Raw genomic sequence first — 461,373 nt, 5'->3', positions numbered from 1 at the left:
GTTATATTACAACAGCGTATGAGAATGTTGCATTGTGGCACGAGCGTGATATCTCACACTCTTCTGCTGAACGTATTATGTTACCAGATGTAACGATTGCGTTAGACTATGCATTAAACCGCTTTACGAATATCGTTGATCGTTTAACTGTTTATGAAGAAAACATGACTGAAAACATGAATAAAACATTCGGACTTATTTATTCTCAACGTGTTTTATTAGCACTTATCGATAAAGGGATGGTACGAGAAGAAGCTTATGATACCGTACAACCAAAAGCGATGACATCATGGGAAACGAAAACACCATTTAGAGAATTAGTAGAAGCAGACCCTACAATTACGGATAAACTTTCAAAAGAAGACTTAGATATGTGCTTTGACCCTAGACATCACCTTAATCAAGTTGATACAATATTTAAAAGAGTAGGTCTAGAATAGGACAACTACGCTTTATCTTTTCATACAATAGTATGATCAGATATTCTAAGATATAGGGGTTGTTTGCATGCAAATTGAGAAGTTACGTGGAAAAGCACTAGATGAATTATTTGACGCTATCCTCACATTAGAAACACGCGAAGAATGCTATCAATTTTTTGATGATTTGTGTACAGTAAATGAAATTCAGTCATTATCACAACGTTTACAAGTTGCTAAAATGATTAAACAAGGCTACACTTATGCAACAATTGAACAGGAGTCAGGTGCATCAACGGCGACGATTTCACGTGTGAAACGTTCGTTACAGTGGGGGAATGACGCCTATACTATGATTTTAGAACGAATGAATATTGAAACAAAAAAATAGAAGCAAGACGATAACAGCAGAGATATCTCATTGGAGAAATCTGCTGTTGTTTTGTGTTTATTACCTTTAAACATCGTTAGAATATGGAGTGCAGAAATGAAAAAATTATTTTTAGCAGCAAGTATCACATCACTCATGTTAACAGCTTGTGGGACGTATGATGAGACAGTTGAACAAAACAATCAGCAAGTTGCTGAGAAAAAGGATCAGCACAAAGTAACACGAAAAGACGGTGTAACCTATGTAGACGGACATCTTTTTGTTAATAAGAAAGTGGGTCTTCCGAGTGAATATGCACCGGGTGAAAATGTCAAAGCTAGAATGCAATTAGATCGTATGATTCAAGAAAGTCGTCAAGACGATGTAAACCTTGTATTTCGCAGTGGCTTTCGATCATATGAGACGCAACAACAATTGTACAGCAGTTATGTCGCAAAAGATGGACAAGCAGCAGCTGACAAGTATAGTGCAAAACCAGGTCATTCGGAGCATCAATCAGGACTTGCTTTTGACGTAGGCTCAGCAAATGCGAGTGATGACTTTAAAACATCTTTTGTTAAGACGCCGGAAGGACAATGGGTCAAAGATCATGCACATACATATGGCTTTATCATTCGTTACCCTGAAGGGAAGGAAGCCATTACAGGTTATCAATACGAACCGTGGCATTTGAGATATGTTGGGAAAGACTTGGCACAAACGATTCATAACGAAGAGACAACACTAGAAGAATACTTTGAATTTGGACAATAAGAGACGGTTTTTCGTCTCTTTTTTAAATGATTCTCTGAATGGACTTTGTCTGATCAATTAGGTATGTTACAAGATAAAATTTTCAATTGTGTTTCGCAGTTTTATGACGAATATACCCCATTCAGATTCTCGCTTCTGACTCCCACACATCTTCTAAAAATGCTATAATATAAGTTACGAAAATTTAAAGGAGACGTGTGTGATGTACGATATAAAACAATGGCGTCATATATTTAAATTAGATCCAGCAAAAGTGATTTCGGACAAGGATTTAGAAGCACTTTGTATGTCAAAAACGGATGCGATTATGATCGGTGGTACAGATGATGTAACTGAAGATAATGTCATTCAGTTAATGAGTCGTGTGCGTCGTTATCCTCTACCACTCGTACTTGAGATTTCAAATCTTGAGAGTATTATGCCGGGATTTGATTTTTATTTTGTACCAACTGTTTTGAACAGTACAGATGTGAGATTTCACAATGGACTTCTTCATGAAGCATTAAAACAATATGGGCATATGATTAACTTTGAAGAACTTATTTTTGAAGGGTATGTCGTTTTAAATGATGATAGTAAAGTTGCAATGTTAACAAGTGCGACAACGAACTTAGATATTGAAGATGTAGAAGCTTATGCGCAAATGGCGAATGATGTCTACCATTTACCGGTACTTTATCTCGAATATAGTGGACAATATGGTGATCCTGACATAGTACAGGCAGCGCGTCATTGTTTAACAGACACACAACTATTCTACGGTGGTGGCATTGATTCATTCATGCGTGCCGAAGAGATGGGCAATATTGCAGACACTATTATTGTCGGTAATGTTATCTATGAAAATATCAAAGAAGCGCTAAAAACAACAAAAATAAAGGAGAGAACATAATGAATCCACTCTTAAAAAATATGAACGCAGAGCAGAGCGAGGCGGTGCGTACAACTGAAGGACCACTGCTTATCATGGCTGGTGCCGGCTCAGGGAAGACGCGTGTGTTAACACATCGCATCGCATATTTATTAGATGAAAAATCTGTATCTCCTTACAATATTTTGGCGATTACATTTACAAATAAAGCAGCGAAAGAAATGAAAGAACGTGTCCAAGCATTGGTCGGGGAAGCGGGAGAAGTTATTTGGATGTCAACGTTCCACTCTATGTGCGTACGAATTTTACGTCGAGATATTGATCGTATTGGAATCGAACGTAACTTTACAATCATCGATCCAACAGACCAAAAATCTGTAATCAAAGATGTGTTGAAACGTGAAAATATCGATTCAAAACAATATGAACCCCGTTTCTTCATTTCTCAAATCAGTAACTTAAAAAACGAATTAAAAACACCTGCAATGGCGATGGAAGAAGCGCATGACTTCAAAGCAATCATGGTTGCTAAAGTGTATGAAGGTTATCAAAAACAACTGATTCGTAACCAAGCATTAGACTTTGATGATCTCATTATGACGACAATAAAATTATTCGAACGTGTACCAGATGTACTAGAATATTATCAAAATAAATTTCAATACATTCATGTCGATGAGTACCAAGATACAAACAAAGCGCAATATACATTGGTGAATATGATTGCGAAAAAATTTAAAAACTTATGCGTAGTTGGTGACTCTGATCAATCTATCTATGGATGGCGTGGTGCAGATATTCAAAATATCTTGTCGTTTGAAGAAGATTATCCAACAGCGAAGACAATCTTTTTAGAACAAAACTATCGCTCGACGAAAACAATTTTAACCGCAGCGAATGAAGTGATTCGTCACAATAGTGAACGCAAACCTAAAGGTCTCTGGACGTCTAATTCAGAAGGAGAACAGATTCATTATTATGAAGCGACAAGTGAACGTGATGAAACACAATATGTTGTGATAGAAATTTTGAAGCATCAAAAGCAAGGAAAGTCATTAAAAGACATGGCTGTTTTATACCGTACAAATGCCCAATCTCGTGTCTTAGAAGAAACGTTAATGAAGTCGAATATACCGTATGTCATGGTTGGCGGCATGAAGTTCTATGACCGCAAAGAGATTAAAGATTTATTAAGTTATTTACGATTGATTGCGAATAGCGCAGATGATATCAGCTTAGAGCGTATTATTAATGTACCAAAGCGTGGAATTGGAGCAACTTCAATTCAAAAGATTAAAGATTATGCAAATAGCCATGAAATTAGTATGTTTGACGCATTAGCTGAAGTTGATTTCATCGGTTTATCAAAAAAGGTCACACAAGCAGCTGCAGAATTTTATATGTTGATGTCAAATTTGATGAAAGAACAAGAGTTTTTAGAAATCACAGAGATTGTAGATGAAGTACTGAATAAGTCGGGTTTCCGAAGTATGCTTGAAAAAGAAGATACACTCGAATCTCGTAGTCGTTTGGAAAACTTAGATGAGTTTATGTCAGTACCAAAAGATTATGAAGAGAATACACCACTTGAAGAGCAGTCATTAATCAACTTCTTAACTGATTTATCGCTTGTCGCAGATGTTGATGAAGCGAACTTTGACGAAGGTGTTACATTGATGACGATGCACTCGGCTAAAGGACTAGAGTTCCCAGTTGTCTTCATTATCGGCATGGAAGAATCAATATTTCCACATATTCGGGCGATTAAGAGCGGTGAAGATCATGAGATGGAAGAAGAACGTCGTATTTGCTATGTTGCGATTACACGAGCAGAAGAAGTACTTTACTTAACACATGCAACGTCAAGAACACTCTTCGGTAGACCGCAATCCAATGTACGTTCTCGATTCTTAAATGAAATTCCAGAAGACTTATTGGAAAGACCGAAACCGAGCGTATCTATTGCGTCACATAAACGTACAGGTCAGTCCAAAAAACGCGGCTTTAGCCAGCGCACAACAGGAACGAAAGTGGGTTCAGCAGCGACAACAACTGATTGGCATGTAGGAGACAAAGTCATTCACAAATCGTGGGGCGAAGGAATGGTCTCAAATGTCAATGTCAAAGGAGATACGGTCGAACTTGATATTATCTTCAAGTCGGAAGGACCTAAGCGACTCATTGCACAGTTTGCTCCGTTACAGAAGAAGGAGGATTAATAGATGACAGAACTGAAAGAAAGGGTAGCAACGTTACATCAGTTGTTACACCAATATAATTATGAATATCATGTTCAAGATAACCCGAGTGTGCCGGATGCTGAATACGATAAATTGTTGGCAGAACTCATTGAAATCGAAGCGGCACATCCTGAGTTTAAGTCATCTAACTCACCGACTGTCCGAATCGGTGGGCAAGCGCAGTCCACTTTTAATAAAGTACGACATGATACCCCGATGTTAAGTTTAGGGAATGCTTTTAATGAAGAGGATTTAAGGCGTTTTGATCAACGTGTGAGAGAAGCAGTTGGATCAGTTACCTATATGTGTGAATTAAAAATTGACGGCCTTGCCGTATCGTTAAAATATGTAGACGGTGCATTTGTTCAAGGTCTTACTCGTGGAGACGGTACGACCGGTGAAGATATTACCGAAAACTTAAAAACAATCTACGCAATTCCTTTAACATTAGAACGTCCGATTTCATTTGAAGTACGTGGAGAAGCGTATATGCCACGTAAATCATTCTTGAAGTTAAATGAAATAAAAGAACAAAATGACGAGCAACCATTTGCCAATCCAAGAAATGCTGCTGCTGGATCATTGCGTCAACTAGATTCAAAGTTAGCAGCTGAACGTAAGTTGGACATCTTTTTATACAGTATCAATGACTTTACAGAACTAGACGCCACATCGCAAAGTGAAGCATTAGCAGAATTGGACGGACTTGGCTTTAAAACAAACCCTGAGCGTCGTGAAGTAGCGTCAATTGAAGAAGTACTTGAATACATTGCATATTGGACAGATCATCGTACAGCCTTGCCGTACGACATCGATGGCATTGTTATTAAGGTGAATGCGATTGAACATCAAGAAGAGATGGGATTCACACAAAAGTCACCCCGTTGGGCAATCGCATATAAGTTTCCTGCTGAAGAAGTCGTTTCTAAGCTATTGGATATTGAGTTGAGCATTGGACGTACCGGCGTCGTTACACCGACAGCTGTTTTGGAACCTGTTCGTGTGGCCGGTACAACTGTTTCACGTGCATCGTTGCACAATGAAGACTTGATTCATGAGAAAGATATTCGTATCGGTGATAGCGTGGTCGTTAAAAAAGCAGGGGATATCATTCCGGAAGTAGTACGTGTTGTTCTAGAACGCAGACCGGAACATGCCGAAACGTATCACATGCCGACCCATTGTCCAAGTTGTGGGCATGAACTCGTGCGTATTGAAGGCGAAGTCGCATTGCGTTGTATCAATCCGAAATGTCAAGCACAACTCGTGGAAGGATTGATTCATTTCGTCTCACGTCAAGCAATGAACATCGACGGACTTGGAACGAAAATCATCGAGCAACTGTACCACAACGAACTTATTCGTGACGTTGCAGATATTTTTCAACTGACGAAAGATGATCTGTTGCCGCTTGAGCGCATGGGTGAGAAAAAGGCGGACAATTTACTTTCTGCCATCGAAGCATCTAAACAACAATCATTAGAACATTTATTATTCGGACTCGGTATCCGTCATCTCGGCGTCAAAGCGAGCCAAGTACTTGCTGAAAAATATGAGACGATGACACGGTTGATGTCTGTCACAGAAGCCGAACTTACTGAAATTCATGATGTCGGTGAAAAACTTGCACAATCATTTGTGACATATATGGCAAATGAAGATATCAAAGCATTGATTGAAAAACTGCAATCACGTGGTGTAAACATGACATATACGGGAGAAAAGCTCTCTGAAGTAGAAGGGCACCCAGAATTTCATGGAAAAACTATCGTGTTGACTGGTAAACTTCAACAGATGACAAGATCTGAAGCAGGTCAATGGTTGAAGCGACAAGGCGCTAAAGTGACAAGCAGTGTGACAAAATCAACAGACCTTGTTATTGCAGGAACAGACGCTGGATCAAAGCTAACAAAAGCAGAATCACTCGGAACACCGATATGGGATGAACAAACATTTATTGATAAACAAAACGCAATGCGTGAGGAATGAGGGAGCAGGCAATGAAACGAACAATTGCAATGATGTTGGGGCTAAGTCTTGTATTAACAGCCTGTGCACCGACAGATGATGAACAATCTGAACAGAAACAAGATCAAGAACAAACAAATTCAACTAAGAAGCAAGCAAAAGTTAAAGAAATAGCAACTGATCAAAATGTACAAGGGGATAACTACCGTACTATTTTGCCATTTAAAGAGAGCCAAGCGCGTGGTCTTGTCCAAGAAAAAATGGCGAATGGGTATAATGGTGAAGACTTTGAAGACGGTTTACTAAATATTAGCCAAGAAGTTTTCCCGACAGATCAGTATTTGTATCAAGAAGGTCAGTTTCTAAATAAAGATACTATTCGAGCGTACTTAAAACCAAAATTTACGAAAAAAGAAATTGATAAGATGAGTGATGAAGAGAAAGAAAAGGCGAATGCTAATGAAAATCTTGGACTGAATCCTTCTGTAAACGGAGAAAAAAATCCAGAAAAAATTGCGAAAAACACGCCGGCACTTCTATCAAATATATTGGAACAAGACTTTTATAGTTCGAGTGATACAGAAGGGAAAGAAATTGAAGGGATGACAATTGGTCTTGCTATGAACAGTGTCTACTATTACCAAAAAGAAGAATATGGCGAAACATATAGTGAAGCGTTAGATACGAAAATGGTAAAAGAAAAAGGACAAGAAATGGCTGAAGAGATGTTATCTCGACTACGTGAAAACAATGAGTTGAAAGATATTCCGATTACCTTCGCCATTTATATTCAATCGAGTGAAGAAGACATCGTGCCAGGTCAATTCGTCAGTTATGCGGTATCAGAGAAGAATGGCGCAAAGTTGAACGATTGGAAAAAAGTCAATGAACAAACTGTCTTACTTCCATCAAGTGAAGCTGCTGATTTAGATGAAGGTTTGAATTCAAACTTTCAAGATTTTAACAGCAGTTTGCAATCATATTTTAATAATTTCACACAAGCTGTTGGTAAAGTTAAGTTTGTAAATAAAAAAGCAGACAATCTTGTCGTTGATTTGCCAATTGATTACTATGGAAAAGCAGAACTGATTGGTATCACACAATATGTGACACAGTTAGCTGAAAAAGATTTAAAAGATGTACCTACCTATGAAATTCATATTAAGGATGGTAGTGAGCCACGTGCACTTATTACAAAAGGAGAAGATGACTCAGAACCTAGAGTGCATATTTACAACCATTAACATGAAAATCTCCTAGCTATTAACATATAGCCGGGAGATTTTTTAATGAAAAAATCGGACGTCCACGCAAAGTTGCGTAGCGTCCGATACCCCTTAGAATATAATGTAAATTATTGTTTTGCTTCACGAATTTGACGTTTTACTTCGTTGAGATCACGTTCAACAAAGTCGCCTGGTTTTTTCGTAAGTTTTGATACGAAAAATGTGACGAGCAGACTTGCTAAGAAGCCTGGTACGATTTCATAAAGTGTGAAGAATTGATAAGTTTCTCCAAGTGGGTGTGCAAAGACAATCCATAAAATAACTGTTAATGCACCCGCAACCATACCTGCAACGGCACCATCTCTTGTAAGACCTTTCCAATAAAGTGATAGGATTACAAGTGGACCGAATGAGGCACCAAAACCTGCCCACGCATTCCCAACTAAGTTCAAGATAGTATCATTTGGTGACCAAGCAATGGCAATTGCTACAATGGCAACGATAACTACGGATAAACGTCCAACTAAAACAAATTCTTTTTCATGTGCTTTTGCATTTGCTTCTTTACCACGAATTAGTTTATAAAAGTCTTCAGTTAATGAACTTGACGTTACGAGTAATTGAGATGAAATCGTGCTCATAATCGCTGCTAAAATTGCGGCTAATAAGAAGCCACCGATTAATGGATGGAATAAGATTTGTCCCATTAAAATAAATAATGTTTCAGGGTCTTGAAGTTCAACGCCTTGTGCTGGAACGAAAGCAATTCCTAATAGACCAATCATAACAGCTCCGAATAATCCAACTGCCATCCATGAGATCCCGATACGACGTGTTAATGTGAAAAGACTTACAGATCGAATACTCATAAAGCGTACAAGGATATGTGGCTGACCGAAGTAACCAAGTCCCCAAGCGAAAAATGAAATAATACCGATTACAGTTGTACCACGGAAAAGGTCTAAGTTCGTTGGTTTTAGTTCAACGATTGTATCGAATGTATCAAGACCATTTAATTTTAATAATGCAACGATTGGTACCATGATCATAGCCATAAGCATAATGACACCTTGGAAGAAGTCTGTAATTGATACTGCTAAGTAACCACCAAAGAAAGTATATAAAATAACAATAACAGCAACTAATACAAGACCAAAGTGATAATCCAAGCCGAATGCACTATCAAAAAGTTTACCACCCGCTACGAACCCTGTATGCGTGTAAAGTGTGAAAAAGACGACAATGATTGTTCCTGAAATAATCTTGATAATGTTTGATTGATCATTCAAACGATTGTTAAAAAAGTCAGGTAATGTAATGGCATCGCCTGCAATTTCAGTATGTACACGTAATCGAGGTGCTACGATTAAGTAGTTAATGTATGCCCCCAATGTCAGACCAATCGTGATCCAAAGTGCAGATAATCCTGTTGAATAAACTTCGCCAGGTAACCCCATAATCATCCATCCACTCATGTCCGAGGCACCGGCTGAAAGTGCCGTAACCCATGGACCAATACTACGACCACCAAGCATGTACTCACTTAAGTTACTCGTTGCTTGTTTATAGCCGTAAAAACCAATGACTAACAAAATGATAAAATAAACAGCTATCATAATGTAAGTTTGCCAGTTCGGATTTACTTGACTGGACAATGTTGCGCCTAATAAAAACATAGTAAAGTCCCCCTTTAGTTTTTTAGTGGCTTAAGCATATTATACAGTATACGGGGGATATGGAAAGTTCTTATTTAATAGATTTAAGCGAAAATAAGTGAAGTGATGCGATTATTTAGTTATTAAATAAGAAGTATTTTTTCTTATTAATTGGGTTCTGCTCGAATTTAAACCGCTTCTTTCACAACCTCGTGGCACTATCAGTATTCCGGGAGCAGGATTTTCGACAGAATTTCGCAATTCGAGAAAATCAAAAAGCGATTTTCCTCATTGCTCTGATTCTGCTCAAATCCTGACCGCTCCCTCCATAACCTCTCCAATATTAATTTGTTTAGATTTTTAGGGCAAAGTCTGATACAATTTGTAGATAAAAGAGTATTTTTAAGGAGGCTATATTTCAATGGCTGAAATTACACAAGAACAGGTCGAACATATCGCTAATCTTGCGCGATTGAACGTGACTGAAGAAGAGTCAACAGCGATGCAAGAAACTTTAGCGGGTATCTTAGATTTTTGTCATCAAATTGATTCAGTAAACACAGAAGATGTCAATCCAACAAACCACGTTTTAGATTTACAAAATGTTTTACGTGAAGACGTTGCGATAACAGGATTGCCACAAGATAAAGCATTAGTGAATGCGAAAGAAGTAGAAGCAGGACAATTCAAAGTACCTGCTGTTATGAATGAGGAGGACGCATAAAGATGAGCATCCGTTATGAATCAATTGAAAACTTACAACAAATGATTAAGGATAATAAGATCAAGCCTTCAGAAATTGTGAACGATATCTATGACGCAATTGAAGAAACTGATCCAACGATTCAGTCATTTTTAGCATTAGATAAAGAAAATGCGCTTAAAAAAGCAGCTGAACTTGATGAACTTCAAGCAAAAGGTGAAATGGACGGCAAGTTATTCGGTATTCCGATGGGGATTAAAGATAACATCATCACTGAAGGTTTAGAAACAACTTGTGCAAGTAAGATGTTAGAAGGTTTTGTGCCGATCTATGATGCAACAGTTATGAAAAAACTTCATAGCGAAAATGGTGTGTTAATCGGTAAAGTCAACTTAGACGAATTCGCAATGGGTGGATCTACTGAAACGTCTTACTTCAAAAAGACAGTAAACCCATTTGACCACAAAGCGGTACCAGGTGGTTCTTCAGGTGGTTCAGCAGCAGCAGTTGCAGCAGGTCTTGTACCATTCACTCTAGGTACGGATACAGGTGGTTCAATCCGTCAACCAGCAGCTTACTGTGGTGTTGTAGGACTTAAACCAACTTATGGTCGTGTATCTCGTTTTGGTCTTGTTGCATTCGCATCATCATTAGACCAAATTGGACCAATTACACGTAACGTTAAAGACAATGCGATTGTTTTAGAAGCCATCTCAGGTGAAGATGAAATGGATTCAACAAGTGCACCGGGCGTTGCAACAGATTTTACTGCTGATATCGGTAAAGATATTAAAGGCATGAAAATTGCATTACCGAAAGAATATATCGGTGAAGGTGTCGACAGTGAAGTAAAAGAGGCTGTATTAAAAGCAGCTGAAACATTTAAATCATTAGGTGCAACAGTAGAAGAAGTAAGTTTACCACGTACATCGTCAGGTATTCCTTCATACTACGTGATCGCATCAGCCGAAGCATCATCTAACTTAGCACGTTTTGACGGTATCCGTTACGGTTATCATTCAAAAGATGCCAACACATTAGAAGAACTTTACAAAATGTCTCGTAGTGAAGGTTTCGGTGAAGAAGTGAAACGTCGTATCTTCCTTGGTACATACGTATTAAGTTCAGGTTACTACGATGCTTACTACAAAAAAGCACAAAAAGTTCGTACATTAATCAAAAATGACTTTGAAAATGTCTTCAAAGACTATGACGTTATTTTAGGACCAACAACACCAACAGTTGCATTTGATATTGGCGCTGAAATCAATGATCCGCTAACAATGTATGCGAACGACTTGTTAACAACACCTGTCAACTTAGCAGGTCTTCCAGGTATTTCTGTACCATGTGGCTTAGCAGAAAATGGACGTCCAATCGGCTTACAATTGATTGGTAAACCATTTGACGAAAAAACATTGTATCGTGTTGCGCATCAATATGAGACGCAATTCAATCTACACGACCAATATCAAAACTTATAAGGAGTGGCAAGCAAATGCATTTTGAAACAGTAATCGGGCTCGAAGTCCACGTTGAATTGAAAACAGACTCAAAAATGTTTTCGAATGCGCCAGTAGCATACGGTGCAGAGCCAAATACAAACACAAGCGTTATTGACCTTGCATATCCAGGTGTCTTACCAACAGTGAATAAGCGTGCGGTAGATTGGTCAATGCGTGCAGCGATGGCATTAAATATGGAAATTGCAACGGAGTCGAAGTTTGACCGTAAAAACTACTTCTACCCAGACAATCCAAAAGCATACCAAATTTCACAATTAGACCAACCAATTGGTGAACATGGTCATATTGATATCGAAGTGAATGGTGAAACGAAACGTATTGGTATCACACGTCTTCACATGGAAGAAGATGCTGGTAAATCAACACATAAAAATGGTTACTCTCTTGTTGACTTAAACCGTCAAGGTACACCATTAGTTGAGATCGTATCAGAACCAGACATTCGCTCACCTGAAGAAGCATATGCTTACTTAGAAAAATTAAAATCAATCATCCAATATACTGGCGTTTCTGACTGTAAAATGGAAGAAGGTTCATTGCGTTGTGATGCCAACGTATCAATCCGTCCAGTAGGTCAAAAAGAATTTGGTACGAAAGCAGAATTGAAAAACTTAAACTCATTTAACAACGTGCGTAAAGGTCTTGAATATGAAGTAAAACGTCAAGAAGAAGAGTTGTTAAATGGTGGCGAAATTCTTCAAGAAACACGTCGTTTTGATGAATCAACGGGTAAAACGATCTTAATGCGTGTCAAAGAAGCATCAGATGATTACCGATACTTCCCAGAACCTGATATCGTACCGTTGTACATTGATGAAGACTGGAAAGCGCGCGTTAAAGCATCTATCCCAGAATTACCAGATGCACGTAAAGCAAAATACGTAGAACAATTTGGTTTACCAGCGTATGACGCACACGTTTTAACATTAACAAAAGAAATGTCTGATTTCTTTGAAGCGGCAGTTGCTGAAGGTGCTGACGTGAAATTGACATCAAACTGGTTAATGGGTGGCGTGAACGAATACCTCAACAAAAACCAAATCGAACTTCAAGATACTGGCTTAACACCACAAAACTTAGCAGGTATGATTAAGTTAATTGAAGATGGTACAATGAGCAGTAAAATCGCGAAGAAAGTCTTCCCAGAACTTGCTGAAAATGGTGGAGATGCAGAACAAATTATGAAAGACAAAGGCCTTGTTCAAATTTCTGATGAAGGTGCTGTCTTACAATTTGTTCAAGATGCGATCGCAAACAACCCACAATCTGTTGAAGATTATAAAAATGGTAAAGGCAAAGCGATGGGCTTCTTAGTTGGTCAAATTATGAAGTTATCTAAAGGTCAAGCGAACCCACAACTTGCGAATAAATTATTGAAACAAGAACTTGATAAACAATAATCGATGCCAAAAAAACACACTGTCAATCGTATATGTATGCGATTGACAGTGTGTTTTCAACTGTGTTTAATAAGTGACAAAACTTAAGAATTCTGTTCAATATTGAATGTTTTGGCTTTCTTTCAATCACAGATTGTTTTAATATTAACAATGAGTATATCAAAAATGATTGAGGGATATGAATGAGAAAACGTGCGAGGATTATATACAATCCAACATCTGGGAAAGAGCTCTTTAAACGTGCGCTACCTGATGTATTGGTGAAATTTGAACAAGCAGGCTTTGAGACCAGCGCATATGCAACTCAAAAAGCAGGAGATGCGACTGAAGAAGCTGCGCGCGCCATTAATGAACAGTATGATTTGATAGTTGCAGCAGGTGGAGATGGAACGCTCAATGAAGTCATCAATGGGATTGCTGAAAAGCCCAATCGCCCAAAATTAGGCTTAATCCCAATGGGAACAGTTAATGACTACGGACGTGCATTACATTTGCCAACAGATATTTTTGAAGCAGTTGATGTGATTTTAGACGGCAAAACAATACAAGTAGATATCGGAAAGATGAACAACCGATATTTTATCAATGTTGCTGCTGGGGGTAAGATTACAGAAGTCTCATATGAAGCGCCGAGCAAGTTAAAGACGATAGTCGGGCCGTTTGCATATTATATTAAAGGTTTTGAGATGTTACCACAAATGCACCCAGTTGATGTGCGCATTGAATATGATGGTGAAGTCTTTGAAGGTGAGATTACATTATTTTTACTCGGCTTGACGAATTCGATGGCAGGCTTTGAGAAGCTCGTTCCTGATGCGAAGCTCGATGATGGTATGTTTACATTATTAATCGTTGAAAAAGCAAGTTTAGCTGAATTGGGACATATTATGACATTAGCTTCTCGTGGCGAACATACGAAACATCCAAAAGTGCACTATATCAAGGCGCAATCGGTTAATATCTCATCTTTAGCAGAGATGCCACTGAACGTTGATGGGGAATACGGCGGACAGTTGCCAGCTAACTTTTTAAATTTAGTAAGACATATTGAAGTGTTTTCTCCTGCAAATGTAGATAATGAATTACTGATTGAAGAACCTAAGAACACAGATGATTTATTTGAATAGAGAGACATTGAAATCTCATGTATGAAAAAGAAATGGGATAAAACATGAATTTAGCTAAAAGTGATGCTGAAATAAGTGCAATGCCAGTAGGTGTCTGAAGTGAAAATGCGTTCATAAAGACTTTTCACTTCTAGTCACCCTTGCCGGAGTGAGACAACGAAATCTCTTATAGTGACAAAGGTTTCTGTCCCACTCCCTTTTTCTGCTAACTATTGTATGAAGAGAGTGAAATATTTTGGCAATCGTTGAAAAAAATGAAATATATGAAGGGCATGTCGTGGATTTAACACATGAAGGTCAGGGTGTTGTGAAAGTAGATCGCTATCCAATCTTTGTCCCACATGCCTTAACAAATGAAAAAATCCGCTATAAAGTGATCAAAGTCAATAAAAATTTTGGCTTTGGAAAACTTATTGATATTTTAGAAGAAAGTGATGAACGTGTTCAACCGCCATGTGTCTATTATGACAAGTGCGGTGGCTGTCAGTTGCAACATCTGTCTTATGATGCACAACTCAACATGAAACGAGATCAAGTGGTTAATCTTTTCCATCGTAAAGGTAAAATGACAGACGTCCCGATACATCCTACTGTTGGTATGGAAAATCCATGGCATTATCGTAATAAAACTCAAATCCCGGTCGGTACGACAAAAGATGGGCATGTTCAAATGGGCTTCTATCGTCAACGCAGCCATGACATTATTGATATGGACACATGTCTGATTCAAGATGATATTCAAAATGACATCATGCGTGAGATTAAACAGTGGGTACAAACATATAACATTCCAACGTACAATGAACAACGTCATAAAGGCATACTACGTCATGTTGTGATCCGTATTGGTCATTTCACAAATGAAGTGATGGTGATTTTTGTCGTGAACGGTAAACAGTTGCCACATGCACAAACAATTATCGACACATTAACAGAGAAATTCCCAGCTGTTACAAGTGTAAAGGTGAATATTCACCGTGAAAAATCAAATGTCATTATGGGACCAACATCTCATACGTTATACGGTAAAGACTATATTGAAGACACATTGAACGATATCCACTTTGAAATTAGTGATTTGTCATTTTATCAAATTAATGTGACACAAACACAAAAACTATACAAACTGGCAGTTGACTATGCCCAATTAACAGGCGATGAAGTCGTATTAGATGCCTATTGTGGTATTGGAACCATTGCATTATCAATGGCCGATAAAGCAAAACATGTCTATGGCGTAGAAGTTGTGCCGGAAGCGATTGAAGATGCGAAACGTAATGCCCAAAATAATCACTATAACAATACGACATTTGTTGCAGGGCCAGCTGAAAAAGTGATTTTAGATTGGCAACGTGAAGGGATTCAACCTGATGTGGTCACAGTCGATCCACCACGAAAAGGTTGTGACCCAACATTTATTGAAACCTTAAAATCATTAGCACCGGAACGTATTGTATATGTTTCATGCAATCCAAGCACACAATTACGAGATGTAGAGTTGTTAAAAGATCAATATCAAATTAAAGAAATCACACCAGTCGATATGTTCCCACATACAACACATGTTGAAACAGTCGCATTATTGGAACGTAAGTCATAAGAGCGTAGAAAGAGTTAGATGTCATAATCTAGCTCTTTTTCTTCTATTCTCATCACATTATTCCGTTAAACAGAAAATATTATTCCGATATGCCATCTATTGTTCCGAACTATAGTATAATATGTCTTGAAAAGAGGTGTATGATAATGTATATGACTGTAAAAGAAGCCTCAGAACTTTGGAAAATATCTGATAGACGCATACGTATTTTATGTAAAGAAGGAAGAATACCTGGTGTCATTAAAGAAGGGCGTGCATGGAAAATACCTTCAGATGCCAAAAAGCCTTCTGATGCAAGATTAAAAAAAGCAGAGAGCCTCTATTCTCTTATTGAGCATAAAATGCAACAGCTCACCAAGCTACGTCCATTGACAGATGGGGAATTAGAGCGTTTAAATGAAGAGTTTATGATTGAATATACTTATAATTCTAACGCAATTGAGGGAAGCAGTTTAACATTACGTGAAACAGACCTTGTTTTACGAGGATTAACGATTGATCAAAAACCTTTAAAGGATCATATGGAAGCAATTGGACATCGTGAAGCTTTTCAATATGTTAAATCGCTTGTTTCTGAACAATCAGCATTAACTGAATCGGTGATTAAAAACATTCATTACTTGGTTTTATCAGACAAAAAGGATGACCGTGGCGTTTACCGTAAAGTACCTGTTCGTATTTTGGGGGCTGTCAATGTCCCTGCGCAACCATATATGATACAACCTCTAATGGAACAATTATTAATGAACTATTCAAAAAGTACGGAACAACTAATAACTAAAATTGCACGATTTCATATTGAGTTTGAAAGCATACATCCGTTTATTGATGGTAATGGACGTACGGGCAGGCTACTTGTGAATTTAGAGTTGATGAAAGCAGGTTATCCACCTATTGATATCAAATTTACAGATAGACTTGCATACTATAAAGCCTTTGAATTGTATCATTCCAAAGAGACATTATCAGCAATGGAAGACTTATTTGCGAAATATATCAATGATATATTAGAGAGATATATAGAAATTTTAGGTAAGAGTTAGAAAATAATGCACACTGTACTATCTTAAACACAGAAAACAAAAGCTATGAAGTCGTCTGATTTCATAGCTTTTCTTTGCCTTTTATTAACGGTCTAATACATATTTTTTGTGCCATCTAGAATATCCTTTAAGGTTACTGACGCAAATTCTTGAAATATTTTTTCATGCAGAATATCAAATTGTTGCCCTAATGAACTTTGAATTTTAGTACCAGGCCCACAATCTGGATTAATGACGGCCTTTAAATGAAGGAGGGGTTTATCACCTTCAACAGCACGATAAATCTCTAAAAGGTTGATAGATTCTGGTGGCTTATTCAAAACAGGTTGGGCATGGCCATGTACACTATTAATAAGATTTGCTTTTTTTAATTGGCTCATAATTTGACGAACTGCAGATGGATTAGTAACCATACTTTCAGCAATTCGTTCACTTGTTAGATTACTAAAAGGGTTCATTGCGATCAAACTTAGTATATGAACGGCGCTACTAAGCTTTGTGGACGGTCTCATATTATCACCTCAAATCTATTATAAATTTTTTGTTGTTGAATTTAAAGTAACAACAGTTGACGAGAGTGTAAAGTATAAATTATACTGACTTTGTTGTTAAAAATAAATATACATCAGAGGCGAGATTTTATGAAAATACAATTAATTAGAAATGCAACACTTATCGTTGATTATGCAGATAAACGATTTTTAATAGATCCATTTTTAGGAGAAAAACACCGTTATCCAACTTTTGAAGGGGCACACAGTGATGAATTAAACCCAACAGTTGAATTACCAATGTCTATAGAAGAAGTAATAGAGGACATTGATGCTGTTGTTGTGACACATACGCATTACGATCACTGGGATGAAGTTGCGATCGAAGTATTACCTAAAAATTTACCAATCTTGGCACTTTCAGAAAGTATTGCAACAGAAATTAGAGAACAAAGTTTTACAGATGTAAGGATTACGACTGGGGGTGCATTTGAAGGTATTGATATTACTAGAACAACTGGTCGTCACGGGCATGGAGAGATTGCAGTGAAGGCTGGAGAAGTGTGGGGCATTGTGCTACGTCACCGAGACGAGTCATCACTCTACATTGCTGGAGACACTGTGTATTATGAAGAAGTTGAAAATATTTTAACTACAGAAAAACCAGATATTATGGTATTGAATGCAGGTGGGAACCAATATTTAGAAGGAGGTCCATTTGTTATGGATATGGATGATTTGTTTAGCTGTCATCAAACATTACCAACTGCAAAAATTGTATCAGTTCATATGGAAGCCATTAATACAGCAAAATTGAGTCGAACAGAATTAAAACAAGACATCGCAGAAAAACAATTAACAGATTAAATATTTGTACCATCAGATGGTGAATTGTTAACTTTTGAAAGGTAGGTACGAGAATGTCTCAGATTCATACACTAATTGAAAAGATAAATGAAGCAGATGCCATACTTGTAGGGGCTGGCTCAGGTATGTCAGCAGCAACTGGTTTGAATATTTGGTATGAAGATAGTGATATGTTGAATGATACACTGCGTCACTATGCCAATAAATACGGTTTTCGTGGTTTATTTGATGGCTTTTATACACATTTTGTCTCAGAAGAAGAACATTGGGGATTTTACTTAGGAATGTTAGATTTGATGACCAATATAGAAACTCCCAAACCAACCTATGAATATTTAAAAACATTAATACAACAAAAACCATATCATGTTGTAACAACGAACCAAGATATTTTAGTACATCGTTATTTTCCAGAAGATAAAGTCAGTGAAATACAAGGATCATGGCATTACTTTCAAAGTAAAAATACACATGTTGATCAAACATTATATGACACAAAAGTGTTTTTAGATAATCTTCTACCAAAGTTAGAAAATCATACACTTCCTTCTGAATTAATACCCAAAAGTAAAATAAATGGTAGTTCATTAATCCCTTGGGTACGTGGGCCTGAATTTTTAGAAGGTGAACAATATTTTGAAGAACATCAAAAAATAAGTACCTTTTTAAACCAACATCGTGGAAAGAAAATTCTCTTTTTAGAATTAGGCGTAGGACGGATGACACCGATGTTTATTCAGGAACCTTTTTGGGAGCTGACCCATTATTTGCCTAATAGTTTCTATGTCAACATTAACCCACAACATGCGCTGACACATCCGCAAATACAAGAGCGTTCATTATTAATACACGAAGATATCCATGAAGTATTAGCATCTGCCATTCGAGAATTGGAGGTAAAGCCATGAGTGAAAAAGGGATTCATTTAGCACAACAATGGCTTTCTGAAGCAGATGCAATTTTAGTAACAGCGAGTAATGGTTTTGCGATTAGTGAAGGATTAAATCTTTTTACAGATAACCCACAAATGCGTGCAGCATTAGGAACAGCGAGAGAAACATATCGTTTACCTAATCTTTTAACCGCATTTCAATATCCTTATCCTTCGTTGCTAGATAAGTGGGCAACATTGGCACCTGTTGTTCAATATTATTCAGGTAATTATGAAGATAGCGAAGTGATGATTCAATTAAAAGCACTTTTAAAGGAAAAACCATACTTCATTTGGACATCAAATACAGAGCATCACTTTGTGCAAGCCGGCTTTGAACGTGTTTTAGAAGTTGAAGGGAACTGGACAGAAGGCCGTTGTGAAAATGGTCATATCGTTGATTTCATGAATGATATACAAAATATCAGTGACAAGGTGAATAGTGGAACATTGACTGAAGCGGATATACCTAAATGTGAGCATTGCGGTGCTGTAGTAGATTTTAATCTTCCGAGCCCACAATTTGAAGTGGACCAAAAGAAGATGACGGATTTCCAAACATTTATTCAACAATATAAAGGGAAAAATCTCGTCGTTTTAGAATTGGGAATCGGTGCACACAATCAACTGATTAAAGCCCCAAGTATGCAATTGGTTGAGAGTCATCGTAATCATCGCTATATTACAATTAATAAAGGCGAAGTTTATATTAAAGCGAGTATTAAGCAACAATCTATTGGAATGGATGGATTATTAACCCATTCTTTAGATGAACTATTAACAGGAGAAAGTGTAGGGAGCCGTGTAAGTGCACCAGAGATAAATGAACCGTCAGAAAAAAAGATGATTAAAAAAGTTTATCCATCATACACAGTAACACAAGGTAATCAATACAGCGGTATCCCGAGATATGTCACAATCGATAGTCAAAATCCATCTCACTTTCATCTGAATCAACAAGGACAAAGTGTGATGTATACGTTAGGTGATACGACATTGGCACATTGTATTACTGCAAATGGTGAATACCAATTAGTCCGAATTGGTCTGAATAAATCGAAAGGTGATCTGCATGGACTATATATCGAATTAGGGACTTATGTTGCCTTCGAAAGAGACCCTGAAGGTGAAGCAGGATTTTCTCAAATTAGCATTAATACAGCTTTTGATAGTGATGGTAAAATCATGATGCCAACCTATGATCAACTGAGTCAAGCATTCCCAGAGCATCAAGCATTATTTGATAGATTAGCAATGAAATAGTTGAAATATCCATATTTCACAAATTAAGTTTAAAATCATTCTAAAAAAACAGCTCTATAGATGGAGACACTTTGATAGCCAATCTATAGAGTTGTTCTTTGTTTATTACTACTATCCAATTGTTTTTATCATAAGCGGTGATAATATGCGTATTTTTTGATAAAAAGAATTTTTGAGATAGAATTTATGTATGTAATTAATATGTTTTGTGTTATTCATTACTGAAATTAATGGAGGAATCAAATGGAATGTTTAACGTTAAACACTGGCGTAAAAATGCCTTTAGTAGGGTTAGGTACATGGGACTTAAGAGGAGAAATATGTATTTCTCTAGTATCTGAAGCAATACAGTTAGGCTATCGTCTAATAGATACAGCTCAAATGTATGCTAATGAAAAAGAAGTAGGTCAAGGTATTTCCAAAGCATCTGTAAACCGTGAAGATTTGTTTATTACGACAAAATTAGATAGTCGTAGTAATGGATATAAACAAACACGCAATGGCATTGTACATTCCTTAGATAACTTAAACTTGGACTATGTTGATCTTCTGCTAGTTCATGAGCCGTATTCAAATGACATAGCTATGTACGAAGCTATGGCAGAGGCACATCATGATGGGAAAGTTAAAGCAATTGGTATTTCTAATTACGATCAACAGCGATTTGAACAGTTTCTGAAAAAGGTTGATATCATTCCAGTAGTCAATCAAGTAGAATGTCATATACAATTTCAAAAGTCGTCTTTACAACAAGAACTGAAGGAGCATGGAACAGCTATGCAAGCATGGTCACCACTGGGGCAAGGAAAGATTGGTATTGACCAACAACCAGAATTAATTCAACTTGCGGAAAAATATAAGAAATCACCTGCACAAATTGTATTGCGCTTTTTAACACAACGTGGGATATCAGTGATTCCCAAAACAAGACGTATTGAACTCTTAGAAGAAAATATGTCCATTTTTGATTTTCAATTATTACCTGAAGAAATGAATAGGATTAAATCATTAGATAGAGATGAGACATTATTTTCATGGACAGAGTATTAATTGAGATAATTTGAAAAATATATTTAGATTTGAGTAGAAATGAATGAAGAGTGGAATAAATTTTGCCGAAACCACAGTATTTCTACTCAGATCCTATTTTTATGCAGTATCTCAATTCCACAGTCTTAAAATAATGATATTAAAATATCTACTTTATTAACTTATTGTGATTAAAATAAATTATTTTCTGAATGGGTATTTTGAAAGGCAATTTTAAAGAGATTTTCTTTTGCCTCATCTAAGGTGTAATCAGTATGGACGACCCAATATTCGATAAATCCAACGATACCACTCGTTGTGTAGTGAATATAGTCTAAATCAGGATCATGGTTAATTTTTTTAGAGTAGGTGCACATCACTTCAACCATACTCTCCTTTAAACTATCCGAAAAATTAACCTGTTTGTTGTCTAATAGTTGTGACAGAATCGGACGATGTTTTTCAACAGCATTCAAGATGTTCGTTAAATATTCTTTAGATTCTGCCATACCGATATCAGAATACTTTTCAACAACAGGACGACAACTCTCCTCAATATCTACAATAATATCCATAAGAATGGCTTGATATAGATTTTCTTTACTTTCATAGTGTAAATAAAAGGCATTTCTAGAACATTTTGCTGTTTGACATATATCGGTAACAGTAATTTTTTGATATGTTTTTTCTTTTAATAATGTTAATAGGGCAGATCTCAAATTTTCTTCTACTTTTTTAAATCTTAAATCTTGAATCATATTGAACTCCTTTAAAAATGATAAGTGACACTTTTGCTAGAAGTGTAAATTGACTACGTTATGTTACAAGTGTACAATAACTTACTATAAAATAAAACAAGTATCGTATATAAGGAGAATGAATATGGCAGAAAATAAAAAGCAAATGATGCTAGGATTAGCCATGTTTGGCGTACCAGGTTTAAGTTTTAAATCATGGTCAGATCCCAAAATCAATTTTGAAAAATACCCAGATTTATCCTATGACATTAAGGCTGCACAATTAGCAGAAAAAGGAAAGTTCCAGTTTATGTTCTTTGGTGATTTTCCTGCCACAAAAGAAACGGATAATGCAAATGCGCAATCTATGGGTGTAGATCCTTTATTGATTGCGACAGTGATTGCACATAATACAAAACACATTGGGATGGCAATTACAAAAGCGACATCTTGGAATAGTGTTTATGAAATTGCAAGACAGTTTAAATCGCTAGATGCGATCAGTAATGGGCGTGCCGCTTGGAATGCGGTAACAGGTGCGAACGGTGTGAGTGCAAGTGCATATGGAGTTAAGCTTTCACCAAGTTTCGATCGTTATGGTAAAGCGTATGAATTTACAGAAGCGGTTCAAACGCTATGGGGAACTTGGGGTGAAGATGCGCTAAAACTTGATAAAGAAAATAAAGTTTTTGCTGATTATGATGAAGTGGAATCAGTCTCTATCAAAGGGAAATATGTTGAAAGTACAGGTACGCTTCCAATCCCGCCTTCAAAACAAGGACAACCTGTTATTTTCCATTCAGGCGGTTCTGGCAATAGTATCGCTTATGCTGGGAAGTATGCGAATGCTATGATTGGAGAAGTTTGGACGATTGAGCAAGGACGAGAAACACGTAATGCGTTAAGACAAACGGCTGTTGAAAATGGTCGTGACCCAGATGAAATTAAATTTATTGCTGGCGTTATGCCTTTAATAGGAGATACGAAAAAAGATGCATTAGAGCGTCATTCACAATTTATTGATGAGCAAACGTTTTATCAAAGAGTTGCTCAAATTGGCTATGCATTAGGTGTACAATTTACAATGGCTGATATTGATAAGCCAATTGATCCCGAAATTTTAGATAATGTTGTTGTGACACCATACAGTGATCCTAGAATTGAAAACATTATCAAAGTTGCACGTGAAGGCTGGACATTACGTTATGTCATTTACCACTCTGTTATTGACTATCATCCAGCAGCAGTAGGTACAGCAGAAGATATCGCGGATTATTTAACTGAATGGTTTGAACAAGGCGGTGCAGATGGCTTTTGGGTGATGCCGAATGTTTATGAAGTTGACTTACCACGCTTTGTAGATGAAGTGGTACCGATTTTACAAGAACGAGGTATTTTCCATGAAGATTATGAAGGTGATACATTAAGAGAAAACTTCGGCATACCGTATCAATATGGTTTGAAAAAAGAAGAAAAATAATTTTTATGAGATGTTGCTTCTACACTACAAAAATGGCTTTTTTGGCGTGTGGAAGCAACAAATATGATAGACAAAACTAAAAAAGTAGTGACATCCTAATTTTTAAAAAAGGGGATGTCACTACTTTTTTGATTAAAATTTAAAATAAATGGCTTCATGTAATTCTTCTTGGGCTTCTTCGAGTGAGATGTCTATATATTTAAGTGGAATTTGATATTACTAGAAATGGGAATGTAGAGTCTTTTTAACTGCAGTGATTTGTATCTATATAGAAGCAATAAAATGGTATCATTCATAGCTATTAATTGTTTGAAGGATTAGCAATAGGGCAATCATTTCATGGAGAATATCTTTGAAGAGAATATTTTTTGTGTAACTATGTTTCTTAGAATAAGACTGCCATTGTTTGTTTTGAATATGATCAGTCTTAAAACTTTCTAGCAATGCGATGAATTTTTTGTAATTGAGTTCAGTATGACGATGTGAAAAAGTTTTTGTGCAAGCAATTCGTAATTGGGGAAAATCAATATCGTTATGTTTTAATTTGGAGAGTATGTAGATATCATAAAAGGCTTTACTGCGGCTGTTTAAGAAGTTTTTTGAATAAATTGTCTGTAACTTTTCAGCTAAAATTGTTTCAATTGTATATGCAATAATTGAAAAGTGATTATTATCAAAAATTGATTGATATTTATAAGTGATAGGAAAAGGGGTGACAAAATCGCCTGTCGCAATATATAATGGCATAACTTGTTTAATATTTTCAAGTTGGCATAGAATAATTGCACGGTAACCACCATAATCATCATTTTTTCTAATAGGTTTAATGGATTGAATTGTAAAAGAAATATTATTTTCTGGAGCTGCCAAAATTTCTGTTAGTTGATGATACACAGTTTCTTTTGAGAGTGTTATTCTGTCAAAAAGAAAATCGATATCAACGGTAATTCGTGATGTCATACCAATGACATTTGATAGTAAAAACCCACCTTTAAAAATATAATGACTAGAAAAAGAGCTGTTACTTAATTTCTTTAGTATTGATTCTAAAAAATAATAAGTCCGCATCTTTATTAAGTTTTAAATTAATTGTCGTCAAAAAGTTCAGGCCTTTCTATCATGTGTTGTAATATAGGATAACATGTGTATTATTTCTTATAAATATGAAATGATTGTTTGTAAGAATTGAGACATAGATATATTAACAAGGGAGTGTTTCGTATGGAAATGCGACAACCAAAACATTGTAACAACGCACCAAAACAACAAAAATTATTTGATTACGTGAAGCAGCAGATGCTGGACATGCATATGGAAAAGGTTGATGTGATTTATCTCATGTCACATGGCAAATTGGCCTCTATGTTATGCTTTGCATGTAAAGAAGGGCAAACGCATAAAGTGGCTTATTTTGCTGAATTTCAAAGTCATAAAAAAGATAGTGATATTAAGTCAATAGAGAGAATAGGTTATTAAGTAACCATAATTTATTATGATATATTCCCATATTATTTCAATAATTTAATTTTGATTGGTGTATAAAAGATTCTTCTTTTCTAATTAGAAATAGCATCCATTTATTAAGTGTTAGTAATCATTTTATAACACTTCCTTTAGTTAAAATAATGTGTTGAATCGTATATAATATTTTTATAAACGTGCATTTGAATGGAGGTGACGACGATGGAAAAAAGGATCGTACATATAGATATGGATTATTTCTATGCACAAGTGGAAGTGAGAGATAACCCAAAACTTAAAGGGAAACCTGTTATTGTTGGTGGACGGGCGAGTGGGCGTGGCGTTGTGGCAACAGCGTCATATGAAGCGAGAGCAATGGGTGTACATTCGGCCATGCCAATGGCTCGTGCACACCAGCTATGTCCAGACGGTTACTATATAACGCCAAGATTTGAAGTTTATCGAGCGGTTTCTCAACAGATTATGGAGATTTTCCATCGTTATACGTCATTGGTTGAACCATTATCACTGGATGAGGCGTATTTGGATATTACAGCCAGTGTGAATGCTGAACGTTCAGCCTCTCAAATTGCACAAATGATTCGGCGTGATATATGGCAAGAAACGGGATTAACTTCAAGTGCGGGTGTGTCATATAATAAATTTTTGGCGAAGTTAGCGAGTGGGATGAACAAACCTAATGGCATTACAGTGATTACTTACCACAATGTGCATGATATCTTGATGAAACTGGATATTGGAGATTTTCCAGGTGTTGGGAAAGTATCTAAGGAAAAAATGCATGAATATGGTATTTACACAGGAGAAGATCTTTATCAAAAAAGTGAACGTGATCTCATATATCTATTTGGAAAAAGAGGTAAATATTTATATGAAAGAGTAAGAGGAAAAGATGAACGAGAGGTAAAAAGTGAACGCCAACGAAAAAGTGTCGGAGCAGAAAGAACATTTTCAGTTGATACGAATCAAGATGAAGAGATTTTGCGTAAAATTGAAATGTTGTGTGAAAAGATTGAAGAACGTTTAGAAAAACTGCAAAAAGCAGGGTATACAGTGACTGTAAAAATAAAAACCAATACATTTGAAACGCATACGAAACAACAAAGCTTAAAAACACCTGTACAGCAAGCGCGAGACATTTATCAAATTGCGTATGATCTCTATTATGATGTAAAAGATCCGGATATTCCAATTCGGCTTATAGGTGTTACGGTTGGTACTTTACAAGATGCTGCTTTCCGCAATATGACCATATATGACTTTTTATAGAGCGTCTTTATCACGTAGTTTTTTACCATAAACGTTCAATACTGTTTGTAAGTCTGGATAGTGTTTGAGTAAGCGATACGTAATCATGGCACAAGCTTTGGCATCATTTAATGCATCATGATGGCCACGGAAGTCCAAACCATAGAAGTCCATCATATGTTTTAAGCCATAACGATGTGAAGACACTGTGCGGCGTGCGAGTTGGCATGAGCAGAAATAGGTAAGGTCTGGCGTATCAAAATGAGCAGCCTTTAAGCTCGCATGTAAAACAGACATATCGAACGCTGCATTATGTGCAACAACGGGTAAATCGATAATAAAATCCAACATATAAGGAAGCACTTCATTAAATGCAGGTGCATGAAGCACATCTCTTTGCTGAATGCCATGAACTTGGATATTACGCTCAGAGAAGAAGTCATTTGGATTCACCAATGTATGAAAAGATTCGGTCAATTGATGGTTTACAATTTTAACCATTCCTACTGAACAAATACTTGTTCTTTTATAATTTGCTGTTTCAAAGTCCAATGCGATAAAGGCATTGTTTGTCATAAAACCAACTCCATATAGTAAAGGATTTTGATTATCAGTAGTAGTGAGACAAGTATTGGCCGGATAGCAACTGTAAAACAATCGCTACCCAGCCAATTTAATTACTTAAAAATATATATTATGCTTCTTCTGAAAAAGTACGTGCTGCAAGTTCTTTTTCATATAAATATAAAGTATTTGAATCATTACCGATACGTTTTAAATAATCAATATGTGTTTCAAACATTGATTCTTCTTCAACTTGTTCATCTAAAAACCAATTTAAAAATGAAATTGTTGCATAATCTTTCTTGTCATTTGCAATTTCAGACAAGTTGTAGAATCTTCTTGTAACTTCTTGTTCTTGCTTTAAGCCATCTTCAAATGTTTGTAAAATTGAATCAAATTCAACTTTTGGTGTGTCTAAAGCTTTGAATTCTGCCTTTTCACCACGATCATTGATGTAATCATAAATTTTCTGTCCGTGGAAGCGTTCTTCTTTTGCTTGTTCAATATAGAAGTTTGCAAAGCCATCATATGATTTGTAATCACAATAGGCAGCCATGGCCATATATGCGTGTGCAGCAAAGAATTCATGATTCATTTGATCGTTTAAAGCATCTAGTAGTTGTTTATCTAACATGTCATCCCTCCTAGTTATCTTTAAGTTTAGTTTACACATATCTCTTGTGTGATTGCAATGAATATGGGGATGGAGAGTTTTAATTTTCTAAATGAATGGCTCATGGTATAATACAATAGGAAAAATGGAGGAGAAATCGAATGAGACAATGGACAGCGATTACGTTGGCAAAGCTTGCACGAAAAGCAAGTCGTGCCGCGGGTAAAAAAGGTACAGACTTACCTGGACAAGTTGCGAGAAAGGTAGATTCAAACATATTGAGAACAATGGCGGCTAAAGTTGATGAAGTTGTATTTGTCAGTGGTACAAACGGAAAAACAACGACATCAAACTTAATCGGTCATACATTAAAACAAAATAATATTCCAATTATCCATAATAATGAAGGGGCGAATATGGCGGCAGGAATTACATCTGCATTTATCGTTCAGTCAACCCCGAATACAAAGATTGCTGTAATAGAAATTGATGAAGGTTCCATTCCACGTGTATTGAAGGAAATGACACCAACAAAAATGGTGTTCACCAACTTTTTCAGGGATCAAATGGATCGCTTTGGTGAAATAGATATTATGGTGAACAACATTTTATCTGCTATTAGTGGAAAAGGCATCCAATTGATATTAAATACAGATGATCCATTCGTCAGTCGTTTGAAAATAGCGAGCGACAATGTCACATATTATGGGATGGATGCGGATGCACATGTATTTGAACAATCGACAATGAATGAAAGCCGATACTGTCCAAATTGTGGAGAATTACTTGAATACAGTCACATTCATTACAATCAGCTTGGGCATTATCGTTGCCAATGTGGTTTCAATCGCCATGAGCCGGACTATACTGTATCATCATTTGATGTGACACCATTTTTGAATATGACTGTGAATGAAGCGACATTTAATATGAAAATTGCGGGTGACTTCAATGCTTATAATGCCCTTGCTGCTTATGCTGTATTGAGAGAGTTAGGGTTGGATGATGTAGCAGTTCAAAAGGGTTTTGAAACATACACTTCAGATAATGGACGTATGCAATATTTCGAGAAGAATAACAAGAAAGCATTGATTAACTTAGCGAAAAATCCAGCAGGGATGAATGCATCAATGGCGATGGGAGATCAGTTAGAAGACCGAAAAGTTTATTTGTTTAGTCTTAATGACTTTCCAGCTGATGGACGAGATACGTCGTGGATCTATGATGCGGATTTTGAAAAACTTCAACATCAAGAGATTGAGGCCATTGTTGTAACGGGAAATCGTGCAGAAGAATTGCAATTGCGATTGAAGTTAGCGGAAATAAATGTCCCAGTGATTGTTGAAAGAGATATTTACAAAGCGACGGCACTTACAATGGACTATCCAAGTATGACGGTTGCGATACCGAACTATACATCACTAGCACCTATGTTGGATCAGCTAGAACGTTCTTTTAAGGAGGGACATGGACATGCATGAGTTAACGGTATTTCATTTTATGCCTGATAAATTGAATCTTTACAGTGATATTGGTAATATCATGGCGTTAAAATATCGAGCAAAACAACGGAATATTAATATTAATGTTGTCGATGTCAACGAAACGGAAGGCATCAACTTAAAAGAAGCGGATATTTTCTTCATAGGTGGCGGTAGTGACCGAGAACAAGCAATTGCAACGAAAGAACTTACAAAGATTAAGGCAGAGTTGAAGGAAGCAATTGATGATGGATTACCCGGACTTGTCGTGTGTGGTGGATATCAATTTTTAGGCGAAAAATATATTACGGCAGATGGGAAAGAACTAGAAGGTCTGCATATTCTGGATTTTTATACGGAAGCGCAAACAGACCGACTCACTGGTGATATTGTGATTGAAAGTGAACAGTTCGGTACGATTGTCGGCTTTGAGAATCATGGAGGTCGTACGTATCATTCATATCCAACATTAGGTCATGTCACACATGGATATGGCAATAATGATAAGGATAAACAAGAAGGCATTCATTATAAAAACTTACTTGGGACGTATTTACATGGTCCGGTTTTACCAAAAAATCATGAAATGACGGATTACTTACTACGTACAGCAGCGGAACGTAAAGGCATAACATTCGAACCAGAAAAAATCGATAACATGGCAGAAGAACAAGCAAAGCAAGTTTTAGTAGACAGAGCGAAAAAAGATAAAAAATAATATAGAAAAGCCCGTATCTTTTATGTTTAGGATACGGGCTGTATTTTTATTACTTCACGCGATAACGCAATAATAAAATACGGTAGATTAATAAGATTTCATAAATTGTATGACTTTTAATTTGATTGATATCAAATTCATTTAAGCCTTTGACTGAATTTTTCAGTGTAGAAGCAGATTGCCGCTTAGGTTTAAAAGTACCGCATTGATAGATTTGATCAACACTTTGTGAAATATTGATGACAGCTTCTTTTTCTTTGTCAGTAAAGACTATCATGGCATCTTGAGGTAAATAGATAATATTCGACAAGTGTGTCAATAGTAGACGGTTTTCATGTGCACGATTGGTAAGTTTACGCAATCGCATCCAATCATCTGAGCGGTTTTTCGACTTATGATATTTCAGTTCATCACGCTGATAACCGAGTAATTCTTCAATGCGTGTGTTACAAGTGTGCAATTGATCGACGAGTTTATCACTTTTGGCAGATTGGAAATGGCCAATTAATAACTCCTTCATACGTTCATCAAATAAGTAATAGATTTGTCGTTCTGAAGATGCAATGAGTGCTTCAATTTGTTCATAATATTTAGGTGGCAGTACCATAAAGTTCACAAGACCAGCAGTGACTAACCCGATAATGGCTGTTAAGAGTCTCGAGAAAAAGTTAAACATGTAATCATCATGAATATCTGGAATCATTGCCAATGCAGTCAGTGTGGCAACGAGTATACCAGGGTGCAGGTTGAAGCGAATACACAATACAATTGTTAATGTTGCCGTCAAACCATATGCAATGGCGGATTCGTCACCAAAAAAGTATGTGGAGACAACCGCAATAAATGCCCCCATGACGGTTGCAGGCAATCGTTTATACCCTTTGTGTATGGAAGCTTTGACAGTAGGCTCAATTGTAACAACTGCTGACAAAATCGCAAAAATAGGGTTTAAGTTAAGTGACAGACAGAACAAAGCCGTCAAAAAAGTGGCTAATCCGGTTTTGATGGTACGGGCACCAATGACTTTTTTATACCATTTTATTTTCATACGTATAGCTCCTGATTTGTACTTACTTCTAGTATATCAAAAAAATTTTGTTATAATAAGTACGGTATAGCATTTAGAAAGGAAAGGGATAAGAATGATAGTAAAAACGGATGAAGAACGTCAAGCATTGCTAGAAATTGGCGCGATATGTGCCAAAGTAAGAGATACGATGCGTGAAGCGACAAAACCTGGCGTAACAACGAAAGAACTTGATCAAATAGCGAAAGAGATGTTTGAAGCAGAAGGCGCTTTGTCAGCACCGATTCATGATGAAAACTTTCCAGGACAAACTTGTATCAGTGTCAATGAAGAAGTGGCGCATGGTATTCCTAGCCAACGTGTTATTCGTGAAGGGGATCTTGTGAATATCGATGTATCGGCACTTAAAAATGGCTACTATGCAGATACAGGTATTTCATTTGTTGTTGGAGAAGCAGACGATCCAGTAAAGCAACAGGTCTGTGATGTTGCTGAAGAAGCATTTGATGCGGCAATGACAAAAATCAAAGTAGGCAGCAAACTGAGCCAAATTGGAAAAGCAGTCCATGCAACTGCACGAAAAAACGGGCTAAAAGTCATCAAAAACTTAACTGGACATGGCGTAGGCCAATCTTTACATGAAGCACCTGCGCATATTATGAATTATTTTGATCCGAACGAAAAAACATTATTAAAAGAAGGTATGGTTCTGGCAGTGGAACCGTTTATCTCATCAAATGCGACTTTTGTTACAGAAGGAAAGAATGAATGGGCATTTGAAACATCTGATAAAAGTTATGTTGCTCAAATCGAACATACGGTGATTGTCACAAAAGATGGTCCAATCTTAACGACAAAGTTAGATGAAACAGATTAAGCTTCGGACTTTAGTCTTAAATTAAAATGGTTCCGTAGCCTATTACTTAGGTTGCGGAATTTTTTTATAATGGTATTACTAGATGAGGTGATACCATTATGATGCAACAAGTTAAATCTTACATTGAACGTTTTTTGAAACAATGCTATAAACAAGGAATTTATCAATATATAATGTCATTAGACCTTAAAGTGCAGACAATAGATGATACGATGCACTATATTCAACAAAAAAAGTCACAAGTGCAACTGATGATTGACAGACGTATGTTAGAACTGGAAAATAAATATATCACTTTGGCAGATACGCATCAATTTGATCATGTGACAAATATTTATGATGAAACATTGGCATCTTTAAAAGAAGAATTGAATAAAATAGAAAGTGAGTATGCACGACTTGAGCGTTACTATTCGCAACTTGATGCGGATAAAGCTTATACAAAGTATGAACGTCGCTTGTTACGAACATTGGTTAATGCATACTAGAAAGGTGGAAATATGACCCAGAAATATATTTCAACTGAACTACTCATTCTTTTTACTGCACTGATGATTATTGCCAATTTTTACTATATCTTTTTTGAAAAAATTGGTTATTTATTAGTCATTTTATTAGGCGGTATTTTGATGTATGTCGGTTATATATATTTTCATAAAGTACGAGGCTTGCTCTGTTTTTGGATTGGCGCATTGATGATTGCTTTTACGTTGCTATCCAATAAATATACGCTTGTAATTTTATTTATCTTTATGGTGATTGTTGCTTTTCGCTATATCAAATATAAACGCCGTCCATTATCGATTATTGCAACAGACGATGCATCGACATCACAATCGTCATTTCTCAAACAAAAATGGTTCGGAGAGCAAAAAACGCCGATTTATGTCTATAAGTGGGAAGATTTGCAAATTCAACATGGTATTGGTGATGTACACATTGATATGGTTAAGGCAGCAAATTTGAAAGCACAAAATACGATTGTTCTTCGCCATTTAATTGGCAAAATTCAAGTCATTGTCCCTCTCAATTATCATGTTAATTTAAATGTATCTGCATTTTATGGTACGGCGATTATGGGCCAACAACGCCAAAAAATTGATAACACGAATATGACGATGCATACAGAACAGAAACAAGATAGTTATACTGTAAATATCTATGCATCAACATTGATTGGTGACATAGAGGTGATCTTCCGATGAATCATTATATCCGAACGATTGGTTCTATGTTGATATTAGTTTATGCAATGTTCACTGTGTTTTTCTTCATTGATAAGGTATTTGTCAATATTATTTTTTTTCAAGGCATGTTGTATAAACAAATTTTCGGTATTTCAGTTTTTTTATTTATCAACTTAGTTGTTGTATTTTTTTGTATTCTTGTCGGAAGTGTCATTGCGTATAAAATCAATCAACAATACGATTGGTTACAAGAACAAATTGAACGTGCTATACAAGGTGAGACAGTTGGTATTAATGATCATCAAATAGAACTATACAATGAAACGATTGGACTTTATCAAACATTAGTTCCATTGAATCAAGAGTTGCATAAACTAAGAATTAAAACGCAGAATTTAACGAATGAACAGTATAATATGAATGACCTAAAGGTGAAAAAGATTATAGAAGATGAACGGCAACGTTTAGCACGTGAGCTACACGATAGTGTGTCTCAACAGTTATTTGCGGCGAGTTTAATGTTGTCAGCGATTAAAGAGACAGAGTTGGAACCACCTTTAGATCAACAAATTCCAACATTGGAGAAAATGATTCAAGAATCACAACTTGAGATGCGCGCATTGTTATTACACTTACGACCGATTGGTTTGAAAGATAAAACACTTGGAGAAGGAATCAAGTCACTAGTGACAGATTTGCAGCGCAAAGTACCGATGAAAGTTATTTATGACATCGATACGTTTGAAGTGCCAAAGGGCATTGAAGATCATCTATTTCGTATTACTCAAGAAGCGATTTCTAATACATTAAGACATGCGAATGGGACACAAGTCAGTGTTGAGTTGTTGAATCGTGATGGACATCTTTTGTTGCGTATACAAGATGATGGCATCGGATTTAACCCGGATGAAAAGATGGAACAGAGTTATGGATTAAAAAATATGAGAGAGCGTGCGACAGAGATTGGCGCAACGTTCCATATCGTATCATTGCCGAATGCAGGAACGCGCATTGAGGTGAAAGCACCATTAGATAAGGAGGGTCAGCAGTATGACGATTAAAGTGTTGTTTGTAGACGATCATGAGATGGTTCGGATTGGTATTTCGAGCTATCTTTCTACACAATCAGATATTGAAGTTGTAGGAGAAGGTGGATCGGGTAGAGAAGCGATTGAAAAAGCGCACGAATTAAATCCAGATGTAATTTTGATGGATCTAGTCATGACAGATATGGATGGTGTTGAAGCAACAGCACAAATTAAAAAAGATTTACCCGGGATTAAAGTAGTGATGCTGACGAGCTACATAGAGGATAAAGAGGTCTATCGTGCATTGGACGCTGGTGTGGACAGTTATATTCTGAAAACAACGAGTGCGAGTGACATTGCGTCTGCAATTCGTAAAACGAATCTCGGCGAGTCGGTATTCGAGGCGGAAGTATTAGTAAAAATGCGTAATCGTATGAAGCAACGTGCGGAGCTTTATGAAATGTTGACAGAACGAGAGATGGAAATATTATTGCTGATTGCAAAAGGGTATTCTAACCAAGAGATTGCAAGTGCATCACATATTACAATCAAGACCGTTAAAACACATGTGAGTAACATATTGAGTAAATTAGAAGTGCAAGATCGCACACAGGCAGTCATATATGCCTTCCAACATGGACTTATCGAATAATAATAAAAAGCTAATGTGAAATCTTTTGAAGATTTCACATTAGCTTTTTTGCAGTTAAGATAATGTCTTATAGCCATCATGTATCAGTTCGAGTTCTCCAGTATGTGGGTCAATCACAAGACCATGAACAGGTACGTTGTTATCGAATAGTGGATGATTATAAATCATCTCAATACTTTTTTGAACATTTTCGTAGACATCATCAAATCCTTTTAAGAAATCAGTCACCTCAATGCCTGAGTATTGTAGCCATTCAAAGATTTCAGGCTTTATACCTCTCTCCTGCATTGAGGTCATCACTTCATCTACATTGAGACTCCCCATCCCACAATCTTTATGCCCCATAATAATAATTTCTTCTGCACCTAAAGCATAAATACCAACAAGGATACTTCTCATCGTTGAACCATAAGGATGTGTAATCATGGCGCCAGCATTTTTGACGACCTTCAAATCCCCATTGTTGAAGCCAAGCGCTTTTGTTGATAAGTCTTGCAAGCGTGTATCCATACAGGTAACGAGAACTGCTTTTTTAGCAGGTACTTTTGTCGCTTTATAAGCTTCATATTCTTTATTTGCAACAAAAGTTTGATTGTAGGTTAAAATATCTGCAAGTAATGTCATGGTGATTCCTCCTAAATACAGGTCTGTTACTGTGATAGAAGTAGAGCACATGAAATAATATGATGTTCCAAAGCCTCATTTCAAGTCACAGTTACATACACTTATTGAAAATGGGCAAATAAGATATCAATGAAGATGTGTTTAATCTTATTTTGTTTTAATGTCACGTGAATAACCATCGTTCTCACGTTCAGCTTTTTCAGGTTCTTGATAATCATTTTGTGGTGATTGCACCTGAACATCAGCACTATGCTGTTGTTCATCTGTTGAGTCTGCTTGTGTATCATAATTGTTATATGATTTTGCAAGATCTTGTTCGTTTTCTGCTTCTAACTCATCATATGTTTGTTCTTCAGGCGTTTTTCCTTTTACAACTTTACGTTGATGAATAATAGCATTGATCTCGGCACCAATAATTAAAATAAAGCCTGTAATATAGAGCCATAACATCAATACGATAACGCCCCCGATACTACCATATGTTTTTGAATAGTTACCAAAGTTAGAAACATAGTAACCGAATGCGAGTGTCCCTAAAATCCAAACAACTGTTGAGAAAAGGGCCCCTGGTAGTACAGATTTTAATTTGATTTTTACGTTTGGTGCTGCTGTGTAGAGTACAGTGAATGTAATAAAGATTGCAACGACTGGCAATGCTGTACGCAATAGGCTAAATATCCATCGAACTTGTTCATCAAGGCCGAGTGGTCCGAATAAGAGATTACCAATTTGTTCGCCAAATGTGAAAAGTACCATTGTAATTGGTAATGTGATTCCTAAGATTAACGTAAAAGTAACAGCTAATGCTTTCGAAACGAAGAAATTTCGGCTGTCTTCAACGTCATAGGCTACGTTGAAAGAATTCATCAATGCTGTCATACCGTTTGAAGCAGTCCATAGTGCTAAAATCAAACCGATTGATAAAATGCTCCCACTTGCATTACCCATAATATCATCGATGATTGATGTCACAATAGAAGCGGCATCAGCAGGTGCATTTTCAGAGATTTGATTCACAATTGTTTTGCGATCAATATTAAAAAGTGGTACGAGCGATAAGATGAAAATAAGCATTGGGAATAGCGATAGCATGAAATAATATGCAAGTTGTGCTGCTAAACCAGACGCATCATCTTTACCAATACGATAGATCAAATATTTAATAAAACTGGGTCTATCTGAATATTTGACGGGTTTGTTAATACGTGAAACGAAAAATGTTTCATTGTCTTTCGGTGCTTCTTTAGATTGGAAAGGTTGTGGTTTGACAAAGTGATGATCGGGTTCGATCTCACCTGTGCCATCGCCTTTACGATCTGGGTTGTTGCCTGTGTCATCATCTTTATGACTATCGATTTTATGCTTAATCTTGTCTACAATACCTTCAGATGATTCTTGTTTTTCTGACATAGTAGTACTCCTTATCTTTAGATTGTTGTATAGTTCATAGACATATCAAAAGAGTGAGGTAGGGGAGAATGATTGAAATCTATGTGCAAATGAGATTTCTATCTGAACTGCCACATCTCACTCTCATATTGAACGGCTATCCTAGAGGCTCAAATACGATGCATTGATACTTCGAAAAACATTCAATGCCCCAACTCCAGCTAATAAGATTACTGATGACCAAGTTGCTTGTTGTTCTTACGTGCTACGAGTGTGTCTTTAGCATCGATTAATGAACGTTCTAATTCTGGGTTGTTGCGACGAATTTCTTCGAGCGTATCTTTCCAGTACATCACTTCGTCAACAAGTGCAGTGACTTTTGATGGTTTGTTTGAACGTTGTCCTGTTTTTACGTTGTGAATAGAAGTTTTAACTGAGTGACGTGTGTTTTTATCGATCAGTGCAATAGCACCTCCGATTGTTGCGCCGATTAAAATACCTGGTACAAATTTGTTTTTCATTATGAATTGCTCCCTTCATTATTTACAATATAGTCGATTAATTGATCACATGATGATTGTATCATGTGATAAACACCTTCGAAGTTACCTGTGTAGTATGGATCTGGCACATCAGTGTCAGATAGTGAACTAAAAGCTAATAACTTAAAAAGTTTTCCTTTAAGATTTGGATTGATACGCTTTATATTATCCACATTGCTTTGATCCATTGCAATAATATAGTCAAAGTCATCATGCTCTGTGAAAAGCTCACTCACAATCCCATCAAAAGGAATGCTATGAGTGTTGAGAATTTTTTGAGTCCCACGGTGAGGCGTTTGACCTAAATTCCAATCGCCTGTCCCTCTTGAAGTGACTTCGATACCAGTAATATTGCGATCTTTGAGACGTTGGCGCATAATCGCTTCAGCCATCGGAGAACGGCAAATATTACCAAGACATACAAATGCAACTGTTGTCATAATTCAAATCCTCCATATTTACGTTTATATGCCCATTTTATCGTGTTTCAAAACAATTCTAAAGTAAATCTAGTAAAAATTTTTCAAAATATGATACTCTGCTAAATAATCTGTCGTTTGTTAACTGAATGAAGCTTTTTTAGTTGTTGTTATCAGGGATTTCTTGTCTCATTTAACAGAATAAGAGACTTTTAGTTGAATTATGTTAAAATATTGGAATGAAAGGGTGATAGAGATGGAAAAAGATATTGCAACAATGATTTTAGCGATTCGAGACCGTTTAAATTTAGTAAATCCTGGCTTGATCGATCCGGATTATTATTCTGACTCACATCGAGAAGACATAGAAGATATTTATACGTATGTGATGTCGAAAGATACATTCACACCCCAAGAAATAACTGGTATTACTGAAGCGTTAGGGGAACTACGTCAATCATAAGAGGAGGTAAATATATGACAAGAGAAGAAAAGTTACAACAATATGCCCAATTACTTGTACGTGTTGGTATGAATGTACAACCGGGACAGCCAGTTTATATTCGAACAACCGTTGATGCAGTAGACTTTACAAGACGTATTGTGAGAGAAGCATACGAAGCAGGGGCATCCGATGTTCGTGTCAAATACGCTGACCCTATATTGAAGCGTTATGCGTATCAATATGAACCTCTTGAATTCTTTGAACAAGAAGTGAAAAGCTTTGATGTAGAAGAACGTATGGATTATGCGAATCGTGGTGCAAGCAATCTTGCGTTATTAACGGAAGATCCAGATTTGATGAATGGTGTTGATGCTGAGAAATTAAAAGCTACACAATTACGTTATGGACAAGCTTTCAAACCGTATATGATTCAATCACAAAAAAATGCATTTCCATGGCTTGTTGCAGCGTATCCATCTGTCGACTGGGCGAAAAGAGTTTATCCACAATTAGATGATCAAGAAGCATTTGATACATTTTTAGATGATATTCTTGCGATTGTGCGTGTAGATGGTCGTGACCCAGTTGAGAATTGGCGCATCCATACTAAACAGCTGAAAGAACGCGCAGCTTGGTTGAATGACAAAGCTTATACAGCATTGCATTTCGTATCAAAAGGCACAGATTTACGAATTGGACTTCCTGACAATCATATTTGGGAAGAACCGACGAGCTTCACTCCAGATGGGCAAGCGTTCGTTGCAAATATCCCAACAGAAGAAGTGTTTACGGCACCACATTGCGAACGCATCGATGGATACGTATCTAACACGTTGCCATTAAGTTATAATGGTACGATTATTGATGGGTTCAAGCTGACATTTGAACAAGGGCGTGTGGTTGACTTTGAAGCGGCACAGGGAGAAGAAGTTTTGCGTTCATTATTAGAAACAGACGAAGGAGCACGTCGACTTGGCGAAGTGGCACTTGTTCCTGATGATTCACCGATTTCTAACCGCAATACGATATTCTATAATACATTGTTTGATGAAAATGCTTCTTGTCATATTGCACTTGGTTCTGCGTATGCCTTTAATATTAAAGGCGGTACTGAAATGGACGACGAGACGTTGGCAAAACATGGGCTAAACGACTCACTAACACACGTTGACTTTATGATTGGTAGCGCAGACTTGAACGTATATGGTGTAAAAGCTGATGGGCAAGAAGAACCTGTGTTTGAAAATGGTAACTGGGTTAATTTAAAATAGTTGAGGTGGAACAATGACAGTTAATAAAAAATCAATGAGAGAATCTAAAACGTATAAATCACGTCAAGTTTTCCCTCAAGATACGAACCATTTAGGCACATTGTTTGGCGGGACGTTAATGGCGAACATTGATGAAATTGCTGCAATATGTGCCATGAAGCATGCAAATAATACAGTTGTGACAGCATCGACAGATTCAGTGGACTTTCTTTTGCCGATTAAAAACGGAGATATCGTAACCTATATCGCAATGGTGACGTATTCAGGTAAGTCTTCAATGGAAGTATGCGTTCAAATTATGATTGATGACATTTACAAAGGTAAACACCAGCTAGCAGCATTGAGCTTTTTAACTTTTGTTGCACTTGATGAATCAGGTAAGCCTACGCCGGTTGCTGAAGTCTATCCTGAAACTGATATTGAACGTTGGTTCCATGAGACTGGGGAAGCACGTGTAAAGCGTCGTAAAGAGCGCCGTGAAGAAAGTAAAAAGACGATACAATTTTTATCAGAAATTAATCAAAACCAGTAATCTTATACAAAAAGGGCACGAACTTAGTTCAACTAAATTCGTGCCTTTTTCATTATCTATTTTGAAGATGCATTTGTTTCTCTAAAGCTTTGAAGTCTTCCTGAGGATAATACATATTTTTGACTAATACATTTGGACCTAGGCAGCTTACGTGTGGGCAGTGACAATTGATACTTTTTGATAATGGGGAAGTAAGCCACTTGTCAAATACAGAAGTAAGTGTGTCAGTCTGAATATTTGCTAGTGTACCTGTTTCGTCACCAAAGTCTGTTACGATAACATCTCCTGTAAACACATTGACATTTAAACGGCTGCGCCCATCTGGATCATTACGCATTGAGACATTCGGCGCATGTTGAAGTCTGTGACGAAGCGCTGCGTCTTCTTCGCTATCTAAGCATGGGAAGATGGGTAATGTGCCAAATAGCATCCATACGTTAGGGTCACGAATATCGAGTAGATGATGAATTGCTTTTTTCATTTCTACCAGTGATAATACTTCTAGCTGGCTGGCGAAATCAGCTGGATACATTGGGTGAACTTCATGACGTTGACATTTCATAGTCTGAACGACTTCTTTATGAATTTTTTCAAGATATGGTGATGTCTGTTTGTTCAACATTGTTTCCGCTGAGACAAACATACCTTGTTCACTCAATGTTTGTGCATTGCTTAGCATTTGTTCAAATAAACGTGTACGTGCTTGTAAGGGTGGTTTCTTTTCCATCGCACCAAAGCCAACTTCAGTGAACGTATCGATTGTTCCCCAGTTATGTGATATGTGCATGACATCAATATATTCAGCGATATCTAAATATCTGTCGAGTGGTAATGTTAAGTTTGAGTTCATTTGAACATAGATACCATGACGTTTCGCATATTGTAGCAATGGTTTAACCACGTCTCGAATTGATTTTTTAGAAAACATTGGCTCTCCGCCAGTAATTGAAATGGTACGAAGTGTTGGAATTTCATCGAGCCTTTTTAGAATAAGAGACATTGGGAGTGGATCGGGATCACGTGTTTGAAGTGTATATCCTACTGCACAATGGCTACAACGCATATTACATAAGTTGGTTGTTGTGAATTCAACGTTACTTAATGTCAGTTGCCCATGTTGTTCTATATCACGATAAGGTTCCCATGGATCATTGTTGATCGTTATTTTATTCTTTAAGCTGCCTTCTAAAGCCATTTGTTAAATTCCTTCTTTCTTAGACGATATCAAACCGATAACGCTAAAATTTTATAATGATTCATGTATAGATACTCACGACATTTCATTTTCCAATTCTTCAGCGTTTTTGTCAAATCAATCTTTATTTTTAAAACCTTCATGTATTTGTTATGATAAAATTAAGTAGCAAAAAATAATTTCAGTTATTCTTAATAAAATAGAATGGCAAAAGATTCGAGTAATCATACATGGGATTAGAACGCCCCATGAAACAAAGTTCAATTAAAGGAGAATACAATCGTATGAAAGAACCACAAACAATCAATCAAGTGAAGGAACGCTTATCACAATTCATCGAGGAAATGTCACATGTTAACCCAGATGAAGTAGAAGTGGCAGATATTGATGAATGGATTGCGTTGTTAGATCAACTTGAAGAAAAAGTAAATCAATTACGTCATTAATTAAAAAATTCTTTATTTATGTTTAATTAAGATGAAAATCGGTTAAATATAGAACATCATGAAATGAAGAAAGGTGAGTATTTATGACGAAACAAGTTGCAGTATTATTAGCAGATGAATTTGAGGATATCGAATTAACAAGTCCAGCGGAAGCGATTGAAGCAGCAGGACATAAAGTCGTCATTATTGGTGATACAGAAGGTGCAACAATTAATGGTAAGCATGGCGAGAAAGCAGTTGCTGATGTAAGCATTGCAGACGCAAAACCGGAAGATTATGATGCGTTGCTATTACCTGGTGGATTTTCACCTGACCATTTACGTGGTGATGAAGAAGGACGTTACGGAAAATTCGCTACGCACTTTATGACAGCTGATTTACCTGTATTTGCTATTTGTCATGGACCACAAATTCTTATTGATACAGATGCGTTGACTAATAGAACAGTAACAGCAGTACTTAATGTTCGTAAAGACTTACAAAATGCAGGTGCAACAGTTGTGGATCAATCTGTTGTTGTAGATCGCAACATTGTAACAAGCCGTACACCTGATGATTTAGATGACTTTAACCGCGAAATTCAAAATCAATTAAAATAAAATTTGAATAAGCGAAAAACCGCAATGTTTCTTTTAGGCATTGCGGTTTTTTAATGCGAGTTAGTGAGATATTGGTGATCAGTTTTTAAATACCAATCTCTCATGATTTAAGTTATAAGAAGCGTTTAACAGCAGTTGACATAGGTGGCATTTCATCAATAACAACCTTACCATCTTCTGTTAAGCTACGATACGCCCATTTCGCATAGTTTTTAGCTTCTTCTGGTAAAATTTTACCTGGAAGTGGTGCAGCATTTGGGTCTACATAGACATTGACAACAACAGGTTTATGTTGCTGTACTGCTGTTTGCACGATAGCATCAATTTCTTCTGGATCTTTCAACGTATAACCGATACCACCGCATAATTCAGCAAACTTCGCAAAATCCATATCGCTGAATGAAATACCATATTCCAGTTCGCCAGCAGCTTGTTGTTCATATTTAATGAATGATAGCTCTTGATTGTTCAAGACAAAAATCACCATTGGAAGATGATACTGCACGGCAGTCGCAAAATCTTGCATTACCATTTCAAATGCACCGTCACCAGTTATCGCAATGACTTGACGCTCTGGAAAGGCGATGCGTGATGCGATGGCAGTAGGTAGCGCACAGCCCATTGTGCCAAGCCAACTTGATGTAATAAAATGATTGCTCGTTGATAGTTTCAAGTAACGTGTAGACCAAACAGTGGAAGTTCCGACATCTGTGGCAATTACGCTATCAGGTGTAATGACTTTGTTGATTGCATCCATAAGTCGCTCTGGACGAATCGGTTCAGATGTATTTTGAGCATCTTCTTGCATCCATTGATCCCAAGTTTGTTTGTGATCTAACATTTCATCTAAGAATGGTCGTGTTTCGACTGCTTCAACAGCATCTAATAATAACTGCAAGGCTGTTTTTGTATCACCGACGATTGGTGCATTAATATTGAATCGGTGGCCAATTGCGTCAGGGTTGATATCAATTTGAATGGCCTTAATATCTTTTTGTGGTAGATAATTTACGTACGGATAATTTGTACCAATTAAGATAAGTAAGTCAGCATTTTGCATTGCTTGGTAGGATGGTTTTGTACCAATTTTTCCGATGTTCCCCAGATTGTATGGATGATCATCGCCTACAACTGTTTTTGCAGGAAGTGTCACCATCGTTGGAATTTTTAATTTTTCAATTAAATGACGTACTTCATCTTTTGCGTGTTTGGCACCAAGCCCTACGAGTGCGACAGGTTTTTTACTGTTTTTAAGCAGTGTAGCAGCATTTTCAATTTGATGTGCTGATGTTGTTTGCACAGTTGATAATGACTGATTCACTGTGTCAGGGAAATCAGCGTTAATTTTTGTGTTTAAAATGTTGTTAGGCAACGTTAAAACGGCAACGCCATTTTTTTCATAAGCTGTGCGGATTGCTTCATCAACAATATCAAATACGCGAGGGGCATCGCTATCTTTCAGTTGATAATTATAAACAGCAACATCTTCGAATAAGTGTGGTAAATTCACTTCTTGGAACGCTTTTGTACCGAGCTGACCGCTATCTGCTTGTCCAGCAAGAATAAGCTGTGGGACGTTATCCATTTTTGCATCATACATTCCGTTCAAGAGATGAATAGCACCAGGTCCACCAATGCTTAAAGCCACACCAATTTTTCCAGTTAATTTTGTATAAGCAGCTGCAGAAAGACTTGCGACTTCTTCATGGCGTACATGAACAAATTTAATGCGGGATTCCGCCGTTTTTAATCCATCTACGACTGCATCGATAGAGTCACCGGGAATACCGTAAACGTGATCAATACCCCAAGCTTCTAATGCACGAATTACTCCCATATTCGCTTTTACTTTTGACATACAACATACTTCCTTTCTTAAAATGAGACTACTCATTATATACCCACTTTTTAAGAAATTAAGACATTCAAACACTTATGTGGAATGTGTATGACACGTATATTCTCATGCTGAAGACTGATTTTAAGCGTATAGTATAGATTAAATGATAAAGTCTTGATACACTTTGAATAATAAGACTAGAGAAAGTAGGTCAACATGCATGAAAAGATCTGACCGAATAGCACGAAACGAACAGCCATATGTTAAAAATGAGCCACACTATAACACATATTACCGCCCGGTAGGTACACCACCAAGTAAAAAAAGACCGAGACGGATTTTTCGTACTTTTCTTCTTACATTAACAGTCATTGCGCTGTTGTTTATTGGGCTCATGTTCTTTCTATCGCAAAGAGCAGATGTGTCGGATTTATCTCAAATCGAACAAAAAGCAACATATGTGGATGCTGAAGCGATGCCGAGCTATACGAAAGGTGCCTTTATTGCAGTGGAAGATAGACGTTTTTATAAGCATCATGGCGTCGATTTTAAAGGGAGCATCCGAGCTATTTTTTCATCGATTAAAGATCCGGATCAACTGCAAGGGGGAAGTACAATCACCCAGCAATTAGTTAAAAATTACTATTACGATAATCAACAGACGATGACACGAAAATTAAAAGAAATGTTTGTTGCATGGCGTGTAGAAGATGAATATGAAAAAGATGAAATCTTAGGCTATTATTTGAATAACATTTTCTTTGGCGATAATAGTTACACGATTGAATCGGCTGCCAACTATTATTTTGGTACGACGACAAATGTCAATAATACGAATCTCCCACAAATTACTGTGTTACAAAGTGCAATACTGGCTAGCAAGGTTAACGCACCGTCAGTATACCGTGTCAATGACATGTCACCATCATTTGTCAATCGAACGAAGTCAACATTGGAAAAGATGAAACAACAAGGTTATATTACAGAGACACAATATACGGAAGCGCTCCAACAATTAGGTGCTTCTTAGAGTATTTCATAAAATCACTTTTGAACTTTATCCCACAGAACACCATGATTTATAATTGGATATGTGGGATTTCTTTTTGGCTATAAAACAGTGCATCGTATACGTTTTGCATGTGTCAAATGGAAAAATCAACTATAATATAATAATTAGATTGTGTATATGGAGAGAGGTGAGAGAGTGGCGACGATTTCAAAAATTGAAGTTCAAAAAAAACATCATGAGCGCTTCAACCTATATATTGACGGTGAGTTTAAGGCTGGTATTTCAATCGATACACTTGTCGATTTTAATTTGAAAAAAGGAGACACCATTGATGATGCACAATTGAAACGTATTCTTGAGAGAGAGCATCAACAACAAGCAAATAATGATGCAATTAATTATTTATCTCATCGCAAACGTACACGACATGAAATCAGTACACACTTGTTGAGTAAAGATTATTCAGAATCAGTGATTGCCAATGCGATTGCCTATTGCGAACGACTCCGCTTAATTGATCACGAAGATTATGTTGAAAGTTTAAAAAATACGATGTTGCGAACGACAGATAAAGGACCCGAAGTTTTTCGTCAAAAGTTATACAAAGCAGGCATTGAAGAACCATTACTGGAAGCAGGGGTTGTGCAATACAAGGAAGAGCAGTCATTTGAACAAATTTGTCATGTTGCACAAAAAATAGTTCATCAAAAGAAAGGTCCTGTTGCAAAAATTAGACAACAAGTGCAACAGTCATTGATGCAAAAAGGATATCAGATGGATACGATTCATTTAGTCACTGAGACATTAGACTTTCAACAAGATCCAGAAATCATCGATAACTTATTGCAACGTGATCTAGAGAAAATTTATAATAAATATCAGAAACGTTATAATGGATATACGTTAACAATGAAAACAATGGAAGCACTCGTAAGAAAAGGATATGCGTATGAAGATGTCCAACGAAAAATAAGAGAGAGTGGGATTGAAGATGAATCATAAACGTCTAAGTGATATGAATCGACAAGAAATATTTCATGAAATACAAACCTGCAAGGAAAAAATGCGTAAAGCTGAAATGAATGGTATTATGAATGAATATGATGTCTATCAAAATAAAGTAGTCATTGCTGAGAGTTATTTAGTTGATCCGGAAGACGTTGAATTAGGTAAGATATATGCACTTTTAGATGGATCAGATGACTATTTTAAAGTAGAACGTCTTAAAGGTGTATTTGCATGGGGATACCGTTTGAATAGCACAAGCTTTGAAGAAGGTCTCCCATTGTCATTACTAAAATTGTAGAAGGGGTTTACACGGATGAGCAATGCAATTGTGTTGAAGATGATCAATGTGACGCACTATTATCGTAATCAAAAAAAACAAAATGTGCTAAAGCCCTTTAGTTATCAACCAGAAGACATTGAATTAAATAATATCACGTTACATATTTATCAAGGTGAAGCGCTCGGGATCATCGGTGAAGAAGCGTCTTCCAAATCATTAGTGGGTGAGATTCTTGCGGGGACAGTCTTACCTGATAAAGGACGTATCGTTCGCAAAGCCTCGTTATTCTACGCAAATATGAATCAAAAACTCGCAGAACATGTGCGTGTTATTGATTATATTAATGATGTGATTCAACTCTATGAATTCGAAGTACCTGAACATAAAGCAATCCAAGTATTAAAGTATGCACACCTAGATGCGCAGAAAAATGATTGGATACATGATTTGACAGATGAACAATATGCGCAACTGATGTTTAGTCTTGCGCGTTCATCAAAAGCTGAAGTCGTGATTTTAAGTCACATTCTAACATATTTGGATGAAGGTTTTTTTGAAAAAGCGAAAGAGATGGTTCGTGAATATGTTGAAGAAGGTCTAACTTGGGTTGCGATAGACAACGATGTGGACAAAATCAAGGCAGTCAGCAACTATATCGTGTGGATATCACATGGTCAATTGCGTAAAGAAGGATATGTTAAACAAGTCATACCCGCCTATGAACAACATATGCAAGATAAAATGAGCATAACGTCACAAGAAGCATTAAATCATTTTGATGAAGATTGGAAACGAAATCGCTCAAAGATGCCAGAGCTCACGTATAACTTTAAACGAATTGAGCGGTATCATCACGCGAAACCGCCTGTCTTTTTAGCACGTATATGGACGTGGACAGCTATTTTTATTGCCGGGATGTTCATATCGAGTTTGTTGATATTTAATAATTTAGGAAAGTTAGATGCAACACAATATACGTCACATAATGCGTTGACAGAACAGCCGAAACATCAATATACTGAAAAGCTTGCATATGGCATAGTAAATGCAGATCAAACAACATTGACGGCACTTCATCAAAAAGGGGCAGATGTCAAAGTGCCACAACATGCAATTGTGACGATTACAGGGGAGAGTAAAAGAACATACCGTGTCACACACAATGATAAAAACTATCGTATTGCTAAAGAAAATGTTCATTATTTTAATCCGGCAGCCTTGTATAATCCAATTGAAAGAGATACTTTAGCACCATTTATGAAAGATAATTATATCAATTATGTGGATTACTTTAACGGGGAACTGCACAAGTCACATGATGAAGTCAATGAACAGTTAATCCCAGAAAAGAAAAATCGCTATGTTGAACCGATTTTACAACAACCGATTGCGATGTTGTTCAATGATCAAAATAACTTGATTGGGTATCGTTTCCCAATAGTTAAAGAAAAAGAATTAAAAGAAAAATATCATATTGATGAAGACACATGGACGGCTAAAACAGAAGCGGGATATTTTATTGCCGATTTTAAAACACATCAATGGATTTTTATAGAATTGTAGGTGAGCACAGGTGTTAGAGCGTTTCATTCAATTTTTTCATGAGATTCCCCGATATTTTCGCTATGCATTGTATCGTGTCATGATGCATAGAAGATGGGTTGTTTTAACGTTTTTAGTTAGTAGTTTAATCATGTTCATCACAGTGCTAGCCTTCAAAATATTAGGGACAATTGATATTACGCAGGCTTCTATCAATTATCGACTGACTGGTCTGATTACGTTTGCTGTAATTTGGATTGCTATTTATAATAACTATCGCTTATTTCCGAGAGATTATTATGTAACAAGACATTTTAACAGTAGCCCGTTTTTACATGTTGCATTATCTGGTTTGTTATATGGCCTGACACTGTTTCTATTAATGGTCGTTATGATTACTACAAAATCTATCAATACAGATACAACATGGTTTGGTGTCTTCTTTTATAGTTTGATGAGTCTCTTTTTTATGATTACATTATCATTTTTATTTGGTGTTATCTATATGCTGTATCCTAAGTTAAATCAGTTGTACATCATCATTTCTGTTGTACTAATGTTGTTATTGCCGATATTCTATCTTCCGGATAAAATATCAGGTGTAATAGGACACCTATTGATGCTAAATCCTTTATACTATTTAGTAAATGGAATGCAGCAATCTGTTATCGTCGGACATGATGCAGTCAATCATTTAGGTTATCACTTATACTTTTGCTGTTTTATGGGGTTAATGATTGTGTTTAGTTTTGCACTGAGAGATTATGTTACACAATTAAAACCGAACGAACATTCACATAGTCATTTGAAAGCTGATGAAGAAGAGACAGCTGATTAGCATACAAAACCCGATAGACTTCAATTCTTATTGAAGTCTATCGGGTTTTGTTCGTTATGATTAGTGTGCGTAGAGTTTCTTCATAAGTTTATCTTCACTGAAGACCCAGCCTGTAAATGAATGCAGGACATGTAGATCTTTATCTAAATGTGCGATCGCTACAAATTGATAGTGCCCATTTTTTAAATAACGCAAATCAATGAGTCGCAATTCGATTGTTTCGTCATCTATATATTCGATATGCCAACGATAGATTGATGAGAAATTCAAAAATGCACGGACATTTGGATCGGTTCTTACAGGATCCATAATATCGATATCTGGAAGTGGTTGGCGTTTTACTTTGTCACTAAAAACAATGTTTCGGCCATAACTTCTTCCAACGTAATCATATGATTCTGTTTGAATTGCAATACGCCATTGCATAAAGCGAATAGTAGGTGCAACAAACACTTTCGTAGGACGACCGAGATGTTGTGCTTGATTCAAAGCTTGTTTTTTGAGCCAATCCCGCATAATAAAACGTAAAATATAGTATGCAACAAGGATAATTAAAACAGGACCAAATACAAGATACGGGTGTCCACCTAATGTCCATAACACAATTGCAATTAATAAAATAACGAATATAATCGGGTCAAATGTATTAATGACACTTAATTGTATCCATTTATTAGAGAAGGGACGCAAAGCTTGTGTGCCATATGAATTGAAAATATCAACGAAAACATGGAGAGCTACAGAGAGCTGTGCCCACATCCATATTTGTATCGGCGGCACACCGGATACAAATATATAGGTGATAAGAGTTATTAACAAGGGCCACAAGAGTGTGAAAGGAATCGAATGGGTAATTCCTCTATGATGGGTAATATAGGTTGCGTTATTTTTTAATTTTAGTACAGTATCTATATCAGGAATTAAAGAACCTGTGATAATGACCGTGGCAGATGCAACAAAGTGTTCACTTAGTGTCGGGTCAGTCGTTGCAAGTGCTGTTAAACCTACACCAATTGCTATATGTGTCGCTGTGTCCATTTATCTCACTCATTTCAATCATTCTTAATTTAATTATAAGGGATATTTTATAGGAACTAAACTATTTAACGTATACAAAGGAGCAATTTATGTATTCAGAACCGTCATTTAAAGAAACATTGATTACTTGGTTTGATCAACATCAACGTCAAATGCCTTGGCGTGAAACAACTAATCCTTACTACATCTGGATCAGTGAAGTGATGTTGCAACAGACACAAGTAAATACAGTGAGAAGTTATTATGAAAGATTTATTTCAGACTTTCCTACAATAGAATCACTGGCACGTGCAGATGAAGATGACGTGCTAAAGCGCTGGGAAGGGCTTGGTTATTATAGTCGTGCGCGCAATTTTCATACAGCTGTGAAAGAAGTGGTTGAAAAACACAATGGTGTTGTACCAGACGATCCAGAAGCATTTCTTGCATTGAAAGGTGTTGGGCCATATACGCAGGCTGCGGTGATGAGTATTGCGTTTGATTTACCGTTAGCAACAGTCGATGGCAACGTCTTTCGTGTATGGTCACGATTAAACGATGATACACAAGATACCGCACTTCAAAAGACTAGAAAGTCGTATGAGCAAGACTTACTCCCATATGTACAGTCACAATCGGGGACGTTCAATCAAGCCATGATGGAACTTGGCGCTTTGATTTGTACGCCGACATCACCGCTATGTATGTTTTGTCCTGTACAAGAACATTGTGAAGCATTTGAAAAAGGGACAGTTTTAGAGAGACCGATTAAGACGAAGAAACAAAAGAAAACGTTGCATCGATTACAGGTATTATATGTTGAAGATGAAGCGGGGAATATGTTGTTAGAACAACGAGATCAAAGCTTGCTTCGAGGTATGTGGCAGTTTCCAATGTATCCAGTTGAAACATCACATGCAGATATTGAACAAGAATTTGATCATCACATTTTAATTGATGAAGAACCAAGCTTTCATTTAAAGCATCAATTTACGCATAGAACATGGGATATTGCCGTCTATCGTGCAAAAGTGACTGACCATCATATCGGTGGCAATCCGTTTCGTCATTGGATTCCTTGTTCTGACAAAAAACAATACACTTTTCCTGTTCCAATGACTAAAATATTCAAAGCGATGCAGCAAGCGGATTAATTAAGTCATTGAATGTTATATGCTATAATAATGAAGCATTTATGAAATCGTAATAACATGATAAAAAGGTGGTGTAACAAGTGGTAAAAGCACGGATTCCTAAAGAGGGGACAGCAATAAAAATCCAATCCTACAAACATGATGGTAGTATTCATCGTGTATGGTCTGAAACAACCATCCTTAAAGGAACGGAAGATGTTGTGATTGGCGGCAATGACCACACACTTGTTACGGAAAGTGACGGTCGTACATGGGTAACACGTGAACCAGCCATCGTGTACTTCCACTCAGAGTACTGGTTCAACGTTATTTGTATGTTTCGTGAAGATGGTATTTACTATTACTGTAATCTGTCGTCACCCTTTGTCTGTGATGAAGAAGGGTTGAAATATATTGATTATGATTTAGATATAAAGGTATATCCGAACGGTAAGTATCATTTGCTTGATGAAGATGAATATGAGCAGCATATGAAACAAATGAACTATTCGAAAGAGATTGATACCATTTTACGTGCGAATGTTGATATTCTCCAACAATGGATTGAACATAAGAAGGGGCCATTCGCACCGGATTTTATCAAAGTATGGCGCAATCGATTTCAAAAAATAAATAAGAGATAACTGAATGGGGCGTAAGGGTTGAAAATGTATCTCAATGGGTACATGCTTCCTTACCCCCATCGATTTGTGTCTTATATACATTTTGTAAATATTAGAAAACGATTTGATTTAATTCAATATTTTATGATAAATCTAATTTAAATTGAATATGGAGGGAACCACATGATTAGACGCTATCTTGAGTTTGTAAAACCTTACAAATGGCTCATCTTCGGTACCATTATTGTAGGTATACTCAAATTTGGCATCCCATTGTTGATTCCGTTATTGATTAAATATGTGATTGATGATGTGATTAATAATGGTGCATTGAGCATTTCTGACAAATACACACAACTGATGATCGCAATGGGGATTGCGGCATTTATTTTTGTCATCGTACGACCACCAATTGAGTTTTTACGTCAGTACATGGCGCAATGGACAAGTAATAAAATACTATATGACATTCGTAAAAAACTTTACGATCATTTACAAGCGCTAAGCTCTCGTTTTTATGCAAATAACAAAGCGGGGGAAGTTATTTCCCGTGTAATCAATGATGTGGAACAAACAAAAGATTTCATATTGACAGGACTTATGAATATTTGGCTTGACTGTATTACGATTATCATCGCTTTGTCAGTCATGTTTTTCTTAGATGTAAAGCTAACATTTGCAGCAATCATTGTCCTACCATTTTATATACTAACCGTGTATTTCTTTTTTGGTCGTTTGCGAGAATTAACACGTCAACGTTCTCAAAAATTAGCTGAAACACAAGGGTTTTTACATGAACGTGTCAACGGTATGGCGGTTATTAAAAGTTTTGCAATTGAAGACAATGAAGCGAAAAATTTTGATAAACGGAATACAAACTTTTTAAATAAAGCCTTTCGTCATACACGTTGGAATGCATATTCATTTTCAGCGATTAACACAGTCACTGACATTGGACCGCTTATCGTGATTGGTTATGGAGCGTATCTTGCCATTTCAGGTGATGTTACAGTCGGAACATTGGCGGCCTTCGTAAGTTATCTTGAACAATTGTATGGCCCACTACGTCGACTTGTCTCTTCTTTTACAACGTTGACACAAAGTTTTGCATCGATGGATCGTGTATTTCAACTATTTGATGAACCGTACGATATTAAAAACCTACCGAATGCACAACCTTATAAAATTGAACGTGGTAATATTGGCATTCATAATATTTCTTTCCGCTACAATGAAGACGAACGCGAGGTACTTAAAAACATCAATCTAGATATTCAACACGGTGAAACGGTCGCATTTGTAGGAATGAGCGGGGGAGGTAAGTCAACCTTAATCACTTTGATTCCACGTTTTTATGATGTGACTTCAGGTGATATTACAATTGATGGTCATCCGATTCAGGACTTTGAAACGGGAAGCTTGAGACGTCAAATTGGTATGGTACAACAAGACAATATTTTATTCTCCGACACTGTCAAAGAAAATATTATACTTGGACGTCCTGATGCTACTTTTGAAGAAGTGGTAGCAGCTGCTAAAATGGCAAATGCTCACGACTTCATTATGACTTTACCGAACGGATATGACACCGAAGTCGGTGAACGTGGTGTGAAGTTATCAGGTGGCCAAAAACAACGTCTATCAATTGCACGTATATTCTTGAACGATCCACCAATCTTAATATTGGATGAAGCCACAAGTGCGCTAGACCTTGAAAGTGAAGCCATTATCCAAGATGCACTTGAAACACTGAGCCACGATCGTACAACATTAATTGTGGCGCATCGACTCTCAACGATTACACATGCTGATCGCATTGTTGTTATTGAAAATGGTCAAATTGTTGAAAGTGGTTCACATGAAGAACTTATGCAACGTCAAGGTGCCTATCAACGACTCTACAATATTCAAAATTTATAAAACAAAACCGTCCACAACTGGTGTAGTGGACGGTTTTGTTTTATAAATCGAAATCTTCTTCTAAAATATCAATTTCCGGATCATTGGCATGATACTTAAAGTAACTAATACTTAAACGGTTTAAATGTTCTAAGTTGTAACGATATTCTTCTAAAGCAGAAATCACATGAATAATATTGCGATATGAATAGCCCTGCTGATCAGGGTGTTGCGTCACTTCATCTTGAAAAGCATCCATGAGTTCTCGTTTGAGAGGATTTGGAATTTTTTCCGTCGTTTCAGGAATGTTGAACTTCGCTTTCTTCGTAATACTAATTAAAATCTGCTCGTGAAATTGTGTCAATTCATCAATTTCTAACTTCATTTGTAATCGTAATGTATCACTTAAATGTGTCATATCATTTTGATAACGATTCATTCGTTTCAATACATCATAAGCATCACGTGTGGAAAGTACCATTTCTTTGAACAAAATCTTTTTTCTAATAAGGGCATAGCGCTGTTTTTTCGTAAATGGTCGCTCTTCTTTGTAATATTCAAGCAACTGTTCTAAGTTCACAATACGTTGTCTTAATACTTCAAGATCTGTTTTTACATGATTAAACTCTGTGGCATCATTGAGTACAAGCTTGAACCATTTAAAAATATCCGTCGTAATGTGCAATGAGTTATAGTAAATTTTCGTTTCAAACTTGGGTGGTAGGAAAGTCAAGTTGACGATGAAAGAACTAACAACACCAATCATTACCAAAGTAAAACGATAAAATGCAGAAACGTAAAACGAACCATCATGTTGCCCCATAATAATCAATGCGGTTACGGTTGCTAATGTTGCAACATGTGCAATGTTTAATTTGTATAGTAGGGCGATTAGCAGAATCACGGTTGCACCCATGATGAGCATATTGTTACCAAATACAGTAACCATTACTACGGCTAATAATGCCCCGATAATATTCCCTTGAAATTGATCAATAATCGTTTTAAAGGTTCGATACACACTGGGTTGCATTGCGACGACAGCTGCAATACCTGCAACAGTCACCATACCTGCTTCGGTTGGTAACAGTGAAGCAACTGCAACTGCTAGTATAATCGCAATACCTGTTTTTAAAATTCTTGCTCCTAATTTCAAATAATAGCGCTCCTTTAATCATATTCCCTTTGTTATTTAATATGCAGATTGTGTTTTATATATGGTATAAGCATATTTTAACAACTGTCAATCATTTTGTTGAAGAACAAATCAATGATATGCGCTATTACAATGATTTTATAATTGTTGGAAGGCGTAATCCGCAGCAGCAAGTGTCTTATCGATATCTTCTTCTGTATGTTCTGTTGTTAAGAACCAAGCTTCATATTTTGAAGGTGCTAAGTTAATACCTTGTTTTAACATTAACTTGAAAAACTTCGCAAAAACTTCACCATCAGATTGATCTGCTTGTTCATAGTGTGTCACTTTTTCATCTGTGAAGTAGACTGTTAAGGCACCTTTTACACGGTTAATTGTCGCTTTAACTTGATATTTATCGATAGAAGCTTGTAGCCCTTTTTCTAACTTTTCACCTAAGCGGTCGAGCTCTTCATAAACACCTGGTTGTTCTAGAACTTCTAGTAAACCGATACCTGCTTTCATTGAGAGAGGATTACCAGCCATTGTTCCGGCTTGATAAGCAGGTCCCAGTGGCGCCACTTGTTCCATAATATCTTGTCGGCCACCATAGCCACCGATTGGCAAGCCGCCGCCGACGATTTTACCAAATGCTGTTAAGTCAGGATAAACACCTAATAAGTCTTGTGCTGCACCGTAGTGGAAACGGAACGCTGTAATGACTTCATCGTAAATAACAAGACCACCATGTTCATGTGTCACTTCATTAACTTGTTCTAAAAAGCCGGGTTGTGGTTCTACCATACCAAAGTTACCAACAATCGGTTCAACTAAAACACCTGCGACTTGATCTCCCCAGTGTGCCATCGCTTCTTTGAATGCATCAATATCATTGAATGGTACTGTGATGACTTCTTGCGCAACACTTTGTGGAACACCTGCAGAGTCAGGAGAACCTAACTGAGAAGGGCCACTACCTGCCGCAACTAATACTAAGTCTGAATGACCGTGATAGCAACCGGCAAACTTGATAATTTTATCTCTTCCTGTGTAAGCACGTGCGACACGAATCGTTGTCATCACAGCTTCTGTACCAGAGTTGACGAAACGCATTTTTTCAAGTGAAGGAATGGCTTCACGTAATTTCTTAGCAAATTCAATTTCTAATTCTGTTGGCGTACCATATAAAACACCAAGAGCAGCTTGTTCTTGAATTGCTTTTGTAATATGTGGGTGTGCGTGTCCAGTAATAATCGGGCCATATGCTTGAAGGTAGTCGATATATTGATTGCCATCAACATCATAAAAATAAGCACCTTTTGCCGATTTCATAACAACCGGTGCACCCCCACCCACTGCTTTATACGATCTAGAAGGGGAGTTCACACCACCTAGAATATATTCGTTAGATTGTTGTTGCAGTTGTTCACTTTTAGTAAAGTTCATCTTTACTTCAACCTCTTTCTATTTAATCTTTTTCCTTATTATCGTATCATAATTGTAACTAAAATAAGAGAGAGGGATGTTTATGTTACAAAAAGGGATGCCATTTCCAGAGTTTACATTAAAGAACCAAGACGGAGAAGACGTATCAAATGAGACATTGAAAGGTAAGAAAGCAATTGTGTATTTCTATCCAAGAGACAACACACCAACATGCACGACAGAAGCATGTGATTTTAGAGATAATCTAGCTTACTTTAATGACTTAAACGTAGAAGTATATGGAGTCAGTGGAGATTCACAACGCAAACATCAAAATTTTATTAATAAGCATGAATTGAATTTTGATTTATTAGTTGATGAAGAATATCAATTATCAGAAGCGGTCGGCGTTTATCAATTAAAAAAATCATTCGGCAAAGAATCGATGGGTATCGTAAGAACGACATTTGTATTAGATGAAGCAGGAACTATTATAGAAGTTATTGAAAAGGTTAAAGTCAAAGAACAGATAGCACAGTTAAAAGACATATTGGAGGGATAAAGAAATGTTAGTTGTGAGCTTAATGCGTTTAGGGGATGAAGAACTAGCATTACGAGAACAATTTCCTGACGTTACATTCCAATTTTATAAATATCCGGGTGAATTGCCTTTAGAAATACAAAAAGAAATGGATGTTTTGATTTCATATCATGGTGCAGTCGATGGAGCGTTCATTGATGCAGCACCAAACCTTAAATGGATTGCATGGTACGCAACAGGTATCAATAGCTTGCCGTTAAAAAAACTGCAAGAACGAAATATTTTACTGACAAATGGTAAAGGCGTCCATGCGCAGCAACTAAGTGAGTGGTTATTTGCTTTTATATTGGATGACTACAAGCAATTAAAAACAGCATATAGTGAGCAAAAACAAAAAATATATAACCATAAAAGAATAGGCAATACGTTAGAAGATACAACTATTTTATTTCTCGGAACGGGTGTCATTCCACAACGTGCAGCACAAATTGCGAAAGTTTTTGGTATGAAGACAATTGGGCTCAATACTTCGGGACATTCAGTTGAAAACTTTGATGAAACATACGCCATCGACGAAAGAAAGACAGTTTTGAAGCAAGCAGATATAGTTGTAAACGTCCTGCCTGAAACGAAATATACACAGGGTCTTTTAGAAGTTACAGATTTTGAAGCAATGAAAGATGATGCCCTTTTTATTAATTTAGGTAGAGGATCTGTGGTAAGTACAGAAACTTTGGTACATGTTTTAGAAAAGAAATATATTCGTGCGGCATATCTGGATGTTTTTGAAGAAGAACCACTCAAACCAGATTCACCGCTGTATACTCTAGACAATGTTGTATTAACAAGTCATATAACGGGAAATGGGGCAAGTAATAAAATAAAAGCAACAAATATATTTAAACGTAATCTTTCCGTTTTTCTCAATGAGACAAAACTAATTGAGAATGAAGTTGACTTAAATAAGGGATATTAGTATTTCCATTGACATTACATTAGAAAAAGACGTATATTATTGTTAAGTAATAATTATTCTTATTTGGAAAGAAAGGTGAAAAATATGCATGCAGAATTGGAAACACAACACCAACATGAACATCAATTGGAAGAATCAATTGCTTCATTAAGAAAAGCAGGTGTTCGTATCACACCACAGCGACAAGCGATTCTTAAGTTTCTGATTAAGGTTGATACACACCCAACTGCTGACGAGATTTATCAATCTTTATCACCTGATTTTCCTAATATTAGTGTTGCAACGATATACAATAACTTAAAAGTCTTCAAAAAAATAGGGATTGTCAAAGAACTTACATATGGAGATGCATCAAGTCGCTTCGATTTTGATACGCATAATCACTATCATGTGATTTGTGAAAAGTGCGGTAAAATTGTTGACTTTCATTATCCATTATTGAGTGAAGTTGAACAGTTGGCACAACACGTGACGAACTTCAATGTTTCACATCATCGTATGGAGATTTATGGTATTTGTGAGTCTTGCCAACAGTCAGAAGAAAACAAATCTTAAACTAAAATAGATGTCACTTCTTTTAAAGTATTACTTATAGAAAGAAGTGACTTTTTTATTCAGTAAGTATAATAAGTTGGATATTGAAAAATTAAGATGTGTAGTTTATGAGAGAGTTTGATAAAGATACAATTAGCAATACGCTTCAAATATGATCAGTAAATAAGATTCAATGCATGTTTTTTTATCAAATTAACCCTAAAGGTGTTTCATTTCTTCAGTATAGTAATTTTATTATAAAAAATCTCGATATTATTATTGACGTTTTATTTATAGCTTGATAAGATATAGCAGTCGTCGAAAGAATTCACTTTAAAAAGTTAATTAAAACACTTTTTAAATTAAATAAACGAAGTGTAAAATTAACACTTGAATAATTCTTCGGTAGAATATAAGATGGATATTGTTGAAAAGAGCGAAACACTTCAACAAAACATCAAAAGTTGATGCGAAAAAAACTTAAAAAAGTAGTTGACACAACGAAAACTTTTAAGTATAATTATTAATCGTAACAGCAAAAATGAACATTGAAAACTGAATGACAATATGTCAACGTTAATTCCGATAATTTGAGTGCTCAGAGTAGTACTTTCAAGAGTGATTGACTTAAACAATCAAACGAGCTATATCAAGCTTACTTCTTTTATGGAGAGTTTGATCCTGGCTCAGGATGAACGCTGGCGGCGTGCCTAATACATGCAAGTCGAGCGAACAGACGAGGTGCTTGCACCTCTGACGTTAGCGGCGGACGGGTGAGTAACACGTGGGTAACCTACCTATAAGACTGGAATAACTTCGGGAAACCGGAGCTAATGCCGGATAACATATTGAACCGCATGGTTCAATAGTGAAAGACGGTTTTGCTGTCACTTATAGATGGACCCGCGCCGTATTAGCTAGTTGGTAAGGTAACGGCTTACCAAGGCGACGATACGTAGCCGACCTGAGAGGGTGATCGGCCACACTGGAACTGAGACACGGTCCAGACTCCTACGGGAGGCAGCAGTAGGGAATCTTCCGCAATGGGCGAAAGCCTGACGGAGCAACGCCGCGTGAGTGATGAAGGTCTTCGGATCGTAAAGCTCTGTTATTAGGGAAGAACAAACGTGTAAGTAACTGTGCACGTCTTGACGGTACCTAATCAGAAAGCCACGGCTAACTACGTGCCAGCAGCCGCGGTAATACGTAGGTGGCAAGCGTTATCCGGAATTATTGGGCGTAAAGCGCGCGTAGGCGGTTTTTTAAGTCTGATGTGAAAGCCCACGGCTCAACCGTGGAGGGTCATTGGAAACTGGAAAACTTGAGTGCAGAAGAGGAAAGTGGAATTCCATGTGTAGCGGTGAAATGCGCAGAGATATGGAGGAACACCAGTGGCGAAGGCGGCTTTCTGGTCTGCAACTGACGCTGATGTGCGAAAGCGTGGGGATCAAACAGGATTAGATACCCTGGTAGTCCACGCCGTAAACGATGAGTGCTAAGTGTTAGGGGGTTTCCGCCCCTTAGTGCTGCAGCTAACGCATTAAGCACTCCGCCTGGGGAGTACGGTCGCAAGACTGAAACTCAAAGGAATTGACGGGGACCCGCACAAGCGGTGGAGCATGTGGTTTAATTCGAAGCAACGCGAAGAACCTTACCAAATCTTGACATCCTTTGACCGCACTAGAGATAGTGTTTTCCTCTTCGGAGGACAAAGTGACAGGTGGTGCATGGTTGTCGTCAGCTCGTGTCGTGAGATGTTGGGTTAAGTCCCGCAACGAGCGCAACCCTTGAGCTTAGTTGCCATCATTAAGTTGGGCACTCTAAGTTGACTGCCGGTGACAAACCGGAGGAAGGTGGGGATGACGTCAAATCATCATGCCCCTTATGATTTGGGCTACACACGTGCTACAATGGACATTACAAAGGGCAGCGAAACCGCGAGGTCAAGCAAATCCCATAAAGATGTTCTCAGTTCGGATTGTAGTCTGCAACTCGACTACATGAAGCTGGAATCGCTAGTAATCGTAGATCAGCATGCTACGGTGAATACGTTCCCGGGTCTTGTACACACCGCCCGTCACACCACGAGAGTTTGTAACACCCGAAGCCGGTGGAGTAACCATTTGGAGCTAGCCGTCGAAGGTGGGACAAATGATTGGGGTGAAGTCGTAACAAGGTAGCCGTATCGGAAGGTGCGGCTGGATCACCTCCTTTCTAAGGATAATATACGGAATATCACCTTTAGGTGATAAGCGAATTAACGTGACATATTGTATTCAGTTTTGAATGCTCATTATTTGAGGATTCAATATTTCAAATGGGCCTATAGCTCAGCTGGTTAGAGCGCACGCCTGATAAGCGTGAGGTCGGTGGTTCGAGTCCACTTAGGCCCACCATTTGAAAGTTAATATTATGGGGGCTTAGCTCAGCTGGGAGAGCGCCTGCTTTGCACGCAGGAGGTCAGCGGTTCGATTCCGCTAGTCTCCACCATTTGAATTAATTTGTACATTGAAAACTAGATAAGTAAGTATAAATGATTTTACCAAGCAAAAACCGAGTGAATAGCGAAAGCTTGAAACTAAAAAATTATCGCTAGTCGTCAAATGACGACTCACATAATTAATAACACAGTTTTGAATTGAAAACGCTTGTCAGTCTATAAATCATGAACAAGAGCGAGTGCGCTTACTATGTGTAAGTAATCGAGCGATTGTGAAATGATGAAGCAGAATGCGAGCGATTGGCAATCAAAAGTAGATTAAGTTATTAAGGGCGCACGGTGAATACCTTGGCACTAGAAGCCGAAGAAGGACGTTACTAACGACGATATGCTTTGGGGAGCTGTAAGTAAGCTGTGATCCAGAGATTTCCGAATGGGGAAACCCAGCACGAGTTATGTCGTGTTATCTACATGTGAATACATAGCATGTAAGAAGGCAGACCCGGAGAACTGAAACATCTTAGTACCCGGAGGAAGAGAAAGAAAAATCGATTCCCTGAGTAGCGGCGAGCGAAACGGGAAGAGCCCAAACCAACAAGCTTGCTTGTTGGGGTTGTAGGACACTCTATACGGAGTTACAAAAGGACATGTTAGACGAATAACCTGGAAAGGTTAATCATAGAAGGTAATAATCCTGTAGTCGAAAACGTGACCTCTCTTGAGTGGATCCTGAGTACGGCGGAGCACGTGAAATTCCGTCGGAATCTGGGAGGACCATCTCCTAAGGCTAAATACTCTCTAGTGACCGATAGTGAACCAGTACCGTGAGGGAAAGGTGAAAAGTACCCCGGAAGGGGAGTGAAAGAGAACTTGAAACCGTGTGCTTACAAGTAGTCAGAGCCCGTTAATGGGTGATGGCGTGCCTTTTGTAGAATGAACCGGCGAGTTACGATCTGATGCAAGGTTAAGCAGAAAATGTGGAGCCGTAGCGAAAGCGAGTCTGAATAGGGCGAATGAGTATTTGGTCGTAGACCCGAAACCAGGTGATCTACCCTTGGTCAGGTTGAAGTTCAGGTAACACTGAATGGAGGACCGAACCGACTTACGTTGAAAAGTGAGCGGATGAACTGAGGGTAGCGGAGAAATTCCAATCGAACTTGGAGATAGCTGGTTCTCTCCGAAATAGCTTTAGGGCTAGCCTCAAGTGATGATTATTGGAGGTAGAGCACTGTTTGGACGAGGGGCCCCTCTCGGGTTACCGAATTCAGACAAACTCCGAATGCCAAATAATTTAACTTGGGAGTCAGAATGTGGGTGATAAGGTCCATATTCGAAAGGGAAACAGCCCAGACCACCAGCTAAGGTCCCAAAATATATGTTAAGTGGAAAAGGATGTGGCGTTGCCCAGACAACTAGGATGTTGGCTTAGAAGCAGCCATCATTTAAAGAGTGCGTAATAGCTCACTAGTCGAGTGACACTGCGCCGAAAATGTACCGGGGCTAAACATATTACCGAAGCTGTGGATTGTCCGTAGGACAATGGTAGGAGAGCGTTCTAAGGGCGTTGAAGCATGATCGCAAGGACATGTGGAGCGCTTAGAAGTGAGAATGCCGGTGTGAGTAGCGAAAGACGGGTGAGAATCCCGTCCACCGATTGACTAAGGTTTCCAGAGGAAGGCTCGTCCGCTCTGGGTTAGTCGGGTCCTAAGCTGAGGCCGAAAGGCGTAGGCGATGGATAACAGGTTGATATTCCTGTACCACCTAAATTCGTTTTAAGCGATGGGGGGACGCAGTAGGATAGGCGAAGCGTGCTGTTGGAGTGCACGTCTAAGCAGTGAGATTGAGTGTTAGGCAAATCCGGCACTCGTAAAGATTGAGCTGTGATGGGGAGAAGAAACAAGTTTCTTCGAGTCGTTGATTTCACACTGCCGAGAAAAGCCTCTAGCTAGAAAATAGGTGCCCGTACCGCAAACCGACACAGGTAGTCAAGATGAGAATTCTAAGGTGAGCGAGCGAACTCTCGTTAAGGAACTCGGCAAAATGACCCCGTAACTTCGGGAGAAGGGGTGCTCTTTAGGGTTCACGCTCTGAAGAGCCGCAGTGAATAGGCCCAAGCGACTGTTTATCAAAAACACAGGTCTCTGCTAAACCGTAAGGTGACGTATAGGGGCTGACGCCTGCCCGGTGCTGGAAGGTTAAGAGGAGTGGTTAGCTTCTGCGAAGCTACGAATCGAAGCCCCAGTAAACGGCGGCCGTAACTATAACGGTCCTAAGGTAGCGAAATTCCTTGTCGGGTAAGTTCCGACCCGCACGAAAGGCGTAACGATTTGGGCACTGTCTCAACGAGAGACTCGGTGAAATCATAGTACCGGTGAAGATGCCGGTTACCCGCGACAGGACGGAAAGACCCCGTGGAGCTTTACTGTAGCCTGATATTGAAATTCGGTACAGTTTGTACAGGATAGGTAGGAGCCATAGAAGCGTGAGCGCTAGCTTACGTGGAGGCATTGGTGGGATACTACCCTAATTGTATTGGATTTCTAACCCGCAGCACTTAGCGTGCTGGGAGACAGTGTCAGGCGGGCAGTTTGACTGGGGCGGTCGCCTCCTAAAGAGTAACGGAGGCGCTCAAAGGTTCCCTCAGAATGGTTGGAAATCATTCAAAGAGTGTAAAGGCATAAGGGAGCTTGACTGCGAGACCTACAAGTCGAGCAGGGTCGAAAGACGGACTTAGTGATCCGGTGGTTCCGCATGGAAGGGCCATCGCTCAACGGATAAAAGCTACCCCGGGGATAACAGGCTTATCTCCCCCAAGAGTTCACATCGACGGGGAGGTTTGGCACCTCGATGTCGGCTCATCGCATCCTGGGGCTGTAGTCGGTCCCAAGGGTTGGGCTGTTCGCCCATTAAAGCGGTACGCGAGCTGGGTTCAGAACGTCGTGAGACAGTTCGGTCCCTATCCGTCGTGGGCGTAGGAAATTTGAGAGGCGCTGTCCTTAGTACGAGAGGACCGGGATGGACATACCTCTGGTGTACCAGTTGTCGCGCCAGCGGCATAGCTGGGTAGCTATGTATGGACGGGATAAGTGCTGAAAGCATCTAAGCATGAAGCCCCCCTCGAGATGAGATTTCCCAACTTCGGTTATAAGATCCCTCAAAGATGATGAGGTTAATAGGTTCGAGGTGGAAGCGTAGTGATACGTGGAGCTGACGAATACTAATCGATCGAAGACTTAATCAAATTTTTTCACAAGGTTTTGTTTGTGTAACTGATATACTTACTATCTAGTTTTGAATGTATAACATTCAAATTTATCTGGTGCCAATGGCAAAGAGGTCACACCTGTTCCCATGCCGAACACAGAAGTTAAGCTCTTTAGCGCCGATGGTAGTTGAACTGACGTTCCGCTAGAGTAGGACGGTGCCAGGTAAATATATGGAGAATTAGCTCAGCTGGGAGAGCATCTGCCTTACAAGCAGAGGGTCGGCGGTTCGAACCCGTCATTCTCCACCATTTATGCCGGCCTAGCTCAATTGGTAGAGCAACTGACTTGTAATCAGTAGGTTGGGGGTTCAAGTCCTCTGGCCGGCACCATTATCAAGAGCCATTAGCTCAGTTGGTAGAGCATCTGACTTTTAATCAGAGGGTCAGAGGTTCGAATCCTCTATGGCTCACCATTTTCAAGCGGGTGTGGCGGAATTGGCAGACGCACTAGACTTAGGATCTAGCGCCTTACGGCGTGGGGGTTCGACTCCCTTCACCCGCATTAATGCAGAAGTAGTTCAGCGGTAGAATACAACCTTGCCAAGGTTGGGGTCGCGGGTTCGAATCCCGTCTTCTGCTCCATTATTTTGCCGGGGTGGCGGAACTGGCAGACGCACAGGACTTAAAATCCTGCGGTAAGTGATTACCGTACCGGTTCGATTCCGGTCCTCGGCACCATTTAGAATATGCGCCCGTAGCTCAATTGGATAGAGCGTTTGACTACGGATCAAGAGGTTATGGGTTCGACTCCTATCGGGCGCGCTTCTTATTCTTTCGGGAAGTAGCTCAGCTTGGTAGAGCACTTGGTTTGGGACCAAGGGGTCGCAGGTTCAAATCCTGTCTTCCCGACTTACTAAAATATATTTATGGGGGCTTAGCTCAGCTGGGAGAGCGCCTGCTTTGCACGCAGGAGGTCAGCGGTTCGATCCCGCTAGTCTCCACCATTAATTTAATACTTACAACTATATATGGCGGCGTAGCTCAGCTGGCTAGAGCGTACGGTTCATACCCGTGAGGTCGGGGGTTCGATCCCCTCCGCCGCCACTAATTATTAGTTGATAGAAATGATTATTAGGACCTTTAGCTCAGTTGGTTAGAGCTAACGGCTCATAACCGTTCGGTCGCAGGTTCGAGTCCTGCAAGGTCCATATAATTTTGGAGGAATACCCAAGTCTGGCTGAAGGGATCGGTCTTGAAAACCGACAGGGGCTTAACGGCTCGCGGGGGTTCGAATCCCTCTTCCTCCGCCATTTATTTTAATTTCTATTATCGCGGGATGGAGCAGTTCGGTAGCTCGTCGGGCTCATAACCCGAAGGTCGGTGGTTCAAATCCGCCTCCCGCAATATTTTTGAGTGGTCCCGTAGTGGAGCGGTTTAACACGCCTGCCTGTCACGCAGGAGATCGCGGGTTCGATTCCCGTCGGGACCGCCATTATTATGGTTCAGTAGCTCAGTCGGTAGAGCAAAGGACTGAAAATCCTTGTGTCGGCGGTTCGATTCCGTCCTGAACCACCATTTTTATTTATGCCGGCCTAGCTCAATTGGTAGAGCAACTGACTTGTAATCAGTAGGTTGGGGGTTCAAGTCCTCTGGCCGGCACCATTCATTTGGAGGGGTAGCGAAGTGGCTAAACGCGGCGGACTGTAAATCCGCTCCTTCGGGTTCGGCAGTTCGAATCTGCCCCCCTCCACCATCTTTACAATAGGGGCATAGTTCAACGGTAGAATAGAGGTCTCCAAAACCTTTGATGTGGGTTCGATTCCTACTGCCCCTGCCATGGCGGCTGTGGCGAAGTGGTTAACGCATCGGATTGTGGTTCCGACACTCGTGGGTTCGATTCCCATCAGCCGCCCTTAAACTTATTATTAATGGGCTATAGCCAAGCGGTAAGGCAACGGACTTTGACTCCGTCACTCGCTGGTTCGAATCCAGCTAGCCCAGTTCCTTTTGGCGGCATAGCCAAGTGGTAAGGCCAGGGTCTGCAAAACCCTTATTCACCGGTTCAAATCCGGTTGCCGCCTCCAATTTATATATGCGGGAATAGTTTAATTCTAGAACACTTTCCTTCCCGGAAAGAGGTACAGGTGTAAGTCCTGTTTTCCGCTCCATTTCTTAACTATGCGGGAGTATTTCAATTTCAGAATACTTTCCTTCCCGGAAAGAGATATAGGTGCAAGTCCTATCTTCCGCTCCATATTTTATATTTTGTATACCGAACCAACTTAGCAGATTGTTATCTGATGAGTATATGGACGGTTTTTTATTATGTTTTTTGGATGTTCACCTTTTGGGGTCTTAATCTTTTGTGGTGGGATGGCATGAAATGCTGTCCCGCCTTTTTTGTATTTTTAATGCAAAAAAGTGTGCATGCTTCTACTAGTTTAAGTGATTAAACAAAAAATTGAGAGGAGACATGATGAACGAGTGAATTATGTTTTATTCTTAGTGATAAACGGTGTCCCAAAAGCAGGATTTTCGGCAGAACGTCCACAATGCGACAAAATTTGAAAATCAATTTTGCGCATTGTTCGGTTCTGCTCAAATCCAAAACGCTTTTGTTCCAACCTAAAACAAAAAGGCACAGTAAGTATTTATACTTACTGTGCCTTTTTAACTAGTACCGGTGGTCGGGGTCGAACCGACACGTCCTAATGGACACGGGATTTTGAGTCCCGCGCGTCTGCCAATTCCGCCACACCGGCATGATATGTGATTATTAATGTGCAATCAAAATCACAAGTACTATTATATTACGTCCATGATATTTCGTCAACAATTTTTGAAATAATTTCCATCAATGTTTATTTTGAAAGTTTATCCGTTAGAATGTATACAAATCATTATAATGTTTATTGTAGATGACGTCGTTTTATATTATGATAAACGTATTATAATTGAGGAGGATCTCTCTGTGGGAAAGACGCAAAGTAGTGGTAAGCAGTTTTTCAATAATATTTTAAATGCGGTAGGTGCAGGTGTTGTAATTGCATTATTACCGAATGCATTATTAGGAGAACTGCTAAAGTTTTTTAAAGATGGTAATGAAGCGTTGGAGATGATTTATCAACTTGTGATTGTGATTCAATCATTTATGGCCTTCATTATCGGTGTTGTTGCAGCGCATATGTTTAAGTTTTCAGGTCCTGGTTCTGTGTTCGTTGGGACATCAGCAATGTTGGGATCTGGTGCAATTGTTTTTGAAAATGGTGCGATTATGCTACAAGGCATCGGGGATATTATTAATATCATGATTGTTGTAACTCTTGCCTGTGCGATGTTTATGTTATTAACTGGGAAGTTTGGGTCGCTTGAGTTAATTATTTTACCTGTTTTGATTCCGGTGGTTTCTGGATATATCGGGTTACTGATATTGCCATATGTTCGAAAAGTAACGGGTACGCTTGGTTCAATGATTCATTCGTTTACAGAACTCAATCCTTTATTGATGAGTATTTTAATTACTGTTACATTTGCCTTATTGATGGTTACACCGATTTCACTTGTTGCGATTGCGACGGCAATTACATTGACTGGATTAGGTAGTGGTGCGGCAAATATGGGTATAGTAGCAGCGTGTGTAACGTTCCTGTTCGGTTCATTACCTGTTAATAAAGCAGGTGTGAATATTGTTCTATTGATTGGTGCTGCCAAGATGATGATTCCAGTATATTTAAAACATCCGATTATTATGATTCCATTAGCCATTAATGGTGTTGTTGGTGGTTTATTAGCATATTTTATTGATATTAAAGGAACACCGATGTCAGCAGGATTTGGATATACAGGTTTAGTAGGGCCGATTAATGCATTTAACCGTATGGATGGCGATCCAATGATGAATGCATTGCTACTATTGTTTGCATACTTTATCATACCATTTACGGTTGCATTTTTTGTTCATCAAATATGTAAACGTGTTTTACCAGGATATTCTGACGATATTTACCGTTTTGAATTACCAAAACAATAAAATTGCATATTAACTTTAATCGCTAATACCTTTAATTTTAGGTATTAGCGATTTTTCTAAAATATTATTGCATAAACTTACACTATTATGTATAATGATGAATAACATTAGAGGAGGTTGTTTGATGAAGTATATACAAAAGTTAGGTTCTGTTGTTTTCATATTAGCTATTTTATTGACGATTGTACCTCTTGATAATCGTGCGCATGCTGCGGATGACAAGTGGAAAGAAATTGAAAAGCGTGGAGAGCTGCGTGTCGGGTTATCTGCCGACTATGCACCGATGGAATTTGAGCGTACTTTGAATGGTAAGCGAGAATATGCAGGTATTGATATTGAGTTAGCTAAGAAAATTGCAAAAGATCATAATTTAAAATTGACGATCGTTAATATGCAATTTGATAGTTTATTAGGTGCATTAAAAACTGGGAAAATTGATATGATTATTTCTGGTATGACACCGACATCTGAACGTGAAAAAGAAGTTGATTTTTCAGATTCATACATGACGGTTAAACAAACGGTTGTTATTAGAAAAAAAGATGCAGATAAATATCAAAAGCTAGAAGATTTAACGGGTAAACGTATTGGGGCTCAGAAACAAACAACGCAAGAGGAATTAGCACAAACTGAAATTAAAGATGCGGATGTCCAATCATTAACAAGATTACCGGAAGTTATTTTATCTTTGAAGAGTAATAAAATTGACGGTGTTGTAATGGATAGTGCCGTTGCAGATGCTTATTTGAGTCAAAATAGTGATCTTATGTTATCAAAAGTTGAATTTGCAAATTCTGAAAAACAAACAGCAGTTGCCGTTCCTAAAAATTCACCGGAGCTTTTAGGGAAAGTGAATGATACGATTGCGGACGTAAAAGATAACAAGTTAATTGATCAATATGCGGAAAAAGCCGCACAAGCCATGAAAGAAGATGGTAGCTTTTTTGCCAAATATGGAACGTTCTTCATCACTGGTTTGAAAAATACAATATTCATTTCAATTATGGGTGTGTTATTTGGCGCAATATTTGGAGCATTATTTGCATTGATGAAAATTAGCAGTATAAAACCTTTAAAATGGTTAGCTTCAGCATATATTGAATTTTTGAGAGGGACACCACTTCTTGTACAAGTATTTTTAGTGTATTTCGGTACAACTGCTGTACTTGGTCTTGATATTTCAGCCTTTATTTGTGGTACGATTGCACTTGTCATTAACTGCTCAGCCTATATTGCTGAAATTATTCGTGCAGGTATTAATGCAGTCGACAAAGGTCAAATGGAAGCTGCAAGAAGTTTAGGATTAAGTTATGGTCAAACAATGAAGACGGTGATTATGCCTCAAGCAGTTAAGAAGATTTTACCTGCACTTGGCAATGAATTTGTGACAGTGATTAAGGAATCATCAATCGTATCAGTTATCGGTGTTAGTGAGATTATGTTCAATTCACAAGTAGTGCAAGGTGCATCATTTGATCCATTCACACCATTACTGATTGCAGCGGTATTATATTTTATCTTAACATTCATGCTTTCACGTCTGATGAATTTCTTTGAAGGGAGATTGAGCGTAAGTGATTAAAATACATGATTTACACAAGTCTTTTGGAAAAAATGAAGTATTGACGGGAATTAATTTAGAAGTAAACAAAGGGGAAGTAGTCGCTATTATCGGTCCTTCAGGAAGTGGGAAAAGTACACTGTTGAGATGTATGAACCTGCTAGAAACACCGACAAAGGGGCAGGTGATATTTGAAGGGAAAGATTTAACGGACAAATCAACTAATGTCGATCAATTACGACAAGATATGGGAATGGTTTTTCAAAACTTTAATTTATTTCCACATAAAAAAGTGATTGATAATATTATTTTGGCACCTTCACTTCTGAAAAAAGGGGATAAAGCTTCTTTGGAAAAGCAAGCACTCGAATTATTGGATAAAGTTGGGTTAAAAGATCGTGCCGATGCGTATCCGAATCAATTGTCAGGTGGACAAAAACAAAGGGTAGCTATTGCACGTGCACTAGCGATGAATCCCAACGTCCTATTATTCGATGAGCCGACATCAGCACTGGATCCAGAAGTGGTTGGAGAAGTGCTCAACGTAATGACTGACCTAGCAAAAGAAGGTATGACGATGATTGTCGTTACACATGAGATGGGGTTTGCTAAAAATGTTAGTGATCGTGTTGTCTTTATGGCTGATGGTGTGGTTGTAGAGGATGATACACCAGAAAATATTTTTGAAAACCCGCAACATGAACGTACTCAAAACTTCTTAAGTCGTGTTCTATAATTAATGTATAAATCTTAAGTAAGACTTAAAGTAATGGTCTTACTTGAGATTTTTTTGAATGCATTTCATTCTTTTTAAAGATTTTATAAAAATTTGAAATCTGTTCCGACTGTTAAAATATGTTAAAATAGGAGAGTAACTTTTGAGAGGTGACAAATATGGATGTTTCACAGTTGAAAGCAGATATAATTGAATATGCACATTCGATTGGTATTGACAGCATTGGCTTTACAACTGCTGATCCATTTGATGAGTTGAAACAAAAACTGGTTGAATACCATGCGAATGGCTATGCTTCAGGCTTTGAGCCAACAGATATTAAGATGAGAACGGAACCAAAGTTGTCGATGTCGTCGGCACGTTCGATTATTGCGATTGCAGTGGGTTATCCGAATCGCTTACCTGATGCGCCAAAAAGTAAACGTGGCGATCGACGTGGTATTTTTGCACGTGCGTCATGGGGACAAGATTATCACAGTATTATGCGTAAGCGTTTAGATGCATTGAGTGCGTATATTAAAGAACGTGTGCCAGACGCTGAAACGATGTCAATGGTTGATACAGGTGTTTTATCTGATCGAGCTGTTGCAGAACGTGCAGGTCTGGGATACACAGGGCGTAACGGTTTTGTCATTCATCCTGAACTTGGGACATGGACCTATTTAGGTGAAATGCTTGTGAGCATCGCTTTTCCACCGGATGATCCAATCATGGATAGTTGTGGAGATTGTACGATTTGTATCGATCGTTGTCCGACGGGAGCGCTTGTCGGTGATGGGCAGTTAAATAGCCAAAAGTGTGTGAGTTTTTTAACTCAGACGAAAGGTTATATGCCTGATCAATATCGCTATAAAATTGGGAACCGTCTCTATGGATGTGATACATGTCAGCAGGTTTGTCCAAGAAATAGAGGTATCAATACACAACAGGATGATATTGTATTAGAACCTGAAATATTGAAGCCACGTCTGATTCCATTATTAAAAATGAGCAACAAAGCGTTTAAAGAAACCTATGGTCACTTGGCAGGTGCATGGCGTGGTAAAAAGCCAATACAGCGAAATGCAATCTTGGCACTCGCACACTTTAAAGAAAAGGAAGCAATTCCTGAACTTAAAGACGTCGCAGAAAATGATCCAAGACCAATGATACGTGCAACAGCTTATTGGGCAATTGGACAAATTCTGGAAGATGAAGCGGAAGACTATATTATGTCACGATATGACTCAGAAATTGAAGAAGTACAAGTTGAAATGAAAAAGGGACTAGAAACGAGGAGAACAGTATAATGACAATTCATGTTGTGTTATATCAACCTGAAATCCCAGCAAATACTGGGAATATTGCACGTACATGTGCAGCAACAGATACAAAATTACATTTAATTCGACCACTTGGATTCAGTACAGATGATAAGATGTTACGACGTGCAGGATTAGATTATTGGAAATATGTTGATATTACATATTACGACAGTATTGAAGAATTCTTTGAAAAAACAAATGGTACCTACTATTTATTAACAAAATTCGGCTCTAAAAATCATACATCATTAGATTTTTCTGATAGTGAAACAGATCATTATTTCATTTTTGGTAAAGAAACAACTGGTTTACCAAGTTGGGTCAAAGATAAGTATGAAAATACAGCATTGCGCATCCCGATGAATGAAAATGTGCGTGCATTAAACTTATCTAATACTGCAGCAATTTTAATTTATGAAGCATTACGTCAACAAGGATATCCAGGATTACAATAATTGGAAAAGAAGGGATTGTTATGACTCATATGTACGTCATACAAGGTGGATCTATTTATACAGAAGATGGTGTGGTGAGAAATGGTCACATCATTATTAAAGAAAATCAAATTCATCAAATCAAGCACTTTCCATATGAAGGGCCTTTAGAGGTCATAGATGCGACAGGAAAACACATTTTACCGGGGTTTATTGATATTCATATTCATGGTGGATATGGGCAGGATGTGATGGACGCATCTACTGAAGGATTAAAAGTACTTTCTGAAGGCTTATTGAAAGAGGGGACGACAAGTTATCTTGCGACTACGATGACCCAGTCTGAAGCAGCCATCCATTCTGCATTGAAAGCTGTATCAAAATATGTAAATCAGTCTCAAGATTCACCACAACCAGCATCTGAAATACTCGGTGTCCATTTGGAAGGACCCTTTATTTCTGAACATAAAGTGGGTGCACAAAACCCAGCATTTGTTCAACGTCCATCTGTTGAGCAGGTGAATGATTTTCAAAAAGCAGCCAATGGATTAATTAAAATTATGACATATGCACCAGAAGTGGAAGGTGCTGAAGAAACGTTAAAAGCTCTGAGCAATGAGATTATCTTCTCAATGGGGCATACAGTTGCAACGTTTGAACAAGCAAATGAAGCGGTAAAATTAGGTGCAAAGCATGTGACACATTTGTATAATGCGGCAACCCCATTTGCACATAGAGAACCAGGTGTATTTGGAGCAGCATGGACCAATCCATTTTTACATACGGAATTAATTGTAGATGGTGTTCATGCACATCCGGCTGCAGTTGATGTGGCGTACCGTATGAAAGGTAATAAGGCGTTTTATCTGATTACTGATGCAATGCGTGCTAAAGGTTTGCAAGATGGTACATATGATCTTGGTGGACAAGATGTGATCGTAAAAGGAAAAGAAGCCCGTTTAGCAAGTGGTGCTTTGGCAGGCAGTATTTTAAAAATGAATGATGGTTTACGCAACTTGATGGACTTTACGGGGGCAACTTTAGAAGATTTATGGCGTGTAACAAGTTATAATCAAGCTAAGGCATTAAACATTCTGTCACAGAAAGGAAGTTTGACAGAAGATAAAGATGCGGATATTGTTATTTTAAACGATCATATTGATGTTTTAACGACAATTAAATCAGGGTATGTAGTGAATAATACAGATGACAAGTAAGCATAATTGAGGAGTGGATCAAGATGGCAATGAACTTTAAAATTTTCAAGGATCAAGAAACGGCTGCAACGTTTGTAGCGGATATTTTAAGAAAGCAATTCAATAATAATCCAACAACAATTGCAGGAATTCATTTAAAAAATGACAATGTACCTGTAAGTGCGGCATTACAAGAAAATGTTGAGAAAAACCCAGTTGATTTCAGTCAAATTCATATTTTAGATTATGATAATCAAACGAACTACTACAAAGCATTAGGTGTACCCGAGAAACAAATTCACGAAATCCCAGAAGATGAAAAAGTAGAAGCATTCATCAAGCATCATGCAAAAACAAAAGAAAATAAAGGTAAGCTAACGTTACAAGTCGTGACAATCGATACAGATGGAAGTATTGGTATTCCAATGAATGATGCGGTGTTAACGGCACGTGAAATCGTTCTTGTATTAACAGGTGCTGAAAAAGCTGAAGTTACACGTAAATTATACGAAGAAAATGGCAGCACAACATTTATCCCATCAAGTTTAAAATCTCATCGCATGGTCAATGTTGTTTTAGATGAGGCAGCAGCACAAGGCTTACCAGAAGATGTTAGAACTTATTTCTCAGTACGTTTTGCATAAGATTAAGGAGGGAATGTCATGAATAAACAAGAAAATGAACATGGCATGGTTGACAGCTTTGAAGAAGTTGTTGAGTTAGGAAAAGAGATGGAACAAATCTCTGAAGAAAACGATGAACAAAAATATGAACAACCACATGAAGAAGCGGTTCGTAGTGATCGCGAAACAGATAAATAAGTAAGACGTTGTAAGAGTGGGGCAGTAAGCAATTAATTGTTAAATGCCCTACTCTTATTTTTAGCATTTGATAAAAGGGCTATGATTTTATGATGGATAACAAGATATGTCATTGTCATGAAATGGTTGTAAAATTGTCACTATCATTGTAAGTAGGATATGATAAAATAGTGAAGAATTTACAAATACTAATAAGGTGACAAATATGAAAATATATCGATTCTGGGTTCCACTGTTGATTGTTTCAACACTCGTAAATTTGCTTTCTATCAAAGGTTTTCCATTAGCACTTGGTACCCTTTATTTACCCGTTTTATTTAAGGTTGTGCAACTACAATTGAACTTGTCTAAGGGACTCGTGGATCATACAGTCACAGCTGATACGTTTATCCACAGTAATCAAAAAGGAATAGTTATCAGCGTACTTTGTTGTATTGCAATTACTATTGGATTATACATATACTTAGATCAATTTTATGCAAGTTTGAATGGTATATGGGCGATTCTAATTCAGACGAGTCCATTGTCTGTCGTCATCGGAATGATCTTGTATATTTTAGCGGCTATCGCAGTTGTTCAAGCTGTCAAACAACGTTATCAAACTGAATAATAATCGAAAGTATATCTTAAAATGACATGATTTTAAGATATACTTTTTTATATACAATGAATGTCTGAAAGCGCATTAATTTTTAGTAGTTTAACGTGAGATCTAATTGAATGAATATTTCCTTTAATGATATAATTCAATTGAAGGTATTAACATTAATTATAAAGGGGTCGAATGAAATGTCAGTAAGAATTGAACATGATACATTTGGAGAAATTGAAGTACCAGGCGATAAATATTGGGGTGCGCAAACACAACGCAGTAAGCAAAACTTCCCAGTTGGTAAAGAAAAAATGCCAATCGAAGTCGTGTATGGTTTTGCACAATTAAAACGTGCGGCTGCTATTGCAAACAACGAATTAGGTAAGTTAAGCGATGCAAAAAAAGAAGCGATTGTTTATGCTTGTGACCGTATCTTGGCTGGAGAGTTAGATGAGCACTTCCCACTCGTAGTTTGGCAAACAGGTAGTGGTACACAAAGTAACATGAACGTGAACGAAGTAGTCAGCTTTGTTGCGAATGAATATTTATCAGAAAAGGGTAGTGACGAAAAGATTCATCCAAACGATGATGTGAATAAGTCACAAAGTTCAAATGATACGTTCCCAACAGCAATGCACGTTGCACTATATCATGAAATCGAGAAAAAGTTAGTGCCAGCATTGAAAGGCTTACGTGAAACATTTTATCAAAAAGAGCAAGTGTACCAAGATATTATTAAAATTGGACGTACACACTTACAAGATGCGACACCGATTACGCTTGGTCAAGAAATCAGTGGATGGCGCTATATGTTAGATGTATGTGAACAACTTCTAACAGAATCTAAAAAACATATCTTGAATTTAGCAATCGGTGGTACGGCTGTTGGAACAGGTATTAACGCACACCCAGAGTTCGGTGACAAAGTAGCAGCAAATATTTCAGATAATACAGGTTATCCATTCGTATCATCACCAAATAAATTCCATGCTTTAACTGCGCATGATGAAGTGGTTCAATTGCATGGTACGTTAAAAGCACTTGCAGGTGACTTGATGAAGATTGCGAATGACGTGAGATGGTTAGCTTCAGGTCCACGTGCTGGTTTAGCAGAAATTTCAATTCCTGAAAATGAGCCGGGTTCATCTATTATGCCGGGTAAAGTGAACCCAACACAATGTGAGATGCTTACAATGGTTGCTGTTCAAGTAATGGGTAATGACACAGTTGTTGGTATTTCAAGTTCACAAGGTAACTTTGAATTGAATGTATTTAAACCTGTTATCATGCACAATACATTACAATCTATTTATTTATTAGCAGATGGTATGAATACATTCAACGAAAACTGTGCAGTAGGTATCGAACCAATCGAATCGCATATTGATAACTACTTAAATCAATCATTAATGTTAGTAACTGCGCTAAATCCACACATCGGATATGAAAATGCAGCTTCAATTGCAAAAAAAGCACATAGAGAAGGATTAACGTTAAAAGAAGCTGCGATTCAATCAGGTCATCTGACTGAAGAACAGTTTGAACAATGGATTCGACCTGCTGACATGGTTCACCCTAAATAATTGAGGAGGCGACCCATACGTATGGAGCGCAATGGTTTAATTGATATTGGATCAAATACAATACGTCTTGTTATTTTTGAGTTTGATCATGATACAGGATTAAATGAGATTCAAAACATAAAAACACCTGCACGTCTAAGTCAATACTTAGACGATGCAGGACATATGAACGAAGACGGCATCAAAGTATTGATGACGGCACTACAAAGTTTCAAGAAAGTAGCAGAAGCATTTCATGTTAAGACGTTGTATCCCATTGCGACTGCAGCAATTCGTCAGTCAACGAATCGTGATGAAATTTTAAAATCTGTCAAAAAAGAAGTTGGATTAGAAGTCATTCTGATCCCAGAAGAAGATGAGGCTTTTTATGGCTCATACGCTGTTACACATACGACAGATATTCAAGACGGCATTACAGTTGACATTGGTGGGGGTTCAACAGAATTAACATACTTTAAAAATAAAAAGATCAAGGAAGCCATCAGCTTTCCATTTGGCGTCGTGACATTGACACGCATGTTTTTTGATGGGAAACCTCACAATGATAAAGAAGCCCTAAAAAAAATGGAGAAGTTTCTTAAAAAATCATTCAGTAAAGCAGACTGGATTGTTGATAAACACGTGAAGTTAATAGGCATTGGGGGTTCAGCTCGTAACTGTGCGCGTATCCATCAAGCGCTCAAACATTATCCTATCGCTGGCGTTCACGGATATACGATGGCACAAGATGACCTTACAAAAGTGTATGAGACGTTAAAATCTTATTCACGTGATGAACTGATTAACCTTGATGGATTGAGTAGAGATAGGATGGATATTATCGTTCCAGCCGTTGGTGTGTTCAATGTACTATTTGACATGATTCATGCTGAATCCTTTACGTTCTCACGTAAAGGGATTCGAGAAGGATTTATCATGCATCAAATATCAAAAGCGCATAAAGCTGAGTTCAAAAGCGACAACGTTCAAAATGATGCTTTACGTCATTTGGCAAATGAATACAAGATTGAACCAACAGGTGCAATACAACGTCAAAAACTTGCGGAAGCATTACTAAAGCAACTGACAGCGCAAGGTAAGTTGAAGGTTGATGAAGCGGTAAAACAGCGCTTTCTGCAAGCGGCTTATCTTTATTATTTAGGTAAGTTTATTGATTCTGACTCTAGTTCGCAACACACATATTATATTATTGCGAACTCAAGTATTAATGGCTTATCGCATAAAGAACGTGTGCGTCTAGCCCTTTTGACAAGCTTTAAGAACAAATCATTATTGAAATTATACAGCAGCGAAACAAATTGGTTTACAGAAGATGAGATCAATGAAATTCAAGCATTAGGCGGTATTATTAAGTTTGTTAATGCGTTGAATATTTCAAATACAAATACTGTCAATGAAGTAAAATTGAGTACAGATTCAGAACCTTATCAGTTAGATGTATATTATCAAGGTAAACCAATTGCTGAAGAGTATCAATCCAATCGTCAGAAAAAGCACATTGAAAAAGTTTTAAAAAACAAGTTGAATATTCAATTTATAAAAAAATAGTTTTTGCATATGAAGATGTAAGTGATGATGTAAAGACTGCCGAGAGAATAAAGATTGATGTTGAAACAGAAAGATGAAAAGTGGGGTGAGGATATCGATTATCGATTTCCAAAAGCATAGATTTCCTATGTTGCACGCTTTTTAAAATGCTTTTTATACAAGTGTGGAGCGGATGTTGACGTCATCTAATAACTAATGAATTGAGTTAAGACAACAAAAGCACATTGGAAAATAGTGCTTTTTGTCTCACTCCACATTTATATTTTTATAATTAGATAACAGAAAAGTTAAAAAACGGTTAACATGTATTGAAGTGTTTTAAAAAAATGTACTGTTTCGTTATCAACGGAGGTCTTAATTAGTATCACAATAAAGTAGCAGGCACATAAAATGAGGTGGAATAACAAAGTGACAAATAATAATTTTAAAATTGATATTAACGACCCTAGTTTTTATAACAATAGAGAAGTGAGTTGGCTCGATTTCAACTATCGTGTGCTACAAGAAGCATGTGATAAAACGAATCCTTTGTTAGAGAGACTTAACTTTATTGCAATCGGCAGTTCTAACTTAGACGAATTTTTTATGGTACGTGTCGCTGGTCTTAAAGATCAAGTGAAAATGGGTTATGACAAACCTGAAAACAAATCGCAGTTGACCCCTTCAGAACAACTTCAAGCAATTGAACGCAAAAATAGAAAAAATGTCGCATTTCAATATCATCGATTTAATGAACTGATTGAAGAATTAAAAGAATATGATGTTTACTTGACGAAGCCAGATGGATTAGATGAACCATTGATAGAACGTTTGGAAACAATCTTTTTGAATGAAATCTTACCGACATTGACACCACTTGGTATCGACGCATATCGACCTTTTCCAAAATTAAACAATAAAACATTAAATATATTTGTTGATGTTGATACTGGGGATGAAGTAAACTCCGCAATTGTACAAATTCCAACATTATTAGATCGTTTTACTACTATCAATGAAGGTAACAAGCAATACATCATTCTAATTGAAGACATTATCACATTCTTCATGGGTTATTTATTCAGAGGATATGAAATTCTCAATACGTACACATTTAGAATTACACGTAATGCTGACTTAATGATTCATGAAGATGATGCAGAAGATTTATTAATTGAAATCGAACGCTTTTTGAAAGAAAGAAAAAGTGGCGCAGCCGTTCGTTTAGAAATCGACAATCGTGGGCAACAAGATTTAGAAATGGACTGGTTAATCGATACATTGGAATTATCACCTGAAGATGTATACTACACTGATGGACCACTTGATTTAACGATGGTATTCGAACTTGTTGGTCACTTGTCGAATAAACTTAAAGACTTGAAATATTCACGTTATGTTCCACAAGTGCCACAATCATTAGGGGATCATAACGTATATGATTTGGCATTAAAACGAGATATTTTCTTCCATCATCCATATGAGTCGTTTGATCCGATTGTTGACTTTATTCGTGAAGCATCAGAAGATCCTAATACGATGGCAATTAAGCAAACATTGTATCGAGTAAGTAGTGATTCGCCTATTATCGATGCATTGAAAAATGCAGCGGAGAATGGCAAACAAGTAACAGTACTTGTTGAATTGAAAGCACGTTTTGATGAAGAAAACAATGTGCATTGGGCACGTATGTTAGAAGAAGCGGGTTGTCATGTGATGTACGGTATGACGCACCTGAAAACGCACAGTAAAATCACATTAGTGGTGAAACGTATCAATGGGGAGCTCGTGCCATTTGTACATCTTGGTACAGGGAACTACAATGATAAAACTGCAAAGCTGTACACAGATATGGGTATCATTACTACAAATAAAAAAATTGCACAAGATGCGATGAATTTCTTTAATTATTTGAGTGGTTACTCTATTAAACCAGACTATCAAGAACTTATCGTTGCGCCATATGAAATTCGTGATTCTTTTATTGAACGTATTGATGAAGAAATTGAAAGTCATAAAAAGTACGGTAACGGTAAAATGATGATGAAGATGAATTCTTTAACTGACAAAACACTTATCACGAAGCTGTTTGAAGCGTCACAAGCAGGCGTTAAAGTACAGCTGATCATTAGAGGTATCTGTTGCTTGAAACCAGGTATTCCAGGTGTAAGTGAGAACATTGAAGTTGTCAGTATTGTGGGACGTTTGCTAGAACATTCTCGTATTTACTACTTCCATAACAATGGAGATGCACGCATTTACTTATCTTCAGCGGATATGATGACACGTAATATGATTAAACGTGTAGAAATCTTATTCCCTGTGTTGGATAAAGAAATTGCCGAACGTCTCGTAAACTATATGAACTTACAATTATCAGACAACCAAAAAGGACGCTATCAAGATCGTTACGGCGTGTATCACTATGTCGAGAATGACCTTGAACCATTAAATGTGCAAGAGTATTTAATGGAAGAAGCGATGAATTATAGTATCAAACGTAAAAAAGACAACATGGTTGAAACTGGGCAACCGGTCCGAGCAGCAACTGGATGGGTGAATCGTTTTCGTAACAAATTAAAACGCTGAAATAACCGAATACGTAGGAAGCGGTAAGATTTAAAGATCGCAGGTTTTATAGGAAGACTATGAAACCTGTGATTTTTTGGTATTATTAGTATTTTTTTGGAGTATAGAAAATATTTGTACAGTAAAATAAAAAGTATAATAAAGTAAATAGTTATTCAATATTTTTATAACATAAGAGTATATGTAGTAAGGGATAGGGAGTTTGTGGAATATGAGAAGAAATGAATTTGAAGATATGACTAACTTAAAAAAGCAGTTTGATAGAATTAAACTATATATAATCTATTTGAGACATTGGATTTTTATAGGTGCCGGTATGGGTATCTTAGCAAGTATAATAGACATAAATAAAATATGATACAAATTATATTTTTACTATTTTGTATTGGTACACTACTTATAATATTTTTAGAATGTTTTAGTTTTATTAGATCGTTTCAATTCATAATTTCAGCATCATTATTAACATATAGTATACTATACATGTTTTCAACAATTTTAAAAGGAACTGAAAGTTTTTATGTAGCAATAGCTACGTTAATTGCAGGTCTTTTAGCATATCATTACACAACGTACAACAATCAACAACAGCTTATCAATTCACTTGACTCAAAATCTGGCTGGCGCAAATCTTTATTTGAACTAGCAGAGAAGCATGATATTGTTCCAGAAGATGTGCAAGGATTAAGAACGACATTGCGTTTCAATTATAAAGATAATGCAAAAACATATTTTGATGTTATGACAAAAATTATTATTTTATATTGTGAAGGTATTGAAAGAGAGAAAAAATCACTTCAATTTTCACCTATTATTAGTATGAATTCAAATTTGAAATTTAAGTGTAAAGAATTAGATGCTTTGAAACACAATTTGACCCAAGAATTATAAGGTTATTCGCAAGGTTTCTACTCGCTGATCATTGGGAGAAAAATTTATTAAACAATCGACAAAAAGCAGAGTATGAATTAATTAAACCATTTAGAGAAATAACTGAAGTAGAATTTAAAAAATTATATGATATTCTTCAAACGGATAATAAAGCAAATTTGAAACAGTTACAATCAGAACTAATTGATATGAAACAGAGTAATCTTTACAAAAACATAGACTCATCTAACAGCTATCTCAAAAAAGAAAATGAATTATTCATTTATACATTACAAAAATTTATAGAATACTCGAACGATAAATAAAGTATCTACATGTATTAAAAGAAAAGCTAAATAAACTAAGTTGTACGGTAGTCATGTCTATATTTCTACTGAACTGTCTGTTATACAGCAAAAAGCGTACGCTCCTTTATCGGGAGTGTACGCTTTTTCATGTTTCGACTTATTCTACATCATCTAAAGACACTGAAACAGTTTCTTGTGTAAATGGGTGTACAAATTCGATTTTATAGCTCTCCAATTTCAATTGACGTAACGTTGCATCACTGTACAGCGGGTCACCGAGAACGGGATGGCCAATTTCTGCAAGGTGTACACGAATTTGGTGTGTACGGCCTGTATCCAACTTCACATATAGTTGACAGACGCCTTCTTTCACCATTTCAGATTCGATAATATGTGTCACTGCACGTTGGCCTGTTGGTGACACACGACGTTTGTTAGGATGAAACTTATCTTTACCTATCGGCATATCGATTGTTTGTGGTTTGATTGGTAAGAGACTCTTCACTTGCGCACGGTAAATACGATGAATGTCATTGTCTTCTAACATACGGTCTAAAATCTTTTTGACAAGTGGGTTTTTCGCTACGATTAATAATCCGACTGTTTCTTGATCAAGTCGATGAATTGGCTCGACATATGGACAATTCAAAGTATAGATGACGTGGTTCATCAACGTATTGCTTTCTTTCATGTCGTTCGGATGTGTCTTGACGCCCTTAGGTTTTAGAACAATCGCAAGGTAATCATCTTCATAAACGATATTTGCGTAGCGATAACTTGGTAAATATTGGCTTTCTGCATGTGTTTCGGGTAACACGACGTTGTCATCTGTATGGACGGTTGTGTTTAATGTCGCAGTTTTGTCATTGATCAAAATCTCTTTCGACATATTCAATTGATGTAGTTCTTTTTTTGGTAATTTCAATGATTGAAACATGGCTCTCAATGTCATGTTATCAAATTGTTGAGGGATATTTATCTTCATAGTAGCCTCCTTAAGCCTTTCTATCATAACATAAATTTGTATCGCTTGTGACTAGGCGATATGTTTTTCACGATAAAAGAGAACATGTATAATACAAATGAGTGGAATAGGGGAGATGAGACGATGGAGAAACCGACACGATTGGCGTTATTAAAAGAGATTGCGGAGTTTTTGAATGAAGAGACAGAGTTGCAGTCGATGATGGATGGTGCGTTGGATTATTTAATTGAAGGCAGTGATTTTACAACGGGCTGGATTTTCTTTATTGATGATACGGGCGCACATACTTTAGCGGCACATCGTTCTTTACCGAAAGCTTTAACGAATCATCAGTGTAAGTATATGGTTGAAGGAACTTGTTGGTGTGTCCAATCGTATCATAATAAAAAACTTACGAAGGCTTCGAATATTATCAACTGCTCTCGTATCAATCTTGCGAGCCGTGAATTTGCGACAGAAACTGACGATATTACGCATCATGCGACAGTTCCGCTAAAATCAGGCACAGAACAATTCGGACTGTTAAATGTTGCGACTCCCCATACAGATCATTACAGTGATGAAGATTTGGAGTTATTGGAATCTGTCGCCTTTCAAATTGGTTCCGCAATTAAACGAATTGATTTGACTGATCAAGAGAAAGAAGCAGCACGTATCAATGAACGAAATCGTTTAGCACGTGATTTACATGATTCAGTCAATCAAATGTTATTTTCATTGAAACTAACTGCGCATGCTGCAGGTCAAATGGCGCAAGATGATGTGTCTAAACGGGCTTTTTCACAAATTGAAATGACAAGTCAAAATGCGGTGAATGAGATGCGTGCACTCATTTGGCAGCTGAAACCAGTTGGATTAGAAAAAGGATTGGTTCATGCTCTGAAGCAATATGCCGAACTCATTGGTATCAATATTCATGTCTCTGTGTCAGGACTCATTGACTTAGAAAATAAGATTGAAACGAATGTGTATCGTATTATTCAAGAAGCAATGAATAATACGAAAAAACATGCGGGAACAGATGAAATATACGTAGAATTTTATCAGGATGATGAAAAGCTTGAGATTACGATAAAAGACGATGGTGTTGGCTTTGATCCCCATGCCGTGGATGAACGTGCACATCACGGTATTTTAAATATAAAGCAGCGTGTCAAAATTTTAAAAGGGCAACTTACGCTTTTAACAGAGAACGGGACGACTTTGTTTGTTCAAGTGCCTTATAATCATCATAGTTGGGAGGGAATGTAGAGTGGCCAAAGTCGCAATTGTGGATGATCACTATATTGTAAGACAAGGTTTGGAATTTTTACTCTCAACTCGGGAGAACATTGAGGTGGTAGGTAGTTTTAGCTCAGGGCATGAATTGTTAGAGGCACTTCAAGATGATATTTGCCAACCAGAATTAGTACTTGTTGACCTTGTGATGCCTGAAATGAATGGAATAACGTTGATTCAACATTTAAAAGAACAATTTCCCGAAGTTAAAATATTGGTATTAACGAGTTATGTTGATGAAGAACATGTTATTTCAGCGATGCAAGTAGGTGCAGATGGCTATGAGATGAAAGATGTTGAGCCAGAACAACTAATGGCATCAATTCAGCACGTTTTAGAAGGAGAAACAGTAATTCATAAAGAAGCACAACAAGTAATGGAAGTTGTAAATAATAAACCGCATATTCAAAACAAATTATCGAAACGTGAAACAGAAGTTTTGAAAGAGATGGCAAAAGGAAAAACGAATAAAGAGATTGCAGATGCATTATTCGTATCTGAAAAAACGATTAAGACACATGTGAGTCATATTTTATCTAAATTAGAAGTGACTGACCGAACACAGGCTGCCCTTTATGCAATGAGTAATCACCTCATATAAATATATAAAAAGCACTTTAAAAGTTGTGAAGTACAACCTTTAAAGTGCTTTTTCATTGTCTAATTATGTGTCGTTTGCACAAAAAACAAATAGTTAGATAGAGGCTTCATAGGGTTCGATATGGACAATTGTTTCGACTTCACCTAAATGTTCTTTCAGTTTTGACTCGATTAAGTCGGATATTTCATGGCTTTCAATAACGGTAAGTTTAGGATCGACGGCAATCGTCACATCAATGAAGGAAATCATCCCGTGACTGCGTGCTTTAATATCTCTAATTTCCCGTATTTCTTCAATCGGTGTGATGCATTGATGAATGTATGATAGCTCATCTTCGTCATAACCATCTGTTAAGGTGATGGCAGTTTCTTTAAATATATCGATACTTGTTTTCATAATTAACAAACCGATAATAATTGCGGCCAATGTATCGAGCATTGGTGCACCAAAATAGACGCCAATGATTCCGATGACTGTACCAAGCGAGACGAGTGCGTCGGATAAATTGTCATAACTTGCAGCCTTTAATGCGCTACTTTTCACTTTTTTGGCTAAGTTATGATTATACAGAAATACAACAAACATAATGAGACTAGATAATATACCAACGATGACTGCAGATTGACTTGGTTGATGAAATTGCCCTTGATAGAAATGTTGAATGCCTGTGATAATGACTTGGATACTAACAGCGAACATAATAAACGAAGCAATCAGAGATGCGATAAATTCAGACCGATAATGTCCATACGGATGATTTTCATCAACTGGCTTCATAGAGATTTGTAAGGCGACAAGAATCGCAATAGAACTAACGACATCCGTTGCGTTGTTGATACCATCAGCTGTGAGACCACGACTATTTGCTATCCAACCATATAGTACCTTAAGAATTGTTAATAATGTATATGTGACAATACTGAGCCATGCCCCTTTTTTGGCTTGTGTTATTTTATAATCCAATTGCATGTCTGGACACCTCAAATAAAATTTAAAGAAATGTTTGATTTTCATTATAGCATTTTATTATTATGCAATGAAAATGGGATGAAAGCCAATAAAAATTACATTGCAATATTGTTAATCTTCTGACTATAATTATTTATAAGCTATTTTTATACATATGAATGCAAGTATATGAATAGTGACAAATTGTTGAACGATTTATTTAATATCAACAATATGATTTTAATGATGCAAGTTAATCTTGTTAGAAGAAAGGGATGAATGAACAATGAAGTTTAAAGGACTTACAGTTAAAATAATTATTGCACTTGTATTAGGTATTACAATTGGTTCAGTATTCAACTTTTATGAAGGTGCAAAGTTTGTAACATTTACTGATCAATATGTATTTAATCTTATCGGACAAATATTTTTAAACCTTATCTTTATGCTTGTTGTACCAGTTGTTTTTGTATCAATCGTACTTGGTGTTATCGGTGTTGGGGATCCGAAATTATTAGGGGGGATTGGACTTAAAACAATGGTATTCTTCCTATCGACAACAGCTTTGGCTATTATGCTAGCAATGTGTTTAGCATTAATTGTTAAGCCAGGTGCAGGACACTCAGATTTATTAAAAAGTGAAGAAGTGACAGAATACCAAAAAGAATTAACGGCGCAAAAAAGTGCAGAAGATTCACCGTTCAATCAAACATTCGACCAAACAATTATTAACTTCTTCCCGAAAAATCCAGTTGAAGCGATGACAGATGGTAACATGCTTCAAATTATTACGTTTGCTATTTTTATCGGAATCGGAATTATGATGGTCGGAGAAAAAGCAAAAGTTGTACATAAATTTTTCGACCAGTTTAACGAAGTGCTCATGTACATTATCTCCATGGTGATGAATGTATTCGCACCAATTGGGACATTTGGTCTTGTTGCACACGCTTTTACAGGTGCAGGTTTTGGTGCCATTAGACAGTTAGGTTTATACTTCGTAGTCGTACTCGCAGCATTATTCATTCACTTCTTTGTCGTCTATGGTGGTGCAGTGAAATTCTTGGCTAAACGTAGCCCAATTGAATTTTTTAAAGGTTTCTTCCCAGCAATTACAGTAGGTTTTGGTGGTTCAAGTTCTAATGCTGCGTTACCTGTTTCGATGGAATGTACGAAGCGAATGGGCGTGAAACCAGAGATTGCCTCGTTTGTTCAACCTTTAGGTGCCACGGTCAATATGGATGGAACAGCAATCATGCAAGGGGTTGCAACAATTTTTATCGCACAGTTGATGGGAGCAGACTTAACAATAGGTCAATTGATTACAGTTGTATTAGTTGCTGTCATCGCATCAATCGGTACAGCGGGTGTTCCGGGTGTAGGACTTATCATGTTAGCAATGGTATTGACAGCCGTTGACTTAAATCCAGCGGCAATCGGTATTATTTTAGGTATTGACCGACTGTTAGATATGACTCGTACAGCTGTTAATATCACTGGTGATGCTGCTTGTGCATTGATTTTATCTGAAAGAGAAGGACGAAAATTAAAAGGGCATATGCATGCGGAATAAACATCTACAATGATATTTGAAATGCTTCTTTTTAATCCCACGTGTTACTGAATGAGACGTGGCATGTTAAAGGGAAGCATTTTGTTTTTTTGTTAAATATTTAATCGAATAGGAGATTATTTATTGTGCAAAAGCCTAGAGTTGAAAAAGAATAATTAAGTGAATGATTAACATTATCAATATGCCTCACCGTTTTTAATGGCTATACTGATATATCAATTGTTTGAAAAATATTATGATTCTTTCGGTCATTTCTGAACTATGTTATGATAAAAAAGTAAAGTGTATAAGGATAAAAAATAAGAATAGATGAAATAGAGTTGTATTAAGAAACTTAAAAATAGGTGCACAAGTTTTTCGACTATTTCGCCTTTTAAAGTTTTACCAAAATTAATAAAATGACTCTTTTCATTTACATCTTTATGTATTAATATGTAATTTGTGTTTCAAGAAATGTGTAGAATTGCAATTTCTTGTGTACGGATAAAATTTCACTTTTAGAAAGGTCGTAATAATAAATGGATAGACAAAGTTTTACAGATTTAATTCAAGCAAAATTTAAAATGGTGCGTATCGAGGCGGGATACACACAAGATACAATGGCACAAACAATTGGATTGTCTAAAAAGACACTTGTTCAAATCGAAAAAGAACGCGTATTACCAAACTGGACAACATGTGTTTCAATTTGTGCGTTATTTAGAGATTCTGAAGTTTTGAATAGTACATTTGGTTGTGATCCGTTAGAAATCGTTCAAACAATTTCACGCAACCAAGCGGCGTATCCAAAATATTCAACAGTAAGTGATATTTACTGGGAAACACTTTCATCAAAAGGCGGATATATTTTACAAGCGAACAAAGTAAGTGAATTATACCGTGTGTTAGATGCAGATAAACAACCTTTATACGGTACGGCAAAACAAAGAGAAGCTGAAACATACTTCCAACGTCATGCCAAAGATGATTTAATCCGTGCTTAAGAAATAATTATAGAAGACGTATAATTAGCTGTGACATTCAATTGTTGCAGCTTTTTTATGTGTGTTTTAAAGAAATAGATGCTTAGAGTTAAGTAATAGGGTGAAAATTTGGTTAAAGTTTGAAAAATGTGGAATAATAACAAAATAGATGAATAGACTGAGAGGCGGAATCTAATGAAAGTTTTACTATTAATATTGTTTATGATGGGGGTCGGTGCAGTCATTGGTGGCGTGACGAATATCATTGCTATTAGAATGTTGTTTCACCCATATAAACCATACTACCTATTTGGGCGTCGTATTCCTTTTACACCTGGATTGATTCCGAAAAGAAGAGAAGAAGTAGCCGTGAAAATTGGTCAAGTAGTTGAAGATCATCTGTTAACGGAATCGTTAATACGTGAAAAATTAGATGCACCTGAAATGAGACAAACAATCAAGCAAACAGTGACGAATCAAGTAGAACGCCTAAAGCGTGATGACATGACGATTCAAACAATTGCTGAACATTTTGATGTAGAAGTAGTTCATACGAGTAATCAGTGGCTCGAGCAGTTTGTAACAGAACAGTTGAGAAAGAAGTATACACAACATCGTAACCAGTCAATTGATGAAATCATTCCACAAGGGGTATTAAATGTCTTAGACCATAAAATGGCCGAACTAGACGGAGTACTGTTAGACAAAGCCCGTCATTACTTACAATCGGATAAAGGTTACAATGACATTTGTATGATGTTAGATACATTCTTTATTGAAAAAGGAAAAATCATTTCAATGCTGCAAATGTTTATGACGAATGAAGCGATTGCAACACGTATTCAAACAGAGTTAGTGCGTTTAACGAATCATCCGAAAGCCCGCCAAATATTAGCGACACAAATCGACAAGGAATATCAATCATTTAAAAAGATGAATTTGGAAGAACTCTTATCTGAAGATCAATTTGAACACTTCAATGGCAATGTTGCAGAATATGTTTTGCAACAGCTTAAAGTCCGTGAGCGTGCACATCAACCACTGAATCGACTCGTACCACAACTGTTTGAACGTTTAGATATTGACGGAATTGATAAAATCACGGATCTTATTTTAAGTGTGCTTGCAAATCGATTATCGTCTATTATGCGCCGTGTCAATATACGTGGGTTGATTGAAGAGCAAATCAATCGCTTTGAGTTAGATTATATCGAAAAGCTCATTTTGGAAATTGCTGGCAAAGAACTTAAGTTAATTACGTTACTTGGATTCATTTTAGGTGGCTTGATTGGAATCTTCCAAGGAATCATTGCAATCTTTGTATAATCAGAGAAAGTATGGTATCGTAAGCATGGAAAGAAGTTGGTTAAGAACTACTAGCTTCAACATAGACAATTAAGGAGCGATAATAATGGCTGTAAATTTATATGATTACGCAAACAAATTAGAACAAGCGTTACGTGAAAGTGACGAATATAAGGCAATTAAAGATGCATATGCGCAAGTAAATGCAAATGCAGATTCAAAAAAATTGTTTGATGAATTCCGTGAAACACAATTAAACTTCCAACAAAAACAAATGCAAGGTGAACAAGTTACTGAGGAAGAAATCAAACAAGCACAAGAACAAGCGCAAGAAATCGAAAAAGATGAAAACATTTCTGCATTAATGAATGCTGAACAAAAAATGAGTCAAGTATTCCAAGAAATCAACCAAATTATTGTGAAACCCTTAGACGAGATTTATCAAGACTAATATCATTCATACAATAGTGTCTTAACTGATCAATGCTCCCTACAAAGCGATGGACATCATCTTTGCTTTGGAGGGAGCATTGTATTTTGATTTGTAACATCATTGAAAGGTGAATTGTGCTAAAATATAAGAATACATAAAAGGGTGTTGAAGAGGAGTGAACGATAATGGTTAAATTTTTGCATTGTGCAGATTTACATCTTGATAGTCCATTTGTATCAAAGCAACATCTGAGTCCAAGTATTCTACGAGATGTAGAAAACAGTGCGTATGAGAGTTTTAGAACGATTGTAGATATCGCACTACGTGAACAGGTTGATTTTGTCATTATTAGTGGAGATTTGTTTGATCAACACAATCGAACGTTGAAAGCTGAAGTATTTTTAAAGGAAGAGTTTGAACGTTTACAGAAAGAACAAATATTTGTTTACATCGTTCATGGGAATCACGATCCTTTATCTGAGCGTATTACTTCCAATTGGCCAAGCAATGTTACAGTCTTTTCAAATAAGGTTGAAACGTATCAAGCGATTACGAAGACGGGTGACAAAGTTCATATCCACGGATTCAGTTATGAAACCGATGCAAGTTATGAAAATAAAATTGATGATTATCCAACAAATGAAGATCGTCAAGCGATTCATATCGGTGTTTTACATGGAACTTATAGTAAATCAGGTATTTCAGATCGATATACAGAATTCAGATTAGAAGATTTGAACAAAAAACTATATCACTATTGGGCACTCGGTCATATTCATAAACGTCAGCAATTGAGTGATTTACCTGAAATCAATTATCCAGGTAATATTCAAGGGCGACATTTTAAAGAACAAGGTGAAAAAGGTTGCTTGATTGTAGAAGGTGACTACGCAAAGTTAGAAACACGTTTCGTGCCGACACAATTTATTCGTTTTGAGTCTGCAACGCTAGATGTCACACAAATTACGCAACAAGGGCTGTATGAAGCGATACAAGCATTCAAGGATAGTGTTCGAGGTTTTGGCCGTGCTTTTTATCGTTTACAACTCAATGTACCTGGTGATGAACGCATTGATCATCAAGTGTTAGAGCAAGTGAAAGCAATGATTATCGATTATGAAGAGAATGAACAGCATTTTGTGATGATTGATTCTTTAGATATTCACTATACAGAATTAGAAACACCATCTATTTTTGAAGAATTTGACGAAGAATTGCTTAAGAAAGATGAGATTTATGAAGCGGCATTAAGCGACCTTTATATGAATCCGAAAGCTTCAAAATACTTGGATCATTACATGGAACATGATCGACAAGCGCTGATTAAACGTGCAGAAGAGATGATTCAAGCGGAATTGAAGGGAGTTGATAAGCGATGAAAATCAAATCGGTAGAAATATATGGTTACGGGCAATTTGTGAAGCGAACAGTTGTGTTTAACCAGCACATCACTCAAATTTTCGGTGAGAATGAAGCAGGAAAGTCAACGCTACAAGCATTTATCCATTCGATTTTATTTGGCTTCCCAACTCGTAAAGAAAACGAACCTCGATTAGAACCCCGTATGGGCAATCAATACGGTGGACGTGTCACACTTATTTTAGATGACAATACAGAAGTGGATGTTGAACGTGTCAAAGGTAGTGCACAAGGGGATGTGAAAGTATATCTTCCAAACGGTGCTATTAAAGATGAAGCATGGTTAAAACATCAACTCAACTATATCGATAAACGCACGTATCAAGATATATTTTCATTCAATGTGCTCGGACTACAAGATATCCATAAACATATGACAGAAAATCAATTGCAAAACTTTTTAATGCAAGCAGGTGCATTAGGATCGACCGAATTTATCGGTATGCGTGATCTCATTCATAAAAAGAAACAGTCACTTTATAAAAAATCAGGACAACAGCCAGAGATTAACCAGAGAGTTGCAGAATTAAAAGAAGTAGAACTACAAATTCGTGATGCATCGACACAACTCGAATCATATCAAAGGCTTGTTGAAACACGTGATAAGTCATCAGATCGCTTGGAAACGGTGAAACAAAATCTTGATCAATTAACGCACTTTTTTGAAGAAAAACAAAAGGAACTTGCATTGCATGATCAAGTTCAAGAATGGAAAGCGTTAGAAGCAGAGTTGAACATTGAGCCTGTCACATTCCCAGAACAAGGAATTGATCGATATGAAGCAGCAAAACTTCAAAAACAACAACTGGAACGTGATATTGGTTTACGCGAAGAGAAATACAATCAGTTGAAACATGAGAATCATCAACGCTTTGTACCGAGCAATGATGTTGTCAATGAAATCGACACAATTGCGAAACAAGAAGAAGAAATAAAGCAATACGAACGTGATTTGAATCAAATGGTACATGATATTGAGTATATCCAACGTGAAATTGAAGGATTAAAATCAAATATTGGTTGGCAAGAAATACATGATGATGTGGATACATCTGATGTTCAAAAAAGCTATATGAGTGATACATTGAAAGATAAGAGAGACAATACGTATCAGGTTAAACAGTATGAAAATATGCTTGACGAGCATGTCATTTCACATCAATCGCATGAAACAGAGTTAGCACAACTTCAAGAAGAATTAGTGCCAGAAGAAACATTCGAACAGAAAAAAGTTTATGAGAAACGTTCATTAGAATTGAATGAAAAACGTAATCTATTCATGAAGATGAAAGAAGCTTTTGAAGTAGAACAACAGCAAAAGAAAAAGCAACAGAATGTGATGCGATCAATTTTTATTGTGATTGCACTTTTATGTGCAGGGATGGCTATCTACGCATTCCTTGCACCTGCGATGTTATATGGGGCAATCTTTGCAGTATTAGCATGTGTATTTTTTATCGCAATCTTTATGATTAAAACTAAAGAAGTCGGTCACAACGAACGTTTTTCAGAAGAGATTCGTCAGCTTGAAGAAGAAGTGAAGCAATTAGAAGCTACTTATGATTTGAACTTCGACTTGTCTGACCAGTATCAACTAAGAGATCGTATTGTTCAACGTGAGCAGAACTTAGCAATTTCTACAAAAAAACAACAGCATTTACAGCAACAATTAGAAAATGCAAAGTTACAACAACAAGAAAGTATAGAGAAAGTAGACGGGATTCGTCACGACCTACATGTATCAGATAAGTTATCTGATGAGTTGCTATTAGATGCATTACAAACGATTCAATCTCTTAAAGAGCAGTCTACATTACTCACAAAAACGCAAGAGAAAAAGGCATATGTTACTGAGAAATTAGATGCGTTCTATCGTGATGCTGAACAAATATTGGTACCGCATTTTCAAAACTTTAATCGGATGTCTGTTTTTCATGATGTAAGAGAATGGCTAGAGCATGCTAAATCTGAAACAACAAAGTTCCAACACAATCAAGAACAGATTCAACTACTGGAAAAGGAAGTTAAACATCTTAAACAACGCTTACACGATAACAATGAAGTGATTGATAAGTTATTTAGTTTTACCGGTGCATTAGATGAAGAAACTTATTATAGACATCATGATCGTTTTGTTAATTACACACAATCATTGTCTCGTTATCATGACTTAACACAGTTTTTAGAAAATCAAGATTATGGTTATGAAAAGAGCACAAAAGTAAGTGATAAAACAACAGCACAAATTGAAGCAGAACATCAAGAACTTGAAGCTCAAATTGATGATTACAATGATAAATATTTAACGTTACAAAGTGAAGTGAGTGATTTAACAGCGCAGATCAATCACATGGAAACAGATAATACATTGCGTCATTTAAAACATAAATATCAATTATTGCGAACGCAACTGAATGAAATCGCAGAAGACTGGGCTGCACTTAGCTATTTAGAGCAAGTAGTCGATGCACATATTAAACAAATTAAAGATGAGCGCTTGCCTAAGGTTGTACATGAAGCAACTGATATCTATACGCATTTAACAGATGGACAGTATACACAAGTGACATATGAAAATGAAAAAGTAATGGTGCGCCATAAAGATGGCCAAATGTATCATCCAGTGGAGTTAAGTCAATCAACAAAAGAGCTGTTATATTTTGCATTACGCATCAGCTTAATTAAAATATTGAAACCATACTACTCGTTACCAATTATTATTGATGATGCATTTGTTCATTTCGATGCGACGCGCAAGAAACGTATGATGGCATTTCTAAAAACAATGCCAGATAATTATCAAATTCTGTATTTTACATGTAATCAAGATACATCGATTACAGCTAAACAGAGTGTCATATTGAATAGATTAGAGAAATAAATAAAGAAAGGTGCTGTATCATGAGACATGTAGAGACGTTAAAGCCTGGAGATAAGGTAGACCATTTCTTTTTAGTGCACCAAGTGACACAAGGTGTAACGAATCAAGGGAAAGATTATATGACCTTAAAACTTCAAGATCAAAGCGGTGAGATTGAAGCAAAATTCTGGACTGTAACGAAAGAGGATATGGACATTTTAAAGCCAGAGAGTGTCATTCATGTAAAAGGCGACGTGATTAATTATCGTAATAATCGTCAGCTAAAAATGACACAATACAGACTAGCAACAGAGTCAGATGGTGTTCAAATCAGTGATTTTATCGATCGTGCGCCGATGTCCAAAGAAGACATGCAAGCAACATTGCGCGATTATATATTTGAAATTGAAAATGCACCATTACAACGAATTACACGTCATATTTTGAATAAATATGATCAACAGTTTTTTGTTTATCCAGCTGCTAGTTCAATGCACCACAACTTTGTAGGGGGATTGGCATATCATGTCATCACGATGCTTGAAGTAGCGAAGCAATTAAGTCATATTTATCCATCTATCAATAAAAGTTTATTGTATAGTGGTATTATCCTGCATGATATTGGTAAGGTTGTTGAGCTATCTGGTCCTGTTGCCACAACATATACGCTAGAAGGTAACTTATTAGGTCATATTTCAATTGCCAGTGATGAAGTCGCAGAAGCAGCACGTCACCTGCAAATAGAAGGCGAAGAAATATTATTATTACGCCATCTCATTTTAGCGCATCATGGGAAGTTGGAATTCGGTTCACCGAAGTTACCACAAGTGAAAGAAGCTGAAATATTACATTTTATCGATAATATTGATGCACGAATGAATATTATCGATAAAGCATTGAAATCAACAGAAGATGGTACAATGACTGGTAAAATTAGAGGTTTAGAAAATAGACGATTCTATAAACCAGAAAAGTTAAATTAAACGCTAAACAGGTCATACACAAACTATGTGTATGACCTGTTTTTAAAATTTATACGCCCAATCCTTGTCCATTTTGGTTCCCTTGAGCTGCTTTTTGTAATGCTTCTGGATTTAAGATAGAATCTTCAATCGCATTTTTAATATCACGGTCTTTATAATCGACATTATATTCATCTAACAATGATTTATATGCATCTGTTAAGATTTTTGGTTCTTCTTGAATTTTATTTTGAATCAATTTTGATTTTAGTTTTGATTTTTCTTTATCAAAATCAGACGGTTTGTCTGCACGAATGATGTGATAACCATAATCTGTTTTGACGACATCTGAGATTTCATTATCTTTTAATTTGAAAAGTGCTTTTTCAAATGGTTTGACCATCTGACCTTTAATGACGTATCCAAGACTTCCATTATTCTCACTACTTGAATCCATTGATTCGTCTTTCGCTATTTTATCGAATGATTTAGGATCTTTATCAAGCTGTGATTTGATGTCATTGATTTTCTTTTTCGCTTCTTTATCAGATAACCCTTCTTTGTCATCATCATTTTTCTTTACTTTTATCAAAATATGCGATGCTTTCTTTGTCTTTTCTTTAATTTCTTTATCTGACATTTCTACTTTTTCGTTAAGCAATTGCTTTTGATATTCAACGAGTTTACGTTGCTCTTTATATTCATCCATTGTTAATTTTTGTTGCTTCAGCAAGCTTTCAACACGTTCTTTGCCACCGTATTTTTCAATTTGCTGATCGAGGTCTTTCTCAAGTTGTTTTTCATCTACTTTGTCTGCATACTTATCTTCTAATATTTTTCCTAGTAAGATTTTAAATGAACTACTTGCAATTTGGTTACTACCAATATCTTCTAAAACATCCTCTACTTTGACGTCACCTGCTTTAGATGAAATCAATGTTTCGTCTTTTGATGATGGGGCACTATTACCACAAGCACCTAATAACAATGCACTTGCAGATAACGGAATAATCAGTTTTTGTAATCCTTTTTTCATCATGTTGTCTCCTTTACATAAAAGTAACACAAATAATATACCACATTCATAGTGCTTAACCAACGAAATAGCGGGTATCTACGACTAATGTATGATAAACAGGTTGAAAAGGGAATTAAAAAATAGTAGAGGATTTTAAAGCAAATTAAGTAGAATATATCAGATTTTTTGTGTTAAATATACAAAAAATTGGCTAAGCCATTATCGCTTAGCCAATAGACATATAATCAGATTTACCATTTTTTTCTAAAAGAACAAACCCATTGACGTGTTCTTCTACGTATTGTCCTCTTTTACAGAATAGTATTACTTTCAAATAGAGTATATCCATTACAGAAAATCCGGCATTCAGTGCTAATAAAAACATCAAATAATGACCGTAGTGTGGTGACTTCGTTGCAATGATGACACACAGAATCGATATAACGATTAAAGGTGCAATCAAACAAATACAAAAATAAGATTTATGCACAGGTTTATCTAAAAATATATTGTAGAAAGGAACCCACTTTTTAGGCATTAATTTGTAAATTTTAATATATCGAAAATAAGGTAATACCGTTAAGACATGTATCAGTTTGTGTAATGGATATAAGCATATCATCGAAATAATAAATATTAAAAAATGCCTATCCGTAAATGGGACATTGGAATAATAATGAAACATTTCAAAACTAACGAGAAATGTGATAACGACAGTTACAGAACTAATAAATGCAATACGCGGAATACCAAACCGTGAATGAATGTCAATCGATCTTGAACAATTAAGCATTATGAAACTCCTTTGATTCAAAGTTTGATAATACGTATTATCTACCGCAAACTATTTCTCGTCAAGTAAATTTTCTCTTAGATGATCATGGCATTGATTGATACCATCTAAAAATGCTTTACCTTGTAATTGAGAAACAAGATAATGTTCATCACTGAAACTTGGAAACTGAAACATTTCATTATTATATTCTTGAGCTACACGATAAATGCTGTTATGTGACATATCATATTGGTCAAAAATATCTTCTACAAGTGAATGACCTGCTTCAGTTAAAACGATAAATGTATTACGTTTATCATTTGTATCTTTTTCTAATTTTAGTAATTCTTGTGACTCTAAGCGCTTTGCGAAATTGTAAGCAGTTGATACATGCATCACACCGTAACGTGAAATATCAGAAATAGTTACCTTTTTAAATGCATAAATAGTCATTAGAATCAAATGTTCATTCATTGTAATGCCGGATTTTTTAAGCCAAGCTTGCCAGTCATTTTCTGCATTTTTCCAGATGACTTTTGATAGCATAGCAGCTTTATGTGTGTATAAAATACTCTCAATTTGGTGCTGTTTATCGGTCATGCGACTATCTCCTTTCAACTGTATAAAAAGCATGGTACATTATGTACCATGCTTAATTATAGTATATCTGATTATTTGATATTACTCACTAAAAATACCAAATATTTTTAATTTATATATCATAATTTTACTTTTTGTTGGAAAATTTGTGATTTCATTTCCACGATTTTGGATATTTTCTTTTCTATATCCTTGTAATCTTTTGATATTTGGAGTGATATCCGCTTTAAATTCACCTAAAGTTGTTTTGAGATCTCCACCTATTGATTGTGCAAAGTCGGTACTATCTTCTTTAATCGTTAAAGCATGGTCTTTAATTTGATTCATTTGTGCTTTGATGATATCTAGATCATCTGAAATGTCAGATGATGTACCTACTCGTGCTTTGGCACCCAATGATTGATTTTGTCGTTCCATTAATACTAAGCTGACACCCGTTGCAATTCCGACAGCAAGTCCAAGCGTAACATTCGCTAATTTCATAAAAATCCTCCTATATTTTATTTTTAAATGATGATTGATAGACAATTGTTTATTTCAAAAATTTTGTCGTCAAACAAAGTAAGGTATATGAATAATATTACTTAGAATATCATTTCAAACACACCTTACCAACACTTTGATTCTAATGAGTGAGATAGTCGTACTGATTATTTACCTATAAGATAATTAAATGTGTGATGCGATTTGTTTCGCAATCTCTTCTTTTTGCGCATCGTCAATAATATCTTCATGTGTTTCCCATTTATAATCAAATCCATCAACGTCATTTTCATATCGTGGAATGAGATGGAAATGGATGTGGAAAACTGATTGCGCTGCATATGACCCATTATTTTGGATAATGTTTAAGCCATCTGGATTAAACGCTGTTTTAATCGCATTCGCTACAATCGGTAAAGCTTCACCAATATGTTTCATTGTTTCAGCATCTGTTTCGAAAATATTAGGAGATGCCTTTTTAGGAATTAACAATGTATGCCCCTTGGATACTTGAGAAATATCTAAGAAAGCATAGACATACTCATTCTCATAAACTTTATAACTTGGTATTTCTCCCGCAATGATTTTTGAAAAGATTGTTTCTGACATAATACTCGCTCCCTCCGATCATTTGTTAATATTATAGCATGTGGCGAAACACGTGTAACTAATTTAACGACATCTCTTGCATAGCATTATGATATGAGAATTTGGTACAATACATGCTATGGAGGTGGCATACACATGACTGTAAAAGTTGAACATTTAACAGGTGGTTATGGGAAAAAGCCTGTTATTAAAGATATATCATTTGCATTAAAGTCTGGTGAGATTGTTGGATTGATTGGCTTGAATGGCGTAGGTAAAAGTACGACGATTAAGCATATTTTAGGATTATTGACACCGAGTGAAGGGAAGATGTCGATTTCGGGCATTGATATTAATGAAGATATACATACTTATCGAAAAAAACTATCTTATATTCCGGAATCACCAGTCATTTATGAAACACTAACTTTAAAAGAACATATTTATATGACGGCAATGGCGTATGGTATTAATCAGGAGACGGCAATGACTCGAGCACAGCCGTTATTGAAAACTTTCCGCCTTGAAGAACAACTCGAGGTTTTTCCAAGTCACTTTTCTAAAGGGATGAAACAGAAGGTCATGATTATTTGTGCCTTTATCGTTGACCCAGATTTATATATTATTGATGAACCTTTCTTAGGACTTGATCCGCTTGGTATTCAGTCAATGCTTGATTTGATGGAAGCCAAAAAACAAGAAGGGCGTACCGTACTGATGAGTACACACATATTAGCCACAGCAGAACGCTATTGTGATCGATTCATTATATTAGATAAAGGTGAAATTATTGGAGTGGGTGATTTAGAGACGTTACGCCAACAATTTAAAATGCCAAATGCGACTTTGGATGATATTTATATCCGTTCGACGCAAGGAGTCGGTCAATGATGACAGCGAAGCAACTTTTCAACCAAAGATATCGTGCAATGCGAAAAGAAGCACAATATTATAATAAATTTATTTTTAATGGGCATTTTACTGTCTTTTTAGTCATTCTTATAGGAGCATTTATTCTCGGGTATGGAGAGTGGTTAAAAGACATACCAACGGGCATTAACTATTTTCTATTTATTTCAATTGTGTTAGCAATCAGTTCTATTTTTCCATTAAAAACGTATTTAGTAGAAGCAGATAGTCTTTTTTTATTACCTTTTGAGTCACAGATGAAAGATTATATACAAAAAAGTATTTGGACGAGCTATTACAAACGATTGCCATTACAAGTGATATTGCTTGTGATTTCATATCCGTTAATACATGCGTTAGCACCGAATCAAACAACTCAGTTTATAGTCATTTGTTTGTTCACGCTACTATTACCGCTTATAGGTTTATTTGTGAAATGGTACTGGTTTTTATATGGACTAGAAGCTTGGTCAATCAATGTTATATTAGGGATTTTAAACTTATCGGCAATATATGTCATGTTAGCATCTGGCAGTTTACACAGTTTGGGTGCACCAATAGCACTTATTGTACTCGCAGTATTTTTACAAAAATTAACGAAGCAACATCGCTTGCCGTGGACTTTCTTAATAAAACAAGCACATCAACATCAGGCGAATTACTATAAATTTGTAAGTATGTTTACAGATGTAAAAGGATTACAAGAACGTGCAGTTCGAAGACGTTACTTGGACTTCTTACTAGCAACACCAACATCATTTCACGAAGGAGCGATGTACCCATTTTTATTCAAGCGTAACTTTTTACGTGGAAAAGATGCATTTAATCTGACATTACGATTAGTTGTGATTACGGTGTTACTGATGTCCTGGTTAAATCATCCTTATGTGAGTATCGTGATAGGTTGTATGGCGATGTATATTTTAATAATGCAGATGTCACAATTTTACACACAAGAGGCGTATGGCTTATGGCCACAAGTTTGGCCGCCATCTGAAGCGCTTGTTATTCTGGGCTATCAAAAGTTTTTAACAGGTACAACGAGCGTGATGGCAGCGATATTGAGTGTCGTGTATTTAGTATTTAATATACAACATGGTTATCTGATTGTATTGTTATTTATAGTCAGCTATTTGACAATACATCGCACAATCAAAAAATTAAAATATAAAGAATCTTTATTACGAGATTAATTTTAAAACCCACCGAATCATTCGAATTTGAATGCGGTGGGTTTTAATGATATTACACGTTATTTTCTTCTTCAGAGATATCCTGACTCGGATAGAAGTATTGTTCGATATAGGGTGTATGTACAGCAGATGCGCCTGCTAAAGGTTTCGTTGCTTCTAGGGATAAATTGTTACGGAAAGCACTTGATTTTTTATAATCATCGTAAGCATTTCTAGAAGTAAAACCGAGAAGGGCTTTATAGACATTTTGATGTGTTGATTTCAATAAGCGAAAGCTATGGTAGTCAGCATTTTCTTCTAAAGCTGGTTGATAAGTTTCTAATTGTTTTTCTAGTTGATATTTATGGTCTTCTGAGGTTGGTATAGTAATTAAAACTTGAAAATCAGACTCGGATAGTTCTCCGACGTGTGATAATACTCGATATTCATTCGGCTGTTGAAAAATGGTATCTAAATCCGTCTCTTCAAATATAATTGCATGGCCTTCTCCTGCAAAAATAAGCAAGTCACGATTTTTATGTTTGCTTTGAATTTGTTGTAAAAAGCTTAATGTCCCATAAGTAATGAAAAAGTTCATTTAAATCCCCCTAAATTCATCTTTTTATGTAAAAGCTACCTTTATCATATACCTTAAATCTTGAAAAGTGAATCTGAAATCTTAATGAAGACAAATAGATTAACCGATTCAGAAGGGAATAAAACCCTTACTTTTACTTATTTTTAGTGGTTTTTATTTTTAAAATATAGAGAATTCATACTTAGACGGTTTTCGTTGCGACATGATATAATTAACGTTGTATGTCACTAATAGAGAGAAGCATAAAGTTATTTCAATTTAGGCCATGAAACTATTTCAATTAATCATTTTAAACTTTTGTGACAACGCCAATTTTCACAGAGTTCTTTAATGTAAACGTGCTAATCTTGAAGAGAATGATTAAAGTCAAGGAGGACGACATGAATAATACGTTTAACGATACAATGTTGCGAGCAATCAAAGGGGAACAGGCTACGCATACACCAGTTTGGTTTATGCGCCAAGCAGGTCGTTCTCAACCAGAATATCGAAAATTAAAAGAAAAATATTCATTATTTGATATCACACATCAACCGGAAATTTGTGCATATGTGACCAAGTTGCCAGTAGATCAATATAATACAGATGCTGCTGTACTGTATAAAGATATTATGACGCCACTCAAAGCCATTGGTGTCGATGTTGAGATTAAATCAGGGATTGGACCAGTGATTTCTAATCCGATTCGTCAATATTCAGATGTTACAGCACTTGGACAAATTGATCCAAAACGTGACGTTCCTTACGTTCTAGATACGATTAAGCTACTGACACAAGAACAATTAAATGTACCGCTTATCGGTTTTACAGGCGCGCCATTCACTTTAGCCAGTTATATGATAGAAGGTGGCCCTTCAAAGAATTACAATAAAACAAAAGCGATGATGTACAGTGACGAAGCGACTTGGTTCAAGTTAATGGATACACTGGCAGATATGTCGATTACATATGTAAAAGGACAAGTCGAAGCAGGCGCACAAATCATTCAAATTTTTGATTCTTGGGTTGGTGCACTGAATGAATCAGACTATAAATATTATATTCAACCTTGTATGAATAAGTTAGTTGCAGGCATTAAAGCATTGAATACACCTGTCATTTTATTCGGTGTAGGTGCAAGTCATCTAATTGATGCATGGCACGATCTACCTATTGATGTTTTAGGTCTTGATTGGCGTACATCTATCAGTGAAGCGGGACAACAAGGTGTAACAAAAACAGTACAAGGGAATTTAGATCCAAGTATTTTACTCGCACCTTGGGATGTGATTGAAGCTCGACTTAAACCTATCTTAGATCAAGGATTGGCGCATGCAGGGGGGCATATCTTTAATCTAGGACATGGTGTATTTCCTGAAGTATCACCAGACACATTGCGACGTGTGGCACAATTTGTACACGACTATACGGCAAAAAAATAAGATTGAATACGTGTATGTAAAGGACGGATAGAAGATGACTAAAACAGTTGGTTTGTTAGTGATGGCTTATGGAACGCCATATAAAAAAAGTGATATCGAACCGTATTATACGGATATCAGACGTGGACGAAAACCAAGTCAAGCAGAATTAGACGATCTTACACAACGTTATGAAGCGATTGGTGGTTTATCTCCATTGGCAGGTACGACTGAACGTCAAGGAGAAGCGCTTGTCAATGCACTTAATGAGAGTGGTTTATATAAAGATACTGAATTTAAATTGTACATTGGTTTGAAACACATTCATCCATTTATTGAAGATACAGTGATACAAATGCATAAAGATGGTATTACAGAAGCGATAACGGTTGTATTAGCGCCACATTATTCAAAGTTTTCAATTGGCTCATACAATAAGCGTGCTAAGGAAAAAGCAGACGAATTTGGTATAACACTACATCATGTTAATAGTTATTTTGAACAACCGAAATTCATTGATTACTGGTCAATGCGTATTAATGAAGTACTTGAAAATATTCCTGTCGACGAACATGACGACACAATGCTTGTTGTATCTGCGCACAGTTTACCAGAAAGAATGATTTTAGAAAGTAACGATCCATATCCTGAACAAATTTCAAAAACAGCAAGATTAATTGCAGAACATATTCCATTGAAACATATTTCGGTAGGGTGGCAATCAGCGGGAAATACTGGAACGCCATGGCTTGCACCAGATGTTCAGGACTTAACACGTGAATTGCACGGTATTTTAGGTAGTAAGCATTTTATCTATACACCACTTGGCTTCGTTGCAGAACATCTCGAAGTTTTATATGACAATGATTATGAATGTAAAGTTGTTTGTGACGAAGTGGGTGCAATGTATCATCGTCCGCCAATGCCGGATACACATCCTTTATTTATTGGTGCAATTGTAGATGAAATTTCTAACATTTATTAAGAAAGCGTGAGAATAATGACAAAGGTAGCAATAGTTGGTGCAGGAATCACGGGATTAACGAGTGCATATTTTATTAAAAAACATTATCCAGAAATAGACGTCACAATTTATGAAGCAACAGATAGACCAGGTGGTAAGGTGAAGACTGCTTATCGTGACGGATATGTGATTGAACTTGGTCCCGAATCATATTTAGGGCGTAAAACGATTATGACCGATGTCGCAAAAGATATTGGTATTGCAGATGAAGATATTGTGACAAATGAAACAGGCCAATCGTATATTTTTGCGAATAATGAATTGTATCCTATTCCCGGTGGTGCCATTTTAGGTGTACCAACCGACATTAAGCCATTTATGACGACGCAATTGATTTCTATGAAAGGGAAGCTACGTGCATTAAAAGATCTGACGATTAAGCCTGTCGATATGCCTGAAGGAGATATGTCTGTTGGTGCTTTTTTTCGTGAGCGTTTAGGGGATGAACTACTAGAGAACTTAATTGAACCATTATTGAGCGGTATCTATGGTACAGATATTGATGAATTGAGTTTAATGAGTACGTTTCCACATTTTAAGTCACTTGAAGAACAACATGGCAGTATCATAAAAGGCATGCAACAAGTGCGTAAAGCTCGATTAGAAAAGGAAGATCAACGTAGAAGCGGTGCACAAGGCCAATTTAAACAATTTAGACGAGGGTTATATGATTTCATTGAGCATCTAGAGACATGGTTGATTGCTCAGGATGTTTCAATACAATATAATACCCAAGTGAAAGATTTAATATCAACACAAAAAGGATATCATATTGTGTTAGATGATGATACACAGCCATTTTATGATGGTGTTATCGTTGCAACACCACACCAAACTTTCCGTCAGTGGTTCGATAAGGATCCGATGTTTGATTATTTTGATGAGCTAGATGCATCTTCTGTTGCAACAATCGTCTTTGCATTTGACGAAGATGATATTGAGAATATCCATAACGGTACAGGGTTTGTTATTGCAAGAACAAGTCAAACGGATATTACCGCTTGCACATGGACGTCAAAAAAATGGCCGCATACAACGCCTGAAGGAAAGGTTTTGATACGTGCGTATGTGGGGAAACAAGGCGATAATATCGTGAATGAGAAAACAGATGAAGAACTTGTTCAAATTGCACGTCGTGATCTCGAACAAATGATGACGTTCAAAGGCGAACCAGAATTTACAATCGTAAATAAAATGCCGTATGCTAGCCCACAATATCATGTTGGACATATTGATAAAATAAAACAAATTCAACAACATATTTTAGATAATTATCAGCATTTACAAATAACTGGAGCACCATTTGAAGCGGTCGGTTTACCAGATTGTATCAGCCAAGCATATCAAGCTGTTGAAAATCTATTACCTCGTATTCGATAACGTTAATCTCAAGTAGTGTCCATGATCTAGAAAAGGTCGTGTGATACTACTTTTAATTTTAATATGATTAATAACTTGAAAATTAAGAAAATTCAACAAAGTTCGTATAATTATTCGCAGAAACGCAATAATACTTTAACGTATGATATGATAATTATATAGTTTGAACTAGGGGGCTTTACCATGACAAATGTTTATATTGTACACGGATACCAAGCGAATAGTCGAGATCATTGGTTTCCTTGGTTAAAAAGAACTTTAGAAATCGAAGGGCACCAAGTTACAGTACTTGATTTACCTAATACGAATCGGCCAAATGGTAGTGAATGGGTCTCGTATATGAAAGAGCATATTACTGAAGTAAATAATGACACAATATTTATTGCACATAGCTTAGGCGTAATAACAACATTAAAATTCATACAAGATCTAGACGTCGCCCAAGTAGGTAGCTTAGCAATGGTATCTGGTTTTAAAGGAGACTTGCCAAAGAATGATCTATTACCTGATCAAGAAGTGCTCGATTCCTTCTTCAACTGGGAACTAGACTATGAGTTATTACATAATAAAGTGCTACATATGTTTGGTGTCGCTGCAAAAGATGATTACGTTGTACCAATAGAAGCAACACAAAAACTATGTGAAGTATTAGACTGTAAGCTATATGAATTAGACACCGGAGGGCATTTTTGTAAGGAAGACGGATACGATGCATTTTTATTTTTGAAGAACAAAATCTTACAGAAATTTGACTAAATAAAAAAATCGATACAAATCACTTGAAATTTTAGGCTAACCTAAATATAATGGTTTTTAGATAGCAATAGAGCTATTGGTATGAAAATGATATTTTCCTAATTATGTTTCGATTCCTAAACGTCCAAGATATGACTCATCCTCCGTCATTATCTTGGGCGTTTTACATTAATAACGTTTATAGTTCATTAAGATACATTAATTCAATAAATACCGAAAAGGTGTGTATTTATACAAAATACTTTTTGGAGAATAGTTGACCTTTTAATAATCTAAATATATAATGACTAAGTCGTTGAATTTATTGAGCGCATTAATTTATCTTTTTAGTAAAATGATAAAAAAGTTACAAGAAATATATTGACACTTTGTTGTTAAAGTGATAATATAATTAAGTAATTGCTTTTAAATAATATTGTCGCGGGATGGAGCAGTTCGGTAGCTCGTCGGGCTCATAACCCGAAGGTCGGTGGTTCAAATCCGCCTCCCGCAATATTTTTGAGTGGTCCCGTAGTGGAGCGGTTTAACACGCCTGCCTGTCACGCAGGAGATCGCGGGTTCGATTCCCGTCGGGACCGCCATTATTATGGTTCAGTAGCTCAGTCGGTAGAGCAAAGGACTGAAAATCCTTGTGTCGGCGGTTCGATTCCGTCCTGAACCATTTCTTATATTACGGCGGTTGTGGCGAAGTGGTTAACGCATCGGATTGTGGTTCCGACATTCGTGGGTTCGATTCCCATCAACCGCCCATATCGTTGTTATGCGGGTGTAGTTTAATGGCAAAACCTCAGCCTTCCAAGCTGATGTTGTGGGTTCGATTCCCATCACCCGCTCCATTTTAATTATTCCACAGTAGCTCAGTGGTAGAGCTATCGGCTGTTAACCGATCGGTCGTAGGTTCGAGTCCTACCTGTGGAGCCATGGCCCCTTGGTCAAGCGGTTAAGACACCGCCCTTTCACGGCGGTAACACGGGTTCGAGTCCCGTAGGGGTCATATAATCAGAAGCGAAATATCGCTTCTGATTTTTTGTCATTGTTTTGGAAGATTGTCCGAGTTGGCCGAAGGAGCACGCCTGGAAAGTGTGTAGGCGCCACAAGCGTCTCGGGGGTTCGAATCCCCCATCTTCCGGTATTTATAGCTTAAAACCCTTGATTTAATGGGGTTCCTGAAAAGTAAGTGTCAAATAAGTGTCAAGAAAATAATTCTCTGACACGCTGACCTTGCTCTTTTTTATGTTCTTCAAGCAAATGAATATATACACGCCAAGTTATTTCTATGATTGAATGGCCGAGACGTTTACTAATGTATTGGATAGATAGTCCGTTAGTTAAAAGGGCAGAGGCATGAGTGTGCCTAATAGAGTGAAGGGTATACCTACCTAATGCAATTATCCATTAATAATCTTTGGAAAGCCCTAGTAACGGCATTGTGCGTAATGAGTTTGGCACCGGTATAAAATATCTTATCAATTTTGATGTTTCTTACACAGGAACTTAATATTTTTTTATTTTAATTGTGATACTTGATTGATAGGAAGTAGACCATTTCTCCTTAAAAATACGTAATGCGTTATAATAACAATTGAGTGTTGATTGGTTCTTTATTAATTTTTATCCAACTTTAACAAAAGCTATAGTGTCTTTTGCTGTTATAGAGTTCGTCAACTTATCATAGGTTTTATTCATAACTATAACTACTTTATTTGTCTTGTAGCCACTTTTACGATAACGTTTTTAATATAACTAAAATCATATTTACACCTTATTACGTTTGCTTACACTCATATAAATTACTCTTTTTCAAAAATGTATGTCCAGTTCATTCACAAAAATATAGGGTAGGTGGGCTACCCTATATTTTTTAAATTATACATCTGTATTTTTTTTTATTATTTTTAAATCGGTCAATATTTTTTCAGTGAATTCAACATCTTGATAGTTGGTTAAGAGTTGTTCTGTTTGTGCAAGAAATTTATCGGTTTCTTCTTTAACTGAAATAGCGAAGTCTTCTAAATCTTCAAGCTCTGTACCAAGATGGATTAACTCGATGATAGACTGATCAACATTTAGTTTTTCTAATTCTGTTATTGTGTGAGGCGTAAAAAATATATGTTCTGCATTTTCTATACTGATTAATCCCTTATTCATTTGAGAAAATAAACCATGTATTATTATTAATGCAAATTTTTCTACTTCTCTGGTATTTTCAAATAAAATCATTTTTTAATTACTCCATCCTTTTTTAGTTTTAACATTATAGACAAGGCCTGACTTACTTTGGAAATAGTGAATAGAAACTTTTTTTCCATTTACATAACCGTCTTTGTAAACCTTTACCCATTTACCACCTTCTATTTTTTTAATTCATTTAATAATGATTTATTTTTAACTACATGATGTGTTGTTTTGCCTTTTGCTGCTTTAAATCATTTGGATACACAAAAAGCGCTCATGTCTCTATCATTTTAAGTGACTAAACCAAAAATAAAGAGAAAACATGATGCGCCTACATATAATGATATATTAAAACTAATAAAAATAAAAGATGGAAATATTCAAGTTATGAAGGTGGAAGAAGATGTAGAAGTGCGTGGTCGGTTTTCCACGGTTGTTTATGGAACACTTTCTTATACATCAAAGGTTGAATGAAGTGTGATTGTATCAATGATGGACAAATACATAAATGTGGTAACACTGTTAAAATCTTAAGAATCGTATATCTCAATTTAGTGAAAGAACGCTTTAAGTGTCTACATTGTTTAAAAAATTTATGGCTCAAGCAAGAACCATCTATGTAGAATATTTAAAAGCTGATATATTATTGCTAGAAATAAAAGCTGAATTATTGAAAACATTAGGGTATAATGATGCTAGAGGTTTTAGTACTCTGTAATTTTAGGTATAAGTGAAACTCTTGATGTCAGTAGTCCTACATAGCCTTTGTTTTAGTACTCTGTAATTTTAGGTATAAGTGAAACACAAAAGGTTGATTTATTTGAGTATTCTCTGTTTTAGTACTCTGTAATTTTTGTTACCATACGTTACAAAAGACATGGTAAATTGAAAACAGACGAATTTATATGGAAATCAATTGATAGGAATATTAACTATGTTTAAACGATAATATGGTAATAGCTTTAAAAAGCAAATTGATTAATTAGTAGGACTTTTTCAAAAAGAAAGCGAATATTCAAAAATATAAGTGAATTTATTTTAATATTAATGAGTTAGCTAAAACAATTGAATATTATAGTAAATCTCTCTCGAAAATCAAAATGAAAAGGTGATATGATGAGAAAAGAAATTGAAAAGTTATTAGAGTCTGATATATCGCATTATAAAATTTCAAAAGTAACAGGTGTAAACAGTAAGACAATTTCGGAATTACGAGCTGGGAAACGTAAGATTGGCAATATCACACTAGATACTGCTGAAAAACTATATAATTATCAAATACAGCTGGAAGATAAATGAATAAATCTCACTTATTAATTTGGGTGGGGTTAATTGTTGTTTAATTGATACCATTATGACGCGTAAAATAACAACAATCCTTAAAATTAACGCTTCAAACGGTTTAAGTACGAAGATGCGAGATTCAACACTTTGAGACTATTGTGATGTCTATACACTTCCCATGTGGGATATTCGAGAATTTCTTCATATAGTGATAAATGATAATATTTATATATTCAAAATGATACAAGCCCGCCTAAAGTAATAGGTGGGCTTGTATCATGTGTGCTATTTCATATGGTCGATTGCGTATTGCGCTTCTTCTTTCGTATATAATTCACCATATGGTGATGTGAGTTGATCATATATTTCATTTTTCGACATGTTCATATCATTTGCGTATGATTCAGCTTTCTTCACGGCATTCTGTTTGTAATCTGCATGTAAGTTGTCAATGGCATATTGTGCTGCTTCTGCTGGGAATTTATCTCCATCATTCGATGTTAATGTTTGATAAATCATCTCTTTTGACATATAAAGATCGTTTGAATAGATTTTTGCTTGTTCGAGTGCTCTTTCTTTTTCACTTTTTACCCCTGTATGTCCTGAACTATCATCTGTTTTTGAAGGGGGATTTTGTAGGAGCGGATCTTTTTGAAGTTCTTCATCAACATTATCTATAATAGCGCCAGCTAAGAAAGTGAATGCAACACTGAGAATAATGATGATAACAAGGCAGCCACCACAACCACCGCAGCCCCATAGCCACCATTTCTTAGAATTTGATGATGTCTCCTTACTTGGTTGTACTTGTTGTTCAATCTTTTTGGTAGGATTGAAATTTTGATTTGTTGCGTCGTTTGACATAATTATTTCTCCCATCGATATTATATTAAATAAACGAAATATATTTAAGAATATTCCGAAATTTTAAAGTTTAAAAGAATTAAACATTAATTAAATGCCGTCATATTGCGATTTAGACTAAAGATGCTATTTCCGTTAATATTATATAGATTTATGTAGAACAAGGCAATATGATTTATTAAAATAATTTAAAAGGTTATTTAATATTTAAAGTAATTGAGATAAGGGCTGTCAAAATTTTGAAAAACTAAGGTGTCTACTCAAAATGCAACTAAGGTTGATTATGTGTGTCTGTGTCATATAATTTTTTTCATATTAGATGAAACTAAAATCATGCATTCGCTTTCAATTGTGTCTATAATAAAAGGGAACATTATTTTGGAGGAAGAAACATGGAGTCTTGGCTGATACAACGTGTAAAGAAAACACCGAATGCAGTTGCTGTGGAGACTGAGCATCAGCAGTTGTCCTTTCAACAATTGTTCGAGATCGCCTCGCAATATGGAAGTGGTCTTACATCGTTGAACGATAAACGTTTTGGTTTACTTGTTGATAATTCTTTAGAAGCACTGGCGCTAATACACGGTGCATGGTTGTTTAATATTGAAATTGCGCTCATTAACAATCGACTGACAGATGAAGAAATTATAAAACAAATGAAATCAATTGATGTTAAAACAATTGTGGTGAGTGATAAGTATCAGTCGCGTTGTATGAAAACGCAACTGGCACAACAATTTCAATGTCTGACTGCTTCAGAAGTGTTGAAATATGAAACATCAATGAAAATACAAGAATTTGACGAAACAGCAATTGCTTCAATTATGTTTACATCTGGAACAACGGGTACACAAAAGGCGGTTCCACAAACTTTCTTAAACCATAAAGCGAGTGCGAAAAGATGTCAGTCTGATCTAGGTTTTGACAAACAGACACGTTGGTTGACGGTTTTGCCTATTTATCATATTTCAGGATTGAGTATAGTGATTCGTAGTGTTTTATACGGTTTCACAGTCTATTTAATGGAGAAGTTTGATGAACAAAAAATAATGGAGGCTATAAAACACAAAAATATAACGCATATGTCTTTAGTGCCGTTAACGTTAAAACGATTGATGCGTGCTGGACTAACGAAACCTTATGAACTTGAAAAAATATTACTTGGTGGCGCAAAACTGGAACGTGACTTTGTGATGCAAGCGTTGTCATATGAACTCCCAATCTATAACTCATTTGGTATGACGGAGACGTGTTCACAGTTTTTAACGGCAAGTCCAGAGATATTAGCTAAAAATCCAGAAGCTGTTGGTAAGTTTGATTCACAGCTTAAAATTAGTCGGCCGAACCAGAATGGTCATGGAGAGTTATGTGTTCGGGGGGATAATGTAATGCAAGGATATCTTTATCCCACAGGTTTGACTGACACGTTTGATGATGAAGGATTTTTCATGACAGGAGATATTGCAAGTGTGGATGCAAATGGTTTTGTCATTATACATGATCGACGCAAAGATTTGATTATCAGCGGTGGTGAAAATATCTATCCGAATGAAATTGAACGAGTTGCGAAGAAACATACTGATGTGTTGGATGCTATGTGTGTGGGTGTCAAAGATGATTACTGGGGGCAGCGTCCGATTCTCTATATCGTAGGGACACCACCAGAAGCTGAGATGTTGGATTATTTATCATCTCACCTCGCAAAATATAAATTACCGAAAGAGATTAGGTATGTTCAATCTCTACCTTATACGAGTACAGGTAAATTAAAAAGACAGTTATTGAATGGAGAATAACGATGAAATTATCGGAGTTACATTTTTATGAATATACACCAACTTTTAAACATAAAATTCAAACGCCGAAAATAACAATGAATGTGCGAAAAACTTTATTTATCGGTTTGATAGATGAGTCTGGGACAGAATGGTTTGGCGAATGCAATGCGTTTGAGACAGATTGGTATCATTATGAAACGATAGAAACGGTGAAGCGCACGTTAGAAAGCTGGTTCAAATGTGTGGAAGGGCATGAGATACATGACTTTTCTGAAGCACAAAGAATGGCGGATAAGTTAAATGACACGCCGGCAGCACGTGCGACGGTGATGATGGCGTTATATCAAATGTTTCATGATTTGCCGTCGTTCGAAGTACCTATGACAGTGACTGTAAATGGTGATATGCAAAAACGATTTTTGCGCATAGATCATGCAGAACGTATCAAAATTAAGTGGAACTGTGATATTGTTGAACAAGTAAAATTGTTAACGGCTATGTATCCTGATATTCCGATTACAACGGATGCGAATCAAACACTCAGTGACAGAGATATCCCTTTGCTAAATCAATTGGCAAATTATAATTTGGCATATATAGAAGAGCCGTTTCCAGAGTTACTAAAAGAGAAAGAACTCGGAAATATGCCCCCGATTGCAATTGATGAGCATGCGACAGATGAACAAGCGATTGTTCAAGCTGTACAGTGTAATCATGTGCGTGTCATTGTAATTAAGCCATTTAGAGTAGGTGGTATTGACCGTGCTTTATCATTGATAGACACTTTACATAATCAAGGTATTACAGTTGTTATCGGAGGTATGTATGAATGTGGCTTGAGCCGATATTTCACAGCTCTAGCCAGTCGTTATGGTGATTACGCTGGTGATGTCACACCATGCGGGTATTATTTTACGGATGACATTGTGGAGCAATCAGGTCAGATAATCAAAGGGCGATTACGATTCAAACCACCTGTTATCGATATGTCGAAATTACAGCGTTATTTATGATGGTGTTTCTTTTTTTTAAAAGGAACGGGATCAAAGCCGCCTTTATGAAATGGATGACATCTCAAGATTCGGTTAATGGCTAACCAACTCCCTTTGATGGCGCCGTGTACTTGTATCGCTTCGATAGCATAATTTGAACATGTCGGATAAAAGCGACATGATGGTGGTGTCAATGGTGATATAAACCGCTGATAAAAACGAATACATTTGATGAATATTTTTTTCATGCATATACCTCCGTGTAAATGATTAGAAATATTGTAACATAGAATAAAGGGGGAGTGGATTTTGGAGTTTATAGATGCAGCTCAACAACGGGTGACTTTAAGTTTTCGTGCACATCATGACGTTGCAGATGGCGACCATGTGTTAGCACTGCCTATATATCAAAACCGATTGTTAATGACAGATCATCGACAACGTGGAATTGAGTTTCCTGGTGGCAAATGTGAAGCGGGGGAAACAACGATAGATGCCTTGAAACGAGAGTTGTATGAAGAGACGGGGGCAACGATAGAAACAACATATTACATTGCACAATATACGGTTCATACGGAGACTATGCCATTCAAAAAAGATGTCTACGTAGTCATTGTGGATAATATTGAAGGAAAATCGGACTATTTAGAGACGAATGGGCCAATGATAGTGTCGAAAATTGAAGATATCCCTGAAGATAAGAGGAGTATTTTACTATCTGACAAGGCGATTTTAGCTTGTGTAGAAAGGATGGTATCGCTTGGATTTTATCAGTTATAAACGGATGCCAGCAGATCTTGGAACACATCAAGTCGATGAAGTACGATATGATGCAGCAGGTATAACTGTACGTGGTTTACTTGTTACTCCGAAACATTCTGTTGAACGAATTGTAGTCTACCTACGTGGTGGTAAAGGACAAGTGGGGAGAGTACGGTTAGGTCGAATGTTGCAGTTTACGAATACATCTACACTTGTATTTGGGCCTTATTATCGTGGGAACAATGGCAGTCAAGGACGAGATGCGTTTGCAGGTGACGACTTACAAGATGTTATTGCTGGTGTAGAGATACTCAAAAAGATGTACCCCAATGTCCCTGTTCATCTGATTGGTTTTTCTCGTGGTGGGATCCAAGGATTATTGACGTTCCAAGCTGTGCAAGCAGCAAGTTATATCATTTGGGGTGGTGTCTCTGACATGCATCTCATGTATGAAGAACGTGTTGATTTGAGAGGTATGTTACGTCGGATGGTAGGTCATCCTAAAAAGCTACCAGAAGCCTATCAACAACGAGATGCACTGAGTATGATTGACCATACCGCACCGCCAATTTTGATTGTACATGGTGGTTTAGATGAACAAGTAGGCATTCATCAAGCCTATCACTTAGCCAAACATTTGGAAGCCAAACAAGTCCGCTATGATACGTTCTATCAGATGGGAGAAGGTCACATACCACGTCCCAAAGCGTTATCTGAGGTACTTCAACGAATACATAGTTGGATGGACGAAGTAGAACGAAATAAATAAAAGGTCTAATTTGGTGTTGGAAAACACCAAATTAGACCTTTTTTTGGGAAGAGCTGGGAATTATGTCCCAGCCCCTTTTTATTTAGCCTTTGAAACCACCAGTTTGTTGTAATTGTTGTGTTTCTTCGCCAAATTTTTTGAAGTTTTCACGGAAACGTTCAATCAAGTCAGTTGCTTGTTTGTCATAGGCATCTTTATCATGCCATGCGTTTTTAGGTTGTAGAATTGTTGTTGGTACGCCTTCAATTTCAGTTGGAATACTTAAACCAAATATTTCATCTTCTTCAAATGTACTATTTTTCAGTGAACCGTTGATGGCACTGTTTACCATTTTACGTGTGTATTTCAATTCGATACGGTTGCCCTTACCGTATACACCACCAGTCCAACCTGTGTTCACTAAGTATACATCTACTTCGTGTTTGTCGATTAAGTCACCAAGTAAGTCAGCGTATACTTTCGCATTCAATGGCAAGAATGGTGCACCGAAGCAAGTTGAGAATGATGGTTGCGGTTCTGTAATACCACGTTCAGTACCTGCAAGCTTAGAAGTGAAACCACTTAGGAAGTGATACATTGCTTGATCCTTACTCAACTTAGAAATAGGTGGTAATACACCGAATGCATCGGCCGTTAAGAAAATAATTGTGTTTGGATGTGATGCTTTTGATGGTACAACGATATTATCAATATGTTCGATAGGATATGCTGCACGTGTATTTTCTGTATATTTATTATCATCAAAGTCAATGTAACCATGTTCATCCACAACAAGGTTTTCTAGTACCGTACCGTAACGGATGGCATCGAAAATTTGTGGTTCTTTTTCAGCGGATAAGTTGATCGCCTTTGCGTAACAACCACCTTCAATGTTAAATACCCCATTTTCGTTCCAACCGTGTTCGTCATCACCAATTAACTTACGGTCAGGATCAGCTGATAATGTTGTTTTACCAGTACCAGATAAACCGAAGAATAATGCAACATCACCTTTGCGTCCTACGTTAGCTGAACAGTGCATACTCATAATATCTCGTTTAGGGAGTAGGTAGTTCATCACAGAGAAGATAGATTTTTTCATTTCTCCAGCATATTCTGTACCACCAATCAGTACAGTTTTATGTTTAAATGACACGATGACGAATGTTTCAGAACGTGTACCATCTTTTTCAGGATCTGCTTTAAATGTCGGTGCAGAGATAATTGTGAAGTCTGCTTTGATTTTTTCTGCTTCGCTCTTAGAATGTGGACGAATAAACATATTTTGTGCGAAAAGGTTATGCCATGCAAATTCATTCACAACTGTTAATTTTAGTTGGGAATCTTTGTCGCTTCCAGCATAGCCATTAAATACGAACACTTCGTCTTTTGCATCTAAATACTCTAATACTTGATGGTATAGATTTAAAAACTTGTCTTCAGAAATAGGTTGGTTTACAGTACCCCAGTCGATGTCATCGATGACTTGTGGATTATTAACGATATACTTATCTTTTGGAGAACGCCCCGTATATTCCCCAGTTTTTGCGTTAATTGCTCCAAGTTCTGTTAATTCAGCCTCGCCACGACTCAAAATTTTGTTGTAGAGTTCAGTTTTTGTAAGCTGCAGATGAGAAGTAGGCTTGTCAATCAATGCATTCAGTGCACTTGTATCAAATGACATGATGAATCCCTCCAATAGTTTCTTCTTTAATGTAAGCCTTTACAATTAAAGAGTATAACATATTTAGCTAATAATCCCCACAAAAAATCCAAAAAAATGTCACATGTTTTTGAGTAATTTTATAGTGGATTTTTGTTTATATTTAGCGAGAATCATCGCTTTTTGACGGCGCTTTCATTATTATTGTAATTCTATATTCAAATAGATTTGTGAAATTGACACATGATTAAAATTTATGTAATATAAAAGCAACGGATTCTCTTATCCTGAGTGGTGGAGGGACATGGACCCAATGAAACCCAGCAACCTCTTTTAGCGAAGAAAGGTGCCAAACCGTTTGCAGGCGATAGCCTGAACGATAAGAGCGAATGGACGTTGAGCCTTCACTCTATGTATGTGCCGTAGTGGTGAAAGGCTCTTTTTATTTGAGCTCAGATAAAGAGAGTGTTCGTAATCTATTTTTAAAGGAGCATATTATGACAAATAATAAACGATTATTTACTTCAGAATCTGTTACTGAAGGTCATCCGGATAAGATTGCTGACCAGATTTCAGATGCAATACTTGATGAAATTCTAAAGGGAGATAGTCATGCACGTGTTGCTTGTGAAACAACAGTAACAACAGGTATGGCACTTATCGCAGGGGAAATATCAACGTCGACATATGTTGATATTCCTAAAGTAGTACGTGAAACAGTTAAACAGATTGGTTACACACGCGCTAAGTATGGCTACGATTATAAAACAATGTCTGTATTAACTGCGATAGATGAGCAATCTCCTGATATTGCACAAGGTGTAGACCGTGCGTTAGAATATCGAGACGCATCGAATGACGAAGTATTAAATATTGGTGCAGGTGACCAAGGGCTTATGTTTGGTTACGCAACAAATGAGACGGCATCGTTTATGCCACTGCCAATTGATTTGTCACATAAATTAGCGAAACGTCTGACAGATGTTAGAAAGGATGGCACATTAGACTATTTACGTCCAGATGGAAAAGTACAAGTAACTGTTGAATATGATGAGAATGATCAACCAAAACGAATCGATACGATTGTTATTTCATCACAACATCATGAAGAAGTAGCACTTGATCAAATCCAACGAGACATTAAAGAATATGTTATCTATCCAGTAGTACCTCAGGCGTTATTAGATGCTGAAACAAAATTTTTCATCAATCCAACAGGTCGATTTGTTATCGGTGGACCACAAGGTGATGCAGGTCTGACAGGTAGAAAAATTATCGTTGACACATATGGTGGATACGCTCGACATGGTGGGGGTGCATTCTCTGGTAAGGACCCAACTAAAGTTGACCGTTCAGCAGCTTATGCGGCACGCTATGTTGCCAAAAACATTGTTGCAGCTGGATTTGCTGATAAGTGCGAAGTTCAATTAGCATATGCGATTGGTGTTGCACAGCCGGTATCCATCGCTATTGATACGTTTGGAACGGGTACTGTATCTGAAGAGTCATTGATTCAAGCAGTGCGTTCGCACTTCGACTTGAGACCAGCCGGTATCATCCAAATGTTAGACTTACAACGTCCAATTTATAAACAAACAGCAGCGTACGGACATTTTGGACGTACGGATGTCGAATTGCCATGGGAGAAAACAGATAAAGTAGACGTATTGAAAGACGCAGTTCAAGCGTATACAGCATAATAATTACTTTATAGCGTATCGTATAAATGTAAACAAAAGGAAGGATTTTAAAAATGACACAGTTTGGCCCAATGGAAATAGGCTTGTATGTTGCCGTAGGGATTGCAGTTATTTGTTTTATTTTGTTTTTAGTTGCTCTGAATCGCAAAAAGAAAGCACAACAAAGAATTGAAACACAATATAAAGAAAAAGAAGAGAAATTAACACAGTCACATCATGAAGCACTTGAAAAAGTAAGAATTGAAAAGAAAAAAGTAGAAACGAAACACAAAGAAGATTATGAAACGATGGTTGCTTCAAAAGACAGAGAAATTGACGCACTAAAAGTGTTCTCGAAAAACAATAGTGAGTATGTGACTGATATGCGTTTGATTGGTATTCGTGAACGACTCGTTAGAGAAAAGCGAATCCGACCAGAAGATATGCACATTATGGCGAACATTTTTATGCCTACAAATGATTTAGATAATATTACACGTATCAGTCATTTAGTATTAACACGTACAGGGTTGTACATTATCGATTCACAACTGTTAAAAGGACATGTGTATCAAGGTATTAGTCGCAATCAATTTGTGGACAATCCAATGATGGAGCAAGTATTCAAAACACTACAACTTGATGAAACAACACCACAAACAATCGTGCTTGATGAGAGTGAAGATAACGATCGCAAACTTTCTATTGTTGATTATTCTGAGCAAATCGAACATCTAGAAGCAGTAGCAGAGAAGTTACAACGTCAACTAAACAATAAATATACGCCAACTCCAATCTTGTACTTCAATCCGAAACAAGATGGAGATGTGACATTATCAAGCTATGCGCCACAAAGCACGACGAAAGTACTTGTTGGACCGGAACAACTTGATGAATTCTTCAATAAATATGTATTCCATGGTCGCATTCAATATGATGTAAACGAATTACAAGCAATTATGGAAGAAATTGAATCATATAACTAATATAAAAACCTGTATGCGTAATAAAAGCATACAGGTTTTTTATGTTTAAATGATAAGTGTTCCAATAAAACAACTCATAAAACAGCCGACATACTGTAAAAGACTATAACCGATGAAAGTTGAGGATTGACGTTGTTCCATTAATTGTACAAGTTCGAGTTGAACAGTTGAAAATGTGGTGAAGCCACCAAGTATTCCTGTTACAAAAAGAGTGTAAGAAGGTGAGACTGATATGACTATGCCACCGAGTATACCGATGAAACAACTTCCGATAAGATTGATGATTGCGGTTGCGATAGGGAATGATGGCTGATGAACTCGCTGGATGATATCCGTTATGATTGCACGCAATGTTGCACCAATGCCACCGCCAAGAAGAACCATCATGATTGTCATTGTTGTCTCACCCCGAATCGATATCCCGCAAAGCAACATAAAATTCCGCCAATATAACTGAGCAAGGCGTAGGTTATTAATAAATACCACGATTGTGACTCAAAAAATGCATTCAATTCATATTGAAAGGTTGAAAAGGTTGTAAAAGCACCGATGAAACCGGTAGTGACACCTTTTTTAATGGAAGGATACTTAGAGAAAAAGTTTGTCGTTAAGGCAGTTATAAATCCCATTAAAAAAGCACCTAAAAGATTGGCGGTAAATGTTCCAACTGGCAATTCATGGAAATGTGGGAGAAAGGAAAGACCATATCTCAATAACGCACCTAAACTCCCACCAACAAAAATAATGAAATATTTCAAATGCTTATCGCTCCTCTTACGTTAAATAATGCCAAAAGTTCGGATTGCAGTGATCAGATGAAAGATTAAAACGATGAGTAGTATCCAAGGTAAGCTTTTCGCTGCACGATGAATCCAGCTTTTCTTTTCGGGTAAATATTTCACTGATTTGTCTGCAAATTGGATGGCAATAATGAGTATGATTGCATTTATGACACTACTTGCAATAATGATTTTAACGATTGAGTCGAATTGATGATTGAGTATTGGGTTCTGTGTATTGAAGTAAAAACTTATCATGATGAATATCACGGTTAAGTAAAAATATTTTTTCGATTTAGACATGTAACTGCCTCCTTTATTATCGCTTGTAATAATAGCATATTTAATGACTAAGAATAAAGCACCATTTCTATATTTCGTGTGGAATTAAAGCTTAACAATAGCCTTTATGAATAGAAAAATGGTATAACTTTAATATAAATATAATGTAGAATCACTAGGAGGCACATTTATGACGAAATTAAACGTACAAGTATTTGCAGATGGTGCAGATATTGAACAAATGAAGCAAGCATATCAAAATAAGGAAGTTGATGGATTTACAACGAATCCAAGCTTAATGGCTAAAGCTGGCGTCAAAGACTATAAAGCCTTCGCTCAAGATGTAGTACAAGCAATTCCTGATGCTTCAATTTCATTTGAAGTGTTTGGTGATGATATGGAAACAATGGAAAAAGAAGCGCAAATCATTGAACAATTTGGAGAGAATATTTTTGTAAAAATTCCAATTGTGAACACAAAAGGTGAATCAATGTTACCATTGATTGAAAAATTATCAGCACAAGGCGTGAAACTAAACGTTACAGCTGTTTACACAATCGAACAAGTCAAAGCAATTACTGAAGCGGTCACAGAAGGTGTAGAGACTTATGTGTCAGTCTTTGCTGGACGAATTGCGGATACAGGCGTAGACCCACTGCCGTTAATGAAAGAGTCTGTTCGTGTGACACATAGTAAATCAGGTGTAAAACTATTGTGGGCAAGTTGTCGTGAGTTATATAATGTCATCCAAGCTGATGAAATTGGTGCAGATATTATTACATGTCCTGCTGATGTTGTGAAGAAAGTGTCAAATATTGGTCGTGATATCGAATCATTATCTGTTGATACGGTGAAAGGATTTGCGAAAGATATTCAAACTTCAGGTTTAAGCATTCTATAAATACCCATGGGAGTGATAAAGTACCAACAAATATGAAATTGGTACTTGTCGCTCCTATTTTTTTGTGTGATGATTGAGTTTAATATCAGATAGAGAAGGAGTTAAAGATGGAGTACAAGGTATTTAAGTATAAAGTAGAAAAACAATTGTGGTATTTAAACCGTAAAGAGAAGGCAAAGTTAGCAGAATTACTGACAGATGAACATATCGCAAGCATTCAAGAAAAATTTAAAACACCAGGCCGATTTGCCAGTTTTTATTTGAAAGAACATATTTTTAAATCAAGAGTGCTGGGGTCAGGACATTTGTACACAACGCTGTTAGGGTTGTTTATCGGAAATATTTTCTTGCTCGGCGTTCTGATTACAGGTATGCTATTAAGTTTAAATGCAGTCAATTACTTTATTCATCCTCAAGTATCGTTGTCAACTGGGACTGTGATCACTGCTTTAGTAGGTGGTTTAGTATTGATGGTTCTTGGCATTATATTGATGAAAATAGCCAATGCTTATTTTACAAAGCGTTTAGTAGATTATAAGTTCAATAAAGTAAACTAAATATCGGGTACTTGTGAGAGAATTTGTGCAGCTTTCCATTGTTTTAAACATACAGTTAATGGATAAGGTACTGTAATTCGATGGTTTTGTTTGAATACGATGATCGTATCAGACTTTTGAGAAGACATACCAATCACGTGAGACATATTGATAATATATTGGATAGGTGCACGATGTGATTGCAGAGGGCATAATATGAGCTGTGGTGAGATGTATATCGGTGTGAGATGATGAATACCGAGATGTTGATGTGTCAGTTCTTTTTGTGTGTAACTATGTTTATGATGCGACTTTAAAATATGCTTCATTAATTTAGATAATGTTAATGTTGTGTGTGTTTTATGCGTCAAAAAGTATAACTCAAGACGTTGATCTATTTGATGAGATGTCTTGATAAATAATAATGATTCAAAGGCAATATTTGAATATGTTTGCACAGTGTATCCTCCTAGTATTCGTTGAAATATGAATGGCGCAATGCTTTGAGGGTCGCTTTTTTATAATTTTTGATAGATGTGGGAGAGCGGTTTAGAATGGATGCTATTTCTAACTGTGTATAGCCTTGAAGATAGAGATAAAGCCAGTGACGATGCACATATGGAAGTTGTAATGACCATTGCTTAATTGAAAAGAGCAGATCACTCTCGTACGATGCGGGTTCAGTTGCAGTGTCGATATTTTCTAATTTGGGAAGGCGATCTTGTTTACGCAAAAGATCAATAAGATAGTATTTGAGTCGATAGGTAATAAAAGCATGAAGGCTCGATTCACGTGTTGTATCAAAAGATAAATGGAGTTCCCAAAGCCGTATTAACAAAAGTTGGAAATAGTCGTCGTAATGATAGCGTATATGATAGGAATGCAACAAATAATGAATATATTTGTGATAGCGTTGAAAAATATCATCAAAGTTCAAATTGATGACCTCCTTGAAATTTTTGACCGGTCAAATGATTATTATCATAGCTGAAAAATTGTTGCATCTGTCCATATATGTTATTTTATGATTTAAACATTGATTATTACCAATAAATAAGCTTAAAATTATAATAAAAGGTGCATTTCTACGGATTTCGATATTTTTATGACGGGAATAAGATGGAGGAATTGTAATGGATTATGAACATTTCAACTTGGTACATTTCTTTGCACGCAACGAAGATTTAGATAAGATTCGTGACAACGCTGACTTTATTATGATTAATAATATTCAACGGGAAATGATGTATCGTGATGGTGAGATTGAGGGGACAGTGGATTTAACACCGTATTATTATAAAAGTCGTTCCCAAGCGATGAGTTACATTTTAATGGATTATCAGAGACCTTTATAAAGTTTTGGAATGTGAATCAGAGATGATGTATTCAAAGTTTTGATGATGCAGTGCGCTATGAAATAATTACATAGAGATTACTGTTCTTTTATGAATATGTGACAACCACCCATTCGAATTGTGAAAAATATAAGATAATGTTAAAATTTGTATTCGAGTGTGTAGTCACTATTACTCAGTACATTCTGAAGAGGTGTATCAATGAAACAACATAACAAAAGTTCAATCATAGCGATTGTAGTTTTCTTTGTTATCACTGTTTTAGCAGCCTATACTTTTTTCAACATGATAAAAGATCAAATATTCTTTGAACCAGTTGAACAAGTCGAATCAGTGGAAACATTAGATGTTACATTGGAAGCAGCCGCAAAAAAACAGATTAACAATTATACAAGTCAACAAGTTTCAAATAAAGATAATACGAACTGGCGTGATGCGTCCGATGCAGAAATTAAAGAAGCAATGGATAGTTCTGTATTTATGGATGATAAACGTCAAAAATATCAATTTTTAGATTTATCTAAGTATCAAGGCATTGATAAAAATAGAATCAAGCGTATGTTATATGAACATCCGACTCTTTTAAACCATACAGATGACTTTATCAAAGCTGCCAAAAAACAGCATGTGAATGAGATTTACTTGATTTCACATGCATTATTAGAAACAGGATCAGTTGTATCAGAGTTATCGAATGGTGTAGAAATCGATGGTAAGAAGTATTATAACTTCTACGGTGTCGGTGCATTGGACGAAGACCCAATTAAAACAGGTGCTGAATATGCGAAGAAACAAGGATGGGATACACCTGAAAAAGCAATCGATGGTGGAGCGAAATTTATCCACGATCATTACTTATCACACGAAGATCAAAATACTTTGTATAGTATGAGATGGAATCCTAAAGATCCCGGTGAACATCAATATGCGACAGATATTAACTGGGCAAAGAGTAATGCGACCATTATTGCTGACTTCTATAATGATTTGAAGACAGAAGGTAAGTATTTCAATTGGTATGTCTACAAAGATGATTCAAAACATAAAGACGGTCATAATTATTAATAGTAACAAAGCGCAATAAAGCGATAGAAGCTTTATTGCGCTTTGTTTTTACGTCCAAGTGTGAAAAATAAGATAGCTGTTGAAATCAAAACTTTAAATAAAAATTTTAACATGAAAACACCCCGTTTTTAATGTTTTGTATAATATATAGACGTAAGACATCATTGTCCTGTTTAGTAAAGGTAACTAGAAGTGAATAATTTTGATGAAATTTATTTTCACTTCAAATAACTTCGGTCACTTGTATTTATAGTAATTATAGGATGATACGGTTTTTAATATTGTTCAAATCTCTTTCAAGTATAACATGAGAAACTGGCTATCAAAATGGGAGGGGAATACTATTAATCTAATAATGCACAATTTGACAAGAAATAGGGTATAACATGATGAAATGAAATAATGAAGGTGATTATGATGAAAGTAGCAATAGTTGGAATGGGAACTGCTGGTGTCAGCATATTAAGACAGCTTGTAAAGCACGAGATGTTTGAGCATTTAGAAGTAGACATCTATGACAATAGAAAGAACATGGGACAAGGAGAACCTTTTCAAAATGACAGTGAAGATTTATTAATCAATGTCCCAGTCGATATGTTGTCTCTAAACCTTGATAATATGAAAGAATTTCGGGAGTGGTATGCGTCACAAGACGATTTTGATTATGGAGATGCTGAATATTTGCCGCGTTATGTATTTGGACATTATATGAAAAGTTATCTTGATCAATATGTGAAGCGTTATGACAATATTCATGTCATTCCACATGAAGTGACACAGATCGGTGTAGTTGAAGAAGAGAAAGAAATTTCAGTGAAAAAAATAATTGTACAGACTGATGAACATGAAGGACGTAGTACTATTTATGATTATGTTTTTCTATCAACTGGAACATTCTCATATAATGATCCCTATCACTTGAAGGGAAGTCCGAAATATATCTATGAACCATATCCAGCATACCGCACATTAGATGAAGTCAGTTCGCATGATAAAGTGGCTGTGATTGGAACTGGATTGGCAAGTTTGGATGTAATTCGTTATGTATTAAACCATCACGACCAAACGCTTGTTTTGGCAAGTCGAGGTGGGCAATTGCCAAGTGTACGTGGTGAGATGGTGACTGTAACTCTGCAATATATGACGAAAGAGATATTCGATGACATAAAACAAAATCACATGGGGAATATTCCTTTAGATATATTGAAAGAATTGTTCAGAAAGGAATGCGATGCTTTAAATATACCGTTTAAATCTTTGATCCATCGGAGAACAGGAAATGTTGTAAAAGATTTGCAATATGATTTGGCACATCCAGAATCTTTGGGGTTATTACAAAGCTTTCTAATGGAGCTTAAAGACAACATGAACTGGATTTGGAATAGTTTAACGAATGATGACCAGCAATTATTTCTCGAACGTTATTACCAATATTTTAAAGAGAATATGAATCCGATGCCAAGAGATACTGCACAATTTATTATTGATGAGATTGAAAGTAATAAATTAAGAGTTTACGCAGGACTCGAGAAAGCAACACGTGTGAATGGTCAGTACCAATTGCAGTTTGAAACAGAACACCAAGCTATGATAGTGGATGTGATCATAAATGCAACTGGACCTAAGAAAAAGTTGAGCCAGTTAGATGCGTCAGATGGTTTATTATTAAATATGGCGAATAAACAAATTGTTCAAGCACATCCGATTGGTGGCATTCAAATCGTATCAGAAAGTAACGAAGTCATCAGTCCACGTTATGGAACATTGTCGAATTTACGTGCATTTGGCCAAATGACAAATGGCGTTAATTTTGAACGCAATGGTGTCACAATGATTGTACAGCAAGCTGTTAAAAGTGTGACACAGCTCTATGCGCAACTAGAAGAAGAATATGATGCAGATTAGTTATAGTTTTTGAACTTATCAAATACGTAAACATCAACGTTGAATAGATATTATTGTTTGTCGGTGTTTCTTTATAATTTTTATGAAATTGTAAAACAATCCAACAAAATATTGATTGCAAATGAATTGTCAACATTGTCAAAATGCGTTAAGCTAAAGTCGAACAGTTGTTGTTATCGAACAACTGCTGTGTCGTATCTTGAATCTCAAACAATTTCATAATGATATTCTTTCGGGGCTGGGTGGAAATCCCAACCGGCAGTAATTTAAGCCTGCGACCCGTAGAGAACATTGAATTTGTACTCTATGGCTGATCTAGTGAGAATCTAGAGCCGACAGTAAAAGTCTGGATGGGAGGAAGAATGATCAGTAGACCATGACATGCATAGCTTGTGTTTTTACAACACGAAACTATTGCTTATTTAGTGATGGCAAATTTACTGAATTTATCGCTGTATTTTGGTATACAGTATAAGTATAAAACCGACCACTCGAATCTTAAAATTTTTCGAGTGGTTTTTTGTTTATTGATTTGAGGTGATGACAATGAAATATTATTTAGAACATGCGATTCGTTTAGCTGAAATGGTAGAAGGCCAAACGGGTGTTAATCCACCTGTTGGCGCAGTGATTGTTAAAGAGGGCCGAATTATAGGGATGGGTGCGCATCTTAAAAAAGGTGACAAACATGCCGAGATTCAAGCCATTGATATGGCAGGTGCTCAAAATGTAGCAGGAGCAACAATATACGTCTCTTTAGAACCTTGTTCACATTACGGTGCGACACCGCCATGTGCAGCAAAAATCATTGAAACGGGTATTCAAAAGGTTGTTTATGCTGCAAGAGATATCACACTTCCAGCAACTGGACACGAGATGATGGCAGAGAAAGGCATTGACGTTCAATATACACCACATCCGCGCGCAGATAAGTTGTATGCATCATTTTTTGCATCTAAAACTACTGAAGTGCCAATCGTGACTGTAAAGGTAAGTGCGAGTTTAGATGGTAAGCAGGCAACCGATCATCAACAAAGTAAATGGATTACGTCAAAAGCTGTCAAAGATGATGTGTTCCAATTGAGACATATGCACGATGCTATTATTACAGGTAATGGTACATTAGAAGCGGATGATCCAAGTCTGACTGTACGATTGCCTGAAGGACGCCATCCTGCACGTATCGTCATGACAAATTCAGGGCACATCGATTGGCAGGCAGCAATGTTTCATGATCAACTTGCGCCGGTCTACATATATACTGACAATGAGTCATTCGTGTCGCCATTAGACCATGTACACGTCGTATATCTACCATCAACAGATGTAAAAACTATTTTACACGATTTATATAAAAAAGGTTTTGGCCGTATCCTTGTAGAAGCTGGACCAAAACTAACTTCACAATTTTTAACTTCAGAATTTATTTCAACCTTCATCCTTTATTTAGCCCCGAAAATAATAGGTGGTCAAGGGAAATATCAATATTTTCAAACAGATGGTGTAACGCCACTTGACCAACTTGCGAATTTTGAAATTGTCCACTCTGAAATGATAGATACTGACATCAAATTGCAAATGAAAAGGATGTGATGTCATGTTTACAGGTATCGTAGAAGAAGTTGGCACTATTCAATCAATAAAAAAACAAAACCCTACGACTGAATTAACGATTCAATGTGAAAAGATATTAAGTGATATGAATATTGGTGACTCCATTAGTGTGAATGGCACATGTTTAACGGTTGTGAGATTTGATACATCTACATTTACGGTACAAGTCATCACGGGAACGGAAAACAAAACATACTTAGCAGAACTGTCTAGCGGTCAACCCGTCAATCTGGAACGTGCACTACTTGCCACTGGAAGGTTAGGTGGACACTTTGTGCAGGGACATGTCGATGATAAAGGTGTCATTCTCAATATTAAGCAGTCTCAAAATGAATGGATCTATACAATCAAAGCACCCCACCATATCCTAAAACAAATGATTCCACAAGGATCGATCGCTGTGGACGGTGTCAGTTTAACAGTTTTCAAAAAAGAAGCAACAAGTTTTGATATTCACTTAATTCCTGAAACACGTAAAGCTACGATTTTATCGACGAAACGACAAGGAGATCCTGTTCATTTAGAAACAGATATGCTATTCAAATATGTAGAAAATATTACGCGACAGAATGATGGTGTATCTTTGGATCGTTTATTACAAGCAGGTTTTTAGGATCGTATAGTATTCAAGGAGGGTTTATTATGCATTTTGATAAAATAGAAGACGCATTAATTGCTTTAAAAAATGGTGAATCAATCATTGTTTGTGATGATCAGGATAGAGAGAATGAAGGCGATTTACTTGCCATTACGGAATGGATGCATGATGATACTATCAATTTTATGGCACGCTATGGACGTGGACTTATCTGTTGCCCAATCGATCGAACGATTGCAGAGCAGGTGGGAATTGATGCAATGGTAAAAAATAATACAGATCCACATTCTACTGCGTTTACGGTTAGCATTGATCATGTTGATTCTACAACGGGGATTAGTGCATTTGAACGTACGCAGACAGCACGTGCATTGATTGCCAATCAATCATCAGCGGCAACATTTAATCGACCAGGTCATGTTTTCCCACTCATTGCACATGAACAAGGTGTGTTAGGACGCCGTGGACACACTGAAGCTGCTGTTGAGCTCGCAAAATTAACAGGTGCAAAACCAGCAGGCGTCATCTGTGAAATTATGAATGAAGATGGCACAATGGCAAGAGGTGACGACTTACAAATTTTCAAAGAAACACACGGTTTGTATATGATTACTATTGAAGATTTAGTCACTTATATTAAAACAACACAGGTACTTATTGAAAAAGAAGCAAAAGTTCAATTGCCAACACGTTACGGAACGTTTGATATGTATGGCTTTACATCAAAAATTGACGGTTCAGAATTGATTGCTGTCGTTAATGGTGATATTCATGATGAGATGAATGTCCGTATCCATTCTGCATGTGCAACGGGTGATATTTTCCACAGTGCACGATGTGATTGTGGTGAACAATTAGAGTTTGCGATGTCATATATTCATGAACATGGTGGAATGGTTCTTTATTTACCGCAAGAAGGTCGTGGTATTGGACTGATGAATAAGTTGAAAGCATATGAATTGATTGAACAAGGTCATGATACTGTTTCGGCGAATGAAGCACTCGGCTTTGCACCAGATATGCGTGATTATGACAATGCAGCACAGATTTTAAAATATTTTGGTATTTCATCCGTGAATCTGATGACGAATAATCCAGAAAAATTTGAAGGATTAGCACATTATGGGATTACAATGTCAAATCGTATCCCTGTTATAACAGAAACGAATGAACATAACCATGATTATATGCAAGTTAAAAAAACTCAAATGAGACATTTAATATAATTGGAGGAATAAAAAATGAACTTTGAAGGTCAATTAGTAGGTAAAGGATTAAAAATTGGGATTGTCGTAAGCCGTTTTAATGATTTTATTACAGGTCGCTTATTGGATGGTGCATTAGACGCATTGAAACGTCATCAAGTTGATGAAAATGAAATCGATGTTGCATACGTACCAGGAGCATTCGAATTACCAATCGTTGCTAAGAAAATGGCACAATCAGGTAAATATGATGCGGTTATCACATTAGGATGTGTGATTCGTGGAGCAACAACACACTATGATTATGTATGTAATGAAGCGGCGAAAGGCATTGCAAAAGCAAGTGATGATACGGGTATTCCAGTGATTTTCGGTGTGCTAACGACTGAGAACATTGAACAAGCGATTGAACGTGCAGGTACGAAAGCGGGCAATAAAGGTGCGGAAGTTGCAGTAGGTGCAATTGAAATGGCAAATTTATTAAAAACAATTGGATAGTGAAACCTTAAAAAATCCCCTTGAAGTTATCAAAACTTCAAGGGGATATGCTTTATCATTTCTTTTTATTGCATCTTCCCAACAATAATGCCGATAAGCCAAGTGTCCCTACAATAAAGAGCGGCTTTGGTTTAACGAATTCCTTAAAGGCAAGCGCCAAGTTCTGTGGACGCTCAGCTAAACGTCTCATAAAGTAACCGAACCAATCATCACCGTATGGGACATAAATTGTAAAGTTATAGCCTTCTTTTGCAATAGATTCTGCAAGTTCAGATCGGAATCCATACAGCATTTGGAATTCAAATTTTGATTTGTCAATTTGATTTGCTTCAACAAATGCCTTCACATGATTAATGACATTGTGGTCATGAGTTGCAATTGAAGTAAAGTTTTTCGCATTTAATAGTCGTTTTTCAATTAAACGAATATAATTGTCATCAATTTCTTCACGTGTTTGGTAAGCGATATGTGAAGATTCTTTGTATGCACCTTTTACTAAGCGCAAGCGTAAGTCTGGATACTTGTCGATAAGCTCGTCTGCTTTGAAAAGATATGCTTGAATAACTGTTCCTACATTTGAAAATTCTGATTTTAATTGATCAAGTGTATGTGTAATATCTGATAAGCTATCATATTTTTCCGTATCAAAGTTAATGTGCATTTGATCATATTCAGCCGCTTGTTTTACAATTTCATATGCATTGTCGTAAGCAAGTTGCTGGTCGAACTCTGCACCTAATTGACTTAACTTAATTGAGACGTGTGCATCTAGGCCATTTGAATGAATCGCTGACATAATTTTTAAAATATCATCTTTTGCAGCGATTGCTTCTTGTTTTGCGTTTACAAATTCACCTAAATTATCAACTGTTGCTGCAATGTTTTTGTCATTAAGTCTGCGAATGGTCTTCACCACATCCTCTATCGTGTTACCAGCTACCACTTTGTTGGCACCTAATGAAGGACCTATTTTTTTAGCTGATTCATTAAGAAAGGCATTATTAGATAATGCGATGAAAAAATCTTTAAATAAACCCATTTTTATTCCTCCCATAACTTTGTTTTACGAATTAACAATAGTGTATCACGAACAATAATGTGATGAAAACGTTTTTATATTGAATCTTTACAATAAATTATATAAAACGTAATAATCGGAGTGAATTAGGTTGTGGGGGTGAATTAGCGCATTAACAATTATTAATTGCTTCATATTATAGATTGTTGTGATACGCTAAATTGTTTTTTACGATACTGATTTACAGTATTTTAAAGGGAAGATTTCTCTAAAAGCTTATGATAAATATTAGCATTTATATAGTTTGTCAGGATATAATAACATGTAAAGCGTTAAGCAAGGAAGGTTAGGTATATTATGTGGAAATGGGAAACAGTAAGTGAAGCAAAGGGTGTCGTCGTCATTGTTCATAATATTTTAGAACATACAGGAAGATATGCCTATGTCATCACACATTTAAGACGGAATGGATATCACGTCATCATGGGGGATTTACCCGGTCAAGGTCAAACTTCAAGAATGAACAAAGGACAAGTCGAAAGTTTTGAACTTTACCACGAGTCTGTTTTAGAGTGGTTAAAAATTGCAGAAGGATATCATCTTCCAATATTTATGATTGGTGTTGGACTCGGAGGGTTAATATCAATGAATTTACTCGAGAAGGTCGATTTAGGTATTGAAGGGCTTGTCTTAATTGCGCCGCTTTTAGCGTTTCAAAATAATGCGCACACACGTAAAAATATTTTATCCTCTCATATCGGTGATGTGTCAAAGTCAGCAAAATTTGATTTAGGATTTGAAGTAGAAGACTTAACATCTAATAAAGAAGTTCAAGAAGATACATTAAATGATGCATTAATGTTAAAAAAAGTAAGTTACCACTGGTATCAAGAAGTGCTTAAACATATGAAAGAGACAACAGACAATATTCAAAATATGAAGTCAGTCCCACTCTGTTTGATGTATGGAACAGAAGATCGTGTGACAGACGTGGATGTTACGCAACAACTTGTATCAGTCATTGATCATGATGAATTATACTTTAAAGCTTGGCACGGTCTTGCGCATGAAGTTCACAATGAGCCACAGAGAGAAGCTGTTATGCGTTACATTTTAAGCTTCTTGAATAACCATGTTTTTACAGTTGGTTTCTTAGTAGAAGATGAAAATTCATTGACTTAGTATTTCAAACAAAAGCTTAGCGGAAATGCATGGAATTAAAACGCCAAAAAATAAAGTAAAAAACACAATCTATTATTGTAATTACTCACTAATTCCAACAATTAAGTGACACGAAATTTTAATTTAATTCTATAAAAATTGTTTCTACTTGAAGTTAAATAAAAAGCGTGTTAAATTATAAATGTGAAATGCTTCACATTACGTTGAGAACAATACTTTTAAATAGATAGATTGGAGAGAAACTTCATGGCGAAAAACGGTAATAAAGTAGTATTAGTAGGTAACGGTGCAGTAGGTGCAAGTTACGCATATACAATGGTGAGTCAAGGTGTAGCAGACGAATTAGTTATCATCGACATTAACGAAGATAAAGTATTAGGTGATGTACTTGACTTAAATCATGGTGCGCCTTATGCAATGTCACCTGTTAAAGTAAAAGCTGGACAATATTCAGACTGTGGCGATGCAGACTTAATCGTTATCTGTGCAGGTGCACCTCAAAAAGTTGGAGAAACACGTTTAGACTTAGTTGAAAAAAATGCTAAAATCTACAAAGGTATCATCACACCTATTATGGAAAGCGGTTTTGACGGTATCTTCTTAGTTGCAGCAAATCCAGTAGACGTTTTAACATATGTCACTTTAAAATACTCAGGTTTACCAAAACACAAAGTCATTGGTTCAGGTACAATCTTAGATACAGCACGTTTCAAACACTTATTAAGTGAAGTATTTGATGTTGCACCAACAAGTGTACATGCAAATATTATCGGTGAGCATGGTGACTCAGAAGTACCAGTATGGTCAAGCGCAACAATTGCAGGCCAACCATTATATGATTTATTAAAAAATGATCCTGAAAAAGAACATCTTATTGAAGACATCTATGTGAATACACGTGATGCCGCTTACGATATTATCAAAGCAAAAGGTGCAACATACTACGGTGTTGCAATGGGATTAATGCACATCTCTAAAGCAATCTTACGCAACCAAAACGCTGTATTAACTGTATCTAGTTATTTAGAAGGTGAATACGGTGTTGATGGTGTATACACTGGTGTGCCGACAGTAGTGAATGGAGATGGTGCAGTTCGTATCATCGAAACACCATTAAATGAAGATGAACAAGCAAAATTTGAAAAATCTTCTAAAATCCTTAAAGACATGCAAGACTCAATTAGTCATTTATTCTAACATTCGAATAGTACAAAAAGCTGGGAGATTCTTCCTAGCTTTTTTATTTTGAAAAACCGAAAGTATAATTTTAACTTTATGAAAACAAACCCTTTACTTTTATAAAAGTATATGATATACTTTATTTAAATTAAAGAGGAGGTCATAAAATGAAGAATGAAACTTTAGTAATTCAAATTCAAGATAGACGCTATTTCGAAGAGACTGATGAACTAGGGAGAAACTATATAGGTTACAGTCCTGATTTATCTGATGAACAAATTTATGAGGCAGCTCGTGGTTTTTGGTCTTTGAATCCTAGCAGAGTATTTCAAATTGATCGTATATTTGTTGTTTATAATGATCGAATTGTTTTGGAAGCTAATTTAACAGGACTACAAAGAATTCACAATGGTAGATATTATTTCACTGGTGATATTATTAATAACTCAGAATATGTTGGCAAAAATATTAGATTAAATAAGTCGCAAAATAGAGTTAACTATATTGATACGCTTGAACTTGAAGATCGAATTTATTAAATTAATCATTGGGTTTACAAATAAAACATAATACTATAAAGCACTTTTTGGGGTACAAACTGAAATGTTTGTGCCTTTTTTCTTAATAATAGCTTTGTTCTTTTTCATATACGACTAGACAGTATGATAACCATTTTAAATATTATCTCAGTCGCATCATTCAAAATAGATTTGAAGTTAATTTAATATTATTTTAACAACTTACATCATTCGATAGTCATTAAAAATTATTTTTTTACAGTGTACAAGTTAATTTTGGTTTTAATGGTGTTTTCTTGGGTAAATAGTAAGTGATGATTATTTTTACGAGATGGGAGCGTATTTCATGAAGGACCATAAAGCAGAAAAAAGTGGTATACAAGCATTATTTTCATTACAATCTGAAATTGAATCTGTTTTCACAACGATTGCAGAAAAATATGAGCTGACAAAAGAAGAGTTGTTAATATTGCTGACGATATGGGAAAAGGGCGATATGACATTGAAAGAGATGGATTATTTTGTTCCAATCAAATCTTATAAGCGCTCAAGAACTTATAATCACTTAGTGAATCAAAGATGGATTCATAAAGAACGACCTGAAAATGATGAGCGTACAGTCATGATTTATTCTAATGAAGACATGCAAGAGAAAAAGAGAGAACTGCTTTCTCTCATTGTCTCAGAAATTAAAAATCATCAAAAGTCGATGAGCCAAAATTTTAATCAAATTATGCAGATGGCACATGTGTGATTCGATTAAAATTTTAAGTAGATATAAAAAGGATGTCCATCTTTTGTGGTGGGCAGATAATTAAAAGTAACTAATTTTATATTTAACTTAATCATAACACGTAGTAATCACTACATTCATTTAAGCGTACAGTTATTCATTAATTGTACGCTTTTTGAGTACTATCATTTCTTTAATACTCACTTGCCAAGGCGCCTCACTTCAACTAATTTTGGCTTTATTGAATAAGTGAAGCCAAAATGGATTTTCAGTTCGGCTTGTTGCCTTAGGCGTCTCGTATTAGAAATGATTTTACACCATACAGTTATATGAGCGTTTGTGACATGTTAAGTTACGAGGTAATCTTTATGCAACACAGCTTAATAGCTCTTGCTTTTTAGAACGTTGATACAGCTTAAAAATGATGAGTATTCTCGCTTTAAAGTTATTAAAGTTGCGATAGCCATATGATACACGTTTAATAAGCTTAATTTTATTATTGATACCTTCAATCGCTCCATTGTTAAACTTCGGGTACTTGATTGTTGAGTAAAGGACATACTCGTATTTCTTATAGAATCGAATGATACGCCAAACACCACGTGATACATGCTTCTTTTCGACACCCATTAAAGTTTCTTTGAAACGTAACCAGTCACATTGTTTCAATGCTTCACGAAGTTGATGAACTAACATATAAGTGTCATAGAGCTGCTGATCAAGACTTAGTAGATATGTTAAAACATCTCTTGATGTTGTGTACGTTTTGAAAGACTTCGACCAAAAGTATTCATAACTATTAATATCCTGCCTGTCAGAAAGAAAGAGTTTCCAGTGCTTTTTCATTTTCGTGTAATCTGTTGATGATCGATAGCGATAAGCATTCATTACAGAAATACGTTGCTTATTTAATTCACGATTAAGGTGCTGAACAATGTGAAAGCGATCAAAGATCAAAATCGCATTTGGAAATACTTCATGAATGAAGTTGATGTATGGTTCATACATATCAGCAGTTACAGTTTTAACAGCTAATCGTTCACGTCGATCAAAGCGATAGAAGTACTCTTTGAGTTTATGAATACGTCTATCTTCTAAGATATCAATAATCTGATTCGTTTCATTATCTATAAACAAAAAACTCATCGCTGTTGTCACGTTCTTAACGCTTTTAAACTCATCTATGGAGATATGTTTTGGCAATCCAGATGAAGGTTTGACTATTAATGATTGTGAGAGTTGATGAATACATCTTTTAACTGTACTCGGTGAAACACTACAATCATGAGCGATATCTATCTCACACTGTACACGTGTGAGTTTATCCTGAATCGCTAATTTCACACGGTTGGTAATAAAGCAGTTACTATCAACAATGTTTGTTTGAGCCGTAAAAGTCTTTAAACAATGTAGACACTTAAAGCGTTCTTTCGCTAAATTAAGATAAACATTGGATTCTTGAGATTTTAATAGTGTTAAACGCGAAACGCGTTTACCATGCTTATGGATTTGCCCATCATTGACACAACCACACTTCATACAAGCTTTGGGTGTATAAGAAAGTGTTCCATAAACAACCGTAGAAAGCCGACCACGCACTTCTACATCTTCTTCCACCTTAAGAACTTGAATATTTTCATCTTTTATTTTTAGTAGTTTTAATATATCATTACACATAGGCGCATCATGTCTCCTCTTTATTTTTTTGTTTAGTCACTTAAAATTATAGAGGCGTGAGCGCTTTTTTTGTATCCAAATGATTTAAAACATAAAAAAGGCGGGATAGCATTTCATGCCATCCCACCACAAAAGATTAAGACCCTATAAAAATAAAAAACCGGCGAGATATTCATAAGGTATCTCGCCGGTTTTTTATCTTTTTTCGATAGCTACAACATAGGGAGGGTTGTTTTGTTGGTTCAAAAATCCGTATTGTAAAATATGAGCTTGCTGTTGATCAAAGTTTTTAAAAAACTGATAGAGTTGTTCGCTTTCATATTTTCCTTCTGGATGACCTGGATATATCACGATGACAATAATGCCTTCTTCTCGTAAATGTTTAAAAATGTTTTCAATCGCTAATATCGTTGTTTCGGGCTGTGTTACTATCGATTTGTCACCTTTAGGCAAATAACCTAAGTTAAAAATAGCGGCATCAAGTTGTGCTAGGTGTTCAGGTGTTATCTGATTGATAATGTTTTCATGACCTGTTTGGAACAGTGATACATTTTCAAATCTCAATATTTTATCTTTTGTCGAAGCAATGGCAGATGATTGTATATCACAGCCATACACATGACCATCGGGTACAGATTGCGCAAGAAAAACTGTATCATGCCCGTTACCACATGTCGCATCAATGACAGTACTAGTTGGGTGAATATGTGATGATATTAAGTCTTTTGCAAATGGTAAGATGCGTTGTACAATCATTTTAATACCTCTGTTGCATATCGAGCACCTTGTACTGTGCCACGACGTTCAAGTTCTGCATCGATATCATTGAGTACTTCCCATTTGTTTACACTCCACATCGGTCCAACCATCAAGTCGATAGGGCCATCACCAGTAATGCGATGTACAATCATTTTAGGGGGCAATATTTCTAGTTGATCACATACTAAGTTGATATATTCTTCCTTAGTCATAAATTGCAGTAAACCTTTATCATATTGCTTCACCATCGGCGTCCCTTTAAGTAAGTGTAGCAAGTGAATTTTAATACCTTGCACGTCCATATCTGCGACTGCTTTTGCCGTCTCCATCATCATATCGTAATCTTCACCTGGTAAACCGTTAATGATATGACTGCACACACGTATGCCATGCTTACGTAATTTTGCAACACCTTCATAATAGACGTCCATATCATGTGCACGATTGATAAGATCTGATGTTGTTTGATGTACAGTTTGAAGGCCTAGCTCTACCCATAAATAGGTACGTTCATTCAGTTCTGCAAGGTATTCAACGACATCATCTGGTAAACAATCGGGACGTGTACCAATTGAAAGTCCAACAACACCTTCTTCCTGTAAAGCCGCTTCAAATTTTTCACGCAATACTTCTACGGGTGCATGTGTATTTGTAAATGCTTGAAAATAAGCGATATATTTCCCTTCATGCCACTTTTCGTGCATACGAGATTTGATTTCTTGGAATTGCACAGGAATTGTATCTGCACGGTTGCCTGCAAAATCACCACTTCCCGCAGCTGAGCAAAATGTACATCCACCGTGTGCCACTGTTCCATCACGGTTCGGGCAATCAAATCCGCCATCAAGTGCCACTTTAAAGATTTTTTGTCCAAATTGATTTTTTAGATGGTAGTTTAATGTATGATAACGTTTGTTTTCAAAAGCATAAGGAAATACTGTTCCCATGTGTCTCGTCCCTTCTATGTTATGACAATATATTCAAAGATTTTACCATATTTTTGCATGTCATGTTATATTGGTGCATGAGACTTAAAGAGAAAGAGGGATTTCGATGCGGATGCCAAGTGCAATTTGGTGGCTAGTAATCGGTATGGCAATCAATATTACAGGGGCCAGTTTTTTATGGCCATTAAATACGATATATATGGCACAGGAGTTGGATAAGTCACTCAGTACAGCAGGACTTGTGCTGATGATCAATTCAATCGGAATGATTGGTGGTAATCTTCTTGGAGGATCTATGTTTGACCGACTAGGTGGTTATCGCACAATCATGATTGGAACAATCTTTAGTTTAGTGGCCACGGTGTTGTTGAACTTTTTTCATGGTTGGCCATGGTATGCGATTTGGTTGATTATGTTAGGATTTGGTGGAGGTATGATTATTCCTGCGATATATGCGATGGCAGGCGCGGTATGGCCACAAGGTGGTCGCAAAACATTCAATGCAATCTATTTAGCACAAAACATCGGAGTCGCACTTGGTGCAGCGCTGGGTGGTATTGTAGCAAACTTTAGTTTTGATTACATATTTCTCGCTAACTTATTAATGTATGTCGCCTTTTTTACTATTGCAGTATTTAAATTTAACGTGACATATGAAGCGAAAGTTAAGCAATCACAATTGTTAGATGATGTTACATCGATACAAGATAAAAAGAAATTCAGTGCATTAATTTTGTTATGTGTTATGTTTGCGTTCTGTTGGATTGCTTACGTTCAATGGCAAACGACTATTGCATCTTTCACACAACAAATCGGCATTTCCATGCCACAGTACAGTTTGTTATGGACGATTAATGGGGTGATGATATTATTAGGCCAACCATTGATTGCACCGATGATTCAATTGTTAAAAGGACAGATGAAAAAACAACTTTATGTTGGATTGTGCATTTTGATTGTGTCATTTTTTATCACTAGTTTTGCGATGTCATTTTCAATTTTTGTCATTGGTATGGTCGTAATGACCTTTGCAGAGATGTTCATTTGGCCAGCTGTTCCAACGATTGCAGATCAGTTGGCACCTATTGGAAGAAACGGTGTATATCAAGGAATTGTTAATGCCGCTTCAACAGTAGGTAAAGCACTTGGGCCATTACTTGGTGGCTTAATCGTCGACTATTTTGATATGCAGACGATGTTTCTATCAATGATTGGATTATTATTGATTGCAGGTATCTTTTTATCAGTTTTTGATCGTGGTATTCGGGATCGCAATGCTAAAGAGCTTTCCTAAAGATGTCATATTTTATACTTGCAACAATGCGTTAAATTGCCTATTATAGAAGGTAATATAGTCAATATATTAATTGTTAAATAACGGAGTAGTAATTTAATAAGTAATCAGCAGAGAGTTAGTGGTGGTGTGAACTAACGTTTACGATTAAATGAACTTGCCATCTAATAAAAAATAAATAATCAAACATCTCAACTATTTAAAATGAAGTGCACATATGTGAATGAGGGTGGTACCGCGGCTATTATGTCGTCCCTTTGAAGAATAACAGTAGTTTGAGATGTTTTTTGTATTTTAGGAGGTCTATGCTGTGAATTACGATCATAAGCAAATTGAAAAGAAGTGGCAACAATATTGGTTAGAAAATAAAACGTTTAAAACAGAAGATAACTTAGGACAAAAGAAGTTTTACGCCTTAGATATGTTCCCGTATCCTTCTGGTGCTGGACTGCACGTAGGTCATCCTGAAGGTTATACAGCAACGGATATTATTTCTCGTTATAAGCGTATGCAAGGTTACAATGTTTTACACCCAATGGGCTGGGATGCATTCGGTTTACCAGCAGAACAATATGCCCTAGATACTGGGAATGATCCGGCTGAATTTACAAAAGCCAATATTCAAACATTCAAACGTCAAATTCAAGAACTTGGATTTAGCTACGACTGGGATAGAGAAGTGAGTACAACAGATCCTGAATATTACAAGTGGACGCAATGGATTTTTATTCAACTTTATAAAAAAGGTTTAGCATATATTGATGAAATTCCAGTAAACTGGTGTGAAGCTCTTGGAACGGTTTTATCAAACGAAGAAGTGATTGATGGCGTATCTGAACGTGGTGGACATCCAGTTGTTCGTCGTCCAATGAAGCAATGGGTATTAAAAATCACAGAGTATGCAGACCGCTTATTGGAAGACTTGGAAGAATTAGATTGGCCAGAATCAATCAAAGATATGCAACGTAACTGGATTGGTCGTTCTGAAGGTGCTCGTGTTCGCTTTGATATTGCATCAACAAATGAAAATGTAGAAGTATTTACAACACGTCCTGATACATTATACGGTGCGACATTTATCGTATTAAGTCCAGAGCATCATCTTGTTGATGAGATTACAACTGAAGAACAAATTGAAAAAGTGCGTGCCTACCAACAAGAAGCAGCTAAAAAATCTGACTTAGAGCGTACTGACTTAGCAAAAGAAAAAACAGGTGTATTCACAGGTGCTTATGCAGTACATCCATTATCTGGTGCACAAATTCCTGTATGGATTGCTGATTACGTGCTTGCATCATACGGTACAGGTGCTGTGATGGCAGTACCGGGTCATGATGAACGTGACTATGAATTCGCTGAAACATTTAACTTAGACGTTGTAAATGTTATTGAACACGAAGAAGATACGCCTGTTTATACAGGAGACGGTCGTCATGTGAATTCAGGTGACTTAGATGGATTGAATAATGCTGAAGCAATCGAAAAAGCCATTGCAATTTTAGAAGAAAAAGGTGCTGGCGAGCGTAAGGTTAACTATAAACTACGTGATTGGTTATTCAGTCGTCAACGTTATTGGGGTGAACCAATTCCAGTTATTCACTGGGAAGATGGTTCTATGACAACTGTTCCTGAATCTGAATTACCATTATTGTTACCAAAAATGGATCAAATCAAGCCATCAGGTACGGGTGAATCACCACTTGCGAACAGTGAAGAATTTGTAAATGTTGTCGATGAAAAGACTGGTATGAAGGGACGCCGTGAAACAAATACGATGCCACAATGGGCAGGTAGCTGCTGGTATTACTTGCGCTATATTGATCCGAAAAACGATCAAATGCTTGCAGATCCTGAAAAATTAAAACATTGGTTGCCTGTTGATCTCTATATCGGTGGTGTTGAACACGCCGTACTTCACTTGTTATACGCACGTTTCTGGCACAAAGTATTATATGATTTAGGTGTTGTACCGACAAAAGAACCTTTCCAAAAATTATTCAACCAAGGTATGATTCTTGGTGAAGGTAATGAAAAAATGAGTAAATCTAAAGGTAATGTTGTAAACCCTGATGAAATCGTTGCATCACATGGTGCAGATACATTGCGCCTATATGAAATGTTCATGGGACCACTCGATGCTTCAATTGCATGGAGTGAAACAGGATTAGATGGAGCACGTCGATTCTTAGATCGTATTTGGCGCTTATTCGTTACAGAAGATCATAAGCTATCTGACAAAGTAGTGGATGAAGCAACGCCAAAATTAGAACAAGTGTATCATCAAACAGTTAAGAAGGTCACAGAAGACTTTGAGACATTGAACTTCAATACAGCAATTAGCCAATTGATGGTATTTATTAATGAAGGATACAAAGCAGATGCGATTAACCGTGTATATGTTGAAGGCTTTGTGAAAATGATTGCACCAATTGCGCCACATATCGGTGAAGAATTGTGGTCTATTTTAGGACATGAAAGTACAATTACGTACCAACCATGGCCTACATTTGATGAAGCATTGTTACAAGCAGATAATGTTGAAATTGTTGTACAAATCAATGGTAAAGTACGAGCGAAACTTGAGATTTCAAAAGATACGTCTAGAGAAGAAATGGAACGTATCGCATTGGCAGATGAAAATATTCAAGCAAACTTAGAAGGCAAAGAGATTAAGAAAGTCATTGCTGTACCACAAAAATTAGTCAATATTGTTGCGAAATAATAGGAGTGAGACGATGAAAGAGATTCCAATGGAACAACTAAAAGAGATGTTATTAAGCAATGAACCTGTTCATGTTGTTGATGTGCGAGAAGACGAAGAGGTTGCGCTTGGAATGATTCCTAACGCTAAACATATTCCAATGCAAGAAGTGCCAAATCATTTAGATGAATTCGATACAAACAAAACGTATTATATTGTTTGTGCTGCTGGTGCAAGAAGTGCGAGAGTAGTTGATTATTTAACAGATCACAATATCGATGCAGTCAATGTTGAAGGCGGCATGAAAGCATGGGGCGACGGTGGTTTAACATACGGCGGAATTTAATACCCGAATATAATTAAAAAGAGAATGTACATCAACTCGATGTGCATTCTCTTATTTTTAGGGTCTTATGTTGTTATGGGTTCGAACTGTCCTGCATAATATCCAGCAACATAGCCAGTCACCAATGCACTTGTAATGTTATAGCCACCTGTATATCCATGTATATCAAGCACTTCACCACATAAAAATAAACCGTCTTGTAATTTTGAAGACATCGTTGTCGGTACAATTTCTTTAATTGAAACACCCCCGCCTGTTACGAAAGCTTTTTCTAATGGAAGTGTTCCATTTACTGTGAATGTAAAAGCTTTGAAGAGATGTGCTAATTGGTTGATTTGTTGCATACTTAGATGATGATATGTTGTTTCTAAGTCAATGTTCGCTTGTTCAATGATGAAATGTAAATATCGTGACTCAATAAGTCCTTTAAGAGCGTTTTTAATAATTTTATCGGGTTGTTCTTTCAATAAAGATATGATTTTTTGTTTGAGTTGTTCTTCGTTCATTGAAGGGAAAGCATCGAGTTGCATTTGAATATCTTGTCGCTTTTGTTGCTGTTGTTCTTTGTAAATAAACTGACTGCATCTAAGTGCAGCTGGTCCACTGATGCCAAAGTGGGTGAATAGCATGTCCATTTGATGCGTAATACGTTTTTTGCCGTTTTTTCTAAGAACGGAAAGTCCTACATCTTTTAGGCTCAATCCTTTTAATGTTTGTGACTTGATAAAAGGTTCATTAGATTTGATTGGCACTTCAGTTGGAAATAAGTCAGTAATCGTATGACCAAAAGATTTGGCAAATTGATAACCATCTCCAGTAGAACCAGTATGCGGTACACTCGTACCACCTGTTGCAATAACGACAGTTTTAGCATGGTGTGTTTTGCCATCATCTAGCTTAACTGTATAAGAGCCATCGGAAAAATCGACAGATGTGACAGGACTATTTTCGATAACGACGACTTGTTGTTTTTTCATTTCTGCAATTAAAATGTCTAATACGTCTTGAGATTTGTCAGTGATTGGAAACATGCGTCCGTGATCTTCTTCTTTAAGTTTTAGTCCACGCGATTCAAAAAATTCAATAATAGACTGATTATCAAAAAGTGAAAAAGGACTATACAAAAACTTTCCATTACCTGGAATGTTTTGGATAATTTCCGCATAAGGTAGATTGTTAGTCACATTACAACGTCCACCGCCTGAAATTTTTAATTTTCGTCCAAGCCCTTTTTTCTTTTCAATTAATAAAACACTCTGTTTGTTTTGACTGGCAGAAATTGCGGCCATAATACCACTAGGACCACCGCCAATAACGATTGTTTGATACATGTATGGAATTCTCCTTCGATTTTATATATTTTAATTTTAACATAATCAGATTATGTGTATAATTGTGTTGTTATGCAGAAAGAACTAAAAAATTCAAAAGTAGGTTGATGATTTTATGAGTGAAAATAAGGAGTTAGTACGGGGGACGTTTCTATTAACGATCAGTATTTTAATTACAAAAATACTTGGCATTCTCTATGTCATTCCGTTTTATCGTATCATAGGTGGTGCTGATAATTTGGCACCATATAACTATGCATACGGCCCATATAATATTGCGATTGCTGTTGCAACAGCGGGTGTCCCGTTAGCAGCTTCCAAATATGTCGCAAAATATAATGCATTAGGCGCTTATCGCGTCAGTCAAAAATTATATAAATCCAGTTTTGTTGTGATGGGAATTACCGGTGTTATCGGATTTGCCATGTTGTATGCTTTGTCACCAACGATTGCATCCATTACCATTGCAAATAATACCGATCAAAATGCTGGTTGGACAGCTGATCAGATTACGAGTGTGATTCGTACGATTAGTTTTGTTGTTATCTTTATTCCAATCCTTGCAACATGGCGTGGTGTATTCCAAGGTTATAAATCTATGGGGCCTACCGCAGTTTCAGAAGTCATTGAACAAATTGCCCGTATTATCTTTATTTTAGTAGGTAGTTATTTAGTATTAAATGTGTTTGACGGTTCCATGTTATTGGCAAATGGTATTGCAACATTCGGTGCGGCGATTGGTGCGATTGCAGCAATCCTTACGCTATGGTGGTATTGGATAAAACGTCGTAAAGGAATTCAAGAAATGGTTGCTTCTGATATGACTGGAATTGATGTTTCGTATAAAGATATGTACAAAGAAATCATTTCATATAGTATTCCATTTGTTATTGTAAGTTTGAACTACCCATTGTTTATGATTGTGGATCAACTAACACATAACAATGCATTGGATATTGCAGGTGTTTCACATCGTATGCAAGACATGTTCTTTACAATTTTAAATATGACAACGAACAAAATCGTGATGATTCCAACATCTTTAGCTGCGGGATTTGCCATTAGTTTGATCCCATTTATTACAAAGACGTATGAAGAGGGCAACTATAAGGAAATGCACAAGCAAATCCAAACATCTATCGGTGTTTTAATGTTTATTACAGTACCAGCTAGTTTAGGAATTATGTCGCTCGCTGTCCCATTGTACACGGTCTTTTATGAGTACAGTATTGATGGTAGTCGATTACTCTTCATATATGCCCCTGTTGCAATCTTGATTTCATTAATCAGTGTGATTGCATCGATGTTACAAGGCATTAATAAACAGAAATTGACAGTCTTCATTATTTTAGGTGCTGTATTGTTAAAACTTTTATTAAATCATCCATTAATCGTAATGTTCCATACAGCAGGAGCAATCTTGAGCACAGCAATCGCATTGTCATTTGCGATTATAGCAAGCTTGTTAGTATTGAAGAAATATGCAGGATATCGCATTTCTGGAACACTTTATGATGTCGGAAAAATATTGATTTGTGGTTTTATTATGATGATTATTGTTGAAGCGGTTTACTTTGGTTTACAACATATCATTTCTCCAGCAAGTCAAAGTGGGGCACTTATCATCACTGTTGTATGTGCAATTGTCGGTGTTATCGTTTATACAGCATTGACATTCAAAACACGACTTGCAGATAAGTTTCTTGGAGAGACAGCTAATAAGATCAGAAGAAAGTTAGGTATTGCATAATGCGAATTGATAAGTTTTTAGCCAATATGGGTGTTGGAACACGTACAGAAGTTAAAAATTTATTAAAAAAAGGGCTCGTTACTTTAAATGATGAAAAGATAAAGTCGGCAAAACTGCAAATGAATCCCGAACAAGATCGTGTTTGTGTTGGAGGTCAACAGATTGATTATGAACCCTATGTGTATCTTATGCTGAATAAACCGGCTGGCGTCATATCTGCAACGGAAGATGACGTGCATCAAACTGTTATCGATTTGATTGAAGAATATGATCATCTTGACTTATTTCCAGTAGGCCGTCTTGATAAAGACACGGAAGGGTTATTACTAATTACAAATGATGGTGACTTTAATCATCGTATTATGAGTCCACATAAATATGTAACTAAGCGCTACTATGCAGAGTTAGCACATCCTGTCCGAGAAGATGCTGTTGAGACATTTGAACAAGGCATTCGATTGACGGAAGGGTTATTACAACCAGCGCAACTTGAAATATTGGTGCCCAACAATCATGCACGAGTGACGATTTGTGAAGGGAAATATCACCAAGTAAAGCGCATGTTTCATGCAGTTGATAATGAAGTAGTTTATTTGAAAAGGGATGCAATCGGTCCGTTAGAATTAGATCATCGGTTGAAAACGGGTGAATATCGAAAATTGACAAACTCGGAAATTAATCTTTTTAAAAATCATTAATAAGAAATGTTTAACATTATCATCCGTAGGGAATACAGATGGAAACAATAGAGGTGATAAATATGGCAAATTCAAAAAATGTATTAAAAGCAGCAATTGGAATAGGCGCTGCAGTTACAGCAGTGGTTCTTTCTAATAAAGAACGCCGTACGAAAGTAAAAGAAACATATGATCAGTATAAAGAAAATCCTGAAGAATATAAGCAGCTTGCTCAAGAAAAAGTAACAAAAATCAGTTCTTTAGCAACTGAAGAAATTAACAAAGTAAAAGAAGATCCGAAAGCTTATGTTGAAACAATCAAAGAAGACCCAACAGCTTTCATCAACGACAAGAAAGCACAATTGTTAGATGAAAATGATAAGACAGAAGTAAACGAAGCTGACTTTGTTTCTGAAGGTGGCGGAGATGTTTCACAAAACTTAAATGAATCAACAAAAGAAGTTTTGAAGAATAAAGAAGAAAATGTAGAGAAATAATAAAAGAATTGGGGCTGAGACATAGTGATCAGCCCTTTCCTTTTGAATATAGAAATCAGTATAATGGCAGTAAATATCTGAAGTGAAAATACTTTTTTAAAAACTTTTTTTACTTATAGTCACCCTTGTCGGGGTGGGACGACGAAATCTTTTATAGTGGCAAAGATTTCTGTCCCACTCCCTTTTTTATGTATCAATATTATGATATAGAAACAAATAATTTGTCAGAAAATTGACACATGTTATGTATTTTTACTGTTGTTTCTCATTAAAATCATGTAAAATGAAGGTTACAACTCGTTTAGAAGGAAGCTGAGACATATGTGGAGAGAAAAAGTTAAAGAATATGAAGATCAAATGATCGAAGACTTAACGGGGTTACTCGCAATCCCATCAGTGAGAAATGACGATGAAGCGACAGCAGATGCGCCAGTCGGCCCGGGCCCTAAGGCAGCATTAGAATATATGTACCAACTAGCTGAACGTGACGGTTTCGATACGTTTGATACAGATCACTTAGCAGGGCGAATTGAGGTAGGGAAAGGTGAAGATTTATTTGGAATTCTTGGCCATGTTGACGTAGTACCTGCTGGAGATGGTTGGGATTCAGATCCATTCACACCTGTTGTAACCGATGATCGCGTGATTGCTCGAGGAACTTTGGATGACAAAGGTCCTACAATTGCTGCATATTATGCAGTCAAAATATTAAATGATATGAAGGTTGATTGGAAAAAACGTATTCATATTATTATTGGAACAGATGAAGAATCTGATTGGAAGTGTACGGATCGCTATTTTGAAACGGAAGAAATGCCATCAATTGGTATTGCTCCAGATGCAGAATTTCCGCTCATTCATGGTGAAAAAGGGATTACAACATTTGATATTAAACAAACGACGTTAGCGCAAGATGATGATGAACCTGAAATTGAATTACATCTCTTTAATGCAGGTGAACGTTATAATATGGTGCCGGATGAAGCGAAGGCTGACTTGTTGGTTAAAGAGAACATGACACACACGATTCAACAATTTGAAGCGTTTTTATCCGAACATCATTTAACGGGAAATCATGAAGTAGAAAATGGTATTTTAAAATTAACTGTATACGGTAAAGCCGTACACGGTATGGATCCATCTATTGGTGTGAATGCAGGGCTATATTTATTACATTTCCTTAACACACTGCATTTAGATCAAACAGCGCATAATTGGACTGCATTCAGTGAACGTTACCTTTATGATTCTCATTTTGGTGAAAAGATAGGAATGAAGTACCATACTGATCAAATGGGAGACCTTACAACAAATATTGGTATTTTGACATATGATAAAGCACAAGGTGGATCATTTGGTATCAATCTACGCTATCCAGAAGGCTTTGACTTTGAAACGGCGATTCGTCAGTTTGAACAAGACATTAAAACATTAGGCTTTGAACTGGAAATCGGTAAAGTTCAAGTACCGCATTTCGTCGATCCAAGTGATCCATTTATTCAAAAACTTTTAACAGCATATCGTAATCAAACTGGAGATATGTCTCCATCATATACAATCGGTGGAGGTACATATGCAAGAAACCTTGATAAAGGTGTGGCATTTGGTGCGATGTTTGATGACTCAGAAGACTTGATGCATCAAAAGAATGAATATATTACAAAAAAACAATTATTCAATGCGACGAGTATTTATTTAGAAGCAATTTATTCAATTTGTGTGGAGGGATGAGGATGACAAAGGTTTTACTCAATGATGTATTAGTAGATGAGCAAGAGGCAAAGGTAGCTTTTAATGACAGAGGCTACAATTTTGGTGATGGTATTTATGAATATGTGCGCATATATGACAATAAGTTGTTCACAGCTAAAGAGCATTTTGAACGCTTGTTAAGAAGTGCTGCTGAGATTGGTCTAGATATTGATTATACAGTTGAATCATTGACAGAATTAGTACGCAAGCTCGCTGAAGCAAATGGTGTGACTGACGGTGGCGTCTATATGCAAATTACAAGAGGGGTTGCACCAAGAGATCATCCATTTCCAACGCCGTCTGTTAATCCTGTCTTTACAGCATTTGTAAAAGCATATGAACGTCCGTTTGATGAACTTCAAAATGGTGTGGCGATTGTCACAACGGAAGATATTCGTTGGTTGCGTTGCGATATTAAAAGTCTGAACTTATTAGGCAATGTATTGGCGAAAGAATACGCAACAAAATACAATGCCGAAGAAGCAGTACAGCATCGTGAAGGTGTCGTAACAGAAGGTGCATCAAGCAACGTGTTTGCGATTAAAGATGGTGTTGTTCACACGCATCCAGCAAACAATCTTATCTTGAATGGAATTACACGCCGTGTGATTCAATGGATATGTGATGATGAGAACATTACATTCAATGAAGCACCGTTTACATTAGAGTTTTTGAAAAATGCTGATGAAGTGATCATCTCAAGTACATCTGCAGAAGTAATGCCTGTTGTTAAAATTGATGGTGAACCTGTCAATAATGGTGAAGTTGGTCCAATTACACGCAAGTTGCAAGAAGGATTTGATCGCTACATTCAATCACATTCGTATTAATGTCGTTTGAAATAAGAAAAACTTAATTAGATATGACTGTTTCATGACATATCTAATTGACACTCAAGTAAAAAGACACATTTTGTGTTTCATTTTTGGTTGAAAAAAAAGCGTATTAACTATACACTTATTAATGAGTCTAAAAATAGTACGTGGATAAAAAATTAGAAATGAATATGCCATGATTGAGAAGTGATTTTACATTATGGCTGAGGGCAATAACGTGTCATATCAATTGGGTGGAAATATATGATATGCATGATTTATGCCGGGGTGGGACATGAAAATCTCATAATTATTATGAGATTTTTGTCCCACTCCCTTTTCTCTTTGAAAGCGAGGTGAACATGTTGTGGAGCAGTTTTATCAGTTAGGTTGGACATTGGATTCGGCGGGTGGTGTTTCGGGTGAAGCATACATGGCTGAACAGGATGGCCAGAAGTTATTTTTGAAAAGGAATTCCAATCCATTTATCGCTGCCTTATCAGCAGAAGGTATCGTCCCGAAGTTAGTCTGGACAAAAAGAATTGAAACCGGTGAAGTGGTTACAGCACAACACTGGAAAAATGGCAGAGAACTCAACGCGAATGAAATGGGTCAAGCTCGAGTGGCACATTTGTTAAAGAAAATCCATCGCTCCCAACCATTACTGACAATGTTAAAACGTATGGAGATGTCACCAATCACACCAGAAATTATGTTGCATAAGATCAATGCGTCTTTATCAAGAGACGTATTGACACATCATGTTGTTCGTAAAGCATTGATTTATTTGGAAGATCATATTCCGAACTTAGATCCGAGATTTTACGCAGTTGTACATGGTGATGTGAATCATAATAACTGGTTACTCTCAGACAAGGACGAGCTATATCTTGTTGATTGGGAAGGTGCAATGATTGCAGATTGGGCAATTGACATTGGTATGTTGCTTTACAACTATGTTCCAGAGAGTCAATGGGCGGAATGGTTAGAGACATATGGCGTTAAAGAAACATTAGATCTAAACAAACGCATGAAGTGGTACACGGTGATTCAATCAATTGGTATGATTCAGTGGAGTGAAGAACATAAACGTTTTAAAGAAATGAACACATGGCTTGAATTTTTAAACGATGTCATGAAAAGTAATTTATTCATATAAGGAGTTTATATCATGAGAATGCGACATAAGCCGTGGGCAGAAGATTATTTACGTGAACACCCAGAGATTGTTGATATTGATTGTGAATATGCTAAATCTGTAACAAAGTGGTTCGGCAATGATCGCCCAATTCATATTGAAGTCGGTTCAGGAATGGGTCAGTTTATTACGACACTTGCTGCACAAAACCCGCACATTAACTACATTGCGATTGAACGTGATAAAAATGTGATGATTCGTGTGTTAGACAAAGTGAGAGATAAAGGGTTAACGAATATTAAGCTTTTATGTAACGATGCAGTTGTTTTAACTGATTACTTTGAAACGGATGAAGTTTCTCGTATTTATTTAAACTTTTCCGATCCATGGCCGAAGACACGTCATGCCAAAAGAAGGCTTACATATCGTACGTTTTTGGCTATTTACCATCAAATACTACATCCTGAGGGCGAAATACATTTCAAAACAGACAATAGAGGACTGTTCGCTTATAGCTTAGAAAGTATGTCGCAATATGGCATGTATTTTACAAAAATCAATTTGAATCTGCATGAAGAAGATGCAGAGAATAATATAGAAACTGAATATGAACACAAATTTTCACAAAAGGGTTCTCGCATTTATCGTATGGAAGCCAAGTTCCACACATCTCTTGAATCATAGTGTTCTGTTATTAGGGGCTGAGACATAGTGTTCAGCTCTTTTTTGGTTGTAGAAATAAATATAATCGCAGTAGATGTCTGAAGTGAAAATGCGTTTTAAAAATCTTTTAGTCACACTTACTGGGGGGACAACGAAATCTTTTATAGCGAAAAAGATTTCTATCCCAGGTCTTTTTCTTTTTGTTTGAAGCTAATGCTGTTAAATGGATAAAATAGACATAATAAGGGGGAATGTCTTATGAAAATAGGCAAATTCGAAATAGATGTACTTAATGGTGGCGATGTACAAATGGATGGGGGTGCCATTTTTGGTGTGGTACCAAAACCACTTTGGTCAAAGAAGTATCCGTTTAATGATAATAACCAAGTCCCTTTGGCTGCACATCCGATGTTGATTCGAACAGAAGACAGTCGAATTGTCATCGATGCGGGCATTGGAAAAGGGCGTCTCACTGAAAAACAAATGCGTAATTATGGTGTGGGTCAAGAAGCGGCGATTGAAAAAAGTTTGGCACAATTTGACTTAACAGTGGATGATATTGATATGGTACTCATGACACATATGCATTTTGATCATGCGACAGGATTAGTTGATGATGAAGGGCGTTCAACGTTTCCAAATGCACGGCACTATATTCAACAAGACGAGTGGCATGAGTTTGTAAGTCCAAATATTCGAAGTAAAGCAACTTATTGGCGATCGAATCGTGGAGATTATGAAGCGCGTACGATTTTGTTTGAGAAGTCATGTACACCATATCCAGGTATTACGATGTTGCATACTGGGGGGCATAGTTTTGGTCATGCGGTGATCGAGATTGAGAGTGACGGTGAGAAGGCTGTACATATGTCGGATATTTTTCCAACTGTGGCACATGTCAATCCATTATGGGTATCAGCTTATGATGATTTTCCGATGCAATCAATTCGTGCTAAGGAGCGTTTAACGAAAAAATATATAATGGACGACTATTGGTTTTTGTTTTATCATGACATGAAGTATTTTGCTGCAAAGTTTGATATAGATGGTAAGACGATGACAGAGACGATAGAACGTCCAAAGTTTCATTAATCATATAGGACAAATTAAAAGGACGTAAAGTGAATGTGACAATGCAGCTTCACTTTACGTCCTTTTATGTTTTATGATTTGGTTATACTTCGATGATATCGATGACTTGTCCATCATAAGCATCTGCAATAAATGTATAGTGCATGACTTTGCCTTGACGAGTTGTACTAATGCCACCTTTGTATACTTCATATTCAATGCCGAACTTGCGATAAAGTGTTGGTTCATAGACGATATATGAACCACTTACATTTTGAAAATAGCTTTTAACAGATTCAATGACTTTTTCTGCTGGATAATAGTTTTGCTTGTTTTTATTCAAAGTATAAAAATAACTACCAGTCATAATGATGCCAATAGTGATTGGGATCATTAGCGGCCATTTTTTCTTTGTATTTCTCAATTACATCGCCCCCATGAAAACATAATTATAGTGTACCACAGCTAAGATGTTATACTAAAGTAAGAACGTTACAGAAAACATTGAGGAGGGCGTGTCTATGACAGAAAGTACGATGGCACATATAAAAAAACTGACTGAAATGCATGGTGCACCTAACTTTGAGCATCGAGTGAGAGATTATATGAAACATGCGATGACGCCTTATGTTGACGGATTTGTCGATGATCGTATGGGTGGATTTTATGGTGTGAAAAAGAGTGCGAACCCAAATGCACAACGTGTGATGGTTGCGGCTCATATGGATGAGATTGGTTTTATGATTACGGAGATAACTTCACAAGGTTTTATTAAGTTTACAGCCTTAGGTGGGGTTGCCAACGATATTTGGCAAGGGCAACGTTTAAAAGTTTTAACGCAACGAGATGAAGAAGTTATCGGCGTCGTTGCGAATATACCGAAGCACTTTAGAACAGGTCAAGAAGGGGCGCCCAAAATTGAAGATTTGCTATTAGATATTGGTGCAAGTTCTGATAAAGAAGTACATGAGCGTGGTGTTTCATTAGGGGATCCCATTGTACCACATACTGATTTTATTCAATTGTCAGAGTATCGCTATGCAACAAAAGCATGGGATAATCGATATGGTTGTGTGATTGCAATAGAACTTCTCGAACAATTAAAGGATATCGACTTAGATTTCGATCTATATGTCGGTGCGAATGTACAAGAAGAAGTAGGTTTAAGAGGCGCACGTGTTGCTGCAAACTTGATTGAACCTGATGTTGCCTTCGTTGTCGATTGTTCACCTGCTAATGATATGAAAGGACGTCAAGGGCTTTCGGGTGTACTTGGTGATGGCGCACTATTACGTATTAAAGACGGCACGATGTTATTGAAACCCGCTTTCAAGCAATTTTTAATGGAAGTTGCAGAAAAGCATGCTATCAAATATCAGCATTATATTTCACCGGGTGGGACAGACGGTGGTGCAATTCATCAATCAGGCATCGGTGTACCAACAGCAGTCATAGGTGTATGTGCACGTTATATTCATAGTAATGATGCAGTATTCGATATTCGTGATTATGAAGCGGCAAGAACATGGCTCATTGAATCAGTTCAAACATTGGACGAACAAGTGATTACGAAGTTACAATATGAAATATAATATTAAGGAGTGTGTATGACATGAAAAAACTTGAAACAACAGAACAATATGCGTCATATAAACAAGGAGAAACAGTCTTCTTATTCTCAGCAGATTGGTGTCCTGATTGTCGTGTCATTGAACCGGGATTACCAGACATCGAAGCAAAATACGCACAGTTTGATTTTGTATTAGTGGATCGCGATCAATTTATTGATTTGGCAATTGAAGAAGGTGTCATGGGTATTCCAAGTTTTCTCGTATACAAAAAAGGTGAGCGTGTCGGTGACTATATTGGAAAAGAACGCAAAACAATCGAGCAAATCGATACATTTTTAAGCCAGTTCTAAATCAAGCATTAAAAATCAGCATACAGAGTTACGTTCTGAACAGTTGATAAGAGTTGACTTAAAATCAGATTTTTCGGGATAATTGTCAACAAAAATTCATTTTGTTCAAATGATCTTAATTGAGAATAAGATAAACACAGTATGTATGTAGTTATGGTTTACATCATGATGTAAAGTTACCGAAATAGCACAAGATTTCAACCCTTAGGACGTACGTTTTTTCTAGTCCTAAGGGTATATTTATTGTAAACTAATATAAGGCATGGAATTAGGAGTGAAAAAATGAATGTCTTTAAAATGAGAGATTTATTAAAAACACGATTGGATCATTTAGAAGTTGCTTACCAATTCAATCGTGACAAGGAATCACTAAGAATCTACCGAACTGATAATCAAAAAGGTGTCACTGTAAAATTGTCTCCCATTGTTGCCAAATATAATAAGGGTGAGCAGCAAATTGTTGATGAAATTATTTATTATGTTGAAGAGACAATTGCGCAAATGCAAGACGAGTCTACAAAGACACTGAACGAGATTAAAATTTTACCAGTCATTCGTTCGACGAGTTTTCATGAAAAAACATCAGAAGGTCATCCATTTGTGACAGATGAACATACTGCTGAAACACGCATTTATTATGCTTTGGATCTCGGTAAGTCCTACCGTCTCATAGATGAAAAGGTGTTAAAAGAACTGAATCTGACAGTACAGCAAGTGCGTGAAATGGCAACGTTTAATGTTCGTAAACTGGAGATTAATTATAAAACGGATGAGGTAAAAGGCAATATATTTTATTTCTTTAATACGAACGATGGTTATGATGCCAGTCGTATTTTAAATAAGCAGTTATTAGCGTCATTTGAAGAAAAATGTGAAGGTGAGATGTTAGTTGCCGTTCCTCATCAAGATGTACTTATCATTGCAGATATTCGCAATCATACAGGATATGATGTGATGGCACATATGACAATGTCATTCTTTACGAATGGTCTCGTACCGATAACATCTCTGTCATTGAGTTATCAAGATGGTAAGTTTGAGCCCATCTTTATACTCGGTAAAAACAATAAACAGAAGTCGGCGGATATGCCTAACGTAGTTCAGCATTTACGTGCGACAAAAGACTTAAAAACGGAAGACTAGGAGAGAAAAATATGAATTTATTTTATAATCCAACAGGTGTTGGCGATGTAGCATTTGTACAATTAGAAGTTGTAGAAGGACCATATGAATACGAAAAAACAAATGATATTGTTACAATTAAGAAGGACGATCAAGTTGTCGGTTTTAATATTTTCAATGCTGCACAGTCACTTGATATTCAAGGAACTGGACATATTAAATTGACAGATGATCTATTATCGAAAATTCAATCTGCTGTTAAAAATGCGGGTATTGACACGAAATTAGAAGTGGACTTAACACCGAAATTCGTAGTGGGTTATGTACAAGAAAAGGAAAAGCATCCAAATGCTGATAAGTTGAGCGTTTGTAAAATTGATGTTGGAACTGAAGTGTTACAAATTGTTTGTGGTGCACCGAACATTGAGCAAGGACAAAAAGTAGTTGTTGCAAAAGTTGGTGCAGTCATGCCGAGTGGTATGATTATAAAGGACGCTGAACTTCGTGGTGTACCATCAAGCGGCATGGTATGCTCGATGAAAGAACTCAATTTACCAAATGCTCCACAAGAAAAAGGTATTATGGTTTTAGAAGATTCGTATCAAGTGGGACAAGCATTTTTTGAAGAATAAGGAGAGGGTGTAAACCAATGAGCTGGTTTGATAAATTATTTGGCGAAGAAGATAAGGCGACGACGGGTCGTTCACGCCAAAATCGTTCACAACACCCAACAAAAAAAGAAGAATCCGATGGTTTGATCCGTCAGACGAATGATATCTATCAACGACCGAGAGGGAAGTTTCGCTTTCCAATTGATATGCACGATGAAGCAGTACGTAATGATGAAGTGAATTGGGAAGAGACATCTGCTCAAAACTATGAAAATAACGTTACTGCACAACGACCTTCTTATTCGTTAGACAGAACACAAAGAAGACATCGTAGCAGTGTACGCATTTATCATGAAACTGAGTCAAAGCCTAAACAACAACAGTCACCATACAATTCATCATCGTCAGGGTATCACCGTCGTCAAACCACATCATATCGTGCTACTGGAGAACGAGATAGTACGCGAAAACAGGAGATTCGCCCTTCATATCATCGACCTGAGTTTAGAGCATCAGAAGTTCCTTCTGCCATATTTGGTACAAAGGAACCACGTGAGATTAAGAATAGTGGGTTAAAACAACCATTACATACTCAGGGAGACAAGCGTGAAGATCGGTTGGGAGTGGATAGACGAAAGGCATCAACCCATCATACATCATATCAGAAACAACGTGTTAAAAAAGAGACACCAAACTATTCCAAACGAGACAATACAATCAATATTGAAAATATTTACGCCTCTCAAATTGTAGAAGAGATTCGACGAGAGCGTGAGAAAAAAGCATTACAGAAAAAACGCTTTAAAGCCTCATTGGAAAAGAAAAGAGCAGCACAACAACAAGAAGAAGGTTTTGACATACAAAGAGCGATTGATGAAATGCATGCGCAACAAGCGAAGCAATTGTTGGGTGCGGACTACGATGCAGATGATGTTGAAGAGTTAGAGCTGGAAGATGCGTCAGACGTGACAGAGAACAAAGACGCAACACTTGAAACGCAACATTCGGATGAAGATACAGAACAATATCACTATGAAGAAGTAGATTTATCAAAATACACATCTGACGATAATGGTGATGTACCACAAGAAAAACACTTAGAAGATGTGAAAGAGTCAGACATTGAATCTACTCATGAACTGGATGAAACGACGCTAATTGATGGGCATACTGAAGCGGTAGATGAAGATGCTGCTGTTATGCAAGACAAACCAGAGACGACCTCAACACCTAAGAAGCAAACGATCAGTCCACCTGTGTTGAAACCAACTATGTCAAAAGTAGATGATGATGTAGCGGTGACAGAAGATTTGGAAGCAGTGACAGATGAGCAAATTACCAATGAGTCTATAAATGATTCGAATGAACTTGAGAAACCTTTAGATGGTGGGGTAAATCAATCATTAGACGAAACAGATGATTTAACAGAAAAAACATCTGTGGATAAAGAAACATCTGCGAAACCAATTCGTCGTAATACGAAACCGTTTAATGTTTTGATGACACCATCCGACAAAAAAAGGCATATGGAACGCCAAAAAGAAGCGATCAATAGTGTGAATCGTAATCAAGTTGGACAGACGCAGTCACATGAAATGAAACAACAGAGCTCTGAACGTATATCTAGTCCGGAAATTGTTGATACAACTTCAGTACAAGCAAAAACAGAACAAGATACACCACAAGGAGAGAAAAAGATTCGTCGTGGCCCGATGATTCACTTGCCGAACCTTGATTTATTAGATGCACCAGAAGTTCATGAACGTGATGAAACATGGATTGCTGAGAAGAAGCAAGAGCTGAACGATGCATTTTATTATTTCAATGTACCAGCAGAAGTAGTCAATGTCATCGAAGGCCCGAGTGTGACACGCTTTGAATTGTCAGTAGAAAAAGGTGTTAAAGTGTCACGGATTACAGCCTTACAAGATGACATTAAAATGGCGCTTGCTGCAAAAGATATTCGTATCGAAGCACCGATTCCTGGTACGAGTCTTGTCGGAATTGAAGTGCCGAATCAGAATCCGATGAAAGTCAATTTGCGCGCAATAATTGAATCGGAAAGCTTTAAAAATGCATCATCAAAACTAACTGTCGCTATGGGGAATCGTATTAATAATGAACCTTTATTGATGGATATAGCTAAAACACCGCATGCCTTAATCGCGGGAGCTACTGGTTCAGGGAAATCAGTATCTATTAACAGTATTTTGGTTTCATTATTATATCGAAATCATCCTGAAGAACTGAAACTGCTATTAATTGATCCTAAGATGGTAGAATTAGCACCGTACAATGACTTGCCGCATCTCGTAGCGCCAGTCATTACAGATGTTAAAGCTGCAACACAAAGTTTAAAATGGGCTGTTGACGAAATGGAAAGACGTTATAAGCTTTTTGCACAAACGCATGTACGCAATATTACAGCTTTTAATAAAAAGGTGGGTTACGATCAACGTATTCCTAAAATTGTTATCGTCATTGATGAATTAGCTGATTTAATGATGATGGCACCACAAGAAGTTGAGCAATCAATTGCACGTCTTGCACAAAAAGCACGTGCTTGTGGTATCCATATGTTAGTCGCAACACAACGTCCATCCGTAAATGTCATAACAGGCTTAATAAAAGCAAATATTCCTACAAGAATTGCTTTTATGGTATCATCGAGTGTGGATTCAAGAACGATATTAGATAGTGGTGGTGCTGAACGATTACTTGGTTACGGTGATATGTTATATCTCGGTGGCGGTATGAATAAGCCAATACGAGTTCAAGGTACGTTTGTATCCGATGAAGAAATCGATCGCGTTGTAGATGCTATCAAAGCACAGCGCGGCCCTGAATACCTATTTCAAGAACAAGAGTTGTTGAAAAAAACAGAAGCACCTGTAAAAGATGAACTATTTGATGAAGTTTGTGAGTTTATGGTGCGTGAGCAAAATATTTCAACATCATTAATTCAACGACATTTTCAAATTGGGTATAACCGAGCAGCACGCATTATTGATCAATTAGAACAATTAGGTTACATTTCTGGTGCAAATGGATCAAAACCGAGAGATGTGTATCTAACAGAATCTGAATTAAGTGAACTATAAAACAGGAAAGGAGCGATTGTGTCATGACGAAATATCATTTTGTTGGTATTAAAGGATCTGGTATGAGTTCATTGGCTCAAATCTTATTTGATTTAGGTCATGAAGTACAAGGTTCTGATATCGAACAGTATGTATTTACGGAAATCGCATTAAAAAACAAAGGGATTACGATTTTACCTTTCACAGCAGATAATATTACAGAGGGGTTAACCGTAGTACAGGGGAATGCTTTCGCTGATACACATGAAGAAATCGCTCGAGCACATGAACTCGGACTTAAAGTAATACGCTACCACGACTTTTTAAGTGAAGTAGCCAACCAGTATACATCAGTGGCTGTAACAGGTGCACATGGTAAAACTTCAACAACAGGTTTATTATCACATGTGATGAATGGAGATAAGAAAACATCATTTTTAATCGGTGACGGTACAGGAATGGGCTTGCCACAAAGTGAATATTTTGCTTTTGAGGCTTGTGAATATCGTCGTCATTTCTTAAGTTATGCACCGGACTATGCAATTATTACAAATATTGATTTTGATCATCCAGATTATTTCAAAGATGTTCATGATGTGATTGATGCCTTTCAAGGTATGGCAAAAAATGTCAAAAAAGCATTAATCGCTTGGGGAGATGATCCATATGTGAAGTCAATTAATGTGGATGTCCCTGTTTATTATTATGGTTTTGATGAATCAATGGATGTTTATGCAAAAAATGTTAAAATAACAGATAAAGGGACAGAATTTGACGTTTATGTAAAAGGAAAATTCTTTGATCATTTCGTATCTCCACAATATGGTGATCATACAATATTAAATACTTTAGCTGTCTTAACAATCGTATATTTAGAACAGTTAGATGTTGATAATATTAAGGATGCTTTAATTACATTTGGTGGTGTTAAACGTCGTTTCAATGAGACAGTTGTTCATCAACAAGTCCTTGTAGATGATTATGCACATCATCCGAGAGAAGTCAGTGCAACGATTGAAACAGCAAGAAAGAAATATCCAAACAAAGAAGTTGTTGCGATATTCCAACCGCATACTTTCTCTAGAACAAAAGCATTTTTGCAAGAATTTGCAGATGTTTTGAATCTTGCAGATGAAACGTACTTATGCGATATTTTCGGGTCAATTCGTGAAAATTCAGGGGAGCTAACGATTAATGATTTGTTAGCACTTGTTGACAATGGACAATTGATTTCTGAAGCTGATGTATCTGTTTTGAAGAAACATGATAATGCTGTCTTGTTATTTATGGGTGCTGGAGATATTCAAAAGGTATTAAAAGCATATATGGAAGAAATAGGGATCGACCCCGTTTTTTAATGTTTGACCTTGACAAGGACGGGTAATTATATAAAATAAATAGCATAATTAAATGTCATTAGGAGGCGTTTTCGAATGGAATGGATTTTACCAATCGCAGGAATTATTGCAGCAATCGCATTTTTAATTTTATGTATCGGCATTGTTGCAGTATTAGTATCTGTCAAAAAGAACTTAGATCATGTAGCAAAAACACTTGATGGTGTAGAAGGACAAATCCAAGGTATTACACGTGAGTCAACAGACTTATTACACAAAGCCAATCGTTTAACTGAGGATATCCAAGGTAAAGCAGACAGCTTAAACTCTGTTGTTGTAGCTGTTAAAGGTATTGGTGATTCAGTTCAAACATTGAATGGTTCAGTTGATCGTGTGACACATTCGATCACACATAATATTTCTCAAAATGAAGATAAGATTTCTCAAGTTGTACAATGGTCAAATGTTGCAATGGAAATTGCTGACAAGTGGCAAAATAGACAAAACCGTAGAGATCATATCGCGAAAAAATAAAGTTTAAATATCAGAAGTGTAGGGTTGATACAATATTTGTATGCAACCCTATTTTTTTTAATATGAAAAGGTGCTATTCTATACTTAAGTAGGACATGTGATAGAATTTTTAAATAAAAAATTCATTACTTCGTCGTGATCAAGACTTTTATAATGTAGTAGTTGAGGAGGACAGCAAGATGGAAAAGAAAAATGAAACGGTAAATTCAATTAATCAAGAACGACACGTACAACATAAACAAACTAATAACATGGATTTTGCACTTAGTTTTATAGCAGGCACATTGATTGGAAGTGCGGTAGGGTATGCCATTAAACCTTTTGTTAATCATGCAATCGACTATACACAAGAGCACGAATTAACAAATATTGATAAACAATCTCAAAAAATTCGAGAAGAAGCATTAAGAAAAGCAGATGAAATCAAAGAAAAAGCACAGCAAATTAAAAACCAGGCACTGAACAAGAAAACAGAAGAACCTACTGCACAACAACTTGGAGCACAACAACGTGCAATCAAACAAGAAATTGATCGTGACAAACTAGAAGCACCGACTGCTTCAACTTATCATTTCAGTACAAAGAAAGATAAGCCGGTTGATTTAGCACAATTAAAGTCACGTCAAAATGTAATGACAACCAATGCGTCTGTCTCAGAAGTGACCGAAAAAGAAACTACAAAAGTAGAAGAAAAAGTTGAGAAAGTAGAACCAAAAGCAAAAGAAGAAGCATCAATCTCATCACTAGCAGCAATGAGACAAGCGATGGCTGTCGATAAACCAGTAAAAGTAGAAGAAAAAACTGATAAAGTAGAACCAAAAGCAAAAGAAGAAGCATCAATCTCATCATTAGCAGCAATGAGACAAGCGATGGCTGTCGATAAACCAGTAAAAGTAGAAGAAAAAACTGATAAAGTAGAACCAAAAGCAAAAGAAGAAGTATCAGTTTCATCACTAGCAGCAATGAGACAAGCAATGGCTGTCGATAAACCAGTAAAAGTAGAAGAAAAAACTGATAAAGTAGAACAAAAGAAAGCAGCACAAACAAAGAAAGCTTCACAGCCAAAGGGTAAAGATGCAGTTCAACGCAATAAACAAACAAATCGTGAAGCAAGATTTGAAAATGGTGTTATTACGCATGAAGCTGCACCAAAACCGAAAAAACAATCTAAAAACACACCTAAAAAACGTACAACAAATGTTAAGAAAACAAAAACTAACAAAGCAAAAACGCAAAAACGAAATAGCAAAGTTGAGAAGCATACATTTAAGAACTAATTGATAAATAACTGAAGGCTATCGTCACTTCCAAATCAAGGGGGAGTGACGATAGCTTTTTAAATGAATTTTCTAAAAATTAAATAAATATCAAGTTCAAAGGTTGCAAAAGCGTGATAGAACTGTTAAGATACTTAATATCTAATAAGGTGTTTTATCGCTTTAAAGTATATAAGAATTCCGTTGAGGTGACAAATATGACAAATAAATTAGAAGAATACAGAGCAGAGATTGAAGAAATCAATGATCAAATACTTGAGTTGCTCTCAAAAAGAGGGCATTTAGCTCAAAAAATTGGTGAAGAGAAAAGAAAACAAAGTACCGTGATTTATGATCCGCAACGTGAAAAAGAAATGTTGAATACTTTGATTGATAAAAACCAAGGACCATTTAACGATAATGTCATTAAACAGTTGTTTAAAGAAATCTTTAAAGCATCAACTGATTTACAAAAATCTGACAATGAAAAACATTTATATGTTTCCCGTAAATTAAAGCCAGAAGATACGATTGTGCAATTCAATAATGGTGGCTTAATTGGTGAAGGACACAAATCTTTCGTCTTCGGACCATGTTCTGTTGAATCTTATGAACAAGTGGAAGCAGTAGCTAAAGATTTACATGCAAAAGGCGAAAAGTTTATTCGCGGTGGTGCATTCAAACCTAGAACATCTCCGTATGATTTTCAAGGTCTCGGAGAAGAAGGCTTAAAAATCTTAAAACAAGTAAAAGATAAGTATGATTTAAATGTCGTAAGTGAGATCGTCCACCCTAACCATTTTGCGCTTGCAGATGATTATCTAGACGTCTTTCAAATCGGGGCACGTAACATGCAAAACTTTGAGTTACTAAAAGAAGCAGGTCGTACAAATAAACCAATCTTATTGAAGCGTGGTTTAAGTGCAACGATTGAAGAATTCATTTACGCTGCGGAATATATCGCATCTCAAGGGAACCAAAATATTATTTTGTGTGAACGTGGTATCAGAACATATGAAAAAGCAACACGTAATACATTAGACATTTCTGCTGTTCCTATTTTGAAACAAGGGACACATCTTCCTGTACTTGTCGATGTGACGCATAGTACAGGACGTAAAGACATTATGTTACCGGCAGCAAAAGCAGCCTTAGCGATTGGGGCAGACGGTGTGATGGCCGAAGTGCATCCAGAACCATCCGTTGCACTAAGTGATAGTGGTCAACAGATGGACTTGAACGAATTTAATACTTTCTACAATGAAATCAAACCATTATCTGAAATGTACAATGAGAAAAAATTAAAATAATTAATAAATGATTACACAATGAAGTCCAAAAAGATTTCATTGTGTTTTATTATTGCGGAAATATTAGTGACAAAAATTTGACAAGAAAGCGTTTTATATTTTATCATTTAAAAGATTGTGTTAAACTTTGAAAATAGTATGAAAACAGATTATAATAATGTAGATAGCGCTTACAAGGAGGCAAAAAATAATGACAGTCACAATATATGATGTTGCGCGTGAAGCGAACGTTTCGATGGCAACTGTCTCACGTGTCGTAAATGGCAACCAGAACGTAAAGCCAGCAACACGTAATAAAGTAAATGAAGTAATTCAACGATTAAACTATCGTCCTAATGCAGTCGCAAGAGGGTTGGCAAGTAAACGTACAACAACAGTAGGGGTTATTATACCAGATATTTCAAATATCTATTATTCAGAGTTGGCACGCGGTATTGAAGACATTGCGACAATGTATAAATATCATACAATTATTTCAAACTCCGATGATGATCCGAAAAAAGAAGGAGAAATTTTTAATAATCTATTAAGTAAACAAGTAGACGGCATCATCTTTTTGGGTGGTACGATTACAGAAGAGATTCAAGAACAAATAAAAAAAGCATCTATTCCAGTTGTTGTTTCAGGAACAAATGGTAAAGAGGCCGATGTTGCTTCTGTGAATATTGACTTTGTGAAAGCAAGTGAAGAAGTGACAGAAAGATTATTGGATTCAGGTGCGAAGAAGTTTGCTTATATCGGCGGCGGATATTCTAAAGTTGCACAAGAAGAAGTTGCAAAAGGATTGAAAAATACATTACAAAAACATGGGCTTTCAGTGGATGAGCATCTTGTCTATGTAGGTAATGAAACATACCAAGATGGTCTACGTGCATTCGAAGTAATCAAAGATCATCAACCAGACGCTGTATTGTCTATTAGTGATGAACAAGCGATTGGTGTCGTACATGGTGCATTAGATAATGGCTTGAGCGTTCCAGAAGATATCCAAGTGGTAAGCTTTAATAATACGCGACTTGTGGAAATGGTACGTCCGCAGTTATCAAGTGTTATTCAACCATTATATGATATCGGTGCAGTGGGCATGAGATTGCTAACAAAATATATGAATAAAGAGGAAATTACGGAACAAAATGTAACGTTACCACATACAATTCGTTATAGAGGTACGACAAAATAATAGATTTGAAGAACAATGCATGCTCTTTGGCAGCATTGTTTTTTTATGCCAAAGATTATTTAACATAATTTTGTATATGGCTGATGTCAGATAATGAAAACGCTTAGAAAAAAGATATCTAACTCTTTCATATATACAATTATTATTCGACAATTTACAAGTAGTTCGCTATTATATGAAGTAGATAGACATGTAAAATTTCGAATGTTTACACATATCTAAAAGATGAATTAAGGGGCTGAATATTGTGAGTCATTTATCAGATTTAGAAATTGCTAATCAAGCAACGCTTAAACCAATTAAAGAGATTGCTGATAAAGCTGGAATTGCTGAAGAAGCTTTAGAGCAATATGGACATTACAAAGCAAAAATTGATATTTCTAAGATCCAAACGAAGGGCAAAAAAGGGAAGGTCGTACTTGTAACAGCGATGAGCCCAACACCAGCAGGAGAAGGGAAATCAACAGTGACAGTTGGATTGGCAGATGCATTCCAGCATATCGACCAAAATGTTATGGTTGCTTTACGTGAACCTGCACTCGGACCAACTTTTGGTATAAAAGGTGGCGCAACTGGCGGTGGCTACGCACAAGTATTGCCAATGGAAGATATTAATTTGCATTTTAACGGTGACTTTCATGCGATTACAACAGCAAATAATGCATTATCTGCATTTATAGACAATCATATTCATCAAGGAAACGCTTTAGGCATCGATCAAAGACGTATTGAATGGAAGCGTGTGTTAGACATGAACGATCGTGCATTACGTCAAGTAGTTGTAGGCCTTGGTGGACCAACACAAGGTGTACCACGTGAAGATGGATTTAATATTACAGTAGCTTCTGAAATCATGGCTATCTTATGTTTGAGTACAGATATCATGGACTTGAAAGCAAGCATTGCTAAAATTACAATCGGCTACACACGTGACCGTCAACCTGTTACTGTTAAAGATTTAGGGGTTGAAGGGGCACTTGCGATGATTCTTAAAGACGCAATTAAGCCAAACTTAGTTCAAACAATGGAAGGGACACCTGCCTTAATTCACGGTGGACCATTTGCCAATATCGCACACGGATGTAACTCAATTATTGCGACAGAAACAGCTCGTGATCTTGCTGATATCGTTGTGACAGAAGCAGGATTCGGTTCTGATTTAGGTGCTGAGAAGTTTATTGATATTAAAGCACGCAAAGCCGATTTTGAACCTGATGCCGTCGTACTTGTGGCGACAATTCGTGCGCTTAAAATGCACGGTGGTATCGCAAAAGATAACTTAAAAGAAGAGAATGTTGAAGCGGTTAAAGCGGGGATTGCCAACTTAGACCGTCACGTTAATAATATTCGTAAATTCGGCGTAGAACCAGTCATTGCTTTGAATGCTTTCATTCATGATACAGATGCAGAATTTGAAGCTGTACAACAATGGGCGAAAGAAAACAATGTACATCTTTCATTAACAGAAGTATGGGAAAAAGGTGGCGCAGGTGGCGTTGACTTAGCGAAAAAAGTACTTGAAGTTGTAGAACAGCCACAAACGTTCAAACATTTATATGAACTGGAACAACCTTTAGAGGAAAAAATTGAAACAATTGTTAAAGAGATTTACGGTGGTTCAAAAGTGACATTCACTTCAAAAGCACAAAAACAATTGAAACAATTCAAAGACAACGGATGGGATCATTTCCCAATCTGTATGGCAAAAACGCAGTATTCATTCTCAGATGACCAAACTAAATTGGGTGCACCGTCAGATTTCGAGATAACAATTCGAGAACTTGAAGCAAAAACTGGTGCAGGATTCATTGTTGCATTAACTGGAGCAATCATGACAATGCCTGGGTTGCCAAAACAACCAGCGGCACTTAAAATGGATGTCACAGAAGATGGACATGCAATCGGTTTATTCTAATATAAATATATTAAAGGAGCGATACACTGATTAAAATGGGCCCTATAGATTAGACACTAAAAAAAGAGTGTCAGTCTATAGGGTTATTTTAAAGTCACTTTCCCTCAATAGTTTTGGAGAAATATTAAATTTAGGACGTACACAAATAAGATGGGCGTTAGACCATAAAAATTATAAGAAAGTTCCTAAATCAATGTTTGTAAACGAAACAAATAGAGGTTCAACTTATTTTTGGTTGCCTGAACAATTTACTTTGTGAAATCAATTTTGAACGACCTAGATCATCTTTGTTATTTTATTAAAGTTGAAGTAATCTAAATTTAAAGGGAAAATACAATAGTAATGACTACTTCAAAATATGCTATATTAGGCGAAATGATGTGAGAGGTACACAAAGTAATGTAGACAAACGATACTTAAAAGGTAAAGAAAACTATAAAAGGATTATATAGAATAGGAGTGTAAAGGTGAAGTTACATATTTATGGGGGACCAGGAAGTGGAAAAACAACTCTAGGTTTAGAGTATTCAAGAAGATATAAATTAAAATATCTAGATTTAGATAGTATATTTTGGGATCAGAGAAATGGAAAATATACTAAAATCAATTCTGTAGAAGTTAGACAGTATGCTTTGAAAAAATTCATAGAAAATAATGAAAACTGGGTTATTGAAGGAGTTTATATTGACTGGGTTTATGATAGCTTATCACAAGCAGATAAGATATTAATTTTAAATACAAACTCCTTAGTAAGGGGTATCGCATTATTAAACGTTATATTTTTAGAAAGAAGAATAAAAGCAAAAAGCAGAGACACTAAAGTCCCTAGTGCAATTGCTTATATGGAATTTCAAATTTCAGAATAAATTAAAGAGAAATATCAACCGAATGAAAACGCTTTACGAAAGGAAAGTTAAAATTATAAAAATACAAATTATGAGCCAGATGAATTATAATTAACAACCCCTATTTTCCAAATAATAACAGTAGGTATAATGAAAAGGAAAGAGAAAACTGGATAAAAAATGTAATTAAAATTGTCACTTCTCCCCATCAAGTGTATAAAAGGGTAGTATTGCACTAGTGCATACGGAACAATATATGTTGAAAATTTCAAAACTAATTCGCCATAAGCATCTATGGGATACTTCCCAAATTCTCTAGAGCCTTGAGTCAAAATTGTAAAAACTTCAATTTTATTTAAAGTAAAAAAACAAAGCCCCCCATAAATTATATATAGGCAAAAAAAGATTATGGTACTTGAAAGTATCATGATAATTAATAATAAATAATCAAATAATGTAAAATTAATTGTTGAAACACTAATTAAATATATGAAGACAGCGGGAAGTGCTGCAGGACCCCAAGCATTATCTGCTGCAATTGGTTTCTTTAGTGTTGGTCAAGTTTATAGTGCATGTTTTGAAATAGATTAAATGGGTGTGACAGATTTGGTACGCTCATTTCGGTTTTTGAAACGAGTTGAAAACGAGTTTCTTCTTGTCTTGATATTATTCTTTTTAAAGATTAGAAAAGAGGAAATCAAATGCTATAATAAAGAGGTCGCTTATCTCTCAAAGCGTCAAATAGACTTTGAGAGGAGGTGTTAATTTATGTAGGAAATCCTTGTACAACTGACTGTTACTATTGTCAGTGGATGTGTTATTACGCTATTTTCGCATTGGCTAAGCAAGCGTAATAAAAAATAAGCGACTTAGCTGCACTAAAAATCCCCTCACTACTCGCAATAGTGAGGGGATTGGTGCATTTATGCAGTTATCCTTGTTAAGTACATTATATCATCATAAATCCACTTTGCAAACAAATGATACATTAAACTAAAAGCTTCTTGTGTCCCTTATTAAGCAACGTATCATTTTAAATTATTTTCTCTCGTTTATAACGCGATAAACCGTAGATCGACTAACACCAGTTTGCTGAGCAATTTCTTCCCCTGTAAGTTTCTGTTCATCATATAAGAAATTGATTTCTCGTTTTTTATAATCTGGGAGTGATGGTCTGCCTCCTTTGCGACCTCTAGCTCTTGCAGCTGCAAGTCCTTTCTTAGTTCTTTCACTCAATAAATTAGCCTCTAATTCGGCAAATGCACTCATCATTGTAAAAAACATTTTTCCCATAGCATCTTTTGTATTGATATTCATATTAATAATTTGAAGTTCAATATGATTATCTTCAAGCCACTGAGACAGTTCTATTAATTGCGTGGTAGTTCTGCCTAGACGGTCAAGCTTATAAATAACAAGTGTATCTCCTTCTCTCAAATATTCAAGGCATTTATCAAGTTCTGTTCTTTTGAATTTTTTGCCACTTACTTTTTCACTGAATATTTTAGTACATCCATATTCTTTTAATGCATCAATTTGACTATCTAGTTTTTGATCTTGTGTTGACACACGTGCATAACCAACTATTGCCATAGCTTTCTCTTCCATAATAACATCTCAATGTAAATGAAAGCACTTTACGAATTATTAAAACTCATAATTTTTGATAATTATAACACATAGATAATAACACGTGTTTTGGTAATAGGTTTCTTAAATTAAACCCTCAACATTTTGTATAATCTGGGATTTAATTTAAGATGATTCATTTTAGGAAACATTTCCTAGAACCCTAAAAATCCCTGCTGAAACGTAGTCATTGCCAGTATATATTCCTCGTATTTCTTTATGATTTTCTCGTATTTTTATACCAATCTTGATGCCATCATTAATGGTAAACGCTGATGAAAATATATATTCATCTTTAAAATGTATTTTGTTTTCTAAAAGAGCTTTTTTATATCCTTCTAATCTTAACTTTTGAGCTCCATTAAATGGATTATCAATGCATATAGCAATATTATTTATACCCTTTTTAATTAAATATTCAGTAGCTTCTTTCCCTATATTAAACTCATCAAAATGAAAATTAGATATACTCTTAGTTTGGTTGGTGTCATTACTAGATATAATCAAACCATGTTTAGAGTACCCTTCAATAATCTCAGCTTGATTTTCTACCGAACATAAAATTACTGCATCTATTTCACTTTTTTTTAATGATATCAATACCTCTTCTTCTTTAATTGGTGAACAAAATGTTTGATGAATAAATGATTTATAACCCTCTTCGTAAAAGTTTTTGGTTAATTCATATGAGATTTTAGAAAAGAAGGGATGATCAATATAAGGTATTGAAATACCGATTGACTTAGTAGTTCTATTTCTAAAGTATGTAGCAATATTATTAGGAACATAATTATTTTCTTCAATATATTGTAAGACTCTCCTTCTTTTTTCCTCGTTAACATATGGATGATTATTCAATACCCTAGATACAGTAGATTTTGAAACATTACAAGCTTTAGCCACATCAAAAATATTCATTTCATATCCTCCTAAAATTACATTGACATGGGAATGTTCCCATAATTTAAGATGAGTTTATCATAAACAAGGCGGTGTATCTATGACATTAAAATCTAGCAGTATTTTTAATTTTCGTAATAATATTCAAGAGTTGAAAAAACACACAGAAATTCATGCAAATAAATATCTTTCGAATGAAATAGATATTACAAGGCAAAACTTGTCGGAGAACAGGGATATTCAAAAAATAGAATTTATGCCTGTAAATAGCTTGATAAGAGAAGATGAAACAGAAAAAATTATTAAAGCATTAAAGCAACTTTTACCTACTGGAAAATATACTAGTGGCAAATATATAGATGAATTTGAACAGTATCTCTCGGAGTATCTATCCATTAATCATGTAATTGCGCTATCTAGTGGAACTGCAGCTTTAACAATTGGATTACTCTCTCTAGGAGTAACGGCTGGTGATGAAGTTATTTTACCTTCAAATAGTTTTGCAGCGACAGAAAATGCTGTTGTATCTATAGGAGCAACCCCTGTTTATGCTGATGTCAAAGATGACTTTACTATATGTCCTAAATCAATAGAAAACCTGATCACTTCAAAGACAAAAGCTATTTTATCTGTTCATTTATATGGTCGTTTTTGCGATATGTTAAAAATTAAAAAGATAGCGTTAGAACACGATATTAGAGTGATTGAGGATGCCTGCCAGGGAATTGGCTTAGAAGAGGTAGGTATGCATTCTGATTTAGCTGCATTAAGTTTTAATCCGTATAAAAATTTAGGAGTTTGCGGTAAAGCAGGAGCTATTATAACTAATAATGCTGAATTAGATTATAAATGTAGATTAATTAGTTATCACGGATTTAACTTAAAAGAAAAAAATAAGAAAATCATCGATTTTGGTTTTAATTCAAAAATTGATAACACACAAGCACTAATAGGAATTGTTAGAATGGAATATTTAACCTTTAATCAGTATAGAAGACTAAAAATAGCAGAAAAATATAATCAAAAATTAAGCGATATGGAAAATATTATTCTTCCTACATTTGATGACAAATCTGTGGGGCATCTATACCCTATCAGGGTCAAAAATAATAAGAGAGACTTTGTAAAATCAGAACTTGAAAAAGTTGGCATTCAATCCGAGATATATTATCCATACTTAAGCCATGAACAAATAAGTTACAAGAAAATAATTTCGCTTCCAAACACTGAACGAATGCATAAAGAGTTACTATGTTTACCTTTATATCCTGGTTTAACAAAAGAAGAACAAGAATATGTTATTAGTAAATTAAGAGTGGTACTGGAGGGGTTAAGGTGTCAGGAAATTTAATATTGTTTGATTTTGATGAAACTTACTACAAACATAATACTAATCAAACAGATGTATATTCTTTAAAAGAAATGGAAGGATTATTACAGAAAATATCAGTCAATAATAATGCTATTACAGCGATATTAACAGGCAGCACTTTAGATAGTGTTCTTGAAAAAATGTTAAAAGCTAATATGTCATATAAACCAAAGCATATTTTTTCCGACTTAAGTTCTAAAATGTACACATGGAATAACTATGAATACGTTGAATCGGATGAATATAAAAATGAAGTGTTAACTGAACCGTTTTTATTGGAAGATATATTAGAGATATTAAATCATATTTCTTCCAAACATAATGTGGAGTTTATACCACAAAGAGAATTTTATGAAAACGAAACATTGTACAATTTTTATTTATATTCCACAGGAGATACTAATTTAGATAAAAAGATACTAAAAGACCTTACCCAGTATTCTAAAACAAGAAATTATACTATGAGGTTTAATCGTTGTAATCCTTTAGCGGGAGACCCTGAAAATGCTTACGATATTGATTTTACTCCTAAAAATGCTGGGAAGTTATATGCCACAAAATTTTTGATGCGCAAGTATAGTATTCCCCGAAATTCAATTATTGGTTTTGGGGATAGTGGGAACGACGAAGAGTTCTTACGATACCTAGATCATGCATTTATTATGTCTAACAGTAAAGATGAGGAAATGAAGAGAAAATTTAAAAATACAAAATATCCTTATTATAAAGGTATATTTAAACATGTCAGTGAATTCGTAGGGGGTAAAAATGATTAAATATGGAATTATTGGCACAGGTGGTATTGCAAAAATACATGCTGAAATAATAAACGACATCCCTAATGTATGCCTTTTTGGTGCCCATGATATAGTAGATGATAATTTAGAAAAGTTTTGTTTAGAATTTAATACAACTCCATTTAAAGATATTCATTCTATGTTAGAAAAAGTGGACATTGCTGTAATATGCTCTCCAAACTTCTGTCATGTAGATCATATCGTTAAATCTTTAGATCATAATTGCGATGTATTATGTGAAAAACCTTTAACTAGCAGTCTTTCTGAATCAAATATAATTAGACATTATAACAAACTACAAAATATAAAAAGCATAAATCTAAATTATAGAAACTTGACAGTTGTTAAAAAGATTATGGAGTTAATAAATGATGATAAAATAGGTGGAATCATATCTATTCATATGGCATTTCTAAAAAATAGTGCTTATAGAAGAAAAACTTTTACTTGGAGAGACGATAGAAGTTCAAAGTTAAGTAGTGGTGCCTTAGGAGATTTAGGAGTTCATTTTCTCGATTTAGCGACTTACATTACTAACAGTAATGTAAAAGTAGAAACAATTAAAACTAAAATGATGACTAAAGTAAAGCAAAAAAGTGATAGTATAGTGCAAGTTGATGATCATTCAGAAACATTTTTTATGACTAGCAATGGACAATATATTCATATAGAGACTTCTAAAGCTTGTGCTGAAGATTTATGTGGTTTCTACATTTCGATTACAGGATGTAATGGTGAAATCAAGTTTTCATCAAAAAATGATGGAGTAGTTACTGTTAATAACAATGATATTCAAGAGATAGTTCAATTAGATGATAGGATATACATTGACCCAGAAAATGAATTTTATGGATGGAAAGATAGCTTTTACCATTCACATATAAAACTTTTGGGGGCTATCAAAAATAGAAAAGAAACTTCAATTTCTACTTTTGAAGATGTGGTCTGAAAGCGCAAGAAGTTTTGGAGCACTGTGTTAATAATTATCAACAAAAACAGTACATTGAGTTCAGATGACTAAATTTCATACGCTTTACTTTTCTTTAATGTATTTTCTCATTGGAATGATACACACTTTTGTCGGGTCATTTAATCAATTATTAAAAATAAGTCTTAATATGAATCAATCAAGTGTATCAAATCTAATTAGTATTCAATTTATAACATTTATGTTTGGAGTGTTTTATTCTACCTCCTTAGCTAATAAGGATATAAAGAAATTTTTGAAATAATACACCTATCCATTCTAGTAATTACTACTATTTTCATTATCTTTGAGCATTACTTAATATATATATAGTTGTAGCTGTATTAGGTTTTTGCGCTGGATTTATTGAGTCATCTATTGCATCATATATATTTAATATTAATTTTGATTCCGCCAAAATTTTTGGATATATAGAGTCATTCTTTGCAGTAGGATCATTCGTGCTACCTATGATTGTGAGGATGTTTGAATATCATTTAGACACGAAATACGCTATTATTTTTATATTTATCATAAATGTATTTTTATTTTTAATTGTCAATTCTTTAGTGTTTAAAGCGAGTAGCAGCGATAGAATTAAAATACCTAAATTTTCTTTTAATAAAAAGTTTATGCTAGTTTTAATAATTCTTACATGGTGCTTCTTTTATATTAGTATAGAAACTAATTTTTCAAATTTACTGCCATATATCAACTTAGTTTCTGATAAATTTAACTTTGACTGATAAATTTAACTATATGACTGTAAGTATATTTTGGATTGGTATAATTGTAGGAAGATTTTTATATACGTTAATATTGCCGATGATTAAATTCAGGCTTGAAACATTGCTATTAATGTATACAGTGATTTCTTTTTCTCTATATTATGTTTATATATTTAAATACCCAAGATGAAATTAGATTAATAATTCTATTTTTACTTACCATATTTTTAGCGCCTATGTTCCCTTTAGGTGCTAGTATCATTAATCAACATAGTAGTAATAAAAGTGTATTAACTAGTATTTTTATCGCTGTAGCAGGATGTGGTGGCGCAATTGGAGCGGTAATTATAAAAGCAGCTTTATATATTCATGTTCCAGTATATTTATCTATTTTATTTATATTAATGGTATGCTTACTTTTAAATACTGTGATTTTAAAAACAAAACTCTAAATAAGATTATATATAATAATGTTCTAAAGTTAGCTATGAAGAAATCTGTAACAAATGATTTTTTCATAGCTATTTTGGCTCATTGTCAAATAAGACTGGTGAGCTAAATCGAGTAGGAGAATAGCCATTAATTGACTATTCGTCCTCTCACACCACCAAGCGTACGGATCCGTACGCTTGGTGGTTCAATATCTTGCATAAGCCAACTCTGCAAGCTGGGCTAATGGTATCAGCCCCCACTTGTAGAGTTGTTTTATTGTAAGTGCACGATGAACCTCTTGCATATTCGATAACCGCCAGTATTTCTTGCGAGACTGTGCGACTTTCATCGCACTTCTATGGTAAAGACCATACTGACGTAACATCTTGTATTTCGTTTTGAGTTTCTTCCATCTTTATAGTCACAACTATTATCAGATTATTGATGAGCTAATATATAAGTATAAAGGGATGGTGTACCGCCCCTTTTTTATTATGAGAGATGACTTCGAATATCATAATTTAATGCTTGTTGATATTCATCATCCGTGATCATTTGTTCAATTCGCATACGTTTTAATACATATCGTTGTCTATTAATAGAAGGCATTAGTTCTTTATCAGGGCGGATATTACCCTTCAAATCAAACGGCGTATAGTAATAAGGACTTTGTAACAATCCTGTCAGATAAGCAGACTCTGCTAAATTGAGTGAACGTGGCGGTTTTCCAAAAATACCATACGATGCAGAGGTAATACCTGTAATATGTTGACCATTTGTATCTAATCCGAATGGCACGCGATTTAAATAAGTAAATAATATTTCATCTTTAGTCATTAATTTTTCAATTCGCAATGCATACATTATTTCTTTAGCCTTTCGATCATATGTGCGTTCATTTGACAGTACTTGATTTTTAATTAATTGTTGCGTTATGGTACTGCCTCCCGTTGCAAATTGGTGTTGGAAGATATCTTGATATATCGCACGAATAACTGCTTTTGGTAATATTCCATTATGTATATAGAACTGATCATCTTCAGCAGCAACTAAAGCGGATGTTACAAACGGCGATACTTCATGAGGTCCTGCAATAAGTACCGGCTCAGGCGCATCATATAAAGCAATCATATCTGTTTTAGGAGAAGTAATAGGTTCCATTTCCGGTAAATCCGTCACTTGTTGAATAAGAGAAGTATCATTTAAAGCACGAGATTCTGACACTAAGCTTGTAAAGTAACCAATTGCAATTCCTAATAATAGAAATAAAACTAAAAGAAAGAGTGCAACAAATGAAAAAAATAATCGTTTCACAAATCTGCAAAAAAGATCAAATTTTTTAAGAATATGTGATAGTTTATTGTCAGTTTGATATATTTCTTTCATCACGTGTGCACCTCCAATTTCCCATATTATAGCACATAATTTTGAATACTCATCTTATGCTAGATATTTTCATTGACATACGTTACAATTCATATATAATGATTTTTAAATATATATTTATTTGAAGCAGAGGACAAGTAACGATTGGGTATGCATTGTAGAGAGTTAGTGGTTGGTGAAAACTAACGTATACCGATGTGTGAATACACCTCATTGACATGTTTCAGCGTTTGACGATGAACGTATCATCGTACGAGATCCAAGTATGGTGGTACCGTGCACAGTCATTTGCGCCCTTACGTTTAACGTGAGTGGTGTTTTTTTATGCTTAAAATTCTAAGGAGGTAAGTCATATGACAAATGCATTGATTGAAGATTTAAAATGGAGAGGACTCATTTACCAACAAACAGATGAGGCTGCCATTGAAGAATTGTTAAATAAAGAGGAAGTCAAAATATATTGTGGTGCAGATCCGACTGCAGATAGTTTGCACATCGGTCATTTATTACCATTTTTAACTTTGCGTCGTTTCCAAAATGCAGGACATCGCCCAGTTGTTCTTGTAGGTGGCGGAACAGGGATGATTGGTGACCCATCTGGTAAATCAGAAGAACGTGTACTACAAACAGAAGAACAAGTTGAACAGAACGTATTAGGTATTCAACGTCAAATGGAAATGCTTTTTGATTTTGATAAAGAAAACGGACCAATTTTAGTCAATAATAAAGATTGGCTAAGTCAAATTAGCTTGATCGAATTTTTACGTGATTATGGTAAACATGTCGGCGTCAATTACATGTTAGGAAAAGATTCCATTCAATCACGTTTAGAACACGGAATTTCGTATACAGAATTCACATACACAATTTTACAGGCAATTGATTTTGGTTATTTAAATCGTGAATATAACTGTAAAATGCAAATCGGTGGATCCGATCAATGGGGTAATATTACGACAGGTATCGAATTGATGCGACGTATGTACGGTACAAATGATGCATATGGTTTTACAATTCCACTTGTAACTAAAGCTGACGGTAAAAAGTTTGGTAAGTCTGAGTCAGGTGCAGTATGGTTAGATAGTGAGAAAACAAGCCCATATGAATTTTATCAATTCTGGATTAATACAAGTGACGATGATGTCATCAAATTCTTGAAATACTTTACATTCTTATCAAAAGAAGAAATTGCAGAACTTGAAACTTCTGTTGAAACAGAACCACATTTGCGTAAAGCACAACAAGCATTAGCTGAAAATGTGACTGCACTTATTCACGGTCAAGAAGCATTAGAAGAAGCGCAACGTATTTCAGAAGCATTATTCAAAGGTGACTTGAAAGCATTATCAACAAAAGAAATCAAAGCAGGTTTTAAAGATGTACCGCAAGTTATATTATCAAATAAAACGACAAATATCGTAGAAGCACTTGTTGAAACAAAAATTTCATCTTCTAAGCGTCAAGCACGTGAAGATGTCCAAAACGGTGCGATTTATATTAATGGTGAACGCGAAACGGATTTAGCTTATGAATTGTCAGAAGCAGATAAATATGACAACGCATTCACAATTGTTCGTCGTGGTAAGAAAAAATATTTCATGGTAAATTATCAATAAAACGAAAAAGTCAGTGATGTATTCTAATTGAGTCATCACTGGCTTTTTTAGTTATATAGAAATGAGAAGTAGGAGTGAGAATTGTAACAGTCTCTAGAATATAGGGAAGAGTTTAAATTATTAATCGTGATAGTTATTGATTCTTATACTTTTATATGTATCTACAATAAGAATTTAGAAAAGATTATTGAATTTTAAAATGAAAGAACTTAAAAAAACGACAGGTACACCTATTATAAAGTATTCAAAAGCAACAATTTCCGGCTAATTTACACCCGGAATTACAGAGTACTAAAACTGCACCCCCGGCTTCGCCCCAAAAATGGAAGTTTCACTTATACCTAAAATTACAGAGTACTAAAACTGCAAAACTATATGGGGCAAGAGTGCGTGAGTTTCACTTATACCTAAAATTACAGAGTACTAAAACTCGTCTTTCCCAAGCGGTTTTTTTCTTTTTGTTTCACTTATACCTAAAATTACAGAGTACTAAAACAACTTAGCGTAAGGGCGTGGCGGCGTAAAGTTTCACTTATACCTAAAATTACAGAGTACTAAAACTAAGTGTTAATTCACGACAAACTGTTAATGGTTTCACTTATACCTAAAATTACAGAGTACTAAAACATCACTGTCTAGTAATCTTTTAATTTTTTTGTTTCACTTATACCTAAAATTACAGAGTACTAAAACCTCTAGCATTATTGTACCTTATCCTTTTTAATAATTCAGCAGTTATTTTCACTATTTTTCGATTATAGAAGTATTGAAGTTTTTTCTAAAAGACATAACTATGCAGCGATATTAATGAGAAATGATATATCAACTTTGTGAAATATGTATAGAAGGTTTCATCAATCTTCATTAGTTTATTGAAAAAAACCATTGAAATGCCAGAAATAACATTTCAATGGTTTTATCTAATTATTGAGACTCAACTAATGTTACATTTACGTTTTCGGATTGTCCATTACGTATAACTGTAAATTTAACAGAATCTCCCGGTTGTTTATTTTTGTATAAATACGAGCGTAAATCAGAATCGTTTTCAACTTTCTGATCATCGATTTTAGTGATGATATCACCACGTTTCAACCCGCTTTGACTGCGTTGAACTTCTGCAACATAAACGCCGCTGTCAGTGTGAAGTTGTTTTTGATATGATGCTGGAATATCTGTAACATTGATCATACCAATACCAATTGATGGGCGCTTCACTTCACCATGCTTGACGAGTTGTTCGATGACTAATTTGACTTCGTTACTTGGAATTGCAAAACCGATACCTTCAACATGCGGGGCAGAGATTTTCATAGAGTTAATGCCAACTAAGTTTCCATTAACATCGACCAATGCGCCACCTGAATTACCGGGATTAATAGCTGCATCTGTTTGGAGTACTGTCACTTTATTTGTACCTGCTGGAGTTTCAGCATCGATGGTACGTTCACTCGCTGAAATGATACCAGAAGTGACCGTATTCGCAAATTCTAAGCCGAGTGGATTACCCATCGCAAAGACACTATCACCTGTTTTTACTTTTGATGAATCGGCAAAATCAATGGCTTTAATATCATTTCGATTTTTAATTTTTAGAACAGCGATATCTGTCAGTGGGTCTGTGCCAACTAGTTCAGCGTTTACTTGTTTAGAGTTATGTAGTTGCACTTTAATAGAAGATGCACCGTCAATAACATGGTTATTCGTAACAATAAAAGCTTCTTTTTTATTACGTTGATAGATGACACCTGAACCAATGCCAGAAGGTTGTGCATCTGTTGACTTGCCTCGAAGTAGATCTTCTATGTTTTCAGCTTTTTGTTCATTAACTACTCCTACAATTGAAGGGGATTTGTCTTTAATCATGGCATTGATTGATGGATATGATTTCGATTTTTGATCCAATACATTGCCGCCTTTTTCATTTTCGGCAACATTGACATTCGCACCAGAGTGGTTACCTGATGATGTAAAGTTTGAAATACCACTGATAGCGAAGAATGCAATGCTACCACCGATAAGCCCTGCTATAAGAGCAATTATAATTGTACGTAACCATCCACTCTTTTTTGAAGAAGGGGGTGGCGTATCATTTTGTTGCCTTTGGGAAGTAGGATTAAAATCATTTGAATTCATAGTATGCCTCCTTTCCTTATATTATGCTTTTTTTTACACGATATTTCTAGTCACACGGTATCGGTCTAGAGTTGTATCTATTGAATGCTTGTTGAAATGAAAAGGAAGTGATAAAATCTAAAGAGCTAATTTTAATAAATAAAGAGGTGCCAAAATGCTCTACAAATTAATTGGAACAGTATTAGAATTTATTGTGGCCAAAAGATTAAAAAATTTAGAAGTTCTCGGAAAAGACAATGAACCAGATAACAATGAGTATCTCGTGACATGCAATCATGAAAGTTATAATGAAATTGTATTGTTAGGAGTAGCATTATTACCAAATCAAATTCACTTTATGGCGAAACAAGAGTTGTTTGAAAATAAGCTTTTTGGTAAGTTTTTATCGGCATTAAATGCCTTTCCAGTAAATCGTGAAAATCCGGGGCCGAGTACATTAAAAATTCCGGTTAAGTTATTAAACTCAAACAAAACAGTTGGTATTTTTCCATCGGGTCATAGAACGACAGAAGAAGTCCCACTTAAACGTGGTGCTGCAACGATTGCAATGTTAGCAAAGAAACCGATTTTACCTGCTGCCTACGTAGGTCCTACAAAACTTATTGGTATGTTGACAGGCAAGGCTTATATTAAGTTTGGAGCACCTATTGATACTACAACGTTCCCAGAAGGTATGAAGCGACAAGAAAAAGTTGAATATCTCACGAACTTAATTGGTGAACGAACTAAACAATTGCAACAAGAACTCAATGAATATGTCAAAACAAAATAATGTGTTAATCATAATAGCGTAAATCACGGGCTTTCGATAGATTTGCGCTATTTTTAAAAATTGTAATAGGAGATTTGGTGTAAAGTCATGTCCGTGATATAATATCATTATCTGAATATTCGGGAAGAGGGATCAGTTATGACAAAAGCAGTATTATTTGATGTAGATGGTGTGTTTTTAGATGAATCAAGATGTTTTGATGTATCAGCACTAACTGTTTATGAATTATTGTATGATAAAGCTTATTTGAATCTTAAAGATGGAATCGCTCTTGATGCTTTAACCGAATCTGAAATTATGACGATTCGTAATGAGCTTTTTGAAAATGATTTAATTTTACATCGTCTAAAATCTTTAGGTATCAACTCTAACTGGGATATGTTATTCATTGTATTTTCAGTCCACTTAATCGACTTGTTAAAGTCGTTACCACATACTGAGAAATTATCATTTTTAGATGAGGCAGCGTTCTCCGAAACATCTATAAAAACATTACAATCACACATTAAATCGAGTCATATTGATTATGCCTTGCCTTTAGACTTTTTGAATCATCTTACGGAAGGTAAGGAACAGATTTATGAAGGTTTAAAGGCGTATGCAACGAATGTTTTAAAAACGGATAAAGTAGCATTATTTGATATTAATAGTCCATTATGGCAACTGGCACAAGAGTTATATCAAGAATGGTATTTAGGTACTAAACTATATGAAGAAGTAGAGAAAAAGAAGGCTAAGACGAATTACAAAAAGGGATATATATATGACGAGGTAGTTTTAGCACCGATTGATGGTATTCGTAGTTTACTGCAAGATCTTAAAGAAGCTGGCTATTTAATTGCCATTGCCACAGGGCGCACACGTGTTGAAACATTGATACCTTTTGAAGCATTGGGCTTGTTGTCATATTTTGATGATTCCCACATTGTAACGGCAAGTGAAGTGATTCAAGCAGAAAAACAATATCCTGAATTAAAGCCACTCGGTAAGCCGAATCCATTTAGCTATGTTGCGACATATGATGGAAATGACACTTCAAAATACCATGATTATGCAACGAATCAGGTAAATCGTTTAAATCATTATGAAGTGACGATTGTTGGAGATTCATTGGCTGACTTATTAAGTGCACAAAAAGTCAATGCACGATTTATTGGGACATTAACAGGTTTAAAAGGGACTGAAGCAGCAGAAGAGCTCGATGCAAAAGGCGCAGATGAATTAGTGAATCATGTCTTAGAAGTTCGTCAATATTTATTATAAACATTGTATAAGCCCAGAGATTGGAGGATATTCTCCAATCTCTGGGCTTATATTAATTGATAAGTGACTCATCTTTCAATGTGACAAGTTGAACACTTTCTAATCCAGGAATATTTAATAATGCGTCATGAACCGCTTCATCAATAGGATGATCAATGGATAAAATCATCATCGCATGGCCACCTACTTGTTTACGACCCACATACATTGATGTGATATTAACATCATGTTCTCCTAAAATTTGACCCGTTTGACCGATCATACCAGGCTGATCGGTATGTTGAATAATTAATTGATAGTGCTCTGGTTTAAAGTCAACTGCATAGTCATTAATACGCACAATACGTGGACCAAATCCGTTGAGAACAGTCATACCAATCTTTGCACGTTGATCTTTATTTATAAGTTCCACTTCGATATAGTTGCTAAATCCTTGAATCCCTTTTGTTTTTTCAATCGTATATGAGACATTTTGTTCGTTCAATAGCATGAGTGTGTTGATTAAATTGACGTGATCTCCCATATCTTCTTGAAGAACGCCTTGTGCTAATGTTCGTGTTAATAAACTTGTGTCATCAAGTGCTAAGTCACCACCATATGTTATATGCATCTTACGTGGTGCTTTGGGAAGTAATTGAATGGCTAATGCCCCTGTTAATTGTGCCAAGTCGACAAATGGTTGGATTTCTTCTGAATGATCAAATATCACTTTTGGTGCATTCACAGCATGTTTTACATTTTGGTATTTTAAAATGTCAATAATTTCTCCAGCAACTGAAACCGCCACTTTTTCTTGTGCTTCAATTGTTGAGGCACCTAAATGAGGCGTCACAATAATTTTTGGATGTTGTGTAACAGGTGTATTGACAGCAGGTTCGTTTTCAAATACATCTAATGCTGCTCCCGCAATTTTATTATTATCTAATGCTTCAATGAGCGCTTGTTCATCAATGATACCACCACGAGCGACGTTAATTACTCTAAGGTTAGGCTTGGCAAGGTTAAAAAAGTCAGCATTAATTAAGCCACGTGTTTTTTCAGTTAATGGTGTATGTACCGTAATAAAATCTGCAGCTTGTGCAATTTCTTCAACTGTTGCACGTGTAAATCCTAGTTCGTTAGCTTGTGCTTCAGTTAAGTACGGATCAAATGCAAGAATATTCATGCCAAAACTTTGCATACGCTTTGCTACACCAATACCAATTCGTCCTGTTCCGATAACGCCTAATGTTTTTTGGTACAATTCTGTTCCACGGAACGTCTTCCGATCCCATTCACCTCGCTTGAGAGATGCATGTGCTTGGGGAATATTTCTCGCCATACTTAATAACATAGCGACAGAATGTTCTGTTGCTGAAATGGTATTGCCATCAGGTGCATTGATCACGATAATGCCTTCTTTTGTTGCGGTATCAATATCAATATTATCCACGCCGACGCCAGCCCTTGCGACAACTTTTAATCGATCTGCACTTTTTAAAACTGTCGCTGTTACTTGGGTTTGACTTCGTACGATTAAAGCATCGTAATCTGGAATAAATGCAATGAGTTCGTTTTCAGTTAATCCAGTTTTATGAACGACTTCGAATGCACCATCTGCATGTAGTTGATGTAAGCCATCATCAGAGATGGGGTCAGCAACTAGTACTTTATAATTCATGATAAATTCCCTCCAAAAATGCTTTTGTGCCTTTACCGATATAGTTTTCATTGCGATAAGTACTTAAAATCATCTCAAGACTTGAAACAAAAGGTAATAGGTCATTCGGTGATATGAAACCCATATGTCCAACACGTAATATATGCCCTTTTAATTTACCTTGGCCGCCTGCAATTGTGATGTTAAATGTCTTCGCTAACTGTTCTTTAATATATACTAATTCGTCATGATCTTTTGGAACAAATGCAGTTACAGTGGGTGAGGCAGCATCATCATTGACGAGCAAATCTAGAGACAGTGATTTAAGTGCCTTTCTTAACGCATCACGTATCACATTATGACGCTTGACTACATGTTGGAATCCTTCTTCTTTGATCATTTGGCTATATTGCACAACGCCACGAAAGGCTGGGACATTCGGTGTATAGGGCGTTGTACTTGCTTCCAGCGATGATAGATGTTTTGATAAGTTCAGATAAAAGCTTGGACTGTTTGTCTGAGAAAATCGTGTACGAGCACGATCATTGTATGCGACAAATGCAAGTCCAGGTGGTAACATCATTGCCTTTTGACTGCCAGCAACTAACACATCAATCTGATCCCTTTCCATATCTACATCGACAGCACCGATACAGCTTACGCCATCAACAATATAGTAGATATCTGGATTAAACTGCTTTAAACTATGTCCAAGTTCGGCAACTGGATGAAGTACAGACGTAGATGTCTCACAATATTGTGTGAAGACAGCAGTAATTGGATGATCAATCGATTGAATGAATGTTAATACGTCTTCCGTATTGAATGATTCACCCCATTCGACATTGAAGACATGAAGATGATGTGAATAAGCCTCTGCAATTTGTTGGAAACGTGCTCCAAACGCACCTGATACGATGACAACAATATGATCGTCAGGATTTATTAGATTGCGCATACTAGCTTCTAATGCACTCGTACCGCTAGAAGTTAATATAATGACGTCATGAGATGCACCGAAAACGCGTTTTAAGCCTGAAAATGCCAGTTTTGCAATGGCTTCAAAGTCACTTGAACGATGTCCAACCATAGGTAAATTCATAGCGTGTTGTATTTTGTTAGGGACGGGCGTTGGTCCGGGTGTTAAAAGTAAAGAGTGATGAGTATACATAGTTTTACCTCCCAATCGGTATATTTTTTCATTTTAACAAATTTTCAGATAAAATAACAGTGTATAATATCATACAATTTGACAGTGCAACTGAAAATAAAAAGGGTAGGACCATGAAATCTTTTGTAAGTATGAAGATTTCTATCCTACTACCTAATTTTGTTGGGATTGTGATAGATATTTATGAACAATGGACAATTTGAGGTATAACATCGATCTGCACGTTGCCTTTCAAACTATTTGATACCATGCAATTTTTATCTGCAATGTTAATGAGATGTGTTATACGACGTTCTAATTTTTTAATATCTTGTTCATTCGAAAGAAAAATTTTAGGATAATGAGTGATTTTTTTCATTTGAAATTGTTGTTGATCAAATACAGCATGTCCATCAGATTGCATTTCAATTTTGGTAGGCGTGAGATGTGCACGTTCCAAAGCAGCTGCAAGTGAGATTGTCATACAACTGGATGCTGCTGCAACGAGCAGTTCATCTGGATTCGTTCCTTTCCCTGTACCGCCTAACGATGATGGAATCGATACGTCATGTTCAAGAATGTCACCATTCAAGTGACCTACTTCATTGCGTCCACCTTGCCATGAGACGGTTGTTGTAAAAGTATGTTGTATCAATTTAAGTCACTCCGATTCTAAATATGATAAATTAAAGATATATTATTTTTTATAAAGAAAGTAGGGCAGTTTATGAAATTGTTGAGACCTAATAAGTCATTTCAGGTGATTGCACATCGTGGACTATCTCAGCGTTATCCTGAAAATACAAAGCTTGCGTATCAAGCAGCACTCAGTCAACATATCGATATGTTAGAAATTGATTTACATATGACGAAAGATGGAATGCTCGTTGGAATTCACGATGAGTCAATAGATCGAACATCGAATGGAAAAGGTGCCATTAAAGACTTTACATTAGAAGATTTAAGAGTCTTTAACTTCAATGCACAAATGAAGGGTGACATTGATGCGCCAATTATGACTTTTGATGAAATTTTGACCTTGTGTAAGAACTACTCAAAAACGTTGCTGATTGAAGTGAAAAAGCCAAGCAAATATCCCAATATTGGGGCGTTAATGATTCAAAAAATAATACATCATGATTTCCCGATTAATCGAATTATTATTCAATCATTTGATCAATCATTTATAAAAGAGATACAGCATCAAGTGCCATATATTCATTACGGTGTACTCATCAGCAAAAGAAAATATTGGCTGAAACAACCTGATTTTTGTGATATTGCAGAATATGCAGATTATGTGAACCCTAATTATCAACTCGTTAACAAGAAATTTGTGAAGCGTGCACATGATGCCAATTTGAAAGTATTACCTTATACGGTGAATGATGCGCAAACTGCTAAAAAGTTAATTCAGCTCGGTATTGATGGCGTTATATCTGATATACCGGATGAAATATTTAAATTATAACTATAAAGTGAAAGGGGAGCTGGAATAGAGAGACACATCATTTATTTCTGCTCTGATAAATCGATAAAAGGTGTCTGAAGTGAAAAAGTACTTTCATTTCAGACGCCTTTTAAATCGTGTCTATGTCCCAACTTTCAATTAATTATGGTTTTTATTGAATTTTTCCCATGTCCCAAGCGCAACAGCTAAATCAAAGTGTGCAGCGCCGACGCATTTGAAAATAGTGATATCTTCATTATTACGTTGAATTTTCCCGTTTAATGATACACCTTTTAAGTCATCATCATGGTGATCAAAAGAAAATAGTCCTTGTTTATCTGCTTCAATAAACTCACCAGCTTCTTCCTTTACACCTTCTAAGTCATCGAAAACTATTTGTGAAGCTGTGGGAAAGAGGCGGTTGTCCATCTCTTTCATCTCTGGACGATATGATCCGATACCATTAATATGTGTACCGGATTGTATATCATTTGCATTGAAAACAGGTGATGTGGACTGTGTTTGGCAATTGATAATGTCAGACTGTCTTACAAGTTCGGTGACAGTTGAAACGACTTCGAATTCAATGCTTGGATGTTTATCGGCAATTCGTGCTTTGAACGCATGTGCCTTCTCAGAAGTACGATTGTACAATAGTACTTTTTCTATTGGACGTACTTCTAGATTTCCTAACAATTGTTCATAAGCCATACCGCCAGTTCCAATCATACCTAGTGTTTTACTGTCGGGACGACTCATATATTTTGTAGCAATACCACTTAAAGCACCTGTGCGCAAGCGTGTTAAATAACTCCCATCCATACTTGCGACATGTTCACCAGTCTTTAAATCAGTGATAACTATATTAGCTTGTGTTGTAGGTCGATTATGTTGCGGGTTTTCGGGTGTTATAGATGTTATTTTAATGATCCCTTGTTGTTTGCCAAAATGGATACAAGGCATATACAGCATCGACTTTGCTCCTTCACCAGTTGGTATGACAACACGAGACGTTTGGCTAACGTCGTCCATATTTTGAAATAAATTTTCAATATCTTGTATTGCATCCGACATATGATATGTCATCATGACTTCTTTTTCAGTAAATACTTTCACAGTAACATCTCCCTTTGAATAACTATATGTTTATTATAAAAAACAGAAATGATATTGCAAAGTAATTCATTATTTCGTTAATCGGGAAGGGAAAGTTATGTATGATAAAACAAAAAAACCAAGTAGGCACAGTGTCCATACTTGGTTTTTAAATAAGTTATGAAATCTTAACGTGAGTAGTACTCAACGATTAATTGTTCATTGATTTCTGCAGGTAATTCGCTGCGTTCTGGTAAGCGAACGAAAGTACCTTTAAGGTTGTCTGCATCGAACTCTAAGTAATCAGGAACAAAGTTGCTGATTTCTACTGATTCAGCGATGATTGCAAGTTTTTGTGATTTTTCACGAACAGCAATCTCTTGACCTGGTTTTAATGAGTATGATGGAATGTCAACACGTTTACCATCTACTAAGATGTGACCGTGGTTAACTAATTGACGTGCTTGACGACGTGTACGAGCTAAACCTAATGAGTATACAACTGCGTCTAAACGACTAGCAAGTAATACCATGAAGTTTTCACCGTGTACACCACCTTGTTTACCAGCGATGTTGAAAGTGTTACGGAATTGACGTTCAGTCATTCCATATAAGTAACGTAATTTTTGTTTTTCACGTAATTGTAAACCATACTCTGATAATTTTTTACGTTGAGTAGGACCGTGTTGTCCCGGTGCATATGGACGTTTATCTAATTCTTTACCAGTACCTGATAATGAAATACCTAAACGACGTGATTTTTTCCAGCTTGAACCTCTGAATCGAGCCATAATTGACTCCTCCTTTTTCTTTTTTGTAGTTATGAAAAACAAAAAAGAGTGTTGAATGCTCGATAGGATATAGTGTTTTCTGTGTCCTCGCCTCATAGCTACGGTTACACGGCACGCCCGCTTTGGGAACACCATAGTGCCTATCAATATTCAACTGCTATTTTCGTTTATTCACACAAAGACAATTGTAACACTTTCATCATCTTTGTCAATGGTTTTATGCAAGATGTTGTTCGAGTACTTCAACAAATTTTGCAAGTCCTTCTTCATCTGCTTCAGAGAATCGATTTGTAATAGGGGCGTCAATATCCAATACACCAATAACTGTATCGCCTTTATGAATTGGTACGACTATCTCTGATTGACTTGCAGCATCACATGCAATATGGCCTGGAAAGGCATTCACATCAGCTACACGTTGTATTTTATTTTCTGCAACAGCTGTCCCACAAACACCACGACCTACTTCGATATGAACACATGCAGGCTTCCCTTGGAAAGGACCGAGAATGAGCGCATCATTTTTCATTAAGTAAAAGCCAACCCAATTAATTTGGTCTAGATTTTCATTCAATAGTGCTGAGGCATTACTTAAATTTGCAATTAAATCTGTTTCACCATCTAATAAAGCATCAAGTTGACGTGCTAATAATGTATAATCTGTTTGTTTCACCGACATGTTATCCACTCACTTTTCCGAAATTTAAGGATATTATATCTTCTCATATGTATTCATGCAATCAATCGATTTTATACATATAAATAAAGGAAGTCAGATGTTTTTTGAGATTTTGATTTTATGACATGATAATTTACGTTATAATAGTTTTATGTATTCTAGGAGGAGAAAAATGAACATGTTATTGTATATCATACTAGCGGTTATTATTATTATTTTAATTGGCATTGGTATCTTGTTCTATATGCGTTCTCAAAAGCGAACGATCATACAAGAGGCTGAGACGCGTAGAGAAAAGTTGAATGCGTTGTCTTATGATGAAAGCTTGGATAAATTAAAACAACTTCGTATGTCTGGAGAAACGAAGCAACGTTACGACAGCTTACGTTCGGAATGGACACAAACAACAAACGACTTTTTAGCACCTGTTGATGAAAAAATTCATGAAGCGGAAGTCACACTTGATAAGTTTAAGTTCTCGCAAGCACAAGTCGAAATTGATGATGCGCATAGTTTGATGGACGCATATGAAGCCAAACATTTAGCTTTAACCGAGCAAGCGGATGAAGTGATCCATCTTCACCAAGAGAGTGATACTATCTACGAACAGACGAAAGAAAATCATCGTAAAATGAAACGTGATGTTTTAGCAAATCGACATCAATTTGGTGAAGCTGCAGCACCACTTGAACAAGAAATTGAAGCGCTTGAACCTGAGATTGAGCGCTATCAAGAGTTAAAGGATGCAGGTAACTATCAAGAAGCGCATACACATATTAAAGGATTGAATGATGACATCACATATCTTCAACAAGACATGACTGAAATCCCAGACTTGATTCGCGAAGCGCAAAAAGAGTTGCCAGGCCAGTTCCAAGACTTGAAGTACGGTGTGCGTGACTTGAAGGTGGAAGGTTATGATTTAGATCATGCAAAAGTAGACAGCACGCTACAAAGTTTAAAAACAGAGTTGAGTTTTGTTGAACCAATGATTAGTAAGCTCGAACTTGATGCTGCGAATCAAAAGCTTGAAGAGATTAACAAGCAACTCGATGTGATGTATGACCTTATCGAACATGAAGTAAAATCAAAGAATGCTGTCGAAGAATCAAAAGAGCGTATTACAGATGAATTATTCCACGCAAAAGATATGAACTATACATTGCAAACAGAAATTGAATATGTACGTGAAAATTATTACATTAACGAAAGTGATGTACAAAACGTACGACAATTCGAAAATGAAATTCAAAATCTTATTTCTGTTTATGATGAAATCCTAACAGAAATGTCAAAATCTGCTGTAAGATATAGTGAGGTTCAAGATAACTTAAAATATATTGAAGACCATGTTGTGGTTATTAACGATAAACAAGAAAAGTTACAGAATCATTTGATCTCACTCAGAGAAGACGAGGCGGAAGCGGAAGAACATATTTTACGTGTTCAAAGTAAAAAAGAAGAGATTTACCGTCGCTTGTTAGCATCAAACTTAACGAGTGTGCCAGAACGTTTTATCATTTTGAAAAATGAAATTGACTATGAAGTTAGAGATGTGAATAAACGCTTTAGCGAACGTCCAATTAACGTTCAACAATTGAAAGATAAAGTGAACAAAGTCGTGCTTCAAATGAATAAATTTGAAGATGAAGCAAATGACGTCTTAATCAATGCGGTTTATGCCGAGAAATTAATTCAGTACGGCAATAGATATCGTAAAGATAACCATGATTTAGATAAGAGTTTGAACGAAGCAGAACGCTTATTCAAAAACAATCGCTATAAACGTTCAAGTGAGATTTCAGCACAAGCACTGGAACGAATTGAACCAGGCATTAGCCAACAAATTGAAAAAGAAGTTATGCTAAAGCAAGCTTAAAATGATTAAAACCATGATGTGTATAGTTACATCATGGTTTTTTTGTGGGCAATTATAGGGAAGTAACATGGGAGTAAAGAAAGATGTGTATTGGGTATTTGAGATTTTTACCTATTCATTTCAAATAGAATTATAGTACAATGAAATAATGATTAATGAGTGAAGGAGTCTTAAACATGCTCTATTTTGATAATGCGGCAACAACGAAGCCTGATTCATCTGTACTTGATAGCTTTATGAAGGTGAATCAACAATATTTTTATAACCCGAATAGCCCGCATGCAAAGGGTGTTGAAGCGAGTCGTCTGTTACAGCAGGCACGCAATCAAATTAAGTCAGCGTTAAACTTGAATGATGAAACAGTTATTTTCACAAGTGGCGCCACAGAGTCGAACAACATGGCTTTAAAAGGTGTCGCTTACCAAAAGAAACAGTTTGGGCGAACAATCATTACTTCCGTATTGGAACATCCATCAGTGTTAGAAGTATGTCGTGCTTTAGAGACACAAGGATTCGTATTGAAGTATGTGAATGTTACGAAAGCTGGACGAATTGATATGGATCATTTGAAATCATTGATGTCGTCTGATGTCATATTAGTTACTTGTATGCATGTCAATAACATTATGGGTCAAGTTCAACCAATAGAAGACATTGCGACGTTACTAAAAGACTATCCAAAGGCACATTTTCATGTTGATGCGGTGCAAGCACTGGGCAAGTTACCGCTCATTACGCAAGATGTAGACAGTATTGCGCTAAGTGGACATAAATTTAATGGTTTAAAAGGGCAAGGTGTACTGATATTAAATAATATGCATAATATAGAGCCTATCATACATGGTGGGGGACAAGAATATGGTTTGCGTAGTGGTACCGTCAACGTACCTATCGATGTTGCAAGCGCAAAAGCAATTCGTTTAGCAGAAGAGCGCCGTTCGGATATGATGTCGGCACTTGTTCAAGTGAATCAAACATTAAGAGATTTTATTTCTCAATATAAAGGTGTATGTATCAATTCGCCAATCGATGCGTCACCGCATATTTTAAATATTGCTTTTCCAGGTGTTCGTGGGGAAGTACTTGTTAATGCTTTCTCAAAACAAGGTGTGATGATTTCGACAACAAGTGCTTGTTCGTCAAAACATGCAAAAGTGAATGAAGTTCTTCAAGCGATGGGCATCTCTACATCATGCATATTAGGAAGTATCCGATTGTCTTTTGATATCAATACGCAACACGCAGATATTCAACAATTTAAACACGCTTTTGACAAAGTATATAAAGAAGTGAAGGAGTTACTAGAATAATGATATATGATCATCTACTTGTAAGATATGGAGAATTAACATTAAAAGGTGGTAATCGAAAAGTTTTCGTTAACCAATTGCGTTCCAATGTGAAGCGATCATTGATGCCATTAAAGGGATATGAAGTTAAAGCAAACCGAGACCGCATGTATATCGAATTAGATCCACAGGCTGATGTAGAAGAAATGATGTCACGTATTTCGAAAGTTTTCGGTGTACACTCTATCAGTCCGGTGCTAAAAATTGAAAAAAATATGGATTCTGTATACGCGCATGCCATAAAGTTTGCTGAAAAATATCATGAAGGCGACAGTTTCAAAGTAGAAGTGAAACGCAGCGATAAGCAATTTGAATACGAAACATTTGCAATCCAACGTATGGTCGGCGGTGAAGTGCTAAAACATGTTCCAGGATTACACGTTGATGTTCGTAAGCCTGATCATCAAATTATGGTAGAAGTTCGTTTGGATGCGATTTATATGTATGATCGTACAATCGAAGCAATTGGTGGACTTCCGGTTGGAACAGGTGGCAAAACATTATTGATGTTGTCAGGCGGTATTGATTCACCTGTTGCAGGTATGGAAGTAATGCGTCGAGGTGTGACAATTGAAGCGATTCATTTCCACAGTCCACCGTTTACGAGTGAAAAAGCAAAGCAAAAAGTGATTGAATTAACACGTATTATGGCAGAGCGTGTTGGTACGATTAAATTGCACATTGTTCCATTCACAGAAGTACAAAAACAAATTCATAAAGTCGTACATGAACGTTATACGATGACATCTACACGTCGTATGATGTTGCGCATTGCAGACAAATTAGCACATCAAATCGAAGCAGACGCAATTGTAAATGGGGAAAATCTAGGACAAGTAGCGAGTCAAACATTGAAGAGTATGTATGCGATTAATGCTGTTACATCTACGCCAATCTTAAGACCGTTACTATCGTTGGACAAGGAAGAGATTGTCGCAAAAGCGAAAGCGATTGGTACGTTTGAAACATCTATCCAACCGTTTGAAGACTGTTGTACAATTTTTACACCAAAACACCCTGTTACTGAACCACAGTATGACAAAGTATTGAAATATGAATCAGGATTTGATTTTGAAGAAATGTTGGATCGTGCAGTTGAGAATATCGAAACATTGGTAATTGATAAAAATTACCAATTACATGAAGATACTGAAACAACTTGGGAAGCAGACTTATTCTAATATAATTAACCAAATAAAGGGGATGGTTAAATGTTAATGGAATGGGATTGGACACTAATTGTTATTATTTTAGCTTTTGGTTTTTTAGCAGCTTTTATTGATGCGGTAGTCGGCGGTGGTGGATTGATTTCAATTCCTGCATTGCTTGCAATTGGATTGCCGCCTGCAACTGCACTTGGAACGAACAAGCTTGCCAGTGCGTTTGGATCGTTTACGAGTGCCATTCGTTATTTGCGTTCAGGTAAGGTAGATATTCGAATTGTTGCAAAGTTATTTCCGATATCGTTTATTGCGTCAATTTGTGGTGCGATACTTGCTGTCTATCTGCCTGCAGCACTATTAAAACCATTGGTTATCGTGATACTAACCGTTGTTTTAATTTATACGTTGCTAAAAAAAGATTGGGGTAGCATACGTACATATCAAAAATTGTCATTGAGAAAACTAATCATTTTTGTAATCGCGTTAGCTATAATTGGATTTTATGATGGTTTTCTCGGTGGTGGTACAGGGTCATTTCTTATGTTTGCTTTTTTAATGATTGGTTTTGACTTTTTAAGTGCGGCAGGTAATGCTAAAGTACTTAATTTTGCATCGAACTTAGGTGCATTGTTACTATTTATCTATCTTGGACATGTTGATTATGTCTACGGGCTTTCAATGGCAGTGAGTATGGTTGTGGGCTCATATTTTGGTGCATGGTTTGCATTAAAGTATGGTGTCGGTTACGTCAAAGTATTATTTGTTGTTGTGACAGCTATACTGATAATGAAAAACTTACTGGATTATGTATCGACACATTTTTAAATATTGAGACCTCTCATTCAAATTCTTGTTTGAGAGGTTTTTTGTCATTTTTGTATAAGAATCTTTTTCAGAAATAGAAAGACCTTGTTACAAATTAAAAAAGGTTTGATATGATAGGAACAAACAATTATTTAAGGAGTGGTTATCTATATGTCAAAACGTATTGTAGCAATTATCATTGCGGCTGTGATTGTACTGAGTGGTATTTTGACCAGTGCAGTGACAACACTCGCTTCATCGGTGTTTGATTCCAAACTCTCAATGATTAATGAAGCAACGAGTACAGTCGTTGAAGAAGGAAATAGTAATAAACAAATTGCAAAACTGTCTGTCAAAGGTGAAATTATAGATATGGGGACTGGTGGGCTATTTGCTAGTGGAAGCTATGATCATCAAATGGCATTAAAACAGTTGGATGCAATCAAAGAAGATGACACGATTAAAGGAGTATTTTTAATTGTCGATAGCCCGGGTGGTAGTACATATGCGAGTGATGAATTTTATCAAAAATTAAAAGAAGTAAAAGATTCAGGCAAAAAGGTTTACGTACAAATGGAAACGATGGCTGCATCAGGTGGTTACTACATCTCAGCACCTGCAGATAAGATATATGCAGGCCCACAATCACTCACAGGATCAATTGGTGTGATTTCTCAGGCGATGGATTACTCAGAATTACTGAACAATCTTGGTGTAAAAACAAACACAATCAAATCAGGTGAACATAAAGATATTTTGAGCCCTTCGAGAGAAATGACACAAGAAGAACGTGATATCTTACAATCAATTAATAAAGATAGCTATGATCAATTTATTGATGTTATCGTTAAAGGTCGCCATATGTCAGAATCAAAAGTACGTGAATTAGCTGATGGGCGACTATACAGTGCACAACAAGCAAAAAGTAATGGACTCATTGATGAAATTGGCTACAAAGAAGCATCTATGAAGGATCTGAAAAAAGCGATTAAAGCAGAAGACGCGCAAGTGATTAGCTTTGATCAAGCTGATATGGGATTCGGTTCATTATTCGGTGCGAAGAGCTTTTTAAAAGGTGTTCGTGCAGATATTGAACAAGTGAAATCAATCTTAAACAATGAATCACAAACGAGACCTATGTATAAATATGAAGGGTAGGTGGATGAGATGAATAAAGAGAAAGCAACTGTAAACACCAATCCGACACAAAGACGTTATGAAGACATGAGTTCGACTCAAACGAGCGTAAAAATGAGTCAATATGAACGAGACGCCTTTTTGTATGCAGGTTTTGGACGAAGGTTTTTTAGCTATATCATTGATATCATCATCCTTTGGGCTGTAAAACAAATGGTTTTAGAACCTATTTTTGCATTAACGAATATGAATGATTGGCAACTGTGGATTTCATATTTCAATGTTGCAAATATGTTAGAAGCCATTATATACTTTTTATATTTTGTATTGATGACACGATTCTTCCAACAAACATTAGGGAAAATGATTTTAGGCATTAAAGTGTATACCAATCATATTGAAGGATTATCGTGGTCAGATGTATTAATGCGAGAATGGATTGGTCGAATTATTTCCAATGTGATGTTAGGATTGCCATATTTAGCTGTGATTTTCACACCAAAACATATCGGTGTGCATGATTATTTTGCAGATACAGTGGTAGTTAAGCAGAAATATTTGAGACAGATTAAACATCAAAGAAATGAAATGGATGCGAAATCATTACAAACTCGTTATAATGAGAGTGAAATATATCATTAAGGAGGCAGTCAAATGGCACAAATTACATTTAAACAACAACCAGTTGATTTGATTGGAGATGAAGTGAAAGTAAACGATCAAGCACCTGATTTTAAAGTGGTAGATCAAGGTTTAAATCCAATCACATTAGCTGATTACGAAGGTAAAAAGAAATTGATTAGTGTGGTACCTTCTATTGATACAGGCGTATGTGATCAACAGACACGTCAATTTAATGAACAAGCTAACGATGAAGATGGTTACGTCTTAACAATTTCAGCGGACTTACCATTCGCCCAAAAAAGATGGTGCGCTAGCAATGGTTTAGACAATGTCATCACATTGAGTGACTATCAAGCACATTCATTCGCTAAAAATTATGGTGTGCTTATGGATGGATTAATGTTGTTAGCACGTGCAGTATTCGTTCTAGATGAAAATAACAAAGTTGTATATAAAGAAATTGTTCCAGAAGGTACAGATTTTCCAAACTTTGATGCGGCGTTAGAGGCATATCGAAATATTTAATTACAAGAAGAGGTTGAGACGATAGAGGGTTCTACTTGTCTCAACCTTCATTTTTTATTATGCTAGAAATAGATGAGAATTATTGAAAGGGCGTAACTTATGACACAATCACCATCCATCATGGAGCAATTATTCCAGCGACTTGATGAAAAAACAAAAGCTTTAAACGAAGAGAATGGGCAGAGTTTTATAGAAAATTTAGGATTAGCAATGGAACATCTTTATACGAATGAGCGTTCATTGCTTGAATCTGCACAGTTTCAAGATAGACGAAAAGCATTTCAATTTGCTTATTTAAGTCAATTACAACAAGAAGAAGTACAAGCGAACCATCAGATTACGCCTGATACTATTGGTTTAGTCGTTGGTTTTCTTATTTCGCAATTTGAAGAAGATGCAAAAGAAATGCATATTGCAGATTTGGGAAGTGGTTCAGGACATCTGAGTGCCACAATTCACGATGTCTTAAAAGAAGTAACAGTGATGCATCATCTCGTAGAAGTTGATCCAGTGTTGTCACGTTTAAGTATACATCTTGCTAACTTTTTAGAAATTCCATTTGATGTTTACCCGCAAGATGCAATTATGCCATTACCTTTTGAAGAAGCGGATATCGTAGTAGGAGATTTGCCAATTGGCTATTATCCCTTAGATGAACGAAGCCATCAAATGCAGTTAGGTTTTGATGAGGGACACAGTTACGCACATTATTTATTTATTGAGCAAGCTGTTCAAGCGCTTAAGCCAACTGGTTATGCATTTCTCGTTGTTCCGACACAACTCTTTGAAGGCGATCATGTGAAACAGTTAGAAAATTTTATTGCAACAGAAACAGAAATGCAAGCATTTTTAAACCTTCCTGCTAACTTGTTTAAAAACAAGAATGCACAAAAGTCAATTCTTGTATTACAACGCAAACAGCAGGGGATTACTAAGCCTGTTGAGGTTTTATTAGCAAATATCCCTGATTTCAAGAATCCACAACTCTTCCAGAACTTCTTAGCAGAATTAAAAGAGTGGCGTTCTGAAAATCATTAAAATAACCTGTAATACTCTTGAATTACAACTGTATTAATGGTTAAATAGATGTGGATAAATTTAAATATATTGGAGGACGTTCCTATGTCTAAGTTAATTTTGGCGATTAACGCTGGTAGTTCATCATTAAAGTTCCAATTGATTGAAATGCCGGAAGAAAAATTAGTTACTAAAGGTTTAATTGAGCGTATTGGACTTAACGATTCAATTTTTACAATTGAAGTGAATGGAGAAAAAGTCAAAGATGTAAAAGACATTAAAGACCATGAAGAAGCAGTAAACATTATGTTAGACAGCTTCCAAAAACATGGTGTTATTAATGACATCAATGATATCGACGGTACTGGTCACCGTGTTGTACATGGTGGGGAAACATTCCCAGAATCAGCACTTGTCACTGATAAAGTAGCAAGCCAAATCGAAGCTTTAGCTGACTTAGCACCTTTACACAACCCTGCAAACTTAATGGGTATTAATGCATTCAGAAAACTTTTACCTAATATCCCACACGTTGCAGTATTCGATACATCATTCCACCAAACAATGCCGGAATCAGCATATCTTTATAGCTTACCTTACGACTACTATAAAGACTATGGTATCCGTAAATATGGTTTCCACGGTACAAGCCACAAATATGTTTCACAACGTGCTGCAGAAATGCTAGGTAAACCAATTGAAGAATTACGTATGATTTCTTGTCATATTGGTAACGGTGCATCTATTACTGCTATCGATGGCGGTGAGTCAATTGATACATCAATGGGATTCACACCATTAGCAGGTGTTACAATGGGTACACGTTCAGGTAACCTTGACCCTGCGTTGATTCCATTCATTATGGAAAAAACTGGCAAAACTGCTGAAGAAGTGATCAATGTATTCAACAAAGAGTCAGGTTTATTAGGTATCACAGGTACTTCATCTGATTTGCGTGACATTGAACAAGCAGCAAACGAAGGCGATGAACGTGCAAAACTTGCTTTAGAAATCTTTGCTTCACGTATTCATAAATACATGGGTACTTATGCATCACGTATGCACGGTGTAGACGTAATCATCTTCACTGCTGGTGTGGGTGAAAACTCAGACGTTGTACGTGCACGTGTATTAGAAGGTCTAGAATTCATGGGTGTTTATTGGGACCCACGTAAAAACGAAGGATTACGCGGTAAAGAGGCTGAATTGAACTATCCTCATTCTCCAGTAAAAGTTTTAGTAATTCCAACTGACGAAGAAGTAATGATCGCGCGAGATGTAATCACATTTGGTGAATTATAAGTTTTAACGATATAGGTTCGATTTGAAAAATAATTATATAGCCTGTATAATATTATAAATAAAAAGCATTTCTCTGTTTTTTAATGGAACGGAGAAATGCTTTTTTTAAAAATTCACATGATGTTAAGAGCGTGTTATCACTTATTGACATAAAGGCATTTTGTCATAAAGAATGACATGCTAACTCTACATCATCAAAGGTCTTCAAAGGAGGAGATAGTATGCGCACATATAAAGAATATTGGTTGAATGCTTTTAATTATAAAGGTATCTCTACGGTGACAGATTTACTTATTTGTTTAATGATTAATCTTGGTATTTTAGTATTAATCAATCTTTTAGGCTTAGTTGTACCAGTTTCAAAAGAAAATATCATTGTAACACTGTACTATATCGTATTAGTACTTATGATATTCCCAACAATTGCGATGGGTGTTCGAATCTGGAATGCTAAGAAATCTTAGTTTTTAAGGTAGAACATCAAAAATCATTTACATTTCGATGAATATAAAAAGCAGGACAGTCTCATTATTGAGAAATGTCCTGCTTTTCGTTGTATTATAAAAGTCCAAACCATCGTCTTAATGTGGTTCGGACTTGTCATTTTTGTTACTTTTACTTTTGATTTTTTGAAGAATAAAACCACATACAATTCCGAGTAACACACCGATAAACGCACCGGCAATAAGTGGTAATTGAAAGTAATTTTGTAACACAAAACTCATGATGACTGCAAAAATAATAATGGTTAATGACAGATAATTTTCTTTAAGTGTTTTCATACATTTCACTCCTATTATATTTATTATAACATCTCTTTAAAAAAGGTAAATCATTCAGTATGCTTATAATAAAAATAACGCTTGACCCCTGAAACAGAAGTGATATGCTTATTTAGAATAAAAAATGAAGGTGACATCATGGACAAAAAATTATCAATCATTATTGTAGCAATTATCGCAATTGGTGTACTGGGCTTTCAATATATCAATCAGTCAGGACCTTTTTCAGAGATAAACTCGAGTTCAGAAGAAGAGACGTATACTGTAAAACGTGTCATAGATGGCGATACGATTATTGTTAGTAAACCAGGACACGAGGATGAACGTGTTCGACTGATTGGGGTTGATACGCCAGAAACAGTCAAACCGAATACACCTGTTCAACCATATGGAAAAGCAGCATCTGACTTCACGAAGCGACATCTTACAAATCAACAAGTAAGATTGGAATACGATCGAGAAAAAACAGATCGTTACGGTCGAACACTTGCATATGTTTGGCTTGGAGACGATATGTTTAATGCTATGCTCGCAAAAGAAGGACTTGCAAGAGCAAAATTTTATGCGCCTAACGATAAGTATCGTATTGTGATTGAGCAGGCACAAAAAGAAGCGCAAAAGAAACAACTTAATATTTGGGAACGTTAAAAAAGTCTTAGAATAGCATATTTTTGATGCTGTTCTAAGACTTTTATTTTTATAACGTATTTTATTAATTAAGATTCTGTCAAAATAGATTTTTGAATTTGATCGAAGTCTTTAAGTATCTCATTCATTCTTTGATACTGCTCATCTGTAAAGGTGATAAAAACTTTACGTTCATCTTCTGTTGAACGTTCTTTTCCAATAATCTCCATTTCAGATAGTGCAGTTAATGATTTATGTACTTCCATAAGACTAAAATCAATGGATTGTTTCACTTTATGAAGTGAAATGCGTTTGCTGTTTGCTGATTTAAGGTGATAGAGAAACAAAATATCATTAAGTTTTAGGCCGAATTGCTTTTTTATTTCGCTGATAATTTTTTTTCGATAGGATTCATAGAAAAAAATTTGTTCTGAATCCATTTTGTAACCGTTTTTCATTCTTCCACTCCTTATCGTAACCCTGTGAACTGCACAACTTATTATATTAAAATTTTTATACTTTTAAAAGAAAAATTTTAAATATTGACAAATGTAAGTGATAAATGATTAATAGCATAAGAGATACTTTACACTTTACATATGGAATTTTACCCAAAAACAAATCAATTTCAATTATTTAATAATAATAGAGAAAGTTTAAATATAAAAATAAAAATTAGTAGCAAAAATCATTTTTCTTAACATAAATGATGAAGGTATATGAGTATAATATTTTTGTTGGAATTTAAGAGATTTTGAAATGGATACTTTGAAAAACTGATTATTTCATCTAGTCATACGATATATACATACTAAATCTGAACAAATAAAATATGGGACTACGAAAAAACTTTCGTAGTCCCATATTTTTAAGGTAGAACAAAAGAATTGATTCCACTTTGATATACCATCTATAAGATTTCCAAAGAGTAAATTTATGATGACTCAATCTGTTATATATAACAATTTAAGTAACATGCTTTAACTGCCGCTTCAGCATCTTTGTTTGAAATACCAAACATCATTGAAATTTCTGATGAACCTTGGTTAATCATTTTTAAGTTAATATTGGCTGCTGCTAATGCCGTAGTAATTTTATTAGCTGTTCCCACAACGGCGCTCATACCTTCTCCAACTACCATTAAAATAGCTAAGTCGTGTTCAACATTCAACTCATCGATTTCACATTGCGTACGAATTTCATTTAATACTTTTTCTTCTTTACCAGCAAGCTGAGATGTACGCATGATAATACTGATATTATCGATACCAGACGGCATGTGATCATATGAGATGTTGTTTTCTGCAAGAATATTTAAAATTTTTAATGAGAAACCAACCTGTCTGTTCATCAAATATTTCTTAATATTTATACTTGTAAATCCCTTGTCACAACTGATGCCAGTCACAACTCTATGGCGATTGATTTCTCTATCATGAACAATAAAAGTACCCGGATCATCCGGTCTATTTGTATTTTTGATAACAACCGGGATGCGATAACGATATAAAGGTTGCAATGCTTCATCGTGGAAGACACCAAAGCCTGCATAAGAAAGTTCTCGCATTTCACGGTAAGTAATTTCGTTAATGATTTCAGGTGACTTAATAATTGTAGGATTAGCTCGGAAAATCCCAGAGACGTCAGTAAAGTTTTCGTAGAGGTCCGCATGGACACCACGCGCAACGATAGCACCAGTAATATCTGAGCCACCACGTGGAAATGTCACGATATGGTTTGTTTCAGAATAACCGAAGAATCCGGGAATAATAATTTTCTCTTTCGTATGACGAATTTGTTCGATTTTATCATAACTCGATTCTAATATTTGAGCATTTTCTGGTTCGTCGGTTACGATGATTCCTGCGTCTTTAGGAGACATATATATAGTCGGAACACCTTGAGAATCGTTATAGGCCGCAATGATTTGAGCATTGAAGTTTTCACCAGATGATTTTAAGGCATCAAGTAAACGTGCTGGCTGGTCGGCTAGTTCGCTGATATGTTGTTCGAGTGTCTCATCTATTTTTTGTAATAAGTCTGTTTGAAGATTGAGTTCTCGAATAATATCATCAAACCGATCTAGAATTTCTTGTTTCTTTGATTGATAGTCTAACCCATTGATCACTTTTTCATAGAGCCTAATTAATAGATCGGTTGCTTTAATGTCTTTATCGTGACGTTTACCCGGTGCAGACACGATAATAATACGTCTGTCATCATCACTATTGACAATATTTAATACTTTTTTAATTTGTTCAGCTGAAGCGACTGAACTTCCACCAAATTTAGATACTTTCATAACTTATTACAACCTTTCTATTAATGGGATTACCTATTCAGTTTTATACTGAGAAATGGTATTATAGAGATATCTTTTTAAATTTTTAGAACTTTACAAACTTTAGGAATGAACATATACTAAACTATATTTATTGATATTTCAATATGTAGTAAAGAATTTAGTCGAAACTATCGGAGGGATATTACATGAAACAGCTCAATGTTGCATTATTAGGACTTGGTACTGTGGGGTCTGGTGTGGTAAAAATTATAGAAGAGAATCACCAACAGATTAAAGAAACCATTCAGAAAGACATTCAGATCAAACATATTCTTGTTCGTGATAAATCAAAAAAACGTCCGCTTAATATTTCACAATATCACTTGACTGAAGATGTAAATGACATTTTAAATGATGATGATGTTGATATTGTGATTGAAGTGATGGGTGGTATTGAGCCGACCGTAGATTGGTTGAAAGCAGCATTGTCACAGAAAAAGCATGTAATTACAGCAAATAAGGATTTATTGGCTGTCCACTTGCGTGTGTTAGAGGATTTAGCACAGGAGAATGGTGTTGCATTGAAATATGAAGCCAGTGTTGCAGGTGGTATTCCAATTGTCAATGCGATTAATAATGGCTTAAATGCCAATAACATCAGTAAATTTATGGGGATTTTTAACGGAACTTCGAATTTTATTTTGACGAAGATGACTGAAGAGGGTGCTGCCTATGAAGATGCATTACAAGAAGCGCAAGCATTGGGATTTGCAGAAGCAGACCCAACAGATGATGTTGAAGGCATCGATGCGGCGCGCAAAGTAGTTATTACATCATATTTATCGTTCAACCAAGTTATCAAGTTAGCAGATGTCAAAACTGAAGGTATTAGTCAGGTGACGACGAATGATATTCAAGCAGCAACAGCATTTGGTTATAAGATCAAATTAATCGGTAAAGGAACGTATGAGCACGGTGTTGTACAAGCCTCTGTAAAACCTACTTTAATTGCCAATAGCCATCAGTTAGCTGCCGTTGAAAATGAATACAATGCGATATACGTCATTGGTGATGCAGTAGGTGAAACGATGTTCTATGGAAAAGGTGCAGGAAGTTTGGCAACTGGTTCTGCCGTAGTCAGTGATTTACTTAACGTATCATTGCAGTTTGAATCAAACTTGCATACCTTACCACCACATTTTGAATTAACGACTGAAAAGACGAAGCAAATGATGGATTCGAATGAACCGCAAACGATTAAAGAAAAAGAAAGCTACTATTTCGTTGTCAACTGTCCAGAAGTATCAGAAAAGCAAATTGAAGCAGACATTAAAGGACATTTACCATTCCACAAAACATTGCAATTACAACGGCTCAATGAACATCAATATGCAGTTGTTGTCATCGGTGTGGATGAGTTACCAACGTCAGCGATTGATGCATTAGAAGGATACAAAGTTGAAAAATCTTATTCGGTTGAAGGAGTTTGATGAAATATGAAGTTATGGCAAGGTCTTGTAAAAGAATATGAAGCGTATTTACCTGTCAATGAGAATACGCCTAACGTAACGTTGAATGAAGGGCATACACCACTTATTTATTGTGATAAGATGTCCGAATTACTAGGTATTGAACTATATGTCAAATATGAAGGTGCAAACCCAACTGGTTCATTTAAAGATCGTGGTATGGTGATGGCAGTTACGAAAGCGAAAGAACAAGGGCGTAAAATGGTTATCTGTGCTTCTACGGGTAATACTTCGGCGTCAGCAGCGGCTTATGCGGCAAGAGCAGGTATGAAGGCAATTGTTGTTATTCCAGAAGGTAAGATTGCGTTAGGAAAACTATCACAGGCAGTAATGTATGGTGCGCAAATTGTTTCTATTGAAGGGAACTTTGATGAAGCGCTTGAAATCGTGAAAGAAATTGCGCAAGATGGAGAAATTGAGTTGGTGAATTCAGTTAATCCATATCGTATTGAAGGGCAAAAGACGGCAGCATTTGAAATTGTTGAACAGTTTGACGGTGTTGCACCTGACGTATTAGCAATTCCAGTTGGTAATGCAGGTAACATCACAGCTTATTGGAAGGGCTTCAAAGAATATCATGAAGCGAAACAAACTGGTTTACCGAAGATGTTTGGATTCCAAGCTGAAGGAGCTTCTCCAATTGTGCAAAATAAAGTTGTAAAGCACCCTGAAACAATTGCGACAGCGATTCGAATTGGTAACCCGGCAAGTTGGGATAAAGCAGTTGAAGCGATTCAAACATCTGATGGCTTAATTGATGCTGTAACTGATGAAGAGATTTTGGAAGCGTATCAGTTGATGACATCAAAAGAAGGTATTTTCAGCGAACCTGCAAGCAATGCATCTATTGCTGGACTTATTAAACTACATCGTCAAGGAAAACTTGAAAAAGGGCAAAAAGTAGTGGCTGTACTCACTGGTAATGGTTTGAAAGATCCAGACACGGCTATTGGCTTACTTGAAAACCCAATTCAAGCGTTACCGAACAACAAAGCAGAAATCATACAATATATCAAGGATGCATTAAAATGATGAAAAACAAGTTGAGCTTAAAAGTACCTGCATCAACAGCAAATCTCGGATGTGGCTTCGATTCCATTGGTATGGCACTTAATAAATTTTTATATGTGGATGCACAACCGATACGTGCACAGCAATGGAAGTTTCATCATGAAGGTCCGAATTTATATGGACTACCGGAAGATGAAACAAACTATATTTATAAGACTGCACAGCAAGTAGCAGAAAAGTTTCATGTAAAGCTACCTACATTGGAGATTCGACTGTACAGTGACATTCCGCTTGCGAGAGGCTTAGGGTCATCAGCATCGGCACTCGTTGCAGCATTATATATTGCAAACTATTTTGGTGATATTGAACTGTCAAAGTATGAGTTGTTACAATTGGCGACTGAAATCGAAGGACATCCGGACAATGTAGCACCGACAATATATGGTGGCTTAGTAGTTGGTTATCACAACGCTGAAACGCATGTAACTGACGTCGCACACATTGATATTCCAGATGTTGACTTTATTTTGACGATTCCAGAATATGAATTAGAAACAGAAAAATCTCGTGCAGTATTACCTGAACAAGTCAGTCATAAAGACGCTGTGAAGTTCAGTGCAATCAGCAATACGATGATTAGCGCATTGATTCAGCATAATTATGACTTGGCAGGGAAGATGATGGAACAAGATGGACTGCATGAACCTTACCGCCAGCATCTCATTCAAGAATTTAAAGCAGTTAAAGAAATGTCACATGAATTTGAAGCATATGCTACGGTTATGTCCGGAGCAGGTTCAACGATTATGACAATGGTGAAAAAGGAAAAGAGTGGACCACTTGTTCGTGCATTACGACAATCTTTTAAAAATTGCCATTCAGAACTTGTGACGGCGAATACGGAAGGTGTTATTAGTCAGGCAATGTATAAAAATTAATTGTAATCGAATAGAATCATTGATCAGAGCGGGATGGCGATTAAGTTGTCCTGCTTTTCTATGTATATTAATCAAATGGCTGATTTCTTATATGTTTGTAACTTTATTCCCATATAAGTATCATAATTAGGCATCCTATTGTAAGATATAAATGAAAAGGAGTAGGATAAATATGAAGACAGATTTAATTATTTTTGATATGGATGATACGTTATTGACATCAAATAATGACGTTTCCCCATTAACGAAAGAATATTTATTGAAAGTACAACAGCAAGGATATAAATTAACACTTGCTTCAGGACGCCCTACTGAAGGAATGTTAAATGTTGCTAAAGAATTAAAGTTAGATGAGTATGGCAGTTATATAATGAGTTACAATGGTGGGCAAACGATGGACTTTGCCAATCAAACTGTCATTGCAAAACAAACTGTTTCAAAAGCAAACTTTGATCGTATTGTTGACTTTTGTAGAGAGAATAATATGCTCGTTTTAACATATTATAACGGTCAGATAGTAGTTGAAGGAGAACATGAATACATGGGCGTTGAATCCCAATTGACAGGCATGTCGATGATTCAGGTGGATGATATTAAAGCACATGTACAAACGGATGTACCTAAAGCGATGGCGGTTGATAATGAAGAGAAGATTGCTCAGATGTTGGCGACACAAACATCTCAATTTACAGATGAATTAACCGTGACGATCAGTAAGCCATTTTTCCTTGAATTTATGAGTAAGGGCGTATCTAAAGGGGCAGCGATCAAAAGATTGGCTGAGCAATTAGATCTTTCTGTGGACAATATGATCGCATTTGGTGACAGTGCTAATGACTTGGATATGATTGAAACAGTTGGAACAGGTGTTGCTATGGGGAATGCATTAGATCTCGTGAAAGAAAAAGCAAATGTTGTCACAAAGAGTCATGATGAAGATGGGATTCCATACATTTTAGAACAATTAATCGGTATTTCAATTACAGACTAATCAATAAATAAAAAACAGTGAAGTGGAAAAATCTGCTTCACTGTTTTTTGTGCTATTTTGCTGTATGTGTCCACTCTTTTTGACCACGATGGCGCTTAATATGTGCATATATATAGTCTGCTGCATAGTCTTGGTTCGTATAGATTGTAATGGCAAAAGCAGATTGGTTTTCCTCAAAAGGAACGTCCAAATACAAATCTTTTAAATGCTGATAAAGGTTTTCCATTTGTTCATGTGTCAAACTGCTGTACTCTCGCAAGGTACGTTTCAATAATTGACCTTGCTTTTCTTCCAGTGATTGTACAACAATAACGAAGCGTTCTTCGGTTTTGAGCACATCATCGAAAAGGTTTGTTTGTCCAACCATAATAAAACCACCTTTATTTGTTGTTACTTTAATTATACATTATTTATAAAAGGGTTAAAATAGAAAAAGAGTAGTTGCATCTATATAATAATGCAACTACGCTCGTGTAAGTTATTTATAGGATTCGTGTTCACTCAAGTCGATTTCATTTAACGGAATGACTTTTGTTTTATGAATCATTTTATGTGTGATATAGATAATAAATAAAATTAAAATTGGTAATAAATTCTGAGCCAATTTTGGTACATCAAAGTGAATAATCGCTTCTGCAGAACTTCCTAAAATAAGGAACAGAATTGTAACAAAGACGAGTATTGGACCAAATGGGAAAAACGGTGCTTTATATGGTAATAATTGGTCGATATCTTTTTGTTGAACTTTGATGGCACGTCTTAAACGGAATTGTGCTAAAACGCTTGATGCCCATACAACAGTTATCAATGCACCGATAATATTCAACAGTCCAACGACACTATCGGTATTATAATTTGCATATATTGTAACTGCTGTGATAAATGTAAATGTCGTAAGTAACGCATTCATAGGTAACTTTGTTTGACGGTTAATTTTGCTCAAAAACTTAGGTGCTTGTTTGTTCTCACTTAATGAATACAGCATGCGACTTGTTGTGAAAATCCCAGAGTTTGCTGCTGATAACAGTGTCGTAAGAATGACAGCATTGATGACAGAAGCTGCAAATGAAATGCCTACTTTGTCAAATACAATTGTAAATGGACTCTGTGTGATTGAGCTATGTTCGTTTAATAGAGTTGGATCTGTGTATGCAAGTATGCCAGAGATTACGGCAATTGAAAGCACATAGAATAATAATATACGCCAAAATACTTGCTTGATTGCGCGTGGCATTGACTTTCTAGGATTATCAGATTCACCAGCTGCTACGGCAACGACCTCACTACCACCAACAGAGAATCCAGCGATAAGCAGTACGCTTAAAAATCCAGAAATACCGCCAACAAATGGTGCTTCACCAACAGTATAGTTTTCAAACCCATAGTAATTCCCGCCTAAAATGCCGAAGATCATAAGTATTCCCAAAATGATAAAAATGATAATCGTCACAACTTTAACGAGTGATAACCAAAACTCTGCTTCACCAAATGCTTTAACAGAGAAAACATTCAGTAAAAAGATAATGGATAAGAAAATAATACTCCAAACAAGTGGAGAGAAGAAATGGAAGGCATCCCAATATCCTAAAACATTAGATGCAACAATTACGTCAATACTTGTTACGAGTGACCAAATTGTCCAATATAACCATCCCATAGTAAAACCTAATGATGGGTCAACAAATCGGGTAGAGTAACTACTAAACGATCCAGAAACAGGGTAAAATGTTGCCATTTCGCCGATTGATGACATTAAAAAGTACAGCATAATTCCGATAATCAAATATGCTAGGATGGCACCCCCGGGACCAGCTTGGGCAATGACACTACCAGTTGCAACAAATAGACCCGTTCCAATCGCGCCACCAATTGCAATCATGGTAATATGTCTGGACTGCAGTCCTCTGTTTAAATTCTTTTCTTCCATAAGCATCTGCTCCTCATATAATTAAAGATTTCTATCTATTGTACTTGCTATTCTTAGGATATTCAACAGGAATTTACAACTTTAAAGGAAAAAAGCGAAATTTTTCGAAAATTCGTTGATAATCATTTTTCTATTTACTTTTAAATTATAAAAAAAGGGGTATAATAAAGGTAGCATTTAATTTAGAATTATTATAAATAAGGAAGAAGGTTTTTCTATGAGTAACCATAATGATTCGAAACTAACAGGTTTATTTGGGCATCCAGTTGGCGACAGAGAGAATTCAATGACGGCAGGACAACGAGGTCCATTGCTCATGCAAGATTGGTACTTTTTAGAACAAATGGCACACTTCGATCGTGAAGTCATTCCTGAACGACGTATGCATGCAAAAGGTTCAGGTGCATTTGGAACATTTACTGTAACAAATGATATTACACAGTACACATCAGCTAAAATCTTTTCGGAAGTTGGTAAACAAACAGAAATGTTCGCACGTTTTTCAACTGTGGCAGGTGAACGTGGAGCAGCAGATGCCGAGCGTGATATTCGTGGCTTTGCATTAAAGTTTTATACTGAAGAAGGAAACTGGGATTTAGTAGGTAACAATACGCCTGTCTTTTTCTTTAGAGATCCAAAATTATTTGCGAGCTTAAATCATGCGGTTAAGAGAGATCCAAGAACGAATATGCGCAGTGCTCAAAATAACTGGGACTTCTGGACATCTTTACCAGAAGCATTACATCAAGTGACAATCTTAATGTCAGATCGTGGTATTCCTAAAGGTTATCGTCATATGCACGGCTTTGGGTCACACACATATGCGATGATTAATGATAAAAATGAACGTGTATGGGTGAAGTTCCACTTCAGAACACAACAAGGCATTGAAAACTTGTCGCCTGATGAAGCAGCGCAAGTCATCGCAAATGATCGTGAATCGTCACAACGCGACTTGTTTGAAGCGATTGAAAATGGTCAATTCCCTAAATGGAAAATGTATATTCAAGTGATGACAGAAGAACAAGCACGTCAGCATAAAGATAACCCATTCGACTTAACAAAAGTATGGTTTAAAGATGAATATCCATTGATTGAGGTAGGAGAGTTTGAATTAAATAGAAATCCAGATAACTACTTTATGGATGTAGAACAAGCCGCTTTTGCACCAACAAATATCATTCCAGGTATCGATTTTTCACCAGATAAAATGTTGCAAGGACGACTTTTCTCATATGGTGACGCACAAAGATATCGTTTAGGCGTTAACCATTGGCAAATTCCAGTGAACCAACCTAAAGGCGTTGGTGTAGAGAATATTTGTCCATTCAGCAGAGATGGTCAAATGCGCTTCTTAGATGGTAATGGTGGTGGTTCAACACACTATTATCCAAATAGTACAGGTGCTTTTAAAGATCAACCGGAATATAAACGTGCACCACTTGACATCGAAGGCACTGCATATGAACATGATTTTAGAGAAGATGATGATAACTACTTTGAACAACCGGGCAAGTTATTCCGCCTCCAATCACCAGAACAACAGCAACGTATTTTTGAAAATACTGCCAATGAGATGAATGGTACGACAGATGAAGTAAAACACCGTCATATTCGTCATTGTTACCAAGCAGATCCAGCATATGGTAAAGGTGTTGCTAAGGCACTTGGTATGTCAGAACAGTTAGATAAAATTTTAGGAGATTTAAAATAATCTTCATATAAAAAGGTGAGCATCTTGAATGCTCACCTTTTAACATTGTCGTATTTTTTGATTAGTCGTGTTATGCCGTTATTATTTTGTTTCTCTGTGTAAAGTGTGTTTGTTTAATCTTGGGCAATATTTCATCATTTCGATACGCTCTGGGTTTGTACGTTTATTTTTAGTTGTGATATAGTTACGGTCACCACATTCAGTACAAGCTAAAGTTACATTAATACGCATGGTTTTCCCTCCTTTAGTACAAAATAAATTGAAACCATTACGATTTAATATTTTATCATGCTTTTTAACATTTGCCAATATTTTATCTTGCGTTTATAAAAGAAAATATGCTAGTATTTAAAACGTAATGACTACGATTTATAAAAAGGTGGTATAAAAAATGGCTAAAAAGTCTAAAATAGCAAAAGAAGCAAAGCGTGAAGCATTAGTTGCACAATACGCTGAATTAAGACGCGAATTAAAAGCAAAAGGTGATTATGAAGCATTGCGTAAACTTCCACGTGATTCATCACCGACAAGATTGACAAGAAGATGTAAAGTAACAGGTCGTCCACGTGGTGTCATGCGTAAGTTTGAAATGTCTAGAATATCATTCCGTGAGTATGCCCACAAAGGTCAAATTCCAGGCGTTAAAAAATCTAGTTGGTAAAATCGATTCCCTTTGTTTACTTTATCCTTTAATGATAGTATATTATCATATGGATAAAATAAATGAGGGGTTTTTAAAACATGAAAATTTTTGATTATGAAGATATACAACTAATTCCAAACAAAAGTATCGTTAAAAGTCGTTCAGAAATTGACACATCCATCCAATTTGGACCGAAAAGATTTAAGTTACCAGTTGTTCCTGCAAACATGCAAACGGTTATGAATGAGCAGTTGGCAGAATGGTTTGCAGAAAATGACTATTTCTACATTATGCACCGTTTTGATGAAGCAGCACGTATTCCATTTATCAAACGCATGCATGAGAAAGGTTTATTCGCTTCAATCTCAGTCGGTGTAAAAGACCCTGAATTTGAATTTGTTGAAAACATTAAAGCTGAAGGATTGAAACCAGAGTATATCACAATTGATATTGCGCATGGTCATTCAGATCAAGTGATCAATATGATTCAACACATTAAACAACACTTACCAGAAACATTCGTTATCGCTGGTAATGTAGGGACGCCAGAAGGTGTTCGTGAACTAGAAAATGCAGGTGCTGATGCAACGAAAGTTGGTATTGGACCAGGTCGTGTATGTATTACGAAAATTAAAACAGGTTTTGGTACAGGTGGCTGGCAATTAGCTGCAATTAATCATTGTAGCAAAGCAGCACGTAAACCAATTATTGCTGACGGTGGTATCCGTACACACGGTGATATCGCAAAATCAGTTCGCTTTGGCGCATCAATGGTAATGATTGGTTCATTATTTGCAGCACATGAAGAGTCACCAGGTGAAACAGTTGAAATGGATGGCAAAAAGTATAAAGAATACTTTGGTAGCGCATCTGAATATCAAAAAGGTGAACGCAAAAACGTTGAAGGTAAAAAAATGTTTGTTGCACATAAAGGTTCACTTCAAGATACATTGAAAGAAATGCAAGAAGACTTACAAAGTTCTATTTCTTATGCAGGTGGTAAAGATGTCGGTGCATTGAGAAAAGTGGACTATGTCATTGTTAAAAACTCAATTTTTAACGGTGATAGAGATTAATAAAAAGGCCCGGACACGCATCATACACGTGTCCGGGCTTTTTTTTGACATTGACTGAGGAGTGCCATTGAGAGAAAAAGGTGGAAAATGGATTACATTTCTCTAAAAAGACCGACAACTTTGCCTAAAACAGTCACATGGTCCAGATAAATAGGGCTGAGCATGCTATTTTCTGGTTGTAAACGATAACGATTTTTCTCTTTAAAGAATCGCTTTACTGTCGCTTCATCTTCTTCTGTCATAGCAACGATAATATCTCCATTTTCAGCAATAGATTGACTTCTGACAATCACTTTGTCTCCATCTAAAATACCTGCTTCTATCATACTGTCACCGACAACATTTAATATAAAAATCTGGCCGTTATGTGTTGAAGTGAAATGTTCCGGTAATGGATAATACTCCTCTACATTTTCAACAGCTGTAATTGGCACACCAGCAGTGACCTTTCCAATCACTGGAACAAAAATAGTTGCTTCCATATTGACTGGTTCACCCATTAGTTCGCTCACAATCTCAATAGCACGTGGTTTCGTAGGGTCACGACGAATATATCCTTTTTCTTCTAAACGTGAAAGGTGACCGTGAACAGTTGAGCTTGAAGCTAAACCAACTGCTTCTCCAATCTCACGAACACTTGGTGGATATCCCTTTGATTGTACAACTTGTTTGATGAATTCAAATATTTCACTCTGTCTCTTCGTTAATTCCCTCATAAATAGCACTCCTCTATTGAATTTAAAGTTATTATAGCATATCACACGAACAAGAGCAAACATTTGTTCGTCTTTTTGTTGACACGGAACGCTTGTTCTGTTAGATTACTAATACAAACAAATGTTCTAGGAGTGTATGATAATGATTCAACAAAAATATTACGAGTTAACACTATTTTTAATTGTATTCTTAGTCTCTATCATCTTGTCTATTGCTTTCTTTATTATGGCAAGTCAAAATGAACAAGTAGAACAGACGTACGAAATGACAGACCACTCACTTAAAAATACAGAACAATATGAAGCAACACCTGATCATAGTAATGAAGAGAGTGTGTTTGCTATTACGTTAAGCAAATAATACTTTGATTAAAGATAAAGAAAGTTGATGACAATAAATTAGGTATTTTCAAGAGAAGTACAATGATGTCAATGTTTTCACTTTAACTTCATTAGAATGAATCGTTTGGTTTTCCGCAGTACTTCTGATATATTTTTATAAAGAAATTAACGGAGGTAATGTGGCATGTTAAGCCAAGATAAATTAAATCGTATTAACGAACTTGCAAGAAAGAAAAAAGAGCAAGGATTAACAGAAATTGAGGCAAAAGAACAATCTAAATTAAGAAGTGAATACTTAGAGACGTTTCGTGGTAGCTTCAAAGCTCAGATTGAACAAACGAAAGTAATTGACCCACAAGGTAATGACGTGACACCTGAGAAATTGAAATCAATTCAGAAGCAAAACAATTTGAGAAAGTAACTGTCACACTATTTTCATGAATATTTCAATTGAAGTATTGATTTGCTAGGTATCTCATCTGTATTTCGGGTATAATATATTTATGAAAAGAAAAAGAAAGGAAGTAATTTTATGTTTGATAAAAATGATAGTTTAGCAGTGAATACACTGCGTGCTTTGAGTATTGATGCAATTGAAAAAGCAAATTCAGGACATCCAGGTCTTCCTATGGGTGCGGCACCTATGGCATATACATTATGGACGCGTCATTTGAATTTCAATCCAAAAGCAGATCAATATTTTAATAGAGACAGATTTGTCTTATCTGCTGGACATGGATCAGCACTACTTTACAGTCTTTTACATGTTTCTGGTGGTTTAGCATTGGATGAATTAAAAAACTTTAGACAATGGGATTCAAAAACACCAGGACACCCTGAGTTCCGTCATACGCAAGGTGTAGAGATTACAACAGGTCCATTAGGTCAAGGTTTTGCAATGGCTGTTGGTATGGCAATGGCAGAAAAACATTTATCAGCAAAATACAATCAAGATGATATTTCTATCGTGGATCATCACACATATGTATTAGCTTCTGATGGTGACTTGATGGAAGGGATTTCTCATGAAGCCGCATCATTGGCAGGTCACTTAAAATTAGACAAGTTAATCACATTATATGATTCAAATGATATTTCATTAGATGGTAAAACAAATAAATCATTCTCAGAAAACATTAAACAACGTTTTGAAGCTTACGGTTGGAATCATCTTTTAGTAGAAGATGGTAATGATCTAGAAGCTATTGATCGTGCGATTGAAACGGCAAAAGAACAAGCAGGACCAACAATCATCGAAGTGAAGACGATTATTGGTTACGGTTCTCCTAACAAATCCAATAGCCATACTTCACACGGTGCACCATTAGGTACAGATGAACGTGCATTAACGTTTGATAATTATGAGCTAGATGCGAATAAACAGTTCCACGTAGATGAAGTTGTTTATGATATTTTCAAAGAAACAATGATTGAACGTGCAGAAGCACATGAAGCTGCATGGGAAGCTGAATTCAAGAAATATCAAGAAAAATATCCAGAACTTGCAGCAACGTTCAAGACAGCAATTGCTGGTGAACTTCCAGAAGACTACGCAGCATCATTACCACAATTTGAAGTAGGTCATAATGCTGCATCACGTGCAGACTCTGGTGAAGTGATTCAAGCAATCAGTGCTGCAGTACCTTCATTCTTTGGTGGATCAGCTGACTTAGCTTCATCTAACAAATCAAATGTAAAAGCTGAAGGTGACTTCTCTGCTGAAGATGGTAGTGGTAGAAATATTTGGTTTGGTGTACGTGAGTTTGCAATGGCAGCAGCGGTTAATGGTATGGCAGCACATGGTGGTGTACATCCATATGGTGCAACATTCTTCGTATTCAGTGACTATATTAAACCAGCATTACGTTTATCATCATTAATGGGATTAGGTTCAACGTTTATCTTTACACATGATTCAATTGCTGTTGGTGAAGATGGTCCAACGCATGAGCCAGTTGAACAACTTTCTGGTTTACGTGCAATGCCTAACTTGAATGTAATTCGCCCAGCAGATGGTAATGAAACACGTGTTGCTTGGCAAGTTGCGCTTGAATCTAAATCAACGCCGACTGCTTTAGTATTGACAAGACAAGGATTACCTGTCTTAGATGTTGAGTTTGCAGCGGTAGAACAAGGTGTACGCAAAGGGGCATATGTTGTTTATGAAACGGAAACAACGCCTGAATACGTCTTGCTTGCGACAGGATCTGAAGTGAGTCTACTTGTAGACGTAGCGAAAGAGTTAGCTGAACAAGGTAAAGGTGTACGTGTTGTATCAATGCCAAACTGGCATGCATTTGAACAACAATCACAAGCATATAAAGATGAAATCTTATTGCCGCATGTTGAAAAACGTGTTGCAGCTGAAATGGGTGCCACTTTAGGTTGGCATAAATATGTTGGTATGCACGGCAAAGTAATTGGTATCGATCGTTTTGGTGCAAGTGCGCCTGGCGACTTAGTGATTGAAAAATATGGCTTCACTAAAGAGCAAGTTTTAGCAGAAATTGAACAATTATAATCAATTATCTCGATAGTCATAACAAATTAGGACATTGAAAGTTTGGTTGCTTTCTTGTCCTAATTCTTTTTTTCTGTTATTTAAGTTATATTCATTTGAATTACCTTGAAAACAAATGGTATTTCTAGTAAAATGCTAAAGGATAAAGAAAGTGGGTGAAACGATGGCAACATGGTTAGCGATATTATTAATTGTTATTGCACTTATCATCGGTCTTGTTGGTGGATTCTTCTTAGCACGTAAATATATGATGGATTATTTGAAAAAGAACCCACCTATTAATGAAGAGATGTTACGTATGATGATGATGCAGATGGGACAAAAACCATCACAAAAGAAAATCAATCAAATGATGACAATGATGAACAAAAATATGGAAAAGAAAATGTAATGTCTTTTACTTAGATAAGCAAGGGAATCGATGTTGATACAAACATAGATTCTCTTGCTTTTTACTTTGATGTACAGTGAAATATGGCTATAATAAAAGTATCATTTTTAAATAGAATACTTACAATTGGAATGTATAGATTATTTCTAGTCCGATATATGAGGAGGCAACACATTGAGCTATTTAGTATTTTCAATCATAGTAGCGTTTGTCATGGGGGCTGCTGTGATTGTTGTGCGTATGAAAGCACAACAATATCCAGTGAATGTAAAGAAGATTATTTTACCACCTGTTTTTATGTCGACAGGTGCACTGATGTATGTTGTTCCTTATTTCCGACTGACGCATACAGAAATTGTAGAATCAATTGTAATTGGTGTGATTTTTTCAACAGTATTGATGCTAACATCTCATTTCGAAGTAAAAGGGGATGAGATCTACTTAAAAAAATCAAAAGCTTTCCCTGTTGTACTCGTGTCTTTATTGGTGATTCGTACAGTACTCAAAGTCTTTCTAGGGAACTCTATTGATGCTGGAGAGCTTGCAGGTATGTTTTTCTTGCTTGCATTCAGTATGTTATTACCATGGCGTTTAGCGATGCTGTGGCGATATCAACAGCTAAAAAAACGCATGCTTCATCATACGATGTAGTTAGTTAAGAGACTTATGCAACAAAGCAGTGATCATAGCCATTCGGTGTGTGACCTGCTTTTTATTTTGTTATATAAGAAAATGATATATTTGAGGTGAAAATATGAAAATCATTCATACAGCAGATTGGCATTTGGGTAAGCGACTCAATAGTCATAGCTTTTTAGAAGATCAACGTTATATTTTGTCACAGTTTGTTGAAGCAATAGTAGAAGAAAAACCAGACTTAATCATTATCGCTGGGGATATATATGACACAGCGCATCCTAATAAAAATACTGTTGCAATTTTTGAAGAAATGGTTCAAAAGTTGAATTTGCAAATGCATATACCCATTATTATTATCAATGGTAATCATGATAGTAAAGAACGATTAAGTTATGGGGCATCATGGTTCAATCACAGTCAACTTTATATTCGAACAACGTTATCTTCCTTTTTTGAACCGATTGATTTTGAAGGTATTGCCATTTATACCCTTCCGTTTTTTACTGTTTCTGAAGCACGTGTATTTCTTGAACGGGACGTTAAAAGTTATGAACAAGCCGTCAAATATTTTGTTGAATTGGTGAAACCACAATTGGATACGACGAAAAAGAATATACTCGTTGGGCACTTTACATTAAATGGTGCGCCTAAGTCAGATTCTGAACGTGACTTGACAATTGGGACGATAGAGTCTGTATCTCCGCAATATTTAGATGGATTTGATTGTGTTTTGTTAGGGCATATTCATCATCCATTTGCGATAGATTATGAGCATATTTTTTATAGTGGATCCATCTTGCAGTATTCTTTTTCCGAAGTCAAACAAGCAAAGGGATATCGCACGATTGAATTTGATAATAACGGTCAATTAAAACAAAGATTTCATCAGTTGCAACCGCAATTTGAACTTGAAGTAGTAGAAGGCAAATATGAAGACATTATTAACGGTCATTTTGATAGAAAGTCTGATAACAGTTATTTTCATTTTAAATTACGTGAGATGCAACATGTCACAGAACCAATGCAAAAATTGAAACAATTATATCCCAATACATTGGCATTAACGCCAGAAGTTATAACGATGATTGACACGGAACAGACAGCAGGAGAAATCAAACAATTAGAACCTTTGGACATCATTAATGCGTTTTATCGCATGCATACAGAAAAAGACTTATCTGAGATTCAACGTGATCATTTGATAAGTCTCATTGAAGAAGAAAGGGGGACACATTAAGTGAAGCCGATATGTTTGTATCTTGAAAATTTTGGCCCTTTTGTACAGGAAGAAATAGATTTTTCGAAAATACACGACAATCAACTCTTTTTAATTTCTGGAAAGACAGGTTCTGGCAAGACGATGATTTTTGATGGTATCGTATTTGCGCTATACGGACGTGCATCTACTGAGAAGAGAGAAGTGAAGCATTTGCGTAGTCAGTTTGCTGAGCCGAATGCACCGCTTAAAGTTGTCTATGAATTTGAAGTGCGTGGAAGACGTTACAAAGTGATTCGAACAGCGCCATATGTGAAACCTGGCAATAAGAGGGAAACGAATCAAACTTTAGAAGTGTATGTGTATGACGGTTCTACTTATCACTTAGAAGAAGGGACACTCAATGGTGGAAAACAATATTTATTAGAACTTATCAAGTTAAAACATGAGCAATTTCGACAGTTATTTATATTGCCACAAGGTGAATTTAAACGCTTTTTAACTTCTAGCACGACAGATAAACAACCGATATTAAGAACACTTTTTAATACGCAATTGTATGAGTTTTTAAATGGTAAGTTACAAAATAATACAAAAGATATCAAAGTGAAGATAGATAAACAACAAGAGATAATTAAGCGAGAGTGGCAACGGCTTGAGACATTTGATCATGAAGAACTTCAAACGTATCAAATGTTATCTGCAGAGCAACATGATCGCTTACTTGAAGTTTTACCGAAATATCGATTGATTGGGGAACAGATTGTTAAAAATCTCGATGCTGAAACGGAACAGTTAAAACAGCATACTGAAACTGTCAAAGCAGAAGTTGAACAGCAAAGAAACCGGCTTGAATTACAAGAAAAATATGAACAGCTTCATGAAGAGATTAAGACACTCGAATCAGAAAAAATACAAATACAAAATGACGAAACATTATTGCAACGTATCAGAGAGTGCAAGAGTGCCGTGCGCCTATATCGTGATCAGACAAATGAAGAACTGCAATTGTCTAAATATGATAAGCAGATGCAACGATTAGAACACGCTATCGAACAAGCTCAGAAAACAATGGCACAATTGGATCGTAAGAAAGTTGAATTATCGGAGCAAAGACATGATATTGAAGAAAAGCGACAATTTGTTAGAAATACACATTATTTTTATGAAAATCGCCAACAGTTTTTAAAATATGTGACGAATGAGAAGATAAGAAAAAAGGAAATTGAAGCGCTGACAAAACGACTCTCTCAATATGAAACACAAGTTGAAAATCTTCATTTAGAAACTGGAGAGCAAGTTATAGATTTTGATAAAGAGAGACAACTTTTAATTCAAATAGAACAATTCAAACGGAATATAGACGATATGGCACAAGCAAAAGAAAAAATGAAGGAAGCCAATCGTTTAAAAGATGAAATAAAGAAAAATAAGTTTGTAATGGAACAGTTGAAAGAGAAAGTCACAGAAAAAACGCAACAGATGGTCCATCTAACGTCACATGACCATACATTGTTAAACCATGAAAGTGCTGTTGATGTTTTAAGAAGTGAATTGCAATTAGATGAGCCATGCCCTGTTTGTCAGCAAATCGTCCATGAGTTGACAGAAGGAGCATCAATTACAACATTGAAAGAACAACGTCATAAAAATGAACAATTAGAACAAGAAATCACTGTGTTGAAAGAACAGATCAATGATTACAAAGTGAGTCTATCAGTGAGTGAGACGAAATATAAAAACGTGTGTGAAGTTCAATTTGACAGTGAAAAGTTTCAATCACAAAAAGAATTATTAGAAGAAACATCACAAACGTATCAACAGTTACACGTTATTAATAAAAAATTGGAGAAATCACAAAAACAACTGACAGATTTAAAACAATTAATGAATGGTATCGAGCAAGAAATAGCAGTTAAAAATGAACAATTGGCACGTGACATTGAATCAATTGCAGAGTTTAAGCAGAAAACAACATATACAGATATTCAGCAATTTGTATCTGAATATGAACAACAGTCTCAATTAGTCGACATATATGACAAAGAATTAGAACGTCAGCAACAAGAAAGACAAAAGTGTGAAAAACAAATCAATGATATCACTGCTCAAAGAAATACGACAACAGCATTGGTGGAAGTTTCACAAAAGAAAATACAACAATTACAGTCAGAACTTGTTGTTGAATTTGAACGTTTAAACTTGGAAGACGTGCATGAATTAGAACAAGTGATGAAAGAGGAAAAAAGAGAAGCTGAACTTGATTCAAAAATTAAAAAATATAATGAAGTCTATCATTTTAAGCTAGAACGTCGGAAAGAAGTCTATCAACAAGTTCAGGCGATAGACGTGAAAGATTTAGCAGAGCTGGAACACAAATATCAGGAATTAAATCAAAAGTCTTATAAGTATTTAAAACAATTGACTCAAGCAAAAGTAAATTTAGATAATAATGAAAAATCCATAGAGTTGATTGAGAAAGAAATTGTTTATTTAAAAGAGCAGCTTGATAAACAAAGAGAACTGGTATTTTTATCTGATGTGATAAAAGGGAATAATGATAAGAAGTTGAGTCTTGAAAATTACGTGCTAACTTATTATCTAGACCAAATATTGTTACAAGCCAATAAGCGATTGCTAAATATGACGGGAGATCGTTATCAACTCGTCCGCAAGGAAAAAATTGGACAAGGTTATAGTGGTTTGGAAATTGATGTTTTTGATTATTACGCCAATCAATCACGTCCGATTAACTCCTTGTCAGGCGGTGAGACATTCCAAGCTTCTTTAGCATTGGCTCTTGGTCTATGTGAAATTGTTCAAAATGAGCAAGGGGGTATATCGCTGGATGCGATGTTTATTGATGAAGGTTTTGGAACGCTCGATCAAGAAACGTTAGAGACGGCACTTGATACGTTGATTCAACTTCAATCAAGTGGTCGACTGGTCGGTGTTATTTCGCATGTTACAGAGTTAAAAGAACGAATTCCAGTTATTTTAGAAGTTGTTTCAAATAACTATCAAAGTCACACACAATTGTTATTTCGAGAATAAAATAAAGGGTCTTAATCTTTTGTGGTGGGATGGCATGAAATGCTATCCCGCCTTTTTTATGTTTTAAATCATTTGGATACAAAAAAAGCGCTCACGCCTCTATAATTTTAAGTGACTAAACAAAAAAATAAAGAGGAGACATGATGCGCCTATGTGTAATGATATATTAAAACTACTAAAAATAAAAGATGAAAATATTCAAGTTCTTAAGGTGGAAGAAGATGTAGAAGTGCGTGGTCGGCTTTCTACGGTTGTTTATGGAACACTTTCTTATACACCCAAAGCTTGTATGAAGTGTGGTTGTGTCAATGATGGGCAAATCCATAAGCATGGTAAACGCGTTTCGCGTTTAACACTATTAAAATCTCAAGAATCCAATGTTTATCTTAATTTAGCGAAAGAACGCTTTAAGTGTCTACATTGTTTAAAGACTTTTACGGCTCAAACAAACATTGTTGATAGTAACTGCTTTATTACCAACCGTGTGAAATTAGCGATTCAGGATAAACTCACACGTGTACAGTGTGAGATAGATATCGCTCATGATTGTAGTGTTTCACCGAGTACAGTTAAAAGATGTATTCATCAACTCTCACAATCATTAATAGTCAAACCTTCATCTGGATTGCCAAAACATATCTCCATAGATGAGTTTAAAAGCGTTAAGAACGTGACAACAGCGATGAGTTTTTTGTTTATAGATAATGAAACGAATCAGATTATTGATATCTTAGAAGATAGACGTATTCATAAACTCAAAGAGTACTTCTATCGCTTTGATCGACGTGAACGATTAGCTGTTAAAACTGTAACTGCTGATATGTATGAACCATACATCAACTTCATTCATGAAGTATTTCCAAATGCGATTTTGATCTTTGATCGCTTTCACATTGTTCAGCACCTTAATCGTGAATTAAATAAGCAACGTATTTCTGTAATGAATGCTTATCGCTATCGATCATCAACAGATTACACGAAAATGAAAAAGCACTGGAAACTCTTTCTTTCTGACAGGCAGGATATTAATAGTTATGAATACTTTTGGTCGAAGTCTTTCAAAACGTACACAACATCAAGAGATGTTTTAACATATCTACTAAGTCTTGATCAGCAGCTCTATGACACTTATATGTTAGTTCATCAACTTCGTGAAGCATTGAAACAATGTGACTGGTTACGTTTCAAAGAAACTTTAATGGGTGTCGAAAAGAAGCATGTATCACGTGGTGTTTGGCGTATCATTCGATTCTATAAGAAATACGAGTATGTCCTTTACTCAACAATCAAGTACCCGAAGTTTAACAATGGAGCGATTGAAGGTATCAATAATAAAATTAAGCTTATTAAACGTGTATCATATGGCTATCGCAACTTTAATAACTTTAAAGCGAGAATACTCATCATTTTTAAGCTGTATCAACGTTCTAAAAAGCAAGAGCTATTAAGCTGTGTTGCATAAAGATTACCTCGTAACTTAACATGTCACAAACGCTCATATAACTGTATGGTGTAAAATCATTTCTAATACGAGACGCCTAAGGCAACAAGCCGAACTGAAAATCCATTTTGGCTTCACTTATTCAATAAAGCCAAAATTAGTTGAAGTGAGGCGCCTTGGCAAGTGAGTATTAAAGAAATGATAGTACTCAAAAAGCGTACAATTAATGAATAACTGTACGCTTAAATGAATGTAGTGATTACTACGTGTTATGATTAAGTTAAATATAAAATTAGTTACTTTTAATTATCTGCCCACCACAAAAGATGGACATCCAAAATAAAAGCGTTAGAATTCAATAAGAATGAATTCTAACGCTTTTTGATGTGATCTTATTTGTTGCGTAAGATGTCACGGATTTCAGTTAAAATAAGTGTGTTTTCTTCGATTTCTTCTTCAACTTCAGCAGGTTTTACAACTGTGTTAGCAATTTTCACGAAAATAAATAATGCGAATGCAACAATCAAGAAGTCGATGATAGATTGAATGAAAATACCGTATTTAATACCGAAAGCTGACCAGTTTTCAGCGAAGTCTACTTCACCGAATAATAAACCGATTAACGGCATGATGATGTTTTCTACTAAAGATGTCACAATTTTATTGAATGCAGCACCCATTACAACAGCGACTGCTAAATCTAATACATTGCCTTTTAGCGCAAACTCTTTAAACTCTTGGAACATTTTAATAACTCCTTTATAAAATTGATTTAAATAACAAATGATATTATACAACATTTTGCTATGATTACAACACTCTTTTTAAAATAAAAATATTTTCATTTTACACTTCGTTGATTATATTGTTTTATTTTGTTATGGTATATAAGTAGCGCACTTTTTAGCTTTAAACTTAAAAAGTTGGGTATATAAATAAAAAGTGATGAAAAATTCAATATGAAAGGGAGTATGTTAATTTATGAATACTTCAACTCCAGAGCCAAATGGTAAGAAGTTTTCACCAGTTTTCTTAATCAGTTCTATCATTGTATTTGCAATTGTCTTAATCGGGGTGTTTATCCCGACACAATTTGGCGACTTTACAAATGAAATAAAAATTTGGATTACAGATAACTTAGGTTGGTATTACTTGATTTTAACAACTGTTATCGTGTTCTTCTGTATCTTCTTAATCTTCAGTCCAATCGGTAAATTAAAATTGGGCCGCCCAAATGATAAACCAGAATTTAATACAATTTCTTGGTTTGCCATGTTATTCAGTGCTGGTATGGGTATCGGGTTGGTATTCTATGGCGCAGCAGAACCACTTTCTCATTTTGCAGCACCTCCAACAGCGGATCCAATGACGAAGCAAGCATATGCTGAATCATTGCGCTCAACTTTCTTCCACTGGGGATTCCATGCTTGGGCTGTATATGGTGTCGTAGCATTAGCACTTGCGTACTCTCAATTTAGAAAAGGTGAACCCGGCTTACTTTCTAAAACATTGCGACCTATCTTAGGAGACCGTGTTGATGGTCCAATCGGTATGTTTATCGATGTACTTGCTGTATTTGCGACTGTTATCGGTGTTGCCGTATCACTTGGTATGGGTGCTTTACAAATTGCCGGTGGTTTAAATTACTTATTCGGTATTCCAAACAATATTGTTACACAAGGTGTCATTATTGTTGTCGTTACAATTTTATTCATCATGAGTGCATGGTCAGGTTTGAGTAAAGGGATTCAATATTTAAGTAACTTGAATATCGGTTTAGGTTCACTTTTAATGTTTGCTGCTTTATTTATTGGACCAACTGTTTTAATCATGAATATGTTTACTAGCTCAACTGGTAGCTTGTTAGACGGCTTTTTATTCAGTAGTTTTGACACAGCAGCACAAAACCCTCAAAAAGCAGAGTGGATGTCTGGTTGGACATTGTACTACTGGGGTTGGTGGATGAGCTGGAGCCCATTCGTTGGGGTCTTCATCGCACGTGTATCAAAAGGACGTTCAATCCGTGAGTTTATCTCAGGCGTGATGCTCGTTCCAGTTATTGTAAGTTTCTTATGGTTTAGTGTATTCGGTGTATTAGGTATTGAAACAGCTAAAAAACATAAAGAAATTCTCGACATGTCAGTAGAAACACAACTCTTTGGTGTATTTAGTCACTTACCAATGGGAATGGTATTATCAATGGTTGCGTTATTATTAATTGCATCATTCTTTATCACTTCTGCTGACTCAGCAACATTCGTCTTAGGTATGCAAACAACGAATGGTTCACTTAACCCAAGTCAATTCGTAAAAGTGACATGGGGTATCGCACAATCATTAATTGCCTTCGTATTGTTATTATCAGGTAATGGTAATGGAGAAGAAGGATTGAATGCATTACAAAGTGCTGCGATTATCAGTGCATTGCCATTCTCTATTGTTGTTATACTTATGATGATTAGCTTCTATAAAGATGCGAACAGAGAACGTAAATTCTTAGGATTAACGTTAACGCCAAATAAACATCGTCTTAAGGAATACGTTGCACAGTCACAACAAGACTATGAAGAAGAACTTATTTCAAAAAGAAAAGCGATGAGAGAACAAGAACAATAAAATAGTATGATTGAGAGTAGCGGTTGGATGCCTTTGAGGTGTTTGACCGCTTCTTTTTTGTAGAAATTACGAATTGAAAATCGTTCTCAATTAATAACTATTAATTATCAATATATCAAAATGTCATAAGCTAATATTATAGTTTCTAATTACAAAGACAAAATTCAAAACGGGTTGTTTTAGCGCTTACATAGTTGTTTTTAAAGCGCTTTAATAATACAATTGAAACAAAGGCATATAAATTTTCCAAGGGGGACATTCAGATGACTGCAAATTTAAAAGAGCAAGCGAAAAAGTCATTTCAAGTGAACGGTCAGGACATTACATATTATGACCTGAATGTATTAGAAGAAAAAGGCTTAACAAAGATCAGTCGCTTACCATATTCGATTCGTGTGTTATTAGAATCAGTGTTGCGCCAAGAAGATGGTTTTGTTATTACAGAAGATCATATTAAATCATTGGCAACATTCGGAAAAGAAAATGACAAAGGCGAAGTACCATTCAAGCCTTCACGTGTTATTTTACAAGACTTTACAGGTGTGCCAGCGGTCGTAGACTTGGCCTCTTTACGTAAAGCGATGGATGATGTAGGTGGGGATCTTACAAAAATCAATCCAGAAGTACCCGTTGACTTAGTTATTGACCACTCTGTACAAGTAGATAGCTACGGTAACCCAGACGCTGTTGAGCGTAACATGAAGTTAGAATTCGAGCGCAACTATGAGCGTTACCAATTCTTAAGCTGGGCTACAAAAGCATTCCAAAACTACAATGCGGTACCACCTGCAACAGGTATCGTTCACCAAGTAAACTTAGAGTATCTTGCGAATGTTGTTCACGTTCGTGACGAAGAAGGCGAAAAAGTCGCTTATCCAGATACACTAGTTGGTACAGACTCACATACTACAATGATTAACGGTCTAGGTGTATTAGGCTGGGGTGTTGGTGGTATCGAAGCGGAAGCAGGTATGCTTGGTCAACCTTCATACTTCCCAATTCCGGAAGTAATCGGTGTACGTTTATCAAATGAATTACCACAAGGTGCAACAGCAACAGACTTAGCATTACGTGTAACAGAGTTATTACGTCAAAAAGGTGTAGTCGGCAAGTTTGTTGAATTCTTCGGTCCGGGTGTTGATAAGTTACCATTAGCAGACCGTGCAACAATTGCAAACATGGCGCCTGAATATGGTGCAACATGTGGTTTCTTCCCAGTGGATGATGAAACACTTAAATATTTACGTTTAACTGGTCGTTCTGCTGAGCATATCGATGCAGTTGAAAAATATTTGAAAGAAAACCACTTATTCTTTGATGTAGAAGAAGAACCAAACTACACAGATATTGTTGATTTAGATTTATCAACAGTAGAAGCATCTTTATCAGGCCCTAAACGTCCACAAGATCTTATCTTCTTAAGCAATATGAAAGAAGCTTTCCAAAAATCTGTCACTGCACCAGCAGGTAACCAAGGACATGGTTTTGATGAAAGTGAATTCGACAAGAAAGCGACAATTAACTTTAAAGATGGCCGTAAATCAGAAATGAAAACAGGTGATATCGCAATTGCTGCGATTACATCATGTACGAATACATCTAACCCATACGTTATGTTAGGTGCAGGTTTATTAGCGAAAAAAGCCATTGCAAAAGGCTTAAAAGTACCTGATTATGTAAAAACATCACTTGCTCCAGGTTCAAAAGTTGTAACTGGATACCTTCGTGATGCAGGTTTACAAGAGTACTTAGATCAACTTGGCTTCAACTTAGTTGGTTATGGCTGTACAACATGTATCGGTAACTCAGGTCCGTTATTAGAAGAGATCGAAGCAGCGATTGCTAAAGAAGACTTATTAGTGACTTCTGTATTATCTGGTAACCGTAACTTTGAAGGACGTATCCACCCACTTGTTAAAGCAAACTATCTTGCATCACCACCACTTGTTGTGGCGTATGCTTTAGCAGGAACAGTAGATATCGACTTGCAAAATGAACCACTTGGCCAAGATGCAGAAGGTAACGATGTATTCTTGAAAGATATCTGGCCTTCAATCCAAGAAGTCTCAGATACAGTAGATAGTGTTGTAACACCTGAACTCTTTAAAGAAGAGTATGCGAACGTTTATGAAAACAACGAATTATGGAATGAAATCAATACAACTGATCAACCATTGTATGACTTTGATTCAAGTTCAACATATATCCAAAACCCAACATTCTTCCAAGGTTTATCAAAAGAACCTGGTACAATCCAACCGTTAACTGGTTTACGTGTCATGGGTAAATTTGGAGACTCAGTAACAACTGACCACATTTCACCAGCGGGTGCGATCGGTAAAGATACACCAGCAGGTAAATACTTGTTAGAAAATGGCGTTTCTCCACGTGACTTCAACTCATATGGTTCACGACGTGGTAACCACGAAGTCATGGTACGTGGTACATTCGCTAACATTCGTATTAAAAACCAATTAGCGCCTGGTACTGAAGGTGGCTTCACAACATATTGGCCAACAAATGAAGTGATGCCAATCTTTGATGCTGCTATGAAGTATAAACAAGATGGCACAGGCTTAGTTGTATTAGCAGGTAACGACTATGGTATGGGATCATCTCGTGACTGGGCTGCAAAAGGTACAAACTTATTAGGTGTTAAAACAGTCATCGCACAAAGCTATGAACGTATCCACCGTTCTAACTTGGTCATGATGGGTGTATTACCATTACAATTCAAAGATGGTGAATCAGCTGATACACTTGGTCTTGATGGTCAAGAAACAATCAAAGTGGATATTGACGAAACAGTTCAACCAGGACAACTTGTGAAAGTGACTGCAACAAAAGCGGATGGCACTGAAGTTGTGTTTGAAGCGATTGCACGTTTCGACTCTAATGTTGAAATGGATTACTACCGTCATGGTGGTATCTTACAACTTGTATTACGTAAAAAATTAGCATAATACAACAATAAATCAGACGGATACAGTTATTTATAGCTGTATCCGTTTTTTCAATTCACTTCACTTATGTGACAAACAAGTTTTGTGATAAGATAATCACAATAATACTTTAGAGAGAGGTTTGACGTATGTTATATGCATTGACAGAAATTGAAGTGCGCTATCAAGAAACGGATCAGATGGGTGTTGTTTACCATGGGAATTATGCGACATGGTTTGAAGTAGCACGTACGGATTATGTTCGTAAGTTAGGTTTGGATTATATGGAGATGGAACATCAAGGTGTCGTATCTCCTGTGACTGAACTCAATGTTCAATATAAGAAAAGTGTTGGGTATCCGGATGTCGTGACTGTGAAGACATGGGTGTCTAAGTTTTCACGATTAAGATATCGTTATGAATATGAAGTGTATAATTCAGAGAGAGAAGTTGTCACAAAAGGTTATACAGATAATGTGATTATCACAAAAGATGGTGGGAAACCACTACGTTTAGATAAGTCATTCCCTGAATGGTATGATGTGTACAGTGAAGTAGATAAACGAAACAAAGCAGGAGAAGATCTTGAACTAAAAAGAACCAATCAATAGGCATTGAGCTTATTGATTGGTTCTGTCTTGTCATTAATTTTTTACTTGAGCACGATAAACAATTTCGTCATTTTCTATATCAATTGTTAATTGATGGTCTTCATAGTACCATACATCTTTTTCTGCAATAACGACATGTAAGTCATCAAAAGTTGTTTCGTAACCAACTTCATCGATATCTTTTAGAAAGTCGACATTAAATGCAGGACTGAATCCTTGCTTTAACTGGAACTCGCCACCGTAACGAACGACAAAGTGAAGTACTTTACCATCTTCAGGTAATTCAAGTTCCTTTTTTAACCACTCAACAGCTTTTGGGGTCAATTCTAAATTCATGCGTAAAACGCCTCCTTCATCTTTAAAGCAGAGTATGCTTTAATTGTAGCTTGTTTTGTATTGAAATCAACTGTCGTGCTTACATCCACTTTATTTTAGGTTCTGTTCCATTCAAGATACGTTTAATATTACTCGTATGTCGGAATATCAATAAACACGTAACAGCAAAGCTCACAGCAAGTAAAATGTAGTCGTGAACGATGAGTGATCCAATCACGCAACAGCTTGCCCCGACAATACTTGATAAAGAGACGTATTTTGATAAATAAAGTGTGATAAAGAAGACACCAACAAGTATAAGAAATAGCCAAGGATTGACACCTAATAGAACACCTGCACTTGTTGCGACAGCTTTTCCACCACGAAATTTTAAATAGATGGGATATACATGACCGATAATGGCGAAAATACCCACGATAAGGCCATGAATATCAACGTTGAACCATAAGGGTAAGAACACAACGATAGTTCCTTTAAAAATATCGAAAAATGTTACTGCAAAACCGGCGGGCTTTCCGAGTACACGAAAACTGTTTGTGGCACCCATATTTCCACTACCGTAATTACGAATGTCTTTGTTGAAAAATATTTTACCGATCAGATAACCACTTGGTATGGATCCGATTAAATAACTTGCAATAAATAAAAGGCATAATGCCATGTATGTTCACATCCTTTTAGTACCTGCTCTTATTTTAACATAAATTCATATATCGTCATGTATTTTCTTAAAAACTTTACTGCGATTGCTTAAGATAAAAGGAAACTACTGGACTCAAACCGTGTTAACGCTTGCATTCTATGACAGATATGTTTAAGGTTAAAGTAAGTCGATGTACAATAGTGTAGCTTTATCTATGATGCACTTAATATATAGCTCGAATGGATTTATGCCTCCTATTCTCAATCATAATAGGAGGTTTTTTATCGGTTATCGGAATAACTGATTTTCAGGAGTGAGATTGGAAAAATGTATTTTACGAGTTGAGAGAAATCGAACGATGGCGTTGGAATTGTGGCACTTTCACCGAAAAGACTGCTTTTGTTATACCATCTTTTGATTTTCTAGCTTATGAATTTCTTATGATATAGCGACTTATAAAGGGCTTTGTTTCGCTGATTTCTTTCATTTGTGACTTGCATTTTTATAGGTTTTATATAAGAATATCTATTGTATAGTTTGATAAACGAACGTATGTTTGCAGGAGGGGAATTGTGTGTCAGCGAAAAAGAAGAATAATTATTCGGATGATGCGATACAAGTATTAGAAGGTCTTGAAGCAGTACGCAAGAGACCAGGTATGTATATAGGTTCTACGGACAAGCGCGGGTTACATCACCTTGTATACGAAGTCGTTGATAACTCTGTCGATGAAGTCTTGAACGGTTATGGTGATGAAATTCAAGTAACGATAAATGCTGATGAAAGCATTACGATTGCAGATAATGGACGTGGAATGCCAACTGGAATGCACCAATCAGGCAAGCCGACTGTCGAAGTCATTTTCACAGTACTACATGCAGGTGGGAAGTTTGGTCAAGGCGGTTATAAAACATCAGGCGGACTACATGGTGTAGGTGCGTCTGTTGTCAATGCGCTAAGTGAATGGTTGACTGTTGAGATTCATCGTGATGGCAAAGTATTTGAACAACAATTTGCACACGGTGGTGTTCCGCAAACAAGTCTTGTCAAAAAAGGAAAAACAAAAAGAACAGGAACGATTGTCACATTCAAACCCGATTCTGAAATATTTAAAAGTGCAACGTCTTTTAATTTCGATACATTAAGTGAACGTTTCCAAGAGTCTTCTTTCCTATTACAAGGATTGAAAATCACGATGGAAGATAAGCGACAAGGGAAAGAGCGACAAGAAGTGTATCATTATGAAGAAGGTATCAAAGCCTTTGTCAATTATGTTAATGAAGGAAAAGAAACCCTTCATGATGTCGCACTCTTTCAAGGGACGGTCAATGATATCGAAGTGGATGTCGCATTTCAATATAATGACCAATATTCGGAAAGTATTTTAAGTTTTGTTAATAATGTGCGTACAAAAGATGGTGGGACACACGAAGTTGGATTTAAAACAGCAATGACACGTGTATTCAATGAATATTCCCGTCGTATCGGTGAATTGAAGCCGAAAGATAAGAATGTCGAAGGAAATGATATTCGTGAAGGATTGACAGCGATTGTATCTGTGCGTATTCCCGAACACTTATTGCAGTTTGAAGGACAAACGAAGTCAAAGCTTGGAACGCCTGAAGCGAGAAGTGCTGTCGATGCATTAATTGCTGAGAAATTACCATTTTATTTAGAAGAAAAAGGGCAATTGTCTAAAGCTTTAGTAAAAAAAGCAATCAAAGCACAACAAGCAAGAGAAGCGGCACGAAAAGCACGTGAAGATGCACGTTCAGGAAAAAAGAATCGTCGTAAAGATACGTTGTTATCAGGTAAGTTAACACCTGCTCAAAGTAAAAATACAAAGAAAAATGAATTGTACCTAGTTGAGGGTGACTCAGCAGGTGGTTCAGCAAAACTCGGACGAGACCGCAAATTCCAAGCTATTTTACCGTTACGTGGTAAAGTAATCAACACTGAAAAGGCACGCTTGGAAGATATTTTCAAAAATGAAGAGATTAATACGATTATTCATACGATTGGTGCAGGTGTCGGAAACGACTTCAACTTAGAAGATAGCAACTACAATCGTGTAATCATCATGACCGATGCGGATACAGATGGTGCACACATTCAAGTACTTTTACTGACATTCTTCTTTAAATATATGCGTCCACTTGTCCGTGAAGGACACGTTTATATCGCCTTGCCACCACTGTATAAGTTAGAAAAAGGAAAAGGTAAACAAAAGCGTGTGGAATATGCATGGACAGATGACGAATTAGAGAAGTTACAGAAAAAACTTGGAAAAGGATTTATGTTGCAACGCTATAAAGGTTTAGGGGAGATGAATCCTGAACAATTGTGGGAAACAACGATGAATCCAGAAACGCGTACATTGATTCAAGTGCAAATTGACGATGAAGTACGCTCGTCTAAACGTGTTTCAACATTGATGGGGGATAAGGTTGCCCCACGCCGTGAATGGATTGAACGACATGTACAGTTTGGCATGCAGGAAGACCAAAGTATTTTAGAAAATGATGAAGTACAAATATTAGTTAAAGATGAAGCGGACGGGGAGGATGCATAATGGCTGAGGTAATACAAAGTTTACCGTTAGAAGATGTAATAGGCGATCGCTTTGGACGATACAGTAAATACATTATCCAAGAACGTGCCTTACCGGATGTTCGTGATGGATTGAAACCTGTACAAAGACGTATTTTATATTCGATGTATTCAAGTGGAAATACCTACGATAAAAATTTCCGTAAAAGTGCCAAAACAGTCGGTGATGTTATCGGGAATCTTCATCCCCATGGTGATAGTTCTGTATACGATGCCATGGTGCGTTTGAGTCAAGATTGGAAGTTACGTCATTTACTCGTTGAAATGCACGGGAATAACGGGAGTATTGATAATGACCCACCCGCAGCGATGCGTTATACAGAAGCGAAGTTAAGTCAACTGTCTGAGCAGTTGTTGCGTGATTTGAACAAAGAAACGGTTGATTTTGTTCCTAACTATGATGATACGCAAATGGAACCAATGGTATTACCTGCACGCTTGCCTAACTTATTGATCAATGGCTCTACTGGTATCTCAGCAGGTTATGCGACGGATATTCCACCGCATAACTTAGCAGAAGTAATTACTGCAACGTTGAAACTGATTGACAATCCGGATATGACTGTGAAGCAATTGATGAAGTATGTCAAAGGGCCTGATTTCCCAACAGGTGGTATTATTCAAGGGATTGACGGTATCCAGAAAGCATATGAGACAGGCAAAGGGAAAGTGATTGTGCGTGCAAAAACCGAAACTGAAACGTTACGAAATGGTCGTAGTCAAATTGTAGTGACGGAAATTCCATACGAAGTCAATAAAGGGAATCTTGTTAAAAAAATTGATGAACTGCGTGCAGATAAAAAAGTAGAAGGTATTATCGAAGTACGTGATGAGACCGATCGAAGCGGTTTGAGAATTGCAATTGAACTGAAAAAAGATGTCAATGCGTCAGCAATCCTTAATTATTTGTTTAAGAACACTGATTTACAAGTCGCATATAACTTCAATATGGTTGCAATTAGCGATGGTCGTCCAAAGTTGATGGGTATTAAGCAAATTATCGATTGCTATTTAAGTCATCAAATTGAAGTTGTTTCACGCCGTACAAAATTCGACTTAAAGCATGCAGAAGACCGTATGCACATCGTAGAAGGTTTGATGAAAGCACTGTCTATTTTGGATGAAGTTATTGCTTTAATTCGTGAGTCGAAAAACAAACGAGATGCCAAAGATAACTTAGTGGTGACTTATGATTTCACCGAAGCACAAGCAGAAGCAATTGTTATGCTGCAACTGTATCGTTTAACGAATACGGATATCGTGGCATTACAAGAAGAACACGATGCGTTAGCGAATAAAATCGCTGGATTACAACATATCTTAAATGATCATCAGGCATTGTTAAATGTGATTAAAACAGAATTAGAAGAAATTAAGAAACAATTTAAAGATGCAAGATTGTCAACGATTGAAGCGGAGATTGCAGAAATAAAAATTGATAAAGAAGTTCTTGTACCTAGTGAATTGGTAATGTTAAGTGTAACGCATGAAGGATATATGAAGCGGACGTCATTGCGTAGTTACAATGCTTCTGGTAAAGAAGAAATTGGCTTGAAAGCGAATGATTATGTTATTAAATGTTTAGAAGTGAATACGCAAGATACAGCACTTGTTTTCACGAACAAAGGACGTTATTTATCAATTCCTGTGCATAAAATCCCAGATATCAAATGGAAAGATCTTGGACAACATATCTCACAAATTGCATCAATTGATGAAGATGAAATCATTATTAATTACGATGTTGTGTCGAAGTTTGATGATCAAGCAGCAATTATGACAGTAACACGTAACGGTATGATTAAAATGACAACGTTGTCTCACTATAAAACAGCACGTCATTTAAAACCACTTGTCGCAATGAAGATAAAAGATGATGATGTAGTTATCAACGCTGTGAAAGTAGATGTAACTAAACCAGAACAGCTCGTGACATTGTTATCTTACAAAGGGATGTCACTGACATATCCAATTTCAGAATTACCTACAACAGGAATTCGTACGGGTGGTGTGAAAGCCATCAACTTGAAGGCTGAAGATTATGTTGTGATGGCTGATATAGTGAGTGAATCAGATACTATATTGATTGCGACACAGCGTGGTGCGTTGAAACGCATTGGGTTTAATGTGCTTCAAGTGGCGAAACGTGCGCAACGTGGTATTACGCTACTGAAAGAGTTAAAAAAACAACCACATCGAATCGTGGCCGCACGTGTATGCGACGTGTCTACTACGCAATATCATTTAATTTCAGATGAAGATGTATATATTGGACAAATTAACAAAATACATTTATCTGAGCAATATACAAACGGTTCATTTGTTGTTGATACGACTACGTTTGGTGAAGTAAAAAATCTTTATGTTAGTGAATAAATAAAAATTTTATAGTCACTTTTAAATATTGATGATAGAATACAACTAGTTGTATTTAAAGAATTATATGAAAATCTAATAGTAAAGAGTGATATTAATGAGAGATTTTGATAGTTTAATTCCTGATTGGTTTAAAACAATCGTTGAAGTTGGGAACGACTTAATCTGGTCACAATATCTAATTGGTCTATTGTTGACTGCTGGTATCTTTTTTACGATCAGCTCTAGATTCGTTCAAATTAGATGGATTCCAGAAATGTTTCGTGCCATCAAGGAAAAACCAGAAACACTTGATTCTGGTGAAAAAGGAATTTCTTCATTCCAAGCTTTCGCCATTAGTGCAGGATCTCGTGTTGGTACAGGTAACATCGCCGGTGTTGCGACTGCGATTGTATTAGGTGGTCCAGGTGCCGTTTTCTGGATGTGGATTATTGCAATTGTAGGTGCTGCCAGTGCGTTTATCGAAGCAACTTTGGCGCAAGTGTACAAAGTTCATGATGAAGAAGGTGGCTACCGTGGTGGTCCAGCATATTACATCACAAAAGGGCTTAACCAAAAATGGTTAGGGGTTGTCTTTGCGATATTAATTACAGTAACATTTGCATTTGTATTCAACACGGTACAATCAAACACAATTGCTGAATCATTGCAAACACAATATAGTATTAGCCCTGTTATTACAGGTATCATCCTTGCAATTCTTACAGCGATCATCATATTTGGTGGTGTGCGTAGTATCGCAAACTTATCATCTACAATCGTTCCATTTATGGCAATCATTTATGTTGTCATGGTATTGATTATTCTATTCATGCATTTTGATCAAATTATACCAATGATTCTCACAATTATTAAAAGTGCATTTGGTATTGATCAAGCTGCAGGTGGCGCGGTTGGTTTTGCTGTATTACAAGGGATTAAACGTGGTTTATTCTCAAACGAAGCAGGTATGGGTTCAGCGCCTAACGCAGCTGCAACAGCCGCTGTATCACATCCGGTTAAACAAGGTTTAATTCAATCACTAGGTGTATTCTTTGATACCATCTTAGTATGTACAGCAACAGCAATTATGATCTTACTTTATTCAGGTTTAGAGTTTGGTGAAGATGCAAAACAAGGTGTTGCAGTGACACAATCTGCATTGAATGAACATCTTGGTAGTGCCGGTGGTATTTTCTTAACAGTTGCGATTGCATTATTTGCATTCTCTTCAGTTATTGGTAACTATTACTACGGTCAGTCAAACTTAGAATTTTTAACAGAAAGTAAAATAGCATTATTCATCTTCCGTTGTTTAGTCGTTGTTCTCGTATTCGTAGGTGCAGTCGTAAAAACTGAAACAGTTTGGAGTACTGCTGATTTATTCATGGGACTGATGGCAATCGTTAACTTAATTGCGATTATCGCATTATCAAATATTGCATTCGCAGTGATGAAAGATTATCAAAAACAACGTAGAGCAGGTAAACGCCCACTATTTAAACCAGAAGAATTAGAAATTAACTTATTTGGTATTGAATGTTGGGGAGATCAATCTAAAAACTTGAAAAAATAAAATAATGATATGCTAAACTGAGTGAACAGCCTTAAATGATTGTTCACTCAGTTTTCTTTTATAACAATATGACTTTTCAATCCATGAAATAGTCGATATAATTTGGTGTGAATGGTGAGAGAGGAAGATTGCATGAAGACATATAAAATTTCAAAAATCCTCAATAACAATGTGTTAATTTGTAAGGATAAAGGTACTGAAGTGGTCTTAGTTGGAAAGGGGATAGGTTTTAACAAAAAGCCTGGAACAACAATTAAAGATCTCGATATGATAGAGAAAGTCTTTAAGTTACAAAATAAGACAGAACAAGATCATTATTTACAACTATTGGACCAGACAAATGAAGAAGAGATTCGTGTGGTTATAGAATCTGTTCAAATGATATTGGCGCACTTTCAAATTGAAAATAACGAATCATTTATCGTTTCATTAACTGATCACTTGATTTTTGCATTAAAACGTGTCAAAAACAATCAGTTGATATCAAATCCATTTTTAAGTGAAACAAAATATAGTTATCCAGAAGCATATCAAATTGCAAAACGTGTAGTAGCACGTTTGAACTTGCAATTGAATGTGATGTTTCCTGAAGATGAAGTGGGATTTATCGCATTGCATATTGCGTCACAAAGCGAACATATTAGCATTGAAAACACAAAACAAGTGACAGAATTAATCAATCGCGCGATTCGACTAATCGAACATGATTTGGAAATTGATATCGATAAAGCATCATTACAGTATCAACGTTATATTAGACATATGCATTTCTTGTTGCAACGTCTAAAAAAAGGCGAACGTGCAACAATTGAATTAACTTTCGAGAAATTATTGAAAGCACAATATCCGCTATGCTATAATGTAGCTGTAAAAATAATTAAAATGATTCAATCACAAATAGATGTGGATATATATGAAGCTGAAGTGGCATATTTAACGATGCATATTCAGCAACTACTACTCGCATCTCAAAAATCTTAATATAGAACGTGTTACTAAGTAGGATTAGGCATGAGTGAAAAATTGGGAACCTTATTATTCGCAGTTTTATTACTCATGCCTTTTGTGTTGAATTCATTAAAAATGGAGGTTAGTACTGTGTGGAAGAAATTTTTTGGTCAACTGCAACGTATTGGTAAAGCTTTAATGTTACCAGTTGCGATTTTACCTGCTGCCGGTTTATTACTCGCAATCGGTACAGCAATGCAAGGGGACACATTACAAGGGTATCTGCCATTTCTTCAAAACGGTGGTGTTCAAAGCGTTGCTGAAATGTTAACAGGTGCTGGTGGCGTCATTTTTGATAACTTACCAATTATCTTCGCTATGGGTGTTGCGATTGGTTTAGCAGGTGGAGATGGTGTTGCAGCGATTGCAGCACTTGTTGGTTACTTAATTATTAACAAAACAATGGGTGCTTACTTAAATGTAACGCCTGAACAATTAGAAAACCCTGCGAACGGGTTTGCAAGTGTTTTAGGGATTCCAACACTTCAAACAGGTGTGTTCGGTGGTATCATTATCGGTGCATTAGCTGCTTGGTGTTACAACAAGTTCTATAACATCGACTTACCATCATACTTAGGATTCTTTGCTGGTAAACGTTTCGTGCCAATTGTGATGGCAACAACATCATTCTTATTAGCATTCCCGATGGCTTGGATTTGGCCAACCATTCAAAGTGGTTTAAATGCATTCAGTGAGGGATTACTTGATGCGAATACGGGTGTTGCAGTATTCCTATTCGGTTTCATCAAACGATTATTGATTCCATTTGGTTTACACCATATTTTCCATGCGCCATTCTGGTTTGAATTCGGTTCATACACGAATGCTGCTGGTGAAATTATTCGTGGTGACCAACGTATTTTCTTAGAACAAATTCAAGAAGGTACAAAATTAACAGCTGGTAAGTTCATGCAAGGTGAATTCCCTGTCATGATGTTCGGTTTACCAGCAGCAGCATTAGCTATCTATCAAACGGCAAAACCTGAAAACAAAAAAGTAGTTGCAGGTTTAATGGGTTCAGCTGCCTTAACTTCATTCTTAACAGGTATCACTGAACCATTAGAATTCTCATTCTTATTCGTTGCACCGTTATTATTCTTTGTGCATGCGGTGTTAGATGGTTTAGCATTCGTTACATTGTATTTCCTTGATTTACATCTCGGTTATACATTCTCTGGTGGTTTTATCGACTTTGTATTACTCGGTATTTTACCGAACCAAACACAATGGTGGCTTGTTATTCCAGTAGGTCTTGTGTATGCAGTGATTTACTACTTCTTATTCCTATTCTTAATCAAGAAGTTCAATTACAAAACACCAGGTCGTGAAGATAAGCAAGCAAATACACAAAAAACTTCAGCGGGCGAGTTACCATATGCGGTATTAGAAGCAATGGGTGGTCAAGAAAACATCAAACATTTAGACGCATGTATTACACGCTTACGTGTTGAAGTTAATGACAAAGCACAAGTAGATGTGGGTCGTTTGAAAGACTTAGGTGCGTCAGGTGTCCTTGAAGTAGGTAATAACATGCAAGCAATCTTCGGTCCAAAATCAGACCAAATCAAACATGAAATGCAACAAATCATGTCAGGTCAAGTCGTACAATCTAAAGTAGACCTTGACGATAAAGACGAAGCAACAGTCGTTGATACTGAAACGGCTGACAAAGCGCACGTAAATCATTTCGTAGCGGCACCATTAAAAGGTGAGGTACTCCCATTAAGTGAAGTACCAGACCAAGTGTTTAGTGAAAAAATGATGGGCGATGGTATTGCGATTCGTCCAACAGAAGGTAAAGTTTACGCACCATTTAATGGTCGTGTACAAATGGTCTTCCCAACAAAACATGCGATTGGTCTAACTTCTGAAGATGGCTTAGAGTTACTTATTCATGTCGGTTTAGATACAGTGAAATTAGAAGGTCAATGTTTCGATATTCTTGTTGAAGAAGGACAAGAAATTAAAACAGGTGATGTTTTAATGACATTCGACTTAGACTATATTAAAGAACATGCGAAAAGTGATATTACGCCAATCATTGTGACACAAGCAGATATTACAAACTTAGATTACACAACAGAAACAACTGTGACACCGGGCGATAAACTTTTTGAAACGAAATAATGACTTTATTGAAACGAGAGACGTATCGTACAAAGCGATGCGTCTCTTTTTTGGGATGTTGCTTATCTTCTAGAATGAACATGATATACTATTTATTTTTGCTAATCGTTTTATGTTTCCAGTTTGATTTTTAAGTGAAAAAGTATAAACTATAATTACTTTCCTAAAGGTTTGGTGAATATTATGACAGAAAAGATACCTCCAAAATCAGGAGAAAAAAAGCGTGTAGAAATTCATGAAAGCCGCTTTATGAGGTTTTTTGGTGGACAGGATTTACTATATGCACTCACAATATTTATTTTAATTGGTGTCGTTATTTTTATTTTTGATCGTGTTTCTTATGTTTTTCAACCATTTACCATTATTTTAAATACGATAGCTGCACCAATTATCATTGCACTTATTCTTTATTATTTATTTAATCCAATTATTAATATTTTAGAGCGATATCATATTAAGCGGGTGTGGGGAATTACATTGCTGTTCTTAGGAATTGTTGGTCTTATCACACTAGCAGTCAACCTATTGATACCAGTCGTTTCGTATCAATTCGATCGCTTAATGCACAATTTTCCAACATATATTAACAAATTAACGGGATTTATTAATAATATGATGCATATCCCATTTGTGTCGGATTATTATAGCGATATTGTGAACTGGTTAAAAGAATTGCAACAGAAGATTCCAACCTTTGCCAATGGTTTTAGCGACAAAATTAAAATTTTTGCTGAAGCTGTGGTCAACGTAACCGTCGTTATCGTTACAGTGCCATTTGTATTGTTCTTCATGCTAAAAGATGGGCACCGCTTCAAAGATTTTTCGAATCAAATCGTCCCACCGAAGTATCGAAAAGATGTACATGATTTGTTGGATAAGATGAGCGAACAGGTTGGTTCATACATTCAAGGTCAAATCATCGTATCTTTCTGTATCGGTGTGCTACTTTTCATCGGCTATTCAATTATTGGTCTTGATTATGCCTTAATCCTTGCAAGTATTGCAGCGGTAACAAGTGTTGTTCCTTATTTAGGACCAACGATTGCGATTTCACCAGCGATTATTATTTCAATCATTACATCACCATTCATGTTTGTAAAATTGATTATCGTTTGGACAGCAGTTCAGTTTATTGAAGGGCACTTCATCTCACCGAACATTATGGGTAAAACAATGCGTATTCACCCGTTAACAATCATCTTCGTCCTGCTATGTGCGGGTAACTTATTAGGTATTGTCGGTGTCATTTTAGGGATTCCAGCTTATGCCATTATTAAAGTATGGGTCTCACATCTCTTTATGTTATTCAAGAGACGCTACAACAAATATTATGCAGATGATGCTGGACCATATGAAATTATTGAAGATCAACGCACACATCATCGTGAAGTGATTAAGGATAAAAATGCTCAAGATACACAGCAATAAAGTATCTTGTGCGATCGTCTAATGATTCTCGTATCACTATTGTAACTGAGTGATAGAAAGGAGCCGACTATTGAGTGTCACGAAACAGCAGTTATTAAAAGGCTTAAAAGCAATTTTTATGATTGCATTATTAAGCGTTGTTATCTTCGTATTAGTTAAAGAATTATCACATATTGATTTTAAAAGAACGTTCTTATTGTTTAATCAGATTAATAGTTTTGAACTGATGTTGCTCTTCTTATTAGGAGCGAGTTCCATTGTCTTATTGTCACTGTATGATGTGATTTTGACTATGCGCTTCAAATTAGAACTCTCAAAGTTTAAAGCATTACGTGTCGGCTATATCATCAATACATTCAATAATATTATTGGATTTGGTGGATTTATCGGTGCTAGCGTTCGACTCTGGTTTTATCAGCAGTACACAAATAAAAAGAAGAAGCTTGTACAATTTGTCACTTACATGCTGACATCTATGCTAACCGGTTTGAGTTTTCTATCTTTACTTGTTGTAACACACGTGTTAGATGTCAGCTTCTTGAACCAGACATCGATGTGGGTAACCGTATTTCTCTATGTGATTGCGGGACTTTTACCTGTATTCATCATCGTTTCATGGGTATGGCCGATTGATAAAACAGCACGATGGCTCGGGGCAAGTTTCACGCTTATTTCAAGTGTCGAATGGTTAATGGCAACTATTGTTTTTTACTATGCGCTTCATTTAGTAGGAGCCTCTGTGTCATTTTCCGTTGTTTTAGGTGTATTTATTGTAGCTGCTATATCTGGTTTGCTGTCATTCATACCTGGTGGATTTGGTGCGTTCGACTTATTGATATTACTAGGGTTTAAATACTTTGGTTTACCAGAAGAGAAAATTGTACTAGCGCTATTATTATATCGTATTGCGTACTACTTCTTCCCATTGTTCATTGCACTCATCTTAACTGTTTTTGAATTTAGCACAGCAGCCAAAAAGTATATTAATGAGTCGAAATACATACAACCAGCGAAGGAAGTTACGGCATTTTTAATGTCTTTTCAAAAGGATGCAGCGAGCTATATTCCTTCCGTTGCTTTAAGTTTCTTAGTGTTTATTATGAGTTTTGTCACACTAATCAATAATTTCGGTATTGTATTTGATGCAACGACATCTAAACACCATCTGCTATATATTACACTGTATATTTTGAATGTCAGTGCGACGGTGATGTTATTTTTGAATATACGTGGCATTATTATGAGAAGTAAACGTGCCATACTGTTTGCGATTGTTGCAGCACTGATTATTATCACTTCAAATACATATGTATACGGCTTATCTATTACGTTAGTACTCGCAATTTTATTAGTTGCAGCACTTGTATTTGCCTATCGTAAGTCGCGTATATTGAAGCGTCCTGTCACATTGAAGTCATTACTACGTCTCGGACTGATGACTTTCATCGTACTGTATTTCAATCAGTTTTTAGTCAGTAGTTTTATTAGTGCGTTAGGTGTTGAGATTCCGAAGATAGACTTGTTTTTATTAAGATCTTCTTTCTGGTTGTCGTTTCTTGGGATGGTTGTACTGATTGCTGGAATTATTAAGTATTTCGAATGGCACCATCTCCGTCCAAATGCGTTTAATGATATGACGGTGGCTCAGGAAATTTTGAAAACACATGGTGGACATTTGCTCAGTCACTTAGTTTATAGTGGTGACAAAAATGTCTTTGTGAATCAAGAAAAGAACGCGTTTCTTATGTATCGTCATACACGAGAATCCTTTATTGTGCTTGGTGATCCTGTGGGTGATGCAGATGGATTTCATTCGTTGCTGACAACGTTTTACAATCATGCAACCTACTTAGGTGCAGATGTGATGTTCTATCAAGTATCTGAAGAACACTTACCGCTGTATCATGACTTTGGAAATCAGTTCTTCAAATTAGGAGAAGAAGCATTAATCGATGTTCAGAATTTCAGTGTAGCTGGAAAGAAAAGACGTGGCTTTAGAGCAACACTTAATAAGTTTGAAACACAAGGCTATACTTTTGAAATATTAGATGTACCACTTGATGAAGAGACATACCAACGTTTAAGAAAAATAAGCGATAAATGGCTTGGTCAACAGTCAGAGTTCTATTTCTCAGTTGGACATTTTAACAGAGCATATGTGAATTCGGCACCCGTCGCCGTTTTAAGAAATGGTGAGGGACAAATCGATGCATTTGCGACATTGATGCCTGTGGATGAAAAAACAACGGTCTCTGTCGATTTGATACGTTGGGATAGAGAGATTGATCTACCATTCATGGATGGCCTATACTTGCATATGATTCTGTGGGCACAGACAGCCGGTTATGCATGGTTCAATATGGGGATGGCAACATTATCAAATGTCGGTCAAGTACCATATGGCCATGCGAAGGAAAAAGTTGTCGGTCGTTTCTATGAACATTTTAATGGCTTGTACAGTTTTCAAGGGTTACGCCAATACAAAAGTAAGTTCGGGCCAGAGTGGGAATCACGCTATCTAATCTATCACCGTTCACAAACTGTTTGGCTCTCTTTATTAAGAGTGACACGCATTATTCGAAAAAGATATAAAGCATAAAAAATGGACAGCTACCTTAATATTATGTAAGGTGGCTGTCCTATTTATATTATTTGCGAGCTTGTTTGATTGCAGCGCGTTGTTGCTGTTCTTGTGCGTAACGTTCTGGTTGCTTCTTATAAAAGTCTTGATGATATGCTTCTGCTTCGTAAAATTCAGAGACAGGAAGGATTTTCGTCGCAATGGCTTTGTCATGATCGTATGTGTTTTTTAATTGATCAATATGTGCTTCTGCTACTTCTTTTTGGTCATTGTTTGTATAGAAAATAGCTGTACGATATTGCGGACCACGGTCTTGAAATTGACCGTCTGAATCAGTAGGATCAATGACCGAAAAGAAAATTTCTAATAATTTTTGATATGAAAATAATGCCACATCGTACTCTATTTTGACGACTTCGTAATGACCCGTTTCACCAGTTTTCACTGCTTCGTATGTTGGATTTTTAACATGTCCTCCCATATAGCCAGAAGTGACTTTTTCAATGCCTTCAAATTGATCGAATGGCTTAACCATACACCAAAAACATCCGCCAGCGAAGTAAGCTGTATTTATATTCATTCAAACACCCTTCCTAGTGCATTATTTTTCCTTATTTTACATGTTTTCACTTGCTTTTTAAATTGAATTTCTATACCGTTAATATGTGTTAATTATAGTACATAGCTATCTAATTTTGAAGATATAAGGTTGATCAGATAATGGAAAATAATTTTAAACGTAAAAACTCAAGCAGATCCGAGCAACATTTAAAGCGTGGAAAAAAGAGACGTATACGTAAATTACCATTTGTTATTTTAGCAGTGATTCTACTGATTGTTGTAGCGGTTATTTATTGTGTGAGTAGCTATCATAAAGGATTAGAAGTTGCGAAACAGCATAACGAAAGCCCTAAAATACATAAGTTTAACGGCGTTTCTAAAAATGACGGTAAAGCCACAGTGCTCATTTTAGGGACAGACTTAGAGGATGGCGGTGTATCTCGCACAGACTCTATCATGATTGCACAGTACGATTACATAAAGAAAGACATGAAGATTGTTTCAATTATGCGTGACATTTATGCAGATATTCCAGGCTACAATAGCTATAAAATCAATACAGCCTATTCACTTGGTGGTGCAGAATTGATGCGCAAAACTTTGAAAGAAAACTTAGGTATTGAGCCAGAGTATTACGCAACACTGGACTTTAAAGGATTTGAAGCAATGATTGACGAATTGAGTCCAGAAGGTGTGCCAATTGACGTTGAAAAAGATATGTCAGAAAAGATTGGTGTATCGTTAAAAAAAGGAAAACATAACTTAAATGGTAAAGAATTATTAGGATATGCAAGATTCCGAAACGATGAAGAAGGAGACTTCGGTCGTGTCCGTCGACAGCAACAAGTGATGTCAGCGTTGAAACAACAATTAACAGATCCTTCTTCCATAATAAAAGCACCGAAGCTTGCGGGTATTATGCGTGGGTATGTGAGTACTAATATGCCTGATTCAGCCATTTATCAAACAGGGTTGAGCTTTATCATTCGTGGAGATAAAAATATCAAAACATTAAGTGTGCCTGTTGAAGGAAGTTATGAAAATATTACAACCAATGATGGTGGGGCGGCATTAGGCATTGATAAAAAAGAAAATAAAAAACGCATTCAGAAGTTTTTAGATGAAGAATAAGTGCACTCATATAAAAAAGTAGTGAAGCGAATCTACCTTTGTAGACGTCTTCACTACTTTTTTATGAACTTGAGACATCATCACTTTGTGTTTCGGGAAATTGATAACCGATTCCTGTTGTCTCTATTGGTCTGCTTTACGTGTACCACCTAAACCATAATGTGTTGGTTTCATTTCTTCAATAACAACTGAGATAGCATCACGTTTTGCATTTGTCGTTTTTTCGACAGCATCTGTTACTTCAGTGACTAAGTTTTTAAGCTGTTCATCTGTACGACCTTCTAATAATTTGACTGTTACGATTGGCATTTGAGTCGCTCCTCTCTGTATAAAATCATTTATATTATAGCATTTTTAGTTAATGGTTGCGGACAATTATGAAAAACTCGTATGATAGTAGAGAGATTATAGAAAAATATGGAGGGTTTTACAATGGGCTTCGATAACATCTTGACATCACTAGGTATAGAAGGCATGAAAGTATTGATTCATCTGGATCAGCAGTCGTATTCAGTTGATGAGAAAATCACAGGATACATTAAATTAAAAGCAGGTATGAGTGATCAGAAAGTGACACATATCGAATTAAAACTGCTGGAAAAATATGAAAATGATGATGAAACAAGTCAATTTACTTACTTAACAAATGAACTCGATCGTTTTGTCATCGATGAATCATTCACAATTGATGTTAAAGAGCAGAAAAAAATACCATTTACGCTGGCACCAGAGACATTAAACTTTAGATCAAATACAAGTAAAGTGTTTTTAAATACACATGTTTATATTGATTTAGGTATTGATGAAGAGGTAGAAGCAGAAGTACCGTATCAACGATAAAATTATTTTGAATACAGATGACTGAATGATGCATGACATGATTTCAGTCATCTGTTTCTTTTTATGAAATGGAGAGAAATTCTACTTGATAACAGAACGTATGTTCGTTATATTTAAAGGAGAATAATTGAAATAGGTGATACAAATGTATGATTATCATTTGTTAGAGGATCGGGATATATTGTGCATTGATCAAAAAAGTTTTTTTGCTAGCGTGTCGTGTATTGATAAAGGACTGAATCCAATGACGACGAAATTAGCAGTTGTTGCAGATACTAAGAGACAGGGGTCTGTTGTTCTTGCAGCAACACCACCTTTGAAAGCATTGGGGATTAAAACAGGTTCACGTTTATTTGAAATTCCACACAGACGTGATATTTATATTATTAATCCAAGTATGCGTCGCTATTTAGAAGTATCATTAAAAATTTCTAAAATTGCGCTGAAATATGTCCCACCAGAAGATTTGCATCAATATAGTATTGACGAATTTTTTATGGACGTGACAAAAAGTTATCATCTTTTTGCGCCAACTATTCAAGCATTTTGTCAGCGTTTAATTGCAGAAATTTATCAAGAGACAGGTGTACATTGTGCAGTTGGTATCGGATCGAATATGTTGTTGAGTAAGGTAGCCTTAGACAATGAAGCTAAGTCAAATCCAACATTCATTGCAGAGTGGCGCTATGAAGATGTGCCTAAAAAACTATGGCCGATTGCACCATTACAAAATTTTTGGGGGATTAGCAGTCGCACAGCCAAAAAATTAAATCGTCATGGTATTTTTAATATCGGTCAGTTAGCGATGTATCCACATGCAAACTTAAAACGTGAATTTGGTGTTATTGGCACGGAGCTCCATCTACATGCCAATGGAATTGATGAGAGTAGAGTCAGCGAGCGATATATCACACGAATGCCTTCTATATGTAAAAGTCAAATTTTAATGCGTGATTATCAATATTCTGAAGCAATGATTGTGATGCAAGAATTAGTAGAAGATGTGATGAGTCGTTTAAGAGTCAAAGGTTTATTAGCCAAAACACTTCATGTTTCTTTTGGTTATAGCGCAGGAGATGGTATATCTAAACAATACACAATGAAAGAAGGGACGAATCTCGAACATGTTGTTATGAAAGAAATAAAATATTTAGCTGATAAATACTGTGATAAATCTGAATGGTATCGTACTTTGAGTGTGTCGGTTACTCATTTCATTCCTGAACAAATGCAACAATTGAATCTTTTTGTCGATCCGCTACAACAAGAACGTGAACTACGGTTAGCTAAGACGATTGATGCCCTTCATCAAAAATACGGGAAGGGCATCGTCTCTAAAGCTATTTCCTATACGTCTGCTGCAACGAAACATGGCAGATTGGGATTAATGGCTGGTCATAAGATGTAGCAATATATTCAGATTATTGTATGTGCTACTCGATGTAGGTTTCATAGTCATTAAGCACCACACGACCTTGCTCACGATCGTCAGAGCTTTTAAAGCTAATGCGTAAAGCACCATATATATCTTCACGTAATTCTAAAATTCTTAAGTTGCTAATAGAAATATTATGTGAACTCAATAAGTGTGTGATTTTTGAAATTGTACCTGCTTTATCTGGAATATCGACATAAAGGTCATAAGTACTCCTAAGTGCACCTTTACTTTGAATGGGCAGTGCGTCTCGATAAGTCTTACTTTCAGCAAAAAACTGATACAGCTTTGAGGCGTCTTCATCTTCCAAAATATGGATGACATCATCTATTTGAGATTGAAACTGCTTCATAATCGTCAAAATGTGTGATTTGTTTTCCAAAGAAATATCTCGCCACATCTCGGGACTACTGCTTGCGATACGTGTAATATCTCGGAAACCACCCGCAGCCAGTTCTTGAATGAGCGGGGAGTGTGAAGCGTAATGTGCATTTAAAGAAACAAGACTAGAAGCGATTAAGTGTGGCGTATGACTCACAACACCCGTGACATAATCGTGTTCTTCAGCAGTCATCTTGATTAACTTTGCATGCGTCGACTCTAATAATTGTATCATGCGTTGATGGGCTACATCGTTTTCTTGTAAATCATGGACGAGTACATAATAAGCATTTTCAAACAGATGTTTTTTCGCATTCAAGACACCTGTTTTATGACTGCCTGCCATAGGGTGACCGCCAATCAAATGGATATCGTGCTGTAACAATCGTCGTTCATGCGCTTGAATCGTCGACTTTGTACTGCCTGTGTCTGTCACAATAAGACCAGCCTTTGTTTGAATGTTAGGTAGTAGTGTTAAATATTTTACCGTTGTTTGAACGGGTGTTGCAAAAACCATAATATCTGCTTGCTCTGCACCTTCTTCAAAAGAAGCAATCGGTTTATCGATAATTCCGATAGATAATGCGCGTTCTAGTTGTTTTGGGTCAGCATCGTATGCAGACACGACCATGTCAGGATGTGCAGCTTTTATATTACTCGCTAAGCTACCTCCAATCAGGCCGAGACCTATAAAAAAGACATCTGTCATGAAGTCACCTCATAAAATAAAGTTAATTTTCAGACATTTTAACATTTTAAAGTGCTATCATGCAACGACTCTTTATAGAAAATAAGAAAAAAAGAATGTGAGGCTATTAAAAAATAATTTTTGACCATGAGAATGGCTAAATTATCTATGATACGTTAAAATATACCATGGTTTCGTCTTAGAAAATAAACAACTTATTTAAAGAAAAATGGTATGATAAAGATGAAAGGTATTGTTTTTCTATTTTGAAGAGAAAGAGCACATCAATGATGCACATTGTCAAACTTTGTCTTTCCATGTCACGTAAATGAATGCGAGTCGAATTATTAGGGAGATTCGATGCATGTTAAAACAACAAAATAAAATAAGCGGAAGTTATTTAACGGAATAATATAGAGAAATTAGGAGTTTTTATATGAAGTTTACAAATTTAACAACAGCAGAATTTGAACAATTTGCGAATGAAATGCCTTATAGTCACTTCACGCAAATGGCTGGTAACTACGAATTAAAAGTTTCAGAAGGTGTTGAGACACATCTTGTTGGAGTAAAAGATAAGGATAACCAAGTGTTAGCAGCTTGTTTATTAACTGCAGTACCTGTCATGAAAGTTTTCAAGTATTTCTATACAAATAGAGGACCTGTTATCGACTTTGGAAATCAAGAATTAGTTCATTTCTTTTTTAACGAATTGTCAAAGTATGTTAAAACACATAAAGCATTATATTTACGCATCGACCCATATTTACCAATGTATAAAAGAGATCACGACGGTAATATACTTGAAGACTATCAAAGAAATTGGGTCTTCGAAAAGTTTGCATCACTCGGTTATGAACATGAAGGGTTCACGACAGGGTTTAGCACTACACGTCAAATTCGTTTCCATTCTATTTTGGATTTAAAAGATAAAACGGCTAAAGATGTCTTGAATAACATGGACAGTTTACGAAAGAGAAATACAAAAAAAGTTCAAAAAAATGGTGTGAAAGTTAGATTTTTGAATGAAGATGAGTTACCAATTTTTAGATCATTCATGGAGCAAACATCTGAAACAAAAGATTTTGTGGATCGTGAAGATGCATTTTACTATCATCGCATGAAGCATTACAAAGATCGTGTGTTAGTACCACTCGCTTATATTAATTTTGAAGAATACATTGCTGAACTAGAAGTTGAAGAGAAACAATTGCAAAAAGAGATTAATAAAGCTGAAAAAGATATTGCGAAACGACCAGAAAATCAAAAAGCAGTGAATAAAAAACAAAATCTAGAAAAGCAATTGGAAGCAAACCAGACTAAAGTTACGGAAGCGCGCGATTTACAACAAAAGCATGGCAATGAATTGCCGATTTCTGCCGGCTTCTTTATTATCAATCCGTTTGAAGTGGTTTACTATGCAGGTGGAACTGCGAATGAATTCCGTCATTTTGCTGGTAGTTATGCAATTCAATGGGAAATGATTAATTATGCAATTGATCATCAAATTGACCGATATAACTTTTATGGCATTAGTGGTGATTTTACAGAAAATGCAGAAGATGCAGGTGTGATAAAGTTTAAAAAAGGATTTAATGCGGATGTCATAGAGTATGTTGGTGACTTTGTAAAACCAATCAATAAACCAGCTTATGCGCTATATACAACGTTGAAAAAAGTCCAAAAGAAGTTATCGTAGAGAGAAGGGAACTATCGTATGAAATTCACAGAACTAACAGTTGAGGAATTTGATCAATTTGTTCAAGACCCGACTTTAGAAAGTCATTATTTTCAGGTGAAGGAAAATATTGATGTGCGTGAGGCAGATGACTTTAAAGTTGTTTTATTAGGTGTTAAAGATGAAAATAATCAAGTGATTGCAGCAAGTTTATTTTCGAAAATACTAACAATGGGAAGTTATGTATATTACTCAAATAGAGGTCCAGTCATGGATTATAGTGATTTAGGTCTTGTAGATTTTTATTTGAAATCATTAGATGAATATTTAGCAAAAAATAAATGTTTATATGTGAAGTTAGATCCATACTGGATGTACCAAGTTTATGACAAAGATATTAATAAATTAGGGTCTTCAGAAGCAGGAGAGCGATTGATACAACTGCTTAAATCTCACGGTTATAAACATCATGGATTTACAACGAAATATGACACATCAAGTCAAGTTAGATGGATGGGTGTTTTGGACTTAAAAGAACAAACACCAGCAACAATTAAAAAGAATTTTGATAGCCAACGTAAACGTAATGTTAATAAGGCAATCAATTTTGGTGTGAAAATACGCTACTTAACAGCGGATGACTATGATCAATTTTTAGAATTATATCGTGAAACAGAAGCACGTGCGGGATTTGTTTCGAAGACGGATGAATATATGAAAAACTTTTTCCATTATTATGGTGACAAAGCCATTGTACCGATGGCGTATATTGACTTAGATGAATATATTACGTCGTTACAAGAAGGACTCAATGATAAAGAAACAAGACGTGACCAGATGATGGCAAGAGAGCAAAAAAGTGATAAGCAATTGAAGAAAATTGCAGAACTTGACAAACAAATTGCGCACGATCAACAAGAAATGTTAAAAGCGAGCGAATTGAGAAAAACAGACGGTACGGTGCTTAACCTTGCATCAGGTCTCTTTTTCGCAAATGCTTATGAAATCAACTATTTCTCTGGTGGATCAAGTGAGAAATACAACCAATTTATGGGTCCATATGCGATGCACTGGCATATGATTAACTACTGCTTAGAACATGGCTATGAACGTTATAATTTTTATGGTTTATCTGGTGACTTCACAGAGAATGGTGAAGATTATGGTGTTTATCGTTTCAAACGTGGTTTCAATGTGCAAATTGAAGAGTTAATCGGTGACTTCTACAAGCCAATTAACAAACCTAAATACATGCTATTCGAACTGATGAACAAGCTGAGAGCAAAAATTAAAAAATAATACTAAAAAATGAACCGATTATTATAATCATGGCTAGAGGCCTTTAGATTATAATAATCGGCTTTTTGCGGAGATAATGACTCAATCTTATCTCCAATATGTAGTGAAAGACACATCGCTGTGATATTGTCCGTTATGCAAGTAGGTATGTCTGCATTTATTATTTTAAGTCATCAAAAATACACAGTTCAGTATGAGTAACACTGTGGAATTGAACGATGTTTTGATGACTTATTGCAATCGTGAAGGAATGATTGCTTAGGAGAAGAAGAAATGCATTACTCACAGAAGGAATATAAGGGTGATAAATCGATGTGTTTCACTACAATGACATCTTAGCAAAACTTTTCAACAAGAACAATCGCTTTTAAATAGTAAAAGTACACGTAAAATTAGTTGGAAAGTGACTGAAATATAAAAAATAATGATTTATAAATATCAATAAATTAAAAAATTCAAGAGGATAATTATTAAATATAACTATATTATGTAAACCTATAATCAAATACGAGTTATCAGATAAGGTTATTTGGGATTCTGTTATAGTATAAATACATGAAAAATTATTTTATTCTCAATTAGCAAATTAAACATGAATGACTACCTAATAAAATGAAATTAAAGTTACAAACATTAATTGTGAATAATTAGTAGTGTTTATAGTGCTATTAAGTGTAAAACTTTGTATCAATTTTTAGTAATATGTGCAGATATTTTAACGCCATCTATGCAATGATTGTAAAACTCGTGTGATTATTAATGAGAACAATCACTGTTTATCAATAAGCAACTTATAAAATTTATAAATGGTAAGTATAATGAATGACTAGTTAACAATTGCACAGACAAACCACATATTAAATAGCCAATGATTTATTAAACAATGTATGACGTATAACTAATGAACAACTCAAATATGCATTAAATTAGTTTGTATAATAGAAATCTTTTTATTAGTTTACATAATATATATTATAGGAAGTTGTGTGTTGGCATAAATATGAACCCTTTCCATAAAAACACATATCAATATGGTATCTCCATACTAATATGTGTTGATTCAATCTATTTAGGTTCATGCTGTTTTTCAAAACGTGCTAGTTCTTTTTCATATTTCTTTTGTTGACGGCGTTTGCGCATATCACGTGTTAAATACCATATAATTAAACTAATTATTAAGCTTAAGATTCCAACAAATGCAGCATAACCTAATAATGGTTCATATGTGATTGGGTAAAAATTCGGTAAAATAAATGATAAGACACCTAATGCGACAAACATGATAATGGCGCTGACAAACCACTTATTTAGTACAAGTGTACAAAACAGTGTGATGACAATCATTGCAACAAGTGTCATCCACAAATAATTGGGCATTTCTAAAATACTCATTTCTTATAACGCTCCTTAATCCATTTAGTTATCAATTCATTATACTAGAAATTTATCAAACAGACATTAAATAATTACAATACTATATATGATATGATATAAACAGTGAAAATTAAGGGGGTTTTTAGATGGAGGAACTTTTAGTTGAAAGATCAGCTGTACCGCAAGAAGAAACTTGGGATTTAACGGATTTATTTACTGATAACCAGGCCTATGAGACTTTTGTAAAAGCCTTGCCTGAACGTGCACAAGCGTTTAAAGAACAATATTCAGGTACGTTAAAAGATACCAAATCAATCCAACAAGCTTTAGATGCCTATTGTACTTTAGCGATTGATATTGATCGTGCAAACAACTTTGCTGAAATGCAGGCAAGTGTAGATGCCACAGATGCTCAACGTCAACGACTTGCAGCTTTATTCCAAACTTTATACGGTAAAATTAATGGTAGTTTAACTTTCTTAACATCTGAATTATTATCGTTGGATGATGCACGGTTAGATCAAGCCATTGAACAGACGACATACAGCCATTTTCTAACAAAGTTAAAACGTTTAAAACCATATCAATTACATCCGCAAGCTGAAGAAACACTTGCACGTTTGTCTCCTGTCTTAGAAGCACCGAGTGATATCTATGGCATCACAAAAATGTTGGATATTGATTTTGGCCAATTTGAAGTGAATGGTAAGAAATATGCAATGGACTATACCACTTTTGAAGGTGTGTATGAAGATCATGCTGATACAGACATTCGTCGTGCAAGCTTTAGACATTTTAGTGATACATTAAAGAAATATGAAAATACAACAGCTGCTGCTTATAATGCACATGTTCAGGGCGAAAAGTTAGAAGCTGATATGCGTGGTTATGAATCTGTGATTGATTTCTTATTGTCTGAACAAGACGTGACTAGAGAGATGTATGATCGCCAAATTGATACAATTATGTCAGACTTGGCCCCTATCATGCGTCGCTATGCAAAAGTCATCCAACGTACAAACCAATTGGACGAAATGCGTTTTGAAGATTTGAAGATATCGATTGATAACAATTACGAACCAGATATTACAATTGAAGAATCTAAAAAATACATTTATGGTGCACTTGGTGTATTAGGTTCAGATTATCAAAAAATGCTTGAAAAAGCTTACGATGATCGTTGGATTGATTTTGTTCAAAATAAAGGGAAAGAAACGGGTGCGTATTGTGCCTCACCTTACGCATCACACAGCTACATATTTATTTCATGGACGGGCAAAATGACTGAAGTCTTTGTATTAGCCCATGAATTAGGCCATGCAGGACACTTTAACTTAGCAAACAGTCATCAAAACTACTTGCAAGCAGATGCTTCTATGTACTTTGTTGAGGCACCATCGACAATGAATGAAATGTTAATGCTGAACTACCTTCTTGAAAGTAGTGAAGAAAAAGCGTTTCAACGTTGGGCGATTGGCTCTATTATCGCACGTACATACTATCATAATATGGTGACGCACTTACTTGAAGCTGCATATCAACGTGAAGTGTATCTTAAAGTGGATAAAGGCGAATCATTAACTGCCCCACTGCTAAATGATATTAAACGCCAGGTCATCCGAGATTTCTGGGGTGAAGATGTTGTATTAACAGAAGGTGCAGAGTTAACTTGGATGCGACAACCTCACTATTATATGGGGCTTTATCCATATACTTACTCAGCAGGTTTAACAATTGGTACAATAATGTCACAACGTATTCAAAAAGAAGGACAACCTGCCGTACAAGACTGGCTTAAAGCCTTAAGTGCTGGAGACAGTGTATCACCGGTTGAATTGGCACGTATCGCAGGTATTGATATTACAACGGATCAACCGTTAAAAGAAACGATTGCATATATCGGTTCACTTGTAGATCAACTTGAAACATTAACTGATGAATTGAACGCATAATAAAAAGGACGAACGGTCAAATTACATGCCGTTCGTCCTTTTTATTATTTTTGTTGATCTTGCGCACGTGCCCACCCTTTTTTGGTTAGTGAGATTTGCCCTGTTTCGATATTAATAATACGTTGTTTGTATAAATGTCCAATCGCACGTTTAAATGCGCCTTTACTCATATTGAATACTTCTTTAATCGCTTCTGGACTTGATTTATCCCAAAATGGTAACGTCCCATCATATTCAACGAGTAATTGGAAAATGGTTTCACCATCATCATCTAAGCGTTCATGTGCTAACGGTAAAAATGATCCGTTCAATTCACCTTTGTCATTGTGTCCGATAATACGTACAGACATCTCTTGTCCGAGGCGTGGTTCGTGTTGACGTTCTGACTCATGAACAAAGATTTTATGACCTTCTTCTGTTAGTAAAAATGTCCCCACACGTAGCAAACGGTACGGTCGTGCTGTCAACACTTCATTTTGAAATTGATCATCATGAACGGGTGTGAACATTTGTTGGACAGTCGTTTCTGAAGCGAGACGTGCAAACATTTGACGTTCACGGTCAATACGCAGGGTACTTAGTACACAATCGCCCTTTTCTGGCCATAAAGACTTTAACTTAGGTAGATCTTCCCATGGGATTAACACTTCACGTGGTAAGCCGACATCGACACGCGCACCGTCACGATCGGTACTTAATACACGGACAAAGTCATAACGTCCCACTGTAATATCGGGCATGTTTTGAGTGGCGAATAAATCCCCAGAGCGGTTTGGATATATAAAGAAGCTATAAGATTCCCCTATTTCTAATTCATCCGATTCTTGTACTTCAGATTGATTCAGCTTGATGATCTCTTTATTTGGACCTTCAAGGATATATGTTGAACCTTCTAGTGCTTTTACTTCTAAAAACTCTATTGTGCCAACGATTTCATTTTCTTTAAAAGACATAACGTTCTCCTCTTGTTTGTTAGTTATCTCTATTATAGCATGCGTCAGTTTGATAAGCATCAAAGGATTGAATGTCAGGTCGGTTTCAACCGCAACATATCGAAACAGTGCGTGTTATATGGTATAATGCATGCGTTAAGAATATATATAAAGGAGACAGTCCATGTTACAAGTTACGGATGTTAGTTTACGATTTGGTGATCGTAAATTATTTGAAGACGTTAATATTAAATTCACACCAGGCAACTGTTATGGCTTAATCGGTGCAAATGGCGCTGGTAAGTCAACATTTTTAAAGATTTTATCAGGAGAACTTGATTCTCAAACAGGACATGTATCATTAGGAAAAGATGAACGCCTTGCTGTATTAAAGCAGGACCACTTTGCTTATGAAGATGTCCGTGTACTTGATGTCGTGATTAAAGGTCATGAACGCTTATATGAAGTGATGCAAGAAAAAGATGCCATTTATATGAAGCCGGACTTCAGTGATGAAGATGGAATTCGTGCTGCGGAACTTGAGGGAGAGTTTGCAGAGATGGATGGTTGGAATGCTGAATCAGATGCAGCGACTTTATTATCTGGTTTAGGTATCGATACAAGCTTACATGACAAACAAATGTCAGAATTAGAAAACAATCAAAAAGTGAAGGTTTTATTAGCACAAAGTTTATTCGGTTCTCCAGACGTTCTATTACTGGATGAGCCTACCAATGGTTTAGATATCCAAGCGATTAGCTGGTTAGAAGATTTCTTAATCAACTTTGATAATACAGTGATTGTTGTATCCCATGACCGTCACTTCTTAAACAATGTATGTACACATATTGCTGACTTAGATTTTGGTAAAATTAAAATCTATGTTGGTAACTACGATTTCTGGTATCAATCAAGTCAGCTTGCACAAAAAATGGCACAAGAACAAAATAAGAAAAAAGAAGATAAAATTAAAGAGTTACAAGAATTTATTGCGCGTTTCTCTGCTAATGCTTCTAAGTCTAAACAAGCAACAAGCCGTAAAAAGCAATTAGAGAAAATTGAATTAGATGATATTCAACCATCTTCACGTCGTTACCCGTTTGTGAAGTTCTCTCCTGAGCGTGAAATTGGAAATGACTTATTATTTGTTGAAGGTATTTCAAAAACTGTAGATGGTGAAAAAGTACTGGATAACGTTTCATTTACGATGAATCCAAATGATAAAGCCGTGTTGATGGGTAGCAGCGAGATTGCAAAAACAACATTGTTGAAAATTCTTGCGGGCGAATTAGAACCTGACGAAGGTACTGTTAAATGGGGTGTAACGACATCTCAAAGTTACTTCCCTAAAGATAACTCAGCCTATTTTGAAGGTGTGGATATGAACCTTGTTGATTGGTTACGTCAATACGCACCAGAAGATGAACAAACAGAAACATTTTTACGTGGTTTCTTAGGTCGTATGCTCTTCAGCGGTGAAGAAGTTAAGAAAAAAGCAAGCGTATTATCAGGTGGAGAAAAAGTACGTTGTATGTTAAGTAAAATGATGTTATCAAGTGCTAATGTACTACTTTTAGACGAACCAACAAACCACTTAGACCTTGAAAGTATTACTTCAGTCAATGAAGGTCTGAAATCATTTAAAGGTTCTATTATCTTTACGTCACATGACTTTGAATTTATTAATACCATTGCAAATCGTGTCATCGACTTAGATGTCCCTACTGGATTATCTAAAGAAGTACCATACGAAAGTTATTTAGAAGAAAAAGGTATTTTGAAATCTAAATAGTCGTATCAAACAAATGGAGTGGGATATGGTTGTGATGAATCCATCATAGCCCCCACTCCTTTTATTTTTGAAGAAGAAATTATCTGTGAATTTAAAAAATTAAGCATTTAGTGTTTACAGGTAGTATTTCAGTATGTATAATATGAGACATATTAATTTAATAATTATTGATGAGGCGCATCAATCATGAGTAGATATAATGAATTTGTCTGCAAACAATTTATATCCAAAGGGTGCGATGCCGAAGTAAACAGAGATTGCAGAATCTGTTTATTGGATTCACAGGTTAAGAGCTAAGAATCTGTCATTATTCTAGAGATAATGGAGTGCATCACTTGTATATAGAGTAAGCAAGTTCGCACACCGAACTTGCTTTTTTATATATCACGTGACTCCCCTTTTGTGAGGAGGTCGATTTAAATGACGATAAATCAATCGTTCATCGGAAAGAATATAAATGTGGATTCTATCATTAGAAGTAGCGTTTATTTTCTGAATTATAAGAAATGAATTAATTTAAAAACAATTACTAAAGAAGATGGAGTGAATGACATGGTAAAATTAGCAGTCGCAGGTGCAACAGGTTTAGTAGGTTCTAAAATTTTGGAAACAATTGATCGTAAAGGCATTCAGTTTGATGAGCTTGTATTATTTTCATCAAAACGCTCAGCAGGAAAAGAAGTTGAGTTCCAAGGTAAAACGTACGTGGTACAAGAACTTACTGAAGAAGCGACGGATGGCAACTTCGATTATGTATTAATGAGTGCAGGTGGTGCAACAAGTGCACAGTTCGCCCCACTCTTTGAACAACACGGAGCGATTATCATTGATAATTCAAGTCAATGGCGCATGGCTGAAGATGTGGACTTAGTCGTTCCAGAAGTAAATCAGCCAACATTTACTCGTGGCATTATCGCCAATCCAAACTGTTCAACAATTCAATCAGTCGTACCTTTAAAACCATTACAAGAAGCATTTGGCTTGAAGCGTGTTGCTTATACAACATATCAAGCTGTATCAGGTTCAGGTATGCAAGGTAAAAAGGATTTAGAAGATGGTGCGCATGGTGCAGAACCAAAAGCATATCCACATCCAATCTATAATAATGTCTTACCACATATTGATATCTTTTTAGAAGACGGTTATACAAAAGAAGAACAAAAAATGATCGATGAAACGAAAAAAATCTTAAACGAACCAACACTGAATGTTACTGCAACATGTGTACGTGTGCCTGTACAGGATAGCCACAGTGTGCATATTAATGTAACACTAGATCGACCAGCAACGGTTGCAGAAATCCAAGCATTATTTGATAAAGACCCTCGTGTCGTGCTTGTAGATAATCCAGCAGATAACGAATATCCACTTGCTATTCATTCAACAGGACGTGATGAAGTGTTTGTTGGACGTATTCGTAAAGATGACTCATTAGACAATACATTCCATATTTGGGTGACTTCAGATAACTTATTGAAAGGTGCAGCATTGAACGCAGTACAGGTGTTAGAACAGGTTCTAGAATTGAAAGGAGAATAAAGTTATGACTCATATTTTTGAAGGGACTGGTGTAGCATTAATTACCCCTTTTAATCATAACAGCGTAGATTTTAATGCGATTCGTAGACAAGTAAATTTTTTAATCGATAACGGTATTCAATCATTAATTGTAAATGGGACAACGGCAGAAAACCCGACATTGACAGAAGATGAAAAAGATCAAATTATCCAAACAGTTATTGATGAAAATAGTGGACGTGTACCAGTGATCGTAGGAACAGGTACGAATAATACGCAACGTTCATTGGAAGCATCATTACGTGCGAAAGAGCTAGGGGCAGACGCCATTATGTTGATTACACCCTACTATTTAAAAACAAGCCAACGTGGTTTAATTGCACACTTTGAAACAATTGCAAATGCAGTTGAATTACCCGTTGTTTTATATAATGTACCATCTAGAACAAATAGTACGATTGAACCGGAGACTTTGGAGCGTTTAAGCCAAAATCCATACATCGTTGCTTTAAAAGATGCAACAAATGATTTTGATTATTTAGCAGATGTTCAATCACGCATTGATACTTCAGAATTTGCATTATACAGTGGAAATGACGACAATATTGTTAAGTATTTTGATGAAGGTGGTAACGGACTTATTTCAGTCGCTGCAAATGTGATTCCAGCTGCATTTCAACGTGTGTATACAGATGCAGATAATCGTGAGAAAAACTTTGAACCAATTGGTGAACTACTCGAAGCAATGTCAGTAGATATTAACCCTATTCCTGTTAAATACTTAGCATCATTAAAAGGTTTTGGCCAATATGAAGTGCGTCTACCATTAGTTGTTTTAAATGATGCTGAACAAGTAACATTAAAAGCAGCATTCGATAAATTTCAAGCGGAGGTTCAAGCATGAATATATTATTAATTGGATACGGAGCGATGAATCAGCGTGTTGCGCGTCTTGCAGAATCGGCAGGTCATAAAATTGTAGCAGTCATTCCAAATCGACAACATGAAGATATCCCCTACCCTATCGTTAATGAAATAAGTGAAGCAACTGAAGCGGATGTTGCAATTGACTTCTCACATCCCAACTTATTATTACCGTTGCTTGAGCAGTCGTTTCATCTCCCATTAGTGATTGCGACGACAGGTGAAAAAGATACGATTACAACAAAATTGCAATCACTTTCTGAAAAAATGTCGGTCTTTTTCAGTGCAAATATGAGTTATGGTGTGCATGTTCTTACAAAGTTATTAGAAGTGGCTGTCCCGTTACTTGAACAGTATGATATTGAGTTAACAGAAGCACATCATAATCAAAAGGTAGATGCGCCAAGTGGTACATTGGTTAAGCTTTATGATGTCATCGAACAACTCCGTGATAACGTACAACCAGTGTATGATAGAAGTCAGCTTACAGAAAAACGTGAGAAAAATGAAATCGGTATTCATTCTTTACGTGGAGGTACCATTGTTGGAGAACATGATGTATTGTTTGCTGGTGTTGATGAGACAATTACCCTTTCACATAGCGCACAATCTAAAGATATATTTGCGAATGGTGCATTAAAAGCAGCTGAGAAGCTTGTTCATAAATCACCAGGATATTATACATTTGACAATTTATAAGGAGTGTAAGTAAACATGGTTAAAAATTTTACTGCTGAAGAAATTATTCAATATATTAGTGATGCGAAAAAATCTACCCCACTTAAAGTATATGCGAACGGAAATTTTGCAAATGTAGCATTTCCAGAGCAATTTAAAGTGTTTGGCTCAGATGATTCTAAAGTGATTTTCTGTGAAGCGAGCGATTGGCAAGTATTTTATGAAGCGAATCAATCAGCAATTACAGAATTAGAAATTGAAATGGATCGCCGTAATTCAGCCATTCCATTGAAAAACTTAGTGAATACGAATGCACGTATTGAACCAGGTGCATTTATCCGTGAACATGCTGTTATTGGCGACGGTGCAGTTGTGATGATGGGTGCCACAATCAATATTGGTGCCATCGTTGGTGAAGGTACAATGGTTGATATGAATGCGACATTAGGTGGCCGTGCAACGACAGGTAAAAATGTACACGTTGGTGCAGGTGCTGTGCTAGCAGGTGTTATTGAGCCACCAAGTGCTGCACCGGTTGTTATTGAAGACAATGTTCTTATCGGTGCGAATGCTGTCGTATTAGAAGGTGTTCGTGTTGGTGAAGGTGCAATCGTTGCTGCAGGTGCCATTGTGACTCAAGATGTACCAGCAGGCGCTGTTGTTGCGGGGACACCTGCAAAGGTTATTAAACAAGCGAGTGATGTGGCAGATACAAAACGTGAAATTGTTGCTGCATTGCGCAAACTGGACGAATAAAGTGTATGTGATGAAATAGATTCATAGCTTTTCTTAACAAAGCATGTACTGTGTAGTAGACAATGATCGAAGTGGGAGGACAAAAGTCAAAAGCTTTGTGCCCCACTTCTTTTGTTTAAATATCAAGGAGTGAGTAAAATGAGTGAGTTAGAGTTTGTCACACAACATCGACGATATTTACATATGCACCCTGAATTAAGTTTGCAAGAATATAAAACGACTGAGTATATTGTCGAGTTTTTAAAATCAGAAGCAGTCCCTTTTGAAAGACCATTAGAAACGGGAGTGGTTGCCTTTTTAGAAGGGAATTCTAATAAGACAATCGCATTTCGAGCGGATATTGATGCCCTTCCAATTGATGAAGAAAATGAGATTTCGTTTCGCAGTGAAATAGATCATGTTATGCATGCTTGTGGTCATGATGGTCATACAACGGCGCTAATGTTACATGTGAAAAGATGTAAAGCGCTCTATGATGCTGGCAACCTTCCTCACAATGTTGTTTTTATTTTCCAATCAGCAGAAGAATCCGGTGGTGGTGCAAACTTATTAATTAAAACAGGCGCACTTGATGCATATCATATTGATGCTATTTATGGCGTGCATATCATGCCGTTTGTTGATGAAGGGTCAGTGGTTGTACGTGACGAAGAAATCACAGCAAGTGCAACGGAGTATCGTTTCTATTTAGAAGGTCAATCAAGCCATGTAGCGAACAAGGAACAAGGTCACTCGACGGGAGAAGCGATGCAACACTTGTTAACACAATTATCACAAATTCAACAATATCATCTTAATGGTTTACAACGCAATATTGTTCATATCGGTCGTTTTCATGCAGGAGAAGCGATCAATACCGTACCTAGTAATGGCTATTTAGAAGGAACAATTCGAACATATGACATGGATGATTTGCAACAAGTACAACAGCAGATGCAAAAAATTGCGCAAAGTATCAAACTTTTATTTAATGTAACCTGTGAAGTGAAATTTGAAGAAGGCTATCCACCAACTATCAATGAACCAGACTTAAAAAAATACGTTGTGGAAAGTTTAACACATCATCACTTACAAGTAATTGAACCTAAAACGCCATACTTATTTGGTGAAGATTTTAGTTTTTATCAACAAATCGCTCCATCTTATTTTGTTTTTGTAGGAACGAGAAATGAAGAACAAGGATTTGTACACGGTTTACATACGTCAAAACTGAACTTTAATGAACAAATACTTATTCGTGTCGCAGATTATTATGAACGTCTATTATTTAATTATGGCGAGGTGATAGAATGACAGCGATATGGCGTGTAGACAGTGAAATCTTTCAAAAAAATGTCCAACAAGTAAAAAATGGTCAACCGTTAATGGCTGTTGTGAAAAATAATGCCTACAATTATGGTTTGTCCTTTGCAGTTGAACAATTTTGGGAAGCAGGTATTCGTTGTTTCAGTACAACATCATTGAGTGAAGCGGTAAAAATTCGACAATTATCTCCTACTGCAACGATATTTTTAATGAATCCATCACGTGATTTTGAGACACTACGAAAGTATGATATCCATATGACGTTGCCTTCTCTCTCTTTTTACTATGAAAATAAAGCAGCATTATCAGGTGTAAAAGTCCATTTAGAATATGAAAATTTATTACATCGTTCTGGTTTTAAAACACTTGATGAGATGTTAGAAGTACTTGAAGATCATCAAGCAAACACAAAATCTAAAATGATTATCACCGGATTATGGACACACTTTGGTTATGCAGATGAATTTGATGTTTCAGATTATGAAGACGAGCGAGCTGCTTGGATTGAAATTGTGGATACACTACTGAAACAAGGTTATCAATTTGAGATGATTCATGCACAAAATAGTGCGAGTTTTATGCGTGAAGGACAAATATTTTCACATCACACACATGCAAGAGTGGGTATCGCTTTATATGGGTCACGCCCCTACTCATCACTTTCTCGAACGTCTATATCACAGGCACTTACTGTACAAGCAAATGTCATACAAGTTCGTACAGTTCAAGCAGGTCAACATTGTGGATACAGCTTTGCATATACAGCAGAGAAAGATAATACAAAGCTTGCTGTTGTTGATATCGGGTACGGTGATGGTGTCTTGCGGACTCGTGCACAACATGATGTGTTAATTCATCAAAAACGCTACCCTATTCGTGCACTCATGATGAGTCATATGTTTGTGGAGATAGATGATAATGTGCAGCCACAAGATGTTGTGACACTTTATAATGAAGATTTAAGAATAGATGATTATACATTCAAAGGGGTTGGTGCAAATTCTGAACAATTGAGTGCACTCAACCTTGATTCTTTAACAAAGGAGTATCAATAAATGACAGTGACTTATAATAAATCTGGAGAGCTTACTATTGATGGGACAAGCCTAAAAACAATTGCCCAAAGTTACGGTACACCAACGATTGTGTACGATGAAAATCAAATTCGTGAACAAATGAGACGCTATCATAAAGCATTTCAACATAATGATATCGGCTATGTATTATCATATGCGTCGAAGGCATTTACATGTATTCAGATGATTAAACTCGTAGAAGAAGAAGATTTTGACTTAGATGTCGTATCTGAAGGTGAACTTTATACGGCAATTGAAGCGGGATATGACCCGAAACGTATTCATTTTCACGGCAACAATAAAACAAAACAAGAAATTCAATATGCCCTTTCTCAAGGTATCGGTTACTTTGTAGTCGATTCGTTAGATGAAATTGCTGTTTTGGACACTTATGCGACAGATACGGTAGATGTTTTAATTCGTGTAAATCCAGGTGTTGAAGCGCATACACACGAATTCATTCAAACAGGTCAAGAAAAAAGTAAATTCGGCTTGTCACTAAAACACGGACTAGCAGAACAAGCTGTTGAACTGATTCAACAAAGTCATCACTTACATTTAAAGGGCATTCATTTTCATATCGGATCTCAAATTGAAGAAACCACAGGTATGATTGAAACAGCTAAAATGGTATTAGAATGGCTTGATCATCATGCGCTAGAAATTGAATTACTGAACCTAGGTGGCGGATTCAGTGTAGAATATGTTGAAGGTGATCAATCATTTGATATTGAGCAAGGTATTACAGAAATCGTCCAAGCAGTGAAACAAAAATGTCGTGAACTTGACTATCCAATTCCAACATTAAGTATTGAACCGGGCCGTTCGATTGTGGCTGAAGCGGGCGTAACATTATATGAAGTCGGTACGATAAAAGACATCCCTACGGTAAACAAATATATCTCTATTGATGGTGGGATGAGTGATCATATTCGTACAGCACTGTATGATGCCAAATATAAAGTATTGCTTGTAAACCGTAATGAAGCGGCAGATCAAGTGGTAACATTAGCTGGAAAGCTATGTGAATCGGGTGATATTTTAATACATGAGGCATCACTTCCTTCAAGTGTAGCACGTGGTGATTATTTGGCGGTACTATCAACGGGTGCCTATCATTACAGTATGGCATCGAACTACAACCAAATTCAAAAACCAGCTGTATTTTTTGTGGCAAACGGTAAAGCACGTGAAGTGATTAAACGTCAGTCATTAAGACAGCTCATTATCAATGACGTAAAATAAAAAATTTATGGTGGGATAGCAAAAGCTGTCTCGCCTTTTTAAATGAATGGGGAGTTTTTAGTGAATAATGGTATAAGTGGGTTTGTAAATAGCTTTATTCATAGCGTGTCAAAGCTGACAATATATGTATTTCTTTGAGCACATAACTCTATGTTGAACAATAATTTATTTGATTTATTTATTTACACTTAGTTTAGACACCAAGACAGCAAAAAGACGCGTACATTGAATGTACGCGTCTTTTTGTTAAGTCAACATTGCATCTATTTATTATAGTTTAACAACGTTTGCAGCTTGTGGGCCGCGGTCGCCTTCAACTACTTCAAATTCAACTGCTTGACCTTCTTCTAATGATTTGTAACCTTCTTGGTTAATAGCTGAGAAGTGTACGAATACGTCGTTTTCTCCTTCAACTTCGATAAAACCAAAACCTTTTTCAGCGTTAAACCATTTAACTGTACCTTGTTTCATAATATGTGAAACCTCCAAGACTAAAATTCAATATGCGCTATTCGCATATTACAAAAAATACTCCATTTAACATCAATATTCTTTGCAATATGGAATAATGCAATTGCTTACATACTATTATAAAGTAAGGTAATCGTATTTGCAATACAGAAATTAAAAATTTTAATCAGTTTATTAATGGAAGATTTAAATAAATTTCTTTATCTTTTAATACAATAAAACTATAAAATATTTGGAGATCTTCTCCACAATCTTCACAATAGTTCATATCACAATTATTGTAGAATGCATATATATTATGTTTGCCAACAATATGATTACAATAATTTTGTTTTGCTTGTTTAATTGTTGATGTGTATGCTTCTAAAAAAGCTTCGTACGTATAAAAACATTGTCGTTCAATAATATGTTCTGGCCAGTCATCAAAAAGCCACCAGCCTTCATAGTCTGCACGTATTTTTGTGAGTTCCCACATAAAGATGTCCCTCCCATTTGTACTGACGAATTCGGGTTATATGATTAAGAGAAAATCATGTGATTATATTCAGAGATTATGATGATCCCTACCACAACAACTTAAGACTTTTAAACATAAAAATCAAGTTATTCAACTTTGTATATAGATTATGACATGAGTGAGTAACAATTTTTAACATTTCTCCCTATGCATCGAATTTATTATTGTACAATGAAAGATTGTTTACTCCAAATGAAATATGATTCTTAATTGTTAGTCTTTTCCCGAAAAAATACGTATAATTAAAGAAAGAGGTGATACAAAATGAAACGTTATTTAATCAGTGTTCATGGCCGTGTACAAGGTGTTGGATTTCGTTATTTTACAGAACGCCTTGCATTAAAATATCATGTGACAGGAACTGTACAAAATGTAAATGATTACGTTGAAGTTATTGCACAGGGTGAAAGTGAAAATCTCAAAGCTTTTGTACAGGCAGTGGTTAATGGCGCGTCCCCTGCTTCATCGGTGACACATCATCATATTGAAGCAATGAATATTGTACCACATGAAGAGAAATTTAAAGTATTGGGATAAAGGAAGTTGTCATAATGAGATATAATTTATCGCGTATATTAGGTGTTGTTGTAGGCATTCCAGTTGCAACAGTATCATTCATTGCGAGTACGATTGGATTAGATATTCAATGGATTTTTGATCTGTTGATTGGTGGCGCTGGATTTGTGCTAGGTTATGTCCCTACACAGCGATTGTCATCTAAAAATTATTTAAATGAGCTTGGGTTGTCACGAAAAGATTATCGGTATATTCATCACCAAATGAATGTTGCACAAGGTAAAGTGAAACGCATCTTCAAGTCATTTATCAACGTGCGATCTATTCAAGATTTTAAATTAGTAAACGATATATATCGTTTGGCAAGAACAATTAATCAAATTGTACGTCAAAAACCAAATCAATTTTATCAAATTGAAAGTTTTTATTATTCGCATATCGATCATGCACTTAATTTAATAGAAAATTACACGCACTTATCTAAAATGCCGATGAAATCTGCAGCAGATCAACAGGCATTGTATCAAACACGCATTACATTAGAAGAGATTAAACGTACATTAATTGCTGATCTCAAACGTGTCAATGAACCACGTTACAATCAATTAGATACTGAAATGAGATTATCTAAATTATACTTAAATGAAAAAAACAAGGAGCATGCTAATGACACAAAACAATAAAACACAAACAACAACGAGTCATCCGTTAGATCAATATTTCAACTCGTTTGAACAAGATACCCATGCACAGGAAGTGACACTTGCCACAGAAGGACAAAATGAAGCAACAGTGTCTCAATTTTCAGAACAAGATCAACAGAAGATTAACCAGTTGGTAAAAGAAATTGAACCGTTGAATAATGATAGTTTAATGAAGTTTGGCTCGAATGCACAGTCGCATTTATCAAGTTTTTCGCACCAGATGTTAGATAATATTCAATCAAAAGATATTGGGCCGATTGGTGATACACTTGAAAGCTTGATGAAAAAGTTGAGAGAGATTGATCCTGAAGATTTATCACAAAAAGAAGAGGGTTTTTTGAAGAAAGTTTTCAAAAGATCTAAAGCATCAATGCAACAAGTGTTCTCACGTATGCAGTCAGTGAGTGCACAAGTGGATCGAATCTCTGTTGAATTAGACAAGAATAAGTCAGAATTAGTAAAAGATGTTCGCTTACTAGATGGCTTATATCAACAAAATAAAGATTATTATGATGTATTGAACTTATATATTGCAGCAGCTGAGCGTAAAAGAGAAGATCTGACACAAAATGTATTGCCACAATTGCGTGAGAAAGCAAGAACTTCTGACAATCAGATGGCCGTACAAGAAGTTGCAGACATGGAACAGTTCATTGATCGGTTAGAGAAGCGTATTTATGACCTTCAGTTATCACGTCAAATTACATTACAATCTGCTCCACAGATTCGTATGATTCAAAATATTAACCAAGCACTTGCAGAAAAGATTCAAAGTTCAATTTTAACGAGTATTCCATTATGGAAAAATCAAATGGCGATTGCACTTACTTTAAATCGTCAAAATAAAGCTGTAACAGCGCAAAAACAAGTGACTGATACAACAAATGAAATGTTAATTCGTAACTCTGAAATGTTACGTCAAAATGCACGTGTCACTGCGGAAGAGAACGAACGTGGTATTGTAGATATCGATACGTTGAAAACGACTCAAGATAATATTATTCAAACGATTGAAGAAACATTACAGATTCAAGCAGATGGCCGTCAGAAACGCCAACAAGCTGAGCAAGATTTAAAACAACTAGAACAAGATTTACGATCACGTTTATTGACAGCAAAAGATCAAAGAAATGACTTTCAATAATATATGACAGAACAGAGCGCACAACCGTTTATGGTTGTGTGCTCTGTTCTGTTATACGCATAAAAAAGGTCTCGCCACTTTTGACGAGACCTTTCAAGTTTATTCTTTTTCATAGACAATGATATTTGATGATTTCACGAAAGCACCAATGACATAACTAATCAATAATGTAATGACTGCAATTGGGAACCATTCTAATGAATAGTCATGAAGTGGTAATTGATCGATAAATGATAATTTCAGCCAACCTTTTGAGTTGAGCACACTTAAAATTGATACTAATGAAACCACTGCCACTGTAATTTGTTGTGTAATTCGACGCGTTGGAACGAAGCGTGCGATTAGAATTAAGAAAACAGTTGTGATGGCAACTGGATAAATAATTAATAGTACTGGGATTGATAATTGAATCACTGAGTTCAATCCTAAGTTAGATAATACAAAACTGATTAAAGTGAAAATTACAACGTATGTTTTGTATGATAATTTCGGTAAGATACTGTGGAAGTATTCACTTACTGATACAACTAAACCACAAGCTGTTGTCAAACAAGCAAGTGCTACGATAATACCAAGTAAATATTTACCAAAAGCACCATAACCAGTCGCTGCAATTGTAATTAACTGATAAGCACCAATGTTTTGATTGTTCTCAGTCAAATGTTTCATCGTTTCTTCACTAATAACCATGTGGTTACCGATAAAGCCTAATGAAATGTAGATAAAAGCAAGTGCTGCTGTTGCAATAAGGCCTGCCATTGCAGTTTGTTTGAAGATTTGATCAGCTGTTTTAATACCAGTTGCTTTTACTGCATTTACAACAATCATAGAGAAAGCGATAGCTGCAATCGCATCCATTGTTAAGTAACCTTCAGTAAATCCTTTTGAGAAACCAGAGATATTTGATTTGTATACTTCTGGATCAGCCATCGCATTTGGATTACCACCAAAGTCGATGAAACCTTTTACGATCATCGCAAGGATTGTGATTAGTAATAATGGTGTTAAAATTGCACCGATACGGTCTACAATCTTACCAGGGTTGAAACATAAGTATAGTACAACTAAGAAGTAAATCACTGAGAAAACAAATAACCAAATAGCGCTACTTGAGTTAATGATTGGTGTCACTGTCATCTCAAAAGATGTTGAAGCTGTACGTGGAATAGCAAATAATGGTCCAATTGTTAAGTAAATAACAACTAAGAACACTACTGAGAATGCAGGATGAATTTTATTAATTGCTCCGATGTACCCTTCTTTGTCAAGTGCACCGACAACAACACCTAGTAAAGGTAAACCAATACCAGTGACGACAAAGGCAATAATCGACGGCCAAAAATATTGACCACTTGCTAAACCTAAGCTAGGTGGAAAAATCAAGTTACCTGCCCCGAAAAATATTGCAAATAACATAAAACCAATAACTAGTGTATTTTTGTTCATTTTACTTACTCCTAAACCTTCCTTTTTAAATTTATGACTCATTTTATCACAATAAATTTCATTCGTCTATAAGATTTCTGAAAATTTTAAAAGCATTTTGAAATACTCTAAAGTTTTAAAGGGATAAAAACTTAATTATGTTAAAAATATCACATAATCATTGTTTTTACCCCTTTTTCTTGTTTTAATATGAAAGCATTTTAATAATAAAATGGTAGTTAATACAAAACACTAAAATTTAAGATGTTGTTTTTTGTCTAATAAATAGCCCATTTTTATTAAAAAGACTTAAGTAACAATTTTTTAAGAAGTGGTGATAATTGACTAGGCAAATGTTGGACACCTTCAACAAATATTGCGAACGGTCCATAAATATTGTGTACTGTTTGTTCGATTGCTTCAGTGATTGACTCTTGACTTAAAAAGACGTTGAAAATCTCAATACCTAGTTTACGTGACATTTCTACTGCTTCATAAGTGTCTAAGATACCATCTTGTGCATAATTGAATGCAGACGGTTCACCGTCAGAAAATACGATAAGAAATTTTTGCTTTTCTGAACGGGTAAGCAGTCGTTCACTGGCAACACGAATTGCAACACCATCCCTATTATCATCTTGTGGTGTTAATGACATTATTCTTGGTGCATCTGCGTGATAAATAGACTGATGGTAATTGATGATTTCATCAATGATATTTGGTTGATCATCTTCATCTGAATCAAAAGCATCTTCTGTAAATGCAAGGATTTCATGGCGAACATTTAGAGCTTTCAATGTTTCATGGAATAAAACAACTCCCTTAATTGTCTCATCCATTTTATCGTGCATACTTGCTGATGCATCAATCAATAAAGTGAAAGTCGCATCAAATGTTTGACTTTGATCCGCTTTCTTATAAAACAGTTTATATTGATCGTCGACAAACCAATTTACAAGGTTTCGTTGTAAACGGCCTTTTGTAAGATTTGTGCGGACATCTTGAAATTCACGATCAATCGTTTTTTTAATAATTTGTATCAAGTCTTTCGTCTCATATTGAACGTCTGTTTGCACTTGACGATATGCTTCAATATACTCGGGTAGAATTGTCGGAACGTTCCATTCAATTCGAACATTGGCATTGATCCCTGTTAATCCTAACAAGTTATTTGAAGCACCTTGAGTGCCTCCTTCTTCATTTTCAAGAGTATCTTGAGAGCCTTTCCCCTTCTTGGATAACATCTCTGTCATATCGTCTGAACTGTCGCCTTCACGTGCAGTATCATTGTCACTTAAGGCTTCACTGCTTTCCCCTTCATGCAACTCAGTTTCTAAGTATGCGCCACCAGCAGTATCAGAATCTGTAGACTTAGAGTCAATTTCTTCTGTTTCAACGTCTTCTTTTTCATCTGTTTGACCGTCAGTCTGAGCTGCATCCATTCTCTTAATATCATCTAGCGTCAATCCTTCAAGTGCTTTATACACATGACGTGGTATATGATAGTATTCATTCAACATGTCATCTTTCAACCAGTCGTCTACTTGGAACATAATACGCTGAGTTAAGTACATAGCTTCTTCACTCGTGCGGATATTAAAGAAATCAGGTAAGTATTGATACATTCTTTCCAAAATAGGATTAATTTCAGGATGAATATCAGGTACTTCAAAAAAGTTCTCACTCAAAAGTGATCGTTCCAAATTCAAAAAGAACAAATCTGTATACATCGTTTTTGTTTGATAGAAGTTAATTTGTGTTTCACAGTATTGTAAACGCATTTGACGACGTACATTTATCAATTTTTCTGTACGGGGACGCTCGCTAACAATGAGGTTGAGAATACGCATTTCTTCTATCAATTTGAATAGCTGACGATAAAGTTTTGGATGATTAAAACTTTCTTCATTCAAAATCACTTCATTGACAATTTTTGGCGTCATATTAAAGTAACTATATGTTGCTAATAAAATATCTGTTTTTAATCCTGTATGTTCGATATATTCTGGACGATGTGACCAAAACGAACTGCAAATGACTTCATTATTAATGGCATCATAATACGGGAATTTGTGTATTTTTACTTGTGTATCTTTATTTTTTAATAGTAATCGAGAAAGGTCTTGTAGCATCATGACCTTCATCGCATCAAGTTGTTCATCGTTAAATAGAATAAAGCGATCGCTCATTTGTATCACCCTCTAAAAGTTCAGTTCTACGGCATTCTGCACAGCTTGTTGTTCACGCTCATCTTCTAACTTATCAATAATTGTACGTTGAATTGCACGTTCAATTGGCATGACAGTTGCAAGGTCACTCATATCGATGAGAGCACGAATACTCGCAGCTTCTTCTGAAAGTTGACCTTGTTGGGTCATCGTACGTAAATCTTCATTAAACTTAATAATTTGATCGATTAACGCATCATCTTGTAATAAACTTTGTGCTTTAATGACTTGATGCAATGTATCACCATCGATGTATTCGACATTGATGACAACAAAACGGTTTTTTAATGCTTCGTTCATTGGTAATGTCCCAACGTAACCTTCGTTGATTGCTGCAATAACTTTGAAGCCAGGTGCAGCTTTGATAACTTCGCCTGTAAATGGATTTGTCAATTGGCGGCGATAGTCAAGCACACCATTTAAAATAGGCAATGTTTCAGGTTTTGCCATGTTAATTTCATCAATATATAAAATATGTCCTTCACGCATTGCTTTGATGACTGGACCATCAATAAAAACAATTTCTTGGTGACCATTTTCTGAAGTTTTAATTGTTTTAAAACCGAGTAAACTTTCTGCATCTAAATCGACAGAACAGTTGATTTGATGCATGGGAATATTTGTTGTTTCACTTAATGTTTCAGCTAAACGTGTTTTTCCTGAACCAGTAGGCCCTTTAAGTAAGATGTTTTTATTCAAGCTGAATAGTTTTTCGGCATCACCGAAAACGGTCTTATCTGCATTAATATAGCCAGTATTTACTTGAGTCATGATTCTCACCTTTCAACAATTAAAAATATAGTGTAGTTAATATGATTAAAATCTAATAAACATAAGAAAAAAGCAGATAGTACATAAGTCCATCGCTTTTTCATTGTATAATATATGATTTATACTTCTTCAAAATATGTTTTATAGTAGCCACCAACATGGCCAGAGTTATCAATGATTTGATAATATTCTTCTGTTTCGTTGACAACATCGTAAGTTTTACCGATTGTCAACATATCACTTACTGTGAATTTTTTCGCATTAGTATGTACGACTTTCACTTGCTTAATGGGTGTTGTTTCTTTCCAAGTTTCATGTAACATTTTATCACCTTCTTATATTCAATCCTAATATATTATGAAATAAATCATTTACTTTGTCTATAACCTATGTGAATTTAAAGTTTTTATAAATCATTCATACATTGACTTCACTTTATATTATAGCTAACTTTCATGTTTTTGTAGTTGAAATTGCTTATAACTATTGGAAAAAGATGCCAAACAAAATAAATACAATTCCGGCATAAAAATAAAGTGATCGTTGTTTGCGATTTTGTAAAATGTCGAACCCATATAAAATAACAAGTCCTAAGCCAATAGTTTGAAAGACTGGCCAATAGTTTGTTAAACCAAATAAGCTTGTAATGATAAAAATAAAGTTAATGATGATAATTAAGACACCGATAGATAGAATTGGAATGAGTAGTTTTTTATTGATTTGCATAGTTTAGATGTCTCCTATGGTTAATTAATAATAGCGTAACATATATGACTTGTTCGCAAAAGATGAAGCATCTAAAAAAGCCATAAGTGCCACTTTATACGAGTGACACTTATGGCATCTTTTATATCTATTATGATTCAAGTAATAAATCTTCTGGGTTTTCGATTAATTCTTTAATCGTTTTTAAGAATCCAACAGCTTCTTTACCGTCAATGATACGGTGGTCGTAGCTTAATGCTAAGTACATCATTGGTCTGTTTTCAATTGTATCTTTATCAATTGCAATTGGTCGTGTAATGATAGAGTGCATACCTAAAATTGCAGCTTGATTACCATTAATAATTGGTGTTGACATCATTGAACCGAAGATACCACCATTTGTAATTGTAAATGAACCATTAATCATATCATCAAGTGATAATTTATTATCGCGTGCTTTGGCAGCTAAGTTTGCAATTTCTTCTTCAATTTCAGCAAAGTTTTTCTTATCACAGTCGCGAACATTCGGTACTAATAAACCACCAGGTGTTGAAACAGCAACGCCGATATCGTAGAACTGTTTCGTTACCATATATTCGCCATCAATTTCAGCATTTACTTCTGGATATTTCTTCAGTGCTGCAACTGCTGCTTTTGTAAAGAATGACATAAAGCCAAGTTTTGTGCCATTGTGATCTTCCATGAACTTTTCTTTTTTACGTTTTCTAAGTTCCATCACATTTGTCATGTCAACTTCATTGAATGTTGTTAACATTGCTGTGTTGTTACTTACTTCTAGTAATTTACGAGCAGCTGTTTGTTTTCTACGATTCATTTTTTCACGAATGACTGGTTTTGAAGGGTTTTGTGGTGCTGCTGGTTTTTCAGCCTTTTTCTCAGCTTTTTGTTCAGCAGGTTTTGCACCACGCTCAACATCTTCTTTGCGTATGATATCACCTGATTTTGCATTTAATTCTGCTAAATCAATTCCTTTTTCACGAGCAGCACGACGAGCAGATGGTGTTGCATTCACGCGATCATTTGATGCTGAAGATGTTTCGTCTTCTTTCTCTTTAGATGGCTCTGGTTCAGATGCTTTTTCTTCTTTAGCAGCAGGTTTTGCTTCGTCTTTCTTTTCAGCAGGTTTTGCACCGCCTTCACCAACGATTGCAATTGCTTGCCCCACCTCAACTGTATCACCTGCTTCAGCAAGTAGTTCTTGAATTGTACCTTCTTCTTCAGAAACGACTTCAACGTTTACTTTATCTGTTTCAAGTTCTAAGATTGCTTCCCCTTTTTCGACTGTATCGCCGACTTCTTTCAACCATTCTGCAATGGTACCTTCTGTAATTGATTCTGCTAATTCTGGAACTTTTACCTCTGCCATTTTGATATGCCCCCTAGATATTTAAGCTATTTTCAATGATTTTATTTTGTACAATTTTATGAATTTCTCCGTCGCCTTCTGAAGGTGCTGCACGGTGTGGGCGACCTTGATATTCAAGTTCGTATTTGTCACCAGCAATGCGGTTGAGTTGTGGATATACGAAATGCCATGCACCTTGGTTTTGTGGCTCTTCTTGTACCCATGCAATAACTTTAAGGTTTGGTAATGTCTCTAAGAACGCCACAATTTCCTCTTCAGGGAATGGATATAATCTTTCCACAGCAACAAGTGCAATTGCTTCATTTGGCTCTTTGCTCAATGATTCTTTTAAGTCTATGAGCATTTTACCTGATGCAAGGATGACTTTTGTTACTTTTTCTGGATCATGTGTACCTACTAAGATTGGCTCGAAACCCCCTGATGTAAATTCAGAGATAGGTTGAGCGACTGTCTTATTACGTAATAAGCCTTTTGGTGACATCAATACGAGCGGTCGCATTGCGTCAGTACCTAAGCTTGCGGCTTGCGCACGTAATAAATGGAAATAGTTACTTGCACTTGATAAATTACAAATCGTCATGTTGTTTTCAGCTGCAAGTTGTAAGAAACGTTCGAGTCGTGCAGATGAATGCTCAGGTCCTTGCCCTTCAAATGAATGCGGTAACATAAATGTTAAACCTGTACGTTCACCCCATTTGGCATTGCTAGAAAAGATAAAGTTATCAAAGTACATTTGTGCCATATTGGCAAAGTCACCAAATTGTGCTTCCCAAATGTTAAATGAATCTGGATTTTCTACGTTATAACCATATTCAAAGCCAACGACTGCTGATTCAGATAATGGGGAGTTACGAATGTAGAATGTCCCTTTTTGGTCTGGCACATGTTGTAATGGAATGTGTACTGAATCGCTTTCTTGATCATGTAATACTGCATGACGATGACTAAATGTACCACGTTCACAATCTTGACCCGTCATACGAACTGGTGTGCCTTCCTGCATCACAGTTGCAAATGCAAGCTGTTCTGCATGTGCCCAGTCAACAAGACCTTCATCGCTCTCAAATGGTTTACGGCGCTGGTCTAATATACGTTGTAATTTATTGAAAATTTTAAAGTCTTCAGGATAAGTCAACATCGCATCATTGATTTCTTTTAAACGATCATAAGAAAGTTCAGATTCGTTGCTTGCCAATGGTTTTGAAATATTTTCTGGTAGTTCCATTTCTGCATTGTCAATTTTGTTAGTTTTATCAATTTGGTCATGTGCTTGACGCATTACTTTTTGCACATCATCCATTACTGTTTGAACGTCATCTTCTTTTAAAACGCCGTCTTCTACGAGTTTGTTACCATAAATAATTTCAACTGTTTGATGTTTTTTGATGTTTTTATAAGGAAGTGGATTCGTTAACATTGGTTCGTCCATTTCGTTATGTCCAAAACGACGATATCCAACGATGTCAATCACGACATCTTTGTTGAATTCCTTTCTAAATTCCATAGCAATGTCAATTGCTTCAATCGTTGCTTCAACGTCATCTGCATTAACATGCATAATTGGTACGTCATAACCTTTTGCAACATCCGTAGCATAAGTAGTAGAACGGCCATCCGTAGGTTCTGTTGTAAACCCAATACGGTTATTAGTGATCAAATGAATCGTACCACCTGTACTGTAACCATCTAAATTGCCTAGGTTCATCGTTTCAAAGTTAACCCCTTGACCTGGATAAGCAGCATCACCATGAACGATAATTGGAACAGCACGGTTGAAATCAGATTCTACTTGTCCAGACTGTGCCACGAAATCTTGTGCCGCTCGTGTACGTCCAATCACTACTGGTGCAACAATCTCAAGATGACTTGGATTGTTCGCTAAAGTGATACGTTGCTCAATACCGTGTGTTTGAATCGTTTTAACCCCACCTAAGTGATACTTAACATCGCTCGTCCATCCAGACGTGAGCGTTAAGCTTCCATCTTCAGGTAAGAAGGTCATAGGATCTGTATGCATGAATTCTGATAGCATCATTTCATATGGTTTCTTCAAAATATGTGTTAATACATTTAAACGACCACGATGTGCCATACCAATTTGGATATTTTTAATTTCATTTTCAGCTGCGCGTTTAATAATTTGTGAAATCATTGGTACGAGAGCGTCGACACCCTCAATTGAGAAACGCTTTGCACCAACAAAGTTTTTGTGAAGATACTTTTCAAATCCTTCTACATGTGCAAGTAATTTAAAAAGTTCAATTTTTTCATCTTCGTTCAAGGTTGCTTTGTATGGTGTTTCAATTCTGCGCTTCAACCATACACGCTCCTTGTTGTTATTAATATGTGTATATTCAAACGCGATAGACCCCTTATATCGCTGTTCCATACGTTTGATTGCCTCAAATGCGTTCGGATATATGTCCTTAAAGTGATCTGAGACAATCTCTGCTGGTATCTTCTCAAGAGTTGCTTGATCTAAATTGAAATCTTCAATGTTAAGTTTAGGAATATTCGTACGTTGTGGTCTATTTACTGGATAGATATCAGCGAGTAAATGCCCGTATTGTCGAATATTGTCAATCAAGCGCATCACACGTTTAATCGTGTTGTCTCCCGAGCTTGATTGCATTGATGTGTTTGAATAAGATGTGTTGTCATTTTTAATTGTGCTGAAAAGCACTTGCAAATCTTCAGATACAGAATTAGGATCATCTAAAAATTGGTCATAAAGTTCTAACATTAACCCTAAATTAGCCCCAAAATTTACAGGCGCTTCACTCACCTGTTTATCGTTTTTCATAATCCACCCTCCACAGAAAGAATAAAAACGCTTACAAGTAAATAATAGCATTAAATTGTGAACATTTAAAGGCAAAATCGTGATATTTTAATGATGTTTCATAGAATTAAAACTAATGGTAAATATCGTGTATTTCCCTTCTTCACTGTTTACAGTAATATGTCCATCGTAGAGTTTTACCATTTTCATTGCGATTGATAATCCTAATCCATTTCCTCCTTGTTGACGTGATCGTGATTTGTCTACTCGATAAAAACGATTAAAGATATGTTCCTGATCTTCTTTAGGAATGCCCATCCCATGGTCTTTGATTTCGATGAGTACACGATTATTAATCAACTTTGTTTTAATGCGAATATCACGATTTTCTTGATCGTATTTAATCGCATTATCGAGGAAAATGAGTAGAATTTGTTCCAAGTGAAAGGCGTTCATATATAAGTATATAAAATCTTGATTGCTTTCAAACGTGAAATCATATTCTGGATGAATTTGTTTTAATGAATGGATGCGATTTTTTATTTCCAAATTGACATCGACTTGTTCGATTTGATTTTCAATCGTTTTCGGATCATCTTTTGTTAATAATAGTAATTCTTCAACTAACTTGGCAATACGGTTCATTTCTTCAAGAGAAATAGTCAGAGACTCTTCAAGAACAGCAGGATCCTTTTTGCCCCATCGTTGAATGAGATTAAGATGTCCCTGAATAATTTGCAAAGGTGTTCTTAACTCATGTGACGCATCTTCAACAAATTGTCGCTGTTGGTTAAAAGCTTCTTCTAGTTTCACCATCATATTGTTAAAGTTATCGATGAGCGCATCAGTTTCTTCATAATTTGTCGGAACTTCTAATTTTTCTTGGAACCCATTTCTTCTAATTTGTGTCATTTTATCAGTGATGATATTAATAGGTTTTGTAATTTGCGTTGAGAAAGCATAACTGATAGAAGCTGTAACAAATAAAGCAATTAAACCAAAAATAAGTGCAAGATAAGTAATAAAGTTTAATAAATCATCAAAAACATCAAGCGGGTGAACGACAGTTGCGTATCCTTGAAAATAGTTTGTATCAACGGGATTGGAGATAACAATAAAAGAACCATGACTGTTTTTTAAGATGCGTATATTTCGATCCGATGTTTTTTCAAATTCTGGTGCAAAAGTTACATCCGTTGCATTTGTATTTTCCATTAAATGTGTACCATCTTGATCATATAAAATCACTTTTTGATGATTGCTTGTGACAGAACTAAACTCTAGCGGTGTGATTTTCTCAAAAGGCTTCGTTGTAAGAAGTTGATAGAGTTCATCTGCACTATGTTCCGCCTCTTCAAGTTCATGCTGTTTTAATAAACTACTGACTGCATAAATGATTAATAAGCAAAATATAAAGATAATCAAAAAAGTAATGATGGTTGTTACAAGTGTCCATTTCGTTTTAAGTGTAGGTTGCTTCATTGACGAATCACATACCCAACGCCGCGAACGGTCTCGATAATTTTTTCTTTTTGTATAACTTTTAATTTATTGCGTAAATATCGAATATAGACATCGACAACATTTGTCTCTACTTCGGAATCATATCCCCAAACATGGTTCAAAATTTGTTCGCGATGCAGAACATGATTTTTATTTTCGGCGAGAACGAGTAATAAATCGAATTCTGTCTTTGTTAATTCAATCGTTTGTTCACCGTATGACACGTGAAAAGCGTTTTTATCGATAACAATGCCACTCACTTCTACGGTGTCTTTACTCGTTTGTTGATCATCTGATGCTCGTCTTACTAATGCACGCATCCTTGCTAACAGTTCTTCAATTTCAAAAGGTTTTACGATATAATCATCTGCTCCATGATCAAGCCCTTGTACTTTGTCATATATTTCTCCTTTTGCTGTAATCATAATAATCGGTGTATCCTTTTGTGTACGGAGACGTTTACATACTTCTAAACCGTCAATACCTGGCAGCATCAGATCAAGTAGTATAATATCAAAATCTTGCTGAAGTGCTATGTTTAAACCAGATACCCCATCATTCTTAATCGCTACATCATAATTTTCATGTTTTAGCTCAAGCTCGATAAAGCGTGCTAAGTTTTGCTCATCTTCTATAATTAATACATTTTTCATGTTGTCACCTCATCTATAATCATAGGACATAATAGGAAATTGAGAAAGATAAAAAAATTCGAACTTTCTAATTGACAATTATTCTCAATGAGTTATAATGTAATTGAAAATGATTATCAATCACAACGATTCCCCCCCCACACTATTCGTTTTAATGGATTGAGTCATTTTCAAATAATATCCCCTTTTATATGCCCGTATAAAAATTTCGTTGATATTAAATTAAATTATAAATAAAAGCCGTTGCATACAAAATGCAATGGCTTTTATTTGCTTAAGAAAGGTTGAGTGGTTTTCTTAAAATGATTTGTGTCAATGTAAGGAAGAATAAACCTCCTAATATTCCTGCTAAAATATCTGTTGGATAATGAACACCTAAATAAATACGCGATGCACAAATTAATAAAATCATAATGATTGATAAAGCAATGACAAAAGATTTAGATTTTCCTTTTAAGATGCGTAAAGCGATAAAACAAATACTGCCGAAAAAAGCCGTTGAACCCATCGCATGACCGCTTGGAAAACTTAAACCAGATATATCAATTAATCGCATCGTATCGGGGCGTTCTCTATTAAAAATATGTTTTAATATCGGGTTACTCAACCCCGCTAAAATCATTGTTAGTGCTAGAAAAAGTGCTTCCGAATGATATTGATACTTTGTAAGCAGAGCGACAATAATGATTGTTAATACAACCATACCGATAACTTCTCCAATATACGTTACAGTAAGAAAAATCACCGTCATCACATTGCTATGGGAAGTAAAGATAAAATCATAGACGTGGGTGTCAATCCATTTACCAATTGAAGCATTGTGTAAGTATGCAATCAACAAAAACAAACTACTATAAACAAACATGCATAGAATTTTTTTGGACTGTGTCATAGGTTACTCCTTAATCAATACCGTCATGAATAATTTTATCAAGCAACGCTTCTTTTGTATAACTTTCTGTAAAGCCTTGCATATTTTTAATGTAGTCATCTCGTGATTGTTCGAGCGCCTTTAATGATGAACTGATTGTTCCATTTGTAAGTGTTGCTTCGTCAATTGTCATCGCATAACCTTGTTGTGCAAAGTAGTTGGCGTTATCAATTTGATCACCACGAGATTGATCTAAACCTAACGGAATGAGTAACATTGGAAGGCGTAATGTCAAAAATTCATAAATGGCGTTAGATCCTGCACGTGAAATGACAGTATCTGTGATTGCTAATAAATCCGTTAACGCATCTGTTACAAACTCATATTGAACATAACCTGGTTTTTGAGATGACTCATCTTTCAACCCTTTCCCTGTTAAATGAATAATTTGATACGTATTTAACAATGTATCGAGTTCTTGTCTTAAGTTATCGTTGATTTTTTTACTACCTAGACTCCCACCCATCACAAGAAGTGTTTTTTTCGATGGTTGAAAGCCTGTAAGTGCATATCCACGATCTTTGTTCCCGTTTTTCAAGTCTTCACGAATTGTTGCACCTACAAAGACACCTTTATCGGCAGGAACATGTTTTAAAGTATCTTCAAACGTTGTATATATTTTTTTAGCAAATTTCATTGCAATTTTGTTTGCTAAGCCAGGTGTTAAATCGGATTCATGTACGATGACTGGAATGTTCAATGATTTTGCTGCAAGTACAACAGGTACTGAGACAAACCCGCCTTTCGAAAAGATTAAGTTTGGTTTCTCCCGTTTTAAAATCTTTCTGGCATCAAAAATGCCTTTTAATACTTTAAATACATCTTTTAAGTTTTCCTTTGAGAGATACCGACGTAACTTTCCACTAGAAATTGGATAGTAAGGTGTGTCTGGTAATTGAGATGTAATCATTTCACGTTCAATACCTTCTTTTGAACCGATATAGATCGTTTCATATCCTTTCTTTTTTGCGGCTGGAATTAAACTTAAGTTTACGGAAACGTGACCGACTGTGCCGCCACCTGTAAATGCAATTTTAACCATATTCTCCCTCTCATCTTGTTAATTTTTTATAATATGCATAAAATGGTTTACCTTTATCAAAAGGGAAAAGGTTACTCGTCATTTCCCCTGATTTGATAAAGTGATGTTTCTTAAATAAACTTTGTGCACGTTGGTTTTCTGAGAATGTATCTGTCAGCAATACTGTCTTTTGATGTTGCTCAGCATATGAAGTTGCAAAGTGCATCAATTGTTTTGCAGTGCCAGGGTATTGAGAAGATGCAACAAGTCTGTGTATGACAAATGCATTTCCACGATCAATAGGCCACTCCAGTTGATCATACCAATCAGGTGCTTCATCATTAATGACAATGAACCCTTTGATGATTTGTTGTTCATCAAGAACAAAGAGTGTTCGTTCTTGAATATCCTTCTCAAAATCTTGTAATACTGGATAGCGTGCATCCCATTGTGGATTATTGTCCTGTTGCATTAACATTTTGGCTTCTTCTACTAATGTATCAATTGCTTGTAAGTCAGACATTGTTGCAAGTCTCATCTCATCATCACTCCCTTAGTTTTTTGAGTGTACGTGACAGCATCACATCTTCTTCTGATGATTTTTTCACAAGTTGTTCTGTCATTTTTTCATTTGTTTTACGATTAAACAACCCATTTGACTCAATTTTTTGATCTGTTTGGAAAGATTGAATCGCTGTTTCTAAAGTTGAGTCGAAATACTCATCAACTTGACCTATATCGTAACCGAGTGCATCGAGTCCTGTTTTGATTGATTTAATATATTTTGATTGATCGCCAACCTTGAAAGATTTATCAGATGGAATGACTGTCATATTCTCGTATACAGCACCTTCCACTTCAACATCGGGTTTAATTCCTTTTTCGTGAATATAGTGTCCTTTCGGTGTGAGCCATTTCATCTCTGTATATTTTAACAATGATCCATCGCTAAATTCATGTGTTGTTTGAACAATCCCTTTACCGAAAGATTTTTCACCATACACTTTCGCAATGCCATAGTCTTTGAGTGCACCTGTGAATACTTCCGAAGCACTTGCAGACCCTTCATTGATTAGAATGCCAATGTTAAGGTCATGAACCCCTTTAAGTGGTTCGTGAGCTGTTGTAATTTCACGTTTCTGCTTTCCTTTTTCAAGTTGAACAGCCGTTTTTCCTTCATCGATAAAAATATTAGCCATATCGACAGCTTCATCCAATAAGCCACCAGGGTTGTTTCGTAAATCAATCAGTATATTTTTTGCTCCTTCTTTTTGTGCTTTTTCAATTGCTGTTTTTAATTCATTTGCTGTACCTTCTTGGAATTTGTTGATTTTAAAAACATGTGTTTGACCGTGTTTTTCATGTTTAACACTTTCAACATGAATTGTCTCCCTTTCAATTGAAAATTCCTTCTTTTCACCGCTGCGTTTAATTAATAGTTTGACAGTAGTGCCTTCTTTACCACGTACTTGTTTTACGATTTCTGTCAACGGTTTCCCTTTTATATCGCGGCCATTCACTGCGATGAGTTCATCTCTCGGCTGAATACCTGCCTTTTCGGCTGGTGATTCTTTGATAGGACTTGCAATATAGATTTTTCCATCTTTTTGTTCCATTTCTGCCCCAATACCAACAAAGTCACCAGAAACATCTTCATTGAAAGATTTTGTTTCTTCTGTTGTCATGTATTCAGTATAAGGGTCTTTCAAACTCTTCGTCATCCCTTTAATAGCATCTTCAAGTAGTAATGATTTGTCTGTATTTTTATAATAATCTGTGGCGATTAATTCATAAACTTCTCCCAGCTTCTCAGCATTTTTTTGAATGCTTGGATCAGTTGTTGAATGTTTCCAATACCATAAACTTGTCAGTATGATAGCAGTTGTTAAAATAATCGTGACAAGAATACTTAACAAGAAATACTTAAGTGGTATATATTTAGGTGTTTTAGTTTTCTTTGGTTTCATAATTCAGCTCCTTGTATTTAATGAATAAGCTAAAAGTGAGAAATGGATAAAGGAGCCACTTGTGACTGTAATTCTATAAATAGAATATGATGATTTAACTATCCAACAAGGTTGTATTTTAAATGATGTTGACTCAAAAAAGGTTGGGACATGTATCATATCTCAACCTTTGATGAATGCTATTTGCGATGTGGTAGTGTCTATGATGATTAAAATTGAAGCCATTCCTGATAATCTTCAAATAAACTATCAAATACAGAAAGTGGTAATGTATAAGTCCCTTCTGTTTCGATATAACGAGATATTTGATCAAAATCCGATTCATATTTTGGAAAATCAAGATCTTGAAATATCATCTCAGCCAATTGTCCTTTGTCATCACGACGGCCTCTCACTGTCAAAGCAAATTGGTAAAAAGAAGCATCTTTCATTATTTCACAGTCACATCTAGAACGAGCGTTTGCCCTTTTTCTAATGCAGTCACTTCTTGGAATTGATGTGATTCAACGTGATCTGCGAAGTTTGTGATGATAATTGGTGAGATAATAGACTTCGCATTTTCATTAATGTAATCTAAATCAAATGATACGAGTGCATCACCTACATTCACACGGTCTCCACTTTCTACGAGCGTTTCAAAGCCTTCGCCATTCAGTTGAACTGTATCCAAACCGATATGAACAAGTACTTCTAAACCATTGTCAGCTTTTAAACCAATGGCATGTTTTGTTGGGAATACGTTATCTACAACACCTTCAATCGGTGATACGACTTTTCCTTCAGTTGGTTTAATACCAAAACCGTCACCCATCATCTTTTGTGCGAAAACGGGGTCTGGAATATCCTCAACTTTAACATACTCACCTGTAATTGGTGCATAAATTTTAATATCTTTGCTTGCTTCATTTCCTTTTCCAAATAACTTTTTAAACATGACGTTCACTCCTCTTTATTTGTCGAACAATTTAATATAATCTCCATAGCCGAGTGCTTCCAGTTTTTCATATGGAATGAACTGAACAGCTGCAGAGTTGATGCAGTAGCGCAAGCCACCACGTTCTTTAGGACCATCATTAAATACATGACCTAAATGACTATTACTTCCTTCTGAACGAACTTCAGTACGTAACATACCAAATGACTTATCAACGAGTTCGATAATTTCTTCATCATCAATAGCTTTAGAAAAACTTGGCCAACCACAATCTGATTCGAATTTATCATCGGAAGTAAACAAAGGCTTGCCTGATAATTTATCCACATAAATCCCTTTGTCAAAGTGGTTCCAATATTCATTGTCGAATGGTGGTTCCGTACCGTCTTGCTGTGTAACGAGATATTCGATGTCTGTTAAATCTGATTTATCTTTTTTAATCATGTACATTCCCCCAATGTTTTTCTATAAATGCTTTTCGACCAGATCCATTTTGATATTGTGCATAGTGTTGTGGATTTTTAAGATAATAATCTTGGTGATGTGTTTCAGCTGGGTAGAAATTTTTATAAGGCTCAACGGGTGTTACAATCGGTTTATCAAAAATTCCTTGTACATCTAAATTCCTGATTTTTTCAAGTGCTATTTGTTGTTGATCGGTATCATGATAGAAAATAACAGGTCGATAACTGTCACCTCTATCGAAGAATTGTCCTGTGTCATCGGTTGGGTCGAAAGTTTTGAAATAAATATCTAAAATGTCTTCGTATGAAATAATTTCAGGATCATAAGTGATTTGTACAGCTTCTACATGACCTGTCGTATTGGAACATACTTGTTCGTAAGTTGGATTTTCAACATGTCCACCACTATATCCTGATACAATTCCTTCTATACCATCATAAGATGTGAATGGTTTCACTGAACACCAAAAACATCCACCTGCAAGTGTTGCTTGTGACATGATCATCCCTCATTTCGTTTAGTAAGTGTCTTCTTTTAATACGATTAAGCCGATTGCGCCTTTACCAGTATGTGTAGAAATAACGGGAGACGTATGGCTCAGTTGGAAACTACCCACTTCGAATGTTTCATCGAGTTTGTCTTTCACTTTGCTCATAAAATCTTCAGCATCAGCATGTGAAATACCGACGCTCTCCAATTTTGCACCATCAGCAAATGGTTTTAAGTCATTTACAAGTTGCTTGACACATGCGGATTGTGTACGAACGTTATGAATCATTTCCAACTTGCCGTCTACCAATTCACCAATTGGTTTGATTTTCATAAGATTCCCTAAGAAACCTTTTGTTTTGCTGATACGTCCACCCTTGATTAACTGGTCAAGTTGTCCGATAACAACATAAAGTTTGATGTTTTTCTGAAGTTTTTCTAGTTTTTTTAGAATTTCTTCTGTTGGGACCCCTTGTTCAATCCACTTAACAAGATATTGAATTTGATAACCTAATCCCCATGCAATAAATTTAGAATCAATAACTGTAATTTTGCCGTCAACCATTTCACTCGCTTGACGTGCTGTTTGAACGGTACCGCTTAGGCCCGAAGTTAAATGGATACTAATGATTTCGACATCGTCTTTCGCAAGCTCCTCATATTTTTCAACAAACATTCCTAATGGTGGTTGACTTGTTTTTAAGTCGTAACTATCGTCTCCTAAATAGTTGATATAGTCTTCTGATGAAATATCAGTCTGGTCTTCATATGACTTTCCGTTGATTGTAACGCTTAACGGGATGACATGAATACCATGTTTTTTCAAGTACGATGGATCTAGATCAGATGTTGAATCTGTCACAATAATACGCTGCATAATATAAAGCCTCCAATTTATTTTCTAATAAGATGTAAAAATGTATGTGCATAGTGGTTTTTGTCATCCACTGTCCCTTCTAGAGATGAATCGACCTGCCATTCTTTAAATGTGTAAGGTGGAAAAAATGTATCTGCTTGGAATGTATCATGAATGACTGTGATATACATGTCATCAACCTTATCTATTAATGATTCGAATAGTGTTTGGCCACCAAAAATAAAAACTTTGCCTTCTAATTTTGAAATATCATCTAGATGATGAATCACTTCAATACCTTCTGCTTGAAATTCTGGATTACGTGTTAACACGACATTTTTTCTATTGGGTAAAGGTCGTCCAATCGATTCGTATGTTTCACGCCCCATTACAAGTGTATGACCAGTTGTTATTTCTTTAACATGCTTCAGATCATTTGGTAAATGCCATGGTAGCTGATTGTTAAAACCAATTCCACGATTTTCATCATGAGCAACGAGTATGGATAATGTCAAATGAATCACTCCTCAAAATTACACCGCAATAGGTGCTTTGATAGGTGGATGAGATGAATAGTTCACAATCTCTAAATCTTCATATTCAATATCGAAAATAGATTTGTCTGTATGAATGATAAGTTCAGGTGGTGCAAAACTTGTACGTTCAAGTTGTGTTTGCACAGCGTCGATATGATTGCTGTAAATGTGTGCATCCCCAAATGTATGAACAAATTCTCCTACTTCTAAACCACATTCTCTCGCAATTAAATGCGTTAGTAGGCTATAACTTGCGATGTTGAATGGTACACCAAGAAAAATATCAGCACTACGTTGATATAATTGACAACTTAATTTGTTATCTTCTACATAAAATTGAAAGAGCGTATGACAAGGTGGTAGTGCCATTGATTCAATCTCTGCCGGATTCCAAGCACTGATGATGTGTCGTCTGGAGTTTGGTGATTGTTTAATTTGATCTATGACTGTTTTTAATTGATCAAAGTGTTGTCCGTCTGCACCAACCCAATCACGCCATTGTTTACCATATACATTGCCTAAATCTCCATGTTTTTGCATGAATTCGTCATCAGTTAAAATGGCATTTTTAAAGTTTTTCATCTCTTCATCATATTGAACTTTAAAATCTGGATCTACAAGGCTACGATGACCGAAATCAGTCATATCTGGACCAGTGTAATCTGAGCTTTGTATGTATTTTTCAAAAGCCCATTCGTTCCATATGTTGTTGTTATATTGTAAAAGATATCTTAGGTTCGTATCGCCACGAATAAACCATATGAGTTCAGTTGCGATAAGTTTAAATGATACTTTTTTTGTTGTTAATAGTGGAAATCCTTTTGATAGGTCAAAGCGTAATTGATGACCGAATTTTGAGATAGTACCTGTTGCTGTTCGATCATCACGATGATTACCTATTTCTAAAACTTCGGTGCATAGCTCATGGTATGCTTGGTCAAATGGATTCATGACGTTCACCTCTTTCCTTTAATCTCTATAATAGACGATTTTATAGAAATTTAAAAATAAAAAACAAATAGCAGTCAGCTAGAAAGCGTATTAAATGGTTGATCACTTCATATAATATATATTTCTATGTATAAAAAGAGGGATGATGACTAAGTCTCACCCCCATTTCAACAAGATTAACAATGTGAATCAAAAGCTTCTTTAATATCCATCGCAAGGTCATTGATATCTCTGCCTTCGATATGTTCACGCGGAGTGAAGTGGACAAGTTCTTTACCTTTAAAGAGTGCAAATGATGGACTTGATGGCACTTGTTGAATGTAGTCACGCATTGTTGCAGTTGCTTCTTTGTCCTGACCTGCAAATACAGTTACTTTGTAGTCAGGTTTTTTATCATTCTGTTCTGCAACAGCGACCGCAGCAGGGCGTGCAAGTCCAGCTGCACAACCACAAGTTGAGTTAATAACGACAAATGTCGTTTCATCGTCTTGTCTCTCGTTCATATGGTTTGTAACAGATTCAGAAGTTTCTAAACTTGTAAAACCATTCTGTGTTAATTCGCCACGCATTTGTGCTGCGAGCTCTTTCATATATGCATCATAAGCATTCATGATTCATTCGCTCCTTTTCAACATCTATTTTTGTTTTCTTAAATATTATAACACCATTTATCGTTTTCGATTTGCAATTTGTTTCCAAACTGAACCAAGGGCAGCTTCTCCTTGTTCAATACGTGTAATAGCCATTTCAATTTGCATACGCACTTCATAGGCTGGATCTTCTTGATGTGCTTTCAAAGCAGGGAGTTGTGCTTCCCCACCTTCATCGAATAAAAACATCGCTGCACGCCAACGAACGATTTTATGTGCGTCATCTAATGCGTGTTCCATTTCAGGAAGTGCTTCAGCAAAGCCCAAGTCACTTAAAGCGTCTCCGGCTGCACGTCGAACTGCGGGACTTTTATCATGCAAACCTTCATAAAGGTATGGCAATGTCTCTTTCGTTTCAATCATGCTCAGCAGCACAATCGCTTCACGACGAAGTTGCACTTTTTCTTCTTTTAGAGCATGTGTTAACAATGGATAGTCGGCTTCAGTAGGTGTTGGAAAAGTGGAAAGCATACGTAAACGTGCCTTCCAGTCTTCTGCTTGTTGATAGGTTTCTAAAGTGACATGCTGATATTCTTTAACTGGCATCTCTTGTGATGTTGTTGATTGTGCACGTTCAACTAATTGTTGTAACTCATTAGTAGGATATAAGGCATTCATTTCTTCTTCTACCTCATCCATGATTTGTTCTAATTCACCATAGCGGATACCTAAATCATGCCATTTTCTTAAAAATACTACGTTGTCACCTGGAAGCTGTGCTGCAGTCATTGCTTCGATAAAGCGATCGTTTAATTGACGACGTTGTTCTTCGCTTTCAGTCGTTAATTTTATTTGGTAAGGAATGTCCTTAAACTTTAATACTTCTGCTTTCACTTCTCCAAAGTGTTCTTGAGATGTGTGTGTCTCTTGTTGCACGTCTTGTTCCCCATTTAAAGCGGCAGTAATATGCGGTAATACTTCTTCCCAGTCCGCTTTCGGCATTTTGTCGACAGCTAAAAAGTCCAATACATAAAATATAGACTTAACACCTTCGATTGATAAGACCTGATTGATAAATGCTGGATGTGTTTCATGCACTTCAGTGTAGGTTGTTGACTGATTATCTTGGCGTTTTTCTGAAATAACGATCTTCATCGTATTTGGACTCGGTGTCGGTTCGATCTTAATAATTTCCATAGTATATGACACTCCTTATGTTACAGAGAATTATTGCAAGTATTTTCCTAAGGTTTGGATACGTTGACCAATAGAACATTGTTGAATACAAAAATGATGTGCAGATGTTTTGCTTTCTTCTTTTCTTAGATGTGATTTGATTAAACATTGTGTACAATAGTCAGCCATTAATGTATCAATCATGTCAATTGCTTTTCTTTTCTCTTCTGTCAGCATATCTCTCACCTCGTGAATATATTGTGTTAAGCAAAGATTATCGTAACATGAATCAACTTGGCGTTGAACTGTTTAACTCAGGATCATCGAGGAAATTTTGTCATGATTTGTCCGTAATTAAAAATGCTTTATTCTATTTTTAAATCATTACATTCACAATTGTATTTTTCTATTTTTGTATTGAATTTTATACGTGACTGTTCTATGATGGATAAGTTGTTATTGAGCGGTTTCTAAACACCCGCATGATCAAAATTTAGGAGGAATTTCATATGTATAATGAATTAGTAGGTCTCGGTGCCTTTATATTGACCTTTGTATTGATGGTATCGATGTTTCGTTTTTTTGGAAAGCAAGGATTATATGCATGGGTTGCAATCGGTACAATCATTGCGAATATTCAAGTGATCAAGACAGTAGATATTTTCACCATATCAGCCACTTTAGGTAACGTCATGTTTGCGTCCATCTATTTGGCTACGGATATTTTAAATGATATTTATGGAAGAAAAGTAGCGAAAAAAGCTGTATGGCTTGGTTTTACGTCCACGCTTGTGATGATTGTTGTGATGCAAGTTTCATTAGCATTTGCACCAAGTGAAGCGGATATTTCTCAAGATGCATTACAAACTATTTTTGGTGTCATTCCACGTATTGCATTAGGATCAATCGTAGCTTATATTATCGGACAACATATCGACGTATTTATCTTCAATGCGATAAAAAAAGTTTTCAAATCTGATCGCACATTTATTATTCGTGCTTATGGTAGTACGACACTAAGCTCAATTATTGATACAGCGTTATTCGTAATGATAGCTTTCTACGGAGGACCACTCCCTAATGATGTTATTTTTGAAATCTTTATTACGACCTATCTATTAAAACTCGTATCAACATTATTCAATGTGCCGTTTGGATATTGGGCGAAATCAATGTATCGTCATGGTAAAATCAATGATGATGATATTTAATTAATGACAGTTAAGGGTGACATAGCATTTATTAGCAAACGGGTCTAGACAGCGCCCTAAAACCTAATGATTGCATGTCCCCTTTTTTTAGATAAGGAGTGTCAATGAATGGCAAAAATTTATTTTGATGCAGCGACAAAAGGGAATCCAGGTGTAAGTGCATGTGGCATTGTTATAGTGGAAGAAAATGAACGACATATTTTTTCACAAATACTTGGTGAAATGGACAATCACAGTGCAGAATGGGAAGCGTTAATTTATGCTGTTAAACAAGCAGCACAGTTACAAGTTTCAAATGCCTTGATCTATACAGACTCTCAATTAATTGAAGATGTCGTAAATCGTAACTTTGTAAAAAATAAAAAGTTTAAACCATATCTTGACCAGTTCAATCAGCAATCACAAATATTTGATTTATGTTTTGTAAAATGGATACCACGTGCACAAAATAAGGAAGCGAACCATCTTGCACAACAAACACTTTATCAAGCGACGAAGCAATAAAAAAAGAGACAGCAACAGGTTATTTAAACCATTGCTGTCGCTTTTTTATAATGATTGAATGTATTTTCTTGCAACACGTAGTTCATGTTCTTCGCAAACGTTGATAATGCGTGAATAGTCGGGTGTGTATGACATTCGTTGCCAAATATCATGTGTTTCAATTGGCGCATCACAAATAATCTCGGCTAATTGTTTTGAAGTCATTAAGTTGTCCATATCAGCTTGAATCTTTTTCTGTTGACCAGCTGTAAGTGATTCGATATTAGAGATGACATTTTCAACACTTCCATATTGTTGGATAAGTTTAATGGCTGTTTTTTCACCAATACCTTTAACGCCAGGATAACCATCTGCACTGTCACCCATAAACGCTTTGACATCAATCAATTGTTTTGGTGAAAGACCGTAATGTTCACGGAAAGTATGTGCATCAAACTTTGCATATTCAGTGAATCCTTTTTTTACAAGCCAAATATGAATATTATCTGCTGAACATTGTAGTAAATCTCGATCTCCAGTAATGACGAAGACGTTGTTATTATTTTGATTTGCTGTTTGTGTCGCTAAAGTACCAATCACATCGTCAGCTTCATAGTTGGGTAGACCGATATTAAAGAAACCCAGTTCTTGAGAAATATGTTGTACATGCGAAAATTGAGGAACTAATGCTTCGGGTGGATCAGGACGATTTTGCTTATAACCGGCAAACAATTCATTACGAAATGTTGACTTCCCCATATCCCAACAAATGGCAACATGTGTTGGATCAATATCGTGAATGGCATGCATCACATGTCGTATGAATCCTTGTGTCCCGTTCGTTGGAAGCCCCTTCGATGTAACCATAAAATTTTTATGAACGCTTGTAGCATAGAAATGTCGAAATAACAGTGCCATGCCATCAATCAATAATGTACGTTTATTCATATTATTTATCCTTTAATTCAATATTGTTTTTAGTTTTTGTAATGCTTTTTGTAATGCTTCACGTTGTGATGAATCCATTTCAAATGCGAGTAATGTTGTAATTTCTTGTTGTGCATTATTTTCAAGAGTGCTCAGTTTCTCATGTGCTTGCGCCATTAATGAGTCAGCATATATGTCTAGAGCTTTTTGTAATTCTCTCAGATGTATTTGTAGTTGTTCGACTGTTAGTTCTTTAATCTCTGTTTGCACATTTTGTTGCTGTTTAGGTTGCAAGATGTTTTTCTTCGTTAATTGTTTTGGTAATGCTGAAACAAATGACGATAAATCTAATTGTAAGTATGGTTTTTCAATGCTATCTACCGTAATACTTGTATCTGGTTGTACTATTACATGATGTTGCGCCAATTCTGTAACGACGGGAGCCAATTGATGGGCAAATTGCGTTTCAAAATGTTTTTTCATACGATTCACAAGTAAGGTTTGTTCTAAATACAGCTTTTGATGAATTTGATCTAGATATGATTTTGCAGCATGACGTTTTGCTATTTTGAAATCATCATTATCTGTCATTTGTGTATTAAATACAGTTTTGACATGGTCTAATAACTGGATATTTAAACGTTCATTCAAGTAGTAAATTTGATCTTCCAGTTCACTACGATATTGTGTTAGTACACCTTGAATCATTTGTTTAGGAAATACTGGTGATGTTTCAAAGCGTTTCAAATATGCATGGTTTTGCTCTATTTGCAATGCGTTATTTTCTGCATCTTGAAGCATTGTATCAAGAGAGTCTGTAATGGCTCCTAGTTGATGGACAACTTGTTTTTCAAGTACTTGTTTTGATTCAACATCAGCGAATGTTTGAATAGCATATTGTAGTTTTTCTATACCTGCATCGCCTTTGCGCAAAGCTTCTCGACTTGAAACATCAAAAATATCACAGTGCATTCCGACTTGAGCCAGTGCATCTTGCGTATAATCATGAACTGCTGCCAAATCTTCAGCTGTTTCAGCAAGGTCTGTCGCATTGATTACCATTTTAAAAGCTTGATTTTCAATGAGTTGATTCATATCTTTCATATGCTCGATGAATGCTTTGTCATTGTCAGTAAATGCATGGTTGAAATAACTAACATATAAAATTAAGTCAGCAGTTGCTAGAATTTTTTCTGTTTCGTTCGTATGACGTTGATTGTTGGAATAAAGACCTAATGAATCGACGATAATTTTGTCTTTTAGCCATTCATGTTCGAGTTGTAAGTGAACGGTTCTAACAAACGTTGCGTATTCATCTTCGGCACTCCATTTTCGCAGTTCTTCTTTTGAAATGGCACGTTCATAACCATCTTTAATAAGAGACTCATATAATGAATAATTTTTTTCGATTGCTTCAATAAATGCTAATTTATTTTTATCAATATTCCCTTTTAAATCTCTTAAATCTTGTGATAAAAATGCTTGGAATGAATCGAATTGATAATCAACAGCTTCTACGACATCATTCAATTCATCGAGTAACATCTCTTTTGTTTTAAAAGTAACGGTATTTTGACTGCCATAAGAGATTTCAGTTGTGGCTGCTGTTGTTGGATTTGGAGAACTTACCAAATATTGATCACCTAGTAGCGCATTGATCAAACTACTCTTACCTGCACTGAATGTACCAAACACACCAATTTTGATAACTTGATGATCTAGGCGATCTAACGTCTCTCTCATGTTATGTACTTGCGTGTCATACAGTGATAGTTCAGATAATGTGAATAATGCATCATCAATCTGATTACGCTGTGACTGTTGAGAATCAGTTGTTGTAGTTGATTGTTTAGTCAGCGCATCTTTTGCATCATCTAAATGCTGTGTTGGTGTGTAAGTCATCCGTGTACGATCAATCAATTTGTCGAGAGAGTCATCCAAGTGTATGTAGTAATGTTGATAATTTTTGGTATCAAGTGACGTCTTCAACGCATGGAGCGTACGATAACGTTCGTATACATCTGTCTCGTCATGTGTGGCATCATCATGAAGTTCAACTTGTACATTCGCGATAATCTCGTCATCGAGCGGCTTCGATTCTCTAAGAACGTATTGACCGATTTGTTTCATAAGTGCTTCGGAGAATGTCAGCACATATTGATTACTGATTTGTACTTGTGTCTGATATAAATCAGTTACCAATGATGAAGGAATCTCGAGTGTTTGATTAAGAATACGGTCATTCAGCGCACTGTTATCAATGAAACGTGTCAAAAACACCATATCAGTTTGCATTGGTTTCACAATCTCTTGCGTGACTTGCGTTTGTAACTCTGACATAAGTGTAGCAAGTCGTTCTTCTCTTGCTTGTTCTATTTTCTTGCGTTTATTAAACAGTCCACCTACTGAGAAGTCTTTCGTCATACTCTCTAAATAATATCGAATATGTTCACGCATTTCATGTGACATAATGTAGGCGTTATCAATGATATTTTTGCGCTGTTGTTCAAGGTGACGACGTAATGTACCTGAATTATTAATAAGTTGCGCCTCATTATGAACGGATTGTTCTTGTAAATGTTGTTCGTAAGCGGCGTTAAATGCCTCGGCTTCTATATTCAGTGATTCTAGGCAGTCATTCATTTGTTCTGACAAATATTGAGACTGATGATTTTGAATAAATGTAACCATGCGTTCAACATAATTAGCAAGAGGTTCACGATGGTCGTCTTGCTCATGCATATATGCTTTGAATTCCGCAAATTGATTTTCAGGATGATCGAATTTTGTAATATAGAAAATTTCTTCTAGTTTGATATCCCATTCCGTCAAAGATTTTGAAACACGTGCCTTAAACTCATCAAATGATAACTCTGTATCATTGTGTTTATCAATTTGATTGATGACGAATGTTACTGGTATGCCTGCTTGATTCAACTGTTTCATAAATTGGAAATTCAACGCTGATTGTACGTGGTTATAGTCAACAGTGTAGAACACCATATTACTCGTGTATAAAAAGCGTTCAGTGCTGTGACTGTGTGATTTGACGTTTGAGTCAACCCCCGGTGTATCTTGGAATGTAAATCCATACTGATAGTCATCTGATTGGAAACGAATATCGATAGATTCCACATTGTAGTTTTCCTTGTTCATTTGTTTTACATCATCATAAGACGACAGTTCGGTATATCGTTCACCTTCAATATTTGCGGTGATTCCTGGCGTGTCTGAAACAGTCACTAACGCCGTATTACTTGTTGTTGGGACAGGAGAACTCGGTAAAATATCTTGTCCAATTAGATTGTTAATAATTGTTGATTTGCCAGCTGAAAAATGACCGACGAAAGTCATTGTATAGTGATTTAAATAAACTTTTTTAATTACTTGATTAATAGTATGTACAAAGGTCGTGTGATCTGACTTTTCGACTTCTTTTTTTAATTTATAGAGTATGTCCAATTGTTGCATATTGTTCATTATAATAATTCCCCTTGTTTGTGAGTGTTTACGAGATAAAAGCGGACACATGTAATCATAGAAGTTACCTTGTCCTTAATCATTATTGTATAGCATTTGAGTAAAAGAGAAAATAAAAGAAGTCGATTTAATGGCGAATCTATGAATAATAAAAAGAAGGAAGGGAAATCCCCCTTTTTTTCATCAATAAAGATGTTGTCTACCACTAGTAATGCTGACTAGAAATTTTACAGTATCTAATCAACATGATATTTATTTAAACAATATAAAGGAAGGAACTGAACGCTATGTCTCAGTTCCTTCAAAATACTATATTATTCATGATATTGGAGTGGTTTTGGTTTACGTTTAATCTTAAAAATTTGAGATAAAATATAGATGAAAATCCCAAACCATATAAAACAAAATGTGATGAATTGATCTGCATTAAATGGTTCTTTAAATATAAAAATCCCATTTAGAAAAATTAATGTTGGACCGATATATTGAATGAATCCAATGAGTGATAATGGAATGCGTACCGCCGCAGCAGAGAATGCGAGAAGCGGTACTGCGGTCACTGCCCCTGAAAATAACAGCCAAAACGTCGAGCTATTCATTCCGATACTGAGTCCGTGCGACTGACCAATTATGACGAGATATATGATTGCCATCGGTGCGGTTGCGATAGACTCAATTGTAATGCTACTAACAGCACTCATTGGAACAAGTTTTTTCAATAGACCGTATATGCCGAACGTAAATGCAAGGACAAGTGAAATAAATGGAAATTCTCCAACTTTGAATGTCATATAGAGAACACCAATTGTTGCGAAGAGGATGGCACACCATTCGAGTTTATTAAATCGTTCCTTAAAAAAGAGCATCGCTAAAAAGATACTTACTAATGGATTGATGTAATATCCTAAACTCGTTTGTAGAACAAAGCCTTCGTTAATTGCATAGATGAAAGTTCCCCAGTTGAGTGTAACGACATACCCTGCCGTGATAATGATCAATAGCTTTCTAGGTGTTTTAATAAATTGCTGAAAATCATCTTTGAGTTGTGTCGTTTGTTTTGTGATAGGTACAAGAATAATCATGAATACGAGTGATAAAACGATACGATACATCAGTATTTCTGTTGCACTTACGCCTTCTATTAGTGCCCAATATAAAGGGAGAATTCCCCACATAATATACGCGCTCAATGCGAATAGAATTCCATGCTTAAATGACGCTTCATAGTTCATGTAACGCCCCCCTTTTAAACTTACTCAGATTACGGCTATTTATTTGCCCAATATTGATAATATGTTGTTTCGATATAACCATTGAATAGTTTACGTCTCTTCGTCGCTTTGCGATTAACAAGGTATTCAAATTCTTTGCTGCTTGTCATAATATACATAGAAAGTTGTGGGTTTTGTTGGAGCAATGTTCCTAAATAACGATACATTTCTTCAACTTCATCTCTTTCTCCGATACGCTCACCATATGGTGGATTACCAATTAACCCAATAGGTCCGTCGTGATCGATCGTTAAAGTGTTTACATCTTTAACTTCAAATTGAATGATATCACCCACACCTACTTCATCAGCGTTTCGACGTGCAATTTCAATCATTTCTGGGTCGATATCGGATGCATAGATTTGAATGTCTTTATCGTAATCAGCTTGTGCATCAGCTTCTGCACGAAGTTGATCGAATAAGCCATCGGGAATGATCGACCATTTTTCAGAAACAAATGATCGGTTAAATCCGGGTGCAATATTTTGTGCAATAAGACAAGCCTCAATAGCAATTGTACCAGAACCACAGAATGGATCGATAAGTGGTGTATCTCCAGTCCAGTTTGCTAGCTTCACTAAACTGGCTGCTAATGTTTCTTTGATTGGTGCTTCACCTTGTGCTAAACGATAGCCGCGTTTGTTTAAACCAGAACCAGATGTATCAATTGTTAATAATACATTATCTTTTAAAATATTAACTTCAACTGGGAATTTTGCCCCAGATTCGTCTAACCAGCCTGAAACAGCGTGTTCAGACTTTAATTTTTCAACAATTGCTTTTTTTGTAATTGCTTGAACATCTGGAACACTATGTAAGACTGATTTTAAGCTGCGACCTTGAACAGGAAACTGTCCGTCATCTGGGATGATTTCATGCCATGGTAAAGCTTTCGTCTTTTCGAATAATTCGTCAAAAGTCGTTGCTTTAAATTGTCCTACGATGAGTTTTACACGGTCTGCAGTGCGCAACCACAAATTTGCTTTTACAAGCGCTTCTGCATCACCATTGAAATAGATACGTCCATTTTCAACACGTGTGTCATAGCCTAACTCTTGTACTTCTTTTGCTACAATGGCCTCTAAGCCCATTGGACATACTGCTAATAATTGATACATATTCGGCCTCCTATATTGACTGGATAAATTGATTTATTATTTTTATATGTGCATTACTTTTATAGTCATAGCTTAACATACGGAAGGCTGGGACACATAGAATGCCCCAGCCTTTTATACTAGTTGTAATATTTCTATAAGCCATGTTCTGTACCATAGTACTCATTGCGTGCACTAGTTGCACTCGTACGCCGGTGGTAATCATCTGTCTAAAACATCATCATGATATCTTCTCGTTTATACGTTGAATTCCGTTAAACAAGTGCTCCTACCAAATTTGGATTGCTCACTCGAGGGGTTTACCGCGTTCCACCTCTAATATTTCTATTAGAGCTACGTCACTGTGGCACCTTCAAACTACTATAACCATATCTTACGACTTAGGTTAATTCGTTGCCGTCAATTTCCATTGCCTTGACTTATGGTTTCATCAAGCACGAACACTACAATCATCTCAGATTGTGTGAGCATGGACTTTCCTCTATAAAAAATTATAGCGATTACCCAAAATATTACTTCAAAATTATATCATTTCCGCGATTAAAAGCAATGGTTATTTGCCAAAGACAGCTTTTTCTAAGTTAGAAATACGTTTCAAAATGTCAGCATTGCTATTTTGCATACTCTGACTTGAAAATGACTTACTTTCTTGAGAACGACCTGATGCGACACGAAGTCGTAAGTCTTCAATCTCTTTTTTGAGTTTTTGATTCTCTTCTGAAAGTTTAATGACTTCATTATTTAAATCTGCCATTTTTTGATAATCAACAATAATATCATCTAAAAACGCATCCACTTCTTCAGGACGGTAGCCACGAACAAAGGTTTTTTCAAAATCTTTTTCATAAATGTCTTTTGCTGATAATTTTAACGAAACATCTGACATATTCGTCACCTCATCTGATTCATATTTCATTTGACCACTGTAAATCATCGATAAAACTTGTGATTTCGTCAAATGTCACAACATCACAAGTATAGTTTGTTTGTGCCATAAAATCAACCAGCTTACTTTTGAAATACTTAGGGCTAGCTTCTCGTTCATCGTCGTAAATTAACATTGTCATTTCTGTATGTTCTAGCATGAATTGATCCGCAGCTTGAAATTGATGTGGACCTTCGTAACCACTGTGGAATACTGTATTGACATAATCAGCTTTAGATGCAATGACTTGATAAATCGATTGCTGTTGCTCACGCCATTTTTCAGTATGGTTTTGAAAAGGTGGAATAATCCCCAGTTTAAGTTCAGGATAGCTTTCTTTGAGTTCAATCACACAGGCTGCGGTCCACAGCTCAATGCCCAATTGACCTTGAATCAATACCCACTCTAAACCTTCTTCAAGATAGCCGACTAACTTTTGTTTGATAAAAGCTTTCAAATAAGATACTTCTTTTGCATTTTCTTTAAAAATATTCAATTCATACGGTTTATAACCTGTCACATAAATGGATTTATACATACTTATTGCCTACCTGACTTTCTATCGTGAGCAAATCATGTTTCACTGTTTTGAGTTGATCATAAAATTGTTTTTTACTCGTACGTTTATCATGACAAGCAACTGAGAGTGTTTGCATTAATGATTCGATACGATTTCGTTGTGTTGAGAAGTGATTTGTCGTTTCATGCATAGTATGGATATGCGAGTCTACTATTGAAGTAAATGGGACGACTTCTGTTTGGAAGTCAAAAGTGCGCCCTTCACGTGCAAGAATATATTTTGATTCAATGATAGATATATCATTGAGTAATTGTTGCCATATTATTTTTGTCATAAAAATCACCTTCCTATTACAACATATCGTATCATAAAATGTGACAAAACTTGATAACACTATGCTTTGGGGTAACAGAGAAGTGTCATGTATGTTACAATAATGTCAGTTTATGAAACGCAACAATAAAAAAGTGTTCATAAACCACCTATCCAATATGTTTGTAGGGCATAAAAGATGGAATGTAGGTGAGACTATGAATTATCCCAATGGTAAGCCTTTTAGACAAAATAAGACTCAAGTCGGAAGTCAAAACACACCACAATCACGTACGATAAAATATGGTGGACGTGGCATGTCTTTGGAAAAAGATATCGAACACTCTAACAAGCATTATTTGAATACACGTGTGGCAGTGATTCATAAAAAGCCAACGCCCGTTCAAATCGTGCATGTTGACTATCCTAAAAGAAGTCAAGCAGTCATCAAAGAGGCTTACTTTAGAACGCCTTCAACAACGGATTACAATGGTGTATATCAAGGTCGTCATATCGATTTTGAAGCGAAAGAGACAAAGAACAAAACATCATTTCCAATGCAAAATATTCACGCACATCAGATTGAGCATATGCGTGAAGTTGATAGACATGGTGGTATTGCATTTTTACTCATTCGTTTTAAAGGACGAGATGAAACATATTTGTTATCTTTTAAAGCGCTCATTGTATTTTGGCAACGCTATTTAGATAATGTCAAAAAGTCAATTTCTGTTGAAGAAGTGCAAAAAAATGGTTACTATATTCCCTATCAGTATCAACCGAGATTGGATTATCTAAAAGCAGTTGATAAGTTGATATTAGATGAAAGTGAGGACCGCGTATGACGGAAAAGAAAGCGGCTTCTAATGGTTCTAAAAAGAAGTCCGGTCAAAAAAAGAATAAAAACATTAAGCGTACATTGATAAAAGTGATTAGTTTCCTTGTTTTAGCTTTTGTTATTTTAGCTTTAGTGGGTGTGCTTCTCTTCGCATATTATGCATGGAAAGCGCCTGCCTTTAATGAAGCGAAATTACAAGACCCAAGTCCAGCTAAAATATATGATCAGAATGATAATCTTGTCAAAACGCTTGATAATGGTGCGAGACGTGAGCACGTTGATCTAAAAGATGTTCCAGATCAAATGAAGGATGCTGTACTTGCTACTGAAGACAATCGTTTCTATGATCATGGCGCATTAGACTATAAACGTCTATTTGGCGCAGTTATCAAAAATGTAACTGGTGGATTTGGTTCACAAGGTGCATCGACATTGACACAACAAGTTGTTAAACGTACATTTTTAACAGATCAGAAGTCGATTGAACGTAAGGCACAAGAGGCATATCTTTCATATCGTCTTGAGCAAGAGTACTCTAAGGATGAAATCTTCCAAATGTACTTGAACAAGATCTATTATTCAGATGGTGTATACGGTGTGAAAGCAGCAGCTAAATACTACTTTGATAAAGATTTGAAAGATTTGAATTTAGCTGAGTCAGCATATCTTGCCGGTCTTCCTCAAGTACCAAACACATATAACATCTATGATTACCCTGAGGAAGCTGAGAAACGTAAAGATACAGTGCTTTATTTAATGAATTATCACAATCGTATTAGTGATAAAGAAATGAAAGAAGCACAAGATACACCAATTACTGATAACTTGGTCGATCGCTCTGCCGAAGACCGTGAAATCAAACCTGATGATAGTTCACAACAATACGATTCATACATTAACTTTGTGAAACAAGAATTAATGAGTAATGATGAATTCAAAGGTCGCAACCTATCTGATATTTTAAACAGCGGTCTTAAGATTTATACGTATATGGATAAAGATGTTCAAACAGCGCTTCAAAGCCGTATTGACAATGGTAGTTACTACAAAAATGATGAGCAACAAGTTGGTGCGACAATTGTTGATAGTCAATCTGGCTCATTAACAGCAATATCTGGTGGTCGTAACTACAAAGACGTCGTTCAACGTAACCAAGCGACGGATGTACATCCAACAGGTTCGTCATTAAAACCATTCTTAGCGTATGCACCTGCGATTGAAAACTTACAATGGGCAACGAATCATTCATTGCAAGATGAATCCGTTTATTATATAGACGGCGGTGCTTTCCGAAACTATGATCAGAAGAGTCATGGTGTTGTAACAATCTATGATGCATTGCGACAAAGTTTCAACATCCCTGCCTTGAAAACATGGCAAACGGTGAAAGAGCAAGCCGGTAACAGTGCGCCAACAGACTTTGCTGAAAAAGTTGGTTTAGAATATGAGAATCCAAATATTGGTCCATCAGAAGTATTAGGTGGTTCATCATCAGAATTCTCCCCTGTTCAATTAGCTTCAGCATATGCTTCGTTTGCAAATGGTGGTACTTATAATAAAGCGCATTCGATTAAAAAAGTTGTAGAACCAAATGGTAATACGATTGAATTTGAACATACGAGTCATCAAGCAATGAATGATTACACTGCTTATATGATTACACAAATTTTAGAAGGTACATTTGATACGTATGGTTCAGCTTATGGTAATGATGTTGCTGGCGTTAATGTAGCTGCTAAGACAGGTACAGGTACGTATGGAGATGAAACATATACACAATACAGTCTCCCTAGTTCGGCAGCCAAAGACGTTTGGATTTCTGGATATTCACCACGATATTCAATGTCAATTTGGATGGGCTTCGGAAAAGTTAAGGAATACGGTGAAAACTCATTCGTTGGAAGCTCAGAACAAAAATTACCACAATATTTATTTAGAGACGTAATGGGTGACATCAATCCACAAGATGGTATGGACTTCAACCGCCCTGCTTCAGTTGGAGGTAGTGGTCGTAGCCTTTATGTAGCACAAGCACCAGATGGTAATACAACAAGTAACTTTACAGAATCTAGTGGTGGTACAAATAGCAACTCTAATAATAAGCAAAGTAATCAGAACTCAAATAATTCCAACAATCAACAACAAGGTAATAACAACGGTGGATTTTTGAGAAATTTCCTTAATAACTAACTAATATACAAAGGATGTCCATCTTTTGTGGTGGGCAGATAATTAAAAGTAACTAATTTTATATTTAACTTAATCATAACACGTAGTAATCACTACATTCATTTAAGCGTACAGTTATTCATTAATTGTACGCTTTTTGAGTACTATCATTTCTTTAATACTCACTTGCCAAGGCGCCTCACTTCAACTAATTTTGGCTTTATTGAATAAGTGAAGCCAAAATGGATTTTCAGTTCGGCTTGTTGCCTTAGGCGTCTCGTATTAGAAATGATTTTACACCATACAGTTATATGAGCGTTTGTGACATGTTAAGTTACGAGGTAATCTTTATGCAACACAGCTTAATAGCTCTTGCTTTTTAGAACGTTGATACAGCTTAAAAATGATGAGTATTCTCGCTTTAAAGTTATTAAAGTTGCGATAGCCATATGATACACGTTTAATAAGCTTAATTTTATTATTGATACCTTCAATCGCTCCATTGTTAAACTTCGGGTACTTGATTGTTGAGTAAAGGACATACTCGTATTTCTTATAGAATCGAATGATACGCCAAACACCACGTGATACATGCTTCTTTTCGACACCCATTAAAGTTTCTTTGAAACGTAACCAGTCACATTGTTTCAATGCTTCACGAAGTTGATGAACTAACATATAAGTGTCATAGAGCTGCTGATCAAGACTTAGTAGATATGTTAAAACATCTCTTGATGTTGTGTACGTTTTGAAAGACTTCGACCAAAAGTATTCATAACTATTAATATCCTGCCTGTCAGAAAGAAAGAGTTTCCAGTGCTTTTTCATTTTCGTGTAATCTGTTGATGATCGATAGCGATAAGCATTCATTACAGAAATACGTTGCTTATTTAATTCACGATTAAGGTGCTGAACAATGTGAAAGCGATCAAAGATCAAAATCGCATTTGGAAATACTTCATGAATGAAGTTGATGTATGGTTCATACATATCAGCAGTTACAGTTTTAACAGCTAATCGTTCACGTCGATCAAAGCGATAGAAGTACTCTTTGAGTTTATGAATACGTCTATCTTCTAAGATATCAATAATCTGATTCGTTTCATTATCTATAAACAAAAAACTCATCGCTGTTGTCACGTTCTTAACGCTTTTAAACTCATCTATGGAGATATGTTTTGGCAATCCAGATGAAGGTTTGACTATTAATGATTGTGAGAGTTGATGAATACATCTTTTAACTGTACTCGGTGAAACACTACAATCATGAGCGATATCTATCTCACACTGTACACGTGTGAGTTTATCCTGAATCGCTAATTTCACACGGTTGGTAATAAAGCAGTTACTATCAACAATGTTTGTTTGAGCCGTAAAAGTCTTTAAACAATGTAGACACTTAAAGCGTTCTTTCGCTAAATTAAGATAAACATTGGATTCTTGAGATTTTAATAGTGTTAAACGCGAAACGCGTTTACCATGCTTATGGATTTGCCCATCATTGACACAACCACACTTCATACAAGCTTTGGGTGTATAAGAAAGTGTTCCATAAACAACCGTAGAAAGCCGACCACGCACTTCTACATCTTCTTCCACCTTAAGAACTTGAATATTTTCATCTTTTATTTTTAGTAGTTTTAATATATCATTACACATAGGCGCATCATGTCTCCTCTTTATTTTTTTGTTTAGTCACTTAAAATTATAGAGGCGTGAGCGCTTTTTTTGTATCCAAATGATTTAAAACATAAAAAAGGCGGGATAGCATTTCATGCCATCCCACCACAAAAGATTAAGACCCTATACAAAGGACAGCATTTCGAAATGCTGTCCTTTTTGTATGAAAAAAGCATAACTGCTCAGTTCAGTTATGCTTTACGCGATAAGCGGCATTCATTTTTATCAACTCAGATTTTAATGTTTTCATTTGTTGATAGCCCATATAGTGATGTTTACGTTCTTGAATATAACTGAGACGCTCGTCGAAGTTAAAAGGAACGATAGGGAGTCTTTCTGAAGGTATATTCCCTATGTGTTGTATTTCGTTGATGTAACAAAAATATGCGACTAACAACTCATAATATTCATCTAATAGCGCAATACTTTCGGGCTTTCCAATTTTTCTTGATTGTGCCAAAATATCAAGTTGTTTTTCGATTTCAGACATGTTGTTTAACATCGTCATTCGTTTATCGCTCCTTCCAATCGCATAGCAGCACGGTAGCGTTTTTGTCCTTCACGACAATCTGTAAACAACGGGCAGACATCACATTTTGGCTTTTTCGCAAGACAGTGATAACGTCCGAAGAAGATAAGTTGATGATGACTTTTTGTCCACCTAGACTTTGGAATGATTGAAGTCAATTTACGCTCAACTTCTGTCACACTATCCTTCCAGCGACAAATTCCTAGACGCTTTGAAACACGTTCCACATGCGTATCTACCGCGAGTGCTGGTTCGCCAAATGCGACGCTCATAACAACATTCGCTGTTTTTCGTCCAACACCAGCAAGTCCTACTAATTTAGCGTGATCTTCAGGAATTTCTCCATCATATTGGTCAATCAAAGAACGGCATAATTTTTGAATATTTTTTGCTTTATTTCGATATAAACCTATTGAGCGAATATCATTTTGTAATTCTTCTAATGAAACCGATAAATAGTCTTCTGGTGTATGATATTTTTGAAATAATGTCTTCGTTACTTTGTTTACGGTGTTATCTGTACACTGTGCAGATAACAATACGGCAATTGTGAGTTCAAACGCATTGTTATGAACGAGTTCACATTCAGCATCTGGAAACATGCCATCAATGACATCAATCATTTCTAATGCTTTTTTCTTACTTATCAAATGGGTTTTCTCCTTTCAGCCAATCAAATTTCGGGAAGTTTTCAATTTTTTTTACGACGGATTGCTGTTTATTGAATTTCGCACGGATGGGTTTTGCATCATCTACTGTTCGTACGTTATTTTTTTCCCAATTCAATAAAATTCTATCTACATATTTTAGACTTGTTTTGTTATGTGATAATGCTTCATCGACGGCCGCATGAATAATCGTCAAATCATATTCATTAACGTCGAGCCATTTATTCAAAGTTTCAAATTCAAGTGCGGATAATGTTCGTCCAAAGCCATTTTCGATTTTTTGAAATAATGCTTTGAATGCTTGTTTTTTATCGATATTTTGCATATTGGAATTGATATTTTCGAATACTTGGTTAAGCTGTTCATAAAAACCATCTAAGTTAATGTATTCACTTAGTCTACCGTCATTATTTTTCGCAACATTCATTTCCAAAAGACCTAATTGGATCAATTTCTGAATAATCATCGTTATTTCAGAAGCTTGCATCGTTGTTCCCTTCTGTAAAACATCAATTGAAGGAAGCTCATTGCTCGTCTCATAGGCATATAGTATTTTCATTAATATGATGAGATCTGATTCATTTAGTCCGAGAGACGCATAATGTTCAAGTAATTCGTATCGACATACAAAAGGTCGTGTTTTTAATTCATGAAGATTCATCAAATCCCCCCTTCTTTTCACGTAGCATGACTATCATACCGTATTTTACGAATACTTTATAGCAATTAATACGGAATTATTAGCATAAGTTAAAACCCATTGAAAGTCCTTTGATATAAAGGTTTCAATGGGTTATGATGCGCATATTTCAATGCCATTTAATTATGGGTATAAGCGATTGAGTAAACGTGGGAATGGCGAAGTTTCACGAACATGTTCAACACCAGAAATCCAAGCGACTGTACGCTCTAATCCTAAACCGAAGCCACTGTGTGGAACGCTACCGTATTTTCGTAAGTCTAAATAATATTGATAGCTTTCTGGATCGAGTTGGTGTGCATCTATGCGTGATTCTAACAATGCCAAATCATTAATACGTTCTGAACCACCGATGATTTCACCGTAACCTTCAGGTGCAATTAAGTCTGCACACAGTACAGTGTCTTCATTATCAGGATTTGGTTGCATATAGAACGGTTTAATTTTTGTTGGATAGTTCACGATAAATACAGGTAAATCATAGTGATTGGCAATTGCGGTTTCATGAGGTGCACCAAAATCATCGCCCCACTCAATATCATCAAAACCAGCTTCGTGTAAGAACTTAATTGCATCATCATACGTAATACGTGGAAATGGTGCAACGACTTTTTCTAATTTTGATGTATCACGTTCTAAAACTTTTAATTCTAATTTACAGTTTTTAAGTACAGATTGTACGACAAATGCGACATATTCTTCTTGAACTTTTAAACTTTCGTTGTGATTTGTAAATGCCATTTCTGGTTCAATCATCCAGAATTCAATCAAATGGCGACGTGTTTTTGATTTTTCAGCACGGAAAGTTGGACCGAATGAGAATACTTTACCGTGTGCCATTGCTGCAGCTTCCATATACAACTGCCCACTTTGAGAGAGGAAAGCATCTTCATCAAAATATTTTGTGTGGAACAACTCACTTGTTCCTTCTGGAGCACTTGCAGTTAAAATTGGTGGGTCAATTTTTGTAAATCCATTTTCATTAAAGAATTCATATGTTGCACGGATGATTTCATTACGAATTTTCATCACTGCATGTTGTTTTTTTGAACGTAACCATAAGTGACGGTGATCCATTAAAAATTCAGTGCCGTGACTTTTTGGTGTGATTGGATAATCATGTGCTTCATGAATCACTTCGATTTGTTTCACTTGCATTTCATAGCCTAAGTCAGAACGTTGATCTTCGGTAATTTCGCCTGTGATATAGATAGAAGATTCTTGTGTGAGTGATTTAGCCGTTTTGAAGAGATCTTCACCGACTTCTGATTTGACAACAACGCCTTGCATAAAACCAGTACCATCACGTAGTTGTAAAAATGCAATTTTACCGCTTGAGCGCTTATTAGCAAGCCAAGCACCAATTGTTACTTCTTGTCCGATATAATTTTTTGCTTCTTTAATTGTTGTTTTCATAATTAATCTCCTATTTTATTTTACTGTTATTATTTTAACAAAAGTTAATAATCACATCTAGGGTTGGCATCAGTTTTTCTGTTCAACTTCCGTTTGTCTGAGTTGTTTTAAGCGCTTTTCAAACGTATCGATATCACCAATTTGTTGATGATAAGGTTGGATCGTTTTTTGGAAAAATGGTTTAAAACGACTGTTGATTAAGCGATTATCAAATGAGACAATAATTCCTTTATCATGCTCATTTCTTAACAGTCGACCGAGTCCTTGTCTGAAACGTGTCACAGCATCTGGTAAAATATAATCTTTAAAAATATTAGAGAATTCGTCTTTTAATAGTAATGGTTTCGTCGCATGCTGATTCATGAATGGGAGTTTTACAATCATGACACATTTGACGCCTTGCGCTTGGTAGTCAAAGCCTTCAAAAAAGCTACTTGTTCCTAATAAGATCGCTTTATCAAAATGATTGAACTGTTGAACAATCTTTTGATTTTGACTTTGTTGCTGTGCAAGAATGACATAGTCCTCAAAGAGTGAGATATCATTTAAATAGTCCATGACGATATACATCATTTGATAACTTGTAAATAAAACTAAACATTTCCCATTTGTTGTTGAGACGTAGCGCGATATATATTCTACAATCGTTTGAATATACGCATCATGATTTTGATAATGATAATCTTCAATATCGTTTGGTATAAAGATATAGCCATTCTCATATTTGGATGGTTCAACGTGAATCTGATAGCGGTTAAAAGCAGTATCTTCTTTAAACCAATTTTCAAATGCAGTAAAAGATTGATTAAATGTCAAAGTGCCTGAAATGAAGGTGAGCGATTTAAACTGTAAAAGTAACTTTTCAGTCAATATTGTTTTTACATCATCTTGTTTAATATGCAATCGAATGGTCGCTTTTTGATCTAAATTTTTAAGAGATACATAAAAAACGTTTCCTTGCTTAATCCCTTCTTCAAATGGTTTTAACTGCGCAACAATATTTAATAGTTGCTTACGTAATGTTTTGACTGTTTTATGTTTAATCGTTTCAAAATGAAGAAGTGTGAGATGTATTTTTTTTATCAGTTGTTGTATATCTATTAACAGTGATTCTGTTGATAAATCATAGAAATCATATCGTTTTGAAGACTCATCGTTATGTAGTTGTTCTGGTCGAATCTGTGTGAACAATCGTTCAAAAAGCGCATCGTTCATTTCGTGTATTTCATTGATATCTTGTTTGATTGCAAAGACATTCATCGGTGCAATATTTAATTTTTGTTGGACTCTTAATTGTTCTAGTTGATCAACTTGCGCTAGTAACTTTTCATTTTCTGTTTTTCCAATCAGCCCAAGTTGATATTTAATATCTGCGTATCCTACTTCATGTACCACACAATCTAAGGCATAGTCAGGTAATCGATGTGCTTCGTCAATAATGCAGTGGTCGAATAGTTGATAAATCACATTCTCACCTGATGCTTTTAATAAGTGTGCATGGTTTGTAATCCCTATTTGAATATGTGATGCTTGCATTCTGAGTTGATAGTAATAGTCGATATCTTTTCGTATAGGAACGTATGTCTCAATTTTTTGATCAAGATACATTTTTACGCCACCGCGCAAATTCAGTTCATGAATGTCTCCGGTATGTGTTTCGATTAACCATACGAGCAATTGCATTTTAAGTAAATTAACTTCATAGTTATTCGTTTGATCTTTAATGATTTGTTGCACGAGCCCCAAAGAAATGTAGTCTTTTTTACTTTTGACCATACAGGCATTCAACTGTGTATTTAATGCTCGATTGATTAATGGGATATCTTGTTGAATTAATTGATATTGTAATAGCTTTGTATTTGTTGAAATCATCACATGTTCGCCAGTTTCGATATAATACATCACTGCTGCAATAAGGTATGCGAGAGATTTGCCACTCCCTGTTTCAGCTTCAATCAATGCATTTTCATCATGCATAAGCTGATGATAAATTACTTCAGTCAAGTAACGTTGATCTTCACGGTATTGATAACCTGCCTGTGTCACTACTTTCTTATAGAGTGCATTCAAATCACCATCAAAATCAATGTATGGTTTTTCAAAAAGATAAACAGGCTGATAGTATATTTGTTCAAATTGTTCTAATAAGGGCGAAACGGTCTGATCGCTATGATGTTTTCGTACGAGTTCAAAGAAATAATCTTGTAAGTTAAATTTTAAATCTTTGCTCAAATGAAATAATTGCTTTTTTGTTTCAATGGGTAGACCCTCAAATTGATGAAAGGCACGTATCATGATTTTTGCTGTTGTTTCTGCATCTTCGTCTGCTCGATGTGCTTGCGTCAACGGAATGTTTAAATCTTGTGCTAATTCACTTAACTGGTAACTTTTTGCTGTTGGAAATGCAATTTTGAACAGTTCTAAAGTGTCAATCACACGTCTTGGATTGTATGAGATATGACATTGTTCGAATGCGATTTTCAAAAAATTTAAGTCAAAATTTACATTGTGCGCAACAAAAACACAGCCTTGTAATTTTTTAAATAACTCATCTGCTATTTCATGAAAATAAGGTGCTTTTGTAAGCATATGATTTTCAATAGATGTCAGTGCTTGAATAAATGTTGGGATTTCTTTGTCTGTTTTAATCATTGTATGGTAAGTATCCACAATCGCATGTTGTTCGATAAATACGATACCGATTTGAATAATATCATCAATATGTGGTTGGTTACCTGTCGTTTCTAGATCAATGACAGCATATCTTGGTGATTTCATTCCAATGACGCCCTCCTTTCACGACAACACTAAGGTAGTTCGATATCTGCACTCATAAGACGATGGATATCGCCTTGTTCATCTAATACATATAAAAAGCCATCATTGTCAATACGAATGACTTTTCCATAAAATCGTTTTTCACCTTCTGTAAAACGTAATCGACGATTCCATATATTGGACACAGCGATGTATTCATCTTTAATCGTGCTAAATGGTTCCGTCAAAAACTGTTGGTATCGTCGTTCGATTTGTATGATTAAATTCCGCAAAAATATATAACGTTCTACATCTGTTTCACGATGTTGACGAATACTTGTTGCTTGAAGTGGTACAGACGTATCAAAGTCATCGGATTGCTGATTGACATTAATGCCAATGCCACAGATGACAGCTTCAATCCCATCTGCATTCGCAATCATTTCAGTTAAAAAGCCACAGACTTTTCTATTACCAATATAAATGTCATTTGGCCATTTGATTGAAACTTTCTCATCTGTATATTGTTGAATCGTATGACAAATTGCGAGTGAAATGAACAAATTAAATGTTGTTAACATAGAAAAAGGAATGTTGGGACGTAATACGAGTGTCATCCAAATGCCTTTTCCTTTCGCTGATTGCCAAGGGCGTTTGAACCGTCCTTTGCCAGCAGTTTGTTCATCACTTAATATCAACATACTTTCAGAATGATCGATGAGTAAATGTTTCGCAATATCTTGTGTTGATGTAACTGACTCATATGTTTCAATCGTTTCAATTAGTGATTGATGTTTCAACAAATCCTGAAGAATTCCTTTATGCCAGACAGTTGGATAATCATTTAAACGATGTCCTTTATTATGAACAGAGTCTATTGAAACATGTTCCGATTTGAGTTGATCAATGACCTTCTTAACTGTCATGCGTGAAATATTTAGTTGATTGGCAATTGCTTGTCCTGATACATATTGTGGTTGTGCCTCAGCTAACAATTGTAAAATTTGATCACGATATTTCGACATGTGCCTTCACCCATTCAATAATTTCTTGTTCGTTATTGTTCACCTTTTGTTGTACGACAGCACATTCAGCACAACGCAAGGCTTCTTTTAACCATGGACCTGCTTTTCGATTCAATGCCGTCATAAGTACTGTTCCATTGACTGCTAATTGTTGTCTCTCTTGAATTACAAGCGACTGCCAAGTGTCGGAGATTGTTTGTGTATTAAAAATAAGTGGTGACACTTGTGGGATGCCATTCGTTTTCAATTGAGATTGTATTGCGAGCAATTCAATGCATCGTGTTTGCCCAAAATCATAGACAAATTGACGCAATTCTGCTTTTGTATTTAATGTTGGTGCGCACTTCATTGCACGGCATAATTGCTCTGCGTGTTTGATTTCATCATTGCTCCGTTTTAATTGCTTTGTATTGCTCGTTTGCCCTTGCATGTGATACATGATCATTGCTAAAAACTGAGCCAATGTAACAGGACTTGTAATGCGAATATGATGCATGTCTATTTCTTTAAAGAAAGGCATGTATTTCCATATATTCAAATCATGTAACATCTCAAAGGTACTAGAGACATATTGACCATTTAATAGTTTCTCTAGTTCTACCATGATACGTTCAATTGCAAGATGTGTGATATCTGGAGTGCGTTGTAACATTGCTTTGTATGTTTCTGACGCAATTGTAAAACCGAGTTGTGATTTGAAACGGACACCTCTTAAAATACGCAACGCATCCTCTCCAAAACGTTCATCAGGGTTTCCTACTGTGCGAATGACCTTTGATTGGATGTCTGTTTGGCCATCAAAATAATCAGTCATATGAAAATGTTGATTCATCGCAATTGCGTTAATCGTAAAGTCACGTCGTTCGACATCTTGGTATAAATCACGGACAAAGTGAACCTCACTTGGACGACGGTGATCGATGTAATCGCCTTCCGTACGAAAAGTGGTGATTTCATAGTTGTTGCCTTGCCAAACAACATTTATTGTACCGTGCGCTTTGCCAATCGGAATTGTATGTTCGAACAGTGCTTCGACTTCATCTGGCGTCGCATTCGTTGTGATATCGATATCATTGATGGGTCTTTTCATTAAATAATCACGGACTGAACCACCGACAAAATACGCTTCATACCCGTGACTAACGAGCTGTTGCATGACAGGTAAAGCTGTTACAAACATCTCTTTATCATGCATCGTTGGATTCTCCAATCATTTGACGGTACTGGTCCTCGTACTGATCAGCAATAATAGACGAGTGAAAGCGTTGTTGAACATCTGTTAACATACGTTGCTGCATTTGTTTATACAGCTGTGGATTGGACAATAACTTTATCGCATACTCCGCAGCATGTTGACTATCTCCTATATCGACTAAATATCCAGTTTCCCCATGTTTGATGACTTCTTTAATACCACCTGCATATGTACCAATGGGAACAACGCCTGTTGTCATCGCTTCAAGTAATGTTAGACCAAAACTTTCTTTTTCACTCATTAAGAGGACTAAGTCTGAGATTTGATAAAAATTACTGACACAATCTTGCTTGCCTAAAAATAATACATCATCTTGTAATTGTAATTCACGGACTTTTTCGCGCATATCGAGAAGTTCTGGCCCATCGCCAATCAATAATAGTTTTGATTTCATTTCTTGGCGAATTAGCTTGAATGTGTCAATAATTGTATCTATTCGCTTTACTTTACGGAAGTTCGATACATGGATGATGACTTTTTCATCTTCTGCGATTCCATAGCTTGTCTTGAGTTCGGGTTGATAACCTGTTGGAAATTCCGATTCACGTACGAAATTATAAATTGGAACAATATCTTTGTTTGGTTTAATGATGTCATAAGTTTCTTCTTTAAGTGATTGGCTGACACTTGTCACGACATCACTTTGTTCAATGCCAAACTTGATTGCGTTACGCAAAGCATGATCGTACCCAAGAACAGTGATATCTGTACCGTGAAGCGTTGTCATAATTTTAATATCTTTACCTGACATTTGTCGTGCAAGAATGCCACATATCGCATGTGGAATTGCGTAATGCATATGTAACACGTCCAAATCATATTCGTTGATAACATTCGCAATTTTTGTACTCAATGAAATGTCATAGGGTGGATATTGGAAGACAGCATATTGATTCACATCTACTTGGTGAAAAGTAATATTAGGAATCGGTTTGTTGAGCCTAAAAGGCATATTGGACGTGATAAAGTGTACTTCATGGCCACGTTCTGCCATCAAAATACCGAGTTCAGTTGCAATCACACCTGACCCGCCGATAGAGGGATAACACGTAATTCCTATTTTCATGTAAAGACCTCCTTTATTTTCTCTCAAAACGATCTTTATCACGTGTATTAAACTTGTGCATCGTTTGATTAAAACTGTTTGTCATATCAATATTGAGTGAGTTCGCGATACAAAGTAATACGAATAAATTATCGCCGAGTTCTGCTTCAATTGTGTTCATTTCTTCACTTTCTTTTTTACGTTTTTCTCCGTAATAATGATTGATTTCACGCGCAAGCTCACCCACTTCTTCCGTCATGCGTGCTAGATTAGCAAGTGGAGAGAAATACCCTGCTTTGAATTGTGAAATATAAGCATCTACTTCTTGTTGCATCTCGTGCATAGATTTTGACATGATATGACCTCTTTCTTATTAAGCATTCTCTTTCATGATACATGTATCTGCCTTCTTGAGCAATTCTAGATGCTTATAAGATGAATAAAAAACGATGTGTATCTGTTCATAGTTACATATCCAATTTGTATGATTGTAGAAAGACACAAAAAAGCTGAAACAGAATCTGTTTCAGCTTTTCAAGACTATTCTTGAGAACGTGCAAGTAAGATGAAGCGTAATAGCTCTGCCACTGCAACAGCTGTTGCTGCGACATATGTCATTGCTGCTGCTCTTAGAACACGACCTGCATGTTTGTATTCATTTTCATTAACGATTTGCATCTTCTTAATTTGAGTCATAGCACGTTTACTCGCATCAAACTCAACTGGTAAAGTAACAATTGAGAATAACACTGCAAAGGCCATTAAGAAAATACCAATCCACAATGCTGATGTTCCAAAAGCACTATTCATTGCAGTTAATACAACGCCCATCATAATAAAGATATATGATAATGAACTACCTAAGTTTGCCACAGGAACAAGTGCTGTGCGGAAACGTAAGAAGAAATAACCTTCATAGTGTTGAATGGCATGTCCTACTTCGTGTGCTGCAATAGCTGTTCCGGCTACACTTGGGCGGTCATAGTTTGCTGGTGATAAAACGACAACTTTCTTTCTAGGGTCATAGTGATCTGTCAAAAAGCCATTTCCTCGTTGGACGTCGACGTCATTTATCCCATTGGCATGTAATATTTCTAATGCCACTTCTCTACCTGTTTTACCACTTGTTGATCTCACTTTTGAATATTTTTCATAGTTTGATTTTACACTGTGTTGTGCGTACATTGGAAGAATCATTATGATGGCAAAATATACGATCATTGATACTAAAGACATGTTGTTCACTCCTTTTGTTATATTTTACGTGGTTCATGTTATAGGGTCAAACTATTTACTTGTGCGGCGCTTAATTTTTAGAATAACGTAAAGGAGCGGAATTATAGATAGCCAAAACGCAATATATCCAATGAGACTTTCGTAACTTGCTAGCGGTCCGTAGACTGGATATTGGTGAAATACATAGTCGATGACATCGTTGTGAATGACCCATACGATTGTGACTGCAAGACTGACGAACGTAAATCGAAATCTTGGTATGAACATGAGTGCTTGGATAGCCATGATGCCATGTGACATGATAAGCATAACCCCTACGATATAGATGGTGTTGTCTTCATAAAAAAGCATAATATTCATGATGACAGCCCAAACGCCGTATTTGAATAGTGTGACAAAGGCGAGCGTATCAACAATGGATGATTGTTTATTCAATATAAACAATAAGATACTGATTGATAAAAAGAGGGTTGCGGTTGGACTGTCTGGTACGAACGGCCAAAAATACCAAGGTGTTTGTGATAGTTGACCTTCGTACCAAATATATCCATAAATCGTCCCTAATACGTTGCAGAAGAGTAAAAAATAAAGAAATGGCTTATCAAACAAAAAAGCACGCATGAGTTCTTTAAGAGACATGATATTTACCTCGTGACAATTTATTGAGAAAGTCGACGCAATTTTATTGTATTGCGTAAACGTGTGAAATGATAGAAAGCATCTGCATCTTGCATTGTGAGACTCATATCAATTTGTGATGAGAGCAGTGTTAATAACCGCTGCTCGGTCACCTGTGAAAGTTCAATATGATATAAATCATGCATGTAGTCTGTTTGGTTAGATAGCTGCAGTAGTTGATGTAATAAGATGTGATCAAGATGTGCATCTCTTTTCGTTTGATGATCGAAATGAATTTTGATATCGATTGCTTTATTTGACGCAAGGACAATATGAAAAATTTGATCAATATTGATGAGATGAAATGTGTCATCATCATAGCGAATAGCGTGTGCTTCAGATTCTGTTGTGCTGAGTGTTAATGTTGGATGATGTTCAATGATTTGATCGACAAAGCGAATCTGATCAACCAGTTGCCTATTCGCCTTGATATAATTGAGTAACCAAACACTAATGCGTGATTTGAAAGTATAGTGTGACAGTAAATATGTGATAAATCGTTGCTTTGCTACATATAATGGCGTATCGAATATGACATTGTGATTATAAATAGCGCTCACGTTCTTCATGCCACTGTGTATTGTTTGGTTCTAATTCGATAAGACGTTCTAAAAGCTTCTCACGTGTTGCAGTATCACCGATCTCAACGACATAGTGATAATAGTCGCCGAGAAAATCAATGTTGCTGTGTAGCGTTTCGTGTGCAAGTGCATAGAAATGCTGTGCCTCTTTATCACGTTCTTCTTCTCCGAGTGCATAGGCAATTTGCCACATGAATTGTGGATCCATATCATCTTCTTCAGTATATTGAATCAACGAGATAAGTCCTTCGTTATCTTCTTCATTGCGATAATAGTCTGCGAGTAACATCAATGGTTCTTGATAAGCAGGGTCCACTTCTAGAGCTTGTTTTAGTAATGATACTCCAGCTTCTGCATCCCCATGTTCTACTTGTAGCGCACCTGTCGAATACATCAACTCTTTATAAAATTGGTTAAGGCGTAACCCTTCTGTTCCAATTTCAATGGCATCTTCATATGCTTTTTCATTTTCATACAGTTGTTGTAAGTAAAAATACGCTTGCATATAATCAGGATCTTTTTGTAATAATGTACGTACAATTTTGATTGCTTCTTGTGTTAAATCATTTTTATCAAATGCAATGGCTTTTTTGAAGTAATCTTCAGAAGTCATTTCTTGTTCATGAATTTCTTCAAACCATTGTAAAGCATCTGAATAATTCCCACTTTGCAAACTGCTGTCAGCAAGGCGTGAGAAAATATTTACACCATTAACGATGTGTTCACCTGCTTCAAGGACTGTATCATATTCACGTGATGCACGAAGATATTGACCGTCATAATAAAATAATTCTGCAATCGCAAAGTGCAATATCGGGTCTGAAGGTTGCATATCAATTGCTTGTTGTACTTTATCAATCGCTACATCTGTCATATTGATCTGTTGATATAAGTCTGCCTCTAACATTAAACGTTCAGGTGTCAGTTCTACATCATTTAAATACTCTAATGCTTCATCAGTATGATTTTCAGAAATCAACCCTTCAATGAAGTAAATGAGTACATCTGCTTCATCCGGATATTTCATATAGAGTGCTCTAAAAACATCCAATCCTTGTGGCATAAGTCCAAATCTGTACAACGTTTCGCCGAGAAGGAATAAAGCTTCATCATGATCTGATTGAATCGCTTGTTCTACACGACTATTAATATCTTCTAATTTTTGACTATTGATGTCGTCGATTAACTTATAGATGTCTTGCATGTTATCCCTCATTTTCTAATTGTTTTAAAACAGATAAGAAACCAGGAAATGACACATTGACACTGTCAAATTGGCTAATATGATACTTTTTCGGTGACAAGGCTGAAGCAATTGCCAACATCATACCGATACGGTGGTCCGTATGACTATCTAACTCAGCTATTTTTGAAATGGATGATGGATGAATGATGAGACCATCTTCAGTTGGTTCAAGCATTAAACCGAGCTTGTTTAATTCTTTTGCCGTTGTGTCAATTCGATTGGTTTCTTTTACCTTTAATTCTTCAGCATTTTTTATAATACTTGAACCTTGAGCTTGTGTACAGAGTAAAGCAATGATAGGCAGTTCATCAATACATCTAGGAATCAAGTTCCCACTGATTTCAGTACTTTTCAAATCAGGTGTATATTGTACACGAATAGAAGCGGTCGGTTCGGGACCATCTGTTACATTAAAAATAGTAAGATTACCACCCATATTTTTGACAACATCTAGAATACCATCTCGTGTTGGATTAATGCCAACATGATGTATTGTAATGTCGCTGCCAGGAAGAATTAAACCAGCAACAATAAAGAAAGCGGCAGATGAGATGTCTCCAGGTACATAAAAATCTGCTTGTTCAATATGATCGATACCGCGCGAAGGGAGTTTAACGCGTAAAGACGCTGTTTCAATCGGAATACCATAATGTGCAAACATCGTTTCTGTATGATTACGTGAGAGATCCATTTCATCTATGACAGTTTCTTCATCAGCAAACAATCCTGCGAACAAGATGGCACTTTTCACTTGTGCACTTGCAACAGGCATTTGATAGTGAATACCACGCACTTTACTTGGTTGAACAATTAATGGCGTGAAGTCTCCGTCAACACCAGTGATATCAATATGCATTTGTTGTAACGGTGTCAAGATCCGCCCCATCGGTCGTTTACCGATTGAGAAGTCACCGGATAAGACGCTTTGTAGGCCAACGCCGCCTAACAATCCAGCGAGTAAGCGTGTTGTTGTTCCCGAATTGCCTGTGTAAAGCACTTGATGTGGTGTTTTAAAGTGCTGATAGCCGGGTGAATCAATAATTATTCGATCATCTTGGACATCGATAGACACGCCAAGTAATCGGAAAATTTCTGCTGTGCGCAAACAATCCTCACCAAGTAGCGGTTGATGAATAGTAGACGTTCCCTTCGCTAGTGAAGAAAGGATAATTGCACGATGGGTCATTGATTTATCACCAGGAACGATGATTTCCCCTTTCAATGGAGCATGTATGTCAATCAATGTTGTCATTTGTAGTAGACTCCTTTCTTAGCGCTTTCAAGTGATTAAAAGCTTGTTGTAGTATCTCAATTGGAACGGTTTTGACAGTTGGATCACCAATATTTTTGAGTAAAACCATACGTATACCTGATTGATTATTTTTCTTATCTTGTTTCATCAGTTGTAATAACGGCTCAAAAGAAAGTGTATCAATCAGGTGAAGCGGATAGCCAAGTGTTTGAAAATAATCATAATAACGACGAACTGTATGTGACACCCCAAGCATTTGATTTGAAACAATCATTTGATAGAGAATACCGATCATAACAGCGTGTCCATGCGGTATTTTTGTCTCATATTCGACTGCATGTCCGAACGTATGACCGAGATTTAACCATTGGCGTTGACCTTGTTCTTTTTCATCATTTACGACGATGTTCAATTTTGTTTGAATGCCCTTCATCAAATATTGTTCCATGTTAGTTAATTTTAACAATGATGCTGTGTCTTTGTATGTTGTTTCTAATGCGTTAACAAATGAGTTGTCATTTAAGAGTGCATGTTTGTATACTTCCCCATAACCGCTTAATACTTCGCTAGGCGGTAAAGATGTCAAAAAGTCTAAATCATAAAGCACTGCGGTTGGTCTATGAAAGGCACCGATTAAATTCTTTCCTTGTCTCGCATTAATTCCTACTTTTCCACCAATACTTGAATCATGTGCCAAGATAGTAGTAGGAACTTGTATAAAGTCGACACCACGTAACAATGTCGCAGCTAAAAAGCCGACAAAGTCTCCAACTGCACCACCACCAATGGCGATGAGACATGTATTTCTACTTGGTTGAAAACTCAATAACTGCTCTAAATAAGATTGGAAGTGTTGGAATGTTTTAATCTGCTCTCCCGCAGGTAAAACAAATGTCTCATCAACATGATATGCAATTACTTCTTGAATTTTTGAAGACCAATGTGTTGAAACGTGTTCATCTACAAACACAAAGACATGCTGATAGTTAGCAGTATATTGTGTCAATTTCTGAATTGCATGGTGTGAAACGATGATAGGGTAATTTTGAGATACATAAGTCGTTGTAAATTCCATGATCGTCCCCCTATTAAAAGTTAATGTTCATTTCACGACGTTGATCAACTTGATTTTTAAGAATCGACATATTGTTCGACTCAAATTCTTCTAATAATGCACGTGCCACTTCAAATGTTACAGCGTGTTCACAAACAATACTTGCAGCGGGAACTGCACAACTATCTGAGCGTTCAATTGTTGCTTTGAACGGTTCTTTTGAATTGATATCGACAGAAGCTAATGGTCGATATAATGTTGGGATTGGTTTCATTACTCCATTGACAATTAACGGCATTCCATTCGACATACCACCTTCTAAACCACCGAGATGATTAGAAGCACGGTAGTAACCATGTGTATCATCATAGAGAATTGGATCTTGTATTTCGCTTCCTAACTTGTCGCCTGCTGCAAAGCCTTCTCCAAAAGATACTCCTTTAAATGCATTAATACCAACGATACTTTGAGCGATGCGTCCATCCAATTTACGGTCGTAATGCACATAACTACCAATACCGACCGGCATATGATCTACAATGACTTGAACAACACCACCGATAGAATCTCCATCTTGTTTCGCTTGATCAATCTTATCTCTCATCTGTTGAGCAATTGTTTCGTCAACAACACGTACATCATTGGTGTCTACGTGTTCTTTAATTGTTGCGATATCGTATTCTGATGCGTCATGAATCCCGCCAATGGCAACGACACGACTGTACACATCGATATCTAGTTGTTGGAGTAATTGTTTACATAATGCACCAACTGCGACACGCGCAGCAGTTTCACGTGCAGATGAACGTTCGAGTACATTGCGCAAGTCTCGATGTTGATATTTTAGCCCTCCAACCAAGTCAGCATGACCGGGTCTTGGTTTAGTAATGACGCGCTTCATATCAGCTTCTTCTTGTTCGCTAATCGGTGCTGCTCCCATAATATTACGCCAATGTGTGAAATCATCATTTTTTATCACAATCGTAATTGGGCTACCGAGCGTATAGCCGTGGCGGACACCCGAAACAATCTCGACACTATCTTTTTCGATTTGCATACGTCGCCCACGACCATACCCACCTTGTCGCTTATACATCTCATTGTTCAAAGACTCAATATCGACTTTCATATTTGCTGGTAACCCTTCAACAATCACTGTCAGTTGTGGCCCATGCGATTCTCCAGCTGTTAAAAATCTCATTTGTATAACACTCCTTCTCAAGCGCAAAAATATGTATCTACCCTTAGACAAGTATTTACAATCGCTCAATTATTAGATATGTTTCTCATCATAGCATAAATCATATATTTAATTAACAGAAAACTTCAAAATATTTTATCGCTTTTACTGACTAAAATGAAAAGTAGTCTATATAAAAATAAACAAAAAAAGAGGGTCTTAATCTTTTGTGGTGGGATGGCATGAAATGCTATCCCGCCTTTTTTATGTTTTAAATCATTTGGATACAAAAAAAGCGCGCACGCCTCTATAATTTTAAGTGACTAAACAAAAAAATAAAGAGGAGACATGATGCGCCTATGTGTAATGATATATTAAAACTACTAAAAATAAAAGATGAAAATATTCAAGTTCTTAAGGTGGAAGAAGATGTAGAAGTGCGTGGTCGGCTTTCTACGGTTGTTTATGGAACACTTTCTTATACACCCAAAGCTTGTATGAAGTGTGGTTGTGTCAATGATGGGCAAATCCATAAGCATGGTAAACGCGTTTCGCGTTTAACACTATTAAAATCTCAAGAATCCAATGTTTATCTTAATTTAGCGAAAGAACGCTTTAAGTGTCTACATTGTTTAAAGACTTTTACGGCTCAAACAAACATTGTTGATAGTAACTGCTTTATTACCAACCGTGTGAAATTAGCGATTCAGGATAAACTCACACGTGTACAGTGTGAGATAGATATCGCTCATGATTGTAGTGTTTCACCGAGTACAGTTAAAAGATGTATTCATCAACTCTCACAATCATTAATAGTCAAACCTTCATCTGGATTGCCAAAACATATCTCCATAGATGAGTTTAAAAGCGTTAAGAACGTGACAACAGCGATGAGTTTTTTGTTTATAGATAATGAAACGAATCAGATTATTGATATCTTAGAAGATAGACGTATTCATAAACTCAAAGAGTACTTCTATCGCTTTGATCGACGTGAACGATTAGCTGTTAAAACTGTAACTGCTGATATGTATGAACCATACATCAACTTCATTCATGAAGTATTTCCAAATGCGATTTTGATCTTTGATCGCTTTCACATTGTTCAGCACCTTAATCGTGAATTAAATAAGCAACGTATTTCTGTAATGAATGCTTATCGCTATCGATCATCAACAGATTACACGAAAATGAAAAAGCACTGGAAACTCTTTCTTTCTGACAGGCAGGATATTAATAGTTATGAATACTTTTGGTCGAAGTCTTTCAAAACGTACACAACATCAAGAGATGTTTTAACATATCTACTAAGTCTTGATCAGCAGCTCTATGACACTTATATGTTAGTTCATCAACTTCGTGAAGCATTGAAACAATGTGACTGGTTACGTTTCAAAGAAACTTTAATGGGTGTCGAAAAGAAGCATGTATCACGTGGTGTTTGGCGTATCATTCGATTCTATAAGAAATACGAGTATGTCCTTTACTCAACAATCAAGTACCCGAAGTTTAACAATGGAGCGATTGAAGGTATCAATAATAAAATTAAGCTTATTAAACGTGTATCATATGGCTATCGCAACTTTAATAACTTTAAAGCGAGAATACTCATCATTTTTAAGCTGTATCAACGTTCTAAAAAGCAAGAGCTATTAAGCTGTGTTGCATAAAGATTACCTCGTAACTTAACATGTCACAAACGCTCATATAACTGTATGGTGTAAAATCATTTCTAATACGAGACGCCTAAGGCAACAAGCCGAACTGAAAATCCATTTTGGCTTCACTTATTCAATAAAGCCAAAATTAGTTGAAGTGAGGCGCCTTGGCAAGTGAGTATTAAAGAAATGATAGTACTCAAAAAGCGTACAATTAATGAATAACTGTACGCTTAAATGAATGTAGTGATTACTACGTGTTATGATTAAGTTAAATATAAAATTAGTTACTTTTAATTATCTGCCCACCACAAAAGATGGACATCCAAAAAAGAAAGGCCAAACTGACCCTTCCATACATGATACTATTATTCGTAAACCCATACATCTTCTGGTAAAGTGTATGAACTAATCTCTGATTCATCAAACCATAGTGCAATTTCTCGTTCAGCTGATTCAACTGAGTCTGACCCATGAACGACATTGCGTCCTACTGTTAAACCTAAATCACCACGAATTGTGCCTAGTGAGGCTTCTGATGGATTTGTTGCACCGATGATATGACGAGAGATGTTAACTGCATCTTCTCCTTCTAATACCATCGCAAATACAGGTGCTGATGTAATAAAGCTAATCAAACTATTGTAGAATGGTCTTTCTTTATGTTCAGCATAATGTGTCTCTGCTAAAGATTGCGGTACAGTCATTAACTTCGCAGCTACTAATTTTAACCCCTTACGTTCAATGCGCTGTACGATTTCTCCAATCAGTTTACGTTGAACCGCATCTGGCTTGATCATTACAAATGTTCTTTCCATGAAAAATCCCCCTTATTAATAAACATACATCAATATACTATCATGTATGTAAAGCGCTTTCAATTACAATTTAACGAATGCGATGTTGTAGTTTATGAATGATTTTTTGGAAAAGTGGTTTCAATGCATCATTTGATAATGAATCGAGTTGTTGTGTTGCTTTGTTTAGATATTGTGCACTTATCTCTTTTGACTGTGCTATCACATCAGAACGTCTAATTTGTGCAATACATTCTTCAAACAATTCGGCATCTGCGTCTTGATGAAGCAATGCAACTTTTTGTTTAAATATCTTATCTTGGCGCATTTCTAATAGTACAGGTAATGTTAAATGACCGTTACGCAAGTCGCTGCCGACAGGTTTACCTAACTTCTCTGTTGTACTTGTAAAGTCCAATATATCATCAATAATTTGGAAGCTCATGCCGATATAATGACCGATTTGGCGCATCGTGCGAACTGTTTGTGCGTCAGCATCGGAAGTCATCGCTCCGACTTCGGTAGATAATTGAATGAGCAAAGCAGTTTTTCGATTGATTCTACGCAAATAATTCGTCATCGATTGATCAGATCGGAATTGGTCTTGAAATTGAAAAAGTTCTCCACGACAAACTTCAGTGATTGCCGATGACAATGTACGATGGATGCGTGGATCCTCGATATAAGATAAATATTCTAATGCACGTGCGAGTAAGAAATTTCCTGTCAAAATAGCAGTTGGTTTATCCCATTGTTTTTCAATCGTTTTTTTACCACGACGTTTGTCACTATAATCAATCACATCATCATGCACAAGCGTTGCCATATGAATCAGCTCGAGAGCAGTTGCAACGCGATACGCAGATTCATTCGCTTGATCTGGGCCAGCATAGCTACTCAAGATGACAAATAAAGGTCTTACTCGCTTTCCCCCGGATTTTAATAAATGATTAGCGGCAGATTCCAAAATTGGATCATCGCTTTTAATCAATGACTGAAGCCTTTTTTCAATTGTCTTTATTTCTTGATTTAAATTAATTTTCGACATGCTACTCACCTTTTAATCATTCGTGTTCGGTTTATAAGCGAGGTGCATCGCTGCAACACCACCCGTAAAGCTTTTAACTTTAACATTCTGGAAATGTACACTTTCAAACAATTTCTTTAATGTTTCTCGATCTGGGAAGTCAAAAGCTGATTGCTGTAACCATTCATATTCTGACTTAGACTTGGCGAATAATTTACCAAACAATGGCATAATAAATTTAAAGTAAAGTTGATAAGCTTGCTTGAACACTGGTATTGTTGGTTGGCTTGTTTCAAGACATACGGCCATACCGCCTGGTTTAAGCACACGATACATCTCTGCTAATGCTACCTTATAATCCGGAATATTACGTAATCCAAATCCAATCGTCACATAATCAAAAGTATTATCTTCAAAAGGCAGTGCCATTGCGTCTCCTTGAACGAGACGAATGTTGTCCATTGAACTTGTTTTTTCTTCACCGACTTTTAACATATTTTCACTAAAATCAAGACCTGTTACTTCACCATCTGGACCTACGGCGTGACTTAATGCAATTGTCCAATCCGCTGTACCACAACAAACGTCTAAAGCGATTGATCCAGGTTGTACGTTCATTTCTTTCATCACTTTTTTACGCCAACTTTTATGTTGTTCAAAACTGATAATATTATTTAAACGATCGTATTTTCCTGAAATATTTTGGAAAACTTCATGTACTTGTTCTTTGTTTGCTTTGTTTTTACTCATAATTTAAACCTCATTAGTTTGTATATTTTTCTTGTAACTGGCGAAATAGAATATCCGATGTCTCACTATCAAATAGTGTGAGATAGCTGAGATCTGTTACTTGTAATTCTTTGATAAGTGTCGCAGTGATTGCACCTGCCATCTTATCAGGTTGATACACATCTAAGACTTGTTGCAACAACAATGTTTCAATCTGATAGATGATTTCGACAACTTGCGATTGTGGGATATAATCAGCCTGATGTTGTAATGATGACTTCAGCTCATTGATTTTAACGATTGCTTGGCTCATTTTTAATTGAAATTCTGTATTGTCTAGTTCTGACAGCAACGTGTAATAATGTGCACTTAATAAATCTCCAATGAGAATTCCATCTCGTTCAATCCCATGATAACTGACTTCATCGAGGTGTTTCAACGAGGTATCAATTGAGAGACATGCAAGTTTTGCTTGGATCGGAATATGTAACGGGTCAAGCACATGACTCAACGCATGATTGATATGTATCACTTGCGGTTGTTCTATTCTGTCTAAACGTTGATTAATTTGTTGTTCGAGTAACTGATACGTATTTGACATGTGCGTCACCTCTCAATTTAGTCACTTTCTATATTAACACTAACCCCTAAAAAATAAAATGCGAATTATCGGAATGACGTATTAAATATAACGGCAAACAAAAAAACCCACATCGTGATGAGGGCTTTCTTGTAGATAAAAGAATTATTTAACTGCGTCTTTTAAAGCTTTACCTGCTTTGAAAGCTGGTACTTTGCTTGCAGGGATGTCGATTTCTTTACCTGTTTGTGGGTTGCGTCCTTTACGAGCAGCACGTTCACGTACTTCGAAGTTTCCGAAACCGATTAATTGTACTTTGTCACCTTTAGCTAGTGAGTTTTGAATTGATTCGAAAACGGCATCAACTGCTAAGCTCGCATCTTTTTTAGTTAAGTCTGCTTGTTCAGCAACCGCGTTGATTAAGTCTGTTTTGTTCATTTCCAAGTTCGCCTCCTTAAAGGTTATGTAATGATAACTCATTTATCATTATGGTATGACTTTAACACAATATTAGGTATATCTGCAATCATTTATATACGAAAAACGGCGGTTTCATCGCATTTTTAATGATTTTTTAGTATTGAAATATCCCAAATTTAATAAAATGGATTAAATTACTCTGATTTTTTTGTTCTACCCATTAAATCTTTCAGTGCTTCTTCGACTGGTTGTGATTCGAATAACACGTGATAAAGTGCATTCGTGATTGGCATATCAACATCCATTTGTTTCGCTAAGTGATAAACAGATTCGGTTGTATAAACACCTTCAGCAACCATGTTCATTTCATCGAGTATTTCTTGCAATGTTTTTCCACTTCCAAGTGCAAAGCCTAGCGAGTAGTTGCGTGAATGTGTTGATGTACATGTCACAATCAAATCACCAATTCCTCCTAAACCTTGGAATGTCAGTGGGTCTGCACCTAACTTGACACCAAGTCGTGTAATTTCGGCCAAACCACGTGTAATGAGTGCAGCTTTTGCATTATCACCATAACCTAAGCCAGCAAGAACGCCACTCGCTATCGCAATTATATTTTTCAGTGCCCCGCCGATTTCAACACCAATCAAATCTTCATTCGTATAGACACGTAAATAATCTGTCATAAATAAGTCTTGAATGGTTTTGCATAATTCGGGACAACTTGAAGCTGCTGCAACAGTTGTCGGCTGTTGAATAACAACTTCTTCAGCGTGACTTGGGCCGGACAAGACACCGACACCCCCATTGTGTTCAAGAGAAATCTCGTCTTCAATCATTTCTGAAACACGTTTGAAAGTTTTATTTTCAATCCCTTTTGCTACATGAATGAACTGTTTCTTTGAAGTTAATCGTTCATCAACTTGTGATAATACTGTACGAATAGCTTTAGTAGGTATTGCAACCAAATAAATATCTGCATGATCGACAGCTGATTGAATATCAGTCGTTGCACGAACTGCATTATTCATCGTTGCTTCTTTTAAATACGCAGAGTTTGTATGTTTCGTATTGATTTCTTCAACAGTTTTGGCTGTTTTCCCCCACATCAATGTGTCGTGCCCATTGTCTGCTAGGACATTCGCTAATGCTGTACCAAAACTCCCTGTACCGAATACTGTAATTGCAGTCATATTGATATGCCCTCCATTTTACTAATTTCGCTTACGAGCGATAATGTGTACGGGTGTACCTTCAAAACCAAAGGCACTTCGAATTTGATTTTCTAAATAGCGTTTATAAGAAAAGTGCATGAGCTCTACATCGTTAACGAATACAACAAATGTCGGTGGTTCAATCGCAACTTGTGTTGTATAGAAAATATTTAAGCGACGACCTTTATCTGTTGGCGTTGGGTTCATAGAAATTGCATCAGTGATAACTTCGTTTAATGTAGAACTTTGAACACGTTTTTTATGATTTTCACTCGCTTCATTAATCAGTGGGAATAGCGTACGTAAACGTGTTCCTTCTTTAGCTGATACGAATGCGATTTGTGCATAATCTAAAAATTGGAAGTTATTACGAATATCATCCATAAAACGTTTCATCGTTTTACTGTCTTTTTCTAACGTATCCCATTTGTTGACAACGATGACGATGGCTTTACCTTCTTCATGGGCATAGCCAGCAACACGCTTATCTTGTTCAATGATTCCTGCTTCTGCGTCTAAGACGACGAGTACAACATTAGAACGTTCAATCGCCTTTAGCGCACGTAGGACAGAATATTTTTCTGTCGTTTCATACACTTTCCCTTTTTTACGCATCCCTGCTGTATCAATAAGGACATAATCTTGTCCGTCATAACTATATTCTGTATCAATCGCATCACGTGTTGTCCCTGCAATATTTGAAACGATGACACGTTCTTCACCTAATATTGCGTTAACAAGACTAGATTTACCAACATTTGGGCGACCAATCAATGATAATCTGATAACAGAATCATCATATGGGTCTTCTTCTTCAGGTTTGAAGTGTTTTGCGACTGCTTCTAACAAGTCGCCTAGTCCAAGACCGTGTGATCCTGAAAGTGGATATGGTTCGCCAAATCCTAATGTATAGAAATCATAAATATCGTTGCGCATTTCAGGGTTATCAACTTTGTTTACGGCAAGTACCACAGGCTTTTTTGACTTATAAAGCATTTGAGCAACCATCTCGTCGCTTTGTGTAACACCTTCACGAACATTCGTCATAAAGATGATGACGTCCGCTTCATCAATCGCAATTTCAGCTTGTGCACGAATTTGCGTTTGGAATGGTGCGTCTCCTATTTCAATACCACCTGTATCGATTATATTAAAATCATGTGTAAGCCAATCACCACTTGCATAAATTCGATCTCGTGTAATACCTGGTGTATCTTCTACAATAGAGACACGTTCGCCAACAATACGGTTAAATATCGTTGATTTCCCAACGTTTGGGCGACCTACAATCGCCACTACTGGTTTCGTCATAATTGTTCTTCCTCTCTATCAATATCTTTATTATTCTAGCATATCCATCACAGAAATGTCGTTTTTCAAAAAATATCATTTCTACACCTTTTCATAATGCTAGTTGTGTTTCTTTTTAGGGAGTAGGATAGTTTCTCTATCTCAGTCCTCTTAAATGTGAATTTTTCATTATTTGTATTATAGCATGGTCTTTTGTGATAAGGAAAACTGGAAAGCAATCAGACATAATAACGAATTTAAGTTAAAAGCGTATATGTGACAAGTCTTCACCACAAAATAATAGACTGATAAGCTACATAGTGTAACTTATCAGTCTGCGCTTAGACATTAATGAATTAAAGGTTAAGGTTTTTAAATTTATCAGCGAATACATCCCCTAAAGTTGGGTTGTTGCTGTCATCGTCTGTTGATAGTGTATATTGTTCTGTTGTTTCTGGTGATGCTTCGTTCGTCTCTTCAGCAGGTGCTGCTGCTTTAATAGAAAGTGAGATACGTTCTTCAGCAGGATTAATACCTAAAATTTTAGCATCTACTGTTTGGCCTGGTTCTAACACTTCATTTGGAGAACCGATATGTTTGTTGCTGATTTCAGAGATGTGTACGAGACCTTGTAATCCAGGTCCAATCTCAACGAAGGCACCGAAGCTTGCAAGGCGCATGACTTTACCTTCTACAACATCGCCTTCGTTAAATTTTGATTGAATTGTTTCGAATGGGCTCGGTAAAGTATCTTTAATAGATAAAGATACACGTTCAGAACCTGGCTCAACAGAACGTACTTTGACTTTTACTGTATCACCAACAGCTACAACTTCGTCAGGAGAAGAAACGTGTTCGTGAGATAACTCAGATACGTGAACCAAACCGTCAACACCGCCAAGATCGATAAAAGCACCAAAGTTAGCAAGACGGGCAACTTTGCCTTCTAAAACGTCGCCTTCTTTAATAGAGTTTAAAAGCGCTTCTTTTTTCTTTGCATTTTCTTCCGCTTCAACGGCTTTACGGCTAAGGATGACACGATTATTTGAAGGGTCTAGCTCTTCAACTTTAAGTTCAAGTACTTTGCCTTCATAATCAGAGAAATCTTCAATGTAATCAGTTGAAATCAGTGATGCAGGAATAAAGCCACGTTGACCTACATCTACAACTAATCCACCTTTAACAACCTCTGTAACAGTCGCTTCAATTGTTTCATTGTTATCGAGTTTCTCTTGTAAGAATTCATACGATTTTTCTTCTTCTAATTGACGTTTAGATAAGATATAACTACCAGATTCGTTTTCTTCGTCAATTTCGATTTTTGTTACGTATGCTCCAATTTCGTCGCCAACTTTAACAACTTCATTAGCATCTTCTACGTGATGTGTTGTCAATTGGCTGATTGGGATAATCCCATTGAATTTTGCGCCGTTTACATGTACAACGACATGTTTGTCATTAATTTGTTGTACTTCACCTGTAACCTTGTCGCCTTCTTTAATGTCTGTAATCATTGATTCATTGAATTCTTCTGTCATCTTATATGCCTCCTTGTATTACTACATATTAATAACATCTTACAAATGACACAAATTGTCAAGAAATTTCCACATTTCTAACTTATTTTGCTTTTGCGTCTTTTGCAAGTTGTAGAATACGTTCTGTTACTGCTTCAATGGTCATCCCTGTTGTATTAATTTCAACAGCATCTTGTGCTTTGACAAGTGGTGAGATGTCACGGTTCATATCGTAAGCATCACGATCGGCAATATCTTTTTTCAGTTGTTCAAGTGTCGACGGGATACCACGTTCGGCATTATCTTTCAAACGACGATGTGCGCGTTCTTCAACAGAGGCAATCATATAGACCTTTACTTCTGCATTTGGAAGAACTGTGGTACCGATATCACGACCATCCATCACAATGCCTTTATTTTCAGCAAGTAATTGCTGTGCGCTTACTAAGTATTTACGCACAGCATCTTTTGAAGCAACGTATGAGACATTTTCTGTCACTTCATTACTGCGTAAGTAATCCGTTACATCATCATCATTTAAAATGACGCGCTGCCCTTTCACTTCATCATATACCAAATTTAAATCGACATGACCCATCATTGATTCAAAGTCGTCAAAATGCTGTTTGTTATTTAAATAAAAATAAGTAATCGCACGGTACATGGCACCAGTATCGACATAAATCATATTTAGTTCTGTTGCAACGCGTTTAGCAATGGTACTTTTTCCAGCCGCCGCCGGTCCATCAATCGCAATATTAATAGCAGTCATCATAAACCTTCCTTGTTGTTGTTTGTATGTCAATATTTTATCATAATAAGGGAACTATTTAACAGGAGGAAATCAAATGAAAAAAATATTAGTGATACATACAGGCGGAACGATTAGTATGTCTCAAGATGAATCAAATACAGTCAACACAAATGGCGATAATCCTATTGCGAATCATCAAGAGCTGATACAAACATACGCCAATATTAAAGAAGTGATGCCTTTTACTGTTCCATCTCCACACATTTCAATTCGTCATGTCGATGAAATTAGACAACTCATTATGTCGCACTGCGATGAATTTGATGGGTTCGTTATCACTCATGGTACAGATACATTAGAAGAAACAGCTTTTCTTCTCGACCTGACACTTTCAATCACAAAACCAGTTGTTATCACGGGTGCGATGCGTTCATCTAATGAAATTGGCTCAGATGGTCTATACAACTTTATTGCATCTATTCGTGTTGCCGTAGCAGATGCATCTCATCACAAAGGCGTTATGGTTGTATTTAATGATGAAATACATACAGCACGTAATGTGACGAAAACCCACACATCAAATACGAATACATTTCAAAGCCCCAATCATGGTCCTTTAGGTGTTATTACGAAGTCAGGTATTTATTTCCACCATCGACCATATGACAAAACCACTTTGTCTGAGATTGATACGCGCCTGAATGTTCCGTTAATCAAAGCATATATGGATATGGGGAGTGAAGTGTTGTCATTTTACGCAGACCAGCAAGTCGATGGTATTGTGATTGAAGCTTTAGGTCAAGGTAACTTACCACCTACTGCATTAAGTGGATTGGACAAATGTCTCGCAGCTCAAATTCCAATTGTGCTCGTATCACGCTCATTTAATGGAATTGTGAGTGCTGTTTACAGTTATGCAGGAGGTGGACACCAGTTGCAAAATAAAGGTGTCATCTTCTCTAACGGTTTGAATGGACAGAAGGCGCGGTTGAAACTATTAGTCGCACTAAGCAATCATTACGATCATGATCAAATTCGTCACTATTTTAATGATTAATTAAAAATTGAAGGCTGAAGGTCGACTTCAAGTTCGTAACACACTTGTTTACTTTAGCGTGATAATAGTTGAGTGAGTAGATGATGTGATGGATTCATTGTGAGCATACTATCTTCTCTAACGAAAAATGTATACTCAGAATTTGTTGATTGGTCTTCCAAAGTAAAAATTTATAAAATCTTCCTATCAAGTTGAAGAAAAGGACATTAAAAATGACTTCAAACACAGTTGTACTGAAAGTTATTTCATTCTTAGAAAGTCAAGGATCCATCATTTTTTTCTTTATAAAATATAAAAATGGAAGATCAAATGACGGTATTTTATTTTGATGTTTCTAGTACATTTGAGAAACACACGATTGTGACAGATTTTGTTATGTTTAGTAGTGATATGAAGAACTTGAAGTGTTTTGAACTTACACCTCCTGTTTCTGAAGTTTATTTTATAGAACCAGATATCAATATGACAATCATTGATTTTGGTTTAGATGTTTTATCTGTCTATGCAAATCTGGATTCTGGTTTACGTCATTCAAATATGAGTACAGAATCTGGCTTAGCAATTAAGCTAAACACTACAAAAGACGAGCTGTATTCTTTTTAGCCAAGTTGTCTTCATTGGGCAACAATAAAATATAAAAAAGTGAGTGGTAGACCACGATGAGGTCTTCCGCTCACTTTTTATATGTCATTACGATTCTAATGGTGATTGCTTTTTAGTTAAAATATCTTGTGCGATAGATACACCATGATATTTGCCATTTTCTATGAAGATACTATTTGCATCTGTCCCTGCAGCAATAACCCCTGCGATATAACAATTTTCGACATTTGTTTCATACGTATCTTTATTATAGACAGGTGCTGTTCCATAACTTGTCGTATTAATATCGATACCAACTGATGTTAGAAAATCATAATCTGGGTGATAACCAATCATTGCAAATACAAAGTCATTGTCTATTGTTTTTGTCTCGCCATTAGTCTCAAAAGTAACTGTTGAGTCTGTAATTTCTGTTACATGACTATCGAAATACATATCGATATTTCCGCGACGAACAAGCGAATCAAAATTCGGTAATATCCATGGTTTTACAGATGGTGAATAATCTGAACCACGATAAATAACTGTCACATTAGCATTGGCTTTTTCCAACTCAATCGCAGCATCAACTGCTGAGTTTTTACCACCGATAATAACGACATTTTGATTGAAGTATGGATGAGCTTCTTTAAAATAGTGCATTACTTTTGGTAAAGTAGCGCCATCAACCTCCAATGCATTTGGTTGACCATAATAACCTGTTGCAATTGTCAAGAATCGGCATTGATAGACATCTTTTGTTGTTGTAATCGTAAAGTGATTGTTCATTTTACGAACGGTTAATACTTCTTCAAAAGTATTAACTTTTAATTGATGATGTTTGACGACTTCTCGATAATAAACGAGCGCTTGGTTTCGGCGTGGTTTTAAGTCTTCAACAATAAATGGCACATCACCGATACTGAGTTTGTCACTTGAAGAAAAGAAAGTTTGATGTGTTGGGTAATGATAAAGGGCTTCTACAACATTCCCTTTTTCAATAATTAATGTTTCAATGCCTTTCTTTTGCTGTTCGATTGCAGCACTCAAACCACATGGTCCGCCACCGATAATAATGCTTTCAATTGTTTTCATCTTTACTACTAAAACTAAAAATATGAACCACTCTGTCATATTATGCTACTTTAGAATTAGTGTTGCCTCCTATTCGCATACTAGCATGGTATTTGCGTACATTTTATCTATCTAATCCCCGAATATTATAGCAACTTTTTAAAGTAAACTAAATGAATAAGTTTTGACAATGCAAGTTGCTGTGACATATACAAAAAGAAGTATCCTTTTTACCGTCAAGTAAATATGGGATACTTCTTTTTATAAAATATTATGGAATAATCAATTGTTGTCCATTACTAATGTTGTTACCACTAATTCCGTTTGCTTGTCTAATCTTTTCGACATTTTCAGGAGATCCACTACCATAATATTGAATCGCAATACGGTATAAGTTTTCACTACCACCTACCGTATGTGACTGATTACCAGCATTTTGTTGTTGTTGTGCGTTTTGTTGATTTCCGTTTTGATTCGCATATTGATTATTCGTATTTTGATTGTTGCCTGCATTTTGTCCTTCTTGTTCTTTAGCGGCCTTCTCTTTTTCGGCTTTTTCTTTCGCAATTCTTTCTTTCTCTGCTTTTTCTTTTGCTTCCTGTTCTTTAGCAGCCTTTTCTTTTTCAGCCTTTTCTTTTTCAGCTTTTTCTTTCGCTTCTTGTTCTTTCTTCGCTTGTTCTTTATCATTTTTATCAGATTGTTGTGTAAGCTGGGTATCGTTTTGACCTGAACCCTGATCTTGATTGAATAAATACATACCACCAAAAATAGCGATTGTTCCAAGAATTAAAATTGCTGCGATAATTGGGAGGATTCGCATTAAGAACCCGCCACCGCTTGTACCATTTGATACAGATGTGTTAGGTGTCTCACTATTTTTAGCTGAAGCAGTTGTTGCACTTGCACCAGCAACTACACCTCCCGCAGTGGCAGCAGCTGCTTTCTTTTTACCGTCCTTGTTTGACGATGATTTTGAGTCAGTTTTAGCATTAGTAGTCTGTCCTTTAGAAGTAGCAGCCACACCTGCACCAGTTGCTGCACCAGCGGCTGCCGCATTCTTTTTATCATCTTTATTAGATGATGATTTTGTATCAGAATACGCTTTGTCACCTTGTCCTTTAGAAGCAGCCATGCCTGCACCTGTTGCTGCACCAGTGGCAGCCACATTCTTTTTATTGTCTTTGTTAGATGATGGCTGATCATCAGAGTTGGTTTTTGTGTTGTGTGCTTTCGAAGCGATTACACCACCACCCACAGAATCTATGTTATCTGTTGTGTGTGTTTTATCATCTTTGTTTGTTGAATCTGTTGTTGTTTTGCTATTTGCTTTAGCATCTTGTTTATTAGAATTAACAGCATCTGCACCAGCTGCAACACCTGCGCTAGCACCTAGATTTTTCTTATGATTATCTGTTTGTTTCGTAGTTTGATTTGAATCTGTTGCACTCGTTTCTTGTTTGTCTGATTCAGGCTTTATGACTGGTTTCGCATGTTGTTCAGGTTGCTTAGATGATTCTGTTTCATTCGAATCAGTTTGTTCATTTACGTTATGCTGATTGCGTTCACGTTTTCGATGTCTTCTTTGTGTATTTCGTGGTGGAAAATATTGCATATTATTGTTGGCTGATGCATCTGTTTCTTCGTTTGATGTGTCATCAGCTGTTGATAGGTCTTCTTTAGTCGGATTGATTTCTTGACGATTGCGTTCAAATTCATCCTTGAAATTATCTTTTGACACTTTCTTCATCCTTTCTTTTACGCTACATATAGAAATATTTAAAATCAATTTCTAAAATAACACGTGTGCGCATCTCCATTATTACTTTTTTAATACACTTCTTAATTAGATTATAGCCTGTTTAAAATTGCGGTGTAAAGCATTGAGAGATTTATTAGAACAAAGTTTCTAATTTTTCTTCATAGGATATTTTCCGATATACTTTTTTTCTGTTTTTTTCATCTATTTGGTGGGATATTCCACATATATCACAGCAATTGTTGCTCGTCTTTACTGACATATTGAAATAGCGCATGAGTTGGTTACGTCGACATGTTTGTGCATTGATATATTGCAGTATATGTTGAAGCGCTCTAACTTTTTGTTGATAATTTTGACGAAATATTTTTTGGAGTCTTTCGACTGAATAATGTTGAGATAAGACAGATAAAATGTCATGTTTCTCTTGGTCAATCAATGTTCTCTGCTCAAATAAATAAATATCTTCTTCAGTAATCTGATGCCCTGTTGCAAGCAATTCTAATAAGTATTGGTCATCCTCTTGATAAAGTGCGATAGCTTGACTTTGTTTGCCATCTCGCCCTGCACGACCAATCTCCTGTAAATAACTTGAAGGGCTACTGGATAAGTGGAAGTGAATGACTGTACGGATATCTGGTTTGTTCACACCCATACCAAAGGCGCTCGTTGCGACGATAATACGGATATCATTTTTTAAAAATTGTTGTTGAACCGTATACCGTTCTTCATAACTTAAATCCGCATGGTAAATACCTGTAAGATAACCTGAAGCATAGATTTGTTCTGCGATATCCAAACATACTTTTTTAGATGAAACATATATAATCGTCGGTCCGGAAGTATTGATAGTTTCTAAAATCCAGTCGATTTTGTCTTGATAAGATGTCATTTGCTTCACCGATAAAGAAATATTCGGGCGATCCATATCGGATTGTAATAATGTAAAAGATTGTTTTGTAACAAATTCGATATCTGACTTTAAATGGCTTGTTGCGGTAGCTGTTAATCCTAATATAGGGACATGTTGATATGAGTCTGTGACATGATTAATCAGCGCGTAATGCGGTCGAAAGTCAAATCCCCATTCTGATAAGCAGTGAACTTCATCAAGGACGATAAGTCCCAATGGCATGTTTTTAAAGCGATTTAGATGATGCGGCTGTAAAATGAATTCTGGACTTACAAATATAAACAGTGCGCTGTCAAGCTGTTGAAATGCCAGTTGGCGTTCACTATGTGACATACCAGAGTGAATGGAAACTACACGTCGTTCGCCATACATTTTCATCTGCATTACTTGATCATCCATCAGTGAAATAAGTGGAGATATGATAAGTGTAGGTTGTTGTTTAATGTATGTAGGCAACTGATAGCATAAGCTTTTTCCACTTCCAGTTGGTAAGATACCTAAAGTGTTTTTCCCATCTAGAACGCTTTGAATCAATGCTTCTTGCCCCTGTCTGAATTGTGAGAAGCCAAAATAGTACTGTAACGCTGTTTTAAGCATGTAATACCCCTTTCGAAAAACCAATAATTGCCAACTTAATTTCAAAATAACTAAGATATTCAAAATTCTCTTTATAAAATCGGAGTTTTTGAAAAGGTTGTTGTGCATAAAATGCTAAAAAACTTTGAAAGTCTTGCGTTAAATAATCATAATAATTCTTTAAATGATGTCGCATAAAAAGATCTAAGATATGATCATGGATCGTATTTTCAGTGAGTTGTGTTTGCTGTGCGACTTCAGGAACAGACAGCCCATGAAGTAATAGAGACTTCGTTCGAAATAACGTGTAACTAAGTTGGTCAGATGCCAGACATTGATGCAATATCGGATACGCTTCCTTTTCAGAAAGTAACTGGTAAATCGTCAACAAATCTATGTAATGTGTGATGAATAAACGATCATCATCTATTTGATGAAGCTGTCCAACTTGCTTCATTGTATACATTGTTTCATCATAACCTGTTAAAAAATAATGTGCGATACTTCCTTTGTGTTCAGCATTCAATGTTTTGAACAGCGTGAATATTTCTCGTTTTACATGTCCATTAAGCTGTTTGTTTTGAATCATCGTATAAATATTGCGAACTCGCTGGTGAATTTCAGTATGAGATGTTAATGGTGCAAACTTCATATTGTCATGTTGTGCATGAGACAATGTTTGGATCAGAAGTTGCAATGTAGCAAATGAATGTTGTAACATAAAATATGTTACGGATGATGATGTAGGTAGCGTCACCTCTTCGTTTGTAGATGCTGCTACAATTGTTTCAAAATCATCAAATGATAAGTTAGGGGCACACCCATAAAAGCTCATTACATTTAGAGATGTCGCATCAAAAAAGGTTTGATGCGTCTTTTTACCTGTGATAATATTATATATGCTTTTTTTATTTTTGTTGGGACTTGCATGTTGATATATATAAGCAATGATTGATCTCATGTTGATCACCTCAATAATAAAACGTATATATTGAAAATTTAAGAAATCCAAACTACAATGAAATTATAATGTTAGTCTGGCACTTTGAAAAGGGAGGCGAAAAATTTGGCTAAGTATACGATTGTTGATATGGATACTTGTATCGCATGTGGTGCTTGTGGTGCAGCTGCCCCGGATATCTATGACTATGACGATGAAGGAATCGCTTATGTTATTTTAGATGATAACCAAGGCACAACGCCTGTACCGGAAGAACTGTATGAAGATTTAGAGGACGCTTTTGAAGGCTGCCCTACTGACTCTATCAAAGTTGAAGAAGAAACTTTTGATGGCGATGCATTAAAATTCGAATAATATAATTTATGCGTATTGTACACTACATTGCGCTAAATTTAAATAGATAAGCAAACAAAAAAACGGTGTCATTGCGCACCGTTTTTTGTTTGCTTATTTTATATTTTAAGGACATGCTTCAGTCTTTTATATAGCAAGATAAATAACAATGAAACGACGAATCCTTTTATAATATTAAACGGTATTATACCCGCTGTGATAATTATTTTTAAATTTGTCGCAATGTCTGCCAAATTCATAATCATGCCATATAAAGGTAAGAGTACAAAGTAATTCATAATACTCAGTACAACTGTCATAACTAATGTACCTGCTGCCAGACCTATTAGCATGCTGCGTGTAGATGGCTTATAGCGATGAATACCATATGCAGTGAGTAGTAAACTACTACCAGCAATAAAGTTCGCAACCGGGCCGACTGGATCAGCAAGATAGAAAAAGAAGTTCAGTAAGTTTTTAATGAATTCTACGAGTATTCCCGCAATCGGTCCTAATGTAAATGTTGCAAGTAATGCTGGAACATCACTAAAATCAAGTGTTAAATAAGGGGGTAAAAATGGTAATGGAAATTTGATAAACATCAGAATCACCGAAATACCACTTAAAATACCGACAATAATCAATTGTCGTGTTTGTTTCGTCTGTTGCATGATATAAATGTCTCCTTTTCTGACTTTCATCTTTCACGAATAGGAGGCATTTGCGCAACACAAAGAAACCTCCATCTTCTCCCATCCAGACTGTTACTGTCGGCTCTAGAATTGCACTAGATCAGCCATAAATAAAAAATTTATGGGTCGCAGGCTTAAAAATTACTGCCGGTAGGGAATTACACCCAACCCCGAAGATGAAATAATCAATAATTTTATTTATCATCAGTTTAACGAATCACATCAATAAATACAATATAGTTGTTTGGCTAAGTCGTCACTAAAAAAGTAGCAAGTGTCAAAAAACTCTCTTCTTACCGTTATTTATACAGTCGATAAGAAGAGAGGTCTATTTTAGCTATGCATTTGTATACTTAGGAAGTTTAATTGTAAAGGTTGTCCCCTTACCTACTTCACTTGATACATTGATTTTACCGTGATGTGCTTCGATAATCATTCTCGTAATAAAGAGACCAAGACCTGTTCCTTCTTTCCCTCTTTTACGTGCAGCATCTACTTTATAGAAACGTTCAAACACCCTTTCCAAGTGTTCAGGAGATATACCTACACCTGTATCTTTGACAGTTAAAATTTGATGTGTGGTCGTTTCTTCAGCTTGTATTGAAATTAAATCTCCCGGTCTTGTATAACGAGATGCATTATCGACAAGATTCGTCAGTACTTGTTCCATACGATCGAAATCATAATCCCATTGATCGTCCATTATGCCATCTGTTTGGAAGTCTAATGTCAATGCAAGTTCATTCGCTTGTTGACGATATTTTGTTGCCATTTTTTGAATCAATTCCGACATCGGACGTGCTTCTTTTGTGATATTAATACCGTCTGCATCAATCTTTGCGACATCCAGCAGCTCATTAACTAATCGACTTAAACGTTTTGTTTCATCTAAAACAATGAGTAAAAATTCATGAATGTCTTCAGGTTCTGTCACGATCCCGTCTACAATGGATTCAGTATAACCTTGTAACAGTGAAATCGGTGTGCGAAGTTCATGAGAAACGCTCGCAATAAAATCTTTCTTCATTTGCTCCATATGATGTTCTCGTGTCATATCTCTAATAATAACAACAAGACCACTTTCTTTATTCGATTGAATTTGATCAATATAACTCATGACAACAGCGTAATGTTTTTGATTAATTTCATATTCACGATATTCTGTTTTTTGGCTTTCAAAGGTATCATTTATTTGCGTATCAAATAATATTTTGTGATCTAAATTCATATCGAGCATCATTTTATGTGCCAAATGATTCGATAAGATAATATGACGTTTATGATTAATCCCTAAAACTCCTTGTGCCATAGAATTAATCAATGTGTCTCTAATATTTTTAGAGCTAGTAATGTCATCAATATGATTTTGGATATTGTGACTCATCTGATTAAATGCACTCGCAAGTTCACCAATCTCATCTTTTGTTTGGACATGGACTTGTTTGTCATATCGTCCCTTTGCTACCTCCAGTGCTTGTTCCTTAAATTGACGCAATGGATTTGTAATGCGAGACGACAAGAAGAATGCGAAAATAGTCGAAATAATTAAGAAGATGACTGCAGTAATTAAAATAATAATTGCTATCACGTTATTCGTATCAGAAATACTTCTCAAATCCTCATATATATAGATGACAGACTTATGACCATCACGATCTAATGTTGGATAGCCAAGCAGTAAATATGATTTCTTCTGTCCATCAAGCTTGATTGTTACATGTTTTATAACCTTTTTATGTGTGAGTTTTACATTATTGAGATCATCATCATTCTTAATAAACTTTAGCATCGCCTTTTTTTCGGGATGCTTCGATATGGCATTGTTTTTTTCTGGTAAGATGATGACACCTTTACTACCTTCTAACAACATCTCACTATGATTAATCGCCATTTGACGATTCTCACTCTTTTCTATGATGGCACTAATACTTTCAGCGTTATTGTATAAAGATTGTTCTGTATTTTGCGTGAAATAATATTGAATAAATGTAATCAGTGCTGCACTTAATAAAATTAAAACTGTCGTTACTATTAATATAATAGTTAACCACAGTTTTATTACGACGCTATTTAGACGTTTCATCCGATTGTGAAACCTCAAATTTATAACCTACGCCCCAAACAGTTTGAATCATAGATGCAGCTTCTGTTGAAACACGATTTAATTTTTCACGCAAACGCTTAACATGTGTATCGACAGTACGTAAATCACCATAAAATTCGTAGTGCCAAACTTCTTTCAATAACTGTTCTCGATCAAACACTTTATTCGGTGTTTTTGCAAGGAAAATCAACAACTCATATTCCTTTGGTGTAAGGTTCACAGGTGTGCCATCTGCTAATACCTTATGTGCATCATTATCAATTGTTAGATGCTCAAACTCAATCATATCACGAGCGTGTGGTTCGTTTTGCTCTGCAGTTGCAGATTGCGTACGACGAAGTAGTGCTTTAAGACGCAGAACGACTTCACGTGGAGAGAATGGTTTGACAATGTAGTCATCTGCTCCAGACTCAAACCCTTCCACACGATTGTTCTCTTCACCTTTTGCTGTCAACATAATGATTGGCGTATCTTTTGTTTCACGAAGACGAGTTGCGACTTCTAGGCCATCCATTTCTGGCAACATTAAGTCTAACAAGATACACGCATAATCATATTTTGTTGCTAGTTCAAAGGCTTCACGACCATCGCTTGCCTCAGCTACTTCATATCCTTCTCTCTCAAGAAATAGCCTTAATAACTTTCTGATACGGTCTTCATCATCAACGACTAATATTTCCTTAGTCACAAGACATACCTCCCACTTATGTTGAATTTAAACTGAATTCAATGCCTATTATATCATATTGTGATTGACACTTGATAATAAAATTATGAGTCTATACGCTTTTAAAAATATCAATTATCAATCTTGCATACAAATAAATCGATGTCATCTTCTGTTTATAAAAAAGAGCATCTCTCATACTACAATTGTAGTATGAGAGATGCTGAATAATAGTTAATAATATCTTATTGCGCACTACTTTGTGCGAGTTGACGTAGCGTTTTTACTTCGTGTGGAGAAAGGACGCGCCCCTCACCTGCACCTAGTCCTTTTAATGTCAATGGGCCGAATGTTATGCGAGAAAGTTTGTTCACTTTAAAGCCAAAATGCTCAAACATACGACGGACCTGACGATTACGCCCTTCTGTTATAGTAATCTCAACGAGCGATGTATTCTTCTCTTTGTTTTGTTTTTTTACTTTAACTTGTGCAGGTTGTGTTTTACCATCCTCTAACACAATGCCCTTTTCAAGCTCCTTCACTTGTTCTCGCAAAATATATCCTTCGATCTTTGCGATATATGTTTTAGGGATTTTATATTTTGGATGTGTCATCAAATTTGTAAACTCCCCATCATTGGTTAAGAGTAATAAGCCTGATGTGTCATAATCAAGGCGTCCAACAGGATAGATGCGTGTTTCTAAATCATCGAAATAATCCGTGACGACTTTGCGACCTCGATCGTCAGACACACTTGTGATGACTTGTGTTGGTTTATAGAATAAAATATACAACTTATCTTCTAGTTCTAATGGTACGCCTTCAACAGATACTTCATCTGATGGACGGACCTTTGTTCCTAATTCTGTGACTGTTTTGCCATTCACTTGTACTTTACCTTCTTGTATTAAGGTCTCAGCTTTACGGCGTGACGTGTAGCCACTATTTGCGATGCGTTTTTGTAAACGTTCTAACTCTTTACTCATATGTTGTTTTGTCCTTTCTGGTTAACAAGATTACTAAAAAATGATTCAATTTCTTCGGTTTCTTCGTCAGTTGTTGGTAAGTCATCGAGATGATTCAAGCCAAAAACATTTAAAAACAAATCAGTTGTGTATAATTGCTGCCCTCTCACATCGGGTTGTTGTTTCGGTTCGACCAAACCTTTGGCTATGAGTGTTTTCACAGGACCATCAGAAGCAATACCACGTATCAATTCAATGTCACTTCGTGTGACTGGTTGGTTATATGCAATAATCGCCAATACTTCCATCGAAGCTTGAGACAACTTTGTGGACACTTTATTCAAAATGAGTGATTCAATATAAGGTTCCATTTCTTTTTCTGTTGTCAGTACATACGTATTGCCATATTTTTGAACTGTGAGACCAGGCAATGATAATGATGCCATTGCTTCTGCTAAAGTTGCTTCATCAATGTTTAATGAACTGATTAGTTGTTCCGCTTCAATACCATCTTCTCCAACTGTATAGAGCAAAGCAGTAATTGCCGCATTAAGATTGTGTGCCATAATTGACTCCTTTTGTGATTTCAATATTGTGAAATGCTTCAATTTGTTGAAGTTGTATCATGCCTGTTTTTGCCATTTCTAGCAACGCTAAAAAATATGTGACAACGTGTTCTATGGACTCATTAAATGTAAATAGATCAAAAAAAGTAACGGTTTCTCGTTGATCGAGTTGATGATAGATGCGATCTGTGGATTGTTGAATCGTAAATGTTTCTTTTTGTATATCAACACTTTTTGGTTTTTTGAGTGCAATACGGTGCTTCATTTTTTGATAAGCAACGATTAATTTTGTTAAATCAATGTGTGTTCCTTCTGGTATTCGTTCAGTCAACTCATATTTTGAAAGATCCGTAGCGGTTTTCGTATAGTAATGACTGCGTGCTTCTCTCTTGTCATTTAACATCTCGGCATATTCTTTATAATTTTGATATTCTAACAACTTACCTACTAACGCTTCACGTGGGTCTTCATCAACCAGTTCATCAGCTGAATGATCTGGGAGTAACAGTTGACTTTTAATCATGAGCAGTTCAGAAGCCATTACTAAATATTCACTTGCAACGTTAATATCTAATTGTTTCATCGCATGAACATACTGCATATATTGTTCAGTCAATGCATTCATCGGGATATCATAAATATCAATTTCAAATTGTTGAATTAAATGGAGCAATAAATCCAAAGGCCCATTAAAGGCGTCTAATTTTACTTCATACATGTTAAAGCCTCTCTAATTTTGCATGTTAAGTGCATCTTACCAAAAATTATTATAGCATGTTTATGAGTGAGAATAAATTTTTGGAGTGATTGCTGTGCAAGACGCACTATTAACATTTTATTATCAGTTTCATACAAAGCAACATTATTTTTTATGTCATGACATTTTGGAAGATGCATGGAAACAACAAAATCACTATACAAAAGACGACTTTGTTGTCGGTTTGATTTTATTTGCGACTGCGTCTTATCATTATCGACGTTGTAACTTAAAAGGTGCGTTGCGTACTTTCAAAAAGTCTATAAAAATTATCAATCAATATGCGGATGAAAGTATTGCGTCATATGGTTTACAACCGAATGCATTTCGGAAACAAATACAACAATTATGTACCGACATTGAGCAAGAAAAGTGCTTTAGACCGATTGAATTGCCATTGTTAAAAGAGATGGAGCAATCTATAAAGAGCACTTACAACGATTATGTGGTAAATACGACCATTGTTGACACACCAGACATTATGCATTATCACCGACTTCGAGATCGAACACCTGTGATTGATGCGCGTGAGAAAGCATTAAGATTACGTCGTATGCATGGAAACAACAAGAAAGACTAGTAAACGAAAAGTGCCGTCGCAAACTTTTGTTTACTAGTCTTTGAGTATAATAGCGTCATTCTATGCTCTTGGATGATATGATTGATATATTTTACGAATCTGAGTACTGGAGACGTGTGTATATAGTTGTGTCGTTGAAATGTCAGAATGTCCAAGCATTTCTTGGACAGCACGTAAATCAGCTCCGTTCTCCAACAGATGTGTTGCAAAGGAATGACGTAATGTATGCGGTGTTAAGCGTTTCGATAAACCAGCTTTAACACCTGCTTGTTTGATCATTTTCCAGACACCTTGTCTAGATAAAGGTTTACCGTGTAGATTGAGAAACAACACATCTGTGACCGTCTTTTTGAGTAGTTGAGGGCGTACTTCTTCGAGATAGTGTGTCAAATATTGAATGACGGTTTCCCCGAGCGGGATAATCCGTTCCTTATTCCCTTTACCAAACACTTTCACAAAGCCCATGACTAAGTTGATATCTTGTATTTCAACGAAAATTAATTCGGATACACGCATACCTGTGGCGTAAAGTAACTCGAGCATGGTACGGTTGCGATAATCATTCGCTTTACTTAAATCGAATGAAGATAATAGTTTGTCGACTTCATCGACAGATAACACATCCGGCAATTTCCGTTCATATTTCGGTGTCGTAATCAGTACAGTCGGATCTTGAGAAGTATAACGTTCACGTAATGCGAATTGATGAAAGCTTCTTATGGTAGAAGTGAAACGTGCAATTGACTTAGCCGAATGGCCTTCATCATGGCGTACAGCAAAGCATTGTTGTATTATATCTCGTGTTACAAAATCTAGTTGCCCCACTTTTTGTGAGTTTAAAAATTCGATATATTGGTTTAAGTCACGCCGATATGCAGCAATTGTATTTGCAGATAAGCCCTTTTCAAGTTGTATAAATCTTAAATATTCATCTCGGACTTCTTCCATGCTATGACCTCGATTCTCGTAGTTTCCTAAGCGTCTGCCCCTTTACCAGCTTGTTGGCATGTCTTACAAATGCCGTGAAAAGTTAATCGGTGGTCTAAAATTTTAAATTCAAATTCATTTTCCACTCGCTCTTCAACTTGCGGTAAAAGGTCCTCGTCAATTTCATCCACACGACCGCATTCCATACAAACGAGATGATGATGGAAGTGTTTAGAACCTTCTTTGCGCAGGTCAAAACGAGAAACACCGTCACCGAAGCTTACTTTGTCGACAACTTTAATATCTGCTAATAATTCTAAAGTTCGATAAACAGTCGCAAGTCCAATTTCTGGGGCTTTTTCTTTTACTTTCAAATATACATCTTCTGCACTGAGGTGGTCTGCCTCATTCTCGATAAGGACACGTACGGTTGCTTCACGTTGGGGTGTTAACTTATACGATGATTGCTGCAATTGCTGCTTCACGCGATTAAGTCGTTCTTCCACGGCAGCTTCACTCCTCTACTGATAATTAAAATTAGTATTGTTTATATGACTATAAAATACCAGTAAATGAGAAAAAAAGCAATCATTTCTTCTGTTTTATTTAGAATGATTATAAACTAATAATGCATGCTGAAAGGCGATTAAAGTCTTCGCATCATTGATTTCACGGTTTTTCACTGCATTTTCTATATCTGATAATGAATAAAGTATTGGTTCAACAAATTCATCTTCGTCTAAGTTCATTTCCCCTTTTTCAATATCATCTGTAAAGTAGATGGAAATTAATTCATTTGAAAAACCTGGTGTACCATATACGTCACCAATATGTTGCAGTGAACGTGCACGATATCCTGTCTCTTCTTCCAGTTCGCGCATAGCTGCAGATACGCGATCTTCACCAGGTTCTAACTTTCCTGCAGGTATTTCTACAAGTGTATGTTCCAATGGTTTACGGAATTGCTTAACGAGTATTACTTTCCCTTCAGGTGTAACTGCACATACCGCAACGGCACCATTATGCTTCACTACTTCACGTAAAGCTGTTTCCCCATTTGGCAATGAAACAAGATGCTTTTCCACATCAATAATCCGCCCTTGATATATGGATTCCTTTTCAATTGTCTTTTCTTCAAAATTCATAAATGCCACTCCTTTTATTTTGCGTAAACTCTTTGATATGATAATACATATAAAGTTTATCGGAAGGAGAATCATCATGCAAAAAAATATATTGAAAAGTGGTCTTGCCTTATCCGAATTAGGTTTAGGTTGTATGAGTCTCGGAACGAATGAAAAACAAGCTCAAGAAATCATAGAAACAGCACTCGAATCAGGTATTACCTACTTTGATACAGCAGACATTTATGATAAAGGTGAAAATGAAAAAATTGTTGGAAATATTTTAAGTCAGTATCAACAAAGAGATGATATTGTGATTGGCACGAAAGTTGGTAACCAACTGAAACCCAATGGTGATATGGTATGGAATCCTTCAAAGAAACATATTAAAGAGAACATTAAACAATCATTGCAACGTCTTGGGTTAGAACATCTAGACTTATATATGTTACACGGTGGTACGATTGAAGATCCACTCGATGAGACAATCAGTGCGTTTGAAGAACTCAAAAAAGAAGGTTTGGTAAAAGGGTATGGTCTTTCTTCTATTCGTCCTAATGTTATTCGATATTATTTAGCAAACAGTGATATCGAAGTACTGATGTCGCAGTTCAACCTAATAGATAACCGTCCTGAAATGCTGATGGATGAAGTGCATGAAAAAGGTGTAAAAGTGTTGGCACGTGGCCCTGTGTTTAAAGGATTATTTACACAAAATTATAACAAGGCACTTACTCAAAAATTTAACGATGGCATTTTTGAGTATGATGCTGATACACTTGCAAAAACGGTGTCTCAACTACACGACTTAGAACCTGAATTAACAGCACTTACATTTAGTTATTTGAAGTCATTTGATGCATTAGGTTCTATCATTGTTGGTGCAAGCTCATCTGAACAATTACGCCAAAATGTTGCGCAGTATGACAAAACAATCGATCCAGCAATCGTTAAGAAAGCAAGAGCCATTGTTAAAGACTTAAACTATACACATCACTTAAAATAATAAATAAAGGTTAAAAGCCAGAAATGTTGTTGGAATCTTTCGTATTGAAAGATAGCCCACTTACACATTTCTGGCTTTTTTTATTGCTTCTTGCTCATAAAGAATGGTTTGGCTGCTTTTTCAATAGTTCTAGGTGCCAATGAATAAAGTCTGAGCATCATGGACATCCACTTTGGTGCACGTAGTTCTTGATGCCCTTTGTTCATTGCCACAATAATATCTTTTGCCACTTGTTCTGGCTTTAACATAAATAAAGCTGTTTTACGCTTGAATGTTCCTGATGGGTCTGAATGATCATGGAATGGTGTTTTCACAGGACCTAATATCACGTTTAATACGTGATAAGATGGTTCTTCTATACGTAAGGCGTTTAAAATTTGAATTAAAGCTGCTTTACTCGCCCCATAATGTGCCGCATAGGGCTGTGTCGCCAGTCCAGACATACTGCTGAGTGCAACAATTTGCGGATTTGTTACTAAGAATGGTTTGATCACATTGAGTAATACCGCAAAATGAATCACATTTAAACGATATGTTTTTAACAATTCCTCCGTTGTATGTGATGCCAATGATTTAAAGTAACCGAGACCGGCACTATGTATAAATCCATCAAATGATACATTTAGTTTTTGAAAATCTGATGATAAATTTTCAATTGCTGTTGTGTCGTTTAAATCACATACGATAAAGCTTATATTTGGGAAACTTTTAGTTGGAAATAATTGTGTTGCTTTCTCTTCATCTCTAATTAATAAAGTGAGTCTTGCACCATGATAATGTAATTGCTTTACGAGTTCATAACCAATACCACTTGTAGCCCCTGTTACCAAAAAGTGTTTATGATCCATATGTTGATACTCCTTTTTGTCCAAAATCTTATTTATGTTAGTATAAAATATAGAAAAGAGATGAGGAAGTGAAAAGAAAATGAAAATTGTATTTTATGGGGCAGGCAATATGGCACACGCTATCTTCACAGGTATTATTAACTCTAAAGTATTACCAGCAGAAAATATATATTTAACAAATCGTTCAAACGAAGCGGCGCTACAACAATATCAGTCCGAATTAGGAATTCAATATAGCTATGATGATGCGGAGTTATTGAAAGATGCGGATTATGTATTTCTCGGTTCAAAACCACATGATTTTAATGAACTTGCAGAACGCATGCATGCACATGTCGATTCAAAGAATAAGTTTATTTCAATCATGGCAGGGTTACCGATTTCATATATCCGAGAAGCACTCGATGTGTCTAACCCAATTGCGCGTATTATGCCAAATACGAATGCACATGTTGGTCATTCTGTCACAGGATTAAGCTTTTCAAGAAACTTTGGACCGAAGTCTAAAGATGAAGTATTAGAAGTCATCAATGCATTCGGTTCGGCAATTGAAGTGAAGGAAGATCACCTTCATCAAGTGACAGCGATTACAGGAAGCGGTCCGGCATTTTTGTATCATGTTTTTGAAAAATATGTCGATGCAGGTACAAAGTTAGGCCTTGATAAATCACAAGTTGAAGAATCAATTCGTGAACTAATTATCGGAACGAGTAAAATGATTGAACGTTCAGACCTTAGTATGGAACAATTACGAAAAAACATTACATCTAAAGGTGGTACGACACAAGCAGGTTTGAATGCATTATCCAACTACGATATTGAAGGGATTTTTGAAGATTGTTTAAATGCAGCGGTTGAGCGTAGCGTTGAACTTTCGGAACAAGAAGAAAATGAGTCATAAAAACAAGACGGTAAAATGAACGCAAATCATTTTACCGTCTTGTTTTTTTAGAATTGATATGCATCGAAATCGTGTACGAATTGAAAAGAAGCGGTATGAGAAGCTTTTAATTGCTGGTCGATTGCTTTGACATCTTCTTTTGTATAACGATTGCTCAGATGTGTCAATAAGGCATGTTTCACGTTATTACGTGTGATTAATTCGAGCACATCATCAATATGACTATGATGATAATCATTGGCGAGTTGCTTATCACCTTCGATGTATGTCGCTTCGTGAACGATAACATCTGCATTTTGAGCTAATATGCATTCATTGTCACATGGTTTTGTATCACCAAAAACTGCAACAATTGGACCTAATTTGTCGGGTGCTTTAAATTGATGCGCATCATATGTAACACCTTCAAATTCAAAAGTATCATATTTTTTTACTTGTTGATATTGCGGTCCCGGTTCCATACCAATTGCTTTCAATTTAGCTACATCTAATGTGCCCGGTGTACTTGGTGCTTGTATACGATAACCAAAACAAGGTACACCGTGATTGAGCATACGAGCTTGTACTTCAAATTGGTCAATGGTTAAGTCGAGTTGTTGGTCAATCTCGATGATATGTAAAGGATAATTGAGATGTACATGAGTGAAAGTTAAGCTTGCTTCGATATAAGCTTTTATACCTTTAGGGCCGATGATTGTTAGTGGTTTCCCTTCCCCACCTTGAAATGAACGGCTAGTCAAGACCCCTGGTAATCCATAAACATGATCACCGTGCATATGGGTAATGAAGATATGGCTTACCTTTCCTAACTTAATCGAATGATGTAGAATTTGATGTTGTGTCGCCTCTCCAACATCAAATAGCCAAATATCTGTTGCGTAAGGCTCTAGTTTCAGTGCGATAGATTGAGTATGTCTCTCTTTAGTTGGTAACCCTGCGCTTGTTCCGAAAAAAATGATTTCCATTTTTACGCCTCCTTAGCGTTATCCTATCATAGATTATAGTTGAACCGTGCTTAAAAATATAGCATGATATAATAAAGCAGAATATATGACCCATGCGGTGCTCATGTTTTATAATGAGAACGTATCACACTACGAAGAATTGAGGTTTTGAATCTTGAATAAGACACATAATCATATTCCTGCGCTTATTACAATCTTTGGCGCTACTGGTGATTTAAGCCACCGTAAACTATTTCCATCGTTATTTCATTTATTTCAACAAGATAATCTAGACGATAGAATTGCGATTGTCGGAATTGGTCGCCGTGATTTAACAGTTGATGATTTTAGAGCACAAGTCAAAGCATCAATTCAAGCACATGTTCATGACACTAAGCATTTAGACCAATTTATGCAGCATGTTTTTTATCAAAGATTAGATGTCAATAATGAAAAAAGTTATGAGGAATTGTTGGCTTTGAGTAATGACTTAGACCGACAATTTTCACTTGATGGAAATCGATTGTTTTATTTAGCGATGGCACCACAATTTTTTGGTGTTGTCACAGATTATTTGAAATCATCTGGTTTAACAAAAACATCTGGCTTCAAACGCTTAGTGATTGAAAAACCATTTGGTACAGATTTAAAATCTGCAGAAGCACTCAATAAACAGATTAGACGTTCATTTAAAGAAAAAGAGATTTTCCGTATCGACCATTATCTCGGAAAAGATATGGTTCAAAATATTGAAGTTTTACGCTTCAGCAATGCGATGTTTGAACCGTTATGGAATAATAAATACATCTCTAATATTCAAGTAACCTCATCAGAAGTATTAGGTGTTGAAGATCGAGGTGGTTACTATGAATCTAGTGGTGCGTTAAAAGATATGGTTCAAAACCACATGTTACAAATGGTTGCACTTCTTGCGATGGAACCCCCTATTAGCTTGCATAGTGATGACATTCGTTCCGAAAAAGTTAAAGTGTTGAAGTCTTTGAACATTCTTGAGCCTGAAGAAGTCCGTCATAATTTTGTTCGTGGCCAATATGATGCGGGTGAAATTGATGGAGAAGCAGTAGTGGGTTATAGAGATGAAGACAAAGTAGCCGAAGACTCTGTGACACCTACCTTTGTTGCAGGTAAAGTAATGATTAATAACTTCAGATGGGCAGGTGTCCCTTTCTATATTCGCACGGGTAAACGAATGAAACGCAAATGTATTCAAGTCGTCGTTGAATTTAAAGAAGTACCAATGAACCTTTACTATGATAAAGATCAACATTTAGACTCTAATCTTCTAGTCATTAACATTCAACCGAACGAAGGTGTGTCAATTCATTTAAATGGTAAAAAATATGTACAAGGTATCGAAACAGAACCGGTTCAACTATCATATTCAATGAGTGCACAAGACAAAATGAATACAGTAGATGCTTATGAGAACTTGTTGTATGATTGCTTAAAAGGTGATGCAACAAACTTTACGCACTGGGAAGAATTAAAGTCAACATGGAAATTTGTTGATGCAATTCAAGAGGCATGGAACAAATTTGAACCAGAATTTCCAAATTATGCATCTGGTACTAACGGTCCATTAGACAGTCACTTACTCTTGAGCCGAGATGGTTTTAAATGGTGGGAAGATATTCAATAATAGAATTGTTTTTCTATGCACTAATTATAAAATGGGCTAAGTTACATAATTATCCGTGTAACTTAGTCTTTTTTGATTTATAATAACTTATATAGGAATGAGACATCCATGAATAGTACAGACCTTTGAATGAAGCACAGTCATAATGGGTCAATAAGATGTTTTTCAACACCACTTTTCTCTTTTCTGCATATGACTACTCAAATGCTTTTCAAATTATTTTTAATGCCATTTATGCACATAATTTTTAATATGATAATATAAGAACAATGTAAATTTTATTTAAGGAGTGACCATTTTGGACGTTATCAAACATGTACAACAAGCCATTGTATATATTGAAGATCACCTATTAGAATCATTTGATTTTCAAACATTAAGTGATTACGTTGGGATTTCTCCTTATCATTTGGAACAATCTTTTACAATGATTGTAGGTGTCACCCCTTTCCAATACTGTCGTGCGAGACGTTTGACGTTGGCGGCACATGATTTGATTCATGGTGCAAATCGCATGATTGATTTGGCAAAGCGATATCGCTATCCAGACGCAAATGCTTTTGCGCATGATTTTAGTGATTATCACGGTGTATCACCATTACAAGCTAAGGCGAAGCAAGATCAACTCAAAATTCAAGACCGACTCTACTTAAAACTAACAACAACATCGAACTCCCCATATCCATATCGATTAGAAAATATAGGTGATTTATCACTGGTTGGGTATTCAAGGTTTATACCAACTGAACAATTAGATAATCACTTTATTATTCCAGACTTTTTGGAAGACTTACAAACAGACGGCCGTTTAAAGGATATCATTCGATATAACGATCGAAGCCCTCATGAACTGTTCGTGATCAGCTGTCCACTTGATCATGGCCTTGAGGTTTTTGTCGGTGTCGCAAGTGAGCGATTTCCTGCACATCTGGAAGACCGTTTCCTATCAGAGCAACAATTTGCCGTCTTCAATTTGCAAGGAGAAATTGACTATGCAACCAGTGAAGCATGGCACTACATCGAAACAAGCTTACAATTAACGTTACCGTATGAAAGAAACAGATTATATCTAGAAATATATCCACTTGATATTTCTTTTGATGATGCGTTTACAAAAATTCAATTATGTGTGCCAGTCAACATCGAAAACTGACAAAAAAGCTGTACGTTATCTTATGTTTTGATAACGTACAGCTTTTTTAAATTTCAAATATTAGTTTGTCCATTGAGTATGGAATGTACCTTCTTTGTCTTTACGCTCATAAGTATGCGCACCAAAGTAGTCACGTTGTGCTTGAATTAAGTTAGCTGGTAAGTCTGCACTTCTGTAACTATCATAGTAGTTAATACTTGCAGCAAATCCAGGAATTGCGACACCGTTTTGAACACCCATTGCGACAACGTCACGAAGTGCTTGTTGATATTCAGTAACGATTTCTTTAAAGTAATCATCAAGTAGAAGGTTTTGTAAGTTTGCATCTTTATCATACGCATCTTTAATTTTTTGTAAGAATTGCGCACGGATGATACAACCTTCACGCCAAATCATCGCTAATTCACCCAGTTGTAAGTTCCATTCATTTTCTTCACTTGCAGATTTCATTTGATCGAAACCTTGTGCGTATGAGCAAATTTTACTCATATATAACGCACGACGAATTTTTTCTAAAAATGCTGCTTTATCACCAGTGAACGCCGCTTCAGGACCATTTAATAATGATGAAGCATGAACACGTTGTGCTTTTAATGATGAGATAAAACGTGCAAATACAGATTCAGTAATAATTGTCAGTGGCGCACCAAGTTCTAATGCGTTAATTGAAGTCCATTTACCTGTACCTTTTTGGCCTGCTTTATCCATAATTTTTTCAACAAGGGGTTCGCCATTTTCATCAAGTTTTGTGAAAATATCACCCGTAATTTCGATAAGGTAACTTTCTAATTCTCCAGTATTCCACTCTTTGAATGTTGCTGAAATTTCTTCATGATCCATACCTAATAAGTTTTTCATCATGTTGTAACTTTCGGCGATCAATTGCATATCTGCATATTCAATACCATTATGAACCATTTTTACATAGTGACCTGCACCATTTGGCCCAATATATGTGACACAAGGTGTGCCGTCTGCTGCTTTAGCTGAAATAGAAGCTAAAATATCTGCTACTTTTTCATAAGCTTCTTTTTGACCACCTGGCATCATTGAAGGTCCAGTAAGCGCCCCTACTTCGCCGCCTGACACACCTGTACCAATGAAGTTAATACCACTTTCAGCAAGTGCTTTATTACGTCGAATGGTATCTTGATAGTTTGTATTACCACCATCGATTAAAATATCGTCTTTATCTAGTAGTGGCAATAATGTTTCGATTGTCTTATCTGTTGCTTCGCCTGCTTTAACCATCAATAAAATTTTACGTGGTTTTTCAAGTGATTGAACAAATTCTTCAATGGAATAAGTTGGAACGATGTTTTTGCCTGCTGATTCTTTGACCATGAGATCTGTTTTGTCAGACGAACGATTGTATACTGAAACGCTGTATCCGCGTGACTCAATATTCCATGCCAAATTTTTTCCCATAACCGCTAAGCCGATTACACCAATTTGTTGTGTCATATTCTACTTACCTCTCTTATTATAAATTACGGGTTAATTGTATCATATTATATGATTTCAAACACTTATACTGCGCAAAATTACGCAATCTCTATTAGTTTCAATACGTAACTTACAAGATTTTCTAATGATTGAATTGCAATTGATTCATTGGTTGTATGAATGGCTTCATAGCCAACGCCAAGGATAACAGTTGGGATACCGAATTGACTGATAATATTACCATCTGAACCGCCACCCCCAATTGTTGGTTCGCCAATCAGGCCAATAGATTTTGCAGCGATTTGTGCTTTTTGGTAAACAACTTCATCTTCAGTAACTAAAAATCCTGGATATGCAAGTTCTGTTGAGACTTCTGCATCACATCCAAATGATTTTGCAGTGTCTTCAAATGTTTTACGCATATGCGCAGTTTGAGCCATAATTTTTTCTTCTGAATGTGATCGTGCTTCTGCCCAAATATTCACAAGATCCGTCACGATATTCGTTGGACCACCACCTTCAAATTTCCCAATATTGGCAGTCGTTTCATGGTCAATTTTACCGAGTTTCATTTGACTGATTGCTTTGGCAGCGATATTGATGGCACTATTACCTTTGTCAGGTGTGCTAGCATGTGCTGTTTTACCATGAATCGTCGCTTTGATTTGCATTTGATAAGGTGCGCCAATGGTAAAATTACCGACCGGTACGGCAGAGTCAATCGCATAGCCGTATGCTGCATCTATATCATCTGGGTTCAATGCTTTTGCACCGACTAAACCAGATTCTTCACCGACTGTTATAACAAACTGAATTTGTCCGTGTGGCAAGTTATTCTCTTGAATGATGTGAAGCACTTCTAAAATTGTAGCAAGTCCAGCTTTATCATCTGCACCTAATATCGTTGTGCCATCAGATTTAATAACACCATCTTCAATCACTGGTTTTACCCCTTTACCGGGTACAACCGTATCCATGTGACTCGTAAAATAGATTTTTTCTCTCGTGTTATCTGTTGCAGGAAGTGTGCAAATTAAGTTGTTTGCTCCGAATCCTGTCTGTGCTTTTGCGTTATCTTCTTTTACAATCAATCCAAGTTGTTCAAATTTACCTTTTAAGATTGGTTGAATCGTTTCTTCATGACCCGTTTCAGAGTCAATTTGAACTAACTCTAAAAAAGTATTTACTAAACGTTCTTGATTTATCATGCATAAGTCCCCCTTTTTAAATCATTATAAGTGTATCGAAAATTGAACGTTTTGCAAAATGTATATGTTTCAATGTGACTTGAGAAATATATTTTAAAGATGTTATAATTTGTGTTAATACTAAACATGAATCAACATATAAGGTAAATGGAGGCAATTAAACGTGCAAAACAAGAAGTTTAGAAAAGTATTGCTTATTGTGATGTTGTTAGCAATTATCGTATCACTAATATTAACAGGCGTTGCGCCATTATTAAGCATGTAGTGACTGAAATATAGAAGGATGCCCATTTAATTGTTTGGGCATCCTCTTTTTACACTTCTTAAATATTAGTTGACTTCATGATATAGCTTGAGTGATCCGAAGTTTGACTTAATATTTAAATAAGCTTCTGTGTCGTATAAAATTTGAATAATACTCGCACGTGTATGCAGTGCATCATGAGAATCTGGCAAAGGTAAGTCGTCTATTTGCAACCTGATATCATACAACATGTGTAAACGCATTGCGGTATAGTTATTTTCATTCACATTGTCTGCCATTTCTTTAAAAAGTTGTGCTACTTTTGGAAGTAAAACATCATCCACTGTCATATGATTCAAATTAAAATGAATTCGTTGGAGAATGTCCACTTGATCTTGGCGCATATCAAAATAGTGATAAAAACTATTTTCATTTCTGACAAAGTGATTTTTAACATCACGAAAGGCAACTGATTTCGCTTTTCGAATCGTTAATAACAATTGATCAAATGACAAGTCACATGTGGGTGTATCTTTTGAGCACATCGTGCTGTATGCATAAAATATATGACGTATTTGTGCTTCAATATCATTTTGATAACTTGTCAATTCTTTTTCGAAACTTGGCATAAACGTATTCATGATAAAGGCGATAGAAAGTCCTATTAATAACAGCATCATTTCATTCAAAACTAAGTTAATATCAATCGTTGTAGCATTAAAAAAGTGCAGTAAGATAACGATGCTTGTCACGACACCTTCTTGCGTATTAAACATAACAGTAAGTGGAATAAAAAATAGCACAATAAGACCTAGTACCCAGGCATGTTGCCCAAGTAATGGAAAGATGGTGGCACCGAATCCCATAGCAATCATACAGGAGACAAGACGAGACCAAATGGCTTTAACGGAGTTCATTTTAGTGTCCTTTATGCATAGAACAACTAAAATGGCACTAGATGCATAATTATCTAATCCCATTAGTTTGGCGATAATTACACCTAGTGCCATACCGACCGCAGTTTTAATCGTTCGCCACCCAATTCGATATGGATTCAAACGTAACATACGGTCCACTCCTTACTCTGCTACACAATATTTATCAAATAAACGTTGCAATTGCGTAATAACATCCATTGTGTCGTGACCTTCGATTTGATGGCGCTCAATCATTTCAGTGATTTTACCATCTTTCATCAAAGCGAATGAAGGACTTGATGGTGCATAACCTTCAAAGTAATCACGTGCACGTTGTGTTGCTTCTTTATCTTGACCTGCAAATACTGTAACCAAGCGATCAGGTAATACATCATAGTGTAAAGCATGTTGTGCTGCTGGACGCGCCATACCACCGGCACAGCCACAAACTGAGTTGATCATCACAAGTGTTGTACCATCTTGCTTGAATACATTATCTACTTCTTCTTCAGTTGTTAATTCTTCGTATCCAGCTTTCACCAAATCTTCACGTGCTTGTTGAACAACATTGTTCATATATAAATCGAAACTTAAGTCCATTGTATCTACCTCCGTTGTTGATATAATTTCATTTTACTAAAGGTTTCATATCAATTCAATTTCTGAATCTCTTAAATTCATAAATTGTTGCTTAATAAATCGAAGTTTGATCCAATGTCATATGCTCAATTTGTTGTTTTACATCATTTAAAAACATACCAGCTTGAAGCCCGTCTAATATACGATGATCGATTGAAAGGCATAAATTCACCATATGACGTATCGCAATCATGTCGTTGACAATGACAGGTCTCTTAACAATTGACTCCACTTGTAAGATGGCTGCCTGCGGATGGTTAATAATGCCCATTGAACTCACTGATCCAAACGTTCCTGTATTATTGACAGTGAATGTGCCACCCGTCATGTCTGATGTCGTTAATTGATTGTTGCGCACTTTCATAGCTAGTGTATGAATCTCTTTCGCAATACCTTTGATCGATTTTTCATCAGCATGATGAATCACTGGCACATATAACTGGTCGTTATGCGCAACAGCAATAGAAAGATGAATACCATCATGAATCACAATTTCATCATCTTTCCAAGAACTGTTTAACATAGGGTATTTCTTTAAAGTTTCAGCGACTGCTTTAATAAAAAATGCAAAATAGGTTAAATTGTAGCCTTCTTGTTCTTTAAATGATGCTTTGTAATGTTCTCGTGTTTTAACTAATTCAGTGGCATCAACTTCAATTTGCATCCAAGCATGTGGAATTTCTTGCACACTTTGTGCCATTTTATTTGCGATTTGTCGTCGTACTCCGTTAACAGGTATCGTTTTCTCAGCTCGGCTATTATTTGAATCATTAGTTGTCTTAGGTTTATCGCTTAATTCTTTGTTTTGCGTTTGTTTGTTGTTTTCAATATAATGCATCATGTCTTTTTTAGTAACACGGCCATTAAAACCTGTGCCAGGTACTTGATTCAAATCTATTTCATATGCCGATGCGAGTTTGAATACAACGGGTGAATAGCGTCCGTTATTTTTCTCAGCAGCTGACTGACCAGGCTGCGTTGTAGATTCAAGTGATTCAGATGCTGGTAAAGATGTTTCAACTAACATATGATTTTCTTCATGTTGTGTACTATTTTCGACCTCTATCGAACAAATCACTGTTCCGATTGAGACGATATCTCCTGGTTCAGCGTGAAGTGCTGTTACAACACCGGCAAAAGAAGAAGGCACTTCAGCTGTCACTTTATCTGTAATGACTTCGCAAAGCGGATCATATTCTTCTACACGATCACCGACACTTACAAGCCATTGTTCAATCGTACCTTCATGTACACTTTCACCTAATTTTGGCATTTTAATATCCATGGATTTGCCTCCTTTAATATTCAGCAAGTTCGCGCATTTTATTTTTAATTTTTTCAGTGTTAATCATAAATTCATCTTCTAATGGTGGCGAGAATGGCATAGCAGGAACATCTGGTCCGGCTAAACGCATAATCGGTGCATCAAGTTCAAATAAACAGTTTTCAGCAATAATAGCGGCTACTTCTGACATTACACTGCCTTCCAAATTGTCTTCAGTAACAAGTAAACATTTTCCAGTTTGTCTTGCTCGCTCGATAATGGTTTCTTTATCTAATGGATACACGGTACGTAGATCAACAATTTCAACGCTGATTTGAGATGACGCTAACTCATTTGCAGCTTCTATACAATAATGCACGGCAAGACCGTAAGTAAATACTGTGATGTCAGTACCCGTACGTTTCACATCTGCTTTTCCTAATGGCACAGTATAATAATCGGTTGGAACTTCTTCTTTTAATAATCGATATGCTTTTTTGTGCTCGAAAAATAGAACTGGATCGTTAGAAGCAATTGCAGCTAACAACAGTCCTTTTGCATCGTATGGATTAGATGGTATGACCACTGTTAATCCGGGTGTTGAGGCAAAGACACTTTCAATACTTTGTGAATGATACAGAGCACCGTGTATGCCACCACCAAAAGGGGCACGAATTGTGAGAGGGACTTGCCAATCATTGTTTGAACGATAACGCATTTTGGCTGCTTCACTTATAATTTGATTTGTTGCAGGTAAAATATATTCAGCAAATTGAATTTCAGCAATTGGACGTTTTCCCATCATAGCTGCACCAATCGCCGAACCGACGATATTCGACTCTGCCAACGGTGTATCTAAAACACGATAGAGACCAAACTTCTCTTGTAGACCAGCAGTTACACCAAAAACACCGCCTTTCTTACCCACATCTTCACCTAAAACAAAAGTTTGTGAGTCTTGCTCGAGTGCAATCGTTAAGGCATCTTTTATCGCTTCAAGATAAGATATTTTAGGCATTGAAAGGACCTCCCTCTTCATAGACATATGTGTATGTTTCTCTTACTTCAGGATATGGGGCTTGTTCTGCACGCTTTGTCGCTTCATTCACAATTGTTTTATGCGACTGTTCGATTTCGTCAAACCATGTGGCATCAGCAATGTGATGATCAAGTAAGTATTTTTTGAATCTTTTATTACAGTCGGATTCCTTATCCGCTTGTTTAATCGCTTCATCTCGATAGCGATCATCATCATCTGACGAATGTGGGGTTAAGCGTGTGCACATCGCTTCAATCAAAGTGCCTCCTTCACCATTTAGTGCACGTTCGCGCGCTTCTGTAACGGCTTGATACACAGCAATTGGATCGTTACCATCCACTGTTATTCCGAACATACCATAACCTTTTGCACGATCAGACAATTTTTCTGCACCGTATTGTAGGTCTTTGGATACGGATATCGCATATTGATTGTTTTCAATAATGCATATAAATGGTAACTTGTGAACACCAACAAAGTTGAGACCTTCATGAAAGTCTCCTTGATTTGAACTTCCTTCACCAAGTGTCGACAGTGCAACTTGTTGTTTTTGATCCATTTTAAAAGTGAGCGCTGCACCAATCGCATGTAATAGCTGTGTCGCAACTGATGACCCTTGTGACATAATACCAATTTCTTTTTTACTGAAATGTGATGGCATTTGTTTACCACCTGAACTGATATCATCTCGTTTACCAAACACAGAATACATCGTTTCTAAAGGCGTGATACCTAAATATGTAACAAGTGCAAGATCTCGATAATAAGGAGCAGTAATATCCCCTTTTTTTAATGCATAGGCAGTGCCTACTTGTGTTGCTTCTTGTCCTTGACAACTTATAACAAAAGGAATTTTACCTGCACGGTTTAACAACCACATACGTTCATCAATTTTACGTCCTAAATCCATACCTTTATATATTTCTAGCAAGTCATCTTTTTTCAATTGTGTATGTTTATAGTCCAACATAATATTTCCTCCTATTTTTATAGGTGAATGGATTGATTTTCATATTTCAGACCCATTTCCATTAACAACTCTGACATCGAGGGATGCGCATGCGTTGCCATGCCGAGTTCGAGTGCAGAACCATTTAAAAACTGTAAAACGCTCAGTTCATTAATTTGTTCAGTTACGTTTTGACCCACTAGATTAGCGCCTAGAATAGAGCCATTCGAACGGTCAACAATGAGTTCAGCAAAACCATCTGGTATATCAGGTGACATAATGAGTGCTTTGCCATTTGTATTAAATGCTGCTTTTACTGATTTAACTTGGTAACCTTTTTCCTTTGCAGATTTTATTGTCAGTCCGATTGAGGCAATCTCTGGGCTGCTATAAATACATTTTGGCATGTTTGAATAATCGATTGGTAATGGGTCTTGTTGAAACATGTGTTCAACGGCAATCACACCTTCCTTCGCACCTACATGAGCCAGTTGCAGTTGTCCGATGACATCACCTGAAGCGTATATGTGTGATGCTTTCGTCTGCATGTAAGGATTTGTTTGAATCGTCTGCTGTTCAGTAATTTCAACTTCAGTGTTATTCAAGCCGATATGTTCAATATTCGCACGACGTCCGATTGCAACAAGAGCCATTTCGGTTGTAAAAGATTCATCTAGCTCAAATTCAATCTCTGTTTGTGTTACGGTCGTATTCTGATCATTCAAAGCAATTCCTTTATGAAATACAACACCATTTTTAGTAAGGGATGTCAATAAACGTTCAGTGACAGCTTGGCTATCATTGATCACAATGTCATCTTCTGATTCGATGATATGAACTTGGACGCCAATTTGACTGAAAAATGATGCAAATTCAAGGCCAATAATCCCTGCCCCGATAATCGCAATTGATTTTGGTAATGCTGTCATTGATAAAATATCATCACTCGTAACGATGCGTTCGTGATCAATCGGCAAGAACGGTAAAGTAATCGGTGAAGATCCCGTTGCGATTAATACGTAATCATTTGGGATTAAGTCCGATTGCCCATCTTCATAAGTGACAGCAACTGTACCACTTTGAGGTGAAAAAATAGATGGGCCGAGAAGTCGACCTTCTCCATGAAATATATCAATATTTTTTTGTTTGATAAGTTTTTGTAAACCTTGATACATCGCATCTACAATGCGTTGTTTTCGTAATTGAACTTTTGGAAAATCAAAGGTAGGTTTCGAAGCGGAAATGCCGTAGTGTTCGGCGTGTTGGATTAGTTGATAGGTATCAGCTGATTTCAAGAAGGATTTCGTTGGGATACAACCTTTGTGTAAACATGTACCGCCTAAATGGGATTTTTCTACAATTGCTACTTTCTTTCCTAACTGTGTGGCTCGGATGGCTGCTGAGTAGCCACTAATACCACCACCAAGTATGACTAAATCATATTTATCGTGTGTCATTCTATGTCTCCCCTAACGATAAGTCGTGACAAAATTGTATGTGAACCTATGTTTTATCATACAAACGTCAGTCCTTTTATTATTTAGAGTCGAGTGCTCGTTCAATATGACTGGGATGCTTTACATTAAGCGTTAAAGTATCGATTCTTTTCAAATTTACTTTTTAATAAGCAACTCGATTGATTCAGTATACTTCTATTAAAATAAATTTACAAGAAATATCCTAGATGGTTGATAGGAATTAACTTTATACATTTATTGAATAAATGATGAGTATCATGATGTTTTATAGGATTTATAAGAATAAAGAAAAAATTATTTGCGTTGGATTGAGATATTATCAATTTTTGAGTAGGACAGAAATCTTTGTTTATAATCTTTGTAGTGCACTAGAAGTTTTATTTTTACAATATAAATGAAGAAGCCGAACACTATGGCCCAGCTCCTTCATTTATGTTTTTTAAACTGTATGGTTATGTTCAATCATTTCTTTGGCGCTTTGTTTTGTTAAATCGGTCACTGCCGCACCTGAAATCATTCGTGCGACTTCCTCTATACGATCATCGCCTGTCACCTCTTGTACAGATGTTGTGGTCCTATCATCTTTTTCATGTTTTGAAATGTAAAGATGATGGTCACTCATTGAAGCAACTTGTGGCAAGTGAGATATACAGATAACTTGAATAACTGAAGCAATCTGTTTCATTTTTTCAGCCATCTTTTGCGCAGCTTGACCTGAGACGCCCGAATCCACTTCATCAAAAAGGATTGCTGTTTGTCCACGAGAACGGACAAAAATACTCTTTAATGCCAGCATAATACGTGACAATTCTCCACCACTTGCAATCTTGTTTAAACTTTTGAGCGGTTCCCCTTTGTTAGGACTAATTAAGAACTCAATATGTTCAATACCATCTTTTTGTGGTTTATCATATGGTTTGAAAGATATTTCTAAGTTAGCGTCTTTCATTTGTAAGTTTTGAATTTCTCGTACAATATGGTCACGCAACGTTCGTGCAACTTGACGTCGCTCATGTGATAATTTTTTACCGTCAGCCATAAGTTTCTCTGATAATAGTTGAATATCTGCACGCAATTGTGCTGTTGATTCTTCATAATTCTCTATTTTATTAATTTCATCTTCTAATTTTGATTGATACGTGATTAATTCAGGAATATCTTTGCCATATTTACGTTTTAAATTATTTAATAAATTCATGCGTGATTCAAGTTCGTTCAACATCTGTTCATCAAACTCGTTCTGATTCATTTCGTCATAGAGTTGATGTTTTGTATCTTCTAACAAATAGTAGAATTGATCAACTTGTTCTTTAAGTGTCGCGTAAGTATCAGGCAATATTTGATCAATATTTTGTAATTGTGTACTGAGTTCATATAGACGGTCTGTGATGGCATGTTCATCCGTTAATGTGACATAAGCATTATTCAATGCAAGACTCAATTGTTCTGAATTTTGAATACGTTTAATATCGACTTCTAATTGCGTAACCTCATCCTCTTGCAGTTTCGCTTCTTTCAATTCTTCATATTGAAACTTCATCAAGTCTAAACGTTGTAAGAGCGCTTGGTCAGCAGATTCTAATTCTGACAACTCAGCCAATTTTTGACGATGTGTTTCGAACGTATCTTGATAAGTTGTCAATGCATCATGATAGGCGCCATCTGCATATTTATCAAGTAGCTCTACATGATATTTTTGCTTAAGTAACGCTTGGGTTTCATGCTGTCCATGTATATCAAGCAACTCTTGCATTACTTGTCGTAAATCATGCAATGTTACTGTTTGATTATTGATTCGGCAGATGCTTTTTCCAGAATTAAATATTTCACGCTTCACGATTAAAAAATCTTCATTAATATCAATACCTAATTTACTCAACATATGAACGGCTTCTTTCGCATTATCGATATCAAATAGCCCTTCAATTATTGCTTTCTTCTCACCATGACGTACAAAATCTGAAGATGCACGCATACCGATAAGTTGTCCGATTGCATCGATAATAATCGATTTACCTGCACCAGTTTCACCACTCAGTACTGTTAAGCCATCAGAAAACTGAATTTCAAGTTCATCAATAATTGCAAATTGTTTGATTGATAGACTTTGTAACATGTGTATCTCATCCTTATAACATATTGAATATTTGCGTCTTTATCGTTTCTGCATCTTGTTTACTGCGACAAATGATGAGACATGTATCATCACCACAAATCGTGCCGAGCACTTCTTCCCAATCAATTTGGTCTAAAATAGCACCGATTGATTGGGCATTACCTGGTAGAGTTTTCAATACGAGTAAATTATCGGTGCCATCAATTTTTACAAATGAATCCATCAAGTAACGTCCAAGTTTTTCAAGCGGGTGGTAACGACGGTCATTTGGCAAGCTATATATATATTCTCCTGTTGGCGTTGGCACTTTTATAAGTTGTAGCTCTTTAATGTCACGTGATACCGTTGCTTGTGTGACATTCATGTCAAAATGATTCAATCGTTTTACGAGTTCATCTTGTGTCTCTATTTGTTCATTCGAAATAATTTCTCTTATTTTTATGTGTCTTACTGATTTTTTAGGCATAATATGCACCTCGTAACGAATATTTATACAACGATTTTAGCACAACTTGAGTGATTATCATACTGTCTGGCGTTTTAAAAGTAATGACTCAAGATAGAACACCAAGCTTTAGAATCATCCTATCTAAAGCTTGGCGCCTATTATAAATTAAAAATCTCTTTTATTATGTCATAGTGATATAATACATGTTCATCTTTTTTTGAAGGTGCCAAGTATACCAATTTGTTATGTCTCAGCCCATTCCATTCCATTCCACAAATTAATATCTATATGATTTTTACGGTTTTTAATATATAGCATACACATTCCTAGTAAAGCTTACACCATGATAAGAGTCGAATCACACAGCCCTATTTATTATTTTTAAAGTTCTAATTTTATTCACATATAATGGTTAGAACTTGATACTTGTGAAATCCAGTGTTGATAAAGTGATTCGTATTTTATCACGATTGATAAGGTCAATTAGAAAAGAGAGGCCGGACATTATAAATGTCTCAACCTCTGCTTAAGCATCAATTATTTTAATAGCGTTTTTACTGATTGTTCGATAGATGTTGCGTCTAATCCAATATCTTGTAGAATGCGATCAACATCGCCGTGCTCAATATAGATATCATCTATACCTAGACGTTTGAGTTTGTTTCGATACGCATGATCTGTCAAGAAGTTACTAACCTGACTACCTAAGCCACCGTTTAGCATGTTTTCTTCCACAGTAACAATTGGTATATTGGCGTTACCAAGTTCATGTAACATCTCTGTATCCATTGGTTTAATGTAGCGAGCATTGATCACTGTCGCATTGATATTGTTTGCTTCAAGTGATGCAGCTACTTGTTTGATTGTTTCCACCGTTGGACCATAAGCGATAAGTGCGACATCTGTACCGTTGCTTAGTTTTTCCCAACGGCCAATTGGCAATGCGTTACGTTCATCTTGAATTTCAACGCCCAGACCATTTCCACGAGGATATCTAATTGCGATTGGACCATCTTGATATTCCATCGCTGTATAGACCATGTCCTTCGCTTCATTTTCATCTTTTGGCATCATTACAACCATATTTGGAAATTGTGTCAAAAATCCGATGTCAAATACACCTTGATGTGTTTCACCATCAGCACCGACGAGTCCAGAGCGATCAATACCAAATATCACATTTAGTTTTTGACGATCCACATCGTGTAGTACTTGGTCGTATGCACGCTGCAAGAATGTTGAATAGATGGCAACATATGGACGCATACCTTCCATTGCTAATCCAGCAGCCATAGTGACCGCATGTTGCTCGGCAATACCGACATCAAAAAATTGTTCGGGTAACTCAGATTGAAACTTTGTTAGTTTTGAACCGACTGGCATCGCAGGTGTTATTGCAACAACTCGCTCGTCTTCACGTGCATATGATAAGATTTCATCTGACATAAGTTGGCTCCAAGAAGGCCCTTTTGGCTGCCCTTTAATCTGTTCACCTGTATCAAGTTTATAAGGTCCAAGGCCATGCCATGTACCGATCTTATCATTTTCTGCGGGATGATAGCCTTTTCCCTTCTTTGTCACAACATGAATGAGCACAGGCTTGTCAATGGAATCAGCAGTCTTAAGTGCATGCTCTAACTCTTCATAGTTGTGACCATCAACAGGTCCGATATAACGGATACCTAATTCTTCAAAAAATGCACCATCTACAACGAGATATTTCAAACTATCTTTAAGTCTATCTGCTGATTCTCGTAGTCGACTTCCCCCAGGCAATCGACTGAGAACAGTCTCTGCATCAACTTTCAGACGGTTATATCCTTGGTTCATTCGAATACGACCTAACATATTGTGCATAGCACCAACATTCGGCGCAATACTCATTTCGTTATCATTTAAAATGATAGTCATATTTGTACGATCATGACCAATACTATTTAAAGCTTCTAATGCCATTCCACCAGTAAGTGCCCCATCACCTATAATTGGTACGATATGATTAGAATGCCCTAAAATATCTCTCGCTTTTGCCATCCCCATTGCAGCTGAGAGCGATGTGGAACTATGACCTGCTTCCCATACATCGTGCTCTGACTCTCTTAATTTTGGAAAACCGCATAATCCTTTATATTGTCTTAATGTATCAAATTGATTTGCGCGCCCTGTCAATATTTTATGGATGTAACTTTGATGACCAACATCCCAAATGATTTTATCAATCGGACTTTGGTAGTGTTTATGTAATGCTATTGTTAATTCTACAACACCGAGATTTGCTCCAATATGCCCACCAGTTACAGAGCAAGTCTCTATGAGAAATTGACGTATATCATGGCTCAGTGTTTCAAGTTCTTGTACAGAAAGACTTTTTAAGAATGACGGATCCTTTATCGTTCGTATATCCATATTTATATCACCCTTTATCTTTGTCTCTTTCGATTATAACACCCATTGATCTGTCGAGATAGAAACAAATTAATTTTGACGTTGATAAAAAAGCTTTAATAAATAATCAAGGTCTGTTGTGTTATATTTTTGAGACAGGACAGCTAATATTTCCTCTGCGTCAGCAACATGGCGTGCGAGAATTGTTTCGGCTTCAGCACGACCTAACAATGTTACATACGTTGATTTATTATTTGCATCATCACTGCCTGTTTGTTTACCTAATGCTTCAGTCGTCCCATACTGATCAAGCAAGTCATCTTTGATTTGAAAAATGATACCTAAGTGATTGGCGAACTGAAGCAATTGTTGTTGTTCATTTTCATTTGTGTTTGCAATGATTGTTGCAGCATGTACCGCGAAACGGATAAGCGCACCTGTTTTATGAAGATGAATTTGTTCAAGAACGGAGAGTGGAACGTCTAGGGATTCACTTTGCATATCTAAAGTTTGCCCACCAACCATACCACGGTGTCCACTTGCATCGCTTAATGATGAGATTAATGCTACACGTGTTTCCGCTGTTAGTGAATGATCGTTACTTACACATTCAAAAGCTTTCGTTAACAGAGCATCACCAGCAAGAATTGCCAACCATTCTCCATATACTTTATGATTGGTTGGTTTACCACGACGTAAATCGTCGTTATCCATTGCAGGCAGATCATCATGAATTAATGAATACGTATGAATCATTTCAAGTGCAACGGCTGTCTGCATGCCTTTTTCATATTGATTAGGTTGAAGCATATTTAACGTTGCTAAAAGTAAAAGAGGTCGTACGCGTTTGCCACCAGCTTCTAAAGAATAGAGCATACTCTGTTCAAGGTCTGTATTCAATTTTGACGCTTCTATACTTGCCATCAGCGTGTCATTAAAAGTTGCTAATAATTTATTCAGACTTTGATTCATTTGTATCATCAGCCTCATCTTCAATTAATTTTGACACTTTATTCTCAGCTTCTTTTAAAGTTTTTTCGCATGCTTTTGACAATGCCATACCCTTTTGGTAGAGAGCAAGTGATTCTTCTAAAGAAACCGTATCATTATCCAATTGTTTTACGATATTTTCTAATTCATGCATCATTGTTTCAAACGATTGGTTATCTGTTGTCATCTTCACACCTTACCCTTTCAATAATGGCGTCCACCTGGCCATCTTTCATTGTAATTTCGATTTGTGCGCCTGTTGTTAAATCATGACTACTTGTTACGACGTCTCCTTCTTTTTTGATGATAGAGTAACCACGTAACATTGTTCGAGTTGGACTTAAGTTATCAAGCGAAGTGATTTGTTGAACAAGCAATTGACGTTTTTGAGTGATGAACTTTTTCATTTCACGATGGAGTTTTTCTTGCGTTTGACTCACTGTTTGTTGATCACGTTTAATTGCATCGTGTAAATGGCGTACATAAAAACGTTGTTCTATGAGCTTTAGGCGTTGTTGTTGTTTCTGGATGATATTATCCATTGCATTATGAAGCGTGCGATCCAAATCATCTCGTTTTTGAATATGTTGTTCATAGAGCAGTGTGGGTTGTTTGAATTTGTAATAATCTTGATATCGTGCTAATGACTGTCTCGCATGTTTTAAATATTGGTTGATATAACGTTGTAAATAATTTTGACTTTTTTCTAGTAATTGATAGAGCTCCTGCTGATCCGGTGTTGCAATCATAGCTGCTTGTGTTGGTGTGGCTGCACGAACATCTGCAGCATAGTCGCTGAGTGTCGTGTCTGTCTCATGTCCAACAGCTGAAATGACAGGCGTTTTACAATCGAATATGGCCTTTACGACAATTTCTTCATTAAAACTCCATAAATCTTCAATTGAACCACCACCACGACCGACAATAATCGTATCAACATCTAACGAATCCGCATACTTCAACTTATCAACAATATCTTCAGCCGCATGTGTACCCTGAACAAGTGCACTAATTTTAACTGGTTCAACGAGTGGATATCGACTTTGTAATGTATTTAAAATATCTCGTATCGCTGCCCCTGTACTAGCTGTAATAATTGCAATTTTTTTTGGATATTGTGGTATCGGTTTTTTATGTGCTGCGTCAAAATAACCTTCTTTTACTAATTGCTTTCTCAACTGTTCATACTTTTGATACAGATTTCCTACGCCATCCAATTGCATCTTATTTACGTAAATCTGATAACTGCCTCGGCGTTCATAGACTGAAACACGCGCTTCAACGATGACTTGGTCTCCTTCTTTGGGATCAAAGTCGAGTTGATTTGCGACAGCTTTGAACATCATTGCACTAATCACACTATTCTCATCTTTTAACGCAAAATAAAGATGTCCACTACTGTGACGTTTGAAGTTAGATAGTTCCCCTTTTATCAACACGGATTGCAGATGAGGATCCTGATCAAACTTGTATTTTATATATTTGGTTAATGCTGAGACCGTTAAATATTTTTCCATGATATCACTCTATCTTAGTTAATATTACTTAATACACCATTGACAAACTTATGGTGATCGTCATCAGAGAATTGCTTTGTGAGCTCTACTGCTTCGTTGATAATCACTTTAGGCGGTGTTTCACTGTGAAGCAACTCAAAAGTAGCCATTCTTAAAATAATACGATCAGATTTAAGTAAGCGCGGAATTGTCCAGCCATTGAGATGTGGTGAAATTTTGTCATCTAAAACAGGCTCATAATCTTTCACGCCAGAAACAAGCCATTGAATAAAGTCGAAATCGAGATCTGGATAGTCATCTTTGATAAAGCTAATCGCTTCTTCAATGGTTAAATCGGAATTTTTCATTTCTAGTTGAAATAAAGTTTGGAATGCCTGGCTTCTCGCTTGTTTTCTACTCATGTTAATGCTCCATTCTGTCGATATTAGCTTTTAGGTTTTCCCATATCAATGTGTGTTATGTGTACATTGACTTGTTTAGGTGTTAATGCTGTCATTGTTTTAATTGCGTTATGAATTGATTCTTGAACTTTTAGCGCAGTATCAGAAATTTTAACACCATATTTTAATGAACAATAGACGTTAATAATAATTTCATTTTCAGATGTTTCTATTTTTACACCTTTGCTTAAATTTTTACGGCCAAGTCGTTCTAAAGTTGAATTTTTCTTATCTGAAAACATACCTTGTACACCTTTAATTTCCGACGCCGCAATGCTTGCGATTACTGAGATGACTTCTGGTACAATTTCCACATTACCGAGATTCGGATTGTAATTTTCTATTGATTTTGTCATTGATTAAACCTCCGATTTCTTTATTAATCTTCCTTCATCACATCATGAATATCTAAAAATTTTGTATTATATTTGCCACTTCGGAATACGGGATGTTGCAGTAGACGAATATGGAAAGGAACCGTTGTATCAATACCCATAATGACAAACTCATTGAGCGCACGTATACTTGTCTGAAGTACTTCTTCTCGTGTCTCTCCATGAATAATAAGTTTAGCTACCATTGAGTCATAATACGGTGGAATTGCATAATTCATATAACAAGCCGAGTCAATTCTCACGCCATAGCCACCGGGGGTTAAATATTGTGTAATCGTACCGGGAGATGGCATGAAATTTTTGTACGGATTTTCTGCATTTATACGAAATTCCATCGCGTGTCCATTAATACAAACATCTTCCTGCTTATATGGTAACACGTCTCCCATCGCAACTTTAAGTTGAAGCTTCAATAAATCTATACCAGTGACAACTTCTGTAACTGGGTGTTCAACTTGTATACGCGTATTCATTTCCATAAAATAGAACGCATCGTCATCTAGGTCATAGATGAACTCTATTGTTCCAGCATTCGTATATCCGACAGCTTTTGCCGCACGAACAGCCGCCTCGCCCATTTCTTGGCGTTTAGATGTCGAAAGAATTGGCGACGGTGCTTCCTCAACGAGCTTTTGCATACGTCTTTGGATCGTGCAATCTCTTTCGCCTAAATGGATTACGTTACCGTGTTCATCACCGATAATTTGAATTTCAATATGACGAAAGTTTTCGATGAATTTTTCAAGGTACAATCCCCCATTACCGAACGCTGTCTCTGCTTCTTGTTGGGTCATCTTATAGCCATTTATGAGCGATTCTTCATCATGAGCGATACGAATCCCTTTGCCGCCACCGCCGGCAGTCGCTTTAATGATGACGGGGTAACCAATTTTGTTAGCTGTTTCAATTGCGTGATCTATCGTTGTTACAAGCCCTTCGCTACCAGGAACAACAGGCACATTGGCGCGTTTCATCTCTTCTTTTGCGACATCTTTGATGCCCATCTTTTGAATCGCTTGATAGCTTGGTCCAATAAACTTAAGTTGAACTGCTTCACATAATTCAGCGAAGTCACTATTTTCTGCTAAGAAACCATATCCAGGATGGATACCATCACATCCAGTAGACGTTGCAATTGATAAGATATTAGGAATATTTAAGTAAGAGTCTTTTGATTGCTTTGGTCCAACACAGTAGGCTTCATCAGCTAGTTGAGTATGTAATGCATCTTTATCGCCTTCAGAGTATATCGCTACTGTTTGAATCCCCAATTCGCGGCATGCACGAATAATACGTACTGCAATCTCGCCACGGTTTGCTACTAATACTTTTTTCATACTATCTCACCTTGAATAACGCTTGGCCATACTCAACCATTTGTCCGTCTTCCACAAGAATTTCGGCGATTTCCCCACTCACTTCTGCTTGAATCTCATTGAATAGCTTCATTGCTTCAAGGATACAGACAGTCGTTTCTGGATTGACCTGATCTCCGACTTGTACGTATGGACTTTCTTCAGGTGAAGGTGCTTTATAAAATGTACCAACCATTGGTGCACTGATTGTTTTCAATTCTTCAGTGACATCTTGTTGTACTGGCAATGTTTGTTCTATTGGTGAAGGTTCTGGATTGACTTGTGCAACATTTGGCACAGATGCAGCTGTTATTTGTTGCGTAATTTTTTCTTTTTTTAAACTGATTTTTGAATCTTTATTTTCAATTTTAATTTCAGTCAAATTCGACTGATCAAGCATTTCGATTAGTTCTTTTATCTCATTAAAGTTCATATTGGTTACTCCCTCAATAATGATTTGTATCTTCTCATTTTACTTGAGCGAGTAGGCCAATTCAAGCAAAGTCATAATTGATAGGTGTTAACCAATGTCGAAAAAACTGGGAAAGTCAAATGAAAATTTGATTTTCCCAGTTGCTTGATTATGAACGTGAAACGTAGCTTCCGTCAGAAGTATTAATCACTAAAACGTCTCCTTGGTTTACGAAAAGTGGTACGTTTAATGAATAGCCTGTTTCAACTGTTGCTGATTTTGTTGCACCTGTTGCAGTGTCACCTTTAATACCAGGTTCAGTTTCTGTTACTTCAAGTTCAACTGTTTTTGGTAATTCAACGCCAATTGTTTCGCCTTCATATGTTTGAATATGAACATCCATGTTTGCCTTCAAGAACTTCAACTCATGCTCTAGATAAGATGTAGAAAGTTCAGTTTGTTCGAAAGTTTCGTTGTCCATAAAGATATGTGTATCGCCATCAGCATACAAGTATTGCATGCGACGATTTTCAATCATAGCAGGTTCAACTTTTTCGCCGCCACGGAATGTTTTTTCTTGGATGGCACCAGTACGTAGGTTACGTAATTTTGATCTTACGAATGCAGCCCCTTTACCTGGTTTAACGTGTTGGAATTCTAATACTTTCCAAATACCATTATCAACTGAAATGGTAAGTCCTGTTTTAAAATCATTTACAGAAATCATAATGTTTCCTCCTCAGAATCACTCTTCTTTTAAAATAATAAGGTCTTTTGTTGAATTAGTAAAGCATTGACCGCCATTTTCTTGAATTAATATATCATCTTCAATGCGAACACCGCCTATACCATTCACATAAATACCTGGCTCAACTGTGACACAGTGGTTTGGTTGTAAAATGTTGTCTGCCTTATGCGATAACATTGGTCTCTCATGAATCTCCAAACCGATACCGTGTCCGAGTGAATGACCAAAGTTTTCACCGTATCCAGCCTCTGCAATAATATCACGTGCAATTTTATCAATTTCCATGCCAGTCATTCCTGATTTAATTTGAGATACAGCAGTTTTTTGTGCTTTTAATACAATATTATATATTTTAATCATTTCATCTGATGGTTGTCCGACTGCAAATGTCCGTGTAATATCGGAAACGTACCCATTATAATAGGCACCAAAATCCAATGTCACCATATCACCCGATTCAATAACTTTATCTGATGCCACACCGTGTGGTAAAGCACCACGATAACCTGAAGCAACAATAGTATCGAACGACGTGTCATCGGCACCTAAATGCAACATTTTACTTTCTAAAAGTGCTTTAAGCTCTTTTTCTGTCATTCCTGCTTTTGCTACTGTTAAGATATATTCATAAGCTTTGTCGACAATTTCTGCCGCTTTTTTAATATTTGCAATCTCACCTTCATCTTTAACCATTCTGATGTGTTCAATTGCTTCACCTATTGGTTTCAGCTGATGTGAACCTTCATTTAGTTTCACATATGTGTCGTATGAAACAATATGTCCTTCAAATCCAATATTTTGGTAATCATTATCTTTAATGTGTCTTTGCAATGTTGACATGAGGTCCCCTTGTTGTTCAACAATTACATATTCAGTAGCTTGTTTCGCAGCTTGCTCAGTATAGCGAAAATCTGTAAATAGAAATTGTTCGGAACATGTAATGATTAATGCGCCACTTGTACCAGTGAATCCTGATAGATAGCGGCGATTATAGTCGGTCAATACGAGCAATGCATCTAAATCTTGATCTTTTAGTATGAGTTTTGCCTTTTCAATACGGTGTTTCAAACAAATCCCCTCCTAGAATATTTGTACTTATTTATATGATACCTTAAAATAGAGTGATGTATAGCGTAAAACACCAAAACAGGAGCAAAAAATGAAGAAAATTATTTTTTTAAGTTTCAGTACATTTATTCTACTAGCCGGCTGTGGAAATCAAAATCTATTGCCCTTAGAAGAACAAAGTACAGAACTACGAGATGCAAATCATGAATTAAAATTAGAAAATCAGTCAATAAAAAATGATATTTCAGCGAAAGAAAAACAATTAACAGCTTTAGAAAAAGATACAAAAGATACGAAAAAAGCAAAGCAAAATCATCAACTTGCAAAGTATTATGAAGTATCATCAAAATACTACGGTGATGTTACTGATATCATACATGCGTATCAAAATCTTGACAAAGATGTGTTGAAGAACAAAAAGAAAGAAAAAGTCATTGAACAATTAGAAGCGGTCATTGACGATCATGAACTTGCTGTGGATCGTTACGAAGTAGATGCTGGCGAATTAGATGTTGTGAAGAAAGATGATGAAGTGAAAGAACAACATAAAAATGTCCGTGAGATCCAGAAAAATGTGACAGGTGCCTTTAAGCAAATTCGTAAAGGTTATGTCAAAAAAGATGAAAAAATCATTCAACAAGGCCGTCAATCACTTACGAGTATTAAAGTGGATACATCAGACGAAAATCAGCAATAAAGGAGGCGACATAGATGCATATATTACAAAAAATACTATTTGGTTTAATCGTGATTGTAGCGTTCATTGGATTAATCACTAATCTAGATGCCTTCTTACTAAGTATCACAAATACGCTTATCACATTACTCGTTGTTATCGTTGTGATATATCTGTTATATTATTTCTTTTTCCTTACAAAAGATCAACGAGAGATCAAAAAAATTATTTGGAAAAATAAATGGAAGCACCGTAAACGTAGATAAATATAAAAAAGGGCAACATGTCAAATTGCATGACAGTTGCCCTTTAATTATTTTCGATATAAAAATTCGTCAGAACGATATTTTTCTTCAAGTGACTTCACTTCTTCTAATTGTGAAGGCGTCAGTGTTAATGGTTTAAACGTAATGTCTAATCCTTTTTGGAATCCTTCTTTAAAAGCTGTTTCCATTTCGTCTAATGTGATATGTGTATCAGACAAGTCATTGATTGCAATCGCCTTCTCCACAAATGCTTCTTTCATTTTATTTTTTAAACGATCATTTTTGAAAATGAACATATCAAACAAATCATCAATATCGACATCTTGTAAAATCGAGCCGTGTTGTAAAATGACGCCTTTTTGTCTTGTTTGCGCGCTACCTGCAATTTTTTTACCTTCGACGACGAGTTCATACCAACTAGGAGCATCGAAACAAACAGAGCTTCTAGGCTGTTTAAGTTTTTCTCGCTCTTCTTTAGATCGTGGAATTGAAAAGTATGCATCAAAACCGAGTAACTTAAACCCTTCTAATAAACCAGTTGAAATAATGCGGTACGCTTCAGTGACTGTTTTAGGCATGGCAGGGTGAGATTCTGGAACAATGACACTATACGTTAACTCTTTGTCGTGTAACACCCCACGCCCCCCTGTTTGACGGCGAACAAGTCCATATCCTTTTTCTTGAACTTTATTGATATCTATCTCCTTTTCTAATCGCTGGAAATAGCCAATTGATAATGTTGGAGGAGACCATGTATAAAAACGAACAACCGGGTCAATTTCGCCACGAGAAACAAAATTGAGTAAGGCCTCGTCTAATGCCATATTATAGTATGGGTCATGGCTACCAGTATTGATAAAATGCCAAGTTTCTGTCACAATAAATGCCTCCATTGCTATGTTGTAATATTTCTTTTTTTATATGATATCTTAACATAAAAATTTTGATAATTTATCCTATCAGTCTTATAATAATAATATCGGTATTTAAGGGAGGATGCAAGATGAGTAACACAGCTGTGACTATTTTAATTATTTTAGCTGCTCTAATTATTTGGATGGTTATTCAATATCTATTGAATAAAAGAGCTGTTAAAGAATTAAATCAAGAGGAATTTCAACAAGGATTACGTAAGGCTCAAGTGATTGATTTGCGTGAGAAAGCAGATTATGATTATGGCCATATTGTCGGTGCTAGAAATATTCCGATGACTATTTTTCGCCAACGCTATCAAGGGCTGAGAAAAGACCAACCAATCTATCTTGTCGATGCAAACGGCATTGCAAGTTATAGAGCAGCAAGAACCCTTAAAAGAAAAGGCTACCAAGAGCTTTATATGTTAAAAGGCGGCTATAAAAAATGGACGGGTAAAGTGAAGTCCAAAAAATAGAAGAAATCCTAGAGATAAGCAAACGACTCATCTCTAGGATTTTTTTAGTTTATTTTATTCTTTTTCAGCTTTTAAACCTTCAAATTTTAAAACAGGTTTTCTAGCTGCTGTTGTTTCGTCTAATCGGTCAATCACAGTTGTATGTGGTGCTTCAAGAACAATATCTGGGTTTTCTTCAGCTTCTTTTGCAATTTGAATTAATGCATCACAGAAGTAATCAAGCGTTTCTTTTGATTCTGTTTCAGTTGGCTCAATCATCATGCCCTCTTCCACAATTAATGGGAAGTATACTGTTGGTGGATGAACGCCAAAGTCTAACAGGCGTTTTGCCATATCTAGTGTTCGCACACCTAATTTCTTTTGTTTTGTTCCACTTAATACAAACTCATGCTTACAGTATTGGTCGAATGGAATAACAAAAGTATCTTTTAAGCGCGCTTTCATATAGTTTGCATTCAGAACAGCTGCTTCAGAAACTTCTTTTAGACCTTTGTATCCCATTGTACGGATGTACGTATAAGCACGAAGATAAATACCAAAGTTACCGTAGAATGGTTTTACACGACCGATAGAATTTTCCATTGAGTTGTCAAATTCAAACTTATCATTGTTTTTGATAACAAGTGGTTTTGGTAAAAATTCACGCAATGCTTTTTTAACACCGATTGGACCTGAACCAGGACCACCACCACCATGCGGACCTGTGAATGTTTTATGCAAGTTCAAGTGAACTGCGTCAAATCCCATGTCGCCAGGACGTACTTTGTCCATAATGGCATTCAAGTTAGCACCATCATAGTACAATAATCCGCCTGCTTCATGTACGATATCACGGATTTCCATAATATTTGTTTCAAAGATTCCTAATGTGTTAGGGTTCGTTAACATAATAGCAGCTGTTTTTTCGCTCACTAATTCTTTTAAGTGATCGATGTCAACTTCACCTTTTTCGTTAGATTTAACTGTTACCACATTGAAACCGGCAAATACTGCAGAAGCTGGGTTTGTACCATGTGCAGAGTCTGGTACGATGACTTCATCACGTTGGGTATCGCCATTTTTGATATGATACGCTTTGAATATCATCAATGCTGTCCATTCACCGTGTGCTCCGGCAGCAGGTTGTAATGAGATCTCATCCATTCCAGTAATCTCTTTCAATTCTTCATGTAACGAATAGATAATCTCTAATGATCCTTGTGCTTGTTCAACTTCTTGTAACGGATGTGATTCTGTAAATCCTGGAATACGTGCAACTTTTTCATTAATTTTAGGGTTGTATTTCATCGTACAAGAACCTAAAGGATAGAAACCTGAATCGACACCGAAGTTTTTATTAGAAAGTTCAGTATAATGTCTAATAAGATCCAATTCTGATACTTCCGGAAACTCTGCTTTATTTTTACGAATGAATTTATCATCGAGTAATTTTTTTGCTACACCATTGTCAATTTCTTTTGGTGGTAATGAATACGCGTAACGACCTTCTTTAGAACGTTCGAAAATTAATGGACTTGATTTACTTGTCATTGAGCTCACCAGCTTTCTCTACAAAATAATCAATTTCGGCTTTTGTGCGCAGTTCTGTTACAGCTACAAGCATATGATTTTCAAATGCTTTATCTGCAACACTTAAATCAAACCCGCCAATGATATCGTATTCTAATAATTGTTTATTAATCTCTGAAATCGGATGATTAAACTTCACGACGAACTCATTGTATGAGATACCGTCTAATACATCGAATCCTTTTTCTTTAAACGCATCTTTTGCATAATTAGCATTTTCCATATTTTGTTCAGCAATATTTTGTAATCCTTGTTTACCTAATGCTGACATAGCAATAGATGAAGCAAGTGCATTTAATGCTTGGTTTGAACAGATGTTAGAAGTAGCAGTTTCACGACGAATATGTTGTTCACGCGCTTGTAATGTTAATACAAAACCACGGTTACCTTCATCATCTTGAGTTTGTCCAACAAGACGACCTGGCACTTTGCGCATTAATTTTTTCGTTGTTGCAAAGTAACCGCAATGTGGGCCGCCAAATTGTGATGGGATACCAAATACTTGTGTATCACCAACAACGATATCTGCACCGAATTCTCCCGGTGGTGTTAATAAACCAAGTGCTAATGGATTTGCATAAACAATAAATAATGCTTTTGTACCTTCAACAAAAGATTTGATCTTTTCTAGGTCTTCAATTGAACCATAGAAGTTTGGATATTGAACTGCAACAGCAGCTGTATCATCATCGATTGCTGCTTGTAACTTTTCTAGATCAGTAATTGTACCGTCAAGATCAACTTCTACCACTTCATACTGATCTCTGATATTTGAGTATGTGTGTAATACTTGTAAAGCCTGATAGTGTAAACCTTTTGAAACGACTAATTTTGTTTTCTTTGTTTTAGACCAAGCTAATAAGCATGCTTCAGCAAAACTTGTCATACCATCGTACATTGATGAGTTTGCAACATCCATGCCTGTTAATTCACAAATCATTGTTTGGAATTCGAAAATAGCTTGTAATTCACCTTGAGAAATTTCAGGTTGATATGGTGTGTATGCTGTATAGAACTCTGAGCGAGAAATCATTGCATCAACAACTGATGGCGCATAGTGATCATATACACCTGCACCTAAGAAACTTGTATGTGTTTCTTTTGTAATGTTTTTGCTTGCGACACGATTTAATCTTTTTAAGAGTTGTGTTTCAGATTCTGCATCTGCAATGTCTAAATTTCTATCTAATAAAACATTTTCAGGTACATCACCAAATAAATCTTGAATGGAATTAACACCAATTGTATCTAGCATTTGTCTTTCATCTTTTTCAGTTAACGGAATATAACGATGACTCAATGCCTTCACCCCTTATTTTTCAATTTGATTTTTCTTAACAATTTTTGCTTTAACTTGTCGTTTTCTTACTTGAATTACAATTTCTTTACCCATTTCAAACGCATCGCGTTGAATCAGACCTAAACCAATCGAATGGCCTGTTGATGGTGATTGTGTACCAGAAGTTACAACGCCAATTTCATTGCCTTCTAGATCTAAAATAGCATAGCCTGTACGCGGAATGCCTTTTTCAATCATTTGAATACCGATAGTACGTCTTGGTGCACCATTTTCTTTATGCTCTTTAAGTGCTGCTTTACCAATAAAGTCTGCTTCAATTAATGGTTTTGCAGCGAATGCAACACCACCTTCATAAGGTGTGATATCTTCAGATAAGTCTTGGCCGTGTAATGGAAGACCAGCTTCTAAACGCAATGTATCACGTGCGCCTAATCCACATGGTGTCACATCGTTATCAAGTAAAGATTTCCATAGGTCGACAATATCTTCACTTGAACAGTAAACTTCAAAGCCATCCTCACCTGTGTAACCAGATTGTGATAAAATGACGTTTTTACCGAAGAATGTAGCATTTTGATAAAATTCAAACATACCTAATTCGCTGACATCAACATCCGTGTTATCTTGTACTAGTTTACGTGCTTCTGGTCCTTGAATGGCAAGTTGTCCATAATCTGCTGAAACATTTGTCACTTTTGCGTTAAATTGACTTGTATGTTCTACAATCCAGTTGTAGTCTTTTTCAGTGTTTGCAGCATTAACAACAAGTAATAATTTTTGATCGCTTAATTTATATACAACGAGGTCATCGATGACACCACCATGTTCATTACATAAACATGTGTACTGTGCTTTTTGTTCTGTTAATAAATCTGTATCATTCGAGAGCACGTATTGCACTAAATCAAGTGCTTGTTCTCCCTCAACTAAAATTTCTCCCATGTGGCTGACATCAAATAAGCCAACTTTTGAGCGGACTGCATTATGTTCTTCTTTGATACTAGAAAATTGAACAGGCATTGCCCAGCCACCAAACTCTACAATTTTTGCCCCTGCAGCAACATATTCTTGATACAGCGGTGTTTGTTTCAACTCTTGTGTCATAACATACCCTCCTATAATAAATAAAACAGGGCGTATTTAAGATGAAAATACAACCCTGTTGAAATATCTTCAGGAATGCGTCACAATATTATCCTTTTGCCTGAGAGTTTCATGATGCCTCATCATTTGCTCCTTCGGCGATGGCAAAAGCCATTCTCTCTAATACTGATCATTCGCAGAAATATTTTTTTCAATTGTAGCAATTGTTTCATTGAAAGTGCTATTTGTAGACACCTTTATGAATGCGATTTCATTATATCGTGAAACACGTGACAAGTACAAGTTTTTTAATGTTTCCTTCTGGCTATTCTTCGCTTTTGGGCGATTCGGATCATCTTTAATTCTTGCGTATAAAACGGAAAATGGCGCATCCAACCAGATGATATCGGCATTCACCATTTTTAAAAATTGAAATGTTTCATCTGATGAAATGATACCGCCACCTGTTGAGATAATCTCATATTGTTCCATTGCTTGTTGTAAATATTTATGTTCAAACGAACGAAAAGTATTTTCACCATATTGACTAAATATGTCAGGAATTGACATACTTTCAGATGAAGCGATATGTTCATCTAGGTCAACAAAGCGACATTGATAATCTTGGGCTAATGCTCGACCAACTGAAGTTTTGCCTGCTCCCATAAAGCCAATTAAAATAATCGGTCGTTTCAGTGTGCTCATATTTTCACCTCTTTAGTTTTTAAGGTATGATTAATTTCATTTTTATAATAATCAGACAATCCATCTAATGCATTTAATTTTAATGTATAGATGATCATAATAAAAGAAATAAATAGGATATACGCACTGAAGAGTATACACATTAGTGGTAAAGTAAAAGCTTTATTAGATAATAAAATTTTTTTCAATCCAGCTATTCCCTTCTAAAAATGTGATATCGATTTTAATATTTTTCTTGCCAATACGGCTAAATTTAATATTTTTCACGCCGTTAAGAACTGTTATATTTCCTTTTGTGTCTACTTGCTTGATTAACTTAGTGTTTTGAATATAGTAGCAATAGGTAGTTAAACCATTTTTAATATTTAAAGCATGATGATTAAAACCGATTATCTTTGCCTCTGGTTCATGTAAATGGTAACCAATTTCCTTAGCCATTAATTCTTGTAAATACGATGTATCATTTATAAAACTTGTTCTAAAGTTAAATAGTGCCAAAATCAAAACAGGTAGTAAAACGACAATCAGCATTTGAATGACTAGAGAAAAGAGTGACTCAATCAGCGTGAAACCTTTAGAACTTATAACAGTATGTTGCGTTTGTTTGCATGTGCGTAATACAAACTTTTTGATGTGTTGTATAAATAGTAAAATGCCCATATTCTGTTCGCCTTTCCAGAGGGTTTTCTTTGAGATAGAAATATAATGTCCGTTGCAGTTCGAGCTCTTGCTGTACTTCTGCGTATTTGTTTTCTAATTGGTGTAAGATTGGAATGAGAGACAAGCAGATTATTGAAAAAAGGAAAAATGCAAAAAGTACTTCGATAAGTGTATATCCATAACGATTCATGTTTTGATGATGCGATACCTCCCTTGTTCAATATGAAAAATAATAGAAAAGCTTTCTGAATGATATTTAAAATTTAAACGCCCAAACTTCATAATCTCTCCGTCTGAGTTAAAAGCAAGTGTATGGAGGTTGCTGTTCATATCTAGGTGTAATGGAGAAAGCGGTACAAAGATATCTTTGTGGTATTTTTGAAAAACGATGCGAATATTATTCCGATCAGGTCGGAAAACCATGAGTACTGTTTGTTTTTCTTTTATTGCTCTAGACTGATAATAGTCGATTTTACTCGTCAGCAACTTGATTTGATCGTCTAAATTGTTAGGAGAATAAATCTCTGTGCTGTGTCGTATAACAATAAAGAGAGAGATAGAAATGACAGATAAGACGATTAACATTTCAATTAATGTAAAACCCTGTTTATGATGCAACAGCCTCACCATCTTGAATTCGGATTGTTTCACCAGATTTACATGTTTTTTGATTCTCTTTGATGTATCCTTCTCTCACAAGATCATCAATTGAATTTGGTTTATGGTTAAATTTTAATGTATAAGCTTCAATCTGACTGTCAACAAGTCGAGTTTGTGCTTTACACCCAGTCTTTTGAATATGATCAGATTGTTTTGCGATATTGGGGATAATTAAGATAAGCAATACACTAATGATTAAAAGGACAAGTAACATTTCAATTAGTGTAAAAGCTTTGTTTTGTTTCAATGTTAAAAATAATTTTTTCATCATTATCACTCCTATTGTTGTATGGATTGCATCATTTCGAAAACTGGTAACATCATTTCTAAATAAACACCCATAATAAGCAAACCTATGAATAGAAACATAATAGGTTGAATAAGCTTGATATGTCGTGTGATAAAAGATTGAATATGATCCATAAGAAATCGATTATAAATCATTAATTCAACATCCAACTTATCTCGTTGTTCGCCTTGTTCGATGTATGAAATAAAATTGTCTTCAAAGCAATTTAATGTACGTAAAATATTTGAAAATGGGTATCCCTTTTGTAGTTCTGATTGCAAAGATTCACCAATATATTTGAGAAAGGCATTTTCATTTTGAGATAAATAAATTTTGATGATGTCATTGAGTGTGATGCCATTTTTGAAAAAGAGTACAAAGTGTTGGGATATTTGATAAGTGGTAAATAAACGATAATATTTTTTGAAGATTGGAATGTGAGTTAATACATATATTTGTGTTTGCATAGATTGTTTCGTTAGCCATTTCTTAAACAAATGCAAAGCAGAAAGTGTCGTTAAAAGTGTGATGGTTAGCAACATCGGAAAATGAGAAATAAAAGCTTTAAGTAAAGATTGAAGAAAAGTGCGTTTGATTTGCATCGTTTCATACATATGGTCGAATTCAGGTAAGACTGTGTGATTAAGGGTTAGAATGAGTATCAAAAAAATAAACAGAAGGATGAAAGGATACTGGATTGCTTTCATAAATTGTGCTTTAAGCTTCAAGTGATTAGCGTAAAACAGATAACATTGTGCTAATGTCTCGCTTAATTCACTATATTTTTCCGCAAAATATATTTGCATCAAAATAATATCAGGATAATTTAAATATTTAAAGATTTCGTAACAAGATCCTTCATGTACAACTGTTTGTAGAAACTGTTGATTAAATTTTTCATCTTTAATGTTTAGCTGTTGATGAATAAATTGAATTGCTTCAATCAATGTAAAGCCATGTAGCAACAACTGACATGTTCGATCTATGATGAGTAAATGATTGCTTTTTATGAATGATTGTGTACGTCTATGTTCGATATTTTCTATAAGTTGCCGCATCGATGACCCCCTGTTCTTTCAACAAATTAAGTTTATCCGATAAGCTAGAAAATGATTCTGGTAATTGAAAGTTATGTTCAAAAAAGTGCTGTATATCATTGTGTAACATCGTTTCATAAACAAGTTCTCTTTTTTGTTCGGTTGTGGTGACAAGACGTTGATTTACAATTAAATTAGTAGCTTGTAGTAAATCTTGTTTTGATACGCCCATTTCGATTAAGCGTAACAAAACGCCTTGACAATCATTAGCATGAATTGTTGTGAGCACTAGATGTCCACTCAAGCTGGCTTGTATCACATCATGAGCTATTGATGCATCGCGAATTTCGCCGATAAGTATGACATCAGGGTCACAGCGCAAGATTGCTTTTAGTGAAGCATTATATGTAATATCTGCCTTCTCATTAACAGATATTTGTGTCACACCATTAATAAGCCTCTCGACTGGATCTTCAATCGTGATGACATTAAGATTAAGTGTTTGCTTTGCATAGAGAACCATTTGATACATAAGCGTACTTTTGCCTGCACCAGTAGGTCCGCTAAAGAGTATTAGACCTTGTTTCTTCTCCATTAAACTGCATATATCCTCTGTATTTTCCAGTGCAATATTCTGAAAATACTGTGGAGTAATACGAATAACACAACTCTCATTGCCTAAATTAATGGGCAAAGTTGACACACGTAAATAATATAAATCTTTAAAATGATAGATGTATCTCCCACTTTGAGCACGATGTCTGGAAGATACATCAAGACCAGCTTGAAATTTTAATAGTGTTAATAAACGCTGATATGTCTCTAAATTTAATGAGTCGTATAATGATAACTGGTCATTGACACGTAGTTTTACTTCAACATGGTCTGATGATGGAATAAAATGTATATCGGATGCACCTTCAGACAATGCATGTTGTAGGACGGTATCCAATAAAAACTGCATAAAAAATCACCTCTTGCCTATATACACGCAAGAGGTGATTTTTTTACTTTTATTTATGTGATAAATTTATCCGTTTAAAAATGGATTCATATATTCTTGTTCAACAGTGGTTGAAGGACCATGACCTGGATATAACGGTAACGTTTCATCAAGCTCAAAAATTTTATCTTTGATGGAATCGATTAATGTTTCGTAATTACCTCTATATAAATCTGTTCGCCCAATTCCATTATTAAATAGCGTATCTCCAACAATTGCAAAGTCATCAAATACATAAGTCAAACTTCCAGGTGAATGACCCGGTGTATGCAATACATTTATTTTAAATTGACCAATTTGCATAAAACCTTCTTCTTGAAGTTTTGGTGTTGCTTGACTCGTAATAATCGGTAACCCATGTATAGCAAATTTTGCAGAACCATTTTTTTCTGGATCATCTAAAAAGTCTACTTCTTCTGGATGCATATATACAGGAACATCTTTATATGCCAAAACTGCATCCAGTGCAGCAATGTGATCGAAATGTGCATGTGTCAATAGTATACCAATTAATGGTTTATCCATAGATGATAGTTTAGAAATGATTCTTTCTGGTTCACCAGACGGGTCGATTAATAGAAGCTCTGAATCATTCTCTACAAAATATGCGTTTGTCTCAGCGATTCCAAGTGTTAAAAATGATATTTTCATAATTTGACTCCAATCCAAGATATTTTACTATTTCAAATGTTTTTGAACTGACGCAATTTTATCATTCATTTCACGTTCAATATCTCGACGGTCATCAATACGAATATTTGTACATACACGATCTAATCCTTTGTTGAATGGTAATTCGTGAATAGCTTGAATCACTTCAAATAAATCTTTCAAATCTCCTTCAATCAAAGTGTTCATCGGTGTTAATTGATAATTAATTTTACCTTCTTGTTTAAATGATTCTAATTTTGTTTGAATTTCTGCAATATACTTACTGACACTAGGACCTTCTGTTCCTACTGGGATAACGACTACATCTACAATTGCCATTTATATCTACTCCTTTTCTATCATATACGTTTTAATTAATCCAGCAGCGCCAACCATACCCGCATCGTTACCAAGTTGAGCCTGTAATATTTCAGTTCCTTCTTGTGCAGGTGTAAAAACAATTTGTTGGTAAGCCGTTTTTATATTTTCTATCAAAATATGCCCTGCCTCCGACATACCTCCGCCTACAATGATGTATTTCGGATTGGAGGTGACACTTAAAATGCTTGCAAGATATGCGATGTATTGTGATACTTTCTCAACAATGAAGAGACCAAACAGATCGCCTTTTTTCGCAGCCTCAAACACATCTTTTGCAGATACACTATTATCGTTGATCAATGGTAACAGTTGAGACTGAATGGAAAGTTGTGGGTGATAATAATGAACGAGATTGATGACGCCCGTAGCTGAAGCAACCGTCTCAATACAGCCTGACTTGCCACAATTGCATTTGAAGCGTTGATCATGGTCGACACGAATATGACCGATTTCAGCGCCTGAACCATTGTGTCCATGTACAATTTTACCATTGCTTACAATACCACCGCCAACACCTGTGCCTAAGGTAATCATCGCAATATCAGAATGGTTTTGACCGGAACCTTTGTGCATTTCTCCGAGTGCCGCAACATTAGCATCATTGTCTACAAACACTGGCCTTCCTGACAAACCTGACATAATTTTGGCAACTGGTACACTTTCAGGCCAATTTAAGTTCACAGCACCACGTACAACCCCTGTTTCGAAATCAACTGGGCCAGGAACGCCGATACCGACACCAATGACATCCTCTAATTGATAATTTAACATAGTCGATTTTTCGACGAAAGCATTGTGTATTTGCTTGAGTAACTGAACTCCGGTTTGATCGGATGTATCAGTGTTAATCGCCCATTTTTGGATGCAACGCAAATTTTGATCAAATATCCCTAATTTACAAGTTGTTCCACCGATATCAGCGGCAAATATAATCTTTTTCTTCATAGACGATTTAGCCTTCTCTCATTAACGATATGACGAGATTGTATAAATTGTTCTCGTGTAATTAATTGATGCTTAAATAAAGATTTGAGTTCCTGTTCAATCATCTCTAACATATCTTCTTTGTCATCAAAATAAATAATAAAGCCGAATTTCTTTAAAAGTTGCTGTACATCATAAAATGTATTGAGTTTTGTTTCCATATCAATCATCCAACTCTCGTTTTAAGATTTTTACACTATTATTTTCGGGTGCAATTTCAGCGGCTTTCTTAATAAATTTTTTTGCACTTTTATTGTCTCCTAAAGAACGATTCGCAATCGCCATAACATAATTGAGCTGTACAGAGTTTGGAAAGTTTCGTAAACCACGTTCCCATTCTGCAATAGCTTCTGCTTTAGATTTTTGCGATGCAATGACCATTCCTGACAAATAGTAAGTCATATCATCTGCATAATTTCGATTAATCGTTTGTTCAATCATCTCTTCTGCTTGTGTGTAGTGTTTCTTTTGCATTTGTTCTTGGATGATTTGATTGTAAATATTTTCACTTGGCGTCATAAAAATTTTAACTAACAACATGACTGTCAATACAATCGCAACACCTAGCAACCAATAAAACGCTTTTTTTGAAATTTGGTAATAATAGCCTAAGTATACAATCAATATGCCACCAATAAGCCCGCCAAGATGCGCAATAATATTTACATTACGCATAAAGATTGAAATTACTGCCATAATAACGACTGCAATCAATAATTGGAATATTGTTTTTTGACTGTACTGTTTACTAATTGTTAATAATGCAACGAGTGCACCTAAGAGTCCAAATATTGCTCCGCTTGCACCAACAGATAAACTATTTGTATTAAAAGCAAGGGTTAGTAAATTACCAAGTATTCCAGAGACAAAGTATATTCCAAGCATTTTTAATGAACTCGTATATGCTTCGACAAGCTTACCGAATATATAGAGCGACATCATATTGAGTAATAGGTGTTCAATATCTAAATGTAGAAACATAGAAGAAATGAGTCGATACCAGTCGCCATGTACAACGTTAAAATGTGCGAGTGCACCTAAATCAATAATTTCAATATCAGTATGATGCGGCATGAAAAATGTTGCCCAAATCCATATCAATATATTGATGGTTATTAAACTAAAGGTCACTGGTGTAAATTGAAACATCCCTTTTTCGATTAGATTTTGATTTAATACACGGTTTTTGTAAAAGTCATGTGATTTACGATTGTTAAGTAAAAGATGTCTTTTAGCTATTGGGTGTGCCAATTTTTTTGAAAGATTTTTTAAGTTTTGCACGGAATGAAATCTAATTTGAATTGGAGTTGTCACATTGAGAATAGCTTGGTTGAACGGCTTTTGAGTGAAGAAATAAATATCATAACTTGTCACTTCAATTTTTAGAAATTCATTGATTTGTTCTTGGTGTTCAAAAATACGATCTTTGTCAAATTCTAAAGATTGTGATGTGTAGCTACCTGTTTTAAATATCGCAACATGTTGTTTTTGTTTGTTTGCTAACCAAACTTCTTGTCTTTCTTTATCATAGTGCACACATGAATATCCATAGTAACGTATCCATATGTAGCTTGATTTCCACAAATCTTTTTCGTCTAGCATATTACCCTCCGAGTTCTGATGTTTTAGCAATGATAAGATGTGCGACTGGATAGTCGTGCGCTTCAATTGGCAAGGCATCACATAGTTGAATATCATAGATTAAACTTATCGTATCGACATCATATGTATTCAGATAACGATCGAAATAACCACCGCCATATCCAATGCGATAACCATCTTTATTAAATGCAACACCAGGTACGATAACCAAATCTAAATGATTATTAATATCTGTCTTTTCAGGAATATAACGTATTCCTTTCTCGTCATGCACGACATCTTTAAGATCATTGAGTTGCTGGAAATTCATTGTTTTTTCTGTGTAATTAGTCGAAGGAACAAAAACTTGTTTGCCATCTTTAAGCATTTTTTCAATGAGTGGATCAGTATTGACTTCATGCGGCATAGATAATACAATCCCTATTTTTTTGGCTTTTTGGTAATACGGATGATTTAATAATTGTTGATGTAACGAATTATCTGCAGCCACTTTTTGTATTGGTTGAAGGTGTTTCATATTCTTCAATATTTCTTTTCGTATTGTTTTTTTATCCACGACATTTCCCTCCTATCATAAGCTATTATAACGTGCAAATGCTTGAGTGTCATGAATATCGTAATATTAAACAGGATCTACGGAAACAAATTTCCACAAAAATAAAACCAATCTTTATAGCGATCATACGCTATAAAGATTGGTTTTGGAGAAGGATTATTTCTTTTCAGTTGCTTGATCAACTGTGCCTTTGATTTTTCCTTCTTTTGTTTCTACGACACGACCTGAAATAGAAGCTTTTTTCTCTGCCATATGTTTCACCTTCTTTCATATTCAAAACATGAAGCGTATCGCCTCAAACTATATTTTAATATAAATACAATTTGTTTTGTAGTTATTTTTATAATGATATCTATGCTGCTTGTAAAGATACTTCACGTTTTATAGCATTTCTTATCAATGGCGATATCATTTACAGTTACAAAATTGTTATATCTATATACAAGCATATATTAAAATGAGCAAAAATTAAAGCTAAATGATATTTAAAAATAATAATATCACAAGCGAAGTTGGTGTGAATTGTAATGAAGAAGTATTATATTAATGTATATATAAATATATCACTTGGTTCATATATTATTTTCAATGATTATGACTGTACATTTCGTATGAAAACAAAAAAAGACTAGAACAATGACATGTTCTAGCCCAAGATTAAATTATTTTGTTTCACGGTGTAAAGTTTGTTTGTTTTCACGTGCACAGAATTTTTTCATTTCAATACGTTCTGGGTTAGTTCGTTTATTTTTAGTAGAGATATAATTACGGTCTCCACATTCTGTACATGCAAGCGTTACGTTTACGCGCATATTACCCCTCCTAATCTTTCTTCAAAATACGACTTTATTATCATATCATTTTCTTGTTAAATTGAAAAGTATAAATTTAATTTCTTTCACAATAGGGTTGATACATACATATAAACTGTAATGAAATAAATAAAGGCGTGAAGGCATCCCCTTTATAATGATGCTCACGCCTTACTTATATTATGAATCTTTTTTGCCAAAGTAATAATTGATGATATCTCTACCTAAATCTCCACCAGGCAACCATGGCTCTGGCACTGGCTGGTTCGTATAAACAATAGAAAATGCTAATTTTGGATCATCAGCAGGGGCATATCCGACATAAGTTGAATTAACACGGGGCTCTCCATTTTGGAAAACTTCAGCTGTCCCCGTTTTACCTGCTGAACGTACAACAGTATTTTTAAAACTCTTATACCCTGTACCTTCTGGCTTGTTAAATGCCTTGTCGAATCCTTTTTGAATTTGTGCCACTTGATCTGGTGTATTATTGACGTGATTCAACACTTTACCTGTAATTTTATGTTTCACCGGTCCAATGGAATCATCATTTGTTGCTTTGCGTATTTCTTTTGCAATATGAGATTGAACACGATCGCCATCATTTGCGATTGTAGAGACATATTGTGAAAGTTGTAATGGTGTATATGTGTCATATTGACCAATTGCCAAGTCCAAATAGTTACCAGGATTGTCATTTAAAGGTTCAATCTGGCCTGTAACTTCGTTCGGCAAGTCGATACCAGTTTTAACACCGAGTCCAACTTGGTTTAATCCTTTACGTAACTTTTTGCCTGCTTCTGTAATATCATCAGGTAATGGCATACCTTGATAATACTCTATGCCTGCAATCTTCAACGCAGTTTTAAACATAAATACGTTAGATGAGTGCATAAGTGCTTCTGTATCATCTATATAGCGACTACCACTTTTGTTAAAGTATGAGCGTTTCGTCAAACCACCTTGGAAAGTAAGTGGTTCATCAACCATTTGCTCTCCGGGTTTAATCACGTTATTTTGATATCCCGCTAATAGAGTCGCCCCTTTCACTGAAGAACCAACAGCATATTGCGTTGTAAATGTACCGATATCAAAGTCAGTTAATGTACCATCTGTGTCAATCTGTCTTCCAGCCATCGCAAGGATGTCGCCATTGTTTGGATCTTGTATAACGAGTAACGCAGAGTCCATGTTGACTGCTCCCTGGCTACGCAAACTATTGATATGCTTTTCAAGGTATTCTTCTGCTTTCTTTTGCAGCTCCATATCAATTGTTAGGATGAGATCATCCCCTCGAGACCCTTCATTGATAACTTCTGAATCGATGATACCACCTGATTTATCTGTTGTATAACGCATTTCTTTTTTCTTACCCCGTAAGATACTTTCATATTGAAACTCTAAATACCCTTTGCCAACTCTGTCATTACGGGAATATCCCTTAGATAAATAATAGTTTGTTAATTCTTTTGGTAAACCTTCTTCTGGCGTAGACACACTTCCCAATATACCTCTGAGAGAATCACCGTATGGATATTTACGATCCCAATCCATCGTTGTGTTGACACCAGGTAAATCAGACAACTGTTGTGATACCGTCGCAAATTCTTTGTCCGTTACATCATCATTTTTAATCGTTCTTGGACTTAATGTACTTCCTTGCATCATTTCACGATAAATGGCTAATACTTTTAAGTCTTTATCACTCAATGAGTCCAGATCTTTTTCACCAATCTTATCACGTAATTGTTGATCATAATCTTCTTGAGAGATATCGCCATTTTTATACAGTTCTAACTCTTTTTTCATACGCTTCTGAGCTTTATCGGGATATAATGTAATCCAAAAATCCTTTTTGTCACGCTCTGTTATTTTTTCTGTATTCATATCGATCAACTTAGCTAGCTTTTTGGCAGTATCAAGTATTTCTTCTTGATCTGTTTTCTTACCACGCGTATATGTAATTGCTTTTTTCGATGCATTATCAACAATGACACGGCCATTACGATCTAGAATACGCCCCCTTGGAACAGATTCATTGACAGTAACATTCTCACTTTCTCGAATCATTTGATGATAATGTGAGCCCTGTGCAATTTGGAGATAGCCTAGCCTTAATACAATTGCAACAAAGGCAAAAATGATCACGCCAAAGATGAAATTAATACGTTTATTCATTTGATTGCGTATTTTTTCATCGTTTGTTCTTTCCTTTAAACGTTTTAACAACACAATCTACCTCAATTCGCACGTTTTCTTCTTAAAATGATATATGAAATTTGGCTATTTGGCTAATATTTTTTAAAGAAATGCATAAAGAATTTTTACAGCTTAGAAGTTTAGCTTTTTATTCAGAAAAACACAAATAAAAAAAGCAGGACAGCAATCTTTTATAGAGAAAAAGATTTTTGTCCTACCCGGCAATTGTGACTAGAAGTTTAACAGTAGCTGATAATATTAAAACTGCCACATATCTAATCATCCTTGTCTTAGTAATCTCAAATTTTTTTAATGTATTTCACTTCTGACACCTATGCCACTATACTTATTTCTACAATATAGAAGAAGGAGCTGAACACTATGTCTCAGCCCCTTTTCGTCATCATATTATTATTTAGCAGCTTCGTATAACTCGTCTACTTTTTCCCAATTTACAACATTCCAGAAAGCATTGATATAGTCTGGACGTTTGTTTTGGTATTTAAGGTAATAAGCATGTTCCCAAACGTCAAGACCTAATAGTGGAGTTTTTCCATCTGTGATTGGATTGTCTTGATTTGGAGTTGTCACAATCGCTAACTCGCCATTGTCTACAACTAACCATGCCCAACCTGAACCGAATCGAGCTGCTGCTTTATCGGCAAATTCTTGTTTGAAACTATCTAAGCTACCCCATTTTTCAGTGATTTTTTCAACCACTGTACCTTTTTCTTCTGAATTAGGTGTTAATAACTGCCAGAATAATGAGTGGTTTAAGTGGCCGCCACCATTATTACGTACAGCTGTGCGTTTTTCTTCAGGTACATCATTTAAGTTTGCAACAAGATCTTCAATTGATTTGTTTTCAAATTCTGTTCCTTCAACTGCACCGTTTAACTTTGTAACATAAGTGTTATGATGCTTCGTATGATGAATCTCCATTGTTTCTTTGTCGAAATGTGGTTCTAATGCATCATAAGCATATGGTAATTTTGGTAATTCGAAAGCCATAATTAATCATCCTCCTAATTGTTGATTCCAATTATATTCTAACAATACTTATATTCTTCTTACAATCAATCTGCTTAAAAAGACAATTTCAAGAATTGTTCATTTTATGTATTTCACATTTCAATCTGTTTTAAACATAAAATGTGACAGAAATTAGTTCATTGTTTTGAATATCAACCTTTTTATATTGTATAATAAATATTAACGTTGAAAAGATTAGCTTGTCAAAGTGCATTTTCAATATTTAAAACTGTTATAAAGGAGTTTCCTAACATGTCAGAAATTACACATCGTAAAAATACACGACCTGTCAAAGTTGGTAATTTAACCATTGGTGGTTCGGATGAAGTTGTTATCCAAAGTATGACGACGACAAAAACCCATGATGTAGAGGCAACTGTTGCAGAGATTAAGCGTTTAGAAGAAGCAGGCTGTCAGATTGTTCGTGTAGCATGTCCGAATGAAGAAGATGCACATGCGATAAAAGATATAAAAGCACAAATTAATATTCCATTAGTCGTAGATATTCATTTTAATTATAAATTAGCATTAATTGCCATTGAAAACGGTGCGGATAAAATTCGTATCAATCCAGGTAATATCGGTAGACGTGAAAAAGTAGAAGCAGTGGTTGAAGCTTGTAAAGAAAAAGGTATTCCAATCCGTATCGGTGTGAATGCTGGTTCATTAGAGAAACATATCTTGAAAAAATATGGTTATCCAACTGCGGATGGTATGGTAGAAAGTGCTTTGCATCACATTAAAATTCTTGAAGATTTGGACTTCCACGACATTATCGTGTCAATGAAAGCAAGTGATGTTAACTTAGCAATTGAAGCATATACGAAAGCGGCACAAGCATTTGACTACCCGCTACATTTAGGAATTACAGAAAGTGGTACATTGTTTAACGGTACCGTTAAGTCTTCAGCTGGTTTAGGTGCTATTTTAGCATTGGGTATTGGTAACACTGCTCGTATCTCGTTGTCAGCAGATCCAGTCGAAGAAGTAAAAGTTGCGAAGTCCCTACTAAAAGCATTTGGTCTCGCAAGTAACGCTGCAACATTAATCGCTTGCCCTACTTGTGGACGTATTGAGATTGATCTAATCTCAATCGCAAATGAAGTAGAAGAATATATTGAGAAGCTTCAAGTTCCATTGAAAGTAGCAGTATTAGGCTGTGCTGTTAATGGACCAGGTGAAGCACGTGAAGCTGATATTGGTATCGCTGGTGCACGTGGTGAAGGCCTATTGTTTATGAAAGGAAAAACAGTAAGAAAAGTACCGGAAGAAACAATGGTTGATGAACTTAAAAAAGAAATCGATAAACTTGCTGCAGAAATGGAAGCAAATCGTGATAAAGCAGCACAATCGTAAAAGCAGAATGTATATATTAGGTGAGATAGCACATAAGTAGCTATCTCATTTTTTATTGACTTGTTAAACTTAAAAAAACCTTGTAAGCAGATTAACAGCCTACAAGGTTTTCTTGTTTAACGACATTTTTCGCATACGCCATAAACTTCAAGTTTATGCATTTCAATTTCGACTTCTGGCAATGACTTTTGAATTTCAGTCATTGGACAGTAATCGATCACTTTTGTATCGCCACAGGATTTACAAATAAAGTGGTGATGGTGATGATGACTGCATGAGATTCTAAATTTCATCTCGCCATCTAACTCTGTACTTTCAATGATACCCAATGTTTTGAATAAATGAAGGTTGCGATATATCGTATCAAATGAAATACCTGGATATGTGTTGTTCATTAGTTTTTGTACATGTTTTGCATTGATATACTTATCTTCCTTAACAAAAATATCAATCATATCTCTTCGTTTGTCTGTATATTTATGTCCATTTTCTTTGAGTAGTTGAATCGCTTTATTCGTTTGCATGTGCTTTCACTCCTTTTACCTTCCCCTTCAATAAACCTTGATACATCATCGTGATACATAAAAGCAATACAAGAATCACAACAATAATACCACCAGGTGAGATATCTAAATAGAAGGCAGAGATTAACCCTGTAATTACAGAAAATTCACCAATGGCGATACTCATAAATATAAATTGTTTGTACCCTTTTGTCCATCGCATAGCAATTGCGACAGGCAAAGTTATTAGTGCACTCACTAATAATACCCCAATCACACGCATTGATGCTGAGATAACAAGTGCCACAATTACAATAAATAAAAATTGAATCCATTTTGGAATACCAATGACTTGGCTATATTCTGAATCAAACGACAAAATAAACAATTCTTTATAGAACAATAAGATAAATAATAGAACAATAACTGCAATGATAATAATGGTAATCAAGTCACTAATGGATACGGCACTAATAGATCCAAATAGAAGCCCGACTAGCTCTTGATTAAATCCATCAGCAAGTGAGATAAAGATAGCGCTTAGACCAATCCCAGTACTCATAATGATTGGAATCGCAATCTCTTGATAATTTTTATAAGAGCTTCGCAGTTTTTCAATTAATAAAGCCCCTACAATTGAAAACAGAATACCCGTCCATATCGGGTTAACCTCCGAAAACAATGGTACGGCGGTAATAAGAAACATCCCAAATGATATTCCACCTAAAGTAACATGGCTCAATGCATCAGCAATTAATGATAATCTTCGTACAACGATAAACGTACCGATGAGCGGTGCGATTAATCCGATTAAAATGCCGCTTATAAATGAATATCTAATAAATTCAAAGTTCAATAATGCGTCTATCATAAACAACAATCCCTATCATGTTTATGGTCAACAAACTTTATAGGATGACCATATATTTTTGATATTTCTACTTCATCTAATGATTTAAATTCATGTGCAGTTCCATGGAAGTGAAGATGTTTATTAATACACGCCACTTCAGTTGCTGTATCCGCTACTACACCAATATCATGTGTAACCAATATAATTGTTACACCTTCGTTTTTTAAGTGTTCCAACGTATCATAGAACTCACCTACGTGTTTCGCATCAATCCCATTTGTCGGTTCGTCGAGAATCAACACAGTAGGGTTGCTTACTAATGCACGTGCAATCAAAACACGTTGCTGTTGCCCTCCTGAAAGTTCAGAGATGTTTTTCCCTTTCAAATGTGAAATGTTTAATCGTTCCAGTACTTGGTCTACTTTTTGTTGATCTTGACGATTAAACCATTTAAATAGTCGTTTTTGTCGTGTCAGTCCACTGATTACGACCTCGTTGACCGTCGCAGGAAAACCGGCTGCAACCGCAGAAGCTTTTTGAGAAACGTAACTAATTTTATCAGATGTTAAACTCTTTTGATATGCTTCACCATCTACAAAAATTTCCCCTTTTTGGATAGGCAAAAGACCTAACATTAACTTTAATAAAGTAGATTTACCCGCACCATTGGGACCAACAATTGCTAAAAATTCCCCTTTATTAATACAAATATTGATATTTTCAAGTACTTTTTTATTTTCAAAATAGAAGTCAATCTCTTTCAACTCGAAAACAGGTTGCATTATTCATTCACCTCATTAAATACTATAAACGTCGCGACATTAAATGTAAATAGTAATGTTTACGACTTCAGACAAATAAAAACTATACATTGATTGATTCAATAAATCATCAATGTATAGTAACTTTGGGTTATTTCGTTGAATTAACTTAAAAGTTTATTTTTCAGATTTGGATCAAAAGTTTGATTGCGAAACGCTTCGATTTCAAGAGCGTAAGGTGCCTTTTTGTTCTTCTTGTCTTCGCCTACATATGGTGTTTCTAATATTTTAGGTATCTCTTTAAATTGTTCATGATGTACAACATAGTTCAACGCATCGAAGCCAATATGACCAAAGCCAATGTTCTCATGGCGGTCTTTATGAGCACCGACCGGATTTTTACTGTCATTGACATGGACTACTTTGATACGATCGACACCTATAATTTTATCGAACTGATTAAGTACGCCATCAAAGTCATTTACAACATCATAGCCTGCGTCATGGATATGACACGTATCCAAACACACTGATAATCTTTCGTTATTGTGAACACCATCAATAATCTGTGCAATTTCTTCAAAAGTACGACCCACTTCAGAACCTTTGCCCGCCATTGTTTCTAATGCGATACGGACATTATTATCGTTCGTTAATACTTCGTTTAATCCTTCAATGATACGTTTGATCCCTACTTCAGCCCCTGCACCAACATGGGCACCTGGGTGTAATACGATATCTCGCGCACCAATCTTTTCAGTACGTTCAATTTCGTTTTGTAAAAAATCAACACCGAGCTGAAAAACTTCTGGCTTATTTGTATTAGCGATATTAATAATGTATGGTGCGTGGACAACGATATTCGATAAGCCATAATTCGCCATTGTTTGTTGTCCTACTTCGATATTCAGCTCTTCAATAGGTTTTCTGCGTGTATTTTGTGGTGCACCTGTATAGATCATGAAAGTTGATGCACCATATTTATGTGCTTCTTCTGCAGATCCTTGTAACATTTTCTTACCACTCATCGAGACGTGTGATCCAATTAACATCTTATTATCCACCCTTTACTATTTATTTTTACGATTTTGTCGATTTTTACGACGACTAAATTGACGTTTTTCTTGTCTTTTTAAGTTTTCAAGTTCTTGATTGAACTTTTTCTTATAACCAGGCTTTACTTTCTTTTTGTTATTGCGTTTAACTTTATGTTTTACTTGTTGTGTAATGTGATCATCTTGTTTTTGACGTAAACGACGTGTGTTATGTGCTTTAATTGGTACCAACTCACCATTTTTCACATCTACGTTATTAAAATGATAACCTTTTGCTTCGATTTGATGAATCAACGTTTCTTCATCAGGTGTATATAATGTAATTGCAATTCCTTTATAGTTACCACGACCGGTACGTCCGACACGATGTGTAAAGAAATCGATATCTTTTGGAACATCAAAATTGATAACATGACTGACACCTTCAATGTCAATACCACGAGAAGCAAGGTCACTAGCGATGACATATTGGAATTCCAAGTTACGGATACGTTTCATTTGTTGTTTACGTTCGCGTGGTGATAAGCCACCGTGAATCATGCCGACTTGAATACCTTCTGATGTCAGTTGTTGCGCAAGATGATCTGCATTTTCTCTACTATTACAGAAAATAATTCCTAAATAAGGATTTAATGTATGAATCAGTTCAATTGTTTTTTCAATTTTAGCAGAACCACGTGTTGGTATAAGGTAAAATTCAATACTACTTTTATTTTTTGAAGTTGTTTTTACTTCAATAAAAGTAGGATTTTCTAAATATTTATTGAGAAACGGATGTAGCGATTTTGGAATTGTTGCACTGAATACCGCCATTTTTGTTTCATCATCAAGACGTGCAGCGATTTGATCGACTTCTTGAATAAGACCTAAATCAATCATCAAGTCTGCTTCATCCACAACTAAATAATGTGCAAGGTGAACGTGAAGCGCACCAATTTTTGCTAAATCATTAATACGTGTTGGTGTCCCGATAATTAATTGTGGTTGTACAGTTGTTTTGTGTTTGTCCTTTTCAAAGTCTGTTCCACCGATAAACAAACTTACCTTTACACCTTGTTTATGCTCAGCTAATTGCAGAGCAGCGTGATATAACTGTGTAGCTAATTCACGAGTTGGTGCTACAATAATTGCTTGTGGCTCTGTGATATTCGGGTCAATCTGTTGGAATAATGGAAGTAAAAATGCGTGTGACTTACCTGTCCCTGTTTGTGATTGTCCGATAATATTTGTTTGTTTCATCATCTTTGGAATAACACGTTGTTGTATATCAGTTGGTTGTTTAAAATTTAATGCATCTATTGCTGTTAAAATATCTGAGTCAAAGTTAAATTGCTCGAATGGATGTTTTGCCATTGTTTGGCCTCCTTAAAGATTCATCTATCCATTATAAATGAAATAATGCATAAAGAAAATAAACAATCTTATGTTGGCATAGATTTATAGGTATATGATTGTAAAATCAGTAGAAAAAAACTGAAGATATATAGAATGCAATCCAGCTCCTTTTCTTTAAAAGAACAACATATGTTGCTATAATAAATGATTGAAGGAGGTTCGTGAAATTTATGGAAATTATAAAAATTACACCACGTGGTTATTGTTACGGTGTTGTTGATGCAATGGTGATTGCTCGCAACGCATCTTTAGACCCTAACTTACCACGTCCGATATATATTTTAGGGATGATAGTGCATAACAAACATGTCACTGACGCATTTGAATCTGATGGGATTATCACGTTAGATGGTCCTAATCGATTGAAAATTCTAGAACAAATTGAGACAGGTACCGTCATTTTTACTGCACATGGTGTGTCACCTGAAGTTAAACAACGTGCAAGAGACAAAGGGTTAACTTGCATTGATGCGACATGCCCAGATGTTGAAAATACTCACGAACTGATTAGACAGAAGAAAGCAGATGGCTATCACGTTGTGTATATTGGTAAAAAAGGGCATCCAGAACCTGAAGGCGCAGTTGGTGTTGCACCTGAAATTGTTCATTTAGTTGAAACGAAAGAAGATGTTAATGCTTTACCAGATAGTTTGCATGACTACCCACTTATTGTGACGAACCAAACAACAATGTCTCAATGGGATGTTCTTCATTTGATGGATGAACTTAAAGTAAAGTATCCACATATAGAGCAACATAAAGAGATTTGCCAAGCAACACAGGTACGTCAAGAAGCAGTAGCTAATCAAGCGGGTGAAGCGGACTTACTCATCGTTGTTGGAGATCCAAAAAGCAACAACTCGAATAGATTGGCACAAGTTTCTAACGATATCGCACATACAAAATCTTTCCGTATTGCTGATATTTCACAATTGGACTTATCATGGCTTGATGGTGTGGAGACAGTTGCTGTAACTGCGGGAGCTTCTACACCTACACCTATTGTTAAAGAAGTGATTAACTTCTTTAACCAATACAATCCACTAGATCCGACAACACATGATACGACTTCACACGTACCCGTTGAGAAAATATTACCGAAGATTAAAAAAGCAAAACCAGTTGAAATCATGAAATAGAAGCTATTTATTTTTAACTATAAAAGGTTTTTAAACACCCCATTATTGCGATGAGACAATAATGGGGTGTATTTTTACATATATCGATATGGGTCTGTATGTGATTCGGAAGCTACGATTACACCGTTGAATTGTGTCGCCAACCATTCATTTAATAAGTTAACGAGACCTTCTTTCATAACATATTCACTATAATGATTAATATCCAGTAATGAAATCCCTGCAAGTTTCGCATCTAATGCATCATGATGTTTAATATCACCTGTTAAGAAAATATCCGCCCCTTGTTTTGCTGCTGTCAATTCATAACCTATCCCAGAGCCCCCAATAATGGCGACTGTTTGTATCTGTTTATTCACATCTCCTATATATCGGACACTCGGCATATTTAACTGCTGTTTGACATGTGTTACAAATGATTCAACTGGCATCGGTTTTGCCAGTTCTCCAATCATACCTAATCCACGTTCAATTTCTTTATCTAAAGGAATAAAGTCATAGACGGGGGTTTCATATGGATGATGCGTATGAATTAATTGTTGTGTAAGAACTCGTTGATCAGCTGTAATCATGAATTCAACTTTTACTTCTTTAACCGTTTCAATTTCACCAACTTTGCCAATATGTGGCTGTGCTTCACCTACCGGTTTGAATTGTCCTTGTCCGAATGTGTTAAAAAAGGCATGCTCATAATTGCCTTCTTTCGCTAGTCCATGCTCGGATAAGCGTAGCTTGAAGACATCTGCGTTTTCTTCAGGGATATACACCTGAACTTTATAGTATGTCTCTGTTTGTGGTAATAGAATTTCACAATTATTTAATGCAATGCGGTCCGCTAACATCGTATTAACGCCATTTGGATGTACGTCAAGGTTTGTATGCATTGCAATTAAATTTATATTATTTTGAATTAATTTGTAAACAATTTGTCCATATCCATCATCAGCCAAAATGGTACGCATTCCTTTGAAAATGAGTGGATGGTGCGCAACAATCGTGTTACATCCTTTGTCAATTGCTTCGTTTACAACATCAATCGTACAATCAAGTGCGGTCATAATGCCAGTTACTTCTGAAGAACGGTCACCGATAAGTAATCCAACGTTATCCCATGATTCCGCACTATTGAATGGCACATGTTTATTTAACACCTTTAATAGTTCATCTAACTTCATCGATTTAACACCTCTTTAATTTCATTTTCTTGTCGGGTAATCTCATCATAACGCTTCTGATGTTGTACAGGATCTAGTTGCTTCTTAATATCTGCTAATGCTTCAATTTCACGCATCCATTTTTCAACAAAAAGTTCTGATGGTTTCGGATGTAGAAATGGTCCGAATTTAAAATCTTGCTCTGATAAACTCATTGTACCTGCATCTGCCACTATAATTTCATAAATATGGGCACGTTCTTTAATTAATGTTTCAGTCACAATATGATAGCCATTTGCTTGTAAAAATCGACGTATCGGTTCAGATTGAATGTTTGATTGTAGAATAAGTCTCGGGCGATGTGGAATATGCTTGAAGCCCTCATTCAAAATTTTTGCGATTAATGGGCCGCCCATACCGCAAATCGTAACCGTATCAATTGTATCTTCTTCAGGGTTTAAAATTGTCAAACCGTTGCCAAGACGGATATCTATTTGATTTTTGTAACCATGACGTGCCACACTTTTAACTGCTGCTGAGTAAGGACCCGGAATTACTTCCCCAGCAATAGCTGATGTGATGTAACCTTGCTCTAAGCAATACATGGGTAAAAAAGCATGGTCTGAACCAATATCTGCTAGCCTTTCTCCTGTGACATATTCACTTACTTTTTTTAAACGTCTGTTGATTGGTATCATGATTGAGACTCCTTTTAATGTGCATCTAAAGTAATACTATATATTATACAGATTTTTAATTTTAGTGACTATATGCATCGTAATCCAGATGTTAAAAAAGCGAGAATTATCGCCATATTTTACAAAATGGTTGATATTCCCGCTAAAATATAAATCATATTTTTTATGACATCATCTGAACTAGTCCATAAAGTCTTTAAGTCGTTTACTGCGACTTGGATGTCTTAATTTACGCAATGCTTTTGCTTCAATTTGTCTAATACGCTCTCTCGTTACACCGAATACTTTCCCGACTTCTTCAAGTGTGCGTGTACGACCATCATCTAAACCGAAACGCAGACGAAGTACATTTTCTTCACGATCTGTTAATGTGTCTAATACGTCTTCTAATTGTTCTTTTAATAGTTCGTAAGCTGCGTGATCAGAAGGGCTTTGTGCCTCTTGATCTTCAATAAAATCACCTAAGTGGCTGTCATCTTCTTCACCGATTGGTGTTTCTAAAGAGACAGGCTCTTGAGCAATTTTTAGAATTTCGCGTACTTTTTCTGGTGGTAAATCCATTTCTTCACCGATTTCTTCCGGTAATGGATCACGGCCTAAGTCTTGAAGTAATTGACGTTGAACACGAATTAGTTTATTAATCGTTTCGACCATGTGTACAGGGATACGAATAGTACGTGCTTGGTCGGCAATTGCACGAGTAATCGCTTGTCGAATCCACCATGTCGCATAAGTTGAGAATTTGAATCCTTTGCTGAAGTCAAACTTCTCAACTGCTTTGATCAAGCCCATATTACCTTCTTGAATTAAGTCTAAGAATAGCATACCACGACCAACATATCGTTTTGCAATGCTGACTACAAGACGTAAGTTAGCTTCTGCCAAACGTGCTTTCGCCACTTCATCTCCTTGTTCGATACGCTTCGCAAGTTCAATCTCTTCTTGCGCACTCAATAAGTTGACGCGCCCTATTTCTTTTAAGTACATGCGGACAGGGTCATTAATTTTAACGCCTGGAGGTGCACTCAAATCATTCGGGTTAAGCTTTTCATCTGTATCTGTACTATCTTTTTCATTGATGAGCTGAATATCATTGTCGTTAATCATATCGAAAAATTCGTCCATCTGATCAGAATCCATCTCAAAATTTTGAAGTTTATCTGCTACCTCTTCATGGCTCAAATGACCCTCTTTTTTCCCTTTTTCGATTAGTTGTTTCTTCACATCTTCAATAGTCAGTGTCGGATCAATCGTTTCTTTTTTAATAACTTTAACTTGGTTGTCAGACATAAAAAGGCCTCCCGAAATTAATCTTTACTTCTGATTTGTTCTCTTTTCTTATTTACAATCTGTGAGAGATAATATTTTTGTGCTTCGCTATCTCCAATACGGACTGCTTCATTAAGTTTTGTTTGTAATGAATCCATTGATTCTTCAGTGCGATTTGATGACATCACTGAGATATAGTCCATGATTTCATTTTCGTAAGGATCATGGTTTAACGGATAGTCAACAAGTTGAATCAACGTTTCCTTCACATCATTTTGAGTGACATACCCTAATATATCACTGATTGTAAAAGTATCAAATTCTGCATAATAGTCCTTTAAGACATTAAATATACGTTTAAAATGTTCATTTGTAAAGTCGCTTTCTTCAATATCTTGATAAAAGCGTAAAAATAATGACTTATCATTGAAAAAGTGTTTTAATAGTGCGCATTCTGCTTTTTCATTTTTAGAAAGTCTAACTGATTGTCCTACTTGTCGAATCGTTTGCGTTTGTTGCGCATTTGTTTGTGGCTGACGTCTTTCTACTTCTACTAATAGACGATTCGCTTCAACTTTAAACAATTCTGCTGCTTCTTGTACGACTTTTTGACGTAAAATTTGAGATTGTATCAATGCAGCATCTTCTACAAACGCTTTATAGTGTTTCTCATAAGCGAGATCATTATTTTGAATTTCTTGTTTTTGTTGATTTAACTTAAAAGTTACGAATGATTTTTTCTCATTGCGCACAAACTCAAGAAATCGCTCTTTGCCGTATTTCTCTATATACTCATCAGGGTCCATATCTACGGGCAGTTGAATGACAAATACATCGAACTGTCTCTCGAGCAATGCTTGTCCCGTTTTAATCGTTGCCTGTGTTCCTGCAAAGTCACCATCAAACATTAATGTTACATTTTTGCATAACTTTTTAAGCACTGTCATATGTTCTTTAGAAATCTGTGTTCCCATACTTGCTACGACATTTTCTAATCCTGCTTCGCTTGTTTTAATGACATCCATAAAACCTTCTAACAAGATGATTTCATCTTGTTGACGTATGCTTTTACGCGCTTTATCAAGGTTGTAGAGCAATTTACGTTTTTGAAATATTGGTGATTCGGGACTGTTTAAATATTTCGGTGTTTGGTCTTCTTTATATGCCCGACCTGAAAATCCAATAACTCGACCTTGTGCATTTGGTAACGGGAAAATAATTCGATCTCTGAAACGATCATAATAACTGAAGTTTGATTCGTTTCTAGACAATATACCTGCTTCATAGCCAAGTGAGAGATCATAGCCTTTTTTCTCCATATAATCAGTTGCAAAGCTTGATGCATCTGGTGCATAACCAATTTTTCGCTTAGCAATCAATTCGTCTGTGAAGCCTCTGCTGTACAAGTAATTTAATGCTGCTTCACCTTCTACTGTTTTTTTCAATAAATAATGATAATAGTCAAGCAGTTCCTCATGAATTTGTATCATTTTTAAATCATCTGAAGCGATATCATTCGTTGGTTTCAACATTTCAGTTTGAACTTTAATGTTTGCTCTCTCACCAAGATGTTTAACCGCTTCAGCGAATGATACTTTTTCGATTTCTTGAATAAACTGAAAAACATTCCCACCCTTTTTGCATCCGAAACAATGACAGATTTGTTTGTCTTCGGACACTGTAAATGAAGGCGTTTTTTCATCATGAAAAGGACACAAACCGATATAATTGCGTCCTCTTTTCTCTAGCTTTACATATTCACTTACGACATCTAAAATATCTGTATTTTGCTTAATCTCATCAATTGTTGCTTGTGGTATTCTCACACACATCACCCATTAATTTGTATTCCATATCACTATCTCAAACAATTGTTGCAATTTAGTGTAACGTCTCTATTATACTGTTTTTTAATGTAAAAAGGAATCTTTATGCTCAATAATTTGAATAATGTTATTTGCGGTTTCTTCAATCGCCTTTTCAGAAACATCTAACACAGGACAACCTATTTTTTCTACGATGCGATTAAAGTAATCTAGTTCTTCTTCAATACGCTTGTCATCTGCATAACGTGCAGAGTCTGAGAGACCGAGTTGTTTTAAGCGCTCTTTACGAATCGCATTTAATTTTTCTGGGCTAATCTTTAAAGCAACACATTTCTTAGGATCAATCTCGAATAACATCTCCGGCGGATTGACTTCTGGAACAATTGGAACGTTCATCACTTTATATCGCTTATGTGCTAAATATTGTGAAATAGGTGTTTTTGAAGTTCTAGAAACACCAATCAACACGATGTCAGCTTTTGGAAGCCCTTTAGGATCTTTACCGTCATCATATTTTACGGCAAATTCCATCGCTTCAATTTTTTTGAAATAATCTTCGTCCAGTTTATGAACAATCCCCGGTTCATTAAGTGGCGCTTGTTCAAAAACGTGTTGCATCGCTTGCATAATTGGACCCATAATATCGATTGATCTTATTTTATGCGTCTCGATTAATGCTTCCATATATTCACGAATATCAGGTTTAACAAGTGTATAGATAAGAATACTGTTACAATCTTTCGCCATATCGATTACATCTTCTACATTTTGTTTTGTTTCGATATATGGATAGCGCAGAATATCTGTTTTTAGTTCACAATTATAGAATTGTGACATACATGCTTTTGCAACTAGTTCAGCAGTTTCACCAACTGAATCTGATGCGATAATAATTTTTGTATAAGTCATCGTTGGTTGCCTCCTATTGATCAAATAATGATACAAATAGTTTTGTTATCGTTGTTTTTGAAATACGTCCTGTCACTTCGTAATTGCCATTTTCTTTCTCTTTTACAATTGGAATGGAATCTATTTCTTTCGTAATCATTTGTTTCGCAGCATAAAGCACATAGTCATTCTCATTGAGTAGAACAATATTTGGCATTCGAGTCATAATAATGTTGACTGGTATACTGTGTATATCTTGCCCTGCCATAGATGATCGTAGCAAATCTTTACGTGATACGACACCGACAAGGTCATTTTCTTCATTTACAATAAATAAAGTGCCAACATCTTCAATAAAAATGGAGCAAATTGCATCATATACTGTTACGTCACTTTTTAGAATAACCGGATGTGATTGATAATCTTTTACAATTTTATTTTTTAACGGCTCTGTCAAAAGTTGTGTGCGTGACTTCCCGGTATAGAAATAACCAACACGTGGTCGTGCTTCTAAAAATCCTGACATTGTTAAAATTGCTAAATCAGGACGTAATGTTGCACGTGTTAAATTCAATTGTTCAGCTATTTTTTCTCCAGTAATTGGTCCAGATGACTTAACAATCTCTACAATTTTCTCTTGTCGTTGATTGAGTTCTATGATTATATCTGTCTATTTAAGAAGTAGATAAACTATTATGATTAAGCGATATTTTCACTTCATACCCCTACGTGTTTATATCTACCTCATGCTCGTTAAATAGCAGAATTCCCTCCTTTTCTCAATATCAGCATCATATTTATTTGTACAATAAGCAATTAAATATTTAAAGACAGCGCTTTAAACAATTTTTATTTGTAAATTTTATTATAAATACTATTATAGCTTGTAATTAATTCAGACACAATTATGTTTTCACTTGCCTTTCGTACGATGATGACATAAAATAATGATTAAAGCGAGTTAAGGATGGTGAAAGCTTAACAACATTTATTGGCATACAATTTAAAGTGATTAAAGTGAGTGGAGACACTAATTTGGGTGGAACCGCGGATTATTATGTTAATTCGTCCCAAGGTTAAGAATTCTTTTCTTTTCCTTGGGACTTTTTATTTTTAAGGAGTGAACATATATGGAAAAAAATATGGATACAATTGTTCAATTAGCGAAACACAGAGGATTCGTTTTTCCAGGTAGTGAAATCTACGGTGGTCTAGCAAACACATGGGATTACGGTCCATTAGGTGTTGAATTAAAAAACAACATCAAAAAAGCATGGTGGAAAAAGTTCATTACACAATCACCATATAACGTTGGTTTAGATGCAGCTATTTTGATGAACCCAAAAACTTGGGAAGCTTCAGGTCACATCGGTAACTTCAACGATCCAATGATCGATAACAAAGATAGTAAAATTCGTTACCGTGCGGATAAACTCATTGAAGACTACATGGCAAACGTTAAAGGTGATGAAAACTTCATTGCTGACGGCTTAAGTTTTGATGAAATGAAACGTATTATTGAAGAAGAAGGTATTACTTGTCCTGTAAGCGGTACTGCTAACTGGACAGATATTCGTCAATTCAACTTAATGTTTAAAACTTTCCAAGGTGTTACTGAAGATTCTACTAATGAAATCTTTATGCGTCCTGAAACAGCACAAGGTATCTTTGTAAACTATAAAAATGTACAACGTTCAATGAGAAAGAAATTGCCATTCGGTATTGGTCAAATTGGTAAGTCTTTCCGTAACGAAATTACACCTGGTAACTTTATTTTCCGTACGAGAGAATTCGAACAAATGGAGCTTGAATTCTTCTGTAAACCAGGTACTGAAATTGAATGGCAAAACTACTGGAAAGAATTTTCAGCTAAATGGTTGAAAGATCTTGGTCTACAAGATGAAAACTTACGTCTACGTGATCATGATGAAGATGAGTTATCACACTATTCTAATGCAACAACAGATATCGAGTTCCGCTTCCCATTCGGTTGGGGTGAATTATGGGGTATCGCAAGTCGTACAGACTATGACTTAAAACAACATAGTGAACATTCTGGCGATGACTTCAAATATCATGATCCAGAAACGAATGAAAAATACATTCCATACTGTATCGAACCATCACTTGGTGCAGACCGTGTGACATTAGCGTTCTTATGTGATGCATACGATGAAGAAGGTGTTGAAGGTAGTAAAGATGCACGTACAGTATTACACTTCCACCCTGCTATCGCACCATACAAAGCAGCGATTTTACCATTGAGCAAAAAATTATCTGCTGATGCGATTAAAGTTTATGAACAATTAAGCGAAGACTTTGTAGTAGACTTTGACGAATCACAATCAATTGGTAAACGTTACCGTCGACAAGACGAAATCGGCACACCATATTGTATTACATTTGACTTCGACTCATTAGAAGATCAACAAGTGACAGTTCGCCACCGTGATACAATGGAGCAAGAACGTATGCCAATTAGTGAATTAAATGCATTCTTAGCTGAAAAAGTTAAATTCTAATATAGTTTGGCCAGGTGTCTTATTAGATTGCCTGGACCTTTTCTAGAAAAAAGCATTGCATAGAGACTCAGACAGGCCTCTATGCAATGCTTTTTGTATTATTCGAATGTTGAATTAAAACGTCTGAGTTGATTGATTAAACGCTGACTCTTAAAATACATGCCCGAATATTCTTTGTAAATCAACAAGATGAATTGTGACATCTCTTCTACGATATCGTCATGAATGGAAATAGAATTGATTTTTGACAGTGGGAGTTGCTTTAAAATTGCCATAAGATATAAGGCTTTGTTAGTCAATGGCATGAGATGTGGATCCAAATGTGCAGCTGATTTTGAAATAACACCATCATATTTAAAACTGTATCCTACAAATTCACCTGGCTCTTCTGTATGCTTCACGGCACATTGCGTTAAGTTAATATCAAAACCATAATATGTCATACATTTTAACATAACAATATTCGCAATTAATTGTGCTGAAACATCTTTCTCAATTTGTGTTAATGCAAACTCTAACAAAGCATACATTTGTGGATCAACCTGATCTGTATCCATTGCCCCATCAATTGTTTCTAAGCATAAACTCGCATAGCTATTTGTTATTAAATCTACACGCAGATCATAGTAACTATCGATGACATCCACTGAAGTTAACGTCCCCATACCACGCCATTTATTATATATGAACAAACCTTTGACAAAGAGTTGAGTTGTTGCCTGTAATCCCGACTTCACTTTCTTTGCACGGCGAACCATTAATGGAATCTTGGCACCATGTTCATTTAAAATCGTAATAATTTTATCTGATTCACCATAGTCAACGGTTTTAATAATAATTCCTTTTTGTTTGACGAGCATTTATCGCCCCACCTTATATCCTATTCGTCTTCTACGTAGCCCATCTGTTTGATGAATTGAGATTTATTACGCCAATCTTTTTGAACTTTTACCCATAAATCAAGATACACTTTAGAACCTAGTAGATATTCAATATCTAGGCGTGCGCGTTTCCCGATTTCTTTTAGTTTATTACCACCCTTACCGATGACAATCCCTTTTTGTGAGTCTCGTTCTACATAGATAACAGCTTCTACATGTACGCGATCCTCAGACTCTTGAATCATACGTTCGACATTAACGCCGATGGAGTGTGGGATTTCTTCAGACGTTGTTTGAAGGATTTTTTCACGAATTAATTCACTCACAACAAATTGTTCAGGATGGTCTGAAATTTGACCATCTGGATAGTATTGTGGTCCTTCAGGAAGATAGCTTTTCAACACATTTATAAAATGATCGACATTATGTCCTTCTAATGCTGAAATAGGTATAATCTCTGAAAATGACATGTATGATTGGTATTTTTCAATTTTTGGTATTAATTCATCAGGATGCACCAAATCAATTTTATTTAATACTAAAAAGACAGGTGTTTTAACTGTTTTTAGCATCTCCATAATGTACTGATCGCCACGACCGATCTCTTCATTCGCATTCACCATAAACATGACCGCATCAATTTCTGAAAGCGTATTCTTAGCGACTTTCATCATATAATCTCCAAGTTTATGTTTTGGTTTGTGAATACCGGGAGTATCTAAGAAAATAATTTGTGCATCATCTTGAGTCATGACACCTTGGATTTTGTTGCGAGTTGTTTGTGCTTTATCAGACATAATCGCAATCTTATGGCCGATAACTCTATTAACAAATGTTGACTTTCCTACATTCGGACGACCGATAATCGTCACAAATCCTGATTTATATTCATTCATTATTTATTTAAATCCTTTCCTGAAAATCCGAGCGGCAATAACTCCGCGACAGTTAATGACTTCATCTCACCTTTATGATTCGTCATGTAAACAGGCATTTCATCATCGCATAATTCTTTAAGTACTTGTCGGCATGAACCACATGGTGATGAGACTTCATCACTATCAACAGTAACTGTAATTGACTCAAAATCACCTAGTCGATAGCCTTGTGACATAGCGGCAACGAGTGCAGAACGCTCAGCACAAATAGTCGCTGGATACGCTGCATTTTCAATATTTGCACCATAAAAATGATGCCCGTCCTTCGTAATAAGATACGCACCCACTTTGAATTCACTGTATGGTGCATAAGCATTTTGTTGTGCTTTTCTTACTTCTTCAAAATGTTTGTCTGTATATGTCATATGCGTTCTCTCCTTATAGTAATTTTGGTACAAATATCATTAAACCGATAATTACTGCTAGTAAAGAAGCGAGTAGCACGCTAAATGCGCCTATGTCTTTCGCTCTTTTTGCATCGATATGATAGTCTTTTGTTACGAGGTCGACAGTATACTCTATCGCCGTATTTAAAGCTTCTGTGAGCCAAACAAGTGCGATTGCTAAGACAACAAATAACCATTCAAGTTTGCTAATGTCATATATCATACCGAGTATAAACACCATTACGCCAGCAATAATGTGTAAGATGAAGTTACGATCTTTCGTTAAAAGTGTACATCCGCCTTCAAATGCATGTTTAAAACGTTCAATCATGCGTCTCTCGTTAATCCAAATGCGTTGAGTATCGTATCTTGTCGTCCGAACATTTCTTTTTCATCAGCTTCTGTCATATGATCGTAGCCGAGTAAATGTAAAAAGCCATGGAGTGCAAGAAATCCTAACTCACGCTCAAATGAATGGTTATACTGTGCTGCTTGTGCTCTTGCAACATCTGTACAAATAATGATATCGCCTAAGACACGAGGAATTTCAGCACCTTCAAAACCTTCGAACACATCTTCATCTTCTTCAAATGCAAATGAGATAACATCTGTCACTTTATCTTTATCTCGATAATCTCGATTGATTGCTTGAATCTCTTCTTGATCGACAAAGCTCACGGATAATTCTGCTGACTCATCAATTCCTTCTTGCTGTTTCGCAAATGTTAATAGGCGCTCAATTTGATCAATCCAAGTTTGTTCTACTAAACCTGTATGATCGTTGAAGTCAATCGTAAACATATTATGCTTCCTCCTCATATCTCGTAATGATACGTCCAACAAGTGGATGACGTACGACATCTGCTTGGTCAAGATGTTGGATACTTAAACCTTTAATTCCCTTTAGTCGTTGTTCAGCCTCTACAAGGCCACTTTTGACCCCTTTTGGCAAGTCGATTTGAGTTCTGTCTCCTGTGACAACCATCTTAGAACCAAAACCAAGACGTGTTAAAAACATCTTCATCTGTGCTTGCGTTGTATTTTGTGCTTCATCGAGTATGACGAATGCATCATCTAGTGTTCGTCCACGCATATATGCGAGAGGTGCGATTTCAATGACACCACGTTCGATGAAACGTGTAGTTTGTTCTACCCCCAAAACTGTATGCAATCCGTCATATAAAGGTCTTAAATAAGGATCAACCTTTTCTTTTAAATCTCCTGGTAAAAATCCGAGAGACTCTCCAGCTTCAACAGCTGGTCTTGTGAGTACAATGCGTTTTACTTCGCCAGCGCGGAGTGCTTTTGCAGCGTAAACAACAGCTAAGAATGTTTTACCAGTCCCGGCTGGTCCAATTCCAAACACAAGGTCATGTTGTTTCATCGCATGAATATACATACGTTGCCCCATCGTTTTTGGACGTATTGTTTTACCATACGCATCTTTTGTGATGGCTTCATCGTATAAATCGATCAAATGGTTAATTGTCCCATTTTTAGCCATCTTTATTGCTGCTTGAACATCTTTAACAGCAATCGACTCACCTTTCTCAATGACTTTTAATAAGTTGCGTAAAACTGACTCAGCTGCAGTCACATCTTCAACTTTTTGTCCTTTTACTGCAACCTCTTGTCCACGTGCATGAATGATCACACCAAATGCATTTTCAACAAGCGTAATATGTTCATCATTCGTACCGAGTAACGCTTGTGCTTGGTGAATATCATCAATCTGAATAATTTCAGGCATACAGTCGCTCCTTTACATAATTGTTGACCTTAATCTAACAAAAAACTGAGATTAGGTACAAATAAACCTATTCATATTCCCTTTTATTATAGCATGATTTTCGTATTTCGTTTTGATATAAATACTTTATTACGAGAGAACATCTAGACATAAAAAGAGAGCTGTAAAGACATATTTTGTCTTACAGCTCATGCAATTTTATAATTGTTTTGGTTTGTTTAAAATCTCAGACCAGATAACCCCATTAATCACTTCATTTTCTGAAAATGCCATTTTTCTATCTGAAGCATTCTTTACATTTGTTGTATCCATCAAAGCCTTCAACTTGATTTGCTTCGTGCGATTAGATAAGTATTCATCTTCAATAATCATTCTTGCACGACGCTCAACTCTAGCTAGCTGTTTTTGACGTTCACGGTGCAACTCATTATCTAGCTGATTCATACGTTCAGCAACCATATCATTTAATCGTTGGCGTTGTTGTTCACCATCATTTCGTCGGCTTGATACCGTCGATTGTGTTGTATTCTCAGTCTGTACAACTTCAGGACGCTTTGGTTGTTCAACAGGCTTTTGTTGTTGTGAGGGCTCAGCTGGCTTTTCAGTATCTGGTTGTTCTTGTTCCGAGAAAGCCTCTTCTATTTCTGCTAAGGATTCTTGTACCTTTTCAAAGAATCCTTTTTCAGGTGTATCTAAATGCTTTTTAGGACGAGGTGGTTGATGCTGTTGACGTTTTTCATGCTGTTTATCCCCCATTGCACTAAATAATGAAAAGGCAATTGTAATGAGGAAAATAATGAAACCCATACTCATAAGATCACCTCATTTATTGATCAGACGGTGTATTGTTTTGCTCTTGAGAGTGCTTGTTAATGGCTTCTCTCATACCAGTATCTGCCTCAATATTTTTTAAATTATAATATTCTTTCACACTGATGTTACCCGAACGTAATGCTTCTGCCATTGCAAGTGGTACTTCAGCTTCAGCTTCCACAACTTTTGCATGCATTTCTTGAACACGTGCTTTCATCTCTTGCTCTTGTGCTACGGCCATTGCACGACGTTCTTCAGCTTTTGCTTGTGCGATATTTTTATCAGCAATTGCTTGTTCTGTTTGCAAGTCTGCACCAATGTTTTTGCTAATATCCACATCGGCGATATCAATTGATAAAATTTCAAAGGCTGTACCTGAGTCAAGACCTTTACTTAAAACAGTTTTAGAGATATTATCAGGGTTTTCAAGTACTTCTGTATGGTGTTCACTTGAACCAATTGTAGAAACGATACCTTCACCAACACGGGCGATGATTGTATCTTCACCAGCACCACCCACTAAGCGTGAAATATTAGCACGCACTGTGATACGCGCTTTCGCTTTTACTTCAATCCCGTTCATTGCGACACCTGCGATAAATGGTGTTTCAATCACTTTAGGATTAACAGACATTTGAACTGCTTCTAATACGTCACGGCCAGCTAAGTCAATTGCTGCGCCACGTTCAAATGGTAAATTAATATCGGCACGTTGTGCTGCGATATTGGCATCAACCACTCGGTCAACGTTACCACCTGCTAAGTAATGTGATTCTAATTGGTTTGTTGTAATCTGTAAACCTGCTTTATGCGCTTTAATTAAAGGACCAATTACCTTTCTAGGTGATACACGACGTAAGCGCATACCCACTAATGTGGCGATGCTGACTTTAACGCCTGCAGCTAATGCAGAAATCCACAGTCCAATCGGTACGAATGAAAATAAAATCATTAATGCGACTACGACGAGAACTGCGATAATAATTAAAGAAATAAATCCTGCTGAAAACATATTTTGCCATCTCCTTTTACGATTTTGTTAATCTTACAACGACCCGAGTCCCTTCAACCTCAACAATATCAACCTGTGAATTTTTTAATATAAAAGGACCTTCTGATACCGCATCAATCCGTTCATTATTTAAGAGAATGATACCGGACGGGCGCAAATCTGTGAGTGTCGTAGCGACCTCTCCCACTAAATGAGAGCGATCATTATGCGATGTGTAACCAGATTCTTTATTTGTAGAATCTTTCAACACGACATTCTCAAATATAGAAATTGTTTTTTTGAAAATATTCACTAAAATCACCCACTCAATAATACTTAAAATTAATGCAACAAATACATTTAAGAGCATCATCGATAAGTTATCACCAATTGTGATTAAACTAAAGATAATAAGACCCATACCAATGATTCCTAGCACTGCACCAACAACAAAAAGTTCAATGATGACCAGAATAACTCCTATTATAATCATCAATAACGTAATTGCAGACACATCTCCTAATACAATAAATCCTAGCAATAAAAGTAAAAATGAAATAATAGAAATGATACCCGCAAAATGAATACGATTTGAATACAGTTGGTAAACAAAACCAAGAAAGATGAGACAGGTTAAGATAAGAGATACCATTGGTGACGTCATCCAAACACCAAATTGATACATCCCTTCTTGAAATGTAATAGCCCCACTGACGATCGACGTATGTAAACCCATCTTGTACTTAATTCACCTCACTCTCTTTATTAAGTATACATGAATTTTCTATGTACTTATAGTCATACCTATAACAGTATAAAATCATAGAAAAAAAGAATCTCAAACTTTGGAACTTAACCAAAATTTGAGATTCATATATCATTAATTTTGAATGTTGAGGGAGTTCAACACATTAATGATTATCTGAATTTACGCTTACGAGCAGCTTCAGATTTTTTCTTACGTTTTACGCTTGGTTTTTCATAGAATTCGCGCTTACGAACTTCTTGAATTGTACCGCTTTTTGACACTGAGCGCTTAAAACGACGTAATGCATCTTCTAGTGATTCGTTTTTACGGACTACTGTTTTAGACATCTGTATTTCCCTCCCTCCAAATATCAAAAAAACTTTTTTTCATATTTACATAGTGACTCACCATGTATAAATTAGTATAAAATAAATCTTATTCACGGTCAATCAACAAATTTACATTTTTATGGATAACAACCATTTTTTTATATAAATACTTTATAATTTTATGCTAGCATTTCAAATTCAGATTGATTATTTGCATGTTCAACCGTTCTTAGGAATGTACCGTAGTTGATTGGATATCCTACTTTATCAATTTTCACCTTACAGATTTCACCGATAAGTGAGACATCGCCTTCAAATTCTACCTTCATATAGTTATCGGCATATCCTACGAGTACACCATCTTTAGCACTTTTTTCTTCTGGAATCACTTCTAAAACATCATTTTCAAATTGTGATGCATATGTTTTGGCAAGTTGGTTACTTAACTCGATTAACTTGTGCACACGTTCATTTTTGACTTCTTCATCGATTTGATCGTCCATACGTGCAGCAGGCGTCCCAATTCTTGGTGAATATGGGAATACGTGTAACTCAGAAAATTGATGTTGCACAATGAAATCATATGTTTCTTGAAATTCTGCTTCAGTCTCACCAGGGAAACCAACAATAACATCACTTGTTACTGCAAGACCTGGTAATGCGGCATGTAGCTTTTTAATGCGTTCAGAGAAATGAGCCATTGAATATTTTCGGCGCATACGTTTTAACACACTATCAGAACCTGATTGTAATGGAATGTGCAAATGACGTACAACTTTTGTTGAATGCTGTAATACATCGATGACTTCATCAGTTAATTGACTTGCTTCAATAGATGAAATACGAATACGTTCTAGACCATCCACTGTTTCAAGATCACGTAATAATTGTGCCAGGTTGTAATCTTTTAAGTCTTGACCGTAACCACCTGTATGAATACCAGTGAGTACGATTTCTTTATAACCAGATTGCACAAGTTGTGTTGCTTGCTCCACTACTTTTTGTGGATCACGAGAACGCATCAATCCACGTGCCCATGGAATGATGCAGAATGTACAGAAGTTATTACACCCTTCTTGAATTTTAAGTGATGCACGTGTTCTATCAGTGAAGTAAGGTACATCTAATTCTTCATATGTACGATTCTTCATGATATTACTTACACCATTAATGGGTTGTCTTTCTTGTTGATATTCGTCAATATATCCTAAAAGCTTATGACGGTCTTGTGTACCAACGACGATATCGACACCTGGAATTTCCATAATTTCTGCAGAAGATGTCTGTGCATAACAACCTGTTACACAAACAACTGCATCAGGATTTTGTCTGATCGCTCTGCGGATCACTTGGCGACTTTTTTTGTCCCCTGTATTTGTAACTGTACATGTATTGATGACAAAAACATCTGCGTTTTGTTCAAAGTCAACACGATCGTAGTCAGCTTCTTTAAATAATTGCCAAATTGCTTCTGTTTCGTAGTGGTTTACTTTACACCCTAAAGTATGAAAGGCAACTGTTGACATAACTTCACCTCATTAATTCTATTTCGTAACTAATAGCACTCAACGCATATAGCGGGGCTGTTTCAGCACGAAGAATACGCGGTCCTAAGCCAACAATATGTGCATTGGATTCAAATAATGCCACTTCCTCTTCACTAAAGCCACCTTCTGGCCCAAACAAGAGGAGTACTTTATCGTTTGGTTTAAGCTGTGTAAGTATCTTTTTAAATTGTGATGACTCACCATTTTTTGCCTGTTCTTCGTATGCCATTAGAATATAATCATATTCACTAATCATATCATATACATATTTTAAATTCGAGTAATATTTTATGTTTGGAATAAGTTGTCGATAGCTTTGTTCAGCTGCTTCTTTAATTATTTTTTGCCATCTATCTAATTTTTTTGATGCTTTTTGGTCATTTAATTTTACGACTGAACGATCCATTTGAATGGCAATAAAATTATGGGCACCCATTTCAGTCGCCTTTTGAATCAGCCATTCATATTTATCAGATTTGATTAATCCACTGGCAACCGTAATGGACACTGGCATTTCTGTTGCAATCTCCAGTTGTTCCATTGTCTCGATTTCTATTGAATTATTCTCGATTTGTATGATTTCAGCTTCGAATGTTTGTCTATTATTAAAATTAATGATGATATGGTCGCCTTCAGTATAGCGCATCACTTTTGACATATGATGAATATCATCTTTATTCGTGATAAAAAAACGCTGATGATTCTCAGCGTTTTCATTTAAAAAATAACGTTGCATGATTAACTCACCTTCTGTCCAGTAATACAAACCCAACCATTATCATGTTGGACATCAATGATTTCATAGCCGACTTCTTTCATTTGTGTTTGAATTGACTCGCTTTTCTCTTCAATAATCCCGGATGTAATAAAATAACCAGATGGATTTAACCGCTCGTAACTATCTTCAATCATCAATTCGATAATGTGGGGTAATATATTAGCAATGACAACATCATATTGTGCTGTTTCATTTGTTAATAAGTTACCAGTTGCTGTTTCTATTTCACTCGCACAACCATTTTTCTTAAAATTATCTTTTGCAACTTTCACAGCCATCTCATCTAAATCAATTGCTTTAACTGACTTGGCACCAATGAGATGTGACGCAATACTTAAGATACCTGAGCCTGTCCCTACATCAATAACAGAATGGTGCGGTTTTACAACACGTTCAATCGCTTTTAAGCAGAGACTGGTTGTCGGGTGATCGCCTGTACCAAAAGCCATGCCTGGATCCAATTCGATATATAAGAAGTTATCACCTTGATCGACAGTTTCCCAGCTGGGTACTATAAAGAACTTCTCAGATGCTTGGAACGGATGGAAGTAGTTTTTCCATTCATTTTCCCAATCTGATTCTTCAATAACTTGTGTAGATATTTGTAAAATGTTTGAGTCAATTTCCTCAATTGACGATAGCTTTTCTTTTAAGCGTTCTACAAAAGTATTATCTACTTGCATTTCTGTGTAATACCCTTTTATCACCATATGTGTTTCTGGATAATCAGTTGGATCTAAATCGAATATTTCACCGTATTTATCTTCTCTAACTTTTCCAATTTCATTTGAGTCTTCGATTGCAACACCATTCGAACCAAAGTCTTGTAACAGATTGGAAACGATGGACTCAGCTTCTTCATTTACAGTTACAGATAATTCTATCCAATTCATTTTTAATCTCCCTTAAAGAAACGTCGTGCTTTGTCTTTGAAATTGCTAGGTTGTTCGCTTATGTCTTCGCCACTTTCTTCGGCGAATGCTTTCAACAATTCTTTTTGACGTTCAGTTAATTTGGTTGGTGTGTGCACTTTGATATTAACGAACAAATCACCGTAACCATAGCCATGAACATTCTTAACACCTTTGCCTTTTAAGCGGAATTGTTTGCCTGATTGTGTACCTGCTGGAATCGTTAAAATACCTTGTCCATTTAATGTCGGAATTTTAATTTCATCGCCGAGTGCCGCCTGTGCAAAGCTAATAGAATGGTGATAGTATACATCGTCACCATCACGTTCGAATTTATCAGATGGTTGTACACGGAATACAACATATAAGTCACCAGCAGGGCCGCCATTTTCACCTGGAGAACCTTGTCCAGAGAGTCGGATTTGTTGGTCGTTGTCCACACCTTCAGGTACAGTAACTTCAAGTTTCACTGTCTTAACTTCTGTGCCTTTACCATGACATGTTGGACAAGGTTCTTCGAATTCTTGTCCAGAACCATTACATTCAGGGCAAACTTGTTGCGTGCGGACACGACCCAAAATTGTATTTTGTTCTACTGACACATGCCCAGTTCCGTTACAGTAACTACATGTATGCTTTTTCGTTCCAGGTTTTGCACCTTCTCCATTACATGTATGACAAACAACTTCTTTTCTAACTGAAATTTCTTTTTTCGTACCGAAGACCGCTTCTTCAAAAGTCACTGTCATCGTGTATTGAAGATCGTCACCTTTTCTCGGCGCGTTTGGATCACGTTGACGCTGTGCACCACCGAAGAATGAACTGAAAATATCTTCGAAACCGCCACCGCCGAATCCTGAGAAGTCTTGGCCACTGAAGCCACCTTGTCCAAAACCACCTTGTGCGCCGGCATGTCCAAACTGATCATAGTTCGCACGTTTATTTTCATCACTGAGTACTTCGTAAGCTTCACTGATTTCTTTAAATTTTTCATCAGCGCCTTCTTCTTTATTAATATCTGGATGATATTTTTTTGACAGCTTACGATAAGCACGTTTTATTTCATCTTTCGAAGCACTCTTCGAAAGACCAAGGACTTCATAATAGTCTCTTTTTGCCAATGCAATCTCTCCTTTTTATGTTTCGATTTTAATGAATGTCATTAAAGTAAAAGGAGCTGGGACGATGATTGTCCTAGCCCCTTTGAGCGACTGATACCAGTCAATCTATATATGATGATCTATTATTTTTGATCGTCGTCATTTACTTCTTTAAATTCAGCATCTTGTACTGTGTCATCTTGTTGTGCAGCACCACCTTGAGCTTGTTGTGCTTGTTGTGCTTGTTCATAGATCTTCATAGATAATTGTTGAATCACTTGTTCGAGTGCTTCTTTTTTCTCTTTAATTGCATCGATATCGTCACCTTCAAGTGCTGATTTCAATGCTTCTTTTTTATCTTCAGCTTCTTTTTTGTCGTCTTCAGTAACATTTTCACCTAAGTCAGTTAATGTTTTGTCCACTTGGAATACAAGTTGATCTGCTTCGTTACGTAAGTCTACTTCTTCACGACGTTTTTTGTCTGCTTCAGCATTTTGCTCAGCATCTTTCACCATGCGATCGATTTCTTCGTCAGAAAGTGCAGATGAAGATTCGATTGTAATGTTTTGTTCTTTATTTGTACCTAAGTCTTTTGCAGTTACATTTACGATACCATTTTTGTCGATATCAAATGTTACTTCGATTTGAGGTACACCACGTGGTGCTGGTGGAATATCTGTTAATTGAAAACGACCTAACGTTTTGTTGTCTGATGCCATTGGACGTTCACCTTGAAGTACATGGATATCAACGGCTGGTTGGTTATCAGCTGCAGTTGAGTATACTTGTGACTTAGATGTTGGGATTGTTGTATTACGTTCGATTAACGTATTCATACGTCCACCCATAATTTCAATACCTAATGATAATGGTGTAACATCAAGAAGTACCACATCTTTCACGTCACCAGTGATAACGCCACCTTGAATTGCAGCACCCATTGCTACAACTTCGTCAGGGTTTACACCTTTGTTAGGTTCTTTACCAATTTCTTTTTTGATAGCTTCTTGTACAGCTGGAATACGTGTTGATCCACCTACTAAAATCACTTCATCGATATCAGCATTTGATAAGCCAGCATCTTTCATTGCTTGACGTGTTGGTGTCATTGTTTTTTGTACAAGATGATCTGCTAATTCTTCAAATTTCGCACGTGTTAATGTCATTTCTAAGTGTAATGGACCTGCTGCACCTGCAGAAATGAATGGTAATGAAATTTGAGTTGAAGAAACACCTGATAAGTCTTTTTTCGCTTTTTCAGCTGCATCTTTCAAACGTTGTAATGCCATTTTATCTTGTGACAAGTCTACACCGTTTTCAGATTTAAATTCACTTACTAAATAGTCGATGATAACTTGGTCAAAGTCATCCCCACCTAATTTATTGTCACCAGCAGTTGCTAATACTTCGAATACACCGTCACCTAATTCAAGGATTGAGACGTCGAAAGTACCGCCACCAAGGTCGAATACTAATACTTTTTCCTCTTTATCTGTTTTATCTAAACCATATGCCAATGCAGCAGCAGTTGGTTCGTTGATAATACGTTCTACTTCTAAACCAGCGATTTTACCAGCATCTTTCGTTGCTTGACGTTCACTGTCGTTGAAGTAAGCTGGAACTGTAATAACTGCTTTTTCAACTTTTTCGCCTAAATAGCTTTCAGCTGTATTTTTTAAGTTTTGTAAAATCATCGCAGATATTTCTTGAGGTGTGTAGTCTTTACCTTCAATATTTTCTTTATAATCTGTACCCATATGACGTTTAATAGATTGAATTGTATTTGGGTTAGTGATTGCTTGACGTTTTGCTACTTCACCCACTTGTGTTTCACCGTTTTTAAATGCAACAACAGATGGTGTAGTTCTTGCACCTTCAGGGTTTTGAATTACTTTAGGTTCGTCACCTTCTAATACTGATACACAAGAGTTTGTTGTTCCTAAGTCAATACCAATTACTTTACTCATAGTTTAATTCCTCCTAATTTACAAACAATGTTATTTTACATAAATGATCGTTTTTCGTCAAAAATTATTGATTTACTTTAACCATTGATGCGCGTAATACGCGATCTTTCAACTTATAGCCTGATTGTAATTCTTCAGTGACTGCACCTGATTCGAATTCAGGATTATCATCTTGGATAACAGCTTGGTGATAGTTCGGATCGAATTGTTCACCCTCAGCTTTAATACGCTCTAATCCATTATCTTCAAGTGCTTTAATGAGGCTATCATAGACCATTTGAACACCTTTTTTCAGTGCAATAAATGATTCATCATCGCCTTCTATTTGTAGTGCTCTTTCAATATTATCAAGAGTTGGTAATACATCTGTTAATACTGATTGCGCACGGTATGTTTTTTGAATATCCGCTTCGTTTTGAATACGGCGCTTATAATTTTCAAATTCAGCATATAATCTTAAATATTTTTCTTGAGAAGCATCGAGTTCTTCTTGTAACGATTCAAGTTGCTGTTCTAATGATGGTTCAGTTGTATCTTCAACTTGCTCTTCATTTACAGCTTCTTGTTCGACAGTTTCTTCTGATTCAGTTGCGTTAAAATCAACTGTTTCTTCAGCTGTCTCTTCTTGTGTTCCTTCTTCTCTTAACGCTTTATCTTCTGCCATTCCTAAACCTCCATCAGAGCTAAGACATAGAAAGTTGTACGCTTCATTCGATTCTGCATATATCCTAAGCGCTTTTGTCTCAACTTCTTGAATTGTTTTATCTTGTTTGACTAAGCAATTGTATCACATTTTGATAGCGCATTGCTGTTGGGCCAACTATCGCAATATGACCTTCTATTTGATTCGCTAAAGCATATGGCCGGGTCACAATCGCAATTCCTTCTAAGTTCTGATCTATCTCAGAACCAATACTAATATGAATCGGTGCATCTGATATTTGGTCAATCAATTGCGTGATTTTTCCAGATTCCACATATTTCAATATCGGTTGTATCGAAGTCACCGTACTTTCATTTAATCGTTCGATTAATTGATGTTTACCGCCCAAATAAATACGTGATGTTTCAGAATCAAGATGGTCCTTTATTAGAAAGTACACCTGTAACAATATAGCCACTTCATGATCATTAAAGTCCATCAACCGGTATGCATCTATTTGATACTTTCCGTTATTCAAAAATGTATCAAGATTATTAGAAATAAAATTTGATAACTTAATAACAGTAGTATCATCAACTGTAATCGTCGATGATAAATGCAAATGCTTTACATGACCCGTTTGATAAATTAATACGACAATTAAATGTTTATCATTGATCTTCATCAAGTGGACATTAATGATTGCAGCCTTCGTATGATCTGGGCCAACTACAATCGTCGTGTAGTGCGTTTGGTCAGAAAATAACTGTGCGAGACGATTTAATGTAGTTGAAATATCATAATGATTCTCACTAAACAATGTATTAAGGTTTAATTTGTTTGGATGCTCTTCCACATCTTCATGTTCCAACAATTGATCTACATAAAGACGAAAACCTGCTTCGGAAGGTATTCTACCTGATGATGAATGTGTTTTTTCTATCAGGTGATTTTCTTCTAACAACTTCATCTCATTTCTAATCGTTGCTGGACTTACTTTGACGTTATGTCGCTTAATTAACGTGGTAGAGCCAATGGGTTGGCCTAATTCAACATAATCTTCAACAATTGCATTTAAAATACTAATTTGCCTTTGTGTAATCATGTTCCCACCTCATTAGCACTCATTTATCTCAAGTGCTAATTATAATTTATCAGAAAGGTCAAAGTAAGTCAATGTTAAAGCACTTAAATCTTAATTTTCTATTTGTTTACTTAATAAATGTCTCAAACACATAGTTTCCGATCACTCTACCTTCATCCGTTAAAGCTATGTGCGTCGCTGTTTCATGAATCAACTGTTTACGCTCTAATTGCTGTAACTCATCATGGTAATAATCAGCGAGTTGGATGCCATATTTTTCATAGAATACTTCCTTACTAACCCCTTCATTCATACGTAACCCTAAAAACATCTCTTCTTCGATTTTCTCTTGAGTTGTGAGTGCTTCTTCTATTCGTATTGGCTTTTTATTTTGACTAATCTGTTCAATGTAGTGTTGCACAGGATTGATATTTGAATATCTTACACCACCTACATAACCGCTTGCACCCGCACCGAAACCAAAATAAGGTTCATTTTTCCAATACACTTTATTGTGTGCCGATGCATGACCGACTTTGGCAAAGTTAGAAATTTCATATTGATGTAATCCATGTGCTGCTAACTTTTCAATCATATGATGATACATTTCAGCACCGAGATCCTCATCTGGTTCATTTAACTTGCCGCGTTGATAGAGATTGTAAAACTGCGTCTGCTTCTCCAAAATCAGTCCATAGCTTGATATATGATCAACATTAAGAGAAATTGCTTCGTCTAAACTTTCTTCAAATTGTGCCATTGTTTGACCTGGAAGCTGATACATCAAGTCGATACTAATAGATAGAATACCATACTTCCTTGCATTAGTAACTGCTGTATAAATATCTTTACGTTGATGGCTACGACCTAAAACTTTTAATAAAGCTTCATCAAAAGTTTGAACACCTAATGATAATCGATTGACTCCGTATTTTTTCAAAAGTGCCACTTTTGCTTCTGTTAATTCGTCTGGATTTGCCTCGAAAGTATATTCGCCGCTGATATCAAACTGTTCTTGGATAGCAATTAATAAGCGCTCCAATTGTATTTCTGATAAAGCAGTCGGTGTGCCCCCGCCAACGAACATTGTTGATAAAGATCGCTTACCAACCCATGACATTTCTGTTATTAAACTTGTCAAATAGTCATCAACGGGCTGGTGTTGTATAAAATATTTATTAAAATCACAATAGGTACATATTTTTACACAGAAAGGAATGTGGATATAAGCACTTTTAACATCTTGCATATGTTCTCCTCCTACGAAATAAACTCCCAAGTCACACTGTCATTCAAGTGACTGGGAGTTCTATAATGATTACTCGTCATCCATTTTAAGAACTGCTAAAAAGGCATCTTGTGGAATTTCTACACTACCAACAGCTTTCATCTTCGCTTTACCAGCTTTTTGTTTTTCAAGTAATTTACGTTTACGGCTAATATCCCCACCATAACATTTTGAAAGAACGTTTTTACCCATTGATTTGATATTCGTACGAGCAACAATTTTTTGTCCAATTGCAGCTTGAACAGGTACTTCAAATTGCTGTCTTGGGATTAGTGTTTTCAATTTTTCTACAAGCACACGGCCACGTTCATATGCAAAATCACGATGCACAATAAAACTTAAAGCATCTACTTTATCACCATTTAATAAAATATCCATTTTAACGAGATTGCTTTCTTTATTCTCGATAAATTCATAGTCGAATGACGCATAGCCTTTTGTATTTGACTTCAATTGATCAAAGAAATCGAATACGACTTCTGATAATGGTAATTCGTAAACGATACTCACACGAATATCATCTAAATAGTCCATCGTAATAAATTGACCACGTTTACGCTGACATAATTCCATGACAGCACCCACATAATCATTCGGTACCATCATTGTCGCACGGACATATGGTTCGAACACTTTCTCAATTTGATCACGATCAGGCATTTGTGCCGGGTTGTCGACTTTTATAGATTCGCCATTTCTTAATATGACTGTGTAAATAACTGATGGTGCAGTGGCAATTAATTCAATACCAAATTCACGTTCAATTCGTTCTTGAATAATTTCCATGTGCAGCATCCCTAAAAATCCTGTACGGTATCCAAATCCAAGTGCTTTAGAAGATTCAGGTTCAAATTCAAGTGAAGCATCATTTAATTGTAATTTTTCTAACGCTTCACGCAAGTCATTGTAATCTTTGTTGTCAATTGGGAAAAGACCGCAATATACCATCGGATTCATCTTCTTATAACCTTGTAATGGCTCGCTTGCTGGATTGTCTTCGTGTGTAATTGTATCCCCAACACGAGAGTCATCGACATTTTTAATACTCGCAATAATGTATCCAACATCACCGACCGTTAGTTCATCAACAGGTAATTGTTTCGGTGTATTAATCCCCACTTCTGTTACTTCAAAACTTTTACCTGTTGCCATCATTTTAATGGGGTCCCCTGCTTTAACAACACCATCTACTACACGGATAGATGATACAACACCACGATATGGGTCATATTCGGAGTCGAAAATTAACGCTTTAAGTGGTGCAGATGGATCGCCGTCCGGTGCTGGGACAATTTCAACGATTTTTTCTAAAATTTCATCAATGCCTATATTAGACTTGGCACTCGCTAATACAGCATCATCTTTGTCGAGACCAATAACATCTTCTACTTCTTGTTTTACACGTTCTGGTTCAGCAGCTGGTAAGTCGATTTTGTTAATAACAGGAATCAACTCAAGATCGTTATCCAATGCAAGATATACATTTGCTAACGTTTGCGCTTCAATACCTTGCGCAGCATCTACAACAAGGATTGCCCCTTCACATGCAGCGAGTGAGCGTGACACTTCATATGTAAAGTCGACATGTCCTGGTGTATCAATTAGATGAAATGTATAGGTTTCTCCATCTTTCGCTTCGTATTTTAGACGAACCGCATTCAATTTAATTGTAATACCACGTTCACGTTCTAAGTCCATAGAATCTAACAATTGCGCCTGCATTTCACGTGATTCGACAGATTTTGTATTTTCTAAAATTCGATCTGCTAATGTTGACTTACCATGGTCAATGTGGGCAATGATCGAAAAGTTTCTTATATTTTTACGTCTAGATAAACGCTCATTATTGTTCATAACATCCTGCTCGCTTTCATCATATTCCCGATTTATAAACTCTTACATCTTTGCTATGATAACGTTTTTAGTCCACAATTGCAACTAGATGAAGTAGCATTTTGAAATAACTTTGTCGTTATAAAATCAAAAAATAAGTTTAACTGTATAATTAATGATTGCACATTGTGTACACATTTGATAGAATAAATTCTGTTGTAATCAAAGTTATTTTGATACCAAGTTGATTCTAGGAGGTGTCTTTCATGCCAAACATTAAATCTGCTATTAAACGTGTAAAAACAACGCAAGTAGCTGAGAGCCAAAACATTTCACAAAAAAATGATATGCGTTCTGCAGTGAAAAACGCAAAAAAAGCAATCGAAACTAATGCTGACAATAAACAAGAATTAGTAAGCAAAGCAATCAAACGTATTGATAAAGCTGCGCAAAAGAATTTAATTCATTCTAACAAAGCTGATAGAATGAAATCTAAATTAATGTCAGCAAAATAATTTCATAGTGTCATCACTATGTCTCACCGTATTTCATGTTGAATGTTTCAATATGGAATACGGTTTTTTTATTTTATCAAAAGGATGAGATGAGATAACATCGCATACTCACCCTTCTGTATTTTTATAAACTTAAAATAAATAATTCTAAAATAAGTACTTTATCCATATATGAAGATTTTAGTTTGTAATCCGTTTCAGCACAGGCATTGATAATCTCCAATAATTGATGTAACTGATATTTTCTGCATTGTTGCAATGCTAGTTTCACTCGATATGGATGTACACCGACAGTTTTCGCAATTTGCTGTTGCGAGTACCCTTTTTGACTCAAAATCAATGATTGATAATATAAGCGATAATTACTCGTTATCAAAGCTAGCAACTTAATCGGCTCTTCTTTTAACTGAATTAAATCTTTCATGAGTTGAATGGCACGATCTTTTTGTCCTTTTTGAATATATTCGGTTAACAAAAATACATTTTGCTCAAGACTTCTATTAACAATCGTTTGTACATCTTTTTTAGTGATCGTCGGTTGATCACCAATAAATAAAACTATTTTTTCCAGTTCTTGTTGAACGATACGATAATGTATGCCTGTCAATCCAATCAACGTATCTAATGCATCTTGTTTAATATCTTTAAACTGTTCATGTAACTCCTTTTGAATCCAAGTTTTCATCTCTTGTTCTGTAAACTGTTCAACTTTTTTTAATGATGCATATTTTTTAAGCAGTTTTACAACCTTCTTTCGTTCATCTAACTTAACAGCATTTACTTGGAACACGATAAGGGTTTGCCCATCATAGTTTTCAAGAAAACGGATAAATTCTTCTAAGTTCGGTTGTTTCTCTTTGGCTACTTTTTCCCCAGTAAAGATATAACTATTTTGTACTAAGACAACTTTTTTATCCGAAAAGAAAGGCAGTGTCATAGCTTCTTCCATGATAGTATTTAACTCTGTATCATATAAGTTATACTTCACAAAATTAAAATCATCTTTTGGTTCCTTTTCTAAGTATGATTCAATAAGTTGATCGCTCTCTTTATCGACGAGTTCTGGTACTTCGCCATATACAACATGCAAATACGACATGTACTTCTCCCTTTCAAAAATCAATGTATTCGTATTATAACATGATTTGATTCGTTGTTCTTTCTAATTCATAGCTCTCATCATATGCGAAATTGTATAACTATGAATAACATGTTTATCAAATGATACTACAATATGATGTAGCTCTGCCGTACTAAAAACAGGGATATGATATGTCTGAAAACGATCAATAATAATCGGACTTGGCAAATGATACATGTTGTGTTTTCCAACAGAAACAAGAGCATGATTAGGCTTTATTACTTCAAGAAACGCTGCTGAACTACTTGTTTTACTACCATGATGCCCTACTTTTAATATATCTATCTTAGGTAACAAATAGGTATGCATCAATTGTTCTTCGTTATTAACTGTGGCATCACCCATTAACAATAATTTGGTTTGATTAATATTTACTAACGTCACAATAGAATGTTCATTCGGGTCTTCACTTTGTTTCACATCAGCATTTAAAAATTGGAATGAAAATGCTCCTAATTTTAAATGTTGAAGCTGATGAAAGTCCCATAATGTTGCCCGTTCTTCTTGCATAACCTGACGAACTAATTGAAAATTCATAGAATCAAAGTGATTTGGATTGATTACAATATTGGAAATTGCGACACGTTGAGAAAGATGACTGATTTCACCCATATGATCTGCATGCGGATGTGTAATAATCAAATAATCTATCCTACGAATGCCTCGTTCTTTAAAATAAGGATATAGTTTTCGGTCAGTAATCGACGCTTTATTCATCATGTGTTTATTATCTCGTTCACCCCCCGTATCGATAAGTAGGGTTTGCCCTGTTGTTGTCTCAAATAAAATCGCATCCCCTTGCCCAACATCTATGAGCGTCATTCGGTTTTCAGCTTGAGGATGACACAGTTGTGTTACACAGATAAAAATCGAAACACAGATACATAGCATTTTCCACTTCTTTTTTGCTAACAAATAGGAAGTGGTAAAAATAAAAAGAATGCAAAATGCATACCCTAATTCACCATACGAAGGAAAGATTAATTTCCAACGAATGAGTGGTTTTAAACAAAAAGTCAAAAATTGATGAATATTAAACAATAAATAAAATGGAAGTTTGAATAAAGATAAAAGTGAAGGAATGAGCAATGCTATCAGAGTTACTAGAAAAGATAATGGTATAATCGCAATTCCATATAGCGGTATAAAAAAGAGATTTGATAAAAGTCCTAGCCATTGAAATTCATTAAAGTATGAATAGCTGATAGATACTGTACCAAGAATAGCTATAAAGCTTGTTATAAAAGTAGCACGCAGAAAAGGTTGATGTATATACGAGTCACGAAGCATAATCAATAGAAAACAAATAGCGTATGAAAACTGGAAACCTACATGTGCATGAATAGTGGGTTGATAAGTAGATAAAATAACATATGAGAGCAATAAGGTGAGTAAAGCATGCTGCTGAATAAATCGGGCTAATAATATTGTGAGAAAAGCCATCGCAACAGCCCTTTGAGCACTCGGACTATTCCCAGAAAAAATTAAAAATAGTGGGAGTATGACAAGAATACAGATTTGTGTGAAATAGAGCGGAATCGGACAACGCTTACCTATCATATACAACATTCCTGTCATAATGGCAACATGCGTCCCACTCACTGCAAATAAATGAGAAATCCCCAAATCTTTTAACAGTTGTTTTTGAACATATGGAATATAATCTGTTGAACCGGTGACAAGTGCAATAATAAATGGGTAGCCTGGCAGATTGGATTGGACAAGACGTTCAATGGCATCATTTCGGACCATCATGATGCGATCTTTGAAAGTGACTTGATGTGGGTAGACACATTTTGATTGATCAAGTTCGGTTACAAATAAAGAAGGGAGTGAAGTGGCTTGTTCTGTTGGTTTGATTTTGGCATTAACGATACAATCATAGTGCCCTAAAAATTTAGCGTTAAGTTGCTTTTGAGTATGTTTATAGTTTTTAAAAGTTAAATGATACGTTCGATCATGTATGCTTGCTGTTGCATGATAGAAATCACCATTAAAAACAGGCAAAGTTTCAATATGAATCATCACTTTTTGAGATATATCAGATAAGTCATCTTGTTGTAAGGGCAATGAAGGTGCGCATGATTCGATATAGTAACCAAACACACCTATGAGACTGGCAATCATTAACTTAAAGAATGCTTGCCGCTTTATCAGCATACTTATGTATAATATGAGACCGATAAAACAAGCTGACAAAATATGGTGATAAGCAAACTGACCGATAATATATGATAATAAAATATAAATCATTGACTATCTAAAATATAATTCGCAATGCGTTCAGGTTCAAATGGGATATGTTCATATTTCACACCCGATTGTTCGAGTAATTGTAACGCATACGCATGATTATGATAATCCTTTGCGTAATAAATTGTTTTAATACCTGCTTGAATAATTGACTTTGTACAATTTAAACATGGGAAGTGTGTGACATAAATCGTTGCCCCTTCTGTTGATACACCTTGCTTAGAACATTGCAGTATTGCATTCATTTCTGCGTGTATTGTGCGAATGCAATGGCCATCTTCAAGCAGGCAGTCTTCATCGATACAGTGCACCTCACCTGCAACAGAGCCGTTATAGCCACCCGCAATAATTCGGTTATCTTTAATAATTGTTGCGCCAACAGATAAACGTTTACACGTTGATCGTAATGCAAGTAAATGTGCTTGTGCCATAAAATAATCATGCCATTCAATTCTTTCCATCTCGTCTCTCCTCTCAATCGTTTTATATGATTTAAATTGATTTTAACATCAAAGTAACACATGCTCCAATCATACTGTAAAATAGCTACACAAGTTCTCGTATGTTTTATCACCAATCCCTTTCACATCTTTCAATTGTTCAACTGATTGAAATTGCCCCTGTTCTTCACGATATGACAAAATAGCCTGTGCTTTCGCCGGGCCAATTCCCGGTACATTTGTTAAATCACTTAGTTGTGCGGTGTTTAAATTCACTGGTTGCTTTTCAGTTGATGAAGACACACCATTAGATGTAACAACATTTTTAGGTTGTTCCCCCTTTTTAGGGATATATATCATCTTTTGATCAGTCAGTTTTTCAGCGAGATTGATTTGGGATAAATCTGAGTTCGGCAAAATACCAGCTTTATCAAGTAATTGTTTTATACGATCATCTGACATCATCTGATAAGTATTCGGTTGCTTAACAGCGCCTTTAATATCGACAACAATTGGGACAGGTTGTTGTTGACTGCTTTGTATCTTATCATTTTTAGTCATTGATGTTGTCGCCTCTAGCGATGGATTTTGTTGTATAGGTAATGGACTCGATGCTTGTTCTGTTTCAGTGGGCACAAATTGAATAAGTGCAACAAATAAACCTATCAATACGATTCCACTGATTGTTGCAAGTAAGCGATTTTTAAGATACCATGCTTGTAATTGTGATAAAAATGACATGAGAAACCCTCCTTTGATGATATACATGCTCAAAGGAGGGATTTTACTTTTATTATTTGGAAGCAACAAAAAATAATCTGTCACTTTTAGGGTCATCACATGTAAGATCAAAGTCATAAAATGTTGTAATATTTTTAAAACCAATCGACTCTAACATACTTTGATAGATTGCTTTATCTAGTGTTCTCTGAAATTGTGTTTCATCATGGCGTACATATCGTCCGTTATCTTCTCGAACGAAAAATACTAAATCATGCCACACACTATGGGGTAATTCGCCTGGTTCTGTTTGCCAAACGAGTGTTAAATTTTCTCGGTCGTCTAAATAAGTCGCACCGTTAAATTGTGTCTCCATTTTATATGTTGTATGAACGTCAAAAATCAACACGCCATCATTTTTTAAATGTTGATGTACATGGTTAAACGTAGCAAGTACATCTTCTTCATCTGCCAAGTAATTTAACGAATCACATAATATCGTAATAGCATCAAAACGTTTTGACAGTTGAAAATCAGACATGTCCCCGACTTTCCATGTTATTTTGTCATTTTTTTGTTGTGCAAATGCTACCATTTCTTCACTTAAATCCATTCCGATGACTTCATCAGAAAAATTTAGAAATGTAGTCGTTAAAGTTCCGGTGCCACATCCTAAATCTAATATAGATGACACATGAGATTTAGGTAAAAAATGCTGGACAATTTCTTGCCAACGATGATAAGGTTGATCGTCTGTCAATTGATCATAAAAAGCACTGAGTGTTTGGTACGCCATTATGACTTAATAACCTCTTGATAGCCTAAAATTTCAGCATCTTGATATAACTTTTCAAGATTGTAGTAATCACGCTCATCTTTATGAAAAACATGCACAACAACATCTGCAAGATCAATTAAAATCCAACGTGCTTCATCGTAGCCCTCCATGCGTTTCACATGAATGCCTTGTTCTTCTGCTTTGTCTTTTGCCGCTTTAGCAATCGCTTGAACTTGACGTTCATTGTTACCATGACACACTAAAAAATAGTCAGCAATATCTGAGATTCCTTGCATATTAATTGAAATAATATCTTCTGCTTTTTTTTCATCTACTGCCTGTACAGTTAACGTTAATAATTCATTTGCGTTCATTTAATCATCCTTTAATTTTTTTCGTTCAGATTATAGTAATTTAGACAATCAATTGTCGATTGATACACACTGACATCTTTATTGACTAAATGCAAGACTGTTCTTTTTGATATTTCATAAATAGTACGGTCTAAACCGCCACCACTATATACGAGTTTACGAATTTCTTCAACACCTGGAATTTCTCTCTTGGGTTCGATATAGTCAGCAATAAAGACTAACTTTTCCGTTTTAGTCATTTTACTTCGACCAGTTGTATGATTATATATCGCTTGCAATACCTCTTCGTCCGTCACACCATATTGATGCTCCATAATAACGGCGCACACTGGGCCATGTAAAATTTCAGAACCGTAACTTAATAAGTTTGAGTCCAATTGATATTTTGTTACTTGTTGATACAAATAGCTTAATTCATCATATTTGCAGAAGTCATGTAAAATACCTGCGAGCTCAGCTTTTTCTTTGTCCCCTTCATAAATCTCTGCTAACTTCACTGCTGTTTCAGCAACCCTTAAAGAGTGTTTAAAACGCTTTTTCGGTAATTTTTGTTCAACAAGTTCAATTGCAAATTGTTTATCCATACAAACCCCTCCTCAAGATATACGACTCTACATTTAATGGCACCCACATATGAATCGTTTCATGATTTTTGCACTTTTCTCGTATGATTGTAGAGCTAATTGCCATTTCTGGAATTTCGAGTGGCTTAATAGATGCGTCAGCACTTTCTATTTTTCGACCACGATTTACAACGATAAACGTCACAATTTGTTTTAAGTCGTTGATACGATACCATTTATCTAATTGATCATACTGATCGGTGCCAATCACAAAAAATATTGAAACATTCGGATCTTCATCGTATATAGCTTTTATCGTATCATACGTATAACTTTTACCTTTGCGTTCAATTTCATCCGTGCGCAGTTCACCAAAGCCTAAGTTATCGATTACAAGTTGAATCATAGCAAGCCGATCTTTAATGGGGATCGGTTGCTCATGAACCTTAAGTGGTGACAAATAGCTTGGCATGAAATAAAATTCATCAGGTTTTAATGCTGCATTTACTTCACTCGCTATCATTTCATGAGCGCTATGAATCGGATTGAATTGCCCCCCATAAATGACGATGCATTTCATTATGGTAACTCGATTTGTTTGTTTTCGTTAGATTCACGATATAACACGATGATAGAACCAATTAATTGAACGAGGTAGCTATTCGTTGCATGCGCTAATGTTTCTGCCAATTCATTTTTATCATCTAAATTATTTTGTAAAATATGCACTTTAATAAGTTCTCTTTTTTCTAATGTTTCATCAATTTGCGTTACCATATTTTCGTTGATTCCTGCTTTGCCGATTTGGAAAATAGGATCGATATGATGCGCTTGACTTCTCAAAAAACGTTTTTGCTTTCCAGTTAATGTCATAGTAACCTCCTAAGTATTTTTAATCTGAATATAATTTTTCTTTTACACGATTGCGCATTGCATGCACATCTGCTTGCAATCCTGTCCAATATTTAAAACTTTCTGCACCTTGATATATGAACATATCAAGACCGTTATATATATTGTAACCTTGCATTTTAGCTGTTTTTAGAAAGGATGTCTCTGCAGGAATATAAATAATATCACAGACTAAGACATCCGGCTTTAATTGTTGCAATGATACGACTTGTTCTGTTGATGTGTGCATACCAACAGGTGTTGTATTAATAATAATATCGTAATGATGAGCGATATCGTCTACTTCTGATAAAGGATAGGGTGTCACTTCAAATTGCCAATCTTCAAACCGTGACATTGTACGATTTGCAACGGCAATCGGATGCTTTGTTCTATGAGATAGCGAATAAGCAATCCCTTTACTCGCCCCACCTGCACCGATAATTAGAACTTTCGCATCAGACAGATCACCGTAATACTCGAGCAAACCTTTCACAAAACCAAGTCCATCTGTATTGTGGCCGACCCAACGCTCACCATCAATGCGAACGGTATTCACCGCCCCAATCGCTTTAGCTTCGTCGGTAAGTTCATCTAAATAAGGAATGACGCGTTCTTTGTGAGGAATTGTCACATTAAAACCATCTAATTCATATTCTGATACAATATCTCTTAAATGCTCGAAATGCGCTGGTGGAATATTCAACGCTTGATAGCCATACTCCAGATCCAACGCATCAAAATTCGCATGATGCATAATGGGTGACAGTGAATGATCAATCGGGTGACCAATTACAGCAAACTTCATGCATTTCCCCTCCTACATAATTGATGGGCGTAAGTACACTTCTACGTTTTCAGGTACAGTAACGACAACGTCAGCTCCTTCATCAATCGTAACAAATCCAAGACCAGCGATCATGACATCTTTTTTTCCATCTTCAGTGCTTAGGGAGACTTGTTTTAAATTGTCAAAATCAAAGTTTTCACGTTGTGATGGCGGAGTTAATAAATCTCCCAGTTGTTCACGCCATAATTTATCAGCTTTTTCAAGTTTTGTACGATGAATGTGCAACTCATTTGAAAAATAGCAAATCAATGGGCGTTTGCCACCGTTGATATAATCAATTCTTGCAAGACCACCAAAGAATAAAGATTGTGCTTCGTTCAATTGGAACACGCGCTGCTTGATTTCTTTTTTCGGCATAATCAAGTTAAGTTCTTTTGTCGTCACATAGTGCGTCATTTGATGTGCTTGAACGACACCCGGTGTATCATACATAAAACTGTGATCGTCTAAAGGAATATCAATCATGTCAAGTGTTGTACCTGGCACTTTAGAAGTCGTGATAACATTCTTCTCCCCGACACTTTCTTCGATCAACTTATTCACTAACGTTGATTTACCGACATTTGTCGTTCCTACGATAAAGACATCTTGTTGATTGCGATGTCTTTCAATCGCTGTCATTAAGTCCTCAATACCATAGCCTTTCATTGCAGATAAAAGCACGACATCTTCTGGATTCAAACCATATGCTTTTGCACTGCGACGTAACCATTCTGTCACACGTCGTTTATTAATTTGCTTTGGTAACAAGTCAATTTTGTTTGCAGCAAGAATAATTTTTTTATTGCCGACAATACGTTTTAACGCATGGATAAATGAACCTTCAAAGTCAAAAACGTCAACAACATTCACAACAATCCCTTTTTTATCCGCTAAACTATTCAGTAACGTTAAAAAGTCTTCACTTTCCATACCAACATCTTGTACTTCGTTGTAATTTTTCAAACGAAAACAACGTCGACAAATGACATCTTCTTTGTCCAAGCTTGCTTTTGGAACATATCCCGCTTCACTTGGATTTTCCGACTGTAACGTTGCCCCGCACCCGATACATTTTAATGCTGCCGACATATCATGACTCCTCCCATGTAATGTAACCTTTACGTTTGAAATGACTAAGAATACGACGTTCAATCAAACGATTTACCTTCGTTGCTAAGCCATCTGAATTTTTAACTGGAACAACCATAATCGTGTACAGGCCACTACGATTACCACCAAATACATCGGTCATCATTTGATCACCGATGACAACGACTTGTTCCTTTTTCAATCCCATTTTACGAGTAGCCTTGCGCAATGACTTTCCACGCGGTTTCTGTGCTTTGAATATATAATCTACATTCAAACCCTTACAAAATGCTTTTACTCTTTTTTCATTATTATTTGAAACAACCGTCACTTTAAAGCCGCGTTCATCGATCGTTTTAAACCATTCTTCAACTTTTGGTGTCGGATTCGCTTCATCCCATCCAACAAGCGTATTATCAAGATCCGTGATGATACCACGAATATCTAGTTTTTCTAACTGCTGGAAATCAATTTCGTGAATGTCTTTCACATATTGATTGGGTAAAAATAATCTCTTTAAAATCCCCATGATGTGCCTCCAAAATTAAATAACTTCATTCCTATTATTATAACATATCTTATTCGCTCTCTAACACAACATCTTACAGTTCTTTTACAAGTGCTTGCACCATTTTACTTGAAGACTTTGAAGCCACTTTTAAAAATTCATCAAACGTCATGCTTGCTTCACCATCAGCCAAGTCTGAAATTGCACGTGTCACAATGAAAGGTTTGCCGAATTGATAACACGTTTGTGCAATCGCTGCAGCTTCCATTTCTGAAGCAATCGCATATGGAAAATGTTTCAGAATCGTTTCACGTTGTGCCTCAGTTCCAATAAAGCTGTCACCTGATACAATGAGCCCTTCCATCGCTACTTGATCCATTGTTTGTAACACTTGTTTCACTTTGCCAATCAAATAGTCATCTGCGTTATATGCGGCCGGCATGCCTGGAATTTGTCCCATTTCATATCCGAATGTACGAGCATCTGCATCATGATAGCCAACTTGAGTACTGATAACAACATCTCCTAGCATTAGACCCGGTTGTAATCCCCCAGCTGATCCTGTATTAATCACATAGTCAGGATTAAAACGATCAATCAAAAGTGCTGTTGAAATGGCTACATTCACCTTACCAATACCACTTTGTAACAAAACAACTTCATTTCCATCTAAGATTCCTTTATAAAAACGCGTGTGCGCAATTTGAGTTTCTTCAAGTTCTGTTAATTGCTGCTTTAGAATTTCAACTTCTTCTTCCATTGCACCGATAATACCTATCATGTTATGCCTCCTAGTATTAAGTCCTGTTTATTGAGTCGGTGCTATTTTACCACATTTTCATATAACGTCTCACTTGATTTCGTACAAATGCATTAATCCTTATTTATAGCTCAATAGAAAAAAGCCGAGACAACCTCAGTTATCTCGACCAAATACATCTCTTTAGTTAATTATTGTGTCCAAAGTTGTGCGAGTCCTTGGAATGAGAAAAATCCTGTGAAAAGCGTTACAATAACTGCTACAATACCAAAAATAAGCATCCATGTTGGGTGTTGATAGTCGCCAACAATTCGCTTGTTTTTCGAAGCGATTAAAACTGTCCCTAATGTAATTGGCAAAATCAAACCGTTCAATGCACCAGCAACGATTAATAATTTGACCGGTTTACCAATTGATAAGAAAATTAATGTTGATATAAGGATAAATGCAATTACCACATAGTTATCAAACTTATTTAACTTTTTGTGCAATGTCTTGATAAATGTCGTACTCGTATATGCTGATCCAATAACTGATGACATCGCCGCAGCAAACAATACAACACCAAAGATATTTTTACCAACTGGACCAATCGCATGTTCAAAAACAGATGCAGGTGGATTTTCTGGATTTAAAGTAACGCCCGTCACAACAACACCTAATACCGCTAAGAATAAAAGACCACGCATAACGCCTGTTGTTAAAATACCTGTGATCGCTGAACGATTGACGAAGGGTAAGTAATCTTTCCCTTTAATGTCTGCATCAAGGATTCTGTGTGCACCAGCAAATGTAATATAACCACCAACCGTTCCACCTACAAGTGTAATGATTGGTAAAACGAGTGCCGCTGGATTTTCAGGTAATATCATATGTTTCGCTGCATCTGCATATGGTGGGTTTGATTGCACCATGACATACGCAACAACTGCAATCATTAAAATACCTAATAGCATAGTCACAAAGTCCATCATTTTTTGCCCATTTTTTGAAATAAAGACGAGAATTGAGATAACAGCTGTAATTGCCGCACCTACACGTACGTCAATACCGAAAATGGCATTTAAACCAAGTCCTGCCCCTGCAATGTTACCGATATTAAACGCTAAACCACCGATTGCAATTAGAATGGAAATAAACGTTCCGAGTCCTTTCACGACTTCGTTCGCAATTTCTTGCCCTCGATAGCCTGTCACGACTAATACACGCCAAATGTTAATTTGTGCACCAATATCAATAATAATAGATAATAAAATTGCAAATGCAAAACTTGCTAAAAATTGTTCTGTAAATACTGCTGTTTGTGTTAAAAAGGCTGGTCCGATTGCTGATGTTGCCATCAAGAAGACTGATCCTAGTAATAGACGCCTGTGTGCTTTTGTGAACTGGAATTCACCTGGATTTTCAATTTTATTCGAATTAGATTTCATTCATTAGCCCCCTAATTTAACTATCTTGACTCCTACTTCTGTAAGTTGCTCTCTAATCTGTTTTACAAATTCTAATGCATGTGCACCATCACCATGCACACAAATAGTATCCGCTTTAATCTCTATCTCTTCTCCCGTAATTGCTGTTGTCTTACCTTCTGTCACCATACGAATGACTTGTTGAATGGCTTCTGATGTGTCTTCGATGAGTGCGCCCTGTTTTCTTCTGCTCACCAACTGGCCATCTTTTTCATAACGACGGTCAGCAAATACTTCTGAGGCTGTTGGCAATCCAACCTTTTCTGCTTCTTCTAATTGAATTGAATTAGAAAGTCCAACGAGATACAGTTTAGGATCAACCGCATAAACTGCTTCTGCTATGGCACGTGCAATATCTCGATCTATTGCCCCCATTTGATATAATGCACCGTGTGGTTTGACATGATTGAGAGTAACTCCTTCAATATCACAAAATGCTTTCAACGCCCCGATTTGATAAACCATCATGTGATACACTTCTTCAGGCGACATATCTAAATTGCGACGTCCAAACCCTTGTAAGTCAGGAAATCCCGGGTGTGCCCCGACGCTGACATTGTGTTGTTTCGCATATTTAACTGTTTGTGCCATGACATTTTCGTCACCTGCATGAAATCCACATGCCACATTTGCAGAAGTGATGAGTGGTAAAACAGCTTCATCATTGCCTACCTTATAATTACCGAAACTTTCACCTAAATCACAGTTCAAATCAACTTTAACCATGTTGAACCCCCTTGATAATATCATGACGTTCTAAAAACTTAATATCAACTTCGCTCGCATCCCCCTCACAGTATGGTGGATAAGAGAGAACTGCATATAAGAAGTCTGCCGTTGTCGTAAAGCCATCGATAATCATTTCATCCAATGTCACTTTTAACTTATTAATGGCATGTTCACGATTATCTCCTTTGACGATTACTTTAGCAACTAAAGAATCATAATATGAAGAAACAGTATAACCACTATAAAGCAGTGAGTCAACACGTACATTAAATCCTTGTGGTAAATGTAGTCTTTGAACAGTCCCCGGAGTTGGTCTGAACGCCTGTTCTGGATTCTCAGCATTAATACGTGCTTCGATAACATGACCTTCAAATGGAATATCTTCTTGTTTCAATGACAATGTGCCATTTTGCATAATGCGAAGTTGTTCGCATACAAGGTCAACATTCGTACGCATCTCAGTAACTGTATGTTCGACTTGGATACGTGCATTCATCTCAATGAAATAATACGCATCTTCAGTCACTAAAAATTCAATTGTTCCTGCACTACGATATTTTGATGCACGTGCCACTTTCACTGCATCATGACACATCTTTTCACGCTTCTCAGGTGTTAAAGCACTGCAAGGTGATTCTTCAATTAACTTTTGGTTTTTACGTTGTACAGAACAGTCACGCTCTCCTAAATGAATAAAGTTCGTTTCACCATCTCCAAGTACTTGTACCTCAACGTGCTTAGCGACAGGAATAAAGGCTTCAACATAAACACGATCATCATTAAAGTATTTATTTCCTTCACTTTTCGCCTCTTTAAACGTTTGTTCCAACATACTTTCGTCTTTTACAATACGGATCCCTTTGCCGCCACCACCGCTTGCTGCTTTTAAAACAAGTGGATAGCCGAGAGATTCGGCTAGTGTTTTCACTTCATCAACAGATTCAACAGATGATTTAGATCCCGGAATTATTGGAACACCCGCTTGATCGACTGTTTGACGTGCTGTAATTTTATCACCCATCAATTCCATTGTAGATTTGGTTGGGCCGATGAAATATAGCCCTTCATTTTCTACCTTTTCTGCAAAAACAGGACTCTCAGATAGAAATCCATATCCTGGATGAACGGCATTGGCATTCGTTATTTCAGCAGCCGAAAGAATGTTATGAATATTAAGGTAACTATCTAGTGGGTTTGCATTCCCGATACATACTGCGTGATCTGCAAGTTTTACATGCAAACTATCTTCGTCGCCTACTGCATACACAGCAACTGATTCCATATTCATTTCACGCAATGCACGAATAATTCTTACTGCAATTTCTCCTCTATTTGCGACTAATACTCGATACATCAGTACGCCCCCTTACTTTAATTTAACGATACATTGATTGTGTTCAATATTTTCGCCGTGATCAACAAGGATTTCTACAATTTCACCACTTTCGTCAGCAGTTACTTCATTCATCACTTTCATTGCTTCAACGTAGCCGATAATATCACCCTTTTGAATTACATCCCCAACTTTAATGACTGGTTTTGTTAATTCTTTTTCATCTTGTAGATAGAATGTACCAATCATTTGAGAACGGATTTCTTTAAATGTATCTTCTGATGTTTCTTCTTGAGTTTGTGCTACTTGTGATGCTGATTGTACTGGTGCTTGTGGTGACACTTGATATTCTTCACTTTGTTGTGTTGCAGGTAAATCAAGTTCTAACTCCATATCTTCATCACCATATCGGAAGTGTTTGACACCGTATGTTTTTAATAAAGTAAGTGTTTGTTCGATTTGTTTTAAGTCCATGGTATACTATCTCCTTTTAATACACTTTTTATTTTTCGTTGTGTTGGTCGTATATTTTTCAAATAACGTTGCGGATATCGTCGCAATTTCTCTTTTGCATCGGCAAGTTTACGGCCTTTGCGTGCAAGAATTTCATTTGCTTCATTAAAAGTGACCCACTCGAACTGTATTTTCTCGCCAGGTCGTTTTTGAATAACATCTACAAGGTCGCTATCAATGACTGTACCAATCTTTGTATATCCGCCTACTGTTTGACGATCGTTTAACAAGATAATTGGATTACCATCCTTTGGTACTTGTATACTTCCTAATGCAACGGGTTCAGAAATAATATCTGCACTTTCCATTGGCTTGATTGAACCACCTTTTAAACGGTAACCCATTCGATCTGAGCTCTCTGATACTTGGAATTCAATATGTTCAATTTCTGCAATTGTTCGTTTTGAGAACGAATCTAGCTGAGGCCCATCCATTATCCCTATTGGTAGGTTGTTGTTTGGGCTATAACTTCTGAAGTCACTTGAACGTCCAATCAGACTGATATCCATGTTTGTTGCGCATGTCGGTATAATATCATTCTCTTTAAGAACACGCCCTTTATAACCACCAACTTTCGTGCGTGTATGCGTTGAATAACTCCCCTCCACTAAAGGAATATCAAGTTGTTCAGCGAAACCGATGTATGCACGCATGCCTTCTTTTGCCGCTCCTAAATCTAAGATATCACCATCTTCTGCCTTGATGACTGTTTGATGTGGAATTGCTTCACCATTAAGCGTGGCTGAAAACTCTGCACCTGTAATGGCAAATAAATTTTGGGACAGAAACTGAATCTTCGGTCCAATCATTGTAATTTCCAATGCTGGTTGTTGTTCTGTTTCAAGTAGTGCATTCAATATCTCATAACTTGGACGATCCATCACACCCGCAGGAGAGAACCCTTCAGCTTGATGTCCAAAACGCCCTAAATCTTGAACAGTTGTAAATAATCCAGGCTTTAATATTTTAATGCTCATAGCCGATTCTCACCCACTCATCATAATTTAATCGTCCTTTTTCTACATATTTTTGAATATGTAGGAATTCTTCTTCGTTGATCGCATAAAATTTAATTTTATCGCCAGGTTGATAGAGAATTTTAGGATCACGTTTTAAATCAAAAACATCGATTGGTGTGCGCCCTATAATTTGCCAACCACCTGGAGAATCTGCAGGGTATAATCCTGTTTGATTATTTGCAATCCCCACAGAACCTGCAGGAATCTTCAAACGTGGCTCTTCCTTACGCGGTGTGTGAATACGTGCATTCAAACCACCTAAAAATGGAAAGCCAGGCATAAAACCAATCATATAAACAAGATAATATCCTTCAATATGATATTGAATCACTTCTTCAACAGATAACTTGTGATATTCTGCTACATATTCCAAATCTGGTCCCCATTTCCCGCCATATAGAACAGGAATGTTGACAACACGTCTCGGTTGGTTGATTTCTGTTGAAGAAAATTCATATGTAGACAATCCAAGTTCGTCTAACACTGTTTCATAAGTGACTGAGATGCCATCGAAATAAACAAGAATGGCTCGATATGATGGAACAATCTCTTGAATATGTGGATGATTTAATGATTTCAAATAGTCAGCTATCGCATTGACTTGATTGAAGATGTCTTCATTAATTATTGTATCGAAATATATCATAAAAGATTGTTCGCTAATTTGTTTAAATTCCATTTTCATCCCCCTTCCGTAATCCCTTACATTAAAATATTTTATCATCATTGGTATACACTGACAATTCAATGTTTTCTCAAGATAATAAGCAGTACAACGCATTTTTGTATAAATGAACAAAATTAAAAACATGTAAAATGTAATTACCAACACTATAAAGCCCGTTATATCAATGACTTTATAAATATTAAGTTATATAAATTTAGCACGTTGAAATATAAAAATCATAAAAACTATTCTATTTTTATATTGACATCCAATGTAAAACACGTCTAAAAGGACTTGTGAATGATAAGGAAATTGAATCGTTTTATAATTAAAAATTAAAAAATCCTTCTAAAACTCATTGTAATGTTAACGAGATAGAAGGAAGTTTCTTTGTATATTCTTATAGTTGTTTCAATATGGGGTTGAGACATAGTGCTCAGCCCCTTTCTTTTGAATATAGAAATCAGTATAATGGCAGTGGGTCTCTGAAGTGAAAACGCCTTTTTAAAAACTTTTTTCACTTCTGATCACCCTTGCCGTGGTGGGACGAGAAAATCTTTTATAGTGATAAATATTTCTGCCCTACTCCAATAGTAAGGATATATGGTTATGTATCAGAATTTAGCATGAAAGTATTAGATTAAAAATAAAAGAGGTTAGGACAAAAGTGCTTATGATTTGAGCAGCACCGAACGATGAGCAAAATTGCTTTTCTAATTTTGCTGAAATCATCTCAGTTCTGTTGAGAATTCTGCTTCTTGTTTACTGACAATCGACTTCCAGAATACAAGTTCATTATGTCTCAATCTCTAGATATTTTTGTTGGAATCCATGACTTGTTGAATAAGTTATTTGTAATTTTCAGGGGCAACATCTTCTAATTGTTTGCATAATAATACGCACTCACTTTGTCATCCTAGATTATTCAATGCAATTGCAATATTAAGATACCACACTATCTCATCATTTATAGATTTAGGCTTTATATCTAAACCAAGTAATTTTTTAAAAACAGCTTTCCATTTCTGTTCTCATTAAATTCTTTTACAATGTTATTATTTTGTTTTCTAAACGAATTACCTCGATATACGAATACAAAAAACACAATCACAACGAATATTATAGAAAAAATAACTGCCCTCCCCAATAATAACACCTAAAAAACGAAGCGTCGTATTTTCATATGGATATGCTAAATACACATAAACGAATATCAGTATAATCCAAAATAAATATAATAAACGCGTCATCCATTTATCCCTTTTTCATACATTGCCTTTTTTCTTTTAAGATTTTCAGGTTCATAAACTATGTTATTACAACCTTACACTATTTTTAAGTTCATCCTTTCAGTTGCTAATCATTTGAAATTAGTCATTTAAAACATGGTTACACCAGATTGTTGTGTGATGGAAATTGGCCGTGCTTATAACATATCCACAATTATCATAAAACAATGGTTTTCATAAAATGTATAACCACCTTTTGATTTTTAGCTGAAATGCATTAAGCAATAATTAGATGTTTTGAATATGATAACTATAACATTGATTACTTTATCATTAACTACCCACCATCAAAAAATAGACAAATATAAAAACCAAGACGTTGCATTCACGCCTTGGTCAAAAATTATTTATTATTGAATGTTTGTAATTTTAACGTTCATTTCTCCACCATTTGGTAGTGGCACACGTACTTCATCATTTAAATGCTTACCGATTAATGCTTGTGCCATTGGAGATTCATTTGAAATTTTACCGTTAAATGCATCTGATTCAGCAGAACCAACAATTTGGTAGCTTTCTTCATCGTCACCAGGTAATTCAACAAATGTCACTGTCTTACCAATTTGAACAACATTATTATCGCCAGTATCTTCAATAATAAGCGCATGGCGTAACATTGTTTCAATGCGTTGAATATCTTGCTCAATGAAACCTTGTTCATCTTTTGCAGCATCATACTCAGAGTTCTCAGATAGGTCACCAAAACTACGTGCAACCTTAATTTTTTCTACGACTTCAGGTCGTTTAACGGTTTTTAACTCTTCTAATTCTTGTTCGAGTTTTTCAAAACCTTCTTGTGTCATTGGGTATTGTTTTTGGTTTTCCATATGTTCATCTTCCTTTTTTTACTGGATTAATCTTTCTTCTGAACGAGTGCTTGAATCTTTGTTGTCATAATGTCGATAGCTACCTTATTGCTACCACCTTCTGGAATAATAATATCTGCAAACTTCTTCGTTGGCTCGATAAATTGATTATGCATTGGGCGAACGACGCTAAGATACTGATCAATGACTGAGTCCATTGTACGACCACGTTCACGTGTATCACGTAATAAACGGCGTAAAATTCGTAAGTCAGCATCTGTATCGACATATATCTTCACATCCATTAGATTGCGAAGTTCTTCGTTTTCAAGCGCAAATATACCTTCTACGATAATAACATCTTTAGGTTGAAATGCAATGGTTTTCTCACTACGTGTATGGTTTGTATAGTCGTAAGTCGGCACTTCTACTTCATGACCTGCACACAAGTCTCGCAAATTCTGAATTAATAAATCATTATCAAACGCAAATGGATGATCATAATTCGTTTCTAAACGTTCTTCAAACGTAAGATGAGATTGATCTTTATAGTAATAGTCTTGTTCAATCAACGCCACACTATGGCCTTCTAAATTATTCATGATCTTATTCGTGACCGAAGTTTTACCAGAACCTGAGCCACCTGCAATACCAATAATTGTTGTAGGCGCCATTGCGCTATACCTCTTTTCTCATCATATTATTTACATAGATTGGACGATCAACTTTAATTTGAATGATTTGTAATGGGTGACGTGCAGCATCCAATTCGTTGCCTTCTTCATCATAAATTGCTTCAACTACTTGCGTAAATGTTTCAATTTCAGGACCGAAAAATTCAACTTCTTGCCCCGGTTTAAAATGATTACGCTGTTGAATCGTCGCAATTTGTGTTTCTTCATCATAAGCTAACACAAGACCGATAAAGTCGTAAGGAGATTTTTTAGCTGATTCATTCCCAAACATTTGCTCTTCGTAACCTGGCGTTCCTTTAAAGAAAGCAGGTGCTGTATCACGGTTGGCACATTTATCGAGTTCGATTAACCATTCCGGTTGGATTTTAAAGTTTTCAGGGTCTGCCGCATAGGCATCGATTACTTTACGATAAACTGATACAACTGTCGCAATATAATGAATCGACTTCATACGCCCTTCTATTTTTAACGAATCAATCCCTAAATCCATCATGTTCGGAATAGATTCGATTAATTTCAAATCACGTGGACTCATCGCAAATGGTACTGCGGAACCGTCTTCATAGTAAACATCCAACTCACCATCTTCATCAACTGTAAGAAGATCATAATCCCAGCGGCAACTTTGACAACAACCGCCACGGTTAGAGTCACGTGCCGTCATGTGATTGCTCAGTGTACAACGTCCTGAATAAGCAATACACATCGCACCATGAATGAATGCTTCGATCTCAATATCGACTTTGTCTTTCATTTCTTTCATTTCCATTGCACCTGTTTCACGCGCAAGCACAACACGATCTAAACCTTCTTCTTTCCAATATTCAACCGCTTTGTAGTTACTTAAAGATTGCTGTGTTGAAAGATGAATTTCAAGTTTTGGTGCAACACGTTTACATGTTTCAATAATTAAAGGGTCTGCCACAATAATACCTGTTGCCCCTGTACCTTCTAACTGGATTAAATAGTCATCAAGACCATCGATATTTTCATCATGAGCGATGATATTCGTTGTAACATAAATTTTTGCACCATATCTGTTGGCAAATTCAACACCTTCACGGATTTCTTCAATCGTGAAGTTATCTGCGTTTGAACGCAATCCATATTCTTGTCCGCCAAGAAATACGGCATCTGCACCGTAATGAATCGCAATTTTCAACTTTTCAAGGTTACCGGCCGGCGCAAGCAATTCTGGTTTTTTTATTTTAGGTTTTGCATTGGTTTTCACTGCTTCTAATACCGTCATATGCTATCTCTCCTTGTATTAATATACCGTTTGTTTATAGTAGAATCCTTCATCAAATGGACGGTGTTCAGGTTGAATCGCTTCAATCGGATCCACTAACATAAACTTCTCATCTTCATAAACTTCTGGGTCTTCTTCATATAAATCGATTGCTTCTCGATATTGTTGCGTTACGGTATTAATATATTCTTCTGAATGTAACAATCCATCAATTTTCAAACTATCGATACCCGCTTCAAACAGCGGTGCCAACTCTTCAATTAGGCAGATATCATTTGGCGACATAATATGTGTACCATTATAGTCTTCATACACAGGATATTTGTTATCGCGCTCTTCATCATAAAGCAACAACTGTGTATTTTCATCTATATCTTCACGTTGAATTTTCATCTGACGCTCTTGGAAAGTATAGTAGTTCCCTAATAGCATACGTTTAGATTGGAACATACACGTCATGCCATGCACTTGAACTTCAATTTCTACATCGGCATTTGCCTTGATATTTAAGATTTCATCTAAGCTCAATTCACGTGCTAACACGGCACGACTTGCACCACGTTTCCCCCAATAATTACATTGGAAATAGTTAGTAACAAGTGTTTCAGCATTCCAATGAAGCGGAATTGGGTTTTCTTGTTGTTTGACAATCATAACAATTGCAGGGTCACCAAAAATAATACGATCCACACGAATTTCATGTAAGAACTTAATATAATCTTCCACAGCAGGGATATGATAATTATGAAAAATACCATTTACAGCAGCGTATGCTTTTTTACCAGCTGCATGAATGATATCAACTGCTTGTTTCATCTGTTCTCTATTAAATTCACCAGCCAAACGTAAGCCGAACTTTTCTTCTCCGATTACAAAGGCATCTGCGCCCTTTTCAATCAAAGTTTCAATATGGCTGAGAGACTTTGGGGTCACTAATAATTCAGTCATTTTTGCGCTCCTTTATTGAAATAGCTAAACCATCATCCATATTTATAAAGTTTGTTTTAAAATCAGATTGTTCACTTAGCCATTGATTAAATTTCTGTACTTTTTTCACCATTTGTTTCACATTGCGACTGCGTACAATATCAATATTCGCAACAAAACCATGATATAACACATTGTCTGTAATAATGATGCCACCTTCATTTAACAAAGGGCTATATAGCTCAAAAAACTTTTTAGATTGAGCTTTTGCTGCATCGATAAAAATCATATCATATGTCCGGTCATTTACCATTGAAAATGCTTGTGCTGCATCTTCTTCAATCAATCTAATCTGTTCTGTATATTGAAACTGAGAAAAATGTTGTTTCGCATAAGCAATCATTTCATTGTTACGTTCAATTGTCGTCACATGAATATCCGGTGAAATAGACGCAAAATGCATACTGCTATATCCAATTGCCGTACCTAACTCCAAAATCTCTTTCGGTTGATAAATACGAATAATTTGTTTCACCAAATCAAGTGATAACTGATCGACAATCGGGACTTTGTTTTCTTCTGCAAAGTCACGTAGATGATCTAAGTCACTATCGTATGATTGCAAACTTAAAAAATAAGATTGATTTAAATTTTCCATCTTAAGACTTCCTTTAGTTAAATTTTGATAAAAATCATCAAAAAATGGGAGTGGAACAATAGCATCTTCTTAAAGATTTTTGGGTTCCATCCCAGCATGTCAAATCGTATTTAATATGTAGGAAACAAGACTATCAGAGCTTATGAGCAATGCACATACTACTCCATTCCTACATACCTTCAAATTGCTTCATATTATTCTAACACAAAATGAATTGAAAAATAAGGGGAACTCTACGAAATCATCCGCAAATTTCATCACAAACTTTAAACATGACCAGTTCAGCCGATTAAAAAAATAAACCGACAAACCACCATGTGCACCAAAATATTTCTATTCGACTGTGAGACCATTTAAACATTATAAACTGCTAAGCACTCAACATAATATGTTAACTTTGTATGTATCTGTTCATTTTTTCGGTTTTTTCAGCACTTTTGTCCAAACTACAATATAGTGTGATCAATATAAAAAAGCTGATGCGTAACTTACCACACCAGCTTTTATCCAAAACTTCTTATTCTTCTGTTTCGTCGAAGTTCGTATTCACAACTTCTTCAATCATATCCCATTCCTCTTCTGTCTCGATTGCTACGAAACGGCCACCGTCACCAGATTCATCTGGTTCGTTAATCATTGGGACTAATTCGATTAAATCATCGTCATCTGCTTGTGCGCCTTCTTCAGCTAAAATGACATATTCTTTATCAAATTCTGGGTGATAAAATTCTAACATTTTACGGTATAATACTTCGTTTCCTTCTTCATCGTAAAGTGTTAATAAAGCTTCATCGTTATTAATTTCTAATTCGTTAATATTATGGTTTTCGTTTGTCATCGTCGATCTCTCCTTAATTTAGTGAATCTAAATAGCCTTGTAATATAAATACTGCTGCCATTTTATCTATCACTTTTTTACGTTTTGCTCTTGAAACGTCAGCTTCGAGCAGCGAACGTTCCGCTGCCGAAGTACTTAAACGCTCGTCCCACATTACAATCTCAAGTTCTGGCATGCGTTCAGCCAACGCTTCTTTATAATGTAACGATGCTTCGCCACGGAAGCCAATCGAATTATTCATGTTTTTCGGCAATCCGATCACGACGGTCCCTACACGCTCTCGTTCAATGATCTCAATTAAGATGTCTAATCCGAGTTCATTCTGTTCTTCGTTAATACGGAGTGTATCCAATCCTTGTGCTGTCCAACCCATCATGTCGCTTATCGCAACACCCACAGTCTTACTCCCAACATCTAACCCTATAATCTTATGTTTAAGCATTGTGTTCTTTTTCGCTATTATGCTTTAAATAGAACGACACTAGTTCTTCCATAATATCATCACGATCAATGTGTCGGATTTGATTTCTCGCTTCATTATGACGTGGAATGTATGCTGGGTCACCTGATAGTAGATAGCCTACAATCTGATTGACAGCATTGTAGCCACGTTCTTCCAATGTGTTGTACACATTGTTTAGAACTGTTTCAACATCTGCTTTTGGGATATCGTCGTGGTTAAACTTCATTGTTTTATCAAAATTTGCCATTGTCATAACACTCCTTAAACCATAAATAGATTACACTCTCTATTCTACACGAAATACATCTATTTTTATAATGATTTAATGTAAGTTTCAACAAATTGTAATGCTGCTGTTATTTGACTCGGATCTGTACCGCCGCCTTGTGCCATATCTGGGCGGCCGCCACCTTTACCACCAACAATCGGTGCCATCTCTTTAATAATATCTCCAGCTTTGATGCGATCAACATACTGTTTCGGTACTGTCGCAACAAGTGATACTTTACCACCAACATCACTTGCTAAAACAATGATTGTATCTTGTAACTTAGACTTGAAGTCATCCATTGTTGTGCGCATTGCTTTTGCATTATCTACTTCAACTTCAGTAATTAATACTGGTAGATCATTGATATTTGTTACTTTATCCTCGATATTGCCCATTTTTAATGCATTGATTTCTTTATTTTTTGCTTCAATCGTTTGTTGTAATGTTTTTTCTTGTACTTGTAAGCTTTCAACTTTTTCAATCACTTGGTCGTCTGCTTTTGCTTTCACTTGTGCTTTGATTGCATTAAAGCGTTCTAAGTAACGTTCTAAGTACATAAATGCTGCTTGACCTGTTACCGCTTCAATACGACGCACACCTGCACCCGTACCTGATTCACTCGTAATCTTGAATAGACCAATTTCAGATGTGTTATTTACGTGTGTACCACCGCACAATTCGATTGAGAAAGGTTTCATATCTACAACACGAACAACATCGCCATATTTTTCACCAAACAACGCCATTGCACCCTGTGCTTTTGCTTCATCAATTGGCATTTCTTTAATTGAGACATCGATACTGTTCCAAATCTCTTCATTCACACGTTGTTCAACCAATTGCAATTCTTCTTGGGTCATTGCTGCGATATGTGAGAAGTCAAAACGCAAACGTTCACTATCTACTAAAGAACCTGCTTGATTAACGTGGCTACCTAATACTTCTTTTAAGGCTGCATGTAATAAGTGAGTCGCACTATGGTTTTTCATAATCGCTTTACGTGATTTGCTTTCCACTGTTGCTGTTACTTCTGTGCCTTCTGTCACTGTACCAAACTTCACATAACCTGTGTGTAAGTTTTGACCGTTTGGTGCTTTGATGACTTCGCTCACTTCAATTTCAAAATCATCCGTTGCTACAATCCCTTTATCTGCAACTTGCCCACCACTTACAGCATAGAATGGTGTTTGATCTAAAATAAAGTATACGGTTTGATCTGCATCTGCCTCTGTGACACGTTCGCCATCCAAAATAATATCTGTAATGTGTGCTTTTGTTTCGAATTGATCATAACCTACGAAAGTACTTGCTGTATTGATTTGTTTTAGCACTTCACTTTGAACTTGCATAGATTGGTTGTTCTGGCGTGCTTCACGTGCACGGTTACGTTGTGCTTCCATATGAGTTTCGAAGCCGTCCATATCAATTTTAAGCGCTTCATTTTCTGCAATTTCTTGTGTTAATTCGATTGGGAAACCATACGTATCGTATAATTTGAATGCATCTTCACCAGCAATCACACCATCTTGTTTTTTTGATTGCGCAATTAAACCATTCAAGATAGAAAGCCCTTCTTCAAGTGTTTCGTGGAAGCGTGCTTCTTCTGACTTAATCACTCGTGCGATAAAGTCTTGGTTTTCTTTTACATTTGGATAATAAGGTTCCATGATTTCCGCAACAATTTCTACGAGACGATACATGAATGGTTCATTGATATCTAATGTTTGGCTGAAACGAACCGCACGACGTAATAAACGACGTAACACGTAGCCACGACCTTCATTCGCTGGCAAAGCACCATCTGAAATCGCAAATGCAATTGTACGAATATGGTCTGCTATAACTTTAAATGCCACATCATCTTGCGTATTTTTTAAGTATGATTTACCAGAAATTTTTTCAATTTCATGCATGATTGGCATAAATAAATCCGTTTCATAGTTTGTACGAACATTTTGCGAAATTGAGGCCATACGCTCTAGCCCCATGCCGGTATCAATATTTTTACTTGGCAGTGGTGTATAGCTATGGTCTTTATTGTGGTTAAACTCACTGAATACTAAGTTCCACACTTCTAAGTAACGTTCGTTTTCACCACCTGGATACATTTCTTCTGCCGGATCTTCTTTACCGTATTCTTCACCACGATCATAGAAAATTTCAGTATTTGGACCAGATGGACCTTCACCGATATCCCAGAAGTTCCCTTCAATACGGATAATACGATCTTCAGTTAATCCGATCATATCATGCCATAGATCATATGCTTCCGTATCTTCTGGATGAATGGTTACATAAAGTTTTTCAGGATCCATTGCCATCCATTTCTCGCTTGTTAAAAACTCCCACGCAAATGTGACAGCTTCTTTTTTGAAGTAATCACCAATTGAGAAGTTACCTAGCATTTCAAAGAATGTATGGTGACGTGCTGTAAATCCTACATTTTCAATATCGTTCGTACGAATTGATTTTTGCGCATTTACAATACGTGGTTTCTTCGGTACTTCACGGCCATCAAAGTATTTTTTTAACGTTGCAACACCTGAGTTAATCCATAAAAGTGTATCATCATCAATCGGTACTAATGGTGCTGATGGTTCTACCATATGACCTTTCTCAACGAAGAAATCAATGTACATTTGTCGAATATCACTAGCTTTTAAATTTTTCATATTGTCAACTCCCTATTTTCTTTCATCAAACAAAAAAGACACTCGTCTCATCAAAGGGACGAATGTCTCGCGGTACCACCCTAGTTATAGTCGCCATGCAACTATCACTCTGTTATCTGTTATTGAACTATGCGTATAGTAGCGTTCAATGATATGACTCGTATCTCTCAGCACTGATACGTCTCTGTGAAGTCAGTTACTCATCTACTCGGTTATCCGCTTTACTTAATAGTGATTATATAAAAAGTTATGAACCTTTGTCAATTTCTAAAAAATCATAAGGTGTTGTTTCACCCATATTAATCATTGGATTGACTTGATACATATTCGACTCAGTTAAGACAAATGTTGTCGCATTTGCTTCTTTCGTCTCTTCTTCCGAATCTCCTTTAAAATACATTGTTAAAAAGGTTTGTAATTGTGTTAAACGTGTCTGTCCTTCAGTATGTAATCCCATATTAAACACTTCTGCATCGCCTAGAAAGACGAGCGATTGTTTTGCACGTGTCAGTCCTGTATACAATATTGGCTTCTGAAGCATGCGATAATACTGTTTAACTATCGGCATAATCACAATCGGGAACTCTGATCCTTGTGACTTATGAATAGAAGTACAATAAGCGTGTGTCAGTTCGGTAAGATCCGAACGCATATACGTAATCTCATTGCCTTCAAAGTCAACGATAACAACATCTTTATTCATCGCATTCTCTTTTGCCCAAAAGATACCGATAATCTCTCCAATATCTCCATTAAAAACATTGTCGTCTGGTCGATTAACCAATTGTAAGACTTTGTCACCTTTGCGGAATTTCACATCACCAAATGCCACTTCACGATGCGCTTCATCTTCTTTAGGGTTTAGTATATTTTGAAGTACTTGATTTAATTTTTGAATTCCTGCACTCCCACGATACATCGGTGCGAGTACTTGAATATCAGACATCGTATATCCCTTACCCACTGCATTTGACACAATTTTATCAACAATCTCCGGAATTTGATGTGTCTGACATGCTATAAAAGAACGGTCGTGATATCTTTTCGTAATATCAACATCTTGTCCCAACTTAATGCGATGCGCTAAATCAATAATACTCGATCCATCTTGTTGACGGTACACTTCAGTCAAATTAATTCTCGGTAAAACATCTGCATCAATTAAATCTTTGAATACTTGACCCGGCCCTACCGATGGCAATTGGTCTTCATCACCCACTAGTACAACTTGTGCATCTTTAGGAACGGCATTCAAAAATTGATGAAACAACCATGTATCTACCATCGACATCTCATCTATTATAATTAAGCGTGCATCAATTTCATGTTCCAACAAGTCATCTGGTTTTGTCTCTTGATTCCAGCCAATTAGTCGATGTATCGTCATTGCTTCAAGTCCCGTTGACTCATGAAGACGCTTGGATGCACGACCTGTTGGTGCAGCCAGCACAACTGGGAAAGCTTCTCCTTCGTCATAATCATCATAATCAAGTGAGAAACCATGCATTTCAGCATATAGTTGGACAATGCCTTTGATTACGGTTGTTTTACCTGTTCCTGGCCCACCTGTTAATAGCATTACTTTATTTTGTAGCGCACATTCTAATGCATCTTTTTGAGATGTTGCATAACTCACTTCATTCATTTCTTCAATTTCACCAATATGTAGTTGAATATCAGACAAATCAAATTTTGTCAGTGCTTGTTTATGATTTTCAATTTTAAATAAATTTTGCGTGCTTTTCAGTTCCGAATAATAAAGACTGGGAATTGCAACGATATCATCTACTGCAATTAATTTCTGTTCTTCAACAAGTTGTGTCATACACTCTTGCATAGGTGCTTCATCGATTGTGTCTGTCTGGTTTTTAGTAAGTAATTCAATCGCCGCATGAATCAAAGCATCAGCTGGTAAATATGTATGACCATTTTTAAGACATGTTTCTTCTACTACATAAAGAATGCCAGCACGCAGACGATCTTGATGTAAAGGATGAATTCCTAATTGTTGCGCTAATTGGTCAGCTTTTTGAAAACCAACCCCTTTAATATCATAGACAAGCTGATATGGATTCTGATCTAAAATTTTTAATGTATCTGCTTGATAGAATTTGTAAATATCCATCGCAAGTTTTGATCCAAAACCGAGTTCGTTCAAACGAATCATAATTTGTTCACTTTCCTGATTTTGATAAACTTGTTGTGCGATTTGCTTCTGCTTGTCTTTTGATAAGCGTGGGACACGAGACAGACAAGATGCATCATTTAAAATTTGACGAATGGCATCTTCACCTAGTGTTTCAACAATCGATTCTGCCGTTTTGACACCGATTCCTTTAAAAAGTGAACTAGAGAGGTATGCGATCACAGCATCTTTCGTTTGAGGCAGTTCTTTTTGAAATGTTTCTGCCTTAAGCTGTTGGCCATATCGTGCATGCTGTACGACATAGCCTTTAAAAAGATATGTTTCATTCTCAACAATATCTGGAAAATACCCAACGACAGTTGCTTCGTCTTCAAAATCGCCATTTGTATCATCAACTTCAACTTTTAATACTGTATAAAAATTGTCCGTATTTTGAAAAAGGATAAGAACGACTTCACCTTTCACATAGGTACTATCTAGTAGCGTTGGGTTTTCCATTATTATCCCTCCTGTTCTTGAATCATTTTAAACGTCTTCAATGCATGATGGCTTAACATATGTGCATCATCCATCTCAACGGCCTGTTCAAATCCCTTTATAGCGGCATCGATATCTTCATCTGTCATATATTGCGCTAATGTTAAATTGTACTGTGCATCTGCATGTTTCGGATCATTCTCTAAAATACGTTGTAATAACGGAATGGCTTGATCAAACATTTCAAGTTCACAGAGTACAAGTCCATATTGAAATTGCGCTTCAATATCTTGGAAATCTGTATCTAATTCAGAAGCACGCATTAAAAACGGTAATGCCTTGTCTTTTGCTTCCAATTGTACAAAAGACATACCTAACATAAAGTAAACATCTTTCGTTTCTAATTGTTTACTAATCGCCATTTGATAGAGCTTAATTGCCTCTTGAAAACGCCCTTCATTGAAATAGACATTGGCTAAATTATAGTAGATGACACCATTGTCTGGTTGGAGTGTAATCGCACGCTGAAAGAATCGTTCAGCCTTTTCGATTTCACCTGCTTCTGCCAATAAAATACCCGAATTGATATAGTTCTCTACTTCTTCGGGTGCCGCTTCGATATTATCAAAACAAGCTTGCAATGCTTTTTCAAATTGTCCTTGTTTTATCAAGTTATGTATTTGTTCTTGTTCCATCATAGACTCACCTTTACATTTTCTGTTTCAAACTCAATTGTACATCAAAACGTCACATAACTAAAATAGGGGGACACAGTAAAATTCAACATTTTACAGCATCTCCCTATTTCATATCGATTTAATTATACGACGTAGCTTAATTGACCGCTATTTTTATATACATCATCAATTGTTGCGCCACCTAAGCAAACATCACCATCGTAAAAGACAACAGCTTGTCCTGGTGTAATTGCACGAACAGGTTCATCAAATGTCACACGAATAGAATCATCACTTTCTTTCGTGATTGTAACACCTGTATCTTGTTGACGATATCTGAACTTCGCTGTACATTTCAACGGCTCAGATAAATCTGTTGGATTCACAAATGATACATCAGAAGCAACAAGATAATCACTGTACAACGCATCATGATGGAACCCTTGTTCAACATACAGTACATTGTCTTTTAAGTTTTTACCAACAACGAACCAAGGATCTCCGTCGCCACCAATCCCAAGGCCATGACGTTGTCCAATTGTGTAGTACATCAAACCACTATGTTTCCCTTTTAATTCACCATTCAGTGTGCGCATTTCACCTGATTGAGCGGGTAAATATTGTGACAAGAATGTTTTAAAGTTACGTTCACCGATGAAACAGATTCCTGTTGAATCTTTCTTCTTCGCCGTAGCCAAGTCTTGTTCAAGCGCAATTTTACGCACTTCTTTTTTATCAATATCACCAATTGGGAACATCACTTTTTGCAATTGTTCGTCAGTTAATTGATTTAAGAAATATGTTTGGTCTTTGTTTTGGTCGACCCCACGTAACATTTCAACACTACCATCTTCATTGCGACGTACACGTGCATAGTGACCTGTTGCAACATAATCAGCCCCTAGTTTTAGCGCATGTTCTAAGAAAGCTTTAAATTTAATTTCTTTATTGCACATCACATCTGGGTTTGGTGTACGTCCTTTTTTATATTCATCTAAGAAATATGTGAATACTTTATCCCAATATTCTTGTTCAAAGTTTACTGCATAGTACGGAATCCCAATTTGGTTACATACTGCAATCACATCATTATAATCTTCTGTTGCTGTACATACACCATTCTCATCGGTGTCATCCCAGTTTTTCATAAAGATACCGATGACGTCATAGCCTTGTTCTTTTAATAAATGCGCTGTTACTGAGCTGTCTACACCACCTGACATACCGACAACAACACGTGTATTTTCATTTGTCACGAATGTTCCTCCTTTTTAAATTTTAAATATATTTTTTGTATTTCTACAATGATTTGATTGATATCTTCTGTTGTCATTAATTCATTCAAGCTAATTCGTACTGAGTGTGTCACACGATCATCTTCTCCATACATCGCAGACAGTACATGTGAAGGAATTGTTGATCCGGCTGTACATGCCGAGCCTGATGATACATAAACCCCTGCCAAATCTAACAATGTGAGCAAGGTCTCAATATCTATAAATGGAAAATATAGGTTTACGATATGGTTCGTCGTCTCGACCATTGAACCATTTAATTCAAACGGAATGGCTCTATCTTGTAAGCCAACCAATAATTGTTCCTTCAGTTGTGCAACATGAATATTGTTAGCATCACGTTCTGAATCAGCAAGTTTGATAGCTTCTGCTAAACCGACGATTTGTGGGACGTTTTCAGTGCCTGCACGTCGTTTTGTTTCTTGTTCGCCACCTTGTTGCTGATAGCGCAACACTGTATTCTTTTTGACGTATAAGGCACCCACACCTTTTGGGCCACCAAATTTATGTGCTGTTAAGCTTAGCGCATCGACATTGAGTTCTTTCACATCAATCGGTAAATGCCCAATAGCTTGTACAGCATCTGTATGAAGGTATGCGTTAGATTCCGCAACGATTTCTTGTATCGTATCGATGTCTTGTACCGTACCCACTTCATTATTTACGAGCATGATTGAAACAAGTGTCGTATCATCACGTAAAACTTGCTTCAGTTGATGAAGATCTACAATTCCTGATTTATCGACATCTAAATACGTCACGTCGAAGCCTTCTCGTTCTAATTGTTCAAAAACATGTAATACAGAATGATGTTCAATTTTAGTCGTAACCAAGTGCATCCCTTGTTGACGGTTTGCTTGGGCAATTCCTTTTATCACCGTATTATTGGATTCAGTGGCACCACTCGTAAAGATAATTTCGCTCGGTTCAGCATTTATTATTTTTGCGACATCACGTCGTGCCGAATCTAAGTAATGGCGCGCATCTCTTCCTTGTGTATGAATTGAAGATGGGTTACCAAAATGCGTTTGATAAATACGCATCATAGACTCTATTACTTGTGGTTTCACGGGTGTAGTCGCTGCATAATCTGCATAAATCGCCATTTAACGACAGTCCTTTCTGATAATCAATGGTCCTATTTTAGCATTGCCTTTTTTAATTTGCTAGTAGTCTGTTTCTGACTCATATTTCCAATTACTTCTATTGTATGACGAACAAGTTTGAACTGCAATGAAACGCTGTAAGCAATTTTGAAGATATGAAATAAGACAGGTGCTATACTAACGTCAGAAAAGGAGTGTATTGCATCATGAAAAAGATTCGTTATTCCGCATTAAACCTTGTCCCTATCAGAGAAGGTTCAAATGAGCGTGAAGCTATTGATGAAATGGTTCAATTGGCACAATCACTAGAAGAGATATCATATGAACGCTATTGGATTGCAGAACATCATAACGCCCCTACGTTGGTGAGCTCTGCAACAGCCATTCTTATCCAACATGCATTGTCACACACGAAAACGTTACGTGTCGGTTCAGGTGGGATTATGTTACCAAACCATGCCCCACTCGTTGTAGCAGAACAATTTGGAACTTTACACCAAATTTACGGTGACCGAATCGATATTGGATTAGGTCGTGCGCCAGGTACTGACATGGCAACTGCCAATGCGTTACGTCGTGAAAAACATGATGGTGTGTATCAATTCCCTGAAGAAGTAAAACAACTCATTCAATATATGGGACCTGAAACAAATCAAGGATACGTCAAAGCGATACCAGCTGTTGAATCTGAAATCCCTGTCTATATATTAGGTTCATCAACAGACTCTGCGCATCTCGCAGCACGTGAAGGTTTACCTTATGTATTTGCTGGACATTTTGCCCCACAACAAATGAAAGAAGCTTTAGCAATTTATCGTGAATTGTTCGAACCATCAGAATACCTTGACCGGCCATACGTGATGGTTGGATTGAATGTCATTATGGCCGACACATATGATGAAGCATTACATTTAGCAACAACACAAGCGCAAATGTTTACAGCCATCACCAGAGGACGCTCACAAAAAATGCAACCCCCTCTAAAAGATTTAAACAGTGTCATGTCACCGCAAGAAGTCGCAATGGCAGATGCACGTATTCAGCAATCATTAGTCGGTGATAAAGCTGCTGTTAAAAAACAAATTAAAGACTTCGTAAACAATTATGGTGAAATCGATGAAATTATAGGTGTCAGCTACATTTATGACAAAGAAAAACAAGTTCAATCATATCAATACTTTAAAGAAGTATTAGATGAACTCAACTCAGAAACTGAATAATGATAAAAGACAAGTTTATGTAAAGATTTAATTAATCTATACATAACTTGTCTTTTATTTTAATTATCGTTTTAAAAAAGCTCTAGTTGTGAATATGAATCATCAGATATAGAGACAATCTCTTCAATTTGATTTGCAATCCTTGTTATAAGGGGAATAACAAGTGCATTTCCCATGCAAAAATATCTCATTCTATCATTCATAGTATTTGTCCAATTATCTGGAAATCCATTAAGTCTTTCCGCTTCAACTGGTGTTAAAATTCTGTAACCAACATTATCTTTCAAGAAATGTGTACTTCTGTTAATAGAACCTTCACTCGTCAACATTGTTCTAGCAGGTAATTCTAAAGAGTCTGTTTCTGACATTCCACCTTCAGAAAAATAGTATTCATGTCCGGTTTTAGAAGTCCTTTTTATTTTTTTAGGACCTCTAAGATAATTAAACTTTTCAATTTTAGAGTTGTCTAAATAGTATTTTTCGTCTACTTCTGTTTCCAAAATATCTTTTAGCGGTGTCGGTTCTTCTAATATAGGTTTAGTGTCTATTGTACAAACTTCACCATTTCTCATTACTCCAGAATTAAAATAAGTAAAACTAAAATCTTCAGACACTTCGACAATGTCTTTTGGGATTTCTGTATATGAAACTCTATTTTTATATGGTTCTTTTTCTATTGGAAATGCCTTTGCATATAATCCACTTTCATAAATAATGTCTTCTAATTCCTTATTCTGCAATAATTTCCCATATGAAAGGTCTCTTTTATAGCCAAATATAAACACTCTTCTACGTCTTTGGCTATTACCATAATCAGCAGCATTTATAACTCTCCATTCTATGTCGTAGCCTAACTCATTAAGAGTTGATAACATAACAGAAAAGTCTCTTCCTCTTTGACTTGAAGGAGATTTTAGAAGTCTATCTACATTTTCAAGAAGTAAGAATTTAGGAAATGTATTTTGAATAAACCTAATAATTTGCCAGAATAAAACACCTTTTTTACCTTGTATACCAAGTTCACCGCTTAAACTTCTCGCTACTGAATAATCTTGACATGGAAAACCACCAACAATCATATCTATATTTGTATCTGCCATCTCTTTGTCTGACACATTATTTATATCTATATTTACATGTTGACCAGTATTAAAATGATGGCTGTAACATTCAAAAGCGTGTTGTACCTTTCGAGATGGTTCCCATTGATTAGCCCATGTTACATCAAAAACTTTGCTATTTGTATTTTCTAAACCTAATCTAAAACCACCAACACCAGCAAAAAGTTCTGCCACTTTAATTCTTTCCATGTTGATTCTCCTTAAAAATTTGATTGCTATTGATTATATCACATAGCGAACGATCGTTCTATATATAAATTTAATTCGAAAAAATTTTTCACCAGCAAAAAAGGACAAGACCCTTTACAAAAGATCTTGTACTTGTTTCTTGATATAGTCATTATTAATCCAAAATGATTGCTTTGTCATCCAGCTACCAGAGAACTCAGGACTGTTTGGCTTATTTTTCCATTTCGCTGGAGCAGGTAATCTATCTGCATAACTTCCTTTCTCTCGATAATCACTCTTTGGAACATGTGGTCGAATATGACAAATCATTTGGTCAGATTTTTTTATAAAGTTATTTTTTATACGCAAGTTACCATTTTTAGTATATGTTCCAGTAAGTTCTACACCATTTTTTATTTTATTAACAGTATCTTTCCAAACTTCATAAATTGGACCTTCAATATCATCTTCTGGAATGCTGAAAAATTTAATCCCTTTAAATACATCATTTACCCCATTATTTTTTACAACAAAAAGGAGAAATTTAGCTTCTAATAAGAAAACATGCCAATTTGCACTTGGCATACCTTCATCATCAAACCAAGTTTCATTTACAATATCCTCAAAAGAAAAAGAAGGAAATGACATACTTTCTCTATTTATATTATTTTTATCGAATTTAACAGTTTTTAATTGAATACATGCTTTTTCAAACTCATCCACTTTTGGGAATGAGTTAGTTTTTTCATTTTTGCCATTTAAATTTAATATTCCCATTGCAATCCTATAATTTAAACTCTTATCTTTTTTCTCGATTCCAAAGTGCTCTGATAATTCATCAATCGTCCACCCTATAAATGGCTTAAAAGCATTCTCAATAGTTTTTTCAAGCGAATTATCTTGAAGTTCAAATTTATCTTTGATAATCGACTCGACTTTTTTATCACCTAAAACATAATCTTTCAAGAGTGAACTCATATAACCAGTTTTAAACGACAATGCCCTTTGTTTAGCTAGTACATCTGAATTTGGCTGTTTTCTCATTGATGAAGCACTTTTCCCCTTTGTACATGCCGATAAATATGTAGTATGACTTTCACTTAATTCATGAGCTTTGCCTTCTTCAATATATGAATGAATAGTTTCCCAATCATTTCTAATAATTTCAAGATCAATAGGATTTTTTAAAAGTTCAAACAAAACAGTTTCAACAAGTGACCATTCATCTTTTGGTTTCCCTTTTTCATATTCATAGAAGCCTAATTGAATTGCTTTATTCTTCTTTAAAAAATTACTTGTTTCAAAAGTTTCAATCAGCATCTCTTCATAATTAATAATATTTAATACTAAACGTTCTTTTGACCGATACTCACCCGACTTAATTTTATGTATAGGAGTTGCTTTTAATTCTACACCGGCATCTACTAAATCAGGTCTACGATCACTATTTTTTTGAACATCAAACCAATTTTCAAATGCATCACCTACGGAATTTTTAGTATCTTTAAGTGAATACCCACCATTTAACTCTTTTATAGTTAAACCAACCGCTTCTTTTGCCCTATTATGTACTTCTTCTTTAGTTCGATATTTAACCATTTCTATTCACCCCTTCACGCTATATATCATTTAAGTTAATACCAATTGTATCATAACTTATTAAATAACCATTCCAAAAATACATCAATTAAAAAGGAGATACAAAAAACAGCAGAAACTTTATAAAAAGTCTCTACTGTTCAACATTTTGGACGATTATTTGTCGCCTTTTAATTTGTCGATTGCGTCTGTTGCTTTTTCTTTTACATTTTCAACCGCTTCTTTAACTTTTCCAGCTGCTTTGTCTTGTTTACCTTCGTTTTCTAACGCTTTATCGCCTACTGCGTTACCTGCAGTTTCTTTCACGTTACCTTTTAATTGATCGAATTTGCTTTCTTCGTTTGTCATAATACATTACCTCCTTGTAATACTTACATTTAACTTTACCCCATCTGGTACTTTGATAAACATGATTGTTTAATATTTTTTCATAATAATAGGGAATTCATTAAATATAGAACATGTATCCTTCTAAGTCTGTCGTATCTTCATGTGCTGCTAATGATTGCAATGTCGTCTTATCTAAAACATCTTTTACAGCATCACGCATTCTCAACCATAACTGCTGTTGCGCAGGTGGTTCAGACTCAATGCGTTCTACAATTGTCAATGGTCC

The 461,373-nt window shown here is 36.1% G+C and carries 441 protein-coding genes, 34 tRNA genes, 3 rRNA genes, 1 other RNA gene, 5 pseudogenes, 1 CRISPR repeat array and 5 riboswitches (2 of these 490 only partly in view); of the genes and pseudogenes, 235 read left to right on the top strand and 249 right to left on the bottom strand.

Translation table 11 applies throughout. The features are described from left to right. The 7 genes from purB to C7J88_RS04245 all read left to right on the top strand — a co-directional run. Positions 1-440, top strand: the end of a protein-coding gene (purB, locus tag C7J88_RS04275; RefSeq protein ID WP_095117414.1) for an adenylosuccinate lyase. The gene continues 856 nt to the left of window position 1, outside the view; only the last 440 of its 1,296 coding nucleotides appear in the window; its start codon lies beyond the left edge, outside the window; its stop codon occupies positions 438-440. Positions 441-507: 67 nt separating this feature from the next. Continuing rightward, positions 508-810, top strand: a complete 303-nt coding sequence (locus tag C7J88_RS04270; RefSeq protein WP_044360637.1) for a YerC/YecD family TrpR-related protein — start codon at positions 508-510, stop codon at positions 808-810. Between the two features lie 96 nt (positions 811-906). Then, positions 907-1,563 (top strand): M15 family metallopeptidase, encoded by a 657-nt coding sequence (locus C7J88_RS04265; RefSeq protein WP_095117413.1) that lies wholly within the window; start codon positions 907-909, stop codon positions 1,561-1,563. A gap of 202 nt (positions 1,564-1,765) precedes the next feature. After that, the gene (gene pcrB, locus C7J88_RS04260) at positions 1,766-2,455 is read left to right on the top strand and encodes a heptaprenylglyceryl phosphate synthase (RefSeq protein ID WP_095117412.1); all 690 of its coding nucleotides are present in this window, start codon (positions 1,766-1,768) and stop codon (positions 2,453-2,455) included. Then, a complete protein-coding gene (gene pcrA, locus C7J88_RS04255; protein WP_095117411.1) occupies positions 2,455-4,653 on the top strand; it encodes a DNA helicase PcrA in 2,199 nt (732 codons plus the stop codon). The genes pcrB and pcrA overlap by 1 nt, the downstream gene beginning before the upstream one ends. 3 nt (positions 4,654-4,656) lie before the next feature. Beyond that, complete coding sequence (gene ligA / locus C7J88_RS04250) at positions 4,657-6,663, top strand: NAD-dependent DNA ligase LigA (protein ID WP_095117410.1); 2,007 nt, start codon at positions 4,657-4,659, stop codon at positions 6,661-6,663. A gap of 11 nt (positions 6,664-6,674) precedes the next feature. After that, the gene (locus tag C7J88_RS04245; RefSeq protein ID WP_095117409.1) at positions 6,675-7,886 is read left to right on the top strand and encodes a CamS family sex pheromone protein; all 1,212 of its coding nucleotides are present in this window, start codon (positions 6,675-6,677) and stop codon (positions 7,884-7,886) included. Between the two features lie 110 nt (positions 7,887-7,996). Here C7J88_RS04245 and putP read toward each other — a convergent pair whose 3' ends face one another. Further along, positions 7,997-9,544, bottom strand: a complete 1,548-nt coding sequence (gene putP, locus C7J88_RS04240) for a sodium/proline symporter PutP (RefSeq protein WP_095117408.1) — start codon at positions 9,542-9,544, stop codon at positions 7,997-7,999. Positions 9,545-9,944: 400 nt separating this feature from the next. On the opposite strand from putP, the gene gatC reads away from it, so the two are divergent. The 6 genes from gatC to C7J88_RS04210 all read left to right on the top strand — a co-directional run bounded on the left by gatC (position 9,945) and on the right by C7J88_RS04210 (position 16,922). Further along, positions 9,945-10,247 (top strand): Asp-tRNA(Asn)/Glu-tRNA(Gln) amidotransferase subunit GatC, encoded by a 303-nt coding sequence (gene gatC / locus C7J88_RS04235; protein WP_095117407.1) that lies wholly within the window; start codon positions 9,945-9,947, stop codon positions 10,245-10,247. A 2-nt stretch (positions 10,248-10,249) separates the two neighbouring features. Then, a complete protein-coding gene (gene gatA, locus C7J88_RS04230; RefSeq protein WP_095117406.1) occupies positions 10,250-11,710 on the top strand; it encodes an Asp-tRNA(Asn)/Glu-tRNA(Gln) amidotransferase subunit GatA in 1,461 nt (486 codons plus the stop codon). Positions 11,711-11,724: 14 nt separating this feature from the next. Next, on the top strand, positions 11,725-13,152 hold the full coding sequence (gene gatB, locus C7J88_RS04225; protein ID WP_095117405.1) for an Asp-tRNA(Asn)/Glu-tRNA(Gln) amidotransferase subunit GatB: 1,428 nt from the start codon (positions 11,725-11,727) through the stop codon (positions 13,150-13,152). Between the two features lie 182 nt (positions 13,153-13,334). Further along, positions 13,335-14,279 (top strand): diacylglycerol kinase, encoded by a 945-nt coding sequence (locus C7J88_RS04220; RefSeq protein WP_095117404.1) that lies wholly within the window; start codon positions 13,335-13,337, stop codon positions 14,277-14,279. Between the two features lie 235 nt (positions 14,280-14,514). Beyond that, a complete protein-coding gene (gene rlmD, locus C7J88_RS04215; RefSeq protein WP_095117403.1) occupies positions 14,515-15,879 on the top strand; it encodes a 23S rRNA (uracil(1939)-C(5))-methyltransferase RlmD in 1,365 nt (454 codons plus the stop codon). 152 nt (positions 15,880-16,031) lie between these two features. Further along, the gene (locus C7J88_RS04210) at positions 16,032-16,922 is read left to right on the top strand and encodes a Fic family protein (protein ID WP_229709406.1); all 891 of its coding nucleotides are present in this window, start codon (positions 16,032-16,034) and stop codon (positions 16,920-16,922) included. A gap of 92 nt (positions 16,923-17,014) precedes the next feature. On the opposite strand, the gene C7J88_RS04205 is transcribed toward C7J88_RS04210, so the two are convergent. After that, the gene (locus tag C7J88_RS04205) at positions 17,015-17,434 is read right to left on the bottom strand and encodes an Rrf2 family transcriptional regulator (protein WP_095117401.1); all 420 of its coding nucleotides are present in this window, start codon (positions 17,432-17,434) and stop codon (positions 17,015-17,017) included. 129 nt (positions 17,435-17,563) lie between these two features. Here C7J88_RS04205 and C7J88_RS04200 point away from each other — a divergent pair, with 129 nt between their 5' ends. The 4 genes from C7J88_RS04200 to C7J88_RS04185 all read left to right on the top strand — a co-directional run bounded on the left by C7J88_RS04200 (position 17,564) and on the right by C7J88_RS04185 (position 21,524). Next, complete coding sequence (locus tag C7J88_RS04200) at positions 17,564-18,280, top strand: MBL fold metallo-hydrolase (protein WP_095117400.1); 717 nt, start codon at positions 17,564-17,566, stop codon at positions 18,278-18,280. A gap of 53 nt (positions 18,281-18,333) precedes the next feature. Then, positions 18,334-19,188: an SIR2 family NAD-dependent protein deacylase gene (locus C7J88_RS04195; RefSeq protein ID WP_095117399.1), complete on the top strand. Its 855-nt coding sequence runs from the start codon at positions 18,334-18,336 to the stop codon at positions 19,186-19,188. Beyond that, a complete protein-coding gene (locus tag C7J88_RS04190) occupies positions 19,185-20,474 on the top strand; it encodes an SIR2 family NAD-dependent protein deacylase (protein WP_095117398.1) in 1,290 nt (429 codons plus the stop codon). The genes C7J88_RS04195 and C7J88_RS04190 overlap by 4 nt, the downstream gene beginning before the upstream one ends. 243 nt (positions 20,475-20,717) lie before the next feature. After that, positions 20,718-21,524 (top strand): aldo/keto reductase, encoded by an 807-nt coding sequence (locus C7J88_RS04185; RefSeq protein ID WP_095117397.1) that lies wholly within the window; start codon positions 20,718-20,720, stop codon positions 21,522-21,524. A 170-nt stretch (positions 21,525-21,694) separates the two neighbouring features. On the opposite strand, the gene C7J88_RS04180 is transcribed toward C7J88_RS04185, so the two are convergent. Beyond that, positions 21,695-22,261 carry a TetR/AcrR family transcriptional regulator gene (locus C7J88_RS04180; RefSeq protein ID WP_095117396.1) on the bottom strand — a complete coding sequence of 189 codons (567 nt, stop codon included), beginning with the start codon at positions 22,259-22,261 and terminating at the stop codon, positions 21,695-21,697. 124 nt (positions 22,262-22,385) lie between these two features. Between C7J88_RS04180 and C7J88_RS04175 the strand changes: the two genes are divergently transcribed. Continuing rightward, entirely contained in the window at positions 22,386-23,720 is a 1,335-nt protein-coding gene (locus tag C7J88_RS04175) for an NtaA/DmoA family FMN-dependent monooxygenase (RefSeq protein ID WP_095117395.1), read from the top strand. A 288-nt stretch (positions 23,721-24,008) separates the two neighbouring features. Here C7J88_RS04175 and C7J88_RS04170 read toward each other — a convergent pair whose 3' ends face one another. Beyond that, a complete protein-coding gene (locus C7J88_RS04170; protein WP_095117394.1) occupies positions 24,009-24,788 on the bottom strand; it encodes a nucleotidyl transferase AbiEii/AbiGii toxin family protein in 780 nt (259 codons plus the stop codon). Between the two features lie 153 nt (positions 24,789-24,941). Between C7J88_RS04170 and C7J88_RS04165 the strand changes: the two genes are divergently transcribed. Together C7J88_RS04165 and dinB are read left to right on the top strand one after the other, a co-directional pair. Next, positions 24,942-25,196: a hypothetical protein gene (locus C7J88_RS04165; protein WP_095117393.1), complete on the top strand. Its 255-nt coding sequence runs from the start codon at positions 24,942-24,944 to the stop codon at positions 25,194-25,196. A gap of 207 nt (positions 25,197-25,403) precedes the next feature. Then, positions 25,404-26,471 carry a DNA polymerase IV gene (dinB, locus tag C7J88_RS04160; RefSeq protein WP_095117392.1) on the top strand — a complete coding sequence of 356 codons (1,068 nt, stop codon included), beginning with the start codon at positions 25,404-25,406 and terminating at the stop codon, positions 26,469-26,471. On the opposite strand, the gene C7J88_RS04155 is transcribed toward dinB, so the two are convergent. Both C7J88_RS04155 and ftnA read right to left on the bottom strand, forming a co-directional pair. Then, positions 26,466-27,026, bottom strand: coding sequence for a 3'-5' exonuclease (locus C7J88_RS04155; RefSeq protein ID WP_095117391.1), 561 nt, complete (start codon positions 27,024-27,026; stop codon positions 26,466-26,468). The genes dinB and C7J88_RS04155 overlap by 6 nt on opposite strands. Positions 27,027-27,144: 118 nt before the next feature. Beyond that, entirely contained in the window at positions 27,145-27,648 is a 504-nt protein-coding gene (ftnA, locus tag C7J88_RS04150) for an H-type ferritin FtnA (RefSeq protein ID WP_095117390.1), read from the bottom strand. A 140-nt stretch (positions 27,649-27,788) separates the two neighbouring features. Between ftnA and murT the strand changes: the two genes are divergently transcribed. After that, on the top strand, positions 27,789-29,108 hold the full coding sequence (gene murT / locus C7J88_RS04145) for a lipid II isoglutaminyl synthase subunit MurT (protein ID WP_095117389.1): 1,320 nt from the start codon (positions 27,789-27,791) through the stop codon (positions 29,106-29,108). Beyond that, positions 29,101-29,826 (top strand): lipid II isoglutaminyl synthase subunit GatD, encoded by a 726-nt coding sequence (gatD, locus tag C7J88_RS04140; RefSeq protein ID WP_095117388.1) that lies wholly within the window; start codon positions 29,101-29,103, stop codon positions 29,824-29,826. Before murT ends, gatD begins: the two co-directional genes overlap by 8 nt. Positions 29,827-29,875: 49 nt before the next feature. On the opposite strand, the gene C7J88_RS04135 is transcribed toward gatD, so the two are convergent. Beyond that, positions 29,876-30,874, bottom strand: a complete 999-nt coding sequence (locus C7J88_RS04135; protein WP_095117387.1) for an FUSC family protein — start codon at positions 30,872-30,874, stop codon at positions 29,876-29,878. Positions 30,875-30,968: 94 nt separating this feature from the next. Here C7J88_RS04135 and map point away from each other — a divergent pair, with 94 nt between their 5' ends. The 5 genes from map to vraR all read left to right on the top strand — a co-directional run bounded on the left by map (position 30,969) and on the right by vraR (position 34,597). Next, complete coding sequence (gene map, locus C7J88_RS04130; RefSeq protein WP_095117386.1) at positions 30,969-31,730, top strand: type I methionyl aminopeptidase; 762 nt, start codon at positions 30,969-30,971, stop codon at positions 31,728-31,730. Positions 31,731-31,828: 98 nt separating this feature from the next. Then, positions 31,829-32,218, top strand: coding sequence for a hypothetical protein (locus C7J88_RS04125; RefSeq protein ID WP_095117385.1), 390 nt, complete (start codon positions 31,829-31,831; stop codon positions 32,216-32,218). 12 nt (positions 32,219-32,230) lie between these two features. Continuing rightward, entirely contained in the window at positions 32,231-32,935 is a 705-nt protein-coding gene (gene vraT / locus C7J88_RS04120; RefSeq protein WP_095117384.1) for a cell wall-active antibiotics response protein VraT, read from the top strand. Beyond that, on the top strand, positions 32,932-33,978 hold the full coding sequence (locus C7J88_RS04115) for a sensor histidine kinase (RefSeq protein ID WP_095117383.1): 1,047 nt from the start codon (positions 32,932-32,934) through the stop codon (positions 33,976-33,978). Before vraT ends, C7J88_RS04115 begins: the two co-directional genes overlap by 4 nt. After that, positions 33,968-34,597: a response regulator transcription factor VraR gene (gene vraR, locus C7J88_RS04110; protein WP_095117382.1), complete on the top strand. Its 630-nt coding sequence runs from the start codon at positions 33,968-33,970 to the stop codon at positions 34,595-34,597. Before C7J88_RS04115 ends, vraR begins: the two co-directional genes overlap by 11 nt. Positions 34,598-34,651: 54 nt before the next feature. Here the strand turns inward: vraR and C7J88_RS04105 are convergent, their stop codons facing one another. The 4 genes from C7J88_RS04105 to C7J88_RS04090 all read right to left on the bottom strand — a co-directional run bounded on the left by C7J88_RS04105 (position 34,652) and on the right by C7J88_RS04090 (position 37,592). Next, positions 34,652-35,221, bottom strand: a complete 570-nt coding sequence (locus C7J88_RS04105) for a beta-class carbonic anhydrase (RefSeq protein WP_095117381.1) — start codon at positions 35,219-35,221, stop codon at positions 34,652-34,654. A 147-nt stretch (positions 35,222-35,368) separates the two neighbouring features. Next, positions 35,369-36,631: a YihY/virulence factor BrkB family protein gene (locus tag C7J88_RS04100; protein WP_106904254.1), complete on the bottom strand. Its 1,263-nt coding sequence runs from the start codon at positions 36,629-36,631 to the stop codon at positions 35,369-35,371. A 209-nt stretch (positions 36,632-36,840) separates the two neighbouring features. Next, a complete protein-coding gene (locus C7J88_RS04095; RefSeq protein WP_095117379.1) occupies positions 36,841-37,131 on the bottom strand; it encodes a hypothetical protein in 291 nt (96 codons plus the stop codon). After that, positions 37,131-37,592, bottom strand: coding sequence for a low molecular weight protein-tyrosine-phosphatase (locus tag C7J88_RS04090; protein ID WP_095117378.1), 462 nt, complete (start codon positions 37,590-37,592; stop codon positions 37,131-37,133). The genes C7J88_RS04095 and C7J88_RS04090 overlap by 1 nt, the downstream gene beginning before the upstream one ends. Before the next feature lie 235 nt (positions 37,593-37,827). Here C7J88_RS04090 and C7J88_RS04085 point away from each other — a divergent pair, with 235 nt between their 5' ends. The 3 genes from C7J88_RS04085 to C7J88_RS04075 are packed head-to-tail and all read left to right on the top strand — an operon-like array spanning position 37,828 to position 39,819. Continuing rightward, positions 37,828-38,034: a DUF1128 family protein gene (locus C7J88_RS04085; RefSeq protein ID WP_095117377.1), complete on the top strand. Its 207-nt coding sequence runs from the start codon at positions 37,828-37,830 to the stop codon at positions 38,032-38,034. A 14-nt stretch (positions 38,035-38,048) separates the two neighbouring features. Continuing rightward, positions 38,049-39,287, top strand: a complete 1,239-nt coding sequence (locus C7J88_RS04080) for an aminopeptidase (RefSeq protein WP_095117376.1) — start codon at positions 38,049-38,051, stop codon at positions 39,285-39,287. 13 nt (positions 39,288-39,300) lie between these two features. Continuing rightward, positions 39,301-39,819, top strand: a complete 519-nt coding sequence (locus C7J88_RS04075) for an acyl-CoA thioesterase (protein ID WP_095117375.1) — start codon at positions 39,301-39,303, stop codon at positions 39,817-39,819. A 52-nt stretch (positions 39,820-39,871) separates the two neighbouring features. Here the strand turns inward: C7J88_RS04075 and yfkAB are convergent, their stop codons facing one another. Next, a complete protein-coding gene (gene yfkAB / locus C7J88_RS04070; RefSeq protein ID WP_095117374.1) occupies positions 39,872-41,014 on the bottom strand; it encodes a radical SAM/CxCxxxxC motif protein YfkAB in 1,143 nt (380 codons plus the stop codon). 284 nt (positions 41,015-41,298) lie between these two features. On the opposite strand from yfkAB, the gene C7J88_RS10525 reads away from it, so the two are divergent. Both C7J88_RS10525 and C7J88_RS04065 read left to right on the top strand, forming a co-directional pair. Beyond that, positions 41,299-41,460 (top strand): SE1561 family protein, encoded by a 162-nt coding sequence (locus tag C7J88_RS10525; RefSeq protein WP_095117373.1) that lies wholly within the window; start codon positions 41,299-41,301, stop codon positions 41,458-41,460. A gap of 83 nt (positions 41,461-41,543) precedes the next feature. Next, on the top strand, positions 41,544-42,059 hold the full coding sequence (locus tag C7J88_RS04065) for a type 1 glutamine amidotransferase domain-containing protein (protein ID WP_095117372.1): 516 nt from the start codon (positions 41,544-41,546) through the stop codon (positions 42,057-42,059). 112 nt (positions 42,060-42,171) lie between these two features. On the opposite strand, the gene C7J88_RS04060 is transcribed toward C7J88_RS04065, so the two are convergent. Further along, the gene (locus C7J88_RS04060; protein WP_095117371.1) at positions 42,172-43,917 is read right to left on the bottom strand and encodes a pyruvate oxidase; all 1,746 of its coding nucleotides are present in this window, start codon (positions 43,915-43,917) and stop codon (positions 42,172-42,174) included. A 202-nt stretch (positions 43,918-44,119) separates the two neighbouring features. On the opposite strand from C7J88_RS04060, the gene sgtB reads away from it, so the two are divergent. The 5 genes from sgtB (at position 44,120) to C7J88_RS04035 (ending at position 48,579) form a co-directional block, all read left to right on the top strand. After that, complete coding sequence (sgtB, locus tag C7J88_RS04055) at positions 44,120-44,929, top strand: monofunctional peptidoglycan glycosyltransferase SgtB (protein WP_095117370.1); 810 nt, start codon at positions 44,120-44,122, stop codon at positions 44,927-44,929. Between the two features lie 177 nt (positions 44,930-45,106). Next, positions 45,107-45,913, top strand: coding sequence for a recombination regulator RecX (gene recX, locus C7J88_RS04050; RefSeq protein WP_095117369.1), 807 nt, complete (start codon positions 45,107-45,109; stop codon positions 45,911-45,913). Then, positions 45,903-46,217, top strand: coding sequence for a YfhH family protein (locus C7J88_RS04045; protein WP_095117368.1), 315 nt, complete (start codon positions 45,903-45,905; stop codon positions 46,215-46,217). Before recX ends, C7J88_RS04045 begins: the two co-directional genes overlap by 11 nt. Before the next feature lie 15 nt (positions 46,218-46,232). Next, positions 46,233-47,762: an ATP-binding cassette domain-containing protein gene (locus C7J88_RS04040; protein WP_095117367.1), complete on the top strand. Its 1,530-nt coding sequence runs from the start codon at positions 46,233-46,235 to the stop codon at positions 47,760-47,762. Between the two features lie 10 nt (positions 47,763-47,772). Further along, positions 47,773-48,579, top strand: a complete 807-nt coding sequence (locus tag C7J88_RS04035) for an ABC transporter permease (RefSeq protein WP_095117366.1) — start codon at positions 47,773-47,775, stop codon at positions 48,577-48,579. Positions 48,580-48,639: 60 nt separating this feature from the next. On the opposite strand, the gene C7J88_RS04030 is transcribed toward C7J88_RS04035, so the two are convergent. Continuing rightward, positions 48,640-49,617 (bottom strand): metal-dependent hydrolase, encoded by a 978-nt coding sequence (locus C7J88_RS04030; RefSeq protein WP_095117365.1) that lies wholly within the window; start codon positions 49,615-49,617, stop codon positions 48,640-48,642. A gap of 89 nt (positions 49,618-49,706) precedes the next feature. Here C7J88_RS04030 and mutY point away from each other — a divergent pair, with 89 nt between their 5' ends. The 3 genes from mutY to C7J88_RS04015 all read left to right on the top strand — a co-directional run bounded on the left by mutY (position 49,707) and on the right by C7J88_RS04015 (position 53,272). Next, positions 49,707-50,750, top strand: coding sequence for an A/G-specific adenine glycosylase (gene mutY / locus C7J88_RS04025; protein WP_095117364.1), 1,044 nt, complete (start codon positions 49,707-49,709; stop codon positions 50,748-50,750). An 80-nt stretch (positions 50,751-50,830) separates the two neighbouring features. Beyond that, complete coding sequence (gene ntdP / locus C7J88_RS04020) at positions 50,831-51,373, top strand: nucleoside tri-diphosphate phosphatase (RefSeq protein WP_095117363.1); 543 nt, start codon at positions 50,831-50,833, stop codon at positions 51,371-51,373. 162 nt (positions 51,374-51,535) lie between these two features. Beyond that, the gene (locus C7J88_RS04015; protein WP_095117362.1) at positions 51,536-53,272 is read left to right on the top strand and encodes an ABC transporter ATP-binding protein; all 1,737 of its coding nucleotides are present in this window, start codon (positions 51,536-51,538) and stop codon (positions 53,270-53,272) included. Between the two features lie 40 nt (positions 53,273-53,312). On the opposite strand, the gene C7J88_RS04010 is transcribed toward C7J88_RS04015, so the two are convergent. Next, positions 53,313-54,407 carry an FUSC family protein gene (locus C7J88_RS04010; protein WP_095117361.1) on the bottom strand — a complete coding sequence of 365 codons (1,095 nt, stop codon included), beginning with the start codon at positions 54,405-54,407 and terminating at the stop codon, positions 53,313-53,315. Positions 54,408-54,545: 138 nt separating this feature from the next. Continuing rightward, positions 54,546-55,832, bottom strand: coding sequence for a glutamate-1-semialdehyde 2,1-aminomutase (locus tag C7J88_RS04005; protein ID WP_095117360.1), 1,287 nt, complete (start codon positions 55,830-55,832; stop codon positions 54,546-54,548). Between the two features lie 82 nt (positions 55,833-55,914). On the opposite strand from C7J88_RS04005, the gene bcp reads away from it, so the two are divergent. From bcp to C7J88_RS10410, 31 genes are all read left to right on the top strand, one after another. Beyond that, the gene (gene bcp, locus C7J88_RS04000; RefSeq protein ID WP_095117359.1) at positions 55,915-56,373 is read left to right on the top strand and encodes a thioredoxin-dependent thiol peroxidase; all 459 of its coding nucleotides are present in this window, start codon (positions 55,915-55,917) and stop codon (positions 56,371-56,373) included. Positions 56,374-56,377: 4 nt separating this feature from the next. Next, on the top strand, positions 56,378-57,328 hold the full coding sequence (locus tag C7J88_RS03995) for a phosphoglycerate dehydrogenase (RefSeq protein ID WP_095117358.1): 951 nt from the start codon (positions 56,378-56,380) through the stop codon (positions 57,326-57,328). A gap of 84 nt (positions 57,329-57,412) precedes the next feature. After that, positions 57,413-57,883, top strand: a complete 471-nt coding sequence (gene perR / locus C7J88_RS03990; RefSeq protein WP_095117357.1) for a peroxide-responsive transcriptional repressor PerR — start codon at positions 57,413-57,415, stop codon at positions 57,881-57,883. A gap of 642 nt (positions 57,884-58,525) precedes the next feature. Continuing rightward, positions 58,526-60,076 (top strand): 16S ribosomal RNA (locus C7J88_RS03985). Between the two features lie 105 nt (positions 60,077-60,181). Further along, positions 60,182-60,258: transfer RNA gene (locus C7J88_RS03980), tRNA-Ile, on the top strand. Between the two features lie 18 nt (positions 60,259-60,276). Then, positions 60,277-60,352, top strand: a tRNA-Ala gene (locus C7J88_RS03975). Positions 60,353-60,618: 266 nt separating this feature from the next. Continuing rightward, positions 60,619-63,543 (top strand): 23S ribosomal RNA (locus tag C7J88_RS03970). Between the two features lie 74 nt (positions 63,544-63,617). Continuing rightward, positions 63,618-63,732 (top strand): 5S ribosomal RNA (rrf, locus tag C7J88_RS03965). Together the 16S, 23S and 5S rRNA genes with 25 tRNA genes alongside form the textbook arrangement of a ribosomal RNA operon. 8 nt (positions 63,733-63,740) lie before the next feature. Then, positions 63,741-63,816: transfer RNA gene (locus tag C7J88_RS03960), tRNA-Val, on the top strand. A gap of 5 nt (positions 63,817-63,821) precedes the next feature. Further along, positions 63,822-63,897: transfer RNA gene (locus C7J88_RS03955), tRNA-Thr, on the top strand. Positions 63,898-63,904: 7 nt separating this feature from the next. After that, a tRNA-Lys gene (locus tag C7J88_RS03950) sits at positions 63,905-63,980 on the top strand. Positions 63,981-63,987: 7 nt separating this feature from the next. After that, a tRNA-Leu gene (locus tag C7J88_RS03945) sits at positions 63,988-64,069 on the top strand. Positions 64,070-64,074: 5 nt separating this feature from the next. After that, positions 64,075-64,149: transfer RNA gene (locus C7J88_RS03940), tRNA-Gly, on the top strand. A gap of 7 nt (positions 64,150-64,156) precedes the next feature. Then, a tRNA-Leu gene (locus C7J88_RS03935) sits at positions 64,157-64,245 on the top strand. Between the two features lie 10 nt (positions 64,246-64,255). Beyond that, positions 64,256-64,329 (top strand) — tRNA-Arg (locus C7J88_RS03930). A gap of 13 nt (positions 64,330-64,342) precedes the next feature. After that, positions 64,343-64,416 (top strand) — tRNA-Pro (locus C7J88_RS03925). Positions 64,417-64,435: 19 nt separating this feature from the next. Further along, positions 64,436-64,511, top strand: a tRNA-Ala gene (locus C7J88_RS03920). 26 nt (positions 64,512-64,537) lie between these two features. Then, positions 64,538-64,611: transfer RNA gene (locus tag C7J88_RS03915), tRNA-Met, on the top strand. 30 nt (positions 64,612-64,641) lie between these two features. Beyond that, positions 64,642-64,715 (top strand) — tRNA-Ile (locus C7J88_RS03910). Between the two features lie 9 nt (positions 64,716-64,724). Continuing rightward, positions 64,725-64,817 (top strand) — tRNA-Ser (locus tag C7J88_RS03905). 20 nt (positions 64,818-64,837) lie between these two features. Continuing rightward, positions 64,838-64,911, top strand: a tRNA-Met gene (locus tag C7J88_RS03900). A gap of 11 nt (positions 64,912-64,922) precedes the next feature. Then, positions 64,923-64,999, top strand: a tRNA-Asp gene (locus C7J88_RS03895). Positions 65,000-65,006: 7 nt separating this feature from the next. After that, positions 65,007-65,082 (top strand) — tRNA-Phe (locus C7J88_RS03890). 11 nt (positions 65,083-65,093) lie between these two features. Beyond that, a tRNA-Thr gene (locus C7J88_RS03885) sits at positions 65,094-65,169 on the top strand. Positions 65,170-65,176: 7 nt separating this feature from the next. Then, positions 65,177-65,260 (top strand) — tRNA-Tyr (locus tag C7J88_RS03880). A gap of 10 nt (positions 65,261-65,270) precedes the next feature. Next, positions 65,271-65,344, top strand: a tRNA-Trp gene (locus C7J88_RS03875). 2 nt (positions 65,345-65,346) lie between these two features. Continuing rightward, positions 65,347-65,419 (top strand) — tRNA-His (locus C7J88_RS03870). Positions 65,420-65,436: 17 nt separating this feature from the next. Next, positions 65,437-65,508 (top strand) — tRNA-Gln (locus C7J88_RS03865). 8 nt (positions 65,509-65,516) lie between these two features. Continuing rightward, positions 65,517-65,591, top strand: a tRNA-Cys gene (locus C7J88_RS03860). Positions 65,592-65,601: 10 nt separating this feature from the next. Beyond that, positions 65,602-65,675, top strand: a tRNA-Gly gene (locus C7J88_RS10415). Positions 65,676-65,687: 12 nt separating this feature from the next. Beyond that, positions 65,688-65,761: transfer RNA gene (locus tag C7J88_RS10410), tRNA-Gly, on the top strand. A gap of 424 nt (positions 65,762-66,185) precedes the next feature. Here the strand turns inward: C7J88_RS10410 and C7J88_RS03855 are convergent. Then, a tRNA-Leu gene (locus C7J88_RS03855) sits at positions 66,186-66,269 on the bottom strand. Positions 66,270-66,478: 209 nt separating this feature from the next. Here C7J88_RS03855 and C7J88_RS03850 point away from each other — a divergent pair. The 13 genes from C7J88_RS03850 (at position 66,479) to C7J88_RS03795 (ending at position 80,771) form a co-directional block, all read left to right on the top strand. After that, on the top strand, positions 66,479-67,537 hold the full coding sequence (locus C7J88_RS03850) for a PTS sugar transporter subunit IIC (protein ID WP_229709435.1): 1,059 nt from the start codon (positions 66,479-66,481) through the stop codon (positions 67,535-67,537). Positions 67,538-67,661: 124 nt separating this feature from the next. Beyond that, positions 67,662-69,119 carry an ABC transporter substrate-binding protein/permease gene (locus C7J88_RS03845; protein ID WP_095117355.1) on the top strand — a complete coding sequence of 486 codons (1,458 nt, stop codon included), beginning with the start codon at positions 67,662-67,664 and terminating at the stop codon, positions 69,117-69,119. Continuing rightward, the gene (locus C7J88_RS03840) at positions 69,112-69,834 is read left to right on the top strand and encodes an amino acid ABC transporter ATP-binding protein (protein ID WP_095117354.1); all 723 of its coding nucleotides are present in this window, start codon (positions 69,112-69,114) and stop codon (positions 69,832-69,834) included. Before C7J88_RS03845 ends, C7J88_RS03840 begins: the two co-directional genes overlap by 8 nt. A gap of 158 nt (positions 69,835-69,992) precedes the next feature. After that, on the top strand, positions 69,993-71,123 hold the full coding sequence (gene queG / locus C7J88_RS03835; RefSeq protein ID WP_095117353.1) for a tRNA epoxyqueuosine(34) reductase QueG: 1,131 nt from the start codon (positions 69,993-69,995) through the stop codon (positions 71,121-71,123). After that, positions 71,123-71,593, top strand: coding sequence for a tRNA (uridine(34)/cytosine(34)/5-carboxymethylaminomethyluridine(34)-2'-O)-methyltransferase TrmL (trmL, locus tag C7J88_RS03830; protein ID WP_095117352.1), 471 nt, complete (start codon positions 71,123-71,125; stop codon positions 71,591-71,593). Before queG ends, trmL begins: the two co-directional genes overlap by 1 nt. A gap of 20 nt (positions 71,594-71,613) precedes the next feature. Next, on the top strand, positions 71,614-72,789 hold the full coding sequence (gene nagA, locus C7J88_RS03825; RefSeq protein WP_095117351.1) for an N-acetylglucosamine-6-phosphate deacetylase: 1,176 nt from the start codon (positions 71,614-71,616) through the stop codon (positions 72,787-72,789). Positions 72,790-72,812: 23 nt separating this feature from the next. After that, entirely contained in the window at positions 72,813-73,412 is a 600-nt protein-coding gene (locus C7J88_RS03820) for a 6-phosphogluconolactonase (protein WP_095117350.1), read from the top strand. 18 nt (positions 73,413-73,430) lie between these two features. Continuing rightward, positions 73,431-73,589, top strand: a complete 159-nt coding sequence (locus tag C7J88_RS10520; protein ID WP_169712259.1) for an SAS053 family DNA gyrase inhibitor — start codon at positions 73,431-73,433, stop codon at positions 73,587-73,589. A gap of 205 nt (positions 73,590-73,794) precedes the next feature. Further along, positions 73,795-74,199, top strand: a complete 405-nt coding sequence (locus tag C7J88_RS03815; RefSeq protein ID WP_095117349.1) for a hypothetical protein — start codon at positions 73,795-73,797, stop codon at positions 74,197-74,199. A 179-nt stretch (positions 74,200-74,378) separates the two neighbouring features. Continuing rightward, positions 74,379-75,764, top strand: a complete 1,386-nt coding sequence (gene fumC / locus C7J88_RS03810) for a class II fumarate hydratase (RefSeq protein WP_095117348.1) — start codon at positions 74,379-74,381, stop codon at positions 75,762-75,764. Positions 75,765-75,785: 21 nt separating this feature from the next. Further along, complete coding sequence (gene ppx / locus C7J88_RS03805; RefSeq protein ID WP_095117347.1) at positions 75,786-77,312, top strand: exopolyphosphatase; 1,527 nt, start codon at positions 75,786-75,788, stop codon at positions 77,310-77,312. Positions 77,313-77,720: 408 nt separating this feature from the next. Next, on the top strand, positions 77,721-79,880 hold the full coding sequence (locus tag C7J88_RS03800; RefSeq protein ID WP_229709437.1) for an RNA degradosome polyphosphate kinase: 2,160 nt from the start codon (positions 77,721-77,723) through the stop codon (positions 79,878-79,880). A 483-nt stretch (positions 79,881-80,363) separates the two neighbouring features. Continuing rightward, positions 80,364-80,771 carry a hypothetical protein gene (locus C7J88_RS03795; RefSeq protein WP_095117345.1) on the top strand — a complete coding sequence of 136 codons (408 nt, stop codon included), beginning with the start codon at positions 80,364-80,366 and terminating at the stop codon, positions 80,769-80,771. A 444-nt stretch (positions 80,772-81,215) separates the two neighbouring features. On the opposite strand, the gene C7J88_RS03790 is transcribed toward C7J88_RS03795, so the two are convergent. Beyond that, complete coding sequence (locus C7J88_RS03790) at positions 81,216-82,043, bottom strand: RluA family pseudouridine synthase (RefSeq protein WP_095117344.1); 828 nt, start codon at positions 82,041-82,043, stop codon at positions 81,216-81,218. Between the two features lie 123 nt (positions 82,044-82,166). On the opposite strand from C7J88_RS03790, the gene C7J88_RS03785 reads away from it, so the two are divergent. Then, positions 82,167-83,294, top strand: coding sequence for a GAF domain-containing sensor histidine kinase (locus tag C7J88_RS03785; protein ID WP_095117343.1), 1,128 nt, complete (start codon positions 82,167-82,169; stop codon positions 83,292-83,294). 1 nt (position 83,295) lies between these two features. Continuing rightward, positions 83,296-83,922 (top strand): response regulator, encoded by a 627-nt coding sequence (locus C7J88_RS03780; protein ID WP_095117342.1) that lies wholly within the window; start codon positions 83,296-83,298, stop codon positions 83,920-83,922. A gap of 93 nt (positions 83,923-84,015) precedes the next feature. Here C7J88_RS03780 and C7J88_RS03775 read toward each other — a convergent pair whose 3' ends face one another. Further along, complete coding sequence (locus tag C7J88_RS03775; RefSeq protein WP_095117341.1) at positions 84,016-84,891, bottom strand: cation diffusion facilitator family transporter; 876 nt, start codon at positions 84,889-84,891, stop codon at positions 84,016-84,018. A 265-nt stretch (positions 84,892-85,156) separates the two neighbouring features. On the opposite strand from C7J88_RS03775, the gene C7J88_RS03770 reads away from it, so the two are divergent. From C7J88_RS03770 to yhaM, 7 genes are all read left to right on the top strand, one after another. After that, positions 85,157-86,443, top strand: a complete 1,287-nt coding sequence (locus tag C7J88_RS03770; RefSeq protein ID WP_095117340.1) for a dicarboxylate/amino acid:cation symporter — start codon at positions 85,157-85,159, stop codon at positions 86,441-86,443. A 518-nt stretch (positions 86,444-86,961) separates the two neighbouring features. Continuing rightward, a complete protein-coding gene (xdrA, locus tag C7J88_RS03765; RefSeq protein WP_095117338.1) occupies positions 86,962-87,426 on the top strand; it encodes an XRE family transcriptional regulator XdrA in 465 nt (154 codons plus the stop codon). Between the two features lie 174 nt (positions 87,427-87,600). Then, positions 87,601-88,731, top strand: a complete 1,131-nt coding sequence (locus C7J88_RS03760; RefSeq protein ID WP_095117336.1) for a DUF445 domain-containing protein — start codon at positions 87,601-87,603, stop codon at positions 88,729-88,731. 85 nt (positions 88,732-88,816) lie between these two features. Next, the gene (locus C7J88_RS03755) at positions 88,817-89,161 is read left to right on the top strand and encodes a YlbF/YmcA family competence regulator (protein WP_095117334.1); all 345 of its coding nucleotides are present in this window, start codon (positions 88,817-88,819) and stop codon (positions 89,159-89,161) included. Between the two features lie 167 nt (positions 89,162-89,328). Further along, positions 89,329-90,522, top strand: coding sequence for a metallophosphoesterase family protein (locus C7J88_RS03750; protein WP_095117332.1), 1,194 nt, complete (start codon positions 89,329-89,331; stop codon positions 90,520-90,522). Then, positions 90,519-93,443, top strand: a complete 2,925-nt coding sequence (locus tag C7J88_RS03745; RefSeq protein WP_095117330.1) for an ATP-binding protein — start codon at positions 90,519-90,521, stop codon at positions 93,441-93,443. The genes C7J88_RS03750 and C7J88_RS03745 overlap by 4 nt, the downstream gene beginning before the upstream one ends. Before the next feature lie 20 nt (positions 93,444-93,463). After that, the gene (yhaM, locus tag C7J88_RS03740; protein WP_095117328.1) at positions 93,464-94,405 is read left to right on the top strand and encodes a 3'-5' exoribonuclease YhaM; all 942 of its coding nucleotides are present in this window, start codon (positions 93,464-93,466) and stop codon (positions 94,403-94,405) included. A 49-nt stretch (positions 94,406-94,454) separates the two neighbouring features. Here yhaM and C7J88_RS03735 read toward each other — a convergent pair whose 3' ends face one another. The 5 genes from C7J88_RS03735 to C7J88_RS03715 all read right to left on the bottom strand — a co-directional run bounded on the left by C7J88_RS03735 (position 94,455) and on the right by C7J88_RS03715 (position 97,869). Continuing rightward, the gene (locus C7J88_RS03735; RefSeq protein WP_095117326.1) at positions 94,455-95,420 is read right to left on the bottom strand and encodes a foldase protein PrsA; all 966 of its coding nucleotides are present in this window, start codon (positions 95,418-95,420) and stop codon (positions 94,455-94,457) included. Positions 95,421-95,628: 208 nt separating this feature from the next. After that, on the bottom strand, positions 95,629-96,195 hold the full coding sequence (locus C7J88_RS03730) for a DUF3267 domain-containing protein (RefSeq protein WP_095117324.1): 567 nt from the start codon (positions 96,193-96,195) through the stop codon (positions 95,629-95,631). A 51-nt stretch (positions 96,196-96,246) separates the two neighbouring features. Next, positions 96,247-96,777 carry an HTH-type transcriptional regulator Hpr gene (locus C7J88_RS03725; protein ID WP_095117322.1) on the bottom strand — a complete coding sequence of 177 codons (531 nt, stop codon included), beginning with the start codon at positions 96,775-96,777 and terminating at the stop codon, positions 96,247-96,249. A gap of 81 nt (positions 96,778-96,858) precedes the next feature. Next, positions 96,859-97,260 carry a YtxH domain-containing protein gene (locus C7J88_RS03720; protein ID WP_211295803.1) on the bottom strand — a complete coding sequence of 134 codons (402 nt, stop codon included), beginning with the start codon at positions 97,258-97,260 and terminating at the stop codon, positions 96,859-96,861. A 186-nt stretch (positions 97,261-97,446) separates the two neighbouring features. Further along, positions 97,447-97,869 carry an HIT family protein gene (locus C7J88_RS03715; protein WP_095117318.1) on the bottom strand — a complete coding sequence of 141 codons (423 nt, stop codon included), beginning with the start codon at positions 97,867-97,869 and terminating at the stop codon, positions 97,447-97,449. Positions 97,870-98,004: 135 nt separating this feature from the next. Between C7J88_RS03715 and ecsA the strand changes: the two genes are divergently transcribed. Next, a complete protein-coding gene (gene ecsA / locus C7J88_RS03710; protein WP_095117316.1) occupies positions 98,005-98,739 on the top strand; it encodes an ABC transporter ATP-binding protein EcsA in 735 nt (244 codons plus the stop codon). Then, entirely contained in the window at positions 98,736-99,950 is a 1,215-nt protein-coding gene (ecsB, locus tag C7J88_RS03705) for an ABC transporter permease EcsB (RefSeq protein ID WP_095117314.1), read from the top strand. The genes ecsA and ecsB overlap by 4 nt, the downstream gene beginning before the upstream one ends. Before the next feature lie 52 nt (positions 99,951-100,002). Here the strand turns inward: ecsB and C7J88_RS03700 are convergent, their stop codons facing one another. Next, positions 100,003-100,527, bottom strand: coding sequence for a signal transduction protein TRAP (locus C7J88_RS03700; RefSeq protein WP_095117312.1), 525 nt, complete (start codon positions 100,525-100,527; stop codon positions 100,003-100,005). A 380-nt stretch (positions 100,528-100,907) separates the two neighbouring features. On the opposite strand from C7J88_RS03700, the gene hemE reads away from it, so the two are divergent. The 12 genes from hemE (at position 100,908) to C7J88_RS03640 (ending at position 106,216) form a co-directional block, all read left to right on the top strand. Beyond that, on the top strand, positions 100,908-101,948 hold the full coding sequence (gene hemE, locus C7J88_RS03695) for a uroporphyrinogen decarboxylase (RefSeq protein ID WP_095117310.1): 1,041 nt from the start codon (positions 100,908-100,910) through the stop codon (positions 101,946-101,948). A 34-nt stretch (positions 101,949-101,982) separates the two neighbouring features. Further along, positions 101,983-102,912: a ferrochelatase gene (gene hemH / locus C7J88_RS03690; protein ID WP_095117308.1), complete on the top strand. Its 930-nt coding sequence runs from the start codon at positions 101,983-101,985 to the stop codon at positions 102,910-102,912. A gap of 15 nt (positions 102,913-102,927) precedes the next feature. Then, positions 102,928-104,331: a protoporphyrinogen oxidase gene (gene hemY, locus C7J88_RS03685; protein ID WP_095117306.1), complete on the top strand. Its 1,404-nt coding sequence runs from the start codon at positions 102,928-102,930 to the stop codon at positions 104,329-104,331. A gap of 183 nt (positions 104,332-104,514) precedes the next feature. After that, positions 104,515-105,087: an RBBP9/YdeN family alpha/beta hydrolase gene (locus tag C7J88_RS03680; RefSeq protein WP_095117304.1), complete on the top strand. Its 573-nt coding sequence runs from the start codon at positions 104,515-104,517 to the stop codon at positions 105,085-105,087. Positions 105,088-105,506: 419 nt separating this feature from the next. Beyond that, positions 105,507-105,580, top strand: a tRNA-Met gene (locus C7J88_RS03675). An 11-nt stretch (positions 105,581-105,591) separates the two neighbouring features. After that, a tRNA-Asp gene (locus C7J88_RS03670) sits at positions 105,592-105,668 on the top strand. A gap of 7 nt (positions 105,669-105,675) precedes the next feature. Next, a tRNA-Phe gene (locus C7J88_RS03665) sits at positions 105,676-105,748 on the top strand. 14 nt (positions 105,749-105,762) lie between these two features. Further along, positions 105,763-105,835, top strand: a tRNA-His gene (locus tag C7J88_RS03660). A 14-nt stretch (positions 105,836-105,849) separates the two neighbouring features. Next, positions 105,850-105,923 (top strand) — tRNA-Gly (locus C7J88_RS03655). 10 nt (positions 105,924-105,933) lie between these two features. After that, a tRNA-Asn gene (locus C7J88_RS03650) sits at positions 105,934-106,008 on the top strand. Position 106,009: 1 nt separating this feature from the next. Further along, positions 106,010-106,081, top strand: a tRNA-Glu gene (locus C7J88_RS03645). 46 nt (positions 106,082-106,127) lie between these two features. After that, positions 106,128-106,216 (top strand) — tRNA-Ser (locus C7J88_RS03640). Between the two features lie 62 nt (positions 106,217-106,278). Here C7J88_RS03640 and C7J88_RS03635 read toward each other — a convergent pair. Together C7J88_RS03635 and C7J88_RS03630 are read right to left on the bottom strand one after the other, a co-directional pair. Then, positions 106,279-106,446, bottom strand: a complete 168-nt coding sequence (locus C7J88_RS03635) for a tyrosine-type recombinase/integrase (protein WP_408640786.1) — start codon at positions 106,444-106,446, stop codon at positions 106,279-106,281. A gap of 507 nt (positions 106,447-106,953) precedes the next feature. After that, a complete protein-coding gene (locus C7J88_RS03630; RefSeq protein WP_095117302.1) occupies positions 106,954-107,307 on the bottom strand; it encodes a DUF3969 family protein in 354 nt (117 codons plus the stop codon). A 249-nt stretch (positions 107,308-107,556) separates the two neighbouring features. Here C7J88_RS03630 and C7J88_RS10405 point away from each other — a divergent pair, with 249 nt between their 5' ends. Both C7J88_RS10405 and C7J88_RS03625 read left to right on the top strand, forming a co-directional pair. Beyond that, entirely contained in the window at positions 107,557-107,736 is a 180-nt protein-coding gene (locus tag C7J88_RS10405; RefSeq protein WP_103289554.1) for a hypothetical protein, read from the top strand. A 642-nt stretch (positions 107,737-108,378) separates the two neighbouring features. Then, positions 108,379-108,561, top strand: coding sequence for a hypothetical protein (locus C7J88_RS03625; RefSeq protein WP_229709438.1), 183 nt, complete (start codon positions 108,379-108,381; stop codon positions 108,559-108,561). Positions 108,562-108,831: 270 nt separating this feature from the next. On the opposite strand, the gene C7J88_RS03620 is transcribed toward C7J88_RS03625, so the two are convergent. Continuing rightward, positions 108,832-109,410: an Ltp family lipoprotein gene (locus C7J88_RS03620; protein ID WP_095117298.1), complete on the bottom strand. Its 579-nt coding sequence runs from the start codon at positions 109,408-109,410 to the stop codon at positions 108,832-108,834. Between the two features lie 392 nt (positions 109,411-109,802). On the opposite strand from C7J88_RS03620, the gene menE reads away from it, so the two are divergent. Both menE and menC read left to right on the top strand, forming a co-directional pair. Beyond that, positions 109,803-111,206 carry an o-succinylbenzoate--CoA ligase gene (gene menE / locus C7J88_RS03615; protein WP_095117296.1) on the top strand — a complete coding sequence of 468 codons (1,404 nt, stop codon included), beginning with the start codon at positions 109,803-109,805 and terminating at the stop codon, positions 111,204-111,206. Between the two features lie 2 nt (positions 111,207-111,208). Next, a complete protein-coding gene (gene menC / locus C7J88_RS03610) occupies positions 111,209-112,201 on the top strand; it encodes an o-succinylbenzoate synthase (RefSeq protein WP_095117294.1) in 993 nt (330 codons plus the stop codon). Here menC and yidD read toward each other — a convergent pair. Continuing rightward, positions 112,192-112,428, bottom strand: a complete 237-nt coding sequence (gene yidD / locus C7J88_RS03605) for a membrane protein insertion efficiency factor YidD (RefSeq protein ID WP_095117293.1) — start codon at positions 112,426-112,428, stop codon at positions 112,192-112,194. The genes menC and yidD overlap by 10 nt on opposite strands. 61 nt (positions 112,429-112,489) lie before the next feature. Here yidD and ytkD point away from each other — a divergent pair, with 61 nt between their 5' ends. Beyond that, the gene (ytkD, locus tag C7J88_RS03600) at positions 112,490-112,960 is read left to right on the top strand and encodes an RNA deprotection pyrophosphohydrolase (protein WP_095117291.1); all 471 of its coding nucleotides are present in this window, start codon (positions 112,490-112,492) and stop codon (positions 112,958-112,960) included. Continuing rightward, a complete protein-coding gene (locus C7J88_RS03595; protein ID WP_095117289.1) occupies positions 112,941-113,711 on the top strand; it encodes an alpha/beta hydrolase family protein in 771 nt (256 codons plus the stop codon). Before ytkD ends, C7J88_RS03595 begins: the two co-directional genes overlap by 20 nt. 82 nt (positions 113,712-113,793) lie before the next feature. Here C7J88_RS03595 and pckA read toward each other — a convergent pair whose 3' ends face one another. Beyond that, positions 113,794-115,374, bottom strand: a complete 1,581-nt coding sequence (gene pckA, locus C7J88_RS03590; RefSeq protein ID WP_095117286.1) for a phosphoenolpyruvate carboxykinase (ATP) — start codon at positions 115,372-115,374, stop codon at positions 113,794-113,796. Positions 115,375-115,632: 258 nt separating this feature from the next. Next, a riboswitch (SAM riboswitch) is annotated at positions 115,633-115,739 on the top strand. A gap of 111 nt (positions 115,740-115,850) precedes the next feature. Here pckA and metK point away from each other — a divergent pair. Then, positions 115,851-117,053, top strand: coding sequence for a methionine adenosyltransferase (gene metK / locus C7J88_RS03585; protein ID WP_095117283.1), 1,203 nt, complete (start codon positions 115,851-115,853; stop codon positions 117,051-117,053). Between the two features lie 53 nt (positions 117,054-117,106). Further along, entirely contained in the window at positions 117,107-118,018 is a 912-nt protein-coding gene (locus tag C7J88_RS03580; protein ID WP_095117281.1) for a nuclease-related domain-containing protein, read from the top strand. A 45-nt stretch (positions 118,019-118,063) separates the two neighbouring features. On the opposite strand, the gene C7J88_RS03575 is transcribed toward C7J88_RS03580, so the two are convergent. The 3 genes from C7J88_RS03575 to C7J88_RS03565 are packed head-to-tail and all read right to left on the bottom strand — an operon-like array spanning position 118,064 to position 119,100. Further along, complete coding sequence (locus C7J88_RS03575; protein ID WP_095117279.1) at positions 118,064-118,414, bottom strand: fluoride efflux transporter FluC; 351 nt, start codon at positions 118,412-118,414, stop codon at positions 118,064-118,066. After that, positions 118,411-118,776 carry a fluoride efflux transporter CrcB gene (gene crcB, locus C7J88_RS03570; protein ID WP_095117277.1) on the bottom strand — a complete coding sequence of 122 codons (366 nt, stop codon included), beginning with the start codon at positions 118,774-118,776 and terminating at the stop codon, positions 118,411-118,413. The genes C7J88_RS03575 and crcB overlap by 4 nt, the downstream gene beginning before the upstream one ends. Before the next feature lie 21 nt (positions 118,777-118,797). Continuing rightward, positions 118,798-119,100 carry a hypothetical protein gene (locus C7J88_RS03565; RefSeq protein WP_095117275.1) on the bottom strand — a complete coding sequence of 101 codons (303 nt, stop codon included), beginning with the start codon at positions 119,098-119,100 and terminating at the stop codon, positions 118,798-118,800. Positions 119,101-119,269: 169 nt separating this feature from the next. Between C7J88_RS03565 and C7J88_RS03560 the strand changes: the two genes are divergently transcribed. Next, entirely contained in the window at positions 119,270-119,980 is a 711-nt protein-coding gene (locus C7J88_RS03560; protein WP_095117273.1) for a transaldolase, read from the top strand. Positions 119,981-120,087: 107 nt separating this feature from the next. After that, positions 120,088-120,537, top strand: coding sequence for a hypothetical protein (locus tag C7J88_RS03555; protein ID WP_095117271.1), 450 nt, complete (start codon positions 120,088-120,090; stop codon positions 120,535-120,537). Here C7J88_RS03555 and C7J88_RS03550 read toward each other — a convergent pair. Continuing rightward, complete coding sequence (locus C7J88_RS03550; protein ID WP_095117268.1) at positions 120,534-120,974, bottom strand: competence protein ComK; 441 nt, start codon at positions 120,972-120,974, stop codon at positions 120,534-120,536. The genes C7J88_RS03555 and C7J88_RS03550 overlap by 4 nt on opposite strands. Before the next feature lie 11 nt (positions 120,975-120,985). Beyond that, positions 120,986-121,453: a sigma-70 family RNA polymerase sigma factor gene (locus tag C7J88_RS03545; RefSeq protein ID WP_157728695.1), complete on the bottom strand. Its 468-nt coding sequence runs from the start codon at positions 121,451-121,453 to the stop codon at positions 120,986-120,988. A 196-nt stretch (positions 121,454-121,649) separates the two neighbouring features. Between C7J88_RS03545 and C7J88_RS03540 the strand changes: the two genes are divergently transcribed. The 7 genes from C7J88_RS03540 to ribH all read left to right on the top strand — a co-directional run bounded on the left by C7J88_RS03540 (position 121,650) and on the right by ribH (position 128,756). Continuing rightward, positions 121,650-121,871: a hypothetical protein gene (locus C7J88_RS03540; protein WP_095117264.1), complete on the top strand. Its 222-nt coding sequence runs from the start codon at positions 121,650-121,652 to the stop codon at positions 121,869-121,871. A gap of 201 nt (positions 121,872-122,072) precedes the next feature. Further along, positions 122,073-122,936, top strand: coding sequence for a peptidoglycan release complex glucosaminidase SagB (gene sagB / locus C7J88_RS03535; RefSeq protein ID WP_095117261.1), 864 nt, complete (start codon positions 122,073-122,075; stop codon positions 122,934-122,936). A 417-nt stretch (positions 122,937-123,353) separates the two neighbouring features. Next, positions 123,354-124,841, top strand: coding sequence for an FAD/NAD(P)-binding protein (locus tag C7J88_RS03530; RefSeq protein WP_095117259.1), 1,488 nt, complete (start codon positions 123,354-123,356; stop codon positions 124,839-124,841). 224 nt (positions 124,842-125,065) lie between these two features. Then, positions 125,066-125,207: riboswitch (FMN riboswitch) on the top strand. 180 nt (positions 125,208-125,387) lie between these two features. Further along, positions 125,388-126,434: a bifunctional diaminohydroxyphosphoribosylaminopyrimidine deaminase/5-amino-6-(5-phosphoribosylamino)uracil reductase RibD gene (ribD, locus tag C7J88_RS03525; protein WP_095117257.1), complete on the top strand. Its 1,047-nt coding sequence runs from the start codon at positions 125,388-125,390 to the stop codon at positions 126,432-126,434. Positions 126,435-126,438: 4 nt separating this feature from the next. Then, a complete protein-coding gene (locus tag C7J88_RS03520) occupies positions 126,439-127,068 on the top strand; it encodes a riboflavin synthase (RefSeq protein ID WP_095117255.1) in 630 nt (209 codons plus the stop codon). Positions 127,069-127,097: 29 nt separating this feature from the next. Further along, a complete protein-coding gene (ribA, locus tag C7J88_RS03515) occupies positions 127,098-128,279 on the top strand; it encodes a GTP cyclohydrolase II (RefSeq protein ID WP_095117253.1) in 1,182 nt (393 codons plus the stop codon). Positions 128,280-128,294: 15 nt separating this feature from the next. After that, positions 128,295-128,756 (top strand): 6,7-dimethyl-8-ribityllumazine synthase, encoded by a 462-nt coding sequence (ribH, locus tag C7J88_RS03510; protein ID WP_095117251.1) that lies wholly within the window; start codon positions 128,295-128,297, stop codon positions 128,754-128,756. A gap of 55 nt (positions 128,757-128,811) precedes the next feature. Here the strand turns inward: ribH and C7J88_RS03505 are convergent, their stop codons facing one another. Then, positions 128,812-129,795 carry a proline dehydrogenase family protein gene (locus C7J88_RS03505; protein WP_095117249.1) on the bottom strand — a complete coding sequence of 328 codons (984 nt, stop codon included), beginning with the start codon at positions 129,793-129,795 and terminating at the stop codon, positions 128,812-128,814. Between the two features lie 336 nt (positions 129,796-130,131). Here C7J88_RS03505 and C7J88_RS03500 point away from each other — a divergent pair, with 336 nt between their 5' ends. The 4 genes from C7J88_RS03500 (at position 130,132) to C7J88_RS03485 (ending at position 133,407) form a co-directional block, all read left to right on the top strand. Continuing rightward, complete coding sequence (locus C7J88_RS03500) at positions 130,132-130,956, top strand: alpha/beta fold hydrolase (protein ID WP_095117247.1); 825 nt, start codon at positions 130,132-130,134, stop codon at positions 130,954-130,956. Between the two features lie 246 nt (positions 130,957-131,202). Further along, positions 131,203-132,153: an L-lactate dehydrogenase gene (locus C7J88_RS03495; RefSeq protein ID WP_095117245.1), complete on the top strand. Its 951-nt coding sequence runs from the start codon at positions 131,203-131,205 to the stop codon at positions 132,151-132,153. Positions 132,154-132,302: 149 nt separating this feature from the next. After that, positions 132,303-132,674, top strand: coding sequence for a hypothetical protein (locus C7J88_RS03490; protein ID WP_095117243.1), 372 nt, complete (start codon positions 132,303-132,305; stop codon positions 132,672-132,674). 325 nt (positions 132,675-132,999) lie between these two features. After that, the gene (locus tag C7J88_RS03485) at positions 133,000-133,407 is read left to right on the top strand and encodes a transcriptional regulator, SarA/Rot family (protein ID WP_095117241.1); all 408 of its coding nucleotides are present in this window, start codon (positions 133,000-133,002) and stop codon (positions 133,405-133,407) included. Between the two features lie 345 nt (positions 133,408-133,752). Here the strand turns inward: C7J88_RS03485 and C7J88_RS03480 are convergent, their stop codons facing one another. The 3 genes from C7J88_RS03480 to mnmL form a co-directional block, all read right to left on the bottom strand. Beyond that, the gene (locus C7J88_RS03480) at positions 133,753-135,063 is read right to left on the bottom strand and encodes an ISL3 family transposase (protein ID WP_059108181.1); all 1,311 of its coding nucleotides are present in this window, start codon (positions 135,061-135,063) and stop codon (positions 133,753-133,755) included. A 195-nt stretch (positions 135,064-135,258) separates the two neighbouring features. Beyond that, the gene (mnmM, locus tag C7J88_RS03475; RefSeq protein WP_095117239.1) at positions 135,259-135,819 is read right to left on the bottom strand and encodes a tRNA 5-(aminomethyl)-2-thiouridylate-methyltransferase MnmM; all 561 of its coding nucleotides are present in this window, start codon (positions 135,817-135,819) and stop codon (positions 135,259-135,261) included. Next, entirely contained in the window at positions 135,816-136,769 is a 954-nt protein-coding gene (gene mnmL / locus C7J88_RS03470; RefSeq protein ID WP_095117237.1) for a tRNA modification radical SAM protein MnmL/YtqA, read from the bottom strand. The genes mnmM and mnmL overlap by 4 nt, the downstream gene beginning before the upstream one ends. Positions 136,770-136,875: 106 nt before the next feature. On the opposite strand from mnmL, the gene C7J88_RS03465 reads away from it, so the two are divergent. The 3 genes from C7J88_RS03465 to C7J88_RS03455 all read left to right on the top strand — a co-directional run bounded on the left by C7J88_RS03465 (position 136,876) and on the right by C7J88_RS03455 (position 141,110). After that, the gene (locus tag C7J88_RS03465) at positions 136,876-138,063 is read left to right on the top strand and encodes an MDR family MFS transporter (RefSeq protein ID WP_095117234.1); all 1,188 of its coding nucleotides are present in this window, start codon (positions 136,876-136,878) and stop codon (positions 138,061-138,063) included. Between the two features lie 310 nt (positions 138,064-138,373). Further along, the gene (gene leuS / locus C7J88_RS03460; RefSeq protein WP_095117232.1) at positions 138,374-140,785 is read left to right on the top strand and encodes a leucine--tRNA ligase; all 2,412 of its coding nucleotides are present in this window, start codon (positions 138,374-138,376) and stop codon (positions 140,783-140,785) included. A 13-nt stretch (positions 140,786-140,798) separates the two neighbouring features. Continuing rightward, positions 140,799-141,110, top strand: coding sequence for a rhodanese-like domain-containing protein (locus tag C7J88_RS03455; protein ID WP_095117230.1), 312 nt, complete (start codon positions 140,799-140,801; stop codon positions 141,108-141,110). Between the two features lie 65 nt (positions 141,111-141,175). Here the strand turns inward: C7J88_RS03455 and C7J88_RS03450 are convergent, their stop codons facing one another. After that, positions 141,176-142,441: a BaiN/RdsA family NAD(P)/FAD-dependent oxidoreductase gene (locus tag C7J88_RS03450; protein ID WP_095117228.1), complete on the bottom strand. Its 1,266-nt coding sequence runs from the start codon at positions 142,439-142,441 to the stop codon at positions 141,176-141,178. Positions 142,442-142,556: 115 nt separating this feature from the next. Here C7J88_RS03450 and C7J88_RS03445 point away from each other — a divergent pair, with 115 nt between their 5' ends. The 8 genes from C7J88_RS03445 (at position 142,557) to C7J88_RS03410 (ending at position 150,825) form a co-directional block, all read left to right on the top strand. After that, positions 142,557-144,191 (top strand): putative polysaccharide biosynthesis protein, encoded by a 1,635-nt coding sequence (locus C7J88_RS03445; protein ID WP_095117226.1) that lies wholly within the window; start codon positions 142,557-142,559, stop codon positions 144,189-144,191. Further along, on the top strand, positions 144,191-144,889 hold the full coding sequence (locus tag C7J88_RS03440) for a pseudouridine synthase (RefSeq protein WP_095117224.1): 699 nt from the start codon (positions 144,191-144,193) through the stop codon (positions 144,887-144,889). The genes C7J88_RS03445 and C7J88_RS03440 overlap by 1 nt, the downstream gene beginning before the upstream one ends. Positions 144,890-144,951: 62 nt before the next feature. Further along, positions 144,952-145,365: a YtxH domain-containing protein gene (locus C7J88_RS03435; protein ID WP_095117222.1), complete on the top strand. Its 414-nt coding sequence runs from the start codon at positions 144,952-144,954 to the stop codon at positions 145,363-145,365. Positions 145,366-145,686: 321 nt separating this feature from the next. Next, positions 145,687-147,096, top strand: a complete 1,410-nt coding sequence (gene pepV / locus C7J88_RS03430) for a dipeptidase PepV (protein WP_095117220.1) — start codon at positions 145,687-145,689, stop codon at positions 147,094-147,096. A 2-nt stretch (positions 147,097-147,098) separates the two neighbouring features. Then, positions 147,099-147,947, top strand: a complete 849-nt coding sequence (gene dat, locus C7J88_RS03425; protein ID WP_095117218.1) for a D-amino-acid transaminase — start codon at positions 147,099-147,101, stop codon at positions 147,945-147,947. A 352-nt stretch (positions 147,948-148,299) separates the two neighbouring features. Continuing rightward, positions 148,300-149,091, top strand: coding sequence for a phosphotransferase family protein (locus tag C7J88_RS03420; protein ID WP_095117216.1), 792 nt, complete (start codon positions 148,300-148,302; stop codon positions 149,089-149,091). Between the two features lie 12 nt (positions 149,092-149,103). Beyond that, positions 149,104-149,754 carry a tRNA (guanosine(46)-N7)-methyltransferase TrmB gene (gene trmB, locus C7J88_RS03415; protein ID WP_095117214.1) on the top strand — a complete coding sequence of 217 codons (651 nt, stop codon included), beginning with the start codon at positions 149,104-149,106 and terminating at the stop codon, positions 149,752-149,754. 237 nt (positions 149,755-149,991) lie between these two features. After that, positions 149,992-150,825: a YtnP family quorum-quenching lactonase gene (locus C7J88_RS03410; RefSeq protein WP_095117213.1), complete on the top strand. Its 834-nt coding sequence runs from the start codon at positions 149,992-149,994 to the stop codon at positions 150,823-150,825. Positions 150,826-150,907: 82 nt separating this feature from the next. On the opposite strand, the gene C7J88_RS03405 is transcribed toward C7J88_RS03410, so the two are convergent. Beyond that, positions 150,908-151,198: a hypothetical protein gene (locus tag C7J88_RS03405; RefSeq protein ID WP_095118141.1), complete on the bottom strand. Its 291-nt coding sequence runs from the start codon at positions 151,196-151,198 to the stop codon at positions 150,908-150,910. Between the two features lie 127 nt (positions 151,199-151,325). Here C7J88_RS03405 and C7J88_RS03400 point away from each other — a divergent pair, with 127 nt between their 5' ends. The 12 genes from C7J88_RS03400 to C7J88_RS03345 all read left to right on the top strand — a co-directional run bounded on the left by C7J88_RS03400 (position 151,326) and on the right by C7J88_RS03345 (position 165,936). After that, positions 151,326-152,396: a M42 family metallopeptidase gene (locus C7J88_RS03400; RefSeq protein ID WP_095117211.1), complete on the top strand. Its 1,071-nt coding sequence runs from the start codon at positions 151,326-151,328 to the stop codon at positions 152,394-152,396. A 20-nt stretch (positions 152,397-152,416) separates the two neighbouring features. After that, on the top strand, positions 152,417-152,725 hold the full coding sequence (locus tag C7J88_RS03395) for a thioredoxin family protein (protein ID WP_095117209.1): 309 nt from the start codon (positions 152,417-152,419) through the stop codon (positions 152,723-152,725). Between the two features lie 282 nt (positions 152,726-153,007). After that, the gene (locus tag C7J88_RS03390) at positions 153,008-153,868 is read left to right on the top strand and encodes a DUF1444 domain-containing protein (RefSeq protein ID WP_095117207.1); all 861 of its coding nucleotides are present in this window, start codon (positions 153,008-153,010) and stop codon (positions 153,866-153,868) included. Positions 153,869-153,879: 11 nt separating this feature from the next. After that, positions 153,880-154,479, top strand: a complete 600-nt coding sequence (gene ytpR / locus C7J88_RS03385; protein WP_095117205.1) for a YtpR family tRNA-binding protein — start codon at positions 153,880-153,882, stop codon at positions 154,477-154,479. Between the two features lie 17 nt (positions 154,480-154,496). Then, a complete protein-coding gene (locus C7J88_RS03380; protein ID WP_095117203.1) occupies positions 154,497-157,559 on the top strand; it encodes a DNA translocase FtsK in 3,063 nt (1,020 codons plus the stop codon). A 23-nt stretch (positions 157,560-157,582) separates the two neighbouring features. Beyond that, positions 157,583-158,896 carry a UDP-N-acetylmuramate--L-alanine ligase gene (gene murC / locus C7J88_RS03375; protein WP_095117201.1) on the top strand — a complete coding sequence of 438 codons (1,314 nt, stop codon included), beginning with the start codon at positions 157,583-157,585 and terminating at the stop codon, positions 158,894-158,896. A 75-nt stretch (positions 158,897-158,971) separates the two neighbouring features. Continuing rightward, positions 158,972-159,409, top strand: coding sequence for a DUF948 domain-containing protein (locus C7J88_RS03370; RefSeq protein ID WP_095117199.1), 438 nt, complete (start codon positions 158,972-158,974; stop codon positions 159,407-159,409). Between the two features lie 179 nt (positions 159,410-159,588). Beyond that, complete coding sequence (locus C7J88_RS10400; protein ID WP_142380984.1) at positions 159,589-160,686, top strand: hypothetical protein; 1,098 nt, start codon at positions 159,589-159,591, stop codon at positions 160,684-160,686. Between the two features lie 197 nt (positions 160,687-160,883). Continuing rightward, positions 160,884-161,975 (top strand): bifunctional 3-deoxy-7-phosphoheptulonate synthase/chorismate mutase, encoded by a 1,092-nt coding sequence (locus C7J88_RS03360; protein WP_095117197.1) that lies wholly within the window; start codon positions 160,884-160,886, stop codon positions 161,973-161,975. A gap of 190 nt (positions 161,976-162,165) precedes the next feature. Then, positions 162,166-163,155: a catabolite control protein A gene (gene ccpA, locus C7J88_RS03355; protein WP_095117195.1), complete on the top strand. Its 990-nt coding sequence runs from the start codon at positions 162,166-162,168 to the stop codon at positions 163,153-163,155. Positions 163,156-163,402: 247 nt separating this feature from the next. Further along, positions 163,403-165,070 (top strand): formate--tetrahydrofolate ligase, encoded by a 1,668-nt coding sequence (locus C7J88_RS03350; protein WP_095117193.1) that lies wholly within the window; start codon positions 163,403-163,405, stop codon positions 165,068-165,070. Between the two features lie 467 nt (positions 165,071-165,537). Continuing rightward, entirely contained in the window at positions 165,538-165,936 is a 399-nt protein-coding gene (locus C7J88_RS03345; protein ID WP_106904253.1) for a P-loop NTPase family protein, read from the top strand. 68 nt (positions 165,937-166,004) lie between these two features. Here the strand turns inward: C7J88_RS03345 and C7J88_RS10755 are convergent, their stop codons facing one another. Further along, on the bottom strand, positions 166,005-166,382 hold the full coding sequence (locus C7J88_RS10755; protein ID WP_371866992.1) for an ABC-2 family transporter protein: 378 nt from the start codon (positions 166,380-166,382) through the stop codon (positions 166,005-166,007). A gap of 310 nt (positions 166,383-166,692) precedes the next feature. Here C7J88_RS10755 and C7J88_RS03335 point away from each other — a divergent pair, with 310 nt between their 5' ends. Continuing rightward, a complete protein-coding gene (locus C7J88_RS03335; RefSeq protein ID WP_157728717.1) occupies positions 166,693-166,779 on the top strand; it encodes a type I toxin-antitoxin system Fst family toxin in 87 nt (28 codons plus the stop codon). A 174-nt stretch (positions 166,780-166,953) separates the two neighbouring features. On the opposite strand, the gene C7J88_RS03330 is transcribed toward C7J88_RS03335, so the two are convergent. Beyond that, positions 166,954-167,508, bottom strand: coding sequence for a recombinase family protein (locus C7J88_RS03330; RefSeq protein ID WP_095118139.1), 555 nt, complete (start codon positions 167,506-167,508; stop codon positions 166,954-166,956). 177 nt (positions 167,509-167,685) lie between these two features. Further along, positions 167,686-168,462 carry a LacI family DNA-binding transcriptional regulator gene (locus C7J88_RS03325; RefSeq protein WP_229709417.1) on the bottom strand — a complete coding sequence of 259 codons (777 nt, stop codon included), beginning with the start codon at positions 168,460-168,462 and terminating at the stop codon, positions 167,686-167,688. Between the two features lie 82 nt (positions 168,463-168,544). On the opposite strand from C7J88_RS03325, the gene C7J88_RS03320 reads away from it, so the two are divergent. The 4 genes from C7J88_RS03320 to C7J88_RS10630 all read left to right on the top strand — a co-directional run bounded on the left by C7J88_RS03320 (position 168,545) and on the right by C7J88_RS10630 (position 172,760). Continuing rightward, complete coding sequence (locus tag C7J88_RS03320) at positions 168,545-169,795, top strand: DegT/DnrJ/EryC1/StrS family aminotransferase (protein WP_095117187.1); 1,251 nt, start codon at positions 168,545-168,547, stop codon at positions 169,793-169,795. Beyond that, a complete protein-coding gene (locus C7J88_RS03315) occupies positions 169,780-170,592 on the top strand; it encodes an HAD-IIB family hydrolase (RefSeq protein WP_095117185.1) in 813 nt (270 codons plus the stop codon). Before C7J88_RS03320 ends, C7J88_RS03315 begins: the two co-directional genes overlap by 16 nt. After that, positions 170,585-171,562: a Gfo/Idh/MocA family protein gene (locus C7J88_RS03310; RefSeq protein ID WP_229709416.1), complete on the top strand. Its 978-nt coding sequence runs from the start codon at positions 170,585-170,587 to the stop codon at positions 171,560-171,562. The genes C7J88_RS03315 and C7J88_RS03310 overlap by 8 nt, the downstream gene beginning before the upstream one ends. Before the next feature lie 907 nt (positions 171,563-172,469). Beyond that, the gene (locus C7J88_RS10630) at positions 172,470-172,760 is read left to right on the top strand and encodes a hypothetical protein (RefSeq protein ID WP_249027482.1); all 291 of its coding nucleotides are present in this window, start codon (positions 172,470-172,472) and stop codon (positions 172,758-172,760) included. 185 nt (positions 172,761-172,945) lie between these two features. Here C7J88_RS10630 and C7J88_RS03300 read toward each other — a convergent pair. Both C7J88_RS03300 and C7J88_RS03295 read right to left on the bottom strand, forming a co-directional pair. Then, positions 172,946-173,155 (bottom strand): annotated as a pseudogene (locus tag C7J88_RS03300) (group II intron reverse transcriptase/maturase); the annotation flags it as partial. A 77-nt stretch (positions 173,156-173,232) separates the two neighbouring features. Continuing rightward, complete coding sequence (locus C7J88_RS03295) at positions 173,233-174,126, bottom strand: biosynthetic peptidoglycan transglycosylase (protein ID WP_095117181.1); 894 nt, start codon at positions 174,124-174,126, stop codon at positions 173,233-173,235. A 353-nt stretch (positions 174,127-174,479) separates the two neighbouring features. Between C7J88_RS03295 and tyrS the strand changes: the two genes are divergently transcribed. Next, positions 174,480-175,742 carry a tyrosine--tRNA ligase gene (tyrS, locus tag C7J88_RS03290; RefSeq protein WP_095117179.1) on the top strand — a complete coding sequence of 421 codons (1,263 nt, stop codon included), beginning with the start codon at positions 174,480-174,482 and terminating at the stop codon, positions 175,740-175,742. 328 nt (positions 175,743-176,070) lie between these two features. Then, a CRISPR array of direct repeats spans positions 176,071-176,435; the repeat unit is 36 nt; unit sequence GTTTCACTTATACCTAAAATTACAGAGTACTAAAAC. A gap of 231 nt (positions 176,436-176,666) precedes the next feature. On the opposite strand, the gene C7J88_RS03285 is transcribed toward tyrS, so the two are convergent. Then, complete coding sequence (locus tag C7J88_RS03285) at positions 176,667-177,878, bottom strand: S1C family serine protease (RefSeq protein WP_095117177.1); 1,212 nt, start codon at positions 177,876-177,878, stop codon at positions 176,667-176,669. A gap of 154 nt (positions 177,879-178,032) precedes the next feature. Here C7J88_RS03285 and C7J88_RS03280 point away from each other — a divergent pair, with 154 nt between their 5' ends. Together C7J88_RS03280 and C7J88_RS03275 are read left to right on the top strand one after the other, a co-directional pair. Beyond that, on the top strand, positions 178,033-178,650 hold the full coding sequence (locus tag C7J88_RS03280) for a lysophospholipid acyltransferase family protein (protein ID WP_095117175.1): 618 nt from the start codon (positions 178,033-178,035) through the stop codon (positions 178,648-178,650). Positions 178,651-178,788: 138 nt separating this feature from the next. After that, positions 178,789-179,913: an HAD family hydrolase gene (locus C7J88_RS03275; RefSeq protein ID WP_095117173.1), complete on the top strand. Its 1,125-nt coding sequence runs from the start codon at positions 178,789-178,791 to the stop codon at positions 179,911-179,913. A gap of 52 nt (positions 179,914-179,965) precedes the next feature. Here the strand turns inward: C7J88_RS03275 and serA are convergent, their stop codons facing one another. From serA to C7J88_RS03260, 3 genes are all read right to left on the bottom strand, one after another. Further along, positions 179,966-181,573 carry a phosphoglycerate dehydrogenase gene (serA, locus tag C7J88_RS03270; RefSeq protein ID WP_095117171.1) on the bottom strand — a complete coding sequence of 536 codons (1,608 nt, stop codon included), beginning with the start codon at positions 181,571-181,573 and terminating at the stop codon, positions 179,966-179,968. After that, on the bottom strand, positions 181,563-182,723 hold the full coding sequence (locus C7J88_RS03265) for a pyridoxal-phosphate-dependent aminotransferase family protein (protein ID WP_095117169.1): 1,161 nt from the start codon (positions 182,721-182,723) through the stop codon (positions 181,563-181,565). Before C7J88_RS03265 ends, serA begins: the two co-directional genes overlap by 11 nt. 181 nt (positions 182,724-182,904) lie before the next feature. Continuing rightward, positions 182,905-183,357 (bottom strand): SACOL1771 family peroxiredoxin, encoded by a 453-nt coding sequence (locus C7J88_RS03260; protein ID WP_095117167.1) that lies wholly within the window; start codon positions 183,355-183,357, stop codon positions 182,905-182,907. Positions 183,358-183,429: 72 nt separating this feature from the next. Between C7J88_RS03260 and C7J88_RS03255 the strand changes: the two genes are divergently transcribed. After that, positions 183,430-184,173, top strand: a complete 744-nt coding sequence (locus tag C7J88_RS03255) for a glycerophosphodiester phosphodiesterase (protein WP_095117165.1) — start codon at positions 183,430-183,432, stop codon at positions 184,171-184,173. A gap of 138 nt (positions 184,174-184,311) precedes the next feature. On the opposite strand, the gene C7J88_RS03250 is transcribed toward C7J88_RS03255, so the two are convergent. From C7J88_RS03250 to C7J88_RS03240, 3 genes are all read right to left on the bottom strand, one after another. Next, positions 184,312-185,268, bottom strand: a complete 957-nt coding sequence (locus C7J88_RS03250; protein WP_095117163.1) for an ornithine cyclodeaminase family protein — start codon at positions 185,266-185,268, stop codon at positions 184,312-184,314. Between the two features lie 167 nt (positions 185,269-185,435). Next, positions 185,436-186,038, bottom strand: coding sequence for a 30S ribosomal protein S4 (rpsD, locus tag C7J88_RS03245; protein ID WP_095117161.1), 603 nt, complete (start codon positions 186,036-186,038; stop codon positions 185,436-185,438). A gap of 217 nt (positions 186,039-186,255) precedes the next feature. Further along, positions 186,256-186,717, bottom strand: coding sequence for a GAF domain-containing protein (locus tag C7J88_RS03240; protein WP_095117159.1), 462 nt, complete (start codon positions 186,715-186,717; stop codon positions 186,256-186,258). A gap of 178 nt (positions 186,718-186,895) precedes the next feature. Here C7J88_RS03240 and ezrA point away from each other — a divergent pair, with 178 nt between their 5' ends. The 10 genes from ezrA to C7J88_RS03190 all read left to right on the top strand — a co-directional run bounded on the left by ezrA (position 186,896) and on the right by C7J88_RS03190 (position 196,981). Then, complete coding sequence (gene ezrA, locus C7J88_RS03235) at positions 186,896-188,596, top strand: septation ring formation regulator EzrA (protein WP_095118138.1); 1,701 nt, start codon at positions 186,896-186,898, stop codon at positions 188,594-188,596. A 176-nt stretch (positions 188,597-188,772) separates the two neighbouring features. After that, the gene (locus tag C7J88_RS03230) at positions 188,773-189,906 is read left to right on the top strand and encodes a cysteine desulfurase family protein (RefSeq protein WP_095117157.1); all 1,134 of its coding nucleotides are present in this window, start codon (positions 188,773-188,775) and stop codon (positions 189,904-189,906) included. Continuing rightward, positions 189,906-191,126, top strand: coding sequence for a tRNA uracil 4-sulfurtransferase ThiI (gene thiI / locus C7J88_RS03225; RefSeq protein WP_095117155.1), 1,221 nt, complete (start codon positions 189,906-189,908; stop codon positions 191,124-191,126). The genes C7J88_RS03230 and thiI overlap by 1 nt, the downstream gene beginning before the upstream one ends. Positions 191,127-191,156: 30 nt before the next feature. Further along, entirely contained in the window at positions 191,157-191,933 is a 777-nt protein-coding gene (locus C7J88_RS03220) for a TSUP family transporter (protein ID WP_095117153.1), read from the top strand. A gap of 150 nt (positions 191,934-192,083) precedes the next feature. After that, on the top strand, positions 192,084-193,070 hold the full coding sequence (sppA, locus tag C7J88_RS03215; RefSeq protein WP_095117151.1) for a signal peptide peptidase SppA: 987 nt from the start codon (positions 192,084-192,086) through the stop codon (positions 193,068-193,070). Positions 193,071-193,079: 9 nt separating this feature from the next. Continuing rightward, positions 193,080-193,691, top strand: coding sequence for an RDD family protein (locus C7J88_RS03210; RefSeq protein WP_095117149.1), 612 nt, complete (start codon positions 193,080-193,082; stop codon positions 193,689-193,691). Between the two features lie 12 nt (positions 193,692-193,703). Then, the gene (gene tpx / locus C7J88_RS03205; RefSeq protein WP_095117147.1) at positions 193,704-194,198 is read left to right on the top strand and encodes a thiol peroxidase; all 495 of its coding nucleotides are present in this window, start codon (positions 193,704-193,706) and stop codon (positions 194,196-194,198) included. Positions 194,199-194,297: 99 nt separating this feature from the next. Further along, the gene (locus C7J88_RS03200) at positions 194,298-195,236 is read left to right on the top strand and encodes a class I SAM-dependent methyltransferase (protein WP_095117145.1); all 939 of its coding nucleotides are present in this window, start codon (positions 194,298-194,300) and stop codon (positions 195,234-195,236) included. An 84-nt stretch (positions 195,237-195,320) separates the two neighbouring features. Further along, positions 195,321-196,517: an acetate kinase gene (locus tag C7J88_RS03195; RefSeq protein ID WP_095117143.1), complete on the top strand. Its 1,197-nt coding sequence runs from the start codon at positions 195,321-195,323 to the stop codon at positions 196,515-196,517. 221 nt (positions 196,518-196,738) lie between these two features. Next, positions 196,739-196,981 carry a hypothetical protein gene (locus tag C7J88_RS03190; RefSeq protein WP_095117141.1) on the top strand — a complete coding sequence of 81 codons (243 nt, stop codon included), beginning with the start codon at positions 196,739-196,741 and terminating at the stop codon, positions 196,979-196,981. Between the two features lie 117 nt (positions 196,982-197,098). Here C7J88_RS03190 and C7J88_RS03185 read toward each other — a convergent pair whose 3' ends face one another. After that, entirely contained in the window at positions 197,099-197,299 is a 201-nt protein-coding gene (locus C7J88_RS03185; RefSeq protein ID WP_095117139.1) for a hypothetical protein, read from the bottom strand. A gap of 135 nt (positions 197,300-197,434) precedes the next feature. On the opposite strand from C7J88_RS03185, the gene nucI reads away from it, so the two are divergent. Next, positions 197,435-197,947: a thermonuclease NucI gene (gene nucI, locus C7J88_RS03180; RefSeq protein WP_188595419.1), complete on the top strand. Its 513-nt coding sequence runs from the start codon at positions 197,435-197,437 to the stop codon at positions 197,945-197,947. 68 nt (positions 197,948-198,015) lie between these two features. On the opposite strand, the gene C7J88_RS03175 is transcribed toward nucI, so the two are convergent. Together C7J88_RS03175 and C7J88_RS03170 are read right to left on the bottom strand one after the other, a co-directional pair. Beyond that, the gene (locus C7J88_RS03175) at positions 198,016-198,384 is read right to left on the bottom strand and encodes a transcriptional regulator, SarA/Rot family (protein ID WP_095117135.1); all 369 of its coding nucleotides are present in this window, start codon (positions 198,382-198,384) and stop codon (positions 198,016-198,018) included. 494 nt (positions 198,385-198,878) lie between these two features. Then, on the bottom strand, positions 198,879-200,228 hold the full coding sequence (locus C7J88_RS03170) for an aspartate kinase (protein WP_095117133.1): 1,350 nt from the start codon (positions 200,226-200,228) through the stop codon (positions 198,879-198,881). A 188-nt stretch (positions 200,229-200,416) separates the two neighbouring features. On the opposite strand from C7J88_RS03170, the gene C7J88_RS03165 reads away from it, so the two are divergent. From C7J88_RS03165 to C7J88_RS03150, 4 genes are all read left to right on the top strand, one after another. Then, positions 200,417-201,700, top strand: a complete 1,284-nt coding sequence (locus tag C7J88_RS03165; RefSeq protein WP_095117131.1) for a homoserine dehydrogenase — start codon at positions 200,417-200,419, stop codon at positions 201,698-201,700. A gap of 6 nt (positions 201,701-201,706) precedes the next feature. After that, positions 201,707-202,771, top strand: a complete 1,065-nt coding sequence (thrC, locus tag C7J88_RS03160; protein WP_095117129.1) for a threonine synthase — start codon at positions 201,707-201,709, stop codon at positions 202,769-202,771. After that, positions 202,771-203,688 carry a homoserine kinase gene (thrB, locus tag C7J88_RS03155; RefSeq protein ID WP_095118137.1) on the top strand — a complete coding sequence of 306 codons (918 nt, stop codon included), beginning with the start codon at positions 202,771-202,773 and terminating at the stop codon, positions 203,686-203,688. The genes thrC and thrB overlap by 1 nt, the downstream gene beginning before the upstream one ends. Before the next feature lie 172 nt (positions 203,689-203,860). After that, a complete protein-coding gene (locus tag C7J88_RS03150; RefSeq protein ID WP_095117127.1) occupies positions 203,861-204,679 on the top strand; it encodes a Cof-type HAD-IIB family hydrolase in 819 nt (272 codons plus the stop codon). 52 nt (positions 204,680-204,731) lie between these two features. Here the strand turns inward: C7J88_RS03150 and C7J88_RS03145 are convergent, their stop codons facing one another. Both C7J88_RS03145 and C7J88_RS03140 read right to left on the bottom strand, forming a co-directional pair. Beyond that, the gene (locus C7J88_RS03145; RefSeq protein WP_095117125.1) at positions 204,732-205,046 is read right to left on the bottom strand and encodes a hypothetical protein; all 315 of its coding nucleotides are present in this window, start codon (positions 205,044-205,046) and stop codon (positions 204,732-204,734) included. A 111-nt stretch (positions 205,047-205,157) separates the two neighbouring features. After that, the gene (locus C7J88_RS03140) at positions 205,158-206,606 is read right to left on the bottom strand and encodes an amino acid permease (protein ID WP_095117123.1); all 1,449 of its coding nucleotides are present in this window, start codon (positions 206,604-206,606) and stop codon (positions 205,158-205,160) included. A gap of 217 nt (positions 206,607-206,823) precedes the next feature. Here C7J88_RS03140 and C7J88_RS03135 point away from each other — a divergent pair, with 217 nt between their 5' ends. Then, positions 206,824-208,320 carry a catalase gene (locus C7J88_RS03135; RefSeq protein WP_095117121.1) on the top strand — a complete coding sequence of 499 codons (1,497 nt, stop codon included), beginning with the start codon at positions 206,824-206,826 and terminating at the stop codon, positions 208,318-208,320. A gap of 81 nt (positions 208,321-208,401) precedes the next feature. Here C7J88_RS03135 and rpmG (C7J88_RS03130) read toward each other — a convergent pair whose 3' ends face one another. Further along, the gene (gene rpmG / locus C7J88_RS03130) at positions 208,402-208,551 is read right to left on the bottom strand and encodes a 50S ribosomal protein L33 (RefSeq protein WP_044361700.1); all 150 of its coding nucleotides are present in this window, start codon (positions 208,549-208,551) and stop codon (positions 208,402-208,404) included. 160 nt (positions 208,552-208,711) lie between these two features. Here rpmG (C7J88_RS03130) and rpsN point away from each other — a divergent pair, with 160 nt between their 5' ends. Then, positions 208,712-208,981: a 30S ribosomal protein S14 gene (gene rpsN, locus C7J88_RS03125; RefSeq protein WP_095117119.1), complete on the top strand. Its 270-nt coding sequence runs from the start codon at positions 208,712-208,714 to the stop codon at positions 208,979-208,981. 80 nt (positions 208,982-209,061) lie between these two features. Beyond that, on the top strand, positions 209,062-210,039 hold the full coding sequence (gene guaC / locus C7J88_RS03120; protein WP_095117117.1) for a GMP reductase: 978 nt from the start codon (positions 209,062-209,064) through the stop codon (positions 210,037-210,039). A gap of 92 nt (positions 210,040-210,131) precedes the next feature. On the opposite strand, the gene lexA is transcribed toward guaC, so the two are convergent. After that, on the bottom strand, positions 210,132-210,755 hold the full coding sequence (lexA, locus tag C7J88_RS03115) for a transcriptional repressor LexA (protein WP_095117115.1): 624 nt from the start codon (positions 210,753-210,755) through the stop codon (positions 210,132-210,134). Between the two features lie 142 nt (positions 210,756-210,897). On the opposite strand from lexA, the gene sosA reads away from it, so the two are divergent. The 8 genes from sosA to C7J88_RS03075 all read left to right on the top strand — a co-directional run bounded on the left by sosA (position 210,898) and on the right by C7J88_RS03075 (position 220,380). Continuing rightward, positions 210,898-211,116: a DNA damage-induced cell division inhibitor SosA gene (gene sosA / locus C7J88_RS03110; RefSeq protein ID WP_095117113.1), complete on the top strand. Its 219-nt coding sequence runs from the start codon at positions 210,898-210,900 to the stop codon at positions 211,114-211,116. Positions 211,117-211,281: 165 nt separating this feature from the next. Next, on the top strand, positions 211,282-211,518 hold the full coding sequence (locus C7J88_RS03105; protein WP_095117111.1) for a DUF896 domain-containing protein: 237 nt from the start codon (positions 211,282-211,284) through the stop codon (positions 211,516-211,518). Positions 211,519-211,629: 111 nt separating this feature from the next. Then, the gene (gene tkt, locus C7J88_RS03100; RefSeq protein ID WP_095117109.1) at positions 211,630-213,618 is read left to right on the top strand and encodes a transketolase; all 1,989 of its coding nucleotides are present in this window, start codon (positions 211,630-211,632) and stop codon (positions 213,616-213,618) included. A gap of 163 nt (positions 213,619-213,781) precedes the next feature. Then, positions 213,782-214,009 (top strand): YneF family protein, encoded by a 228-nt coding sequence (locus C7J88_RS03095; RefSeq protein ID WP_282956678.1) that lies wholly within the window; start codon positions 213,782-213,784, stop codon positions 214,007-214,009. A 174-nt stretch (positions 214,010-214,183) separates the two neighbouring features. Further along, the gene (locus C7J88_RS03090) at positions 214,184-214,660 is read left to right on the top strand and encodes a CcdC family protein (protein ID WP_095117104.1); all 477 of its coding nucleotides are present in this window, start codon (positions 214,184-214,186) and stop codon (positions 214,658-214,660) included. A 103-nt stretch (positions 214,661-214,763) separates the two neighbouring features. Next, positions 214,764-215,885: an exonuclease subunit SbcD gene (gene sbcD, locus C7J88_RS03085; RefSeq protein WP_095117102.1), complete on the top strand. Its 1,122-nt coding sequence runs from the start codon at positions 214,764-214,766 to the stop codon at positions 215,883-215,885. Beyond that, positions 215,886-218,918 carry an exonuclease subunit SbcC gene (gene sbcC, locus C7J88_RS03080; RefSeq protein WP_095117100.1) on the top strand — a complete coding sequence of 1,011 codons (3,033 nt, stop codon included), beginning with the start codon at positions 215,886-215,888 and terminating at the stop codon, positions 218,916-218,918. It abuts the gene before it with no gap. Positions 218,919-219,069: 151 nt separating this feature from the next. Further along, positions 219,070-220,380, top strand: coding sequence for an ISL3 family transposase (locus C7J88_RS03075; RefSeq protein WP_059108181.1), 1,311 nt, complete (start codon positions 219,070-219,072; stop codon positions 220,378-220,380). 371 nt (positions 220,381-220,751) lie between these two features. Here the strand turns inward: C7J88_RS03075 and mscL are convergent, their stop codons facing one another. Further along, positions 220,752-221,105, bottom strand: a complete 354-nt coding sequence (gene mscL / locus C7J88_RS03070; protein ID WP_095117098.1) for a large conductance mechanosensitive channel protein MscL — start codon at positions 221,103-221,105, stop codon at positions 220,752-220,754. A 235-nt stretch (positions 221,106-221,340) separates the two neighbouring features. Between mscL and C7J88_RS03065 the strand changes: the two genes are divergently transcribed. From C7J88_RS03065 to menI, 3 genes are all read left to right on the top strand, one after another. Then, complete coding sequence (locus tag C7J88_RS03065; RefSeq protein WP_095117096.1) at positions 221,341-222,975, top strand: BCCT family transporter; 1,635 nt, start codon at positions 221,341-221,343, stop codon at positions 222,973-222,975. Positions 222,976-223,238: 263 nt separating this feature from the next. Further along, complete coding sequence (acnA, locus tag C7J88_RS03060) at positions 223,239-225,938, top strand: aconitate hydratase AcnA (RefSeq protein ID WP_095117094.1); 2,700 nt, start codon at positions 223,239-223,241, stop codon at positions 225,936-225,938. 128 nt (positions 225,939-226,066) lie between these two features. Continuing rightward, the gene (gene menI, locus C7J88_RS03055; RefSeq protein ID WP_095117092.1) at positions 226,067-226,528 is read left to right on the top strand and encodes a 1,4-dihydroxy-2-naphthoyl-CoA hydrolase MenI; all 462 of its coding nucleotides are present in this window, start codon (positions 226,067-226,069) and stop codon (positions 226,526-226,528) included. 33 nt (positions 226,529-226,561) lie between these two features. Here the strand turns inward: menI and C7J88_RS03050 are convergent, their stop codons facing one another. Both C7J88_RS03050 and plsY read right to left on the bottom strand, forming a co-directional pair. Continuing rightward, positions 226,562-226,864 carry a HesB/YadR/YfhF family protein gene (locus tag C7J88_RS03050; RefSeq protein ID WP_095117090.1) on the bottom strand — a complete coding sequence of 101 codons (303 nt, stop codon included), beginning with the start codon at positions 226,862-226,864 and terminating at the stop codon, positions 226,562-226,564. A 79-nt stretch (positions 226,865-226,943) separates the two neighbouring features. Then, entirely contained in the window at positions 226,944-227,525 is a 582-nt protein-coding gene (plsY, locus tag C7J88_RS03045; protein ID WP_095117088.1) for a glycerol-3-phosphate 1-O-acyltransferase PlsY, read from the bottom strand. Between the two features lie 556 nt (positions 227,526-228,081). Here plsY and parE point away from each other — a divergent pair. The 7 genes from parE (at position 228,082) to mprF (ending at position 241,210) form a co-directional block, all read left to right on the top strand. Further along, positions 228,082-230,079 carry a DNA topoisomerase IV subunit B gene (parE, locus tag C7J88_RS03040; protein ID WP_095117086.1) on the top strand — a complete coding sequence of 666 codons (1,998 nt, stop codon included), beginning with the start codon at positions 228,082-228,084 and terminating at the stop codon, positions 230,077-230,079. Beyond that, positions 230,079-232,493 (top strand): DNA topoisomerase IV subunit A, encoded by a 2,415-nt coding sequence (parC, locus tag C7J88_RS03035; protein WP_095117084.1) that lies wholly within the window; start codon positions 230,079-230,081, stop codon positions 232,491-232,493. Before parE ends, parC begins: the two co-directional genes overlap by 1 nt. Before the next feature lie 97 nt (positions 232,494-232,590). Next, the gene (gene alsT / locus C7J88_RS03030) at positions 232,591-234,048 is read left to right on the top strand and encodes a glutamine transporter AlsT (protein WP_095117081.1); all 1,458 of its coding nucleotides are present in this window, start codon (positions 232,591-232,593) and stop codon (positions 234,046-234,048) included. A gap of 132 nt (positions 234,049-234,180) precedes the next feature. Further along, entirely contained in the window at positions 234,181-235,029 is an 849-nt protein-coding gene (glcT, locus tag C7J88_RS03025; RefSeq protein ID WP_095117079.1) for a glucose PTS transporter transcription antiterminator GlcT, read from the top strand. A gap of 117 nt (positions 235,030-235,146) precedes the next feature. Next, entirely contained in the window at positions 235,147-237,183 is a 2,037-nt protein-coding gene (gene ptsG, locus C7J88_RS03020; RefSeq protein WP_095118136.1) for a glucose-specific PTS transporter subunit IIBC, read from the top strand. Between the two features lie 183 nt (positions 237,184-237,366). Beyond that, positions 237,367-238,611 carry an AI-2E family transporter gene (locus C7J88_RS03015; RefSeq protein ID WP_095117078.1) on the top strand — a complete coding sequence of 415 codons (1,245 nt, stop codon included), beginning with the start codon at positions 237,367-237,369 and terminating at the stop codon, positions 238,609-238,611. A 70-nt stretch (positions 238,612-238,681) separates the two neighbouring features. Further along, entirely contained in the window at positions 238,682-241,210 is a 2,529-nt protein-coding gene (gene mprF, locus C7J88_RS03010; protein ID WP_229709432.1) for a bifunctional lysylphosphatidylglycerol flippase/synthetase MprF, read from the top strand. A gap of 49 nt (positions 241,211-241,259) precedes the next feature. Here the strand turns inward: mprF and msrA (C7J88_RS03005) are convergent, their stop codons facing one another. Further along, on the bottom strand, positions 241,260-241,772 hold the full coding sequence (msrA, locus tag C7J88_RS03005) for a peptide-methionine (S)-S-oxide reductase MsrA (RefSeq protein ID WP_095117076.1): 513 nt from the start codon (positions 241,770-241,772) through the stop codon (positions 241,260-241,262). Between the two features lie 137 nt (positions 241,773-241,909). On the opposite strand from msrA (C7J88_RS03005), the gene C7J88_RS03000 reads away from it, so the two are divergent. Then, on the top strand, positions 241,910-242,884 hold the full coding sequence (locus C7J88_RS03000) for an LCP family protein (RefSeq protein ID WP_095117074.1): 975 nt from the start codon (positions 241,910-241,912) through the stop codon (positions 242,882-242,884). A gap of 123 nt (positions 242,885-243,007) precedes the next feature. On the opposite strand, the gene C7J88_RS02995 is transcribed toward C7J88_RS03000, so the two are convergent. After that, on the bottom strand, positions 243,008-243,193 hold the full coding sequence (locus tag C7J88_RS02995; protein WP_095117072.1) for a 2-hydroxymuconate tautomerase: 186 nt from the start codon (positions 243,191-243,193) through the stop codon (positions 243,008-243,010). A 123-nt stretch (positions 243,194-243,316) separates the two neighbouring features. Between C7J88_RS02995 and C7J88_RS02990 the strand changes: the two genes are divergently transcribed. Continuing rightward, positions 243,317-243,724, top strand: coding sequence for a sporulation protein (locus C7J88_RS02990; protein ID WP_095117070.1), 408 nt, complete (start codon positions 243,317-243,319; stop codon positions 243,722-243,724). Positions 243,725-243,869: 145 nt separating this feature from the next. Beyond that, positions 243,870-245,132 (top strand): Y-family DNA polymerase, encoded by a 1,263-nt coding sequence (locus C7J88_RS02985; protein WP_095117068.1) that lies wholly within the window; start codon positions 243,870-243,872, stop codon positions 245,130-245,132. 25 nt (positions 245,133-245,157) lie between these two features. On the opposite strand, the gene C7J88_RS02980 is transcribed toward C7J88_RS02985, so the two are convergent. Continuing rightward, complete coding sequence (locus C7J88_RS02980) at positions 245,158-246,249, bottom strand: prephenate dehydrogenase (RefSeq protein WP_095117065.1); 1,092 nt, start codon at positions 246,247-246,249, stop codon at positions 245,158-245,160. Positions 246,250-246,664: 415 nt separating this feature from the next. Here C7J88_RS02980 and C7J88_RS02975 point away from each other — a divergent pair, with 415 nt between their 5' ends. Both C7J88_RS02975 and C7J88_RS02970 read left to right on the top strand, forming a co-directional pair. Continuing rightward, a complete protein-coding gene (locus C7J88_RS02975) occupies positions 246,665-247,927 on the top strand; it encodes an aminoacyltransferase (protein ID WP_095117062.1) in 1,263 nt (420 codons plus the stop codon). An 18-nt stretch (positions 247,928-247,945) separates the two neighbouring features. Then, positions 247,946-249,205, top strand: coding sequence for an aminoacyltransferase (locus C7J88_RS02970; RefSeq protein WP_095117061.1), 1,260 nt, complete (start codon positions 247,946-247,948; stop codon positions 249,203-249,205). A gap of 1,065 nt (positions 249,206-250,270) precedes the next feature. Here the strand turns inward: C7J88_RS02970 and C7J88_RS02965 are convergent. Continuing rightward, entirely contained in the window at positions 250,271-250,597 is a 327-nt protein-coding gene (locus tag C7J88_RS02965; RefSeq protein ID WP_095117060.1) for a hypothetical protein, read from the bottom strand. A gap of 128 nt (positions 250,598-250,725) precedes the next feature. Here C7J88_RS02965 and pepF point away from each other — a divergent pair, with 128 nt between their 5' ends. Beyond that, a complete protein-coding gene (pepF, locus tag C7J88_RS02960) occupies positions 250,726-252,531 on the top strand; it encodes an oligoendopeptidase F (RefSeq protein ID WP_095117058.1) in 1,806 nt (601 codons plus the stop codon). A 44-nt stretch (positions 252,532-252,575) separates the two neighbouring features. Here the strand turns inward: pepF and C7J88_RS02955 are convergent, their stop codons facing one another. After that, positions 252,576-253,484 (bottom strand): CvfB family protein, encoded by a 909-nt coding sequence (locus C7J88_RS02955; protein ID WP_095117056.1) that lies wholly within the window; start codon positions 253,482-253,484, stop codon positions 252,576-252,578. A gap of 163 nt (positions 253,485-253,647) precedes the next feature. On the opposite strand from C7J88_RS02955, the gene C7J88_RS02950 reads away from it, so the two are divergent. The 8 genes from C7J88_RS02950 to lysA all read left to right on the top strand — a co-directional run bounded on the left by C7J88_RS02950 (position 253,648) and on the right by lysA (position 262,757). Then, the gene (locus tag C7J88_RS02950; protein ID WP_095117054.1) at positions 253,648-255,255 is read left to right on the top strand and encodes an ABC-F family ATP-binding cassette domain-containing protein; all 1,608 of its coding nucleotides are present in this window, start codon (positions 253,648-253,650) and stop codon (positions 255,253-255,255) included. 162 nt (positions 255,256-255,417) lie between these two features. Further along, positions 255,418-255,595: riboswitch (Lysine riboswitch) on the top strand. Between the two features lie 212 nt (positions 255,596-255,807). Next, positions 255,808-256,794, top strand: a complete 987-nt coding sequence (locus tag C7J88_RS02945; protein ID WP_095117052.1) for an aspartate-semialdehyde dehydrogenase — start codon at positions 255,808-255,810, stop codon at positions 256,792-256,794. Between the two features lie 4 nt (positions 256,795-256,798). Then, entirely contained in the window at positions 256,799-257,677 is an 879-nt protein-coding gene (dapA, locus tag C7J88_RS02940) for a 4-hydroxy-tetrahydrodipicolinate synthase (RefSeq protein ID WP_095117050.1), read from the top strand. After that, positions 257,674-258,396 carry a 4-hydroxy-tetrahydrodipicolinate reductase gene (gene dapB / locus C7J88_RS02935; RefSeq protein WP_095117047.1) on the top strand — a complete coding sequence of 241 codons (723 nt, stop codon included), beginning with the start codon at positions 257,674-257,676 and terminating at the stop codon, positions 258,394-258,396. The genes dapA and dapB overlap by 4 nt, the downstream gene beginning before the upstream one ends. A gap of 15 nt (positions 258,397-258,411) precedes the next feature. Beyond that, the gene (gene dapD / locus C7J88_RS02930) at positions 258,412-259,131 is read left to right on the top strand and encodes a 2,3,4,5-tetrahydropyridine-2,6-dicarboxylate N-acetyltransferase (protein ID WP_095117045.1); all 720 of its coding nucleotides are present in this window, start codon (positions 258,412-258,414) and stop codon (positions 259,129-259,131) included. 138 nt (positions 259,132-259,269) lie between these two features. After that, positions 259,270-260,424 carry a M20 metallopeptidase family protein gene (locus tag C7J88_RS02925; protein WP_095117043.1) on the top strand — a complete coding sequence of 385 codons (1,155 nt, stop codon included), beginning with the start codon at positions 259,270-259,272 and terminating at the stop codon, positions 260,422-260,424. Then, positions 260,421-261,491 carry an alanine racemase gene (alr, locus tag C7J88_RS02920; protein WP_095117041.1) on the top strand — a complete coding sequence of 357 codons (1,071 nt, stop codon included), beginning with the start codon at positions 260,421-260,423 and terminating at the stop codon, positions 261,489-261,491. Before C7J88_RS02925 ends, alr begins: the two co-directional genes overlap by 4 nt. Further along, positions 261,492-262,757 carry a diaminopimelate decarboxylase gene (gene lysA / locus C7J88_RS02915; protein ID WP_095117039.1) on the top strand — a complete coding sequence of 422 codons (1,266 nt, stop codon included), beginning with the start codon at positions 261,492-261,494 and terminating at the stop codon, positions 262,755-262,757. 270 nt (positions 262,758-263,027) lie between these two features. Here lysA and cspA read toward each other — a convergent pair whose 3' ends face one another. Next, complete coding sequence (gene cspA, locus C7J88_RS02910) at positions 263,028-263,228, bottom strand: cold shock protein CspA (protein WP_015900294.1); 201 nt, start codon at positions 263,226-263,228, stop codon at positions 263,028-263,030. A 166-nt stretch (positions 263,229-263,394) separates the two neighbouring features. Next, entirely contained in the window at positions 263,395-263,703 is a 309-nt protein-coding gene (msaA, locus tag C7J88_RS02905; protein WP_095117037.1) for a regulatory protein MsaA, read from the bottom strand. A gap of 306 nt (positions 263,704-264,009) precedes the next feature. Here msaA and C7J88_RS02900 point away from each other — a divergent pair, with 306 nt between their 5' ends. Genes C7J88_RS02900 through C7J88_RS02890 form a run of 3 tightly spaced genes read left to right on the top strand, consistent with a single transcriptional unit; the run spans position 264,010 to position 266,109 of the window. After that, the gene (locus tag C7J88_RS02900) at positions 264,010-264,282 is read left to right on the top strand and encodes an acylphosphatase (RefSeq protein ID WP_095117034.1); all 273 of its coding nucleotides are present in this window, start codon (positions 264,010-264,012) and stop codon (positions 264,280-264,282) included. Positions 264,283-264,296: 14 nt separating this feature from the next. Beyond that, entirely contained in the window at positions 264,297-264,944 is a 648-nt protein-coding gene (locus tag C7J88_RS02895) for a 5-bromo-4-chloroindolyl phosphate hydrolysis family protein (RefSeq protein ID WP_095117032.1), read from the top strand. Then, positions 264,928-266,109: a toxic anion resistance protein gene (locus C7J88_RS02890; RefSeq protein ID WP_095117030.1), complete on the top strand. Its 1,182-nt coding sequence runs from the start codon at positions 264,928-264,930 to the stop codon at positions 266,107-266,109. Before C7J88_RS02895 ends, C7J88_RS02890 begins: the two co-directional genes overlap by 17 nt. Positions 266,110-266,208: 99 nt before the next feature. Here the strand turns inward: C7J88_RS02890 and brnQ3 are convergent, their stop codons facing one another. From brnQ3 to C7J88_RS02775, 23 genes are all read right to left on the bottom strand, one after another. Next, positions 266,209-267,555 (bottom strand): branched-chain amino acid-like transporter carrier protein BrnQ3, encoded by a 1,347-nt coding sequence (gene brnQ3 / locus C7J88_RS02885; RefSeq protein WP_095117028.1) that lies wholly within the window; start codon positions 267,553-267,555, stop codon positions 266,209-266,211. 278 nt (positions 267,556-267,833) lie between these two features. Then, positions 267,834-269,723 (bottom strand): vWA domain-containing protein, encoded by a 1,890-nt coding sequence (locus C7J88_RS02880; protein WP_095117026.1) that lies wholly within the window; start codon positions 269,721-269,723, stop codon positions 267,834-267,836. 12 nt (positions 269,724-269,735) lie between these two features. Next, positions 269,736-270,533: an ATP-binding protein gene (locus C7J88_RS02875; protein WP_095117024.1), complete on the bottom strand. Its 798-nt coding sequence runs from the start codon at positions 270,531-270,533 to the stop codon at positions 269,736-269,738. 119 nt (positions 270,534-270,652) lie between these two features. Beyond that, positions 270,653-270,856 (bottom strand): DUF6501 family protein, encoded by a 204-nt coding sequence (locus C7J88_RS02870; RefSeq protein WP_095117022.1) that lies wholly within the window; start codon positions 270,854-270,856, stop codon positions 270,653-270,655. Between the two features lie 160 nt (positions 270,857-271,016). After that, positions 271,017-271,259, bottom strand: a complete 243-nt coding sequence (locus C7J88_RS02865; RefSeq protein ID WP_229709431.1) for a hypothetical protein — start codon at positions 271,257-271,259, stop codon at positions 271,017-271,019. 130 nt (positions 271,260-271,389) lie between these two features. After that, entirely contained in the window at positions 271,390-272,625 is a 1,236-nt protein-coding gene (sucB, locus tag C7J88_RS02860) for a dihydrolipoyllysine-residue succinyltransferase (protein WP_095117020.1), read from the bottom strand. 13 nt (positions 272,626-272,638) lie between these two features. After that, entirely contained in the window at positions 272,639-275,428 is a 2,790-nt protein-coding gene (locus C7J88_RS02855) for a 2-oxoglutarate dehydrogenase E1 component (RefSeq protein WP_095117018.1), read from the bottom strand. Between the two features lie 87 nt (positions 275,429-275,515). Continuing rightward, positions 275,516-276,889, bottom strand: a complete 1,374-nt coding sequence (locus C7J88_RS02850) for a HAMP domain-containing sensor histidine kinase (RefSeq protein ID WP_095117016.1) — start codon at positions 276,887-276,889, stop codon at positions 275,516-275,518. Then, a complete protein-coding gene (locus C7J88_RS02845; protein ID WP_095117014.1) occupies positions 276,886-277,563 on the bottom strand; it encodes a response regulator transcription factor in 678 nt (225 codons plus the stop codon). The genes C7J88_RS02850 and C7J88_RS02845 overlap by 4 nt, the downstream gene beginning before the upstream one ends. 274 nt (positions 277,564-277,837) lie before the next feature. After that, positions 277,838-278,455, bottom strand: coding sequence for a phosphatase PAP2 family protein (locus tag C7J88_RS02840; protein WP_095117012.1), 618 nt, complete (start codon positions 278,453-278,455; stop codon positions 277,838-277,840). A gap of 10 nt (positions 278,456-278,465) precedes the next feature. Beyond that, positions 278,466-279,536 (bottom strand): undecaprenyldiphospho-muramoylpentapeptide beta-N-acetylglucosaminyltransferase, encoded by a 1,071-nt coding sequence (locus C7J88_RS02835; protein ID WP_095117010.1) that lies wholly within the window; start codon positions 279,534-279,536, stop codon positions 278,466-278,468. Between the two features lie 10 nt (positions 279,537-279,546). Further along, positions 279,547-280,053, bottom strand: coding sequence for a GNAT family N-acetyltransferase (locus tag C7J88_RS02830; RefSeq protein WP_095117008.1), 507 nt, complete (start codon positions 280,051-280,053; stop codon positions 279,547-279,549). A gap of 7 nt (positions 280,054-280,060) precedes the next feature. Next, positions 280,061-281,482, bottom strand: coding sequence for a S41 family peptidase (locus C7J88_RS02825; protein WP_095117006.1), 1,422 nt, complete (start codon positions 281,480-281,482; stop codon positions 280,061-280,063). 209 nt (positions 281,483-281,691) lie between these two features. Next, the gene (locus C7J88_RS02820; protein ID WP_095117004.1) at positions 281,692-281,913 is read right to left on the bottom strand and encodes a YozE family protein; all 222 of its coding nucleotides are present in this window, start codon (positions 281,911-281,913) and stop codon (positions 281,692-281,694) included. After that, on the bottom strand, positions 281,913-282,416 hold the full coding sequence (locus C7J88_RS02815; RefSeq protein WP_095117002.1) for a PTS sugar transporter subunit IIA: 504 nt from the start codon (positions 282,414-282,416) through the stop codon (positions 281,913-281,915). Before C7J88_RS02815 ends, C7J88_RS02820 begins: the two co-directional genes overlap by 1 nt. 15 nt (positions 282,417-282,431) lie before the next feature. Next, a complete protein-coding gene (gene msrB, locus C7J88_RS02810) occupies positions 282,432-282,860 on the bottom strand; it encodes a peptide-methionine (R)-S-oxide reductase MsrB (RefSeq protein ID WP_095117000.1) in 429 nt (142 codons plus the stop codon). Then, entirely contained in the window at positions 282,853-283,380 is a 528-nt protein-coding gene (gene msrA, locus C7J88_RS02805) for a peptide-methionine (S)-S-oxide reductase MsrA (RefSeq protein WP_095116998.1), read from the bottom strand. Before msrA (C7J88_RS02805) ends, msrB begins: the two co-directional genes overlap by 8 nt. A gap of 18 nt (positions 283,381-283,398) precedes the next feature. Further along, positions 283,399-284,247, bottom strand: coding sequence for a DegV family protein (locus C7J88_RS02800; protein ID WP_371866996.1), 849 nt, complete (start codon positions 284,245-284,247; stop codon positions 283,399-283,401). Positions 284,248-284,264: 17 nt separating this feature from the next. Continuing rightward, positions 284,265-284,741: a dihydrofolate reductase gene (locus C7J88_RS02795; RefSeq protein WP_095116994.1), complete on the bottom strand. Its 477-nt coding sequence runs from the start codon at positions 284,739-284,741 to the stop codon at positions 284,265-284,267. Positions 284,742-284,759: 18 nt separating this feature from the next. Then, the gene (locus C7J88_RS02790) at positions 284,760-285,713 is read right to left on the bottom strand and encodes a thymidylate synthase (RefSeq protein ID WP_095116992.1); all 954 of its coding nucleotides are present in this window, start codon (positions 285,711-285,713) and stop codon (positions 284,760-284,762) included. Positions 285,714-285,889: 176 nt separating this feature from the next. Then, positions 285,890-286,324 carry a bacilliredoxin BrxA gene (gene brxA / locus C7J88_RS02785; protein ID WP_095116990.1) on the bottom strand — a complete coding sequence of 145 codons (435 nt, stop codon included), beginning with the start codon at positions 286,322-286,324 and terminating at the stop codon, positions 285,890-285,892. 57 nt (positions 286,325-286,381) lie between these two features. After that, the gene (locus C7J88_RS02780; protein ID WP_095116988.1) at positions 286,382-287,500 is read right to left on the bottom strand and encodes a virulence factor; all 1,119 of its coding nucleotides are present in this window, start codon (positions 287,498-287,500) and stop codon (positions 286,382-286,384) included. Between the two features lie 30 nt (positions 287,501-287,530). Then, on the bottom strand, positions 287,531-287,716 hold the full coding sequence (locus tag C7J88_RS02775; protein ID WP_157728693.1) for a zinc-finger domain-containing protein: 186 nt from the start codon (positions 287,714-287,716) through the stop codon (positions 287,531-287,533). A 272-nt stretch (positions 287,717-287,988) separates the two neighbouring features. On the opposite strand from C7J88_RS02775, the gene C7J88_RS02770 reads away from it, so the two are divergent. Together C7J88_RS02770 and C7J88_RS02765 are read left to right on the top strand one after the other, a co-directional pair. Continuing rightward, positions 287,989-288,690, top strand: coding sequence for a queuosine precursor transporter (locus C7J88_RS02770; RefSeq protein ID WP_095116984.1), 702 nt, complete (start codon positions 287,989-287,991; stop codon positions 288,688-288,690). Positions 288,691-288,798: 108 nt separating this feature from the next. Further along, positions 288,799-289,194 (top strand): ribonuclease HI family protein, encoded by a 396-nt coding sequence (locus C7J88_RS02765; protein WP_095116982.1) that lies wholly within the window; start codon positions 288,799-288,801, stop codon positions 289,192-289,194. Positions 289,195-289,239: 45 nt separating this feature from the next. On the opposite strand, the gene C7J88_RS02760 is transcribed toward C7J88_RS02765, so the two are convergent. From C7J88_RS02760 to C7J88_RS02725, 8 genes are all read right to left on the bottom strand, one after another. Then, complete coding sequence (locus C7J88_RS02760; protein ID WP_095116980.1) at positions 289,240-290,121, bottom strand: 5'-3' exonuclease; 882 nt, start codon at positions 290,119-290,121, stop codon at positions 289,240-289,242. A gap of 12 nt (positions 290,122-290,133) precedes the next feature. Continuing rightward, positions 290,134-293,580, bottom strand: coding sequence for a dynamin family protein (locus C7J88_RS02755; protein WP_095116978.1), 3,447 nt, complete (start codon positions 293,578-293,580; stop codon positions 290,134-290,136). 314 nt (positions 293,581-293,894) lie between these two features. After that, on the bottom strand, positions 293,895-294,812 hold the full coding sequence (gene rarD / locus C7J88_RS02750; RefSeq protein WP_095116976.1) for an EamA family transporter RarD: 918 nt from the start codon (positions 294,810-294,812) through the stop codon (positions 293,895-293,897). Positions 294,813-294,847: 35 nt separating this feature from the next. Then, positions 294,848-295,969, bottom strand: a complete 1,122-nt coding sequence (locus C7J88_RS02745) for a THUMP domain-containing class I SAM-dependent RNA methyltransferase (protein ID WP_095116974.1) — start codon at positions 295,967-295,969, stop codon at positions 294,848-294,850. Between the two features lie 132 nt (positions 295,970-296,101). Next, an RNA gene (gene rnpB, locus C7J88_RS02740) (RNase P RNA component class B) lies at positions 296,102-296,481 on the bottom strand. 41 nt (positions 296,482-296,522) lie between these two features. Next, a complete protein-coding gene (gpsB, locus tag C7J88_RS02735) occupies positions 296,523-296,855 on the bottom strand; it encodes a cell division regulator GpsB (protein ID WP_095116972.1) in 333 nt (110 codons plus the stop codon). A 19-nt stretch (positions 296,856-296,874) separates the two neighbouring features. Further along, the gene (locus C7J88_RS02730) at positions 296,875-297,432 is read right to left on the bottom strand and encodes an SLOG family protein (protein ID WP_095116970.1); all 558 of its coding nucleotides are present in this window, start codon (positions 297,430-297,432) and stop codon (positions 296,875-296,877) included. Further along, positions 297,425-297,748, bottom strand: a complete 324-nt coding sequence (locus C7J88_RS02725) for a DUF1798 family protein (RefSeq protein WP_095116968.1) — start codon at positions 297,746-297,748, stop codon at positions 297,425-297,427. Before C7J88_RS02725 ends, C7J88_RS02730 begins: the two co-directional genes overlap by 8 nt. A 196-nt stretch (positions 297,749-297,944) precedes the next feature. Between C7J88_RS02725 and recU the strand changes: the two genes are divergently transcribed. Next, positions 297,945-298,571, top strand: coding sequence for a Holliday junction resolvase RecU (recU, locus tag C7J88_RS02720; protein WP_095116966.1), 627 nt, complete (start codon positions 297,945-297,947; stop codon positions 298,569-298,571). Next, on the top strand, positions 298,568-300,754 hold the full coding sequence (locus C7J88_RS02715) for a transglycosylase domain-containing protein (protein WP_095116965.1): 2,187 nt from the start codon (positions 298,568-298,570) through the stop codon (positions 300,752-300,754). The genes recU and C7J88_RS02715 overlap by 4 nt, the downstream gene beginning before the upstream one ends. A gap of 327 nt (positions 300,755-301,081) precedes the next feature. Here the strand turns inward: C7J88_RS02715 and C7J88_RS02710 are convergent, their stop codons facing one another. The 17 genes from C7J88_RS02710 to aroC form a co-directional block, all read right to left on the bottom strand. Further along, on the bottom strand, positions 301,082-302,392 hold the full coding sequence (locus C7J88_RS02710; RefSeq protein WP_059108181.1) for an ISL3 family transposase: 1,311 nt from the start codon (positions 302,390-302,392) through the stop codon (positions 301,082-301,084). 208 nt (positions 302,393-302,600) lie between these two features. After that, complete coding sequence (locus tag C7J88_RS02705) at positions 302,601-302,921, bottom strand: YpoC family protein (RefSeq protein WP_095116963.1); 321 nt, start codon at positions 302,919-302,921, stop codon at positions 302,601-302,603. Continuing rightward, positions 302,918-303,592 (bottom strand): endonuclease III, encoded by a 675-nt coding sequence (gene nth, locus C7J88_RS02700; protein WP_095116962.1) that lies wholly within the window; start codon positions 303,590-303,592, stop codon positions 302,918-302,920. Before nth ends, C7J88_RS02705 begins: the two co-directional genes overlap by 4 nt. Then, positions 303,582-304,271, bottom strand: coding sequence for a DnaD domain-containing protein (locus C7J88_RS02695; RefSeq protein ID WP_095116960.1), 690 nt, complete (start codon positions 304,269-304,271; stop codon positions 303,582-303,584). Before C7J88_RS02695 ends, nth begins: the two co-directional genes overlap by 11 nt. 162 nt (positions 304,272-304,433) lie before the next feature. Further along, positions 304,434-305,726, bottom strand: coding sequence for an asparagine--tRNA ligase (gene asnS / locus C7J88_RS02690; RefSeq protein WP_095116958.1), 1,293 nt, complete (start codon positions 305,724-305,726; stop codon positions 304,434-304,436). A gap of 69 nt (positions 305,727-305,795) precedes the next feature. Further along, the gene (locus C7J88_RS02685) at positions 305,796-308,504 is read right to left on the bottom strand and encodes a helicase C-terminal domain-containing protein (RefSeq protein WP_095116956.1); all 2,709 of its coding nucleotides are present in this window, start codon (positions 308,502-308,504) and stop codon (positions 305,796-305,798) included. Between the two features lie 29 nt (positions 308,505-308,533). Further along, positions 308,534-309,508: a biotin--[acetyl-CoA-carboxylase] ligase gene (locus C7J88_RS02680; RefSeq protein ID WP_095116954.1), complete on the bottom strand. Its 975-nt coding sequence runs from the start codon at positions 309,506-309,508 to the stop codon at positions 308,534-308,536. Continuing rightward, positions 309,492-310,703, bottom strand: a complete 1,212-nt coding sequence (locus tag C7J88_RS02675) for a CCA tRNA nucleotidyltransferase (RefSeq protein ID WP_095116952.1) — start codon at positions 310,701-310,703, stop codon at positions 309,492-309,494. Before C7J88_RS02675 ends, C7J88_RS02680 begins: the two co-directional genes overlap by 17 nt. Beyond that, the gene (bshA, locus tag C7J88_RS02670) at positions 310,696-311,829 is read right to left on the bottom strand and encodes an N-acetyl-alpha-D-glucosaminyl L-malate synthase BshA (RefSeq protein WP_095116950.1); all 1,134 of its coding nucleotides are present in this window, start codon (positions 311,827-311,829) and stop codon (positions 310,696-310,698) included. The genes C7J88_RS02675 and bshA overlap by 8 nt, the downstream gene beginning before the upstream one ends. Before the next feature lie 13 nt (positions 311,830-311,842). Further along, positions 311,843-312,163, bottom strand: coding sequence for a nucleotide pyrophosphohydrolase (locus tag C7J88_RS02665; RefSeq protein ID WP_095116949.1), 321 nt, complete (start codon positions 312,161-312,163; stop codon positions 311,843-311,845). Positions 312,164-312,348: 185 nt separating this feature from the next. Next, positions 312,349-313,044, bottom strand: coding sequence for a zinc metallopeptidase (locus C7J88_RS02660; protein WP_169712257.1), 696 nt, complete (start codon positions 313,042-313,044; stop codon positions 312,349-312,351). A gap of 51 nt (positions 313,045-313,095) precedes the next feature. Continuing rightward, a complete protein-coding gene (locus tag C7J88_RS02655) occupies positions 313,096-313,683 on the bottom strand; it encodes a DUF1405 domain-containing protein (RefSeq protein ID WP_095116947.1) in 588 nt (195 codons plus the stop codon). A gap of 20 nt (positions 313,684-313,703) precedes the next feature. After that, the gene (locus C7J88_RS02650) at positions 313,704-314,291 is read right to left on the bottom strand and encodes a YpiB family protein (protein ID WP_095116946.1); all 588 of its coding nucleotides are present in this window, start codon (positions 314,289-314,291) and stop codon (positions 313,704-313,706) included. Next, complete coding sequence (locus tag C7J88_RS02645; RefSeq protein WP_095116944.1) at positions 314,266-315,507, bottom strand: tetratricopeptide repeat protein; 1,242 nt, start codon at positions 315,505-315,507, stop codon at positions 314,266-314,268. The genes C7J88_RS02650 and C7J88_RS02645 overlap by 26 nt, the downstream gene beginning before the upstream one ends. A gap of 1 nt (position 315,508) precedes the next feature. Further along, a complete protein-coding gene (gene aroA / locus C7J88_RS02640) occupies positions 315,509-316,801 on the bottom strand; it encodes a 3-phosphoshikimate 1-carboxyvinyltransferase (protein ID WP_095116942.1) in 1,293 nt (430 codons plus the stop codon). Then, on the bottom strand, positions 316,785-317,876 hold the full coding sequence (gene aroB / locus C7J88_RS02635) for a 3-dehydroquinate synthase (protein ID WP_095116940.1): 1,092 nt from the start codon (positions 317,874-317,876) through the stop codon (positions 316,785-316,787). The genes aroA and aroB overlap by 17 nt, the downstream gene beginning before the upstream one ends. A gap of 13 nt (positions 317,877-317,889) precedes the next feature. Then, positions 317,890-319,056: a chorismate synthase gene (gene aroC / locus C7J88_RS02630; protein WP_095116938.1), complete on the bottom strand. Its 1,167-nt coding sequence runs from the start codon at positions 319,054-319,056 to the stop codon at positions 317,890-317,892. Positions 319,057-319,394: 338 nt separating this feature from the next. On the opposite strand from aroC, the gene C7J88_RS02625 reads away from it, so the two are divergent. Beyond that, positions 319,395-320,705 (top strand): ISL3 family transposase, encoded by a 1,311-nt coding sequence (locus C7J88_RS02625; protein WP_059108181.1) that lies wholly within the window; start codon positions 319,395-319,397, stop codon positions 320,703-320,705. A gap of 356 nt (positions 320,706-321,061) precedes the next feature. Here C7J88_RS02625 and ndk read toward each other — a convergent pair whose 3' ends face one another. The 9 genes from ndk to cmk all read right to left on the bottom strand — a co-directional run bounded on the left by ndk (position 321,062) and on the right by cmk (position 329,039). After that, a complete protein-coding gene (gene ndk, locus C7J88_RS02620; protein ID WP_095116936.1) occupies positions 321,062-321,511 on the bottom strand; it encodes a nucleoside-diphosphate kinase in 450 nt (149 codons plus the stop codon). Between the two features lie 70 nt (positions 321,512-321,581). Further along, positions 321,582-322,538 (bottom strand): polyprenyl synthetase family protein, encoded by a 957-nt coding sequence (locus tag C7J88_RS02615; RefSeq protein WP_095116934.1) that lies wholly within the window; start codon positions 322,536-322,538, stop codon positions 321,582-321,584. A 12-nt stretch (positions 322,539-322,550) separates the two neighbouring features. Then, entirely contained in the window at positions 322,551-323,267 is a 717-nt protein-coding gene (locus tag C7J88_RS02610; RefSeq protein ID WP_095116932.1) for a demethylmenaquinone methyltransferase, read from the bottom strand. A 13-nt stretch (positions 323,268-323,280) separates the two neighbouring features. Next, complete coding sequence (locus tag C7J88_RS02605) at positions 323,281-323,847, bottom strand: heptaprenyl diphosphate synthase component 1 (protein ID WP_095116930.1); 567 nt, start codon at positions 323,845-323,847, stop codon at positions 323,281-323,283. A 144-nt stretch (positions 323,848-323,991) separates the two neighbouring features. Beyond that, positions 323,992-324,264 carry an HU family DNA-binding protein gene (locus tag C7J88_RS02600; protein WP_095118132.1) on the bottom strand — a complete coding sequence of 91 codons (273 nt, stop codon included), beginning with the start codon at positions 324,262-324,264 and terminating at the stop codon, positions 323,992-323,994. Between the two features lie 176 nt (positions 324,265-324,440). Then, positions 324,441-325,439: an NAD(P)H-dependent glycerol-3-phosphate dehydrogenase gene (locus C7J88_RS02595; RefSeq protein WP_095116928.1), complete on the bottom strand. Its 999-nt coding sequence runs from the start codon at positions 325,437-325,439 to the stop codon at positions 324,441-324,443. Positions 325,440-325,460: 21 nt separating this feature from the next. Continuing rightward, entirely contained in the window at positions 325,461-326,771 is a 1,311-nt protein-coding gene (gene der, locus C7J88_RS02590; RefSeq protein WP_095116926.1) for a ribosome biogenesis GTPase Der, read from the bottom strand. A 335-nt stretch (positions 326,772-327,106) separates the two neighbouring features. Next, a complete protein-coding gene (gene rpsA, locus C7J88_RS02585; protein WP_095116924.1) occupies positions 327,107-328,288 on the bottom strand; it encodes a 30S ribosomal protein S1 in 1,182 nt (393 codons plus the stop codon). Positions 328,289-328,370: 82 nt separating this feature from the next. After that, positions 328,371-329,039 carry a (d)CMP kinase gene (cmk, locus tag C7J88_RS02580; protein ID WP_095116922.1) on the bottom strand — a complete coding sequence of 223 codons (669 nt, stop codon included), beginning with the start codon at positions 329,037-329,039 and terminating at the stop codon, positions 328,371-328,373. 76 nt (positions 329,040-329,115) lie between these two features. Between cmk and C7J88_RS02575 the strand changes: the two genes are divergently transcribed. Together C7J88_RS02575 and C7J88_RS02570 are read left to right on the top strand one after the other, a co-directional pair. Further along, positions 329,116-330,078: an asparaginase gene (locus C7J88_RS02575; RefSeq protein WP_095116920.1), complete on the top strand. Its 963-nt coding sequence runs from the start codon at positions 329,116-329,118 to the stop codon at positions 330,076-330,078. A 297-nt stretch (positions 330,079-330,375) separates the two neighbouring features. Next, positions 330,376-330,681: a hypothetical protein gene (locus C7J88_RS02570; protein ID WP_159031405.1), complete on the top strand. Its 306-nt coding sequence runs from the start codon at positions 330,376-330,378 to the stop codon at positions 330,679-330,681. Between the two features lie 87 nt (positions 330,682-330,768). Here C7J88_RS02570 and ypdA read toward each other — a convergent pair whose 3' ends face one another. The 4 genes and pseudogenes from ypdA to C7J88_RS02550 form a co-directional block, all read right to left on the bottom strand. Further along, positions 330,769-331,755, bottom strand: a complete 987-nt coding sequence (gene ypdA, locus C7J88_RS02565; protein ID WP_095118131.1) for a bacillithiol disulfide reductase YpdA — start codon at positions 331,753-331,755, stop codon at positions 330,769-330,771. A gap of 250 nt (positions 331,756-332,005) precedes the next feature. Continuing rightward, positions 332,006-332,230 (bottom strand): annotated as a pseudogene (locus C7J88_RS10750) (LysM peptidoglycan-binding domain-containing protein); the annotation flags it as partial. A gap of 1,396 nt (positions 332,231-333,626) precedes the next feature. After that, entirely contained in the window at positions 333,627-335,000 is a 1,374-nt protein-coding gene (locus tag C7J88_RS02555) for a RecQ family ATP-dependent DNA helicase (protein WP_095116916.1), read from the bottom strand. Then, a complete protein-coding gene (locus tag C7J88_RS02550) occupies positions 334,993-335,814 on the bottom strand; it encodes a helix-turn-helix domain-containing protein (protein ID WP_159031404.1) in 822 nt (273 codons plus the stop codon). Before C7J88_RS02550 ends, C7J88_RS02555 begins: the two co-directional genes overlap by 8 nt. A gap of 231 nt (positions 335,815-336,045) precedes the next feature. On the opposite strand from C7J88_RS02550, the gene C7J88_RS02545 reads away from it, so the two are divergent. Beyond that, positions 336,046-336,294: a ferredoxin gene (locus tag C7J88_RS02545; RefSeq protein WP_044358884.1), complete on the top strand. Its 249-nt coding sequence runs from the start codon at positions 336,046-336,048 to the stop codon at positions 336,292-336,294. Positions 336,295-336,392: 98 nt separating this feature from the next. On the opposite strand, the gene C7J88_RS02540 is transcribed toward C7J88_RS02545, so the two are convergent. The 6 genes from C7J88_RS02540 to C7J88_RS02515 all read right to left on the bottom strand — a co-directional run bounded on the left by C7J88_RS02540 (position 336,393) and on the right by C7J88_RS02515 (position 341,985). Beyond that, positions 336,393-336,944 (bottom strand): ECF transporter S component, encoded by a 552-nt coding sequence (locus C7J88_RS02540; RefSeq protein WP_095116912.1) that lies wholly within the window; start codon positions 336,942-336,944, stop codon positions 336,393-336,395. 69 nt (positions 336,945-337,013) lie between these two features. After that, a riboswitch (FMN riboswitch) is annotated at positions 337,014-337,147 on the bottom strand. 155 nt (positions 337,148-337,302) lie between these two features. Further along, a complete protein-coding gene (locus C7J88_RS02535; protein ID WP_095116910.1) occupies positions 337,303-339,048 on the bottom strand; it encodes an ATP-binding protein in 1,746 nt (581 codons plus the stop codon). After that, positions 339,032-339,757 carry a response regulator gene (locus C7J88_RS02530; protein ID WP_095116908.1) on the bottom strand — a complete coding sequence of 242 codons (726 nt, stop codon included), beginning with the start codon at positions 339,755-339,757 and terminating at the stop codon, positions 339,032-339,034. Before C7J88_RS02530 ends, C7J88_RS02535 begins: the two co-directional genes overlap by 17 nt. 224 nt (positions 339,758-339,981) lie before the next feature. Continuing rightward, positions 339,982-340,722 (bottom strand): pseudouridine synthase, encoded by a 741-nt coding sequence (locus C7J88_RS02525; protein WP_095116906.1) that lies wholly within the window; start codon positions 340,720-340,722, stop codon positions 339,982-339,984. Beyond that, a complete protein-coding gene (gene scpB / locus C7J88_RS02520) occupies positions 340,719-341,267 on the bottom strand; it encodes an SMC-Scp complex subunit ScpB (protein WP_095116904.1) in 549 nt (182 codons plus the stop codon). Before scpB ends, C7J88_RS02525 begins: the two co-directional genes overlap by 4 nt. Then, complete coding sequence (locus C7J88_RS02515; protein WP_095116902.1) at positions 341,251-341,985, bottom strand: segregation and condensation protein A; 735 nt, start codon at positions 341,983-341,985, stop codon at positions 341,251-341,253. Before C7J88_RS02515 ends, scpB begins: the two co-directional genes overlap by 17 nt. A 94-nt stretch (positions 341,986-342,079) precedes the next feature. Between C7J88_RS02515 and C7J88_RS02510 the strand changes: the two genes are divergently transcribed. Continuing rightward, on the top strand, positions 342,080-342,604 hold the full coding sequence (locus C7J88_RS02510) for a DUF309 domain-containing protein (RefSeq protein WP_095116900.1): 525 nt from the start codon (positions 342,080-342,082) through the stop codon (positions 342,602-342,604). A 60-nt stretch (positions 342,605-342,664) separates the two neighbouring features. On the opposite strand, the gene xerD is transcribed toward C7J88_RS02510, so the two are convergent. The 3 genes from xerD to C7J88_RS02495 all read right to left on the bottom strand — a co-directional run bounded on the left by xerD (position 342,665) and on the right by C7J88_RS02495 (position 344,676). Beyond that, positions 342,665-343,552 (bottom strand): site-specific tyrosine recombinase XerD, encoded by an 888-nt coding sequence (gene xerD, locus C7J88_RS02505; protein ID WP_095116898.1) that lies wholly within the window; start codon positions 343,550-343,552, stop codon positions 342,665-342,667. Positions 343,553-343,578: 26 nt separating this feature from the next. After that, on the bottom strand, positions 343,579-344,037 hold the full coding sequence (gene fur, locus C7J88_RS02500) for a ferric iron uptake transcriptional regulator (RefSeq protein ID WP_095116896.1): 459 nt from the start codon (positions 344,035-344,037) through the stop codon (positions 343,579-343,581). Positions 344,038-344,133: 96 nt separating this feature from the next. Next, a complete protein-coding gene (locus tag C7J88_RS02495) occupies positions 344,134-344,676 on the bottom strand; it encodes an NUDIX domain-containing protein (RefSeq protein WP_095116895.1) in 543 nt (180 codons plus the stop codon). 76 nt (positions 344,677-344,752) lie between these two features. Here C7J88_RS02495 and C7J88_RS02490 point away from each other — a divergent pair, with 76 nt between their 5' ends. After that, entirely contained in the window at positions 344,753-345,661 is a 909-nt protein-coding gene (locus C7J88_RS02490; protein ID WP_095116893.1) for an aldo/keto reductase, read from the top strand. Positions 345,662-345,741: 80 nt separating this feature from the next. Here C7J88_RS02490 and C7J88_RS02485 read toward each other — a convergent pair whose 3' ends face one another. Beyond that, the gene (locus C7J88_RS02485) at positions 345,742-346,509 is read right to left on the bottom strand and encodes an SDR family NAD(P)-dependent oxidoreductase (protein WP_095116891.1); all 768 of its coding nucleotides are present in this window, start codon (positions 346,507-346,509) and stop codon (positions 345,742-345,744) included. A gap of 79 nt (positions 346,510-346,588) precedes the next feature. Here C7J88_RS02485 and proC point away from each other — a divergent pair, with 79 nt between their 5' ends. Then, positions 346,589-347,410: a pyrroline-5-carboxylate reductase gene (proC, locus tag C7J88_RS02480; protein WP_095116889.1), complete on the top strand. Its 822-nt coding sequence runs from the start codon at positions 346,589-346,591 to the stop codon at positions 347,408-347,410. 47 nt (positions 347,411-347,457) lie between these two features. Here proC and rnz read toward each other — a convergent pair whose 3' ends face one another. After that, positions 347,458-348,375 (bottom strand): ribonuclease Z, encoded by a 918-nt coding sequence (gene rnz, locus C7J88_RS02475; protein ID WP_095116887.1) that lies wholly within the window; start codon positions 348,373-348,375, stop codon positions 347,458-347,460. A gap of 154 nt (positions 348,376-348,529) precedes the next feature. Between rnz and zwf the strand changes: the two genes are divergently transcribed. Both zwf and C7J88_RS02465 read left to right on the top strand, forming a co-directional pair. After that, positions 348,530-350,014 carry a glucose-6-phosphate dehydrogenase gene (gene zwf, locus C7J88_RS02470; protein ID WP_095116885.1) on the top strand — a complete coding sequence of 495 codons (1,485 nt, stop codon included), beginning with the start codon at positions 348,530-348,532 and terminating at the stop codon, positions 350,012-350,014. A 298-nt stretch (positions 350,015-350,312) separates the two neighbouring features. Next, entirely contained in the window at positions 350,313-351,167 is an 855-nt protein-coding gene (locus tag C7J88_RS02465) for an AraC family transcriptional regulator (protein WP_095116883.1), read from the top strand. A gap of 60 nt (positions 351,168-351,227) precedes the next feature. On the opposite strand, the gene gndA is transcribed toward C7J88_RS02465, so the two are convergent. Continuing rightward, positions 351,228-352,631 (bottom strand): NADP-dependent phosphogluconate dehydrogenase, encoded by a 1,404-nt coding sequence (gndA, locus tag C7J88_RS02460; protein WP_095116881.1) that lies wholly within the window; start codon positions 352,629-352,631, stop codon positions 351,228-351,230. Between the two features lie 80 nt (positions 352,632-352,711). Further along, positions 352,712-353,821, bottom strand: coding sequence for a M20/M25/M40 family metallo-hydrolase (locus tag C7J88_RS02455; protein ID WP_095116879.1), 1,110 nt, complete (start codon positions 353,819-353,821; stop codon positions 352,712-352,714). 163 nt (positions 353,822-353,984) lie between these two features. Between C7J88_RS02455 and prli42 the strand changes: the two genes are divergently transcribed. After that, positions 353,985-354,086: a stressosome-associated protein Prli42 gene (gene prli42, locus C7J88_RS10395; protein ID WP_157728689.1), complete on the top strand. Its 102-nt coding sequence runs from the start codon at positions 353,985-353,987 to the stop codon at positions 354,084-354,086. Positions 354,087-354,151: 65 nt separating this feature from the next. Here the strand turns inward: prli42 and C7J88_RS02450 are convergent, their stop codons facing one another. The 19 genes and pseudogenes from C7J88_RS02450 to C7J88_RS02365 all read right to left on the bottom strand — a co-directional run bounded on the left by C7J88_RS02450 (position 354,152) and on the right by C7J88_RS02365 (position 372,225). Then, a complete protein-coding gene (locus C7J88_RS02450; RefSeq protein ID WP_095116877.1) occupies positions 354,152-355,132 on the bottom strand; it encodes an aromatic acid exporter family protein in 981 nt (326 codons plus the stop codon). Between the two features lie 12 nt (positions 355,133-355,144). Further along, entirely contained in the window at positions 355,145-355,582 is a 438-nt protein-coding gene (gene brxB, locus C7J88_RS02445) for a bacilliredoxin BrxB (RefSeq protein ID WP_095116875.1), read from the bottom strand. Between the two features lie 91 nt (positions 355,583-355,673). Further along, positions 355,674-356,360: pseudogene (locus tag C7J88_RS10745) on the bottom strand (dihydrolipoamide acetyltransferase family protein); the annotation flags it as partial. Between the two features lie 81 nt (positions 356,361-356,441). Beyond that, positions 356,442-356,906 (bottom strand): annotated as a pseudogene (locus tag C7J88_RS10740) (biotin/lipoyl-containing protein); the annotation flags it as partial. Positions 356,907-356,919: 13 nt separating this feature from the next. Continuing rightward, positions 356,920-357,903, bottom strand: coding sequence for an alpha-ketoacid dehydrogenase subunit beta (locus C7J88_RS02435; RefSeq protein WP_095116870.1), 984 nt, complete (start codon positions 357,901-357,903; stop codon positions 356,920-356,922). Continuing rightward, positions 357,896-358,894, bottom strand: coding sequence for a thiamine pyrophosphate-dependent dehydrogenase E1 component subunit alpha (locus tag C7J88_RS02430; RefSeq protein WP_095116868.1), 999 nt, complete (start codon positions 358,892-358,894; stop codon positions 357,896-357,898). The genes C7J88_RS02435 and C7J88_RS02430 overlap by 8 nt, the downstream gene beginning before the upstream one ends. A 17-nt stretch (positions 358,895-358,911) precedes the next feature. Beyond that, positions 358,912-360,330, bottom strand: a complete 1,419-nt coding sequence (lpdA, locus tag C7J88_RS02425; RefSeq protein ID WP_095116866.1) for a dihydrolipoyl dehydrogenase — start codon at positions 360,328-360,330, stop codon at positions 358,912-358,914. A gap of 460 nt (positions 360,331-360,790) precedes the next feature. After that, positions 360,791-362,467 (bottom strand): DNA repair protein RecN, encoded by a 1,677-nt coding sequence (gene recN / locus C7J88_RS02420; RefSeq protein ID WP_095116863.1) that lies wholly within the window; start codon positions 362,465-362,467, stop codon positions 360,791-360,793. 13 nt (positions 362,468-362,480) lie between these two features. Further along, positions 362,481-362,933 (bottom strand): transcriptional regulator AhrC/ArgR, encoded by a 453-nt coding sequence (gene ahrC / locus C7J88_RS02415; RefSeq protein WP_095116860.1) that lies wholly within the window; start codon positions 362,931-362,933, stop codon positions 362,481-362,483. Positions 362,934-363,452: 519 nt separating this feature from the next. Continuing rightward, a complete protein-coding gene (gene dxs, locus C7J88_RS02410; protein ID WP_095116857.1) occupies positions 363,453-365,321 on the bottom strand; it encodes a 1-deoxy-D-xylulose-5-phosphate synthase in 1,869 nt (622 codons plus the stop codon). 69 nt (positions 365,322-365,390) lie between these two features. Continuing rightward, positions 365,391-366,272 (bottom strand): polyprenyl synthetase family protein, encoded by an 882-nt coding sequence (locus C7J88_RS02405; protein ID WP_095116854.1) that lies wholly within the window; start codon positions 366,270-366,272, stop codon positions 365,391-365,393. Then, positions 366,253-366,477, bottom strand: a complete 225-nt coding sequence (locus tag C7J88_RS02400) for an exodeoxyribonuclease VII small subunit (protein WP_095116851.1) — start codon at positions 366,475-366,477, stop codon at positions 366,253-366,255. Before C7J88_RS02400 ends, C7J88_RS02405 begins: the two co-directional genes overlap by 20 nt. Further along, on the bottom strand, positions 366,464-367,807 hold the full coding sequence (xseA, locus tag C7J88_RS02395) for an exodeoxyribonuclease VII large subunit (RefSeq protein ID WP_095116848.1): 1,344 nt from the start codon (positions 367,805-367,807) through the stop codon (positions 366,464-366,466). The genes C7J88_RS02400 and xseA overlap by 14 nt, the downstream gene beginning before the upstream one ends. Before the next feature lie 14 nt (positions 367,808-367,821). Then, positions 367,822-368,208 (bottom strand): transcription antitermination factor NusB, encoded by a 387-nt coding sequence (gene nusB, locus C7J88_RS02390; protein WP_095116845.1) that lies wholly within the window; start codon positions 368,206-368,208, stop codon positions 367,822-367,824. Between the two features lie 23 nt (positions 368,209-368,231). After that, the gene (locus C7J88_RS02385) at positions 368,232-368,603 is read right to left on the bottom strand and encodes an Asp23/Gls24 family envelope stress response protein (protein ID WP_095116842.1); all 372 of its coding nucleotides are present in this window, start codon (positions 368,601-368,603) and stop codon (positions 368,232-368,234) included. Positions 368,604-368,626: 23 nt separating this feature from the next. After that, positions 368,627-369,979: an acetyl-CoA carboxylase biotin carboxylase subunit gene (gene accC, locus C7J88_RS02380; RefSeq protein WP_095116840.1), complete on the bottom strand. Its 1,353-nt coding sequence runs from the start codon at positions 369,977-369,979 to the stop codon at positions 368,627-368,629. 1 nt (position 369,980) lies between these two features. Then, positions 369,981-370,430: an acetyl-CoA carboxylase biotin carboxyl carrier protein gene (gene accB / locus C7J88_RS02375; RefSeq protein ID WP_095116838.1), complete on the bottom strand. Its 450-nt coding sequence runs from the start codon at positions 370,428-370,430 to the stop codon at positions 369,981-369,983. Positions 370,431-370,578: 148 nt separating this feature from the next. Then, a complete protein-coding gene (gene efp, locus C7J88_RS02370) occupies positions 370,579-371,136 on the bottom strand; it encodes an elongation factor P (RefSeq protein WP_095116835.1) in 558 nt (185 codons plus the stop codon). Between the two features lie 18 nt (positions 371,137-371,154). Further along, positions 371,155-372,225, bottom strand: a complete 1,071-nt coding sequence (locus tag C7J88_RS02365) for a M24 family metallopeptidase (protein WP_095116832.1) — start codon at positions 372,223-372,225, stop codon at positions 371,155-371,157. Between the two features lie 91 nt (positions 372,226-372,316). Here C7J88_RS02365 and C7J88_RS02360 point away from each other — a divergent pair, with 91 nt between their 5' ends. After that, on the top strand, positions 372,317-372,922 hold the full coding sequence (locus C7J88_RS02360; RefSeq protein WP_095116829.1) for a hypothetical protein: 606 nt from the start codon (positions 372,317-372,319) through the stop codon (positions 372,920-372,922). Positions 372,923-372,936: 14 nt separating this feature from the next. Beyond that, the gene (locus C7J88_RS02355) at positions 372,937-373,167 is read left to right on the top strand and encodes an SA1362 family protein (RefSeq protein ID WP_095116826.1); all 231 of its coding nucleotides are present in this window, start codon (positions 372,937-372,939) and stop codon (positions 373,165-373,167) included. A gap of 47 nt (positions 373,168-373,214) precedes the next feature. Here the strand turns inward: C7J88_RS02355 and C7J88_RS02350 are convergent, their stop codons facing one another. Then, the gene (locus C7J88_RS02350) at positions 373,215-374,045 is read right to left on the bottom strand and encodes a lipoate--protein ligase family protein (RefSeq protein WP_095116824.1); all 831 of its coding nucleotides are present in this window, start codon (positions 374,043-374,045) and stop codon (positions 373,215-373,217) included. A gap of 179 nt (positions 374,046-374,224) precedes the next feature. On the opposite strand from C7J88_RS02350, the gene C7J88_RS02345 reads away from it, so the two are divergent. Next, positions 374,225-374,557: a rhodanese-like domain-containing protein gene (locus tag C7J88_RS02345; RefSeq protein WP_371866986.1), complete on the top strand. Its 333-nt coding sequence runs from the start codon at positions 374,225-374,227 to the stop codon at positions 374,555-374,557. Positions 374,558-374,611: 54 nt separating this feature from the next. Here the strand turns inward: C7J88_RS02345 and gcvPB are convergent, their stop codons facing one another. The 19 genes from gcvPB to C7J88_RS02245 all read right to left on the bottom strand — a co-directional run bounded on the left by gcvPB (position 374,612) and on the right by C7J88_RS02245 (position 391,059). After that, on the bottom strand, positions 374,612-376,087 hold the full coding sequence (gcvPB, locus tag C7J88_RS02340; protein ID WP_095116820.1) for an aminomethyl-transferring glycine dehydrogenase subunit GcvPB: 1,476 nt from the start codon (positions 376,085-376,087) through the stop codon (positions 374,612-374,614). Next, positions 376,077-377,426: an aminomethyl-transferring glycine dehydrogenase subunit GcvPA gene (gcvPA, locus tag C7J88_RS02335; protein ID WP_095116819.1), complete on the bottom strand. Its 1,350-nt coding sequence runs from the start codon at positions 377,424-377,426 to the stop codon at positions 376,077-376,079. Before gcvPA ends, gcvPB begins: the two co-directional genes overlap by 11 nt. Positions 377,427-377,438: 12 nt before the next feature. Continuing rightward, entirely contained in the window at positions 377,439-378,530 is a 1,092-nt protein-coding gene (gcvT, locus tag C7J88_RS02330) for a glycine cleavage system aminomethyltransferase GcvT (protein ID WP_095116818.1), read from the bottom strand. Between the two features lie 78 nt (positions 378,531-378,608). Further along, positions 378,609-378,703: riboswitch (glycine riboswitch) on the bottom strand. After that, entirely contained in the window at positions 378,690-379,214 is a 525-nt protein-coding gene (locus tag C7J88_RS02325) for a shikimate kinase (RefSeq protein ID WP_095116816.1), read from the bottom strand. Its footprint overlaps the riboswitch before it by 14 nt. A 165-nt stretch (positions 379,215-379,379) precedes the next feature. Further along, positions 379,380-379,874 carry a competence type IV pilus minor pilin ComGF gene (locus tag C7J88_RS10625; RefSeq protein ID WP_095116813.1) on the bottom strand — a complete coding sequence of 165 codons (495 nt, stop codon included), beginning with the start codon at positions 379,872-379,874 and terminating at the stop codon, positions 379,380-379,382. Beyond that, positions 379,789-380,064, bottom strand: a complete 276-nt coding sequence (locus tag C7J88_RS10735; RefSeq protein WP_095118129.1) for a prepilin-type N-terminal cleavage/methylation domain-containing protein — start codon at positions 380,062-380,064, stop codon at positions 379,789-379,791. The genes C7J88_RS10625 and C7J88_RS10735 overlap by 86 nt, the downstream gene beginning before the upstream one ends. Then, the gene (gene comGD, locus C7J88_RS02305) at positions 380,061-380,492 is read right to left on the bottom strand and encodes a competence type IV pilus minor pilin ComGD (RefSeq protein ID WP_157728687.1); all 432 of its coding nucleotides are present in this window, start codon (positions 380,490-380,492) and stop codon (positions 380,061-380,063) included. Before comGD ends, C7J88_RS10735 begins: the two co-directional genes overlap by 4 nt. Then, a complete protein-coding gene (gene comGC, locus C7J88_RS02300) occupies positions 380,482-380,802 on the bottom strand; it encodes a competence type IV pilus major pilin ComGC (protein ID WP_095116807.1) in 321 nt (106 codons plus the stop codon). Before comGC ends, comGD begins: the two co-directional genes overlap by 11 nt. A gap of 11 nt (positions 380,803-380,813) precedes the next feature. Beyond that, a complete protein-coding gene (comGB, locus tag C7J88_RS02295; RefSeq protein ID WP_095116805.1) occupies positions 380,814-381,881 on the bottom strand; it encodes a competence type IV pilus assembly protein ComGB in 1,068 nt (355 codons plus the stop codon). Then, a complete protein-coding gene (gene comGA / locus C7J88_RS02290) occupies positions 381,850-382,824 on the bottom strand; it encodes a competence type IV pilus ATPase ComGA (protein ID WP_095116803.1) in 975 nt (324 codons plus the stop codon). Before comGA ends, comGB begins: the two co-directional genes overlap by 32 nt. A gap of 66 nt (positions 382,825-382,890) precedes the next feature. Continuing rightward, complete coding sequence (locus tag C7J88_RS02285) at positions 382,891-383,514, bottom strand: MBL fold metallo-hydrolase (RefSeq protein WP_095116800.1); 624 nt, start codon at positions 383,512-383,514, stop codon at positions 382,891-382,893. A 27-nt stretch (positions 383,515-383,541) separates the two neighbouring features. After that, a complete protein-coding gene (locus tag C7J88_RS02280; RefSeq protein WP_095116797.1) occupies positions 383,542-383,853 on the bottom strand; it encodes an MTH1187 family thiamine-binding protein in 312 nt (103 codons plus the stop codon). A 6-nt stretch (positions 383,854-383,859) separates the two neighbouring features. Further along, a complete protein-coding gene (locus C7J88_RS02275; RefSeq protein WP_095116795.1) occupies positions 383,860-384,840 on the bottom strand; it encodes an ROK family glucokinase in 981 nt (326 codons plus the stop codon). Then, on the bottom strand, positions 384,837-385,040 hold the full coding sequence (locus tag C7J88_RS02270; RefSeq protein ID WP_095116793.1) for a YqgQ family protein: 204 nt from the start codon (positions 385,038-385,040) through the stop codon (positions 384,837-384,839). Before C7J88_RS02270 ends, C7J88_RS02275 begins: the two co-directional genes overlap by 4 nt. A 1-nt stretch (position 385,041) precedes the next feature. Beyond that, positions 385,042-386,481 (bottom strand): rhomboid family intramembrane serine protease, encoded by a 1,440-nt coding sequence (locus C7J88_RS02265; RefSeq protein ID WP_095116791.1) that lies wholly within the window; start codon positions 386,479-386,481, stop codon positions 385,042-385,044. A 1-nt stretch (position 386,482) separates the two neighbouring features. Beyond that, entirely contained in the window at positions 386,483-387,037 is a 555-nt protein-coding gene (locus tag C7J88_RS02260) for a 5-formyltetrahydrofolate cyclo-ligase (protein WP_095116789.1), read from the bottom strand. A 662-nt stretch (positions 387,038-387,699) separates the two neighbouring features. Beyond that, entirely contained in the window at positions 387,700-387,849 is a 150-nt protein-coding gene (rpmG, locus tag C7J88_RS02255) for a 50S ribosomal protein L33 (protein WP_095116787.1), read from the bottom strand. A 180-nt stretch (positions 387,850-388,029) separates the two neighbouring features. After that, positions 388,030-390,078, bottom strand: a complete 2,049-nt coding sequence (locus C7J88_RS02250; protein WP_095118128.1) for a peptidoglycan D,D-transpeptidase FtsI family protein — start codon at positions 390,076-390,078, stop codon at positions 388,030-388,032. Positions 390,079-390,459: 381 nt separating this feature from the next. Continuing rightward, the gene (locus tag C7J88_RS02245; protein WP_095116785.1) at positions 390,460-391,059 is read right to left on the bottom strand and encodes a superoxide dismutase; all 600 of its coding nucleotides are present in this window, start codon (positions 391,057-391,059) and stop codon (positions 390,460-390,462) included. 282 nt (positions 391,060-391,341) lie between these two features. Between C7J88_RS02245 and ispG the strand changes: the two genes are divergently transcribed. Next, complete coding sequence (gene ispG / locus C7J88_RS02240; protein WP_188595415.1) at positions 391,342-392,436, top strand: flavodoxin-dependent (E)-4-hydroxy-3-methylbut-2-enyl-diphosphate synthase; 1,095 nt, start codon at positions 391,342-391,344, stop codon at positions 392,434-392,436. A gap of 116 nt (positions 392,437-392,552) precedes the next feature. Here the strand turns inward: ispG and C7J88_RS02235 are convergent, their stop codons facing one another. The 5 genes from C7J88_RS02235 to C7J88_RS02215 form a co-directional block, all read right to left on the bottom strand. Further along, positions 392,553-392,960 carry a Fur family transcriptional regulator gene (locus C7J88_RS02235; RefSeq protein ID WP_095116781.1) on the bottom strand — a complete coding sequence of 136 codons (408 nt, stop codon included), beginning with the start codon at positions 392,958-392,960 and terminating at the stop codon, positions 392,553-392,555. Then, on the bottom strand, positions 392,947-393,810 hold the full coding sequence (locus tag C7J88_RS02230; RefSeq protein ID WP_095116779.1) for a metal ABC transporter permease: 864 nt from the start codon (positions 393,808-393,810) through the stop codon (positions 392,947-392,949). Before C7J88_RS02230 ends, C7J88_RS02235 begins: the two co-directional genes overlap by 14 nt. Further along, positions 393,807-394,574 carry a metal ABC transporter ATP-binding protein gene (locus tag C7J88_RS02225; protein WP_188595414.1) on the bottom strand — a complete coding sequence of 256 codons (768 nt, stop codon included), beginning with the start codon at positions 394,572-394,574 and terminating at the stop codon, positions 393,807-393,809. The genes C7J88_RS02230 and C7J88_RS02225 overlap by 4 nt, the downstream gene beginning before the upstream one ends. A 143-nt stretch (positions 394,575-394,717) precedes the next feature. Then, positions 394,718-395,605 carry a deoxyribonuclease IV gene (locus C7J88_RS02220; RefSeq protein ID WP_095116775.1) on the bottom strand — a complete coding sequence of 296 codons (888 nt, stop codon included), beginning with the start codon at positions 395,603-395,605 and terminating at the stop codon, positions 394,718-394,720. A gap of 18 nt (positions 395,606-395,623) precedes the next feature. After that, positions 395,624-396,961, bottom strand: a complete 1,338-nt coding sequence (locus C7J88_RS02215) for a DEAD/DEAH box helicase (protein ID WP_095116773.1) — start codon at positions 396,959-396,961, stop codon at positions 395,624-395,626. A 212-nt stretch (positions 396,962-397,173) separates the two neighbouring features. Between C7J88_RS02215 and C7J88_RS02210 the strand changes: the two genes are divergently transcribed. Continuing rightward, the gene (locus tag C7J88_RS02210) at positions 397,174-398,142 is read left to right on the top strand and encodes a 4-hydroxy-3-methylbut-2-enyl diphosphate reductase (protein ID WP_095116771.1); all 969 of its coding nucleotides are present in this window, start codon (positions 397,174-397,176) and stop codon (positions 398,140-398,142) included. A 74-nt stretch (positions 398,143-398,216) separates the two neighbouring features. Here the strand turns inward: C7J88_RS02210 and C7J88_RS02205 are convergent, their stop codons facing one another. The 6 genes from C7J88_RS02205 to ccpN form a co-directional block, all read right to left on the bottom strand. Further along, positions 398,217-399,317: a Nif3-like dinuclear metal center hexameric protein gene (locus C7J88_RS02205; protein WP_095116769.1), complete on the bottom strand. Its 1,101-nt coding sequence runs from the start codon at positions 399,315-399,317 to the stop codon at positions 398,217-398,219. Next, a complete protein-coding gene (locus C7J88_RS02200; protein WP_095116767.1) occupies positions 399,314-399,994 on the bottom strand; it encodes a tRNA (adenine(22)-N(1))-methyltransferase in 681 nt (226 codons plus the stop codon). The genes C7J88_RS02205 and C7J88_RS02200 overlap by 4 nt, the downstream gene beginning before the upstream one ends. Before the next feature lie 180 nt (positions 399,995-400,174). After that, positions 400,175-401,284 carry an RNA polymerase sigma factor RpoD gene (rpoD, locus tag C7J88_RS02195; protein WP_095116765.1) on the bottom strand — a complete coding sequence of 370 codons (1,110 nt, stop codon included), beginning with the start codon at positions 401,282-401,284 and terminating at the stop codon, positions 400,175-400,177. 17 nt (positions 401,285-401,301) lie between these two features. Then, positions 401,302-403,089: a DNA primase gene (dnaG, locus tag C7J88_RS02190; RefSeq protein WP_095116763.1), complete on the bottom strand. Its 1,788-nt coding sequence runs from the start codon at positions 403,087-403,089 to the stop codon at positions 401,302-401,304. 84 nt (positions 403,090-403,173) lie between these two features. Beyond that, the gene (locus C7J88_RS02185; protein WP_095116762.1) at positions 403,174-403,998 is read right to left on the bottom strand and encodes a pyruvate, water dikinase regulatory protein; all 825 of its coding nucleotides are present in this window, start codon (positions 403,996-403,998) and stop codon (positions 403,174-403,176) included. Positions 403,999-404,011: 13 nt separating this feature from the next. After that, positions 404,012-404,635, bottom strand: a complete 624-nt coding sequence (gene ccpN, locus C7J88_RS02180; RefSeq protein ID WP_095116760.1) for a transcriptional regulator CcpN — start codon at positions 404,633-404,635, stop codon at positions 404,012-404,014. 472 nt (positions 404,636-405,107) lie between these two features. Here ccpN and C7J88_RS02175 point away from each other — a divergent pair, with 472 nt between their 5' ends. Next, positions 405,108-406,499 (top strand): glycine--tRNA ligase, encoded by a 1,392-nt coding sequence (locus C7J88_RS02175; RefSeq protein ID WP_095116758.1) that lies wholly within the window; start codon positions 405,108-405,110, stop codon positions 406,497-406,499. A 98-nt stretch (positions 406,500-406,597) separates the two neighbouring features. Here the strand turns inward: C7J88_RS02175 and recO are convergent, their stop codons facing one another. The 19 genes from recO to lepA all read right to left on the bottom strand — a co-directional run bounded on the left by recO (position 406,598) and on the right by lepA (position 424,507). Continuing rightward, on the bottom strand, positions 406,598-407,359 hold the full coding sequence (recO, locus tag C7J88_RS02170) for a DNA repair protein RecO (RefSeq protein ID WP_095116756.1): 762 nt from the start codon (positions 407,357-407,359) through the stop codon (positions 406,598-406,600). A 20-nt stretch (positions 407,360-407,379) separates the two neighbouring features. Next, entirely contained in the window at positions 407,380-408,276 is an 897-nt protein-coding gene (gene era, locus C7J88_RS02165; RefSeq protein ID WP_095116754.1) for a GTPase Era, read from the bottom strand. Next, complete coding sequence (gene cdd, locus C7J88_RS02160) at positions 408,276-408,683, bottom strand: cytidine deaminase (RefSeq protein ID WP_095116752.1); 408 nt, start codon at positions 408,681-408,683, stop codon at positions 408,276-408,278. The genes era and cdd overlap by 1 nt, the downstream gene beginning before the upstream one ends. Positions 408,684-408,696: 13 nt before the next feature. Then, positions 408,697-409,035: a diacylglycerol kinase family protein gene (locus C7J88_RS02155; RefSeq protein WP_095116750.1), complete on the bottom strand. Its 339-nt coding sequence runs from the start codon at positions 409,033-409,035 to the stop codon at positions 408,697-408,699. Further along, on the bottom strand, positions 409,032-409,505 hold the full coding sequence (gene ybeY / locus C7J88_RS02150) for an rRNA maturation RNase YbeY (RefSeq protein ID WP_095116748.1): 474 nt from the start codon (positions 409,503-409,505) through the stop codon (positions 409,032-409,034). The genes C7J88_RS02155 and ybeY overlap by 4 nt, the downstream gene beginning before the upstream one ends. A 1-nt stretch (position 409,506) precedes the next feature. Beyond that, on the bottom strand, positions 409,507-410,454 hold the full coding sequence (locus C7J88_RS02145; RefSeq protein ID WP_095116746.1) for a PhoH family protein: 948 nt from the start codon (positions 410,452-410,454) through the stop codon (positions 409,507-409,509). A 198-nt stretch (positions 410,455-410,652) separates the two neighbouring features. Beyond that, positions 410,653-411,267 (bottom strand): hypothetical protein, encoded by a 615-nt coding sequence (locus C7J88_RS02140; protein WP_095116744.1) that lies wholly within the window; start codon positions 411,265-411,267, stop codon positions 410,653-410,655. Positions 411,268-411,280: 13 nt separating this feature from the next. Beyond that, a complete protein-coding gene (gene floA / locus C7J88_RS02135) occupies positions 411,281-412,279 on the bottom strand; it encodes a flotillin-like protein FloA (protein WP_095116742.1) in 999 nt (332 codons plus the stop codon). 16 nt (positions 412,280-412,295) lie between these two features. Next, on the bottom strand, positions 412,296-412,994 hold the full coding sequence (locus tag C7J88_RS02130; RefSeq protein ID WP_159031402.1) for an NfeD family protein: 699 nt from the start codon (positions 412,992-412,994) through the stop codon (positions 412,296-412,298). A gap of 182 nt (positions 412,995-413,176) precedes the next feature. After that, positions 413,177-413,353, bottom strand: coding sequence for a 30S ribosomal protein S21 (gene rpsU / locus C7J88_RS02125; protein WP_002471046.1), 177 nt, complete (start codon positions 413,351-413,353; stop codon positions 413,177-413,179). Between the two features lie 161 nt (positions 413,354-413,514). Next, positions 413,515-414,861, bottom strand: a complete 1,347-nt coding sequence (gene mtaB / locus C7J88_RS02120) for a tRNA (N(6)-L-threonylcarbamoyladenosine(37)-C(2))-methylthiotransferase MtaB (RefSeq protein WP_095116740.1) — start codon at positions 414,859-414,861, stop codon at positions 413,515-413,517. 4 nt (positions 414,862-414,865) lie between these two features. Beyond that, entirely contained in the window at positions 414,866-415,618 is a 753-nt protein-coding gene (locus C7J88_RS02115) for a 16S rRNA (uracil(1498)-N(3))-methyltransferase (protein WP_095116738.1), read from the bottom strand. Positions 415,619-415,620: 2 nt separating this feature from the next. Continuing rightward, complete coding sequence (gene prmA, locus C7J88_RS02110) at positions 415,621-416,553, bottom strand: 50S ribosomal protein L11 methyltransferase (protein ID WP_095116736.1); 933 nt, start codon at positions 416,551-416,553, stop codon at positions 415,621-415,623. Positions 416,554-416,555: 2 nt separating this feature from the next. Further along, positions 416,556-417,692 carry a molecular chaperone DnaJ gene (gene dnaJ / locus C7J88_RS02105; RefSeq protein WP_095116733.1) on the bottom strand — a complete coding sequence of 379 codons (1,137 nt, stop codon included), beginning with the start codon at positions 417,690-417,692 and terminating at the stop codon, positions 416,556-416,558. A 122-nt stretch (positions 417,693-417,814) separates the two neighbouring features. Beyond that, positions 417,815-419,638 (bottom strand): molecular chaperone DnaK, encoded by a 1,824-nt coding sequence (gene dnaK / locus C7J88_RS02100; protein ID WP_095116731.1) that lies wholly within the window; start codon positions 419,636-419,638, stop codon positions 417,815-417,817. 64 nt (positions 419,639-419,702) lie between these two features. After that, a complete protein-coding gene (gene grpE / locus C7J88_RS02095) occupies positions 419,703-420,302 on the bottom strand; it encodes a nucleotide exchange factor GrpE (RefSeq protein WP_095116729.1) in 600 nt (199 codons plus the stop codon). Between the two features lie 97 nt (positions 420,303-420,399). Continuing rightward, the gene (hrcA, locus tag C7J88_RS02090; protein WP_095116727.1) at positions 420,400-421,386 is read right to left on the bottom strand and encodes a heat-inducible transcriptional repressor HrcA; all 987 of its coding nucleotides are present in this window, start codon (positions 421,384-421,386) and stop codon (positions 420,400-420,402) included. 106 nt (positions 421,387-421,492) lie between these two features. Continuing rightward, a complete protein-coding gene (hemW, locus tag C7J88_RS02085; RefSeq protein ID WP_095116725.1) occupies positions 421,493-422,614 on the bottom strand; it encodes a radical SAM family heme chaperone HemW in 1,122 nt (373 codons plus the stop codon). Positions 422,615-422,683: 69 nt separating this feature from the next. Then, complete coding sequence (lepA, locus tag C7J88_RS02080) at positions 422,684-424,507, bottom strand: translation elongation factor 4 (RefSeq protein WP_095116723.1); 1,824 nt, start codon at positions 424,505-424,507, stop codon at positions 422,684-422,686. Between the two features lie 245 nt (positions 424,508-424,752). On the opposite strand from lepA, the gene rpsT reads away from it, so the two are divergent. Further along, positions 424,753-425,001: a 30S ribosomal protein S20 gene (gene rpsT / locus C7J88_RS02075; protein ID WP_095116721.1), complete on the top strand. Its 249-nt coding sequence runs from the start codon at positions 424,753-424,755 to the stop codon at positions 424,999-425,001. Positions 425,002-425,125: 124 nt separating this feature from the next. Here the strand turns inward: rpsT and holA are convergent, their stop codons facing one another. From holA to C7J88_RS01915, 32 genes and pseudogenes are all read right to left on the bottom strand, one after another. Continuing rightward, positions 425,126-426,100 (bottom strand): DNA polymerase III subunit delta, encoded by a 975-nt coding sequence (gene holA / locus C7J88_RS02070; protein WP_095116719.1) that lies wholly within the window; start codon positions 426,098-426,100, stop codon positions 425,126-425,128. A gap of 63 nt (positions 426,101-426,163) precedes the next feature. Next, complete coding sequence (locus tag C7J88_RS02065; protein WP_157728685.1) at positions 426,164-428,167, bottom strand: DNA internalization-related competence protein ComEC/Rec2; 2,004 nt, start codon at positions 428,165-428,167, stop codon at positions 426,164-426,166. Between the two features lie 224 nt (positions 428,168-428,391). Then, positions 428,392-428,856: a ComE operon protein 2 gene (locus tag C7J88_RS02060; RefSeq protein WP_095116715.1), complete on the bottom strand. Its 465-nt coding sequence runs from the start codon at positions 428,854-428,856 to the stop codon at positions 428,392-428,394. Between the two features lie 69 nt (positions 428,857-428,925). Continuing rightward, a complete protein-coding gene (locus C7J88_RS02055) occupies positions 428,926-429,576 on the bottom strand; it encodes a helix-hairpin-helix domain-containing protein (protein ID WP_095116713.1) in 651 nt (216 codons plus the stop codon). 52 nt (positions 429,577-429,628) lie between these two features. Further along, on the bottom strand, positions 429,629-430,351 hold the full coding sequence (locus C7J88_RS02050; RefSeq protein WP_095116711.1) for a class I SAM-dependent DNA methyltransferase: 723 nt from the start codon (positions 430,349-430,351) through the stop codon (positions 429,629-429,631). Continuing rightward, positions 430,351-430,707: a ribosome silencing factor gene (gene rsfS, locus C7J88_RS02045; protein WP_095116709.1), complete on the bottom strand. Its 357-nt coding sequence runs from the start codon at positions 430,705-430,707 to the stop codon at positions 430,351-430,353. Before rsfS ends, C7J88_RS02050 begins: the two co-directional genes overlap by 1 nt. After that, positions 430,708-431,291, bottom strand: a pseudogene (gene yqeK / locus C7J88_RS02040) (bis(5'-nucleosyl)-tetraphosphatase (symmetrical) YqeK). Next, a complete protein-coding gene (gene nadD, locus C7J88_RS02035) occupies positions 431,284-431,850 on the bottom strand; it encodes a nicotinate (nicotinamide) nucleotide adenylyltransferase (RefSeq protein WP_095116707.1) in 567 nt (188 codons plus the stop codon). Before nadD ends, yqeK begins: the two are co-directional and overlap by 8 nt. Then, positions 431,850-432,143 (bottom strand): ribosome assembly RNA-binding protein YhbY, encoded by a 294-nt coding sequence (gene yhbY / locus C7J88_RS02030; RefSeq protein ID WP_095116706.1) that lies wholly within the window; start codon positions 432,141-432,143, stop codon positions 431,850-431,852. Before yhbY ends, nadD begins: the two co-directional genes overlap by 1 nt. A 19-nt stretch (positions 432,144-432,162) precedes the next feature. Continuing rightward, positions 432,163-432,969 (bottom strand): shikimate dehydrogenase, encoded by an 807-nt coding sequence (gene aroE / locus C7J88_RS02025; protein WP_095116704.1) that lies wholly within the window; start codon positions 432,967-432,969, stop codon positions 432,163-432,165. A 12-nt stretch (positions 432,970-432,981) separates the two neighbouring features. Further along, entirely contained in the window at positions 432,982-434,082 is a 1,101-nt protein-coding gene (yqeH, locus tag C7J88_RS02020; RefSeq protein WP_095116702.1) for a ribosome biogenesis GTPase YqeH, read from the bottom strand. A 1-nt stretch (position 434,083) separates the two neighbouring features. Further along, positions 434,084-434,611, bottom strand: coding sequence for a YqeG family HAD IIIA-type phosphatase (locus C7J88_RS02015; protein WP_095116701.1), 528 nt, complete (start codon positions 434,609-434,611; stop codon positions 434,084-434,086). Positions 434,612-434,684: 73 nt separating this feature from the next. Then, on the bottom strand, positions 434,685-435,371 hold the full coding sequence (gene mtnN / locus C7J88_RS02010) for a 5'-methylthioadenosine/S-adenosylhomocysteine nucleosidase (RefSeq protein ID WP_095116699.1): 687 nt from the start codon (positions 435,369-435,371) through the stop codon (positions 434,685-434,687). Between the two features lie 170 nt (positions 435,372-435,541). Then, positions 435,542-436,780, bottom strand: coding sequence for an NRAMP family divalent metal transporter (locus C7J88_RS02005; protein WP_095116697.1), 1,239 nt, complete (start codon positions 436,778-436,780; stop codon positions 435,542-435,544). Between the two features lie 3 nt (positions 436,781-436,783). Continuing rightward, positions 436,784-437,545 carry a 5-oxoprolinase subunit PxpA gene (gene pxpA, locus C7J88_RS02000; protein WP_095116695.1) on the bottom strand — a complete coding sequence of 254 codons (762 nt, stop codon included), beginning with the start codon at positions 437,543-437,545 and terminating at the stop codon, positions 436,784-436,786. Beyond that, positions 437,538-438,902, bottom strand: a complete 1,365-nt coding sequence (locus C7J88_RS01995; RefSeq protein ID WP_095116693.1) for an acetyl-CoA carboxylase biotin carboxylase subunit — start codon at positions 438,900-438,902, stop codon at positions 437,538-437,540. The genes pxpA and C7J88_RS01995 overlap by 8 nt, the downstream gene beginning before the upstream one ends. 12 nt (positions 438,903-438,914) lie before the next feature. Then, positions 438,915-439,355, bottom strand: a complete 441-nt coding sequence (locus C7J88_RS01990; protein ID WP_095116691.1) for an acetyl-CoA carboxylase biotin carboxyl carrier protein — start codon at positions 439,353-439,355, stop codon at positions 438,915-438,917. Beyond that, on the bottom strand, positions 439,346-440,371 hold the full coding sequence (locus C7J88_RS01985) for a 5-oxoprolinase subunit C family protein (protein ID WP_095116689.1): 1,026 nt from the start codon (positions 440,369-440,371) through the stop codon (positions 439,346-439,348). Before C7J88_RS01985 ends, C7J88_RS01990 begins: the two co-directional genes overlap by 10 nt. After that, entirely contained in the window at positions 440,361-441,092 is a 732-nt protein-coding gene (gene pxpB / locus C7J88_RS01980; RefSeq protein ID WP_095116687.1) for a 5-oxoprolinase subunit PxpB, read from the bottom strand. Before pxpB ends, C7J88_RS01985 begins: the two co-directional genes overlap by 11 nt. Positions 441,093-442,719: 1,627 nt before the next feature. Next, positions 442,720-443,196 (bottom strand): transcription elongation factor GreA, encoded by a 477-nt coding sequence (gene greA, locus C7J88_RS01975; protein ID WP_095116685.1) that lies wholly within the window; start codon positions 443,194-443,196, stop codon positions 442,720-442,722. 26 nt (positions 443,197-443,222) lie between these two features. After that, positions 443,223-443,849 carry a uridine kinase gene (udk, locus tag C7J88_RS01970; protein ID WP_095116683.1) on the bottom strand — a complete coding sequence of 209 codons (627 nt, stop codon included), beginning with the start codon at positions 443,847-443,849 and terminating at the stop codon, positions 443,223-443,225. 4 nt (positions 443,850-443,853) lie between these two features. Then, entirely contained in the window at positions 443,854-445,119 is a 1,266-nt protein-coding gene (locus C7J88_RS01965) for a peptidase U32 family protein (protein WP_095116682.1), read from the bottom strand. 18 nt (positions 445,120-445,137) lie between these two features. After that, positions 445,138-446,067: a peptidase U32 family protein gene (locus C7J88_RS01960; protein WP_095116680.1), complete on the bottom strand. Its 930-nt coding sequence runs from the start codon at positions 446,065-446,067 to the stop codon at positions 445,138-445,140. Further along, positions 446,060-446,704, bottom strand: a complete 645-nt coding sequence (locus tag C7J88_RS01955; RefSeq protein WP_095116678.1) for an O-methyltransferase — start codon at positions 446,702-446,704, stop codon at positions 446,060-446,062. Before C7J88_RS01955 ends, C7J88_RS01960 begins: the two co-directional genes overlap by 8 nt. Before the next feature lie 517 nt (positions 446,705-447,221). Next, complete coding sequence (locus C7J88_RS01950) at positions 447,222-447,542, bottom strand: DUF1292 domain-containing protein (RefSeq protein ID WP_095116676.1); 321 nt, start codon at positions 447,540-447,542, stop codon at positions 447,222-447,224. A 13-nt stretch (positions 447,543-447,555) separates the two neighbouring features. Beyond that, the gene (gene ruvX, locus C7J88_RS01945) at positions 447,556-447,984 is read right to left on the bottom strand and encodes a Holliday junction resolvase RuvX (protein WP_095116674.1); all 429 of its coding nucleotides are present in this window, start codon (positions 447,982-447,984) and stop codon (positions 447,556-447,558) included. Then, entirely contained in the window at positions 447,977-448,252 is a 276-nt protein-coding gene (locus C7J88_RS01940) for an IreB family regulatory phosphoprotein (protein WP_095116672.1), read from the bottom strand. The genes ruvX and C7J88_RS01940 overlap by 8 nt, the downstream gene beginning before the upstream one ends. Before the next feature lie 65 nt (positions 448,253-448,317). Further along, positions 448,318-450,948 carry an alanine--tRNA ligase gene (gene alaS, locus C7J88_RS01935; RefSeq protein ID WP_095116670.1) on the bottom strand — a complete coding sequence of 877 codons (2,631 nt, stop codon included), beginning with the start codon at positions 450,946-450,948 and terminating at the stop codon, positions 448,318-448,320. A gap of 247 nt (positions 450,949-451,195) precedes the next feature. Continuing rightward, the gene (gene recD2 / locus C7J88_RS01930; RefSeq protein WP_095116668.1) at positions 451,196-453,592 is read right to left on the bottom strand and encodes an SF1B family DNA helicase RecD2; all 2,397 of its coding nucleotides are present in this window, start codon (positions 453,590-453,592) and stop codon (positions 451,196-451,198) included. A gap of 2 nt (positions 453,593-453,594) precedes the next feature. Next, entirely contained in the window at positions 453,595-454,266 is a 672-nt protein-coding gene (locus C7J88_RS01925) for a tetratricopeptide repeat protein (protein WP_095116666.1), read from the bottom strand. A gap of 125 nt (positions 454,267-454,391) precedes the next feature. Next, positions 454,392-455,504 (bottom strand): tRNA 2-thiouridine(34) synthase MnmA, encoded by a 1,113-nt coding sequence (gene mnmA, locus C7J88_RS01920; RefSeq protein WP_095116664.1) that lies wholly within the window; start codon positions 455,502-455,504, stop codon positions 454,392-454,394. Further along, positions 455,501-456,649: a cysteine desulfurase family protein gene (locus tag C7J88_RS01915; RefSeq protein WP_095116662.1), complete on the bottom strand. Its 1,149-nt coding sequence runs from the start codon at positions 456,647-456,649 to the stop codon at positions 455,501-455,503. The genes mnmA and C7J88_RS01915 overlap by 4 nt, the downstream gene beginning before the upstream one ends. 206 nt (positions 456,650-456,855) lie before the next feature. On the opposite strand from C7J88_RS01915, the gene C7J88_RS01910 reads away from it, so the two are divergent. Beyond that, positions 456,856-457,869, top strand: a complete 1,014-nt coding sequence (locus C7J88_RS01910) for an LLM class flavin-dependent oxidoreductase (RefSeq protein WP_095116660.1) — start codon at positions 456,856-456,858, stop codon at positions 457,867-457,869. A gap of 71 nt (positions 457,870-457,940) precedes the next feature. Here C7J88_RS01910 and dcm read toward each other — a convergent pair whose 3' ends face one another. From dcm to cymR, 4 genes are all read right to left on the bottom strand, one after another. Next, positions 457,941-459,179 carry a DNA (cytosine-5-)-methyltransferase gene (gene dcm, locus C7J88_RS01905; RefSeq protein ID WP_095116658.1) on the bottom strand — a complete coding sequence of 413 codons (1,239 nt, stop codon included), beginning with the start codon at positions 459,177-459,179 and terminating at the stop codon, positions 457,941-457,943. A 114-nt stretch (positions 459,180-459,293) separates the two neighbouring features. Next, entirely contained in the window at positions 459,294-460,757 is a 1,464-nt protein-coding gene (locus C7J88_RS01900) for a Sau3AI family type II restriction endonuclease (protein WP_095116657.1), read from the bottom strand. 156 nt (positions 460,758-460,913) lie between these two features. Continuing rightward, the gene (locus tag C7J88_RS01895) at positions 460,914-461,105 is read right to left on the bottom strand and encodes a CsbD family protein (RefSeq protein ID WP_095116656.1); all 192 of its coding nucleotides are present in this window, start codon (positions 461,103-461,105) and stop codon (positions 460,914-460,916) included. Between the two features lie 100 nt (positions 461,106-461,205). Next, positions 461,206-461,373: the 3' portion of a cysteine metabolism transcriptional regulator CymR gene (cymR, locus tag C7J88_RS01890; protein WP_095116655.1), read on the bottom strand. 252 nt of this gene lie beyond the right edge of the window; the window shows 168 of its 420 coding nt (coding positions 253-420); the start codon falls outside the window, past its right edge; the stop codon is at positions 461,206-461,208.

The sequence above is a fragment of the Staphylococcus muscae genome, assembly GCF_003019275.1.
Lineage (GTDB): Bacteria > Bacillota > Bacilli > Staphylococcales > Staphylococcaceae > Staphylococcus > Staphylococcus muscae.
This window is presented reverse-complemented; position numbering and strand designations above follow the sequence as displayed.

Excerpts from the sequence above, each read along its gene's own strand:
- C7J88_RS04270 (WP_044360637.1), top strand. The coding sequence starts at position 508 with ATGCAAATTGAGAAGTTACGTGGAAAAGCACTAGATGAATTATTTGAC.
- C7J88_RS04265 (WP_095117413.1), top strand. The coding sequence starts at position 907 with ATGAAAAAATTATTTTTAGCAGCAAGTATCACATCACTCATGTTAACA.
- pcrB (WP_095117412.1), top strand. The coding sequence starts at position 1,766 with ATGTACGATATAAAACAATGGCGTCATATATTTAAATTAGATCCAGCA.
- pcrA (WP_095117411.1), top strand. The coding sequence starts at position 2,455 with ATGAATCCACTCTTAAAAAATATGAACGCAGAGCAGAGCGAGGCGGTG.
- ligA (WP_095117410.1), top strand. The coding sequence starts at position 4,657 with ATGACAGAACTGAAAGAAAGGGTAGCAACGTTACATCAGTTGTTACAC.
- C7J88_RS04245 (WP_095117409.1), top strand. The coding sequence starts at position 6,675 with ATGAAACGAACAATTGCAATGATGTTGGGGCTAAGTCTTGTATTAACA.
- putP (WP_095117408.1), bottom strand. The coding sequence starts at position 9,544 with ATGTTTTTATTAGGCGCAACATTGTCCAGTCAAGTAAATCCGAACTGG.
- gatC (WP_095117407.1), top strand. The coding sequence starts at position 9,945 with ATGGCTGAAATTACACAAGAACAGGTCGAACATATCGCTAATCTTGCG.
- gatA (WP_095117406.1), top strand. The coding sequence starts at position 10,250 with ATGAGCATCCGTTATGAATCAATTGAAAACTTACAACAAATGATTAAG.
- gatB (WP_095117405.1), top strand. The coding sequence starts at position 11,725 with ATGCATTTTGAAACAGTAATCGGGCTCGAAGTCCACGTTGAATTGAAA.
- C7J88_RS04220 (WP_095117404.1), top strand. The coding sequence starts at position 13,335 with ATGAGAAAACGTGCGAGGATTATATACAATCCAACATCTGGGAAAGAG.
- C7J88_RS04210 (WP_229709406.1), top strand. The coding sequence starts at position 16,032 with ATGACTGTAAAAGAAGCCTCAGAACTTTGGAAAATATCTGATAGACGC.
- C7J88_RS04205 (WP_095117401.1), bottom strand. The coding sequence starts at position 17,434 with ATGAGACCGTCCACAAAGCTTAGTAGCGCCGTTCATATACTAAGTTTG.
- C7J88_RS04200 (WP_095117400.1), top strand. The coding sequence starts at position 17,564 with ATGAAAATACAATTAATTAGAAATGCAACACTTATCGTTGATTATGCA.
- C7J88_RS04195 (WP_095117399.1), top strand. The coding sequence starts at position 18,334 with ATGTCTCAGATTCATACACTAATTGAAAAGATAAATGAAGCAGATGCC.
- C7J88_RS04190 (WP_095117398.1), top strand. The coding sequence starts at position 19,185 with ATGAGTGAAAAAGGGATTCATTTAGCACAACAATGGCTTTCTGAAGCA.
- C7J88_RS04185 (WP_095117397.1), top strand. The coding sequence starts at position 20,718 with ATGGAATGTTTAACGTTAAACACTGGCGTAAAAATGCCTTTAGTAGGG.
- C7J88_RS04180 (WP_095117396.1), bottom strand. The coding sequence starts at position 22,261 with ATGATTCAAGATTTAAGATTTAAAAAAGTAGAAGAAAATTTGAGATCT.
- C7J88_RS04175 (WP_095117395.1), top strand. The coding sequence starts at position 22,386 with ATGGCAGAAAATAAAAAGCAAATGATGCTAGGATTAGCCATGTTTGGC.
- C7J88_RS04170 (WP_095117394.1), bottom strand. The coding sequence starts at position 24,788 with ATGCGGACTTATTATTTTTTAGAATCAATACTAAAGAAATTAAGTAAC.
- C7J88_RS04165 (WP_095117393.1), top strand. The coding sequence starts at position 24,942 with ATGGAAATGCGACAACCAAAACATTGTAACAACGCACCAAAACAACAA.
- dinB (WP_095117392.1), top strand. The coding sequence starts at position 25,404 with ATGGAAAAAAGGATCGTACATATAGATATGGATTATTTCTATGCACAA.
- C7J88_RS04155 (WP_095117391.1), bottom strand. The coding sequence starts at position 27,026 with ATGACAAACAATGCCTTTATCGCATTGGACTTTGAAACAGCAAATTAT.
- ftnA (WP_095117390.1), bottom strand. The coding sequence starts at position 27,648 with ATGTTAGATAAACAACTACTAGATGCTTTAAACGATCAAATGAATCAT.
- murT (WP_095117389.1), top strand. The coding sequence starts at position 27,789 with ATGAGACAATGGACAGCGATTACGTTGGCAAAGCTTGCACGAAAAGCA.
- gatD (WP_095117388.1), top strand. The coding sequence starts at position 29,101 with ATGCATGAGTTAACGGTATTTCATTTTATGCCTGATAAATTGAATCTT.
- C7J88_RS04135 (WP_095117387.1), bottom strand. The coding sequence starts at position 30,874 with ATGAAAATAAAATGGTATAAAAAAGTCATTGGTGCCCGTACCATCAAA.
- map (WP_095117386.1), top strand. The coding sequence starts at position 30,969 with ATGATAGTAAAAACGGATGAAGAACGTCAAGCATTGCTAGAAATTGGC.
- C7J88_RS04125 (WP_095117385.1), top strand. The coding sequence starts at position 31,829 with ATGATGCAACAAGTTAAATCTTACATTGAACGTTTTTTGAAACAATGC.
- vraT (WP_095117384.1), top strand. The coding sequence starts at position 32,231 with ATGACCCAGAAATATATTTCAACTGAACTACTCATTCTTTTTACTGCA.
- C7J88_RS04115 (WP_095117383.1), top strand. The coding sequence starts at position 32,932 with ATGAATCATTATATCCGAACGATTGGTTCTATGTTGATATTAGTTTAT.
- vraR (WP_095117382.1), top strand. The coding sequence starts at position 33,968 with ATGACGATTAAAGTGTTGTTTGTAGACGATCATGAGATGGTTCGGATT.
- C7J88_RS04105 (WP_095117381.1), bottom strand. The coding sequence starts at position 35,221 with ATGACATTACTTGCAGATATTTTAACCTACAATCAAACTTTTGTTGCA.
- C7J88_RS04100 (WP_106904254.1), bottom strand. The coding sequence starts at position 36,631 with ATGTCAGAAAAACAAGAATCATCTGAAGGTATTGTAGACAAGATTAAG.
- C7J88_RS04095 (WP_095117379.1), bottom strand. The coding sequence starts at position 37,131 with ATGAAAAACAAATTTGTACCAGGTATTTTAATCGGCGCAACAATCGGA.
- C7J88_RS04090 (WP_095117378.1), bottom strand. The coding sequence starts at position 37,592 with ATGACAACAGTTGCATTTGTATGTCTTGGTAATATTTGCCGTTCTCCG.
- C7J88_RS04085 (WP_095117377.1), top strand. The coding sequence starts at position 37,828 with ATGGAAAAAGATATTGCAACAATGATTTTAGCGATTCGAGACCGTTTA.
- C7J88_RS04080 (WP_095117376.1), top strand. The coding sequence starts at position 38,049 with ATGACAAGAGAAGAAAAGTTACAACAATATGCCCAATTACTTGTACGT.
- C7J88_RS04075 (WP_095117375.1), top strand. The coding sequence starts at position 39,301 with ATGACAGTTAATAAAAAATCAATGAGAGAATCTAAAACGTATAAATCA.
- yfkAB (WP_095117374.1), bottom strand. The coding sequence starts at position 41,014 with ATGGCTTTAGAAGGCAGCTTAAAGAATAAAATAACGATCAACAATGAT.
- C7J88_RS10525 (WP_095117373.1), top strand. The coding sequence starts at position 41,299 with ATGAAAGAACCACAAACAATCAATCAAGTGAAGGAACGCTTATCACAA.
- C7J88_RS04065 (WP_095117372.1), top strand. The coding sequence starts at position 41,544 with ATGACGAAACAAGTTGCAGTATTATTAGCAGATGAATTTGAGGATATC.
- C7J88_RS04060 (WP_095117371.1), bottom strand. The coding sequence starts at position 43,917 with ATGTCAAAAGTAAAAGCGAATATGGGAGTAATTCGTGCATTAGAAGCT.
- sgtB (WP_095117370.1), top strand. The coding sequence starts at position 44,120 with ATGAAAAGATCTGACCGAATAGCACGAAACGAACAGCCATATGTTAAA.
- C7J88_RS04045 (WP_095117368.1), top strand. The coding sequence starts at position 45,903 with ATGAATCATAAACGTCTAAGTGATATGAATCGACAAGAAATATTTCAT.
- C7J88_RS04040 (WP_095117367.1), top strand. The coding sequence starts at position 46,233 with ATGAGCAATGCAATTGTGTTGAAGATGATCAATGTGACGCACTATTAT.
- C7J88_RS04030 (WP_095117365.1), bottom strand. The coding sequence starts at position 49,617 with ATGGACACAGCGACACATATAGCAATTGGTGTAGGTTTAACAGCACTT.
- mutY (WP_095117364.1), top strand. The coding sequence starts at position 49,707 with ATGTATTCAGAACCGTCATTTAAAGAAACATTGATTACTTGGTTTGAT.
- C7J88_RS04015 (WP_095117362.1), top strand. The coding sequence starts at position 51,536 with ATGATTAGACGCTATCTTGAGTTTGTAAAACCTTACAAATGGCTCATC.
- C7J88_RS04005 (WP_095117360.1), bottom strand. The coding sequence starts at position 55,832 with ATGAACTTTACTAAAAGTGAACAACTGCAACAACAATCTAACGAATAT.
- bcp (WP_095117359.1), top strand. The coding sequence starts at position 55,915 with ATGTTACAAAAAGGGATGCCATTTCCAGAGTTTACATTAAAGAACCAA.
- C7J88_RS03995 (WP_095117358.1), top strand. The coding sequence starts at position 56,378 with ATGTTAGTTGTGAGCTTAATGCGTTTAGGGGATGAAGAACTAGCATTA.
- perR (WP_095117357.1), top strand. The coding sequence starts at position 57,413 with ATGCATGCAGAATTGGAAACACAACACCAACATGAACATCAATTGGAA.
- C7J88_RS03845 (WP_095117355.1), top strand. The coding sequence starts at position 67,662 with ATGAAGTATATACAAAAGTTAGGTTCTGTTGTTTTCATATTAGCTATT.
- queG (WP_095117353.1), top strand. The coding sequence starts at position 69,993 with ATGGATGTTTCACAGTTGAAAGCAGATATAATTGAATATGCACATTCG.
- trmL (WP_095117352.1), top strand. The coding sequence starts at position 71,123 with ATGACAATTCATGTTGTGTTATATCAACCTGAAATCCCAGCAAATACT.
- nagA (WP_095117351.1), top strand. The coding sequence starts at position 71,614 with ATGACTCATATGTACGTCATACAAGGTGGATCTATTTATACAGAAGAT.
- C7J88_RS03820 (WP_095117350.1), top strand. The coding sequence starts at position 72,813 with ATGGCAATGAACTTTAAAATTTTCAAGGATCAAGAAACGGCTGCAACG.
- C7J88_RS10520 (WP_169712259.1), top strand. The coding sequence starts at position 73,431 with ATGAATAAACAAGAAAATGAACATGGCATGGTTGACAGCTTTGAAGAA.
- C7J88_RS03815 (WP_095117349.1), top strand. The coding sequence starts at position 73,795 with ATGAAAATATATCGATTCTGGGTTCCACTGTTGATTGTTTCAACACTC.
- fumC (WP_095117348.1), top strand. The coding sequence starts at position 74,379 with ATGTCAGTAAGAATTGAACATGATACATTTGGAGAAATTGAAGTACCA.
- ppx (WP_095117347.1), top strand. The coding sequence starts at position 75,786 with ATGGAGCGCAATGGTTTAATTGATATTGGATCAAATACAATACGTCTT.
- C7J88_RS03795 (WP_095117345.1), top strand. The coding sequence starts at position 80,364 with ATGTTTTCAACAATTTTAAAAGGAACTGAAAGTTTTTATGTAGCAATA.
- C7J88_RS03790 (WP_095117344.1), bottom strand. The coding sequence starts at position 82,043 with ATGAAGATAAATATCCCTCAACAATTTGATAACATGACATTGAGAGCC.
- C7J88_RS03785 (WP_095117343.1), top strand. The coding sequence starts at position 82,167 with ATGGAGAAACCGACACGATTGGCGTTATTAAAAGAGATTGCGGAGTTT.
- C7J88_RS03775 (WP_095117341.1), bottom strand. The coding sequence starts at position 84,891 with ATGCAATTGGATTATAAAATAACACAAGCCAAAAAAGGGGCATGGCTC.
- C7J88_RS03770 (WP_095117340.1), top strand. The coding sequence starts at position 85,157 with ATGAAGTTTAAAGGACTTACAGTTAAAATAATTATTGCACTTGTATTA.
- xdrA (WP_095117338.1), top strand. The coding sequence starts at position 86,962 with ATGGATAGACAAAGTTTTACAGATTTAATTCAAGCAAAATTTAAAATG.
- C7J88_RS03760 (WP_095117336.1), top strand. The coding sequence starts at position 87,601 with ATGAAAGTTTTACTATTAATATTGTTTATGATGGGGGTCGGTGCAGTC.
- C7J88_RS03755 (WP_095117334.1), top strand. The coding sequence starts at position 88,817 with ATGGCTGTAAATTTATATGATTACGCAAACAAATTAGAACAAGCGTTA.
- C7J88_RS03750 (WP_095117332.1), top strand. The coding sequence starts at position 89,329 with ATGGTTAAATTTTTGCATTGTGCAGATTTACATCTTGATAGTCCATTT.
- C7J88_RS03745 (WP_095117330.1), top strand. The coding sequence starts at position 90,519 with ATGAAAATCAAATCGGTAGAAATATATGGTTACGGGCAATTTGTGAAG.
- yhaM (WP_095117328.1), top strand. The coding sequence starts at position 93,464 with ATGAGACATGTAGAGACGTTAAAGCCTGGAGATAAGGTAGACCATTTC.
- C7J88_RS03735 (WP_095117326.1), bottom strand. The coding sequence starts at position 95,420 with ATGAAAAAAGGATTACAAAAACTGATTATTCCGTTATCTGCAAGTGCA.
- C7J88_RS03730 (WP_095117324.1), bottom strand. The coding sequence starts at position 96,195 with ATGCTTAATTGTTCAAGATCGATTGACATTCATTCACGGTTTGGTATT.
- C7J88_RS03725 (WP_095117322.1), bottom strand. The coding sequence starts at position 96,777 with ATGACCGATAAACAGCACCAAATTGAGAGTATTTTATACACACATAAA.
- C7J88_RS03720 (WP_211295803.1), bottom strand. The coding sequence starts at position 97,260 with ATGAAATTAGCGAATGTTACGCTTGGACTTGCTGTCGGAATTGCAACG.
- C7J88_RS03715 (WP_095117318.1), bottom strand. The coding sequence starts at position 97,869 with ATGTCAGAAACAATCTTTTCAAAAATCATTGCGGGAGAAATACCAAGT.
- ecsA (WP_095117316.1), top strand. The coding sequence starts at position 98,005 with ATGACTGTAAAAGTTGAACATTTAACAGGTGGTTATGGGAAAAAGCCT.
- ecsB (WP_095117314.1), top strand. The coding sequence starts at position 98,736 with ATGATGACAGCGAAGCAACTTTTCAACCAAAGATATCGTGCAATGCGA.
- C7J88_RS03700 (WP_095117312.1), bottom strand. The coding sequence starts at position 100,527 with ATGAACTTTTTCATTACTTATGGGACATTAAGCTTTTTACAACAAATT.
- hemE (WP_095117310.1), top strand. The coding sequence starts at position 100,908 with ATGAATAATACGTTTAACGATACAATGTTGCGAGCAATCAAAGGGGAA.
- hemH (WP_095117308.1), top strand. The coding sequence starts at position 101,983 with ATGACTAAAACAGTTGGTTTGTTAGTGATGGCTTATGGAACGCCATAT.
- hemY (WP_095117306.1), top strand. The coding sequence starts at position 102,928 with ATGACAAAGGTAGCAATAGTTGGTGCAGGAATCACGGGATTAACGAGT.
- C7J88_RS03680 (WP_095117304.1), top strand. The coding sequence starts at position 104,515 with ATGACAAATGTTTATATTGTACACGGATACCAAGCGAATAGTCGAGAT.
- C7J88_RS03630 (WP_095117302.1), bottom strand. The coding sequence starts at position 107,307 with ATGATTTTATTTGAAAATACCAGAGAAGTAGAAAAATTTGCATTAATA.
- C7J88_RS03625 (WP_229709438.1), top strand. The coding sequence starts at position 108,379 with ATGAGAAAAGAAATTGAAAAGTTATTAGAGTCTGATATATCGCATTAT.
- C7J88_RS03620 (WP_095117298.1), bottom strand. The coding sequence starts at position 109,410 with ATGTCAAACGACGCAACAAATCAAAATTTCAATCCTACCAAAAAGATT.
- menE (WP_095117296.1), top strand. The coding sequence starts at position 109,803 with ATGGAGTCTTGGCTGATACAACGTGTAAAGAAAACACCGAATGCAGTT.
- menC (WP_095117294.1), top strand. The coding sequence starts at position 111,209 with ATGAAATTATCGGAGTTACATTTTTATGAATATACACCAACTTTTAAA.
- yidD (WP_095117293.1), bottom strand. The coding sequence starts at position 112,428 with ATGAAAAAAATATTCATCAAATGTATTCGTTTTTATCAGCGGTTTATA.
- pckA (WP_095117286.1), bottom strand. The coding sequence starts at position 115,374 with ATGTCATTTGATACAAGTGCACTGAATGCATTGATTGACAAGCCTACT.
- metK (WP_095117283.1), top strand. The coding sequence starts at position 115,851 with ATGACAAATAATAAACGATTATTTACTTCAGAATCTGTTACTGAAGGT.
- C7J88_RS03580 (WP_095117281.1), top strand. The coding sequence starts at position 117,107 with ATGACACAGTTTGGCCCAATGGAAATAGGCTTGTATGTTGCCGTAGGG.
- C7J88_RS03575 (WP_095117279.1), bottom strand. The coding sequence starts at position 118,414 with ATGACAATCATGATGGTTCTTCTTGGCGGTGGCATTGGTGCAACATTG.
- C7J88_RS03565 (WP_095117275.1), bottom strand. The coding sequence starts at position 119,100 with ATGTCTAAATCGAAAAAATATTTTTACTTAACCGTGATATTCATCATG.
- C7J88_RS03560 (WP_095117273.1), top strand. The coding sequence starts at position 119,270 with ATGACGAAATTAAACGTACAAGTATTTGCAGATGGTGCAGATATTGAA.
- C7J88_RS03555 (WP_095117271.1), top strand. The coding sequence starts at position 120,088 with ATGGAGTACAAGGTATTTAAGTATAAAGTAGAAAAACAATTGTGGTAT.
- C7J88_RS03540 (WP_095117264.1), top strand. The coding sequence starts at position 121,650 with ATGGATTATGAACATTTCAACTTGGTACATTTCTTTGCACGCAACGAA.
- sagB (WP_095117261.1), top strand. The coding sequence starts at position 122,073 with ATGAAACAACATAACAAAAGTTCAATCATAGCGATTGTAGTTTTCTTT.
- C7J88_RS03530 (WP_095117259.1), top strand. The coding sequence starts at position 123,354 with ATGAAAGTAGCAATAGTTGGAATGGGAACTGCTGGTGTCAGCATATTA.
- ribD (WP_095117257.1), top strand. The coding sequence starts at position 125,388 with ATGAAATATTATTTAGAACATGCGATTCGTTTAGCTGAAATGGTAGAA.
- C7J88_RS03520 (WP_095117255.1), top strand. The coding sequence starts at position 126,439 with ATGTTTACAGGTATCGTAGAAGAAGTTGGCACTATTCAATCAATAAAA.
- ribA (WP_095117253.1), top strand. The coding sequence starts at position 127,098 with ATGCATTTTGATAAAATAGAAGACGCATTAATTGCTTTAAAAAATGGT.
- ribH (WP_095117251.1), top strand. The coding sequence starts at position 128,295 with ATGAACTTTGAAGGTCAATTAGTAGGTAAAGGATTAAAAATTGGGATT.
- C7J88_RS03505 (WP_095117249.1), bottom strand. The coding sequence starts at position 129,795 with ATGGGTTTATTTAAAGATTTTTTCATCGCATTATCTAATAATGCCTTT.
- C7J88_RS03500 (WP_095117247.1), top strand. The coding sequence starts at position 130,132 with ATGTGGAAATGGGAAACAGTAAGTGAAGCAAAGGGTGTCGTCGTCATT.
- C7J88_RS03495 (WP_095117245.1), top strand. The coding sequence starts at position 131,203 with ATGGCGAAAAACGGTAATAAAGTAGTATTAGTAGGTAACGGTGCAGTA.
- C7J88_RS03490 (WP_095117243.1), top strand. The coding sequence starts at position 132,303 with ATGAAGAATGAAACTTTAGTAATTCAAATTCAAGATAGACGCTATTTC.
- C7J88_RS03485 (WP_095117241.1), top strand. The coding sequence starts at position 133,000 with ATGAAGGACCATAAAGCAGAAAAAAGTGGTATACAAGCATTATTTTCA.
- C7J88_RS03480 (WP_059108181.1), bottom strand. The coding sequence starts at position 135,063 with ATGTGTAATGATATATTAAAACTACTAAAAATAAAAGATGAAAATATT.
- mnmM (WP_095117239.1), bottom strand. The coding sequence starts at position 135,819 with ATGATTGTACAACGCATCTTACCATTTGCAAAAGACTTAATATCATCA.
- mnmL (WP_095117237.1), bottom strand. The coding sequence starts at position 136,769 with ATGGGAACAGTATTTCCTTATGCTTTTGAAAACAAACGTTATCATACA.
- C7J88_RS03465 (WP_095117234.1), top strand. The coding sequence starts at position 136,876 with ATGCGGATGCCAAGTGCAATTTGGTGGCTAGTAATCGGTATGGCAATC.
- C7J88_RS03455 (WP_095117230.1), top strand. The coding sequence starts at position 140,799 with ATGAAAGAGATTCCAATGGAACAACTAAAAGAGATGTTATTAAGCAAT.
- C7J88_RS03450 (WP_095117228.1), bottom strand. The coding sequence starts at position 142,441 with ATGTATCAAACAATCGTTATTGGCGGTGGTCCTAGTGGTATTATGGCC.
- C7J88_RS03445 (WP_095117226.1), top strand. The coding sequence starts at position 142,557 with ATGAGTGAAAATAAGGAGTTAGTACGGGGGACGTTTCTATTAACGATC.
- C7J88_RS03440 (WP_095117224.1), top strand. The coding sequence starts at position 144,191 with ATGCGAATTGATAAGTTTTTAGCCAATATGGGTGTTGGAACACGTACA.
- C7J88_RS03435 (WP_095117222.1), top strand. The coding sequence starts at position 144,952 with ATGGCAAATTCAAAAAATGTATTAAAAGCAGCAATTGGAATAGGCGCT.
- pepV (WP_095117220.1), top strand. The coding sequence starts at position 145,687 with ATGTGGAGAGAAAAAGTTAAAGAATATGAAGATCAAATGATCGAAGAC.
- dat (WP_095117218.1), top strand. The coding sequence starts at position 147,099 with ATGACAAAGGTTTTACTCAATGATGTATTAGTAGATGAGCAAGAGGCA.
- trmB (WP_095117214.1), top strand. The coding sequence starts at position 149,104 with ATGAGAATGCGACATAAGCCGTGGGCAGAAGATTATTTACGTGAACAC.
- C7J88_RS03410 (WP_095117213.1), top strand. The coding sequence starts at position 149,992 with ATGAAAATAGGCAAATTCGAAATAGATGTACTTAATGGTGGCGATGTA.
- C7J88_RS03405 (WP_095118141.1), bottom strand. The coding sequence starts at position 151,198 with ATGATCCCAATCACTATTGGCATCATTATGACTGGTAGTTATTTTTAT.
- C7J88_RS03400 (WP_095117211.1), top strand. The coding sequence starts at position 151,326 with ATGACAGAAAGTACGATGGCACATATAAAAAAACTGACTGAAATGCAT.
- C7J88_RS03395 (WP_095117209.1), top strand. The coding sequence starts at position 152,417 with ATGAAAAAACTTGAAACAACAGAACAATATGCGTCATATAAACAAGGA.
- C7J88_RS03390 (WP_095117207.1), top strand. The coding sequence starts at position 153,008 with ATGAATGTCTTTAAAATGAGAGATTTATTAAAAACACGATTGGATCAT.
- ytpR (WP_095117205.1), top strand. The coding sequence starts at position 153,880 with ATGAATTTATTTTATAATCCAACAGGTGTTGGCGATGTAGCATTTGTA.
- C7J88_RS03380 (WP_095117203.1), top strand. The coding sequence starts at position 154,497 with ATGAGCTGGTTTGATAAATTATTTGGCGAAGAAGATAAGGCGACGACG.
- murC (WP_095117201.1), top strand. The coding sequence starts at position 157,583 with ATGACGAAATATCATTTTGTTGGTATTAAAGGATCTGGTATGAGTTCA.
- C7J88_RS03370 (WP_095117199.1), top strand. The coding sequence starts at position 158,972 with ATGGAATGGATTTTACCAATCGCAGGAATTATTGCAGCAATCGCATTT.
- C7J88_RS10400 (WP_142380984.1), top strand. The coding sequence starts at position 159,589 with ATGGAAAAGAAAAATGAAACGGTAAATTCAATTAATCAAGAACGACAC.
- C7J88_RS03360 (WP_095117197.1), top strand. The coding sequence starts at position 160,884 with ATGACAAATAAATTAGAAGAATACAGAGCAGAGATTGAAGAAATCAAT.
- ccpA (WP_095117195.1), top strand. The coding sequence starts at position 162,166 with ATGACAGTCACAATATATGATGTTGCGCGTGAAGCGAACGTTTCGATG.
- C7J88_RS03330 (WP_095118139.1), bottom strand. The coding sequence starts at position 167,508 with ATGGCAATAGTTGGTTATGCACGTGTGTCAACACAAGATCAAAAACTA.
- C7J88_RS03325 (WP_229709417.1), bottom strand. The coding sequence starts at position 168,462 with ATGAATATTTTTGATGTGGCTAAAGCTTGTAATGTTTCAAAATCTACT.
- C7J88_RS03320 (WP_095117187.1), top strand. The coding sequence starts at position 168,545 with ATGACATTAAAATCTAGCAGTATTTTTAATTTTCGTAATAATATTCAA.
- C7J88_RS03310 (WP_229709416.1), top strand. The coding sequence starts at position 170,585 with ATGATTAAATATGGAATTATTGGCACAGGTGGTATTGCAAAAATACAT.
- C7J88_RS10630 (WP_249027482.1), top strand. The coding sequence starts at position 172,470 with ATGTTTATATATTTAAATACCCAAGATGAAATTAGATTAATAATTCTA.
- C7J88_RS03295 (WP_095117181.1), bottom strand. The coding sequence starts at position 174,126 with ATGAAAGAAATATATCAAACTGACAATAAACTATCACATATTCTTAAA.
- tyrS (WP_095117179.1), top strand. The coding sequence starts at position 174,480 with ATGACAAATGCATTGATTGAAGATTTAAAATGGAGAGGACTCATTTAC.
- C7J88_RS03285 (WP_095117177.1), bottom strand. The coding sequence starts at position 177,878 with ATGAATTCAAATGATTTTAATCCTACTTCCCAAAGGCAACAAAATGAT.
- C7J88_RS03280 (WP_095117175.1), top strand. The coding sequence starts at position 178,033 with ATGCTCTACAAATTAATTGGAACAGTATTAGAATTTATTGTGGCCAAA.
- C7J88_RS03275 (WP_095117173.1), top strand. The coding sequence starts at position 178,789 with ATGACAAAAGCAGTATTATTTGATGTAGATGGTGTGTTTTTAGATGAA.
- serA (WP_095117171.1), bottom strand. The coding sequence starts at position 181,573 with ATGAATTATAAAGTACTAGTTGCTGACCCCATCTCTGATGATGGCTTA.
- C7J88_RS03265 (WP_095117169.1), bottom strand. The coding sequence starts at position 182,723 with ATGTATACTCATCACTCTTTACTTTTAACACCCGGACCAACGCCCGTC.
- C7J88_RS03255 (WP_095117165.1), top strand. The coding sequence starts at position 183,430 with ATGAAATTGTTGAGACCTAATAAGTCATTTCAGGTGATTGCACATCGT.
- rpsD (WP_095117161.1), bottom strand. The coding sequence starts at position 186,038 with ATGGCTCGATTCAGAGGTTCAAGCTGGAAAAAATCACGTCGTTTAGGT.
- C7J88_RS03240 (WP_095117159.1), bottom strand. The coding sequence starts at position 186,717 with ATGTCGGTGAAACAAACAGATTATACATTATTAGCACGTCAACTTGAT.
- ezrA (WP_095118138.1), top strand. The coding sequence starts at position 186,896 with ATGTTATTGTATATCATACTAGCGGTTATTATTATTATTTTAATTGGC.
- C7J88_RS03230 (WP_095117157.1), top strand. The coding sequence starts at position 188,773 with ATGCTCTATTTTGATAATGCGGCAACAACGAAGCCTGATTCATCTGTA.
- thiI (WP_095117155.1), top strand. The coding sequence starts at position 189,906 with ATGATATATGATCATCTACTTGTAAGATATGGAGAATTAACATTAAAA.
- C7J88_RS03220 (WP_095117153.1), top strand. The coding sequence starts at position 191,157 with ATGTTAATGGAATGGGATTGGACACTAATTGTTATTATTTTAGCTTTT.
- sppA (WP_095117151.1), top strand. The coding sequence starts at position 192,084 with ATGTCAAAACGTATTGTAGCAATTATCATTGCGGCTGTGATTGTACTG.
- C7J88_RS03210 (WP_095117149.1), top strand. The coding sequence starts at position 193,080 with ATGAATAAAGAGAAAGCAACTGTAAACACCAATCCGACACAAAGACGT.
- tpx (WP_095117147.1), top strand. The coding sequence starts at position 193,704 with ATGGCACAAATTACATTTAAACAACAACCAGTTGATTTGATTGGAGAT.
- C7J88_RS03200 (WP_095117145.1), top strand. The coding sequence starts at position 194,298 with ATGACACAATCACCATCCATCATGGAGCAATTATTCCAGCGACTTGAT.
- C7J88_RS03195 (WP_095117143.1), top strand. The coding sequence starts at position 195,321 with ATGTCTAAGTTAATTTTGGCGATTAACGCTGGTAGTTCATCATTAAAG.
- C7J88_RS03190 (WP_095117141.1), top strand. The coding sequence starts at position 196,739 with ATGCGCACATATAAAGAATATTGGTTGAATGCTTTTAATTATAAAGGT.
- C7J88_RS03185 (WP_095117139.1), bottom strand. The coding sequence starts at position 197,299 with ATGAAAACACTTAAAGAAAATTATCTGTCATTAACCATTATTATTTTT.
- C7J88_RS03175 (WP_095117135.1), bottom strand. The coding sequence starts at position 198,384 with ATGAAAAACGGTTACAAAATGGATTCAGAACAAATTTTTTTCTATGAA.
- C7J88_RS03170 (WP_095117133.1), bottom strand. The coding sequence starts at position 200,228 with ATGAAAGTATCTAAATTTGGTGGAAGTTCAGTCGCTTCAGCTGAACAA.
- C7J88_RS03165 (WP_095117131.1), top strand. The coding sequence starts at position 200,417 with ATGAAACAGCTCAATGTTGCATTATTAGGACTTGGTACTGTGGGGTCT.
- thrC (WP_095117129.1), top strand. The coding sequence starts at position 201,707 with ATGAAGTTATGGCAAGGTCTTGTAAAAGAATATGAAGCGTATTTACCT.
- thrB (WP_095118137.1), top strand. The coding sequence starts at position 202,771 with ATGAAAAACAAGTTGAGCTTAAAAGTACCTGCATCAACAGCAAATCTC.
- C7J88_RS03150 (WP_095117127.1), top strand. The coding sequence starts at position 203,861 with ATGAAGACAGATTTAATTATTTTTGATATGGATGATACGTTATTGACA.
- C7J88_RS03145 (WP_095117125.1), bottom strand. The coding sequence starts at position 205,046 with ATGGTTGGACAAACAAACCTTTTCGATGATGTGCTCAAAACCGAAGAA.
- C7J88_RS03140 (WP_095117123.1), bottom strand. The coding sequence starts at position 206,606 with ATGGAAGAAAAGAATTTAAACAGAGGACTGCAGTCCAGACATATTACC.
- C7J88_RS03135 (WP_095117121.1), top strand. The coding sequence starts at position 206,824 with ATGAGTAACCATAATGATTCGAAACTAACAGGTTTATTTGGGCATCCA.
- rpmG (WP_044361700.1), bottom strand. The coding sequence starts at position 208,551 with ATGCGTATTAATGTAACTTTAGCTTGTACTGAATGTGGTGACCGTAAC.
- rpsN (WP_095117119.1), top strand. The coding sequence starts at position 208,712 with ATGGCTAAAAAGTCTAAAATAGCAAAAGAAGCAAAGCGTGAAGCATTA.
- guaC (WP_095117117.1), top strand. The coding sequence starts at position 209,062 with ATGAAAATTTTTGATTATGAAGATATACAACTAATTCCAAACAAAAGT.
- lexA (WP_095117115.1), bottom strand. The coding sequence starts at position 210,755 with ATGAGGGAATTAACGAAGAGACAGAGTGAAATATTTGAATTCATCAAA.
- sosA (WP_095117113.1), top strand. The coding sequence starts at position 210,898 with ATGATTCAACAAAAATATTACGAGTTAACACTATTTTTAATTGTATTC.
- C7J88_RS03105 (WP_095117111.1), top strand. The coding sequence starts at position 211,282 with ATGTTAAGCCAAGATAAATTAAATCGTATTAACGAACTTGCAAGAAAG.
- tkt (WP_095117109.1), top strand. The coding sequence starts at position 211,630 with ATGTTTGATAAAAATGATAGTTTAGCAGTGAATACACTGCGTGCTTTG.
- C7J88_RS03095 (WP_282956678.1), top strand. The coding sequence starts at position 213,782 with ATGGCAACATGGTTAGCGATATTATTAATTGTTATTGCACTTATCATC.
- sbcD (WP_095117102.1), top strand. The coding sequence starts at position 214,764 with ATGAAAATCATTCATACAGCAGATTGGCATTTGGGTAAGCGACTCAAT.
- C7J88_RS03075 (WP_059108181.1), top strand. The coding sequence starts at position 219,070 with ATGTGTAATGATATATTAAAACTACTAAAAATAAAAGATGAAAATATT.
- mscL (WP_095117098.1), bottom strand. The coding sequence starts at position 221,105 with ATGTTCCAAGAGTTTAAAGAGTTTGCGCTAAAAGGCAATGTATTAGAT.
- C7J88_RS03065 (WP_095117096.1), top strand. The coding sequence starts at position 221,341 with ATGAATACTTCAACTCCAGAGCCAAATGGTAAGAAGTTTTCACCAGTT.
- acnA (WP_095117094.1), top strand. The coding sequence starts at position 223,239 with ATGACTGCAAATTTAAAAGAGCAAGCGAAAAAGTCATTTCAAGTGAAC.
- menI (WP_095117092.1), top strand. The coding sequence starts at position 226,067 with ATGTTATATGCATTGACAGAAATTGAAGTGCGCTATCAAGAAACGGAT.
- C7J88_RS03050 (WP_095117090.1), bottom strand. The coding sequence starts at position 226,864 with ATGAATTTAGAATTGACCCCAAAAGCTGTTGAGTGGTTAAAAAAGGAA.
- plsY (WP_095117088.1), bottom strand. The coding sequence starts at position 227,525 with ATGGCATTATGCCTTTTATTTATTGCAAGTTATTTAATCGGATCCATA.
- parC (WP_095117084.1), top strand. The coding sequence starts at position 230,079 with ATGGCTGAGGTAATACAAAGTTTACCGTTAGAAGATGTAATAGGCGAT.
- alsT (WP_095117081.1), top strand. The coding sequence starts at position 232,591 with ATGAGAGATTTTGATAGTTTAATTCCTGATTGGTTTAAAACAATCGTT.
- glcT (WP_095117079.1), top strand. The coding sequence starts at position 234,181 with ATGAAGACATATAAAATTTCAAAAATCCTCAATAACAATGTGTTAATT.
- C7J88_RS03015 (WP_095117078.1), top strand. The coding sequence starts at position 237,367 with ATGACAGAAAAGATACCTCCAAAATCAGGAGAAAAAAAGCGTGTAGAA.
- msrA (WP_095117076.1), bottom strand. The coding sequence starts at position 241,772 with ATGAATATAAATACAGCTTACTTCGCTGGCGGATGTTTTTGGTGTATG.
- C7J88_RS02995 (WP_095117072.1), bottom strand. The coding sequence starts at position 243,193 with ATGCCAATCGTAACAGTCAAATTATTAGAAGGTCGTACAGATGAACAG.
- C7J88_RS02990 (WP_095117070.1), top strand. The coding sequence starts at position 243,317 with ATGGGCTTCGATAACATCTTGACATCACTAGGTATAGAAGGCATGAAA.
- C7J88_RS02985 (WP_095117068.1), top strand. The coding sequence starts at position 243,870 with ATGTATGATTATCATTTGTTAGAGGATCGGGATATATTGTGCATTGAT.
- C7J88_RS02980 (WP_095117065.1), bottom strand. The coding sequence starts at position 246,249 with ATGACAGATGTCTTTTTTATAGGTCTCGGCCTGATTGGAGGTAGCTTA.
- C7J88_RS02975 (WP_095117062.1), top strand. The coding sequence starts at position 246,665 with ATGAAGTTTACAAATTTAACAACAGCAGAATTTGAACAATTTGCGAAT.
- C7J88_RS02970 (WP_095117061.1), top strand. The coding sequence starts at position 247,946 with ATGAAATTCACAGAACTAACAGTTGAGGAATTTGATCAATTTGTTCAA.
- C7J88_RS02965 (WP_095117060.1), bottom strand. The coding sequence starts at position 250,597 with ATGAGTATTTTAGAAATGCCCAATTATTTGTGGATGACACTTGTTGCA.
- pepF (WP_095117058.1), top strand. The coding sequence starts at position 250,726 with ATGGAGGAACTTTTAGTTGAAAGATCAGCTGTACCGCAAGAAGAAACT.
- C7J88_RS02955 (WP_095117056.1), bottom strand. The coding sequence starts at position 253,484 with ATGTCTTTTAAAGAAAATGAAATCGTTGGCACAATAGAGTTTTTAGAA.
- C7J88_RS02950 (WP_095117054.1), top strand. The coding sequence starts at position 253,648 with ATGTTACAAGTTACGGATGTTAGTTTACGATTTGGTGATCGTAAATTA.
- C7J88_RS02945 (WP_095117052.1), top strand. The coding sequence starts at position 255,808 with ATGGTAAAATTAGCAGTCGCAGGTGCAACAGGTTTAGTAGGTTCTAAA.
- dapA (WP_095117050.1), top strand. The coding sequence starts at position 256,799 with ATGACTCATATTTTTGAAGGGACTGGTGTAGCATTAATTACCCCTTTT.
- dapB (WP_095117047.1), top strand. The coding sequence starts at position 257,674 with ATGAATATATTATTAATTGGATACGGAGCGATGAATCAGCGTGTTGCG.
- dapD (WP_095117045.1), top strand. The coding sequence starts at position 258,412 with ATGGTTAAAAATTTTACTGCTGAAGAAATTATTCAATATATTAGTGAT.
- C7J88_RS02925 (WP_095117043.1), top strand. The coding sequence starts at position 259,270 with ATGAGTGAGTTAGAGTTTGTCACACAACATCGACGATATTTACATATG.
- alr (WP_095117041.1), top strand. The coding sequence starts at position 260,421 with ATGACAGCGATATGGCGTGTAGACAGTGAAATCTTTCAAAAAAATGTC.
- lysA (WP_095117039.1), top strand. The coding sequence starts at position 261,492 with ATGACAGTGACTTATAATAAATCTGGAGAGCTTACTATTGATGGGACA.
- cspA (WP_015900294.1), bottom strand. The coding sequence starts at position 263,228 with ATGAAACAAGGTACAGTTAAATGGTTTAACGCTGAAAAAGGTTTTGGT.
- msaA (WP_095117037.1), bottom strand. The coding sequence starts at position 263,703 with ATGTGGGAACTCACAAAAATACGTGCAGACTATGAAGGCTGGTGGCTT.
- C7J88_RS02900 (WP_095117034.1), top strand. The coding sequence starts at position 264,010 with ATGAAACGTTATTTAATCAGTGTTCATGGCCGTGTACAAGGTGTTGGA.
- C7J88_RS02895 (WP_095117032.1), top strand. The coding sequence starts at position 264,297 with ATGAGATATAATTTATCGCGTATATTAGGTGTTGTTGTAGGCATTCCA.
- C7J88_RS02890 (WP_095117030.1), top strand. The coding sequence starts at position 264,928 with ATGACACAAAACAATAAAACACAAACAACAACGAGTCATCCGTTAGAT.
- brnQ3 (WP_095117028.1), bottom strand. The coding sequence starts at position 267,555 with ATGAACAAAAATACACTAGTTATTGGTTTTATGTTATTTGCAATATTT.
- C7J88_RS02880 (WP_095117026.1), bottom strand. The coding sequence starts at position 269,723 with ATGAGCGATCGCTTTATTCTATTTAACGATGAACAACTTGATGCGATG.
- C7J88_RS02875 (WP_095117024.1), bottom strand. The coding sequence starts at position 270,533 with ATGACTCAAGTAAATACTGGCTATATTAATGCAGATAAGACCGTTTTC.
- C7J88_RS02870 (WP_095117022.1), bottom strand. The coding sequence starts at position 270,856 with ATGTTACATGAAACTTGGAAAGAAACAACACCCATTAAGCAAGTGAAA.
- C7J88_RS02865 (WP_229709431.1), bottom strand. The coding sequence starts at position 271,259 with ATGCAAATCAATAAAAAACTACTCATTCCAATTCTATCTATCGGTGTC.
- sucB (WP_095117020.1), bottom strand. The coding sequence starts at position 272,625 with ATGGCAGAGGTAAAAGTTCCAGAATTAGCAGAATCAATTACAGAAGGT.
- C7J88_RS02855 (WP_095117018.1), bottom strand. The coding sequence starts at position 275,428 with ATGAAAAACGATAAACAGGTGAGTGAAGCGCCTGTAAATTTTGGGGCT.
- C7J88_RS02850 (WP_095117016.1), bottom strand. The coding sequence starts at position 276,889 with ATGAAGCAACCTACACTTAAAACGAAATGGACACTTGTAACAACCATC.
- C7J88_RS02845 (WP_095117014.1), bottom strand. The coding sequence starts at position 277,563 with ATGAAAAATGTATTAATTATAGAAGATGAGCAAAACTTAGCACGCTTT.
- C7J88_RS02840 (WP_095117012.1), bottom strand. The coding sequence starts at position 278,455 with ATGACACAGTCCAAAAAAATTCTATGCATGTTTGTTTATAGTAGTTTG.
- C7J88_RS02835 (WP_095117010.1), bottom strand. The coding sequence starts at position 279,536 with ATGGTTAAAATTGCATTTACAGGTGGCGGCACAGTCGGTCACGTTTCC.
- C7J88_RS02830 (WP_095117008.1), bottom strand. The coding sequence starts at position 280,053 with ATGAGACTTGCAACAATGTCTGACTTACAAGCAATTGATACATTAGTA.
- C7J88_RS02825 (WP_095117006.1), bottom strand. The coding sequence starts at position 281,482 with ATGAAACCAAAGAAAACTAAAACACCTAAATATATACCACTTAAGTAT.
- C7J88_RS02820 (WP_095117004.1), bottom strand. The coding sequence starts at position 281,913 with ATGAAAGATGCTTCTTTTTACCAATTTGCTTTGACAGTGAGAGGCCGT.
- C7J88_RS02815 (WP_095117002.1), bottom strand. The coding sequence starts at position 282,416 with ATGTTTAAAAAGTTATTTGGAAAAGGAAATGAAGCAAGCAAAGATATT.
- msrB (WP_095117000.1), bottom strand. The coding sequence starts at position 282,860 with ATGATTAAAAAAGATAAATCAGATTTAACAGACATCGAATATCTCGTT.
- msrA (WP_095116998.1), bottom strand. The coding sequence starts at position 283,380 with ATGTCACAAGCAACACTTGCAGGTGGATGTTTTTGGTGTTCAGTGAAA.
- C7J88_RS02800 (WP_371866996.1), bottom strand. The coding sequence starts at position 284,247 with ATGCAGCGTATTATTGTGACAGATTCAACATCTGATCTAGATCCATCG.
- C7J88_RS02790 (WP_095116992.1), bottom strand. The coding sequence starts at position 285,713 with ATGAATCCATTTGACCAAGCATACCATGAGCTATGCACCGAAGTTTTA.
- brxA (WP_095116990.1), bottom strand. The coding sequence starts at position 286,324 with ATGAATGCTTATGATGCATATATGAAAGAGCTCGCAGCACAAATGCGT.
- C7J88_RS02780 (WP_095116988.1), bottom strand. The coding sequence starts at position 287,500 with ATGGAAATTATTAAGATCGAACCGACACCGAGTCCAAATACGATGAAG.
- C7J88_RS02775 (WP_157728693.1), bottom strand. The coding sequence starts at position 287,716 with ATGCTGACAGAAGAGAAAAGAAAAGCAATTGACATGATTGATACATTA.
- C7J88_RS02770 (WP_095116984.1), top strand. The coding sequence starts at position 287,989 with ATGTATAATGAATTAGTAGGTCTCGGTGCCTTTATATTGACCTTTGTA.
- C7J88_RS02765 (WP_095116982.1), top strand. The coding sequence starts at position 288,799 with ATGGCAAAAATTTATTTTGATGCAGCGACAAAAGGGAATCCAGGTGTA.
- C7J88_RS02760 (WP_095116980.1), bottom strand. The coding sequence starts at position 290,121 with ATGAATAAACGTACATTATTGATTGATGGCATGGCACTGTTATTTCGA.
- C7J88_RS02755 (WP_095116978.1), bottom strand. The coding sequence starts at position 293,580 with ATGAACAATATGCAACAATTGGACATACTCTATAAATTAAAAAAAGAA.
- rarD (WP_095116976.1), bottom strand. The coding sequence starts at position 294,812 with ATGAACTATGAAGCGTCATTTAAGCATGGAATTCTATTCGCATTGAGC.
- C7J88_RS02745 (WP_095116974.1), bottom strand. The coding sequence starts at position 295,969 with ATGTATCAATTATTAGCAGTATGTCCAATGGGCTTAGAGGCCATTGTA.
- gpsB (WP_095116972.1), bottom strand. The coding sequence starts at position 296,855 with ATGTCAGATGTTTCGTTAAAATTATCAGCAAAAGACATTTATGAAAAA.
- C7J88_RS02730 (WP_095116970.1), bottom strand. The coding sequence starts at position 297,432 with ATGTATAAATCCATTTATGTGACAGGTTATAAACCGTATGAATTGAAT.
- C7J88_RS02725 (WP_095116968.1), bottom strand. The coding sequence starts at position 297,748 with ATGACAAAAATAATATGGCAACAATTACTCAATGATATATCTATCATT.
- recU (WP_095116966.1), top strand. The coding sequence starts at position 297,945 with ATGAATTATCCCAATGGTAAGCCTTTTAGACAAAATAAGACTCAAGTC.
- C7J88_RS02715 (WP_095116965.1), top strand. The coding sequence starts at position 298,568 with ATGACGGAAAAGAAAGCGGCTTCTAATGGTTCTAAAAAGAAGTCCGGT.
- C7J88_RS02710 (WP_059108181.1), bottom strand. The coding sequence starts at position 302,392 with ATGTGTAATGATATATTAAAACTACTAAAAATAAAAGATGAAAATATT.
- C7J88_RS02705 (WP_095116963.1), bottom strand. The coding sequence starts at position 302,921 with ATGACGATGTTAAACAACATGTCTGAAATCGAAAAACAACTTGATATT.
- C7J88_RS02695 (WP_095116960.1), bottom strand. The coding sequence starts at position 304,271 with ATGAATCTTCATGAATTAAAAACACGACCTTTTGTATGTCGATACGAA.
- asnS (WP_095116958.1), bottom strand. The coding sequence starts at position 305,726 with ATGAAAACAACAATTAAAGAAGCAAAAAATTATATCGGACAAGAAGTA.
- C7J88_RS02685 (WP_095116956.1), bottom strand. The coding sequence starts at position 308,504 with ATGAAATCACCAAGATATGCTGTCATTGATCTAGAAACGACAGGTAAC.
- C7J88_RS02680 (WP_095116954.1), bottom strand. The coding sequence starts at position 309,508 with ATGTCGAAATATCGTGATCAAATTTTACAATTGTTAGCTGAGGCACAA.
- C7J88_RS02675 (WP_095116952.1), bottom strand. The coding sequence starts at position 310,703 with ATGCATGATAAAGAGATGTTTGTAACAGCTTTACCTGTCATGCAACAG.
- bshA (WP_095116950.1), bottom strand. The coding sequence starts at position 311,829 with ATGAAAATAGGAATTACGTGTTATCCCTCTATCGGCGGGTCAGGTGTG.
- C7J88_RS02665 (WP_095116949.1), bottom strand. The coding sequence starts at position 312,163 with ATGTCAAAATCTATGCACGAGATGCAACAAGAAGTAGATGCTTATATT.
- C7J88_RS02660 (WP_169712257.1), bottom strand. The coding sequence starts at position 313,044 with ATGTCTTTAGTATCAATGATCGTATATTTTGCCATCATAATGATTCTT.
- C7J88_RS02655 (WP_095116947.1), bottom strand. The coding sequence starts at position 313,683 with ATGTCTCTTAAAGAACTCATGCGTGCTTTTTTGTTTGATAAGCCATTT.
- C7J88_RS02650 (WP_095116946.1), bottom strand. The coding sequence starts at position 314,291 with ATGAAGAACGTGAGCGCTATTTATAATCACAATGTCATATTCGATACG.
- C7J88_RS02645 (WP_095116944.1), bottom strand. The coding sequence starts at position 315,507 with ATGCAAGACATCTATAAGTTAATCGACGACATCAATAGTCAAAAATTA.
- aroA (WP_095116942.1), bottom strand. The coding sequence starts at position 316,801 with ATGACAACATTGATTGACATACATGCTCCATTGAAAGGGGAAATCATC.
- aroB (WP_095116940.1), bottom strand. The coding sequence starts at position 317,876 with ATGGAATTTACAACGACTTATGTATCTCAAAATTACCCTATCATCGTT.
- aroC (WP_095116938.1), bottom strand. The coding sequence starts at position 319,056 with ATGAGATTTTTAACAGCTGGAGAATCGCATGGGCCACAACTGACAGTG.
- C7J88_RS02625 (WP_059108181.1), top strand. The coding sequence starts at position 319,395 with ATGTGTAATGATATATTAAAACTACTAAAAATAAAAGATGAAAATATT.
- ndk (WP_095116936.1), bottom strand. The coding sequence starts at position 321,511 with ATGGAAAGAACATTTGTAATGATCAAGCCAGATGCGGTTCAACGTAAA.
- C7J88_RS02615 (WP_095116934.1), bottom strand. The coding sequence starts at position 322,538 with ATGTCGAAAATTAATTTAAATCAAGAAATAAAGACAATTGAAAAAAGG.
- C7J88_RS02610 (WP_095116932.1), bottom strand. The coding sequence starts at position 323,267 with ATGAGTAAAAACAAAGCAAACAAAGAACAAGTACATGAAGTTTTCCAA.
- C7J88_RS02605 (WP_095116930.1), bottom strand. The coding sequence starts at position 323,847 with ATGTCAAATACGTATCAGTTACTCGAACAACAAATTAATCAACGTTTA.
- C7J88_RS02600 (WP_095118132.1), bottom strand. The coding sequence starts at position 324,264 with ATGAACAAAACAGACTTAATCAACGCGGTTGCTGAACAAGCAGACTTA.
- C7J88_RS02595 (WP_095116928.1), bottom strand. The coding sequence starts at position 325,439 with ATGACTGCAATTACAGTATTCGGTACAGGGAGTTTTGGTACAGCATTA.
- der (WP_095116926.1), bottom strand. The coding sequence starts at position 326,771 with ATGACGAAACCAGTAGTGGCGATTGTAGGTCGCCCAAACGTTGGGAAA.
- rpsA (WP_095116924.1), bottom strand. The coding sequence starts at position 328,288 with ATGACAGAAGAATTCAATGAATCAATGATTACAGACATTAAAGAAGGC.
- cmk (WP_095116922.1), bottom strand. The coding sequence starts at position 329,039 with ATGACTGCTATTAATATTGCGATTGATGGACCGGCGGCGGCTGGAAAA.
- C7J88_RS02575 (WP_095116920.1), top strand. The coding sequence starts at position 329,116 with ATGAAAAAAATATTAGTGATACATACAGGCGGAACGATTAGTATGTCT.
- C7J88_RS02570 (WP_159031405.1), top strand. The coding sequence starts at position 330,376 with ATGGAAGATCAAATGACGGTATTTTATTTTGATGTTTCTAGTACATTT.
- ypdA (WP_095118131.1), bottom strand. The coding sequence starts at position 331,755 with ATGAAAACAATTGAAAGCATTATTATCGGTGGCGGACCATGTGGTTTG.
- C7J88_RS02555 (WP_095116916.1), bottom strand. The coding sequence starts at position 335,000 with ATGCTTAAAACAGCGTTACAGTACTATTTTGGCTTCTCACAATTCAGA.
- C7J88_RS02550 (WP_159031404.1), bottom strand. The coding sequence starts at position 335,814 with ATGAGCTTTTATGGGTGTGCCCCTAACTTATCATTTGATGATTTTGAA.
- C7J88_RS02540 (WP_095116912.1), bottom strand. The coding sequence starts at position 336,944 with ATGCAACAGACGAAACAAACACGACAATTGATTATTGTCGGTATTTTA.
- C7J88_RS02535 (WP_095116910.1), bottom strand. The coding sequence starts at position 339,048 with ATGAAACGTCTAAATAGCGTCGTAATAAAACTGTGGTTAACTATTATA.
- C7J88_RS02525 (WP_095116906.1), bottom strand. The coding sequence starts at position 340,722 with ATGAGTAAAGAGTTAGAACGTTTACAAAAACGCATCGCAAATAGTGGC.
- scpB (WP_095116904.1), bottom strand. The coding sequence starts at position 341,267 with ATGGCACACAATCTTAATGCGGCAATTACTGCTTTGCTCTATACAGTT.
- C7J88_RS02515 (WP_095116902.1), bottom strand. The coding sequence starts at position 341,985 with ATGTATGAAGTAAAATTAGACGCCTTTAATGGGCCTTTGGATTTATTG.
- xerD (WP_095116898.1), bottom strand. The coding sequence starts at position 343,552 with ATGGAAGAAGTCCGAGATGAATATTTAAGATTTATACAACTTGAAAAG.
- C7J88_RS02495 (WP_095116895.1), bottom strand. The coding sequence starts at position 344,676 with ATGAATTTTGAAGAAAAGACAATTGAAAAGGAATCCATATATCAAGGG.
- C7J88_RS02490 (WP_095116893.1), top strand. The coding sequence starts at position 344,753 with ATGCAAAAAAATATATTGAAAAGTGGTCTTGCCTTATCCGAATTAGGT.
- C7J88_RS02485 (WP_095116891.1), bottom strand. The coding sequence starts at position 346,509 with ATGGATCATAAACACTTTTTGGTAACAGGGGCTACAAGTGGTATTGGT.
- proC (WP_095116889.1), top strand. The coding sequence starts at position 346,589 with ATGAAAATTGTATTTTATGGGGCAGGCAATATGGCACACGCTATCTTC.
- rnz (WP_095116887.1), bottom strand. The coding sequence starts at position 348,375 with ATGGAAATCATTTTTTTCGGAACAAGCGCAGGGTTACCAACTAAAGAG.
- gndA (WP_095116881.1), bottom strand. The coding sequence starts at position 352,631 with ATGACACAACAAATTGGTGTAATCGGCTTAGCGGTTATGGGAAAAAAT.
- C7J88_RS02455 (WP_095116879.1), bottom strand. The coding sequence starts at position 353,821 with ATGATAAATCAAGAACGTTTAGTAAATACTTTTTTAGAGTTAGTTCAA.
- C7J88_RS02450 (WP_095116877.1), bottom strand. The coding sequence starts at position 355,132 with ATGTTACGTTTGAATCCATATCGAATTGGGTGGCGAACGATTAAAACT.
- brxB (WP_095116875.1), bottom strand. The coding sequence starts at position 355,582 with ATGGACTTAAGTTTCGATTTATATATGAACAATGTTGTTCAACAAGCA.
- C7J88_RS02435 (WP_095116870.1), bottom strand. The coding sequence starts at position 357,903 with ATGCCTAAAATATCTTATCTTGAAGCGATAAAAGATGCCTTAACGATT.
- C7J88_RS02430 (WP_095116868.1), bottom strand. The coding sequence starts at position 358,894 with ATGTTGGACTATAAACATACACAATTGAAAAAAGATGACTTGCTAGAA.
- lpdA (WP_095116866.1), bottom strand. The coding sequence starts at position 360,330 with ATGACACACGATAAATATGATTTAGTCATACTTGGTGGTGGTATTAGT.
- recN (WP_095116863.1), bottom strand. The coding sequence starts at position 362,467 with ATGTTACAAAGTCTATCAATCAAACAATTTGCAATTATTGATGAACTT.
- ahrC (WP_095116860.1), bottom strand. The coding sequence starts at position 362,933 with ATGCCTAAAAAATCAGTAAGACACATAAAAATAAGAGAAATTATTTCG.
- dxs (WP_095116857.1), bottom strand. The coding sequence starts at position 365,321 with ATGGATATACGAACGATAAAGGATCCGTCATTCTTAAAAAGTCTTTCT.
- C7J88_RS02405 (WP_095116854.1), bottom strand. The coding sequence starts at position 366,272 with ATGAATCAAAGTCTGAATAAATTATTAGCAACTTTTAATGACACGCTG.
- C7J88_RS02400 (WP_095116851.1), bottom strand. The coding sequence starts at position 366,477 with ATGACAACAGATAACCAATCGTTTGAAACAATGATGCATGAATTAGAA.
- xseA (WP_095116848.1), bottom strand. The coding sequence starts at position 367,807 with ATGGAAAAATATTTAACGGTCTCAGCATTAACCAAATATATAAAATAC.
- nusB (WP_095116845.1), bottom strand. The coding sequence starts at position 368,208 with ATGAGTAGAAAACAAGCGAGAAGCCAGGCATTCCAAACTTTATTTCAA.
- C7J88_RS02385 (WP_095116842.1), bottom strand. The coding sequence starts at position 368,603 with ATGACAAAATCAATAGAAAATTACAATCCGAATCTCGGTAATGTGGAA.
- accC (WP_095116840.1), bottom strand. The coding sequence starts at position 369,979 with ATGAAAAAAGTATTAGTAGCAAACCGTGGCGAGATTGCAGTACGTATT.
- accB (WP_095116838.1), bottom strand. The coding sequence starts at position 370,430 with ATGAACTTTAATGAGATAAAAGAACTAATCGAAATGCTTGATCAGTCG.
- efp (WP_095116835.1), bottom strand. The coding sequence starts at position 371,136 with ATGATTTCTGTAAATGATTTTAAAACAGGACTTACCATTTCAGTTGAT.
- C7J88_RS02360 (WP_095116829.1), top strand. The coding sequence starts at position 372,317 with ATGAAGAAAATTATTTTTTTAAGTTTCAGTACATTTATTCTACTAGCC.
- C7J88_RS02355 (WP_095116826.1), top strand. The coding sequence starts at position 372,937 with ATGCATATATTACAAAAAATACTATTTGGTTTAATCGTGATTGTAGCG.
- C7J88_RS02345 (WP_371866986.1), top strand. The coding sequence starts at position 374,225 with ATGGTTATTCAATATCTATTGAATAAAAGAGCTGTTAAAGAATTAAAT.
- gcvPB (WP_095116820.1), bottom strand. The coding sequence starts at position 376,087 with ATGACAAGTAAATCAAGTCCATTAATTTTCGAACGTTCTAAAGAAGGT.
- gcvT (WP_095116818.1), bottom strand. The coding sequence starts at position 378,530 with ATGACACAAGAGTTGAAACAAACACCGCTGTATCAAGAATATGTTGCT.
- C7J88_RS02325 (WP_095116816.1), bottom strand. The coding sequence starts at position 379,214 with ATGAGCACACTGAAACGACCGATTATTTTAATTGGCTTTATGGGAGCA.
- C7J88_RS10625 (WP_095116813.1), bottom strand. The coding sequence starts at position 379,874 with ATGGGCATTTTACTATTTATACAACACATCAAAAAGTTTGTATTACGC.
- C7J88_RS10735 (WP_095118129.1), bottom strand. The coding sequence starts at position 380,064 with ATGAATCGTTATGGATATACACTTATCGAAGTACTTTTTGCATTTTTC.
- comGC (WP_095116807.1), bottom strand. The coding sequence starts at position 380,802 with ATGAAAAAATTATTTTTAACATTGAAACAAAACAAAGCTTTTACACTA.
- comGB (WP_095116805.1), bottom strand. The coding sequence starts at position 381,881 with ATGCGGCAACTTATAGAAAATATCGAACATAGACGTACACAATCATTC.
- comGA (WP_095116803.1), bottom strand. The coding sequence starts at position 382,824 with ATGCAGTTTTTATTGGATACCGTCCTACAACATGCATTGTCTGAAGGT.
- C7J88_RS02285 (WP_095116800.1), bottom strand. The coding sequence starts at position 383,514 with ATGAAAATATCATTTTTAACACTTGGAATCGCTGAGACAAACGCATAT.
- C7J88_RS02280 (WP_095116797.1), bottom strand. The coding sequence starts at position 383,853 with ATGGCAATTGTAGATGTAGTCGTTATCCCAGTAGGAACAGAAGGTCCT.
- C7J88_RS02275 (WP_095116795.1), bottom strand. The coding sequence starts at position 384,840 with ATGAAGAAAAAGATTATATTTGCCGCTGATATCGGTGGAACAACTTGT.
- C7J88_RS02270 (WP_095116793.1), bottom strand. The coding sequence starts at position 385,040 with ATGGAAACAAAACTCAATACATTTTATGATGTACAGCAACTTTTAAAG.
- C7J88_RS02265 (WP_095116791.1), bottom strand. The coding sequence starts at position 386,481 with ATGCTAGACGAAAAAGATTTGTGGAAATCAAGCTACATATGGATACGT.
- rpmG (WP_095116787.1), bottom strand. The coding sequence starts at position 387,849 with ATGCGCGTAAACGTAACGCTTGCATGTACAGAATGTGGAGACCGTAAT.
- C7J88_RS02245 (WP_095116785.1), bottom strand. The coding sequence starts at position 391,059 with ATGGCTTTCGAATTACCAAAATTACCATATGCTTATGATGCATTAGAA.
- C7J88_RS02235 (WP_095116781.1), bottom strand. The coding sequence starts at position 392,960 with ATGCAAACGAATAAAGCGATTCAACTACTCAAAGAAAATGGACATAAA.
- C7J88_RS02230 (WP_095116779.1), bottom strand. The coding sequence starts at position 393,810 with ATGATAGACGCATTATTGAACTTTGAATTTATTAGATATTCATTTATA.
- C7J88_RS02225 (WP_188595414.1), bottom strand. The coding sequence starts at position 394,574 with ATGCAACCTGTTTTCGAGTTGAAAGAGATTGACTTCTATTTTGAAAAT.
- C7J88_RS02220 (WP_095116775.1), bottom strand. The coding sequence starts at position 395,605 with ATGTTAATTGGATCACACGTCTCGATGAGTGGTAAGAAAATGTTACAA.
- C7J88_RS02215 (WP_095116773.1), bottom strand. The coding sequence starts at position 396,961 with ATGGCAAAACATCCATTCGAGCAATTTAACTTTGACTCAGATATTTTA.
- C7J88_RS02210 (WP_095116771.1), top strand. The coding sequence starts at position 397,174 with ATGGAAATTATAAAAATTACACCACGTGGTTATTGTTACGGTGTTGTT.
- C7J88_RS02205 (WP_095116769.1), bottom strand. The coding sequence starts at position 399,317 with ATGAAGTTAGATGAACTATTAAAGGTGTTAAATAAACATGTGCCATTC.
- C7J88_RS02200 (WP_095116767.1), bottom strand. The coding sequence starts at position 399,994 with ATGATACCAATCAACAGACGTTTAAAAAAAGTAAGTGAATATGTCACA.
- rpoD (WP_095116765.1), bottom strand. The coding sequence starts at position 401,284 with ATGTCTGACAACCAAGTTAAAGTTATTAAAAAAGAAACGATTGATCCG.
- C7J88_RS02185 (WP_095116762.1), bottom strand. The coding sequence starts at position 403,998 with ATGACTTATACAAAAATTATTATCGCATCAGATTCAGTTGGTGAAACT.
- C7J88_RS02175 (WP_095116758.1), top strand. The coding sequence starts at position 405,108 with ATGGAAAAAAATATGGATACAATTGTTCAATTAGCGAAACACAGAGGA.
- recO (WP_095116756.1), bottom strand. The coding sequence starts at position 407,359 with ATGCTCGTCAAACAAAAAGGAATTATTATTAAAACCGTTGACTATGGT.
- era (WP_095116754.1), bottom strand. The coding sequence starts at position 408,276 with ATGAATGAATATAAATCAGGATTTGTGACGATTATCGGTCGTCCGAAT.
- cdd (WP_095116752.1), bottom strand. The coding sequence starts at position 408,683 with ATGACATATACAGACAAACATTTTGAAGAAGTAAGAAAAGCACAACAA.
- C7J88_RS02155 (WP_095116750.1), bottom strand. The coding sequence starts at position 409,035 with ATGATTGAACGTTTTAAACATGCATTTGAAGGCGGATGTACACTTTTA.
- ybeY (WP_095116748.1), bottom strand. The coding sequence starts at position 409,505 with ATGTTTACGATTGACTTCAACGATCATACAGGTTTAGTAGAACAAACT.
- C7J88_RS02145 (WP_095116746.1), bottom strand. The coding sequence starts at position 410,454 with ATGCCTGAAATTATTCAGATTGATGATATTCACCAAGCACAAGCGTTA.
- C7J88_RS02140 (WP_095116744.1), bottom strand. The coding sequence starts at position 411,267 with ATGAGTATGGGTTTCATTATTTTCCTCATTACAATTGCCTTTTCATTA.
- floA (WP_095116742.1), bottom strand. The coding sequence starts at position 412,279 with ATGTTTTCAGCAGGATTTATTTCTTTAATTATTATCGCAGTTCTCGTC.
- C7J88_RS02130 (WP_159031402.1), bottom strand. The coding sequence starts at position 412,994 with ATGGGTTTACATACGTCGATCGTCAGTGGGGCTATTACATTTCAAGAA.
- rpsU (WP_002471046.1), bottom strand. The coding sequence starts at position 413,353 with ATGTCTAAAACAGTAGTCCGTAAAAACGAATCACTAGAAGATGCATTA.
- mtaB (WP_095116740.1), bottom strand. The coding sequence starts at position 414,861 with ATGTCAACAGTTGCCTTTCATACTTTAGGGTGTAAAGTAAACCACTAC.
- C7J88_RS02115 (WP_095116738.1), bottom strand. The coding sequence starts at position 415,618 with ATGCAACGTTATTTTTTAAATGAAAACGCTGAGAATCATCAGCGTTTT.
- prmA (WP_095116736.1), bottom strand. The coding sequence starts at position 416,553 with ATGAATTGGATAGAATTATCTGTAACTGTAAATGAAGAAGCTGAGTCC.
- dnaK (WP_095116731.1), bottom strand. The coding sequence starts at position 419,638 with ATGAGTAAAGTAATTGGTATTGACTTAGGAACAACAAACTCTTGTGTA.
- grpE (WP_095116729.1), bottom strand. The coding sequence starts at position 420,302 with ATGGCAGAAGATAAAGCGTTAAGAGAAGAAGGAACACAAGAAGAGACA.
- hrcA (WP_095116727.1), bottom strand. The coding sequence starts at position 421,386 with ATGATTACACAAAGGCAAATTAGTATTTTAAATGCAATTGTTGAAGAT.
- hemW (WP_095116725.1), bottom strand. The coding sequence starts at position 422,614 with ATGCAAGATGTTAAAAGTGCTTATATCCACATTCCTTTCTGTGTAAAA.
- lepA (WP_095116723.1), bottom strand. The coding sequence starts at position 424,507 with ATGAACAATAATGAGCGTTTATCTAGACGTAAAAATATAAGAAACTTT.
- rpsT (WP_095116721.1), top strand. The coding sequence starts at position 424,753 with ATGCCAAACATTAAATCTGCTATTAAACGTGTAAAAACAACGCAAGTA.
- holA (WP_095116719.1), bottom strand. The coding sequence starts at position 426,100 with ATGTCGTATTTGCATGTTGTATATGGCGAAGTACCAGAACTCGTCGAT.
- C7J88_RS02065 (WP_157728685.1), bottom strand. The coding sequence starts at position 428,167 with ATGATTCATATTGAAACTTTGCCTGTTTTTAATGGTGATTTCTATCAT.
- C7J88_RS02060 (WP_095116715.1), bottom strand. The coding sequence starts at position 428,856 with ATGGAAAGAATTGAATGGCATGATTATTTTATGGCACAAGCACATTTA.
- C7J88_RS02055 (WP_095116713.1), bottom strand. The coding sequence starts at position 429,576 with ATGTCATTTTTATCACAATTACAAGCATGGTATCTTAAAAATCGCTTA.
- C7J88_RS02050 (WP_095116711.1), bottom strand. The coding sequence starts at position 430,351 with ATGGCGTACCAAACACTCAGTGCTTTTTATGATCAATTGACAGACGAT.
- rsfS (WP_095116709.1), bottom strand. The coding sequence starts at position 430,707 with ATGAACGCAAATGAATTATTAACGTTAACTGTACAGGCAGTAGATGAA.
- nadD (WP_095116707.1), bottom strand. The coding sequence starts at position 431,850 with ATGAAATGCATCGTCATTTATGGGGGGCAATTCAATCCGATTCATAGC.
- yhbY (WP_095116706.1), bottom strand. The coding sequence starts at position 432,143 with ATGACATTAACTGGAAAGCAAAAACGTTTTTTGAGAAGTCAAGCGCAT.
- aroE (WP_095116704.1), bottom strand. The coding sequence starts at position 432,969 with ATGAAGTTTGCTGTAATTGGTCACCCGATTGATCATTCACTGTCACCC.
- yqeH (WP_095116702.1), bottom strand. The coding sequence starts at position 434,082 with ATGTCGGCAGCATTAAAATGTATCGGGTGCGGGGCAACGTTACAGTCG.
- C7J88_RS02015 (WP_095116701.1), bottom strand. The coding sequence starts at position 434,611 with ATGGGGATTTTAAAGAGATTATTTTTACCCAATCAATATGTGAAAGAC.
- mtnN (WP_095116699.1), bottom strand. The coding sequence starts at position 435,371 with ATGATAGGTATTATCGGTGCAATGGAAGAAGAAGTTGAAATTCTAAAG.
- C7J88_RS02005 (WP_095116697.1), bottom strand. The coding sequence starts at position 436,780 with ATGAAATCTAATTCGAATAAAATTGAAAATCCAGGTGAATTCCAGTTC.
- pxpA (WP_095116695.1), bottom strand. The coding sequence starts at position 437,545 with ATGGTTAAAGTTGATTTGAACTGTGATTTAGGTGAAAGTTTCGGTAAT.
- C7J88_RS01995 (WP_095116693.1), bottom strand. The coding sequence starts at position 438,902 with ATGTATCGAGTATTAGTCGCAAATAGAGGAGAAATTGCAGTAAGAATT.
- C7J88_RS01990 (WP_095116691.1), bottom strand. The coding sequence starts at position 439,355 with ATGGACTTAAAACAAATCGAACAAACACTTACTTTATTAAAAACATAC.
- C7J88_RS01985 (WP_095116689.1), bottom strand. The coding sequence starts at position 440,371 with ATGAGCATTAAAATATTAAAGCCTGGATTATTTACAACTGTTCAAGAT.
- pxpB (WP_095116687.1), bottom strand. The coding sequence starts at position 441,092 with ATGGAATTTAAACAAATTAGCGAACAATCTTTTATGATATATTTCGAT.
- greA (WP_095116685.1), bottom strand. The coding sequence starts at position 443,196 with ATGGAAAACCAAAAACAATACCCAATGACACAAGAAGGTTTTGAAAAA.
- udk (WP_095116683.1), bottom strand. The coding sequence starts at position 443,849 with ATGGCGCCTACAACAATTATTGGTATTGCAGGTGGCTCAGGTTCTGGT.
- C7J88_RS01965 (WP_095116682.1), bottom strand. The coding sequence starts at position 445,119 with ATGACGGTATTAGAAGCAGTGAAAACCAATGCAAAACCTAAAATAAAA.
- C7J88_RS01960 (WP_095116680.1), bottom strand. The coding sequence starts at position 446,067 with ATGACTGAATTATTAGTGACCCCAAAGTCTCTCAGCCATATTGAAACT.
- C7J88_RS01955 (WP_095116678.1), bottom strand. The coding sequence starts at position 446,704 with ATGGAAAATTTAAATCAATCTTATTTTTTAAGTTTGCAATCATACGAT.
- C7J88_RS01950 (WP_095116676.1), bottom strand. The coding sequence starts at position 447,542 with ATGACAAACGAAAACCATAATATTAACGAATTAGAAATTAATAACGAT.
- ruvX (WP_095116674.1), bottom strand. The coding sequence starts at position 447,984 with ATGCTTAAACATAAGATTATAGGGTTAGATGTTGGGAGTAAGACTGTG.
- C7J88_RS01940 (WP_095116672.1), bottom strand. The coding sequence starts at position 448,252 with ATGGCAAATTTTGATAAAACAATGAAGTTTAACCACGACGATATCCCA.
- alaS (WP_095116670.1), bottom strand. The coding sequence starts at position 450,948 with ATGAAAAATTTAAAAGCTAGTGATATTCGACAAATGTACATTGATTTC.
- recD2 (WP_095116668.1), bottom strand. The coding sequence starts at position 453,592 with ATGGAAAACCCAACGCTACTAGATAGTACCTATGTGAAAGGTGAAGTC.
- C7J88_RS01925 (WP_095116666.1), bottom strand. The coding sequence starts at position 454,266 with ATGGAACAAGAACAAATACATAACTTGATAAAACAAGGACAATTTGAA.
- C7J88_RS01915 (WP_095116662.1), bottom strand. The coding sequence starts at position 456,649 with ATGGCGATTTATGCAGATTATGCAGCGACTACACCCGTGAAACCACAA.
- C7J88_RS01910 (WP_095116660.1), top strand. The coding sequence starts at position 456,856 with ATGAAAAAGATTCGTTATTCCGCATTAAACCTTGTCCCTATCAGAGAA.
- dcm (WP_095116658.1), bottom strand. The coding sequence starts at position 459,179 with ATGGAAAGAATTAAAGTGGCAGAACTTTTTGCTGGTGTTGGTGGTTTT.
- C7J88_RS01900 (WP_095116657.1), bottom strand. The coding sequence starts at position 460,757 with ATGGTTAAATATCGAACTAAAGAAGAAGTACATAATAGGGCAAAAGAA.
- C7J88_RS01895 (WP_095116656.1), bottom strand. The coding sequence starts at position 461,105 with ATGACAAACGAAGAAAGCAAATTCGATCAATTAAAAGGTAACGTGAAA.